This window comes from Corynebacterium parakroppenstedtii, from assembly GCF_019754935.1.
GTDB lineage: Bacteria > Actinomycetota > Actinomycetes > Mycobacteriales > Mycobacteriaceae > Corynebacterium > Corynebacterium parakroppenstedtii.
Genome location: NZ_JAGSOA010000001.1, coordinates 807399 through 1268771 on the forward strand (window position 1 = coordinate 807399; position 461373 = coordinate 1268771).

At 58.1% G+C, this 461373-nt stretch carries 385 protein-coding genes, 5 tRNA genes, 5 pseudogenes and 3 riboswitches (2 of these 398 running past the window's edge); of the genes and pseudogenes, 133 read left to right on the top strand and 262 right to left on the bottom strand.

The annotated features are described in order from the left end of the window. The 8 genes from KCQ76_RS03390 to KCQ76_RS03425 all read left to right on the top strand — a co-directional run. On the top strand, positions 1-1508 hold the 3' portion of the coding sequence (locus tag KCQ76_RS03390; protein ID WP_046202664.1) for an acyl-CoA carboxylase subunit beta. It extends 121 nt beyond the left edge of the window; 1508 of the gene's 1629 nt are visible here — the last part of the coding sequence; its start codon lies beyond the left edge, outside the window; it ends in the stop codon at positions 1506-1508. Positions 1509-1625: 117 nt separating this feature from the next. Further along, complete coding sequence (locus KCQ76_RS03395) at positions 1626-1913, top strand: acyl-CoA carboxylase subunit epsilon (protein WP_052722167.1); 288 nt, start codon at positions 1626-1628, stop codon at positions 1911-1913. A 39-nt stretch (positions 1914-1952) separates the two neighbouring features. After that, positions 1953-2609: a Maf family protein gene (locus KCQ76_RS03400; protein WP_046202665.1), complete on the top strand. Its 657-nt coding sequence runs from the start codon at positions 1953-1955 to the stop codon at positions 2607-2609. A 223-nt stretch (positions 2610-2832) separates the two neighbouring features. Beyond that, positions 2833-4686 carry an ABC transporter ATP-binding protein gene (locus tag KCQ76_RS03405; RefSeq protein ID WP_046202666.1) on the top strand — a complete coding sequence of 618 codons (1854 nt, stop codon included), beginning with the start codon at positions 2833-2835 and terminating at the stop codon, positions 4684-4686. Continuing rightward, entirely contained in the window at positions 4683-6467 is a 1785-nt protein-coding gene (locus KCQ76_RS03410) for an ABC transporter ATP-binding protein (protein WP_046202667.1), read from the top strand. The genes KCQ76_RS03405 and KCQ76_RS03410 overlap by 4 nt, the downstream gene beginning before the upstream one ends. Continuing rightward, the gene (locus KCQ76_RS03415; RefSeq protein WP_197416784.1) at positions 6464-7111 is read left to right on the top strand and encodes a TetR/AcrR family transcriptional regulator; all 648 of its coding nucleotides are present in this window, start codon (positions 6464-6466) and stop codon (positions 7109-7111) included. Before KCQ76_RS03410 ends, KCQ76_RS03415 begins: the two co-directional genes overlap by 4 nt. A gap of 93 nt (positions 7112-7204) precedes the next feature. Next, positions 7205-7672 (top strand): DUF3151 domain-containing protein, encoded by a 468-nt coding sequence (locus tag KCQ76_RS03420; RefSeq protein ID WP_046202668.1) that lies wholly within the window; start codon positions 7205-7207, stop codon positions 7670-7672. A gap of 36 nt (positions 7673-7708) precedes the next feature. Continuing rightward, a complete protein-coding gene (locus tag KCQ76_RS03425; RefSeq protein WP_046202669.1) occupies positions 7709-8347 on the top strand; it encodes a hypothetical protein in 639 nt (212 codons plus the stop codon). 109 nt (positions 8348-8456) lie between these two features. Here the strand turns inward: KCQ76_RS03425 and KCQ76_RS03430 are convergent, their stop codons facing one another. After that, a complete protein-coding gene (locus KCQ76_RS03430) occupies positions 8457-9521 on the bottom strand; it encodes a Cj0069 family protein (RefSeq protein ID WP_046202670.1) in 1065 nt (354 codons plus the stop codon). Between the two features lie 355 nt (positions 9522-9876). Here KCQ76_RS03430 and KCQ76_RS03435 point away from each other — a divergent pair, with 355 nt between their 5' ends. The 5 genes from KCQ76_RS03435 to KCQ76_RS03455 all read left to right on the top strand — a co-directional run bounded on the left by KCQ76_RS03435 (position 9877) and on the right by KCQ76_RS03455 (position 15765). Beyond that, positions 9877-10752: a sulfurtransferase gene (locus tag KCQ76_RS03435; protein WP_046202671.1), complete on the top strand. Its 876-nt coding sequence runs from the start codon at positions 9877-9879 to the stop codon at positions 10750-10752. A 360-nt stretch (positions 10753-11112) separates the two neighbouring features. Beyond that, positions 11113-12903, top strand: a complete 1791-nt coding sequence (locus KCQ76_RS03440; RefSeq protein ID WP_221914790.1) for an acetyl/propionyl/methylcrotonyl-CoA carboxylase subunit alpha — start codon at positions 11113-11115, stop codon at positions 12901-12903. Positions 12904-12977: 74 nt separating this feature from the next. Then, on the top strand, positions 12978-14456 hold the full coding sequence (locus KCQ76_RS03445; protein WP_231725337.1) for a nucleobase:cation symporter-2 family protein: 1479 nt from the start codon (positions 12978-12980) through the stop codon (positions 14454-14456). A gap of 75 nt (positions 14457-14531) precedes the next feature. Then, entirely contained in the window at positions 14532-15173 is a 642-nt protein-coding gene (locus KCQ76_RS03450) for a DUF1707 domain-containing protein (RefSeq protein WP_046202673.1), read from the top strand. An 82-nt stretch (positions 15174-15255) separates the two neighbouring features. Then, positions 15256-15765, top strand: a complete 510-nt coding sequence (locus KCQ76_RS03455) for a hypothetical protein (RefSeq protein WP_046202674.1) — start codon at positions 15256-15258, stop codon at positions 15763-15765. A gap of 52 nt (positions 15766-15817) precedes the next feature. On the opposite strand, the gene KCQ76_RS03460 is transcribed toward KCQ76_RS03455, so the two are convergent. Beyond that, the gene (locus tag KCQ76_RS03460) at positions 15818-17224 is read right to left on the bottom strand and encodes an NAD(P)H-quinone dehydrogenase (protein WP_046202675.1); all 1407 of its coding nucleotides are present in this window, start codon (positions 17222-17224) and stop codon (positions 15818-15820) included. Between the two features lie 241 nt (positions 17225-17465). Further along, positions 17466-18104, bottom strand: a complete 639-nt coding sequence (gene upp, locus KCQ76_RS03465; protein WP_046202676.1) for a uracil phosphoribosyltransferase — start codon at positions 18102-18104, stop codon at positions 17466-17468. Between the two features lie 141 nt (positions 18105-18245). On the opposite strand from upp, the gene KCQ76_RS03470 reads away from it, so the two are divergent. From KCQ76_RS03470 to KCQ76_RS03480, 3 genes are all read left to right on the top strand, one after another. Beyond that, the gene (locus KCQ76_RS03470) at positions 18246-18602 is read left to right on the top strand and encodes a hypothetical protein (protein WP_046202677.1); all 357 of its coding nucleotides are present in this window, start codon (positions 18246-18248) and stop codon (positions 18600-18602) included. A 3-nt stretch (positions 18603-18605) separates the two neighbouring features. Beyond that, positions 18606-19769, top strand: coding sequence for a C40 family peptidase (locus tag KCQ76_RS10760; protein ID WP_231725339.1), 1164 nt, complete (start codon positions 18606-18608; stop codon positions 19767-19769). 63 nt (positions 19770-19832) lie between these two features. Then, on the top strand, positions 19833-21245 hold the full coding sequence (locus KCQ76_RS03480) for a SatS C-terminal domain-containing protein (RefSeq protein ID WP_046202678.1): 1413 nt from the start codon (positions 19833-19835) through the stop codon (positions 21243-21245). A 26-nt stretch (positions 21246-21271) separates the two neighbouring features. Here the strand turns inward: KCQ76_RS03480 and KCQ76_RS03485 are convergent, their stop codons facing one another. The 4 genes from KCQ76_RS03485 to KCQ76_RS03500 all read right to left on the bottom strand — a co-directional run bounded on the left by KCQ76_RS03485 (position 21272) and on the right by KCQ76_RS03500 (position 25818). Next, positions 21272-22114, bottom strand: coding sequence for an ATP-binding cassette domain-containing protein (locus KCQ76_RS03485; protein WP_082089757.1), 843 nt, complete (start codon positions 22112-22114; stop codon positions 21272-21274). Next, a complete protein-coding gene (locus tag KCQ76_RS03490; RefSeq protein WP_180962439.1) occupies positions 22111-23079 on the bottom strand; it encodes an ABC transporter permease in 969 nt (322 codons plus the stop codon). Before KCQ76_RS03490 ends, KCQ76_RS03485 begins: the two co-directional genes overlap by 4 nt. 89 nt (positions 23080-23168) lie before the next feature. Further along, the gene (locus KCQ76_RS03495; RefSeq protein ID WP_231725362.1) at positions 23169-24122 is read right to left on the bottom strand and encodes a substrate-binding domain-containing protein; all 954 of its coding nucleotides are present in this window, start codon (positions 24120-24122) and stop codon (positions 23169-23171) included. A 277-nt stretch (positions 24123-24399) separates the two neighbouring features. Further along, positions 24400-25818 (bottom strand): adenosine deaminase, encoded by a 1419-nt coding sequence (locus KCQ76_RS03500; RefSeq protein ID WP_052722165.1) that lies wholly within the window; start codon positions 25816-25818, stop codon positions 24400-24402. A 108-nt stretch (positions 25819-25926) separates the two neighbouring features. On the opposite strand from KCQ76_RS03500, the gene KCQ76_RS03505 reads away from it, so the two are divergent. Together KCQ76_RS03505 and KCQ76_RS03510 are read left to right on the top strand one after the other, a co-directional pair. After that, the gene (locus KCQ76_RS03505) at positions 25927-27339 is read left to right on the top strand and encodes a D-alanyl-D-alanine carboxypeptidase family protein (protein WP_052722164.1); all 1413 of its coding nucleotides are present in this window, start codon (positions 25927-25929) and stop codon (positions 27337-27339) included. Positions 27340-27468: 129 nt separating this feature from the next. Then, complete coding sequence (locus KCQ76_RS03510) at positions 27469-28383, top strand: hypothetical protein (protein WP_221914791.1); 915 nt, start codon at positions 27469-27471, stop codon at positions 28381-28383. A gap of 204 nt (positions 28384-28587) precedes the next feature. Here KCQ76_RS03510 and yhjD read toward each other — a convergent pair whose 3' ends face one another. From yhjD to KCQ76_RS03530, 4 genes are all read right to left on the bottom strand, one after another. After that, on the bottom strand, positions 28588-29706 hold the full coding sequence (gene yhjD, locus KCQ76_RS03515; RefSeq protein ID WP_180962437.1) for an inner membrane protein YhjD: 1119 nt from the start codon (positions 29704-29706) through the stop codon (positions 28588-28590). Positions 29707-29797: 91 nt separating this feature from the next. Next, positions 29798-30844 carry a tryptophan--tRNA ligase gene (gene trpS / locus KCQ76_RS03520; protein WP_046202681.1) on the bottom strand — a complete coding sequence of 349 codons (1047 nt, stop codon included), beginning with the start codon at positions 30842-30844 and terminating at the stop codon, positions 29798-29800. An 84-nt stretch (positions 30845-30928) separates the two neighbouring features. Then, on the bottom strand, positions 30929-32014 hold the full coding sequence (locus KCQ76_RS03525) for an exodeoxyribonuclease III (protein WP_231725363.1): 1086 nt from the start codon (positions 32012-32014) through the stop codon (positions 30929-30931). 141 nt (positions 32015-32155) lie between these two features. Then, positions 32156-34024 carry an MFS transporter gene (locus tag KCQ76_RS03530; protein WP_308936988.1) on the bottom strand — a complete coding sequence of 623 codons (1869 nt, stop codon included), beginning with the start codon at positions 34022-34024 and terminating at the stop codon, positions 32156-32158. 575 nt (positions 34025-34599) lie between these two features. Between KCQ76_RS03530 and KCQ76_RS03535 the strand changes: the two genes are divergently transcribed. Continuing rightward, on the top strand, positions 34600-35850 hold the full coding sequence (locus KCQ76_RS03535) for a low temperature requirement protein A (RefSeq protein ID WP_052722163.1): 1251 nt from the start codon (positions 34600-34602) through the stop codon (positions 35848-35850). A gap of 52 nt (positions 35851-35902) precedes the next feature. Beyond that, complete coding sequence (locus KCQ76_RS03540; RefSeq protein WP_046202682.1) at positions 35903-36553, top strand: DNA-3-methyladenine glycosylase; 651 nt, start codon at positions 35903-35905, stop codon at positions 36551-36553. Here the strand turns inward: KCQ76_RS03540 and KCQ76_RS03545 are convergent. Beyond that, a complete protein-coding gene (locus KCQ76_RS03545; protein ID WP_052722162.1) occupies positions 36497-37636 on the bottom strand; it encodes an ABC transporter permease in 1140 nt (379 codons plus the stop codon). The two genes, KCQ76_RS03540 and KCQ76_RS03545, sit on opposite strands and share 57 nt — an antisense overlap. A 287-nt stretch (positions 37637-37923) precedes the next feature. Between KCQ76_RS03545 and KCQ76_RS03550 the strand changes: the two genes are divergently transcribed. Continuing rightward, entirely contained in the window at positions 37924-38490 is a 567-nt protein-coding gene (locus KCQ76_RS03550; protein ID WP_046202683.1) for a TetR/AcrR family transcriptional regulator, read from the top strand. A gap of 326 nt (positions 38491-38816) precedes the next feature. Then, a complete protein-coding gene (locus KCQ76_RS03555; protein WP_046202684.1) occupies positions 38817-41033 on the top strand; it encodes an NADP-dependent isocitrate dehydrogenase in 2217 nt (738 codons plus the stop codon). A gap of 137 nt (positions 41034-41170) precedes the next feature. On the opposite strand, the gene aspA is transcribed toward KCQ76_RS03555, so the two are convergent. Then, positions 41171-42661 (bottom strand): aspartate ammonia-lyase, encoded by a 1491-nt coding sequence (gene aspA, locus KCQ76_RS03560; RefSeq protein ID WP_046202831.1) that lies wholly within the window; start codon positions 42659-42661, stop codon positions 41171-41173. A 653-nt stretch (positions 42662-43314) separates the two neighbouring features. After that, on the bottom strand, positions 43315-43749 hold the full coding sequence (locus tag KCQ76_RS03565) for a hypothetical protein (RefSeq protein ID WP_146003184.1): 435 nt from the start codon (positions 43747-43749) through the stop codon (positions 43315-43317). Positions 43750-44260: 511 nt separating this feature from the next. Between KCQ76_RS03565 and KCQ76_RS03570 the strand changes: the two genes are divergently transcribed. Both KCQ76_RS03570 and metX read left to right on the top strand, forming a co-directional pair. After that, positions 44261-45577: an O-acetylhomoserine/O-acetylserine sulfhydrylase gene (locus KCQ76_RS03570; RefSeq protein WP_046202686.1), complete on the top strand. Its 1317-nt coding sequence runs from the start codon at positions 44261-44263 to the stop codon at positions 45575-45577. 143 nt (positions 45578-45720) lie between these two features. Continuing rightward, positions 45721-46977 carry a homoserine O-acetyltransferase MetX gene (gene metX, locus KCQ76_RS03575; protein ID WP_046202687.1) on the top strand — a complete coding sequence of 419 codons (1257 nt, stop codon included), beginning with the start codon at positions 45721-45723 and terminating at the stop codon, positions 46975-46977. A 488-nt stretch (positions 46978-47465) separates the two neighbouring features. On the opposite strand, the gene KCQ76_RS03580 is transcribed toward metX, so the two are convergent. Together KCQ76_RS03580 and KCQ76_RS03585 are read right to left on the bottom strand one after the other, a co-directional pair. Beyond that, on the bottom strand, positions 47466-48314 hold the full coding sequence (locus tag KCQ76_RS03580) for a YsnF/AvaK domain-containing protein (protein ID WP_046205101.1): 849 nt from the start codon (positions 48312-48314) through the stop codon (positions 47466-47468). Positions 48315-48703: 389 nt separating this feature from the next. Beyond that, the gene (locus KCQ76_RS03585; protein WP_046202689.1) at positions 48704-49450 is read right to left on the bottom strand and encodes a metal-dependent transcriptional regulator; all 747 of its coding nucleotides are present in this window, start codon (positions 49448-49450) and stop codon (positions 48704-48706) included. 305 nt (positions 49451-49755) lie between these two features. On the opposite strand from KCQ76_RS03585, the gene KCQ76_RS03590 reads away from it, so the two are divergent. From KCQ76_RS03590 to KCQ76_RS03600, 3 genes are read left to right on the top strand one after another with little or no spacing between them, the layout of a single operon-like run. Next, a complete protein-coding gene (locus KCQ76_RS03590; protein ID WP_082089753.1) occupies positions 49756-50736 on the top strand; it encodes a metal ABC transporter substrate-binding protein in 981 nt (326 codons plus the stop codon). Further along, positions 50736-51467, top strand: coding sequence for a metal ABC transporter ATP-binding protein (locus KCQ76_RS03595; protein WP_060941919.1), 732 nt, complete (start codon positions 50736-50738; stop codon positions 51465-51467). The genes KCQ76_RS03590 and KCQ76_RS03595 overlap by 1 nt, the downstream gene beginning before the upstream one ends. Next, complete coding sequence (locus tag KCQ76_RS03600) at positions 51464-52417, top strand: metal ABC transporter permease (RefSeq protein WP_231725341.1); 954 nt, start codon at positions 51464-51466, stop codon at positions 52415-52417. Before KCQ76_RS03595 ends, KCQ76_RS03600 begins: the two co-directional genes overlap by 4 nt. Positions 52418-52423: 6 nt before the next feature. Here KCQ76_RS03600 and KCQ76_RS03605 read toward each other — a convergent pair whose 3' ends face one another. Together KCQ76_RS03605 and KCQ76_RS03610 are read right to left on the bottom strand one after the other, a co-directional pair. After that, complete coding sequence (locus tag KCQ76_RS03605; RefSeq protein ID WP_046202690.1) at positions 52424-53791, bottom strand: glutaminase; 1368 nt, start codon at positions 53789-53791, stop codon at positions 52424-52426. A 26-nt stretch (positions 53792-53817) separates the two neighbouring features. Continuing rightward, on the bottom strand, positions 53818-54369 hold the full coding sequence (locus KCQ76_RS03610; RefSeq protein WP_082089752.1) for a GNAT family N-acetyltransferase: 552 nt from the start codon (positions 54367-54369) through the stop codon (positions 53818-53820). A gap of 150 nt (positions 54370-54519) precedes the next feature. On the opposite strand from KCQ76_RS03610, the gene KCQ76_RS03615 reads away from it, so the two are divergent. Beyond that, the gene (locus tag KCQ76_RS03615) at positions 54520-56133 is read left to right on the top strand and encodes a cellulase family glycosylhydrolase (protein ID WP_231725343.1); all 1614 of its coding nucleotides are present in this window, start codon (positions 54520-54522) and stop codon (positions 56131-56133) included. Between the two features lie 47 nt (positions 56134-56180). On the opposite strand, the gene KCQ76_RS03620 is transcribed toward KCQ76_RS03615, so the two are convergent. The 17 genes from KCQ76_RS03620 to dacB all read right to left on the bottom strand — a co-directional run bounded on the left by KCQ76_RS03620 (position 56181) and on the right by dacB (position 75649). Beyond that, positions 56181-56573 (bottom strand): DUF3017 domain-containing protein, encoded by a 393-nt coding sequence (locus KCQ76_RS03620; protein WP_052722159.1) that lies wholly within the window; start codon positions 56571-56573, stop codon positions 56181-56183. After that, positions 56570-57427 carry a bifunctional methylenetetrahydrofolate dehydrogenase/methenyltetrahydrofolate cyclohydrolase gene (locus tag KCQ76_RS03625; RefSeq protein WP_046205100.1) on the bottom strand — a complete coding sequence of 286 codons (858 nt, stop codon included), beginning with the start codon at positions 57425-57427 and terminating at the stop codon, positions 56570-56572. Before KCQ76_RS03625 ends, KCQ76_RS03620 begins: the two co-directional genes overlap by 4 nt. A gap of 159 nt (positions 57428-57586) precedes the next feature. After that, positions 57587-57973: a DUF1304 domain-containing protein gene (locus tag KCQ76_RS03630; protein ID WP_046202691.1), complete on the bottom strand. Its 387-nt coding sequence runs from the start codon at positions 57971-57973 to the stop codon at positions 57587-57589. A 200-nt stretch (positions 57974-58173) separates the two neighbouring features. Further along, complete coding sequence (locus KCQ76_RS03635) at positions 58174-58683, bottom strand: hypothetical protein (RefSeq protein ID WP_046202692.1); 510 nt, start codon at positions 58681-58683, stop codon at positions 58174-58176. A gap of 298 nt (positions 58684-58981) precedes the next feature. Next, positions 58982-60190 (bottom strand): acyl-CoA dehydrogenase family protein, encoded by a 1209-nt coding sequence (locus KCQ76_RS03640; protein ID WP_046202693.1) that lies wholly within the window; start codon positions 60188-60190, stop codon positions 58982-58984. A gap of 127 nt (positions 60191-60317) precedes the next feature. Then, on the bottom strand, positions 60318-61832 hold the full coding sequence (locus KCQ76_RS03645; protein WP_231725345.1) for an acyl-CoA dehydrogenase family protein: 1515 nt from the start codon (positions 61830-61832) through the stop codon (positions 60318-60320). Between the two features lie 260 nt (positions 61833-62092). Continuing rightward, positions 62093-63703, bottom strand: coding sequence for a lysine--tRNA ligase (gene lysS / locus KCQ76_RS03650; RefSeq protein WP_046202694.1), 1611 nt, complete (start codon positions 63701-63703; stop codon positions 62093-62095). A 77-nt stretch (positions 63704-63780) separates the two neighbouring features. Beyond that, on the bottom strand, positions 63781-64701 hold the full coding sequence (gene panC, locus KCQ76_RS03655) for a pantoate--beta-alanine ligase (protein WP_046202695.1): 921 nt from the start codon (positions 64699-64701) through the stop codon (positions 63781-63783). Positions 64702-64710: 9 nt separating this feature from the next. Continuing rightward, positions 64711-66417, bottom strand: coding sequence for a DUF6779 domain-containing protein (locus tag KCQ76_RS03660; protein WP_052722158.1), 1707 nt, complete (start codon positions 66415-66417; stop codon positions 64711-64713). Beyond that, complete coding sequence (locus KCQ76_RS03665; protein WP_046202696.1) at positions 66414-66902, bottom strand: DUF3180 domain-containing protein; 489 nt, start codon at positions 66900-66902, stop codon at positions 66414-66416. Before KCQ76_RS03665 ends, KCQ76_RS03660 begins: the two co-directional genes overlap by 4 nt. Further along, on the bottom strand, positions 66899-67768 hold the full coding sequence (gene folB / locus KCQ76_RS11150; RefSeq protein WP_046202697.1) for a dihydroneopterin aldolase: 870 nt from the start codon (positions 67766-67768) through the stop codon (positions 66899-66901). Before folB ends, KCQ76_RS03665 begins: the two co-directional genes overlap by 4 nt. Then, positions 67761-68666, bottom strand: a complete 906-nt coding sequence (gene folP, locus KCQ76_RS03675; RefSeq protein ID WP_046202698.1) for a dihydropteroate synthase — start codon at positions 68664-68666, stop codon at positions 67761-67763. The genes folB and folP overlap by 8 nt, the downstream gene beginning before the upstream one ends. Before the next feature lie 60 nt (positions 68667-68726). Next, on the bottom strand, positions 68727-69293 hold the full coding sequence (gene folE / locus KCQ76_RS03680) for a GTP cyclohydrolase I FolE (RefSeq protein ID WP_046202699.1): 567 nt from the start codon (positions 69291-69293) through the stop codon (positions 68727-68729). After that, positions 69293-72022, bottom strand: coding sequence for an ATP-dependent zinc metalloprotease FtsH (gene ftsH / locus KCQ76_RS03685; RefSeq protein WP_046202700.1), 2730 nt, complete (start codon positions 72020-72022; stop codon positions 69293-69295). The genes folE and ftsH overlap by 1 nt, the downstream gene beginning before the upstream one ends. A 227-nt stretch (positions 72023-72249) precedes the next feature. Then, complete coding sequence (gene hpt, locus KCQ76_RS03690) at positions 72250-72837, bottom strand: hypoxanthine phosphoribosyltransferase (protein ID WP_012732264.1); 588 nt, start codon at positions 72835-72837, stop codon at positions 72250-72252. Positions 72838-72925: 88 nt separating this feature from the next. Further along, a complete protein-coding gene (gene tilS / locus KCQ76_RS03695; RefSeq protein ID WP_052722156.1) occupies positions 72926-74086 on the bottom strand; it encodes a tRNA lysidine(34) synthetase TilS in 1161 nt (386 codons plus the stop codon). Positions 74087-74095: 9 nt separating this feature from the next. After that, positions 74096-75649, bottom strand: a complete 1554-nt coding sequence (dacB, locus tag KCQ76_RS03700; RefSeq protein WP_231725346.1) for a D-alanyl-D-alanine carboxypeptidase/D-alanyl-D-alanine endopeptidase — start codon at positions 75647-75649, stop codon at positions 74096-74098. Positions 75650-75801: 152 nt separating this feature from the next. Between dacB and KCQ76_RS03705 the strand changes: the two genes are divergently transcribed. After that, on the top strand, positions 75802-76278 hold the full coding sequence (locus KCQ76_RS03705; protein ID WP_012732267.1) for an inorganic diphosphatase: 477 nt from the start codon (positions 75802-75804) through the stop codon (positions 76276-76278). Positions 76279-76347: 69 nt separating this feature from the next. Here KCQ76_RS03705 and KCQ76_RS03710 read toward each other — a convergent pair whose 3' ends face one another. The 4 genes from KCQ76_RS03710 to KCQ76_RS03725 form a co-directional block, all read right to left on the bottom strand. Further along, positions 76348-77535 carry an ABC transporter ATP-binding protein gene (locus KCQ76_RS03710; protein ID WP_046202701.1) on the bottom strand — a complete coding sequence of 396 codons (1188 nt, stop codon included), beginning with the start codon at positions 77533-77535 and terminating at the stop codon, positions 76348-76350. Positions 77536-77622: 87 nt separating this feature from the next. Further along, entirely contained in the window at positions 77623-78969 is a 1347-nt protein-coding gene (locus KCQ76_RS03715) for an ABC transporter substrate-binding protein (protein ID WP_046202702.1), read from the bottom strand. Then, positions 78969-79784, bottom strand: a complete 816-nt coding sequence (locus KCQ76_RS03720) for a carbohydrate ABC transporter permease (protein ID WP_046202703.1) — start codon at positions 79782-79784, stop codon at positions 78969-78971. The genes KCQ76_RS03715 and KCQ76_RS03720 overlap by 1 nt, the downstream gene beginning before the upstream one ends. Before the next feature lie 71 nt (positions 79785-79855). Continuing rightward, the gene (locus KCQ76_RS03725) at positions 79856-80776 is read right to left on the bottom strand and encodes a carbohydrate ABC transporter permease (RefSeq protein ID WP_046202842.1); all 921 of its coding nucleotides are present in this window, start codon (positions 80774-80776) and stop codon (positions 79856-79858) included. A gap of 128 nt (positions 80777-80904) precedes the next feature. Between KCQ76_RS03725 and KCQ76_RS03730 the strand changes: the two genes are divergently transcribed. The 4 genes from KCQ76_RS03730 (at position 80905) to KCQ76_RS03745 (ending at position 85056) form a co-directional block, all read left to right on the top strand. Beyond that, entirely contained in the window at positions 80905-81981 is a 1077-nt protein-coding gene (locus tag KCQ76_RS03730) for a hypothetical protein (RefSeq protein ID WP_046205099.1), read from the top strand. Positions 81982-82060: 79 nt separating this feature from the next. Continuing rightward, positions 82061-82363, top strand: a complete 303-nt coding sequence (locus tag KCQ76_RS03735) for a rhodanese-like domain-containing protein (protein ID WP_046202705.1) — start codon at positions 82061-82063, stop codon at positions 82361-82363. Between the two features lie 261 nt (positions 82364-82624). Continuing rightward, complete coding sequence (locus KCQ76_RS03740) at positions 82625-83164, top strand: MarR family winged helix-turn-helix transcriptional regulator (RefSeq protein WP_012732276.1); 540 nt, start codon at positions 82625-82627, stop codon at positions 83162-83164. Continuing rightward, positions 83161-85056: an AMP-binding protein gene (locus KCQ76_RS03745; protein WP_046205098.1), complete on the top strand. Its 1896-nt coding sequence runs from the start codon at positions 83161-83163 to the stop codon at positions 85054-85056. The genes KCQ76_RS03740 and KCQ76_RS03745 overlap by 4 nt, the downstream gene beginning before the upstream one ends. 24 nt (positions 85057-85080) lie before the next feature. Here the strand turns inward: KCQ76_RS03745 and ppk2 are convergent, their stop codons facing one another. Together ppk2 and groL (KCQ76_RS03755) are read right to left on the bottom strand one after the other, a co-directional pair. Further along, positions 85081-86040: a polyphosphate kinase 2 gene (gene ppk2, locus KCQ76_RS03750; RefSeq protein WP_012732278.1), complete on the bottom strand. Its 960-nt coding sequence runs from the start codon at positions 86038-86040 to the stop codon at positions 85081-85083. Positions 86041-86297: 257 nt separating this feature from the next. Continuing rightward, on the bottom strand, positions 86298-87941 hold the full coding sequence (gene groL / locus KCQ76_RS03755) for a chaperonin GroEL (protein ID WP_046205097.1): 1644 nt from the start codon (positions 87939-87941) through the stop codon (positions 86298-86300). 267 nt (positions 87942-88208) lie between these two features. Here groL (KCQ76_RS03755) and KCQ76_RS03760 point away from each other — a divergent pair, with 267 nt between their 5' ends. The 3 genes from KCQ76_RS03760 to KCQ76_RS03770 all read left to right on the top strand — a co-directional run bounded on the left by KCQ76_RS03760 (position 88209) and on the right by KCQ76_RS03770 (position 90916). Beyond that, a complete protein-coding gene (locus KCQ76_RS03760) occupies positions 88209-89651 on the top strand; it encodes a dipeptidase (RefSeq protein ID WP_046203588.1) in 1443 nt (480 codons plus the stop codon). Positions 89652-89880: 229 nt separating this feature from the next. Beyond that, complete coding sequence (locus tag KCQ76_RS03765) at positions 89881-90033, top strand: hypothetical protein (RefSeq protein ID WP_156441629.1); 153 nt, start codon at positions 89881-89883, stop codon at positions 90031-90033. A 178-nt stretch (positions 90034-90211) separates the two neighbouring features. Next, the gene (locus tag KCQ76_RS03770) at positions 90212-90916 is read left to right on the top strand and encodes a 2-isopropylmalate synthase (RefSeq protein ID WP_146003182.1); all 705 of its coding nucleotides are present in this window, start codon (positions 90212-90214) and stop codon (positions 90914-90916) included. Positions 90917-90964: 48 nt separating this feature from the next. On the opposite strand, the gene KCQ76_RS03775 is transcribed toward KCQ76_RS03770, so the two are convergent. The 3 genes from KCQ76_RS03775 to KCQ76_RS10960 all read right to left on the bottom strand — a co-directional run bounded on the left by KCQ76_RS03775 (position 90965) and on the right by KCQ76_RS10960 (position 94101). Next, on the bottom strand, positions 90965-92185 hold the full coding sequence (locus tag KCQ76_RS03775; RefSeq protein ID WP_046203585.1) for a glutamate--cysteine ligase: 1221 nt from the start codon (positions 92183-92185) through the stop codon (positions 90965-90967). A 98-nt stretch (positions 92186-92283) separates the two neighbouring features. Beyond that, positions 92284-93543, bottom strand: coding sequence for a LytR C-terminal domain-containing protein (locus KCQ76_RS11050; RefSeq protein WP_046203584.1), 1260 nt, complete (start codon positions 93541-93543; stop codon positions 92284-92286). A 162-nt stretch (positions 93544-93705) separates the two neighbouring features. Further along, entirely contained in the window at positions 93706-94101 is a 396-nt protein-coding gene (locus KCQ76_RS10960) for a DUF3263 domain-containing protein (RefSeq protein ID WP_231725349.1), read from the bottom strand. Positions 94102-94230: 129 nt separating this feature from the next. Here KCQ76_RS10960 and KCQ76_RS03790 point away from each other — a divergent pair, with 129 nt between their 5' ends. From KCQ76_RS03790 to KCQ76_RS03805, 4 genes are all read left to right on the top strand, one after another. Beyond that, entirely contained in the window at positions 94231-94863 is a 633-nt protein-coding gene (locus tag KCQ76_RS03790) for a peptide deformylase (RefSeq protein ID WP_046203583.1), read from the top strand. A gap of 31 nt (positions 94864-94894) precedes the next feature. Further along, entirely contained in the window at positions 94895-96079 is a 1185-nt protein-coding gene (locus tag KCQ76_RS03795) for an N-acetylglutamate synthase, CG3035 family (RefSeq protein WP_082090341.1), read from the top strand. A gap of 10 nt (positions 96080-96089) precedes the next feature. Beyond that, positions 96090-96878 carry an exodeoxyribonuclease III gene (locus tag KCQ76_RS03800; protein WP_046203582.1) on the top strand — a complete coding sequence of 263 codons (789 nt, stop codon included), beginning with the start codon at positions 96090-96092 and terminating at the stop codon, positions 96876-96878. A gap of 181 nt (positions 96879-97059) precedes the next feature. Continuing rightward, positions 97060-97659 carry a MarR family winged helix-turn-helix transcriptional regulator gene (locus KCQ76_RS03805; protein WP_231725350.1) on the top strand — a complete coding sequence of 200 codons (600 nt, stop codon included), beginning with the start codon at positions 97060-97062 and terminating at the stop codon, positions 97657-97659. Positions 97660-97727: 68 nt separating this feature from the next. Here KCQ76_RS03805 and KCQ76_RS03810 read toward each other — a convergent pair whose 3' ends face one another. Beyond that, entirely contained in the window at positions 97728-98507 is a 780-nt protein-coding gene (locus tag KCQ76_RS03810) for an ABC transporter permease (protein WP_052722153.1), read from the bottom strand. After that, positions 98507-99442: an ABC transporter ATP-binding protein gene (locus tag KCQ76_RS03815; RefSeq protein ID WP_046203581.1), complete on the bottom strand. Its 936-nt coding sequence runs from the start codon at positions 99440-99442 to the stop codon at positions 98507-98509. Before KCQ76_RS03815 ends, KCQ76_RS03810 begins: the two co-directional genes overlap by 1 nt. A gap of 271 nt (positions 99443-99713) precedes the next feature. Here KCQ76_RS03815 and KCQ76_RS03820 point away from each other — a divergent pair, with 271 nt between their 5' ends. From KCQ76_RS03820 to KCQ76_RS03840, 5 genes are all read left to right on the top strand, one after another. Continuing rightward, positions 99714-101195, top strand: coding sequence for a GlnX family signal transduction membrane protein (locus KCQ76_RS03820; RefSeq protein WP_052722152.1), 1482 nt, complete (start codon positions 99714-99716; stop codon positions 101193-101195). Between the two features lie 101 nt (positions 101196-101296). Continuing rightward, a complete protein-coding gene (locus KCQ76_RS03825; RefSeq protein WP_231725352.1) occupies positions 101297-102304 on the top strand; it encodes a glutamate ABC transporter substrate-binding protein in 1008 nt (335 codons plus the stop codon). Next, entirely contained in the window at positions 102301-104796 is a 2496-nt protein-coding gene (locus tag KCQ76_RS03830) for a serine/threonine protein kinase (protein ID WP_046203579.1), read from the top strand. The genes KCQ76_RS03825 and KCQ76_RS03830 overlap by 4 nt, the downstream gene beginning before the upstream one ends. A 149-nt stretch (positions 104797-104945) precedes the next feature. Continuing rightward, complete coding sequence (locus KCQ76_RS03835; protein ID WP_046203578.1) at positions 104946-105764, top strand: L,D-transpeptidase; 819 nt, start codon at positions 104946-104948, stop codon at positions 105762-105764. Positions 105765-105989: 225 nt separating this feature from the next. Then, positions 105990-106205, top strand: coding sequence for a hypothetical protein (locus tag KCQ76_RS03840; protein WP_046203577.1), 216 nt, complete (start codon positions 105990-105992; stop codon positions 106203-106205). Positions 106206-106274: 69 nt separating this feature from the next. Here the strand turns inward: KCQ76_RS03840 and KCQ76_RS03845 are convergent, their stop codons facing one another. Both KCQ76_RS03845 and pta read right to left on the bottom strand, forming a co-directional pair. Next, the gene (locus KCQ76_RS03845) at positions 106275-107522 is read right to left on the bottom strand and encodes an acetate kinase (RefSeq protein WP_046203615.1); all 1248 of its coding nucleotides are present in this window, start codon (positions 107520-107522) and stop codon (positions 106275-106277) included. Between the two features lie 24 nt (positions 107523-107546). After that, positions 107547-109097 (bottom strand): phosphate acetyltransferase, encoded by a 1551-nt coding sequence (gene pta, locus KCQ76_RS03850; protein WP_046203576.1) that lies wholly within the window; start codon positions 109095-109097, stop codon positions 107547-107549. Between the two features lie 448 nt (positions 109098-109545). Here pta and KCQ76_RS03855 point away from each other — a divergent pair, with 448 nt between their 5' ends. Further along, on the top strand, positions 109546-110913 hold the full coding sequence (locus tag KCQ76_RS03855) for an FAD-dependent oxidoreductase (RefSeq protein WP_046203575.1): 1368 nt from the start codon (positions 109546-109548) through the stop codon (positions 110911-110913). 91 nt (positions 110914-111004) lie between these two features. On the opposite strand, the gene KCQ76_RS03860 is transcribed toward KCQ76_RS03855, so the two are convergent. The 9 genes from KCQ76_RS03860 to KCQ76_RS03900 form a co-directional block, all read right to left on the bottom strand. Then, the gene (locus tag KCQ76_RS03860) at positions 111005-112030 is read right to left on the bottom strand and encodes a sirohydrochlorin chelatase (RefSeq protein ID WP_052722151.1); all 1026 of its coding nucleotides are present in this window, start codon (positions 112028-112030) and stop codon (positions 111005-111007) included. A gap of 62 nt (positions 112031-112092) precedes the next feature. Continuing rightward, the gene (locus KCQ76_RS03865) at positions 112093-113490 is read right to left on the bottom strand and encodes a sulfate adenylyltransferase subunit CysN (RefSeq protein ID WP_046203574.1); all 1398 of its coding nucleotides are present in this window, start codon (positions 113488-113490) and stop codon (positions 112093-112095) included. Beyond that, complete coding sequence (gene cysD / locus KCQ76_RS03870; protein WP_221914793.1) at positions 113490-114416, bottom strand: sulfate adenylyltransferase subunit CysD; 927 nt, start codon at positions 114414-114416, stop codon at positions 113490-113492. The genes KCQ76_RS03865 and cysD overlap by 1 nt, the downstream gene beginning before the upstream one ends. Before the next feature lie 106 nt (positions 114417-114522). Then, complete coding sequence (locus KCQ76_RS03875; protein WP_052722150.1) at positions 114523-115425, bottom strand: phosphoadenylyl-sulfate reductase; 903 nt, start codon at positions 115423-115425, stop codon at positions 114523-114525. A gap of 95 nt (positions 115426-115520) precedes the next feature. Then, entirely contained in the window at positions 115521-115829 is a 309-nt protein-coding gene (locus KCQ76_RS03880) for a hypothetical protein (RefSeq protein WP_231725353.1), read from the bottom strand. Continuing rightward, complete coding sequence (locus KCQ76_RS03885; RefSeq protein WP_231725355.1) at positions 115826-117733, bottom strand: nitrite/sulfite reductase; 1908 nt, start codon at positions 117731-117733, stop codon at positions 115826-115828. Before KCQ76_RS03885 ends, KCQ76_RS03880 begins: the two co-directional genes overlap by 4 nt. A 444-nt stretch (positions 117734-118177) precedes the next feature. After that, entirely contained in the window at positions 118178-119218 is a 1041-nt protein-coding gene (locus KCQ76_RS03890; protein WP_046203572.1) for a sulfite exporter TauE/SafE family protein, read from the bottom strand. Positions 119219-119627: 409 nt separating this feature from the next. Beyond that, a complete protein-coding gene (locus KCQ76_RS03895) occupies positions 119628-121706 on the bottom strand; it encodes a sucrose-specific PTS transporter subunit IIBC (protein ID WP_046205096.1) in 2079 nt (692 codons plus the stop codon). Positions 121707-122198: 492 nt separating this feature from the next. Continuing rightward, positions 122199-123815 (bottom strand): glycoside hydrolase family 32 protein, encoded by a 1617-nt coding sequence (locus tag KCQ76_RS03900; protein WP_046203570.1) that lies wholly within the window; start codon positions 123813-123815, stop codon positions 122199-122201. Positions 123816-124631: 816 nt separating this feature from the next. Between KCQ76_RS03900 and KCQ76_RS03905 the strand changes: the two genes are divergently transcribed. The 3 genes from KCQ76_RS03905 (at position 124632) to KCQ76_RS03915 (ending at position 128223) form a co-directional block, all read left to right on the top strand. Then, the gene (locus KCQ76_RS03905) at positions 124632-126434 is read left to right on the top strand and encodes an APC family permease (RefSeq protein WP_052722149.1); all 1803 of its coding nucleotides are present in this window, start codon (positions 124632-124634) and stop codon (positions 126432-126434) included. A 341-nt stretch (positions 126435-126775) separates the two neighbouring features. Beyond that, positions 126776-127747 (top strand): lactate/malate family dehydrogenase, encoded by a 972-nt coding sequence (locus KCQ76_RS03910; RefSeq protein WP_046203569.1) that lies wholly within the window; start codon positions 126776-126778, stop codon positions 127745-127747. Continuing rightward, positions 127747-128223, top strand: a complete 477-nt coding sequence (locus KCQ76_RS03915) for a GNAT family N-acetyltransferase (protein WP_046203568.1) — start codon at positions 127747-127749, stop codon at positions 128221-128223. Before KCQ76_RS03910 ends, KCQ76_RS03915 begins: the two co-directional genes overlap by 1 nt. Here KCQ76_RS03915 and KCQ76_RS10965 read toward each other — a convergent pair. Then, a complete protein-coding gene (locus KCQ76_RS10965; protein WP_260626233.1) occupies positions 128220-128348 on the bottom strand; it encodes a hypothetical protein in 129 nt (42 codons plus the stop codon). The genes KCQ76_RS03915 and KCQ76_RS10965 overlap by 4 nt on opposite strands. Positions 128349-128371: 23 nt before the next feature. On the opposite strand from KCQ76_RS10965, the gene KCQ76_RS03920 reads away from it, so the two are divergent. Then, a complete protein-coding gene (locus KCQ76_RS03920) occupies positions 128372-128866 on the top strand; it encodes a DinB family protein (protein ID WP_221914794.1) in 495 nt (164 codons plus the stop codon). A gap of 174 nt (positions 128867-129040) precedes the next feature. Here KCQ76_RS03920 and thiD read toward each other — a convergent pair whose 3' ends face one another. Then, the gene (thiD, locus tag KCQ76_RS03925) at positions 129041-130219 is read right to left on the bottom strand and encodes a bifunctional hydroxymethylpyrimidine kinase/phosphomethylpyrimidine kinase (protein WP_052722148.1); all 1179 of its coding nucleotides are present in this window, start codon (positions 130217-130219) and stop codon (positions 129041-129043) included. Positions 130220-130353: 134 nt separating this feature from the next. On the opposite strand from thiD, the gene KCQ76_RS03930 reads away from it, so the two are divergent. From KCQ76_RS03930 to KCQ76_RS03960, 7 genes are all read left to right on the top strand, one after another. Continuing rightward, positions 130354-132000, top strand: a complete 1647-nt coding sequence (locus KCQ76_RS03930; protein WP_046203566.1) for an SDR family oxidoreductase — start codon at positions 130354-130356, stop codon at positions 131998-132000. Positions 132001-132060: 60 nt separating this feature from the next. Then, positions 132061-133071, top strand: coding sequence for an ABC transporter ATP-binding protein (locus KCQ76_RS03935; RefSeq protein ID WP_052722147.1), 1011 nt, complete (start codon positions 132061-132063; stop codon positions 133069-133071). Between the two features lie 191 nt (positions 133072-133262). Continuing rightward, complete coding sequence (locus KCQ76_RS03940) at positions 133263-134018, top strand: ABC transporter permease (RefSeq protein WP_046203565.1); 756 nt, start codon at positions 133263-133265, stop codon at positions 134016-134018. 47 nt (positions 134019-134065) lie between these two features. Next, positions 134066-135274, top strand: coding sequence for a sensor histidine kinase (locus KCQ76_RS03945; RefSeq protein ID WP_046203564.1), 1209 nt, complete (start codon positions 134066-134068; stop codon positions 135272-135274). Further along, positions 135271-135900, top strand: coding sequence for a response regulator transcription factor (locus KCQ76_RS03950; protein ID WP_046203563.1), 630 nt, complete (start codon positions 135271-135273; stop codon positions 135898-135900). The genes KCQ76_RS03945 and KCQ76_RS03950 overlap by 4 nt, the downstream gene beginning before the upstream one ends. An 85-nt stretch (positions 135901-135985) precedes the next feature. After that, a riboswitch (TPP riboswitch) is annotated at positions 135986-136094 on the top strand. Then, entirely contained in the window at positions 136093-137955 is a 1863-nt protein-coding gene (gene thiC, locus KCQ76_RS03955) for a phosphomethylpyrimidine synthase ThiC (RefSeq protein ID WP_046203562.1), read from the top strand. (Overlaps the previous riboswitch by 2 nt.) Before the next feature lie 86 nt (positions 137956-138041). Next, positions 138042-138707: a thiamine phosphate synthase gene (locus tag KCQ76_RS03960; protein ID WP_046203561.1), complete on the top strand. Its 666-nt coding sequence runs from the start codon at positions 138042-138044 to the stop codon at positions 138705-138707. 69 nt (positions 138708-138776) lie between these two features. Here the strand turns inward: KCQ76_RS03960 and KCQ76_RS03965 are convergent, their stop codons facing one another. The 7 genes from KCQ76_RS03965 to thiO form a co-directional block, all read right to left on the bottom strand. Next, positions 138777-139802, bottom strand: a complete 1026-nt coding sequence (locus tag KCQ76_RS03965) for an ABC transporter permease (RefSeq protein WP_146003181.1) — start codon at positions 139800-139802, stop codon at positions 138777-138779. Between the two features lie 665 nt (positions 139803-140467). Beyond that, complete coding sequence (locus tag KCQ76_RS03970; RefSeq protein ID WP_235428803.1) at positions 140468-141211, bottom strand: ATP-binding cassette domain-containing protein; 744 nt, start codon at positions 141209-141211, stop codon at positions 140468-140470. Positions 141212-141277: 66 nt separating this feature from the next. Then, positions 141278-142621 (bottom strand): alpha-amylase family protein, encoded by a 1344-nt coding sequence (locus KCQ76_RS03975; RefSeq protein WP_231725317.1) that lies wholly within the window; start codon positions 142619-142621, stop codon positions 141278-141280. Positions 142622-142894: 273 nt separating this feature from the next. Then, the gene (locus tag KCQ76_RS03980; protein ID WP_052722146.1) at positions 142895-144235 is read right to left on the bottom strand and encodes a ThiF family adenylyltransferase; all 1341 of its coding nucleotides are present in this window, start codon (positions 144233-144235) and stop codon (positions 142895-142897) included. Further along, positions 144222-145094, bottom strand: a complete 873-nt coding sequence (locus KCQ76_RS03985) for a thiazole synthase (protein WP_102215060.1) — start codon at positions 145092-145094, stop codon at positions 144222-144224. The genes KCQ76_RS03980 and KCQ76_RS03985 overlap by 14 nt, the downstream gene beginning before the upstream one ends. Positions 145095-145097: 3 nt before the next feature. After that, positions 145098-145403, bottom strand: a complete 306-nt coding sequence (gene thiS, locus KCQ76_RS03990) for a sulfur carrier protein ThiS (RefSeq protein WP_046203558.1) — start codon at positions 145401-145403, stop codon at positions 145098-145100. 122 nt (positions 145404-145525) lie between these two features. After that, positions 145526-146770: a glycine oxidase ThiO gene (gene thiO / locus KCQ76_RS03995; RefSeq protein ID WP_046203605.1), complete on the bottom strand. Its 1245-nt coding sequence runs from the start codon at positions 146768-146770 to the stop codon at positions 145526-145528. Next, positions 146762-146869: riboswitch (TPP riboswitch) on the bottom strand. It overlaps the preceding gene by 9 nt. Positions 146870-147142: 273 nt before the next feature. On the opposite strand from thiO, the gene KCQ76_RS04000 reads away from it, so the two are divergent. Further along, entirely contained in the window at positions 147143-147748 is a 606-nt protein-coding gene (locus tag KCQ76_RS04000) for a hypothetical protein (RefSeq protein ID WP_046203557.1), read from the top strand. Between the two features lie 34 nt (positions 147749-147782). Here KCQ76_RS04000 and KCQ76_RS04005 read toward each other — a convergent pair whose 3' ends face one another. Next, the gene (locus KCQ76_RS04005) at positions 147783-147998 is read right to left on the bottom strand and encodes a hypothetical protein (RefSeq protein WP_012732327.1); all 216 of its coding nucleotides are present in this window, start codon (positions 147996-147998) and stop codon (positions 147783-147785) included. Positions 147999-148122: 124 nt separating this feature from the next. On the opposite strand from KCQ76_RS04005, the gene KCQ76_RS04010 reads away from it, so the two are divergent. After that, positions 148123-148917 (top strand): 3-oxoacyl-ACP reductase, encoded by a 795-nt coding sequence (locus tag KCQ76_RS04010; protein ID WP_046203556.1) that lies wholly within the window; start codon positions 148123-148125, stop codon positions 148915-148917. A gap of 6 nt (positions 148918-148923) precedes the next feature. Here KCQ76_RS04010 and purT read toward each other — a convergent pair whose 3' ends face one another. From purT to KCQ76_RS04030, 4 genes are all read right to left on the bottom strand, one after another. Continuing rightward, positions 148924-150183 carry a formate-dependent phosphoribosylglycinamide formyltransferase gene (gene purT / locus KCQ76_RS04015; protein ID WP_046203555.1) on the bottom strand — a complete coding sequence of 420 codons (1260 nt, stop codon included), beginning with the start codon at positions 150181-150183 and terminating at the stop codon, positions 148924-148926. 5 nt (positions 150184-150188) lie between these two features. Beyond that, on the bottom strand, positions 150189-151418 hold the full coding sequence (locus KCQ76_RS04020; protein WP_046203554.1) for an ATP-binding cassette domain-containing protein: 1230 nt from the start codon (positions 151416-151418) through the stop codon (positions 150189-150191). 28 nt (positions 151419-151446) lie between these two features. Beyond that, a complete protein-coding gene (locus KCQ76_RS04025) occupies positions 151447-152061 on the bottom strand; it encodes an energy-coupling factor transporter transmembrane component T family protein (protein ID WP_052722144.1) in 615 nt (204 codons plus the stop codon). A 418-nt stretch (positions 152062-152479) separates the two neighbouring features. Beyond that, the gene (locus tag KCQ76_RS04030) at positions 152480-153169 is read right to left on the bottom strand and encodes a hypothetical protein (protein WP_046203603.1); all 690 of its coding nucleotides are present in this window, start codon (positions 153167-153169) and stop codon (positions 152480-152482) included. Positions 153170-153675: 506 nt separating this feature from the next. Further along, positions 153676-153948, top strand: a riboswitch (cobalamin riboswitch). 36 nt (positions 153949-153984) lie between these two features. Here KCQ76_RS04030 and metE point away from each other — a divergent pair. Next, a complete protein-coding gene (metE, locus tag KCQ76_RS04035; RefSeq protein WP_046203553.1) occupies positions 153985-156384 on the top strand; it encodes a 5-methyltetrahydropteroyltriglutamate--homocysteine S-methyltransferase in 2400 nt (799 codons plus the stop codon). 79 nt (positions 156385-156463) lie between these two features. On the opposite strand, the gene KCQ76_RS04040 is transcribed toward metE, so the two are convergent. Next, the gene (locus tag KCQ76_RS04040) at positions 156464-157462 is read right to left on the bottom strand and encodes a nucleoside hydrolase (RefSeq protein ID WP_046203552.1); all 999 of its coding nucleotides are present in this window, start codon (positions 157460-157462) and stop codon (positions 156464-156466) included. Positions 157463-157848: 386 nt separating this feature from the next. Here KCQ76_RS04040 and KCQ76_RS04045 point away from each other — a divergent pair, with 386 nt between their 5' ends. Both KCQ76_RS04045 and KCQ76_RS04050 read left to right on the top strand, forming a co-directional pair. Next, entirely contained in the window at positions 157849-158151 is a 303-nt protein-coding gene (locus tag KCQ76_RS04045) for a DUF6506 family protein (RefSeq protein ID WP_046203551.1), read from the top strand. A 97-nt stretch (positions 158152-158248) separates the two neighbouring features. Beyond that, positions 158249-159190, top strand: a complete 942-nt coding sequence (locus tag KCQ76_RS04050; RefSeq protein ID WP_146003180.1) for a lipoyl protein ligase domain-containing protein — start codon at positions 158249-158251, stop codon at positions 159188-159190. On the opposite strand, the gene KCQ76_RS04055 is transcribed toward KCQ76_RS04050, so the two are convergent. The 4 genes from KCQ76_RS04055 to KCQ76_RS04070 all read right to left on the bottom strand — a co-directional run bounded on the left by KCQ76_RS04055 (position 159141) and on the right by KCQ76_RS04070 (position 164519). Continuing rightward, complete coding sequence (locus tag KCQ76_RS04055; RefSeq protein WP_060941907.1) at positions 159141-160481, bottom strand: dihydrolipoamide acetyltransferase family protein; 1341 nt, start codon at positions 160479-160481, stop codon at positions 159141-159143. The two genes, KCQ76_RS04050 and KCQ76_RS04055, sit on opposite strands and share 50 nt — an antisense overlap. Before the next feature lie 10 nt (positions 160482-160491). Further along, positions 160492-161517 (bottom strand): alpha-ketoacid dehydrogenase subunit beta, encoded by a 1026-nt coding sequence (locus KCQ76_RS04060; protein ID WP_046203549.1) that lies wholly within the window; start codon positions 161515-161517, stop codon positions 160492-160494. Between the two features lie 39 nt (positions 161518-161556). Further along, positions 161557-162513 (bottom strand): thiamine pyrophosphate-dependent dehydrogenase E1 component subunit alpha, encoded by a 957-nt coding sequence (locus KCQ76_RS04065; RefSeq protein ID WP_046203548.1) that lies wholly within the window; start codon positions 162511-162513, stop codon positions 161557-161559. A gap of 704 nt (positions 162514-163217) precedes the next feature. Beyond that, positions 163218-164519, bottom strand: coding sequence for an adenylosuccinate synthase (locus KCQ76_RS04070; protein ID WP_046203546.1), 1302 nt, complete (start codon positions 164517-164519; stop codon positions 163218-163220). Positions 164520-164841: 322 nt separating this feature from the next. Here KCQ76_RS04070 and KCQ76_RS04075 point away from each other — a divergent pair, with 322 nt between their 5' ends. Further along, entirely contained in the window at positions 164842-165762 is a 921-nt protein-coding gene (locus tag KCQ76_RS04075; RefSeq protein ID WP_052722143.1) for a hypothetical protein, read from the top strand. 171 nt (positions 165763-165933) lie between these two features. On the opposite strand, the gene groL (KCQ76_RS04080) is transcribed toward KCQ76_RS04075, so the two are convergent. From groL (KCQ76_RS04080) to glmS, 8 genes are all read right to left on the bottom strand, one after another. Continuing rightward, complete coding sequence (gene groL / locus KCQ76_RS04080) at positions 165934-167550, bottom strand: chaperonin GroEL (RefSeq protein WP_046203545.1); 1617 nt, start codon at positions 167548-167550, stop codon at positions 165934-165936. Between the two features lie 26 nt (positions 167551-167576). Continuing rightward, complete coding sequence (gene groES / locus KCQ76_RS04085) at positions 167577-167876, bottom strand: co-chaperone GroES (protein WP_012732345.1); 300 nt, start codon at positions 167874-167876, stop codon at positions 167577-167579. Positions 167877-168101: 225 nt separating this feature from the next. Beyond that, positions 168102-169184: a tRNA (adenosine(37)-N6)-threonylcarbamoyltransferase complex transferase subunit TsaD gene (tsaD, locus tag KCQ76_RS04090; protein ID WP_046203544.1), complete on the bottom strand. Its 1083-nt coding sequence runs from the start codon at positions 169182-169184 to the stop codon at positions 168102-168104. Positions 169185-169248: 64 nt separating this feature from the next. After that, the gene (locus KCQ76_RS04095; RefSeq protein ID WP_046203601.1) at positions 169249-169782 is read right to left on the bottom strand and encodes a GNAT family N-acetyltransferase; all 534 of its coding nucleotides are present in this window, start codon (positions 169780-169782) and stop codon (positions 169249-169251) included. Positions 169783-169825: 43 nt separating this feature from the next. Continuing rightward, on the bottom strand, positions 169826-170749 hold the full coding sequence (gene tsaB / locus KCQ76_RS04100; RefSeq protein ID WP_306421835.1) for a tRNA (adenosine(37)-N6)-threonylcarbamoyltransferase complex dimerization subunit type 1 TsaB: 924 nt from the start codon (positions 170747-170749) through the stop codon (positions 169826-169828). Beyond that, a complete protein-coding gene (locus tag KCQ76_RS04105; protein WP_052722142.1) occupies positions 170703-172559 on the bottom strand; it encodes a bifunctional alanine racemase/tRNA (adenosine(37)-N6)-threonylcarbamoyltransferase complex ATPase subunit type 1 TsaE in 1857 nt (618 codons plus the stop codon). Before KCQ76_RS04105 ends, tsaB begins: the two co-directional genes overlap by 47 nt. Before the next feature lie 86 nt (positions 172560-172645). Further along, a complete protein-coding gene (locus tag KCQ76_RS04110) occupies positions 172646-174526 on the bottom strand; it encodes a bifunctional ADP-dependent NAD(P)H-hydrate dehydratase/NAD(P)H-hydrate epimerase (protein WP_052722141.1) in 1881 nt (626 codons plus the stop codon). Between the two features lie 118 nt (positions 174527-174644). Beyond that, complete coding sequence (glmS, locus tag KCQ76_RS04115; protein WP_046203599.1) at positions 174645-176510, bottom strand: glutamine--fructose-6-phosphate transaminase (isomerizing); 1866 nt, start codon at positions 176508-176510, stop codon at positions 174645-174647. Positions 176511-176620: 110 nt separating this feature from the next. Here glmS and KCQ76_RS04120 point away from each other — a divergent pair, with 110 nt between their 5' ends. Continuing rightward, a complete protein-coding gene (locus KCQ76_RS04120; protein ID WP_046203541.1) occupies positions 176621-177568 on the top strand; it encodes a dienelactone hydrolase family protein in 948 nt (315 codons plus the stop codon). Between the two features lie 80 nt (positions 177569-177648). Here KCQ76_RS04120 and KCQ76_RS04125 read toward each other — a convergent pair whose 3' ends face one another. The 4 genes from KCQ76_RS04125 to glmM form a co-directional block, all read right to left on the bottom strand. Further along, a complete protein-coding gene (locus KCQ76_RS04125) occupies positions 177649-178032 on the bottom strand; it encodes a hypothetical protein (protein WP_046203540.1) in 384 nt (127 codons plus the stop codon). Further along, complete coding sequence (locus KCQ76_RS04130; RefSeq protein WP_046203539.1) at positions 178026-179216, bottom strand: hypothetical protein; 1191 nt, start codon at positions 179214-179216, stop codon at positions 178026-178028. Before KCQ76_RS04130 ends, KCQ76_RS04125 begins: the two co-directional genes overlap by 7 nt. Beyond that, positions 179213-179404, bottom strand: a complete 192-nt coding sequence (locus KCQ76_RS04135) for a hypothetical protein (RefSeq protein WP_046203538.1) — start codon at positions 179402-179404, stop codon at positions 179213-179215. The genes KCQ76_RS04130 and KCQ76_RS04135 overlap by 4 nt, the downstream gene beginning before the upstream one ends. Before the next feature lie 283 nt (positions 179405-179687). After that, positions 179688-181031: a phosphoglucosamine mutase gene (gene glmM, locus KCQ76_RS04140; protein WP_046205094.1), complete on the bottom strand. Its 1344-nt coding sequence runs from the start codon at positions 181029-181031 to the stop codon at positions 179688-179690. 424 nt (positions 181032-181455) lie between these two features. Here glmM and KCQ76_RS04145 point away from each other — a divergent pair. Both KCQ76_RS04145 and KCQ76_RS04150 read left to right on the top strand, forming a co-directional pair. Then, positions 181456-182667, top strand: a pseudogene (locus KCQ76_RS04145) (acyltransferase family protein); the annotation flags it as partial. A gap of 13 nt (positions 182668-182680) precedes the next feature. Next, positions 182681-183247: a GDSL-type esterase/lipase family protein gene (locus KCQ76_RS04150; RefSeq protein WP_241864781.1), complete on the top strand. Its 567-nt coding sequence runs from the start codon at positions 182681-182683 to the stop codon at positions 183245-183247. Positions 183248-183413: 166 nt separating this feature from the next. Here the strand turns inward: KCQ76_RS04150 and rpsI are convergent, their stop codons facing one another. The 15 genes from rpsI to KCQ76_RS04225 form a co-directional block, all read right to left on the bottom strand. Next, complete coding sequence (gene rpsI / locus KCQ76_RS04155; RefSeq protein WP_221914796.1) at positions 183414-183953, bottom strand: 30S ribosomal protein S9; 540 nt, start codon at positions 183951-183953, stop codon at positions 183414-183416. Further along, on the bottom strand, positions 183953-184396 hold the full coding sequence (gene rplM / locus KCQ76_RS04160) for a 50S ribosomal protein L13 (protein ID WP_041629580.1): 444 nt from the start codon (positions 184394-184396) through the stop codon (positions 183953-183955). Before rplM ends, rpsI begins: the two co-directional genes overlap by 1 nt. Before the next feature lie 343 nt (positions 184397-184739). Beyond that, entirely contained in the window at positions 184740-186023 is a 1284-nt protein-coding gene (locus KCQ76_RS04165; protein WP_052722139.1) for an aminotransferase-like domain-containing protein, read from the bottom strand. 37 nt (positions 186024-186060) lie between these two features. Continuing rightward, positions 186061-187020 (bottom strand): ABC transporter substrate-binding protein, encoded by a 960-nt coding sequence (locus KCQ76_RS04170; protein ID WP_052723098.1) that lies wholly within the window; start codon positions 187018-187020, stop codon positions 186061-186063. Further along, entirely contained in the window at positions 187007-188023 is a 1017-nt protein-coding gene (locus KCQ76_RS04175) for an ABC transporter substrate-binding protein (RefSeq protein ID WP_160296139.1), read from the bottom strand. The genes KCQ76_RS04170 and KCQ76_RS04175 overlap by 14 nt, the downstream gene beginning before the upstream one ends. A gap of 136 nt (positions 188024-188159) precedes the next feature. Continuing rightward, a complete protein-coding gene (locus KCQ76_RS04180) occupies positions 188160-188453 on the bottom strand; it encodes a WXG100 family type VII secretion target (RefSeq protein WP_082089743.1) in 294 nt (97 codons plus the stop codon). Between the two features lie 57 nt (positions 188454-188510). Next, the gene (locus KCQ76_RS04185; protein ID WP_221914797.1) at positions 188511-188822 is read right to left on the bottom strand and encodes a WXG100 family type VII secretion target; all 312 of its coding nucleotides are present in this window, start codon (positions 188820-188822) and stop codon (positions 188511-188513) included. Between the two features lie 233 nt (positions 188823-189055). Next, entirely contained in the window at positions 189056-190342 is a 1287-nt protein-coding gene (locus KCQ76_RS04190; RefSeq protein ID WP_221914798.1) for a type VII secretion-associated protein, read from the bottom strand. Continuing rightward, positions 190258-190653 (bottom strand): hypothetical protein, encoded by a 396-nt coding sequence (locus KCQ76_RS04195; RefSeq protein WP_221914799.1) that lies wholly within the window; start codon positions 190651-190653, stop codon positions 190258-190260. Before KCQ76_RS04195 ends, KCQ76_RS04190 begins: the two co-directional genes overlap by 85 nt. A 48-nt stretch (positions 190654-190701) precedes the next feature. Beyond that, positions 190702-191604: a hypothetical protein gene (locus KCQ76_RS04200; protein WP_046205093.1), complete on the bottom strand. Its 903-nt coding sequence runs from the start codon at positions 191602-191604 to the stop codon at positions 190702-190704. 34 nt (positions 191605-191638) lie between these two features. After that, positions 191639-192517, bottom strand: a complete 879-nt coding sequence (locus KCQ76_RS04205; protein WP_221914800.1) for an FtsK/SpoIIIE domain-containing protein — start codon at positions 192515-192517, stop codon at positions 191639-191641. A 46-nt stretch (positions 192518-192563) separates the two neighbouring features. After that, positions 192564-193274, bottom strand: a complete 711-nt coding sequence (locus KCQ76_RS04210) for an IS6-like element IS1628 family transposase (RefSeq protein WP_011069225.1) — start codon at positions 193272-193274, stop codon at positions 192564-192566. A gap of 449 nt (positions 193275-193723) precedes the next feature. After that, positions 193724-194152 carry a hypothetical protein gene (locus tag KCQ76_RS04215; RefSeq protein WP_046202907.1) on the bottom strand — a complete coding sequence of 143 codons (429 nt, stop codon included), beginning with the start codon at positions 194150-194152 and terminating at the stop codon, positions 193724-193726. Positions 194153-194557: 405 nt separating this feature from the next. After that, entirely contained in the window at positions 194558-196060 is a 1503-nt protein-coding gene (locus KCQ76_RS04220; RefSeq protein ID WP_046202906.1) for a recombinase family protein, read from the bottom strand. After that, positions 196039-197574, bottom strand: coding sequence for a hypothetical protein (locus tag KCQ76_RS04225; RefSeq protein WP_152647004.1), 1536 nt, complete (start codon positions 197572-197574; stop codon positions 196039-196041). Before KCQ76_RS04225 ends, KCQ76_RS04220 begins: the two co-directional genes overlap by 22 nt. Before the next feature lie 126 nt (positions 197575-197700). On the opposite strand from KCQ76_RS04225, the gene KCQ76_RS04230 reads away from it, so the two are divergent. From KCQ76_RS04230 to KCQ76_RS04240, 3 genes are read left to right on the top strand one after another with little or no spacing between them, the layout of a single operon-like run. Then, on the top strand, positions 197701-198330 hold the full coding sequence (locus tag KCQ76_RS04230) for an EsaB/YukD family protein (protein ID WP_221914801.1): 630 nt from the start codon (positions 197701-197703) through the stop codon (positions 198328-198330). Positions 198331-198335: 5 nt separating this feature from the next. Next, the gene (locus KCQ76_RS04235; protein WP_340062878.1) at positions 198336-199607 is read left to right on the top strand and encodes a ubiquitin family protein; all 1272 of its coding nucleotides are present in this window, start codon (positions 198336-198338) and stop codon (positions 199605-199607) included. Positions 199608-199612: 5 nt separating this feature from the next. Beyond that, the gene (locus tag KCQ76_RS04240) at positions 199613-201019 is read left to right on the top strand and encodes a S8 family serine peptidase (RefSeq protein ID WP_052722135.1); all 1407 of its coding nucleotides are present in this window, start codon (positions 199613-199615) and stop codon (positions 201017-201019) included. Here the strand turns inward: KCQ76_RS04240 and eccB are convergent. After that, positions 200994-202817 (bottom strand): type VII secretion protein EccB, encoded by a 1824-nt coding sequence (gene eccB / locus KCQ76_RS04245; RefSeq protein ID WP_160296125.1) that lies wholly within the window; start codon positions 202815-202817, stop codon positions 200994-200996. The genes KCQ76_RS04240 and eccB overlap by 26 nt on opposite strands. Before the next feature lie 117 nt (positions 202818-202934). On the opposite strand from eccB, the gene KCQ76_RS04250 reads away from it, so the two are divergent. From KCQ76_RS04250 to KCQ76_RS04260, 3 genes are all read left to right on the top strand, one after another. Continuing rightward, on the top strand, positions 202935-203780 hold the full coding sequence (locus tag KCQ76_RS04250; protein WP_046202902.1) for an ABC transporter ATP-binding protein: 846 nt from the start codon (positions 202935-202937) through the stop codon (positions 203778-203780). Continuing rightward, positions 203777-205525 (top strand): hypothetical protein, encoded by a 1749-nt coding sequence (locus tag KCQ76_RS04255; RefSeq protein WP_146003178.1) that lies wholly within the window; start codon positions 203777-203779, stop codon positions 205523-205525. The genes KCQ76_RS04250 and KCQ76_RS04255 overlap by 4 nt, the downstream gene beginning before the upstream one ends. An 81-nt stretch (positions 205526-205606) precedes the next feature. Further along, the gene (locus KCQ76_RS04260) at positions 205607-206632 is read left to right on the top strand and encodes a hypothetical protein (protein ID WP_046202900.1); all 1026 of its coding nucleotides are present in this window, start codon (positions 205607-205609) and stop codon (positions 206630-206632) included. On the opposite strand, the gene truA is transcribed toward KCQ76_RS04260, so the two are convergent. Then, positions 206585-207481, bottom strand: coding sequence for a tRNA pseudouridine(38-40) synthase TruA (gene truA, locus KCQ76_RS04265; RefSeq protein WP_373369118.1), 897 nt, complete (start codon positions 207479-207481; stop codon positions 206585-206587). The two genes, KCQ76_RS04260 and truA, sit on opposite strands and share 48 nt — an antisense overlap. A gap of 143 nt (positions 207482-207624) precedes the next feature. Between truA and KCQ76_RS04270 the strand changes: the two genes are divergently transcribed. The 3 genes from KCQ76_RS04270 to KCQ76_RS04280 all read left to right on the top strand — a co-directional run bounded on the left by KCQ76_RS04270 (position 207625) and on the right by KCQ76_RS04280 (position 210076). Next, on the top strand, positions 207625-208311 hold the full coding sequence (locus KCQ76_RS04270; protein WP_060942058.1) for a hypothetical protein: 687 nt from the start codon (positions 207625-207627) through the stop codon (positions 208309-208311). Between the two features lie 240 nt (positions 208312-208551). Beyond that, complete coding sequence (locus tag KCQ76_RS04275; RefSeq protein WP_046202898.1) at positions 208552-209226, top strand: hypothetical protein; 675 nt, start codon at positions 208552-208554, stop codon at positions 209224-209226. Positions 209227-209488: 262 nt separating this feature from the next. After that, positions 209489-210076, top strand: coding sequence for a hypothetical protein (locus KCQ76_RS04280; RefSeq protein ID WP_046202897.1), 588 nt, complete (start codon positions 209489-209491; stop codon positions 210074-210076). Positions 210077-210237: 161 nt separating this feature from the next. Here KCQ76_RS04280 and rplQ read toward each other — a convergent pair whose 3' ends face one another. From rplQ to infA, 6 genes are all read right to left on the bottom strand, one after another. Further along, positions 210238-210678 (bottom strand): 50S ribosomal protein L17, encoded by a 441-nt coding sequence (gene rplQ, locus KCQ76_RS04285; RefSeq protein ID WP_046202896.1) that lies wholly within the window; start codon positions 210676-210678, stop codon positions 210238-210240. Positions 210679-210814: 136 nt separating this feature from the next. After that, positions 210815-211828, bottom strand: coding sequence for a DNA-directed RNA polymerase subunit alpha (locus tag KCQ76_RS04290; RefSeq protein WP_012732383.1), 1014 nt, complete (start codon positions 211826-211828; stop codon positions 210815-210817). 127 nt (positions 211829-211955) lie between these two features. Continuing rightward, the gene (rpsD, locus tag KCQ76_RS04295) at positions 211956-212561 is read right to left on the bottom strand and encodes a 30S ribosomal protein S4 (RefSeq protein ID WP_012732384.1); all 606 of its coding nucleotides are present in this window, start codon (positions 212559-212561) and stop codon (positions 211956-211958) included. A 20-nt stretch (positions 212562-212581) separates the two neighbouring features. Then, positions 212582-212986: a 30S ribosomal protein S11 gene (gene rpsK / locus KCQ76_RS04300; protein ID WP_012732385.1), complete on the bottom strand. Its 405-nt coding sequence runs from the start codon at positions 212984-212986 to the stop codon at positions 212582-212584. A gap of 3 nt (positions 212987-212989) precedes the next feature. Further along, positions 212990-213358: a 30S ribosomal protein S13 gene (gene rpsM, locus KCQ76_RS04305; RefSeq protein WP_012732386.1), complete on the bottom strand. Its 369-nt coding sequence runs from the start codon at positions 213356-213358 to the stop codon at positions 212990-212992. 275 nt (positions 213359-213633) lie between these two features. Continuing rightward, entirely contained in the window at positions 213634-213855 is a 222-nt protein-coding gene (infA, locus tag KCQ76_RS04310) for a translation initiation factor IF-1 (protein WP_012732387.1), read from the bottom strand. A gap of 473 nt (positions 213856-214328) precedes the next feature. Between infA and KCQ76_RS04315 the strand changes: the two genes are divergently transcribed. The 4 genes from KCQ76_RS04315 (at position 214329) to KCQ76_RS04330 (ending at position 219502) form a co-directional block, all read left to right on the top strand. Continuing rightward, a complete protein-coding gene (locus tag KCQ76_RS04315) occupies positions 214329-216356 on the top strand; it encodes a beta-glucoside-specific PTS transporter subunit IIABC (RefSeq protein ID WP_046202895.1) in 2028 nt (675 codons plus the stop codon). Between the two features lie 75 nt (positions 216357-216431). Continuing rightward, positions 216432-217871 carry a glycoside hydrolase family 1 protein gene (locus KCQ76_RS04320; protein ID WP_046202894.1) on the top strand — a complete coding sequence of 480 codons (1440 nt, stop codon included), beginning with the start codon at positions 216432-216434 and terminating at the stop codon, positions 217869-217871. 66 nt (positions 217872-217937) lie between these two features. Continuing rightward, positions 217938-218810: a PRD domain-containing protein gene (locus KCQ76_RS11055; RefSeq protein WP_046202893.1), complete on the top strand. Its 873-nt coding sequence runs from the start codon at positions 217938-217940 to the stop codon at positions 218808-218810. Positions 218811-218947: 137 nt separating this feature from the next. Then, a complete protein-coding gene (locus KCQ76_RS04330; RefSeq protein ID WP_046202892.1) occupies positions 218948-219502 on the top strand; it encodes a sugar O-acetyltransferase in 555 nt (184 codons plus the stop codon). Positions 219503-219545: 43 nt separating this feature from the next. Here KCQ76_RS04330 and arcA read toward each other — a convergent pair whose 3' ends face one another. From arcA to rpsH, 10 genes are all read right to left on the bottom strand, one after another. After that, positions 219546-220916 carry an arginine deiminase gene (gene arcA, locus KCQ76_RS04335; RefSeq protein WP_235428802.1) on the bottom strand — a complete coding sequence of 457 codons (1371 nt, stop codon included), beginning with the start codon at positions 220914-220916 and terminating at the stop codon, positions 219546-219548. 138 nt (positions 220917-221054) lie between these two features. Next, positions 221055-221900: a type I methionyl aminopeptidase gene (gene map, locus KCQ76_RS04340; protein WP_046202891.1), complete on the bottom strand. Its 846-nt coding sequence runs from the start codon at positions 221898-221900 to the stop codon at positions 221055-221057. Between the two features lie 90 nt (positions 221901-221990). Further along, positions 221991-222545 carry an adenylate kinase gene (locus tag KCQ76_RS04345; protein WP_046202890.1) on the bottom strand — a complete coding sequence of 185 codons (555 nt, stop codon included), beginning with the start codon at positions 222543-222545 and terminating at the stop codon, positions 221991-221993. A 1-nt stretch (position 222546) separates the two neighbouring features. Further along, complete coding sequence (gene secY, locus KCQ76_RS04350) at positions 222547-223875, bottom strand: preprotein translocase subunit SecY (protein ID WP_012732398.1); 1329 nt, start codon at positions 223873-223875, stop codon at positions 222547-222549. A gap of 287 nt (positions 223876-224162) precedes the next feature. Next, complete coding sequence (gene rplO / locus KCQ76_RS04355; protein WP_046202889.1) at positions 224163-224612, bottom strand: 50S ribosomal protein L15; 450 nt, start codon at positions 224610-224612, stop codon at positions 224163-224165. Positions 224613-224618: 6 nt separating this feature from the next. After that, positions 224619-224804, bottom strand: a complete 186-nt coding sequence (gene rpmD, locus KCQ76_RS04360) for a 50S ribosomal protein L30 (RefSeq protein ID WP_046202888.1) — start codon at positions 224802-224804, stop codon at positions 224619-224621. Between the two features lie 3 nt (positions 224805-224807). Next, entirely contained in the window at positions 224808-225446 is a 639-nt protein-coding gene (gene rpsE, locus KCQ76_RS04365) for a 30S ribosomal protein S5 (RefSeq protein ID WP_012732401.1), read from the bottom strand. A gap of 43 nt (positions 225447-225489) precedes the next feature. Then, positions 225490-225885, bottom strand: coding sequence for a 50S ribosomal protein L18 (rplR, locus tag KCQ76_RS04370; RefSeq protein ID WP_046202887.1), 396 nt, complete (start codon positions 225883-225885; stop codon positions 225490-225492). Next, positions 225885-226421, bottom strand: coding sequence for a 50S ribosomal protein L6 (gene rplF / locus KCQ76_RS04375; protein WP_012732403.1), 537 nt, complete (start codon positions 226419-226421; stop codon positions 225885-225887). The genes rplR and rplF overlap by 1 nt, the downstream gene beginning before the upstream one ends. A gap of 17 nt (positions 226422-226438) precedes the next feature. Further along, positions 226439-226837 carry a 30S ribosomal protein S8 gene (gene rpsH, locus KCQ76_RS04380; protein WP_012732404.1) on the bottom strand — a complete coding sequence of 133 codons (399 nt, stop codon included), beginning with the start codon at positions 226835-226837 and terminating at the stop codon, positions 226439-226441. A 504-nt stretch (positions 226838-227341) separates the two neighbouring features. Here rpsH and KCQ76_RS04385 point away from each other — a divergent pair. After that, complete coding sequence (locus KCQ76_RS04385) at positions 227342-227770, top strand: cupin domain-containing protein (RefSeq protein ID WP_052722134.1); 429 nt, start codon at positions 227342-227344, stop codon at positions 227768-227770. Between the two features lie 49 nt (positions 227771-227819). Here the strand turns inward: KCQ76_RS04385 and KCQ76_RS04390 are convergent, their stop codons facing one another. From KCQ76_RS04390 to KCQ76_RS04400, 3 genes are all read right to left on the bottom strand, one after another. Continuing rightward, the gene (locus tag KCQ76_RS04390; protein WP_046202931.1) at positions 227820-228773 is read right to left on the bottom strand and encodes an ABC transporter substrate-binding protein; all 954 of its coding nucleotides are present in this window, start codon (positions 228771-228773) and stop codon (positions 227820-227822) included. A gap of 176 nt (positions 228774-228949) precedes the next feature. Further along, entirely contained in the window at positions 228950-230803 is a 1854-nt protein-coding gene (locus tag KCQ76_RS04395) for an alkaline phosphatase D family protein (protein ID WP_221914803.1), read from the bottom strand. A gap of 103 nt (positions 230804-230906) precedes the next feature. Then, on the bottom strand, positions 230907-232229 hold the full coding sequence (locus KCQ76_RS04400) for an acid phosphatase (RefSeq protein WP_046202886.1): 1323 nt from the start codon (positions 232227-232229) through the stop codon (positions 230907-230909). A 265-nt stretch (positions 232230-232494) separates the two neighbouring features. Here KCQ76_RS04400 and KCQ76_RS04405 point away from each other — a divergent pair, with 265 nt between their 5' ends. Together KCQ76_RS04405 and KCQ76_RS04410 are read left to right on the top strand one after the other, a co-directional pair. Continuing rightward, the gene (locus KCQ76_RS04405) at positions 232495-233853 is read left to right on the top strand and encodes a multidrug effflux MFS transporter (protein WP_052722132.1); all 1359 of its coding nucleotides are present in this window, start codon (positions 232495-232497) and stop codon (positions 233851-233853) included. 348 nt (positions 233854-234201) lie between these two features. After that, positions 234202-235176 carry a hypothetical protein gene (locus KCQ76_RS04410; protein WP_046205091.1) on the top strand — a complete coding sequence of 325 codons (975 nt, stop codon included), beginning with the start codon at positions 234202-234204 and terminating at the stop codon, positions 235174-235176. 71 nt (positions 235177-235247) lie between these two features. Here KCQ76_RS04410 and KCQ76_RS04415 read toward each other — a convergent pair whose 3' ends face one another. From KCQ76_RS04415 to KCQ76_RS04460, 11 genes are all read right to left on the bottom strand, one after another. After that, positions 235248-236258 (bottom strand): poly-gamma-glutamate biosynthesis protein PgsC/CapC, encoded by a 1011-nt coding sequence (locus KCQ76_RS04415; protein ID WP_046202883.1) that lies wholly within the window; start codon positions 236256-236258, stop codon positions 235248-235250. Next, the gene (locus KCQ76_RS10785) at positions 236258-236461 is read right to left on the bottom strand and encodes a hypothetical protein (protein WP_052722131.1); all 204 of its coding nucleotides are present in this window, start codon (positions 236459-236461) and stop codon (positions 236258-236260) included. The genes KCQ76_RS04415 and KCQ76_RS10785 overlap by 1 nt, the downstream gene beginning before the upstream one ends. Next, the gene (pgsB, locus tag KCQ76_RS04420; RefSeq protein WP_231725458.1) at positions 236437-237636 is read right to left on the bottom strand and encodes a poly-gamma-glutamate synthase PgsB; all 1200 of its coding nucleotides are present in this window, start codon (positions 237634-237636) and stop codon (positions 236437-236439) included. The genes KCQ76_RS10785 and pgsB overlap by 25 nt, the downstream gene beginning before the upstream one ends. Positions 237637-238477: 841 nt before the next feature. After that, positions 238478-239194 carry a zinc metalloprotease gene (locus KCQ76_RS04425; RefSeq protein ID WP_160296124.1) on the bottom strand — a complete coding sequence of 239 codons (717 nt, stop codon included), beginning with the start codon at positions 239192-239194 and terminating at the stop codon, positions 238478-238480. 327 nt (positions 239195-239521) lie between these two features. Next, positions 239522-239992 carry a hypothetical protein gene (locus tag KCQ76_RS04430; RefSeq protein WP_046202881.1) on the bottom strand — a complete coding sequence of 157 codons (471 nt, stop codon included), beginning with the start codon at positions 239990-239992 and terminating at the stop codon, positions 239522-239524. Positions 239993-240404: 412 nt separating this feature from the next. After that, complete coding sequence (locus tag KCQ76_RS04435) at positions 240405-243986, bottom strand: VaFE repeat-containing surface-anchored protein (RefSeq protein WP_221914804.1); 3582 nt, start codon at positions 243984-243986, stop codon at positions 240405-240407. A 506-nt stretch (positions 243987-244492) separates the two neighbouring features. Further along, the gene (gene rplE / locus KCQ76_RS04440; RefSeq protein WP_046202879.1) at positions 244493-245047 is read right to left on the bottom strand and encodes a 50S ribosomal protein L5; all 555 of its coding nucleotides are present in this window, start codon (positions 245045-245047) and stop codon (positions 244493-244495) included. 2 nt (positions 245048-245049) lie between these two features. Then, positions 245050-245364 (bottom strand): 50S ribosomal protein L24, encoded by a 315-nt coding sequence (rplX, locus tag KCQ76_RS04445; protein WP_046202878.1) that lies wholly within the window; start codon positions 245362-245364, stop codon positions 245050-245052. Beyond that, positions 245365-245733: a 50S ribosomal protein L14 gene (gene rplN, locus KCQ76_RS04450; RefSeq protein ID WP_012732418.1), complete on the bottom strand. Its 369-nt coding sequence runs from the start codon at positions 245731-245733 to the stop codon at positions 245365-245367. Positions 245734-246040: 307 nt separating this feature from the next. Further along, the gene (locus KCQ76_RS04455; RefSeq protein ID WP_046202877.1) at positions 246041-247954 is read right to left on the bottom strand and encodes a siderophore-interacting protein; all 1914 of its coding nucleotides are present in this window, start codon (positions 247952-247954) and stop codon (positions 246041-246043) included. 166 nt (positions 247955-248120) lie between these two features. Further along, positions 248121-249179, bottom strand: a complete 1059-nt coding sequence (locus KCQ76_RS04460; RefSeq protein WP_046202876.1) for an ABC transporter substrate-binding protein — start codon at positions 249177-249179, stop codon at positions 248121-248123. A 217-nt stretch (positions 249180-249396) separates the two neighbouring features. On the opposite strand from KCQ76_RS04460, the gene KCQ76_RS04465 reads away from it, so the two are divergent. Next, positions 249397-250023, top strand: a complete 627-nt coding sequence (locus KCQ76_RS04465) for an isochorismatase family protein (protein ID WP_060942056.1) — start codon at positions 249397-249399, stop codon at positions 250021-250023. Positions 250024-250068: 45 nt separating this feature from the next. On the opposite strand, the gene KCQ76_RS04470 is transcribed toward KCQ76_RS04465, so the two are convergent. The 3 genes from KCQ76_RS04470 to KCQ76_RS04480 all read right to left on the bottom strand — a co-directional run bounded on the left by KCQ76_RS04470 (position 250069) and on the right by KCQ76_RS04480 (position 260631). After that, positions 250069-251037, bottom strand: a complete 969-nt coding sequence (locus tag KCQ76_RS04470) for an esterase/lipase family protein (protein ID WP_046202874.1) — start codon at positions 251035-251037, stop codon at positions 250069-250071. A gap of 234 nt (positions 251038-251271) precedes the next feature. Beyond that, complete coding sequence (locus KCQ76_RS04475; RefSeq protein WP_052723067.1) at positions 251272-253002, bottom strand: (2,3-dihydroxybenzoyl)adenylate synthase; 1731 nt, start codon at positions 253000-253002, stop codon at positions 251272-251274. A gap of 72 nt (positions 253003-253074) precedes the next feature. Continuing rightward, positions 253075-260631: a condensation domain-containing protein gene (locus KCQ76_RS04480; RefSeq protein ID WP_221914805.1), complete on the bottom strand. Its 7557-nt coding sequence runs from the start codon at positions 260629-260631 to the stop codon at positions 253075-253077. A 69-nt stretch (positions 260632-260700) separates the two neighbouring features. Here KCQ76_RS04480 and KCQ76_RS04485 point away from each other — a divergent pair, with 69 nt between their 5' ends. Together KCQ76_RS04485 and KCQ76_RS04490 are read left to right on the top strand one after the other, a co-directional pair. Continuing rightward, entirely contained in the window at positions 260701-260958 is a 258-nt protein-coding gene (locus tag KCQ76_RS04485) for a phosphopantetheine-binding protein (RefSeq protein WP_046202871.1), read from the top strand. Between the two features lie 8 nt (positions 260959-260966). After that, a complete protein-coding gene (locus KCQ76_RS04490; RefSeq protein WP_052723070.1) occupies positions 260967-261836 on the top strand; it encodes an SDR family oxidoreductase in 870 nt (289 codons plus the stop codon). A 7-nt stretch (positions 261837-261843) separates the two neighbouring features. Here KCQ76_RS04490 and KCQ76_RS04495 read toward each other — a convergent pair whose 3' ends face one another. Both KCQ76_RS04495 and KCQ76_RS04500 read right to left on the bottom strand, forming a co-directional pair. Next, positions 261844-263724 carry an amino acid adenylation domain-containing protein gene (locus KCQ76_RS04495; protein ID WP_046202870.1) on the bottom strand — a complete coding sequence of 627 codons (1881 nt, stop codon included), beginning with the start codon at positions 263722-263724 and terminating at the stop codon, positions 261844-261846. Then, on the bottom strand, positions 263714-265162 hold the full coding sequence (locus KCQ76_RS04500) for a SidA/IucD/PvdA family monooxygenase (RefSeq protein ID WP_046202869.1): 1449 nt from the start codon (positions 265160-265162) through the stop codon (positions 263714-263716). Before KCQ76_RS04500 ends, KCQ76_RS04495 begins: the two co-directional genes overlap by 11 nt. A gap of 93 nt (positions 265163-265255) precedes the next feature. Here KCQ76_RS04500 and KCQ76_RS04505 point away from each other — a divergent pair, with 93 nt between their 5' ends. From KCQ76_RS04505 to KCQ76_RS04520, 4 genes are all read left to right on the top strand, one after another. Beyond that, positions 265256-266005 carry a GNAT family N-acetyltransferase gene (locus tag KCQ76_RS04505; RefSeq protein ID WP_052722129.1) on the top strand — a complete coding sequence of 250 codons (750 nt, stop codon included), beginning with the start codon at positions 265256-265258 and terminating at the stop codon, positions 266003-266005. Positions 266006-266192: 187 nt separating this feature from the next. Continuing rightward, complete coding sequence (locus KCQ76_RS04510) at positions 266193-267263, top strand: export ABC transporter ATP-binding protein (protein WP_052722128.1); 1071 nt, start codon at positions 266193-266195, stop codon at positions 267261-267263. Next, entirely contained in the window at positions 267260-268048 is a 789-nt protein-coding gene (locus KCQ76_RS04515) for an ABC transporter permease (protein WP_231725456.1), read from the top strand. Before KCQ76_RS04510 ends, KCQ76_RS04515 begins: the two co-directional genes overlap by 4 nt. Continuing rightward, positions 268041-268913: an ABC transporter permease gene (locus KCQ76_RS04520; RefSeq protein ID WP_082089738.1), complete on the top strand. Its 873-nt coding sequence runs from the start codon at positions 268041-268043 to the stop codon at positions 268911-268913. The genes KCQ76_RS04515 and KCQ76_RS04520 overlap by 8 nt, the downstream gene beginning before the upstream one ends. A gap of 105 nt (positions 268914-269018) precedes the next feature. On the opposite strand, the gene KCQ76_RS04525 is transcribed toward KCQ76_RS04520, so the two are convergent. The 12 genes from KCQ76_RS04525 to rpsJ all read right to left on the bottom strand — a co-directional run bounded on the left by KCQ76_RS04525 (position 269019) and on the right by rpsJ (position 275205). Then, positions 269019-269822, bottom strand: a complete 804-nt coding sequence (locus KCQ76_RS04525; RefSeq protein ID WP_046202923.1) for a sugar phosphate isomerase/epimerase family protein — start codon at positions 269820-269822, stop codon at positions 269019-269021. 231 nt (positions 269823-270053) lie between these two features. After that, positions 270054-270335 carry a 30S ribosomal protein S17 gene (gene rpsQ, locus KCQ76_RS04530; RefSeq protein ID WP_012732435.1) on the bottom strand — a complete coding sequence of 94 codons (282 nt, stop codon included), beginning with the start codon at positions 270333-270335 and terminating at the stop codon, positions 270054-270056. Then, positions 270335-270565, bottom strand: coding sequence for a 50S ribosomal protein L29 (gene rpmC, locus KCQ76_RS04535; protein WP_012732436.1), 231 nt, complete (start codon positions 270563-270565; stop codon positions 270335-270337). Before rpmC ends, rpsQ begins: the two co-directional genes overlap by 1 nt. Beyond that, positions 270565-270981, bottom strand: a complete 417-nt coding sequence (rplP, locus tag KCQ76_RS04540) for a 50S ribosomal protein L16 (protein WP_012732437.1) — start codon at positions 270979-270981, stop codon at positions 270565-270567. Before rplP ends, rpmC begins: the two co-directional genes overlap by 1 nt. Positions 270982-270983: 2 nt before the next feature. Next, positions 270984-271733, bottom strand: a complete 750-nt coding sequence (gene rpsC / locus KCQ76_RS04545) for a 30S ribosomal protein S3 (protein ID WP_012732438.1) — start codon at positions 271731-271733, stop codon at positions 270984-270986. Next, the gene (rplV, locus tag KCQ76_RS04550) at positions 271733-272095 is read right to left on the bottom strand and encodes a 50S ribosomal protein L22 (protein ID WP_012732439.1); all 363 of its coding nucleotides are present in this window, start codon (positions 272093-272095) and stop codon (positions 271733-271735) included. Before rplV ends, rpsC begins: the two co-directional genes overlap by 1 nt. Positions 272096-272098: 3 nt before the next feature. Then, positions 272099-272377 carry a 30S ribosomal protein S19 gene (gene rpsS / locus KCQ76_RS04555; RefSeq protein WP_012732440.1) on the bottom strand — a complete coding sequence of 93 codons (279 nt, stop codon included), beginning with the start codon at positions 272375-272377 and terminating at the stop codon, positions 272099-272101. 16 nt (positions 272378-272393) lie between these two features. Continuing rightward, a complete protein-coding gene (gene rplB, locus KCQ76_RS04560) occupies positions 272394-273236 on the bottom strand; it encodes a 50S ribosomal protein L2 (protein WP_012732441.1) in 843 nt (280 codons plus the stop codon). Between the two features lie 22 nt (positions 273237-273258). After that, a complete protein-coding gene (gene rplW / locus KCQ76_RS04565; protein WP_012732442.1) occupies positions 273259-273564 on the bottom strand; it encodes a 50S ribosomal protein L23 in 306 nt (101 codons plus the stop codon). Beyond that, a complete protein-coding gene (rplD, locus tag KCQ76_RS04570; protein ID WP_046202867.1) occupies positions 273561-274220 on the bottom strand; it encodes a 50S ribosomal protein L4 in 660 nt (219 codons plus the stop codon). The genes rplW and rplD overlap by 4 nt, the downstream gene beginning before the upstream one ends. Then, the gene (gene rplC / locus KCQ76_RS04575; RefSeq protein ID WP_046202866.1) at positions 274217-274873 is read right to left on the bottom strand and encodes a 50S ribosomal protein L3; all 657 of its coding nucleotides are present in this window, start codon (positions 274871-274873) and stop codon (positions 274217-274219) included. Before rplC ends, rplD begins: the two co-directional genes overlap by 4 nt. A 26-nt stretch (positions 274874-274899) precedes the next feature. Next, the gene (rpsJ, locus tag KCQ76_RS04580; RefSeq protein ID WP_046202865.1) at positions 274900-275205 is read right to left on the bottom strand and encodes a 30S ribosomal protein S10; all 306 of its coding nucleotides are present in this window, start codon (positions 275203-275205) and stop codon (positions 274900-274902) included. Between the two features lie 526 nt (positions 275206-275731). Here rpsJ and KCQ76_RS04585 point away from each other — a divergent pair. From KCQ76_RS04585 to KCQ76_RS04620, 8 genes are all read left to right on the top strand, one after another. Next, on the top strand, positions 275732-275896 hold the full coding sequence (locus KCQ76_RS04585; RefSeq protein WP_156441657.1) for a hypothetical protein: 165 nt from the start codon (positions 275732-275734) through the stop codon (positions 275894-275896). A gap of 910 nt (positions 275897-276806) precedes the next feature. After that, complete coding sequence (locus KCQ76_RS04590; protein WP_041629601.1) at positions 276807-277238, top strand: Asp23/Gls24 family envelope stress response protein; 432 nt, start codon at positions 276807-276809, stop codon at positions 277236-277238. A 121-nt stretch (positions 277239-277359) separates the two neighbouring features. Beyond that, the gene (locus tag KCQ76_RS04595; protein WP_046202864.1) at positions 277360-277824 is read left to right on the top strand and encodes a hypothetical protein; all 465 of its coding nucleotides are present in this window, start codon (positions 277360-277362) and stop codon (positions 277822-277824) included. A 95-nt stretch (positions 277825-277919) separates the two neighbouring features. Next, entirely contained in the window at positions 277920-278108 is a 189-nt protein-coding gene (locus KCQ76_RS04600; RefSeq protein ID WP_012732449.1) for a DUF2273 domain-containing protein, read from the top strand. Positions 278109-278110: 2 nt separating this feature from the next. Further along, entirely contained in the window at positions 278111-279430 is a 1320-nt protein-coding gene (locus KCQ76_RS04605) for an Asp23/Gls24 family envelope stress response protein (protein ID WP_046202863.1), read from the top strand. Further along, complete coding sequence (locus tag KCQ76_RS04610; RefSeq protein ID WP_052722127.1) at positions 279430-280284, top strand: DUF6286 domain-containing protein; 855 nt, start codon at positions 279430-279432, stop codon at positions 280282-280284. The genes KCQ76_RS04605 and KCQ76_RS04610 overlap by 1 nt, the downstream gene beginning before the upstream one ends. Next, a complete protein-coding gene (locus tag KCQ76_RS04615) occupies positions 280281-280835 on the top strand; it encodes an Asp23/Gls24 family envelope stress response protein (RefSeq protein WP_012732452.1) in 555 nt (184 codons plus the stop codon). Before KCQ76_RS04610 ends, KCQ76_RS04615 begins: the two co-directional genes overlap by 4 nt. Positions 280836-281200: 365 nt before the next feature. Further along, complete coding sequence (locus KCQ76_RS04620) at positions 281201-282013, top strand: class I SAM-dependent methyltransferase (protein ID WP_046202861.1); 813 nt, start codon at positions 281201-281203, stop codon at positions 282011-282013. A 42-nt stretch (positions 282014-282055) separates the two neighbouring features. Here the strand turns inward: KCQ76_RS04620 and KCQ76_RS04625 are convergent, their stop codons facing one another. The 13 genes from KCQ76_RS04625 to rplJ all read right to left on the bottom strand — a co-directional run bounded on the left by KCQ76_RS04625 (position 282056) and on the right by rplJ (position 302479). Further along, the gene (locus KCQ76_RS04625; RefSeq protein WP_052722126.1) at positions 282056-283177 is read right to left on the bottom strand and encodes a hypothetical protein; all 1122 of its coding nucleotides are present in this window, start codon (positions 283175-283177) and stop codon (positions 282056-282058) included. A gap of 409 nt (positions 283178-283586) precedes the next feature. Beyond that, positions 283587-283751, bottom strand: coding sequence for a hypothetical protein (locus KCQ76_RS04630; RefSeq protein WP_156441656.1), 165 nt, complete (start codon positions 283749-283751; stop codon positions 283587-283589). A gap of 250 nt (positions 283752-284001) precedes the next feature. After that, the gene (tuf, locus tag KCQ76_RS04635; protein ID WP_012732455.1) at positions 284002-285192 is read right to left on the bottom strand and encodes an elongation factor Tu; all 1191 of its coding nucleotides are present in this window, start codon (positions 285190-285192) and stop codon (positions 284002-284004) included. A 410-nt stretch (positions 285193-285602) separates the two neighbouring features. Further along, on the bottom strand, positions 285603-287729 hold the full coding sequence (fusA, locus tag KCQ76_RS04640; protein ID WP_046202860.1) for an elongation factor G: 2127 nt from the start codon (positions 287727-287729) through the stop codon (positions 285603-285605). A 113-nt stretch (positions 287730-287842) separates the two neighbouring features. Beyond that, the gene (gene rpsG, locus KCQ76_RS04645; protein WP_012732457.1) at positions 287843-288313 is read right to left on the bottom strand and encodes a 30S ribosomal protein S7; all 471 of its coding nucleotides are present in this window, start codon (positions 288311-288313) and stop codon (positions 287843-287845) included. Between the two features lie 3 nt (positions 288314-288316). Then, positions 288317-288688 (bottom strand): 30S ribosomal protein S12, encoded by a 372-nt coding sequence (gene rpsL / locus KCQ76_RS04650; RefSeq protein WP_012732458.1) that lies wholly within the window; start codon positions 288686-288688, stop codon positions 288317-288319. Positions 288689-289208: 520 nt separating this feature from the next. Next, positions 289209-290588, bottom strand: a complete 1380-nt coding sequence (locus KCQ76_RS04655) for a hypothetical protein (protein WP_052723066.1) — start codon at positions 290586-290588, stop codon at positions 289209-289211. 216 nt (positions 290589-290804) lie between these two features. Beyond that, a complete protein-coding gene (locus tag KCQ76_RS04660) occupies positions 290805-291320 on the bottom strand; it encodes a TM2 domain-containing protein (RefSeq protein ID WP_052723065.1) in 516 nt (171 codons plus the stop codon). Between the two features lie 250 nt (positions 291321-291570). Further along, the gene (locus KCQ76_RS04665; protein WP_221914806.1) at positions 291571-292872 is read right to left on the bottom strand and encodes a ribokinase; all 1302 of its coding nucleotides are present in this window, start codon (positions 292870-292872) and stop codon (positions 291571-291573) included. A 601-nt stretch (positions 292873-293473) separates the two neighbouring features. Then, entirely contained in the window at positions 293474-297472 is a 3999-nt protein-coding gene (locus KCQ76_RS04670; RefSeq protein WP_046202858.1) for a DNA-directed RNA polymerase subunit beta', read from the bottom strand. A 66-nt stretch (positions 297473-297538) separates the two neighbouring features. After that, positions 297539-301045: a DNA-directed RNA polymerase subunit beta gene (rpoB, locus tag KCQ76_RS04675; RefSeq protein WP_046202857.1), complete on the bottom strand. Its 3507-nt coding sequence runs from the start codon at positions 301043-301045 to the stop codon at positions 297539-297541. Between the two features lie 461 nt (positions 301046-301506). Further along, the gene (gene rplL / locus KCQ76_RS04680) at positions 301507-301893 is read right to left on the bottom strand and encodes a 50S ribosomal protein L7/L12 (protein ID WP_012732464.1); all 387 of its coding nucleotides are present in this window, start codon (positions 301891-301893) and stop codon (positions 301507-301509) included. Between the two features lie 73 nt (positions 301894-301966). Then, positions 301967-302479 (bottom strand): 50S ribosomal protein L10, encoded by a 513-nt coding sequence (gene rplJ / locus KCQ76_RS04685; protein WP_046202856.1) that lies wholly within the window; start codon positions 302477-302479, stop codon positions 301967-301969. 686 nt (positions 302480-303165) lie between these two features. Between rplJ and KCQ76_RS04690 the strand changes: the two genes are divergently transcribed. Together KCQ76_RS04690 and KCQ76_RS04695 are read left to right on the top strand one after the other, a co-directional pair. Further along, complete coding sequence (locus KCQ76_RS04690; protein WP_052722123.1) at positions 303166-303456, top strand: hypothetical protein; 291 nt, start codon at positions 303166-303168, stop codon at positions 303454-303456. A gap of 397 nt (positions 303457-303853) precedes the next feature. Further along, positions 303854-304636: a FadR/GntR family transcriptional regulator gene (locus KCQ76_RS04695; RefSeq protein WP_052723064.1), complete on the top strand. Its 783-nt coding sequence runs from the start codon at positions 303854-303856 to the stop codon at positions 304634-304636. A 40-nt stretch (positions 304637-304676) separates the two neighbouring features. On the opposite strand, the gene KCQ76_RS04700 is transcribed toward KCQ76_RS04695, so the two are convergent. Beyond that, a complete protein-coding gene (locus tag KCQ76_RS04700) occupies positions 304677-305402 on the bottom strand; it encodes a putative N-acetylmannosamine-6-phosphate 2-epimerase (RefSeq protein ID WP_046202855.1) in 726 nt (241 codons plus the stop codon). Between the two features lie 39 nt (positions 305403-305441). Beyond that, the gene (locus KCQ76_RS04705) at positions 305442-306455 is read right to left on the bottom strand and encodes an ROK family protein (protein ID WP_046202854.1); all 1014 of its coding nucleotides are present in this window, start codon (positions 306453-306455) and stop codon (positions 305442-305444) included. A gap of 171 nt (positions 306456-306626) precedes the next feature. Here KCQ76_RS04705 and KCQ76_RS04710 point away from each other — a divergent pair, with 171 nt between their 5' ends. Next, positions 306627-307958 carry an N-acetylglucosamine-6-phosphate deacetylase gene (locus tag KCQ76_RS04710; protein ID WP_052722121.1) on the top strand — a complete coding sequence of 444 codons (1332 nt, stop codon included), beginning with the start codon at positions 306627-306629 and terminating at the stop codon, positions 307956-307958. A gap of 164 nt (positions 307959-308122) precedes the next feature. Further along, on the top strand, positions 308123-308899 hold the full coding sequence (nagB, locus tag KCQ76_RS04715) for a glucosamine-6-phosphate deaminase (RefSeq protein WP_046202853.1): 777 nt from the start codon (positions 308123-308125) through the stop codon (positions 308897-308899). A gap of 469 nt (positions 308900-309368) precedes the next feature. On the opposite strand, the gene KCQ76_RS04720 is transcribed toward nagB, so the two are convergent. Both KCQ76_RS04720 and KCQ76_RS04725 read right to left on the bottom strand, forming a co-directional pair. Beyond that, complete coding sequence (locus KCQ76_RS04720; protein WP_046202916.1) at positions 309369-310286, bottom strand: dihydrodipicolinate synthase family protein; 918 nt, start codon at positions 310284-310286, stop codon at positions 309369-309371. Between the two features lie 152 nt (positions 310287-310438). Further along, the gene (locus KCQ76_RS04725) at positions 310439-312772 is read right to left on the bottom strand and encodes a sialidase family protein (protein ID WP_046202852.1); all 2334 of its coding nucleotides are present in this window, start codon (positions 312770-312772) and stop codon (positions 310439-310441) included. Between the two features lie 225 nt (positions 312773-312997). On the opposite strand from KCQ76_RS04725, the gene KCQ76_RS04730 reads away from it, so the two are divergent. From KCQ76_RS04730 to KCQ76_RS04740, 3 genes and pseudogenes are all read left to right on the top strand, one after another. Then, positions 312998-314590: an MFS transporter gene (locus tag KCQ76_RS04730; RefSeq protein WP_046202851.1), complete on the top strand. Its 1593-nt coding sequence runs from the start codon at positions 312998-313000 to the stop codon at positions 314588-314590. 2 nt (positions 314591-314592) lie between these two features. After that, complete coding sequence (locus tag KCQ76_RS04735; RefSeq protein ID WP_046202850.1) at positions 314593-315513, top strand: DUF4862 family protein; 921 nt, start codon at positions 314593-314595, stop codon at positions 315511-315513. Positions 315514-315969: 456 nt separating this feature from the next. After that, positions 315970-316194 (top strand): annotated as a pseudogene (locus KCQ76_RS04740) (IS256 family transposase); the annotation flags it as partial. Positions 316195-316354: 160 nt separating this feature from the next. Here KCQ76_RS04740 and KCQ76_RS04745 read toward each other — a convergent pair. The 15 genes from KCQ76_RS04745 to KCQ76_RS04815 form a co-directional block, all read right to left on the bottom strand. Beyond that, positions 316355-317953, bottom strand: coding sequence for a sodium:solute symporter family protein (locus KCQ76_RS04745; RefSeq protein ID WP_046202848.1), 1599 nt, complete (start codon positions 317951-317953; stop codon positions 316355-316357). A 1717-nt stretch (positions 317954-319670) separates the two neighbouring features. Continuing rightward, positions 319671-320384: a 50S ribosomal protein L1 gene (gene rplA, locus KCQ76_RS04750; protein ID WP_012732480.1), complete on the bottom strand. Its 714-nt coding sequence runs from the start codon at positions 320382-320384 to the stop codon at positions 319671-319673. A 116-nt stretch (positions 320385-320500) separates the two neighbouring features. Continuing rightward, positions 320501-320941 (bottom strand): 50S ribosomal protein L11, encoded by a 441-nt coding sequence (gene rplK, locus KCQ76_RS04755; RefSeq protein ID WP_012732481.1) that lies wholly within the window; start codon positions 320939-320941, stop codon positions 320501-320503. A gap of 265 nt (positions 320942-321206) precedes the next feature. Continuing rightward, complete coding sequence (gene nusG / locus KCQ76_RS04760; RefSeq protein ID WP_102215142.1) at positions 321207-322253, bottom strand: transcription termination/antitermination protein NusG; 1047 nt, start codon at positions 322251-322253, stop codon at positions 321207-321209. 164 nt (positions 322254-322417) lie between these two features. Beyond that, a complete protein-coding gene (gene secE, locus KCQ76_RS04765) occupies positions 322418-322741 on the bottom strand; it encodes a preprotein translocase subunit SecE (protein WP_046202847.1) in 324 nt (107 codons plus the stop codon). A 72-nt stretch (positions 322742-322813) separates the two neighbouring features. Then, positions 322814-322886: transfer RNA gene (locus KCQ76_RS04770), tRNA-Trp, on the bottom strand. Positions 322887-323096: 210 nt separating this feature from the next. Next, positions 323097-323170, bottom strand: a tRNA-Met gene (locus tag KCQ76_RS04775). Positions 323171-323239: 69 nt separating this feature from the next. After that, positions 323240-323312: transfer RNA gene (locus tag KCQ76_RS04780), tRNA-Thr, on the bottom strand. Positions 323313-323570: 258 nt separating this feature from the next. Further along, positions 323571-323652 (bottom strand) — tRNA-Tyr (locus KCQ76_RS04785). A 153-nt stretch (positions 323653-323805) separates the two neighbouring features. Continuing rightward, positions 323806-324828 (bottom strand): polyprenyl synthetase family protein, encoded by a 1023-nt coding sequence (locus KCQ76_RS04790; RefSeq protein ID WP_046202914.1) that lies wholly within the window; start codon positions 324826-324828, stop codon positions 323806-323808. 230 nt (positions 324829-325058) lie between these two features. Next, positions 325059-325748 (bottom strand): demethylmenaquinone methyltransferase, encoded by a 690-nt coding sequence (locus KCQ76_RS04795; protein WP_046202846.1) that lies wholly within the window; start codon positions 325746-325748, stop codon positions 325059-325061. A 28-nt stretch (positions 325749-325776) separates the two neighbouring features. Beyond that, complete coding sequence (locus KCQ76_RS04800; RefSeq protein ID WP_082089737.1) at positions 325777-326958, bottom strand: glycosyltransferase family 4 protein; 1182 nt, start codon at positions 326956-326958, stop codon at positions 325777-325779. 78 nt (positions 326959-327036) lie between these two features. Further along, the gene (locus KCQ76_RS04805) at positions 327037-327627 is read right to left on the bottom strand and encodes a DUF3592 domain-containing protein (RefSeq protein ID WP_052722120.1); all 591 of its coding nucleotides are present in this window, start codon (positions 327625-327627) and stop codon (positions 327037-327039) included. Positions 327628-327728: 101 nt separating this feature from the next. Then, positions 327729-329738, bottom strand: coding sequence for a thiamine pyrophosphate-binding protein (locus tag KCQ76_RS04810; protein ID WP_046205080.1), 2010 nt, complete (start codon positions 329736-329738; stop codon positions 327729-327731). A gap of 45 nt (positions 329739-329783) precedes the next feature. Further along, positions 329784-330896, bottom strand: a complete 1113-nt coding sequence (locus KCQ76_RS04815; RefSeq protein ID WP_257994320.1) for an o-succinylbenzoate synthase — start codon at positions 330894-330896, stop codon at positions 329784-329786. A 100-nt stretch (positions 330897-330996) separates the two neighbouring features. On the opposite strand from KCQ76_RS04815, the gene KCQ76_RS04820 reads away from it, so the two are divergent. The 6 genes from KCQ76_RS04820 (at position 330997) to menE (ending at position 336028) form a co-directional block, all read left to right on the top strand. Then, positions 330997-331974 carry a 1,4-dihydroxy-2-naphthoyl-CoA synthase gene (locus KCQ76_RS04820; RefSeq protein WP_046203296.1) on the top strand — a complete coding sequence of 326 codons (978 nt, stop codon included), beginning with the start codon at positions 330997-330999 and terminating at the stop codon, positions 331972-331974. A 98-nt stretch (positions 331975-332072) separates the two neighbouring features. After that, positions 332073-333272, top strand: coding sequence for an inorganic phosphate transporter (locus KCQ76_RS04825; protein ID WP_046203206.1), 1200 nt, complete (start codon positions 332073-332075; stop codon positions 333270-333272). Then, a complete protein-coding gene (locus tag KCQ76_RS04830; protein WP_046203207.1) occupies positions 333272-333538 on the top strand; it encodes a hypothetical protein in 267 nt (88 codons plus the stop codon). Before KCQ76_RS04825 ends, KCQ76_RS04830 begins: the two co-directional genes overlap by 1 nt. A 13-nt stretch (positions 333539-333551) precedes the next feature. Beyond that, positions 333552-334034, top strand: a complete 483-nt coding sequence (locus KCQ76_RS04835) for a DUF3349 domain-containing protein (protein WP_046203208.1) — start codon at positions 333552-333554, stop codon at positions 334032-334034. A 323-nt stretch (positions 334035-334357) separates the two neighbouring features. Then, positions 334358-334663: a hypothetical protein gene (locus KCQ76_RS04840; protein WP_012732494.1), complete on the top strand. Its 306-nt coding sequence runs from the start codon at positions 334358-334360 to the stop codon at positions 334661-334663. Positions 334664-334732: 69 nt separating this feature from the next. After that, positions 334733-336028 carry an o-succinylbenzoate--CoA ligase gene (gene menE, locus KCQ76_RS04845; protein WP_231725454.1) on the top strand — a complete coding sequence of 432 codons (1296 nt, stop codon included), beginning with the start codon at positions 334733-334735 and terminating at the stop codon, positions 336026-336028. Between the two features lie 21 nt (positions 336029-336049). Here menE and KCQ76_RS04850 read toward each other — a convergent pair whose 3' ends face one another. Beyond that, entirely contained in the window at positions 336050-337024 is a 975-nt protein-coding gene (locus KCQ76_RS04850; RefSeq protein ID WP_082089736.1) for a glycosyltransferase, read from the bottom strand. A gap of 96 nt (positions 337025-337120) precedes the next feature. On the opposite strand from KCQ76_RS04850, the gene KCQ76_RS04855 reads away from it, so the two are divergent. After that, positions 337121-338110, top strand: a complete 990-nt coding sequence (locus KCQ76_RS04855) for a 1,4-dihydroxy-2-naphthoate polyprenyltransferase (protein ID WP_102215145.1) — start codon at positions 337121-337123, stop codon at positions 338108-338110. Positions 338111-338122: 12 nt separating this feature from the next. Here KCQ76_RS04855 and KCQ76_RS04860 read toward each other — a convergent pair whose 3' ends face one another. From KCQ76_RS04860 to KCQ76_RS04980, 26 genes and pseudogenes are all read right to left on the bottom strand, one after another. Next, a complete protein-coding gene (locus KCQ76_RS04860; RefSeq protein WP_046203210.1) occupies positions 338123-338431 on the bottom strand; it encodes a DUF4229 domain-containing protein in 309 nt (102 codons plus the stop codon). Positions 338432-338526: 95 nt separating this feature from the next. After that, positions 338527-339240, bottom strand: a complete 714-nt coding sequence (locus KCQ76_RS04865) for a dTDP-4-dehydrorhamnose 3,5-epimerase family protein (protein WP_046203211.1) — start codon at positions 339238-339240, stop codon at positions 338527-338529. Between the two features lie 81 nt (positions 339241-339321). After that, positions 339322-340653, bottom strand: a complete 1332-nt coding sequence (locus KCQ76_RS04870) for an MFS transporter (RefSeq protein WP_046203212.1) — start codon at positions 340651-340653, stop codon at positions 339322-339324. A 408-nt stretch (positions 340654-341061) separates the two neighbouring features. Continuing rightward, positions 341062-342093: a dTDP-glucose 4,6-dehydratase gene (gene rfbB, locus KCQ76_RS04875; protein ID WP_046203213.1), complete on the bottom strand. Its 1032-nt coding sequence runs from the start codon at positions 342091-342093 to the stop codon at positions 341062-341064. 61 nt (positions 342094-342154) lie between these two features. Next, positions 342155-343627, bottom strand: a complete 1473-nt coding sequence (locus tag KCQ76_RS04880; protein ID WP_231725453.1) for a dicarboxylate/amino acid:cation symporter — start codon at positions 343625-343627, stop codon at positions 342155-342157. A gap of 437 nt (positions 343628-344064) precedes the next feature. Then, positions 344065-345246, bottom strand: a complete 1182-nt coding sequence (gene ccsB, locus KCQ76_RS04885) for a c-type cytochrome biogenesis protein CcsB (protein ID WP_046205077.1) — start codon at positions 345244-345246, stop codon at positions 344065-344067. 130 nt (positions 345247-345376) lie between these two features. Then, positions 345377-346948, bottom strand: a complete 1572-nt coding sequence (locus tag KCQ76_RS04890) for a cytochrome c biogenesis protein ResB (protein ID WP_221914827.1) — start codon at positions 346946-346948, stop codon at positions 345377-345379. Positions 346949-347119: 171 nt separating this feature from the next. Continuing rightward, complete coding sequence (locus KCQ76_RS04895; protein WP_046203215.1) at positions 347120-347926, bottom strand: cytochrome c biogenesis CcdA family protein; 807 nt, start codon at positions 347924-347926, stop codon at positions 347120-347122. After that, entirely contained in the window at positions 347926-348618 is a 693-nt protein-coding gene (locus KCQ76_RS04900) for a TlpA disulfide reductase family protein (RefSeq protein WP_046203300.1), read from the bottom strand. The genes KCQ76_RS04895 and KCQ76_RS04900 overlap by 1 nt, the downstream gene beginning before the upstream one ends. 331 nt (positions 348619-348949) lie before the next feature. Beyond that, positions 348950-349510 (bottom strand): annotated as a pseudogene (locus tag KCQ76_RS04905) (histidine phosphatase family protein); the annotation flags it as partial. 4 nt (positions 349511-349514) lie between these two features. Further along, positions 349515-350807 carry a glutamate-1-semialdehyde 2,1-aminomutase gene (hemL, locus tag KCQ76_RS04910; protein WP_060942065.1) on the bottom strand — a complete coding sequence of 431 codons (1293 nt, stop codon included), beginning with the start codon at positions 350805-350807 and terminating at the stop codon, positions 349515-349517. 117 nt (positions 350808-350924) lie between these two features. Continuing rightward, positions 350925-351356, bottom strand: a pseudogene (locus KCQ76_RS10790) (ribonuclease H family protein); the annotation flags it as partial. 147 nt (positions 351357-351503) lie between these two features. Then, complete coding sequence (locus tag KCQ76_RS04915) at positions 351504-354155, bottom strand: heavy metal translocating P-type ATPase (RefSeq protein WP_052723080.1); 2652 nt, start codon at positions 354153-354155, stop codon at positions 351504-351506. Further along, on the bottom strand, positions 354146-354601 hold the full coding sequence (locus KCQ76_RS04920) for a hypothetical protein (protein WP_046205076.1): 456 nt from the start codon (positions 354599-354601) through the stop codon (positions 354146-354148). Before KCQ76_RS04920 ends, KCQ76_RS04915 begins: the two co-directional genes overlap by 10 nt. Before the next feature lie 33 nt (positions 354602-354634). Further along, the gene (locus KCQ76_RS04925; protein ID WP_046203218.1) at positions 354635-355600 is read right to left on the bottom strand and encodes a hypothetical protein; all 966 of its coding nucleotides are present in this window, start codon (positions 355598-355600) and stop codon (positions 354635-354637) included. A 119-nt stretch (positions 355601-355719) separates the two neighbouring features. Beyond that, on the bottom strand, positions 355720-356769 hold the full coding sequence (gene hemB, locus KCQ76_RS04930) for a porphobilinogen synthase (RefSeq protein ID WP_046203219.1): 1050 nt from the start codon (positions 356767-356769) through the stop codon (positions 355720-355722). A 35-nt stretch (positions 356770-356804) separates the two neighbouring features. Next, positions 356805-358463: a bifunctional uroporphyrinogen-III C-methyltransferase/uroporphyrinogen-III synthase gene (locus KCQ76_RS04935; RefSeq protein ID WP_046203220.1), complete on the bottom strand. Its 1659-nt coding sequence runs from the start codon at positions 358461-358463 to the stop codon at positions 356805-356807. Between the two features lie 149 nt (positions 358464-358612). Further along, a complete protein-coding gene (gene hemC, locus KCQ76_RS04940) occupies positions 358613-359500 on the bottom strand; it encodes a hydroxymethylbilane synthase (protein WP_046203221.1) in 888 nt (295 codons plus the stop codon). Continuing rightward, positions 359497-361047: a glutamyl-tRNA reductase gene (locus KCQ76_RS04945; RefSeq protein ID WP_052722117.1), complete on the bottom strand. Its 1551-nt coding sequence runs from the start codon at positions 361045-361047 to the stop codon at positions 359497-359499. Before KCQ76_RS04945 ends, hemC begins: the two co-directional genes overlap by 4 nt. Positions 361048-361457: 410 nt before the next feature. Beyond that, a complete protein-coding gene (locus KCQ76_RS04950; RefSeq protein WP_046203222.1) occupies positions 361458-361694 on the bottom strand; it encodes a glutaredoxin family protein in 237 nt (78 codons plus the stop codon). A 165-nt stretch (positions 361695-361859) separates the two neighbouring features. Beyond that, positions 361860-361961, bottom strand: a complete 102-nt coding sequence (locus tag KCQ76_RS04955; RefSeq protein WP_003402602.1) for a 30S ribosomal protein bS22 — start codon at positions 361959-361961, stop codon at positions 361860-361862. A gap of 207 nt (positions 361962-362168) precedes the next feature. Next, positions 362169-362360 carry a helix-turn-helix domain-containing protein gene (locus tag KCQ76_RS04960; RefSeq protein WP_012732517.1) on the bottom strand — a complete coding sequence of 64 codons (192 nt, stop codon included), beginning with the start codon at positions 362358-362360 and terminating at the stop codon, positions 362169-362171. A gap of 205 nt (positions 362361-362565) precedes the next feature. Next, positions 362566-363408 (bottom strand): pyrroline-5-carboxylate reductase, encoded by an 843-nt coding sequence (gene proC, locus KCQ76_RS04965; RefSeq protein WP_046203223.1) that lies wholly within the window; start codon positions 363406-363408, stop codon positions 362566-362568. A 58-nt stretch (positions 363409-363466) separates the two neighbouring features. Next, the gene (locus tag KCQ76_RS04970) at positions 363467-364747 is read right to left on the bottom strand and encodes an Rv0497 family membrane protein (RefSeq protein ID WP_046203224.1); all 1281 of its coding nucleotides are present in this window, start codon (positions 364745-364747) and stop codon (positions 363467-363469) included. A gap of 161 nt (positions 364748-364908) precedes the next feature. Next, positions 364909-365853 (bottom strand): Ppx/GppA family phosphatase, encoded by a 945-nt coding sequence (locus KCQ76_RS04975; protein ID WP_046203225.1) that lies wholly within the window; start codon positions 365851-365853, stop codon positions 364909-364911. Between the two features lie 86 nt (positions 365854-365939). After that, positions 365940-366401, bottom strand: coding sequence for a DoxX family protein (locus tag KCQ76_RS04980; RefSeq protein WP_197416809.1), 462 nt, complete (start codon positions 366399-366401; stop codon positions 365940-365942). A 145-nt stretch (positions 366402-366546) separates the two neighbouring features. Here KCQ76_RS04980 and KCQ76_RS04985 point away from each other — a divergent pair, with 145 nt between their 5' ends. Beyond that, the gene (locus tag KCQ76_RS04985) at positions 366547-367248 is read left to right on the top strand and encodes a hypothetical protein (RefSeq protein WP_146003239.1); all 702 of its coding nucleotides are present in this window, start codon (positions 366547-366549) and stop codon (positions 367246-367248) included. 650 nt (positions 367249-367898) lie between these two features. On the opposite strand, the gene KCQ76_RS04990 is transcribed toward KCQ76_RS04985, so the two are convergent. Next, positions 367899-368126, bottom strand: coding sequence for a hypothetical protein (locus tag KCQ76_RS04990; protein WP_052722115.1), 228 nt, complete (start codon positions 368124-368126; stop codon positions 367899-367901). Positions 368127-368915: 789 nt separating this feature from the next. On the opposite strand from KCQ76_RS04990, the gene KCQ76_RS04995 reads away from it, so the two are divergent. Then, a complete protein-coding gene (locus tag KCQ76_RS04995; protein WP_046205074.1) occupies positions 368916-369938 on the top strand; it encodes a DUF3109 family protein in 1023 nt (340 codons plus the stop codon). A gap of 79 nt (positions 369939-370017) precedes the next feature. Here the strand turns inward: KCQ76_RS04995 and KCQ76_RS05000 are convergent, their stop codons facing one another. From KCQ76_RS05000 to mshA, 6 genes are all read right to left on the bottom strand, one after another. Next, positions 370018-370704: a winged helix-turn-helix domain-containing protein gene (locus tag KCQ76_RS05000; RefSeq protein ID WP_046203228.1), complete on the bottom strand. Its 687-nt coding sequence runs from the start codon at positions 370702-370704 to the stop codon at positions 370018-370020. Continuing rightward, entirely contained in the window at positions 370697-371971 is a 1275-nt protein-coding gene (locus tag KCQ76_RS05005) for a sensor histidine kinase (protein ID WP_308567989.1), read from the bottom strand. The genes KCQ76_RS05000 and KCQ76_RS05005 overlap by 8 nt, the downstream gene beginning before the upstream one ends. A 648-nt stretch (positions 371972-372619) precedes the next feature. Continuing rightward, on the bottom strand, positions 372620-373222 hold the full coding sequence (locus tag KCQ76_RS05010; protein WP_052723081.1) for a hypothetical protein: 603 nt from the start codon (positions 373220-373222) through the stop codon (positions 372620-372622). Positions 373223-373621: 399 nt separating this feature from the next. Continuing rightward, complete coding sequence (locus KCQ76_RS05015; RefSeq protein WP_012732526.1) at positions 373622-374368, bottom strand: phosphoglyceromutase; 747 nt, start codon at positions 374366-374368, stop codon at positions 373622-373624. A gap of 98 nt (positions 374369-374466) precedes the next feature. Further along, positions 374467-374949, bottom strand: a complete 483-nt coding sequence (locus KCQ76_RS05020) for a type III secretion system chaperone family protein (protein WP_046203230.1) — start codon at positions 374947-374949, stop codon at positions 374467-374469. Between the two features lie 17 nt (positions 374950-374966). Further along, positions 374967-376256: a D-inositol-3-phosphate glycosyltransferase gene (mshA, locus tag KCQ76_RS05025; protein ID WP_046203231.1), complete on the bottom strand. Its 1290-nt coding sequence runs from the start codon at positions 376254-376256 to the stop codon at positions 374967-374969. 343 nt (positions 376257-376599) lie between these two features. On the opposite strand from mshA, the gene KCQ76_RS05030 reads away from it, so the two are divergent. Next, positions 376600-378339, top strand: a complete 1740-nt coding sequence (locus tag KCQ76_RS05030) for a long-chain-fatty-acid--CoA ligase (protein WP_414017602.1) — start codon at positions 376600-376602, stop codon at positions 378337-378339. Between the two features lie 22 nt (positions 378340-378361). Here the strand turns inward: KCQ76_RS05030 and KCQ76_RS05035 are convergent, their stop codons facing one another. Continuing rightward, the gene (locus tag KCQ76_RS05035; RefSeq protein ID WP_046203232.1) at positions 378362-379585 is read right to left on the bottom strand and encodes a UDP-N-acetylmuramate dehydrogenase; all 1224 of its coding nucleotides are present in this window, start codon (positions 379583-379585) and stop codon (positions 378362-378364) included. Positions 379586-379748: 163 nt separating this feature from the next. On the opposite strand from KCQ76_RS05035, the gene KCQ76_RS05040 reads away from it, so the two are divergent. After that, positions 379749-380615 carry a class I SAM-dependent methyltransferase gene (locus KCQ76_RS05040; RefSeq protein ID WP_231725450.1) on the top strand — a complete coding sequence of 289 codons (867 nt, stop codon included), beginning with the start codon at positions 379749-379751 and terminating at the stop codon, positions 380613-380615. Between the two features lie 191 nt (positions 380616-380806). Here KCQ76_RS05040 and KCQ76_RS05045 read toward each other — a convergent pair whose 3' ends face one another. Next, the gene (locus KCQ76_RS05045) at positions 380807-382333 is read right to left on the bottom strand and encodes a hypothetical protein (protein ID WP_052723082.1); all 1527 of its coding nucleotides are present in this window, start codon (positions 382331-382333) and stop codon (positions 380807-380809) included. Positions 382334-382745: 412 nt separating this feature from the next. Here KCQ76_RS05045 and KCQ76_RS05050 point away from each other — a divergent pair, with 412 nt between their 5' ends. Beyond that, entirely contained in the window at positions 382746-383648 is a 903-nt protein-coding gene (locus KCQ76_RS05050; RefSeq protein WP_146003241.1) for an LmeA family phospholipid-binding protein, read from the top strand. On the opposite strand, the gene KCQ76_RS05055 is transcribed toward KCQ76_RS05050, so the two are convergent. The 9 genes from KCQ76_RS05055 to KCQ76_RS05095 all read right to left on the bottom strand — a co-directional run bounded on the left by KCQ76_RS05055 (position 383642) and on the right by KCQ76_RS05095 (position 396151). Continuing rightward, on the bottom strand, positions 383642-383929 hold the full coding sequence (locus KCQ76_RS05055) for a DUF2516 family protein (RefSeq protein WP_046203310.1): 288 nt from the start codon (positions 383927-383929) through the stop codon (positions 383642-383644). The genes KCQ76_RS05050 and KCQ76_RS05055 overlap by 7 nt on opposite strands. A gap of 78 nt (positions 383930-384007) precedes the next feature. Continuing rightward, positions 384008-385630 (bottom strand): DUF445 domain-containing protein, encoded by a 1623-nt coding sequence (locus KCQ76_RS05060; protein WP_241864696.1) that lies wholly within the window; start codon positions 385628-385630, stop codon positions 384008-384010. 299 nt (positions 385631-385929) lie between these two features. Next, on the bottom strand, positions 385930-386253 hold the full coding sequence (locus KCQ76_RS05065) for a hypothetical protein (RefSeq protein WP_046203233.1): 324 nt from the start codon (positions 386251-386253) through the stop codon (positions 385930-385932). Positions 386254-386419: 166 nt separating this feature from the next. After that, positions 386420-387169, bottom strand: coding sequence for a succinate dehydrogenase/fumarate reductase iron-sulfur subunit (locus tag KCQ76_RS05070; RefSeq protein WP_046205073.1), 750 nt, complete (start codon positions 387167-387169; stop codon positions 386420-386422). Beyond that, positions 387169-389208 (bottom strand): fumarate reductase/succinate dehydrogenase flavoprotein subunit, encoded by a 2040-nt coding sequence (locus KCQ76_RS05075; protein ID WP_046203235.1) that lies wholly within the window; start codon positions 389206-389208, stop codon positions 387169-387171. The genes KCQ76_RS05070 and KCQ76_RS05075 overlap by 1 nt, the downstream gene beginning before the upstream one ends. A gap of 16 nt (positions 389209-389224) precedes the next feature. Continuing rightward, positions 389225-389986 carry a succinate dehydrogenase cytochrome b subunit gene (locus tag KCQ76_RS05080; protein WP_046203236.1) on the bottom strand — a complete coding sequence of 254 codons (762 nt, stop codon included), beginning with the start codon at positions 389984-389986 and terminating at the stop codon, positions 389225-389227. A gap of 323 nt (positions 389987-390309) precedes the next feature. After that, a complete protein-coding gene (locus KCQ76_RS05085; protein WP_046203237.1) occupies positions 390310-392886 on the bottom strand; it encodes a glycoside hydrolase family 65 protein in 2577 nt (858 codons plus the stop codon). Positions 392887-392999: 113 nt separating this feature from the next. Continuing rightward, on the bottom strand, positions 393000-393776 hold the full coding sequence (locus KCQ76_RS05090; protein ID WP_046203238.1) for an HAD family hydrolase: 777 nt from the start codon (positions 393774-393776) through the stop codon (positions 393000-393002). A gap of 149 nt (positions 393777-393925) precedes the next feature. Continuing rightward, on the bottom strand, positions 393926-396151 hold the full coding sequence (locus tag KCQ76_RS05095) for a malate synthase G (protein WP_221914807.1): 2226 nt from the start codon (positions 396149-396151) through the stop codon (positions 393926-393928). Between the two features lie 481 nt (positions 396152-396632). On the opposite strand from KCQ76_RS05095, the gene aceA reads away from it, so the two are divergent. The 4 genes from aceA (at position 396633) to KCQ76_RS05115 (ending at position 402821) form a co-directional block, all read left to right on the top strand. Further along, positions 396633-397928: an isocitrate lyase gene (aceA, locus tag KCQ76_RS05100; RefSeq protein WP_046203239.1), complete on the top strand. Its 1296-nt coding sequence runs from the start codon at positions 396633-396635 to the stop codon at positions 397926-397928. A 74-nt stretch (positions 397929-398002) separates the two neighbouring features. Then, the gene (gene ramB / locus KCQ76_RS05105; protein ID WP_046203240.1) at positions 398003-399499 is read left to right on the top strand and encodes an acetate metabolism transcriptional regulator RamB; all 1497 of its coding nucleotides are present in this window, start codon (positions 398003-398005) and stop codon (positions 399497-399499) included. 262 nt (positions 399500-399761) lie between these two features. Further along, positions 399762-401192 (top strand): dicarboxylate/amino acid:cation symporter, encoded by a 1431-nt coding sequence (locus KCQ76_RS05110; protein WP_082089733.1) that lies wholly within the window; start codon positions 399762-399764, stop codon positions 401190-401192. A gap of 69 nt (positions 401193-401261) precedes the next feature. Then, positions 401262-402821: a phytoene desaturase family protein gene (locus KCQ76_RS05115; protein ID WP_046203241.1), complete on the top strand. Its 1560-nt coding sequence runs from the start codon at positions 401262-401264 to the stop codon at positions 402819-402821. 82 nt (positions 402822-402903) lie between these two features. Here KCQ76_RS05115 and KCQ76_RS10795 read toward each other — a convergent pair whose 3' ends face one another. The 5 genes from KCQ76_RS10795 to KCQ76_RS05135 form a co-directional block, all read right to left on the bottom strand. Then, the gene (locus KCQ76_RS10795) at positions 402904-404466 is read right to left on the bottom strand and encodes a carboxylesterase family protein (protein WP_046203242.1); all 1563 of its coding nucleotides are present in this window, start codon (positions 404464-404466) and stop codon (positions 402904-402906) included. A 51-nt stretch (positions 404467-404517) separates the two neighbouring features. Continuing rightward, positions 404518-406203, bottom strand: coding sequence for a carboxylesterase/lipase family protein (locus KCQ76_RS05125; protein WP_046203243.1), 1686 nt, complete (start codon positions 406201-406203; stop codon positions 404518-404520). Positions 406204-406302: 99 nt separating this feature from the next. Beyond that, entirely contained in the window at positions 406303-407457 is a 1155-nt protein-coding gene (locus KCQ76_RS11060; RefSeq protein WP_306421826.1) for a hypothetical protein, read from the bottom strand. 36 nt (positions 407458-407493) lie between these two features. After that, complete coding sequence (locus KCQ76_RS11065) at positions 407494-408525, bottom strand: FAD/NAD(P)-binding protein (RefSeq protein ID WP_306421827.1); 1032 nt, start codon at positions 408523-408525, stop codon at positions 407494-407496. Positions 408526-408571: 46 nt separating this feature from the next. After that, positions 408572-410173: an alpha/beta fold hydrolase gene (locus tag KCQ76_RS05135; protein ID WP_082089732.1), complete on the bottom strand. Its 1602-nt coding sequence runs from the start codon at positions 410171-410173 to the stop codon at positions 408572-408574. A gap of 511 nt (positions 410174-410684) precedes the next feature. On the opposite strand from KCQ76_RS05135, the gene KCQ76_RS05140 reads away from it, so the two are divergent. The 3 genes from KCQ76_RS05140 to KCQ76_RS05150 all read left to right on the top strand — a co-directional run bounded on the left by KCQ76_RS05140 (position 410685) and on the right by KCQ76_RS05150 (position 413687). Next, a complete protein-coding gene (locus KCQ76_RS05140; protein WP_231725448.1) occupies positions 410685-411680 on the top strand; it encodes a FecCD family ABC transporter permease in 996 nt (331 codons plus the stop codon). Positions 411681-411696: 16 nt separating this feature from the next. Then, positions 411697-412488 (top strand): ABC transporter ATP-binding protein, encoded by a 792-nt coding sequence (locus tag KCQ76_RS05145; protein WP_046205072.1) that lies wholly within the window; start codon positions 411697-411699, stop codon positions 412486-412488. Between the two features lie 89 nt (positions 412489-412577). Then, positions 412578-413687: an ABC transporter substrate-binding protein gene (locus tag KCQ76_RS05150; protein WP_046203314.1), complete on the top strand. Its 1110-nt coding sequence runs from the start codon at positions 412578-412580 to the stop codon at positions 413685-413687. A 56-nt stretch (positions 413688-413743) separates the two neighbouring features. Here the strand turns inward: KCQ76_RS05150 and KCQ76_RS11155 are convergent, their stop codons facing one another. Next, complete coding sequence (locus KCQ76_RS11155; protein WP_308567979.1) at positions 413744-414022, bottom strand: DUF6767 domain-containing protein; 279 nt, start codon at positions 414020-414022, stop codon at positions 413744-413746. Between the two features lie 72 nt (positions 414023-414094). Beyond that, complete coding sequence (gene lpdA, locus KCQ76_RS05155; RefSeq protein WP_012732565.1) at positions 414095-415504, bottom strand: dihydrolipoyl dehydrogenase; 1410 nt, start codon at positions 415502-415504, stop codon at positions 414095-414097. Between the two features lie 1085 nt (positions 415505-416589). On the opposite strand from lpdA, the gene KCQ76_RS05160 reads away from it, so the two are divergent. Together KCQ76_RS05160 and KCQ76_RS05165 are read left to right on the top strand one after the other, a co-directional pair. Then, positions 416590-417075 (top strand): helix-turn-helix domain-containing protein, encoded by a 486-nt coding sequence (locus KCQ76_RS05160; protein WP_046203246.1) that lies wholly within the window; start codon positions 416590-416592, stop codon positions 417073-417075. Positions 417076-417179: 104 nt separating this feature from the next. After that, a complete protein-coding gene (locus tag KCQ76_RS05165) occupies positions 417180-418025 on the top strand; it encodes a hypothetical protein (RefSeq protein ID WP_231725447.1) in 846 nt (281 codons plus the stop codon). 83 nt (positions 418026-418108) lie between these two features. Here the strand turns inward: KCQ76_RS05165 and KCQ76_RS05170 are convergent, their stop codons facing one another. Further along, positions 418109-419062 carry a CE1 family esterase gene (locus KCQ76_RS05170; RefSeq protein WP_160296130.1) on the bottom strand — a complete coding sequence of 318 codons (954 nt, stop codon included), beginning with the start codon at positions 419060-419062 and terminating at the stop codon, positions 418109-418111. Between the two features lie 80 nt (positions 419063-419142). Further along, the gene (locus KCQ76_RS05175) at positions 419143-420558 is read right to left on the bottom strand and encodes an MFS transporter (RefSeq protein WP_082089731.1); all 1416 of its coding nucleotides are present in this window, start codon (positions 420556-420558) and stop codon (positions 419143-419145) included. Positions 420559-420723: 165 nt separating this feature from the next. On the opposite strand from KCQ76_RS05175, the gene KCQ76_RS05180 reads away from it, so the two are divergent. Further along, the gene (locus KCQ76_RS05180) at positions 420724-421578 is read left to right on the top strand and encodes an oxidoreductase (protein WP_046203248.1); all 855 of its coding nucleotides are present in this window, start codon (positions 420724-420726) and stop codon (positions 421576-421578) included. A 73-nt stretch (positions 421579-421651) separates the two neighbouring features. Here the strand turns inward: KCQ76_RS05180 and KCQ76_RS05185 are convergent, their stop codons facing one another. From KCQ76_RS05185 to KCQ76_RS05200, 4 genes are all read right to left on the bottom strand, one after another. After that, complete coding sequence (locus tag KCQ76_RS05185; RefSeq protein WP_156441652.1) at positions 421652-421813, bottom strand: hypothetical protein; 162 nt, start codon at positions 421811-421813, stop codon at positions 421652-421654. Then, positions 421810-422682, bottom strand: a complete 873-nt coding sequence (locus KCQ76_RS05190; protein ID WP_146003242.1) for a GAF domain-containing protein — start codon at positions 422680-422682, stop codon at positions 421810-421812. Before KCQ76_RS05190 ends, KCQ76_RS05185 begins: the two co-directional genes overlap by 4 nt. A gap of 154 nt (positions 422683-422836) precedes the next feature. Then, positions 422837-422912: transfer RNA gene (locus KCQ76_RS05195), tRNA-Thr, on the bottom strand. Positions 422913-423020: 108 nt separating this feature from the next. Continuing rightward, on the bottom strand, positions 423021-424364 hold the full coding sequence (locus KCQ76_RS05200) for a DNA polymerase III subunit delta' (RefSeq protein ID WP_046203250.1): 1344 nt from the start codon (positions 424362-424364) through the stop codon (positions 423021-423023). Positions 424365-424458: 94 nt separating this feature from the next. On the opposite strand from KCQ76_RS05200, the gene KCQ76_RS05205 reads away from it, so the two are divergent. Together KCQ76_RS05205 and KCQ76_RS05210 are read left to right on the top strand one after the other, a co-directional pair. Continuing rightward, complete coding sequence (locus KCQ76_RS05205; RefSeq protein ID WP_373369122.1) at positions 424459-425991, top strand: adenylate/guanylate cyclase domain-containing protein; 1533 nt, start codon at positions 424459-424461, stop codon at positions 425989-425991. Between the two features lie 182 nt (positions 425992-426173). After that, positions 426174-427202: a DUF3644 domain-containing protein gene (locus KCQ76_RS05210; RefSeq protein WP_046203252.1), complete on the top strand. Its 1029-nt coding sequence runs from the start codon at positions 426174-426176 to the stop codon at positions 427200-427202. 413 nt (positions 427203-427615) lie between these two features. Here KCQ76_RS05210 and KCQ76_RS05215 read toward each other — a convergent pair whose 3' ends face one another. From KCQ76_RS05215 to KCQ76_RS05235, 5 genes are all read right to left on the bottom strand, one after another. Beyond that, positions 427616-429322, bottom strand: a complete 1707-nt coding sequence (locus tag KCQ76_RS05215; protein ID WP_221914808.1) for an AMP-binding protein — start codon at positions 429320-429322, stop codon at positions 427616-427618. A gap of 205 nt (positions 429323-429527) precedes the next feature. Further along, positions 429528-431228, bottom strand: coding sequence for an AMP-binding protein (locus KCQ76_RS05220; protein WP_046203254.1), 1701 nt, complete (start codon positions 431226-431228; stop codon positions 429528-429530). Positions 431229-431503: 275 nt separating this feature from the next. Further along, positions 431504-433222 (bottom strand): AMP-binding protein, encoded by a 1719-nt coding sequence (locus tag KCQ76_RS05225; protein WP_046203255.1) that lies wholly within the window; start codon positions 433220-433222, stop codon positions 431504-431506. Positions 433223-433256: 34 nt separating this feature from the next. Continuing rightward, positions 433257-436490: a bifunctional cytochrome P450/NADPH--P450 reductase gene (locus tag KCQ76_RS05230; protein ID WP_046203256.1), complete on the bottom strand. Its 3234-nt coding sequence runs from the start codon at positions 436488-436490 to the stop codon at positions 433257-433259. Positions 436491-437064: 574 nt separating this feature from the next. Beyond that, positions 437065-437937 (bottom strand): SGNH/GDSL hydrolase family protein, encoded by an 873-nt coding sequence (locus tag KCQ76_RS05235; protein ID WP_146003225.1) that lies wholly within the window; start codon positions 437935-437937, stop codon positions 437065-437067. 491 nt (positions 437938-438428) lie between these two features. On the opposite strand from KCQ76_RS05235, the pseudogene KCQ76_RS05240 reads away from it, so the two are divergent. Further along, a pseudogene (locus KCQ76_RS05240) lies at positions 438429-439047 on the top strand (transposase); the annotation flags it as partial. A 47-nt stretch (positions 439048-439094) separates the two neighbouring features. Here KCQ76_RS05240 and KCQ76_RS05250 read toward each other — a convergent pair. The 4 genes from KCQ76_RS05250 to KCQ76_RS05265 all read right to left on the bottom strand — a co-directional run bounded on the left by KCQ76_RS05250 (position 439095) and on the right by KCQ76_RS05265 (position 441952). Then, positions 439095-439751 (bottom strand): IS3 family transposase, encoded by a 657-nt coding sequence (locus KCQ76_RS05250; protein ID WP_146003226.1) that lies wholly within the window; start codon positions 439749-439751, stop codon positions 439095-439097. Positions 439752-439964: 213 nt separating this feature from the next. Continuing rightward, complete coding sequence (locus KCQ76_RS11070; protein ID WP_046203259.1) at positions 439965-440477, bottom strand: terminase gpP N-terminus-related DNA-binding protein; 513 nt, start codon at positions 440475-440477, stop codon at positions 439965-439967. Between the two features lie 127 nt (positions 440478-440604). Further along, entirely contained in the window at positions 440605-441345 is a 741-nt protein-coding gene (locus KCQ76_RS05260) for a hypothetical protein (protein ID WP_221914809.1), read from the bottom strand. Positions 441346-441373: 28 nt separating this feature from the next. Next, positions 441374-441952 carry a hypothetical protein gene (locus KCQ76_RS05265; protein WP_046203261.1) on the bottom strand — a complete coding sequence of 193 codons (579 nt, stop codon included), beginning with the start codon at positions 441950-441952 and terminating at the stop codon, positions 441374-441376. Between the two features lie 868 nt (positions 441953-442820). Between KCQ76_RS05265 and KCQ76_RS05270 the strand changes: the two genes are divergently transcribed. Continuing rightward, positions 442821-444218 (top strand): IS110 family transposase, encoded by a 1398-nt coding sequence (locus tag KCQ76_RS05270; RefSeq protein WP_102215122.1) that lies wholly within the window; start codon positions 442821-442823, stop codon positions 444216-444218. Then, positions 444215-445402: an IS1249 family transposase gene (locus KCQ76_RS05275; RefSeq protein WP_152646885.1), complete on the top strand. Its 1188-nt coding sequence runs from the start codon at positions 444215-444217 to the stop codon at positions 445400-445402. The genes KCQ76_RS05270 and KCQ76_RS05275 overlap by 4 nt, the downstream gene beginning before the upstream one ends. A 396-nt stretch (positions 445403-445798) precedes the next feature. Here KCQ76_RS05275 and KCQ76_RS05280 read toward each other — a convergent pair whose 3' ends face one another. The 9 genes from KCQ76_RS05280 to KCQ76_RS05320 all read right to left on the bottom strand — a co-directional run bounded on the left by KCQ76_RS05280 (position 445799) and on the right by KCQ76_RS05320 (position 456083). Continuing rightward, positions 445799-446545 (bottom strand): hypothetical protein, encoded by a 747-nt coding sequence (locus KCQ76_RS05280; protein ID WP_146003228.1) that lies wholly within the window; start codon positions 446543-446545, stop codon positions 445799-445801. 17 nt (positions 446546-446562) lie between these two features. Then, a complete protein-coding gene (locus KCQ76_RS05285) occupies positions 446563-447609 on the bottom strand; it encodes a ParA family protein (RefSeq protein ID WP_046203317.1) in 1047 nt (348 codons plus the stop codon). A 912-nt stretch (positions 447610-448521) separates the two neighbouring features. Beyond that, positions 448522-449028 carry a GDSL-type esterase/lipase family protein gene (locus KCQ76_RS05290; RefSeq protein ID WP_082089730.1) on the bottom strand — a complete coding sequence of 169 codons (507 nt, stop codon included), beginning with the start codon at positions 449026-449028 and terminating at the stop codon, positions 448522-448524. Next, positions 449007-449333 carry an SGNH/GDSL hydrolase family protein gene (locus tag KCQ76_RS05295; protein ID WP_146003229.1) on the bottom strand — a complete coding sequence of 109 codons (327 nt, stop codon included), beginning with the start codon at positions 449331-449333 and terminating at the stop codon, positions 449007-449009. The genes KCQ76_RS05290 and KCQ76_RS05295 overlap by 22 nt, the downstream gene beginning before the upstream one ends. A gap of 323 nt (positions 449334-449656) precedes the next feature. Then, positions 449657-451432 (bottom strand): oleate hydratase, encoded by a 1776-nt coding sequence (locus KCQ76_RS05300; RefSeq protein ID WP_046203266.1) that lies wholly within the window; start codon positions 451430-451432, stop codon positions 449657-449659. A gap of 268 nt (positions 451433-451700) precedes the next feature. After that, positions 451701-452174 (bottom strand): VOC family protein, encoded by a 474-nt coding sequence (locus KCQ76_RS05305; protein ID WP_046203267.1) that lies wholly within the window; start codon positions 452172-452174, stop codon positions 451701-451703. Positions 452175-452246: 72 nt separating this feature from the next. After that, a complete protein-coding gene (locus KCQ76_RS05310; protein ID WP_046205067.1) occupies positions 452247-453158 on the bottom strand; it encodes a MerR family transcriptional regulator in 912 nt (303 codons plus the stop codon). A gap of 91 nt (positions 453159-453249) precedes the next feature. Continuing rightward, the gene (locus tag KCQ76_RS05315; protein ID WP_102215123.1) at positions 453250-454329 is read right to left on the bottom strand and encodes an NADP-dependent oxidoreductase; all 1080 of its coding nucleotides are present in this window, start codon (positions 454327-454329) and stop codon (positions 453250-453252) included. Between the two features lie 275 nt (positions 454330-454604). Continuing rightward, positions 454605-456083, bottom strand: a complete 1479-nt coding sequence (locus KCQ76_RS05320) for an ATP-binding protein (RefSeq protein ID WP_046203268.1) — start codon at positions 456081-456083, stop codon at positions 454605-454607. Positions 456084-456371: 288 nt separating this feature from the next. Between KCQ76_RS05320 and KCQ76_RS05325 the strand changes: the two genes are divergently transcribed. Next, entirely contained in the window at positions 456372-457787 is a 1416-nt protein-coding gene (locus tag KCQ76_RS05325) for a family 1 glycosylhydrolase (protein ID WP_046203269.1), read from the top strand. Positions 457788-457863: 76 nt separating this feature from the next. Further along, the gene (locus KCQ76_RS05330) at positions 457864-458820 is read left to right on the top strand and encodes an esterase/lipase family protein (RefSeq protein WP_052722102.1); all 957 of its coding nucleotides are present in this window, start codon (positions 457864-457866) and stop codon (positions 458818-458820) included. Here KCQ76_RS05330 and KCQ76_RS05335 read toward each other — a convergent pair. Together KCQ76_RS05335 and topA are read right to left on the bottom strand one after the other, a co-directional pair. Beyond that, complete coding sequence (locus tag KCQ76_RS05335; protein WP_146003230.1) at positions 458815-459144, bottom strand: hypothetical protein; 330 nt, start codon at positions 459142-459144, stop codon at positions 458815-458817. The genes KCQ76_RS05330 and KCQ76_RS05335 overlap by 6 nt on opposite strands. 54 nt (positions 459145-459198) lie before the next feature. After that, positions 459199-461373: the 3' portion of a type I DNA topoisomerase gene (topA, locus tag KCQ76_RS05340; RefSeq protein WP_221914810.1), read on the bottom strand. The gene runs 837 nt beyond the window's last position; only the last 2175 of its 3012 coding nucleotides appear in the window; its start codon lies off the right edge, out of view — the gene reads right to left on this strand; it ends in the stop codon at positions 459199-459201.

The window sequence follows — 461373 nt, forward strand, 5'->3', positions numbered from 1 at the left end:
TCGACAAGATTCACGACCGGGGCAAGCTTTCCGCCCGCGAGCGCATCGAATATCTCCTTGACGACGGTTCCTTCGTCGAAGTTGATTCCCTGGCCAGACACCGGTCCACGAACTTCGGGCTCGACGCTAAACGCCCTCTCACCGACGGTGTTGTCACGGGCTACGGAACGATCGATGGCCGCAAGGTCTGTGTGTTCTCGCAAGACGTCGCCATTTTCGGTGGTGCGCTCGGCGAAGTGTACGGCGAAAAAATCGTCAAGATCATGGACTTGGCCATTAAGACCGGGGTGCCGCTGATCGGCATCAATGAAGGTGCTGGTGCCCGTATTCAAGAGGGCGTTGTGTCCCTGGGCCTGTACTCCAAGATCTTCTTCCGCAACACCCGCGCATCGGGCGTTATCCCGCAGATCTCCCTGATTATGGGTGCGTGCGCAGGTGGCCACGTATACTCGCCAGCGCTGACTGACTTCATCATCATGGTGAATAAGACCTCCAAGATGTTCATTACCGGCCCGGACGTCATCAAGACCGTGACCGGTGAGGAAATCACCCAGGAGGAACTCGGTGGTGCTTCAACCCACATGAGTTCCTCGGGTACATCCCACTACACCGCGGAAAATGACGAAGACGCCCTGGACTTCGTGCAAGAGCTCATCAGCTACCTGCCACAAAATAACCGGGCCGAAACGCCTCGTGTCCCTGCCGATCCATTCGAAGGCTCCATCGAGGACAACATCACCGACGCGGACCGTGAACTGGACACGATCATCCCAGACTCCCCCAACCAGCCGTATGACATGAAAGATGTCATCACCCACATCTCCGACGACGAGGAGTTCCTGGAGATCCAGGAAGGCTACGCCGAAAACGTCATCATCGGTTTTGGCCGGGTCGAGGGACGTGCCGTCGGTTTCGTCGCCAATCAACCCATGCAATACGCAGGGTGTTTGGACATTAAGGCCTCTGAGAAGGCTGCGCGATTTGTCCGTACCTGTGACGCGTTCAACATTCCGATCATTGAGCTTGTCGACGTTCCGGGGTTCCTTCCCGGCACTAACCAAGAGTTCGACGGCATTATCCGTCGTGGTGCTAAGTTGCTGTACGCCTACGCAGAGGCCACCGTCCCGAAGATCACGGTAATCACGCGTAAGGGCTACGGCGGAGCGTACTGCGTCATGGGCTCCAAGGACATGGGCGCGGATATTTCGCTCGCATGGCCCACCGCCCAGATTGCCGTGATGGGTGCTGCCGGCGCCGTCGGATTCGTCTACCGCAAGGAACTGAAGAAAGCGGCTAAAGAAGGCAAGGACGTTGCTGCCCTGCAGAAGTCCTATGAGCAGGAGTACGAAGATACCCTGGTCAACCCCTATGTTGCGGCCGAACGCGGGTTCGTCGACGCCGTTATTCCGCCTAGCGAAACTCGCGGCCAGATCATCGAAGGCTTGCGCCTGCTGGACCGCAAGGTGGAGAACGTCCCAGCAAAGAAGCACGGAAACATTCCGCTGTAACCAACGTGGCCGAGGGGCGACCACCTTCCCCGCCCCTCCGTCGTTAGCAACCGTTATTAACGACGACTATTAACGACGACGGCCTCCACGGGAGAAACAGCGAGAAATGGAGTTTACATGTCTGACGGCTCACACGTGGACGACACCACAACCAGCGCTAGCGACACGGGCGCACCCGGTGACGGAACAGCGACCGAGAAGAAGCCTGTGTTCCTCAAAGTGATCAAGGGAAATCCCACCGCGCCTCAAGTGGCAGCCCTGACGGCTTTGTTTGCAGGTATGTCAGCTAATGCGGGCGACGACGGCGAACCCGAGACACTGAACAACTGGGGACGCTTCGACGAGAAGTTCACGAACACGCACACGTCGAATGCCGGTAGCTTCCCCAACCTGAGGTTCTACTAAGCCCGCTGATCTCATTGTTCCGCGTGTTTTAATGGGACCATGATCATTCTGGCGTCCTCCTCCCCCTCGCGGTTATCCGTCCTCCGCTCTGCTGGCGTCGAGCCAGCCATCGAACCGCCCGAGGTCGACGAGGTCGCCATTTTGCGCACTGTGCGCGACAAATCCCCCGAGGACCAAGTCTGCGCCCTCGCCCACGCAAAAGCCACGGCTATTGCGTCGAGACACCTCACATCGGTCCACCCCGAAGGCGATAATCTCACGCCCCGGGTGGTTATTGGTGCCGATTCGATGCTGTACCTGGATGGCGAACTTCAAGGCAAACCCCACACCGTCGAGGAAACAATCCGTCGCTGGACTAACCAGCGCGGGAAAACTGCGCGACTCATTACCGGGCACTGCATTATCAACCTTGACACCACGGCGACAGATGAGGACACCTTCGTGCGCGCGGCCTCCACGACAGTGCATTATGCACATGCTTCCGACGCCGATATCCGCGCGTACGCAAATTCCGGAGAGCCCTTGAACTGTGCCGGTGCGTTCACACTGGAGGCCATGGGCGGGTGGTTCATCGACCGCATCGAGGGGGATCCGTCGTCCGTCATCGGTCTCTCACTCCCCCTTGTGCGGGAGGCGCTATACAACTTCGGTTACGAGGTTTCTGAGTTCTGGAACCGCTCTGAGCACGCGAATTAAGCCCGCCATCACTGGGAATCACACCCGGTGGTTACGTCGGCTCGGCGGGTGAGAAATATCAAATAAAACCTTATTGACACCCCGGCCCACCTGCCCTATATTTATTAATTGCTTTAATTTTTTATAATGTAGTTAGGGCTAACACATGTGGACGCAATCACGCAGAGGCATACATGCGGATCCACGAACCCGCGCGCGGTAATCCGTCACCAAGGAGAAAACAATGACTTCAGTTACCGCTAACAAATCCACACCATCAACATCGCCACAATCGGCACCAACGGTTGACGCCGAGAGTTACTCGGACAAAAGGAAAGCCAGCCAAGCCGCACTCAAACAGCTCATTAAGCCAGTTCAGAGCCGGCTGCTAGTGTGCAGGATCCTGGCTTTCGCATCGTGCATCGTCGCCGTTGCCCCCTATGTCGCACTCACCCACATCGGTGATCTTCTTCTTAACGACGGTAGCCATGACGACATCAAACGCAGCGCCATCATCCTTGTCTACGCCTTCCTGACGCAGGCGTTCTTGTACACGCTTGCGCTGGCTATTTCGCACTTCGCTGATTTGCGGTTGCGCGACAGGATCCAAAGCGACATGGTGAAAACCCTGGCGCGGGCGCCCTTATCGTGGTTCAGCGACACCTCAACCGGCAAAGTGCGCAAAGCAATTAACGACGACGTCAAACAAGTGCATACGCTCATCGCCCACGCCCCCGTGGAACAAACTGCCGCGGTCGCCGGGCCACTAGTTCTTCTGGCGTACGCGTTCATCGTCGACTGGAGGCTTGGTCTCCTCTCCATCGCCACGTTCCCCATTTACGGCGCGCTGCAAGCGCTCACCATGCGAGGCATGGGCACCAAAACCGCCGAAATGGACGACAAACTGGGCGATATTTCCTCCGCCGCAGTCGAACTGACCGAGGGCATCTACGTCGTCAAGAACTTCGGACGAACCGGAGAAACGCATGCCCGATTTACTCAGGCATGCAAGGACTTTGCCTCCTTCTACTGGGAATGGTGCGGGCCGCTCATCCGTGCCTCGGCTCTGTCGCTTTCGTTCATCTCGGTCTCGACGCTCATGGCCATCAACGTGGGATTCGGGCTGCTGATGGCGAGCACCGGATGGGTCACAGTCCCCGAGGTTCTCACCTGCTCGCTGATCGCGCTGATTCTCCCTCGGACGATTGAGGTTCTGGGATCGACTGCGTGGGCATATCAGCAGGCAGGCAATGCAGCGCTCCGTCTCAAGGGAGTGCTGGATACGGAACAGATTCCTTATCCCGAGGAGCGCAATCCCGAGGACAATGCTTCATCCAGCGCTGGCATTCAGGCCAGCGGCACGAACGGCAACCAGGACATCGTTTTCTCCGACGTGTCCTTTGCCTACTCCACTGCCGACGGCAAAGTCGACGCCCTGCGCGATATCAATCTCCGGCTTCGCCCCAACACGGTGACTGCCCTCGTCGGACCATCGGGTTCCGGAAAATCGACTCTCGCAACAATGCTCGCCCGCTTCCGTGATCCCGATTCCGGAACAATCACCATCGGCGGCACACCGTTAACAGAGTTAACCGAACGGAAACTCTATTCCACAGTGTCATTCGTCCTGCAAAACCCCTACTTGCAGGACCTCCCGATCCGGGACATCATCTCCCTACCTCGCCCCGACGCGTCCGACGAAGCGATACGCGAAGCCGCACGTCAGGCCAATATTCTCGATGACATCGAAGCGCTCCCCCACGGTTTTGATACCACCCTCGGCGGGCAAACGGACTTCTCCGGCGGCCAGAAGCAACGGCTAGCCATCGCCCGCGCTCTCCTTGCCGACGCCCCCGTCCTGGTCCTCGATGAAGCCACCACCGCCACCGACCCGGATTGTGAGGCGGACATCCAACGCGCGCTCGCCCAACTTGCACGCGGCCGGACGGTCCTCGCCATCGGACACCATGCAGAATCCGTCGCCGGTGCTGACCATATTTGCGTCATGGAGCACGGCCGCATCGTCGCCCAAGGCACCGCCGATGAACTGGCCGAGCAACCCTTCTGGAAGCACCTCACACAAGGAGTCGCACAATGAGCTCTGAATCTCAATCCACCCTTGCGTGGGCACGTAACCTCCTTCTCATCAAAGACTTCCGGCACATCCTCACCGCCGAGGGCTACAGAAGGTTTATCCGCAGCCTGTGGTTCGCCGTCGTCCTCGGCATTATCGAAGGCGTGGGCATCTTCGCGGTAATCCCCGCCATCACCGCCTACAGCAATGGCGGCACCTCCATGGGGCTCACATGGCCACAATGGATCCTGGTGCTCGTTGTTCTCGCGGTCGCCGGTGCCATCATGACCTACGCCCAACAAACAACCGGGTATATGGCGGCCATGGACCTGCTGCGCCATTGCACTATTAACGTCGGCAATAAAGTAGCCCGGCTACCACTGGGCTGGTTCGACCGCACGGTGTCGTCGCGGTTATCCATCCTCCTCACTCAGTCCCTCATGCAGATCGGTGAGGGCGCGGCGCACTTCCTCGGCCCACTCGTTCGCGGCTTGACCACCATGATTGTGATGACCATCCTGGCCTGGTTCTGGGCATGGCAACTTGGGCTCGTCTTCTTGATCGCCATTCCGGTCATACTTTTATTAACGACGGCGACCCGCGCTCTGAAACGGGCCGGGGAACGGATGACTATTCCGACCGAAATCGACTTCGCCAGCCGCGTGGTGGAATTCGCGCACACGCAGCCGTCGCTTCGTGCCTCCGGGCGGGCACAATCGTATGAGCCGCTCGACCGCGCACGGTCGGACAACTACCGCAGCCATGCTAAAGACCTGTGGGTGAGCCTGGCCGGCAATGTGATCTCAGGGATCGGCGCGCAAGCTATCACCGTGGCGCTCATTATCGTGGCCGTGGTGTTGGGCACAAGCGGCACGTTGACCCCCATTGCAACGGTGGCGTTCATTGGTGTGTCGCTCCGGTTCTCCAAAATCCTTGAGGAAATCGTCGGCAATACGCTGGCCATTGAAGTTGCGCGTCAACCCATTGGGCAGGTCGACGAGATCATGTCCGCACCCGAATTACCGACGCCCGCCGAGCGTGTGTCCCTCCCCGAACCGGGCACAGTGGCGATGAAGTCAGCCACGTTCGGGTACCACAGCGGCAACCCCGTCATTCACGACGTCTCCTTCACTGCACCTCAACACGGACTCACGGCGATCGTCGGCCCCTCGGGAAGCGGAAAGACCACGCTCTTCCGCCTCATAGCCCGCTTCTGGGATGTCGACTCGGGCAGCGTCAGCGTCGGTGGCGTCGATGTCAAGGACCAGCCCACTGAGCAGCTGATGGAGCAGATTGCCATGGTGTTCCAGGATGTTTATCTTTACGACACCACCCTGTTCGAGAACATCAAAGTCGGGAACGACGATGCCACCGAGGACGACGTGTACCACGCCGGAGGCCTCGCCGGCGTCCATGAAATCGCAGAACGGCTCCCCGGCGGGTGGCACTCCACCGTGGGTGAAGGCGGAAACCGCCTCTCTGGTGGCGAGCGTCAACGCGTTTCCATCGCCCGTGCTCTGCTCAAACGGGCGCCGATCGTGCTCTTCGATGAGGCGACGTCGGCGTTGGACCCCGATAATGAGGCGCACATCGAGCAGGCCATCAATGACCTTCGTGATCGCTCAACGGTGCTGGTTATTGCGCATAAGCTCAACACGATCCGCAATGCTGACAAGATCGTCGTGCTCGGTGAGGATGGTAACGTTGTGCAGGTCGGCACCCACGATGAACTCATTGCATCGAGTGGCATGTATCAACATCTATGGAGTGCCCGCGAAGCAGCACAAGGATGGTCATTAATTTGAGTCCCGGGCCCGGTCGCAAACCCGTCTTCGATAAGGAACAGGCTGTACAAGCCGCGCTCGAGGAAGGCGTCGCTACTTTCAGTCTCCGGGGTGTTGCCGACAAACTCGGAATTAAACCTCCGGCGCTGTACCGCATGTTTTCCTCGCGGGACGAGCTACAAGCAGCGGCGATGCAAAAGCTTGCCGAGCACATTAATGACCCGGCCGTGGCCACGACATGGCAGGACGCGCTGAGGCTGTTTAGCTCGCGATCGTGGGACCTGTTTTCGCGTTACCCCGAGGCACCCACGGTCATTATGACCAAACCCGAGGCGATTATCGGTGTTCTGCCTGGCTTCAGGAGGCTCATTGACCGGCTTGTTCGCCTCAATATTCCCGGCGGATTCCTGTGCGCATCGTTCGCCGTGGACTTCATTGGTGACATCACCATCACAACATTTATTCAGATGCGGTCCTTCACAACAACCGACGACGCTGGAGAAACCCCGCTTGACCGGTACACCACCTCGGCCGACAACAACGACGATGTCTTTGGTATGAAGGACATGCCGGGAACAGGTTTTCTGGACAGCAAAGTGGAATTCATCATTGCCGGTATTGAGCACGGAATCGGCCCGGGGAATAGCGAGCCTGAAGCTAGTTAGCCGACGACGGGGCCGCGGGCGCGTCGAAGGTTGCGCGAAGGGCAGGCAATCCAGTCCCTAGCATTGTTATGTAGGCGCATTTAAACTGGGCTTATGAGTGAGCACCGTGATTTCCTAGCCCCCGCACCCGTCGAACTACCCGCCGATCCCGCGAAAGCGTTGATCGACGAAGGAAAGAACCTCAACGACGTCGTCGTCGCTGTGCCCACAAGTTCACTCGCATGGGCAGAGCTTGCCGAAGATGCATTGCGTTCCATCGACATGACCGCTGCTCACAGTTCCGACGATCACCGCCGCGCGGCCGTTGCCGCCTACGCGTATGCGCGGACCGGTTATCACCGTGGCCTTGACGCTTTGCGTGCGAATGGGTGGAAAGGATGGGGTTCGGTGCCGTGGTCGCATGAGCCGAACCGTGGGGTTCTCCGCGCCATTGCTGCTCTGGCCCTTGCTGCGCGAGCTATAGGGGAAGATAACGAATACGACCGCTGCCGGAAACTCCTCGAGGACTCTGACCCATCATGTGTCTCTGCGCTGATCGACGATCAGCTCGGCGCTAACTAATCCGCGCAGAATAGACGACATAAGGAGTGACAGCCGATGTCAGTTCTACTAGGTGTCTTATTCTTCTTCGGACTTCCGCTGATGGTGTGGTACGTCATCATCCGCGCAACCTATCGGATTGAAACAGCGGGTCGATCGGCTCACAGACGCGGAGCACCGGATACCCACAGCGGCGCCCAGGCGGCAGAGGATGTAGCACGCGGACCAGCAGAAAACGCTGAGGCAGATAGAGCCCCTAATGGCGTCCCCGCAACACGTGAGTTCACCATTTTCTTCTGGTCCATCGTGGCATCCCTCATCTCTGCCGGTGTGTGTTTAACCTGGTCACCGACAACAATGCCGACGTGGCCTCCCCCGACAAACACCGCGCCGTATCAAATCGTTGCCTTCATGATTCTGTTGGTGGTATCCGCGTCGGCACTGTCCTGCCTCACGCCGCGCGTCTACACGGGTGCGTACACCGCTGCGGCGGGAATTTACGCCGGGTTCGCCATCCCGTTCATTTACCTCGCGTACCAGGACCCGACCGGCCAAAGTGGCATCGGCGTCATCATCCTTGACGTCTTTGGCAACATCGCCCTCGTCGTCGTCCTATCCATTTTCGGCGCCGTACGCGTGTGGTGGTTACGTCGCAAAGGTCGTCGTCAGGCCCGCCACACAACAACACTGGAATAACGGCGCATAAAGCGCCATACAAACGCCACACACCAATTACCCCCACCGATCACAGATCGATGGGGGCAGATTGTTATAACAACCGGGTTATAACAACCAGACAGAGCTCTTAGGCGTTGGCTTCCTCAACGCGGCGGATTGCTTCGTCGGCAACCATTTCCTGGATGCCCATGTCCAGCTCAGAGGTGAAGCCCACGCACGAGCAGTTGATCTCGCCCAGGACGTAGGTGTCCTCGCCGTTCTCCCCGTCGTCAAGCATGAAGTCAGCGGTCCAGATCAGCGGCACGTTGCCGTCGCCACCCAGCTTGTCGGCAATAACAGGGCGGACAGCGGCGAATTCGTCGATCAGGTCCTGCCACTCTTCCGGCTTGTCGTAGGTGTACTGCGCGCCAGAGAACAGGGTGGCCGAGAAGTTTTCACCACCGGCGGCTGGCTTCTTGTGAACAACGAAGACCGGCTTGTCGCCGACGAGGAGGATGCGGATTTCACCTTCCACGATGCGGGGCATGAAGCGCATGTCCACGAGCATGCCGTTATCGCCGACGATGTACTGGTCACAGAAGTCCATGAACTCGCCGAGCTTCTTGTGCTCGGTGTGGTTGTCGACGGCTTCCGTGCAGACCAGCATGGTGTCGAGCGGAAGAGCGGTGCCCGGCTCAACGGAGTCAGCGAGTTCCTTGTCCTCGATGCGAACACGCCAGATGCCGGAACCCGTGGATCCGCGGTTCTGCTTGAGCACGCGCTCGCCGTAGGAGAGCGACTTCGGGAAGGTCTCGTGGAAGCTCTCGACGTCGTAGTACGCTGCCGTGTCCGAGGGCACCAGCGACGTGTCGTTGAGCTTCACCAGCGCATCTTTCGCGCCGTAGTCCATCATCTTTTCGGGGCTCGACATGCCGACGAGGCCAGCGTCGCTCAAACGGGTGAGCAACTCGAAGTAGCCCTTTTCACCACCGGGAATGTTGCCGGGGTTCACGCGAGAAATGTAGCCGCCTGAGGACTTGGATACCTTCTCAAAGATTTCGTCGGCCTTGGTGTTGTCGTAGTAGATGACCTCTGAATCCCAGCCGTCGTGAGCTTTAATTGCGTTAACGATGGGCATCGTGTCTTTACGGTGACCATCGGGTCCCTTGTCGTTTCCGCCTTCAACTTCGAACACAACGATGTTCTTCTGCACTGGCTATTCTCCTCGGTATTGCCGTCGGTTGGTGTTATCGACGTAAATCCGGCTCTCCACTGTGGGATATAGGGTAAGCGCTGTCTACGTCTCGCACCCCCATGTGGTGCGGGTGCAGGTCACTACCATCTTCAGAGTCCTCTAATCCCTACTGCACAAGCCCTGAATTAATGGATGTACCAGCTAAAACACTAATAGACCTCCCCTGGTCACGCTGGATATTGAGCTGTGGGAAATAACACCACCCGTTTTCACCCCCGAGTGCGGTTATATTGCACTGCTGTTACTTGCGCAGAAGGGATCGCTACCCACTGACCCCTTCCCCCACCCCATGTTTCTTATAGGATTGGGAACCATGGCCGCGCCACTTGACCCCCACCCCTTACTTCAGGACTACGCCCACCCGGAAAAAGTTGTTACCTCACAATGGTTGGGGGCAAAACTGGGCACCCCGGACGTTCGCGTCGTCGAATCGGACGAAGACAGTTTGCTCTACGATCTCGGCCACATCCCCACGGCCATTCGCATTGATTGGCGACGAGACCTATCCGATCCGATAACCAGAAACGTCATTTCCCCCGAAGCGTTTGCACAGTTAATGCGCGAGAAAGGGATCCGCCGGGAAGACACCGTCGTTATCTATGGCGACCATTCCAACTGGTGGGCGGCCTTCGCGTTCTGGGTTTTCACGCTCTACGGGCACCCGGATGTCCGCCTGCTCAACGGCGGCCGTGATGCGTGGATTAGGGCCGAGCGGGAAACGACATTCGCCGTCCCAGAGAACCCGGAGTCCACCTACCCCGTGCCCAACGTGTGCACCACCGGGCTGATCTCAGTTGGCGACTTACGCGAATCCTACGAATCATCCCAGCTTATCGACGTCCGTACGCCCGAGGAATACCGCGGCGGGACCTCCGATGGTGGCTCGTCGACGGCGAAGTCGACGTTGCGGACGGGCCATATTCCCGGCGCGGTGAACATCCCGTGGGACTCAACGGTGTATCCGAATAGCAATTTCCGCAGCACGGATGAATTGCGCGAGATTTTCGGTGCGCTGGATTCGTCGAACCCTACGGTGACCTATTGCGTGACGGGTGAGCGCAGTGCTCATACGTGGTTCGTGTTGCGGTATTTGTTGGGTTGGGATGATGTGAAGAGCTATTACGGCTCGTGGGCCGAGTGGGGAAATATGGTCGGGATGCCGATCGTGCGTAGCGACCGCCCGCTGTGATGTAGCCCACACCTGTCTACCACCCCCACATTTACCCCTTATTGATTTTCATAGTGAACTTATTTTGCATTTAACGTGGTGCAGTTACGGGCTATTTCCTCATCATTCCCCCCAATGAGGGCAATACAGCCGCTAAAGTTCACAGTTCTTCGTCACCACTGTGCCACAATTGAAGCTGTCCATTGAATATGTGCATCTGGACACGATTACAGCGAGTTCATCCCCGCGTGGCCGGAGTGTGAGCGCCCTTGATCCCTGATGATGGGGCGTTGACGATAGTTAACCAGCCCAGGCCTGCCCGCGTGACCGACTACTGATGCACACCAGCCGAGAGTTGCACAGCGAATACAGGAGGGTTTCGTGTCCGCCGACAGTAAGACAATCGAGACCAAAAAAATCACTAAAGTTCTCGTCGCCAACCGTGGTGAGATCGCGGTGCGTGTGATCCGCGCCGCCAAGGACGCTGGAATCCCCAGCGTTGCGGTCTATGCCGAGCCCGATGCCGAGGCACCGTTCGTCCATCTTGCCGACGAAGCCTTCGCCCTGGGTGGCCAAACATCTGCGGATTCGTACTTGAATTTCGACAAGATTTTGGACGCGGCGAAGAAGTCGGGCGCGAACGCGATCCACCCCGGCTATGGCTTCTTGTCCGAGAACGGTGACTTCGCGGAGGCCGTCGAAAATGCTGGGTTGATCTGGATTGGCCCGTCTCCTGATTCGATCCGGAAGTTGGGCGACAAGGTGACGGCTCGCCACATTGCGTTGGCGGCGAATGCTCCTATGGCTCCGGGGACGGAGGAACCCGTCAAGGACGCGGACGAGGTTGTCGAGTTCGCCAAGGAGCATGGGCTCCCAATTGCGATTAAGGCGGCGTTTGGTGGTGGTGGCCGTGGTATGAAGGTCGCTCACAACCTGGATGAGGTTCGTGATCTCTACGATTCGGCCGTCCGTGAGTCCATGGCAGCGTTCGGCCGGTCGGAGTGCTTCGTCGAGCGGTACCTGGATAAGGCGCGTCACGTGGAATGCCAGGTCGTGGCGGACATGCATGGCAATTATGTAGTGGTTTCTACCCGTGACTGCTCGTTGCAGCGTCGTTTCCAGAAGCTGGTTGAGGAGGCCCCAGCCCCCTTCTTGACCGATGAGCAGAATGAGCGTTTGCACCAGTCGGCGAAGGATATTTGCCGTGAGGCTGGGTACTACGGCGCAGGCACCGTCGAATATATGGTTGCCGACGATGGTCTGATTTCCTTCCTTGAGGTCAACACCCGTCTGCAGGTGGAGCACCCCGTGTCGGAGGAAGTGACCGGGTGGGATCTTGTCCAAGAGCAATTCCGCATCGCTGAGGGTAAGGAACTGTCGCGCAAGGAAGATCCTATTCCGAATGGCCACGCCATTGAGTTCCGTATTAATGGTGAGGATCCGGGCAGCAACTTCATGCCGGCTCCCGGTACGGTCACGAAGTACGTTGAGCCTTCTGGCCCGGGTGTCCGTATGGATTCCGGCATTAATGAGGGCGAAGTCATTGGTGGCCAGTTCGACTCCATGCTGGCCAAACTCATCGTGTGGGGTAAGGATCGCGACCAGGCGCTTGCCCGCTCAGCCCGTGCCCTAGACGAGTACCAGGTTGAAGGCTTGGCGACGGTTATTCCGTTCGACCGCCACATCGTGAAGAACCCCGCCTTCGTGGGCGACGGCTCCTCCTTCGACGTCTACACAAAGTGGATTGAGCAAGAGTGGATGGAGACCAACCCGATCGAGCCGTACGCGGGTGACACCGATGCGGATGAGGACACCACCCCGTCCCAGAAGGTTGTTGTCGAGATCGACGGCCGACGGGTTGAGGTTGCGCTGCCGGGCGATCTGGCGCTGGGTGGCGGCAATGGTGGCGCTAAGAAGAAGAAGTCAAAGAAGCGTCGTGATGGCGGCAAGGCCGTGTCGGGCGATGCCGTTGTGGCCCCGATGCAGGGCACCATCATCAAGGTCAATGTTGAGGAAGGCCAGGAAGTTCAGGAAGGCGAGACCGTCGTCGTCCTGGAGGCCATGAAGATGGAGAACCCTGTGAAGGCCACGAAGTCCGGTACGGTCACCGGACTGGATGTGGAAGAGGGCAAGGGTGTCTCCAAGGGAGATCCGCTGATGGAGCTCAAGTAGGCGGTGCGCGTCGGGCAGTGAACCTTGGCAGGTGATGTACGTCGGCGAGCGGTGCATGACTAACCTAAGTGTGTGTGAGCTCCCCTGCTAACACCACATCACGCTCGGATTCTAACCACTCCCCCAACCCATCGGGCCAGGCAATCGCCGTCGACGCCTGGCCTGGCACAGTCACAGCGCTCGTTCTTGGTTTCCAACACGTGTTGGCAGCCTACGCGGGTGCGGTGGCTGTGCCTCTTTTTGTTGGCTACGCGTTAGTTGATGCCGGCCGGATGTCGTCGTCGGACATTCCACATTTAATTGCTGCCGACCTTTTAGTCGCTGGTATCGCGACAATCGTGCAGTCTGTCGGTCTATGGCGGTTCGGTGTCCGCCTGCCCCTAATCCAAGGGTGCACCTTCTCTGCAGCAATCCCAATGGTGAGTATCGGGTCGCACTATGGTGTGTCCGCCATTTACGGATCGGTGATCGCCTCCGGTCTGTTCATGATCATTTTCGCACCACTGTTCTCTAGCCTATTGAAGCTCTTCCCGCCGCTGGTTACGGGCACTGTGTTGTTAATCATCGGGTCAACCCTCATGCCCGTGGCCGCCGAGTGGGTTGGTGGTGGCTCCGAGGCGAAAGGCACCCACGAGTTCGGCACCGGGAAGAACCTGCTGATCGCGTCGTTCGTGCTGGTGCTCATCCTCGTCATTGAGCGCTGGGGGCCGGCGTGGCTCGCCCGCATTTCCGTGCTAGTCGGAATGCTCTCAGGCCTGGTGGCGTGCATCCCTCAAGGCATGGTGGACTGGCATTCCACCGCCTCATCACACTGGTTCGGCGCCACACAACCGTTCTACTTCGGTACGCCGGAATTCATCCCCTCGGCTATCGGCGCGATGTGCATCGTGTCCCTGGTCACCATGGTGGAGGCCACCGGTGACATCGTCGCCATCGGGGAAATCACCGAATCCCGCATCGATGACAAGAGAATTGCCGACGGCCTACGTGCCGACGGAGCTGCCACCGTGCTCGGCGGGGTTTTCAACACGTTCCAGTACACGGCGTTTGCGCAGAATATCGGCGTGCTGTCGATTACCGGCGTGCGGTCGCGGTGGGTGACGTCGGTCGCCGGCGGGATGCTGATCGTGCTCGGTTTGATCCCGAAGACCGCGTCGGTCGTGGCGGCGATTCCGGCACCGGTGCTGGGTGGCGCTGGGATTGCGCTGTTCGGGATGGTGGCGGCGTCGGGGGTGAGGACGCTCTCCACGGTGCGGTTCAACTCGTCGAACATTTTGGTCGTGGCCATTCCGCTGGCTCTGGCGCTGCTGCCGGCGACGTCGCCGACGTTGTTTGCCCAGATGCCGTCGTGGGCGCAGACGTTCCTGGGGTCCGGCATTTGCATCGGGTCGGTGGCTGCGATTGTGCTGAACCTAATGTTTAACACCGGTACGCGGGCGCCCGCGTCGCACAAAGATGGGACGACGGCTCATGACACGCCTCGCGGGTCGTCGTACGGTCTTGCGGACGATGACCATGACGGCTTCGGAGACAATCCCACTGCGCTATCCTGAGAAATAGAGGGATGCCCGGCGCGTGAGCTCCGGTTTCCTTGCCAGCGACGCCGATGACATTAAGGAGCGCTTCGGATGCCTACCAATACGGGGCCTTTCCCTTCGGGCACCTACCGAGTAAGCGATGACGATCGCCAACATGCCATCGAGTTGTTGGGCATTCACTTCTCACAGGGTCGCTTGACCATCGACGAGTACGACCAGCGGGTGTCGGTGGCCTCTGCCGCGCAGAATAATAATGACCTCAACGCCCTGTTCACGGACTTGCCAGGGCTTCCATCTGCCACTATTGCGAAGGGCTCTCAATCGCTGGTGACGATGACCGATGGCACTGTCCTCCCTCCAGCGTCATATGGGCGGAATATCCGGTTAGGGTTGCTGCTGGGATCATCCACTCTTCTCGCTATGCCCGTCGCGATTAATGCTGCGCTCGCACCCATTTTGTTCTTGATCCCCCTGATTTTCATCCTGCTCTACATCATGAAGGTCGGGCCGGAATCGTGGCACACCGCGTCGCGGATCCGACAAGCGAAGCGTCTGCAGCGCGCTCAGCTGCGGATGGACAAGGAAAAACTGGAGTTGGAGCGACGGAAACTGCAGCTCGAGCAGAAGCAGCGGCGGCGGGAAATTCAACAGGACGCGATGAGTTCGGCCATGAACTTTGCGCACACTGTGGCGAATTCCGCGAAGGGAATCTCTACCCGCCGGCGCCGGTAGGGGTCGCTGGGTTGTAGCGTGCGCTCAATGTCACTCGACGACGCTGGGTTGGGTTTCCCTCGAGCTCCTAAAATTGATTCTCATGGAACCCATGCAATTGAACGGCGGCCGCTTTTATCTGCGTCCTTTGTCCGCCGATGACCGCATTAACGACGTCCACGCCCTGGCGCTAGCCGCCGACTGGGCGGATCATTCCAGCGATAAGTCGGCACACGGTGCCGGTTCTGGCAGCGCGATTGATGAGAGCTTCATCGAACTTCGTCGCAATCAATGGTTGACGGGGACGGCGCTGTCCTGGGCAGTGTGTGAACAAACTCAGGTTGAGATGCTCGCAGAGGCCATTCTCTTTTCCGACGACGGCGTCATCCTGGATCCTTCGGAGGAGAACGAAGCCTCAAGCGACGGTGCACACCGTGCCCCCAAGGCCACACATGCAACTCTCTCCATTCGCCCCGCGGGTGACCCGACTCGCGTCGTTCCTAATGAACCGGACGCAGAGAAGAAAACCGTCGGCGATGCTGTTGAGGAAGCCGAGGGAACAATCAAACGGTGGGCCGAGGGCTATCTCGGGCTCACCGTCACGCTGATTTAACAGCGATTTATGTGGCGCGGGCTCGTTTAACGCGGGCCCGCAAGTACCGTCGTTAATCTAAGTCGTCGTGAGCGACCAAGTGGCGGGCAGCCTCGGTCACCGAACCAGAGAGCGACGGGTACACAGAGAACGTCCGGCTCAGATCCTCCACGGTCAACCGGTTCGTCACCGCAATAGCGATCGGCAAGATCAGCTCAGACGCTGACGGGGCGACCACCACACCACCAATGACGATGCCGGAGTTCTTGCGGCAGAAAACCTTGACAAAGCCGTGGTTCAGGGACCGCATCTTGGCACGCGGATTGCCCTTCAGCGAATAGGTCTCAATTCGCGCGGACACTTCCCCAGATTCAATTTGTTTCTGGGATACACCCACCGTTGCCAGTTCCGGGCGGGTAAACACGGCCGACGCCACCGTCCGCAACCGGATCGGCGTGACGCCCTCACCCAGAGCATGATACATAGCGATACGTCCCTGCATTGCGGCGACGGACGCCAGCGGGAACAAATCAGTACAGTCCCCCGCCGCGTAAATGCCGGGGACCGATGTCCTGGATACGCGGTCAACCTTGATGTGGCCCGAACGTGTGAGGTCAACCCCCACCTTGTCGAGCCCCAGATCACGCGTATTCGGCACAGAGCCGACGGTCATCAACGCGTGAGAACCCTCCACCTCACGCCCGTCGTTAAGAATGACCTTAATCCCGTTATCGGTGTACTCCACAGCTTTACACCGGCCACGCTTGACCAGGTGCACCCCCCTCTCGTCCAGCACATTCTCCAGCACGCGTGCAGCGTCGGAATCCTCATGCGGAAGGATTTGATCCCCCGAGGCCACCATCGTGACCTCTACCCCCAACTCGGTGAACGCCGACACAAACTCCGCGCCCGTCACACCGGACCCGACAACAATGAGGTGCTCCGGTACTTCCTCCAGGTCATAAATCTGACGCCACGTCAGGATGCGGTTCCCATCGGGCTTTGCGCCGGGGAGGATACGAGGCGTGGCCCCCGTCGCCAAGAGAACAAGATCACATTCAATTGTTTCTTCTGAACCATCGGCTTGCTCCACCAAAACTCGGTGAATCGTGCGGCCCGGCTCATAATCGTTCAACCTGGCGGTGCCCGGAATCAGGCGAATTTCCGACGCGATCATCTGCCGCTGCACATCGTCCGACTGGGTCTGAGCCAGGTGCTTGACGCGCTTGTTCACTTCCGCGTACGGCAGCCGTTTACCGTCGTAACCTGCGTGGAAGCCCATCGCGTCCGCCCGACGCATGTCGGTGCGAATACCCGTTGCAGCAATAAAGCTTTTCGACGGTACGCAGTCATGCAGGACGCACGATCCCCCCATGCCCTGATCCTCAACGACCGTGACCTCCGCCCCGTACTTCGCGCCTGCTAATGCGGCTTCATAGCCCGCCGGGCCTCCGCCGATAATCACGATCCGTTTAGCCACCAGTTCGCTCCTCGATGTGGTGATGTTTCAGGGGCATACTCAGCGCCCAGAGACAAGGACCAAACCCGGCACACGGTCACATGCGCGAGGCTCACTACGGCCGTCGTCAAGGCGCAGCTCGTCTCTTTCAGAATAAACTAAACCCCACACATAACCCTGGTTCGGGCTAAAAGCAGACACCCCCGACGCCACAAAGAGGGGTAGGCCGTCGGGACTGAGCGTCTACAGACCGGCCTTATCGCTACAGATCGATATTTCGGGGACCATACAGACGGTCGCCCGCGTCGCCTAGGCCAGGGACAATGTAGGCATCCTCATTCAACGACGGATCGATCGTCGCCGTAACCAACCGCGTGACCGGCAGATCGGCGTCCTTCAATGCTTGCACCCCCGGTTCGGCGGCCACCATGCAGATGCAGGTGATGTCGTCCGCGCCCCGGCTGGCCAGCAGGCGGATCGCGTGAAGCAGCGAGCCGCCCGTCGCCAACATGGGATCGACGAGGAAGACGGGGCGGCCAGAGAGGTCATCCGGCAGCGCCTCCAAGTACGGCACAGGCTTGTGCGTCGTCTCATCACGAGCCAAGCCGATGAATCCCACTTGGGCGTCGGGAATCATGGACAATGCTGGGTCCACCATGCCAAGCCCGGCGCGAATAATCGGGACGATAATGGGGGGCTCGGTCAGGCGGAATCCATCAGCCTGGTCTACCGGGGTAGATACGGGGAAGGTATCCACTGAAAGATCTCGGCTGGCTTCGTACACCAGCATCATGCCTAAATCTGACAACGCCGCGCGGAAAATATCATTTGTGCTGCGCTTATCGCGCATGATGGTCAGCCTCGACGACACCAACGGATGATCAACGACCCTAATCTCCATAAAAACCAGCTTACCTGTGGGGAACCATAACGAAACTCGCGCGTCTAACCCCACCGCACGAGAAATATCACATAGCCCGCCAGGCACGCCTGGCGCACCTGGGACGCCTCTGGCTCGACCAATACACAGGAGGACACCGCAATGATGGAGACCGGCTCGATTACCGCCCAACCTGACGCTCTACGCATCGCTTCAGATCAGCTGACCGACTGTGCAGATACGGTCAGCCGCCTGCGTGATGGTCATGAGGCCAATCCCCCAGGCTTTGCCAGGTGTTCCCCTCACATACCCGCTCTTCAGCACGCTATCGAGTTGCTGGGACAGAACCATGACCGCCTCAGACACGAACTCGGACAGTTCAACGAATCGTTGTTATCGATCTCGCGGGGCACGCGGACCCTGGCCGATGCCGTCGATCACTCTGACACGGTGGCTGCTGTGCGTATGAACACGCTGACCAGCGCAATTACAAGTAACTCCGAGGGAGGGCAACGATAACTCATGCCTTCGTTTATTGGATCGCCCGTATCGTCCGAATCCGCAGCGCTCATTGAAGATACTGTTCACTACATCACGTCGCTGCTCCCGATCACCCCGGAGACGCCCCTGCCAGATTTCACTCACCATTACCCACTTTTCGACGCCACGCAACGCGAACTCGGTGCGATGCTAACCGGGCCGTGGAAAGAGAGCACGGCGACTGTTGATAGTGCGCTGGTCGGTGAGGCGGGAACCGCGTGGCACGACGGACTGGAACGTGCTGGCCAGGGCGCCGAATCGCTCCGGCACTCTGCCGAGGAAGCGTCGCACGCGAGCATCCACATAGCCAGCACCATTATCAAAGGTGCACTCGACATCTCCGGTATTGCTAACCGATATCTCACGATCGCGACGTCACTACTCACGGGGAGTATGAGCATCCCTATTCTTCTGGGTCCGATCCCTGTGAAGCCCGGGACCGGGATCATGCCGGCGTTAAAAAAGGCCTCTGCCGAAGCGCGGAACGAGGCCGATAACGCAGCAGAGCGCATTAACACGGAACTCGAAGGCGATGTTGCAGTACTTCAGCGATTGTTGGAGGAACCGGCACCTGCCTTTCCTCAGTGCGAGGTGGACATACCTCCCGATCCGCCGGCGACAGCGGTAACGACCCCTGCCGTGGCCTCACCACCGGCTATCGTTGCGAATGATGTGGCAGGGGCGCCGGGGGCGGCAGCGCCTACGCCGGGCAACCAAGCACCGGCCGTCCAACCACCTGCCGTTTCGACACCACCTGCTGCACCACCGCCACCATCACATGCGTCGGCCAGCGGAGCCTCACCCCAAGCACTACAAGCGGTAGAAGCCGCGCGCAGTGCCATCGGAACGCCGTACCAATGGGGAGGAAACACCCCCGGCGTCGGTCTTGACTGCTCAGGGCTCACACACTGGGCGTATGCCCAAGCAGGAGTAGACATTCCGCGGCTCGCTGAGGCGCAAACCGTCGGCACACAGGTCACCCAAGACCAACTTCTCCCCGGTGATCTTGTGGTGTGGGATGGGCACGTCGCGATGTACGTCGGCGACGGCATGATGATAGAAGCAGGTGATCCCGTCCAAACCTCGCCGCTACGGACCACCAACATGGGGATGAACTTCCTCGGCTTCTACCGGCCCACGGGGTAACTGCCGGCGCTAACGCACCCAACCTGTTAGCACTAACGATAAAGCACGCTACGATGAGGGGTCATGGCCACCGAGAGCATAATCCCAGTCCAACTGGAACTGACCAGCGGAACGTACTACACCCTATGGGCACCGTCCTGGAAAGAGAACGGTGAAGAATGGCAGGCGTTTCTCGGATCAGACGATAGCCTCTACTTCTTCACCTCACCCGCCGAACTCTTGGCGTATATCAACTCCGACGCACCCATCGACCTCGCCGAGCACCCCAAGTGGCGCGCATTCCTTCATAAGGACGCGGAATCACAGGCTGTCCCCACACCCCGCCACGTCTACGACCTGGTCGCCGTTCCCGCCATGCTGGCAGAAAAACCCAGCTACACCTCCGTCGACAAAGTCGAGCGAAACCTAGCTATGGCGCGCTCCCTCGGGCGAGTGTGCGGAATCGACCGCATCAACGGGTTCTTCAATAGCTACTCGTTGCTCTCCAACCTCAGCCGCGGAGCCGAGCACTTTACTGGCGACGACGGCAATGGCGAATGGTCTGCTATTGGCCAAACGATTCTCTCCAACTGGGGCCCTGTCCTCGACGCCCTGGACAATGAGGCCGTGGACGATGGAGTCTTTGACGACAACGCCAGCACGTCCGGCGATGCCGCGAATGTATCGTCTACCAGCACAAGCGTCCCCATCGGCGCACCGACCGGCGACACGGCAAGCAACGCGGGCGCAACTGGAACGCGCACCGCTCCCGTCTTCGTCACCCCCGCCATTCCCGGGAACAACCCCACGGATTCCATCAATAATGCCCAGCGCAGCATCGACGACGCTATTGCCGCACGTGAGGACCACGAAAAAGAGGTCGCCGCGGAGCGCGCATCCCAGGCAGAGAACGATGAGGCCAGCTCCACGCCGGCCACCGACCCCTATGACTCCACTATCTGGGCGTCCGTCGGCATCGATCCGATCACGATCGTGATGAATGGGCGTACTCTCTACACCCTGCGGTGCTACATCAACGACCGCCCCGTCTTCCTCGGCAAATTCGGCCAGATTTACACGTTCACGTCCGGGCGCGCTCTCAGCCGCTGGATCGTCGACCATAAAGACCACGACCTGGCGACGGTCTCCACCTGGGGAGAACTTGTCGACAAAGCCAACGTCGGTGAGCTCAAAGTAGAGACTCACCCCACGAACAACTACGTCTTCACTAACTTGGCGGAGTCCATCGCCAAAGGGCCCAACGTCGTCGATACCGACCAGCTCGGCCAGGCCTATGAGGTCATTGCCGACGCTTCCGACTGGGCAGAGGACGACGCCGTGAACTCCGTACTCCTCGCCGTGCCCGAGCTGCAGGAATACATCTCGTACATGCTGGGGACGTCGTCGAATTACCTCCCCTCGGCGCCGTACGACACCGAGGCCGACGGATGGCGTCGCCTGGAGGAAACGCTGAGCGAACGGTTCAGCAAGTCCTAGGCACGAGCCTAAAACCCACGCGCGGACTAGGCGCGGACCTGCCCGAGCTCGTGGGATAGGGATTCGAGCTCCTCACCGCCAGCCATTTGCGCAGTGAGCTGCTCCAACGTGATGTCCTGGCGGCCCGCATCCAATTGCATGCGGCCGTGCCCCAGCAACACAAAGTGGTCCCCCACCAAATAGGCGTGATGAGGGTTGTGGGTGATCAAGATAACGCCCAGCCCTCGTTCCTTCGCCTGCTGAACAAACCGCAGCACCATGCCCGATTGCTTCACGCCCAGGGCGGCCGTCGGCTCATCCAGAATGATCGCGCGAGCTCCGAAGTGAACGGCTCGAGCGATCGCCACAACCTGGCGCTGCCCACCGGACAACGTCGAAATCGGGACCGTCACGTCGGGTAGATCAATGCCCATCGACTTCAGCGCACTGTCGGTGGTTTTCTTCATGTGCTCCGCGTCCAAGGGAGCAACCATGCCCAGCCAGTTCGGCCCGCGAACCACCTCGTGCCCGAGATAGAAATTGCGCCACACCGGCATATCCGGCACCACCGCCAAATCCTGGAAGACGGTGGAAATGCCGCGGGCGATCGCGTCCTTCGGGGACTTCAGCGCAACGGTCTCACCGTCGATAAGAACACGCCCCTCGGTGGGTTTGTGCAAGCCCGATAGCGTCTTGATGAGCGTCGACTTGCCAGCACCATTGTCGCCTAGCACGCAGGTCACCTCGCCGGCATAGACCGACAGCGTCATGTGGGAGAGCGCGACATGCGTTCCGTATGCCTTGGTGACGTCGTCAAGCGCGAGAATAGGAGTCCGTGACTCTGCCGACGGCGACGGGGTTGCAGGTGGTGTCATCGTGGTATCAGTCATCGTGTGCTGTTCCTTTTCTCCATGGCTCGGTTCGACAGCACCGCCAGCAGCAGCATGGCCCCGAGGAAGAACTTGAACCAATCGGGGTTCCAGCCCGCGTACACAATGCCCTGATTAATCATGCCGAAAATGAACGCGCCGATAGCCGTGCCGATCGCGGTTCCTTTTCCGCCCTTCATCGACACCCCACCGATGACGGCACCGATAATGTACAAAAACTCATTGCCGACACCCTGCCCAGCCTGGACGGAGTCGAAGGCGAAGAGCGTGTGCATACCGACGAACCACGCAGCGACCGACACCCCGATGAAGAGGAGCACTTTGACCCGGGTGACGGGGATGCCTTGTGCGCGGGCAGAGTTGTGGTCGCCACCGACGGCGAAAATCCAGTTGCCGAAACGAGTGGAGTACAGGACGTAGGTCGCGATGGCGACGAAGACGAGCCACCACAGCACCGTGATCTTCACCGACACCGAGCCGATGGTGATGGACGACGCAAAAACGTCTTTGGCGCTGCCGAAACCCTGCATATCCGAAATAGACGGAGTCGAGACCGCGTTGGTGACCCACTTGGTGATCGCCAAGTTGAGCCCCTGAAGCATGAGGAAGCTGGCCAGGGTGATAAGGAAGCTGTCTAGCCCCGTCTTCATCACCAAGACACCGTTGAACGTGCCGATCGCCACGGCGATCAGCAGTGATAGCACCACACCCGTCCATGAGTTGAGGTGCCAGTTGTAGTTCATCATCGTGGCGGCCAGTGCGCCCGTGGTGACGGCCACACCGGAGGACAGGTCGAACTCGCCGCCGATCATGAGTAAGCCGACGGCCAAGGACATGATGCCGATGGTCGACGACGCATAGAGCACCGTCGAGAATGCGGCGAAAGAGCGGAACGACGGTGCGACCGCCATGAACAGGGCGAAGACAATGACAGCACCCAAGATGGAGGCTGCTTCCGGCCTCATGAGGGTTCGTTGCCACAAGGGTCGCCGCGCCGGCACAGATTCAGACGTCGGTGCGGATTCAGTGGCCGGCACAGATTCAGACGCTGTCGTCATCGCAGACCCTCCTTAGCAGCATCCGCAATGGAATCCACGTTGGAGGAATCGACGAAGGACGGCCCCGAATACACCGGACGTCCACCTCCGATCGATGTTCCGTTACGCTTATGCAGCCACAACGAGTCCACGGCCATGTACCCCTGCAAATACGGTTGCTGATCCACGGCGAACTGAACGTTGCCCGATTTAATGGCGTTGACCAGTTCCGCATTGGTGTCAAAGGTGGCGATTTTGGCCTGAGAACCAGCGTCGCGAGCAGCATCCACCGCGCGGAGTGCGACCGGTGCGACCAGCCCCATCACCCAGTCAATGCTGTGATCCTGCGCGAGTTTCGATTCGATGGTGGCCTGCGCCGAGGGCAAATCTTGCCCATTGACGTAGAGGATCTCCGTATTCACCTTGTCTTTAATGCCACCGCAGCGGGCTTCCTGGCTGGAATTGCCCTGCTCGTGAATGACGCACAAGGTGTGCTGGGCGCCTTGTTCTTTGAGCTTGTCGCCCACCGCTTCCCCAGCGACTTTCTCGTCCTGACCGAAGAACCCTTTCAGCCCATACTTCTGCCAGACGTCCATCCCGGCGTTCAACCCAACTGCCGGGATCTTCGCATCGTCGGCCTTCTTGGCGACGGGCCCGATGGCCTCCGGGTTCGGCATCGTGACAGCGATCCCATCCACCTTGGAGTCGATCGCGTTCTGGACCAGATTCGCCTGGTTCGGCGCTTGAGGGTCGGAAGAATACCGGAAATCAACGTTGTCTTTTTTCGCAGCGTCCTCGGCACCTTTGCGCACGAGGTCCCAGAAGGTATCCCCGGGCGCACCGTGGGTGACCATCGCCACCGTCATACGGGGAGTATCGACGGTTCCTCCCCCGCCGGAGCTTCCGGAGCTCCGGGGCGCTCCGCCGGTGGATGAGCATGCCGCGCCCGCAACAGCTACGGCGCCAACCACGAGGGCGACGGCACACCGTCGAACGGTGTAAGAGACACGGTGGTGCACAGGTATCCCGATCCTTATGAGTGTCACTGGTTAGATCCCGTTACCCGCGGCTGCGAATAACGGACATGTCTGATCAATCTCGCTATTTCACCCTCCTCAGTGGGGGTGGTCAAATCTGTTTCTGCTGGTGTTGAACGATTCAGATAATCTGAACAGGGATAGCTGTGACCGGTTAGCGTCACTTTTTACCCCCTTTTGCCCCCGCGCGCTGTAGCTTGCCTCGGCCCCGCTATTCACGCTTATCTGAACCGAGATCGCCTAAATCTAATCCGTCCAGACCGGCGAGTCCGTCAATGTCGTCGAGGCCTAAATCACCCAGATCGATATTCAATGTGCCCGCGCCCGAGTGGTTATGCCCGTGGGCTCCATGAGCGTGGTCATGCGAGTGCCCCTCAGGATCGTGCTCGTCAGCACCATCGTCGTCGTGGCCGGAACCGTCGTTTCGGCTAGTGCCCCTCATATCGGGATCCCCAACCAGTTCCTCATACGCCGGAATGATCAGATCTCTGGCCAGGCGCTGCCGATCTGGCAGGGGGAGGAATGCTGCATCCATCGCGTTCAGGGTCAGATGCAGCAGCTCGTCGTAACCGAAGTCAAAATGCTCGCCGAGCAGCAGCATCTCGTCGGTCATCGTCGTGCCGGACACCGTCCGATTATCCGTGTTCACGGTGCAGGTAAAACCCAGTTCATACAGAAGCGACAAGGGGTGATCCTCCATCGAGTCGACAAGCCCGGTCTGGCGGTTCGACGTCGGGCACAGTTCCAGGGCAACAGTGCGGTCGCGAACTCGGGCAGCCACAGGACCCAATTCGATCCCGTCGAGGGACGCGCCGAAATCTTCGTAAATGCGAGCACCATGTCCGATACGCGACGCACCCAGGGCTAATGCGTCCTTCATCGACTGCACTCCATCAGCTTCACCCGCGTGAATGGTGAACGGGATGAGGTTTTCACGGAGCAGCTCCAATGCTTCAGCATGCTCACGGACCGAGAACCCTTCTTCCGGGCCTGCCAAATCAAAGCCGACAACATATCCGGACCCATCACCCGCATTATCGACGACGAGGCGTGCGATCTCCGTGGACCGATTGTTATTCCTCATCGCGCACAGAATGAGCCGCGCGACGATCGGATTATCCTCCGCGGCAGCACTCCGTTCACCTGCGCGAACACCGGCGATCGCGGCGTCGACAATATGTTGAAGATCTAACCCCTGCTCCTGGTGCTGTTCCGGCGCGAAACGGAGTTCCGCATACACGACGCCATCGCGGGCAAGGTCTTCGACGGCTTCGCGGGTCACGCGCTCGATGGCCTCGGCTGTTTGCATGACGGCGGTGGTGTGGGCGAATAATTGCAGGTATGAGGGGAGATCCCCCGATTCGGCGGACGTGCGGAACCACTCCTCTAATGCGTCAGCGCGCGCGTCCTCGGGCTGAGACATGATGCTGTCCGGTAACCCGGAGTAGCCAGACTGCTGAGCAAGGTCGAGCAGCGTGGAAGGCCTTAGACCACCATCAATGTGGTCATGAAGCTCCACTTTGGGAAGCTGGGAGACCGTGTCACGATCGAGAGTTTTGTGATCTGGGCTAATCGATGGTCGCGGCCCTATGCTGGCGGAATACGGTGATTTCTGCGCGTTCATTGCCATAGGGTTCAGGCTAGCCGATGGGGAGGACATGTCGTTGAGGCCACAACATTAAGGCACCCCGAAGTGTCATATATGTCCAGGGCCGAATTTTTCCTAAGATTCTGGATTATGGCTTCCCAGCACTTTGCCCACCACATCCAGCGATACGCACCATCGCTAACCACTCTACGTCGAACCATCGAGGCCAGCACGGTGGGCATCGCACTGGGCTACACCTCGTTTTTCCCGGGAACGGCATTAATCACAACATCCGCTACAGCCACAGAATCCGCTGCGGCGTCGGCACCCTCGGTATCCGTCTTAGCCCAGGATGAGACCACCCCAACTCGCCCGGTTGATCCCAACTGGATTCCCCTCGAAGTGCCTTCCGACCAGCCACTGCCCGACGATCCCACTCTCCACACCGATTCGTGCCCCTTCCGCGAGCACACGCCCCCGGCCGTCGATGAATCCGAAACGGTCCAACCCGGCGGCACCAGCCCCACCCCCATCCCGGTCAACAAAAACCCCGAGGGCGGCAAAAAGCTGCAGTCATGCGGCGTCATTGTTCCGGAGGGGTTTAGGGTTCCTGAGCGGCTCACCGTCGGAGCGTGGCTTATTTACGACGTCGACTCGGGCGATGTCATTGCTACCAAGGACCCACATGGGCGGTACCGGCCGGCCTCTATTTTTAAAGTGCTGTTAGCTCGCGAAGCTATTGATCGTTTGCCACTGGATAAGGTGCTCACGGCGACGCAAGAGGATGCCAATATGGAGGGCTCTCGTGCTGGCATTGGCCCGGATGGGAAGTACACCGTGAGGCAGGTCTTGCAGGGGCTGCTGATGCGCTCCGGTAATGACTGCGCACATCTGCTCATGCGGACCTTGGGTGGGGAGAAAAAACTCCTGGCTGACTTGCAAAAACGGGCTGACAAGCTGGGTACGCAGGACACGCGAGTCACGTCATATTCGGGGCTTGACGCGCCGGGGTTACAAACATCCGCATACGATTTGGCGCTGCTGTACCGCGAAGCGTTTCACAACGAGACGTTTAACGAAATAGTCAATACAAAACTCGTTGATTTCCCTGGCTATCAAGAAAATCCTGGTTTCCAAATCTCAAACGATAACGACATGCTCTTCAATTATGAGGGTGCTTTCGGTGGAAAGACCGGATTTACCGACGACGCTCGCCACACATATTCCGGTGGCGCAGAGCGGGACGGGCGGAAACTAGCGGTCATCGAGCTGAACGCCACCAATGCTGCCGGCAAGGGCTGGGATCAAGCGACAAGGCTTCTCGACGCAGCGTGGCCTGTTCACGACTCCGTGGGGTATCTGGTCGGCTCCCCCGCTGCTAAGAAAGCGGGGAAGAATGATGGTCAGTTTGCTGGGGAAACCGTTACTGAAGACCAGTCCGCACCCCATCGTGGAAACGAGCTGCGGCGGCACCCGAAGGCGTTTGCTATCACGTCTGGAATTGCCGTGCTCGTTATTGCCGGCGCAATCTGGAGTGTGCGTCGCGGGCGCCGTCGGAAGTGATAATTACTCTCATACCCGGGATTCACACATCGTAAACAAATCGTTATTTTTATTCTTTTTTTATCACAATTGGTGCATAGTTGAGCATTTTGTTTACGTTGAAACGTCGCAGTGATTAAGTTGTCAGGTATGGATACGAAATCATCGTCCCCTCGTGAAACCGCCACTCCTGGTCATCACGGTGTCTCCACTCGGACGCGTCGCGTAGTGGCTTCGTCAGTAGCCATCATGGCGTCCACAACCTTGGTGCTGGCTAGCGCTAATGTAGCCATGGCACATCCCACTTCGATGCCTGAGCACCCAGCTGACACGGCACTTGCGTCGGCAATTGACGGTGTTCATCATGACGCTCACCGGCTAGTCAAGGCTGAAGCTGCTAAGGAATCCGCAGCTAACGCTGCTCAGGCCGCACGAAAGAATGATCGTATCGACGCTATTCACGGCCATGCTAAAGAGTCCGTCGGGACTATTGTGACGCCGGTTTACGACTCCCTGACCAGCACCTATGACACTGTTGTGCAGGCGAACGCTGATACTGCCACGCGCATTGCGTCCACAGCGAACTCGGTGCGCGAGCGGTCAGAGGCCCACCACAATCCGGTCGGCGCGCGTATCGCGGATACTGTCACGCAACGGACAGCCGCTGCTTCCAATGACTTCGCTGGTGCACAGCTCGCGGCCCACAATGCTGCTGGCTCCGCCGTCGACAACGCTGTCTCTGTTGCTAACCAAACAATCGATGGTGTTGCAGACGGCGCACACGCGTCCGTCGATAACCGCGCTGCACGGAAGCAGGCATCCATCGATGCCGAAGCAGCTCAAGCCAATGAGGTCATCCACCATGTTTCCGACGCAGCGCAGGCAGCCGGTAACCAGTTCGCAACGGCCGTCGGAGCTGCGCAGAACGTTGCTCCAGGAGCTGCCAAGCTCGCCCGCCAGGCCGTCGTATCCACGGTCAATCAGTTCGACCAGGTACTCATCAACACGGGTACGCAGCTTGGTGCACCGAGCGTTGCCCACCAGGGCCCGGCACCGGCACAGTAAAACTATGCAGTAACAACGGAGTGATATTGCAGTGGAGCCATCGGGTAACTACTGCAGCCATATCGCTATAAAACCAGCTAATAAGCTCTACGGGGCGCGATGGTCATAGTCATCGCGCCCCGCAGACATATATAGATTTCAATGTTTCGCGCCCCGACGCATCGACGTCGCCGCCGTGTCGGGCGTAGCCTGCGTCTCGCTCTATTACGCCTCGTCGTTCTTCTTACCGCGCGTTTTCCGCATCGCCGAACCAACTGTCAGAGCCCCAACCAGGGCACCAACGCCAACCAAACCGGCTTTCTTCGTCGTCGATGAATCTTCATCAACCTCTGCCCCGCGGATCGAAATAACCGCAGGCGGCGGGGTATGAACGTCGACCACTTTTCGAGATTCTTGAGTCGTGGCGGCCCACGCCGAGCAATAGAGCACAACGCGCCAGATCAGGTAGAAGAGAACCATGATGGCGATAACGGGCCCGAATGCGGCGGCCGCGGGATTTTTCATCGTGGCAGAAATGAATACCGCACCGAACTGCTTGATCAACTCAAACGCCACTGCCCCGATAATCGCCGCCTGAAGCACCGATTTCCACGGCACTTTTTCCCTCGGCAGGAACTTCAGCAGCCAAACAAACACAATATAGTTGGCGAGCAAACCAACAATGAATGCGATCAACCAGGTCACAAAATGAATTCCTGGCACTGAATCCAGCTCAATGTATTCCAGGAATTTCTTGGTCAGACTGGACGACCCAATAGCGGTCACGACAAAGGCCACCACAAAGGCAACCAACAGTCCGATCAAGCCGATAAGATCTGACAGCTTCCCCTTCACGAAATTGTCCGGGGTGATCTTCACCTTCCACATCTCCGAGACGCCGAGACGAAGGTTGCCCATCCAGCCGAGACCGGTCCAAAGTGCGGTCAAAAGACCAATAACACCGATGGAGCTGCGCCGTTCAACGGCTGTATCCACCAGTGTTTGCAGCGTGTCTTTAAGACCGCTCGTACCCAGATCCAGGATCTGCTGCTCAACTTTGTCCATGGCAGCGTCGTTCCCCGCCAGAACGAAACCGAAGCCGGCGAAGACGATCAACATAATGGGGATGAGGGAGAGAACGGAAAAATACGTGATCCCCGCCGCAAAGTGGTTGCCACCTTGTTCGCTATAGCGGTCTTGCATGCGCATGAGGTGGTCGAACCACGGGAACCGCAGCCGAGCCTTTTCCATTTTGCTCAGTTCGTCGTCGTGCGAACGCTCCATGCCGGTGTATTCGTCCGCGCGCCCGGTATTTTTGTCTGCCGCGTTTTTCGCTGGAGCCACAATAGCCCTTCCTTTATGGTTTCAGCTTGTGATTCAGCCAAAAATGCGGCTGACTCCGCTTCGTATTGTTCTCTCGTATTGTCTCTTAGGGTTATTTGCTTTCTGGCAAAAACCCAATTTTCTTATGCACTTTACGCAAAGTTTTGTGTGCTTCATAGCGGGCACGCTCTGCGCCGTCGGCAAGAATTTTCTCCAATTGCGCCCGATCAGACATGAATTCTTCGTAACGGGCTTTCAGCGGAGTGGTGAAGGCTTCAAGGGCTTCCGCCGTGTCCTTCTTCAATTCGCCATAGCCAACGCCGGACTCTTGGTATTGTGCCGCGAGGTCCTTGGGATTCTTGTCTGTCAATGCACCTTGGATAACAAGGAGGTTCGAGACACCCGGCTTGTTTTCGCGATCGTAGCGGATCTCGGCATCATTATCGGTGACAGCCGAACGGATTCGCTTTGCTGACACTTTTGGATCGTCGAGCAAATTAACAATCCCTTTGGGATTCGACCCAGACTTCGACATTTTCGACGTGGGTTCCTGAAGATCGTAAATCTTCGCCGCCCCCTCCGGAATAAAACCGTCGGGAACAACAAATGTTTCCCCAAACCGAGAATTGAACCGCTGCGCTAAGTTTCGGGTGAGCTCCATGTGCTGGCGCTGATCCTCCCCCACAGGAACCAGCTCCGGCTTGTAGAGCAAAATGTCGGCAGCCATCAACATGGGGTACGCGAACAAGCCAGCGCTCGTCCGCTCCGTGCCCTGCTTAGACGACTTATCCTTGAACTGGGTCATGCGGCTGGCCTCACCGAAACCGGTCAGGCATGTCATGATCCACCCGAGTTGAGCGTGCTCGGGGACGTGAGACTGCACGAATAGCGTCGACCGTTCGGGGTCAATGCCCAAAGCCAACAACTGCGCGACACCGGATAACGTACGCTTCCGCAATTGCTGCGGGTCCTGGTCCACGGTTATGGCGTGAAGATCCGGGATAAAGTAAAAAGCGTCATAGTTGTCCTGCAATTTAATGAACTGCCGGACTGCACCCAGATAATTACCTAAGTGATACGAATCTGACGTTGGTTGCAACCCCGAGACAACGCGAGCCTTATGTTCTTGTGCGCTTTGTTGTTCATTCTCACTAGCCATGGGGTTTACAGTACTTCTTACCGCACGCGTTTCTGCAACCGGCCGTCAGACACCTTCAATAACGGGCGCTCGAAATACATATTTCTATTTAAAACCGACGACGACGGGCGAATGGTCCGACCAGCGAAGATCATAAGTATCAGCGACGTCGGTACGAGCAGCGACCGCCCGATCAGCCAGACTCCGTGTCGCCGCGTGGACGTCGATACGCCATCCAGCGCCCGTGTCAAAGGCCTGCCCACGCCAGGTGTACCAACTGTAGGGGCCTTCTTCGTTCTCGTGGAATGAGCGCTGAACGTCGATCCATTTCGGATCCTTTGCCGGACCCCGCAAACTCGCCGCGGACGGCTTGTAATCCTTCGAGGCAAAGAATTCGCCGATTGCGCCCGCATTCCCCTGGCGTCGCCCGTCACTCAAGGTCACGCCTCTGGGCGCCTCGGTATCGTCGTTAATTTCAGAGACCGTCGCACCAGGCCCCGGGCCGAAGATGGAATCCATAAATGCGCGCTCATCAGGTAAGAACCCCGCCTTCTTGCGGTTGCCTTTCCAGCTCTTCAGGTCCTCACGCCGGTGACAAATGTTCCAGTCCCCGGCGACGAGCATCTTGTCGTACTTCTCGGCCCGCTGCTGCAGCACGGGAGCGAGCGAGTCCAAGAACGCGTACTTTTCGTCCTGCTTTTCGTTCCAGCCGCCACTCGGGAGGTACAGAGAGGCAAGGCGCACATCGTCTAATCCCCCACCGGCGTGAATCGTTCCTTCGATCCAACGGCCGGCGTCCTCAAAATCGGGGATACCGATCTCGACGTCGTCGACGGGGAACGTCGACAAAATCCCCACCCCGGCGCGGCCACGACTTGCCGCCGGCGCAACGGTGAGCGACCACCCGTCGTCAAGGGCAGGTTTGAGAGCATTCTCAGCCTGCTTTTCCGACGCCCGCACCTCTTGGAGGAGCACAACGTCCACGTTGGCATTCTTCAACCACTCATGAAAGCCGAGGTTCTCTTCCGACCGGTGTTTCACCGCTGCGCGAATACCATTCACGTTAATCGACGCGACAGTCAGCGAGGCGTCGGCGAATGATCCGGCGGACGCGGCAAACGAATTGCGGTGCCCAGGGGTGTTGTCATCGTTGGGTTTTATCGGCGCATTGTGGGGAGGCATGTCGGACATCGTAGCGGATGCGCTGGACATGACTTCATCGGGGCAGCCGACGTCGGGGCAATAAGCCTGGTCAGTGGTGGACGCCGGTAGGCGTCGGCAATTATTGGTCTGCTTTTATGCGCCGGTGGAATCAGCGTTTTAACTGGTGTTTTAGCTGACCGGAGCCTTGACATGCTGCACCGAAGCAGTTGATCGCTTACGAACCAACGCGGTGAGTGCCCAGACAATCATCGACAGCAACGCCATGAGGGCTCCGGCCAGCCCGCCACTGGAGTAACCGAAGCCGGCGGACACGACCCAGCCGCCGACGACCGCACCCCCGGCATTCGCCAGGTTCAAGGCAGATTGGTTAAGCGCTGACGCGAGGGTTTGCGCCTCACCGGCCGTGTCCATGAGTCGGGACTGCAGGTTCGGGGTGAGTAGCGATCCTGACATTCCGATCAACGCGAAGTTGATGGTGCCGAGCCACGGGTTGTGGGAGGTGAAGAAGAACGCGGTCAAAATCACCATCATGACGATGAGCGAGAAGAAAATTCCACGCTCCGGGTTGTAGTCCACCAGTTTTCCGCCGAACCAGGTGCCAATAATCATGCCGACGCCGTAGGACATCAACACGATCCACATGAGGCTTGCCGGCAGGCCAGCGACTTCCGTCATCGTCCACGATATGTAGGTGTAGACGGCGAACATGCCACCAAATCCGACAGTGCCCATGAGCAAGGTGAGCAGAACCTGCGGCTTAATGAGCGCGCTGAGCTCGGTCAACGGGTTGGTCGTCAACATGAGCGTCATGTGCGGCAACGCGATCCAAATAGAGACCAAGGTGGCTAACTCGATCAAGGACACCATGGCATAGGCATAATGCCAGCTCATGGACTGGCCGATCGCCTGTGCAAGTGGAACACCAATCAACGTGGCGATAGGCAACCCCAGGTTCACAATGGCGATTGCTTGGCCTCGCTTACCAGGTTTGGACAGGGACACCGCAACCAGCGAGGACACTCCGAAGAAAGCACCATGCGGAATACCGGCGATAAACCGGGCTGCTATCAGGAAGGGATAGTTCGGCGCGAAAACACTCAAACCATTGCCGACGGTGAATGCCCCCATCAATAAGAGGAGGAGCCTTCGACGGGGGATTTTGCCGGTCAGCGCGGTGATCAGCGGCGCGCCGACGACAACGCCCATCGCGTAAGCGGTAACGATACGTCCGGCGGCGCCGTCGGAAATGCCATAGTCGGCGCCGATGTACTTCAACAACCCCATGGAGACGAACTCGGTGGTGCCGATGCCGAACCCTCCGATGGAGAGCGCAACCAGAGCGAAAAGGGCACGTCGTGATCCCATTTCGGTTTGTCGCGGGATCGGTTTGCGCTCTGGCATGCGCTCGACGACGACCTGCTTGCTGCTGTTATAGGCGTGGCGTGAAGCCTGACCAGTTTTTACAGCAGCGGCGCGGGACGTGTGCGCGGTTTTCGCCGCGACGGCACGGGAGGTGTGCGCCGTCTTTGCTGCAGCGGCACGCGACGAGTGGGCAGTTTTCGCGACTGCTTTCTTCGACGCCTGCGTGCTCTTTGCAACGGCCTTCTTGGATGCCTGCGTGCTCTTTGCCACGACCTCTTTGCGCGCCTGGGCGCGGCGGACGCGGTTATTGCGACGCTGCTGCGCTTTCGCAGCCTTGCGGGCCGCTTTGTCCTCTGCGGTGCCGTGCGTGGCAGCGCCGTGCTCGTCGTCACCTGCGTCGTCAAGGGAGTATCCGTTACCGTGGAACTGCGGGTGGTCATCAATGTCGATACTCAGCGACTGGTGGACCAGCGTTGCGTACGGCTCTTGAGGAGCCCCCGACGCGTCGCCAAATTCACGCCCCGATTCACGCTCGTCGGACGCCTCCATGCCCTCCGGCGCATGGGCATCTCCCGTAGCAACAGGCTCGGTCAATGCGCGTGGCGCAATGATGTAGTTGTCTGCGTCCATATAGTCGCGAAAAACGTCGACGGCTCTACGGATAAAGCTCCCCACAGGCATCACACTTTCTCTTCTCTTGACGACGGTGCGTCATGTACTCGTGATCGTGTGTCGATGAAATCGGTGTAAACGTGAATTTATCGGTCTTGCGTCGGTATTAGTTCGGTCGAAATCAGGGGGTTATGCGGACGCGGAATTGACGGAATTGACGGGCGAAGCGACACATTGTCATGTCTCCGGAGGTTTCCTTGTGGTCGCGTTCGAGTTGCCTACATTTGCACATACGTGTGCCATCGTGCAATGCGAAATGGGCATTTTCCCCTGCACAATTCATTACATTCCCGTGCGGAGTGTGATTCGTTTTACTTTGTCGAACTTCGAGACGGGGTAATTTCAGCTCTCCTGGGCGAAGTATCTCAGCTGCAGCCGCGACGGGTCGGCTGGCTCGGCTTTGTCCGACTGTATGGCCCGACCGACGTCGTCCGTCTCTGTGAGGGAAGCCGTGTCCGGTTTTGTCGGGACCGACAGGTAATCTTGACTCTGCATTTAGGCACGACCTCGCGCCTTCATCACGCTGTCATCCCGACGCCCCCAATGCGGCCGCCCCCTCACTAACAGAAGGACCTCCAGTGAGCTCATCTGACGTGCGAACACAGGACACTCGACGCCCCCGCTTTTACCTCACCCCGATGCGCCCGCGTGATCCTGAGCAACCCCATCGCGCTGCGACCGTTCTGGAGCTCTTCTTCGACCTGGTCTTCGTCGTTGCCGTATCGACGGCTGGCGTGCAGTTGCACCATGCCCTCACCGAAGGCCACGCGGGCAAGGGCATTGGCCTATATCTCATGGTGTTCTTCACCATTTGGTGGGCGTGGATGAACTTCACCTGGTTTGCCACCAGTTTCGATAGCGACGACTGGCTCTACCGCTTAAGCACGTTCGTGCAGATGGCGGGCGTGCTGGTTCTCACCGCGGGGATCAGCGACGTGTTTGAAGACCGTAATTTCAGCATCATGGCCATTGGCTATGTCATTATGCGCGTTGCCATGGGAGCCCAGTGGCTTCGCGCTTCACGCGCTAAGGGGCGGGAAGGCCGTTCTGCGTTGACGTACGCCATCGGTATTTTGTCGGCGCAGGTGTTGTGGGTGATCGCGGCGGTGGTCACGTCGGGACGTATTCCCTTGTGGATATTCGTGGTTTTCGTCCTCGTGGAATTGTCGGTTCCTCTGGTCGCCGAGGTCACGGGTGGGACGCCGTGGCACCGGGAGCACATTGCGGAACGGTACGGCCTGTTCACCATCATTGTTTTAGGTGAGTCGCTGCTGGGGTCGGCCAATGCGATTATCGAGGCGCTTGATGAGGGTGAGCACATTGGCCAGCTGATCGATGTGTCGATCATGACCATCGTGATCAGCGCGGGTATTTGGTGGATCTACTTTTATCCGCGGCATACGGAGCGGTTATCGAACTCGTCGATTCTGTTGTCTGTCCGGTGGGGTTATGCACACTACCTGATTTTCGCCTCTGCCGGCGCGTTCTCAGCGGGGATCGAGGCGCTCGTGGACTATGTAACCGGCTCGTCGGAGCTTTCCTATGTCGCTGTGTCACTGACGGTGACTGTGCCGGTGGCTGTTTTCATTCTCGCGATTTGGGCGGTCGCGTACCCTGGGACTCCGCGCATCGTGCGGACCGTGATTCCGATTGGGGCGGTCGTGACGGTTGCGTCCACCTGGGTGCCGGTGCCCGTCGCTGGAGTCGCCGTAGTCATAGTGGCGATGGTCGTGGTGTTGGTGTGTAATCCTGTCGACGGTGGCGACGACGCGGACCATGAGCACGAGGCTGACGAGCAGGCGGTCGGTACGCACAAGGCCGACGAGTAAGCGGCCAACGCGCAAACAGTCAACGAGGTCCGCAACTGAGGAGGTGTTATCGGTGGGGTTTCCGCCGGGCTTGTTTTCCCATCCCGCGGACATTGTCGCCCCGTACGTCTTGGGGTCGACGCTTCGCCGCGGCCCGGTCGCGCTGATGATTACTGAGGTCGAGGCGTACTTGGGGGAAGCCGATCCCGCGTCACATGCTTCTCGGGGGCCGACGCCACGCTGCGCGACGATGTTCGGCCCACCGCTGCACCTTTACGTTTATGCCAGCTACGGCATTCATCGTGCGGGCAACGTTGTGTGTTGCCCCGAGGGCGTCGCGTCGGGACTATTGCTGCGGGCCGGGCGCGTGATTGGTGGTTATGACGTGGTTAGATCCCGACGAGGCGACCGGCCCGAGGACGATGGACTCGCCCGCGGGCCGGGGAATGTGGGATCCGCGCTGGGGTTAGATCTTCATCTCGACGGGATGCCCATCGTCGTCGATGATGGCGGGGTACAAACCGACGTCGGCAATCCCGAAGCTCCGGAGCTACGGCTGAGCCGTGCCCGCGCTGAGGACGACATTGTTCCTTATGTCACGGGCCCGCGGATCGGGATCTCGAAGAACAAAGAGGCACCGCTACGGTTCTGGATTCCTGGCGATCGATCAGTGACTCCGCCTCGAAGCCGTCCACGCAGACCACCCAGCGAGCGCTATTCCTAACAAAGCCCAACAGGTGAGCACGAGGCCGTGGATGCCCCACCCTGCGCCGTCAAAGAATCCGACGGATCGCAGCGCTGAACCGGCCGCACCTAGCGGGAGAAATTGTCCAATCGCTCCCCACGGTGAAGGCAGCCATGTGGGGCCTGTTTGCATTCCGGATAGCGGGTTCGACACGAACATAACAACCACAGCGCCGATGCCTAATCCCGCGTAGCCGAACTTAGACTCCATGCCGAGGACGAACATCGACACCCCGGCGACGGCCAGCGATAACGTTCCGGCCACTTCCCAATAATTTCCGCCGACGACGTCGAAGCCGAAGCGCATCACAGCCGCCAAAATGAATCCAGCGATGATGGCGAATGCCCCGGAGGCGAGGAATCGACGTGCGCGTCCTCCGTGGACCTGGGTAGACAAGATGACCGCTGAGATCATGCCGCCGAACGCCATCGGGAGAGCCAGGGTGGCGAAGGCGGTGCCGTGTTCGTCGCCGGATGCTGGCGGAGCCACATCTGTCGTGGTGACCTGGGCGCCTTGCGTCGTGAGCGCTTGGGTGACCCCATTCATGACCTGGAGATAGGTGGTTCCGGCACCCGTCGCGGTAATCACTTCGGCGGTGGGAACAGGGGTGCCGTTCGGCCCGGCTGTCGGCTGCCCCAGAGCGATGCCTCCGATGGCCTCGCGGTCGTGGACGGCCTGTTTGGCATCGTCAACATGCTTGATCTCGAAAACCCCGGGCTGGTTGTGCTCCATGTTTTGAGTGAGCTGGGTAACCGCCTGATCTGGCCCGCTGACGGCGAGCGGTAGGTCTTTCGCGCCGGAATTCACTGCCGGCGCCAAGAAGGACAGCAGCATGAGTGTGACGACGGCGGCGAGGCCGAGCACAATGCCCACTACTTTTCCACTCGACGTGTGCTCAGTGGTTTTCGACGTGTTTTCTGACGCCTGTTTCGTGCTGTTAGGCGCCTGGTTGGTGGCGGTGTTAGATGCCTCGTTCGTGGAGTTAGTGGCGTGTTCAGTGGCCTGTGTGGTGGCCGAGCTGCGCTGGGTGGTCACCTCCGTGGAAACGCTGTTACTTGCCATAAGGTCTCCCCTTTTCCAATGTGTTTTGCCGTGCAACGCGGCTGTCATCGTTTTCCGCTTGTATTTCGCGGTACGACGTGGCCGTTGACGTGGATGACTGTGGCTAACTAGTAGGCATGACCAGTAGGTACTACCCGTAGGCCTCGCCCAAATAAACGGAACATTCCGCTCCGTATACAAATGGAGCATAGCGCTTCGTTTATTTTGGTGCAAACGTGCCCGACGTGACAGAATGTGACCTCATCAACGGTTTCACTCACTGAGACCCCACCACTAGGAGAAACATCGTGCGTGCAGACGCGACTGCCAGCCGTGCCGCCATCATCGACGCTGCGTGGCAAGGTTTTGCCACCTACGGTCCAGACATTTCACTGCGATCCATCGCCCAGGACGCTGGAGTCGGAATCGCCACTCTCTACCGGCACTTCCCCACGCGCGACGATCTCTTTATAGGTGTCGGCGAAGAAATGTTGGCCCGGCTGACGTCGGTATGTAATCGCTATGTTGATGCGCCGTCCTGGGATGAAGACCCGGCCGGCACGTGGTCAGATTTCATTGCCGACGACTACGGCTTACAAATCGGCACACTGGCAGCAAAAATGGCCGAAAGCATCAATGTGTCTCCCGAGCTTCATGGCCGGATCAAAGCGCTCCGCAAAGAGGCTTTTTCCCAGGTGGAGCCTATCTTGGATCGGGCTAAGAACGCTGGACTGGTTCGCCCGGAGATCACCACAGCACGATTACAGATGGGGATTGGCCTTCTTAGTAGACCCCTCCCGGAGATGGTGGAGAAACTCGAACCCGGCGTTTCAAATTGGCTACTCGATACGTTTGCGCGGGGAATAGCGCCGTAGCGTTCCCCTCTCCAGCCCCAGCTGCGGGGACCAACCGCCACTTCCCTATTTCCCGACGAGCGTATCGCTGCCCCGTCTGTGGGGGTGCTCCGCATCGTAGAGTCGCATTTGTATCGTCGTCACGTACTCTAGAAAAAGGAACTATCCACTATGTTGATAGCTTTGCTACCCAGGCCCTGTCTAGGTGACGATGGCACGCCCGAATCCGCAGATAAACGCTATATCTGCACACCGCCGGCGGCGTTCTAAACCGGACACCGGCCTCGGCACGCACAGCCCGCATAATCCTGAACGATATTTAGCGAGTAAGGGAGTTTTGCCCCACCATGGGAACAATTATCTACACCCGTACCGATGAAGCGCCTTTGATGGCAACGTATTCGTTGAAGCCAGTGGTGGAAGCGTTTGCGTCAACCGCCGGTGTCGACGTCGAAACCCGGGATATTTCATTGGCGGCGCGCACCTTGGCGGCGTTCAATGATGTGCTGCCGGAGGACCAGCGGGTCAATGATGCGCTGGCCGAACTGGGTGCGCTGGCAAAGACTCCGGACGCAAATATTGTGAAGCTGCCGAACATTTCGGCGTCGGTACCCCAGTTGAAGGCGACGATTAAGGAACTTCAGGCCGCTGGATACGAACTCCCGGATTACCCCGAGGAACCGTCGACGGACGAAGAACGCGATGCTCGCGCCCGCTACGACTCGGTCAAGGGCTCTGCGGTTAACCCCGTTTTGCGTGAGGGCAACTCGGACCGTCGCGCGCCGAAGGCCGTGAAGAACTTCGCACGCAAGCACCCGCACACGATGGGTGAATGGAGCAAAGACTCAAAGACCAATGTGTCGACAATGGAGTCGGATGATTTCCGGCACAACGAGCAGTCGGTGGTTCTTGAGAACGACGACGAACTGCGGATTCAGCTGGTCGCGCCGAACGGTGAAACCACCGTTCTTAAGGAATCCCTCCCCGTTCTGAAGGGCGAGATTGTCGACGGCACCGTACTGAGCGCGAAGGCGCTGGACACGTTCCTCCGCGCCCAGGTCAGCCGTGCGAAGGCAGAGGACGTGCTGTTCTCCGTCCACCTGAAGGCAACCATGATGAAGGTGTCGGATCCGGTGATCTTCGGTCACGTGGTCCGCGCCTACTTCCACGACGTGTTCGACAAGTACGGCGAGGAACTGCTGGCAGCCGGGCTCAATGGCGAAAACGGGTTAGGGGCCATCCTCGAAGGCCTGTCGGACCTGGACAACGGCGACGAGATTAAGGACGCGTTTGACCAGGCCCTCAAGAACAACGCTGCTTTGGCGATGGTGAACTCTCACAAGGGCATCACGAACCTTCACGTCCCATCGGACGTCATTATCGATGCTTCCATGCCCGCGATGATCCGCACCTCGGGCCACATGTGGAACGCCGATGATAAAGAACAAGACACCTTGGCAGTCATCCCAGATTCGTCCTATGCCGGTGTTTACCAGGCGGTTATTGACGATTGCCGTGAGAATGGCGCGTTCGATCCGACAACCATGGGCACCGTGCCGAACGTCGGCCTGATGGCTCAGAAGGCGGAAGAGTACGGTTCGCACGACAAAACATTCGTGATGCCAACTGATGGCAAAGTGCAGGTCGTCGACAAGTCCGGCACCGTGCTGATGGAGCACGACGTCGAGGCTAATGATATTTGGCGCGCCTGCCAGACGAAGGACATCCCGGTGCGCAACTGGGTCGGCCTGGCTGTTGAGCGCGCACGCCTGTCGGGGATGCCGGCCGTGTTCTGGCTCGACCCGGAGCGCGCGCACGACAACAACGTGCGTGCCAAGGTCGAGGAATACCTGAAGGACGAGGACACCGACGGCCTGGACATCCAGATCATGGATCCCGTGGCCGCCACGAAGTACTCGATCGACCGCATCCGCAAGGGCGAGGACACCATCTCGGTCACCGGCAACGTGCTGCGTGATTACCTGACCGACCTCTTCCCCATCATGGAGCTGGGCACGTCGGCAAAGATGCTGTCTGTGGTTCCGCTGATCGCTGGTGGCGGGCTCTTCGAGACCGGTGCAGGCGGATCCGCACCGAAGCACGTGCAGCAGCTGCAGGAGGAAAACCACCTCCGTTGGGATTCGCTGGGTGAGTTCCTTGCCCTGGCGGAGTCGTTCCGCTTCTTCGCCCGTAAGGACGGGAACGATCGCGCCGGGATTCTTGCCGATGCGTTGGATAAGGCCACCGAGAGTGTGCTGGAAGAGGGGCATTCTCCGTCGCGTAAGGTTAACGAGATCGATAACCGCGGCTCGCACTTCTACCTCGCGTTGGGGTGGGCGAAGGCGTTGGCTCAGCAGACCGACGATGCCGATTTGGCTGCTGCATTCAAGCCGATTGCCGACGCTCTCGACGAGAAGAAGGATCAGATCGCGGAGGAGCTGCTCTCTGTGCAGGGCTCTGAGGTCGACTTGGGCGGCTACTACTGGCCGTCGGATGACAAGGTGAACGCTGTGATGCGGCCGTCGAAGACGTTCAACACGATCATTGACGATTTGCACCAGTAGGGGTTAGGCGGCAATCCGCGCCGGTAGGTTTCGGTGAGTAGGGCGGGGGTGGCGGCAAGTCCGCGGCCCCCGCCTTCAGCGTATCTCCAGTCTTCAGCGCGTTCCCAGTTTTTGGCGCACCTATGTCGAGCGCACTGTCAGTCTTCCTCGTCCCCGTTGTACAGCTTTCCGTGGAAGCTGGGGTTCAGTAGGTTGTGATGGCTGAGGACGTCGTCAAGGGTGTCCTTATCCAGCAGCCCTTTCTCCAGGACGAGGTCGCGCACGGATCGGCCCGTCCGAGCCGCTTCTTTACCAATCACATCGCCCCAGTGGTGGCCGATCAGCGGGTTCAAATAGGTGATAATTCCGATCGAATTGTCGACGTACCGGCGGCAAACGTCGTCGTTAGCGGTGATTCCGATGACGCAGCGGGTGCGCAGCGTCGTGCAGGCTCGCACGAGGAACCGCACGGATTCGAACGCACATTGCGCGATCACCGGTTCCATCACGTTCAACTGCAATTGTCCGGCTTCCGCAGCCATCGCGACGGTGACGTCGTTTCCAAAGACTTTGAAACAAATTTGATTAACGACTTCCGGAATAACCGGGTTAACCTTCGCCGGCATAATCGACGAACCCGCCTGGCGTTCTGGGAGATTAATTTCGTTTAATCCTGCGCGCGGCCCCGACGATAGAAGACGCAAATCATTGCAAATCTTCGATAGTTTCATTGCCAGACGTTTGACGGCCGAATGTGCATTGACATACGCGCCCGTGTCGCTGGTCGCCTCGATGAGGTCACGTGCAGGCTTAATATCCAGACCGGACACAGTGCTTAGTGCGCGGATCACCGCTGCTTGATACCCCGCAGGGGTGTTCAGGCCGGTGCCGATGGCCGTCGCGCCCATGTTCATTTCACGCAACTGGCTCTGGGCACGTTCCAGCTGACTGCGCTCTTCAGCCAAGTTGTTTCCAAACGCGCGGAATTCTTGTCCTAATGACATGGGGACGGCATCTTGCAATTGCGTCCGCCCCATTTTCATGACGTCGTTGAATTCATTTCCTTTGGCCAGGAATGCGCGTTCCAGGGCGTCGACATGGTTAGCCAATTGTTCAATCGCGAAGTGTAAACCTAAACGGAAACCGGTTGGGTAAGCGTCATTCGTCGATTGGGACATATTGACGTCGTCGTTTGGATTAATAACGTCGTAATTGCCCTTCGGCTCCCCCAAATATTCGAGCGCGAAATTCGCAATAACCTCATTCGTGTTCATATTCACGGACGTGCCCGCGCCGCCCTGGAACACGTCGATAGGAAACTGATCCATCCCGCGGTGTTTGTCGAGAATCTGGTCGCAAGCCCAAATAATTGCCTCTGCCTTTTTGGCTGGCAGAGCATGGACTTCACGGTTCGCGATGGCGGCGGCTTTCTTGACCATCACCATGCCGCGAATGAGCTCCGGAACGTGGTTGATGTTCGTCCGCGAAATCTGGAAATTGTCGACCGCGCGCAGCGTGTGCACACCGTAGTAGGCGTCGGCAGGGACCTGCAGAGTGCCCAGCAGATCGGTTTCCTCACGAAAACTCTGCGCACTCTTCGCTCGCTGCGAGTGCGTTTCCGCCGACGTAATGATGTCCGTCGAGGTCATGACGACCCCGATTCTTTCCGACGACGACCCCGGCGCGGCTACCGGGACGTCCCAGGCTTCGGACGACGAAGTGTAGTGGTCGGCGGATTCCGATGAGGCCACCGTCGGCGATACCTCGTTGTGTTGATCAGTTGGTTCGTTGCCCTGATTGTCGGAGGGCCGGGATGCGGGTTGCTCGGACACTGTAAACCTCGATCTGTCATCGGTGTAACAACATGCTGCATGGGTGGGCAGCGCGTTGACCTGGCTTATTCCCCCTCGATGCGGAAGCTCTCCCCCGAGTGCCGACAATCCATTCGCGCACCCTCGCATTACTAATCAGTTACTGATCACTTGCGTGAGTGTCATCAGGCTACCTTTGCCTCGAGCGAATGTTCACTTGAGACACGTCGAGGATGATCTACCTCAACGACGGGTTATTACCCCACTTTGTAGCAGGGTGTTTATTACAGCCCCACGGTTGGAGGGGCCGACGCCCCACTATCTTCGGGGCGGATGCCTCGATCCCTCGGGTCGCGAGGGTGGCATCATAAACAAGTTCCCGCCGACATAAGGCCACTTCATCGACCCCTTTTCTTAGCGGGGTACCATCTTATTTCACTGCCTTGCCAGCGGGAACTCGCTCTGCAACCAAGAATAGCCGCTCCCCACAGCTAGCGGGAAGAGATATTTGATTCCGAGCCCAAACGGGGGTGGATGGCTCTCGCATCACGGATAGCGAATATGGCGTTCCCCGGTTTGCATCTTGGTGTTCGCTGCCATGTCACAGATACACCGCGCCCACGGACCTCCGGTTGACCCCCGCCCGAACAGACCCCAGCAACGTCGGCAACCTGAACCGCTCTCACGATCCCCAGTGGCAGGCCGGGAATGGGCGGGGTCGGCCACCACACAGCCCCGCGGAATGACGATGCCACCGCGGTCACCAGCGTGAGCTCCAGAGTCAGCAGGCGCAGGCCCGGTGTGACGTCGTCGAAAAGAACTGTCTCGATTGACGCAGGATCAAAGCGCGCCGATGGACTGACTGCCAAACCACGACCCGCCGACGCATCAAAACCCACCGACGACACCTCGAGCGGAGTCCTCACCCGCCTGCGCTCGGCCCGAACCACAAACGTGTCCGCCTCGTCGACGAAATAGCGACACCCGTACAGTTTTCACAACCGACCCTGATATACCCACACAGTTTTCCAGCGCGCGGGCGCAAAGCCTGCGCGACAACATCTCGCTAGCCGAATCGGTCAACGCGTGAGCGTCACCAACGTAAGATTCCCATCCCACTGAACATGAAGGAGAACGTCGTACAGCACACAATCTACATACCGCTTGGTCTAGATTTTTTCATAGCTCTCACCTGAGTGTATATGCGCAAAATAGACAGAGCGGTTTGCACTAGACCGAGCGGTACATTAATCTCGTTTTACGAGTTCGAAAGAGCTCACCGCCGGGCAAGACCGCACCGTTTTCTACAAGCGGTTACGCCGCCTCGGAAGGCAGGAAAACGTTTGGGGCAAACGCCCCGAGAACCGACGGCCACACAAGCTCGGCGGCAACAAAACCACCACACAAAACCAACACAACGAATCACGAGGAAACACCATGACAACCAAGTACGACAACAGCAACGCCGACCAGTGGGGCTTTGAGACCCGCGCCATCCACGCCGGCCAGCCCGTCGATAGTGAGACAAGCTCACGAAACCTCCCCATTTACCTCACGTCCTCATACGTTTTCGACTCGGCCGAGCACGCCAAACAGCGCTTCGGCCTGGAGGACGAGGGCCCGATTTACTCGCGCCTGACAAATCCGACGGTGGCCGCCGTCGAAAATAGGTTGGCTTCGCTTGAGGGTGGAACGCATGCGGTCCTCTTCGCATCCGGCCAGGCGGCGGAGACGGCGGCGTTCCTGAATATCGCGAGGTCAGGGTCGCATATTGTGTCGTCGCCGCGCTTGTACGGCGGCACGGAGACGCTGTTGGCGCACACGTTCCGTCGGCTCGGGATTGAGGTCACGTTCGTGGAGGATCCGGACGATCCGCAGTCGTGGGACGCGGCCGCGAAGGACAACACGGTGGCGTTTTATGGCGAGACGTTCGCCAACCCGCAGGCCGATATCCTGGACATTCCCGCGATCGCGGAGGTTGCTCATAAGCATTCCGTACCGTTGATTGTCGACAATACTGTGGCGACGGCGGCTGCTGTTCGTCCTTTGGAGCTCGGTGCCGACGTTGTTGTGGCGTCGTTGACGAAGTTTTACACCGGCAACGGGTCCGGGCTTGGTGGTGTGCTGATCGACGGCGGAAAGTTCGATTGGACGGTCGAGCGCGACGGCAAGCCGCTGTTCCCCGATTTTGTCGAGCCGGACCCCGCCTACCACGGGTTGAAGTACGCGGACCTGGGGAATGTGGCGTTCGGGTTGAAGGCTCGCGCGGGGTTGCTCCGCGATACGGGTGCGACGCCATCGCCGTTTAACGCGTGGGTCACGGCCCAAGGGTTGGATACCTTATCTCTGCGCATCGCAAAACATAACGAAAATGCGCAAAAAGTCGCTGAATATCTGGAAAGTAATCCGAAGGTCACGAAGGTTAACTTCCCTGGGCTGAAGAGTTCGCCATGGTATTCGGTCAAGGAGAAGCTGGGGCTGAAATACCCGGGCTCGGTGTTCTCATTCGACATCGATGGCGGGCGCGACACGGCGTGGAAGTTCATCGATGCCTTGAAGCTGCACTCGGACCTGGCCAATGTGGGCGACGTGCGGTCGCTGGTTGTCCACCCGGCCTCGACCACGCATTCCCAGTCCGATGAGCCGGCGCTGCGTGCCGCGGGAATCAACGAGTCGACCATCCGACTCTCCGTCGGCATCGAGGACATCGACGACATCATCAACGACCTCAAACAGGCCTTTGAGCAGGTTTAATCTTCTAGGCTAATTTTCTTTGAGGTTAATCTTCTTGCCGACGAAGGGCTGGCCGCGCAACGATGGCCGGCCCTTTGGTTGTGTTTCGTACACCCGTGTGTTGTGCGGGGTGGGGCGCGCCAAACAATAAGGAGGTGTCGGCCGTGGCCGAACAGGTAGAGCTTCCGCCCAATGGGCAGTACGTCGACGTGCCTTTCTCACCGGCCGACGACCCATGGGTGACGGAGGCTGGTGTGCCACTACCTGGTGCGTCACTCCGCATCTACGCTTTTTACACAACCCCGACCAACGCCACACCGGACATAGCACCAGGCGACGTCGCGCCCGACACCAGCGATGCAGCCGACGCGCCCGATCTAACGCCAGACGCCACCCCTCTCCCAAACCCTCTCGACCGCCCGATAATCCTCATCGAGCATGCTCTCACGGGCGATGGCAACGCCGCCGAATGGTGGCAAGGGCTCATCGGCCCAGGCCTCGGCTTCGACACAGACCGCTACCTCATCCTTTGCACGAATGTCCTGGGAGGCTGCAATGGCAGCACGGGCCCGTCGTCGATAAGTCCTGATGGAGCACCGTGGGGGTCGCGCTTCCCGGCCCTATCCATGCGGGACATGGTCGACGCCGAACACTGCGCGCTGGAACAACTCGGCATCCGGCGGCTTCACGCCGTCGTCGGCGCATCGATGGGCGGGGCGCGGGCCCTGGAATGGTGCATCATGTTCCCCGACGTGGTCGCGTCGGCACTGGTTATCGCGGTTTCCGCCCGAGCGAGCGCGTGGCAAATCGGCATTCAGTCTGCGCAAATCCGGTTCATCGAGGCCGACCCCGATTGGCAGGGCGGCGACTATTACGGCACCGGGCGCGCGCCCACTCACGGAATCGGCCAGGCGCGTCGCATTGCACACCTAACTTATCGGGGTGAGCTCGAGCTCGACGAGCGATTCGGCGCCGACCCACAACGCAATGAAGACCCGTACGGCCCCTACCGATCCCGTGACCAGCGCTTTTCCATCGAAAGCTACCTGGATTCGCAGGCTTCCAAGCTTGCCGCGCGGTTCGACGCCGGAAGCTACGTGATCCTCACCGACGCGCTCAACCGCCACGACATCGGACGCGGGCGCGGCGGCATGAACGCCGTCCTCGGCGAATGCACCGTCCCGATCATGGTTGTCGGCGTCGACTCCGACATCCTTTACCCGTTTCACCAGCAGGAACACCTGTCGCGCAACCTTGGTAACTTCATTGGGCTGTCAAAAATCACGACGCCGACCGGGCACGACGGCTTCCTCACCGAGACGCTGCAGACCCGGCGGATCGTTGAAAAGTTCCTAAACAAGATTGCCGACGACGGGGGCCGCGGTGAGATTCGCGATGACGAGGACCATGGGAAACCGTGATGTGAATCGCGACGGTCTGCGGGGAACGGTGATCGAGACAAGTTGGCGAGGAATGTCTAGAGGTTTCTGCGCCTGAGCTCGAAAACTGCGGGGGGATATGCGCCCCAAATAAAAGTGGGGGGTATATGGGCGAAAAATCGCCAAAAATTTGGCCATCCCCCCACAGTTTTCACAACCGACCCCTATATGCCCCCGCAGTTTTCCAACGCGCGTGCACAAGCCCCACAAACTCCGCGCAGAAGCCACACACGCAGATCAGAAGCCCCCCGCGCACGGGCCATATGGGAGCTTCACGGCAGCCACGCGCGACCCCGAACCCCAAACACCATCGCAAAGCAGAGTTAAAGCCCCTCAGGCACAACAAAAGGCGCGCCTACCAGGCTGGTAAACACGCCGTTTGCCTAACTATGAAGGAGAACTAATCCTCCGAGCGCCGTGAACTCATGACATCACGGGCTCATAGCTCGCGGACTAATAGCCCACTTGGACTACTTCTTGCCATCCTTGGTCTCGTCCTGGAACTCGACGCGTTCCTTCTTGAGGTCCTCGGAAACCTTCTGCTTATCGGTGACGGTCTCCTTGTTCAGGTTGACCTTCTCCACCGGTACGGTCTCTTTGTCAACGTTGACCTGTTCCTCGTGAAGCACAACGTCGGCGTTCTCTTCGCCAATGCGGGTGTTGCCCAGCTTCTTGGCTTCCTCAGGCGAGAGCTTCTCGCGCTCGACCTTAACCTCTTCGCGGCTTACCGGAACCTCGACGGTTTCGGTGTCCTCGACGACGTACTTGCGCAGGCGAGCGCGACCGGAGGCCACCTTCTCCTTGTTAACGTTGAGCTGCTCTTCGGAACGGATCACGGAGCCGTCGTCGGAGGTAACAGGCTTCTTGCCAGTGTCAGCGGAGGTCTTCTTGGTCTCAGCGGAGGTCTTCGCAGTTTCCTCACGACGACCCGTCGTACCAGCAGCGGTTCCAGCGGCAGCGCCGGTGCCAGCAGCGGTACCAGCCTGAGCAGCGTTTCCGCGGTCAGAGGTCTGAGTCTGAGCGGAGTCCTGCGTCGTCAAGCCGTAGTGCTTGTACAGGCGCTCTTCTTCCTCGGGCTCCAGACCTTCGTCGGTGTCCGAGATGTTCGGAGCGTCCGAGATCTCATCCTTGGTGTGAGCAACATGGAGTTCCTCGTTGTTCAGCTTGGCGCCAGCCAGCGGGACGAGGGAGCTATTACGACCAAACAGTCCGGTGTTCACGGCTACGAACGTCGGCTCACCGCTATTGCTGTCGACGAAAAGCTGGCCAACTTTGCCAACCTTGTCGCCATTCTTGTCGAAAGCGGTGGACTCGAGCACGGCCTAAATGAACTTCTGATCAGCCACGTAAATCTCCTTTACTGATAGTTACGCAATATATCTAAAAAAACTGTTAAAACAACGCAGTGGGCGTGCTACAAAAACCGAAACCGCAATGGGAGCGCCCTCAGAGAGTAGCACGTCAATCTACGTTAGGTTGCCTGAACGCTTTCGCATCCCGAACACAATTCACACTAGTTGGCTTATCTCAGCTCCGCTACTATATCGCGACAAAAAGGGACATTTTTGCTACCACTCTGCAGCCCCCAACCTAATGCTACAAAGCTTCAAGCTGCGATTATAAGGACTACGTAACGATCAAGTAACAATTAACTGATTTTCCTGTACCCCCGAAAGAATGCTTGCCGACGGGGGATGCACCTCGTCACCTATTTGACCCTGATATCCCTTGCCGACGCTGCGCTAATGCTTGCTATACCAACCCCGTTCTCGGTACCCGATGGCGCAGGGGTGGTCACCGCGTGGTCTTTGACGTCGGGAGCGTCAGAAGCGCCCTCTCTTTTTGCCACCAGCTGAATGTTCATCATCCCGCCGTAAGGGCGTGGCAAAACAGCAACATTAACCCCCGGCACGATTCCCTTCGTCGCTAAATAACGCAAAAGACCCGAGTCACGGTCAGCAATGCGCACAATCCGCACCACGTCACCTTCCTGCGCAGTATCCAGCGGCAAGCCAGGATCGGTTTCGGCGACGTTCCCCTCCTTGTCCGGGATGGGATCGCCATGCGGATCGCGCGTGGGATTGCCCATGAGAGCCGCGATGCGCTCGACAAACGTGTCCGACACGGCATGCTCAAGGTGCTCGGCCTCATCGTGGACTTCATCCCAGCTATAGCCGACACACTCGCACAGGTACATCTCCAACAAGCGGTGCCGACGGACCATTTGCAAAGCCAACGGTCGCCCGGTTGAGGAGAGCTCGATGGGCTTATACGCCTCATGAACGATGAGCCCCTGCTGCACCAGCCGCTTCAACGCCTCTGACACCGTCGACGCTTTCTGCCCTAGGACTTCGCCGATCCGCGTCGACGTGACCGGGCCCGCGTTCCACTCGCCCAGGTCATAAATCACCTTCAGATAGTCCTGGGTGCGGTCCGGCAAATCAGAAACGTGCATGCCCTCATCGTATTAGGTGACCAGCACATCAAGCTAGGGGCTGTCACACGGAGCTATCAAACTAGGGCCACCGAACCAAGGCCCTTGACACGCTCGGCGGGGTGGACATAAGGTTCCCCCAGTTTGAAAATACATTACATTGAACTTTTATAATGAACGTGATGAATTTTTTATTCAGGGGGTTGGTATATTCGGGCTGTAACTCACACTAATTCCCTGATAAACGGACATATCCACGACGTCCCTAATCCCCAAGAACCGACAACCGAAAAAAGAACAACTAACAACCGAACGTAAGGATTCACATGGCTCCCTCACTCGGCCTCTCCTCCCCGACGGATAATCCGCGCTCACGATCCACCGCATCCAAACACCCACGTCGACACGCAAAAATCCTGCCCGCCATCGCCGCCGCGCTCGTCGTCGGGCTCACTGCCAGCGGCTGTAGCGCACTCTCCGACGATGACAACGGGAAGAAAGACGTTTTAGCAACGTTCACGGTTTTGGCCGACATTGCCCGGAACGTCGCCGGCGATCACGTCAACGTCAATTCGCTGACCAAGCCGGGCACCGAAATTCACGGATACGACCCCACACCGTCGGACCTCAAATCGGCAGCAAAAGCAGATCTCATTATCGCCAACGGTCTCGGGCTAGAGCATTGGCTGGACAAGCTCACCAGCAATTCCGATGCCAAACGTGTCGTCGCCACGGATGGGATTGAGCCCCTCCCGATCACCGATGGTGAAGCCAGCGGCGAAGACAACCCCCATGCCTGGATGAGCCCCACCAACGTTAAAAAGTACGCAAGTACCATCGCGAAGGCCCTAGGGGACATCGATCCCGACCACAAAGACGACTACAACGACAACGCGAAGAAATACTCCGCCAAGCTGGACACCATTGGCAACGACCTCCGCGCCGACCTCGAAACCGTCCCCAAGGACAAACGTGCGCTTGTGACCTGCGAAGGGGCGTTCTCCTACCTGGCCAAAGACGCGGGACTCACCGAGCACTACATCTGGCCCGTCAACGCAGAAACCGAAGCCACACCTCAACGCATGAAGGACACCGAAGAGTTCGTGCGCGAACACCAGGTTCCCGCTGTGTTCTGCGAATCGACCGTTGACTCCGGCCCCCGCGAACAAATCGTCCGCGCCACCGGGGCAAAGGACGGTGGCATCCTCTACGTCGATTCACTATCTGATCAAGATGGCCCCGTCCCTACGTATTTGGATCTCATCCGGTACGACGCCGACACCATCAGCAAAGGACTCACCAGCTAATGCAGGACAGAACACCGCAAGAACCCCTGGTTAGCGTCGATAAGCTCGGGGTTACCTACACGCACAACTCCGGAGAGCCAGTGACCGCACTGCGCGACGTGACTGCGTCGTTCTTCCCCGGAACCATGACCGCGATCATCGGGGCGAATGGTGCGGGCAAATCCACGCTTTTCAACGCCATCACCGGCCAACTGCGCCCCACCACGGGCACCATGAACGTCGACGGACGCATCACCTACATGCCGCAAACAGAGGCCGTGAACTGGGACTTCCCCATGACCGTGCGTGACGTTGTCCTCACCGCATTCCGACACCCCACTCGCGACGACAAAGCCACTGCCGACGAAGCCCTGGCCAGCGTAGGAATGACCGCCTACGCCACCCGCTCGATCCGGCAGCTCTCCGGAGGGCAGAAGAAGCGCGTTTTCATCGCTCGTGCACTCGCCACCCAGGCTCCCATTCTTATCTTGGACGAGCCCTTCGCCGGCGTTGATCAGGACACCGAAGAAGTGCTGTTCCGAGTCCTGACCGCCCGGCGCGATCGTGGCGCCCTCATCCTGCTCTCGACGCACCACCTCGGTACGCTCCGCTCGATGGATCGGATCGTTGTCCTACAAAAAACAATCATTAGCGACGGGGCCCCAGATGACACCCTCTTCGCCGCCTCACCCAGCGTTCTGTTGGGCACCGCGCTCATGGAGGACATGAGGAAGGACGGCGACGCAGAATGAACCCCTTTGCGTTAACCGGCGCGTTCCCTGGCGCACCGATCCACGCATCACTTGCATCAGCGTTTATCGAACCCTTCACCTATAGCTTTATGCAGCGCGCTGTCATCGTCACGTCTGTGACGGCACTGTGCACCGGACTTCTCTCCGCCTGGATAATCCTGCTCGGATGGTCGCTCCTCGGCGACGCGATCTCGCACGCCGTCCTCCCCGGCGTCGTCATCTCCTATATCCTGGGCATCCCGTTCTCCATCGGCGCGCTGATCGCCGCACTGCTCACCGTCGGCCTCATCGGGACCATCCGCGGAAAAACGAACCTCAAGGACGACACCGCCATCGGCATCGTCTTCACCACATTTTTCGCATTCGGCCTGGTACTCATCTCCATGACGCCGTCGACAACCGACCTACACTCCATTCTCTTCGGAAATCTCCTGGGTGTGCGGCAATCCGCCCTCATCCAAGTTGTCGTCATCGCGCTACTCGCGTCGGCACTTGTGCTGATCAAACGGCGGGACATTACTCTCTGGAGTTTCGACGCGATCAACGCCCGGTCGCTCGGCATCAATCCCACACTCATGCGCGGGTTCATGCTCACCATGCTCGCGCTCGTCATTGTGGCGTCGATGCAGGCAGTGGGCGTGATCCTTGTGGTCGCCATGCTGATCACACCCGGCGCGATCAGCCTTCTCATCTTCGCCCGGATGCGCAGCACGCTTATCTGGACGCCGGTCATCAGTTGGGTGACTGCCATGACCGGTCTGCTGATCAGCTACTGGACCGACGTGTCCAGCGGAGGAATGATCGTCGTCGTGCAGGGCTGCACATTCATGGTCGTATTTGCGACGAAACACTGGGTTTCGCGTGTGCGGCACCGGGCTCATCAGGGCACGCCACGGGAGGAGAAGAAGCCGCACGAGGAGGGCGCGCAACAACGAGCCGCACAGACCTAACGTCGGCTATTTCTTCTTCCCTTTCTTAGCGGCCTTCCCCTTCTTCCCCTTCTTACGCTTCTCCGGCTGGTGGGCCCTGAGCTCCGCGCGGTCCTGGACCACAATGACCTGCCCACCATCACCCGGATCGGGCTTCGGAATAACATCCGCCGGGTCGATCAGATATACGCGCTTACCGTCCAGAGTTAACCGTCGCGCCACCTCCAGAATCATGCGCCGCGCGACCCCATCCAACGCATGAACATCGGTCAGGTCCAGGGCCACCGCCGGCTCTTTAATCGTCGTGCTTGAGAACTCGCGGACAATCTTCTCCGCACCCGCGAAGCGCAAACTCCCCTGGATCGAATAGACCTTGATCTTCTGCGGCTTCACTCCCTGCGCCTTTTCGTCGTCAGTCAGGTCCTGGACCAGCACCGTCGTGTTGCGGATCACCGTCTGCACCGACGGAGGAACCTCCATGAGGTGGATCCCCATGTCGCGAGACATCCGCTCAAAAAGACGCACACCGCGCACACTATTGCCATGTTCGTCCAGCCGAGGCGAGAACGTCGCCACCCCAATCTGACCAGGCAACGCGCCGATCAAACCACCCGCGACGCCCGACTTAGCCGGGATGCCAACCTGGGTCACCCAGTCGCCCGCAGCGTCATACATGCCGCACGTCGTCATGACGCTCAGAACCTGGCGGACCACGCGACCCGACACCACTTTCTCGCCGGTGATCGGGTTAATGCCCTTGTTCGCCAAGGTCGCGGCCATGATCGCCAGGTCCCGCGTCGATACCAGAAGAGAGCAGGACCGCGTGTAGCCCTCCACGATCACCCGCGGATCCTGGGGGAATATGTCGTAGCTGCGGAGCATGTGGGCGATCGACAAGTTCCGGTGGGCGTGGTCCAGCTCCGAGCCACACACCCGCTCATCAACCTGCAGCCGACGGCCAGCAAACGCCGACAACCCGTCAATGATCCGCTGGAGGCGCTGACCCTGGGTCCAATCGTCACCGCCCACCAAGGAATGCGTCGTCAGCGCGCCAGCATTAATCATGGGGTTGAGCGGGCGACCTTCCTCGTCCAGGGACACCTCGTTGAAAGCCTCACCGGACGGTTCCACGCTGACACGCTTCAAGACATCGCGAAAACCACGGTCTTCCAGGGCAAGCGCATACACAAATGGCTTCGCGATCGACTGAATGGTGAACTCAGTCTCCGTATCGCCGGAGCCGTACACTTTGCCGTCGATCGTCGCTAAGCTGACACCGAATCTCTCGGGATCAACATTGGCTAGTTCCGGAATGTAGCTCGCGGGAGCACCCCGATCACCTGGGCGAACGTCCTCGAGAACCTCGTCCAAATAATCAGTGACCATGGATTTCATAGAGTTTTGCTCCGATCATTCATCAATCATTCATAGGTGTGAACCATCACCTTGTATGTACTACCCTCAGACTCCCTCGTCGTCAGGTAGCGGAAACCAAGTTTCTCATACAAGGCCTGGGCACGGTCATTGCCCTTCTCTACACACAAACTCACTCCCGGGCGCCCATCATCCCGCGCCTGATCCAGAGCCGCCGTCAATAAACGACGGCCGAGACCCCCACCCGTGTGGCCTGGCGCCAATGCAATCGCCACCTCCGGATACTTCTCCTCCACGAAACCGGTCCCCGGATCCTCCGCGGTAAACGTACGCAACCACGCCGCACCAATCGGCTCACCAGCCTGAACCGCAATCACTCCGCCCTGGTCAGGGGTCCACTTGCCGACGTAGTGACGGTCGGATTCGGAAAAGTCCTGCTCCTGGGCAGCGTCCTCATCGCCCCACGTCTCCGTCAAGTGATTCATGCGGATCAGGAAATCCCTATCCTCCTCCTGAGCTCGCCGGATCGTCACATCCTCGTCACCACGGGAAACCGCTGAACCACGTGAAGCACCTGAAACGTGTGAAACCCCTGCCATTCTTCCTTTAACCTCCTCATCGATGAAGCGACGTGCTCGCGGGCCGACCACCTAAGCACAACGCCCCTACCCTAACGCCCGCTCGCGAGCCCTTCCACTACCCACATTCTGGTGCACCGAAACATACACGCGCACAGTACGATAACAACTATGAAAACTCATTCCCCGGGCGCACTCCCCCGCCCGAGCAGCTCCCCCGCGCCACACCGCGCATCGTTTGCAACACGTACCCGCGGGTTGGCGGCAACACATAGTCGCGCACTCTTCGCCATCGTCGCAGCCGCCGTGCTGGTGGCGTCGGCAATGACTCTGATACCACGCACAGCACTCGCCGGAAGCCAACAGGAACCGGCCTCCATCACCGCACGAGGGCACATCGGGCAAAGTGGAAAATGGTACACCGACGGCAGCGGCCGCGCGGTCCTCACCCAAGGCGTCAACATGGTGTACAAACACCCGCCGTACACCGCCGAAGCCGGTGGCTTCAACGAGGACGACGCCGACTGGCTTGCCAAGGAAGGTTTTGACTCCGTCCGCCTGGGCATCATTTGGAAAGCTGTCGAGCCCGAACCGGGACAGTACGACGACGCATACCTAGACTCCATCGCGAACACCGTCAAGATGCTGGGCAAACGCGGCATCATGACGCTGATCGACGCCCACCAGGACATGTACAACGAGAAGTTCGAAGGCGAATTCGCCCCTGACTGGGCGGTTATCGACGACGGCCTGCCGAGCCTTCTGAAAGTCGGCTTCCCGACTAACCAAGCGGTCAATATCGGCCTGATCCGCGCCTATGACAACTTTTTGACGAACAAGCCCGGCCCCGGGGGCGTTGGCCTGCAAGACCGCTACGCCGCCATGTGGAAGCACGTCGCTGAAAAAATGGGCTCACTACCAGGCATGATGGGGTACGACATTATGAATGAGCCGTGGCCCGGCAGCGCGTACCCCTTATGCTACCTCGCCCTCGGTGATTGTGGGGCGGCCACCCAGCACCTCGACGCGTTGCACCAAAAGGCCGCCGATTCCATCACCTCGGTGGACCCCCAGGCAATCGTTCACTACGAGCCGTACTCCATGTGGAATATGGGGTTCAACACTCGGCCGACCGCGCCGCGAGTCCCGGCATCTGCGGGAACCGCGCTCAGCTGGCACGTGTACTGCCCCACCAATGCCATCGCTGGCACCTACACGGGATGCACCATCCCCGACGGCATCACCTTCAACAATGCCGACAACGTATCCGCGGCTAACAATTCGGCAACGCTGCTCTCCGAATTCGGCGCGACCGACGACGCTGACACTCTGCTCGGCGTCACGAACCTGGCCCGCCAGCACCTCACCGGATGGCAATACTGGTCCTACTGCGGATGTGACGATCCGACCACCCAGAACCAGAAAGAACAAGGCATCGTCGCTGATCCCACCGTTGGTGGACCCGTCACTGCCGACGCTGTCAACAAGGACAAGCTCGCCATTGTTGCGGCGCCGCACCTGCGTGCTGCTGCGGGAACTCCGACGTCGACAAACTGGGATCCGAAGGCAAAAACCTATACCGCCAGCTGGACGACGGACCGCGTGGACGGCAAGGGAACGTTCGATAGCGACATCACCAGCGAGATCGTCGTTCCTACCGTGAACTACCCCAATGGGTTCAGCATCAATGTTGAAGGTGGAACGGCGGAGGTCGCCAAGGACGGCACGACAGTGCATGTCACGGCGCACGACAAGAACGTGCGGATCACGATCGCGCCGAAATAGACGGTGCGAGGTCAACGGGCACGGCGGGTCTAGATGACCTGGCCGGCCTACCCGGCCATCGCGTCCATCGACACGGCTAAGTACAGCACCACCAGGCCCACTCCGAAACAAAACGCAACATCAAAGCGACGAGAGCGGACGGAGAGAACGCCGAGCGTTTCCGAATCGCACGTCGCCCGGGCGATGGCCAGCCACACCATGCTGGCCCCCATCACGAACGACCCCCGACGCCAGTGCTCGAACGCGACAAAGAGCGCGGCAACAGACATTCCGACCACAAATAGGGCCACCGCGATACGCTGGTACATCAACGGGATGCGAGAGACGAAATCCCCGTCGTGTGGGTTCGACAGCATCGACTTCTGTGACGTGGTCCCCCGCAGATGGTCCCCCCACTTCACGTATGCGTCGGGAATGGGTGTCTTCCCTGCGCCGCTCATTTAGCTATCCCCGCCAAACGCTCACCGCGTTCCACCACGTTCGCCATCAGGAATGAACGCGTCATGGGCCCGACGCCCCCGGGGTTCGGGCTCACCCACGCTGCTTTGTCCCACACATCGGGCGCGACGTCGCCCGTCAGCTTGCCGTCGACACGAGAAACACCCACATCCAAGACGGCCGCACCGGGCTTAATCATGTCAGCGGTGAGCATGTGTGGTTTACCGGCTGCGGCAATAACGACGTCGGCCGCGCGAGTCTCGGCCGCCACATCCTTTGTCCCCGTGTGGCACAGGGTCACCGTGCTGTTCTCACTTCGACGGGTCAACATCAACCCGAGCGGTCGGCCGACCGTAATCCCCCTGCCGATGATGACGACTTTCGCGCCATTGAGTTCCACACCGAAACGTCGTAACAAATGAATGCAGCCATTGGGTGTACAGGGCAGCGGGGCCGGCTCATTCAGCACCAGCTTCCCTAAGTTCACCGGATGCAGGCCATCGGCGTCTTTCTCCGGGTCAATCTGCTCCAACACGACGTTCTCATCCAGATGCTTCGGCAACGGGAGCTGCACAATATAGCCGGTGCAGGTGTCGTCGGCATTGAGCTCATCGATAACAGCCGATAGGTCCTCCTGGGAAATATCCGACGGGAGGTCCTTACGAATGGAACGGATGCCGATCTGCTCGCAGTCCTTGTGCTTCATGCGGACGTACGCTTGGCTGCCGGGATCATCACCAACCAGTACTGTGCCTAAACCCGGCTGGTAACCAGCATCTTTTAACGCTGCGACACGACGGGTGAGATCCTCGATGATCTCCGAGCGGTACAAACGTCCATCAAGCGAAGAAGCCATGCCGACAGTATAACGAACCCGCTTATTCTCGCTTCCGGGTTCTTTATGGATTTTTCTGGCTTCTTTATGGGATTTTCCGGGTGAAAATTACGGGTACGACGTAGGCGCTCTAGTTTTCCGCAGCGCTCACGAGTTACCTGCAGTGCTACAGCACTTTTGCTACGCGCAGAGTCCGATAGTGATGAGAATGACGGCCAGCAGAGGGAGTGACCCCTGCTTGACGGCTGCACTGCGATTGTCGGGCGACCACACCCACAACACAAGCGCCGCTGCGAGCATCGACCCCACCCCTGCGAGGGCTAAAGCACCGCCGACGGCCGTCGCTCCGGCGACCAAGAAACCGAGGGCCACGAACACCTCGAGGGCGAGAAAGAGGTTATAAAAACCCTGGTTAAACGCTAGTTCTTTTGTGGATACTGCTTCGTCTTCACTCATCCCGAATACTGATCGCGCGCGAGAATGAGTCCACGCCACCGACTCTAAATAAAAGATGAACACGTGGAGGAGGGCCGCAAGAGCAGCAACAACTGCACCTAAGAAGATCATGAGTGGATACTCTACTTAACGTCCCTAGCTAACGTGTCTGCAGATGTGACAGGGCGGTCGTCATACACACCAACAACCCCACTAACACAAACAAGTCTCACGCTGAGCCACTCACCATAAACACGGTGACCAACTAAGTATGAGGACGCCCTTCTCCGTGACCGTGAGGAGGTGCGTCGAAGAAACTAGTCCGAGGGTTGTTACGCGGCTACTAGGTAATTCGCTGCGCGATCTGTCATAGCGCCGGTAGCCTTCATAAAATCGGCAACAGTCGCTGAATCCCTGAGTGGAAGGTTTGCAATTGGCGTCGCGCCCATCGGCTTATCTCCTGCTTCTGTTGTGAAAACCGTCTGCCATTGAATATTGTCTCCAACTGGCATACAGAGGTAGACGCGGTCCACGGTGCCAATCTGATTGAGAACATCGCTGAGCATATTGTCCGGGAGTGCGACAACAGCGATAATATCCCCTGTTGAGGCGTACCCATTATCGAAAGTATGAACATACTCGGGATGCGTGATTAGTTCATTTTTAACTGCATCAACGATATGGCGACGGGTTAGCATCTTGTTTCCATTGCGGTCTTGTCGCGTGCGTACCCATATGTCTGGATATGCGTCGTCAGCCGCACGCACACAGCGTTCGTGAAACTCTTCAAGCTCAATCGAATCTTGTGAGACGTCGCGTAGCAGCGCAAGAGCGGATTTCACATCATTACGCGCTTCGACGAGAGTGTTACCCGAACCGTACGCGGACTAGCTAACTCCATAGGCTTCCCACTGCGGATCCTGGTTTTCGTAGCAACGGAAGACAACTGGTTGAATTGTGGCCATTTGTCCCGCACCCCCCTTTTTTAGCTAGTCCCCTCACTGGACTGTCCCGTGATTTTAAGACTAGCCGGCCAATGGAACATACCTCGTACTGTTCCTGAGTGGGCGTCCCCCGCGCCCACTGTCAAGAAGGCCCTAGCGTGGTTTGGGTATGACGTTGCCCGTCGACTTCAACCCGCTACTTCAGTTCTTTAGAGCTCAGCCCCAGCTCACGGCGAGCAACAACCAACTGCTGGATCTGCTGCGTTCCCTCGAAGATGTCCAGGATCTTAGAATCGCGCGCCCACTTTTCCAGAAGCTCGCGTTCAGAGTAGCCCCACGGTCCAGCCAGTTCCACAGCCTTGAGGGTGATATGCGTGCCGACACGCCCCGCCTTCGCCTTCGCAATCGACGCTTCCTTGGTGTTGGGCTTCTTATTATCCGCCATCCACGCCGCACGCAACGTCAACAAGTACGCGGATTCCCAGTCGCTCTCCAAATCGAGGTATTCCGCGACCGCGGCTGACTGAGCATACTTGGGCTTGTCATAATCAATGACCTCACCAGCATCTTCCAGCACCTCGCGGAGCTTTTCCAACGCGCCACGAGCACACCCGATAGCCATCGCCGCCACCAGCGGGCGCGTGTTATCGAACGTCGCCATTGCACCGGCAAAGCCCTTCTTCGTGCTCACCTCTGGCGAACCCAACAGGTTTTCCTTCGGTACGCGCACATTATCCAGGCGCAATACCGCAGTGTCCGACGCCTTAATACCTAACTTGTGCTCCAAGCGTTCCACTGTGAAGCCGTCGGCTGACTTCGGAACGACGAACGACTTGATAGCCGCCCGACCTTTGGACTTATCCACACTCGCCCACACGACGACGTGGTCGGAGCGCTCACCGGCCGTCACGAAGATCTTTTCACCGTTAATGACGTACTCGTCGCCGTCGAGAGTTGCTGTTGTTGACACGGCAGCGGAATCCGAACCAAAACCAGGCTCGGTGATGGCCATCGACGCCCACACCTTGCCGATGCGCTCCAACTGCTCATCCGTTGCAACGGCCGCGATGGCGGAGTTTCCGAGGCCCTGGTACGGGATGGATAGCGTGAGGGCCACATCGCCCCAGCACAGCTCCAACACGTTCAGCACCGCGGCCATATTTCCGCCATTGCGGATGCCGTCGGACTTTTTCTTCTTATCGCCGCGACCACCCGACGCGCCTGCCATACCGCGGCCAGCGTCGGCCATACCTTCCACCATGCTGGCCATGGTGTCGAGTTCGACGGGGCGCTCGTGCTCGGCGAGGTCGTACTTACGGGAAATGGGTCGGAAGATTTCGGCGGCCGCCTGATGGCCAGGGTTCGCACTCTTCTTCAAGAAGCCAGGAAGTTCTAGGTTAATCATGATTGTGTCCCTCCGGGGTCACATAAGAGCGTTTAACGCTGTGGGTTTTATTCGGTTAACAACATCGTGTTCATGTGTGCGTGCATCGCGGGCCAAGTGCCAGCTCACGCGGGTTCTGGCTAGCCGTTTACAGAACGATCGTTCCTTCAGCGACGCCGATTGCACGCAGATCCCTGTACCACCGCTCCACGGGATGCTCCTTGGTATAACCATGACCACCCAGCAACTGGACTCCGTCTGACCCGATCGCCATGCCCTTCTCAGCCGCCAAGTCACGGGCCAGAGCGGCCTCGCGGTGGAACGTGAGCCCCTGGTCCGCGCGGGAGCAACCACGCAGCGCGACCAAACGCATGCCATCGAGTTCAATGCGGATATTCGCCACCGCGAACGCCACCGCCTGACGGTGAGAAATCGGCTCACCAAACGCCTGACGCTCGTTGACGTACGGCTTCACATAGTCCAGCACCGCCGAACATGCCCCCACAGCCAACGCGGCCCAGCCCAACCGGGACCGTCGAATAATGTTCCGGTAGTCGCTCTCCCTGTCCTCGGCAGAACGATCCGCCCCACCAAGAACGTTCGACGCGGGAACGCGCACGTCGTTCAAGAGCAGCCGGCCCAGTCCTGCCGCGCGCAATCCCATGCTCGGATCGGGCTCAATCACGACGCCATCAGCATCGGATTCGACGATGACCAGCGTCGGAGCGTCGTCAAGCATGGTGGCGACGACGAATAGTTCGCAGTTACCAGCGTCGGGAACCAAGGCCTTGACGCCCTCGATCACCACGTCATCGCCCTCGCGGCGAGCAGTCGTCGACAAGGAGAAAGGATCGAACAGCGGCTGAGGCTCGGCGACGGACACCGCGGAGATCGGAATATCCTCGCCCGCGAACGCCGGCAAATACGTGCGCTGCTGCTCGTCCGAGCCGTACGCGGTCAAGGTCGCGGCGACACCGGCCGGGGCCATCACGGAGAGGGCAATGCCCGGATCGGCGTGGGCTAGCGCCTCCGTGACGAGGAAATTCGTCGTGAGATTGGACCCGGTAGCGATTCCCTCGAATTCCTCCGGAACGTTCACCATCGAAATGCCCAGGCCAAGAGCCTCTTTGCGGAGGTCCTCAGAGACGGCCGCCGCTTCGTCGGCATCGTGGGCCGCGGGGCTAATGCGCTTCTCAGCGAAATCCTTGATCGTCTCGACGATCATCTCCTGGTCCTCATCGGGCGTGAGGTCCCACACGATCTTCTTGGATTCCGCAGCCTTTTCCTCGGCCTCGGCGTCGGGTTTTTCGTCGCCAATCTTCTTATCGTCCCCCAGCCCGAGGAAGGGGAGGCGAATCGGGGACTGCCCGCTGGTGACCCGCTTAAATTCGCGGGTTGCCGCGCCGAGAGACTTCATGCCTGTCTTCGTCGACTCATAGGCAATGCGGTCGATGCGTTCATTGAGGCCATACTTCGCGGCGAAATCGGAGCCGGTGACTCGCGTCAACAGGCGCATCGCCGTGCCCATCGCGTCCCGCTTAATGCTATTTTTCCCGACGGTTGAGTCGTTGCCGTCAGAGTTCTTGCCGCGGGATTTTGCAGCGTTGTCGCGGGCGCCTGCCGCGGAGCCAGAGCCATTGTCGCGTTCATTCGTTGAAGACATTAAAGGCCTTTCGGTCGTTCGTGTCGGCCACGCACCGGTCGACGATGCATTGCCAGGAAGCTTACATAAGCATAACGCACAAGCGCGTGATCGGTATCACAATTACGAAAGAAAACCGGCAAAGCCACGATCAGGGCCCCACTGAAAGCGAGCTCACGAGAAAAGCCCCAGGTGAGTACTCACCCAGGGCCACGGCACGCTAGTTACCGCGTACGGTCTACGGTTCGCAGATTACGACACGCGGATTGCCGCTCCGGCTCTTACCGCTCCGGTTTCACCAAGGGGAACAACACGGTTTCCCGAATCCCCAACCCGGTTAATGCCATCAGCAACCGGTCAATACCCATTCCGGTTCCCGCCGTCGGGGGCATGCCCTGTTCCATCGCCTGGAGGAAGTCCTCGTCCAGGACCATGGCTTCGTCATCGCCACCGGCCGCTAAACGCGCCTGGTCCTCAAAGCGCTGACGCTGGATCACGGGGTCGATCAACTCGGAATAGCCCGTCGCCAACTCAAAACCGCGGACGTACAGATCCCACTTTTCGGTCACACCGGGCTTCGACCGGTGATCGCGCGTCAACGGGGACGTCTCGACCGGGAAGTTGCGGACGAACACCGGCCCATCCAGTTGGTCAGCGCACAGCTCCTCCCAGATTTCCTCGACGAATTTCCCGTGGCCCCATCCGGTGCCCGGTTCCACACCAATCGTCCTCGCGATCGCCTTTAATTCGTCGACGGTCGAATGAATGGTCACCTCGGGCTGGCCGGGGAACTTGCGCTGCAAAGCCTCGTTCAAGCTGTCGTACATGTCGAGCTTCGGCCACTCGCCACCAAAATCGTAGGTGGAACCGTCGGCAAGAGTGACAACCAGCGAGTCCGGGTCCTGCTCCGGGTCCCAGTTGTCGTGAACCAGCTTGTTGACGGCGCGCGCGCAGTGCTGGATCAGGCCCTGCGTCGAGGCAGCGTTGTCGTCATAGGTCGCGTAGGCCTGGTAGGTTTCCAACATGGCGAACTCGGGGCTGTGGGAGGAGTCGATCCCTTCGTTCCGGAAATTCCTGTTAACCTCGAAAACCTTCTCAATACCGCCGACGACGCAGCGCTTCAGGTACAGCTCCGGCGCAATGCGCAGGTAAAGATCCATATCCAAAGCGTTGGAATGCGTCACAAACGGACGCGCGGCCGCGCCACCATGCAGCGTCTGCAACATGGGAGTCTCGACCTCGAGGAAACCCAGGCCCTGGAGGTATTCACGCACGGCACGCACCACGGTCACGCGGGTAATCATCATGCGGCGGGCGTCGTCACGCATAATCAAGTCGGTGTAGCGGTAGCGGATGCGGGTGTCCTCATTCATATCGGCGAAGGACACGGGCAGGGGGCGCAGCGCCTTCGACGCCAGCGTCCACGTCGACGCGAACACCGACAGCTCGCCGCGGCGCGACGAGACCACACGGCCACGAATGGACACGAAGTCGCCCATATCGACGTCGGACTTCCAGCGCTTGAGGGCGTCCTCCCCGACCTCGGCGAGTGACAGCATTGCCTGCAGCTGCGTCCCATCCCCCTCTTGCAGCGTGGCGAAACACAGTTTGCCGGTGTTGCGCATGAAAATCACGCGCCCGGCCACGGCCACCTCAGTGTCCGTTTCATCACCGATACCTAAATAACGACGAACGGTGCCGTCGGCACGTTGTTCGGTGGTCCCCGCTTTGTCCTCATCGACGACGAAGGCGTCGCGAATTTGTTTCAGCGTGTGGGTGCGCTCGACGTCGACTGGGTACGGCGCAGTGCCCTCGGAGAGCAACCGCTCCCTTTTTGCCTTGCGAACTTTAACTTGCTCTGGGACATCCTGGTTTTTCGTCGCTTTACTCACGCGATAAAGAGTAGCTGACCTTGCCTCACAGGCAACCGGTGGGCCGTCCCTAGCGGTAGTAGTGGGCGACGGTGGGCTTAGCGGGCGACGGTGCTGTCGTCGGCTGTGTCGGGGCTGTCGGCGGGAAGCTCCCCCAACATGACGCCGGTGTTATCGATCAACCGCACGCCTCCGACTTTCGCAGCGACGAGCAGACGCCCCTCCCCGTTCTCGGGAGCCGGCCCCAAATCTTTCCCGCGGACGACGGCGTAAAGCACATCAACGCCTTCGCCCTCCATAACCCGCCGCGCTTCCGCCTCGACAGCGTGAGCACCATCTTTCGCTTTGTATAACGCTGCGGTCATCGCGGCCGAGATCGCTGTCGCGGTGACGCGAGCCTCCGGGCCCAGGCGCACGTTACGTGACGAGAGTGCCAGCCCATCGTGTTCCCGCACTATCGGCACCCCATGCACCATGACCTCCATGTTGAGGTCGGTCACCAGCTGCTGGATGATCACCAACTGCTGATAATCCTTCTCCCCCATAATGATGTCCGTGGCGTGGGATAGGTTGAGCAATTTAGAGACCACCGTGGCCACACCAACAAAGTGGCCATCACGGTCCCCCTCGAGCCCCTCGGCGACGGAACCGGGGTGGATCATCGTCCGCGTCCCGTGAGGGTACATGTCCTCAGCCTTGGGCGTGAACGCTAGGGACACACCTTCCTCACGGAAGATATCCAGGTCACGCTGCAGCGTCACGGGGTATTTTTCGAAGTCATCGGGGTTATCGAACTGAGCCGGATTCACGAAAATCGACGACGCCACCACGGCCCCGGGGAGCCTATGCGCTGCGCGGAGGAGAGCACGGTGGCCCGCGTGCAGGGCTCCCATGGTGGGGACAAGAACAATACGCTTCCCTGTTTTACGCAACGCCCTCGTTGTTGCCGCAAATGTCTCAGCGGAATCATGAACACGCAGCTCACCGGCCGCAAACCCGGGATTGGTCAATGTGGACATGGTGGGTTATTACTTCTCGCTATTCTTCTTCAGCTGTTCAAGTAGGGATGCGACGGTGACGTTCTGGCTTGAGTCTCCGTTGTCGGCCCGACGCCGACGGCCGCCCGACGATGAGTCCTGTGGACCTTCATGACGGCCTCGTGGGTCGGAAGTGTTCGACGAGCTTGCCGACGACCCATAACTCTGGCTCCCCGTGAACATGCCTTCATGCGAAGAGTGGCCGCTGGATTGGCTGCCGGATGCAGGTGTGGGCCCTGAGCTGGGTGATTGCGCCCGGAAACCGCCCGTTGTTGGGGCGTGGGTTCGGTCATAGGATGGTGCAGAGGAACGGCCTGAACCGAAAGCAGCGAAGGAACCTGTGTCGGGATCTGTGCTCCGACGAGATCCGCCCGTGGTGCTACTGCTTTGTGCGGTGCTCCGGTTTTGTTTGGAATTAGCGTTCGGGTTAGGCCCACGGTGAGAACCGATATATGGTGTCGATTCCGTTCGAGACGCCTGTGGCTGTGATGATCCGGATGCAGGCTGGGCCGACGATGCTGGCGACGAACCCGCGCCGAATGCAAAGAATTGCGAGTTGTCACGGTCCGCGCCGCGGTACACCGCGCTTCCCTGTGTCGCTGACCGTTGGTTGTTCTGGGCCGCACGGTCAAACTGCTGTTGGGTTGCCTGCCGCGTGGGCTGCTGTTGAGCCTGCTGTTGTTGCTGCGGCCGAGACTGCTGGGTCCGCTGCTGTGAAGGCTGAGATGCCCGCTGCTGCGATGTCCCGTACCCGGTCGACCGCTGAGCCTGCGGGTTCGATTTCTTCTCCACCGAGGGCAACACGGTGGTCTGATCCGCAGAGTATCCAGAGCCTGAACGGCGCGATGGCTGTGCGGTCCACTTCACTGCATTAAATGAACCCGTGCGCAGGGAATTATCACCCTGCTGGGTGGAGGTCGAATCGGCAGCGCGTGATCGAGACGAGGCCTGGTTCGCCCGTCCCGGCTGGTCGGCCGCCGTGTTCCCAGCACCCGATGTCTTCCTTGCACCCTGCGTTTGCCCAGCTCCACCACGGTTCTGCCCACGCTTACCCGATGGCGCGTGTGACGACGCCGGCACAGAGGACGTCCGTGACGTTGACCCGCTCGTGCGCGCTTCCGTCATCGATGATGAATCTTTGCTGTCGCGTTCCAATTCCAGAATGCGCTGTGCCTCGGCTTTGAGGGCCGTGCGCTCGGTGTCCAGATCGGTGCCCATCATGGCGGACAGGTTTTCCCGAAGCACGGTGAGCTCCGCGCGAATATCGGCCAGCGTGTTCTGCTCTTGTTCCTGGAGCGAGTCGTAGTAGTTCTGCTCCAGGATGAGTTCTTGCTCGCGGTGGGTGGCCAGTTCTCGCTCGAGCTCCGTCTGGTGCAGGCGCTCAAGGTTGTCGGTGTCCCGCTGCTGGTTATCCACCTGTTTCCGCAGCCGCGCTACAGCAATGCAACCGACGATGGCGGCCCAGAGGGCGCAGAGAACAGCGATTTTTGTCCATGTTTCGCTGTCCGTAAAGAGCATGAGGATCGTCGCAACAACGGCAAAGACCAGCATGACGACGATGGCCGCGAAGGAAAACTTGCCGCTACCGCCTGTGTTGGCGGGCGGGTAATCGTCGCGATAGTCAGGCGACTGGTCGTCATAGTGTCCCTGGTTGTTGGAGCTGTCGTAACCATCGTGGGATTGCTGTGGGCCGGTCATGAACTCCACACTACATTGCTAGACTGCGTATCTTCATCGTTTGGTGGGGGTGCCCCACAACACCGCTCCAGCCATAAACCTGATGCAGCAACGAGAATGGCGGCAATAAGTCCGACGACCACGGCTGGGGTATCCTCCCGAGCGGCGATCAGCCGGCTGTAATTGATCCAGAGGTAGACGGCGATACCCGCGTACGATCCTGCGCAAATGGACCCAAACCACGCTGTGGACGTTCCCATGACGAAGCATCGGGCGATGGTGAGCGGGTGTATTTGTGACCGGTCTTGCCCGACTTCGTTATCCGCGATGCGCTTTCTGATGATGAACCCCGCGATAGTGCAGATGACCGCGAGGACGATCAGGATGACCGGGAGCGTCAGATTGAACCCCGGGATGGAGCCATAAAAGCGCCAGATCAGCATGAACGCGCCGAAGCCGACGATGAGCGCGGTGGCCACAAGGTAGGTGGGCTTGGTGGAGGTCATTGCGGTTTCACCTCTTCTACCTCGCGGGAATCCAGGCTGTCCAACAGGGCCGCAATGCTCTGTCGCCCTATCCGAGCGTGGGGTTCCACTTCCAACCACGGCTTGAGCACGAAGGCACGTTGGTGCGCCCACGGGTGCGGAAGCGTGAGGTTGTCGGTGTCGTAGTGTTCTTCAGATCCGTTGTTGATACTGGTGATGAGATCAATATCGAGGGTTCTCGGCCCCCAGTGAATATCGCGCGTGCGGTGCGCGTCGCGTTCGAGTTCGTGCGCGTCGTCGAGAATGTCGTGGGGTGTTTTCATAGTTTCGACGACGGCGACGGAGTTCATGAAGTCGTCCTGCTCGACGCCGCCCCAGGCAGGTGTCGCGTACAGCGAGGACGTGGCGATGAGGCGGTAGTCCGCACTAGCCCCAAACCAGTGCATGGCACGTTCTACTCGTTGGCGTGGCGTGATCCCGTCGGCAGTGATGTTGGAGCCGAAGGATAGGACAACGTGGCGGAGGTCTTTTCGGCTTCGACGTGCGACGACGGCGACGTCGGCGAAGGGGTGCGGGATGGGCGCGTCGGGTTTGTGGATGGTGACTTCGACGGCGTGGACGCGGTCGTTGAGGATGAGTGTGTCGGCGATCTCGCTGGCGACGGTTTCGATGAGGTCGCGGCTGGGCCCGCCGACGGTGGTCTGGATGAGGTCGGCAATGTCGGCGTAGCTGATCGTGTGCGTGAGGTCGTCGGTGGCGGCGGCCTGTCGGAAGTCGGTCCACACGGTGACGTCGGTGAGAAAGCGCTGGCCATCGCGTTTTTCGTGCGGGAAGACCCCGTGGTGTCCATATACCTCGACGCCTGTGAGTTCTATTCGGTCAGCCACGTCGTGCTCTCCATCCTTGGGGTACGTCGGGTCCGTGGGCCGTGGCCCAGGCCTGGGCGACTTTGACGGCGTCCACGTTGGGGCGCACGTTGTGTACGCGGACGGCCCATGCCCCGTGGCTGGCGGCCAGTGCGCTGACGGCTGAGGTGGCTGCGTCGGCGTCGGCGGGAGCGGTGGGGATGCCATCGGATCCGGCGATGAGGCTGGTCAGAAAACGTTTTCGGGAAACTCCGATGAGCACAGGGTATCCGAGCTCGGTGAGTTGGTCGAGGCCGTGCAACAGCGACCAGTTGCCGAGCGCCGATTTGGCGAACCCAATTCCGGGGTCGATGATGATTTTTTTCTTGTCGACGCCGTGCTCGCTGGCAAAGGTAGCGCGTTGGCGGAGGAACTCGACGACGCGTCGGACGAACTGCGGGCCGTGGTCGGCTCCTTGGTTGGCTCCGGCTGCGTTGTGGGAGTCGGCGTCGCCGAAGCGGTCGGTTTCCCAGTGCATGAGGCACAGGTAGGCGCCGGTGTCGGCAGCAACGCGGATCATGTCCGGGTCGGCGAGCCCCCCGGATACGTCATTGATGAGTGTCGCCCCTGCTTGGACGGCTTTCTGGGCGACGGCGGCGCGCATGGTGTCGACAGAGAGCATGACGTCGTCATCCGCGAGGGCTTCGACGACGGGGATCACGCGCTGGAGTTCGGTCTGTTCGGTGACGCGAACAGCACCGGGGCGGGTGGATTCGCCGCCGATGTCGATGATGGTGGCTCCGTCGCGGATCATGTCGCGGGCGTGGGTAACGGCGATGTCGGGGCGTGTGAGGTCGGTGGGAAGCCATTGACCACCGTCGGAGAAGGAGTCGTCGGTGATGTTAAGGACACCCATCACGTGTGTGCGCGGTGCATCCATGATGTTTGTTATGGCTCCTTCCGTCTGTTGTGTTGCGTGTGTGCTCCGACGTTGGCGAGGTTAGCCGCGGATGAGGCTGAGTACTTCGGCGCGGCTGGCGGGGTTTGTTTGGAACCCTCCACGAACCGCGGACGTGGTGGTTGTCGCCCCGGGTTTGCGGATGCCACGCATGGCCATGCACAGGTGTTCACATTCGATGACGACGATGACCGCCTGCGGTTGGAGGCGCTTCACCATGGCGTCCGCGACCTGCTTGGTCAGGCGTTCTTGCACTTGTGGTCGTTTGGCGTAGAGGTCAACCAGCCGGGCCAGCTTCGAGAGCCCGGTGACTTTCCCCGATTTCCCCGGGATGTACCCGATGTGGGCTTTCCCGTAGAACGGGACCAGGTGGTGTTCGCAGGTCGAGTACACGGGAATGTCCCGAACGAGCACGAGTTCGCGGTGATCTTCGTTGAAGGTCTTGGTGAGAACTTCCGACGGGTCCTGGTGGAGGCCGGCGAAAATTTCTTCGTAGGCTCGTGCGACGCGCTCGGGTGTGTCGACGAGTCCTTCGCGATCGGGGTCTTCCCCCACGGCGATTAACAGGTCGCGGACGGCTGCCCGCGCCCGTTCATGGTCGACGGCCATTAGTGGTCACCGTCTTCACGGCGGTTGCCCTGCTCGAAGGAACCGTTGTGATCGGACCATTTATCGCCAGACGCATCGTGGTTGTATCCGCTATCGCTCGGCGCATCCGAGTGCTGTCCACTCGCGTTCTGCTCCCCAGTGCTGTGGCGTCCATCGTCCCACGGGTGGTCGGGGCGCTCATTCTCCGGGAATCGGAAACCGTGGAGCCCATTATCAGCGGGTTCACTTGGTTGGCCGACGCCGTAGTTCTGCATCCCTGGGTGCTGGCCTACTTGTCCTGCTGTGGTTTCGCGGTTCTCAGCAGAGTGGCGGGCACCTGCCTGATGAGCACCAGGAGTCTGGGACTCACCTGATTCCGAGTACCGGGGGGCTCGGTCCGACGGTGGCCATCCCGGCGCGGTCCATCCGGCGGGCGGTGGGGTTCCACCGTAGACGGGTGTGCCGTCGTCGTTGGTCGACCCCGGCGTCTGCTGGTTCGTTGGTGTTCCGGCTGGGTAGCTACCGTAATTCGACGATCCATTATTGCGAGGTATGACCGTCGTTTGGCCTTCATATCCAGCGTTGGAGTTGCCATTCGCACCAGTCGTGGCATCGTTCGCCGACCAGCCTCGGACGTCGGAGCCCTGCGCACCAGGCCCCTGCTGCGCCGATCCTTGTTGGCCAGCACCCACTGCGTTATTAGCACCTCCAGCATTTACCGACTGGGCATTTGCCTGGTTGGCAGCAGATTCACGTTCACGCCGTGCCTGACGAGAGGCCTCCAAAAAATCGTGCCGCTTGGGTGGCTCTTCGCCGCGTTCGCGCGCTAATTCCACGGGGGTCTTGACAGGATCCTTGTCATCCTTCGGGTGGAGGACGTCTTCGTTGGTGAAGATTTCCAGCCGCTCGCGCGGTTTCACATTCGTAAAGATCGCTTCGAGGTCAGGGCGTCGCAGAGTTTCTTTCTCCAGCAACTTCTGGGCCAAGAGGTCGAAGGTCTCGCGGTTTTCTTTCAAAATCGCGTAGGCCTCGTCGTGGGCTTTCTCAATGAGGTAGCGCACCTGTTTGTCGATGGTCGCAGCGACATCGTCGGAGTACTCCAACTTTCCGCCACTTCCCCGTCCGGAGAACGGGTCGCCTTGTTCCTCGCCGTATTTAACAGCGCCGAGGTCGGGGCTCATGCCGTATTCGGTCACCATTGCGCGGGCGATCTTCGTGGCCTGCTCGATATCCGCGGAGGCCCCCGTCGTCGGGTTACCGAAAATGAGCTCTTCACCGGACCTGCCGCCCATGGCGAAGACTAACCGCGCGAAAAGCTCTGCTCGGTTGTACATTTCCTTGTCGTCTTCGCTGGCAGTCATGGCGTGGCCACCTGTGCGTCCACGGGCCAGAATGGTCACCTTGTACACGCGTTCGATGTCTTTCATCGCCCATGCAGCAAGCGTGTGCCCACCTTCGTGATAGGCGGTGACTTTCTTCTCGTGCTCGGAGATAATCTTCGAGCTTCGACGCGGTCCACCAACAACACGGTCGGTCGCTTCTTCGAGCGCGTCGGCGGTGATGATGTTGCCGTTCACACGCGCGGTGAGCAGCGCTGCTTCGTTCAGCACATTGGCCAGGTCCGCACCGGACATACCGGCGGTTCGCTTAGCCAACGAGTTGAGGTCTACATCCGGACCCAAGGGCTTGTTCTTAGCGTGAACACGGAGAATCTGCTCACGACCTGCCAAATCAGGGTTAGTCACCGGAATCTGCCGGTCAAAACGCCCCGGGCGAAGCAGCGCGGGGTCCAGAATGTCCGGCCGGTTCGTTGCAGCGATCAGGATGACACCTTGGCGGTCACCAAAGCCATCCATTTCGACCAGCAACTGGTTCAGTGTTTGCTCGCGCTCGTCGTGGCCACCGCCCATTCCCGAGCCACGCTGACGCCCAACGGCGTCGATCTCGTCGATAAAGATAATGCATGGCGAGTTTTCTTTGGCCTGTGTGAACAGGTCACGAACGCGGGATGCACCCACACCGACGAACATTTCAACGAAGTCTGAACCAGAGATGGAATAGAAAGGTACGCCGGCTTCACCTGCGACTGCGCGCGCCAGCAGGGTTTTACCGGTACCGGGAGGTCCGTAGAGCAGAACGCCGCGCGGGATTTTCGCACCGAGCCGTTCATACCGTTCCGGCCCTTGGAGGAAGTCACGGATTTCGGTGAGCTCCTCGACGGCTTCTTCTTCACCGGCGACGTCGCCGAAGTTGGTTTTCGGCATGTCTTTGGTCAGTTCTTTGGCCTTGGATTTACCGAAGCCGAACATGCCGCCCATGCCGGATCCGCCCTGCATGCGGGAGAAGAAGAACATGATCAGCAGGAAGAAGAGGATCATGGGACCGAGGACGGCGAACATCTGGCCCAGCCATGAATCCTGCGTCACCTTGGTTGTGTAGCTCTCAGGATTGGATTTCTGAACCGCATCGAAAACCTGATCCGACGTCCTGGCCGGGTATTTCGCTATGACTTTGTCGACGTCCTTGTGGTCGCCCTCGTCAATTTTCTTCTTCAGGTCTAGCTGGAGCTGTTGCTCCCTGTCGTTAATCTGGGCTTTTTTGACGTTGCTGTCTTTGAGCTGCTTCAGGGCGACGGAGGTATCGACATCTTGATACCCGCGCGTCGAGCTAGAGAACACCGAGAAAGCGAAAATCCCGAGCATGATGATAGCGATGACCGTCGCTATGCGCATGACTTTCTTGCGGTCCATGGAACCTCTCATTGGGAAAAATATGAATACCTGTCGTCGCAGGTACGGTGGCGATTGCTACCAGGGTAGTCGAACCCTAGGACACGTCGGCCAGACGGGCGTTCGCTGTGCGCGAACAGCGCGGATTCGTCCGCCGCTCGCCTGCTCTGGCCTCAACGTCCTCCGGGTGCCGCTTCCTCCGGCGTCGGCATCGTCGTGTTCAGTTGTCCGTGTGTGTTTGTCCTGGGCTACTTCTCGTAGACCTGGGGTTTCAACGTCCCTACCCACGGGATGTCACGATAGCGCTCGGCATAATCCAACCCATATCCGACGACGAACTCGTTGGGGATATCAAAGCCGACGTCGAAGAGATCAATGTCCACTTTGATGGCCTCGGGTTTGCGGAGGAGCGTGACAATGCGCAGCGAGTTGGGCTTCCGGCTCTTCAAGTTCTTGATGAGCCAGTGCAGCGTCAACCCGGAGTCAATGACGTCCTCAATGATGACGACATTGCGCCCGTGGATGTCACGGTCGAGGTCTTTCAGAATGCGCACGACACCCGACGAGCTGGTGGCATTGCCGTAGGACGAGACAGCCATGAACTCTAGCTGCGTCGGGATGCTCATCTGCCGGGAAATGTCGGTGATGAAGTACACCGCGCCTTTGAGCACACACACCAGGATGAGGTCGTCGTCCTCATCGGCGTAGGTTTCGGAGAGGCGATCGGCCATCTCTGCGATGCGGTTATGGAGTTGCTCTTCGGTGATGAGGACGTGGTCAACATCGTCGCCATAGCCGTGTTCGGGGACGGGGACGGGTTGATGGGATTGCATCATTAGCTCTCGATCATGTGGCGTTGTTGTCTGTGTGGTCCGTAAATATATGGTCGCTTATAGGCGCCCGTCTGGCAATTTCCGCTGAACATTAACGGTCACCCGTAGCCTCCGCGGTCAGCTGTAGTTCATCGTGACGACGAACGACGAGCAAGCGCCCTGGCGGGGCGGGCGTGCGCGACCAGGGAATGGCGACTCCCCCCTGCCCATGCCATTGTGTGGCCAGCGCATCGATCGCGGTCACGTGTGCCCTGGTCAGCGGCCCGGCGCGATGATGCAGCCACTGTTTAATAATCCTTCCGCGCAAAGCTTGCGGTTGACGTAGATATGCGGCGATGTCCAGACCGGTGCTATCGGGACTGCCGGAGTTACCTATAGAGGAACCGTGGCGCTCACACTCTTTGAGGGCGTCAGATGCCTGCTGTGCCAGGTAGTCGTCGTCGGTGCGGGTCATGGCCGCGGTGGCAATGGCATTTTCGACGGCGCCCTCCCCCAGGACGGAGCGAATCCGCGGGATGAGCTGCGTGCGGACCCGCGATCGGAGGTTATCCCCGGACGTATTGGTGGGATCGTGCCACGGTGTGATGCCTAGTTCCGCGCACGCTCCGATGGTGTTGTCTCGGCGGGCAGAAAGCAACGGGCGTCCGAGCGCCATGGCTCCGGCGTCGACGACGGGATGGTGGAAGAGAATTGGTGGCATTCCGGCGATGCTTCCCAGTCCGGCACCTCGCGCCAGCCCAAGGAATAAGGATTCTGCCTGGTCATCGCCAGTGTGCGCCACAAGAACGGGAAGACCACCACGAGCGTGCGCTACCTGACCTAAGGCGCGGTAGCGTTCTTCTCGTGCAGCTGCTTCGGTGGCCTCGCGAGGGCTCACTTTTACCACCTGAGAACTCGCACCTAGGGCTTGGCACACGTGCGCGGCTCGCGTTGCTACGTCGGCGGAACCCGCTTGGAGTCCGTGGTCGATAACTACAGCGTGGACTCCCCAGCCTTGCTTGACCGCACAACCCACTAAAGATAAGGAATCAGCACCACCGGAACATCCAATGAGGCATGAAAAACCCATTTCATCGGCCTCAGATTGCTCGGTCGCTGCCAACTGGGAACTCCAGGTTGTGTGCCACGCTTCGAGCGCATGGCGGATGCGCAACACATGGGGCCCGGGTTTGGTTGAGGGTGACGAATAAGACGGCGTGGGTTCGCCGGTGTGGTTCACGCTGTGGTTCGGTTTCATGGCGGTATTCGTCACGGCCGTTTCCTATGACGACATCCTCAGCGCGGACGCAAGATCATCCAAGGCGGAACGGGCAGGCTCAATATCGGAGCCATTGGACATAAACGCGAAGGTCAAGACGCGACCTTGCTGGTTCATCACCGTTCCGACTAGTGCGGAGACTCCGTCCAGGGTTCCTGTTTTCGCCCGAACCCATCCTGCTCCGGGCCCTGATGATGAACCGGGGTTGAACCGGCCGGCCAGGGTCCCGTTACCGCCGGCGACCGGCAGGCCGTCGAGAATGGGGCGGAGATCATGGCTTTGGCTATCTGCCGAGGACGAATCGGAATCGCCTTCGTTGGCTACGGGGGATGAGGCTTTCACCATGATGCGGTCGAGAAGGCGCGGGGTAATGCGGTTATCCGGGCTCATTCCCGAATTGTCTTTGAGGACCACGCTCTCGAGGGGGAAACCGTGCTGGGAGAGGACTTCTTTCGTCGCGGACGTCGCGCCCTCGAAGGTCAAGGGCTTGCCTTCTTTCTTCGCGATTTCTCGGCCGATCGCCTCAGCTTCCATGTTGTCGGAATTCACGAGCATGTCGTGGATCCTGATGTCTAGCGGGGCGGATTCCACAGCGCCGAGTTCGCCATCCTCGGTATCCACAGATTTCTTAGACACGGACACTCCCTGGGAGTTGTCGTCTCCTCCGCCCGAGTTGCCAGACTCATCACCGGCTGCACCAGAGTCGCCAGAATCGCCACCATTGTCAGCGCCGTTACCGTCGTCGGAACCGCTGCTAGAGAGCCCCACGGCATTAGCCAGTGCTTGTCCGGCAGCCAACGCCGGATTGTCCGTTCGCGGAGAATCGGCGTCGCTGGGATCCTGCCGTCCCCCGTTGAGCATAACGGAGTCCACGGAGGTCACATTGCCGCCAGAGATATCCCCGCGGCTCCACGTCGAATTAAAGGTATCGCCCTGGCCGGCACGCGAATTATCGACGACCACGCTCGTCACCGGCTGGCTGCCCATGTTCTTCTTCACTTGGCTCGCCAAGTCCTGGATCGTGGGCGCATTGGTATAAAACGCGTTGTCTTTCGACGCAGCGAGCGTCACGTCACCGCCGCCAACCAGCACGATCTGCCCGGGCTTCGTGCCACGTTTCACCACCGTGCGAACTCGATCCTTCGGGCCAAGAGTTAACAACGCAGCCGCCGTCGTCATCATTTTTGTTGACGACGCCGGAACCATCGCGGTGGACGAATTCTTCTCCCACAATGTCTTCCCGGTGGACGCGTCGGTAACCTGGCCAGCCAACTGGCCCAAAGCACCATTGGATGCCGGCCCCTGGAGGGCTTTCGTAAAGTCGGGAATGGGAGCGTCCGCGTTCGGCCCGGACACGGAGACGCCACTATCAGCGGGCCCCGCCGGGTTGGCGGATGTATATGCGTTGCGCTGCTGGTACATGACCACAGCCCCAACGATCACCGCCGCCACCACGATGATGGTGAGCACGGTGAGGACAGAAGAGACAGCGGAACGTCGAAAAGAGCCAGTACGAACGGCCGTCGACCCACCAGAGTTCTTCTTACCTTTTTTCACGGTGGTGAGTTTAGCGGAGACCCCGGACACAACGCGGAACACTTCACCTTCCGGCCCGATGCGCGGCAGAGGAAAGGTAGGGAAAGGCAGAAATGTGCCAGTTCTCCAGCGTGGCACCCCCGGTTGTGCGGCGGTTCAGTACAGTAGGACCTATGAGTATTGAAGTAACGATCGAAATCCCGAAGGGTTCACGCAACAAGTACGAAGTCGATCACGAAACGGGCAAGGTCTACCTGGATCGGTACCTCTTCACCCCCATGGCTTACCCCGCCGACTACGGCTTTATTGATCACACGCTCGGTGAGGATGGCGATCCGCTCGACGCGCTGGTCATTCTTCCTGAGCCGGTATTCCCCGGCGTGATCGTCGAGGCCCGCCCGGTCGGTGTGTTCAAGATGACCGACGAAGCAGGTGGCGACGACAAGCTGCTCTGCGTCATCGACGATGTCCGCTACGAGCGGTACCAAGACATCAACGACGTTGAGGATCACATTAAGGACGAGGTGGAGCACTTCTTCGTCCACTACAAGGACCTGGAGCCGAACAAGGAAGTCAGTGGCTCTGGCTGGGGCGATAAGGCAGAGGCCGAGCGCATCCTGCAGGAAGCTAAGGATCGCTACGAGGACTAATAGCGTCCTTTCTTTCGCATCGGGGGGCTCCCTGGGGGGTTAGTAAACCGGGGCTTCGTTGGGGCCTTATTAACGTGCAGAGCCAGCGGGGGGATTAATTCGGTTGCCCGTGTCTGGGTCGAAGTAGTGGGTTCGTGTTGCGCAGACAGTGATCACGGACCCGACGGCCACATCGGTAGCCGTGACCTGGCCGTTATTATGAACGACGTCCGACGTGACGTGGTTCCGGCCACTCCCCGCGACACTATCTCGCGGGAGAAGCACGGCGAGGGCGTCCCGACCCGTCATGGGATTGATCTGGACGCCACCTTGGGACCCTCGTGAGCCCGTCGGCGTGCCATAGGCAAATGATTGCGCCCCGAGCTCCTCAATGTGCGTGACAGTGAGGTCGAGCACCGGCGCATCATTCTCCACGCCCACACCCTGCACGTTTTCCTCCCCTGTCGTCGATTCCGCGTTGCCCCCGGATGCCACCGATAGAACCTCCCAGTCCTCCGGGCGCACACCCATAATCGGCCCACCGTCAATGGTGAACAGGCCCATCGTTGGCGATCCAATAAACGACGCTACAAACGTGTTTGCCGGATTCTGATAAACATCGCGAGGCGAGTCAACCTGCTGCAGCACGCCGTCCTTCAGCACGGCCACGCGGTCGCCCATGGTCATCGCTTCAACCTGGTCGTGCGTCACATACACGGTGGTTGTCCGCAGCTTTTTCTGCAAAGACAGGATCTGTGACCGCGTCGAGACTCGAAGTTTCGCATCGAGGTTGGATAGCGGTTCATCCATGCAGAACACCGCGGGGTCCCGGACGATCGCCCGGCCCATCGCGACACGTTGCCGCTGCCCGCCCGACAGCGCTGCAGGTTTGCGGTCCAGCAGATCGGTGAGCTCCAGCATCGCCGCTGCCTCATGGACACGCCGCCGCGTCTCCTTCTTCCCCATCCCACGGTTGCGAAGAGCAAAGCTCATATTCCCCTCAACCGTCATGTTGGGATACAGCGCGTAATTCTGAAACACCATCGCCACGTCGCGCTCGCGCGGGGGCACACCCGTCGCGTCCCTGTCGCCAATAAAAATGGATCCCTCATCAGCAGGTTCCAGGCCCGCGAGCATCCGCAAACTCGTCGACTTGCCGCAGCCGGATGGCCCCACAACAACTAAAAATTCACCATCCGCGATTTCTAAGTTCAGATTATCGACGGCTTTACGGTCGCCATAGATCCGGGAGACATTATTAAAACGTATCGACGCCATTCTTGTGCTCTTTCTTTTGCAGCTACGTTCTATGAACAATTACGTGGTCAACAGGGTGATGACTGAAAGCGGTGCTATGAAAACCCATCACGACGGCAATTTCGGTTTAATTTGCGTCTCATAGGCCCGGCTGATTTCCTTATCGACCTTTTTCATCGTGGACCGTATATCAGCGTTATTCGTGAGGATTGATTCAAAAGCACCCCCAATAACCTGGTCTGCGCCAGGAACAAAGACCCGCGCCGGATCTTGAGTGCGCGTATGCGGGAGCTGATCGATCGCGGTCTGATAATTGGGGTGCTCGTCCAAGAATGCCTTCATTTCCGGATCAGCCGATGCGTCTTTTCGAACCGGCATATACCCCACTTCCCTCGACCAGAAGCATGTATTAGCCGTGTTCGTGATGTAGTTGATAAACGTTGCGGCGTTTTTCTTCCTTTTATCGGAAATGATGGCCGGGATAGCGAGTCCTGCCCCACCGGTCGGGCATCCACCTGTTCCCCGGGGATTAGGCAATGCCGCCGTCCCTACCGGGAATGAGGCGTTAGATACAATCCCGTTCAAATCTCCCGTCGACGCAATCACCGAGGCATATAATCCGGCCGAGAAATCATTGGCCAACGACTGAGAAATCGCAGCGTACCCATCACTCGACACGGTACGTTTGAGCCATTCCACCGCAGCGATTGTTTCGTCGGATGTGAAAGTAAAATCCCACTCTTTCGAGTAAGCACCGCCTTTTGTCCACAAAGGGCCTTCAAAAGTCCATGACAAATAATCGACGGCATTACCCCACCCGTGCCCTTTTTGTCGATCGGTCTGTAAACGCGGACCCCATTCATCCATTTCATCCCACGATTCGGGCCCACGGTCGGGAAGCCCTGCTCTTTTCCACGCGTCCTTGTTGTAAAAGAACAGCGGCGTCGAACGAGCAAAGGGAAGCGCGAAATGCTTACCGTTGAATGCATAGTCCTCATAAAGAGACGTCACATATGTCGACGTATCCAGACCCACTTCGGACGCCACATCTTCAATCGGCGTGATCTGCTCATTCAGTGCAAAGTTGAACCACCACACATCCGAGAGCATGACGATATCGGGAACGGTTCGTCCCGTCAGCGCCGCGTTAAACTTCTGGGCGCATTCTTCGTAATTCTTCCCCGCGTCAATGAGATTGACCGTGAGGTCCGGATGATCCTTTTCAAATCGGCGGATTAATTCTTGTTCCACCGGCTTTGATTGTCCCGGGTGCGACGACCACCACGTGATCGTGTTGTCATCCTGGTGTGCCTGGCCTCCCGGGGAGAATCGTGTTCCCGCGCATCCGCTCAGCGCCGTCGCCGCCAACGCGGTGCCCGCGAGCCCCAAGAAAGAACGACGCGATATGCCCGCGCGCTGTGAATCCGGGCGTTGTCCCCAATCCGAAATGTTCATTAGCCCTTCACTGCCCCCGTCGTTAAGCCTTTAATCATGTATTTCTGTAGGAAAATGAAGAGGAGCAATATCGGGACCATGGTGAGCAGAGTCGCTGCCATCACGGGCCCCCAGTTAGTCACTCCATCGGAGTTTTGGAGTAGTGCCAGGCCGACGGGCAGTGGCGCCACTTTGTCGGTATCTGCCATGACATAGGGCCACAAGTATTGGTTCCATTCGTTGACCACGGTGATCATGGCGAAAGCCACCAATGTGGGGCCTGACACCGGGAGGAGCACTCGGAAGAGCAATTGCATCGGGCCGGCACCATCCATCCGTGCCGCCTCAATGAGCTCTTTTGGCAGGCTCATGAAGTGATTACGCATTAAGAACGTTCCAAAGGCGATTCCGGCGAGCGGGATAATGATGCCTTGGAAAGTGTTTCTCCATCCCAGACCGGCTACCAATGCATAGTTAGAGATCACGGTGATTTCACTGGGAACCATGAGCGCAGAAATGATGATGATAAAAATCAGATTGCGCCCGGGGAATCGGAGGATAGCGAGCGCATACGCACTCAGGACCCCCAGCGTAATTTTTACTGTGCACAGAATGACCGTGATGATGAGCGAGTTTCGTAGGTAATGCCAAAAAGGCACCCGCTGTGTTGCTTCATCATAATTTTGTGGGTGCATCTGATGGGGATACCACGTCACCGGGTTGGTGTAGATCTCTGGATGCGTTTTCAACGATCCGCTGAGAGTCCAATATAAGGGCAGCCCGATAAGCAAAAGAATAAAAATCATTCCGGCGTAGCCCACGGCTTTCTTTCCCATGTCACCTCTTCCTGTCTTGTTATGCCTCTTGTTATGGCCAGATGTATGGCTTTCCTTTACAGTCACCGTCTTTATCTCCCGTTATCCATCTGCCGGTCCATATAGCGAACCTGAACAAGAGTGAGGCACAACAGGATGAGGAAAAGGATGGTGGCGACGGTGGCTCCGTACCCCGCCCGGAAATTCGTGAATGTTTCCTGGTAGACCTGGTACACCAACGTGGTCGTGCCGGTTGTTTGCGGGCCACCCCGGGTCATTACTGAAATAATGTCGAAGACTTGGACAGAGTTGAGTGTTACGGTGATCGATAAGAAAAAGGTGCTCGGCCGCAACTGGGGGAGAATGACTTTCCATAATCGTGTCCACGGGCCGGCACCATCGATGGCCGCTGCTTCATCCAGTTCTTTATTCACGCCCTGCAATGCGGCGAGATAAATGACGAATGTGTATCCCAGGTTCTTCCAGATAAAGGTGAAGGTCACCATAAAAAGGGCCCATGCTGGCTCCGAGTAGAAGTTAGGCACGGGGATGTGAAAACGGCTGAGAATGTCCTGAATCAACCCAAAGTGAGGGTCGAAAATGAACTGAAATGCGACCCCGATGGCAGCCCCGGATAATGCGAAGGGGGCAAAAGCAATAGATCGGACAGCATTACGACCAAACAACTTTTGATCCAATATCAAAGCAAGAATAAGGCCTAAGGCCATGGAGCCGATCACGGCAAAGCCGGTAAACACAAGGGTGTTGAGAACAATGGTTCGGGTGTCATCTCGAGTGAGCCATTCCTTGTAGTTATCGAGCCCCACAAACGTCGCCGAGGGCGACGAAATATTCCACCGAAAGAATGACAAACGGATGTTGTCTATTAACGGCCGATACGTAAACACGGTCAGCAGCAGGAGATTAGGAAAAAGCAGTACTGCAGCTAGCAGCGCTTCTTTCCGTTGAGCCCGCTTGGTGTCTGGTGCGTGAGTTGGTTGACTATCGAGCACCCACACAGGCTAGCTCCCCTAACGAATCTTCCCGTGACCTTAGAGTAAACCGTCGAGAACATTTAGGTGAACAAACAGAAAACACCCACGCCCTTCCGTTTAGGAGAGCCTAGGTTTAGGATTTAAGTATGTTCTCTTGTTCACGCTCCCCACTAGTACTTGTTGCCAGTTCTACCGCCCTCACCGCGGCTCTCGCAGTGGGTGTGCCAGCACTAACGGCACCGGCGCCCGCAACAGCGGCACCGAGCATTCCGGATAATCTCCCCGTCTTCCCTCAGGTTCAGGAGAATCCATCCATCACTGTCACTTTTGAAGATGGAACTCCCGCCGAAGGTGCAACCGTGCACCGTGGTGATGTCCTCCTGGTCCACGGTTCCGGGTTCTCCCCTCAGGCCAACAAGGGCGGCTTCCCACTTCCGGTACCCCCGGGCACGTCCAACGGCGTATTCGTTCTCTACAGCGGGTTCCCCGATCAGTGGAAGCCCAGTGAAAACGCCGATTCCTCCACCCGCAAGCACCCCCACGACCGGATGGCGTGGGTCATGCCCAAGGGCACACTGGACGCAATTCCGCAGCAGCCGATTGACATGCACCGTTCCATCGCCCGCCAGGCTCAACCCATGAACGACGACGGCACCTTCACCGCTCGCCTCGTCGTCGATCCCCCTGAGCAAACACCCGGTACCAACTTCGGCGTGTACACCTACGCCGGTGGCGGATCCGTCAACCCAGCCGAGGAACTCTACGTTCCTATCAACTACTCGCCCGAGCCTGGCCCGAACACTCCGCCAGCACCCACGGAGGACCTCGTCGTTAAGGCAAACGAGCTTTTCACGGCGACCAAACTGGCACAGGGTGGAGTCAACCCCAAGAACGGGGCGGCCAAGCAGGACGATGCCCAGACTGTGTCGTTTAGCCGCGACCGTGCCGCCGAAGAAGCTGCAAACGATGGCATCCGTCGTTACAAAGGTTCCGTCACGGGGTCCGCACGGTTCAATGTTGTCGAGCTGACCGTCGCTAATCCGTGGATCATTACGCTGCCCAATGGCACCGAAATCCTGACTGCGGAGACATCGGACGGTAACGTGGGCCCAGACTCGTTGACTCGACGTCCCATCGGTATCTTATCGCCCGCCAATGAGAATGGTGCAAAGACCTATGGCATCGGGCCATTGCAGTACGGCGAATTGACCGAGCAGCAGTAAGACCGCGCCGGTGGTTGCATCGGCAGGTACACGGAGTACGCCGAGATTGAACACCATATACCCGACAAGGAGCAGTTTTATGGAAAGTGTGACAGTCCACGACATTCCCGACGGCGCGCAATTCGTCGACGTTCGCGAGGCAGATGAATATGCCGACGGCCATGCCGCGGGTGCTATCAACATTCCGCTCAGCGAATTAATGGGTCGCTACCAAGAACTGGACTTCGATCAACCGGCGTACATTATCTGCCTCTCCGGAGGACGGTCTACCCGGGCCTGCCAGTTCCTGGAGCAAAACGGCCTCGACGTCATCAACGTGAAGGACGGCACCTTGGCCTGGCGCGAAGCTGATCTCCCCATGGAAACGGGATCCGGCGACTAAGCTCCGGCGACGGCTAAGTCCAGTGGCTAAGCCCGGGCAACTCGGCTCGGGCACCTCTCATAAACCCCGGTTGAGCACGACAAACTCAGTGGAGTTATGCTCAGCGCCGGGGTTTTCGTCGTCAATAATCGTCATTGAATAACTACGCTGCCGTAACCAATACACATAGTCAATACACAATGGTCGAAGACGATAACGACATCATTTTTGTGGGAAATATCAATTGTTTTTAATACCCCACTTTCGGCTAAGATCAGCAATATGGCGAAGTCGAGCAAGAAAAAGAAATCTGGTCATAAGCCAGATAAATCAAACAAGGATGAGAATAAGGCTGCCCAAGGTGCAGATGGCACCGAAACCGCGCCAGCAACCCTCACCTCGGAAGTCGAAGACTCGCTTTTTTACCAGGTGTACCAGCTGAACAAAATGTTCAGAGAGGTCGCCGATAACACCCTTAATGAATTCGAGCTCTCTCAACGCGCGTACTGGCTTCTCGAATGCGTCCGACGCGACAAGGGCTATTCCCAAAGTGAGCTCGGAGAACTTCTCGGCGTTGACCGTTCCGACATGGTCCGCCTCATCGATTCGTTAGAGGAAGACAACCTGCTCCAGCGGGTACGCTCGACAGAAGACCGTCGAAAACAACTTATTACGATTACGCCAGACGGTATTACTGTTCGGCACAAGATTCGTCACGCGCTAACCGACGCCGAAAATGATCTGCTCGACGAACTCAACGACAAACAAAGTAACCGCCTACGGAAATACACCAGCAAGCTAACCACGGGAGTGTCATTGTGAATTCGCGGAGAGTGTTGGGGAACCATTCGCTCGCTTCACAACCCCACACTCTCACACGGATTTTTGCTGATCAGGCCGACGCCACCCCCGATGCCCTCGCCATCGACACGGGCACCCAAACCATCACATACGCTCGCCTCTCGCAGCGGTACCACGAAATTGCCGACGACCTACGCGCTGTTGCCGGACGTGGCGACCGCGTCGGCATCGCCATTGCCGACCCCATCGAGTACTACGCTGCCCTCCTTGCGACCATGTCTATCGGTGCAGCGTATGTCCCTGTGTCGGCGACTTCCGCACACGGTCAGGGACGCCAGGACGCTGACCTAGCCGTCACGGAACCATCTGCGGACCACACTGCCCACGATTCGCTGAACTCGCGGGACTCGATCGCTCGCCGGTCGGCCGGGGGAGAAAACCGCTCAGCCACTGGAAACAACGGAAGACACCAGTCCCAGGCCCGCGGCGGAACGGTCCCCTATTCGGCATTAACCTCACGCCCGCGCGCCATCCCCCGGTCACCCGAACCGGCCTCCGGATATTCACTCGACGAGGTGAGCGCCGGACTCCGACTCACCGCCGCTGTAACAGACTCAGGCGTTCAATCCCTACGGCCGGCAACACGCCAGGCCCACAAGCCATCACCCTCCGACGCTGCCGCTGTGTTCTTCGGCAGCCGATCATTGGTTCTCCCCCATCGTTGCGCCACCGCCGGGATCAGCGCGGAAACACACCTTTTTGTTCCCGACGACCCCATCGGCGCTGGCGACCGCGTCGGCGCGATAGCGTCCCACACGGATCCACGCAGCGTCGAAGAAATATGGCTGGCCTGGTCCACCGGCGCGTGCCTCGTGCCCTACACGAATGACGCTGTACACGGGTCCGCCCCTACGACCATTGACCGCTGGATCGCAGACCGCAGCATCTCTGTCATCTCAACGACGCCGAGCGACGTCTTGTCCTGGCACACCGACCCCACCGCGTTACGCCTCCTCATCCTGGGCGGCGAGCCCTGCCCGGCTGACATCACGCGCGTCATGGCCGGGCGCGAAGTGTGGAATACGTACCGCACTGAAGCAACCGGGGTCACGTCGGCAGCCAAAATAACCCCGGAGACTCCCCTGTCGCTGATGGGGCAACCGCTGGCCGGTTGGGAAGCAACCGTCATTGACGAAGTGGGGCACCCCGTCGAGCCTGGGCGGGCCGGCGAACTTGTGATCAGCGGTGTTGGGCTCGCCCACTACTTCGACCTCATCCACGATGCGGAGACCTTCGCGCCCGTCTCGCAATTCGGATGGAACCGCGCGTACCGGACCGGCGACCTCGTCACCGTCAGCGAGGACGGTCTGCATTTCGTGCGGCATATCGACGAGCAGGCGCGCATCAGCGGGCACCGCGTGGATCTCATCCATGTCGACGCTGTTCTCCACGACCTCCCGGGTGCCGACGACACCACAGCGGCGCTCACGACGTCGACGCACGGGCCGAAGCTGCTGGGTTACGTCCAAAGTAAGAGTCTGACGGAAAAATCGGCGCAAACGTATCTGGCCCGGCGCGTGCCGCGGGCGCTGATGCCATCTATTTACGTTGTGAATGCGCTGCCCCACCAGCCGGAGATCTCTCATCAGCCGACGTCATCTAGGCAAACGTCTTCTGAGCATGAGTCGCAGAACTCCAACCAGAAAGCCGCCGATACGAAGACGCATGATGCGTCGACGCCAACTCCGTCGACACGTGATACGTCGACACCCCCGACCACGCCTCCGCAGGAAAGCTCCACTACGGCGATCGTGCCAGCTACACAGGACTCGTCGTCGCAACGAAAAATGAGCTTCCGCGGTGGATGGCGGAAGCTCATGGCAACGATCGGTCGCTGGTTCAGAGGGAACTAATCACCAGAAACTCATCACCGGGGACTAGTCACCGATTTGGTCGCGGCCGCGCTTGACAATCTTCGGATCGGGCTGGCCGACAATGTCGTAGTCCTTATCCGTGTACTCGAACTTTGAGAGCACATAGCGCATCGCGTTAATACGTGCGCGCTTCTTGTCATTGGACTTAATCGTGATCCACGGCGACTCATTCGTGTCCGTGTAGCGGAACTGCTCTTCCTTGGCCCGCGTGTAATCGTCCCACTTATCCAGGGACGCCAAGTCCATCGGCGAGAGCTTCCACTGCCGCACGGGGTCAACCTGGCGAATGGCGAAGCGGGTGCGCTGCTCTTTCTGCGTCACCGAGAACCACAGCTTGGTCAAGCTAATTCCGGACCCCATAATCATGTTTTCCAACATGGGGACCTCGCGCAAGAACTCCGCATGCTGCGACTCTGTACAGAACCCCATCACGCGCTCGACGCCGGACCTGTTGTACCAGGAGCGGTCGAAGAACACGATTTCGCCCGCCGCTGGATAGTGCTCGATGTAGCGCTGGAAGTACCAGGACGTGGATTCACGCGGCGACGGCTTTTCCAAAGCGACGGTCCGCGCACCACGGGGATTCAAGTGCTCATTGAAGCGCTTAATCGTGCCACCCTTACCCGCAGCATCGCGCCCTTCGAAGAGAATGATGTGCTTCTGGCCCGTATCCTTCGTCCAGTTCTGCCATTTCAGCAGCTCGATCTGAAGGGCGCGCTTAATATGCTCGTATTCCTTACGAGTCATGCGCTCGTCGTAGGGGTAGTTTTCACGCCATGTATCTACGCGATGCCCATCGGGGGTAATGAGTACTGGGTCATCTTCATCGGAGTCATCGACGATATAGCCTTCGGTATCAGCAAGGTCGACGACGTGGAACTCCTCATCGTTCGAGGTTTTTCCCTCCTTAGCACCGTCCTCGGCGCTAGTGGTGTCCTTTTTCCGATCGTCTTCATCAGCCATATTCAAAGTCTATGACGAACGGGCGTTGAACCGGGCATCAACTAGGCAGGTCGGGGGGTTAATGTGGGGGTTATCTCCCCCACACCGCCGCTATTCGGCACGAATCAGCAGAGCCAACCGACATAACAAAAACAGACCGTTCCGAGATCGGAACAGTCTGTCAGTGCTTGTCAGGCGTCACGGTCATTGGCCACACGGTTAGAAAACCCGCGGGCCAATAAACGCGGGCCAATAACTCAGCCTCTATGTGGTTCTAATTAGAAGCCACCCATGCCGGCCATCTCATCGGCACCCGGTGCAGCTGGAGCAGCAGGCTCAGGCTTGTCCGCAACGACGGCCTCCGTCGTCAAGAACAGGGATGCGATGGAGGATGCGTTCTGCAGTGCGGAACGCGTCACCTTCACCGGATCGTTAATACCAGCGTCCATCAGGTTGACGTACTCGCCGGTGGCTGCGTTCAAGCCGAAGCCTTCGTCGAGGTTAGCAACCTTGTCTGCGACGACGCCGGGCTCGAAGCCAGCGTTGACAGCGATCTGCTTCAACGGAGCTTCCAGGGCGGCACGGAGGATGCGGACACCGATGGCTTCGTCGCCAGCGAATCCGAGGTCATCATCCAAGACGGAGGATGCCTGCAGCAGTGCGGATCCACCACCAGCAACAATGCCTTCCTCGGCGGCGGCCTTAGCGTTGCGCACAGCGTCCTCGATGCGGTGCTTACGCTCCTTCAGCTCAACCTCGGTTGCGGCACCAACCTTCAGCACAGCAACGCCACCGGCCAGCTTGGCCAAGCGCTCCTGCAGCTTCTCACGGTCGTAGTCCGAGTCAGAGTTCTCAATCTCCGCACGGATCTGCTTGACGCGGCCTTCGATCTGCTCCGAGGAGCCAGCACCCTCAACGATGGTGGTCTCATCCTTCGTGACGACGACCTTGCGGGCACGGCCCAGCATCGGGAGGTCAGCGTTCTCCAGGGTGAGGCCAACTTCCTCGGAGATAACCTGGCCACCGGTCAGAATGGCCATATCCTGCAGCTGAGCCTTGCGGCGGTCACCGAAGCCCGGAGCCTTCACAGCAACGGACTTGAAGGTTCCACGAATCTTGTTCACAACGAGGGTGGACAGAGCCTCACCCTCGACGTCCTCAGCGACGATCAGCAACGGTTTGCCGGACTGCATGACCTTTTCAAGCAGCGGGAGGAGGTCTTTCACATTCCCGATCTTGGAGGACACGAGCAGGATGTAGGGATCCTCAAGGACGGCTTCCTGGCGCTCCATGTCGGTCGCGAAGTAGCCGGAGATGTAGCCCTTGTCGAAGCGCATACCTTCGGTGACTTCGAGGTCAACGCCAAAGGTGTTGGACTCCTCAACGGTGATCACGCCGTCTTTGTTGAGCTTGCCGTCGCCCACCTTGTACATGGCCTTGGCGATCAGCTCACCAATGGTCTGGTCGGCGGCAGAAATGCCAGCCGTTGCGGCGATTTCTTCCTCAGTTTCGATGTCCTTAGCGGAATCCAGCAGCTGCTTGGTCACAGCCTTGGTAGCAGCCTGAATACCGCGCTTAATGCCCATCGGGTTGGAGCCAGCAGCGACGTTGCGCAGGCCCTCACGGACGAGCGACTGAGCCAGAACGGTCGCTGTCGTGGTTCCGTCGCCGGCAACGTCGTCGGTCTTCTTCGCAACCTCTTTAACGAGCTCCGCACCGATCTTTTCGTACGGATCCTCGAGTTCGATTTCGCGGGCGATAGTCACACCATCGTTGGTGATCGTGGGAGCGCCCCACTTCTTTTCTAGGACGACGTTGCGGCCCTTTGGCCCTAACGTCACCTTGACTGCATCAGCAAGGGCGTTGAGTCCCTTTTCCAATCCGCGGCGAGCTTCCTCGTCGAAAGCAATGATCTTGGCCATGAGGCTTTCCGATCCTCCGTTTATGTTGACGACACACGATCCGGCAGCGGCGCCCGCGACGGCACGAGAAATATGTGTCTTCTATTTCTCTCACCACAGCCGGTGAACATTTGTTGTAACTCTCTGGCACTCACAGTCCCGGAGTGCTAACTCTTGTTTAGCAGTCTCGGGCTTAGAGTGCAAGGTTTCAGGTTGAGATGGTTGAGATGGTTGAGATGGTTGCAGTCCGACGCTGCCTCTCCCCTCGAGGGCGCTACCCTAGGGAGCATGACTCACGACGCTGCAGACAGCAAAGAAACACACTCTACAGATACAGCGAGCATCTATTCCCCAGAGGAAGCCACCCACTACGTCACCTCACGAATGGATGACGTTCGCTCGTGGTTAACCGAACTCGTGGGCTGCGCTTCTGTCCACGACTTCGCCGGACTCGAAGAGGAGACAACCCGCGCCGCTAACTGGGTGGTCGACGCTTTTACGGCCGCCGGCATCCCCGTCGAAAAGCACCAGACTGCCGACGGTTCTACTGCCGTGATTGGGGTGCGTCAGCCCAGCGAGGGTATGCCGACCGTCATGCTGTACTCGCATTATGACGTCCAGCCGGCCACGGATACTGACGCGTGGGATTCCGACCCGTGGACGCTCACCGAACGCAATGGGCGGTGGTACGGGCGCGGTACCGCAGACTGCAAGGGCAATGTTGTGATGCACCTCGCCGCCTTGCATGGACTCAAAGAGTGGGAGGAACTGCACCCGGAGGCACCGAAGCTCGGCATCCGCGTTGTTGTCGAAGGCTCCGAGGAGCGTGGCGGTGCCGGATTAGACGCACTATTAAAGGAGCGTCCCGAGCTTTTCTCTGCCGACGACATCTTGATCGCCGATTCCGGTTCCGATCGTGTTGGCGAGCCCGCGCTGTGCACGTCGTTACGCGGTAGCGCAGGAGTAAAAGTTACTTTGCAAACGCTGGAAGGACCGGTTCACTCGGGGCAATTCGGCGGAGCTGCGCCCGATGCTCTTCTGGCGATGATCCACCTTCTCGGCACGCTGCACGATGACAATGGTCTGCTCACTGTCGACGGTTTGGACACCTCAGGTCATTGGGATGGTAACCAAGCCGATCCAGAGAATTTCCGTAAAGACGCGTCGGTGCTGGATGGCGTTGAGCTTTACGGAGCGGCCGGCACCACGCATGGCGACGGCCCCAGCGTGACTGACCTCACCGTCGCGCAGCCGGCCATTACGGTCACGGCTCTGGACGCAGTTCCCACCAAGGACGTCATCAATGCCGTGCCGGCCAGCTGCGCTGCGGTGTTGAACCTGCGCGTGCCGTCGACCATGGATCCCGTCAAGGCGCAAGACACACTCGTCAAGCACCTGGAAAACCACGTCCCGTGGGGCACTCACATCACCATCGAGCGCGAGTCGATCGGCGAACCTTTCCGCGCCGACACGTCGGGGCCCCTTCACGCCACTCTCGGCCAAGCCATGACCGACGCTTTCCAGACGGACGTCGTGTACAACGCCTCTGGCGGATCGATCCCGCTCTGCGCGGGCCTTCTCAAGGCGAATCCCAACGCTGAGCTCGCCCTCTTCGGCGTCGAGGAACCCGAAGCGCGGATCCACAGCGCTAATGAGTCGGTTGATCCGTCCGAGGTCAAGCACTTCGCCATCGCGGAACTACTCTTCCTCGCGCGGTTCGGAAGGGACTAGCCACGTCGGAGGGGATTAATCGCGGCCCCTCGTCGAGCCCCTTCCAGTACCCCCGCTATAGCCCCCTCAAGCAGATATTCCACATTTCGAGAATCTGCATGTTCAGGGGGTATTTTTATGCTCTATTTGTTCAGCCACAGCTTAAGCGTGCCGTCGTTTTACCCCCGATCTACAACCGTGTATCCGAACCATGTTGCGTGGGTCACACGACGTCGATACAGTTGCCACCATGCTTAAGGCGAACCTTAAGGGACTTCGCAACCTCAAGCACTCGGCTCTGGCCACCTCGAACACCCTCGAGGTCACCGCAGCGTCGGCCCTCATCGCGGCCCCCGCGCTACGAGTACTTAAGGCTAGCGACCTCGGCGGCGAGCAGGACTGACCTCGTCCGCCCAGGATTGAGCCCAGAACCCCAGGCCCCGTCAGTCCGCCCGCCCGTGATGGCCACCGCGCTATCACCCCGGATACAACTGACGATGGCACCGTCCGATCACGACGGATCCGCTCGATCCTGATGGCCCAACCATACGGCCCCTGATTACACGGAACGGCCCAACACGATGACTGGCCGATCTTCCAGCGTCATCACAGCACCATCGCGGCCCCGTCGACACAGGACAGTGCCGACACAGGACAAAGCTGTAACCAGGGTGAAGCGCCAAAGAAATAAGGATTCCGCCCCCGTGTTTATCTATACCCCCAGCCGACGTCGCACACACTCATTCACCCGGGACACCACCAGAGCTTTCTCCACACCCAACCAGGGCACGAACTTCGAGGCGCAGCCCACCCGTCGCACTTTTGCCGACGACCCCTTCCGCGCCCGATTCGGCCACCGACTGCCCCGCGGATTGCGGGAACAAGCCCACGGCATGGCCTGGCGGACGTTCACGGAAACATTTTGCTCTCCCGGTGGTGCGCTGAGCTTACAATCGCTGAACCACGAGCAGCTGCGCGCCGGACGTCGTCGCTACACCATCACTCTGGCTGACAGCACGCAGCCGCCCTCCCAGCGCACATCCACCCACACCATCACATCGATGGGCGCTATCAGCGCCATGACCCACATCCTGGCTGACGGTGGACGTCGCGTCGAGATCCTGGAATTCCACCAGTTCACGATCTTCGAAGCAACCGTCACCATGATCTATGCAGCCCATGATCGTCGGAAAGTCTGGACCGTCGGATTCGGTTCTAATCCCGACATTTCTGCCGCTAATTCCCTGGTCAACGCTGCTAATCGCCTGTACCCGACGGTTAAATAGGCCGGCCGCTCAGTGAGCCGACCACCGGCCGATCACCACCAGCCAGCGTTACCTCTCGTCCGGGAAGTTCTCTTTCAACTCTTTAATCGACGCGCGCACGGCGGCCTTCCACGCGTCCGGCGTCGCAAACCCATCTAGCGCCCCGGCTTCGCCAGCCAAACGAACGCCGGGTTCGCGGGCAGCACCTGCCGCACGGGCTATCCGCCGCTGACGCTCATAGGACGCCCCCTTTTTCACAATCGTCAGGACATCCTCCAACTCGCGTCGGCACGATAAATCGTCGGCAACGGGCCGGAGCCGCTCAACCCACTCGCGAATATCGTCGCGCACATCCTTTTCATTGGTGTCTCGATCCACAATGACGATCGCATCCAGGCCATACCGCGCCGCACGCCACTTATTTTCGACGATGTGCCACTGCTGCAGGCTCGGCAAGTCCTCCCCGCGGTCGTAGGCGCGGTCGAAATACACCACCGCGCAATGAACAAAAGCAACGATCGCGCTGAGATCGCGCATGTTGGTGGTGGCGTCGGCAAAACGGACTTCAATGGTTCCCCATTTGCCTGCTGGACGGATATCCAAATGCATGGCGTCGGGCTTGTCGATCACCCCACTGCGCAGCTGGTCACGGGTGAATTCCTCCCACTCGGCCCAGGTTGTCATGGGGTACGGGAGCCCGGCCGTCGGCAATTGTTGATACAGGAGCGTCCTATTGCTGGCGTACCCGGTGTCCATCCCCTCCCACGCGGGCGAGGAGGCGGACATTGCCAAAATGTGGGGATACAAGGTGAGCATCGCGTTGATGATCGGCCATACCCGTTCCTTCGAGCGGATTCCCACATGCACATGAATACCCCAGATCAGCATCTGGCGGCCCCACCATTGGGTACGCTCGATGATTTGTTGATAGTTCGTCTTATCCGAGAGTTCCTGATCGCCCCAGTGGGCGAAGGGGTGGGTGCCGACGGACAGCAATTCGACGCCGATATCATCCGCGGCCCGGAGCGCGAGATCGAGGGATTCGCGCAGGTCATCTTCAACATCGGCCACCGTGTTGCACACGGCCGTGACGAATTCAATCGTGTTCGAGAGGAATTCGCGGACAACGCGGTGATTCGGATCCATCGTGGACATCACATGCAGCAACTCCCCTGCACGCGGCGTGAGGTCCAGGGTCGTGGGGTCCACCAAGGCCAATTCCCACTCCACGCCCAATGTCGGCGCGGGGGAGGCGTTAAATGCGACAGTGGGAGGTTTTTCCGATGTCACTATGGTCTACCTTCCGGGCGTAAGACGACGACGCCGGGCCTTTCAGCCAAGCGTCGTAATGTTCATAAGTCGTGCGGTAGAACCGATCGGTCAGCCCGCTACTGATTCATATCAGCCGTCGTAACAACAACCACGGAGCCCGGGTGCTGGCCGGACACCATTTCCGCGTTGGCCAATTGCTGGTTGGTTTGGTCAGTTTTCGGCTGAGCTTTGAGCCCCAACGCCGTAGCTACCTCAGTTGCAGCAGCTTTGCTATCTGCGTTGTCGTCATACAGAACGACCGAGCCAGGGAAAGCCGCAGCTCCGTCGGCAGGCAAGTTACCGAACGAGGTGTTGGTCCAGCTATCGGCGTTGAGGTTTTTGGAAACCTTCTCTGCCAAACCTTGAACTCTCGAGTTGTTCAGAACGGTAACCTGAACTTTACTCTTATCCACCTTTTTATCCGTACTAGCGCCGTTGCTTCCGCTGTTCCCGTCCTGTGCAGCCGAGCCATTATCGGTGGTGTTCTGCGTGCCTTGGTTGCCGGCCGTGTTCTGTCCCTGGTCGGCGGTGCTGTCCGGATTATTGGCGTTATCGCCCGGCTGTTGCTGGCCTGTGGCAGCCCCAGCCCCTGGCGCACCGGTATTCCCCGGGTTCACGGGGGCCGACGACGACGTCGAACTTGCTGCTGAGTTGTCATCGTCCTTATCACCGCTCACCAGGTGGTAGATGCCAAAAGCGATCAGCGCGACGGCCACGACTAACAAGATCACGCCGATCGTGCGCAGCGGAACTTTGGACTTCTGAGTCTTCTTAGGCTGATCCTCTGCCGACGCTGCACGTGCGGGCTCTGATGCGCCGAGGTCCGACGCTAGAGGCGCCGCTGCCTCGTCATAGTTAGTGGGTTCGTCGTATTCCGCGCGGTCGTCATAGTCGAACGGTTCGGCGGGCTCATTGGGTTCGACGGGTTCCGATGCGGCCGCGCGCGACGTTGATGCCCCTCTACTGACGGAACCGTCGTGTGGGGTGGCGTGGCCATCGTGGGCGCCCGCCGCGGATGCGGCCTCTGGGCTGGCGCTTTCGTGATGATGCGGGGTCTCCTCGTACGAACCATAACCGGCGAAACCGGTGTACCCACCCTGAGCAGCACTCTCTCCTGCGGAATAATCGCCCGATTCTCCGGAGGAATATCCAGATTCCCCCTGGTCAGCGAAGGATCCATCGTTAAACGCTTGATCCTCGTAGACGCCATCACGTGCACCGTCGGTGTGCACGTCGTCGTCGAATAAATCATCGTTATCGCGATGATTATCGGCGCGACCATGAGAGCGGTCGCGATGGTTGCGGGGCGATTGTCCAGGTTCGTTATCGAAATTCACAAAACAATAATAACTTATTTCTCATTAGTCACTTTTATTTCATTCCCTGTGTCGGCAATACAGACGCACATTCGCTGCACCGTGTTGGTTAATAGAGCCGGCCGATGGGGACGGTCAGCGCTACCGACGGGGCCGACCAATGGAGCCGGTCATTACGGGCGATCAGTACGGACGGTCAGAATTCGCAATGCGCAGCAACCGGGACACCGTCGTCGGGAACTCCTCAAGAGCTTCTCTACGCTGGATTAACCGGAAAAGACGCTGGTAGTAGCGGATCGGACTCAGATTGAACCGACGGCGAATCAACTCGTCTTTTGCAGAATCTCTCCTCCACACACGCCGCTCAAATTCCAACATGCGTCGCTCGTCGTCAGTGAGTCCACGTTGTGTCTTGTCCTCATTGTGGGAATCATTGTGGGCATCACTAGTGGCGTCATCCGCATCATGCGCGTTGGCGGAATCCTGTGCGCTGTCGGAAGTGTCACCATCGCCATGAGCAGATCCCGCGTCATTCGTCGTCACCCTATTGTTCACCCCGCAATCATTCTTCTCGTCCACTACGTCCATCGATATCCGCAGACGATATCCGCAGTTCAACCACCATGAGCTCGGCAGATAGGGCGCACGCCTTCTCTATCTGACCGTCCGTATCTGACCGTGTCAGGAACTGCCACTACTCTATACCCCATGACTGTGCGCCCAATTGTTATCGCTGGTGATCCTGTCCTCCATAACCCCACCCAGCCTGTTACCGAGTCACCCGAGGAAATTGCCGAACTCGTTGCAGATATGTATGAAACTCTCGAGCTCTCTCATGGAGTCGGCCTCGCCGCAAACCAAATCGGAGTTGCCAAGCGGCTCTTCGTTTACGACTGCCCCGATATCGAAGGACCCGACGGCGATTCCAAGTCAGAGGAAAAACTCAAAGCTCAAGGGGGACCGCGACGTAAAGGATGCGTGGTCAATCCTGTTCTAGAAACTTCCGAGATCCCCGAGACAATGCCGGCTATCGACGGCTCCGACGCCGAGGGCTGTCTCTCTGTACCTGGCTTGGACTTTCCCACAGGACGCGCACACTGGGCTCGCGTCACCGGAACCGACGAACACGGGGAGCCAGTGAGCATCGAGGGCTACGGGTTCTTCGCGCGGTGCTTGCAGCACGAGGTCGGCCACCTGGACGGCTACCTCTACACCGACATGCTCATCGGCCGCTGGGCACGCATGGCGAAGAAGAAAATTAAACGCAACGGGTGGACCGTTCCCGGAAATACCTGGACACCGGGCGTTGATCCCGATCCCTTCGGCGAAGACGATGAGTAAAACGATCAAGACGAGTAAAGAGTGACCGCCCATGGCTGACTCCACACCGGCACATCTCCCGATCTCCCGCTGGTCCGACCCTGCCTCACTCGTCGTCGGAGCGCGCGTTGTCATCCGACGACGACTGACCGACGCCAGCCCGCACGGGGACCACTTCACCGACGTCATCGGGACGCTCATCTCACTCAACCCGCTGGTCGTTCGTCGGCACAACACCGGGATACCCGGCGAAGAGATCACCATCGACCCACAACTTATCGACGTCATTAAGCCCCTGCCCGCGAAACCCGTGCGCAACAGCGATATCCGGGCCGTGGAACATGCCTACGCGCTCGCGTTCCCCGGCGTGATCCACCACGAGTGGGTACATGGGTGGCTGGTTCGCGTCGGCGATGGAGTGACCGAGAGGTCAAACAGCGCTGTCCCCCTGGAACCTCACACGGCGTTTGACGAGGTTCCCGTGGACGCAATTCGTGCCATATATAAGGAATATGGGTTGCCGACGCTGATTGCCGCGCCGGATCGCATCGCGCGGCCCGCGTTCCGCATGCCCGGCGCGTGGACACGCGGGCCCGAAATCATCACGATGACCAAGGACCTGGAGACCGCGCCGGCGTCGGCGGGTGCGTCGGCAAAAGACGGCTCCGCGGAAGGGGGCCCGGCGGAAGACGATTCAGCGATTAGGAACATTGCCACGCACACTGTGTCCGATGACCTTCTCTCGCGGAACATCACGTGGGAGGTTGGCGAGCAACCAAATGATGACTGGCTATCCCTCTACCACTTCCGCGGCCAACCTCTGCCGGAATCAGCCCTGCGCCAACTATCGCACGAAATCGACGGACTCCTCGGCTTCGGACGCATCGTTATTGATGGAGAGACCGTCGCTATCACGAGAGGAACCATCACTCACTCGCCCGATGGCCGCGCATGGCTGGGGTACTCCGCCGTGGAGGTAGCCGAACACTATCGTCGGCACGGATTGGGCACGCTCATGGGTGCCATCATGATGGATTGGGGCCGACAGCACGGCGCGGACACCGCATACCTGCACGTCATCGAATCGAACACTCCCGGACGCAATCTATATCACAAGCTGGGCTTCGGCGAACACCATCGCCATCGCTACCTGTCGAATGCGTCCACCGCGTGCACGGAGAGTGTAGGCACAACCGCGCGCACCACCCCCAACCCGGATACGTCACACACGAAGTAAGCTCACCCCTATGCGATTGGCCACCTGGAACGTCAACTCCGTCCGCACCCGACTCCCACGGATCGTCGATGTACTCAACCGACACGACATCGACGTCCTCGCCATGCAAGAAACAAAATGCAGCGAGGACCAATTTCCCCGCGACGCCTTCACCGACGCCGGTTATGAGGTAGCCGTCAGTGGAACGAACCAGTGGAATGGGGTCGCGATCGCCTCCCGCGTTGGCCTCACAGACGTCCATACACTCCCCCATCAACCCGGATTCTCAAAGGACCTCACCGCGGAGCAAACGGTCGAACCCCGATCGATCGCGGCGACCTGTGGTGGCATTACCGTCATGAGCCTCTACGTCCCCAATGGCCGAGAAATCAGCAACATCCACTTCACCTACAAACTTCGGTTCCTCGATGCGGTCCGCACCTACGCCGCCACGGCCGTCGATAATGACCCCGAATTACGCCTGGCCCTCGTCGGAGATTGGAATATCGCTCCCCATGACACCGATGTATGGGATCCTCACTTCTTCATTGGGCACACCCACGTCACGCCGCGTGAGCGTAACGCTCTCACAGCGCTCGAGGATGAAGGATTTACCGACGTCACCCACAATTCGGGCTACACGTACTGGGACTACACGGCGGGGCGGTTCGGGCGGAACCAAGGCATGCGCATCGACATGCAATGGGCATCACCTGCGCTCGCGGAAGGCGCTGGAGCGGTCAACGTCGATAAGGATGAACGTGCTGCGAAAGGCAGCAGCGATCACGCCCCACTCATCGTCGACTACGACGGGATTTAACCAGGCCAGTGGTCGATCGATGTGCCGGTGACAAATGAGGCCAGCACGTGTCTCAACCAGTGGTCTAAACCAGTGACTGATAGGAAGCGTATCTCGGGGCAGTTCAGATGTGACGACTATACCCCTCACATCGAGGAGATCCGTGGTTAGCTGCTTCGATTAATTTCCTAAGATATAACTCGTGACTTCCGACAGCATGACCGCACCCGTCTCTAGCGCATCACCATCCCCGGCCACCGACCACGACGGCCACGATAAAGAAACGCGCCATGACCAGGACGCGAACATCGCCGGTGGGTACCCCTCACCGCTCAGTAGAGAAGAGATTCACGTCCTCTCCGCCGCGCTGTATAACTTCCTGTCGGCCATGCGGCGGCTAGTGGAACAGCCCCTTCACTCCATGGAGGTCAATCAATCGGAAATCGAAGTCCTCTACTTCGTGCATAACCACCCCGGCGTCGGCGTATCCGACATCGCACGTATGCGTTTCCTGCGAGTATCTAATGTCTCGACAACGGTTCGCGCTCTCATCGCCAACGGCCTTCTTAACCGGGCATCCAACCCCGACGATAAACGCGCTCAAATGCTCCAAGTGACCGAGAAGGGGTCGCAGGTTCTCAACGATATTGCTGAGCGATGGGCCACATTAATCAACAAAATTACCGACGAAATGAACCCCGACAGCGTCCGAATACTTCACGAGGCATCGGAGCGCCTTAACGAAACAGCCTTTGCCACCGAGCACGTCATTGACGTTATGCAAACGCAGTCAGGAGAATAAAGCGAACCCACAGTACGGTCACGCCATGCGGGGCGAGACCATATGGGGCCATACGAAACGTCGCCGTGCTACGCGTCCCGCTTCACGAACACGACCACCCCGATGACGAAGAGCACAAGTGCCCACACCGCGAAGTAAATGACGCCCCCCGTCGTCCCCCACGGTGCACCATCGAGTTTTCCATCGCTCACCCACGCACTGAGGTTAGCGAAAGGCCGATAGCCTTTGATGTGATTGCCCACCTTTGGGATCAAGGTGATCAAGTCCTCGAGGACGAGCTTCCACAGCAGCATGATGGCGATAGCCCCTGCAGTCTGTCGGACAAGGAACGCCACACCAATTGCCATCACGACGACCAGCAAGGCCTCCACGGCCGTCGTCACATACGCCCGTCCTGAGGAGCCGGAGAACACTTCCATCCCGGAGCCATAGTCACCAGCCAACCACTTGAAGACCAACACGCTGGTGATCGTCGAAAAGAAGGACAACACTACTGCGACCAGGCCATAAACGATCGTTTTCGCTATCGCAATGATCGGCCGCTTCGGGGTCATCATGATCGTCTCATTGATGGTCTTGAAGCGGTACTCCGTTGTCACCAAGAGAGTGGCCATGATGATGATCACCATGACACCAAATAGCTCGAACCCCTGAATAGCGGTGATGGCGTCTATCCTCGGCACGTCCGTCATGTCCTCCGGATCCATCGAATCCAGGGCAGTTTTCGAACCCCACCCCATCAGAGCGGCGAACGCCCAGCTCAAAACAACAATTAAGATCGACGTCCACGCAAACGATTTTGTCGACGCTAGCTTCGTCCACTCAGCACGAATCGAGTTAACCATCATCAGTTCTGTCCTCCCTGAGCTGCCGCGCCGTGGTATTCGACGTCATCACCTGTGAGTTGCAAAAACGCGTCTTCCAAAGATCCGTGGTGTTCTTCCAACTGAAGGACAGGGATCCCATAGGAGTAAGCCACCTTGCCGACGTCATCAGTGGATACCCCGGAGACAACGAATACCTCACGGCCGACGTTATCGCGGTCCATCGTGAAGGTGATATTTTCCTGTTTAAGGGCCTGCGCCATGTGCTCGTGGTCGCCAACGCGCAAGCGCGTCGCGCTACCGCCCCGCGATGACGTGAACTCCTCCACCGTCGTATCGGCGACGAGTTTGCCCCGGCCAATGACAACCAAGTTATCCGCAGTCAACGCCATCTCAGAGAGCATGTGCGAGCTAACAAACACCGTGCGCCCCTCGGCAGCAAGATTCTTGAGAAAGGTGCGCACCCAACGGATACCCTCCGGGTCCAAACCGTTGACCGGTTCATCCAGGATCAGAGTCTCGGGATCGCCTAAAAGCGCTCCGGCCAATCCCAGCCGCTGGCTCATACCCAGGGAGAATCCCCCCGCTTTTTTGGAGGCCACATCGGTTAATCCCACTAAACGCAAAACTTCCTCGACACGATCAGTAGAAATGCCACTGGCCTGTGCCATCCACTTCAGGTGAGTGCGGGCGGACCGGTTCGGATGGACCCATTTGGCCTCTAACAGTGCCCCCACTTCCTTGGCAGGCGCCGGAAATGACTGATAATTCTTCCCGTTCACCGTTGCCGTGCCCTTTGTTGGACGATCCAGCCCGGTAATCATCCGCATCGTGGTCGACTTACCAGCCCCATTCGGGCCAAGAAAACCAGTAACAACACCTGGCTTCACCGTGAAGTCGAGCGAATCTACCGCTACCTTGTCCCCATACCTCTTTGTGAGGCCATGTATTTCGATCATAGAAACCAGTTTGGCATATTTTCAGCAACGAAGACAGACTTCAATCACACTCGCGTCCGTGTAACGCTTAGACTAGAGAGACAGATGTGACAATTGTGCTACCGGCGCGCGACCGGCCTCCCCACCAAGCACAACGATCGCGCACACGGCACGAGCACCGATGCCGAGCAACGGTACAGAAACGTTGCAGCGACGGAAACGTACCGCATCGGCAAAGAAGTAGCACAACGGCATACAAACTGGCGACAGGCGCAACACGTAGGGGGCCCGTATGGCACGAGAACGAGGAACAGGGCGCAACCGCGGCCCATCCCACTCCTCCGACGCAAGCCATATCCGGCTCAGCGCCATGGACGATTCCCTCGAACCCGAAGACGCCGATGCACAGCCAAGCCGCTGGCACTTCCTTCACGATGCCCTAGCCCCCGCATTGAAATTCCCTGGCCGAACGTGGGCCTATTTGCGCACATCTCCAGGTCGGCTAACAGCAATGACAACCATCCTGGTCATAGCCATCGTTGCCGCCGGTGGCGCCCTGACCTACGCCTCATCAACCCGACAAGACCAACTAAACAACTTGGTCAAGAACACAGAGCCACTTTCCAACGCCGCGCAACGGCTATACGGGTCACTTTCCGTGGCAGACTCCACCGCCACTATCGGATTCCTTGAAGGTGGCGTCGGGTCCCAATCGGAAGACGAGCGCTACACCACCGCCATTCAGACCGCGTCGACTGCGCTCGTCGAGGCAGGTGCCGGCGCGAACTCCGACGACCACGAAGTCCTCCAGCTCCTCGCGGTGGTCAACCAGCGGCTTCCCATCTACACGGGGCTCATCGCTCAGGCACGCACGAATAACCGGGAAGGCAACCCCATTGGCGCCTCCTACCTCACCGAGGCCAGCGCCATCATGCAGAACTCCATCATTCCCGCCGCGTCGCGCCTGTACACCATCACCTCCGACCGCGTCCGTCACCAAGCCAGATCGCTGACGCGGCCCATGTGGTTCCCCGCGTCGGGCCTCCTTGCAGCCATCATCCTCCTGATCATCGCGCAATTGTGGCTCGCTGCACTCACCAACCGACGCCTCAACGGCGGTCTGCTCTTCGCCACCGTCGCCATGACCATCGCACTGTTCTGGCTGGCGATATCATCGATCGTCATCGTCGCGGTGGGGAACGCGGACTTTAACCGCGCCTCCGACCCCCTCCACGAGCTAACCGCCTCCCGCATCAGTGCACAAAAAGCCCGAACCGACGAAGCCCTCATGCTGGTGCGGCGAAGCGCGGATCAATCGTCAGCGGATTTCTCCACCACGGTAAGCGACGTCCAAAAGACACTGACACAACTGAAAGATGACGGCACGCTCGACGACGCGGACGACAACCAAAACACTGACGCATCGTCGACCACGAAACCATCAGATGCCCTCGACGACGCAATCGTCGCCGCGAATTCGTGGAAAGTGTCGCATCAGGAACTCGCGAACCGAATCGGCCGCGGGGATTACACCGGGGCCGTCAATATCGCCGTCGGTCGCGATGAGTCCACCTTGAATTCGGAGCGGCAATTCATTCAGCTCGATCACTCCCTGAGGGCACTAATCCAAGACACCCGCAGCAACCTGCGGACCTACCTCGAAAATAGCCAGGACACCTCGCAAAATATCACCCGCGCGGTGCTCATCTTGTCCGTCCTTTCTGTCGTTGGTGTCCTCATCGGCGTTCGTCCTCGTATGCAGGAGTACACATGATCCGCCTGCCGCACACCCCACCCCCATTCCGACACCGAGCACACACCTCCGCCTGCCACCGACTACACCTCCACGCTCGGCGCACCCATCACCCCTGGATCGTGGCCGCCGTCATTCCCCTCGCGATTCTTCCGCTTGCGGCATGTTCCAACATCAGCGGTTCGCACCGCGGGCACAACGGCATCGATATCTCCGTCGCACCATTAACCCCCATTCCCGATGGTGCAATGTATGCCGATCCGCCGAACGAAACGCCGACAAGCCAAACACCCACACCACACACCGCCGCCGACGCTGACACGTACGCCACTCTCGCACCCGATAACTCCACCCCCGAGGAGCGCATTCCGGATATCGTCCGACGCGGACGCATCATTGTCGGAGTATCGTCGTCACTCAATTTTCTCGGCTTTCAAGACCCCAGTAGCGGTAATCTCGAAGGCTTCGATGTTTCCCTCGCCCGTGAAATTGCGCGCGACATTTTCGGCGATCCCGAACGAATCGACTTCCGCTTCCTCTCCTCCGCCGAACGCGTAGACGCACTTCAACACGGCAATGTCGACATCGTCGTCCGCACCATGACCATCGACCGCGAACGCCGATCTAAAGTGGCCTTCTCAGCGCCATATCTCCATGCCCAAGCGCGAATTTTGGCGTCAACCAGCTCACCTATTCAATCCGCCAATGACCTGCGGGACGCCACCGTCTGTGTCACCAAAGACTCGACCTTCCAGCACAATGCACAAGTCATTGCTCCACACTCACGATTCCTCTTTACGAATGACTGGTCCGACTGCCTCGTAGCCATGCAGCAGCACCAAGTTCAGGCCATTATTTCCGACGACTCCATCCTCTCCGGGCTGGCGGCGCAAGATTCCAACACACACCTGGTGGGCCAGCCGTATGGGTCCAGCGACTATGCCGTGGGAATCGCGAAATCCACGCCGGGGAAGAACACCGACGGGCTCGTCCGGCAGGTCAATTCGACCCTAATGCGCATCCGATCCGACGGAACATGGCAACGTCTCTATGACAAGTGGTTAGGCAACTATCTAGGGAATTCCGGCGTTCCACCCGAACCCACCTACGTCCAGGAGGAACCACAATGAGAGATTCCGAACCGATCCCCCGCGACGCCAGGCAGGATTCCGAGGACAATGCTCGGGAAGCTGACAATCATCAGCCCAATGACAATGGCCAGCCCACCGGAGCTGCCACGGTTATGGGAACACGGGCTGTCCCCTTTGACCCATTCGCAGACGATGATGACGACGATGAAATCGATATCGACATCAACGACATTGGTTCACTCTTGCAGTCTGACAATCCTGCGAATACACCGTCGTCAGATGATGAGAATGAGATAACGGGTGCCGGCCCCGGCAGCGCCAAAACCGTGGCCCGCCCGCGTGGGAGCGCGAACGATGCCGGACATGACCCCAGCCGGGCGTCCCGGGAGCGCGCGCTCTCCACATTCCGTGAGCGCCGAGCAGCGTCCCGGCGCGGAAAAGTGGTTGCTGATGGGATGGTGTCGTTGCCGTTCATCGTGCCAACGGATCCGCGGGAATCCGTCATGGATTCCGACACGATTAAGGAAACTGATGCCAAGGCACCGTCACTGCACAAGGGGGACATGGTTGCCGGGCAGTATGAGGTGGTGGGGGCACTCGCCAACGGTGGCGTCGGGTGGATTTACCTGGCTATTGACCATTATGTTTCCGATCGGTGGGTTGTCCTCAAGGGGATGAAGGCGACGGCCAATGAGCAGGACCGGGCGGTGGCCGGCGCCGAACGCGCGTTCCTGGCGGACATTACGCACACGGGCATCGTCAAGATCTACAACTTCGTCGATGATGACCGCTCCCCCGGCGGGTTCATCGTGATGGAGTACGTTGGTGGGCCGTCGTTGCGCTCGCAGCGGAAGAAGCAGCGGGACAGCCTTTTCGCGGTCGACGTCGCTATTGGCTACATGCTTGAGGTTCTGGAGGCGCTGGATTATCTGCACTCACGCGGCGTCGTTTATAACGATCTCAAGCCGGACAACATCATCATTACGGAGGAGCAGGTCAAGCTCATCGACCTGGGCGCGGTCACGGGGATCGGCGCGTTCGGGCATATTTACGGCACGCCGGGGTTCCAGGCTCCTGAGATCACGGAGACCGGCCCGACGGTGCGCAGTGACATTTATACGGTTGGCCGTACGTTAGCGTCGCTTATTGTTCATTTGCCGACGGTTGACGGGCGGTATAAGGACGGTTTGCCTACTCCGACTAACGAGCCGGTGTTTCGCCGCTACTTGTCGCTGTATCGTTTGTTGCTGCGGGCGACGGATCCGGATCCGGAGAAGCGTTTTGCGTCGGCGTCGTCGATGGCGAATCAGTTGACTGGTGTGCTGCGTGAAATTCGTGCGGTTCGCGATCAGGTGCATTTCCCGCATTTACATTCACAGTTTGCTCCCCAAAGGACAACGTATGGAACGAAGCACTTGGTTTTCCGTACTGATCAATTAGTCGATGGCATTGAACGGTCCATTGAGATTACGGCCCCGGAGGTGGTGGCAGCGCTGCCCGTCCCCATGGTGGACGCCACGGATCCGGGTGCTTATATTCTCTCTACGATCAGCTATGCCGAGCCCTCGGAGGCTATTGATTCGCTGTACGCGAAGATGAAAATGCCTGAGTATGCGGAGAGCGTGGAAATTCCGCTGTCCATTGTGAGGGCAATGCTCGATCTCGGGCTTGTTGATGAAGCTCATAATTATCTATCGACATTCGAATCGTCTTTCACCCGAGATTGGCGATATGAATGGTATTCCGGAATCACTGCTTTGCTGCTCAATGATTACGAACAGGCACAGCGGCATTTTGAGAAGGTAATTTTCATCCTTCCCGGGGAGCCCGCAGCCAAGCTCGCCATCGCGGCGACGTCGGAATTGTGGCTTCAGGCCAAGGGTTTATCGATGACCTCGGTGCTGGACAAGCAGACGGCAGTGGCGGCGGCCACGTTGGGGCACGCGTCCGCGTTGCCGTCGGATAGCGCTCTTGAAGCCATGGGTGATCGGTGGGATCCCGTCGGCGACGACCCCGTTGCCCTGCGTTTTCACGCCACGCGGTTATACGGCCTGGTGTGGGCGACCAACCCGACCACGGTGTCGTCGGCCTTTGGTTTGTCCCGCCAGTTCATCGCGGAGGGCGATGTTGCGAGGGCTGTGGAGGCGTTGGACCAGGTTCCGCAGGCGTCCCGTCACCACCGATTGGCCCGCTTGACGACAGTTCTTCACCTCATTTCTGGGCCACCGAAGGATCTGACTGAGGAGCGGATTATCGACGCTGCGCAGCGGCTGGATGAGATCCCAACGAATGAGCCACGGATGGCGCAAGTGCGCGTGGCCGTCATGTCCGCTGGGCTTAATTGGCTGCGAGAGACGAATAGGACTCACGCTACTGTGCCGACGTTGTTCGGCCAGCCCTTTGAGGTGCGTGGTTTGCGGCTCGGAGTGGAGGCGGATCTGCGTCGGATGGCGCGAAGTGTGCAGTACCCGAGCCACAGGTATCACCTGGTAGATATGGCGAATGCGATTCGTCCGCGTACGTGGTGGTAGGGCGTAGGTTGTGCGTCACATTTTGTGTTTTCCGGGAACCGATCGGCGTCGGCAATGGGTGGTTTTTCAGGTGTAATTTTGGTAGAGAGTATGCTAGAAAATGCGTTTCAAGTAGGAAAACCCTGTCAAACCGTTTAAAGTAGGGCACTATGTCTAAAGCTCATCGCCGAATTTCCACCCGTATCGGCGTCTCCGCAGCCGCGTCACTAACCGCCATCGCAGCTCTCGCGGGCGGCGCCACAGTTGCTAACCCTGCTCCCGCTCGTGCGGACGACTTGCCGGCTATCTCGGCGACGAACCCGCAGGATTTCCTCAACCAGGCGCGGGATCAGTTCAATGAGTTCGCTCGCACTGCGTCGGACCGCGGCAGGACCATCGCCCTGGATTGGCGCAACAGCGTCTACCAGAACACTGAGCAGCTAGACCCGAACGCTGCTAACTGGATCCGCACGACCGTCGACGGCTGGATCAACGCCATCTGGCCGAACGCAATTGCTGACCAGGAAGCTCAGCAGGCTGCTGCACGCGACGCCGCTGCCCGCGCTGCTGAGGAGCAGGCACGCCAGGCTGCTGAAGCCGAGGCCGCTCAGCGCGCTGCTGAACAGAATGCAGTAACTGCGCCCTGTGAGGATGGCGCAGAGGCTTGCGTAAACCTCGGCGCTCGTCGCTCCTGGTTGACCGATGGCCACAAGAACATCACCTACGGCCCGGTTCCCATCACTGCTGGCGCTCCGGGACAGGAAACGACTCCTGGCTGGCACAAGGTTCTCCGCAAGGTGAAGGACGAAGTGAGCCACGAGTTCAACAACGCTCCGATGCCTTACTCGGTGTACTTCACGAACTCCGGCATGGCCTTCCACGAGGGTTCCCTGAACCGTGAGTCTGCAGGCTGCATCCACCTCTCCCACCAGGATGCTGAGCACTACTTCAATACTCTCCAAGTTGGCGACGACGTCTTCATCTTCTAAACAGCGTCGCCGTTAGTGCCTAGATATCGCTAGCGGATATCTTTAGTGAATATCTCTAGTACCTCGGTGCCGGCTTGTGCATCGACGATGAGCGCAGCCGGCCTGCCACCTGCGACGTGTTCTTATTGGACACCTAGGTGGTTGGTGTAGCACCATATAGTCCCCGTTACGACGGGGACTTTTTGATAACTTCGAACGACGAGAACTGGACGGTGACATGTGACGATGCGGTACAACGACAAAGTCTTCGCAGCCGTCATGTTCTTCGCTGGTGCTCTGTTACTGATCGTTCGCGCACTGGGATACATCGACGAGTCGTGGACTAACCGACTTTTCGCAGGGCTCATCGTCGCGGCGTCTGTTTTCCAATTCGCGCGGTGGACGCTCAACCGGCGGGCTGCTCAGCCCGACGCGGCAGCGGAGACGCCACCGCGGGCGTAGAGGGGGCCATCCGCAGCCCTCGCCCACGGGCCAAAGCTCTCGTCGTCCGCGCCGCTAAGCCCGTCGTCACTAATGGTGGGCGAAGCCCGCGGCATACCGGGCGATGGCTAATTCCTCATTCGTCGGAATGACAAAAACTTTCACGCGGGATTCGTCGGAAGAAATAAGACGCGCTTCGCGGGACGGCGAGTTGTTCCGCTCGTCGTCGATAATGATGCCGAAATTCTCCAGGTCAGCCATGGTGTCACGGCGAATTCCGGCGTGGTTCTCGCCCACCCCCGCCGTGAAGGTGATGGCGTCGAGGCGCCCGAGGATGAGCATGTAGGCGCCCACGAAACGCCTGATGGAATGCACATACATGTTGTAGGCGCTCCACGCGTCCTGGTCTTCGCGGTCAATCTTTTCCTGGAGGGCACGGAAGTCGTTCACGCCGCTCATGCCTTTGAGGCCGGACCGTCGGTTGAGCAGGTCGTCGATCTCGTCGATGGTCATGCCGTTGCGGGCGAGGTGGAAGACGATGCCGGGGTCGATGTCGCCGGAGCGGGTGCCCATCATGATGCCCGCCAATGGGGTCATTCCCATTGAGGTGTCGACGGCGTGGCCACCACGGATGGCGGCTACGGAGGCACCGTTGCCCAGGTGTAGCGTAATTTGGTTCACGTGGTGGGGCGATTTGCCCAGCAGATCGGGCACGTGTTGGGACACGTACTCGTGGCTCGTGCCGTGGAACCCGTACCGGCGGATCGCGTAGTTCATGGCCGTTTCGGCGTCGATCGGGTACAGAGCCGCTGCGGGCGGAAGCGAGTGGAAAAAGGCGGTATCGAAAATCGCGACATGGGGGATGTCGGGGAGGATTTTCCGCGCAACCGTGATGCCATCCACGTTGGCCGGGTTGTGCAGCGGGGCCAGCGGGATAAGGTCCCTAATCAGGCCGACGACCTCGTCGTCGATAAGGACAGGGCTGTTAAACAGGCGCCCGCCGTGGACAACGCGGTGCCCGCACGCCACCAGGTTCAGTGTGGAGAGCCCGACACCGAGTGAGTCCAAGAAGTTCAGCGCTTCATCGAGCCCCTCGGTGTGGTTGAGAATGGGCAGCTCACGGGTGTGCTTCTCCCCTGCGTACTTGATGGTGATGTGCCCAGTTTCCTCACCGATCTGCTCCACGAGCCCGGAGACGAAGGGGTCATCGGTGGCGTGATTAGCCGGGTTGACCAGCTGAAATTTGATCGACGACGAGCCCGAGTTGAGCACCAACACCAGTTCGTCATTGTGGTTTTCCGATGCTTCGGGGGCGGTGGATGTGTCGCTTGTCTTCATCATGTCGCTTCTCTCTGTGGCGGGTCAGGACTGTGCGGAATCGTGGGTGCTGGTCTGTGCGGCCACCTGCACGGCTGTGACGGCCACAGTGTTGATAATGTCCGGCACGGTCGCTCCACGTGAGAGATCATTGACCGGCTTGTTCAGGCCCTGGAGCACCGGCCCCACCGCCAGCGCGTTCGCGGTGCGCTGGACCGCCTTGTACGCAATATTTCCCGCGTCGAGAGTCGGGAAGACGAAGACCGTGGCCTGCCCAGCAACGTCGGAATCAGGCATTTTCTTCTTGCCGACGGAGGGCTCGACGGCGGCGTCGAACTGGATTGGCCCGTCGATAGCGATGGGGCTGCCGTTGCGTGGCGCGTCGGCAGCTTTACTTTGTGCCAGTTCTACGGCGCGGGTAACTTTATCGACGTCATCGCCCGCTCCGGACGATCCCGTCGAGTAGGACAAGAGGGCAACGCGGGGGTCGATCCCGAAGCTGGCGGCGGTATCCGCGGAGGTGACAGCTATTTCTGCCAGCTGTTCGGAGGTGGGGTTGGGGTTCACGGCGCAATCGCCGAAGGCCCAGAGTTTCCCGCGCATGACCATGAGGAAGATGGAGGAGACAACGGACGAGCCCGGCGCGGTTTTGATGATCTGGAGCGCGGGTCGGATGGTGTGCGCGGTGGTGTGCGCGGCGCCGGACACCATGCCGTCGGCTTGACCGTCGTAGATCATCATGGTGGCGTAGTAGGAGATGTCCTTCATTGTCTCCCGAGCGTCGTCGAGGGTGATGCCCTTCTTTTTCCGCAGTTCAGCGAAGGTGGCGGCGAACTTTTCGGCCTGCTCGACAGATTCGTCGTCGGTGCCTTGGGGATCGGCGATGGTGGCATCGCTGAGGTTGAGGCCGAGTTCTTTGGATCGTGCCGCGATGTCGTCGGGGTCGCCGAGGATGGTGAGGTCGCAGACGTGGTGTTCGAGGAGCCAGTCGGCGGCGCGGAGGATGCGGTCGTCGTCGCCTTCGGGGAGGACAATGCGCGCTCCGGAGGCTCGTGCTTGGTCAATGAGGTTGTGTTGGAACACTTCCGGACCGATGACGGGGTCGAGGTGATCGCTCTCCCCTACAGCCGACGACACCGCGGAGTCGAGTGTGGCCTGGTCGGATGCTGCGATGACGGGGATGCTGGACGGGACGCCGTCGATGGCCTGCCCGTCCTGGGTGACGACGGCGGCGACCGTGGCCCCTTCGCCCTCGGCTGTGGAGATGCCGAGTGAGACGCGGAGCGGGTCGGGGGTGGCGTCGGTAAGGAAGAGGAGGACAACGGGGGCACCGATGCTGGCCGCGATGCGCGAATCGACTGTGATGTCCCCAGTGGCAACGAGTGCGCCCTGCTGTTCATCGGAGGTCTTCTGTTCGGAGGCCTTCCCCTGAGAGGTTTTCTCTACTGCCTCGGCAACAAGTGCTGAGGGATCAGCGGGTGATTCTGGCTCTCCGGAAATGATTCGGGTGACATTTCCCTGAAGGAGTGCTGGTAGGGCGTCGCCTGCTGACGGTCCGAAAGCTCCTCCGACGTCGATGTATAGGGCACACGGCATGTGATTAAACCTCCACAATTACTCAGCGTTACGTGATGATGACGCAGTCTGGTTACTCGGCTTACTCGCTGTTCCGGCGCACGTGTGCTGAACCACCGATGATTCACCTTTGTGGGGTTTGGCACATATGCGGATATGCCCTTCATTATTCCGTTTGTGTGTGTCTTTCGCGACTATTTGCCACTTTCGCGGGGATTGACGCGGCATGAATTTGCAGTAACGTACCAACGGGCAGCAGGTGGGGTACCCGACCCCGCGACAAAAGTAGACAGAGTGGTATAGTTTCGGATTCGCGGAGTTCAGTCGTCGTCGAGCGACGGTTCACGATTCCGCGAATTATATAAAGACAACGTCGATGTTCCCCGGCCCTTCGTCGGAAAGAATCCGAATACAAACGCATCGCAATAAAGATAGAAATTACATCGCAATAAAAGGAGAACCTCAGTCCATGGATCGACCTCTACGTGTGGCCGTCATTGGCTCCGGACCAGCTGGTATTTATGCTTCAGATGCCCTCATGAAGAAATACGACGGTGACGTCGCCATTGATCTTTTTGAAAAAATGCCAGCCCCCTTTGGCCTTATCCGTTATGGCGTTGCGCCCGACCACCCGCGCATCAAGGGAATTATTAAGTCGCTCCACAAGGTGATGAACAAACCTGAGCTCCGGTTGATCGGGAATGTGGAATACGGCAAGGACATCACCCTCTCCGAACTCCAGTCTCTTTACGACGCCGTCATCTTCGCGACGGGGGCCACCGGGGATCGTGCCCTCAACGTTCCTGGTGAGGGTGCCGACGGTTCCTGGGGCGCAGGAGAATTCGTCGGTTTTTATGACGGCAACCCCCTTTTCCAGCGCGATTGGGATTTACACGCCGAGAAAGTCGGAGTTGTTGGCGTCGGTAACGTCGCGGTCGATATCGCGCGTGTGCTAGCCAAAACTGCCGACGAGCTGCACGTTACTGAGATCTCCGACAACGTGTACGAAGCACTGAAGAAGAATAAGGCAACGGAAGTCCACATGTTTGGGCGTCGTGGGCCTGCGCAGGCAAAATTCACGCCGATGGAGCTCAAGGAACTGGATAAGTCCCCCACTATCCAGGTGATTGTGGATCCCGAGGACATTCAATACGACGAGGCCTCTGAGGCGACTCGTCGTAGTTCCAAGATCCAGGACATGGTGTGCAGTATTCTGGAGCAGTACGCGATCCGTGAGATCGAGGACCGCCCCCACAAGCTGTATATCCATTTCTTTGAGTCGCCGGTCGAGATTCTGACGAAGGACGGCAAGGTCACCGGGTTGCGCACCGAGCGCACCGAGCTCGACGGCAACGGTGGGATCCGCGGCACCGGGAAATACAAGGATTGGGATTTGGGGGCTGTTTATCACGCCGTCGGGTACCGGTCTGACCCCGCCGAGGAGATCCCCTTCGACGACAAACACCACGTGATTCCCAACATCGCTGGACGCATTGTGCGCGAGGCCGGTTCGGAGGAAACTCTCGACGGTTTGTACACCACGGGCTGGGTTAAGCGTGGGCCGGTCGGCTTGATCGGAAACACGAAGGGCGACGCGAACGAAACCGTCGACTGCCTGCTGGAAGACCTTGATAATGGCGTGCTGACCGAACCAGAGACGACGGATCCCGACGCCGTGCTGGGGTTGCTGCGCGATAAAGGTGTCGAGGTGACCTCCTGGGAGGGCTACCACGCACTCGAGGCGTACGAGCATGAGCTCGGCGAGAAGGAAGATCGCGAGCGGAAGAAGGTTGTTGAGTGGGACGACATGGTGGTTCACTCGCGCGTGAGTGAGTAATGGTAAAGCCCCCAGGCTTCGTACATGATGAAGCACCGGGGGCACATGGGTTGAAGCGCTGGGGCCAGTTCACGTGGGGTTCGGGGGATTTTTACACTGAGCACGCCCGATCTGCGATCATCGGTACTAAATCGACCCCAAGCGGAGACCCGCATCGGAACCTGACGCCCGGGGCGTCGGAAGGTGAAGATGAATGGCTACGCGTCTTGGCAGCATCGCCTCGTCTGAAACTCAGGCGTTGGTGCAAGGGTTGCGTTTCGAGCGACTGAGATTTTCCCTGCCTATGGGCTAGTTCTTTGGTTGCCATCGCCCACAGTTTTCCAGGTGCCACAAACAAGGGCTGGACTACAACTAGAGGATCGACGGATGATGCGCCCAGTTGCGTGGCCGTCGGTAGTGTCGCGAGTTTTCCTTGTTCTGACTCCCCGTGGTTAGTGCCGCCATGGTGGCTCACGATGTGGTCGATAGCGGCGACACCCTTCGGATGTTCACCCGTTGCAGCCACGGAGGTGGCGCCAATACTCGCAGCTAGACGGCTGACTGCATCGTTGGCCGCGGGATCAGAACTGCCCACGGAGTAAAGGACGCGGATTACAGGGGTAGGCGTCACAACCGAGGCTAGCGCACTTTCGGACGCCCGTTTTGATTGCCCACCGAACACCGCCGAAGCCCCGCTATCAGCATTGCGCTCACTCCCCGAGTTCGACTCCTCAGGGACCAACCGGCTAAAACGCTGCTCCAACACTGCAGCCAGATCGCCACCAGTTCCCAGACCTCGCGCGATGGACATCGTCAGTCCAGAGGCGTCCTGCGCTTCCTTCACCTGTGCGGGAACGTCGACACGCGAGTGGAAAGCATCGGTAAACAAAAGTGGCACGACAACAGCGCGATCGTAACCGCGCTCGGCCAGCCGGGTGCTCACCTGCACGAGGTCAGGCTCGGCGTGATCCAAAAACGCCATGTGAACCCCGAAACGGCCGGCAATGCGAGGTTCTCGGGCCACGGCGTCGGTAATATCGCGAAGCGCGTGCGTCACATGGTTATGTCGACTGCCGTGGGCCAACAGAATCAATGCGGAGCGTGTCGGCCCCGGGCGCTTCGTTGCAGAGTGGTTCACTGTGCCCTCTTCCCTCACGATCGTATTTGTCTAACGCCCGTCTACCAGCACGTTCATGGCTCTCATACCGTCGCCCGATCCGCCTGCTCAGCTTCCCGCGGAAGGACTAAGCCGGCGGCCACGGTATCGCCCGTCTGATCGTCGATAAGCAGAAAAGATCCGATTTTGCCGCCAGGCTGGTAGGGCTCGAACGGGATGGCATCGCGCGTTTTGATCGTGACGCGGGCGAGTTCGTTGGATTCCAGCGTCGTCACGGGTTCGTCGTTGAATTCGCTGGGCCGCGTGGGGAGCAATTCGCCGGAATCGACGTCGATAATGCCTTGAATATCTGACAATTGGGCTTTCGTGGTGTGCGCACCGTAGCGCAGCAGCAACCGCCGACGCACGACGAGCGGGCGCTGGCTGGTGTGGACGATGGTGGCCTCGACGGTGTTGGTGGCGGCGGGGTGCGGCGTTCCCGCGATCAGCGCGCCACGCGATAAGTCAATGTCCGTGTCCAGTTCAACGCTCACGGAGCTGCCGGCGACCGCGCGGGCCGGCGCCTCGACCGGATCACCAGCAATACTGAGCGTTGTGATTCGGGCGGTGCGACCACCTGTGACCGTCACTTCGTCACCAACGCCGACGGAACCTGCCGCAATCCGGCCGGCGAAGCCTCGATATTCAGAGTCGTGGTCGCGGATAACGTAGTCCACCATCAAGCGAAGGTCCTGGTCAGCGGCGTTATCGACTGTAGCGGCGTCGTCAATGTTTTCTAATATTTCGACGATGCTGGGGCCGGTGTACCACGGCGTTCGGGCGGACCGTTCCACCACATTGTCGCCCTTGAGCGAGGAGATCGGGACGACACGGACGTCGTTGAGGTGCGCGCGGTCGGCCAGTGCTGCAACCTGGTCCTCGATGGTGCGGAAGGTGGTTTCGTCGTAGTCGACCAGGTCGATTTTGTTGACGGCGACGACGACATGCGGGACGCCGAGCAGGCCCGCGACTGTCGCGTGTCGGTTAGTTTGGCGGACCACCCCGTTGCGCACGTCGATAAGCAAAATGACGACATCCGCGGTGGACATCCCGGTGACGGTGTTGCGCGTGTACTGCTCGTGGCCGGGGCAGTCCGCCAGGATGAATTTGCGCTGGTCAGTAGCGAAATAGCGGTAGGCGACGTCGATGGTGATGCCTTGCTCGCGCTCGGCGCGGAGGCCGTCGACCAAGAGCGAGAGGTCCGCCTCCGCCAAGCCCCGGGCCTCCGACGAGCGCTGAACGGCTTCGTACTGATCGCTAAGGATCGATTTCGTGTCATGAAGCAGGCGGCCGACGAAGGTGGACTTGCCATCGTCAACGGAACCCGCGGTACAGAGCCGGACCGTGGGGAGCTCGTTGTTGGTTGGGGCGGGGGCGGTGGAGGCTTCGGCGCGGGTTTCGTCGGCAACGGTGTCGAGCGTGGCAGTTGTGGTGTGAGACATCAGAAGTACCCATCTTTCTTCCTGTCCTCCATGGAGGATTCGGACAATTTGTCATCTGCGCGGGTGGCGCCGCGTTCGGTCGTGGTGGAGCGGCGGATTTCGTCGATAATGTCGGCGTTGGTGCGGGCGTCGGACTCGACCGCTCCCGTACATGACATGTCACCGACTGTGCGGTACCGGACGGTTTTCGTGACGATCTCTTCGCCGTCGCGCGGGCCACCCCACTCACCGGGTGAGAGCCACATCCCGTTGCGGTTGAACACTTTGCGCTGGTGGGCGTAGTAAATGGGGGCGAGTTTGAGGTGGCGCGCGTCGATGTAGTCCCAGACGTCGGCCTCCGTCCAGTTGGAGATGGGGAAAACGCGGACATTCTCGCCGGGCTGCACTTTTGCGTTGTAGATGCCCCACAGTTCGGGGCGCTGCCGGCGTGGGTCCCACCCGCCGAATGAATCACGGACGGAAAACACACGTTCCTTGGCGCGGGCTTTTTCCTCGTCGCGACGTGCTCCACCGAGGACGACGTCGTAACCCTGGTTTTCAATAGTCTCGACGAGAGGGACGGTTTGGAGCGGGTTGCGTGTGCCGTCGGGACGCTCGTGGAGTTCGCCGCGGTCGATCCAATCTTGAACCTTAGCGACGCGAAGGGTGACGCCGGGGCGAGCGGCGATCGCGTCGCGAAATGCGAGGACCTCGGGGAAGTTGTGGCCGGTGTCGACGTGGAGGAGTTCGAAGGGGATCGACGCCGGGGCGAATGCGCGGCGGGCAAGTTCGAGGACGACGACGGAGTCTTTGCCGCCGGAGAACAAGATTGCGCCGCGGTCGGCTTGGCCGGCGGCTTGTCGGATAATGTCGATGCCTTCTGCTTCAAGTAGCGCTAAATGTGCAGGTAAGGAGGACGCGACGCGCGTCGGGGCGGCTGTTGTCATGGGTTTTCCTAACTGTGGGGTTGTGTGGGGTGTGGGGGTTGTGTGGGGTGCAGTTAGCGGATGTGGAGTCCGAGCGTGATATTCCAGCGCGGGCTACGCGAACGGGCTACACATGCAGACCGCACTCGGTTTTTTCCTTGCCTTGCCAGCGCCCGGACCGCGGATCCTCCCCCGCTTGCACCCGCGCCGTGCACGTTTCGCATCCGATGGAGGGGTACCCCTGCGTCGTTAGGGGGTGCCGAATTAAGTCGTGCTCGACGATGTAGTTTTCGACGTCGTCGTCGGTCCAGGTAATGATGGGGTTGATTTTCAGTCGCCCAGCCTTGTCGATTTCCAGGACGGGAGTGTGCGCGCGGGACGGCGCGTCGACACGCTTGAGCCCCGTGACCCACGCGGGATAGCCCGCCAGCGTTTCCTGGAGCGGCACGACTTTTCGCATGTGGCAGCAGAGGGTGGGATCGGTCGCGTAGAGATCCTTGCCGTAGCGTTGATCCTGCTCACGGCGGGTGAGATGAGGAACCACGCGAAGAAGCCGGTTCGAATACCGCTTCTCCACGGCATCCGCGACATCAAGCGTCTCGGCAAAGTGGTAGCCGGTGTCTAGAAAAACGAGGTCGGCGGCGGGAGCGTACTTCTCCGCGAGATCAGCCAAGACGGTGTCCTGCATAGATAGCGTGACCGCCAGCTTCGGAATATGCTCATGCGCCCACTGCATGATCTCTTCCGCGCTGGCCTTTTCCAGTTCCGCGGAGTAGTCGAGGGCCAAGTTCAGCATCTCAGCCCGATAATCATTATCGACGTCACCGCCGCCAGATGCGTTTTCGCCAGACGTATTTCCGTCACGTGCGTCGACGATGGGATCTTCAATCCCACGGGTGTGCCGGACGATCGGGGCCGGCGTGAGCCTCTCTGACCTCCGGGCGTCAGGCGCGGCGTCCCCTGCGCTGCGGGAATCAGGCGCATCCGTCGTCGATAAATGTTGGCCATGATTCGTTGTCGGGGTGGGCATGGAGAGTCACTCCTTAGTATTCACCGGTATTCACCGCGACGGGGCTCATCGGGATTGGTTTGATGATGAACACCGGCGGCGTGTGGCGGTTACTGCTAGTTTTGTTTGTTTACATTTCTGGGCAGGTATCCATGGAATTTCACGCTGAAAACATGGCAACATTCCCGACATTCCCAGGCATATTCGGTTTGCGTATCAGGGAAGAGCAATTCCGAACCACAATAAGGACAGTTATTAACGACGGCTCGGTTCGGATTCGAATGGCCTTTCTTTCCGGGAACATCGCGATGAAGTTTCGGCGCCTTATCCTCCTCTGGAATATCCGTATTGGCCGTATAAGAATTCCTATGCGAGTCCGTATCGGAATGGTGGCGGACGTCGTTATTGATTGCTGCTGTGCTCATTGCAAATCCTCGTCTGGGGCGCGGAGGACCCATTCGCGAAACTGTTCACCTTTGTTTCGATCGGCTTTATATTTAGTGACAAGCCTTTCGACGTAATCGGCGAGCCCCGCACTCGTGACCTTGTGGCCACGAAGTTTTCGTCCGAAATCGGGGTGGAATCCGAGGGCGCCGCCTAGGTGCACTTGGAATCCTTCAACGCGGTTGCCATCTTGATCGGTCACGATTTGCCCTTTGAGGCCGATGTCCGCCAGTTGCGTCCGCGCGCAGGAGTTGGGGCAGCCGTTAAGACTGATCTTTAAGGGAACGTCGAGATCACCTAAGCGTTCTTCGAGTTCGTCGGCTAACCGAATTGCGCGTTGTTTTGTCACAACGAGGGCAAGTTTGCAGAATTCCAAACCCGTGCATGAAATAATGTCACGCCGAAAACTCGACGGCTTTGCGGAAAGTCCCTCATTATCGAGGGCGTGAAGCAGATGAGGTACACGTCCTGGTTTTACGTCGAGAAATAAAAGTTCTTTATTCGGAGTGGTTCGAATACGACCCGACCCGAATTTGTCGGCGAGCTCAGCCAAGCGAATCAGCTGACGCCCCTCAGTGTGCCCAATCGTCGGTTTCACGCCTACATACTTCAGCCCGTCCTGCTGGTCGTGAACACCGATATGATCCCGATAACCTGGAGCAACCGGAGGCTCCACACCGTCACGGAGCGGATGACCCAGATAGTCGTTTTCCAGAACCGAACGCAGCTTTTCGACGCCCCAATCGGCGACCAAGAACTTCAGCCGCGCGCGGTTACGTAAACGCCGATATCCGTAGTCGCGGAAAATCGAGACAATTCCCTCCCACACGTCAGGAATTTCGTCGAGGGAAACGAAAACGCCGAGACGCTGCGCGAGCATGGGGTTCGTCGATAAGCCACCGCCTACCCATACATCGAAACCGGGCCCATGCTCAGGATGCCTAACACCGATAAACGAGAGATCCTGAATTTCGTGTGTGACATCTTGACGGGAGTTTCCCGAAATTGCAGTCTTAAACTTCCTTGGGAGATTTGAATACTCCGGCTTAGGAAGACGATTGTTTTTAATTTCCTCAATCGCCGGTGTTGCATCAATAATTTCATCAGCAGCGACGCCGGCGACTGGTGATCCCAGAATGACGCGCGGAACATCACCGCAACCAAAATTCGTGGACAACCCCACACTGTTCAGGCGATCCCAAATCTCCGGAACATCCTCGATCCGAATCCAGTGCAACTGCACATTCTGACGATCCGTAAAATCAGCAGTTCCCCGAGCGAAGTCGCGGGAGATTTCCCCGATAACCGCTAACTGCTCCGAATTAACGACGCCACCGTCCAAACGGACCCTCATCATGAAGTAATGGTCCTGGAGTTCAGCATTGCTTTTGATGCTTGTTTGCTCTCCATCCATGTCCTGGCGGCGCTGAGTGTAAAGACCGATCCACTTAAAACGGGGAGCGAGGTCATTCGCCGGGATGGAATCGAAACCCTGAAGAGCGTAAATATCCCGGACACGCTGAGCGACAGCAACGCCAGCGTCTTCGGCCTTGATCTTTTCGTCGTCGTTGAGGGCCTCGTAACCGTCTACAGCCCACTGCCCTTGAGGCTTCGGCTTGCGACGGGGGCGGGAACGTCCTCCCGCGGCGCGGCCACCCCCTGTGCGGCTACCTGTGCGTCCGCCAGCCCTCTGGGTGCGGGAAGCGCGACCCTCCGCAGCGCCTTGACTGGTTCTCTGAGCGCGGGGCGAATCAGTGTTTCGTGCTGCAGACGTATTTTCCGACCGGGCGCGAGTAGCGTCTCTCGTGCGAGACTGGGCGGAATCGTCAACGCCGGTAGCGGAGGAATCGGCCTGAGTTGTTTCGTTACGGGTAGGGGTTGTCATCGTTTTATCCTTCGCTGGGTTGTGGCGAGAAGCCGGATTAATTGGGTTGCGTTGAGAACTCGGGGTTTCACATCACGGGGCTAACGAATCGGATGCCGTTAGCTGGTCGTCTGGCTGGACGGCACTTGGTGGGGCCGCCGTCGGCGAGGAAGTTAGGTGAGCATCGGTTCTTCGTCACTTCCTCGTCGGTTGGAATGGCGCATTGTGTACTCCACCGTCCGTGGCAGGGTGATTGTTTCAGCTTCCCCGTGAAAGGACGATCACAACTCTTTGCTTACGAAGCAGTTATTATGTGCCTCACAAGAGCCTGTTTCACCTGATGAATGGGGTTTTCCCAACCAGCACACTGCCTAACTTCAGAGTCCCAAACGATTCCCTAGTGATAGACCAAGCTGTTTTTGATTGTGTTAAAATTTTAGACCGCTCTGTCTATTTCTTCAACTTTTAAAGACATCGTGCCCCTGACACTGAACTAGATGCCTGCTCAGCTGCAACCTCAGGACCGCCCGCCTTGATCACTTCTGCCCCGCGCACATCTGCACGCTTGCCTGACCGGAGATAACGCGAAGACGAGTCCCTACGCGAACCCCCGTCGTCATACGTCGAAAACCGGTCTGACCTTAATTTTTCCTCTCTGGTCTGGACGTATTGCCGAGCCCAATTGCCTGCAATCATCCCAAAACCAGCAGCCAAGACGACCGCTTCCCACTGAGATGCGTGACTGACGCCGAGTGCGTCGAATAAAACCTTGACATTCAGCCCAACGAGCAGCACGCCGACCGCGCCACCGAGAACCGACGCATTGACTTTCCCGGCGAGCCACGCGGCGAACGGAGCGGTAATAATTCCGCCGATGAACAGGCCTAATGCCGGCGCAGCATGATGTTCAACTTCCCTACTCAGCACGGGAATGAAGCCCAGCGTTGCCGCAGTTGCGACAAGGAATTGCGCGGCCAGGACCGTGCCAACTATCCGCCTCGGCTCCCGTTTCCCGGCCGCCATCAGCGCCGATGTGGTCATTGTTCCCCAGCCACCGCCGCCCGTGGCGTCGAGACCTCCGACTACCAAACCAAGGATGCCGAGGCGCTTTGGCCCCCACACTGTCTTCGCTTGAATTGTGACGAGCCCGATAAATCGCAAAACAATGAAAGTCCCCAAAGCGACGAGAATCGCGGCGGTCAGGGGACGTGCTGCTGAAGCGCTGGCCTGACCCAGAACACGTGCTCCGATAAACGCTCCGAACGCACCCGGGGCACCCAGCGATAGAGCCAGTTTCCAGTCGACATTTCCCATTTTCCAGTGGCTAAGACCCAGCGCAAGGGTGGTGCCCACCTCAACGAGGTGAACGATTGCCGACGCCGTTGCCGCCTGCACACCGGTGAAAACCAGCAGCGTTGTTGAGGTAACCCCGTAGGCCATCCCCATGCTCCCCTTGACCAGCTGCGCACCAACGCCGATCAGGAGAAAAATAATTATTGCTTCCATGGGCTCGCCTTCGCACTACGTTGTCTAAGGACTGCCCGTCTAAAGTAGACCGAGCGGTCTAGGTATTGGAAGCGAAATTACCCCTCCCCGTTCACTACGTCAACATTTCTGCGACACGGTGTCCCCCCGGTTGATTGACCTGGAAGCTCTTCCTTGACTCCGCCGCTTTCTACATCCCCAATACCTCGACATCAATGCCGCAGTGCCAATGCTTCGGGGTTGATCCCAGTAATAGAGATACCGATCCCGAAGTGCCGGTCTCCGACTCACATTCAGACGGAAACGTCTCCGCCGCAAAACTCCGACATGACATATCCCCCGCCAGTCCCGGGCCAACTTCAACGATTCCCGATTCCGCCTAAAAGGCGGGACCTCATATGTTGGCCCGGAGCCCCATCATGCCGGCATCCTAAGCGTCTCCCTTTGAAGCTGCCGCATAGCTACCAGCGTGCGAAGCTTCCTGGTTGTCTGACGCTGACGGCTTCGGGTCCACAGCATAAAGCTCGTCACCCGACGTAATCTCGCTGGGCAGAGACTGAACCAACCGATGCAGAGGGCCTACACGTCGATAGTTACTGACAACGACCGGGGTCGTAACTTCGTACCCGGCTCCAGTAATCCCCTCGATGTCGAATTCGCCCAAAACCTCACCGGCTTCGACAACATCACCCTGTTTTTTGTGAGGCGTGAAGTACTTACCTTTTAAGTTCACCGTATCGAAACCAATATGCATCAAAATGTCCAATGGTTTCCCATCTTCACCTTTACCGCGAACGGCGAAAGCGTGCCCAGTCGGAAAAGCAACAATAATTTTCCCGCTGATCGGGGCAACAAGTTTTCCTATCGATGGCTTAATAGCAACTCCCGGACCAAGTTTTCCTTGTGCGAACATTGGCTCACTAATGGATGAAAGTGGGGATACTTCTCCGGAAAGCGGAGCATAAACCGTTTTTGCATTTTCCGAAGGCGAATCCGCAACATCATCGTCGGCAGCCTCGGAGGCCATCGAACCAGTCGGCACCGCTGCATTATTGGCGGCTCCCACATCGACCCCGTCGGGAACGTCGGGGTCGATTGTCCCTTTCCGGACAAGCGAAAACTTCCCATAACTGAAAGCCGCAATGAACGAAAGCGCGAAGGTGATGACCGCGCATATCAAGAAGTTGCCCCAGTCACCAGCGCGCATCGACACCACACCGACGAAACCAGCAGCACCTAAAGCCATGGCCTTCACGTTGAATAGAGCGATAAGTGCGCCACCGATAGCTCCTGCGCCCATCCCGATATAGAAAGGCCAACGTAAACGTAAATTGACACCGAAAATCGCTGGCTCGGTAATACCGAATACAGCGGAAACTCCCGACGCACCTGCAAGCCCTTTTAATTTTTCATTCTTCGCTAGGAAGAAAACAGCTAACGCGCCTGCACCTTGAGCAATATTTGCCATCGATGCGATAGCAAAGATAAACGATCCGCCTTGGTTCCATAACATCGTCTCCACGGGCGGGAAGCTCTGGTGGAGACCCGTAATAACGATCGGAGAATAAATAAGACCGAAGATGAAACCACCGATCGGACCACCAGCGTCGTAAATATTTTGAAGTCCTACAGCGAGCTCATCACCGACCCACCGCAGCGCAGGGCCGACGGCAATAAAAGTCACGAAACCCGTGATCAACAGGGTAAGAAGGGGTGTGACCATAAAGTCGACGGTGCCTTTAAGTCGCTTATGGAACGCCTTCTCGATGGTTGCCAAAATCCAAGACACCGCAAGCACAGGAAGTACGGTTCCCTGGTAACCCGCTTGAGCAACATGCAACCCGAAAAGATCCCAATATTGCATGGATCCCTTATCAATGGCTTCGGCGACGTCATAGCCATTCACGAGGGTTGGCATCACCATGGCCATACCAATGCCGGCGCCTAAAAACTCGTTGCCCCCGAAGCGTTTGGTCGCGGTAAAGCCAACCAAGACAGGCAAAAATGCGAAAGGAGCGGAGGCGAGGAGGTTTATTATCTCCGAGACTCCGCTGATTTGCGGGTACATCGCGACTAACGAACGAGAACCGAAAAGTCCTTCGGCAGTCAATACATTATTGAGTGCCATGAGCAGACCCCCACCGACCAGGATCGGGATAAGGGGAACAAATATATCGGCGAGGACTTTTACTCCCCGTGTGAACCAGTTGCTTTTCTCAGCCGCAACGCTTTTCAGTTCCTCTGTCGTCACGGAAATATTCTTGGAGGTAAGCTTATCCAGTTCGCTAAATACTTCATTTACATCCCCGGGGCCGACAATAATCTGGAACATTCCCCCGGTCTCAAAGGTTCCTTTTAAGTCGGGGTCATTATCGAGGGCTTGGGAGTCCACTGCCTCGGTATCATTGAGAACCATTCTTAGCCGAGTGGCGCAGTGAGCTGCAGCCACTATGTTGGATTCGCCGCCGATAGCGTTGAGAACCCTTTCGGCAACCGCCTTGTGATCCACTATTTCTCCTATTCATCCCTGCCAAAGCTAGTGACGATCACTATCTGCTAGTAGTACTAAAAAGATATCTACTTGTCTTACTTAAGAGTGTTGAGCTGTCCTTTGCCTAAAAGGAATTTCTTATTATTGTGCTGGATTCAAAAATACAGCCCATACGCAGGCACGAAGGAGCCTGCTAAGAAGTCGCTAACAGGCATTAACAGTAACAGATACCGCAGGAGAAATAGCGATGACCTATGAAGGACATTCTTTTGTTGCACGGGGGACAACTATCCGCACATACAGATCTTGATAAAACCAAGATGTCTCGAAGAGTTTCGCACGACCATGGGATGAATCAACCCGGGAAAACGATAAGATAACAGCCGCACTCACACTGCTATGTAAACCCAATCCCGGTCTTTTTTAATGGTGTAAAACAAGGCGCATTACTTTGATCACAAACACCTGTCGAATGCGTAGTTGGACGAATAAATCCATCCGCGCAACCGATCACATCGGGCTCGTCTCTTCGCGCAATTCACACCAGGTCTCCCCCGCCGAAGGATAAACCATCGACGAGAATGCTATTTGCCCTCCACCAGCCAACACCTCTAACGTGCAGCCGTCGACGATTATCGACGTCGGCCCTTGCATGTATTCCGTATCAATATCAGCCACCCGCACATCACCATTAATCTCGACCGATATCCTGCCGGGCTCAACGTCGACCCGTGCCGCTTGGCTGCCACCCGTGTCGGTAAGTACCACGGAATGCACGACGTCACTACCACTCGGTGCAGCCACCTCATGGTGTTGAACCCAAAACGGACCGTAGTTTTTTAGCTTCGCGGCTTCAGCTGCACACGAACGTATTGTCCCTGCATCCGGCAGGAATGACTGAACCAGCCGATAATCCTGCAGCACCACGCGACGCGGCATCGTTAGCGAGTGAACCCATCCCGCGGCTGACACAGTGGGCGCATCGTCGGCATCGGGAAGCCCCATCCACCCCAGAATGACAGCAGAATTCCACACACCAGAATCCCGCCCTGACCGTCGTCGGCAATAAGAATTTTCTCCCGAGCTCGAATTATCAACTAGATGGTCGTGATCCTTTAGATAATCTTCCGTACCGGGTTCGGTTTCCTCATTGCCTTCCTTATTAACCTTTCGCCGATCAGCAATTCGAGATCCATCTGTAAATTGAGGAGCATAAAAAGTATGACCGTAATCGAGCTCCGAAAACCCTCGAATGACAGAAAATGTCGTGCCTTCGAGCTTGCCGACGATATAGCCGCACTGATCACTGCTAGCGTAATGCCGAACACCATTGATTCGGCGCTCAGAAAGGCCCTGCGGGCACATGACCAAAACGTCCAAATTCTCGCCTGTGCTGCGATCATGCATCCGGAAGAGGTTTGGACACTCCCACATATAGCCACGTGGAAGAATGTCCGGAGCAGAACCGGGCTGCGCATTTTTTACGTCGAAAATAAGCTCGCCCTCGTAAGCCCAGTGAACTAAATCATCAGAACGATACAAAGCAATTCCGCCGGTGAGATCATTCCGCTGTGCACCGATGACCATTCGCCAGCGTCGTTCTCCTCCATAATCTCGCGTTACCATGGGATCACGGAAATGCTCCGTAAACCCCGGGGCAGGTCCATCGATGACCGGGTTTTCTGAGTAATGACGAAACTCCATACCGACAACCGGATCATTCGTCGCGCGAACCAGATTTTGAGTTGTGCGGCGACGGATTTTTCCATCTTCCAGTGGAATTTTGACATTTCCCGTGTAGAAAATCGCTAACGAATCCTTATTGTCTTTACTGTTTCGCTCATTCTCATTAACGACGACGGTATTTCCGGAATAACAACCCTGCATGTCATAGGAATGACTCGGATACAAAGAATCGGGATGATGCGTAATACGCCAGGCATTCTTCCCAGAAATAGGCACGGAAGCATGGCCCCAACCCGTGCGTTTAGGAGTACTAGGGAAGACCGGGTCGTGCTGATAAAAAATGTGGAGGGTGTTACCGACGATGAACAAACCATTCGGGTCATTCAACCGACCCTGGAGGGGCGTGACGTGCAGAAAAGGCCGCATCGAATTGGCTGTCATGCCACTATGGTAGCGGTTTGGCTCTATACGTTGACGTCGCGTTTGGGGGCTAACACTCGGTGGTTGGCTGCGGGTGATGGTGGGTTAGCGTCGGGAAGAGTACTCAGCCTCCCCCGGGTACGGCCGTAAGTGTTAAGCATAAACATGGAGAAGTACCTAATATTTCGCGTTGATCCATTGTTTTTTGCACCTCACTCCTGAAACGCGGCCGAACGTGCATGCCTAAAACGCGGCCGAACGTGCATGAGTTTTCGGGATTACGAGAGCACTTGTAGTTAACGCGTACCTCATCGGGTCAATCTCAAGCCCACATGCCTTCGTCATAGGAAAAACTGCGGGGGAATGTGGGCCGTTACTGAGAGAAATGCGGAGGTATATGGCGGAAAAATGGCCGAAAATTGACCATATCCCCCTGCAGTTTTCTGAGTCTGGCATATACTCCCGCAAAATTCGGGCGCCGATTCGTCCTGGGCGGAACAACGCGCTGCGCACACACCACACACGACACAACACTGAACGAGGTCTCGTGAAACCTGCGTCGAACAACTGCTACATCACACGGACGACCACATCAATCCAGTTCAACAGGCAAAATCGCTGCACGTAGCCTCATCATAACCTCATATCTTGTCGATCATTCCGACTTGCGCGCTCAAGGCCGGAAAACTCCCTCGTTTTATTTCCGGCTTGTTACTAACACGCACCCCATCAGCACAAATGCCACGAAATATTAAGTTATTGTTTCCGATGCTAAGAATCATCCCGGGGAGGTCTAGCGTAACGAGCAATTACTTGTTAACACGAAGGGAGACCGAGATGGCATCGCCTGAGGTCACACCAAAAATGTCGGGGTTCGTTCGCGGCAGCGCCCACAACACCCACGCCCCCACCACACGCCAAGACCACTCATTGCACCGAGGCGTCGGCAGTATTGGCCTACTGTTCGCCAGCGTCGGATCCATCATCGGCTCCGGGTGGTTGTTCGGATCAATGGTCGCTGCTCAAGCGGCCGGCCCGTCGGCAATAATTTCGTGGGCACTGGGCGGGGTCATGATCCTGTTCATTGCCCTGTGCTACGCCGAACTCGGCACCATGTTCCCCTTGTCGGGCGGTGTCGTCCGGTACCCGCACGTCGTGTTCGGCGGTTTCGCGTCATACATGACCGGGTGGATCAACTGGATTGCGGCGCTCGCGCTCCCTCCGATCGAGGTCATGGGCGCGCTGACGTACGCCACGAAATACGGCCCGTTCACGCACGAACACGTGGTCGGCGGACAGACTGTTCACACGCTCACGCCGTTGGGAATTGCGCTTGCGGTACTGCTCATGGCGGTTTTCGTGGTCATCAATTACTTCGGAATTCGTTGGTTCAGTCGTATCAATAACGTATTAGTGTGGTGGAAACTCGGGATTATCAGCCTGGTCGTTGTTTCCTTTGTTGCACTAGGTTTTCACGGCGGCAACTTCACCGCGGGCGAAGGCTTTTTCTCCCACGGTTGGCACGGAGTCTTCACCGCCATCGCAACGTCCGGAATCGTCTTCTCTTTCCTCGGTTTCCGACAAGGCATCGAATTGGCCGGTGAAACAAGTAATCCGCGCCGAAATGTTCCCTTGGCCGTCGTCGGCTCTGTTCTTATTTGTATTTTGATTTACGTTGGGCTTCAGACAGCTTTTCTAGGCGTTCTTCCGCATAGTGTGATCGCGAACATGGGCGGACATTGGTCCAACCTCAACTTCAGCGACTCATTCGGGCCGCTCGCCGCAATTTCCACGATGCTCGGGGCGGGCTGGCTCGCCGTCCTCCTCTACATCGACGCGATCGTGTCGCCCGCCGACACCGGGCTGATCTACGTCACGACCACCGCCCGCATCTCGCACGGCATGGCCCGGAACGGCAACGCCCCAGCTAAACTCGCCACGACGAACCGCCACGGTGCGCCCGTCGTCTCGATGATCGTCGCTTTTGTCGTCGGGCTCGTGCTCTTCCTCCCCTTCCCATCGTGGCAGCAAATGGCCGGGTTTATCTCGTCGGCAACCGTCCTATCTTTTGCTTCAGGCCCGCTAACAATGGCGGCGCTGCGCAGCCGACTCCCCCACCACCAGCGCACATTCAAAGCGCCATTCGGGCACCTCCTGCCCATGCTGGGATTCATGTCGTCGAACCTGCTGGTGTACTGGACCGGGTGGACCACCGACCTCAAACTCTTCATCGCCATGGGGCTGGGGCTGGTGCTGCTCGCGGTCAACAAAGCGTTCAGCCGGCACGAGGCGATGAACCGTTACAACATGGCGTTCCGCGCGGGCTTCTGGTACATCCCGTGGCTCACCGGGCTCGCGATCATTTCGTATCTCGGGGACTACGACGGCGGGATCGGGCTGCTTCACTTCGACACCGCTGTGCCCGTGATTGTCGTGTTCTCGCTGGCGATTTATTGGATGGCGGTTCACTTTTCGTTCCCGGCTAAGAGGGTTGAATTTCTTGCCGACGCTATTACGCGGGAGGCCCGGGGCGACGTAGCGACGGGGGACGGGGAGGATGCTGCGGCCGTGGACGGCGCTGAGCCTGGGGATCCCGGTGAGCCCGAGGAAGATGCTGCCCTCGCTCCGGTAAAGGCTTAGGTTGCTCCGGTAAAGGCTTAGGTTACCTGGGCGATCAGGGATTGGGATCGAGTGTGGGGGCCGAGATGCCCGGAGATTGGCCGAATCTCAGGGCTCGGCGCTGGCACCCGCCAAAACTGCGGGTGGATATGCGCCACTACTGAGAAAAGTGCGGGGGAATGTGCAAGAAAAATGGCCAATAATTGACCACATACCCCGCAGTTTTCGAACACCGTCATATTCCCCTGCAGTTTTCAGGCACCAATCCGTCCCAACCCAGCAAAATCGCCCAACCACACCCCACGAAACAAAACCCCGACGCCCACGTGACCGACACACCTCAACGCTCTACTGTGATAAGTATGCATTCAACGAAACTTGTGGTGATAGGCCTAGGCCACGTGGGCTCGTCCGTGGTCACTTTTGCGATGGCATCGGGGTTGTACTCCGAGATCGCTGTTATTGACACGAAAGAGGGGCTGGCTCTCGGCGAGGGCCTCGACCACTCCCAGTCAACCGGCGTTCCCGGGACAACGAATACGTACATTCATGAGGGCACTTACGACGACACCCGCGACGCCGACGTGATCATTTGCGCAGCTGGGGCGTCGATTGTGCCCGACCCGGATCGCCCGGATTACGTCCCTCCTCGTTCGCTCCTGGCTAAGGTTGGGGCGCAGGCCGCCCGCGACGTCATGAAGAATGTGTCGGAGCGCACCAAGGACCCGGTCATCATTTTCATCACGAATCCTTTGGATGCCGTGGTTCATATCGCGTCGACGGAATTCGATTACCCAGCGTCGAAAGTGTTAGGCACGGGAACCATGCTCGATTCGGCGCGTCTGCGCTGGGCTGTGGCACAGGAGCTCGGCATTGACCCGAAGTCGGTGACCGGCTACATGATGGGTGAACACGGGACGACGGCAGTGCCGATCCTGTCGAACCTCAATGTGCAGGGCGTTTCCTGGTCTGAGCTGGAGCGTTGGAGTGGCAAGGACCTACCGTCGCGCGACGACATTAAGCAGCGGGTCGTTGATTCGGCTTACGACGTTTTCTTTGCGAAGGGCTGGACCGACGCGGGCGTGGCTCGCTCCGCCAACGTGCTGGCCAAGTCTGTGCTGCTTAACGAGCGCTCCGTCCACCCGGTCTGCTCGCGCCTCGATGGCGAGTATGGCCTCGGCGACATCTCCATGTCGGTGCCGGCGGTGTTGGGTTCCGAAGGGCTGATTCGTCGCCTTCCTCCGATTGTCGACGCTTGGGAGCAGGAGAAATTGGAGGAGTCGGCTGATTCTATCCGCGCCGTGTATGCCGAGGCGACCGGCGAGGAGGCCTAGTGAGCATCTATCTCACCGGTAAGCGCCTCATGGACATGACCGTCGCCCAGGTCCATGAGCTGTACAAACTCCGCGTCAATGTTTTTGTCTACGAGCAGGAAAGCCCCTACAGCGAGATCGACGACACCGACATCCACCCCGGGACTCAGCACCTCCTGGCGTACGAGACCGAGGGTGGCGTGCACCTCATCGGGACGGCCCGAGTTTTCGGGAAGCCCGACGAGGGGCAGCACATCGGCCGCGTTTGTGTGGCTAAGGATGCGCGCGGGCACGGGATCGCGACACAGCTGGTGAAGAAGGCCCTCGAGGTGTGTACTGAGCGGGCCGCGGGGATCGACCCCAACAAGGGCGCGCTGGTCGAGGTCGACGCCCAGTCCCACCTCGTCGATTGGTACGAGCGCTTCGGCTTCGTGGTTGATGGCGAGGAATTCGAGGAAGCTGGGCGCCCGCATAAGCACATGAGCATGCGGATTTAGGTCATCGATTGCCGACGATCGACGACGGCGGTTTTCGACGGCCGACGACGATTGCCGGCGCCACGCACCCACGCCACCACACGCCGCCCGCACGCTGCCCACACGCCACTGATCTGCAGCCACACAGCGTCCCGTGTACAACGGAAATATGAACGCTACCGACATTTTCGTTGATTTCGCCTCACGACCCATCGATGCCGCGAAGGGCCTCCCCGACCTCGCCCCGGCCCAGCTCAACGCGCACCCCGGCGGCCACGACAATTCCATCGCGTGGCTCCTCTGGCACGCTGGTCGGGAGGTAGATATGCAATTATCGCAGCTCAACGGCTCCGAACAGATATGGACCACCCAAGGTTTCAAGGAGCGTTTCGCCCTCGACAACGGCGATTCGCTCGGCTACGGGCACTCGGCCGAGGAAGCGCGGTCCATCGTCGTCAATGATCAAGAACTGCTCGTGTCCTACGTCAGCGAGACATTGAGCGCGCTCATCGCGTACGCGGAGTCGGGCGTTGATTGGGATGAGGTCATCGACCGCGATTGGACGCCCGAGGTCACGCGCGGTGTGCGCATGGTTTCGATTGTCGACGACGCTGCTCAGCACGTCGGGCAGGCCGCGTACATCGCGGGGATGCCCGAACTATAGAGCAGAAATACCGGAACTAAAGAGCTATGGCCGTGGTGGCAACGACGAACACCGCTAGCACCCGCCGATCACGGGATGGCACCGGGAGTAAACTCGGGCGACTCTGGAAATAAAGCCAGAAAACGAGCACCTAAAATCCATAAGTTTTTCAAAACGTTTTCGTTTAAGAGGGGTTTAGCGATACTTCCAAAAGTGGTCCAGAGGGGCGTTTCCCCTGATATGAGCGGGCTCTGCAGTACCGTTACTATCCCGATTTCGGTGCAGTCCAATCGCAAGATCTAACGTGTCTGCTGCTGCCAAAGCTTCGCGTGTCCACGTAGCGGCGTCATGGACAACTGCCCGCCAATCGTCCACGGCGAAATTCTTTGTGGGATCAAATCCGATCAGCCCGTCTTTCTCTACTTCATAGGCACGACGAGCAGCATAAGTAGCGAGAGCTGAGCTAAACGTACATCCTGTTCCGTGCGTGTTGGTTGTGTCTACTCTGTCGTGACTCAGAAAGACTGTCTCACCATGGTCAGCGACAACCTCAGTAACCTGCGGTCCGTCGTCACCGAAGCCATTATCTGGCCCACCCGTGACAACAATGACAGTTTTTAGTGCCTCTGCCAGGGAAGATGCCGCTTCTGCAATTGCAGATGTCAATGATTTTTCTTCAGCGGTACTCGTTTCATCGCGACCGACTTCATGAGTTGCACTACTGCCTTCGTCGACTGCACTATTCCGTTCTTCGGTTGTATTGCTGTCCGGTTCGGTGATAACTGAACCAGATTTCTGTTTTTCCTGCCCTGGTGCTTCTCCCACCAATTTCGCGAGATGTTTCCGCAATACGTCGGGCACAGGTACATCCACCATGTCGCAAAGCCCCACAAGTTCACGACCATTCGGAGTTAACGCATCAACGCTACGGGCAAGCTCGACGAAGCCATCTATCACTTCCGAATTACCTTCCACTAACGAGCTACCACTTGACGCCACCATCACCGGATCCCACACCACGGGCACAGAAAAAGGTAAGGACTTCAAGGTGCTAGTAATAGTCTCTGCGGTAGAGGACCGTCCGACCATTCCGATTTTGATCGCGTCAATCGGATAATCGTCTACGACGGATTGAATTTGTTGAGCCACAAATTCTGGATCCATATATTGGGCACCATCGACGCCGCGTGTATTCTGCGCGGTTACCGCTGTAATAGCCACACAGCCAAAACCTCCGAGAGCGGAGATAGTTTTCATATCTGCTTGTATGCCAGCGCCTCCGGACGAGTCCGAGCCAGCGATAGTTAACACCACGGGAATCGGTGATGATAACTGAGCTGATACATATTTCGGGGAGGAAGGAGAAGAAGTCATACCTACACACTAAGCCAGATTCCTCCTGGACAACAGGTTTCGTAGCGTCATACGGGACGCCACGTTAGATTTGTGTGCACAGTAAATTTTTCTATGAAACCCCATCAAATAGTTAGCTCGCCTACCATAACGGTATGGCCTCTGAAAAAGCTCACACTGCGAACTACTCTGCTCAGCACCCCGAACGTCGAATACTAGTCACCGGTGCCACTGGCTACGTTGGCGGTCGCGTCATACCCGAACTACTCCGTGCCGGCTTCACTGTTCGGGCCTCATCACGGAAACAAGACAGCCTACAACGATTCGACTGGTTCGATGACGTCGAACCAGTCGAAGCCGACCTCATGGAGCCCGACGATGTTCGCGATGCCATGGAAGATGTCGACGTCGTCTTATATCTCGTCCATTCCATGGGCGGCAAAGATCAAGACTTCGAGGAAGCTGAAAAGAAAACAGCCGAAACCATCGCCGCAGCGGCCGCCAACGCCTCTGTACGACAAATCATTTATCTTTCCGGGCTTCACCCCCGTGACAAACAACCGCATGAACTATCAAAACATATGCGGTCTAGAGAGAACGTCGCCACGATTCTTCACGAAAGTCCAGTTCCCACCATGACTCTTCGTGCAGCCACGCTGATCGGATCCGGCTCTGCATCTTTTGAAATCATCCGCCACCTGGTTGAACGGCTCCCTATCATGGTGACTCCCCAGTGGATCACTAACCGGATTGAGCCCCTGGCGATCCGCGACGCCCTCTACTACCTCGTTCGGGCATCGGACTTGAGCGATACCGTTAATGATGGCTTTGACATCGGCAGCGGCGATGTCCTCCGGTTCAAAGACCTCATGAAGATTTATGCCCACGAGCGCCATCTACAACGAATCATTATTTCCTCCCCCATCTCGCTTCCCGTGGACAAGCTCTCCGGCAAATGGATTGGCTTCGTCACTCCTGTCCCCGCTTCTATCGCGGAACCCCTGGCAGAATCGATGGCAGAAGATGCGATCACCAACGAACATCGCATTGCTCAGTGCATCCCCGATCCTGAAGAAGGGCTCACACCATACACCGAGGCAGTGCGACTAGCTATCTCGCACGATCTCAACGGAGGAGTGCCCACATCATGGGATTCCAGCTGGAATGTTCCCAAAGCTACTTCAGAGGCCGCTCCGCAGGATTCTCAATCTCATAACGCGGACACACGGAACTCAGCTCCGAACCACACCCTCCCCGCCGAGATCTCTCCCACAGACCCATCGTGGGCAGGAAACAATGTCTACCAAGACACTCGATCGGTCGAATCTGATCTTTCTCCGGAACAAATTTGGCCCGTCGTCGAGGGGATTGGCGGTGACAACGGATGGTACTCAGCACCACTGCTATGGCACATTCGTGGAATCATGGACAAGCTTTTCGGTGGACCGGGGCTAGGGGGACGTCGTGATCCTTTCGCTCTACGACGAGGCGACCGCGTGGACTGGTGGCGTGTAGAAAAAATCATCCCTAACCGATTACTAGCGCTCAAAGCTGAAATGAAGCTGCGCGGGGAGGCGTGGCTAATACTGGAAATTGAACCTTCCGACGACCACGAAACAGATCCAGACAGTCCTCGAAGCCGCTACCGCCAACGAGCAATCTACGAACCCGACGGATTATTAGGCCGACTGTACTGGTGGGGGGTCTACCCATTTCACGCTGTGATTTTTCCCGTCATGGCCAAAAATATTCTGAAGAGAGCACAAGAAGAAAGTGAGGGTAGAACAACTAACCCGCGGTAACCATACAAACCATGACAAATGGCACTATCCCATGCCACCGCCGTCGGCTGTACTTGGTTTATGACCAGTTCACGCACCGCCATCGATGTCCACGACGTCACTCGCACTTTCGGGAAAACCACCGCGGTCGACGGTGTCTCACTATCCATTGATGCCGGCGAAGTCGTTGCCATACTCGGCCCCAACGGCGCAGGTAAATCCACACTTCTTGACCTCATCCTGGGGCTGACGCAACCGGACACCGGCACGATCTCCGTGCACGGTTGCGCCCCAGCGAGTGCAGTGCGCGCCGGGCTTGTCGGCGCCGCACTCCAAGACGGCGGCCTGCCCAGCACCATGACCGTCGAGAGAATGGTACGAACCCTTATCTCCGTTCACCCCCAACGCCTGAGCCCCAGCGCGGTCCTGCGCGATCCCGCCCTCGAGCGGCTGAGAAGGCAGAAAATCGGGAAGCTCTCGGGTGGTCAGCGCCAACGACTACGGCTGGCTTTAGCAACCATGTCGGCCCCGCGGGTTCTTATTCTCGACGAGCCCAGCTCGGGGCTAGATGTCACGACACGGTCTGAGATGTGGAGCACCATCCAATCCATGGCCGATGACGGCATTACCGTGCTCTTCGCCACGCATGACCTCACGGAGGCAGAACGATATGCCGGCCGCGTTATCGTCCTGAACAACGGAAAAATTGTCGCCGACGGGACACCCGAGCAACTGACCTCCCACTACCCCACCATTATTCGTGCTTCGCTAGCAACTGCCGGCGACGAGAGCGTGCGGAATAGTTCTGCGCGCGGGTTCACGCCCGGCGCGTCCGAGGTGACGGTGCCCGGCGCGACGCAAACCGGCGCGACACAGCCTAGCGCTGCTATGACCGCCGATGATCATATTGACGATCGAATTAAGGCTTGTCTCTCGGCAAACGACACCTATGAGCGGCACGGCGGCGAGGTCACTATCCACACCACTCGCTCTGACCAGGTGTTACTCGACACATTACAGCAGAAATTGCTCGTTCATCCCACGGTGAACCGCGCTGCGCTCGACGATGCGTTCAGCGAACTTACGCGGTGAACCCACCCCTCGACCAACGCTTACACAAGGAGTTACAGATGAATTCCACGCGCCCAATATCAAACACGCCCCCAACTCCAAGCACACCATCACCCACCACACCACTACAGGCCACGCACACTCATACCCACTCACCACAGCGCCAGAAGAACACGACAACGCCCCGAACTCGCTCAAGGTTAACGTCGACAATGTTGTATAGCTGGCACTATTTCACGGAGCTGCTTCGTCGGCCAGAAACACTGATATTCTGCCTGCTTCTCCCCGCCGCCCTGTACCTGATGTTCGGGACGGCCACGGAGAACTCGGGCGCCGTACTGAGGGAGGGCAACGTGTCGGCGTTCATCATGACGGGGATGGGGCTCTACGGATCCGCCATCGCCATGACCTCGATTTCTGGTAGCGCGACGCAGGCTCGGCAGGAGGGGTGGAACCGCCAACTTCATCTCGCGGGGCTCACCACGACACAGTCCGTAGCTGGGGCGATTGTCGCTATGCTCGCGTTCGCTGCTCTTCCCATCGTGGTGACGTTCGGCGCCGCGATCGCAACAGGTTCCCAGTTCGACCATGTATGGCAGTGGATAGCAACAGGTGTTCTGAGCTGGCTCGTTACACTCCCCTTCGCCGTTTATGGGCTCGCTGCTGCACTCTGGCTGCGCACAGAAACCGCGACGGGAATCTCGTCGGGATCACTGGTCATTCTGGCTTTCTTCGGTGGAGTATTCATGCCATTACAGGGCACGCTTTTCGACATTTCGCGTTTCACACCCTTCTACGGACCGATCACCATCGCGCACTGGCCGCAGATGGCAGGCGATCAATTCGGTAGCAACGGGAACCTCATAATGACTGAATCCCCGGTTTTCGCGCTCTCCATTACACTCATGTGGACCGCAATTTTCGCCCTCCTGTGCGTCGTAGGGGCACGAAGAGCCATTAAAAAATAAGCGCCGAAACCACAGCCCACCACACAATTCATACGGAGACAGCAATCATGGCCCGACCGCACCCCCGCACCTGGAGGAACACCGAGCTCCTGTATCCGGCCGTGTGGCTCATCTATCTGACCTTCCCTCTTGGGACATGTCTCACTGCCGACGCCGGCGTCTTTGCTCGGATTATCGCGTCAGTACTGGTTATTGCCTTCGGTGGGATATACCTCAGCGTCTACCGGTATGCACACATATTCGAGGACAATCGCGTGCTCAAACTATGGGGTGTCACCGGGATCCTTGTTGCCATCGGTGCGGTCACTTACCCCGTCACTGGCCTATCTTCCGTGTGTTTCATTCCATATATCTGCGCGCTGTGGGTCTTTATCCGGTCCGGTCGGCAAGGGATAATAACGGGGATTCTCGTATCGACGGTTCTCGTCATCTGTGTCCTTTTCGCCTCCCCACAACTTCACGGTCAGACAATGCCGATCGTCCTTGCCGTCGGAGTGGGTGTCGCGATCGTCATTGGAGTAGGCGTTGCCCATGCCGATGAAGAACGACGCCAGGAACTCGAGCGCCGGCTCGACCGCGCGCATCAACGCGAGGCCTACGCCACCGCCATGCATGACGTGTTAAGCCACAGCCTCACCGTCATTGCGGTCAAGGCGCAGCTCGCATCGCGCCTCGTCGATGCCGATGCGGACAATGCCGAAGCGGAAAATGCCCGTAAAACTAGAGCTCGCCGGGAAATTGACGACATCTACGAGCTATCCCATTCCGCGCTCAACGATATGCGATCGGCACTCGACGAGTTATCACCGCCATCATTGATGGAGACTATCGACGAAGCGCAAGCGGTGTGCACCTCCGCGGGGATTTCTCTCGCCGTACACATGGACGAGGACCTTCCGTCCGCCACAGCTTCGCTCTACGCAGCAATAGTGAAGGAAGCGACGACCAATATTCTTCGACACTCCGGGGCCCAATCCGCGTCCATCACCGCGACGTCCACCAGGCTCACCATTACCGACGACGGACGCGGTTTTGACCAGGACAAACGCCTCCGTGTCAAAGAGTCACACACCGCGGAAAACGGCGCTCAGCAACACGAGCTCAACAATGTGAAACAACACGGGCTCGAAGGTATGAAACGCCGAGCGAACAACATCGGCGCTTCGTTCTCGATTCGCTCAGCGCCGGGTAAAGGGACGACAGTCACCGTCGAGCCCATACCAAAGGAGGCAACGACTCAGGAGGGAGAGCCATGAGCACCGGCCATGCCGACGGAAACGCCATCCGCGTCTTTATCGTGGACGATCAATCACTCATTCTGAGTGCTCTCGAGTCACTTCTCACTCTGGAAGGCGACATCGACGTCGTAGGGACTGCAACGGACGCGCATGACCTCACACATCGCATTGCTGACAGCCAGGCCGACGTTGCGCTCATCGACATAGAAATGCCTGGTATCGACGGTATTCAAGCGACCACGGACCTTACTGGGCACAGCCACTGCCATGTCATTATCGTCACGACCTTCGGCCGGCCCGGATACCTACAGCGGGCACTCGACGCGGGCGCGCGCGGTTTCGTCGTCAAGGACTCACCCGTCGAAACGCTAACCAGTGCGATCCGGGACGTCTTCGCAGGGAAAACCATCATTCCCCTGCAGCTTCATGACAAAGTGCGCGCCACCGGGGACAACCCACTCACCGCACGAGAGCGCGATGTGCTCCGCGAAGCGCTCACCGGAGCAACGATCGCGAGCATAGCGTCGACGCTGTTCCTCTCCCCTGGCACCGTTCGCAATCACATATCCCGAGCCATCGCGAAAACTCACACCACGACGCGCGCCGAAGCAGCTGCCGTCGCACGCGATGCTGGCTGGTTGTGATCGTCACGAAGCGCTCCCCCTACCCCCGGTTGCAACAATTTGTCGCGAACGATCTGACTACTCCACCCACCTGGCATACACTGAGCCACGACCCCACGGGAGCCCACGGCACGGGCTGAGAGGGAGCTGACGCCGCTCCGACCGTCCGAACCTGTCCGGATCATGCCGGCGAAGGAAGAGAGGACCTTAGGCATGTCTGCACCCACCGATTCATCACCACGCCCACACACCGTTCACGGCGAAAACCACCCCAAGCACCACGAAAAATTCGTGGAAAAAGATGGACTCCGCGTGCCCTACACCGAAGTCAGTCTCGACGATTCACCCACCGGCCCTAACGAACCGGCCCGCATCTACCGCACGATGGGACCCGAGGTCGACCCCACTCGTGGACTCCCCGACCTGCGAACACCCTGGATAACCGACCGAAACGACACCACCACCTACGAAGCACGCGGCAAGAAACTGGAGGATGACGGGCGCTCCGCCGTCAAACGTGGAGCATCGTCACAGGAATGGCACGGCACTACGCGCCGACCCGTTCGGGCAAAGAGCGGCCACCGCGTCACACAAATGCACTACGCCCGGCGCGGCATCATCACTCCCGAAATGAAGTACGTCGCGCTGCGCGAACAATGCTCCCCCGAGCTTGTTCGGGACGAGGTCGCAGCCGGACGTGCAATCATTCCCGCTAACGTCAACCACCCCGAGTCCGAGCCGATGATCATCGGGCGTCGGTTCCTCACCAAGGTCAACGCCAATATCGGGAACTCGGCGGTGACGTCGTCGATCAACGAAGAAGTCGAGAAGCTACGGTGGGCGACGAAGTGGGGCGCGGACACTGTCATGGACCTCTCAACTGGCGACGACATCCACACCACGCGCGAGTGGATTATCCGGAATTCGCCTGTGCCTATCGGTACCGTTCCTATTTATCAGGCGCTGGAGAAGGTCAATGGTGAAGCCAACGCTCTGACCTGGGAGATCTTCCGAGATACGGTGATTGAGCAGGCCGAGCAGGGCGTCGACTATATGACCATTCACGCCGGGGTACTGCTGCCCTATGTGCCACTCACGGCGGATCGCGTCACCGGCATCGTGTCCCGCGGCGGTTCCATCATGGCCGGGTGGTGCCTGGCACACCACAAGGAAAGTTTCCTCTACGAGCACTACGACGAGCTCTGCGAAATTTTCTCCCACTACGATGTTGCGTTTTCTCTTGGCGACGGGCTGCGTCCGGGGTCCATTGCCGACGCCAACGACAAGGCGCAGTTCGCTGAGCTGCGCACGCTCGCCGAGCTGACGCGGCGGGCCTGGGACTACGACGTTCAGGTCATGGTTGAGGGGCCGGGTCACATTCCGCTGAACCTCGTCGAGCAGAACATCCGCGTTGAGCAGGATTGGTGCCACGGGGCGCCGTTCTATACGTTGGGGCCACTGGTGACCGACATTGCCCCTGGGTATGACCACATCACGTCCGCTATCGGTGCGGCCACTATCGCGATGGGCGGGACGGCGATGCTGTGTTATGTCACGCCGAAAGAGCACCTGGGCTTGCCCAACCGTGACGACGTCAAAACGGGCGTGATTACGTATAAGATTGCGGCCCACTCGGCGGACGTGGCCAAGGGGCATCCGGGTGCGCAGGCCTGGGACGATGCCATGAGTAAGGCACGGTTTGAGTTCCGGTGGAACGATCAGTTCGCGCTCTCGCTCGACCCCGACACCGCGCAGGCCTACCACGACGAAACATTGCCCGCCGAACCGGCGAAGACCGCCCATTTCTGTTCCATGTGCGGGCCGAAGTTCTGCTCCATGCGGATTAGCCAGGATATTCGCGACGCTTATGGCGAGACGATGCTCGGCATGCCTGAGGTTGGTGACCCGATGGGTGAGACGGCCGGTGACCGGGCAGATGTGGAAGCGGGCATGGCGAAAATGGCTGAAGAGTTCCGTGCCCACGGATCCGAGCTCTACATGCAAGAATCCAAAGCGAAAGACACCGCTGAGGACATCGACCATGATCTCGCGGACATGAGCGCACACCGCCAGTAGCATCGCGGATAGCAACCGCCCCGAAGCGTTGGCACCTTCGTCGGTCCACAGCACTGGCACACGACGAATAGGACGATAGGACACGAATGGCCTCCACTGACACGGATTTCCGCCTCTACCTGGTCACGTCTGGGACCGACCGGCACACTGTTGACACCGCGGCGAAGGTCGCGGCGGCTGGGGCCGGCGTCGTCCAAGTGCGCGCGAAGGACCTCTCCACGCGGGACTTGCTCAGTCTTGTGACGGAATGTGCCACCGCTGTTTACCGGGCAAATCCTCACACGAAAGTCGTCGTCGACGACCGAGCCGACGTGGCCTACGCTGCTCGACGCGCCGGGGTCCCTGTCAATGGCGTTCACCTGGGACAAGATGATCTTCCCCCGGATGCGGCCCGCGACATGCTCGGTCCGGATGCTCTCATTGGGTTAACGACCGGAACCCTGCCGCTTGTCGAGGCCGCGGAAGAGTTCCACAGCTCGCACCCAGGAGTTATTGACTACATCGGTGCGGGCCCTTTCCGGCCGACGCCAACGAAGGATTCGGGCCGCGCGCCCATCGGTGTTGACGGTTATCGGCCGCTCGTCGCGGCGACAACCTTGCCCATTGTCGCCATCGGGGACGTGACACCCGACGACGTTGCGGCTCTGAGCGCTACCGGTATCGCCGGGTGCGCGATGGTGCGAGCACTGATGCACTCTGATAACCCCGGCGAGTTAGCCCGACGTGCGTTGGACAGTTTTCGTAGCGAGTGAGCGCGGAAATGGGACGATTTAGCTACCGAGGTGTTTTAGACCCCTAGTTGCGCCCCTCGTCGGAACTGGTCATTGGCCGTCATTGTCCAGGCGTTGTTTCATCGCATCTATTTGTGAAATGACTTCATTATCGGTGGGCCCGTTATTCGGGCGGAAAGCAGAGAGCACCTGATCAGTGTCAAAATTCGCTCGCTGCCCATTATGGGAAGAACTGCCCAAATAAATGTATGACAGCGACTGATTGATATCCCTGAATATTTTTTCCTTGTCAAGTGAACGAGGTGCTACTACATGACGTTGGTCCTGTAAGCCCACAGATAAAACATCATCGTGTTTCACATCGAACACGGAGTTCACCATTACAAATTTACGAGGAAGATCGTCCCGGTATGACGTTTCTTGGTATCTATCATCCAGAGTTGCCGCCATGGGCTTAAGGTAACCGGAATTTGGGGCCGAACCACACACTTCAATCGCGAATTTTTCGGATGTTGAACACGATGAAAAACCATATTCTTCATCCCAAGCACGATCGACGCTCGTGGAAGAGCCCACAGGAACTGATATAAAGAACACCACACCAAGGAATAAACACAGTGGTGCAATCCAGATGCCTCTGAACAGAGAGCCTAGAACGGTGCCAATCACGCAGGACACCAGTAAGAACCCAACAATCATCAAGAAGGTTGGGGTACCCGCCCAGAGTTGCCTAAAAGTAACGCTATAGGAAACCCCGGATAGAGTAGCGCCAATAAAAGAGATCGCGATCAGCACTAATACCAGAATGACGAGGGGAATAAACGTGCTTAACGCGGATATGCGAAAAGCGCTAGCTAGTCTCTCTATACGACTTCTGGGGGACGTATCCTCCCAGTCGGCCGTTCCACTTCGCCACCGTGCCTGACTAGATATCACACCGGCGCATAGAGTCGCCGGAGAGAAAAAGAGTATTAAGACGGTTAGCTCTTGCACCATCAAAATTTGTGGACTAGCCAGCCAAGACGATGCACTCGCCAGAGGAGCCACGATCGAGAAGACGATGAGAATCAGCGCAATCGGAATTGCGTATGACGCTCTCAGTTTTCCTTTCAGCACTATCGAGGAGTAATTCTTGGTGCTGCGGAAACCCGTTAGGGAACGAGATTCCTTGTCTTTTCGCCTCTTCGACCATCCTTGAACATAGATAACAGACCCCAGGGCCCATATCACGATAACAAGTAGCGCACTGAGGTTCGGCTGTCCACCAGGCATAACAAAACTGCACGGTGCACGTAGAGCACCCCAGAGACCGTGCCCGATAGACGGCTCTAATGGCCAACTAAACGTGAGAGACCCAAGAACCGCGGATACTGGAAGTACCCAGATAAACGTCTTTTTCAGGACGTAGGTGGATACTAACCCCAGGCCAATAAGGCCGATGTCGTTCCTTATGACCGTAAGAGAGCCATAGTCTGAGAAATCTCCCCAAAAACACAGCAACCCTACTAGAGCAGCCCATACGGTTACTAGGGCCAGGAGTATTAGCCGTCTATTTCGAATGGGCCGCGGGGAGACACGATCAAAGTCATCCTCATGAGTGAATATAAAAAGGAGTGGAATCGATGTCAGAGCAGAAACCCACACAGTGTCGATGTCGACAGAATTCCCGTTCTGCTCTAGCAATATCCACGTGGCAGTTTTTACAAGAAGCGAAAGTATAAGGGACGTCAGAAAGAAGTAATGAACTCTATTATGACGTAGCCACAGACCTGTTCCGGAATTCATGATTCCAGCAGATCTAGATACATCGTGTTGAGTTTGTTGATGTCTCTTCCTGCTCCGAATTTTTCCCATGGCCCCGAGTATTCTTTTACCCCGTTTTTCATAATCGTCAGGGTGTCTGCATTTTCAATGACGTCTTCGACTATGTGTGTCGAAATAATTACTGTAGAGGACTCCGACGAGTGATGAAGTATTCTCTTGCACGCCGCCCGTTGCGATAAATCCAGACCTGCCGTTGGTTCGTCGAGCAGGATTACCGGTGGCGATGAAACGAGAGCGGATGATATTCCAACCCTTCGTCGCATACCACCAGACAAATGCTTGATGAGTGAATCGGCTTTATCCGACAGACCTGCGAGTTCTATCAGCCTATCGACCTCATGGGGGACCTTATGCTGTGAGACTTTCCTCAGCCAGCACATGTACGCAAGGTGTTCCCGCACGGTAAAGCGTGATTTTTCGAGATTGTCCTGAGGGAGGTAGCCGACCAAACCACTACGCGGGTCATTTACCCGGCCATCTATATACACGCTGCCGCTGCTCGGTTGAGTAAGCCCAGCTATTGCCCTGAGCAGAGATGATTTCCCTGCGCCGTTGGGGCCGAGTAAAGCATGAAATCCGGTATCGACATTTAAGCTGATGTGATCAACCGCGATATGCGAACCGTATTTCACAGTTAATTGATCAGTTGTAAGTTTCAACCAGATTTCCTCCTCAGCTATTTTAGCCAGGCCGTCCTTCAAAAAATGGTTATAGTTAAAATAGAGGTTTATATTTCGCTTCGGAAGCCTAACATTGGAACGCAGCTCTTACTGCTGCTCCCAATAAAAAACCTGCTCGTCATCGACGGTTACCACTGCACGATCCGGGTCCCGGCTAATCATCGTCCGCAACGTCTGATGCTCCGGCTCTTGGCGCTCCGGCGTCTGGTCACCCTCCGGCTGCCCCGTCACAGCAAATGTGATCGTGTGATCTTCAACGTTTTCCACTTCAAGGTCGCCATGTGCAATCCACGGATGGTCCCGACGAATCCCAATTAACCGCTGATAAATCTCATGCAGCCATTCCCCCGTCGGCAATAAATCTGCTGGGGAAGCCGGCAGGGGCGGTCGAATGTCGGCGTCGGCATACAAGCCATCCTGCTTTTCACCCCGCAAGCCCTGCTCATCGCCGTAATAAATGCTTGGCATACCGGGCAGCGTCAACTGCGCGACGGCAGCGAGCACCGCGCCGTTATCCCCCACCACCGAAGCAATGCGCGATACATCGTGGTTGCCAATGAACGTCAACGGAAGGATCGGCCGCTTGTCGGGCTGATTATTAGCGACGGCTGCGCCCTGCTCCACAAAGGTCTGGTGGCGGCCAAGCGCGTGGTCCAGCTCCCACATGTTCGCGTTTTTAATGCTGCTCCAGATGGCCTGCCACACCTCATATTGTGTGATCGAATCCATGTGGGACTGAGCGGCGAACTCGATGTACCCGCCCTGTTCCTCGCCGTGGATGATTTCACCGAGGAACACGGCATCGGGATAGTGGGCGCGCACGCGGTCGATAACGGTCCGCCAAAATTCGGTGGGCACAGAGTACGCGGCATCAAGCCGCCACCCGGTGATCCCGCGATCCAACCAATACTCCATGATCTCCACGACCATGTCGGCTACGCGCGGGTCGGAATGGTCCAGCTCAGCCAGGTCAAGGTTCCCCTCCCACGGGACCGACACGATCTCCCCGTCGTGCGTGTGCGTTTTCACCGGAGTCTGCTCGGCCCCCGCACGCGCGCGCTCAATCGACTCGGCCACCAGCGGATGATGCGTCCCCACGTGGTTAAACACACCATCCAGCATCACCTTGAGGCCGCGCTTCGAGCACTCCCCCATCAGGTGGTCAAAATCGTCCAGCGAACCTAACCGTGGGTCGATCCGCAGGTGATTCGTGGTGTCATATCCGTGCGCCGTCGACTCGAAAATAGGCCCGAGCAAGATCCCCGAACAGCCCAGCTCAATGGCATAATCCAGCCAGGCTTCTAGTCGCCGTAATTTTCCAGGCTTATCGACGTTGTGCTCGGAGTTGGCCGCGGATGGAGCGTGGTCGGGCGTCGGCGCGTCGGACCGTTCGTTGTCCGGTGTTTCTCCGTCGGATTGGGGGCTGAACATGTCCGTTCCGCACGCTCCGAGGGGGTAGATCTGCCACCAAAGCGCGTAATCAAGCGTGTCCATCGAGCCCTGCCTGCCTATCCGACTGCATTACCAACGAGTGCGGACGGGGTGCCGACCCTACGTCCCACTACTCTTCGAGCTTACGTCAGATACCGGACATACTTCGGCGCTTAATGCTCACTTGTCGTCCCTTGGCTTATCACCACTTGTCATCCCCATCGACGACGATTGACGCAAGCTTTGACGACGATTGACGCGCGGTGTCGCAACCTATTTCGCTACCGCTTTCATTGCTGTGATACCTCCGGCCAGTGAATACACCGGAATACTCAGCGTTTCCCGCAGAATGTCGGCCGCTTGCTGACTACGTGCCCCACGGGCGCAGTACACGGCCACCGCCGTCGCTGATTCAGGAATAGGAATACGCACCGACGCCGCATCGGCTTTCACTACACCCAGGGGAACATGGATATCGCGAGGGTTGACATCAGCGGGCGCAGTACCACCCGATTCGACGTCACCATCCAGCGTGATGCGCTCAATTAAACGCTCGTGAGCTTCGCGAACGTCCAGGAGCACGTGGGTGTCGTCGGCAAGAAAACCGGGAAGATCCGACGGTGCGATGTCCCCAGGGGCGTCGGGCTGATCCTGGGGTTGGTCACGACGGTTCCGATGCTCTCCTTCTACCGAGCCTTCTACCAAGGGATTTCGGGTTGCCACTTCACACGCCGCCCCTTGGTTAGATGACGCAGCCGTGCGACGAATCCTCGTCGCCGGTTCACGCGACGGATCACGACGCAACCGCAGCGTGCGCGTCGACGCTGACGTGGCGTTATACGTCAAAACTCTCCCCACGAGGGGCTCACCGATACCGCCCAGGACCTTCAGCGCCTCGGTGGCCATGAGGTTGCCGATCACGGCCGTCGTCGCACCCAAAACGCCTGCTTCCGCACAGGTCAGCACCGGTTTCGTCGGCGGGCCGTCGAAAAGATCGCGAAGTCCGGGGCCGTGAGGAGCCCAGAACACCGAGACCTGTCCCTCGTAGCGCAGAACAGCACCCCAGACCAGCGGCGTTTCCGTCATTTCCGCCGCGTCGGCCACCACGAATCGGGTGGCGAAGTTGTCGCTGCCGTCGATCAGGAGGTCGTGCTCGCGGCACAACTGCTCCGCGTTATCGGGGCCGAACCGCCCTTCCGTGCGAATGCTCATGGAGGGGTTGAGCGCGTGCATGCGTTCGCGGGCAACGTCGGCTTTCGGGCGTCCCACGTCGTCGACACCGAAAAGTGTTTGCCGCTGAAGGTTAGTAAGGTCAACGACGTCATCATCGCAGACGGTGATATGCCCATTCGTGCCGACGCCCGCCGCTGCCAGCGCGTACAGCAGCGGAGACCCCAATCCACCTGCGCCGATCACGCACACGCGCGCGGCGGCGAAGCGCTGCTGGACGGCTTCATCGAAGAGTGCCAGATGACGTGCGGTACGGACGCGTTCATTATGCGGGAGAGGCGTGAGTCGTTCGTCGGGAATTAGTCGGGGCAGCTCGGCACCGGAGCTAGACGGCCCATCGTGGGACGGACTGGAGCTAGCTGGGCCCGTACTAGATGACGGCATCGGCCCACGCCCTCCCCTCCAGCGGCGAGGACGCCACCGCGTGATGCCGCTTCGGAATCCTCCCCGCCTGATGCGCCCAATAACCAGCGCGAACACCGCTAGCCATCGCCTTCGCCATCGCTTCCGGATCGTGGCTGCGCGTGACGGAACTGGCCACCAGCACGGCGGAGCATCCCAGCTCCATGGCCAGCGCCGCCTCCGACGCCGTCCCCACACCTGCATCCAACACCACCGGGATATCGCCGGCTTCTTTCACAATCATTTCGATGTTGTGCGGGTTGAGAATCCCCAGGCCCGTGCCAATCGGCGAGCCACCAGGCATCACGGCGTCCACCCCCGCGTTCACCAGCCGGCGCGCAACAATGGGGTCGTCGTTCGTGTACGACAGCACGTGGAATCCGTCGTTAACCAGCTGTTCTGCGGCGTCGACAAGTTCGACAGCATCAGGCAGAAGAGTGTCGTCATCGGCGACAACCTCGAGCTTGATCCAGTCCGTATCCAGCGCTTCCCGCGCCATTTTCGCGGTCAGCACGGCGTCTCGCGCCGTTTTGCAGCCGGCCGTGTTGGGCAGGATGTGGACATTGTGCCGGCGAAGCATCCCGAAAACGTCCGCTTTTCCTGCTTGGTGCCGACGCATCGCGACCGTCGCCACGTTGCTTTCCGACGCCACCAGCGCTTTTTCCATGATATCCAGCGACGTCATTCCGCCCGTGCCGAGGAACAGTCGCGAGGTGAGGTCCCGATCGGCCAGTGTCCAGTGATCGGGGTCGCCTACGTGGGCGTCGGGGGATGGGGCGTCGTCTACATCCGTCGGTGTGATGTTCGTAGGATCATCGTCCCTGGTTGCGTTGTGTGTCATTGCCTAACCTCCTTGAACAGCGGTGAGAAGTTCGATGCGATCGCCGTCGCTAATGGTGACGGTCTGCCAAGTGGATTTCGGAACGATCTCGTCATTAATGGCGACGGCATAACCGTCGAAATCATCATCGCTAGCGGCGTCATTGCTGGTGGGCGAGTGTTTCGCGGTGTTGGCGAGAGCAGTGAGGTCGGCGTTATCGCCGTCCTGTGACACGGCTTTCACGAGCGACCGGACAGTGAGACCGCTTGTCGCCCGGTGCGATGTGCCGTTCAGTTCGATGGTGATCGTTGGACTGGAGGTGTCTGTCATTATTTCCTCTGGGGTTCCTCTGGTTTGTTCGACTTCGTTCATGACCTGTGGTGTCTGGTTGGCGGGCTGAGTTCACTGCGCTCGACGCTGCGTGACGTGCGTAATTTTCCTACGCAATGTTCCTACAAATCACGATGAATATCCGTAGCAGCAAGAATGTCGTTCAAGGTCAGTTCCGGAGTATCGTCATCATCCGCCCTGGTGAGGAGTTCGTCACCGTCTGCTAAGCGCTTTTCTAAGGAGCCGTATTCGTCCGTCATCGAATCCGCAGCTGCCACTAAGGCTTGCCCATCCACGGCACCGGACTCACTAGCAGCCGTTTCCCTGCCAGCAATGGCAAGCGCCGCCCCCACCCGGGCGCCCAGCGCAGTCAACAGAATGCCGTGGCGGAAATAGCCCGTGGAAACAACAGCGCCGGTACCGTCGTCGATGCCAATATAAGGCAGGTCATCCGGCGTGCCCGGCCGAGCACCCGCCGTGATCTCCTCGATCGTGCATTCGCGAATCCCCGGGCAGATAGTGTCAGCATCGCGCATGAGGTCCAGCGCGCCACCCACCAGCGGCTGACCGCGGCCGTCCTCCCGGCTCGTGGCCCCCAATACCAAACCGCCATCGATGCGCGGCACCACGTACACCGGCCGATCCCGGACAAATCCCCGAATTACCGACGTGACCAGCGGGTCGAGTTCCGCCGGCACGCGCAAACGGAGAACGTCGCCCCACACTGGGCGGAGCTGTAAATACGGAAGGAACTCGGACGCGCCGAGTCCATTGGCGACGATGGTGACGTCGTCGGGATTCACGTCGAAAGGAGTGGCCGATCTCTTCACGATCTCCACGCCACGATTCTTCAACGCACCGATAATAAGGTCACCGAAGACACGTGGATCGATTTGGTGATCGCCCGGGATATGCACGGCACCGGACAGGTTCGGGCTGAGCGCCGGCTCAGATTTCCGCAGCTGACGAACCGTCACCTGGGTGGCCTCCATTCCAAACGATTCCTGGAAATCTCGCGTCTCGGCGAGATGCACCCGATCGGCAGAATCGGCGGCGACGACGTAGGTTCCGTCGCGGCGAAAACCAGTCATGTGAGGATCGTCGGGGTCGGAATGAGCTGCGAGGGCGACACGTCGGACGAAACTCGGATACCACAGCGCGGATTGACGCATAAGGGGCACCAACGCATCCTGCTGATACTGCATCTCTGCGGCCGGGGCTAACATGCCCGCGGCGTGGTGGCTCGCCCCCGACAGCGGAGCAGGATCGAGAATCGATACCGAGCACTCCGGATCGAGTTCAGTCAGTTCAAACGCGGTGGCCAGCCCCACAAGACCAGCGCCGATAATAGTGATGTGCCGGGACATAGGCTCCTTCCCTCCGGCGGCATTATCCGCATCAGGTTTACGGTCGGCGGCGATGCCCGCCCTCTCAGCCCACATCACTGGGCTCCCGTAGGTCGACGATGTCGATGTTAAGTTTTCTATGGTTAGTGTCCATGTGTTTTCGGCGGATACTGCTTGAGCATCCACGTGACTCGATTATATTCCCCGGTGGGACATCGTGAGTTTGTAGATGAGAATCGCCGGTTCGGGGGTGGCGATCATAACCTGATTGGTGTTTTCCGGTCGGGAGTACATAACCTGCACAATGCTTATCAGAATAATGAAGCAAATCTGGGTAGTCTTGGATGTAGCCGAACCTACTCATTTCTTATCTTTCGATAACGCTCCGGTTTGATGGTGGAGCTTTCGGCGGGCTTTTCGGCGGGGCTGAAGAAAACACGTCGCAATATCAGTCAACGTGAGCATGGTGATGAAATGATGTACGTAAAGAAATTTTCTTCGCGTCAACGTGGCGCAGTAGCTTCTTTATTCGTCACTGTTGCCGCTGCAACTATGCTCGCCGGATGCTCTTCGTCGTCAGATTCACCACATACAGAGAATGCAGAAAGCGCTATTCCAGCAACAAGCGCAGGGCAATCGTCTAGCGAAGTGTCACATTCTGATAGCTCGAGCACTGCACCTCCGAATTCTACGCACTCCTCCACCGAGCATTTTGTTAATAGTGATGGGACGTGTAACCCCGACGTCATCGATATCAATCACGAGAAAAACACAGCGGAGACGCACTACCACGGCCTCCCCGATGATCAGGTGGCGATGAAGTTTTACGACATTAACGGAAATAATATGGAAGACGTGGGCAGTGGCTTCTCAGCAGGTAAAACGGGTGAGGGGCCACTTTTCGCCACCGGAGTTGCCAATGCCGATATCAGCTATATCGGCGTAAAAATTGAGCACAAAAATGGGGAATCTCAGGAATGCAAAATCCTGGTGGACTAACACTGGTGGAGCAACCCTAGTGGGGTAACAATCGTTACCGTTGCTCTCGATTTTTCTGGAAATAGCGGACTAGCGCCCCCACACCCCGAATCACAAAAATAAGAGCCACGAAAACTATGACCCTAAGAACCGGACTTTGATCCGCCATGGCCGTGGTCATGAAGACCGCCACCGCCACGCACCCAATAATGATGGTAAAAAACGCACTCAAACTGGGGACACCAAAGAACTGCCGAAGTTTCTCGCCCACCGGAATCCCTCCTTGTTATTTACGTTAGGTCCACCCTATAGACATAGATTTATCGTGACAATAGGATTCAGGGCAGAAGGACGTTTCTCTAGAAGAAATACCGGCGCCTACGAAGGGACACATCATGGCGACACCCTCATCGTCCAACCGAACCTCCCCTCCCCTCTCTGAGCAGGTCGTTTTGGTCACCGGCGGTGCTAGAGGACTCGGACGAGCAATTACCGAAGCGTTCCTCCGCGAAGGCGCCCGCGTTGTCGTTAATTATTTTTCCAGCAAAGCCGCTGCATACGACATCGAAGCAACCCATCCCGATCGTGTCCTCGCAATACACGGTGATGTGCGTGAAAGAGATGACATGAATACCATCTTTACTACAGCGCACCAAAAATTCGGACAACCAATAAGTACCGTGGTCAATAATGCACTCACGAGCTTCTCATTCAACGGAGAAGCCCGGCCAAAAGCTGACCAAATAAACTACGAGTCATTTCAATCGCAATTTTCAAGTGCAGTCCAGGGAGCAATCAACGTCATCCAAGCCGCGCTACCCAGTTTCGAACAAGCCCACTGTGGTCGCGTCGTCAACATAGGAACTAATCTTTTCCAGAACCCCGTCGTGCCCTATCACGATTACACAGCTGCCAAGGCCGCCCTGCTGTCACTTACTCGGACTTTCTCAAGCGACCTCGGCCCTCTGGGAATTACCGTCAACATGGTTAGTGGCGGGCTTCTACGCACCACCGATGCCAGCGCCGCGACACCCGAGAAAGTCTTCGACGCAATCGCAGCAACTACGCCGCTACAGTCCGTAACAACCCCGGAGGAGCTTGCCGACGCCGTACTCTTCTTCGCCTCGCCGTGGGCTCGGGCGATCACAGGCCAAAACCTCATCGTCGACGGCGGACTCGTCAAAGACTAAGCCCGCCTACTCCCCACGGTCCTCGGCCCCGCGCGGGCTATCATCCCTGCCGTCTTCCACTTCAGGCACGAAAGGATGCACCGTGGATGCTGCCTGCGTCGCCCGTGACCGCGCTGTCTCAATATCCTCAGCAGTCGCGGTCACAACACCCATACGTCGGTGAGGGAAAGCCTCAGGCTTGCCAAATAGGCGCAGGTCAGTCTCCGGCACAGCGAGGGCCTCCTTCACACCCGAGAAGGCCACGCCGTCGCCCCTCACGCCACCGTAAATCACGGCCGACGCACCGGGCGACACCAGCGTGACGTCGACAGGCAATCCCAAAATCGCGCGAGCGTGCAGCTCAAACTCGGACAGGCGCTGAGTCCCCATCGTCACCATGCCCGTATCGTGCGGGCGCGGGCTGACCTCGGAGAAATACACATCATCGCCCTTGACGAACAGCTCGACACCGAAGACGCCGCGCCCACCAAGAGCGTTGGTCACGCGCGCCGCAATGGACCGTGCATTCTCCGCGGCCGCGTCGCTCATCGGTGCGGGCTGCCACGACTCCACATAATCGCCGGAATGCTGACGATGCCCCACCGGCTCACAGAACCACGTGGCCACTTTCCCCGTCGAGGGATCCACCGCGCGCACCGTCAAAAGCGTGATCTCATAATCGAAATCAACAAACTGCTCGACGATCACGCGCGCCTGGTTCACGCGGGCGCCGCTCATCGCGTAATCCCACGCCTCGTCGAGGTCCTCCGGACCGTTGAGCACGCTCTGCCCCTTGCCAGAGGAGCTCATCACCGGCTTCACCACGCACGGGAAACCCATGGCATCCACGGCGTCGTCGAACTCGTCGCGGGTCGACGCGAACGCGTAGCCACTCGTCGGCAAGCCAAGATCTTCCCCCGCCAACCGACGAACTTCCTCGCGATTCATCGTGACGCGCGTCGCCTCGGCCGTGGGAATCACCGTGTAATCCGACTCCAAATCGCGCAACGCGTCCGTCGCGATCGCCTCAATCTCCGGCACAATGAAATCCGGGCGGACATCGTCGACAAGGTTTTTAATGGCATCCGGGTCCGTCATGTCGATGACATAGTGAAACTGCGCCACGTGATGAGCAGGCGCGCCGTCATACCGATCGACCGCGTGAACTTCCACCCCCAAACGCTGGAAAGCTATTGCGACCTCTTTGCCCAACTCCCCCGAACCAAGCAACATGACCTTGGTCGCGCTGGAGGATAAGGGCGTTCCGATTGCATCTGGTGTGTACACGCTGGTCAGAGTACCAGCCGATAGTCCGAAAGCTCGGAATACGGCCCGTTGTGGCACGTCCACACCACCGATTTAGGCTCGCCTAATGTGCTGCCGCCGTGGGCACGCAGCACATCATGAATCTCACCGGCGACGAACCCGCGCATGATCCGCTCCAAGGTGCGATACCCGTGAACGTCCAGGCCAACCGTGGGCTCGTCCAGGAAAAGGAACTCCGGGCCGCGGGCCAGCGCGCATGCCACCGACACAATTCTTCTTGCCGACGACGCTACGTCCAGCGGGTGGATGCCCGCGACATCCTGCAAGCCGCAATACTCGATGAGCGCGTCGGCGTTGCGGAGGGTCGAGCCGATCGCGATTTCATCTTTTACTGTTTTCGCCGAAAACGATGTGTCCATTGATGTGGGGGCCCAACCGTAGTTGAGGGGGTGGGGTGAGCCGACAACCTGCTGCGATCCGCCACTGTGCTTAATCAAGTCCGCCAAAGCAAGAAGGAGCGTGGTCTTCCCCGTGCCGTTCGGTCCCGCGATATGAGTAATCCCACGCGGAATGCCCGCCGACAAGGGCCCCAGCGTAAAAGCATGGCGCTCGACCAAGAGGTCGTTGATCACCAGGGCCGGCGCAGGGGCAGGAACGGGCGAAGGAGCATATGCGGACTCAGCGGATTCGGCGTCGGAGCCACCGGCGGAGTCGTCGTCAGAAATCTGACTCAATTCGACCGGCGAATCATATTCCGCCCCCGCAACAGGATTCAGCCCAACGCCCTCGGGGTAACGCGATTCAACGTCGCACAGATCAGCTAAGTGGTTCCACGTCCGATCAAAAATCGTGACGTCGCCCGGAAAACTGTCCACGACCTGCACCAAAGCTCGCGTCGCATCCATGTCACACCCATCCAGCGGGCAGTCCAGCACCAGATTGTCAGGATTGCGTAGAAGGGCGGACGCGATCGCCACCCGGCGCGTCTGACCCGTCGACAATTTCGACGGGTCGCGCTGAAGGAGCGTCGTCAAGCCCCATTGACCAGCAACATCCTGGATCCGCGAGCGCATGTCCGCCACGGGCACGCCCATCTGCTCCATGCCGAACGCAAGCTCTTGCTCCACCGTGCTCCGCAGCAACGTGATGTGAGCCGCCGCATCATTACCCACCCACGCGGCACCTGACTCCTCCGCGAGGGCCCACGCCTCTTCGCTCATTCCCGAACCGCTCGGGGCGCACACAAACTTCTTCATCTCTACCCTGCTCCCGCTCTACCCTGCTCTACCCCGCGACTCCCCACACACAGGCCGCGCACATCACCGCGACCATCCCGTAACGGACCACACGCTCCCACGCGCGATCTCGGACGGGGTACAGCACGGTCCTCTGCCCTGGCTGGGCAATTCCCGTTCGCGATAACGGCCGGGAGCGCTGCGCCGCATCCGTCACCAGGCCAACAACCAGCGGAATGACCAGTTTCCTCCGTTGCGGCTTCACGCCCCGCGAGCGCTGAATCTGTTGGATGGTTCTCATTCGCGACGTCGCCAACGGGATCAGCCGAACGACCGAGCCCACCACATACACGATCGGCGCCGGCAGCCACGTTTGCAGGGCGCGCATGAGCGCATCCGGATTGACTAGCGAACCGAACATCACGCCGCAGCCCACCACCGCGGCGAAGCGCAGGCTCAGCGCGGCGGCCGTCGACCATGAACCAAAAAGGCCGTACATCAGAGAAAATGACACACACGCTGGGATGATGATGGTTACGGCGGCTAAGGTCGCTGCCTTATTCCGAATAATTAGCGACGCCACCACGGCAACAGCTACGCCGATAGCCGACGCCCACGGCGCGTTGAGCACCGTGACGCTCACCATTAGGCACGCGGCAGTCACGAGCGGTGTGTACGGGTGGATGTTGGGCTCCTTAGGGTGTTGCGGTGATGGTCGGATTGGGGTTGACGTGGAGGTTTTGTTGGGCGCTGGGCCCCCTTTTCGCTGGCAAATGTTCGGGTGCTGGCCCCACGGCGTCGGCAATTACGAGGCTAGACGGCAACGCTAACCCGGGACCACCAAAACTGCGGGGGTATATGGGAGGCCAGAAAAAGTGCGGGGGTATATGGTCAAAAATTGGGCGAAAAAGCCCCATATTCCCCCGCAGTTTTGGTGGGAGGCGTCAATATACCCCGCAAAATTCCGGCACGAACCTCTGGCGCACAATCGGCGCCCTGGCTCACTACCACACACGAGATTCACCAGGGCCTTTTCGCCGAGCTACCAAGCCAGGATTTCCCGTCGGAGGGGCCACCAAACCCTACGACTTCTTGGTCGAAAATGAGCGAATGGTTCGAAGCGGAAGAGCCGCAATAATCGCCGCCACCAGCGTAAACACGATCACCTTGTCGATCGGATCCGACGTCAGTGACTGCAAATAAACTGCCGTCATCGGGCTGAAACCAAGCCCGCGATACGCCGTCACCAACAGGCCCGTGCCCGTGCCAGCCGTTCCGCCGAAAATGAACGACGCCACCGGCGCAGCCATCAATGCTGACAATAAACCAACGAACACACCGGCAATCGGCGGAACCCATCGTTTCGTCCACGGCACCAGCCCCGCGAGTAAACCGATCATGGCGTAATCCGCCGCGAATGGGACGACGGTCGGGTTGAACGTCCCCCAAATCAGGGCCGACAGCACCCCCGTCGCCATACCTGCCTGCGGACCGGCGAGGGCGGCGATCAGCACAGTCCCAATGGAATCCAGATACAGGGGAACCGGCAACGGCATCGTCCCGATCACCTGCCCGACCACAATGTTGATGACCAACGCCGCAGGCAGCAGGGCCAGCGACCGCGGCGGCAACTTAGGCACAATCCCGATCAGCGCGATCAGCGCACTCACACCGAAACCAGCCAGCGCGATGATCGACCCCTTACCATCAGCAAGCGACTCCCAGGGATCGTCCGGCTGCATCAGAACCAGCGTCAACCAGGTGCCCGCCATAATGAGAATCGCGATAGCGGTGCACACATTCGCGGAATTGACGATGCGTCGGTTAGGTGTATTCGACGCTGTTCGGTCTTTGTGGCCAGTGTGGTCAGGTGATGTGGTGGGCTCGACGGGGCCGTTGGTGCTCATAGGTTCTCCGTATCCGGCACATTCTCGGACTGATTATGCACGTGCGGTACGCGACAACGCAGCGCAACTGTGCAGGCAAAACGCACTTCCATGGGTTAAGCACGTTTTCGGCAGTGTTCCACGCGTTTCCGCGCGATCTACTAATAAGACGCTCTATGTCACCTCGAGCTGTCAATACTCTAACCTATCGGAACGCCGACCCCGGAAGCCCGTGTTGACCTCGGGACTCGGCCATGGGCGACGAGTAGCCGACGGCCACACGCGGGACGCACGATCATATCGCCCTGCGCCACCACCTACGGCACGTCACCCCACCGTTTACGATAGGTAATGCGATAAGTTTTCTGCCACGCGATTGGCCCGCCGGCCTTAGCCTTGGTCCTAGCCTTGGTCCTCTCGCGGAGCAGAAATACCAGGGAATCCGGTGAGAATCCGGAACTGTCCCGCAGCGGTATGTGAGAAAGCCAAACGACGCAATAATGCACTGGTGGCTCTCCCCCAACCCGGAGGAGCACTGGGAAGCAGTGTCAATCAGGTTTCGCCGCCGGATGATCACCCCCCACGGTCATCCGGAACAGCGCACCAAATCACGCGCCAGCGGAGTGCTCACGAGTCCGAATACCTGCTTATCGTCGCGGAGCCCGCCGGGCCCGTGTGTCCACCACTGACGAGGATCAGAAATGACATTCACGACACTTGGCGTGCCACGTATCGGCCCACGCCGCGAACTCAAACGCGCTTGCGAAAAATACTGGAAATCAGGTTCTGCACCTAACGACCGCGGGGCCCAAGAACATGCTTCCCACCTAGCCCGTACTGCGTGGGAACTCACGACGACCTACACACAGAATCTCGCCTCAGCCGGCATGGAATCCGTCCCCACCCTGGGACGCAGCTACTACGACGCCGTGCTCGACATGAGCGCCTACCTCGGCGTCCTTCCTGCACGATTCAACACAATCCCGGATCACACAACCACCGACCACGAGCCAGCAACGTCAATACATGATCGACTACCACGCGATATCGATCGTCGCTTCGCCACCGCCCGCGGGACGTCGGATCTTGCTCCGTCGGCCATGACCAAGTGGTATGACACCAACTACCACTACATCGTTCCCGAGCTCACCGGCGACACACAGTTTGATCTGACTATCGACGACTTTCTTGCCGACATCACCGAACTACAGAGCATTGCAAATGTGCGGCCTGTATTAGTAGGTCCGTTCACTTACCTGACCTTGGCTGACCAAGCATCCGACGATGACCTCGATGGCCTGTGGGAACCGCTGATCGATGCCTATGCAGAATTCATCACGCGCTTAGGTACCACCGGAGTGGGATGGGTGCAGCTGGACGAGCCTCAATTGACCTGCGACGTCACCGACACCGATATCAATCGCGTGCATTCCGCCTACACAAAGCTCGCCGAAGCAGCCGGAAAAGCCGACGTCAAACTACTAGCCGCCACGTACTTTGGCCCTGGCGATCATGCTCTTGCTGCACTGAACGGGACCGGCGTCAACGGCATCGCTGTCGACCTCATACCGAGTCAACAAACCACCACCCGAAGTGGCACCCACGACACCACCCCCCACGACGACGTCGTTCCATCGTGGCTCGACGCATGGACGGGCGATGAGACACTCGTCGCGGGAATTGTCAACGGCCGCAACGTTTGGCGCACCAATATCGACCAATCATTGCGCGCGCTCAAAAAACTAGCCGAGCGTGGGCCGGTGGTGGCCTCAACATCGTGTTCCCTCCTCCATGTCCCGTATCGCTTGGGGCGCAACGCCGACGGCACCGACGACCACGAGGGCAGCTCCGAACCGGGACTGCCCGTCGATGTCCGCAATCGATTAGCGTTCGGCGAGGAGAAAATACAAGAACTAGCGGTCCTCCACCGCGCTCTAGCGTCGGCAAGCACCCCGGACGACGAGCAATACATTGCCGCCTCGAGCACAGCATTATCCGAGGGTCTGCCCACTAATGACAGTGTTCAACGGCGGCTGAGCTCGATCACCGACGACGACCGACACCGCGTTCCGTTCAGCGACAGAACAGGCCCGTCGCTACCCGTGCTTCCCACCACGACGATCGGCTCATTCCCGCAAACATCCGCCATCCGGCGAGCGCGGAAAGATAAACGCGACGGCACCATTACCCAGGACGAATACACCGCACGGATGGAAGACGAAGTGCGGTCCACCATCAAGGCCCAGGAAGAACTCGGCCTCGATGTTCTCGTTCACGGCGAGCCTGAACGAAATGACATGGTGCAGTACTTCTCTGAACAACTGGAGGGATACTGCTCTACGACGAATGGCTGGGTTCAGTCCTACGGGTCGAGGTGCGTCCGCCCACCCATTGTGACCGGCGACGTGTCCCGGCCGTCACCACTAACGACGCATTGGTATCGCGTTGCCCAGGACGCCACCGACAAACCGGTGAAAGGCATGCTCACGGGGCCGGTAACGATGCTTGCGTGGTCGTTCGTTCGTGAAGATCAACCCATGTCGGTTACTGCCGACCAGGTGGCGTTAGCGCTGCGGGATGAGATCGATGATCTTATTCAGGCTGGAGCGCGCATTATTCAGGTCGACGAACCTGCCATTCGTGAACTCCTCCCCCTCCGCAAATCTGACCATGAGGCCTATACGGCGTGGGCGACCCAGGCCTTCCGATTGGCTACGTCGAGTGCTGGCCCGGATATCCACATCCATACTCATATGTGTTACTCACAGTTCAATGAGCTCATCGACACCATCATCGACTTGGATGCCGACGTCACCACCATCGAATCGGCCCGCAACGGCATGAAGGTACTCACAGCTCTCCGCGACGCCGGGTTCTCCCTCGGCATTGGCCCCGGCGTGTGGGATATTCACTCACCGCGGGTGCCGTCAGTCGAGGAAATCACGACACTTATTCGCGACGCTATCGATGCCGTCGGGGTCGAACCTTTGTGGGTCAATCCCGACTGTGGGCTGAAGACGCGGGCCTGGCCGGAGACGACTGCGTCGCTGCGCAACATGGTTGACGCTACCCGGAGTATTCGGGAACAATTGGGTAGCTGACCTGCAACTATGTAGCAATGAGTGCGTGATAAAGGTATAGCCCGACGGGTGCGCCATCAGGATCCGCTATCGAAAGCCGCTAGCGCGATGGGTTGAGAATGGCGAACACGCGTTCCGTTTCGGCCCTCACGTCATCAGGATCGACGGAATCGAGAACGTGGACCATGGCGCACTTGTCCGGGGCCACATCTTCCCGATTGGCCTGCCCCCGAGCATCACCGTCCGACCCCACCGCCGTTATCGCACCCCGGTCATCGGGCACGGCGACCAGCGCTTTATCAGCCGTCCCGTAGTTGACCGCATCAAGGGCCACCATGACGGCGAGTAAGTCATGGACCTGGGCACAATAACCGATCCCCTCGTTGTCGTGGAACTCGAAGTAAAAACGCAGTGCATCCTTCACAAGCGTGCCCAACTCACCCGGCAGACCCCACCGCGCGACGTCGTCCGGCGTGACCATGATTGTTTCCGTCACACCCAAGTGACACAGCGTGACATCCCAACCGCGCTGCCGAGCTTCCTTCAACGTCATTGCCACCGCGTCGGGGTCAACCCAGAAATTCCACTCCGCCGTGGGGGTCGTATTTCCCCGATAATCGACGGCGCCGCCCATGATCGTCAGCGAATTGAACCGCGATACCAGCTCGGGATTCATCGCTACCGACGTCAGCGGACCTGTCGCGACGAGATCGGCTGAGCCGTCCTGAAGAGCGGCTTCCCACACGTCAGTCGTGCTCAAGATACGGGAGGTAGATTCGCCACCATCCACTGACAGCCGCTCGCTCACCTCACGAGGCGGACGGGCGTATCCGAGACCGTAGTCGCCGTGAGTTTCGGGAGTCGTGGTCAACGGGATCGAGACCGGCGCGGCTGGCCCCACCCCCACGGGAATGTCAGAGCATCCACACAGGTCAAGCACCCAACGCGTGTTCACCGCGACATTATCGACGGTCGTGTTTCCCGCGACGGTGGTCACTCCCGCTAACTCAATTTCCCCAGCACGGTGCCGTGCCGCGAGGTAGATCAGAGCGAGCATGTCGTCGATACCCGTATCAACATCCGCTACAAGTCTGCGCATAATAACCCCTTTTTTAACTCACAACCCTTTTAGTCCGTGGCTAGAACCACCATGGCATATTCCGCTAAGCCCATGTCACCATGCGGGCCTACATACCTAGTTAAGCAACCAAAGAAAATGCCTATGCGCAGGGATGTCATAGCTCATTGCCCTCTTGCCATTTCGGAACCGCGTCCGCTACTTTTAACGGCAACAGTTCAGCCCGCCTTGTGAAGCTATCACGCTCACAGGAGTGGGCTGGATCTCTATTACAACGGGGGACATACGTAGGGCTACAAACACACTTTAAAGAGAGAATACGAACGCCATAGAGCGATAGAATGTGGCTAGGTTTTGCAATCCCAATCTTTCCATCAACCCAGTCTCTACACCTACGGAGTACCACCATGGCTCTCAAAGCTGCATTTATGTTCGTCGACACCGGCGCCGACCCGGACACAAACCGGTCGACCGTCACAACTCCGGGCGTCGAACTCCTCACGGTAGCGGTCAACGATTACACCCAAGCTGAGGACGTCGCATCGAAACTCGCCGACGAAGGGTACGTCGCTATCGAGTTATGTGGCGGATTCGGCATCGAAGGCGTCGCGCGCGTCAAGAAGGCCGTTCCCGACACGGTGGCCGTCGGGGTTGTACGCTTCGATCACCACCCCGGCCTCGGACACAAGAGCGGGGACGAGCTTTACTAACCTCGAAACTCTAGAACTAGCTCTTTCCCTCGTACCATCTCCGGCTCTAGCTCCCGAGATAGCCCCCCCCCCGCTCTGCCCCTGTGATCACCTCATCATGTTCACAACGACCCTATGGCGCCTCACCAGCCACGATCCACTCCATAACCTCGCTTTCGAACGCTATCTGTTCAGCTCGCTAGGGAAGAAAGAAGCGGCCGTCGTCATATGGCGTAATAGCCCCGCCGTTATGGTCGGCCGGGCACAAAACCCCTGGTACGAAGCAAATACCGAGTTCCTTCACAGCCACCACATCCCACTATTCCGACGGATCAGTGGTGGCGGAACCGTCTACCACGACCTAGGAAACCTGAACTTCACGTTCATGGCATCCAAACCGTACTTCTCGCGGGACCTCCCCATCATCATCGCACGCGACGCCCTACGGTCACTGGGCTGCGATGTGTATGCCGATCCCCGTCGGTCACTTTTTCTCCGGCACAACGGCAGCGCGTACAAGATCACGGGATCCGCGATTCGTGAAACTCTCACCCACGGTCTTCTCCACGGGACAGTCCTTGTCCACGCCGACCTCGCCGTGCTTAATGAAGCCCTCCGGGCCCATGACCCGCATGTGCACGTCAATGGAATACCGTCGGTCCCCTCCCCCGTCACTAACCTGCCCGAGGTGACTATCGACGCCGTGCAGGCAACGGTTCACGAGCATTTTGCCGCACACATGAAGCGCGAGGGCGTTGTCATGTACCGAACCGCCCATGCTGACGATTACGCGCACCAACTACGCCCCCACCTTGACACGCAACGCAGCTGGGAATGGAATTACGGCCGAACACCGCATTTCAGCTACCGAGATGGCACCGTCAGCGCTGAAATTTGCCACGGAATAATCACGGACAGCAGCGTCGCCAGCATCGTCGGCAAGCGGTACAGTCCACGCCTCATGGCTGGCCCCCTAGCCCCCGATAAAAGGGCCAGCCATAAAGCGACGTCTACAGCAGGACTCGATAGGGCTCCGCCAACACGTCGGCCAAGGTACTGAGGAATTCCGCACCCGTACGGCCGTCGACAGTTTGGTGGTCAATAGTCAAGCTCAAGGGCAACTCGACTACTTTCTCAATCTCACCCTCACTGTTTAAGGTCAGCCGCGTGCTCTGCGCGCCAACCCCCAGGATCGCGACCTCTGGGACGTTAAGCACCGGGGTGAAATACTCAATCCCGTCGGTCCCCAGGTTCGTAATGGTGAACGTTCCGGGGGCAAGGGTGTCGATATCGCCATTCCGCGCGCGATCAACACGATCGTGAAACACGGTCTTCAACTGCGATAACGATTGGCCAACGACGTTGGGAACCGTCGGTACGGCCAAACCATCATCCAAAGCCACGGCCACACCGATGTTCACGTCGTCACACTGCTCGTACTCGTGGCCGTCGTAGTGGGCATTCAGCGAAGGATGCTCCTGCAAGGCGATAGCCACTGCCTTAATGAGCAGCACGTTCATGCTGAGTGCCTTGGCTTCATCGCCGGGGCCGAGGTTGCCCTTGATCTCAGACACCGTGGCAAGCAGATCGGTCACATTCACCTTCCGGTGCAGTGTCAACTGCGCAGTGGAATGCAAACTATGCATCATATTCTGCGCAATAATCTTGCGCATACCGGTCAGGCCTTCACCAGCCGTCACCGGGGCAACTGCCTCACTTGCCGACGCAGCTGCCGAGGCGCCTGCTGAAGCCGCCCCATCGGAGGGTTCCTGCGAGTCCGCGTCGCCCGACGGGTGAGACTCTATATAGGCCTTCATATCACGCTTCGTGATCCGACCGTGACCACCCGTGCCCGTGACTTTCGAATAGTCAATGCCGTGCTTTTTGGCCATCTTTTCTGCGACTTTAGAGATAAAGATGCGCTTGCCATCGCCGCTCGTGTCGCGATTCGCCCGCCGAGCACCATCCTCAGAGTCATCCTCACCGGGGCTGTTAGCGTCACCAGCGCCAGAATCACCAGAATCACCAGAGGCGCGAGACCCTTCAACGCGATCGCCACGTTGAACATCTTCCGCACCAGCAGGGCCCGTCGCTGCTGCAGAAATGGTCTCATCAGCGGCGCCCACATAGGCAATAGGCGTTTTCACCGCTGTCGAATCCCCTGCCGCCACGACGATTTTCAGCAGCGTGCCGTCGTCGTCGGCTTCAACATCTCCAGACAGCTTCTCCGAGCTAATCGAGCACAGAGCTTCGCCCTTCTTGACGGCGTCACCTTCGTTTTTATACCACTCGTCAACTAGGCCTTCCGTCATGGTAAGGCCGAGCTTAGGCATCAATACTTCTGTTGCCATGATCGTTTCCTTACTTCTTGAGGTCGAAGATCAGCTCGTCGGCTTCCTCCATGATGCGCGTGGCATCGGGGATATAGAGCTGTTCCAAATTGGAGGCAAACGGCACCGGAGTATTGGGCGCGGTCACTCTCTTAACAGGGCCATCCAAGTAGTCGTAGGCCTCGTCGGACACGACCGCAGCGATGTCAGTTGCCGTGTTGTTATGCGGGTTCGCCTCATCGACGACGATCAACCGCCCAGTCTTCCGGACGGACTCCAGCACAGTTTCTTGATCCCACGGCGCCACCGTCAGCAGATCAATAAGCTCAACACTTATTCCCGACGACGCCAGCTGGTCGGCGACCTCAATGCCCTGGTACAGCATCTTCCCGATAGTGACAATGGTGAGGTCCTCGCCTTCGCGAACAATGTCGGCCTTGCCCAGCGGGATCGTGTAGTAGTCTTCCGGGACGTCGCCTTTCTGCGCATACAGCGTCTTGTCCTCGGAAAACACCACAACGTTGTCTTCCTCGATACTCGACAGCAACAGCCCTTTGGCGTTGTACGGCGTCGACGGGACAACGACCTTGATACCGGGGATAGCGCCCAACAGGCCGTAATACGAACCCGAGTGCTGGGCCGCGGCGGAGGCGCCTGCACCATGCATCGTGCGCACCGTCAGCGGCAGCTTTGCTTTGCCGCCGAACATGTATCGCATTTTCGACGCCTGCCCCAGCAGCGTGTCGAAGCAGAAGCCTAGGAAATCATTGAACATGAGCTCAGGGATGGGGCGAAGCCCTGTGGCCGCCGCACCGACCGCGATGCCCATATATCCCATCTCTGAGATAGGCGTATCCTTGACGCGTTTTTCACCGAACTCCTCAATGAGTCCTTTGGTGACGCCCATCACGCCACCCCACGCGCCATCACCATTCAAATGTTCCACACCGTGGCCACCTGCAAGGTCTTCGCCTAACAGCATCACACGATCGTCTGCGCGCATTGCCTGAGCGAGCGCTTCATTAATGGCCTTCATGAAGCTAATTTCACGTGCCATGACTATGTACTCCTCTCTTAGTTAATCGGCTCTAGTGAGTTAGGCGAAGACGTTGCTTAGCAGGTCTTCAGGGTCAGGAATGGGGCTCTTCTCTGCGAATTCGATCGCATCGTCGATGCGTTTTTCGCTGGCCTTTTCAATCTCGTCAGCCTTCTTCTTGCTGAGCCACCCCTTCTCAATCGCGTCCTCACGGAAGCGCGGGATCGGATCCAGATCGGCGAACTCCTTCTCAGCGCCTTCCGTGGCTTTATAGGCTTGCTCGTCGCCTTCGAAGTGGCCGTACTTGCGGTAGGTGCGGCATTCGATCAGGCTAGGGCCACCTCCCTTACGAGCGCGCTTGATAGCGTCCCCAACTTCGTCATAGACCTCGATGACGTTCTTACCGTCGACGACTTTGCCGGGCATGTCGTAGGCCGCCGCCCGCTGCGCAATCGTTTCACTAGCGCACGCGTAATTTTGCGGGGTGGCTTCGCCGAACATGTTGTTTTCACAGACGAAGACAACCGGAAGTTTCCAAATTCCGGCCATATTCAACGCCTCGTGGAACACCCCTTCGTTTGATGCTCCGTCGCCGAAGAAGCACACGGCGACCGCGTCGGTACCCAAATATTGGTTCCGCAAGGCGGCTCCGGTGGCGAGTGCGAACCCACCACCGACCATGCCGTTCGCGCCGAGCATGCCGGTGTCGATGTCAGCGATGTGCATCGATCCGCCTTTGCCGCCGCATAGACCATCCTTGCGGCCGAAAATCTCGGCCATCATGCGGTTCAGGTCACACCCCTTGGCGACGCAATGCCCGTGTCCACGGTGCGTCGAGGTAATGGAATCCTCTTCCGTCAGGTGTGCGCACACACCCACCGCAACAGCTTCCTCACCTGCGTAAAGGTGAACAAAGCCAGGGATCTCCCCTTTTGCGAAAAGTCCGTGAACTCGATCCTCAAAATTGCGGATGTCGTTCATCTTGTTATAGATCCACTCTGCAGTCGATCTCTTCATTACGCCCTCCTCTAGGCCGGTTAGCATGATTTCTCACGCCACACCACGTAGTGCTCTGTATTGACTTATAACGACGTTCGTTTGTGGCGACGTTGATATGGACGCCGCCTTACGACGACGCTGCTATGCATCGACGCTGCTCCGTGATGTCCTGTCTGAACGGTTCGGAACACCGCGTCGTTACAGTGATCGCTGCCGCACGGATCACCACGTGATGACGTCGAAAAGCAGGCAACTTTTCTCGCTCCACGCAGAGAACACCAACTATGTGCTAGATCACATTCATAGGGTGAATATGATCTATCTCTACGTGCGAGACTAGTGCGGATCAGCCCCCGTGCGCAGAAAAAATATTGGCTTCACTTCTGATAAAGGCACGTTTTGAACACTTTTCAACCCCTAAAGGGTGTGGTTTGTGGGCTGACTCATAATTAAAAGCTGAACAGTGTACGTCCATACCCCCGCACTTACACCACACACATAATCCACACACAGCCAACCCACATTGCCCACACACAGCCAACCCACATTGCCCACACACAGCCAACCCACCACATAGCCAACCCACCACGCAGGAAAACTGGAGCACGCGAAAGACGTCTGGCCCCACACGTACAAAAAGCGCCCGCGGAACAACATGGTCCACGGGCGCTTATCACCCCACGTAGCACGTCACCGCGCCACAACTCAGGGCACTAGCCGCCTTATTTCTCAGGCTTCAGAACGTCGTTAATAACGATGGTTTCGTCACGACCGGGGCCGACACCGATGTACGAGATTCGGCAGCCAGACAGTTCTTCCAACCGCTCTAAGTAATCCTGGGCCTTCTGCGGCAAATCAGACACTGACCGCGCACCACTGATGTCCTCTTCCCACGCGGGCATCGTCTCATAGATCGGGACGGCGTGGTGGAAGTCCGATTGCGTCAACGGCATTTCATCGTGGCGCACGCCATCAACGTCGTAACCAACGCAGATCGGGATCTCACCAATACCACCGAGAACATCCAACTTAGTAATGAACAAGTCCGTGAAGCCATTGACCCGAGCTGCATATCGCGCGACGACCGAGTCATACCACCCACACCGACGCGGACGGCCGGTGTTCACACCAAACTCGTGTCCCGTATCGCGCAGGTAATCGCCCCATTTATCGAACAGCTCCGTGGGGAAGGGGCCCGCACCGACGCGCGTCGTATAGGCCTTAGAAATTCCCAATACCGATGTAATTCTCGCCGGGCCAATACCCGATCCCACCGAAGCACCACCGGCCGTAGGGTTCGAACTGGTCACGAACGGATAGGTCCCGTGGTCAACGTCGAGCATCGTGGCCTGGCCACCCTCCATAAGGACCGATTTACCCTCATCGAGACCTTTATTCAGCACAGTCGCCGTGTCGATCAACATGGGCTTCAACCGATCCGCGTACGACATGAAGTAATCGAAGACCTCGTCCGGATCAATCGCTTTCCGGTTGTAGATCTTGACCAGCACCTGGTTCTTAAAGTCCAAGGCTGACTCGATCTTTTGACGGAGAATCGACGGATCGAGAACATCCTGGGCACGGATCCCCACTCGGGCAACCTTGTCGGAATAGGTAGGTCCAATACCCCGGCCCGTTGTGCCGATGGCTCGCTTGCCCAGGAACCGCTCGCCGACGCGGTCAAGGGTTTGGTGATAAGGGGCAACGAGATGCGCGTTTGCCGAAATACGCAGACGCGACGCGTCAGCACCGCGAGCCTCAAGGCCGTCAATCTCAGAGAACAGTGCCTCCAGATTGATCACCACGCCATTGCCCAACACCGGAGTGGCGTTCGGGGACAGCACTCCCGCAGGGAGCAGCTTGAGTTCATATTTCTCGCCACCCACAACCACCGTGTGACCAGCGTTGTTACCACCATTGGGCTTGACGACGTAGTCAACTTTGCCGCCCAGAATGTCGGTAGCTTTACCTTTGCCTTCATCGCCCCACTGAGCACCCACGACAACGATCGCAGCAGCAGTCACGAAAACTCCCACGGTCCCATGGATTGCCGACGAGCCGGGACCACAAGCCTTACGTCGGAGTGCCAATCGGGGCACAAACCACGTCAAGTGTAACGGGTGAGCGTGCGCGCACGTGCAGAAGGGCCAAACAGCTAGGTAAATCGGCAAAACCCCGCGCACCGACGACGAAAACCCGCGCAGCTACGATGGGCTGTGACACCGTACACCGCTGGTTGGTGGCATGGGCTACCGGGCTTTCGTTTAAGGTACGACGACGTGCCGCCACCAACTTCCGCCACCAGCGGTTTTTGCAGCGTTCATTGTCGAAGGATCACCGTACCTCATGCCCATTCACATCGTCCGTTGCGGTGATGCACCGCTTCCCCAGGACCTCCCCCTGCCCGTGCATACCGTCCCCACCTGCCCGGGCCGTAAGGATCTGCCCTTCATTGATGAGCTGGTGGCACGGTACCTTCCTCACGATCCGACGCCGAGCCTGGACGAGATCGCCGCACAGCCGGATGTTGACCATCTTGGGGCACCCGGCCCGGATCCGCGCACGCCCATCGACACCGTTCGGCTAGTTGTTGTCGGCACCGATGCCGATCTTGATGCTGTGGCCACGCGATTAATGCGCATCGACGCTACGTGGATGGAGCTCGCTTACGTCCCTGTTCTGGCCGGGGGTGGCGTTTTATCGAAAGCCTATGCTTCACCGGGCGAGTCGAGCGTCGAAGCGAAGTCGGTGATTGCGACAAGCTGGGGTGTGGCCGATAAACCCTGGTCAATAGCTTTGTCGGGATCGGTTCGTCCAGTGCCCCTTATCCGCGATGATTCCGGCAGGGTAACTCTGGGCGCCGCCGAAATTTGTTCAACGGATGGCTCGCCGTTTGTCGGCGAAATCATTATCGACGACACCACCGTCGGAGCTCCTGAGGGGAGCGATTTTTATGGCACGCGGTTGGTATCCACCCTGGATGCGCCGGGAATTGCTGCCGTTGCCATGACTGGGCCGTCGGCCTACAGCGGTGACCGAACGAAATCCACACGATCCAATTCCACCAAACGGAGCGGATTTCTGGGGCGATTCTTCCACCATGGCCCTGAGACCGGCGCTGTTGATAGCACAGTGCTCACCGGGCGTGCCGTTCAAGCTGGTGGGGAGCCCTTTATGGTGTATCGCGATGGTGTTGCTCACCCACGCGCGTTGACTCGTGTGACGTTCTACCGGCACTTGCGCGATATGCAGGTTGTTCGTCCTTAATTACGAATAACAAAACGGGGCCCACTCCGATAAGAGTGAGCCCCGTCGTTTCAGCTGTTATTTAGGACGCAGAGGTTGACGCAATGCACGATCGCGTTTCCGCGCACGCACCTAGCGACCAGGCCTGGCCCGCGCGCTCGGCATCGACCTCACGCATGCTCGTCGCCACCTTTAGTGATGGTGATGATGGCCTTCTGCCTCAGGCTTTTCTTCCTCTGGCTTATCCACCACAGCGGTCTCGGTGGTCAGAACCATCCGCGCCACCGATGTGGCATTGTCCACAGCGGAGTGGGTGACCTTCACAGGGTCGATAATCCCCTGTTCGATCAGGTTGCCGTACTCCAAGGTGTCAGCATTGAGGCCTTCACCGTTCGGCAGATCCTTGATCCGGTTAACCACAACAGCGCCATCAAGACCAGCGTTGTGAGCAATCCAGAACGCGGGCTTGGTCAACGCGTCAGCCATGGCCTTTACGCCGACTTTCTCGTCGCCCTCGAATTGGTCGGCAAATTCCTCGAGCTCCCGAGAAATCTGAACCAACACGGATCCGCCACCAGCAACAACGCCTTCTTGCGCGGCAGCACGGGCCGAGTTGATCGCGTCCTCGATACGCAGCTTGCGCTCCGAAACCTCGGTCTCAGTGGCACCGCCGGCCTTCACCACGGCCACACCGCCGGAGAGCTTAGCCAAACGCTCTTCCAGCTTCTCGCGATCCCACGTCGAATCCGTCTCATCAATCTGGCGACGGAGCAAGTCACGTCGGGACTGAAGATCTTCCTTGGTGCCGCCACCGTCGACAATGATGGTCTCATCCTTGGTCACGGTGATGCGGCGAGCGGAACCGAAGTAGGACTCGTCGGCCTCGCTCAGGCTGAGCCCAACTTCCTTATCGATGACAGTTGCACCCGTCACCACAGCAAGGTCGTCCATGAAGGCCTTGCGACGGTCGCCGAAGTATGGCGACTTCACGGCGCACACGTTCAAGCTCTTGCGGATGGAGTTTACGACCAGCATCGAGAGCGGTTCGCCCTCAACATCTTCGGCAACGATCAGAACCTGCTTGCCGGAATTAGCGATTTTCTCCAACACCGGGAGGAAATCCGGCAGTGACGAGATCTTCTCACGAACCAACAGAACCAGGGCGTCATTCAGAACCGCTTCCCCGGTCTCCGTGTCGGTGACGAAGTACGGCGACAAGTAGCCCTTATCGAAGGACACGCCCTCGGTGACAGCCAACTCATCGTTGAGCGACTGCGATTCCTCAACGGACACAACGCCGTCCTTGCCGACCTTTTCCATAGCCGACGCAACCATCGCGCCGATTTCGGCGTCGCGGGAGGACACCGTACCGACGTTGGCGATCTCGTCGGTGCTGGATACCTCAGTGGCGCGGGCACGGAGCAGCTCGACGGCTTTCTCCGCTGCGGCCTTGATACCGACGTTGAGTGCGAGCGGGTTAGCGCCAGCGGCGACGTTGCGCAGGCCGGCGTCGACAAGAGCCTGAGCCAGCAACGTTGCTGTTGTGGTGCCGTCACCGGCGATATCGTTAGTTTTGACGGCGACGGACTTCACCAGCTGGGCGCCGAGGTTCTCGAAAGGATCCTCAACGTCGATATCGCGGGCGATCGTCACACCGTCGTTCGTGACGAGGGGGCTACCAAAAGCCTTGTCAAGCACCACATTGCGACCGCGTGGGCCGAGGGTGACTTTGACGGCGTCGGCAAGAGTGTCAACGCCTGATTGCAGGCCACGGCGGGCTTCCTCGTCGAATGCAATAAGCTTCGACATACTGTGCCTCTACCTCTCCTGAACGATTACTTTTCGACGACAGCGAGAACGTCGCGCTGCGAGAGAATCAAGTATTCCTCGCCAGCGTACTTAATCTCAGTTCCGCCGTACTTGGAGAAGATGACGACGTCGCCCTCGGCAACGTCCATGGGCACGCGCTTGCCGTTTTCATCGGTACGGCCGGGCCCAACAGCGACGACGGTAGCTTCCTGCGGCTTTTCTTTAGCGGTATCCGGGATAACCAGTCCGGATGCGGTGGTGGTCTCAGCTTCGACGATCTGAACGAGGAGCTTATCCTCAAGAGGCTTGATGTTGACCTTAGCCACGATTACTTCCTCCAGTGAATGGAAAGTGAATGGAAAATTGTGCTCTTGACAGGTTTTTCCACAGCCGTCGTCGCGGGTGAACAACTGTGATTCACAACCTGATTGGCACTCTACCCGTGTGAGTGCCAGCTCTCAACCACCGGGAGTGCTAAATATCCAAACGCGCTCGTGGAGGCCTATATACGAGCGCTGATACGAGCCCAATACGAGAACTTTTGAACGCACTCAGACAACGGGAATAGCGACGTCAAGACCTGGATTTGTGGCAGCGCCGAGACCCGAGGGCCCCACACCACGTGCTATCGAATAGGCCGCGGCCGCGGCAATCATGAGGCCGTTGTCCGTGCACAACTTCATCTCTGGGACGCATAGGTTGATCCCCGCGCTTTGGCACCGCGCGGTGGCAAGGCGACACAAACCAGAGTTCGCCGCGACCCCACCGCCGAGCAGCAGCGTCGTCGCTTCTGTATCGGTGCAAGCCAACAACGCCTTCTTGGTCAGCACGTCCGCCACTGCTGCTTGAAACGAGGCACACACATCGGGCAACGACACCGTCTGGTGGTTCCGCTCGGCTGCCTCAATATAACGGGCGACGGAGGTCTTTAGGCCAGAGAACGAAAAATCGTACCGGTGCGGGCCGCGGAGATCCTGCGGACGCATCACGCCACGCGGGAAACGAATGGCCTTCGAATTCCCCTCAGCAGCCAGCTTGTCGATAATCGGTCCACCCGGGTACCCCAACCCCAGGAGACGCGACACCTTGTCATAGGCCTCGCCGGCAGCGTCGTCAAGGGTTGACCCCAGCTCCTGCATGGGCTTCCCCAGGCCGTTAACCTTCAGAATCTGAGTGTGGCCGCCGGATACGAGGAGCGCGATGGCGTGGTCGAGGTCCAGGTCCGCGTCGGCCAGAGCCCCCACCGCGATGTGCCCGGCCAGGTGGTTCATCCCATAGAACGGAACACCCCAGGCAGCGGCGTACGCCTTCGCCGCCGATGAACCGACGAGGAGCGCACCGGCCAAACCTGGGCCAACCGTCGCGGCCACATAATCTGGCTTATCGACGTCGGGACGCGCGGCTTTCAGGTCAGCGAGGGCTGCCCGCACGACCGGCCCCATGGCCTCCAAGTGGGCGCGGGAGGCGACCTCCGGGACGACGCCACCGAACCGGGCGTGCTGTTCCATCGAACTGGCGACGCGGTTGGCCAAGACGGTCACGGTAGGGTCGGCATCGTCGTGCGTGGTGACTTCGACAATGCCCACGGCGGTTTCATCACATGAACTCTCCACACCCATCACGATTGCGCGCATGGTGACAAGAGTAGACACCTGGGCGGGATGACTGAAAACACGTGGTGGGAGGGGTTGTGTGGGGCTAGTCCGGCCTGGGACCCCTTTTCATGGTGAACGCGTCTGCGCCCGACGGCTGGTAATAGTTCTTTCGAGTACCTAACACCGTGAAGCCTTCTGACTCGTACAAACCGATGGCTGGCTTATTGTCGGTGCGCACTTCTAAGAACACCGGGCCGGGCGCGTTATCGGCGACATAGAGGATTGTCCCCAACAGCACTCGCCCTAGGCCGTGGCCACGCCATGCGGGATCTAGCCCAATGGTTCGGACTTCAAACTCTGGGTCATCCTCCGGGCCTAAGACTCCTAGGCCGGCATAGCCGACGAGGGCCATCGCGTCACGCGATCCCTGCATATTCCGACGCGGGTTTTCCCCTTGTTCATCGCTGTGCCCGGCGCGGGCAACTGCTGACGTGACAAGGCCGACGTACACCGATCTCGGGTCGCGGAGCTCTGCGAGGAATCCTTCGTAGGGCCATGGCGAGTCGTCCGGGAAAATTTCTGCTTCCAGTTCCGCGCAGGCAGCGGCGGCGGTGGCGTCTAGCTGGACGAGCCTCATTCCGTCAGGGAGATTCTCTGGCGGAGCACTAGCGTGCTGGCCATCACTCATCGCGGTCTGCCGTCATCTGTTCACGGAGCTGACGCGCGCGAGTAATCGCTTCCTCGCTGATAGCGGGGCTCACCGGCTTTGCTTTCGGTGGCACGGCGTCGGGCCGTCGTAAATAAAGGGGGCGGAGGGGTTGAAGATCTGACTGTCGCGGGAAGAGCGCGTTGCGGTCATGATCAGATTCAGTGTCGTCAGAATCGTCGACGTTCGTCGCGCGGTCGAGATTCATGGGGTGGTCGAGGGCTGCGCGAACAAAGTTCACGATGTCCGGTTGCGCGTCCACCGACTGGTTAACACTGGTCACACTGGCCAGAAGAGCGTCGGCCACGGAATCGGACACCACCGCAAAACTCGGCTGCTGCGCAGGAACGTCTGCATCACCGGACACATGGACGTCCGTTGGACGCGTGACCTCGGGTTCCGTGACGCGCACGGGGTGCCCGTCGGATATGCGGTACGTAGCCCAATAAACTTCTCGACGGCGAGCATCCGTCGCAACGATAATCGTCTCACCCTCATGCTGTGGGGCGTCCGCGATGGCATTCCACGCCAGACCATCCAGCGAGCACACCCCGATGACGGGAATATCTAACGCGTCCCCGAACGCCGCAGCAGTCGCCATACCGACACGCAACCCCGTAAACGGGCCGGGCCCCACGCCCACAACAACGGCGTCGAGGTCGCTCGGAGTGACTCCAACTTCGTCGCAGCACTCCATAATGAAGGGCGTCAACACCTCATTGTGCGCGCGGGAATCCCGAACACTCCTGTTAAACCGCGCGCGGATCGTGTCCCGCGAGGTGACGTCGACAAGCCCAGCGGTGACATACGGTGTCGCAGTATCAATAACCAGCACGAGCATGATGGATAGATTACCGCCGGACCCACGTCCACGAAATGACTCGTGGTTCGTCCTCATCGAAATCGACGGGATTTGCTGGTGCTGATGTGTCGCCCCCAGCAGAGGCGTCGTTGCCAGCGGACGTTTCATTTCCAGCGGGCTTCTCGCTGCCACCCGTCGCGCGCTCAAGACGGATCAACAGATAATCCTGTTCCAACGCGTCTGCCATATCCGCGGCCCATTCCGCCACGACGATGCTATCGGGAATGCGCGTATCCAAATCCAGCGAATCGAGGGCGCCGATCGGATCCGTCGTGGTATCGCCCAGAAGGCGATACGCGTCAACGTGGATGAGCGGCACCGGGCCGGGATGTTCGCGGGCGATAGTAAACGTCGGCGACGTTACACGGCCTGATACATGCAAACCTCTGGCCAGCCCCTGCGTAAACGTGGTTTTCCCCGCACCCAGTGGCCCGTCCAACACGACGACGTCGCCCGGCCGCAAAGCGTGAGCAATCGATTCTGCCAGAGTTTGCGTCGCCTCCGCATTACGGACGCGAACACGGCCGTCGACAAGACCGCGGCCAACATACCGTCGGTGGACGCGCGTATGCGGACTGGTCAGGATCTCGTAATGAATGGTGCCGAGGGTTTCGGCCAATTCCGTGGCCGTCGGCAAAGAGGCGGGCTTGCCGTCTGACCCGATGCACTCGCCGGGTGGACCAAAAATAATTGCCTCATCGCCCTGGTGAACTGCGCTGGCCTGCTCTGAGCCCGCCGGACCCAAGGCCACAACGATCTGGTCCATGCACACGCGTCCGATTTGCGGATACCGACGCCCGTTGATCGCGACCTCCATACGGCCGGACAGCGCCCGTGGGATCCCATCGGCATAACCGGCGGGAACAACGCCAGTCACTGTGTCGACGTCCGCTGTCCACGTCCCCCCATAACTCACCGATTCCCCAGCTTTGACCAACCGCTTCGCGACAATCGGCGCAGATAAAGTCATCGCCGGCTTGAGCTGTGAGGTAAGAGAAGAACCCGTGGACGAAGAACGATCCGCTGGTTCCTCCAACGGATCCATCCCGTACAGCGCAACACCCGGCCGCACCATCTGGTAAAACATGTCCGGCCTGGTCACCGAGGCTGGCGAATTACACATGTGGTTAATGCGAACGGGAATTCCGGCCGCCTGCAGCTCCTCAATCGCGGCATCAAACTGAGCCTTTTGGCGATTATTCGACGGGTTATCCGCGGCATCCGCGCTGGCCAGGTGGGTAAATGCGCCGGTGACGTCGATAATGGAATCACTACTTGCTGCGCTCAGTTCCTTCAGCGCCTCATCCCATTGGTCTGGAGAGATCCCCGAACGGCTCAGGCCCGAATCCACCATCACCGTCACCCGTGGGGGGACAAATTCCCAGTCTTCTTGGGATCTCTTGCGCTCGGTCGCTTCGTCGACAATGGCTCTGATATGCGCCAGCGTCGGAACGCCCAGGTCGATCCCGTAATCCAGGGCTGCTTTAACAGAGACGGGGCCGTCGGCGTTCCAAATCCAGGCCAGAATGGGTGCTGAAATCCCAGCACGGCGAAGCTCCACCCCCTCGCTGATGGTTGCCACGCCCAACTGGGTGGCGCCATTGGCCAAGAACACCCGTGCAGCTTCCACCGCCCCGTGGTTGTACCCATTCGCTTTCACCACAGCCATCAACTCCGCTGGGTGATCTGGATTCACCAATTGCGCGTTTCGCGCCACGACATGCACATTGTGCGCCAACGCGTCGCGGTCGATGGTCATGGTCAAAAGGCCGGGCAGGGCCGCGTCGCTACCGTCCGCGGATAAATGGTCACCAGATACAGCGTGGGATGAAGACTGGATGGGCATAGACATCATTGTGCCACCCGCCTAGGACACGCCCGACGGAGATTCTCGAAACAGCCTATAACCAGCGACAACGGGGGTTGAGCGGCCTACCTCTGAAGGCGCGCGCGTGCACGCGGAATTGCCTCCGCAATAACCGACGCCGACGTCGGCGCGTACCCGTCGTCGGTCTCTGCTGCGATATCGGCCGCCGATGCATGGATCACAGTAGCTCGGACGACGGTCGCCATGAGGGCGGACAAAGGCAACTCGGCATCCCGACCGGCGTGGCCGACGCTCTCTGCAACCAAAGCCCCAGCTAGGCCCGACAAGACATCGCCGGAGCCCGGCGTCGCCGCCCACGAACATCCGGCATCGACAACGCACACTTTTACCTGCGACGAGGTATCCGCCGGAGTGCTAGACGATGTATCCGCCGGGGCCGCGACCACCGTGGACCGACCTTTAAGCAACACCACACAATGCAACGCTCTCGCGACCGCCGATACCGCGGGGATACGCGGATAGTCGCTCTCCGGGTTAAGGACGTCCGTCAAGGCGTCGCGTTCCTCAGAGGAAAGGTCCATCGACGGCTCCGCCAAAACAGCCTTCACGACACGTCGAAACTCACCCTGGTGCGGAGTCAAAATAACGGCGCCGTCATAGTTTTTTACCGCGCAGATCAGCGGAAACGCGTCGGACCCCGAGTCGTTTCCGTCCGATTGACACAGAGCGGTCAACCCGTCGGCGTCGATAAGAATGGGGCATGCTCCTGAAGTCTCTGAGCCACACAGAAGACCGTGGAGGTCATCATAATTTCTCTCGACGCCACCGCCGGGGCCAACAACCCACGCCTGAACACGCCCTGACGAGGCAATATTGTCAGCCGCCACAATCTCAGGATGAGCGGCGACAACGGCGTCACGGCTCTTGCCAGCGAACCGAACCATCGCGCTCGTGGCGCGAACTGCAGCCGTCGTGCACAGCACGGCAGCGCCGGGGAACTCGGGGGATCCGGCCCGAATACCCACTACCCCACCGGTGTACTTGTCATCATGAGCCCCTGGTTCTAACGCCATCGCCGGCCACAGTGGTGACGACGCCATGTGAGGCTTCGCCACATCAGGCGCCAGCGTCACCATCCCATCGGGCACAGCGATCTGCCGAATATCCGGCGGGGTCACCGCCCTCACGCCGGAGGCAACCAGCTCGCCATCCGCCTCGCGCTTCTCGCACTCGCTGCGGCAGGCATCGCGCAATCCACAATCCGCCTGAAGAACAACCCCGCAATCGGAATTCATGGCGTGGGCACGTCGAAAAGCACCAAAAGTCACGGTCGCTGCAGCCACTACATGCGGGGCGTGGGCAATCCCGGTATCCGCATCAATCCCGGACGGAATATCCACCGCCACCACCGGAATCTCCGCGTTCGCAGCCGCAGCGATCCACCTGGCCGGCTCATCACGAAGAGGCCCATGGCCACCAATCCCCGTTATTCCGTCGATAAGAAAACACGACGAAAAACGGGCGCGGTACTGCGCTAATTCCTCAGGACTCAGGTCAGTCTCCTCGGACTCCCCAGCCTCCCCGTTCTTTCCGACGACAACCCCGCCCGACTTCTCAAACGCCCGGCGCGCCCGCCCATGAACGGACGATCCCACGCACACGGCCACCGCGTGCCATCCGCGCTGGACGAGCACAGCTCCGGCGTAGAGCGCGTCGCCCCCATTGCCGCCGCTACCTGCGACAATAATCACCGCCGGGGAAGAAGGTTTCTCCTGGGGCAGCCCAGAAAGTCCATGTGCACCATTATCATCCGGACCCGCTGCCCGATCATTGCCGGGCACTCCCGGCACGGTCGACAGCCACTGCACGGTATCCGCCACTGCCGTGGCCGCTTTCTGCATCGTTTCGTCGGGGAACGAATCGGACGCAATCACCCCCTCCTCCGCAGCTCGAATTGCTTCGACGGGGAGAAGGGGGTGGAACACGATGCACTCCTTAGACGGCTTGCACAGCCTTCATACGGCCTACAAATCCGATGGACCAACGGCGAATAAATCAATCATTAACATCGTCCACCGTACTCCGAATACCGTGCTCACGTGCTTATTCGACGGTCACCGACTTCGCCAAGTTGCGTGGCTTGTCGATGTCCTCGTTCCCGCACTCGCGGGCAATCTGAGCCGCCAAGAACTGCAGAGGAACCGTCGACAATAAGGGCTGCAGAAGTGTTGATGTCTGCGGAATCTCGATCAGGTAGTTCGCGAACGGCTTGACGGCGTCATCGCCTTCCTCAGCAATAACGATGGTTTTTGCACCGCGCGCGCGGATTTCCTGAATGTTCGACACAATCTTGGAGTGCAGCACTGCCCTGCCACGCGGGCTCGGCACCACCACCGTCACCGGGAGATCGTCTTCGATCAGCGCGATCGGCCCGTGCTTCAACTCGCCAGCCGGGAACCCTTCGGCATGAATATATGCCAGCTCCTTGAGCTTCAAGGCCCCCTCCAGGGACACTGGGAAGCCCACGTGCCGGCCGAGGAACAGCATCGTCCGGATCGCGCCCATCTCTCGGGCAATGTTCGTGATGTGTTCCTCCTGGTCCAGGACCTGCTGGATTTTCTCCGGAATCTGTTCGAGCTCCTGGTAGATGGCGGTGACCTCGTCGGGGTACTTCGTGCCGCGCGCCTGCGCCAGGGCCAAGCCCACAATATAGTTCGCCGCAATTTGCGCCAAGAAGGCCTTTGTCGAAGCCACACCGATCTCGGGGCCGGCGTGGGTGTACAGCACAGCGTCGGCTTCGCGCGGGATTTGGGCACCGTTGGTGTTGCACACAGCCAGGACGCGCGCATTCTGCATCTTCGCGTGGCGGACGGCCTCTAAGGTGTCCGCGGTTTCACCCGACTGGGATACCGCAACCACCAGCGTCCGGGAGTCGAGCACGGGGTCGCGATAGCGGAACTCGCTGGCTACCTCGATCTCGACGGGGATGCGAACCCAGTGCTCAATGGCGTATTTCGCCAGCAACCCGGAGTGGTACGCAGACCCACAGGCGACGACGAACACTTTCTGCACTTCACGAAGCTCATCCTCGGACAACCGCTGTTCGTCCAGGACAATCCGACCGTCCTGAAGGTGCCCCGCGAGGGTGTCGCGGATAGCGGACGGCTGCTCATTGATCTCCTTCTCCATGAAGGAGTCATAGCCGCCCTTTTCCGCGGCCGCCAGATCCCAGTCAATGGTGAAGGGCTTGCCTTCTTGCTGGTTACCGTAGAAGTCCGTGAGAGTGTAGCCATCTTTTGTGATGGTCACCGCGGTGTCCTGGCCGATCTCCACCGCCTTGTTCGTGTATTCAATGAACGCGGCGACGTCGGAACCCAAGAACATTTCGTCCTCGCCGATGCCAATAATCAACGGCGAGGACCGTCGGGCAGCAATAATGCGATCCGGGTAGTCAGCGTGTGTGAATAATAGGCTGAAAGCCCCTTCTAGCCGACGCAACACTGCCAGGACAGAGGCGTCAAAATCCCCCTTGTTCTGGCCTTGGTTGTATTCCAAAGCAACCAGGTGGGCTGCGACTTCCGAGTCGGTTTCGGACTTCAGTTCAATGCCCGTGTTTTCAACTTCTTCCCTAAGGGCGGCGAAGTTTTCAATGATGCCGTTGTGGACGATGGCGACTTTGCCGTCGTAAGACACGTGCGGGTGAGCATTAACATCGTTGGGCCGGCCGTGCGTTGCCCAGCGGGTGTGCCCAATTCCTGTGGTGCCGGTGAGGTGATCCGTACCGATGTGGTCGATAGCGTTGCGCAGGTTATCCAGCTTTCCTGCTTTTTTCTCTATGTTGATGGCTCCCTGGCCGTCGAGGACGGCGATCCCCGCGGAGTCATACCCCCGGTATTCCATCCGCTCAAGAGCCGCAAGGGCGATATTGAGGGCCTGTTTACGGCCAACGTAACCGACAATTCCACACATGGGCACGATGATACTAATTTTTGCCGATACGGGCTGCTTCATCCACCCCATTCCGGTCGATATGTGGTGTCATCTCGACGTTTACCCCGCCCGTCGGTTACTGTTTTCTTGTGGCTGACAAACTTTCATCGCTCGTAGCTCATCTTGATAAACGTGGCCCGCACCGGGTTTTAGTGGGAGACCTCGATTATGTCGGGATTCCTGGCAAGGTATATCTCCCCGCGAACGGCAATAACGTCCCCGGTGTCGTCTTCGGTCACGACTGGATGACCGATATTTCCGCATACCACGGCACTCTTCGCCATTTGGCGAGTTGGGGCATCGCCGTCGCTGCACCGGATTCCGAAACTGGTTTCAAGCCGAACCCCGGTGCCTTTGCCAATGACCTAATGACCTGCATGTCTGTGATCTCGGGTGTCCAGATGGGACAAGGTTCTATTACTGTTCACCCGGAGAAACTTGTGCTGGCCGGGCATGGTTTCGGGGCGAGTGCGGCTGTTCTTGCCGCGGCCGGTGAGTGGAGTTCCTCGTCGTCCTCGGATTCGGAGGTGTCCGCGCGTTCGGTGTCGGTGGGATCCGGATCGGTGACCGCGTCTAATACCCCGGGCCCGAAGGGGTTGACCGGTGTAGCTGCTATTTTCCCGCGCAGTACGTCTCCGCGGGCATCGGACGCTGCTTCCAATATCGAGGTTCCCGGTCTTATTTTGGCCCCTGGCCAGGATTCTGTTCTTGTTGGCGACGAGTCCCTCCGCATTGCTGCGAAGTGGAAGGGCGATTCCTATTACCGACGCGTGAATAAGGCGTCGCAATCGGTGATGTCGGAAAAGGTTGTGAAGAATATGGTGCTGGGGCTGGGGTCGCCCGGCTTTTCGCAGCGTGCCGCACTTCGCGGACTGCTTGTCGCTTTTGTCCGCGCGACGGCGGAAGGCGACAAGAAGTACAACGGCGTTTTGTCCGATGAGGACCTCAAGGGCACGGAGTTCTGGGATCGCGATGATATTGCGAATGAGCTCCCTGAGAACGCTGATGTGATGGAGCGCCTCCGCGACGCGCTGTAGTTGAGGCGCGCGGGACGGGCGATGGTGGCCGGGGGGCCACGCACAGCGCCAGCCACGCGCGGTGTCGGCCGAACGCGGTGTCAGCTACGTACTGCCCGAATGCCTCCACCGCGAGAAGTGCCTTGCGTTCGTGGCGTATGAGAGCTGCGAGAATTGGTTGCCTGCGAGCCACGGGAGTCGTCAGCCTTATCCCCGTTGGTCGTCGTGGTACGCCCGAACGTGAAAGTTGAGTGGCCATCAGGAGCCTGATGCCGGCCTTTGCGCGTGGTCGCAAACGTGGTTTCTTTGCTGATGGTGCTGCTGGCCCCGTCCGTCTTCTGAGCCTGCTGAATAATTTCTTCGAGTTTCTTCACCCGTTCACCGTATTGACGGTGAAACTCTGCGAGGTTTTTATCCATTTCTGCCCGATGGGCGTCCACGATGGCCTGATACGCCGCACGGTAATTCTCGGTATTACTCACCATGCCCCTGCTTTCTCTACGGTGATGCCTAAGTGTGATGTTGTGTCGTCTGCTGTAGTGCCCGGCGCCGGTTCCTCTGGCCGATCGACGTGCGCTTCTTCCTCCGCGACAGCCTCCAGTGGCTGCTGCACCGAGACGTCCATTCGGATAGAAAAAGGCCCTCTAGTCCCTTCCACTGAGCCAGACTCCCCACCCGAAAGGGCAGAGCTCTCCTGTGTTTTTTGATTCCAGTCCGGCGCCCCTTGAGTGCTTTCAATGGTGAGACCACTGGCCATCTGCGTACATGTTCGTCCCGACGACGACGCGTCCGACAGCTTCGGAGTCACTTTTTGCGCAGAGTCAGCCTGCGACTGGTTCGAGGGCGAACACTGGGTCGCGGACAGCTCACACGAGGACGGTGGCTTCGATGTCCCTGGCGAAACCGGCGTCGACGGTGAAGGACAAACACTCCCTAGTGGTGACGATTCGTTCCTCGGCACAACACTCGGCACCGCATCCCCACCCCATGATGTCACGACATCACAGTGTTGCAGCGGTTTCGGCGGTTCGACCGGGCATGCACCACACACGCTGACCTGTTCCGAGCAATGTGTCGATAGCGTCCCCAAGGCTTCACCAATCGCACGATCACGCGCTTTCACCTGGTTCAAAAGGAGCAATCCCGCCGCGTTCCCCACCTGCGTCAGCGCATGCATAGCGATCTTTTTCGCCGGCGGAGGCAAAGGCAAGATCAAGGGCAATCCCGTCTCCACCACCGTCGTAAATAAATCGACAACGTCCTCCATTGCCGAATCGGTATCTTCCATCACGGACTGCAACGCATCCGCACACGCGTCACTGGATTCGGCTGTGGCCGAGTGACCGTCGGCAAGAGAAATGAGCCACTCGCCGACCTTGTCCACCGCCTCGCTAATCAACCCCTCGGCGACGTCGACAAGTGAATCAGATGCCCGGCCACCACTGCTGCGCACGGCCATAAAATACGGAATCATGCGCCGTAAGGTGTCGGCACTCTCCCGCAAAGGATCCCATTCCACGCCCGACGCGCGCATGACATTAATCTTTAATTGGTTCCCAGACACCACCGGGTGATACAGCACTCCGGAAAAAGCGGCTCCCAGCATCAGCGCATGGCTTGCTGCCGAATACTCTGCCGCACTCTCAACTTGCTGGGACAGGGTGCTCATCGCTCCACCGCCGCTTCCACCGAGGGCTCCAAGTTCGCGAACGCAGCAGTATTGGCATCATCGGCACCGACAATCTGGGACACAACACTATCCGCTGACAGCCCCTGAGCAGCGGCAACCTCACACGCCCGACGGGACAACTCGTGGAGTGCGTCCAGCTCACCCGCAATAGCCAGCCCCTCCTGCACCCACGAAAACCAGTATGCACGGGCATAAATGGCACTGGCGAGCCAACGATCACTGATTCGACATCCTGCCCCGCGCTCGCATACAACGACGAACGCGCGGACGCCTCTGGTGCAGAGACAACAAGCTCCCCCATTACATCCCCCCTGAAATTCGTAGCGATTATTTCATGGCTGACGCCATGATCCCCACCGCAAAATTATGCCAGACTGCTGCGACATCGCCCACCCCTCACATCATCCGCACATAGTGCTATAGATCACACGTTCGCGGTGTGCGCACTAGTTACACACTTGCGACGACGGCAGCCAACCGACCAGCGATTTTCCGCGCCGTGGCACCGTCGCCAGCTTCCACCATCACGCGGAAAAGTTCCTCCGTGCCGGATGGACGCAAAAGCACCCGGCCCGATTCGCCCAGTTCCTCTTCGGCCTCAGTGATCGCCGTCCGAACAGCCTCGTCATTGGTAATGGCTGCTTTGTCAGTGACCGGCACGTTGATCAACGTCTGCGGGAGAACCCTCATCACCGACGCCAACTCGGATAGCGTCTTCCCCGTTTGAGCCATCCGGGCCATCACGCTCAGGCCGGTAAGCGTGCCGTCGCCCGTCGTCCCATGTTCGGGGATGACGATGTGCCCGGACTGTTCGCCGCCCAGGCTGTAATCGCCAGCATTCAGGTCTGCGAGCACATAGCGGTCGCCGACCTTCGTCGTCCGGACCTCAATGCCCTGCTCTTTCATCGCAAGTTTGAGACCAAGGTTCGACATCACCGTTGCGACGAGGGTCGACTTCTTCAGTTCCCCGCCTTCTTTCATCGCGATCGCGAGGATCGCCATGATCTGATCGCCGTCGACAACATTACCTTCGGAATCGACGGCCAAACAGCGGTCCGCATCGCCGTCGTGCGCGAGCCCCAGGTCAGCGTGGTGTTCCAGAACAGCACGCTGCAGGACATCAATATGCGTCGAACCGCAATTTTCGTTGATGTTGAACGCGTTGGGTTTGTTAAAAATGGGGACGACATCGGCGCCAGCGGCCTGATACGCCATGGGCGCAGCCGTCGACGCGGCACCATTAGCGCAATCCACCACAACACGAATTCCATCCAAGGGCGTCGGCACAGCCCCTGCGAGATGGAACAAATAGCGCTCCAAGGCGTCGGGGGATTCCTCGACAATACGACCAATCCCCGCCCCCGTCGGGCCAGTCTCGGACAACTCCAACATGGTCGCTTCGATCTCCGCCTCGACCGCGTCGTCAAGTTTGAGACCACCCGCCGCGAAGAACTTAATTCCATTATCGGGCATAGGATTATGGCTTGCGGAAATGACAACGCCCATGTCAGCACCATAATCATCGGTCAGAAACGCCACAGCGGGGGTCGGAATGACGCCCACGCGAAGGACGTCGACACCCTGGCTTGCCATCCCTGCCGACAACGCGGCAGACAACATTTCCCCCGACACACGCGGGTCACGCCCCACAACAGCGACAGGCCGACGGCCACCCTTCCGGTTGGCGGTCAGCACCTTTGCCGCAGCGGACCCCAACTTCATTGCCAACGGCGCAGTTAACGTCTTATTTGCAAGACCACGAACACCATCAGTGCCGAAGTAACGTCGTCCCATCTGGTCTACCCTTTCCCACTGTTCAGCATTGGCGTTTCGGTGTGTGCACTTCACAACCCTAGCTACCGCAATCCGGCAGCCCGAGTTGAAGCGCTTACGCCCGGGATGCTTTATAACTGAGCCAACAGTCTAATAGGACGGGCCTCGTAACACCGCACTGCGCAGAAACAGAGTATGCATAAGTGATTGTGCAACGGTGGGCTGTGGATAAGTCGACTATTGATGAGCGGTGTGCCAGACGCCCCATATCGATTCGGTGTCGATCCACTACCAATATGTAGCCGGTGACCCGATATCCGTGACTAGATATGTAGCTAGTTCCCCGTTATCGCGCGCCACGATATACGCTATGTCATCGGCGCCGCTGTACTGTTGCGGATCCGCCTTGCTCGACCACGGGAATTTAGCGAAGCGAGGTTGGGAAGCACTGTCCGCACTGTTCTATTACAACAACTGGTATGAAATCGTCGCCGGTGACTCGTACTTCGACATGTTTGGTGGGCCTCAACCACTGAGCCACATGTGGTCACTAGCGGTGGAAGAACAGTTCTACCTTGTGTGGCCTTTTGTGTTCACCGCAATCACATTCCTGTGGCAGCGTCGTAAACATTCGCACGGTTACGCTGCGATTACGTGCTTGATCCTCGCCGCCATATCGGGTGTGTGGATGGCCTACTTGGTGAAGCCAGGCGTCGATCACACTCGCGTTTACGAAGGAACGGATACTCGCGCATTAGGGCTGCTCATCGGCGCGTCCCTGGCTTTCGTGTGGAAACCCGGGGTCGCCGCTTCCAACGCTTCGGGGTCCGACAGTACACAAGCTTCACGGTCCTGGCGTTCCAACGCACTCGCCCGTCATCTTCTTGACCTGGTCGGGCTGGCCGGTTTGGCCGTCGTGATCTTCATGATGGTTCGTACCGACGATAACGCCATGTGGCTCTACCAGGGAGGATTCGCCGTTCTCGCCCTGGCTACTGCGACGGCTCTGTTGCCTCTTGCCGACGAGCACTCGTGGATGACCCGCATCGTTGGTCTTCCGCCTCTGCGCTGGTTGGGCGAGCGCTCCTACGGTATTTACCTCTGGCATATGCCTGTTATCGCTTTTGCGCCCGATGGGTTCGTCGAAAATCACCTGATTATTGCAGGCCCTGTTCTGTCCGCGATTTCTATCATTCTGGCTGCTCTGTCCTGGACATTGATCGAGGACCCAATCCGTCGGCATGGAGTTGTTGCACTGGCACGTAAGTGGTGGTCAGGCAGGGTTTCGGAAAACGCATCAGGCACCGCTACGAGCCCGGCAGTCTCTCGCCGACGGGGGACGCCACCGGTCCTCACCGGGGTTGCCTCGGTCATCCTTCTCGCGATTCTCGCCGCCGGGTTGCCTAAAGCTCTTGCCGACGGGTCTAATGGCTCCTCGTCCAATGACCCGATGGCTGCGATCGGCGGGAGTGGAACCGACGGGGCGGTCAAAGTCGGTGGAGACAACGGTAATAGGCAGAGAAACGGTGCCGACAACCCCGACGCAGCGTCGGCAAGCGATAAAGATGGTAAGGACACCGCTGCTCAAGGGCGGAATGCTGGGATTGACTGCTCAACGGTGATCCAACATTGGCGATTCCACCTCTATCGCGCTTAATTCGCCCGACTACCTGCCGGATCCGGCCGACCGTGTCGGCGCGCAGTACAAGCGTGTGGGCGCGAAGGATGTGTACCTGGACATCAAGGGCGCGCGGGCCGTTATTGAGCGATACAAAGATGATCCGAACGCCACGGAGGTCGTCACCAACATGGAGAGCCATCACTATAAAGATGCGTGCTGGGTGATGGCGATTGGAACGAACGACGCCGCTAACGTCACCGCTGGCAATCAGACGTCGGCGGAAGACCGTGTCCGCACGATTATGGACATTGTCAAGGACGAGAAGCACGTGCTGTGGCCGACGGTGAAAACTGTGAACGCTGCCCAGTCCGCCTATGCCAACTCGGGTATGCAGCATTATGACGAAGCGCTGCGGAAGATGTGCAAGGAGTACCCCAACCTGCGTCTTTACGATTGGGCCGGTGAGGTTGAAGATGACTGGTTCATTGACGACGGGATCCATCCGAATACCGTGGGCGCCAAGGAAAAGGGTCGACGTTTTGCCGACGCCCTGACCCAGGCGTTCCCGAAGGGGAAGAAGCCCGCCAGCCAGTGCACGGTCGGTAGCGGCGACTGAGAAGTGTGAAGGCGCTGGCTTCACACTGTCGCCGGCGCATACACCGTCGGGTTCATACGCCGTCGTCGATATATATAAAGGAAAACCCCTTGCTCTGCCGAATTGTGTGGCAGGACAAGGGGTTTCGCGCGTCCAACGCAGCCCGGCAAGACGGGTAAAGCGATATTTAACGCTTGGAGTACTGCGGAGCGCGACGAGCTTTGTGCAGACCAGCCTTCTTGCGCTCAACCTCGCGAGCATCGCGGGTGAGGAAGCCGGCCTTCTTGAGGGCGCTGCGATCAGCCGGGTTGTAGGCGTTCAGCGCACGGGCGATCGCCAGGCGGAAAGCGCCAGCCTGGCCCGAGGGGCCACCGCCCTTGAGGTTCGCCTTGATGTCGAACTGGCTCTCACGCTCAATGAGGGTGAGGGGAGCCTTAATGAGCTGCTGGTGCAGCTTGTTCGGGAAGTAATCTTCCAGGGCGCGGCCGTTACAGGTGAACTCGCCGGAGCCAGCGGTCATCACGACGCGCACAACGGCGCGCTTGCGGCGTCCCACGGTCTGGATCGGGAAGTCGCGCTGCTCGGGCTCAACAACTGCTTCTTCTTCAACCTCAGTGGCGACGGAATCGCCGATGGTGGAAACGAACTCTTCGCTCGCTGCCTGGGCGGCGATGAAGTCGGCCTCGTTAGCCTCGTCCTGAATCTGGTTTTCGGTGTTCTCGCTCACTACTGTGCCACCTGCTTGATCTCGTAGTTCTCGGGCTTCTGGGCAGCGTGACGGTGCTCGCTACCTGCGTACACGTGAAGCTTCTTGATAGATGCGCGGGAAAGCTTGTTGTGCGGCATCATACCGGCGATAGCTTCTTCGATGACGCGCTCCGGGTGCACCTCGAGCGAACGCCCCAGGGTCATGGTGGTCAGACCACCCGGGTATCCGGAGTGACGGTAACGGAACTCACGCTCGCGCTTGTTTGCGGAAACGCGAACCTTGTCGGCGTTGATGATGATGACGTGGTCACCACAGTCAACGTTCGGTGCAAAAATCGGCTTACGCTTGCCCCGCAGCAGGTCAGCAGCCTCAACAGCGAGGCGGCCGAGCACCACGTCGGCGGCGTCGATGACGTACCACTTACGGGTAATGTCACCGCTCTTCGGGTGGAAAGTAGACAACATGACTCCTTGAAAGTCTGTCTGGAACTGCCAGCCACAAAATTGAACAGGCTAACTACCGTCAGTCTGCTGCCGCGGCGGCCGGTGGAGACCCGCGACTCGTGTCACATTGCCAATGTGGCGTTGTATCAGCGTCAACAGCGCGGAAATCGTAGTTCCTATCACTGAATCAACGCTGCATCGACAACTCGACACACAAATAGTTGAGAGTACCGGAATAGGTGCGAGCAGTTCAAGTGAGCGGGCGTTATCCGTGGCCGTGCGTTATGTGGGTTGGCCGACGCTCGTTATGTAAGGAGTCCGCTCTCCCCCTCGCGCGGTGTTTGCTCTCCCCTTCTCTCCCTTAACGCAAAGCTTCCTGCAGAACTGTGGCAAACCGCTCCATCCCCGTCTTCATCACCGGAATACTGTTTCCCGCGAAGGAAAACCGTATGGAGAGCTGCCCTTCCAGTTTCGTGTCCGCGTTGATCGTCGTACTGTCTTTTCTTTCGACGTTCCGATAGACCGAAGTCGGCTGGGAGTCGTGTGGGAAAAATTCCGTGCCCGGGACGAAAGCGATCTCGTGTTCTATTGCGTCGTCGATCAGCGACAGCGTATTCACCTGTGGACGTAATTCCTCCGGAAAATCTATCCACACAAACATGCCGCCATCGGGGTCGGTGATGTGCGTTCCGTCAGGAACGATGTCGAGTAATTGTGTGCGCAGGGCTTTGCATCGGGCCTGGTAGGTTGCCCGCATCGTGTTCAGGGCGCGGTCGCGGGAGGAGACGCCGTCCGGTTCTACCCTGTCGAGCCACAGTGCGGCAGCGCACTGGTCAATCACGGATCCGTGGAGCGTCGATACTTGTTTGGCGACCACCATTGGTTGGAGTAGCCAATCTGGTATCAGGGCGGCCCCAATACGGAACGCTGGTGACAGGAATTTCGACAAGCTGGCCAAGTAGACCGCGCCGGATTCGGACTCGTAGGTGTGACAGAGCGGTTCGCGCGCGTTCCCGTCGAAGGCTAAAGGTGAATATGCGTCGTCCTCAACTAATAAACTGCGGTGGCCTGTGAGAACACGCCGCACTTCATCCTTCCGACGCTCGCTCATTGAGCGGCCGGTGGGGTTTTGGAAGACCGGAATGAGGTAGGTGATGACGGGGTCGTAGTCCTGTAGTGCGCGCTCGAGTTCGGAGGGGATTATGCCGTTATCGTCGCACGGCACGGGGATAACCCGCGCTCCGGCCATGGTGAATGCTTGGATGGCCGCGGGGTAGGTGGGGGCTTCGACCAGGACCGTGTCCCCTGGGTTGATGATGACGCGGGCGAGTAAAAACAGTATTTCTTGGCTGCCGGTGGAGATGAGGATGTTGTCCGCGGGGGCGGACAGGTGCCGACGTTGCATTTCCCGCGCCATTGCTTGCCGAAGTTCGGGTTCGCCTTCTGTGACGGAGTATTGGAAGACGTCGGGCCCGCTGTCGTCTAGCACCGTTCGGACGCATTCCGTGATGCCCGATGTGTCCAGGAGTGTGGGGTCGGGGGCTCCGCCGGCGAAGCTGATGAAGTCGTCGTGGCTGATGTATCCGAGGAGGTCTCTGGTCATGGAGCGGGCGACGTGGGAGAATTCGCGGTTGAGCGGTAGCAATGGGCTCCTCTGGGTCGGTCGGTCTGTCGTCAAAGTGTCAGGAGGACACGGGCGGGTTTATTTGGGCTTCGGGGATTCCTGATCCTTTGTTGGCCCACGCGTCCATGATTGTTTTCATGGTGCCGTTATCAATGAGCTCTTGTGTGGCAGCTCGAATGGCTTCTGCCAGGGGGCGATTGTTTTGCGCAACGATCGCTGCCTTGGGCGCACGGTTCACGATAGTGCCGACGGTATCGAGGCGCCCTTGGGATTGGTTCACTGCGTAAGACACTATCGGCGAGTCTGCCACCATGACGTCGGCTTTTCTTCCCACGACTGCCGTGGACGCGTCGGTTTGGTTTTTGTAGCTTTGGATGGTCAGCTTTTCGTCGCTTCCGCAGTGGGACGCTTCTTCGGTCATGACTTCTTCGTGCAAGGACCCTGTTTGCACAGCTACGGAGTGCCCGCACAGATGCTCCGGGTCAACGTTTTTGGGGTTACCTTTGGCGACGCCGAATGCTCGCCCGGAGTCATACAAGCTGACCATGTTCACTTGTTTCATTCGCTCTTTATTGATGGTGAATGCGGAGATTCCCGCGTCGAACTTCGTGCCGACGGAGGGGACGATGCTGTCGAATGTTGAGTTGCGAATATCTGCGTCGAGCCCCATCACGCGCGCGAGTGCCCGCGTGAGGTCTATTTCGAATCCTTCGAGGGTCTTACCATCGGAGCCGACGAACTCTGCGGGTGCGTAGTCGGCCGAGGTGCCTACGATGAGCGTTCCGCGAGACTTGATTGGGTCCGGCACTATCTTCGCGATGTTATCGTTGGTGGTGAGGGCATCGATTGTGGACTCTATTGCGTTATTTCCGGTTGGACTTTCTTCGGATTTATATGTGCAGCCGGACAGCACTCCCGCGACAACGAGCGTCAGTGCTGCAGCGATGGTGGCGCGGTGGCTGGCGTAGCGGCTCGTAGTCGTGCGCTGTCTGGCGCGCTTGGGTTTATGCGTCATCATCTGGCTTGGGGTTGAGTTGTGATTCGGAGATAAAGGAATCTTCGGTTCCCCATTTGGCCAGGATTTTCTTCATCGTCCCGTCGTCGATGAGCTTTTGAATCGCCGCATGGATGGCGTCGGCAAGTTGGGTGTCATTCTTGGCGACGATCGCGGATTTGGGAGTGGAGTCGACGACTTTTCCGATCGGCTGGACGCGCCCTTTGGATTGCTTTTCTGCATAGTCGACGACGGGCGAGTCGGAGAACCAGAGGTCAGCTTTCCCTCCGGCGACGGCGGTGGCAACGTCTGCGGAGTTTTTGTACGACTGGATCGTGACTCCCTTTTTGCCGTTGTGCTTGCACTCGTCGTTCTTGTCGTTGGCCATTTCTTCGTAGACGGACCCGGTGAGGACGGCGACGGAGTCACCACAAATATCGCTGGGGTCGATGTCCCGTGGGTTATCTTTGAGGACGGAGTATTTTGTCCCCGATGTGTACAGGGTGACCATGTTGGTGTGCTCGAGGCGTTCGGGTTTCACATCGAACGATGAGAATCCTGCGTCGTATTTGGTACCGACGGATGCCACGAGGCTGTCGAAGCTTGCGTTGGTGAATTGCGTGGTGAGTCCGAAGAGGTCTCCGACGGCTTTGGCCATGTCGATTTCGGCGCCTTCAATGGTTTTCCCATCGTTTCCGATGAATTCGAGTGGGGCGAAATCCGCCGACGTTCCCACGGTGAAGGTGCCTTTTTGCTTCAGCGCTGCGGGTAGGGAGTCAGCAATGGCTTCGTCTTTAGGAACTGAGATCGTTTCGGTGGGGTCGTCGGATGTTCCTGCTCCTTCGGAGTTGTAGGTACATCCGGCAACACTGACGCCGACGAAGGTTGCCCACGTTCCCAGTGTGGCGACAGTGCGGGCCAGCGTGTTGGGCCGTTGTGTGCCCGCGGCTGACTGTCCCGGTGCCGTTGACCGGCGGTGGGTCGCTGTGCGCGGGAAGCTGGACCGCACTGAACGCAGAAAATTCATTCCTTGAATTTTATTTACCGTTTTCGTGCAGTTCAACTGTGCGGATGAATAATCCCTGCATGAATTGGTGAATTTCTCCATTGGCGGCTTCCACGCTGCCCCTCGTCAACCCACCTGTGCGTCCTTGGGATTTACGCTAACTCCAGGATGCCGCAGCCGAGCGGTTGATGTCACTCCTGGAATCATTGCTGTCTGCCACTGCCCGCGCGATGGTGGCGAGAACTTGGTTGAGGTCGGCTGCGGCGGTGTCCCATTGTTGCTGGGCTGCCTGATATGCGGAGGCAGATTCACCGGTCCAGGTGCTAACCATGGGCGCTAGTTGGCTTTTGAGGTCATCGAGTAAGCCGTTAATCCGTGCAGATGTTTGGGTGATGTCTCCGCTGGCTGCCGCGATGTCGCCGAAGCTGTAGTGGATCATGTCGGTGCTCATAGTGCTGTTCTCTTCCTTATGTCTTTCGTGGTTGGTCAGGGTGCTGGCGCGAAGGTTTTATAGAGACAGGCCGCCTAGCTGGGTGAATGATGCGGCGTTCTGTTCTTCGGTGGTGGCGAATGCCGAGGCGTTCGCGCGAATGTTGTCTGATATGGAGCTCAGCGCTTCACGGAGACGGAGCGCGGCGTCGTTCCATTGGACCATGAGTTCTCCGAAGGCGACGCTGGCGTTTCCTTTCCACGCTCCCGCTACGCCGTCGACGGTGCCTTGTAGGCGTTGAAGTTCTGCTTGGACTTGGTCATTGACGGCATCCACTTTCCCAGCCGTCGTGGTCATCAGTTCGTGTTCGGTAGCAAAAAGCCCGCTCATTGGTTTTCCCGTCTTAGTGAAATGTGTTGATATCGAATCCCGCCCCACCACGGCCTCGTTACAATCCCGAGATTTTCCGTGGTGTTGTGGCAGTGTATGAGTACAGACTCATCAGTCGTCGATCGGTTCCCGGCTATTTAATATTTTTTCTGGCGAGTACCTTTTCGCACCCACGATTAACTGCCTTGACCCCATATGCTGGGTAAATACGCCTACTGGCATGGATTTCCGCATCATGAGGGCATGACTTCTGCACTGCGCGCGGCGGTCGAGCATGCCGCTGTGCGTTTCGCGGTGAGTTCCCCTTTCCATTGGCATCCGACGCTGACTTGTTTTCCTTCTTGCAAAAATGTCGTCCACTGAACCACCGATCCGCCTTCTGGGCGTTCTTCGTAGCTCACGGCACCTTGTCGCCACGCAGATTCGGGCGCGTAGTTGGAAAACTCGGCTCGAGTTTGGACCATTGATTCCACGTGTTCACGGAGGTGTGCGTCGGTCACGTCTGGTTGAACGGGATGACCTGAGACCAGGATCCGTATGTCTTCATCCGCAGGATCTTCCAAAATGAGGCGCTCGGGCGTCGACGAGTGAGACCTTATCCATCCAGAGGTCAAGGCCGCCCGGACAATTCCGTTATCGACGATTCCGCCTGGCTGATCATGGTGGTCGCTACTTGCTGGCGTGGCGGATAGTGCTGTTTGTCCCCCGGTTGCGTCATTACCCTCTGTCCGTTCGTCGCCATCAATGTGTTGAGAGTTGGCTTCTGCTTGATTCGTCTGCTCATGATTTCCGCCGCTGCGCAGCGTGACGGCGAGAGCTGTCCCTATGAGAACAAGGGTGCACATGGTGACTGCGAGTGCATTGCGATGGCGGAGTAGAAACCCTCCACGGCGATAATCCCGGCGCGGCGGACGAAGGTCGGTTGCCTTTCGTTTCGTGGGGTTTGGTGAAACATCCTTATCCGTCCGTACCCTGTTGTGTGGATTCTGTTGGGTTCGCCCTCCCCGGGGCAACGCGGTGTCATCCCCGCTGCGATGCGTTTCGTTCCCTGCGCGGTGGGCCTCGTTGCCCATAGGGCGAACATCGTTGTGCGAATCGCGCGAGAGAACTCCGGCCATACGTGCCGAAATCTCTATCTCTTCGATGCCGACCCGCATCGCCGGAATGGACGCCTCGTTCAGCTTCTCCAGGGCATATTCAACGAGTTCAGCGCCCCGACCGGGCTTATTCGTAGCCTTGTCTGCAGCAACGACAAGGACTTCGACGCCCTCGGGTCCGATCAGGTCTCGCTCACGCGAACTTGGGACTCGGCCGGTCTCCACGGCAGATTCAATTTCTGCGCTCACGACGGCGATTAGGGGATCCATAAAGGACTTTCCGTCACCGATGGGGACGAGGTCGGTCATTGCTTCGTCGGCGGGAAGTGTCAGTGCTGTCAGTCCCGCGTATTGCCCTGCGATGTGGAGAACGAACGAAATAGGCCGAAGAGCAGGTTCAATGCGGCAGAGCGCGTCGGACATCGGAAGAATGGTGGGGCGTTCTCTGTTAACGCCGAGCGCGCGAAGGAAGGATCAGTATCAGCGTGCTGATACCGCTGTGCATCATCGTCGACGTAGTTATCAGCCCACCGTTTCCGACGAAGTAGCCCCCACCATGACGGACACAAAACAATGCGTTGTTCGGTTCGGCTGTTACGCCCGATGGATACAACGTCCGGGACGCTCTGGCCTCGGCTGGACTCAGTGTGTCTTTTTATACGAGCCTGATGATTATCTGGAGGCATCGTCGGCGTAAAGCTTGGTGACGCGTAGTTCCTTGTCGTCGTACTCACAGTCACGTAGTTCCCCCTTGTGTCTCAACCCCGTTTAGATTTTCGGTGCTATTTCTGTTCGGTGTTATTACTGTGTGCCGTGGTGTCGTCGGCTAAGTCCGTATCATCCGCGTTCGTGTCATCCGTGTCAGTGCCGGCAGGACTACATTTCTTGTCCTCATCCTCGGTACTGCCCTCGGGTGAAAGCTGCGCACGCGCGAAATGAATTTCGCTGGTCGCTCCGTTGACAATGATGTGCGCACGGCCTGGAAGAGCTGGCCGCAATGGCACCCCGAATAATGGGCCATCGTCTTTGTCCGCGGATAGCAGCGCGACCACGCCGTTGATGGCACGCATTCCTGCGAGCAGAGGATCGTGAGCTGCGCGCATCATTCCTGATGCTCGTCGCGCCACGACAATATGCACCCCGATGTCGCGAGCATGGGGAAGCACACTGACAAATCCGCTCATGACGGTTGGCGAAATCGTGAGAAGATCGTAATCGTCAATAAGAAGAAAAATCTCTGGGCCGGACCACCACGATCTGTCCTTCAGCTCCTGCGGGGTGATCGAATCACCAGGTAAGCGCATGTTCATGGTGGTGGTCAGCTGGGCAATCACAGTGTCTGCGGCGGAGGGTGTCGAGGCATATCCGGCGTCATAATCGCTCGGGACTTCTGCCAGCAAGGTTCGTCGTGGATCAATGACGACGATGGCCGCGGTTGGCACGTTATCCGTGCTTGTTGCATCAACAGTGCTCGTCGCATCAGCTGCGGAATCATCGGCTTTCGCGTCTTCATCCGTCGCCGGTTTCTTTCCGAAATTCTTCGGTTTATACGCGCTTGTAATGCCGTGAATGAGTGAGCGAAGCGTCGTTGTTCGTCCACTCTCCCCTTTTCCGACGATGAGCATGGCCGGGTTTGCCACCGTTGACCACGACCACGTTGATAGACGCACGCTCTCGCGGCCCATCGCGATCACTGGAGGAAGAACGGGGTCGAGTTCCTCACGTGTGAGGGCTTCTGGAAGGACCCGTAGCGCGGGGAACTCGAGTATCTCCTCGTTGCGCTGCTATGCGCGTCACCTCGGCAATGTCTTGGTTCGTTGAGTGAACAACCAAGGCATGAAGGCTGGTCCCTTTCCATTTCACGATTGCGCGACCTGGGCAGCTGGGTATCCGTTCAGATAATTTCCTATCAATCAGTGACTCCAGGGGGTCTCCCAGCGATAATTCAATTCTCGTTCCGAGTAAGTCACGGATCTGGGGCCGCAGTGCGGACCATCTATTGGCCGTAATAATGACATGAATTCCTACCGAGAGACCGTCTGCAATGAGGAGCCCGAGAGCATCGGCCACGTCGGGGAAATCTGTCGTTATGACGTGCCACCCGTCGATGACCACGAAGATGTCGCTGACCCCATGCTCGCGGGCAGCATCGACGCTGGCCCACCCCTGCCGGAGCCATTCCTCCCGACGGTCCTCGGCTAACACAGCGACTTCATTGACCAGACGAAGGATGCGGTCATGTTCATGACGATGAACCACGGCAACCGTGTGCGGCAATCGTTCCAGAGTTCCTAGGCCGGATCCGCCCATGTCCAGGACGTAGAACTGCGCCTGATCACTGGTACGGGACAAAGCCAACGTCGTGACCACACTTCTTGCCGCGGTTGTTGTTCCTGACTGCGGTCCGCCAATAATGCCGACATGTCCGGCTGATCCCCGCAGGTCAATAGTCCATGGGATCTGACGTTGGGTACGTGGCGCATCGATTAAACCGATCGTTATCTGAAGACCGTCGTTGGAACAGGTATGGTCACGCGTGAGACGACGAGTCCGAGTATTTAATTCGGAGGTGCTGTTGCAACTTGGGGCGGGAGCCAAGAAAGCTCCGTTTTTATTGTGTGATCAACGCTATGTGCCTGTGTTGTCAGGCCGTCTCGAATACCCGGCTAACAATCACTGCATCCGGATTCGGGTGACCATAGGCAAACATCGTGCCCTGCCCCTTCCGCAATGAGTGCATCGCTTCCATCCCTTTCAACGTCCGGTAGGCAGACGTTTGGTTTTTGAATGCTCCTTTCGGCCCCAGGATCCGCTTTAACCGGCCATGATCGCCTTCAATGACGTTGTTGAGGTATTTCACCCGACGATGCTCGACCGTCGATGGACAGACGCCTTCCGCCTTCAGCTCAGAGATTGCCCTGGCGAGTGAGGGGGCCTTGTCGGTGCTGATCACCCGCGGATAGCCTGCCGATTTATTCGACCGCAGCGTCTTCGCCAGGAAACGCTTCGCTGCCGCGACGTTGCGTTTTGGTGAGAGGTAGAAGTCCAGGGTCTGGCCACCTGCGGTGATTGCCCGATAGAGGTAGCACCACTTTCCCCCGACCCGGATATAGGTCTCATCCACCCGCCAGGACCTGGCCTGCCAGTCAGGAACTTGCCGATACCACCGGGTCTTCTTATCCAGCTCAGGAGCATATTTCTGGACCCAGCGGTAGATCGTGGTGTGATCGACCGGCACTCCCCGCTCGGTCATCATCTCTTCGAGGTCGCGATAGCTCACGCCGTAGCGGCAGTACCACCGCACCGCCCACAGGATGATTTCACGAGGGAACTGCCGACCGGAGAAGATGCCCATGGACCTGATTATTCCACGCCGGTCTTCCTACTGCCCCAACTTTGCAACAGCACCGCCTCAAGACTCCAAACTCTTTCATCTCGCTCTGAATAGTCAGCCACCCACCTATCTCCGCTTCTGCTTGAATAAACCAACCCGCGATAGTCAGCCGGACACTCCTCGCAGCTTTTGCGCGTTTCTTACTGGCGGTTTTCAGTTTGTCGCGCTGTACCCTAATGTCCACTAATGATGTCTTGTGTTTTGAGGCATTCCCTATTAACTACTCAATGTGAACGCAATAACCCTGGAATAAGAATCCAGTTCTCGTCTCAATAAGGTGCAGTAAGTCTTATTTAGTACGGAGTCTTCCGTTTTATTAATAGGGTGTACCACACTGATACACCCTCTGCCTTAATCAAGAGGTGACGGCATTTATCATATGGATATTCCGTTGAATTTCCGGATCACAATCAAGCACAAATAGATCCCAGAGGGAACCCTCTGCCATCGCTCGACACATTAACGGCTTTTACATGACTGGTAAATTCCCTAGGTACTGTCTCTTCACCTAATGCCAAATCACGCCATAGCCGAGAGACACCAGCCCCTTCCATCGCGGGTTCGTCAACGTCTTTAGCCACACATGAAAGGCTATACAAACCCCATTCAGATTCATCAAATGGGTAAGTGCCAAAGTCTCGCATATCCCTACGGAAATCTTGCATCATGACTTCGCGAATTACTCCGTCTCCCCCACGTGTAATTTCGTCAGTTACATAGAGTATCTCTGTGATATCTCGAGCCTTATCCACTCTTTTTAAATACTGTTTATGGAATTGTTCAAGGTCAGACTCTCGAGCGAGGAAGTAAGTTGTAAAAAGAAGAGTTTCGCCCAACATATTAAATCGGATCACCTTTTACTGTGAAAGCTCCAGAATTTGCATACCTAGGCTGAGGGTAGCAGTGTCTTTTATGCACATTTTCCGAATTTGTTCATGTACAAATCCGCATCTTTCTCCGCCTTTGATGGAAGTGCGCAATTTACTACCGCCAATCTTCCCGCCATCGCTGTTGGCAGGAGGTCGAGAATGTAACTCCACTGTAGCGGAGAAGTGTAACCCAATTAAAAAATTAACGATATCAGACAGTTAAGATATTCTTTCCAGCGCTCGACATGCGAGGCTGCGAGAGTCGTGTCTAATTTTTCCCAAACGCTACGGTTGAGCGGTGTCGCCCCCGAGGAACGTGGACAGATTGGTTGCCAGCTCTCGCAGCACTCCCTCGGAGAAGCGCTTCACAGACAGCTACTGTAGCCAGGTGATCTTCACGCGGTGCGGGTCGAATTTCTTAGCGCCAGGCTTGCCAGGCAGGATGCGAATTTCCATTAGCAGCCGAGTCAGCCGTCGCTTATCCTCAACAGAGGCACCGCCCCACCACTTGGCAAAGTCCGGCACGTCGACAAGTTCTACAGCAAGGGGGTCAGCAGCATGACTGGTCGTTAGTTCACGCATTTTTCCATCAAGACCTGCAATCTGAGCTTCAATTTTCTTTGACATTCGCACGAATGTTGGCATGTCAATCTCTTCATCGATAGCAGAATTTTCAATCTGCTCACGCTTGGCCAACAGCGCGTTTCGCCGTCCTGAAAGTTCTTGGAGTCGTTCGGTAAGGGTGTTGTTCTCTGGTGCCAAGGCCTTACGCAACGCATCCACGGCGTCAGGTTGCTCCATGCGTTTAAGAATGACAGCTTCGATAAGATCATCAACCTCAGCACCGATAGAGACATGGGTACCGCCCGGCTCAGAGCGCTTGCAGGTATAGAAACGACGAGGTTTACCATCCGTGTTCCGCCGACTACGCGAATACATCGGTTCTCCGCAGGTGCAGGTCAGGACAGAAGCGAGGAAATAGCGCGGTGCGTTACCGCTATGTGAGAGCCGCCGCGACGGGTCGCGCAAGATTGCATCGAGCTTTTCACCTGTAACCTCGTCGATAATCGCAGACCAGTTGCCTTTACCAATGATTTTGCGATCTTTAACAAGACGTTTCCCCGTATCCGGGTCAGTTGGGTTGAACGTACTCAAGCCGCGCACGCGTGGGTTGAGTAAAATGTCTCGCAGCGTTGGCGCCGACATAGGCCTGCCTGAAGTCGCAGTAAGACTGCGTGCATGAAAGACCTCGCGCACGGTTTCGCGCAGAGTCTTTCCAGCAATGACCATCGCGGCGGCGTCGAGAATAGCCTTGGCCTCTTCGTCGATGATGGTCTCAGCGTCAGCCTCGTAGCCGAACATACGCCGCCCGCCTGTCTTAGGCCGCCCTGTCCGGGCCCGGTCTTCGTAGGCAGCTCGGATACGTGCAGCACGATCAATAGACTCCTGCTCAGCAATCAGACCAAGAATCACGATAGTGAGCCGCGATGCAGGGTCTGAAGGGTCAATGTTGTAGCCACGGTTCGCTTTGACGGTGACGTTGTACTTCTCGCACAACTCAAAGAGCGCCAATGTGTCTTTGGTGCGACGGGTCAGCCTATCGAGTGCGTAGACGTAAACAACGTCAATCTCGTGGTTCTCGATGGCGTGAATAAGCTTGTTGTAATCAGGGCGAGGGTCGCCAGAGAAGGCGGAGATGTTGTTGTCCACGTAGGTGGCGACCACCTTAGCCTCGTCAGCCTCAGCCTGCTTAGTGGCGAGGTGAATTTGCCGTTTCACACCGGCTTCTTCCTGCTTATCCAACGAAATACGTGCGTAAATCGCCGCACGCTGTGATGTAGTCGCTGTCATATGCCCTATTGTACCCCAAACCCACATTCCTTATTGCCTGAGCCGGTCGCGCCGACGCATAAACCATGCGGCCCCGACCCGCCCTCGGCGGATTCTTTGATGTCCAGGTAGAACGGGTCACCGTCACTGTTAAGACCCAATGGGATGCGAAGACGCTCCGCACCCCGCTTTTCAGTCCATGCGGCCGAGGGTGAGACCAGAAGAGGTGTCGCCACACCGAGCACAAGTTCTACTTCGTCGATCCCTTCCGTGGAGTGCTCAGCGAGCACGGCATCTGTCGGCCGCGTGTACCGCGCCATCGAGCGGGCGAGAACATCAAGTTCCTGCTCAGAAAGCGTATCGGCCTGGGCAAATGTATCCAAGCCCGACGTCGTTAATGCGGAAATCATCCCATGATCAGCCCGAAGCGCGATGCCTTCCTCCGCCGCGTGAGCCTCCCACTGGTCCATCACATGCCAACGCTGCTGGCGCTGGATTTCCGGCATCACATCCTCGTCAGGCGTGCCGACGACAATCACGCTGGTCACCGCCGGGTGATGGGCAACGGTGAGAGGCGCAGCACCGTCGATGATGAGAACAACTTGAGGCCCGGAGTCATCGCGCGAGGTAGAGGCTCCAGACCTATCCGACCACAATTCGTCCAAAGCCGTCACGACTGCCTCAGGATCGGGAAACGCCTCCTGGCCATCCGAATGTGGAATCCATGGCAGCCACGGCCACGATCGCGGATGGCCGCACACGATAATCCGAATAGCCTCCGGACCATGCAGCGTGATTAATTGGGCCAGCAGCGAACGAACAACTTTCCGCCCGTCGGCCCCACCGATATACACCGTCGAAAAGTCACCCAAAGCCAGGCACACAGGAACATCCGAAAGCACCAAGGATTCTCTGAGCGCGCGGCGCAAGGCCAAGGCACAAATCGGATCAATATCTTCCACCGCATTGGTTTCCCCAATGCTCACATGGGTTCGCGCTCGTTGGGACGCTGTTCCGATGCGCACATGAGCAAAGTCGTCATCGTACCGACTCCGCTCCCACATGCGGTCACTTCCCGCAAAAAGCATCAAGGCATGGGGATCGGGATCCACAAATTCCATCATGGAGCGCTGTTGTTCAGCGTGTTCCCTGGATTCCCGCCGACATCGGTCAATGTGCCTCAGGTACACACGGCGTCGTTCGTCGACAGACTGTCCCTGATTTCCCGTCACCATCCCCACCATGGACGCAACCATGATCAGCGGAAAAAGGTAGGTCATGGGGTTGGCCGCGTTTCCGGAAACAACCATGATGGCGACCATCCCCAGCACCGTGACCACCATCACTAAGGGTAAGAGCCGACGAAAAAGCGGCTGCTGAGGGGAACGCGAAGCCTCTGGCGGTTGATCGACCGGGATTTCACGAGGTTCTGGTAGCTCCGGGCACCATCTGTCGGTATAAGGAACGACTGTCTGCATCGACATTGCTGTGGAGGAGTCATTGTTCCCGTCGGCATGCTCAGGTGAACGACGCACCACCGACTGCGCGGATGAACTACCCACTGAATGCCCCCTAGCCACCTGCGGCTGATAACGATATACACAGCATGGATCCCCTCAGACTGTGCAATGTGGGTAGTATATGCGAAACTTGTTATCCGGCATAGCATTCGGGGAAAAGGGGGATACATGCCACACACGAACACACGCGATTTTCGCAGGTCAACCACATATCAAGAGGAGAAAGACAACGAATTTACGACGGGCCCGCGACTAGATCTATCAAGAACACGAATACGCATCATTCTTGAGCTGCCCGATGAATCATTCGCCAGTTTGGGATTTCAGCAAAGCGATAACGTTGAAAGAAATGAAGCGGCAAGCAATGATCACCGTGAATTATCTGTTTACCCTACAGACTTTTCACACAATAACTCTTTACTTAGTGAAATTTTATTCGACGACGATATCCACGAACCCCTCCACCGGCAGTGTCTTGATGTCACGGTGCTTACCCACCAGCCCGCCACAGAATTAATTAGTGACCTGGTGGATTCTCTCCGAGAACACCGTGTTCTCGACACCACTGCCCCACCAACGACACCGTGGCGGCTTATAACCAGCAGCGGCCGCACTATCCGGTATGAAGCGTCATTGACAGATTATGGCGTTCAACCTGGCGATACACTCTTACTAACCACTCGTCCGTGGGGCGGACACGACATTCACATCACCACAGCGGAAGCTCTATCTCAATCCCGCGATAATCATTTTTTGGCCATATTATTAACCGTGGAATCTTACCCATTACGATTATGACGTTGGTGGCATTGTCACTCATTCCCCAACTGGTCAATGTTATTTCCAAGAATTGGGGACTCTGGGACGAAATCACGTCGATCACACGGCATAATCCACCCTTAGACTCCCCGGATGGGCATGGGTACTTCTTAACACTCTTCGCTTATTCGTCGCTATTCCCGTGGTGGTGTCTCGTCGCTGTTGCTTTACTCTCCTCTTCTTTTTGCGTATTTCTTGCTTATATTAAGACTCACCACACAATAAAGCCCTCAGATATCAATGGGAGCGAAGAAAAGGATACAAACTATCCATCACAACCTAATGTGCAATACGCATCCTTGTGGGTTCGGAATTCTCCCCCGCATAGTTCCTACGTCCTTGAGTCAACAGCATTGTGGTGGGCGGCTGCATGGGCGCTGGGCGCTCTGAGCTGGTCATCTCCCTGGATGGCGGTATCCCTCGGCTGTCTCTGCACAGCATTGGTATGCGGAGCAGTAACTTTCTTCCACCTCAGTGTTTTTAAGAAAAACTCCACAACAGACGCAAAAAACTCAGTTGCGAGAATTCCCGGCGCGATTAATACATCATCGGACATCGTTTCCGCCATTGCCCTCCTTACTTTTTCGGGCATCATGGTTCTTCCGCTGGGTTTAACTTTCTTCTCCTTTGTGACCCCTCAAGTCGTGTTTTGCGTCTGGCTGCTGCTCGCACTTTTCATCCATTCTTGGACCGGGATGCTCGCACTTCGCTGCGCTGGAGTTCGTCCCGACCCTGTCCCGTCGACAGGGAGTGAACTCGACGAGGCCGACAGTCCGCCTCTCCCCGATCGTCCTCAACGCGTCCGCCTGGCGCACGACATTCATACGGGCATGTCCGCGGGCTGCGCGGTACTCATCATCCTCGCTGCTCTGTGCCTCGCGTGGTCATCTCCGTCGGCGGGAACAGCATCGCTTATCCTCGTCATTGCCATCGCCGAGGGGCTTCGCGCACGCCTGCAAGCTCGGTATTCCGTTCAAGCATTGGCTCGGGCAACGTCGCTCGCGTGCCTCGCTATCACATCGCTGACTCTGTTCCTTGCGGATTATCCCGTCGGCACGATGAATACAGTGGCTCTAGCAGCAGGAACATCTGTTTTCGCCTTGCTGTTAGTTATTCCCGTCCTGCCGCAATGGAGAGTAACGGACCCCACAATTCAGAAGGCGATTGAGATTATGGAAGCCATCATGACGGCGGCGGCGATCCCCCTGGCTTTGTGGGTGGCAGGGATTTTCACCGTTATTCGTGGGCTGGGGTAATCGCCATGCCACACTCTTTGAAGGCCACTACCTCGGCCCATCTCTCTTACATCACCGCCCCATCTACCAGCCAGAATGTTGGTTCTTCTTCTCGACGTGCCCTCGCGTCCGTATGCGTCACGATCGGGGTTTTGTCGTCGACGATCATCGATTCTCCCTGGTCGTGCGGTCCCCCGCGGTCACACGCTGCCGACGTCGGCGCTCATGAGAATCAATGTTCGCGCGGTTTGACGGAGATCGAGTTATCCCGGCGCGGTTTCGCCACGGATATGCTCACTCCCGTGGATTCCTTGCCTTCGTTGGCCGAGGCTCAGCGCTTAGCAACGGGCCGGGGAATCACGGTGGCCGTCATTGATACTGGGGTGAATCGTCATGTCGATCTCCCGACTCTGATAGGCGGCGGGGATCTTTTGGGCGACACCGACGGCACTGAGGATTGCGATCTGCATGGAACAATCGTCGGCACTATTATCGCTGGTCACGGACGTGCGCGTGGGGTAGCTCCGGACGTTGATTTGTTGTCGATACGACAAACGAGTGCACACGCCCAGCCACGTCATCGCTCTGGCAATGATGGGAGCGGGCAGCCTGCGTCTCCTTCGACGGGGTCTCCGAAAACGGGCACCTTAACTGGTGTTGCGGACGCTATTAATAGGAGTGTCGACGCGCACGCACGCGTGATCAATATTTCGGTCGCTGCCTGCACAGATCCACGGATGGAGCCCGAGGGGATCGAGCATCTTCGCGGTTCGCTGGATCGTGCCGAGAGCGCCGGGGCGACGGTGGTCGCGGCGGCGGGGAATTCCACGGGCCCGTGCCACGATGGGATGAATGCCTACCCTGCCCATGAGCCAACAGTGATTTCGGTGGGGGCGGTTGGTGGCGATCGTCATCGTCGGGCGGATTATGCCCTCGCCGGCGGTGATATTACGGCCCCGGGTGGTCCTGTGATGGGTCCTGAGCTGGGGTCATCACCGATTATGGCGGCCACCGATCCTGCGGAGATTCAGCGGAATCCTGCCATGGCGGAGGAACCAACGCCTCAGCCTTTTGTCGGGACGAGTTTTTCTGCACCGCTCGTGTCGGGCACGGTGGCCTTGATGCTGGAGGTTGCTCCGCATTTGAGTCCGTCTGATGTTCGCCAAATCCTTGCGGCGACGGCAACGCCAGGGGCTGGGTCTCAGGCGGGGATGGTTCATCCTGCTCGAGCGGTGGGAATGGCGCGTCGACACGCGGAGGCTGGCGGCGTGATCCCCACGGAGTCTCGGGAAGCATCCGATCCTGACATCACCGTTCCCGCCACTGCTACTCATCGTTCCCACCGACGCATGGTGATAACCGTGATTGCGGTCCCGTTCACGATTCTGTGTGCGGTAAGTGCCGCGGTCATGGCTGCTCGGCGCCGACAATAATTTTTGACGCGCGATCGCGGGAAAGGTTTTCTCCCTCAGCGAGATGCCGGACTACCGACCACGGTGCCACTGTGGGAGTACGAAATCCCAGGATCTGCAGCGTTTCCAATGAATCCACCGCGAAGCGTCGGCCGTCCGAACTCACGATCGCATACCCCGAGCCAGTGTCAACGGCCACCGCGTGGGCCGGCCCGGAGTAATAATCGGCAGTTCGTGGCGTGAGCCGCTCTTCTTCTCTCTTGCCGACGGCCACCGCCTGCTCCGCCTGCACGACAGGCACTGCACCATGCGGGAAGGTTGTCGCCTCCGACCACGTGAGGATATCGGCGTCGCCCACCTCTGCGGATTCGGCATCGGTTGCGGGTCGCTGCTTCTCGCGTGGGCTTGCTACCGTCCCCGCACAAAGGCGCCCCTCTCGCGGAGCCCACTCAGGCTTCTCCCCCGGTATAGTCCCCCAGTTCAGTTCGTCGGCCGTCGGTATGTCTGAGATGTCTGCGGGGCTCACCCGCTCTACCACCACGCCTGGTCGTGAAAGCAGCAAACGAGCATGCACGGGAGCTAAAGGAGCAATTCCGTGGTCACGAACGACGTAGACGTCGCCGTCATCGGCAGATGCGTCGTCGCGTGTGGTTGCCCCGGATTCATGGGATGGGCGATTATCGACGGTCTGTCGGTGCGTCGATGAAGGGTCTGCCGAGCGCCCCACAGACGAACCGTGCTGGTCAGCGATGATGACGGTACCGATGGTGTTGAAGGGTCGCCGTAAGCCAGACTCGCCGCCGGCCGGCATGGATGATCGAATAGTACGAACATCATCGACGCGGGGTATCGCTTCGACGAAAGAATCCGGGACATCCCGAATGATCGATGACGAAATGCCCAGTGCCCGCGATACTGCCGGCTCGGGAATTGAACCGCGCTTGGCAAGGAGTGAGCGCCGATACGGATGCCCGTCAGATGAATCCGGGCTGATCAACCACATCCCACTCTCTGCACGAAGAATCGCCGAGCGAGCGTCGAGTGGCATTGACTCGGCCACCGCCACTGATAACGTGCCGCGGCTATTCTGACCAGGTTTTACGTCATTCTCGACGTCGTCGGCCCCCTCGTCATCAGCACTCTTACCCTCGTTGTAGGCAGCTTTCTTCACCAAGGAGGATGCGCCTGGAGCGCGGGAAGGCATCTTCTGCGCCCCAGATTTATCCGCGGACCGAAGACCATCTGCCGACCGAGATTTATTCGATGCCCGTGGGTTATCCGGCGCATGGCATACTCCCCATGATCTCTCCGTCGATTCCGCATTGCCCTGCGGTGGCAAATCCGAAGGCCCGCGGAGCCCGATAAACTCCCCGCGCGACAGAGACGCTAAATTTTTGCTCGATACTCGGTGAGCTTCTTCCGCTTTGCCCACCACGAGCCGCGCCGACGCCAGATCCGTCACCGGATGGAGCGTATCGTTAACGCGCACGAACATTTGGCCGGTATCTGCAGCAATGAGGATCGTGTGGTCTCCAATCGCGGGGTCGGGCCGCATCATCGCCATAATCCCAGCACCGGCGATACCGAGAACGCTCAGCACAACACCGATCGCCAGGGCTCGGCGTCGGCTCCCGGGAACGTCGTGAACCATGCGGGTATCCGCACAAACCAGGGCTTGTTCCAGCTGCTTCCGAACAAATCGGTATCCGGCTAACTGTGCACTGGACGTCGGTTGCTGATAGTCCTTACCGCCACCGGCAGATGCACGTCCCCGCTGGTGGTCGTCGTGACCCGACCCATCGTGGTTCGAACTTGCCATGATTCCCCCGTAACCCCCATATTCTGCAGATCCTGCATAGTCGGCAGGTTTCGCTGCGCACTCCATAACCTACATCATTGCCAGGACAGAACTTCATCATCAGCTAATGTGGCTGGCATGGAGAATCTACCGGATAACGACACCGCTTCCGATACCCCTACCTCATCACCTCATGCACCCCATGTCGCGCCGCTCGCCGATGATCCGACATCGTGTGCTATGGCATTTCGTAACCTCTACAAAGCTTTCCGTGGAAAACCAGCTGTTAATCAATTGAATTTGGATATTCCTCGCGGGAGTTTTTATGGCCTCGTCGGCCCTAATGGCGCGGGAAAGACCACAGCGATCACGATGTCCACCGGTCTCCTCCGCCCGGACCAGGGTTCCGTATGGGTTAATGGAATCAATGTGTGGGATAAACCCGCAACAGCAAAAGCGACGTTCGGGCTCTTGGCTGACGGGTTACCCACTTTTGATCGTTTGTCAGGAAAAGAACTTCTCCAATTTTCTGGTGCCCTACGCGGTATGGATGAGGGAATCGTCGAAAAACGCGCTAACGAATTACTCGATGTTCTCGATCTCAAAGACTCCGCAAATAAAATTGTCGCTGATTATTCCGCCGGCATGACAAAGAAGATTCTTCTAGCTCAAGCCCTTATTCACCGCCCCGAACTTCTTATTCTCGACGAGCCACTAGAAGCTGTTGATCCCGTGTCGGCTCAAATTATCCGGTCAATTTTGACGACGTATGTCAAAGCCGGGGGAACTGTCATTATGAGTTCGCATGTAATGGAAGTTGTTGAGGGGCTCTGCGACCACGTAGCCATTATGCAAAATGGCAGGGTTTTGGCTAGCGGAACCACCGATGAGGTGCGAAATGGATCAAGTTTGACCGATACATTCCTCAACCTCGTCGGTGGCGGGCGACTCGCTGAGGGAAGTTTGGGGTGGTTAGCATCATGAGCCAGCCGATTAATCCGAATAACACGGAGCCTGTATCGGGTTCTCCATCGACACGTGCTCAATCCACATCGCCGTCTCAACCATTTCACGCTAGCGATAAGGAAATACGTTCGGCGGTTTTCCGCTTGCATATGCGGTTATGGAAAAAGTCCTGGTATGAGGGCGCGAGTCAATGGATTCTTGTCATTATGACGACGCTGTACGCGATAGGGGGAGTCGCGTTTACGGCTAGCTCTTGCGTCGATATTGCCCGTAAAACGGGCCGTTTTTCAGCGGCTGCGGTCGGTGCACACTCGGCGGGCGATATGAGTGGACCTATCGCCGACAATCCATGGACCGCTTTCGCAGCACTCGGAGCCACGACACTGCTTGTGTTGGCTTTCATATGGCCAGCTGGGGAAAATACGGTTCAGCCAGCTAAGTTAGCGCAATTCCCTCTTAAACCGTCGTCACTGGTGAGAGCGTTACTGCCCACCATCATTGTTCAAAGTCGTGCGATTATTGCTATCGGTGTCACTATAGCCACCATGGTCGCGGTCATTATGTCAGGTAATGAGACAGGACAATGGTTCACCGCGTCGGTCGGAATCGTCGGGTTGATTTTGGGAATTTCGTGTCTCCTCGTTATTAATCAAGCACTGATTGTGACGTCGAGTTCTAGTGGAGGTAACCGTTCACGCCGAAACTGGCTGTATTTCATTGGCACATTTCTGTTCTTCTTTGTTTTCATTGTTATTCAGGTTTTCGCTTCTGGCTTCGCCTCCTCAATCACTGACACTATTCTGAAGTGGGTCATTCGTATTGCAGGATGGACACCTCTCGCATCAGGCCCGGCGATGATAGACGACGCCGCCCAGCATGCATGGATTAGCCTCGTTATCCGCGCCGTCATCACAGTTGTTTTCATTATTGCCGGCCTATATCTGTGGTCGCGGTCAGTCGATCGTGATTTCGCGTCTGCCGCCAATACGTCGGGAGAATCTGAAGATGTTTCGGCTCGAGACTCTTTTTATCTCCGTGGCGTTCCCCACAGTGTCGTCGGCGCATTATTCTCACGTCAGTTGAAATATTGGGTAAGAGATATCCGATTTAAATACGCCATATTGAGTTTTCCGATCATGGCACTCATATTCTTGATTATGGGGATTGCCACCGGAAACAACAGTTTAATTATCGGTGCTCTCTATATTGCAATTATCGGTAGCTCTAACTTCGCGTCGAATGATTTCGGTATGGATGGGCCAGCTAACTGGGTTCATATGGCAGCTGGAACACGGGGTAAAGACATCGTTACGGCTCGCGCTATTGCGGTCATTATCTTCAATGTTCTGTTGCTGGTTCCCTGCCTGATCATCATGGTGCTTTTCGCGGACTTCACCACTAACCAAAAAGCGATTATGGCGGGCGCGTGCCTCGGTGGGGTTTTTGCTGGTCCGGCGGTCGGATTATTCCTCTCCGCCTATAACCCCTTTCCCGCTGTCAAACCCGGCGTTAACACAATGAGGAACAACGGACGACAATCCGGCCCAGCCTTCGTGGCCATGCTTATTGCCCTGGTCGCATTCACCATTATTCTTGGACCGGCCGTTGCTATTCCACTTATCGGCCTCACCGGTGCTTGGTTCGCCGCCGTGTACTCCCTGAGTGTGGGCATGGCGATGCTCGCTGGCTCCATTGCCCTGTCCGCAAAACGAATTGATTCGCACTATCCCGAAATTTTCGCGAAAGTCCGAAAATTCTTATAGTCTTTCCGCTTTCCAGAATCTCTTATAAGATTGCTCTGGCCGCTCAACGGCGGCCACCTTTCTTATTTTTAAGGGGTATCTATGGGGGATTTTTTCGTCGTCATCGCCTGCGTCGGCCCGATATTTATCGGATTATTTTGGCGATGGCCGTGGGGCTTAACTACAGGATCGACGCGTGCAGGCTACGGTGCATCTAACGCTGCCGGCCAGAGCTCAGCGATCATCGAGCTCTATCCCCTCACTCATGCGTATTCCGCTCCCGTGATGCTCGCAGTCCTCCACCGTGTTGTCCGTTGCCCGATCATGCTGAGCTCGACGGCACATACCGGTGCCGACGTTATCGCCGGCTGGGACAACCACTCTTCCACGCAGGCGACAACCACGTGGAGGCTTTTTGTGGAGCTACCCACCGCGGGTTCTTCGCAGGTCATCTCATATATTCACGGTTGCGGGTGGCAAGCATGGGTTTCTCCCGACGCTGGCCAGGAACCTGGATGGGATAGCTACCTTCGCGACGTTCGCACACTAGCTGAGGATGATCAGAACAGTCCAGACAGCCAGCCTCTCCACAGCCCGGCTAGGGTTGCGACTGGTTCCGTCGCCCTTCCGGATTCATCTGGCCGTATCGCTATCGTCTCGAGCAGTGCCGAACCGGCTGGCGATCGCTCTTTACAGTGTAGGGCTGCCCAACGTTTGGCCGACTTTGTTCGAGCAGCTGGTCGTCGTGTCACTGTCATCACTGATTCGCCCGGCGAATGGGTATCAACCAAATTCACGATCGTCGTTCCTCCTGATGGTGGAGCAACGTCCGATAGCAAAATCGCAAGATTGGGTGTCGATTCGATTTTCGACGCCGCGCAGCGTCAATCGTCGACACGAACGGGCTTTCGTCACGCCCAACGCGACGCTGACCTGGAGATTTGGGACTGCAGCGACGCCTCTATCACGTGGGCGATCACGCACGGTTCGGCGGAGACGATTATCGATATTGTCCGACGGCCGGATTCGCAGCGGTGGCGGGAGGCCCACACCGTCATGGACGCGTCCGACCTCTTGCGGCTAATCGAGCGATCGGATACCCCGAGTCTGCTCCGCACGGGCAGCTAACTCATCGTCAGCAGGGTAATCGACGCCGGTTAGCGTCAGTCCGTGCGCCGGAGCGACAGGAACCATGGGGTGTCGCGAATCGTGGTTCAGCATGTCCTCCATGAAGCCATCCGGCCGTTTCCCCTCCCCCACGGCTAACGACGCTCCGACGATGGAGCGCACCATGTTCCAGCAAAACGCGTCGGCCGTCACGTGTGCCTCATAGACGTCCGGTTCAGCTACCGTGGACACTTCATGCCATGAGAAATGCTGCAGGTCACGGATGGTTGTGGCATGGGGACGTGCACGGCAGAACGCAGCGAAATCGTGAAGGCCAACGAGTACCTCAGCCGCGTTGTTCATCGCATCTATATCCACTGGTCTGCCCCACACGGCGGTGTCGCGGGCCCGCGTCGGCAAGGCCCCGGCGCGATTCGTCGTCACGCGATACACGTAATGGCGACGGAGTGCGGAAAAACGCGCGTCGAAACCGTCGGGCGCAAAGGAACACGCGCGGATGCGAACGTCGGGACGCAGCAACCGGGCGAAGCGTGAAACCAATGTCGACGGATCGTTGTGGATGCTCCGTGTGTTCAGGATGTCGCGCGGAATATCAACATGCGCCACCTGGCCCGAGGCATGGACCCCCGCATCCGTCCGACCAGCGACAACGAGCTGGACCGGCTGGCGCACCACCGTCTCGAAAGCCTGCTCAATGTCCCCCTGAACCGAGCGCACATCATTTTGACGAGCCCACCCATGAAAGTCGGTGCCGTCATAGGCAATGTCGAGGCGAAGACGAACCAGGGCGTTCGTGGTGTCGGTATGGTCCGGTCCCGGTTGTGCGGTCGCATTGTCATTCGGAATCACGCTGACACTGTATCTGTTTGAGGCCGCAATCTGTTAGATGCTTCATAAACCAGCGCGGATGAGGCATGGCAATGAGCCTTCATGCCCGAACTCATATTTCCTATTCCTTCACATCTGCTGACCCAGTGAGTAATGATAAACCTATGAATTCCCCCTCGTTACTCCCCGAATCAAAGCCCCCTGCTCGTAAAGCGTTCGGCACGCGTAAACAAGTCGCTATGCTCTGTTTGGGCGCTGCCCTGGGCACAGTACTCGTCGGCTGTAACTCGAATGGTGACGATAACAACAGCTCATCAACAACAACGTCGACCACCACGTCGACAAAGACAACTTCTGCTCCATCGAGTACCCGCAGCAGTACTGCTAGTAAGTCGATGGTTCCGACTACTGACAACTCCGAGGACGATCAGCCCTATCCCGATGTTAATAACGCAGAGGCTGACTCGCAGGCAGAAGAAAATAACGCGGACGCTGAGAATCAAGCGACCGTTGATGTCCCTTCATGGGTGGTTGGTCGCTGGGAGGGACACCGACGACTCCTGGAAATAAATCCGGATGGCTCTGGAAAACTAGTAGCCGATCCCCCCACGGGAGTGGGAGCTACTAAGGAAACTCTTCAACTCATCGATTCCTCCGGAGATGGTGGAAAAGGGACCATAACTGTGAAGGTGGTTAGTAGCCAGAATGCCGGCGGGGATACTACCGGAAAGATCTACTCCTTCGAAGTAGAAAACGGTATAGCGAGTGAGCGAGGATCGGAGCCCTTCTGCAACTCGAAACTACCTGAATATAGGGCAGCGTACGGGACAATGCCCGAGTGTGGTGCTTAACGGTCGAATTACCAGTGCACAAGGTGCGCGGCGGGGGGCACTACACCACTCGACCCCTCCCCTGCTCCCCATTTGTGATCGGATTGTGACCTCGACAAAGCCCCCACGATGCCATAATTAACAGAACATAGTATTCAACTTGCCATGGACATCACCCAGACTAAACCAATAGCCGAGGCTATGTGACTGTGTGATGTCTTGTCCCATCTCTGCTAGGTCTTCCAAGGAGGACACAGATCCATGCCCACCGCCCATCGCCACGTAACGGGGTTCAAACGTTTCGCCGTTATCGGCGTCGTCGCTGCCGCTGGTTTTACCCTGGCAGCATGTTCAGATGACGGGTCTTCGTCCACTGACTCCAGTTCTGTCTCATCGTCGAGTAGCTCGTCGTCATCTTCATCGAGTTCCTCGTCCAGTACTTCGTCGTCATCATCGACGGCGACGTCGACAAGTGCCGAGCCAACGCCCGACGAGCGTGCCGACAATCCACAAAGACAGCAACCTCCTATTGCGAATGAGGCGGGAGGCGACGCGGGTGGAGCCGCTGCCGCTACTGGCGAAGGGATCGGATGGGCTGTTGGCAGTTGGGTTGGGCATGGTCGCAGCCTAAAGATTCAGCCGGATGGGACTGGCCGATTTATCGGTCGCGACGGGGCTGTCGCGAAGGATTTCGACGCAACAGTGACCGTGAATTCGGCGACAGGTGATCCGTCAAACGGCACCATCACTGCCACAGTGGATAACAGTGAACCCCAAGGAACCCGATACGACGACATGCTCAAGCCCGGGACGCCGATAACGTTCACGGTGAAGGACGGCGTTGCGACAGATTCAGTGTTCCAGACGACAGTCTGCAACTATGACTCGCCCGCATATACGTCGACACACAGCGATCAAAGTGAATGCGGAGTGTAGGCGAACGTACTTCTGACGGCTGATGCGCGCGTTCAATCATGCGCCCAGCCCCGATCCCGATCTCATTGCACCCGTGCTCATTGCGCCCGACCTCATTGTGATCGGATTGTGATCCTGGAGCCCCCTCCACGATGCCATAATTGACGCGGGACAGTACTGAACTCCAATGGCATCACCAAAAGCTAGCCCAATAACCCTGGCTATCACGCCTATGTGGTGCCCTATCCCATCACTGCTATTTTTCCAAGGGGGACACATCTTCATGCACAATACTCATCGCCGTCGTTCAGGCTTCACGCGTTGTGCCGCCATCGGCGTCATCGCTGCCGCGGGCTTTAGCCTGGCAGCATGTTCGAGCGACGGGTCTTCATCCACTGACTCCAGCTCAGTAACATCTTCATCGACGACGTCGACCAGCGCCGAACCATCGTCCGACGACAAAGCCGCAACTCCGAGCGAAGAGGATTCCCAGGCCGCGGATAAGGCGGCCGGCGGACCCGCTGGATGGGCTGCCGGCGATTGGTCTGGACATGGCCGTAGCCTGAAGATTCAGCCTGATGGGACGGGAAAGTTCGTCGGTTACTACGGGGCGATGGGTAAGGATTACGACGCAACCGTCACGGTGGACTCGGTAAACGGCGACGCGTCCAACGGGACGATCATGGCGACGGTGAAGAGCATCGAGCCCCAAGGCAATAAATACGATGACATGTTGAAGCCCGGGACACCGATAACATTCACCGTCGAGGACGGCGTGGCAACCGATTCAGTGATCAAGACGGCGGTCTGCGACTATGACTCGCCCGCATATAAGGCAACACACAGTGATCGGACTGAATGTGGAGCATAAGCGCACGTTAAACGGAGACAAGTCTGACTAATCGGTCTGAAACCAGACACCCTAGATATAGCAAAATGACCTGCGTGGAATCGTATCCATGCAGGTCACTGCTGTATATAGCGCTGGATTAGACTCACCGCAAACACGTCACGGAGAGCTCTTTGCGCGTTTTACTCCGCCTCGGAAGCTGCTTCTTCTTCAGCTTTCTTGGAAGCTGCAGCGCGGGTTGCGCGGCTGGCTTCGCTGGAGGCGAGTTCCTCGGTCACCAGGGAGATCTGCGACATGGGGGCGTTGTCGCCCTTGCGGTTCTCCAGCTTGATGATGCGGGTGTAGCCACCGTTGCGGTCGGCAACCTTCGGCGCGATGTCGTCGAAAAGTACGGAGATGATCTCTTTGTTCGGGATCAACTTCGCGACGTTGCGACGATCAGCGAGGGTTCCGGACTTCGCCTTGGTGATGAGCTTCTCGGCGTAGGGCCGCAGCAACTTAGCTTTGGCGTCTGTCGTGCGGATAGCGCCGTGTTCGAAAAGTTGGGCTGCCAGGTTGGAGAGGATCTTCCGCTGGTGGGATGGGGATCCTCCGAGCCGGGCTCCCTTCTTAGGGGTAGGCATGGAATATTCTCCTCGTGACGATAAATTGTGAGCGACTTTTCTACTCGTCCGCCTCAGGCAAAAGTCCTTCCGGGACTAACCCGGGATCAGGCGACTTCGCCAATGCTGCGGAGGTCAGAGTAGGCGATACCGCTAGTTACTCGGCGATGTCTTCGCCTTCGGTGTCTATCCACTCGCCTGTTTCGGCATCATAGCCTTCGATTTCCGACACATCGTAGCCTTCGGGCGCATCCTTCAGCGCGAGGCCCAGGCCAGCAAGTTTGACCTTGACTTCGTTGATGGATTTCTGTCCGAAGTTGCGGATGTCCAGAAGATCGGACTCGGTGCGCGATGCCAATTCACCGACCGTGTGGATTTCTTCGCGCTTCAAGCAGTTGTAGCTGCGCACGGAGAAGTTCAGGTCCTCAATGGGCATGCCGTAGGCCTGGATGTGCTCGCTCTCCTGCGGGGAGGGGCCAATCTCGATGCCTTCAGCAGCGGTGTTCAGTTCGCGGGCGAGTCCGAAGAGCTCAACCAGGGTTCCGCCAGCGGATGCCATCGCATCGCGGGCAGTGATGGAATTCTTGGTCTCGACGTCGATAACCAGACGGTCGAAGTCGGTGCGCTGTTCAACACGCGTTGCTTCAACCTTGTAGCTCACCTTGAGAACAGGTGAGTAAATCTGGTCGACGGGAATACGCCCGATCTCGCCGGTCGCCTGAGCAGCGGGAACGTATCCGCGCCCCCGCTCAACGACGAGCTCGATGTCGAGTTTGCCCTGCTCATTCAGCGTGGCGATGTGCATGTCCGGGTTGTGGATCTCCACACCGGCCGGAGGCATGATGTCACCCGCGGTGACCTCGCCCGGTCCTTCTTTGCGAATGTACATGGTTACGGGGTCGTCGGAATCCGACGAAAGAACCAAACCCTTGATGTTCAGGATGATGTCGGAGACATCTTCGGTCACGCCGGGAACCGTCGTGAATTCGTGAAGGACGCCCTCGATGCGGACGCTAGTGACCGCCGCACCCGGGATGGATGACAGCAGCGTACGACGCAACGAGTTGCCAAGGGTGTAACCAAAACCTGGCTCGAGCGGCTCGATGACGAACCGTGAGCGCGAGGAGTCAATGTATTCCTCGGTCAACTGTGGACGCTGTGAAATGAGCATGGATGTAATTCCTCCTGGTGGCGACCGCTATATGACGCCTGGAAGGGACAAGTGGAATAAACCGTGGCGACGATGAACGCTGCAACCGATACAGGCCACAGCGACATTGCCGACAGCGGCGATGCTGTTACTTCGAGTAGAACTCGACGATCAGCTGTTCCTGGATCGGAACCTCGATCTGAGCGCGCTCGGGCAGCTGGTGCACGAGGATGCGCAGGGTTGACGGAACAACCTGAAGCCATGCGGGCACAACGGCGTCGGCAAGAGCTTCTTGTGCTTCGTCGAACCAGACCATCTTCCGGGACTTCTCGCGCACGTCGATGATGTCGTACTGAGAAACCTGGAAGGACGGAACGTTGACCTTCTTGCCGTTAACGGTGAAGTGACCGTGGGAAACCAACTGGCGTGCCTGCCGACGCGTGCGGGCAAGACCAGCACGGTAGACGACGTTGTCCAGGCGGGACTCCAGGAGAACCATCAGGTTGTCACCGGTTTTGCCGGGGCGACGGTGCGCTTCGGCGTAGTAACGGCGGAACTGCTTTTCCATGATGCCGTAGGTGAAGCGTGCCTTCTGCTTCTCCTGCAGCTGGAGCAGGTATTCGGATTCTTTGATCCGGGCGCGGCCAGCCTGTCCCGGAGGGTAGGGGCGGCGCTCGAAGTTTGCGTCTCCACCGACGAGGTCGACGCGGAGACGGCGGGATTTACGTGTTGCGGGACCGGTATAACGGGCCATTGTTTATCTCTCCTCTTCCCTTAAACGCGGCGACGCTTCGGCGGACGGCAGCCGTTGTGCGGCTGAGGCGTGACGTCGGAGATGGAATTGACTTCCAAGCCGGCTGCTTGCAGGGAACGGATGGCGGTCTCACGACCTGACCCCGGGCCCTTGACGAAAACTTCAACCTTCTTCAGGCCATGCTCCTGAGCCTTGCGAGCTGCGGATTCTGCGGCCATCTGTGCGGCGAAGGGGGTGGACTTACGGGATCCTTTGAATCCGACGTGTCCGGAGGAAGCCCAAGAGATAACAGCACCGTTGGGGTCCGTGATGGACACGATGGTGTTGTTGAAAGTGGACTTGATGTAGGCGTGGCCGTTGGCCACGTTCTTCTTGACGACGCGACGGCCAGAACGGCGTGCGCCGGAACGAGTCTTCGGAGGCATAAATTACTTCTTCTTTCCTGCGATCGTCTTCTTCGGGCCTTTACGGGTACGAGCGTTCGTCTTGGTGCGCTGACCGCGAACGGGCAGGCCACGACGGTGGCGGAGACCCTGGTAGCTGCCGATTTCAATCTTCCGACGAATGTCAGCTTGAACCTGGCGGCGGAGGTCACCTTCGACGGTGTACTCGGCCTCGATAGCGTCACGAAGCTTCGCGACCTGATCGTCGGTCAGAGCGTCGGTACGCAGGTCAGGAGAGATTTCTGTCTTCTCAAGAAGCTGCTTAGCACTGGTTGGTCCAATGCCATAGATGTAAGTGAGAGCGACTTCCATGCGCTTGTTGCGCGGGAGGTCAACTCCTGCAAGGCGTGCCATATGGCAAAATCCTTCCGGTTGTCACGGTGGTTTTCTCCCCATTCATCCTTGACGATTGGTCAATGGTGCTCGGTCGGCGCCGAGTAGCGCACTGAAGCTTGTGACAAGGCTCCGGCCACCGTGGCCAGAGGCTGTATCGTGGGGCGGAAACAAGCTGGTTAAACACGCTGTTAACCAGGCAATTGTCTTTCGAACTGTGCGGTGGCCGCTGAATTTCGGGCCGCGGAAGCTCTACCGCCCTACGGAGATGAGGAGGCTGATAGGTTTAAATCTGCTTACTTGTAGCGGTAGACGATACGTCCACGGGACAGGTCATAGGGAGAGAGCTCCACCACGACGCGGTCCTCGGGAAGAATACGGATGTAGTGTTGCCGCATTTTGCCGGAAATGTGAGCGAGCACCTTGTGCCCATTGTCCAGCTCTACACGGAACATCGCGTTGGGCAAAGGCTCGACAATGCGGCCTTCGACCTCGATGGCGCCTTCCTTCTTGGCCATATCCTCCACGTTTCCCGATGCTTCGGCAAGCATCTGGTTGACTACGTTTATGCAGGTAAAACCGCCTTGTCAGGCCTTTTAAAACCGGCTGACGAGGCAGACTTCAGCGTCTCTCATGTCGTTGAAAGACACCGTTCAGAAATAATACACATCACCTGCGAAAACGTCTAGTTCAGGGACGCTCACCACGACCCCTCCCCCAAGTCCCGCCGAGGAGCCCGCCATCAAACGGAGATACCGCTCAAATAAAGAGAACAGACTAAATTTTTGTGTTCTGCAACACATTCCTTGTAGCGCTGTGAGGCATGTGGCACTCTAGGAGCATAGATCCACAGGATTGTTACCCCAGGGGATATTGGGGGCAAGACCTGAGACGGATGCAACGTCGACGCGTTGTGGCCCGTCTCGGGTCTTTTTTCATGCGCGAAAGAAGAAGCACCTTACGGAAGGAAACACCATGCGGAAGGACAATCATGGTCACAAAAACTGATTTTGCGCCTCTAGCCGAGCACGTTATTCCAGCACTCGGCGGACCCGACAACATCCGAAGCGTCACCCATTGTGCAACACGGCTCCGGTTCAAAATCCGCGATGCGGAGAAAGTAGACAAGCGCGCCGTCGAAGCCGCACCTGGTGTCGTGACATTGGTTGTTGCCGGCGGTCAGCATCAGGTCGTCGTCGGCAATGAAGTTCCACTTGCGTACCAAGCAGTAATTGCACAACCCAACATGCAGGCAAAAGGCGTCAAGGGAGATACTGACCCGAGTGACACCGACGGCTCCGCCGCAGAGATCGATGACGAGAATTCTGAGAAGAAAAACCCGGTCAACGCCTTCATGGATCTCATTTCTGCGCTGTTTAGCCCCATCGTCTGGTGCCTAGCAGGGTTAGGTCTTGGCAAGGCCTTTTTGACCTTGTTCACAACCTTAGATGTGTTATCGAAAAGCTCCGATACGTATCGCGTGTTCAACGCTGCCTTCGACGGCTTCTTCTACTTCCTGCCCTTGTTCTTGGCTGTCACAGCAGCCCGAAAATTCAAAGCAGACATATTCATCGCGATGGCTACGGTCGCCCCGTTGGTTTATCCAGCCATTGTCGAAATTGGGACCCGGAATGACGTGCATTTCTTGGGCATTCCACTAAAAACGGCGACGTACACGTCGTCAGTTTTGGCCCCCATTGTCGCGGTATGGATTGCAGCATATCTTCAACACTGGTTGGAGAGCACACTCCCCGGCGCGATCCGCAACTTCTTTACGCCACTCCTTGTTGTGGCCGTCATGGTGCCATTGACGCTGCTCACCATTGGTCCTGCCATGGGGTGGTTATCAGAAATCATTGCCCAGGGCGTGAATAGTGTTTTCCAGGCCGTTCCATGGGTTGGCGGGGCCATTATGGGCGCATTCTGGCAGGTCCTCGTTATTTTCGGATTGCATTGGGCTTTTCAGCCAATCTTCCTCAATGAGCTTGCAGTCAGCAATCAAAGTATATTGATGGCTCCATTGATGGCGGCTGTGCTTGCCCAGGCAGCCGCAGCAGCTGCGGTGTGGGTTCGCTCTAAAAACTCCGCGCGAAGGAAAATCGCCGGAGCCGGAACAATTTCGGGTTTTCTCGCGGGGGTCACTGAACCCATCATTTACGGCGTGAACCTGCCGTTAAAATACCCCTTCTACGCAGGTTGTGTCGGTGGCGCAATCGGTGGGGCCATCATTGCACAGGGTAAGAACGCATTTAGCGCGTATGTATTTCCATCCATGTTGGCTTTACCTGCCACCACGAGTATCGGTTCATTCGCGGCTCAGCTCATCGGTTCTGGAACGGCAATCGCGATTGCGTTCATCGCCAGCTGGTTCCTTGTACCCTACGGGGAAAAGAAAGCCGATCAAGCCATCGCAATCCCGGGACATGAAACACAGTCGGATTCCCAAAAACATGACACAAACTCATTTGCCACGGTGGAGAACGACACAGAACCGACGGAGCACCCGAGCTCCGCAGTTTCTCCCGTGGCTTCCACAGAGTCATCCACTACCGACGTAGCAACGTCGGCGGCCGTGGTGTCCCCCATCGAAGGAACTGTCATTGATCTCAAGGATGTTCCGGACAAAGTATTCGCCTCGGGCGCGATGGGAATGGGTGTGGGTATTAAGCCGTCTTCCGGCGTCATCACTTCTCCCGTGGAGGGGACCGTGATTGCCGCCCCTCGTTCAGGTCACGCGTACGGAATCCGGTCGGCATCAGGCGTCGAGGTTCTTATCCACGTGGGCGTCGATACTGTAAAAATGAACGGAGAAGGTTTCACGACATCCGTGTCGAGGGGGGATCATGTGACAACCGGGCAGCCTCTGGGAACGGCAGATCTTGGGGCCATCTCTGCATCCGGCTACGACGACACGACGGTGGTTGTGGTCACCAACTCACAAAAGCTTGCCGACGTTTTACTCGACGTTTCCGCTGGTCGTTCCGTGAGCCACGATGTGCTGTTTACCGTCACGCCGTAGGCCGACGGCGGAATGACCGCAGCAGTAAAAATGCATCATCCACACCTTTGAGACACAGCATCGAAAGGAAAACACATGTCTCTATCCCACGAAAACCAATCCGCTTTTCCCAAAGATTTCCTATGGGGTGGGGCCACAGCGGCTAACCAAATTGAAGGAGCATATAACGAAGGTGGCAAAGGACTATCCATTCAAGATGTCCTGCCACAGGGTCTGATGGCTCCTCCCACCAAGGAACCTACCGACGATAATCTCAAACTCAATTCGATTGATTTTTATCATCGTTATGCTGACGATATTGCTCTGTTCGCCGAAATGGGATTTAAAGTCTTTCGTTTCTCTATCGCGTGGTCTCGCATTTTCCCCAACGGCGACGACGATACGCCAAACGAAGAAGGACTCGCTTTCTATGACAAGGTACTGGACGAATTAGAAAAGCACGGCATCGAGCCATTAATCACCCTTTCTCATTACGAAACGCCCCTCAATCTGGCACGCTCCTATGGTGGGTGGAAGAACCGCCAGCTCATTGACTTCTACGAAAAATATGCGCGGACTGTTTTCAACCGATACAAGGGCCGCGTGAAGTACTGGCTCACTTTCAATGAGGTCAACTCCATCCTGCACCAGCCATTCATCGGTGGAGCCATCGAAGCCTCCCGCGAGGATGTCCCCGATACCGATATCTACCAGGCCGTTCACAACATTTTGGTGGCCTCCGCGCGGGCCACGAAGGCCGGGCACGAGATCGATCCGAATAACCAGATCGGCTGCATGGTGCTCAGCATTCCCCGCTACCCGCTGACACCCAAGCCTGCCGACGCCCTAAAAGCACAGTACGAAACACAGCTCGACTCCTGCTTCGGCGATATCCACGTCTTCGGCGAATACCCGCACACGCTTAAGCGCCTGTTCAGGGAAAACAACATCAACCTGAACACCACCGACGACGATTTCAACGTCATGAAGAACAACACGGTCGATTTCGTCTCCTTCTCTTACTACATGTCGGTGGCGGAAAGCGCTGATCCCAACGCTGAACGCGGGGAAGGCAACATCATGGGTGGCGTCGTCAATCCCGAGCTGGAAGTCAGCGAGTGGGGCTGGGCTATCGACCCCGAAGGCCTGCGTTACGCGCTGAACTCAATGTGGGACCGCTGGCACAAACCGCTGTTCATCGTGGAAAACGGCCTCGGTGCCGTCGATAAACTAGTCGATGATCCTTCCGCTCCTGATGGAAAAACGGTTCATGATCAGTACCGCATCGACTACATGAACGACCACCTCGTCCAGGTCGAGGAAGCGATTAAAGATGACATTCCCGTCATGGGATATACGTCTTGGGGTTGTATTGATCTGATTTCTGCGTCCACTGCCGAGATTCGTAAACGGTATGGGTTTATTTATGTCGATCTCAATTCCGACGGTTCAGGATCCTTACAGCGGTACCGCAAAGATTCCTTTGACTGGTATAAGAACGTCATTGCAACCAATGGTGAGAGCCTCAAACGATAAAACGACAGCACCACTAAGGAGACAGGTCCACTGAAGAAATAACGCACGCCAGGTGCAGGAGCTACCGTGAAAATCGTAAGGGTACTGAACAACAACGTCGTGCTGGCCACGCGCGACGACGGCGGGGAGGTTGTTCTCACCGGGTGGGGTCTGGGGTTCGGGAAGAAAGCCGGGCAGCCCGTCGATAAGTCGAAGGTAAAACAGGTTTTTGTTCCCGAACACGGCCGCAATGTCGACAACATGGGTAGCCTGCTGGCGTCGCTGAATCTGGACTACGTGGATCTCGCCACCAATCTGGTCGATGGGGTGGCGGGTTCCCTCGTTCCACATCCGGAGTCAGCCACGGTCATTGCCCTGGCGGATCACATTCAGATGTCGGTCACAAGGCAAGGTCTAGCCGACGCGCCCGCGAATGATGGTCATCCACTGGAAGCCGAAGTCCGGCACTTATACCCGGACGAATACAGCGTCGCCGAACGAATGCTCGCTGAAACTAACGCATGGTTAGCCCGTCGGCACCAACCTCCACTCCCCCATGCCGAAGCCACGGCAATAACGCTGCATTTGGTTAACGCAGCTTTCCATACCGATGACCTCAGCGATACTTACACGATGACCGGGCTGTTTTCTCAGCTTTTCGACATCGTGGACTCCTCGCTGGGGATAACGATGGATCGGACCTCCGTCAACGCAGCTAGGTTCATCACCCACATGCGTTATTTCTTCGTCCGCGTCCGTAATGGCAATCAGCTCAACGAGGGAATGTCAGTTCTTCACGACAGCCTTGGACAGTCACACCCCGACGCCGTGTTGTGCGCGGACCGGCTGGCCAGCGTCCTAGAATTGCGGCTGGACACAGAGCTTACCGACGATGAACGAGCGTACCTCGCACTCCACGTCGCTCGGCTCAGCGCGGAAATTGGCAACGCTCACCCCTGAATCCCCCATGCCCCCATAACCGAGCGGCAATGCTGAGCGATATACCCGGCTACACTGGCCTCCACTAGTGCGGAAACAGCCACACGAAAACCCGCGCCCACAAAACATATCCACGCACAACGACGAGGTGAGAGCCCATGACAACCAACCGCGAAAAGATGATCGCCGGGCAGGATTATGATGCCAGCGACCCTGAACTCGTCCAGGCCCACTTCGACTGTTTGCGCAAACTCGCCGAAATAAATGACCAAAGCCTGCTCGACATCACGCAGCGCCACGGCCTCTACAGCAACCTGTTCAAAAGCTTCGGAAAGTCCTTTATCCAACACCCGTTTTGGTGCGATTACGGCTTCAACATCACCATCGGCGACGGGTGCTTCATCAACTTTGACGCCATATTTCTTGACCCCGCCCCCATCACGCTGGGCGATCACGTTCAAATCGGGCCACGCTGCCAGTTGCTCACCCCGCTTCACCCCATGGAGGATCACGACGCGCGGAAGGCCGGCGTCGAAAGTGCTGGGCCCATCACAATAGGGAATAACGTGTGGCTCGGCGGCGGCGTTATCGTCTGCCCCAATGTCACGATCGGCGACAATGCTGTTATCGGCGCGGGTTCCGTCGTCACGCGGGATATCCCCTCGCACACGTTCGCCGCGGGGAATCCGGCTCGCATCAAACGCGAAATCTAGAAGTATCCGGGAACCCTCGCTAGGGCCTTCCCCTGCTAGGAGTCTAATACTCCACGGGATCGCGCAGAATCGGACACGTCATGCAATGTCCTCCGCCTCGCCCCCTGCCGAGCTCCGCGGAATTGATCGTCAGCACTTCGACGCCGGCTTCACGCAGGAGGGCGTTGGTGTGGACGTTCCTGTCGTATCCCATAACAACACCCGGCTCCAGGGCCACCACGTTATTGCCGTCGTCCCACTGCTCGCGCTCGGCGGCGAAAGCCTCACCACCCGTCGGCACGATGCGAAGCTCATCCAACCCTAAAGCGCTGGTCACGGTGTCAATAAATGACCGCTCCTCGCGGTAAATCTGGAAGCCGCGGGGCTTATCCGACGGCAGCAGGGTGAATGGCCGAATCGCCTCCACCACATTCATAAATGCTGTCGCGACGTCGCGGTCGCAAAAAGTAAAGACCGTATCCAAGTGCATGCTGGCGCGGGCGGGAGCCATCTCCGCCACGATAATCCGCTCTGCGGCACCCTGGAGGAATAAACTGCGCGCAAGCTGCGAAATCGCTTGCCACGACGACCGCTCCCCCATGCCAATGAGAACTATGCCCGACCCTAGCGGCATAATGTCGCCACCTTCCAGGGTGGCCAATGCGTTTTTCTCGTCCGGATCGCCGTACCACACGGTGAAATCTCGTGACACAAAGCGCGGATGGAAACGATAAATCGCGGTCAGGAGGATCGTCTCGCGCTCACGGACCGCCCAATGCATCGGGTTAATAGACACACCGCCGTAAATCCAGGCCGTCGTATCCCGTGTGAACTGGGTATTCGGCAGCGGTGGCAGAATAAATTCCAGCTCCCCACGATGCCCAAACAGCGCACTAGTCACTGACCGGTTAAATTCCTTCGGCAAGTCCGTGAACGCAAGCCCGCCGATTAATAGAGTGGCTAGCCTCTCTGCGGGGAGCGACGAAAACCACCCGCGTAGTTCTTCGGCCAGCCCCAGACCCACCGAGTTCGGTGTCAACCATCGCTCCAGAATCCACTCCCTGGCCTCATTGATCTCCACGGTTTCACGCAGCAAATCATGAAGCTCTAAGACGGTGACGCCACGGTCGCGCATTTGCTCCACAAAGTCGTGGTGGTCGTGGCGAGCACGATCTACCCACAACATCTCGTCGAAAAGGAGGTCGTGGCAATTTCGTGGTGTCAGCCGTTGATGAGCAAGGCCGGGTGCGCATACGAGTACCTCACGGAGAGTACCGACCTCCGACCATGCACCGATTGTTGGTTTTCCGTCCGACCGGTCCTCTGCTGCGGGGATGCCCTTTGTCGTGGTTGTGGCCGTTCCGAGGGCATGATGAACGCTGCGGTTGGGTTCTTCACGGTTGGACTCTTCAGATAATGATAAATGCGAGGACATTAAGTTTTCCTCCTCCGCGGGCACGGACTATGTGAGGACAAAGGCTTTGTCAGGGGTGATCGGCCTTCGATTCTCTATCAGTGTGCCCACTTGTATGGGTGCGCCACGATCACTTCCGGGCGTTCTATTCCGGGCGCTCTACTCCGGCCGTGGTGTCAAGATCCGTGGTCCGCCCGCCGTGGCTGCCACTGTGTGTTCCCAGTGTGAGGACCATGTTCCGTCGGTGGTGATCACTGTCCAATCGTCGTCAAGGACGGCAGTGTCATAAGTCCCTAATGTCAGCATCGGCTCGATCGCCAATACGGATCCCTCTTGGATTAGTGGGCCGCGGCCTGCTGGGCCCTCGTTCGCGAGATAAGGATCTTCATGCATTTCGTGGCCGATTCCGTGCCCGCCATAGCCATCGACAATCCCAAGTGAGACGCCGTATTTCTTTTCAGCCTCGCGTGTGGCCATTTCCAGGGCGTGAGATACGTCTGTGAGATGGGCTCCCGGCACCATGGCGCGTATGCCTGCAGCAAGTACGTCCTGGGTGGCTTTATCCAAGGAGCGTAGCGAGCCACCCGCAGCGGATTCGGGGTCGTCCGGCAACTCGTCGCCCTGCAACGCACCATTTTCGCCGATACCGAATGACCAGGCACTGTCGCCGACCCAGCCGTTGAGGGTGGCGCCACAGTCGATAGAGATGTAATCCCCTGCTTCCACTATTTCCTCGGAAGTGGGGATTCCGTGGACAACGACGTCGTTGCGCGACGCGCAAATAGACGCGGGGAAGCCCCCGTATCCTAAGAAGGTGGGTGTGGCTCCTGCTTTCCTGATAACCCGTTCGGCCACCGCATTGAGCTCGAGCAAGCTGACTCCCGGTTTAGCCGCCTCTTTCACGGCAACGAGAGCATTGCCGACGATCGCGCCGGCGCGTTCCATCTGGTCGAGTTCTTCCGGTGTTTTTGCAGCGATTTTCTTCTTCCGGCGACGAAAAGCCATGGTGTTGCCTTTACGATGTGGGGACAGATATAACAAAACTCCCCGTGGTGTACTGCTCCAGGCAGTTAAACCGACGGGGAGGGAAGCAAATTAGGAATCCAAAGCCTTAAGGGCTTCCATGGTCCGCTGATTAATGTCTTCGACGGATCCTTCGGCCACGATGCGGATAATGGAGTCCTTGTAGTACTCCAGCAGCGGCGCGGTTTCGTCGCGGTACACCTTCAAGCGGGTACGGATCACTTCTTCGGTGTCGTCCGCACGGCCACGGGCCAACATGCGTTCCACAACGACGTCTTCGGAGACGTCGAACTGGACAACCGCGTCGAGCTTGGTCCCCAAGCCGTCAAGGATGTTCTTGAGTTCATCGCCCTGTTCCACGGTCCGGGGGAATCCGTCGAGGAGGAATCCGTCGGCAGCGTCGTCCTGGCTGAGCCGGTCCTTCACCATGTTGACGGTGACAGACGTCGGCACAAGCTTACCTGCGTCGATGTAGCTTTTTGCTTCCTGACCTAATTCGGTGTTGTTACCGATGTTTTCCCGGAATAGGTCGCCGGTGGACACGTGGGGAACGCCGAGTTTGTCGGAAAGAATGGCTGCCTGGGTGCCTTTACCAGCACCGGGAGGGCCAAGTAGAACGAGGCGCATATTACTTCAAGAACCCTTCGTAGTTGCTCTGCATCAATTGTGATTCGATCTGCTGAACTGTTGTCAGGCCGACGCTCACGAGAATCAGGATCGCGGTACCACCGAACGGAAGCGAACCGTGGGTTCCTCCGGACGAGGAAATTCCCATGTCGATCAAGATATTCGGTAACACGGCGATAACACCGAGGTAGAGCGAACCGACGAACAGCAGACGATTCATTACGTACCCAAGATACTCCGCTGTCGGCCGGCCCGGGCGAACGCCGGGAATGAAGCCGCCGTATTTCTTCATGTTGTCCGCCTGCTCATACGGGTCGTACTGGATGGACACGTAGAAGAAGCTGAAGAAAATGATGAGCGCGAAGTACAGGATGATGTACTGCCAGCTGGCCGGGTTCTGCAGGTACTGGATCACATCGCGCTGCCACCAGTTGTTCTTAACGTTCGTCTGCGACGAGTTCACAATCTGCGTAATCAGAACCGGCACATAAATCAGTGACGACGCGAAGATGACCGGAATAACACCCGCCTGGTTCACCTTCAGCGGCAGGTAGGTGGATGTCTCACCATATTGGCGACGCCCGACCATGCGCTTGGCGTACTGCACCGGGATGCGTCGCTGCCCCTGCTCGATGAAGATCACGCCGATGACCAGGATGAGGACACCCACGACGACGAGGGCGAAAGCCAGCCCGCCGGAGCCACGGAGGATGGCGGCGCCGTCGGCAGGAAGCCTGGTAGCGATACCGGCGAAAATGAGCAGTGACATGCCGTTGCCGATGCCCTTATCCGTGATGAGTTCACCGAGCCACATAACGAGCACCGCACCTGCTGTCATGACGAGAACCATCATGGTGACGCCGAAGGTGCCGACGTTGGAGTCCAGGACCTGGACGCCTTCGCCCAAGAGTTGCTGGCGGTCAGCCAGGGCAACGATGCCAGCGGACTGGAGGAGGGCCAACCCTACTGTCAGATAGCGGGTGTATTCGGTCATTTTGGCCTGACCGGACTGGCCTTCCTTCTTCAACTGCTCGAACTTCGGGATCACTACGGTGAGCAGCTGAACGATAATCGACGCCGTAATGTACGGCATGATGCCGATGGCGAAGATCGATAGTTGAAGGAGCGCCCCGCCCGAGAACAGGTTGATCATCGAGTACACGGAGCTTTGATCTTGGTTCAGATCATGTAAGCGATCACTAATACTCGAGTAATCGACTCCTGGTGTGGGAATTTGGGAACCGATCCTGTACAAGATGATCATTGTTATGGTGAACAAGATCTTCTTGCGAAGGTCAGGGTCCCGGAATACCGAGAGGAAAGCGGACACATATCCTCCTGAGACAGTAAGGCATAAATTTTTAGGCGCAGGCCAACGACTAACACACTCTAGCAGCACCGGCGGGTGAAGGCCTATCCGTTCGGACTTGGAAAAGGCCTGTTCGAGCGAAAAGGGGCGACCCTTTCACCTACTCAGGTGAAGGCCGCCCTCTTTTCCTATCAGTTCAGGCTTGTCCGGCCGCGTTGACTGTGATTTCCGTTACGACGCCACATGTGGGGCCATTCTCACAGTCACGAACAGTCACGAGCCGGAGCCCAGCGATGATGATCGCGTAATTACTTGGTTTCGGTGACGGATCCACCGGCAGCCTCGATCTTCTGCTTGGCAGAGGCCGAGAACTTCGTTGCGGTCACGTTGACCGACGCGGTGATCTCGCCGTCGCCAAGAACCTTGACCGGCTGCTTTGCGCGGACCAGGCCGGCAGAGGCGAGGTCGGCGATGGTGACGTCGCCACCGTTTTCGAAGTGCTTCTGGAGGTCCGCAACGTTGACCACCTGGTAGGTGACCTTGTTGGGGTTCTTGAAGCCCTTCAACTTAGGCAGACGCATGTGGATCGGCATCTGGCCACCTTCGAACGCAGCAGAGACCTGCTTGCGTGCCTTGGTGCCCTTCGTACCGCGACCAGCGGTCTTACCTTTCGATGCCTCACCGCGGCCGACGCGGGTCTTGGGCTTGTTCGCGCCCTTCGCTGGGCGCAGGTCATGAAGCTTGATGGGTTCGCTCATATTTTCCTACTCCCCCGCCACTTCTTCGACCGTGACCAAGTGGCGAACCACGTTGACCATCCCGCGCACCTGAGGGGTGTCGGGCTGGACGACTGAGTGACGAATGCGCTTGAGGCCGAGGGACCGAAGATTGTCCTTCTGCTTCTTTCTGGTACCGACGGTGCCTTTAACCTGTGTGATTTTCAGTGCCATGGGTTACGCCCCCTGCCCTGCGCGAGCGCGCAGCATACGAGTCGGGGTGACCTCTTCGACAGACTTGCCACGACGGGCGGCGACCTCTTCGGGGCGCACGAGCTGCTTGAGGGCATCCACGGTTGCATGGACAACGTTGATGGCGTTGTCGGAGCCGAGGGACTTCGACAGAACGTCCTGGATTCCCGCGCATTCGAGAACCGGACGGGTGGCGCCACCAGCGATCACACCGGTACCGGGGGCGGCCGGGCGGAGCATCACGATGCCCGCGGCAGCCTCGCCCTGGACCGGGTGGGTGATGGTTCCGGCAATCATGGGCACGCGGAAGAAGTTCTTGCGAGCCTCTTCGGCACCCTTCTGGATTGCGGCGGGAACCTCTTTGGCTTTGCCGTAGCCGACGCCAACCATGCCCTGTCCGTCACCGACGATGACGAGGGCGGTGAAGCTGAAGCGACGACCACCTTTCACAACCTTGGAGACGCGGTTGATGGTGACGACGCGCTCGATGTACTGGTTGCGGTCGTCGTCACGGCCGCGTCCGCGGCGGTTGTTGCGATCATTGCGGCCGCGATCGTTGCGGCCCTTGTTGTTGTCGTTCTTGTCGGCGGAGCGTCCGCCGTCACGCCGTTCACGTCCCGGCATTACGCGATCCTTCCGTTGTTGAGTGCGGTGCTATGCGTGGCCATTAGAATTTCAGACCACCTTCACGTGCGGCGTCGGCCAGTGCGGCGACGCGACCGTGGTACTTGTAGCCACCGCGGTCAAACTTGACAGTCTCAATGCCCTTCGCCTTGGCGCGCTCGGCGATCAACTCGCCAACCTTTGCGCCACGAGCTTTCTTGTCGCCTTCCATGGCGCGGACTTCAGGCTCGATGGACGACGCAGCGGCCAGGGTGTGGCCAATGGTGTCGTCGATAACCTGGACGTGCATGTGCCGTGAGGTCCGGTGCACGACGAGGCGCGGGGTCTCAGCGGTGCCACGAAGGTTCTTGCGAATGCGGAAGTGGCGAGCCTTACGAGCCACGCGACGGCGAGTGGCAATGTCTTTACCGATAGGGAGACGCTTGTTGTCGTTGCTCATTACTTACCCGTCTTTCCGACCTTGCGGCGGATCTGCTCACCTTCGTAGCGGATACCCTTGCCCTTGTAGGGGTCGTCCTTGCGCAGACGACGGATATTCGCGGCGAGCTGCCCCACCTGCTGTTTGTCGATACCACTGATAGAGAACTTGGTCTGTCCGTCCACGGCGAAGGTGATGCCTTCCGGTGCCTTGATCAGGATCGGGTGGCTGTAGCCGAGGGAGAATTCCAAGTCGCTGCCCTTAGCCAGCACACGGTAGCCAACACCGAAGATTTCCATCTTGATGGTGTAGCCCTCAGTCACGCCGACAACCATGTTGTTGATCAGCGAGCGCGACAGGCCGTGCAGAGAGCGGCTCTTGCGGTGATCGTCGGGGCGGGAGACGACGATTTCGTCGCCTTCCTGAGCGATGGTGATGGGCTCCGGAACGTCGATAGCCAGGGTGCCCTTCGGGCCCTTGACCTCAACGTTCTGCCCATTGATGGTGACGGTGACGTTGGATGGGACCGCCACTGGTGAGTTACCAATACGCGACATGTGTGTTCACTCCTCCCCTACCAGACGTAGGCGAGAACTTCTCCGCCTACGCCCTTCTCAGAAGCCTGACGGTCAGTGAGCAGACCCTGGGACGTGGAAATGATAGCCACGCCCAGGCCACCCAGGACCTGAGGCAGGTTGGTAGACTTTGCATAGACGCGCAGACCAGGGCTGGACACGCGGCGCACACCGGACAGCGAGCGCTGGCGGGTGGAGCCATACTTCAGCTCGATGGTCAGGGTCTTACCGACTTTGGCGTCCTCAACGGTGAAGTCAGCAATGTAGCCTTCTTGCTTCAAGATCTCTGCGATGTGGACCTTGAGGTTTGACGAAGGCATCGAGACAGTGTCGTGGTACGCATTACTTGCGTTGCGTACGCGCGACAGCATGTCGGCGATAGGATCTGTCATGGTCATGGATGTGACCTAGTGCCTTTCTCGCTGCGGTTCCCTTCCACCACGCGTTATCCCCGTTTCGGGCAAGCGACTGATGGGTTACCGCAGAAAATCCCCCGGCAATGTCACTGTCTCCATCCGCGAACTAGCTGTTCCACGCTTTCGTGCGCGCAACTAGCCCATCTAGCTGGGGTTTTGGCAGGATTATTGCCGAGGGTTCAGGTGAACCACTCAGGGGCGCCGAACCAGCTCAGTAACTGAACGGCTCGCTGCTTGTCTTCGAGGGACGCTGTGAGGCGGGTGGGCCTACAACAAAGTAGATGTACAAAGACTCAAGCAGTCTAACAACCAGGGTATTTCTTTCAAAATCGCTTGCCGACGCCGGTCAACGCAGTGCTTTCGTCTGTGCGTCGCGCTGTGTTGTCGCGCTGTTTTTATGCACCCCAGAAGGGGCTGCCCCTCCTGCACGCTCAGAGTTACGATGAGGTCACCAGATCATCATCGGATAGAAGGAAGAGCCAGGTCATGCCCTTCACACCACATGCTCCATTTGTTCTCAATATTAACGACGAGGCTCCGGCCGCGAAGGAGGGCGATTTCCCCGCCGCGCAACGCTTAGCCACTGCCGACGGGGCGACGATCGTGGCATTCCGCTTCGCACCAGGTCAGCGCCTGGATTCGCATCATGCACCGCACCCGATCTCCGTCCAGGTGATCGAAGGGGAGGTTGAGTTCGCCGTCGCCAGGAAGGCGTCTGACCCGTCGGAAGTCGATGAAAATGAGTTCACGGCGACCACGTTGACGCCGGGGATGGTGCAATATGTTCCGGCGTTCGTGGTCCACCATGTGACGTCGAAGGATGGGGCGATCATGCAGCTCACGCTGCACACCGGCGACCATGAGGGGTATCAGGGGCACTCCGGGAAGCCCGAGAAGCTCCCGTTCGAAAAGTAGCGCTGGCCCACGCCGGGGCGGGCTACTTCCCTGCTAGATAAATCCCCTGCTAAATAGCCTTGTCGAACTGTTCAATCGCCCACGGAATGGTCAGCGGGTTGGGCAGGCTCATGGCCGTCGCGGTGTCCTGAGAAATCTCCCGCATGTTCCCTTCTTTAACAGCCTTAATGTTCTGGAACAGCGGGTTTTTCTTTGCTTCCTCATTACTCCCGGCGTAATCGAGTAGGAAGAGGTAGTCGAGTTCGTCGAGCTGCGAGAGGTTCTCGGAGGAGAGATATTTGTAGAACTGGCCGTTATCTCCCTTATTAAGGTCGTCCGGAATGACGAATCCCAGGTCCTTAATAAACTGTCCGCGGCCATCGCCACTGGTATAGACCGCGAATTGGCCTTGCATGGCAATAACTGTGGCGGCTTTCTTACCTTTTAGGTCCGGGTGGGATGACGAGAAATCATCAAATTTCTTCTTAGTGTCGCTGACGAGTTTGTCGCCGTCGGATTCCTTGCCTACCGCCTTGGCAATTTCTTTGACCTGAGCGTCCCACGGCACCTGGTAGTCGGCGTACTTATCGGGGTGAACGATGGTCGGCGCAATATCGTTGAGCCGCTTCTTCTCATCATCTTTCAGCCCGGAGTTCACGGCAATAATCTTCGACGGCTTTGCAGCGGCAATTTTTTCCAGAACGTCGTTGCCGATTTCCTGGGACGTCGCTGCCATGACGGTGATGTCTTTGCCCTTGACTTTGTCGCTCGCCCAGGGGCCGACGCCGTTGTCTTTCTTCTCATCCATTCCCATCGGGGTCAAGATGAAGGTTGGCGTGATGTTCATCGCCAGAAGCGTGCAGTAATCCCCCCATCCGATAGCGGCGATGCGGTCGTTCTTGCTTGAGTTATCGCTGTTCTTGTCATCATCGTCGTTGCTACATGCGCTGACAACGCCGGCCGTGGTGGCCAATGCAGCAATAGCGAGGGAAGATTTCAAGAAGTTACGACGACTGGTTGGCACGGATACCCCTTTCACTGCGGGATGAGGCGGTCGAAATCCCACGTGGGCCTCATTCACGCATTGTGTTGACCACATACGTAGGTCTCGGTCAAAGAACACGTATCACTTTAGCTAAGCCTTACAGTGGGAGTCTAGGGATATCCATCTGTGGTTACACACACTCGTTATTTTAAAACCTAGGCATTCGTATGTACGCCGGGCTTATCTTTATATGCCGTACACTTCCGAGCGGACCTAAACGGAGTGTTCGGAGAAAGAACATTATCGACGTGCAACCACTCGCACGACACAGCGTCGGGAGAGACGCTCACTGCCATATATCCGTGGTGAATAAAGTCTATCCACTTAAACCACGCATTAGTCTTCTGAAGAACGTCGGCAGCGGCGGTAGAAACCTGCCGTGCTGCCTGGTCTAATGCCCGTGATTTCGCAACAGTATCGAAAAGACCGTTAGCGGTAATAGACGGCGTCACAAACTCTGTGGCAACAACATCTTTGGATGCTCCGCTACGATACTTTTGAATGTCTCGCGGAATGTCATTGGCCCACGACGAGTGAATATCCCCGGTCAAGAACACCACGTTTTTCTTAGTGTCGGCGATGAGGTCAATAATCTTTTGCCGTTCGGCCATGTAGCCATCCCACTGGTCAGTGTTGAGGGGGATACCCTGGTCCGGCAGCCCAATTTGTGTGACTAACCAATCATGGGTGCGCTGGTCAAGGCCGTCGGGAAGAGTCATGGGCGCGAACATCACTTCATTGGCAACTATCTGCCACGTGGTCGGAGAACTGGACAGTACGTTCCCGAACCACTCAAACTGGGTCTGCCCCATCATGGAGCGATCATCCTTGCCGGCGGCGCGGATGAAATCCGGATCCGTCTTAAGGAACATCTTTTTATTGGTATAAACCAATTCATAATCGCGGTACGTGCGCAAATCCGGGATGATGAATTCCATCAGGTTTCCGTATTGCAGCTTCCGGTACAGATGTGAGCCTTGGTTCCCCGCGCTCACTCGCACTGGTAGCCATTCAAAATAGGCCTGCATCGCGGCGGCTTTAATGGCTTGATAGTTGTCATCGGGTTCAGCTGAGTTTCCCGCGGCCCCCTCACGCCAGTTGTTGTCGGCAAATTCGTGATCATCCCAAATGCAGATGAAGGGCTTGGCTGCGTGGCAATCGGCCAGGTCAGGGTCTTCGTGGTAGCATCCCTGGCGGATTCGATAGTCCTGCAAAGTCGTGGTGCGTTCCGCCGGCTGCACCACGCGAACTTGCGAATCATAAGCGCCGTTGTACCCGCCCGTCTCGTATTCGTAAGTGTAATCGCCCAGGTGGAGGACAAATTCGAGGTCGTCCCGCCCAGCAATATCCCGGTAGGAGCGGAAGTACCCGGCCTCGTAATTACTGCATGAGACCACACCGAAATTGACCGTCCGCTCCCCACCACTGCCAAGCGCAGTCCGAGTCCGGCCAACGCGCGAATAGTGTGGTTTCCCGTCGCGCTCAACAGCAAACCGATAGAAGTATTGAGTGTCGGGCTGCAGATCTTTCACATCAACTTTGATCGTGTGATCTTTGCTTGCCGACGAGGTTTCGTAACCACTCCGAACGATTTTCCTGAAATCAGGCGACGTGGATACCTCCCAGTTGACCTGTGTGTCTGCGCCCTTCTCCGACCCCGGTGTGGCCTCAGGCGAGGGGGTCACACGTGTCCAGATGATGACGCTGTCCGGTTGTGGATCTCCCGACGCGACGGAGTGGCGGAAGAGATCGGTGTCGACGGATTCTTCCTGCGGGGCTGTGTCTGGTCCCGGCACATCCCCTGCGTAGGCACGAGGGTACCGTCCGGCGAGGGCACTACCAGCAGCGATGGTTCCGCCCGCCGCTAACGACGATCGCAAGAAACTGCGGCGCGTGTACGAGTGCCGGCCAGCGGGCCGTTTGGCTTCGCGATAAGGGCCCTCCGGCTTCGTCGATTCGGACGACGTGGTTACTTGTCGCTGTGTGTTCTTACGTTCCTTGTTCGTCATAACGGTCCTCTCCTCTACCGTGCTTTTCTGTTCTTCGGCCGTTGTGTTCTTCGGCCGTTTCATGAGGTGGTCATCCTCACTGGGCAACCAGGGGCACGCAGACTTAATTCACATGAACGCTGCCGTCGTCGTTGACGGTCACGTCGGCTTTCATGGCCGCCGCAAGGTTGATTCGCTCCCAGGATCCGCGTGGCGATTGGTCATCAAGCGGCATCCCTGCGGGACCCGCGGTTTGTTCAATCACTTGGGCGCGCTGCTCATAGGTGAGGTTGGGGAAGGCATTAATCAGGAGGTCGGGAGCAGCCTGGGGCACGATCATCGCGGCATTGGGGTCACTGACCGGCGCGAAGTCGTAGTTCATTCGGTAGGCGTAGTTGCCGAGCGCGTTGTCGTCGTATTTGCTATCCGCGGCCACACAGTTGACTAAGGTGTCGCCGCACCTCCACTCCAGCTCAGCACGGATTTCCTGCGCTGCCGCCATGAGGTTATTCCTCATGCGCGGGTCATTCCACCGGTCCGCCGCCGCGGCCAACCCTGTCATCCGGCCACCCATCACATCGAGGGGATAGTGAACACCGAGGACCACGCGGTTGTATCCGGCCTCGGATCCGCGGGCGAGCAGCTGGTCCGAGAGTTCGGGCAGCATGGCCGCGAGCAGCGTCGTCGTCCATGTTGCTTGATTTGTGTGACCGGACGGGAATGCTTTGGAATGCCCGTACAAATCCTCGCCGGGGACCTCGTATTTGTTGATCTGGTCGGGGTGGTCGTCATACGGGCGGGTCTCATTGAAACCAATCTTTTCGACGATGGTGCTGCTCGCGAGGCCACCCGCCCGCGCGGTAATCCCACCGAAGAGCATCACCGTCTTGGGGAGGCGATTCTCGTTGAGAGCCTGGCGGAATTCTTCGCCTAACCGGCCACCGAATGCATCGGAGAACAGCTGGAGGACGCCCTCTTTGTCGGCGCGTGCATCGTTTTGTGCCCGCGAGATCGCGGTCGGATTCGTCGCGGCGTCGTGATTAATGCGGGTGAGCGTCGCAAGGTTCGTGTCTTGAACCTCGGGATGGTGGGCTTTGAGGTCCGGGTACGAACCGATGACATCCGCGTAGATACCGAAGGGGTGAGAGCTGAGGTCAGAGAGGTACCAGTTGTATTCCTCGGGTGGGAATGCCTGGGGTGTGGGGGCTCCCTCGTGCTGAACAGGTGGGTGAAGGTACGGGATGGTGGCGGTGATGTCCGTGGCGGCTGCGGCCTGGGGAACTGTGTTCGACGGCGTAATTCCACCGGTGGAGACGGTGGCTCCGAGAACAAGCGAGGCGACGGCGACACGTGAGAATCGTCGCGCGGTTATCCCGCGGTCGCGTGGGGGTTTCTGCGGGGAGCGAACCGATTGTGGGCGGGAGGAAAACAATTCAGGCTGGGGCATCCAGGCGTACCTTTCAAAACGTGTGGTAAGCGCTCGCTGGTCCAATGACGCGGGTAGAGGTCACTGGTAGCTCCATTTATCGTGTGTGACCATAGCGACGTGGTGTCGACACTCAGGTGTCGCCCGCACCAACACTGTGTGAACTTTGGGTGAACGGACCCGCCACAGAAGCCCAGTCGTGGACACATCACAAGCCCGCAACCAGCACGTAATACGATGGAGTGCATTGTCGTCACACAGAAAGGTCACCCTGTAGGTACATCGAGTGAGCACTGATCCGAACTCATCATCCTCGAATCCTCCGTCATCCTCGTCCCCTGACCGGGGGCGTTCGTCGTCAGTGGGCAAGGTCGAACGTGTCGACGTCCACTCGGCGGATCCCAACGCCGCGTCCGCTACATCCTCTGCCACGGGTACGTCTTCCACCACGGTGCCGAAGAAAAACCAGCTCACCGCTGCGGTTCTCACGTCGCTCGCGCTACTTTCCGCGGCGGGGCCGCTGGGCACCGACATGTATTTGCCCACGTTTATCGACATCGCGAAGGATCTGTCAACGACGGCCTCGTCGGTGCAGCTCACGCTATCTGCGTTCATGATCGGCTTAGCCGTGGGCCAGTTGTTCGCGGGTCCTATTTCTGACGGGGTGGGGCGGCGTCGGCCCCTGGTGATCGGCTCGTTATTGTTCTTCGTTTTCTCCGCCGGGTGTGCCCTCACCCCGTCGATCGGTTTACTGATTGCCTTCCGATTGCTTCAAGGCATAGCGGGCGGGACTACCGTCGTCGTCGCTCGTTCCGTCATTCCTGACGTCGCGCATGGCAGGGCTGCGGCGTCTGCGTTCTCCGCGCTGATGGCGATCCAGGGGCTCGCGCCGGCGATTGCTCCGCTGCTGGGTGGTTTTCTTTCTCCTCTCATCGGGTGGCGTGGCATTTTCTGGGTGCTCGCCGCGTTTAACGTGATTATGGTCGTGGTGTCCCGCTTCGTGGTGCCCGAAAGCCTGCCGGCTGACCGTCGCACTCCGGGCGCCATCCGCAACCTTTTGCCCACCATTTTCCGTTGTTTCGGCCGCCCGGCTTTCATCGGCTACTGCTTCGCTTTCGCGGTCGGGTTCGGCACGTTCTTTTCCTACATCTCGGCCTCACCGTTTGTTCTCCAAGACCAACTTGGATTACCGACGCATGTCTACTCGATTACCTTCGCTATCAACTCGCTCGCGATCGCGGGAATGTCGGCCCTCAATGGCACACTCGTCGGGCGGTTTGAGGTGCGCTCTGTACTGGTCTTTGGGCTCATCCTCTACGTCGCGACCTCCGCAATTTTGCTTATCGACGCTCTGCTGGGCCCGTGGCTCTGGCCGACGCTCATTTGTCTCTTTGTCATGACGTCAGCGACGGGGCTGTTGCTGGGTAATGCGACTGCCTTGGGTGTTGAGGCCGTCCGCGATATCGGCGCGGGTGCGGGCTCTGGTGCGATGGGCGCTCTGCAGTTCCTAGCGGCCGGGATTGTGTCTCCTCTCGTGGGGATCGGCTCTGACCCGTCGCTGTCCATGGCGTTGTGCATGCTGGTGTGTTCGATTATCGCCATCGTGGGGTGTGTCACGCTCACGCGCTCGTCGGATAGGGCTTAGCTCGGTCTACCATCCCGACGAAACCCAGGCTCACCAAAAACTCACGAAAGCACGGTTAGCTTTGTGTGGTTATACTTTTCAATATGCACGCGGGCGACCGCGATCTATATGATTCGGTCGGCCGACAAGGCCCACGACCTTTAGGCCCTTCGGTCGGCCCCGAGATCCAAAAAGGCCACAAGCCTTCCTTTGAGCGAGTATTGGAGTAAAACACGAGTGCTTTCTTCGATGCGCACACCCCATCGCGCTACCACCGCCACACCGTCCAACGAATCACGACCCACATCGCGTGCCAGGGAAAACACACGTCCTCGGTCGCGACGGCTTGGCACGTGGGTTGCAATCACTATGTCCGGCGTCGTCTTCTTACAGGGCTGCACGATTTCTCATCATGATGAAAAGGAGTCGGAGTCCGAGAAGCAAATGTCAGAGTTCAAGGAGCGCAATGCCAAGTATTCTGCGCATAACAATGACGGCTCCGGGCCCAATGATTCGATTCGGTGGGTAGACCGCACAAAGACTTCTCCCCTAGTCCTCGTGGCCCCGCACGCGACGAATCACCACCGCAGGGGTCAACCTAAGGTTGCTGATTTATACACCGGTGGGATCACTGAGATGGTGGCCGATAAACTCAACGTGTCTGCGCTCACCACAACGGGGAAAGTGTCAGACTGGCACGATAATTGGAAAACGCGCGATGACAAGTTCACGCGCGTCCTCAAGGGCCTCCCAGACAACGCCATCATCGTCGAGCTGCATGGTATGGATGATTCCTCATCCGAAGAGCCTGTTTCTGTCGGAACGGGTGATCGTCCATCGCCTATGACCGACGATATTGTCCGGCGTTTATCGGAAACTCTCCACGGACAGGTGGATATTGATGCTGGATTTAACGCCCAGGCTTCCTACACGGTGACCGATTTTATGCAGAAGCGGGGGCATTCCGCGATGCAGATTGAGATGAATCACGCGATTCGGGATCCCAAACAGGGGCAGACTCCGACCACCATTGCCCGATTATCAACGGCTTTCCGTGAGGCATTGACTGATTTGCCAACGTTGGATACGAAGCCGACTCGTGAACAGGACGCACCGGCGCCGAATATTGACAAGGTTCGTGAGTCCGAGAAGGAAAAGCCGTCGAGTAAAAAGAATTCGACGAGCCTGGAGCCTGAGCCAGAGAGCTCGTCGTCTCAGCGGTCGACGTCGAAGTCGTCACGACGATCGTCAACGTCGACGAAGAAGAAGTCTAAGAGTTCACGCGCGTCGGACCACGCGGACCCTGATCGGGAGCCTTCGCGGCGCTCATCCGATGAGGACTAGAGCGGGACTCTGAAGGGCCCACGCCTTACACGGCGGAGCCCCTCACGGTCGCCTCTGGCTAGGCGACTCTTCTACAGGAAAGCCACGAGGGGCGCTGCTACCAGGCTGGTGCCGATAAGAGAAATCCTCATTCCTCCACCGGTACGTTTGAACCCGTACTGGATCAGGTCATTGGCGATAATCGCGGGGAGGACGCAGAGAACGATATTCTGTGGCCCCGCGAGTTTCGCGCCTTCAACCAGCGAGAATATGTATTCAATCATGATCGTGACCGCGAAGGACGTGAAGATCAACACCACGAACCGGTCTTTGCCGAAGAGTGGCACACGCGCTTCGTACGCGTGATAGATCAGGTACACGGCCGCCACGGACAAGCCAAGGATCAGGAGATACCAGGTGTTCGCCGCTGCCGCCGCCCACAGGAAGCCGACGGTCACGTACCCGCCAGTGCGGAGTTTGAACGTACGAACAGTTTGTTCCTGAATGATCAGCGCCATCAGCACAGAGGTGGCCGATAGGGCGAACACGAGGGGAAGACGTTCGATGGACGCGTCGAAAAGCTGATCAGATATCGAGATGTTTAGCCACTTGACGGTCACGTACGTCAGCGCCCACCCGACAGCGCCTGCGAGGGGCACCATCCACAGCATGGGCAATAGGGTCTTCTTGAGCCCTTGTTTATTCAGCGAGTTGGTGATCATACCGGGGACGATCACGCCGACGAGGGCCAGGCCGTACTGTTCCTTGGTCCTGTAAAACAGGAACTCGGAAAGCCCCAGCCAGGCCAATCCGCAGATCACACCGATACCGAGACCGATGGCGAAAATTTGTCGCGGGCGGGGAAGGAAGATTTTGAGGACGACGAACCTGATGAGTACGAAGGCGAACATGGACACAAGGACTGTGACCAAGGAGTTCAATGGCGCATAAAGGGATGCTGCCAAATACCCAACGGCCAGCGTTCCGCCGATCGATACGCGATACTTACGGAAGTACAGATAGCTGACCATCACCCCAATGAGGAAGGTGAGGTGAATGTAGTCGCAGAGGAAACTATATCCCTGAGATTCCAGCAGGTTCACTACGCCATGACCTCTACATGCTCGTCTTTACGTGATACTGCGCCGATTTCGTTATCGATATCGGCGTCTTTGCCTCGCGCAGCCACGTCCGTGTTGGTGGTCGTCACAGCCTCTTCAGGGGCGGTAACTTCCACGGAGCCCGTCAGCTCTTCCACGGGAGCGAGCGCGTTTTCAGACTTCAGCGTGGAGATGTACTTCTCCATGGACTGAACGTGCTGTGTGTGGATGTTGACCATACCGTAGACGGCAACCTCGGCGTCATCGTCGAAGGACTCGCGGGCACGGCCACCAGCGCTTTGCCGTCGGTTTCCTCGATGTCTGTCGTGGTCAAAATGTTGCTTTCGTGCACGCCGCCAGCGACCAGCTTCTGATACACGGCGTCTTGGATATCTCCGTAGAGCACGATCTTGTCGAACTGCTCCTTGAGGTCCTTGGTGATCACGTCGACAAACATGGACGCGCGGTCGGTGCGGTCAGCACGGTTGTTCATCGCGATGACGTGCTTGGTGCCCTCCGGCAGGCGGCCGTCGTGAACGGAATTGTAGACCTTGGTGGTGGATTCCCAGTCGTTGACCGCGAACATGGGCACCCAGTAGAGGGAGTTGTTTTCTTCCTCCACCTTGATGACCTTGGTCGTGCCCGGGTCGGGCTCTGCCTTGAGCATGCCGCGCACAGCGACGTCGGTGTCGATATCGAGGGCTTCAGCCAGGGTCAACACAACAGCGACGTTCTCTTCGAACTGCTGGTACGCGAACTTGTCGACGAGGCTCCGGGAAAGCTCACTCTCTTCAGCGACGATCAACCGGGAGTTCCGAGCCTCGCAGTTCTTCCGGATGACTTTGAGGACGCTTTCATTGCGCTCACCGGTGATAACCAGCCCGTGTTCGGGGACAGTGTTACACAGGGAGTCGGCGATTTCCTCGACCGTGTCCCCCATTTCTTCCTGGTGGTCCAGTCGGACGTTCGTGATCACGGAAATAGGCGAACGGAGAATGACGTTCTGGCACAGATTCTGGTATTTTGGCTTGACCGCCATGCATTCGACGACGAGGCCGTTGACGGAGCCGTCGAGCCATTCTTTCAAGAAGTCGTACTGCTCGTTGATATTCGCGGGGCCGGTGCGCTGAATGGGGTGTTCGCCCGCTTGGGGGTCGATGACGCACGCGTAGGTACCCGTGGTTTTTGACACTGTGGATACCCCGGCTTCGCGGAGGACACTACCCAGCATGCGGGTGATGGTGGATTTACCGCGGATACCGTTGACGTGGATGTTGTAGTCAAGTTTGGACATGCGCGAACGGTGCGCATTTTCTTTACGACGGAACGCGTACATTCCGGCGATCCCAGCCGTTCCTGCAAGCGCGGCGAAGGTAATCATGAAAAAATCACTCCTGGCAGAGCGTGATGAGAGATGAAGGCACTGTTACGACACGTGAAAAGCGGCCCTAACCCAATAACACCCCCTCAACCGTGACAAACGGACACCGTTGACGCCATAAACCGACCACATACGAAGTGGGCACATGTATGTGATGGAGGGCCATCAGCGTTCCCCGGGCATTAACTTCGGGCACATCACCGGGAATGGCATGAAAACAACGTGTTACCGCTACGTTTGCATGTGCTATTCACGGAGGAAGTAGGAACCCAGCACGGGGGTGTGCTTGTTGCTAGAACTCGCAGTTCCAATGTCAAAATAACCAGTGGTGAAGCTTACAGAGAACTCTAAACTCTGGCTAATGGAAATCACACAATTATCAAACACATAGGGCTTCATTTGTGCGTTTTTATGGGTAGATGGCGAGTATTTTTGTTTCCATGTCCGCTTAGCACCCCCGATGAACGCCATCACTCGCACACTGGAAACGCATCATCTTCACTGGACAACGAACTAGTTATGACATCACAAATGGATGTCAGACCAGCTGATTATTACCCTCTTGAGACATAAACTTAAAAATTTCGTAATAATTAAGGTGATATCGATCACATTTATATCTGGGTAGTTGAATATGCCAGCAGGTATAAGAAAGTGCGGGTGCTTACACACCCGCACTTTCATCTCTCATCACACCGCGTCAAGTGGCCACGGAGCTGTGCCCTAGCTCGCCTTGCCGACTCCGCACGTTGTGACACCTATGTAATCGTTGGATAGCGACAAAGCGTTACACCATCAACGCCTACATCTTATATTTACTCAAAAATTAATAACGCGGAGCCTATGCAGAATAATCGGGGAAGGACCGCGTGGTCGTTACCGCCGTGGTGTCGTTATCGTCTTGAAGGGCAGCCTGAATATCAGTCGCCTGAGGGGCTGGCGGCTGCTGATAATCCGATATTGCATGCATTAAGTCTCCAGGACACCCATGCTTTAGCCCCACCAGGTGGCCAAATTCATGAGCGATCGTTCCCTGACGAGCACTCTGTGACATTCCATCCAAATAATCAGCATTCAGTAACACGCGGTACGGATCGTGTCGTGTCCAACCCACCCACGTAGCGTCATCACGCTTGACGTCAAAAACGCGAACCGAATTCGTCGTTTCCTTATCCACGACGTCAAACGTGATTGCCCCATTTGTAGCTTTGGTCCACGAACTGGCTGCGGCCTTAATTTCATCCGAATACCGCGCACTATCGTCGAAAATAACGACTTTCCCATCGTGCACGGCCCCGTGGCCTTTACGGAAAAGCTCCAGCTTCGGAAGGGGCTGGCCCTGTTCAACTGCCTGATGAGCTTCCTCGCATTGTTCGGCCGAATTATTCTGCCCATTTTGTTCATTAGCGTGAGCGGATGGGCTAGTACCAGGAGCAACAAGCAGAGCTGCCGACGCCGCCATAGACATCACGGCCGTCGCAAATCGTCGATGGTTACGATGCAGGTCTGTTCGAGTCCCCGATACTTGAGTGTTCTGAGATACGTGGGCGTGAGGCATAAAGCGCATTGTGGATCACTTTCTGTGGTCGAGTTTCACGTGGGCACGTGCACTTCATGCTCACCACGCACTACGCGGTGCGAGGGTGTGTGGTTGTCCTTTCACATAGTGACGTGCCCCGGGCACTGTGATAACTTGCACAGTTTTGTACATCAGTATAAAAGCACCCCGGCATACGATGACGGAAATCCACCAGATGCCGGGGTGATTGGATGGAATTGAAATTTTGCTCCACACTGCGAAGTTGTCCACGGATAGGCCAGTAGCCTTTCTCCGGCGATAACTCAACTGTCTAAAGCCGATTCCAACTCCTGTATTTGTCTAGCGCTAAAGCTGCTTAGCAATTAGCGCGACAGTACCATTCTTGAGGTCAAGAATGACTCCACTATTGAAGTCGCTCGACTGATCCTTCAAATTTTGGGCGGTTAGAACCTTCTTATCCTTAACACCTTTAGCAACCTGGTCGGCGAACTTATCAATGCCAGGGATTGCTTTCACAATCTCTTTCTTGACGTCATCGCCCTTACCGAGATCGCTGATCAAGTTGGCTAGCTTCTCTGCATCGCAGCTACTGAGATAAACGAATTGCTGCACATTGCGCTTATTCGAAATAGTTATCTCTTTACCATCGGCCGTGAAAATGCGATCGAGAGGCTCGGCCATCGAGGCCAACGCAGTCTGACCTTCACACGAAGGCTTTGCACTTGCTGCTGGCGCAACACCTGCCGATACAGTTGCTATACCACACGCGATAGCTCCGCTAAGCGCTAGGGCACCAATTTTTTTGGTGAGTCCCATTGATTTGTCTCCTATTGGTAATGGCCATATGGGGAACGGTGACATTCACGCGACCTCATAGCACACTCCTTACTGTGTGCCACCAGGCTCGCGCGACGTTCACCATCCCTCGGAGCCTTCAAAGAAATGCTGTCGCTCACAAATGAGGACGAGGAAAAGGGTTCCCGACCACACGAAATTTGCTGAGAGCTTGGTCTCATAGCCCAGCTCTAAGCCATTTTTACGTCACTATGACGCCAAGTCACTGTGACGCCGAATTCACCGCCCTCGTGTTCCACATAGGGAACCATTGAGGACGAAAATTCGCGTTGGTGGTCAGGAAAGTCTGAGGGTTAGGTGTTCTGGGTTTGGACCTAGAACCGCGGGCTACGGTGGCCCCCTAAAGGGGCCGACCGTTCATACCGCGTAATGCCTATCCTTCCTGGGAGCGGCGACGGTTCCAGAGAACAACGCCTGCGCCCGTGGCTATCAAGGCCATAGCCAGCAGTGCCAACCAGATCACGTTTGCACCGGTGGAAGCTAGCGCTCCACCTACTCCGTGGCTGGAGCCGCTGCCAGATCCGTTACCGGAACCGTTGTCGGACCCGTTACCGGAGCCGTTATCGGACCCGCTGCTAGATCCGTTATCAGAGCCGTGGCCAGCACCATTGGAGCCGTTATCTGATCCGTTTGAGCCGTTACCGGAACCATTGTCGGAACCATTACCGGAACCGTTGTCGGGACCTTCAGAGTCGCCAGGCTTGCCATTGTCCGTAGACGGGGCCGGGGACTCAGATGAAGTGGTACCACTCTGACCAGGCTTGCCCGGGGTTTCACTCGAGTTGTCCGAACCAGGCTTACCGGGGGTCGGGTGGGTTCCGGATTCACCAGGCTGGCGAGAGTCAGCCGGAACCGGCTTACCTTCTGGCGACGTTACGAACGTCTGCGCAGAGTCATTGGCGTCTTCGTGCTTGACGGTCTCGCGATCATCCTTGCTCGGATTCTTCGGCGTCCCATCATCCTTGACCGTCGGGTTTCCGTTGTCATCAACAGGAATAGCCTTCTCGAAAACAACGTACTTGGTACCCGGCTTCATGCGGGTCAAGGTACCGAAATCGACGGTTGCTGTGCCCTTACCACTGCCATCAACGTTCTCAAGGACAGAGGCAGGTTCAACGCCAGAGACCGGGGTGGCCTTTCCGTTCTCCACCTTCATGAGCGTACCGGTGAAGCGGTACGTGGTGTTCGGCTCCAGGCCTTGGTAATCAATGTGATCCTTCACAGTGATGCCCTTAAGAGCCTTAGCGGAGTCAACCTGAACCGGGTTTCCTTCGGACGCGCGCTCACCGTCAACATCCACTGTTGTCGAGATCTTCGGCGTGCCGTTTGGAGTTTCATCCGGCTTATCCGCCGACGTCGACGGCTTAGTCGGCTCGACTGGCGCAACCGGCTTCGGAGCCGAGGTCGACGATGTCGTGGACTGCTTAATATCCGCAGGCTTCGGAGCCGAGGTCGATGACGTCGTGGACTGCTTAATATCCGCAGGCTTCGGAGCAGAGGTCGACGACGGCGACGGCGTACTCGACGCATCCTCATCATCCGGCTCAGTCACAAACGTCTGCGCCATATCGTTAGAATCCTCGTGCTTGACGGTCTCGCGATCATCCTTGCTCGGATTCTTCGGCGTCCCATCATCCTTGACCGTCGGCTTTCCATTGTCATCAACAGGAATAGCCTTCTCAAAGACAACGTACTGCGTATCAGCCTTCATGTTGGTCAACGTACCGAAGTCAACAACCGCAGTGCCCTTACCGCTATCACCAATGGTCTCAACAACCGAAGCAGGCTTCACGTTAGACACAGGAGCCGGCTGGCCATCCTCAATCTTCATCAAGGTACCAACGAACTTGTACTTCGTACCCGGCTTCATGCCCTGGTAGTCAATATTGTCCTTGACCGAGATACCATCCTTAGCCTTCTGAGCATCAACCATCAACGGATCAACATCATTCGACTTCTTACCGTCAACCTCAACCGTGGTCGAAATCTTCGGGTTATCACTCGAAACCTCAGACGTCGACGTCGTGGAAGACTCGGATTCCTTGATCTCAGCCGGAACAGGCTTGGAGGTGGACTCGCTGGAGGTCGACGACGGCTTCACAGAAGAGGTCGAGCTGCTCGAGGTGCTCGACGGAGCCGGAGCAGTTGACGACGTGGGCTCCTCACCAGTGGTGAAGGTCTGGGAATCATCGTCAGCATCCTCGTGAGTTACGGTCTCCCGCTTATCCTCACTCGGGTTCTTCGGAGTTCCGTTGTCATCAACAGACGGGTTCTCGCTCTTGTCGAGCGGAACAGCCTTCTCGAACACAACGTACTGCGTATCCGGCTTCAGATCCGTGATCTTGCCGAAGTCAACAGTGGCCGTGCCCTTGCCATCCTTGCCGATGGTCTCAACCTTGGAGGCAGGCTTCACACCGGAAACCGGGCTGGCCTTGCCGTTTTCGACCTTCATCAACGTACCGGTGAACTCGTACTTCGTGTTCGGAGCAAGGCCCTCGTAGTCGATGTGGTCCTTAACGTTAATGCCCTCATGGAGCTTGGACGCATCAACCTTAACCGGGTTACCCTCAGACGACTTCTTGCCGTCAACATCAACCGTGGTCGAAATCTTCGGGTTGTCGTTAGCCGGAACCTTGGTGGACGAGGAAGCGCTGGTCGAAGAAGACTCAGAAGCAGTCGAAGACGGCTTCTCACTAGAGGTCGACGAGCTAGTCGACGTCACACGAGAGGATGACGTCGTAGAAGACTCTGAACCGGACGAGGTCGGAACGACCGGCTTCGGGGTAGAGCTGCTAGCAGAGGTCGAGGACGTAGCAGACGACGAAGAGGAAGAGGAGGAAGACGACGGGGTCTCCTTATCCCACTTCACGTTAATGCCAGCAGTAGCGTTCGACGGAACGTTTTTGCCGGGCTTAACCGTCATAATGTTTTGGGCAACATCAACGTCCGGTTTCAACAACGTCCCTGCCGGGAGCTTGGATGTTTTTTGCGTAGATGCAGAGATCTTTGCCTGACCAGCGTCAGTTCCGCTGGGGATAGTGAGTTTAAGCTCAGACGGAATAGAAACCTCGTCACCATTATTCACGGTGTTTCCACTCGCGTCGGTGAGTTTTGCCCCAGAGGGCAGGTTTTCAACCTTAATCGTTGCTTTATCACTATCGGAATCACCGGATATCGAGATAGGAATAACGGTGCCGTCACCGTTTTCAGTTCGATCTCCCTGAGCGATCTTAACGGTTGCAGGTTCCGCAGCGTCTTCTACCGAACCGGAGTAGTTCTGCGCTTCCTTAACCATGTAGTGCGCAATTTGGCGCGCCTGCTTAGTTTCTTCAGGCAGGTCTCGGCTACCTAGCCTTGAATGACGCTGAATTGTCGCGTCGTCTATGTTGCGACCCTGCAGAACCCAAGCTGCCATGGCAACCCCACCTTGGAGAGCTTCGCGGCTCGGATTGGAAACACCAGCTTCTTGAGCTATTTGCTGGAAGTTCTGGCTTTCATAAGCATCACCCCAACGAGCGGCGAATTTTTTACCCAACTCCGGATTGAAAGTGGTGTTACGGATCTTATTGTCAGTTGCAACGGTGTAGCTATTCGCTTGACCTGGCGACCCACCAAAAGCATCCACACAAACAGCTGGTGTATCGCCGTTTACGACAATGCTATTTTCCGGTTCACGCTGCAAATTAGGGTATTTGACGTAATAGTTAGTACCGTTACCGGTCGCATTATTGGGTGCGGTTAATTCACCAACATCCTTGGGGTCGATCTTGCCAGTCGCGCTTGCACTGGGATCGCCAATATCGGACGCTCCGTAAGCGGTTGGTGTCATGTCGGATGGTGCAAACCGTGCGACTCCCAACAGCAGGGCCATTGCGCCGATGATGGCGTAGACCACGCGTGCGCGCGACTCACCTCCCCCGGTTATTACGGCGCTTCCGCGCCTGTGGTTATGCATCTCAAAACTCCATAGAGGTAAAACAACAGTACCTATGGCCCCTATGTTGCGGAGCAGCGGTGACGTATCCACCCGTCGCCACGCTCCGGTGAAAGCTTCCTAAACATAGAGAAACTTCTACAACATAAGTGACATGTTCACCGAAAATAGTGGCTACTGGTCCGTAAACCAAATGCTGCAGACGGCATAAAAGTACCTACGTATGCGGTATTAATTCAGGACTGCAGTCTTTTTTGTTTGATCACTACCACACCGCGTTACCCCCATTAGCGGAAGTCAGACACCCGCAAATACGCACATGCGCTGCACATAAAGTTTGCAGCTTTCGCTAACGTTGCTTCAAAGTTGAGTTTTTAGATACGAACCGCCCACCCCCAATTGGTTCTCAGTGTTAACGGATTGTTATACAAATTATTTTTATAGGGCACACGAAAAGGGGCGAGCAATGGTTATCAACCACCACTCGCCCCTATGCAGAGACAATAAGAGGTACTACTTAGAGTCCTCTATTTCTTGAATGGGAAGCCCAGCTCGCGCAGCAGCACGCGGCCCTCTTCGTTATTTGTTGCGGACGTCACCACAGTGATATTCATACCGCGGGGACGGTCAATCTTGTCTACGTCCAGCTCGTAGAACATGGACTGCTCGGCCAGACCGAAGGTGTAGTTACCGTGTCCATCGAACTGCTTATCCGACAGTCCACGGAAGTCACGAATACGCGGGAGAGCAACCGTCAAGAGACGATCGAGGAATTCCCACATACGGTCGCCACGTAGGGTGACGCGAGCACCAATCGGCATGCCCTCGCGCAGCTTGAAGTTAGCAATAGCCTTCTTCGCGCGGCGGATCTGTGGCTTCTGACCCGTGATCAAAGTGAGGTCGTTCAGTGCGCCGTTGATCAACTTGGAGTCACGAGCGGCGTCGCCAACACCCATGTTGACAACGACCTTGGTGATACCCGGGATCTGCATGACATTCTCGTACTCGAACTCTTTGTTCAGAGTCTCGCGAATCTCGCTGCGGTACCGAGTTTTCAAACGGGGGGTGTAGTTCTCGCTCATGGTTAAATGTCCTTCCCGGTACGTCGGGAGATACGGACCTTCTTGCCGTTCTCGTCGAAACGGTACCCAACACGCGTCGGGTTACCGTCAGCATCGATGATCATCACGTTAGAGACGTGGATGGGAGCTTCCTGGGTGACAATTCCACCCGACTCCGCGCCACGCTCCGGTGCTGAATTAGCGACATGCTTCTTGATGCGGTTAACACCCTCAACCAGGACTTTCTCGCGCTTCGGGTAAGCCTCAATGACCTTACCCTTCGCGCCTTTGTCCGGGCCAGAGATGACGATGACGGTATCGCCCTTATGGATCTTCATTTAGAGCACCTCCGGGGCGAGCGAGACAATCTTCATGAACTTCTTGTCGCGCAACTCGCGGGCAACAGGCCCGAAAATACGCGTACCACGTGGCTCATTGTCGTTACGGATAAGAACGGCAGCGTTCTCGTCGAAACGAATGTACGAGCCATCCGGGCGGCGGGTTTCCTTCTTCGCGCGGACGATAACAGCCTTGACGATGTCGCCGGCCTTAACATTTCCGCCGGGGGTTGCTTCCTTCACGGTGGCAACGATGACATCACCAATACCAGCGAAGCGGCGTGTGGAACCACCGAGCACACGGATGCACAGGATTTCCCGCGCACCCGTGTTATCGGCGACTCGCAAACGCGATTCCTGCTGAATCACTAGAGTCTCCTAGACCTGGGGTTGTTGCTTCGTGCGCCGGATTTCCGACCCGAACGCACCTGGTCTTGTCTGTTTTGAGATGGTTGGCCCGATCCTTCAGCACTCATCCTCACCCAAAACCAGGGCGACATGAGCACTGAACAGCTGGTGGTAACTGCACCCCGCCACACGCAATTAGTGCGCTGACCAGGTGAGAATCACGCCTTCCGCTTGCTATATCGCAAAAAAGGATAGCGACGTTACCACATTCGGGCAGGTTAACCACTTGCCTCAGACAACCCGAACAGTATTGCATACATCGGGGCAATCATCCAACCCTGCGAGCAACAAAACGGATAGGCCCCCATCCCACCGGCTGCCGGCTCTCCACTTCAAAGCCAGCATCGCGTAACGCAACCCGAACGTCCCGCTCAGTCGGAATCGACGCACCCGAGACAAGCATGCGTTGGATGTCCGCCTCGTAGTCTTCTTCATCACCGGAGCCGTCGTCGGCCAGAACCTGGGTAACAATGACGATTAACGACACAGTGTCTGAAAGATGATCTATAACACCAGCACCGCTGACTGAACCATCGGAACTGGAATCGGGACTTCCCGAACCCATATTCGAGTCCATTCCGGCCACGGCACCGCCCCACGGATCGTGAACGACGGCAACATCAGCCCGAGGGATATCGAACTGATCCGACGAGACAGACGCAGGATCCGACGCGTGGACATGGGAGACCCAAGGGCGTCGAGAATCATTGACTTCCGCCATGTTGAGCTCTTCATGCTCCGGACGATCCACAATCGTAACCGACAAGGAAGGATTGGTGCGGGTGAGCTCATCGGCGAGAACAGCGGCACCAGGGCCCAGCGTCAGCGCCGAGGAGGCACCACCTAGGTCCAAGCCCGCCACCACAGCGGGCGCAACCCACCCCATGCGGAGGTTCGCGCCCACCGCCATATGGCTATCCAGCTCCGGCTTCGCGTCCTGCCACTCAGACATTGTGCGGCCGGATGTGCCTAGCTGGACGGGATTCCCGGTACGCAAACCGCGGCCCACGTGGATAAAGGACATGGCGGGCATGGAACCGAAGCCCGATAGGTAGCCACCCGCTGGGGAGGTCGGGTCCGCCAACTCCATACCCACCGGAGTGAGCCCATACGTCACCGCGCCGTCGGAAGGCTGATCTGAGGACGGGCTTTCTTCATGCTCGATAGTCACCAGCTCCAAGGCGGCTAGATACCGCATAAACCTCACCAAGCGATCAGAGGCAATACCAGTCTTCTCGGCCAGGGGCTCCGGGGTGGTCAAGCCGGCGTCGATGGCTGCGAATATGCCGGCCTCGGCGCCAGCTCGGACGGCGAAGGCCGGGGCAATATCTGCCATCTCCGCCAAGCGGTTGTAGGCGGCGATGGTGCTGGTGGCCTTGCTGGTGGAGGCGTTGCCGTCACGCCAATAGCCCACGATCTGGGTGTTCTCCGGCTTCACGCCGCGTTCCTTAACCAGCTTGCGAATGCCGCGGAGCTGGCCGGCCTCCCCAGCGCACCAGACGTACGGCGTGCCCTCGGGCCAGTCCAGGGATTCGAGCGCGCTGCCAAGAGACTGACCCTGGGACCTCACCACCCAATGCAGTTCCACGTCGGGGGATGGAATATTCAACTTCTGAATACGGTCCGGCGTGGTGACCTCAATGACCGCGACCGCTTTTAATGAAGGGTAGCTCTCCACGCACCGGCCGATGGCCGGCAACGCGGTCTCGTCCCCCGCCAGGAGCAAACAATCCACCCCCTCGGGAAGAGCGCCACAATTCTTCGGACCAGCCATATAAATACTGTCGCCAGGAGCCGCGGACTCCGACCAGGATTCGGCCAAGCCAGACCCATGACGGGCGAAATCAATATCCACTTCACCGGTCCCGGCATCCCATCGGCGCACTGTGTACGTGCGGAACAACTCGTTGATTTCCGCAGTCCACTCCAAACGACCATCACCCAACGCCCTGGGGGCCGGCCGCTCCCCTGTCTCCGGGTGGGGGAAAATCAAACGCACGTCGTCGTCAAAACCTGTGCTTATCATCTCGGGGACCTGCACGTCGCCCTGTTGGTGGGCGTCAAATTCGTCACTGGTGAACGTGATGCGTCGCATTCCCGGGGTGATGTCTACAACACGACTCACCGTAATCTCGCGCAGAGAAATCGGGAAAATGTCGTGGTGACGGCTATTGCGTTTCATATGCTCATTCCTTTAAATATTTGGGTTTAACGTTCCACGGGCACCCATCCCGCCCGTACGGTACAAGAAAACCCGGGTATGCCACACAGCACACCCGGGAAACCATCATCCGATACGCCACCCCACAGCCACAGAGCAGCGTCGGCAATGAAGTAAGTAAACAGCCTTACTTATCGGAGTCATCCTTCGAATCAGACTTGTTATCCGACACCTTCTTCAACTCCGGCTTGATTTCCTTCAACGCCCACTCACGGGACAATGAGGACGGAACATACAGCGCCGAGGACACAGCCTTATTATCCTCAACCGTGGCACCGCTCTTGACCTGCTTCAGATCGTTGTAACCCGGAACAGCGCGCACCGCGTCCATCCCATCGGCAGCGAACAGAACCATGAAGTCCGCAGTCAACTTGTCAATGTTCTCCGGAGAAATCATGGCCCGGCCCTGCTGAGTCGGAATCGAACCATCCGTGTACCCGGCAGGCAGCTTCATCCCCAGGTCGGTGAAGAACTGGTTGGCCGGGTTGACCTCATCGGTAATCACACCGAAGTTCCCGCTGCGGTGCTGAACCACCAACGCCGACTTACCTTCCAGCCCCTTCAAGTCCTTCTTCGCGTTCTCGAAGGCTTCCGAGTCCTTCTTCTCGACGTCCTTGACCTTGTCCTCATCCTGGTAAATCTTGCCCAAGGCCTCCAGCTGTGGCTTCCAGCCGATCAGCTGCGGATCCTGGCCCATACCCGGAAGGGTCGGCGCAACGTCCTTCAGCTTGTTGTAAGCATCCTCATTAATACGGTAGAAGTCACCAACGATAAAGTCGGGCTTCTCGGCCGCGATCTTCTCTACCGGCAGTTCGCGAGGATCGGCGTCAATCTTCTTGACGTCTTTCAGCTTGTCGTTCTTCCACGTGGCGTTTTGGGCATCATCCGGGCTCTGAACAACAACATCGGGGGTAATGCCCAAGGCAAGGAGGTTATCAACCGACGTACCCATCGCCACAACCTTCTTCGGCTTCACCGGGTACGTATCTTCACCCCACGCGTGCTTAATCGTGACTTCCTTGGCATCCGACGAATCCTTCGCACCCTCAGACGCGCTCTGGCTGGTTGAATCTGCGGCAGTGGAATCGCTGGAACTGTCGTCATCATTCGAGCACGCACCCAGAACCAACGAACCGGCTAACGTCAGAGCGATCAAGGGCATTGGGCGAACAAGTGAACGCTTCACGGAAACTCCAATACAAAAGTATGAACAATGCAGGCCACAGGGTTATGGCAGAGGTTGAATGTCAGCTAGTCCGGGGCCAGGATGACCACCAACCCGCGACGCATCTACCATTCAGTATGGCTAGCCTAATTGACTGACACGATAGCGTGCGGAACTTCCCTAGACAACACCTATAAGGGAACGTCCCCCACAATTCACCCCCAAGGAGAACTTACCAGTGACAATCCCACCCATCGCGCCGTACACCATCCCCACCCTTTCGGCGAAACCCACTGTCAACTGGGCACTTCATGCCGATCGCGCGGCTCTCTTGGTTCACGACATGCAGAACTACTTCATCTCTGCGTATACCCCCGACAAAGAGCCAGCGTCCGCGATGGTGGCCAACATTCAACAACTCGTTGCTCGTGCCGACAAGGCCAACATCCCCGTTTTCTACACGGCCCAGCCGCCGGAGCAAAAGGAGTACCGACGAGGGCTGCTCCGCGAACTGTGGGGGCAAGGTATTCAAACCGACGCGGACGCGGACATTATCCCGGAGCTGACGCCGCGGAAGCACCACCATGTGATCACCAAGTGGAGGTACTCGGCGTTCGCCCGAACAGACCTTCGAGAATCCTTAGCGTTTGCACAGCGCGACCAACTGATCATCACCGGGGTTTACGGCCACATGGGATGCGGGGTGAGCGCGGTGGACGCGTTTATGAACGACATCCAGCCGTTTCTTGTGCGCGATGCCATCGCCGACTTCACCCGCGACGACCACGCCGCGACGATCAATTGGGTGGCGCGACGGTGTGGGCGCGTGGTTGACACCGAAGAGGTGATGGGCGTCTTGGTTTAGCGTCCGCAATCCGGACGCGACAGGAGCGACTTGCGCTATCGGTCGTTACATCTGTGGCGCTTCGGTGAGCGGAGGAACCAAGCTATCGACAGTAGGCAAGCCCTCTGGAGCAGGAATGGAACATTCCATCTTCAGAGGCCCTCCCTCAAGGGCGGAAGCGACCAAGCTTTGAACCGAGGGCAGCAGCGTCATCCCAAGGTGAGGCACAACGTCATTGGGGCACAAATCCTGGGTGATGACGTTCTGGTAATCACCAGGTCCATCCATGAGGTTGATCTGGTACGGCGCAGCATCATACTCCTGCCGCGTTGTGATGTTGACATAGCGGATACCCGGCAAAGCCTCAGTTGGCGTATTCAAGCGAGTAACTTCTTCCCCACCCTCAGCCATTTCGAGACAAGCATCGGTCGGATTCTTCTTAAACCCAGGTGGAACTAGCGCATCTGCACTAGCTGGCGGACACTGTCCCTTTTCCAAAGCCTGCGTCTGATACGGCGATCCCTTTATCAAACCGGACAAGGACACGACAGTGCGCACGTCTTTTGCGCCATCAAAGTCCTTCAGCCAATACCGAGTGACGAGGCCACCCTGCGAATAGGTGACTACGTCGACCTTGTCTGAACCGGTCTCTTTCTTTACCTTCTCGATGAACTCGGGAATTCGTGCGGAATTTCCCTTCACCGTGACATAGGGGCTTGTTTCGGGACGAGTTGGCTCCCACACCATGAAGGGATGGACATCAAATCCTCGTTTGCTCATCATCGAGGCAAATAAGTCAGCAGTTGGCCGGAGCTCATTCGATCCCGAAATATAGACGACCGGTAATTTTTCTTTGGGGTTGTTATCCTGCGGAGCCTGCGCTGGAGTATCTGACGCTACTGGAGGTTGGGCATCACCGGCGAAGGCTTGGCCCCCGAGCGGAGAAAGAAGTGTGGCCACGGTAACGCCACAAGCTAAAGCTACGCGGGCAGATAAACGGGAACCCTTTTTCCGAGAGATACCTGAAAGAAGCATAGACAAACCTTAACGCAGTTAAGTTAGCCACAGCTTTTTTATTTGCGTAAATTCTATTTCACTACCCCAATTAAGGGTAAGGAACGGATTCCGCGATGCCACAATATATAAGTGGTTTAGAAGCCGGCATGTTCTACCCGTTACTGAAGCACCGTCCCCTTCCCGGAATCCCCTCTTGAGCGCTCCATCCGAAGTCAATTCCCCCAGGTGAAATAGGTTGACACCATACATGTGTCACTGGTCTTTCTTACTCACCTTGCCGACGCCTGTCAGTGGAAATTCATCAACGAATTCGACGACATCAGGCACGGCGAAGCGTGATAATCCTGATTCGCGGACGAACTTCTTAATCTGCATCGCCGTCGGGGGTTGGTGGGAAGCCTGTCTGCCCTGGAATTCCCCGGCATCCGTGGCAGCCGGCTTGTAATCGTCGCGAAGAATAATGAGCGCACGAATTTTCTCGCCCATCACATCGTCGGGGATACCTACCACCGATACGTCGTGAATAGCGGGGTGCTTCAGTAAGCAATTCTCCACCGACTCCGGGGCGATCTTCTCCCCACCGCGATTGATCTGGTCTTTAGCGCGGCCGGTCACCGTGATCGCACCGTCGGCAGATACCGTGACGATATCGCCCGTGATGTAGAAACCGTCGTTCGTGAATGACGACGCGTTGGCCGTCGGGTTCCGGTGATAGCGGCGGATAGTGTACGGCCCGCGGGTATGCAGGTGGCCTGGGGTGCCACGGTCAACCGGGGCGCCTTCGTCATTAACAACGCAGACCTCGTCGGCCGGGCTCATGGGCACACCCTGAGTATTCACGATCTCATCAATATTGCCGCCCAATTCGGTGTAATTCACGAGCCCCTCCGCCATGCCAAAGACTTGCTGGAGGTTAATCCCTAGCTCCGGGGCGACGCGTTCCGCGGCGGAGGCGCTGAGTTTCGCGCCACCGACCCACACCGTTTTCATCGTCTCCATCGTGGGATCGGGGGTCTGGCCCTCGTCGCGGCTGTTGAGCAGGCTAATGAGCAGCGGCGGGACCAGCGCCATGTGCGTGCCGCGGTGCGCGTGAATGTAGCGGCGGATGGTCGTGGGCGAAGGATCAGGAACGTACACCACCGTGGCGCCGATGTGGAGCGCTCCTAAGATGCCGGGCGAGCTCATCGTGAAATTGTGCGACGCCGGCATGACCACGAGCAACACATCGCCGCGCTGCATATCGCACACCTCATCGGAGCGGCGCACCGAATACAGATAGTCATCGTGACTGCGAGGGATCAGCTTCGGGGTGCCCGTGGTTCCCCCGGAAAGCTGAAGAAAGGCAAGAGCTTGCGGGTCGCGTTCAGGGGATGGCCAGGGGGTGGGGTCTGCGTCGGCGTCTAGGTTGGCGTTGACTTCGGTGCCATTGATTACGGGGGCGCCCCACGGGTCGTCGGCACGAGGGTCGATCTGAATGGTCGTGAGCTCTGGGCACTCCTCCTGAAGGCCTTTCTCAACCCGCTTGGCGTGTTTATCGCGCGGAACTGCAGCGATCCGAACACCGGCAGGCGTGGTCCGAGCGAAATGGGCGACGTCGTCGGCACCGTGTGCGGGGAGGGCGAAGACGGGAACGGCGCCAATGCTCCAGATGCCAAAAATCGCTTCCATGTGGACAGCAGCATTGGGCAGTTGAACGATGACGGCGTCCCCCTCCGCGATACCTAAACCGCGCAGTAAGTTGCCGACTTTGTGGGCAGAGTGGCGAACATCACTCCAGGTCAGTGAGCGGTAGCGGTCCACCGCGACGGGAGCATCTCCATACAGATCCCGGGCACGCTCAAATAATGCCCAGTGCGTATCACCCGTGTAAATCCCCAGCTCCCGGTACCGCTGCACGTCCTCCCACGGGCAGCCGTTGGCCGCACCCCCTTCACGCTGAGCGTATTCCTTCGCGTTCGGCGATGGAATTGTCGTATGTGTCATAACCCTCATCCTTCGTGGTGTGTTCGTGCTGGTGTGGTGTGTGTGGCGTTCGCGTGGTTTTGGCGTCAGCGTTTATTCCAGTTCCTCCCCGATGGTGGGAGCGCTCGATTTCCACCCCGCCAATGAGGCCAGCCCGCCATGGTCCAGAGGAACCGAGTGCGTACGTAACTCAACGCCGGTGTTTTCCCAAGCCTCTGCCGGGTTCCACTGAGCTTGCTGATCAGGTTTCGGGCGCTCAACTACTCCCGACGTGTTCCGCACGATCGGCGCCTTCTCTGCCGTGATAAGAACAACTTTCTTCACGATGCCACGCACAGGGGTGTCGCTGACCTCCCCCATCCATCGCGCGCACGCCCGAACGGAGCGTTCTGACCGGTCGCGGAGGGGGTCGTCGGCACGCAGATCGTGGGCACTGAACCCGGTGATATCAGAAAGAAGGTCCACATTGAGATCGTTCGGGATCGGGGGCGGCGTCAACCCGGCGCGGGCTGGATAGGCATCCAGAACCACGAGGAGATCGACGACGGGACTGGTGGCGGTGTCGCGCTGTTGGTTTAGGCGTGCGCTAACGGCATGGGCAATCGTCGCCCCGAAGGAAAACCCAACGAAGGTGTAGGACCCCTCGGGCTGGTAGTCATGGATTGCGGACGCGTAGAGATCGACTGCCTTATTCCAGCTAAGGGGATCAGAGATGTCCGCCGGGAATTGAATGCCGATGATGGGGCGGCCAGTGGTGAGGTACTCGGCCAGCCCCTGGTAGGAGAACACCGAACCGTCAATTGCGTGGAAGCAGAAGAGGGGGCGGCCTTTGCCTTCCTTCAAAGTGACCATCCACGGAGGGCGAGAATCGTTATCGCGCGTGTCGGTGGGGATGGTCGGCTGGGGTGCCGGTGCCTGGGGTGAATCACTGCCGATCGCGCGGACGATGCCCCGAGGAGAACCAGCCTCCACAATCGTCTGAATGTCCAGCTTATGGCCACGTTTCCGCAGCTTACCCATAAGGCGAACAGCCATGAGCGAGTGAACCCCTAGATCCTCAAAGGCAACATCGGGATCCACCTCCGGGCGGTTAAGCAAACCAGCAATGTCGTCGCAGATATCGCGCAGCAGCTGGCTGTTCGGGTCAGGGCGCTCATTGTCCGCGTTCGGCTGGTTCGAGTTGGTGAGGCTCGAGATGGTGGGTTCCGACGCTGGCTCGACCGCGTGGTCTTGGGTGGCTAGGCCGTCCGCGTTCTGCACTGGTTGGCGTCGAATGTTGTCAAGCATCGAGGCGATGTCATCGCGAATCACACGCAACGAGTCGGGCGATTCGACGTCGTCAATAGCGGCACACCGTGACAACGTGGCACGAAGGGCGTCGGCAAGAGTATCGGCCACCTGCTGCGGAACCACTCCAAGCTGGTAGGCCAGGGCCAGATCGAAGGGGCCTCCCGGCGGATGGATCACCGTCAACGGGTACTGGGTTTCGCCACGAGTGGTCAGTCCCGTGATGCGGATACCGCGGGATGCAGGGGCGCGATCGTAGGAGTCAGGCAGAGGGCCGGGCTGCGTGTCTGTCTCCGAGAACTCGTCGGGGAAATTGTCGTACACCACCAAGGAGTCGAAGAGCGGTCCCGACAGCGGAGCCTCACCACGAGAATCGTCCACTCGGCGCTCGATATCGGCCAGGGAGGCAGAGGTGTGGTCCGCCAACTCGGCCTGGGCGCGCGCGTGGGCACGCAGGATCGAGGCCAACGAATCCCCGCGCAGGTTCACCCGCACGGGAAGCGTGTTGATAAAGAGGCCGATCGTGTTATCGATGCCGTCGAGCTCACTGGGCCGGCCCGAAGTGACCACGCCGAAGACGGCATCATCATGGCCAGTCAGTGCCGCAACGACACACGCCCACGCGGTCTGAATAAGCGTATTAGGGGTGACGCCGACAGTGCGCGCACACCGGGAAAGATCAGCTTTCTGCTGGTCAGAGAGCTCTACGATGCAATGTTCTTCGCCGGAATCGGCATCAGTGTTCGCGGAGTCGGGTGCTAAGGCATCCGGTTCGGCAGTGGACGTGAGGACATCCATGACTCGGCTTGTATGGTCAAGACCTGCTACGTGGTCAATCCACAGCTCGGTATCAGCCTTCACTCGAGGCTGCATGTCCTCAACAAATTGGCCGTACGGGTATCTCGGTGGCAACTCAGCGATGGCAGATGCAATGGCGTGTGAAAGCGTGGACTCCGCGGACTCCAAGGGGTTGGCTTTCACACCCACATCACCAGCATTCCCGCTGGCCAGAAGCTCAGCAGCGCGGTTGTACACGTGCATCAACTCACGCAAGAGGATCGTCGTGGACCACCCGTCGGTAAGAATATGGTGATTCCCCAACACCAACTGGCTGCGCCGATCACCCAACCTCACCAGGGTCGACGCGACCATATTCCCGCGCGTCACATCAAGCTGGCGGGAAGCCATCCGGTCCAGAACGTCGTCGATAAGCGACGATTGCACGCGCGAAGGGAGCCCGCGAGCATCGATGACCGACCACTGCCATCGCGGGGTGCGTGGAATGACGTGGACCGGGCGGTCGAGCGTTTCGTAATCGAACGCTGCCTTGAGCACATCTTGGCGGTTCATCACGGCCTCGAAGCTGAAGCGTAGGAGCTCAGGGTTTGCCGTGCCTTCGACGGTCATCGACGCCGCGATCACATAATGGTCGCGCTCGCGGGAATCCAGCGCCTGGTACAGCAGGCCCTCTTGCAGGGGTGAGAGCCCGTACACGTTTTGAAGCGGGCCGAACCGGCGCTGCCAGTGCTCGATATCCGCGCTGGTCACTGGTGCTAAACAATCCGAGGGTGACGCACTGGCCTCCGCACTCAACCCGAAAACGGCCAAATCTGTCAGGGCATTGACGACGCCATCCGCGAGCTGTTCCGCGCGGTCATCCGTTTCTGCATCAACGGTCATACTGATCGACGGTTCACCTGGTTCATTGCCGACAGGTGCTGTGTGGTGGTCGGGTGTGTCTGGGTCTGTGCCCGTGCCCGTTCCCGCGCCCGTGATCCACGCCGTGATGTGCGGGATGCCTGGGAAACCGGGGCGGAGGGTGTGGTGGGTTGGGATGAGCGTGGGGTGCTTGCCTGCGGTGGGGCCAGGTATGTGGCCTAGCTCGAGTGTGACTGCTGGAGTACTCGCTGATGTATCGGTGGAATTGGTAGCCCGGAAGTTGGCGCGTTGTTCTTTCACGCTGAGCAGGAGCGCCTCAATCTGGGCCCGCGACTCCGACGGCGAAACAGTGACATAGCCCGGCGCGGCGAAGCGCCCCACAGCATCACGCGCAACCGCATTCCCGGAGTTCAACGACTGACCGGCGGCGGGAGCGGACGGTTGACGTAGCACGCGGCTCAACACCATCGCGGTGAGAGTTTCGTCGTGATCACCCGCCGACGCTATCAGAGCAGCTGCGGTCAAAATGTTCTGGTCAGACAGGCCAAATTTCGTCCCAAGGTTACTGAGTAGAGCCTTCGTGAGTGACGGCTCGATCGTTGCGGTGGCCCGAGCACAACTGTGCGCCCACGGGAGCGCCGAAGCGGAGTGTCCACGCCACGAAGCATAGCGGTGTTGACGACCGTCACTATGTCCGTCACCGTGACCCGACCGCTGCACGAGCGCCTCAACAATGCCGATGAGCTGCGCAAACCCGTCGGCATCCACCACCGCACTATGCACACTCAGGCGCACACCACCGTCGACAAGCTCAAACGCGAATGGCCGTCCCGCGGCAAGATCGACGGGCGCGAGGAAATCGTCATCCTCGGCAGGGTGGCGTCGGATAATGAGCTGCTCAGAGCCTGGATTATCTGCGTCCCACGTCGCAATGCTACGAAGAGCCGGGACATCCTCAGCCAGCCTTGTCGCACAAACTCGACACTCGTCGGTGTCCATGCCCGAAGCGCACGGAATCACGACCGACATGACCGGCTGGTTGGGACCAGTGAAGGCCGATCGATCCATTCCCGACGGGGCGTCCACCACACCAAAGTCCGTCAGAATATTCTGTCGAGGCTCTGGATTAATGTGGCCATCTGTACCGGTCTCGGGGGTCTGGAAGATAGCCGACGACGCACTGGTCGGCTCACCTGACGACGAACGACGCAAGGACGCGACGATCTCGCCCAGGGAACGCCCGGACAAAATATCTGCCGGGCGGATCTCAAAGCCTTGTTGCTGCAACCGACCGGCCACCACCAGCGCGGTAATGGAATCACCACCCTGATTGATGAAATCCACGTCAAGGTCGGCGGGCTGCCCCATGACGTCCTGGATCACTCGAGAAACAGCAAGCTCACGCGGTGTTTCGGGAGCTCGGAGGTCCGCGTCCGAACCCTGGTGGTCCCCGTTCCCCTGGTGTTCGGGCGCGCGATCATTCAACAGAGACGACTGCTCAATGAGTTCGCGGAGTGCCCGTCGGTCAATCTTTTCGGTTGACGTTCGCGGTATCTGGGCAACCGCAACAAGAGTGGACGGGACCATGTAGTCCGGAAGTATTCGCGAGAGGTGCTGACGTAACTCGGAAAGCCGCTGCCTAACGTCATCAGTGTTCAGTTGGGGATCACCGGAATTGTCATTGGACGCGGGAGTATTCCCGGCAAGCCCTTCGAGAACAATTCCTGCTCGTATATTCACCGAAGCCGCGCCTACATGCGTGTGGCCAGCCCCTGTTGACGCGGAGTCTTTATCATCGGGACGAGATGCATCGCCGGCGTTACGAGCAACCGCGACCGTACCAGCTGCACGAACGCCCGGAAGGGCAGCGAGCGCGCCGTCGATTTCCTCGAGTTCTACGCGATGCCCCCGCACCTCGATCTGGTTATCCGCGCGACCGATAAACGCCACCCCACGGCCAGGCACCCACCGCACCCGGTCGCCCGTCCGATACGCGGGAACGAGCACTTGGGCGTCGGTTGAGACGTCGGCACGGGGACGGCTGGCGGTGACGTCGGCACGGAAAAATGCGTGGGCGGTCGCGTCCGGGTTATTCCTGTACCCCTGGGCGATCTGCTCCCCCATCAGCCACAATTCGCCTTCTTCACCTGGGGGAACGACCTCGCCTGACGCGTCGCAAATGCGAATTGACATGCCGGGCACGGGCCAACCGACCGTCACCGCGCCAGGCGTGATTCGTGCGCACAATGCGTCGACGGTCGCTTCCGACGGGCCATACATGTTCCATCCGATGACGTGCGACGCTGCGGCCACCTGGTCCCACAGCTGCTGCGACATGGGTTCTCCGCCGAGCAACACGGCCCTGATCTGCGATTTTTGCGCGTCGAGCAGGGGAACGCCCGAGGCGAGCAGCGCGCCGAAGAGCGAGGGGGTGGCGTCGATCATCGTGATGTCGTCGCGGCGAAGGCTCTGATAAAAAGCCTCTCCATCGGCAACAGTGGAACGGTTATAAATCACGACGCGCACGCCAGCAAAGATCCACGAGAGCTGGTCGATGGCGGCATCGAACGCGAACGACGCCGTGTGGGCGAGCGCGGCGGACGCCTGAGGCTGGTTTTTCGCAACATGGTCCAGCGTCTGTGGGAAAAACTGTGCCCGGTGGCCCGCGATCAAGTGCTCCACGGCTCGCCTACTGACGTTCACGCCTTTCGGTCGGCCCGTCGTGCCAGAGGTGTAGACGATGTATGCCAACTCGTCGGATTCGTGTGTGTGGTCCTGAGCAGCGACCTTTTCGCCATCCCCGCGCTCTACAGGCTGAACGTCATCGAGCCCCGTCACCACAGCAGCCGCGCCACTATCTTTCATGATGAAGGAACGCCGTTCCTGCGGGGCATCGTCGTCAATGACCACGAACGCGCGGTGCGCGCGCAACGAAGCCAGAACCGCAACGGCTTGGGCTGGACTCTTCGGCATCTCGATGGCAACGACGCCGCCCGCGGGACACACCGACGCGATAGAATCTGCCAGCTGATCACACTGTTTCACTAGTTCGGAGCCGGTATAGCTGGCCGTTGTTCCCAACGCTTCCGGCAAACCATCGGCCAGTACAACACGATCGCCCCACCGCTGCGCAAGCGAATTGATCAGACTATCCAGCGGCTCAATCGAATCGCGAGATGGATCATCGGACGAAGAGTCGGACAGCAACTCCCCGTCCCACTGTTCACGAAGGCCGGTCGGGATCCGTTCAGGACGGATACGTATCTCAGACGCAACAGGCAAGGCGCTCTCAGCCTGCGACCGCCGGTCCAACCCCAGCCCCACGTTCACCACAGCCCGAATATCGGATAACCACTGGTGAACAACCTGAGGCGGAACATCGGCAACCGTCTCGAAACTCAGGTCCACGCCACCGGACCGGCCCGGCGCGGCCACCAGCACGAGGTTTTCCGGCGGACCTCCCGCCACATTGCGGAGGTACCCTCGCGTCTTCCCAAACTTGAGGGCAGCGTCGAAAACCTTCAAGTTGGCGCCGATCCCGCGCAAAATCGAGGAATCCCCATACGCCGTCGCCACCTCGGCCCCCGGGAACCGCTGGTGCTCACGCACGGTCCGCATTGTTTTCTCGACGGCGTGCGCGTTTTGGGGGAGGGTCGCGGTGAGGTCGATGGGCAACTGCACGGGCAGCATGTTGACCATCATCGCCGGAGTACGCCGCTGAGCTGCGGTTTCTCGCGCCGCGAACGGCATCGCGACCACCAGTTCGTCCGCCTCGACCCCCTGCACGCGCCGCAAGTACACGCCGTATGCCGCTAACAAGGAATCCACCCACGTCGTTCCGTGCTGCTGGGACGCCGCTTTCCACGCGTCCAGTTCGTCGGCGTCCACCGTGAGCACCGTTGTCCGGCTGGAACTCTCCGACCCGCCGATGAGCTCGTCCCGCCACTGTGTGCTGCCCACCCCCGCCAACGACTCCTGCCACCACTGCGCATCGCGGTCCCGGTTGTCCGACTCGTGGTACTCGCGATCTTCCTTAACGACGCTGCGCAGTCCGCTAAATTTCGCCGGGCGTGCTTTTTTACCGCCCGTGAGCTCGGTGTAGTGGGCGGCGGTGCGCCTGGCCAGGATCATGGACGCGTAGCCGTCGACAATGAGGTGGTGATACAGCTGGATGATCCACACGCGGCGGTGATCTAACCGGAGGACCTCGAAATGGCACAGTGGGCGATCGACAAGACCCGACCACGCCTCCGCGCAGCGTGCTTTTGCAGCGTCAACATAGGCGTTCGCGGCCGCCTCTGGCGCTGGGTGAGCACGTAGGTCGTGGACAGGGATCGTGATGTACTCTCCCGGCGCGGCGTCGATAACTCTTTGACGCGGGGAGTCGTCGGCACGAACAGCGTCAGCATCCTCCCCCGCGGAGTCGTCGGCACGAATATCCGTCGCGTCCTCCTGACGGAACTGAAGGCGAAGCGTTTCCGCTTCTGCGACCGTCTGATGCAGCGCCTGAACAACGTCGGCAACCGAAATATCCGGCTGAGAATCCGTCGGATCGAGCTCCATCACCTCGCCCACGACGTAATACGGCGAACTCGGATCCAGTGACTGCGCGTTCCAAATCCCCATCTGCGCTGCGGTCAGAGGGAACCAGTCCGGGGAGGTCGGATTATCAGGGTCACTCGCACGCACCGAATCAAAGGTCATAGCGTTAGGCTACACTGCTCAAAAGACAAACAAACAAGCAGCTAGAGAGAAGAAAATGAGGAGCCAACCATGAGTGCAGCTAACCCACCGCTGAGCCCCCAAATCTTTGCCGACGAACTCCACACCCGCGTTGCCTCGGCGGTCGGTATCCCCGCTGACAGGCTTGAAACCGACGCTGACCTCACCGATCTGGGGCTGGATTCGGTGCGCATTATTGACATTGTCGAGTGGGCTCGACGCCAAGGGTGGGATGCCGAATTTGCCGACCTTATCGAGGATCCCACTCTCGACGCGTGGGTGGAGGCCTTCGAGGAGAGCGACGAGTAATGGCGACAATGAGTACGTCCGGCAAGAGCGGGGCGGGCAAAGACGCTCCCGGTGAGAGCGCTCCCCGACATTGTGTGGTCACGGGAGCGCTCGGCGGCATCGGCGCTGCCGTCGTCACCGCCGCCAAGGACGCGGGGTATCGTGTGACCTCCGTGGACCAAGCGCCTCACAGACACAGCGCGGGCGCGAAAGATGGCGGGCGGATCGGTGACGGAAAGAGAAACGGTGCCCCAGCTGGCGTCGATAAAATACCCGCTGACCTGCCCGTTGATTATATTCTCGACGTTACCGACGCGGAGGCCGCGCGTACCACGATCGACCGCATCGAGGCCGACCGGGGACCCATCGATGTGCTAATCCACACGGCCGGAATTTTGCGTGCCGACGCCGCCCTCGACGGCGACACCGACGCCATGCGCGCAAGCTTCGAGGTCAATATGTTCGGCGCTGTCCACGTGTGCGCCCCCGTTTCTCGGCGCATGTGTGAGAGAAAACGCGGCGCCATTGTTGTTGTCTCCTCTAACGCGGGGACGACTCCGCGAGCGGGCATGGGATCCTACGGAGCATCGAAAGCGGCGATCACCGCGTGGGCCCGCAACCTCGGCCTGGAGTGCGCGCCACACGGCGTGCGCGTGAATATCGTCTCCCCCGGTTCCACCGACACACCCATGTTGCGCGGAATGTGGCCGGCCGGGGAGGACCGCTCGGCTGACGTTATCGCAGGCACGCCCGACCAGTATCGGCTCGGGATCCCCCTGCAGCGGCTGGCGCAGCCGGAGGACATCGCCGGGGCCTGTCTGTATCTCGCCTCCGACAACGCCCGCCACATCGTGATGCATGACCTTCGTGTCGACGGCGGAGCAACGCTGGATAGCTAGGCGTTCGCTACGACGGACCCGAGCTCACCGCATTCACGTGGGCAATAAGCGCCCGCCTGTCGATCTTCCCGTGATCATTGTGCGGAAGTTCCGTCATGACGACGAGGACGCTGGGCACCATGTACTCAGGCACCAGCGCGCCCAATTCGGCTTTCACCTGTTGCGGAATCGTGGCGTGACCAGCGTCGTCACTCCCGTCACCGGCGGTTGCGCTCTCTGAAACAACGATCCCGCCGACAAGTGTCGCTTCTCCCCCGGCGCGATCCACAGCCACCGCGGCGTCGTTCACCGCGTCGAGGCGTCGCAAATGAGTTTCGACATCGCCCAGCTCAACTCGGTTGCCGCGAATTTTCACCTGGTCGCCAATGCGGCCCTCAAAACGGAGCATCCCACGCGCATCTCGCGACATGACGTCGCCCGTGCGGTACATGGTCCCACCGTCGCGGTCCGGATGCAGGCTGGGCACGAACGCCTCCGCCGTGACCTCCGGATTGTTGAAATACCCCGCGCCCACCTGGGCACCAGCGATGCAAAGCTCGCCGGACTGGCCATCGGGAACCTCGTTCAAGTTCTCATCGACGACGTAAAACACGACGTTATCCTCCGGCCAGCCGACCCGAGTTCCGCCTGAGGATGCTTCTTCATTCGTCGGGTTATCCGGCGCGGGCTGATCCATCCCGGCGCGGGAATTATCGTCGTGTGTGCTTGGGTCCGCCCATGCTTCGGCGGCTGAGATGACTCGGGCGTGGTTGCTATCAGCGGTGGGCTCGCTGTTGGGAGTACCCGCGCTGTCAGTAGCAGCCCCCGAATACGGACGAGAGAAATCCACCCACGCCACATCCATTGCCGTTTCCGAAGGACCGTATAGCCCCAACAGCCGACTCGGAAGCACCGCCCGCGCACGTTCTACCAGGTCATTCGGCACGGCCTCGCCTCCTAACAACACGTGCCGCAGACTAGCGAACTGGTCGTAGCCCAGACCGACGTCGTCAAGGACATCGAACATCACCCTGAGCATGCTCGGAACCATCGACAGCGTCGTCACGGAGTACGTTTCGATCATGTCGCCCAGAGCGAAGGGATCACCGGGGAACCAGTCCGGGCCGGGGATGACTATCCGGCCGGCACAGGCCAACGGGCACAGCAGCTCTGCGACGCCGACGTCGAAACCGATCGGCGCTTTGTGCAGCATCCGCAATTCGCCAGCGCTTGCCGACGAATCTGCGTCCTGTCCGAGCGTGCGGACCACCCACTGCAAGTGTGAGGCCACCGCGCGGTGAGGGTTCACCGCCCCCTTCGGATTACCGGTCGTGCCCGACGTGTAGATCAGGTAACACGGATCATCCGGAAGGAGTTCGCGTGTGCGGTCACTAGCACGAAACTCTTGCCTGTGGGCAATGCCGTCCGAAGCAAAATACTCGTCCGGGTGGCGAAGCTCCCAGTTCGCAGCGTTATTCGTCGGCGTTATTCTCGTCGAAGTGTCAGTCGTCGGCACGGATACTTCGCCGAGCCCGATCACGACGTCGGGCTGGCAATCATTCACGATGTAGCTAATGCGCTCCGCGGGGTAGCTCGCATCTACCGGCACATAGGCGGCCCCCGCGCGGAGAATCCCCACCATAACGCTGGGGAGCCAAGGGCTCCGGCCAGAGAGCACCACGACGTGGTCGCCGGGGCCCACGCCGCGATGGCGAAGTTCCCACGCCACCGCATTCGCGTGGCTATCGACGTCGTCGTAGGTCAAAGTCAGTTCGCTGCCGTCGTCGCGGAAACCGTGAACGGCGGGCTGTTCGCGGTGGTGGCGAATGGCCTGGTCAATCATCACATCAACCGTCAAGGGGTCGATCTCTACCGACGGACCGAACGCCCAAGGTGAACTAGCCGACATGAATCTCACCCCTCACTTCCCCTCCGGTCTGGTGCTCACTTCCGGACTCGCTATCAGCAGACCCGCTATCGATGTAACACGCCAGAATCCGGTCCGACACCTCACCCAAGCAACTCAGGTTCGCAAACCCCGGCCCCTGAGCCAGGGCGGACAGCGTCGGGAGAAATAGCCATGGGCCTTTGTCAACCGTTAAGGTCCACTCTGCGGGGATCATCGCCGGCCAATCGGGGGTCGGGAGGTGCGGTTTAAGCTGCAAGAAAATCCCGATGTTGTGCGCAATGTCCGCCTCGGAGCACGTCGTCACAATTCTTTCTGCATAAAAATCAGACTCCGTGTTTGGGAACAGATCCCTGAACCACAACAGATCGCCGCCGCGGGCATCAATCACCACATCCGCTGTCGACACCGCATCCGGAACCCCCTCGTACGACACGTAAAGATCCAGCGCGCCATCGCGAGGGGCGATGTCGACGACGCGACCCCGCTCATGAGTGATGTGCCCATAATTCTTCACGGTCTGCTGCACACGCTGGGAAAACACGCCGCGGTCTGTTCGGCGGATAAAGTCCTTCCGCTCCTTCATGCTGAGCATGAACCATTTTTCCGGGTCGGTGTAGAGGCTGTTTTCAAACACGCTCTCGCCGCGCGAATACACCGTCGGGGAGGGCGAGAAGATCGCGATGGATTCACACGGCATGTGCGCTAACTGGTCAACGACGCTGGCCGCGGACTCCCCGCCGCCGATTACTGCCACCCGTTTGCGCATCGGGAACGTGCCGTTGTCCACCTGATCCCACAGCTCGGCAATGGAGAGCACACCGGGAACGTCGGCAAGTCGACGCGTCGAGGGGCCCGGGCCGGTAATCATGACTCCGTCGGAACTCAAGATCGTGGATCCGCCGTCGTTGAGCTCGACGTCACATTCCCACCCCCAGTTGTAGTCGTTATCGTTGTCACCGTCGCTGTTGCCCCCGCCGTTCTTATCAACGGCGTTCTTATCAACGGCCCGAATCGCTGTGATCCGGCCAGGCGTCACCCGCATATCCACCGCGCGAGCAACCCAGCGCAAATACTCGGCCCACTCCTCATGCGTCGGACAAGGATGCCCGCGATCGATCCACTGAGCGTACTTGTCCCGAGAGACCAGGTAACTCATCCAGCTATATTTCATGAGCGCGGCGTCGACACGTGTGTTGTCCTGCGCTGACTCGTTGGCAATCCGGGTCCGATACGGAAATCCGACATCCTTATCCGGCGGGGTGCCCAGCAAATGATGGCCATTCGTCCAGCCACCGCCGGAAACCCAGTTTCCCCCCACCCCCAATGGGTCCACCGTGACGATTGTGGGGACTTCATACCCCAACGATTTCAGCACGTGTGCCTTCGCCGCCACGGCCACAGCTTTCGGCCCTGCACCCAGGATAACCAGCGTTTTCACTATCGATGATGTTCTTCCTGCTCGAGTACGTTGTGTTACGGTTAGCCTACCTTTTAGTAACGATCGCGCGAAACGCTGGAGAACCACCCGAGGATGACAAACACTCCCGAAAGCCAACCCAACAGCCCCAGTAATCACACGTCCACTAACTGTATCGACGACGTACGCAAAGATTCCGCGGGCCGCGGCCCGTTTGACCTCTCCGAGCAGGAGATTTACGAGCGTCTACATCGCCTACGCCGCGACGTACCGTCGTCGGCAATTCTCGACGATCCCCCGCGTATCCCTGAACTAACCGGACGACTAACCCTGCGGACGGCGGATCCCACGACCGAGGATCCAGAGACGGTGTCGCGGTGGATGAATCGGCCGCACCTCGTCGAAACGTGGGAACAACCATGGCCCGCTGACCGGTGGAAACGGGATTGGGAAGCCAAGCTTTCCGGCACGTATTCGGTGCCGCTGATCATGCTTCTCGACGGGGAGGAGTGCGGCTATATGGAGATTTACCGGCCGCACCGAGATGAGATTGGGCGTGTGTACGATTCGCAGCCTCATGACCTGGGGTTTCACGTTGCGGTGGGCGATGCGGCGAAGACCGGGCATGGGGTGTTCCCACCGCTCCTGATGAATTTGTGCGATGAGCTGATTGCCGCCAACCCGCCGAGTGACCTTATTGTCGTGGAGCCCGATTACCGAAACACACGGCTGCCGCGGATCGCGCTCATGAATGACTGGGTTGATGGTGGCGAGCGGCAACAGCGCGCTGACCGGCGGGTTCATTTGCTGGGGTATGCGAAAACGGGTGAAACTCGGGAGCGGGTGCTGGCGGACAAGGAGTAGGGGCGTCGGTAGGGGACTGAGGGGCCCGCGCCGAACTGAAAGGCTGGCACAACCACCCTCAACGGGTCACTATCCCCTAACGGCGCACTCTCCCCCGTTTTTGCTCAATTTCTTAAGTGGTTTAATTATTGGGTCGCGTGAACTAGCATTGGCTTAACAGGTATTACTTCACTAGACAGGCCAACCTATGTCACGATCGCGTTCCCTCCACCCCAGAACAGCCGCACCTGAGGGCACTCAGCCACAGGGCGACTCCTCCGCACATCCCCGCGGCAACTACCTTGCTTTAGACGTGCGGGACCTCCACTGCCACCTCGGCAGCGGCAAAAACAAGAAAGAGATCCTCAAGGGCATCACGCTCTCAATTCCGCGCGGGAAGGTTCTCGCCGTACTGGGAGCCAATGGCGCAGGTAAAACCACACTTATTAACGCGCTATCCACCCTCATCCCGATCAGCGGCGGCAGCGCCACGATCAACGGCTACGACGTCACCTCAGACCCCGCCGGGGTGCGGTCCTCTATCTCACTGACCGGCCAATATGCCGCCGTCGACAATATGCTCACCGGGCACGAAAACCTCACCTTCTTCGGAACGCTCGCCGGGCTTTCCACGCGCGAAGCCAAAGACAGGGCCACCGAACTGCTCACCCGGTTCGGCCTCGAACGAGCCGCAGACAGCCGCGTCGCCGACTACTCCGGCGGAATGCGTCGTCGATTAGATATTGCGTCGTCACTGACCGTGCAACCACCGCTGCTCTTCCTCGACGAACCCACGACCGGGCTCGACCCCGCCAGCCGGAACGACGTGTGGGACATGGTCCACCACCTGCAAGCCGACGGCACCTCGATCCTGTTGACCACCCAATACCTCGACGAAGCCGACCACCTAGCCGATCGGATCGTCGTGCTGGGGGGCGGGCGCGTCCTGGACGAAGGCACCTCCGCCGAGCTCAAGTCGCGCTACGGATCGTCCGCCGTGACCGTGACATTCCGCGATCCCGCGCTGGCCGAACACTTCGCCGGCATCGCCGCCGACCACGGATTTACTGCCTCTCAGGAGAACACCATTGTCCGGCTCGACGCGCCCGACGGGCACCGGTCGCTCGTGCGCGCGCTATCGCTCTGGGACGGTTCCGAGGACGACATCACCGACGCCGCGCTGATCCCGCCGACGCTCGAGGACGTGTACATGGCGGTCGCGGACTCAGGCGATGTGGCACGTACGGAAGCCCATACCCCGGGAGGCGGCCAGCAATGAACAGCGGAAACACGAGCCCGTCGATGAGCGCCTCAGCGGCGATCACGTCGGTGTGGTCCCGCGACTTCAAACGCGTGATCCGAAACAAATCGGTGCTCCCCTCAATTTTTGTGATCCCCGCGATCTTCATCGCCATCTTCTACGGCGCATTCTCGCGGGCCACCGACGGCTTCGGCATCAGCTACGCCACATTCCTCCTCCCCGCGGGTGTCCTCCAAGGGCTCATTTTCACCGCCGGGGGATCGTCGCTAGCCGTCGCCCAAGACGCCGAGGACGGGATACACGCACGAATCCGCACCATGCCCGCGCCCAACTGGTCGCTCGTCGCCGGCCGGTTGCTTGCTGACCTCACCCGCGGCGCAATCTCCATCGTCCCCGTCATCGTGCTCACCGTCCTCATCGGCGCGCGATTCCACGGAGGTGCCGTCGACCTGCTACTTCTTATCCTCCTGACGGTCGGTGCCGCGGTGTCCATCAGTGCGATTGCCGACGGTCTCTGCCTTCTGGCGCATCAACCAGTCAGCACATCGCTGATGTTCCAGGGGCTAACAATTCCCATCGTGATGCTATCCACCGCATTTGTGCCGGCAGTGGCGCTGCCGAGTAGCGTGCGCCCGGTCATTGAGCACCTACCACTCTCCACCATGGTCGACACGGCTCGGCTACTCATCAACGGTGACTCCCCCGGCTCCACCGGTATCGAGGCACTCTGCTGGATCATCGTCTTCTTAGTCGCGGGAATATACGGTTTTCTCGCAGCAATATCGAGGAAGTCCCATGTCTAACACACCTGCTGCCCCCTACTCGTCGGCAACGTCTACCGCACGGCCTACCCCGCGGGCCACGAAGCCGTCCCCGCGACGGGCGCACGCCAGCTGGGCCCACACCACGCGCCTTTTCCGACGCTTCGTCCGCACCCGCGCATCCCTGCTGAGCACTATCTTCACCCCGATGATCATGATCGTATTCCAGTGGGCGCTGTTCGGCGACCTCATCGCCAAAGTCCAGGGGCTCGAGAAAATCGACCTGCTGCCCCTGTGTCTCATGCTTATCCTGGGGTCCCAGTGGCTCTACATTCCGGCCAATAGCGCAGAGATCGTGCGCGAACGCCAATCCGGAATCGTCGCGCGAGTCTCCACGAGCGCCAGTGGGATTCGGCCACTCATCGCCGGCGAGTGGTTATTCAGTTTCTTGCGCACCATCCTCGCCAGCATCCCCGCACTCGTGGCCTCGTTCGTGTTCGGAATGCGGATCCACACCTGGTCGGCGGCCCTCTGGCTCGTCGTCGCCGTGATCGGTGGGGCAATATTCACCGCGACGCTGGTCCTCGCACTCGGATTCGGAGCGGCCAGCCCCGACGCCACCATGATCGTCACACCCCTCTTCATGGTCGCGCTATTTCTCTCTGCGGGGTTTGTACCCGCGACCGCGTTCATCTCGGGCCTGCAGTGGTTCGCGCGAAACAACCCGGTGACCCACGTCATCGAGGCCGAAATAGCGCTCAATGGAGGCGCACTGGCCAACAATCTCTCGCTTACCGACGCTACCTCCGCGATGACGATGTCCGGAATATGGTTCATCGGCGTGATGGTGGTGGCAGGGTTACTCGCCATATTCGCGACGACCCGCCACTCGCGGAACACGGCGTAACGGGGGGAATTGCTCACTCAGCGGTGGCGGGTTTGGCTCATGCCCAACCGGGCAGCGGCGTTATAGTTCGCGGCTCTAGGCGGCGCAACGCTCCAATTCGGCGCTCTAGCGCCGCGCCACGCTAACGAGCGCTTGGTACGCGTCGGCAGCCGCCGCTTCCGGATCGTCATGGTCGAGCGAGTCGTTGAAGATCTCCAACGACACGGGCCCGCTGTACCCCACGTTGAGAGCCTTAGCCAAGCATTCCTTCACGGGCAGATCGCCGTGCCCTGGCCACTGGCGATGGTGGCGTGACAGTTCCTTGACGGGTATGTCCAGGCGTGGGGCGTCGGCAAGCTGAACAAAGAACAGTTTGGAAGGATCCACCGAATCGATCACCGACGGATCCTCGCAGAGAGCCAGCATGTGGAAACTGTCCAGGCAGACGCCAACATTGGGCAAATCCACGTGGCGAACGATGTCGTAGGCGTGGGCGAACGTGGAGACGAACCGGCCCCATGCCAGGGCCTCGAAGGCAACGCGCATGCCCTGGTCTGCCGCGAGCTTCCCGATCTGGCGGAGCTGGTCCACGCGGACCTCGTCGCTATCAACCGACGCGGAGTCCGTGTTGGAACAGACCAGGATCGTGTTCGTGCCGAGCTGCTTAGCGTGGGCGAGCGCGGTTTCGCACCGTCGGAGCCCGTGCTGGAACTCCTTGTCTTTGACGCTCAGGAGGTTCTTGACCGGCTGATAAAGTTCACACGAAAGGCCCAATTCCTTCATCAACGACGTGATGTCGTTCAAGGTCATCGGGCTTTCTTCAATATCCGGGACGAAGAGTTCGACGCCGTCGAAGCCGGCATTGGCGGCGGCGCGAAGTTTGGCGTCGAGGGTTCCGGGAAGGCTAACGGTTGCGATGCTGAAATGCATGAGTTGTTGACTAATTCTCCTTGTTGATGTGACAGCGTGTTTGAACTAAAAGCTTGTCTACGAGTCCATGCTAGGCCGGAAACCGCAGCGGGGTCGCCGGGGAATTGAGGCCGCGAAGTGGGGCCGCAGACAGGGTCGCCGTCGAAACCCAACCGTGCCCAAAAGACGAAAAACCGCGCCTGCATAACGCAGACGCGGTGATACCCAGGGCAATATGCCCTTGCGGGAAGACTACTTGGCCTTCTCCAGGATTTCGACGAGACGGAAGTGCTTGTTCGCCGACAGCGGGCGGCACTCTTCGATGCGGACGCGGTCGCCCACGCCAGCGGTCTCGTTTTCGTCGTGCACTTTCACCTTGGAGGTGGTGCGGATGGTCTTGCCGTAAAGGGCGTGCTGGTTGCGGTCCTCGAGCTCAACCACGATGGTCTTCTGCATTTTGTCAGAGACGACGTAGCCGATGCGGACCTTCTGGATGCCCTTTTTCTTCTTGTCGTTCACGGTTGCCTCACTCATTACGCCTCATCTCCCGGAGCGCTGGACAGGCCCAGTTCGCGTTCGCGGATGACGGTGTGGATGCGAGCGATGTCGCGCTTCACCGTTCCGAGGCGGCGGTTGTTGGTCAGCTGGCCAGTTGCGTTCTGGAAGCGAAGGTTGAACAGTTCTTCCTTCGCCTCGTGGAGGCGCGTGGTGAGTTCTTCAGCAGAGAGCTCACGGAGCTCATGGGCCGGTGTTCCGGTAGCCATTAGAACTGGTCCTCCTTCTTGACGATGCGTACCTTGCACGGGAGCTTCGCACCTGCGCGACGGAGTGCCTCGAGGGCGACCTCTTCGCTGGGGTAGCTCATTTCGAACAAGATGCGGCCTGGCTTGACGTTGGCAATCCACTTTTCGACGGGGCCTTTACCGGAACCCATGCGCACACCGAGTGGCTTCTGGGTCAGGGGGCGGTCCGGGAAAATGTTGATCCATACCTTGCCACCACGCTTGACGTGGCGGTTGATAGCGATACGGGCTGCCTCGATCTGGCGGTTGGTGATGTAGGCGGGCTCGAGGGCCTGAACACCGTAATCACCGAAGGTCACGCGGTTGCCACCTTTCGACACACCACGTCGAGTGGGCCGGTGCTGGCGGCGGTACTTAACGCGCTTAGGGATAAGCATGTTTAGCCCTCCTGCTTCTGCTCTGCGGCGCGGCGACGGCGTCCGCCACCACGACGCGGGCGGTCGTTGCGGCCACGGCGGCTGCCACGATCGTCGCGAGCGTTGATCAAGCTTTCACGGCGCCCACCGACAACGTCACCCTTGTAGATCCACACCTTGACGCCGATGCGTCCGAAGGTGGTGTGGGCTTCGAAGGTTCCGTAGTCGATCTCGGCGCGCAGGGTGTGCAGCGGAACGCGTCCCTCGTGGTAGCGCTCGGTGCGGCCCATTTCGGCACCACCCAGGCGGCCGGAGCACACAACCTTGATGCCCTTGACCTGCGGCTGGCGCATTGCGCCCTGGATGGCTTTACGCATGGCGCGACGGAACGCGACACGGTTGGACAGCTGCTCAGCGATGGACTGCGCAACCAACTGTGCGGAGGCGTCCACATTCTTGACTTCAAGAATGTTCAGCTGAACCTGCTTGCCGGTAAGCTTTTCCAGCTTCCCGCGGATGCGGTCAGCTTCGGCTCCACGGCGGCCGATCACGATGCCGGGGCGCGCGGTGTGGATGTCTACACGGACGCGGTCACGGGTGCGCTCGATGACAACATCGGCGATGCCGGCGCGCTCGAGTCCCTTGGACAGGAAGTCGCGGATCTTGATGTCTTCAGCGAGGTAATCGGCGTACTGCTTGTCGGCGTACCAGCGTGAGCGCCACTCAGAGGTGATTCCCAGCCGGAGGCCGTAGGGGTGAATTTTCTGTCCCACTACTGAGCACTTCCCTTCTGGCTTTCGACGACCACGGTGATGTGGCTGGTGCGCTTGCGGACATGGAATGCGCGTCCTTGTGCGCGTGGGCGGAAACGCCGCATGGTCGGTCCTTCGTCGGCCCAAGCCTGCGCGATGACGAGGCTGTTCCGGTCCAGGCCGAAGTTGTTTTCCGCGTTCGCTGCGGCGGAGGCCACAACTTTGTACACCGGTTCGGAGGCCGACTGAGGAGCGTACTTGAGGATGTCAAGTGCTTCCTCGACGGACTTTCCGCGCACGGTGTCGATAACGCGGCGAGCCTTCATCGGGGTGACGCGGACGTAGCGGGCGGTGGCGCGTGCTGACGTTACGGTATCAGCCATTGCTTATCGACGTCCCTTCTTATCGTCCTTGACGTGACCCTTGAAGGTCTTGGTTGGGGCGAACTCGCCGAGCTTGTGACCCACCATGGAGTCGTCGATGAACACCGGCACGTGCTTGCGTCCGTCGTGGACGGCGAAGGTGTGGCCGATGAAATCGGGAAGGATGGTGGAACGGCGAGACCATGTCTTGATGACTTGCTTGGTGCCCTTGTCGTTCTGTGCGTCCACCTTCGAAAGGAGGTGTTCGTCGACGAAGGGGCCTTTCTTGAGGCTACGTGGCATTCTCAACTACCTCCTTTTAGCGCTTCTTGTTCTTGTTGCTGCGGCGGCGGCGCACGATCAGGCCATCGCTCGGGCGGTTTGGCTTGCGGGTACGTCCCTCTGGCTGGCCCCACGGGGAAACGGGGTGGCGTCCACCGGAGGACTTACCCTCGCCACCACCGTGCGGGTGGTCGACGGGGTTCATGACGACACCACGGACGGTCGGGCGGACGCCCTTCCAGCGCATACGGCCGGCTTTGCCCCAGCGGATGTTGATCTGGTCAGCGTTTCCGACCTCACCGACGGTGGCGCGGCAGCGCGCGTCAACGCGACGGATTTCGGTGGACGGCATACGCAGGATGGCGTACTTGCCTTCCTTACCCAGCAGCTGAATGGAGGAGCCAGCGGAGCGGGCGAGCTTGGCGCCGCCACCCGGCTTGAGCTCCACGGCGTGGATGGTTGTACCGGTCGGGATGTTGCGCAGCGGCAGGTTGTTACCCACCTTGATGTCAGCGTTGGCGCCGGACTCAACAACGGTGCCCTGCTTCAGGTTGCGAGGCGCGATGATGTAGCGCTTCTCGCCATCGAAGTAGTGCAGCAGCGCGATGTTGGCCGTGCGGTTCGGGTCGTACTCGATGTGAGCGACCTTGGCTGGCACACCGTCTTTGTCGTTACGACGGAAGTCGATCAGACGGTACTGGCGTTTGTGTCCACCGCCCTTGTGGCGTGTGGTGATGTGGCCGTGTACGTTGCGGCCACCGGTCTTGTGCAGCGGGCGCAGCAGAGACTTCTCAGGGGTAGAGCGAGTGAGCTCATCGAACCCGGAGACAGAGCTCTGGCGGCGACCCGGCGTAGTCGGCTTGTATTTACGAATAGCCATGACTTAGTCCTAACTGTCCGCCTTAGGAGGCAGAACCGCCGAAGATGTCGATGGGATCACTACCGGCTGCCAGCGTCACCATTGCGCGCTTGGTTGACTTGCGACGACCGTAGCCGAAGCGGGTGCGCTTGGTCTTGCCCTCACGGTTGAGGGTGTTGACGCTGGAAACCTTCACGCCGAAGATCTTTTCCACGGCGATCTTGATTTGTGTCTTGTTGGAGTCCGGGCGGACGAGGAAGGTGTAAGTGCCTTGCTCCATCAGGCCGTAGGACTTCTCGGAGACAACCGGTGCGATGATGATGTCGCGGGGGTTATTTAAGTCGCTCACTTGCTCTCCTCCTTCGTCTCGGCGCCGGTAGCGCGCTCAATGAAGGCGTTGAGGGCCTCGACAGAGAACACGAGGTCGTCCGAGTTGAGGACGTCGTAGGTGTTCAGCTGGTCGCTCGGCAGGATGTGAACGTTCGGGAGGTTACGTGCACTCTTGATGGAGTTGACGTCCTCGCGACCGAGCACAACGAGTACCGACTTGCGGTCTGTGAGGCGCTCGATGAAAGTACGAGCGGCTTTCGTTGAGGGGGTCTGCCCTGGGACGAGGTCCTCGACCACGTGAATGCGGTCGTGACGAGCCCGGTCGGACAGAGCGCCGCGCAGTGCGGCTGCCTTCATTTTCTTAGGCGTGCGCTGGTCATAGTCACGCGGCTGCGGACCGTGAACAGTGCCACCGCCGGTGAACTGGGGCGCACGGATGGACCCTTGGCGGGCACGACCCGTTCCCTTCTGACGGTAAGGCTTGCGGCCACCACCGCGGACCTGACCGCGGGTCTTGGTGGCGTGGGTGCCCTGCCGACGTGCTGCCAACTGTGCGGTGACAACTTGGTGCAGCAGCGGGGTGCTGACCTCGACGTCGAACACGGACGACGGCAGCTCAACGGTGCCGTTGGTCGATCCGTCAGCGGTGTGGACATCTAGCGTTAGATTGCTCATGCGTGTGCACCGCCCTTCACTGCGGTCTTGACGGTAACGAGGCCACCACGGATGCCGGGAACTGCGCCCTTGATGAGCAGCAGGTTCGAGTCAGCATCCACCTTGAACAGCTTGAGGTTCTGTGTGGTGACGCGGTTATTACCCATGCGGCCAGCCATGCGGGTGCCCTTGAAGACGCGACCCGGGGTGGCGCAGGCGCCGATGCCGCCGACGCGGCGGTGGGCAGCCTGGTTACCGTGGGCAGCGCCCTGGCCGGCGAAGCCGTGGCGCTTCATTGCGCCGGCGAAGCCGTGGCCGCGGGTGGTGCCGGTGACGTCGACAAACTTGACATCGCCGAAAAGCTCGACGGTGACGTCCTGTCCGACTTCGTAGTCGGAGACGTCATCCATGCGGATTTCGGTGACGTAGCGACGTGGTGTCACTCCGGCTTTTGCGAAGTGGCCGCTTTGTGGCTTGTTTACTTTACGGGGGTCAATATCGCCATAGGCGATCTGGATGGCGCTGTAGCCATCCTTTTCTTCGGTGCGAATCTGGGTCACGACGCACGGCCCTGCTTCGACGACGGTGACCGGCACAACGCGGTTGTCTTCGTCGAAGACCTGGGTCATGCCGAGCTTGGTGCCCAGAATGCCCTTGATCTGATTTTCACTCATTGATTCTTCTCCGCTACGGTCCAGGCTCACTGAATGTTCACGTCGACGCTTGCCGGAAGGTCGATGCGCATAAGTGCGTCAACGGTCTTCGGGGTGGGGTCGATGATGTCGATCAGGCGCTTGTGCGTGCGCATCTCGAAGTGCTCACGCGAGTCCTTATATTTGTGCGGAGAACGAATAACACAGTAAACGTTCTTTTCTGTCGGCAGCGGTACCGGGCCAACTACAGTTGCGCCGGTACGAGTGACCGTCTCCACGATCTTGCGCGCCGAGGCATCAATTGCCTCGTGGTCGTAGGCCTTGAGCCTAATGCGGATTTTTTGTCCCGCCACGCTTGTCCTCATTCCTAGCATCAATCCTTCCTGGTGCAGCGTGTACTGCGTCATTCCGGATCTGCTTGTCTTTACTTACATTGTCCGTCAGCGCTGACGCCCGCTTGGAAGCCGGCACAGTGCCAGTATGTGCATGTGATGACGATCCCCCCACTGAGCGGTGCGAACGCACGGCTACACGTGGCTCGCTCCGTCGCTTTTCACGCTGACCGACATGTCTTTATGCCGTGACCGCGTGAGGATCAGGATCGGATCAATGCAGGGAAAGAGGCTCCGCTACCCGCTTTTCATCAATATTGTCGACGAATGGGCTGCGGTCTTTTTCCTACTGCCGCTGTGTATTTGCCATGCTCCCGGCTCGGTTCTGTGGAGGGCGTGTCGCCTTCTCATCTAGTCAGCACCGCGGTCTAATCCCGCCGGTTACGCTTCCTCAGATTCTCTGCGACATCACATGTTGTCGTAGTAGCGGGTCATGAGACCCATGCGAATCCGAGCGCACTACGGAGGAGTTTGACCACCGTGGATCATGCTCACTTCACCAGCGATGCCTTACCGGTCATCGGTAGTTTCCTTCGCTCTGCGCCGTAACACACGCTGGCTGACATACGTCGATAATGCGTATGAACAGGTTATTGCGTGGTTTTCACTGCAGACGATGGACTCTCCGGTGTTGCGGGGTGCATCGTGTTAAAGCAACCCGAGTATTAAAACACGTTTACGGACCATGCGCAAACTCTCTTTTCCCAGGCGGGGAAAACATAATCACAGGTAGAGCTCTCTGCGGTTAGCTGACAATCAGCGTCAAAAAATCCGGGTGTGGCGACGCTTTTCACGCGGTCCGCTGTCAGCGGGTTATACGACAAACGGGTTTTACGGCGAAAGTGTGTCCGCGTGCCGGAAAACTGTGGGGGGATATAGGGGTCGGTGGTGAAAACTGTGGGGGAATATGGGCGAAAAATAGCCGAAAATTGACCATATTCCCCCGCACTTTTCGGACTCCAGGTGAAGCTTCCCTGCAGTTTTCTGTGTACCGGCTCCTGATTCCGCGCGTCGATGCTTCGCGCCCCAGGATTCTGTCCGCACCGCCTTCTGTCGCATTACTCACGCCACCGCCACCACGCTCCCCTCGCGGGCGTCAAACGTCGGCAATAAGAACGCGGCTCAACGCTGGCTATATTCGCCGGCCAAAACCACCCAGACCAACGTCGGCAATAGTCCCACTCTACCCCAGGGAGGGCATTATCAATAAGGGGATCAGCGCGGGATTAGCATGGGTGCTGCAAAAGTTGGGAAAGAAATTAAATAACGTTCCGATTACAACTGCAGGTTCGAAGCTATTTTGTCGTTCCGCGGGACCAAACTTCGCTAGAAAATCTACATTTTGGCTGGACAAGGCCTAAAAACATATTTATACTAACAACGTTGAGATGATCTCAATAGGCAAACTAAGGCTTAGTACTTTGTCGGTACTTTTCGGCCGATCATCCCATCTTGTTAGAAGCTAACCATCCTTTAAGGAGATTTTCGTGAGCGACTCGTCCAACAAACAGAACAACGGCAGCAAGGGCTCCAAGGATCTCGCTAAGTCACAGTCCTCATCCGTGGCTCAGAGCGACAACTCCTCCGCCCTCCAGACCGAGCACGGTCAGACCGTCGTTGCAGACACAGTTGTCTCCAAGATCGCCGGCATGGCAGCCCGCGAAGTTTCCGGCGTTCACGACCTCGGTGGTGGCACCGCTCGCATGGTCGGCGCACTGCGTGAGCGCATCCCGGGTGGCCGCGTCAACGTCCAGCAGGGTATTTCGGTAGAGGTCGGCGACCGCCAGGCAGCCGTCGACATCTCCATCGTCGCTGAGTACGGTGTTGCCATCCACGAGCTCGCAGAGGCCATCCGCAAGAACATCATCGTTTCCGTCGAAGCCATGACCGGCCTCGAGGTCACCGAAGTCAACGTCACCGTTCACGACGTCCACCTGGACATCGATGACGACGACGAGGACGACGACGAGCAAGAGCAGCCCCGCGTCCAGTAGGAATCGCTACTGACCTTTTATGGATGCTCCGGTATAGGTAGCCTTATCCGGCAGCAGCCGTACACGCGCAGGCAAAATAGTGCAGCCATAACAGTGCAGACATAGCAATGGAAAGGATCCTGTGAGCACTTCCCGCTCCTCACAACAAGGCCACCGCACGTCCGCTGGCTCACGCGAGGGCAAGGATTACACGCACGATCCCGCCTATATATCGCAACGTCGCACACTGATCCGTCGCTATCACCCCGATCGCGGCGGCGATGCACAGTTGTTCATCCGTAAACTCGACGAACTCGACCGCGAATGGGCGGATCGGTACGCTCCCACTCCTCGTCCGACGACGTCGATGGGGGCGAACTGGGATCGAGCACAAGATATCGCCCGTCGACACACCGACGCCGACGGCCATCTTGATGCTGGAGCTGCAGCCGCAGCGGCTGTGGCGGTCTCCGCACCCACCGCTCGACGCGTGGTCAAGCGCATTCGTCGGGTGACTCGACGGACGACACGCGCGGTACGGACTCACTTGCCGAAAGGTATGCCGGGCGCGGTGAGGTACGCCTCCACTAGCACGCGGCCCCGGTAACGGCGCTCCGGTAGCACTCCACAGAAGGCGCAGATTGCGAGTCCACCCAACCCTCCTATCCTTCATGGAAGGATCTTCACCAGGAAGGTGAAATCATGAAATACGCAACTCCCATTGGTGTCGTCGTCGGCTTCATGCTGGCGCTCGCCATCATGCTCCAGGGATTTTCCGGCTTCCTCCTTGTGCTCGTATTCTGCGCTATCGGAGGCCTAGCCGGAGCACAATATGACGGTCTCATAGACCTGCGTTCGCTGCTTCGTAGTGGCGGACGAGGCAGGGGCTAAATATGCCTCAACCCTCCACAGTTATCTCCGAGAAAGCCGTGGGCCGGATTGTTGAGCAAGCACTAGCATCCGTTCCCGGGTGCATCCATCACGCAAGTGGACTGGACAAAGTCACGGGGCGCGAACTCCCCCGCTGGGAGATCGACCTCGACTCCGAGAACCGCGCCATGTCCATCGTGGCGCAGATCGCCGTTCGGTGGCCGTCGCCGGTCACGGAAGTTGCTGCCTCCGCGCGGCAAGCGCTGCACTCCTGGGTCGAGCGGTACACGGACATTCCCGTTATCAAGGCCGACGTGTCCGTCGCAGCGGTTGTTCCGGGTGACGTTGATAACGCCCAGCCGACGCGCGTGACCTCTGAGGACATTGCGGCACGCCAACACGAGCCCAGCATTGAGGCCGTGACGGCGTCGCCACTAGAGACGCGGGAAGTCACGACGAACAGGCAAGTGACGTCGCTTCTCCATCCGAAGCCGTTTGGAGATGTCACCCTCACGCCCGTGCACGTCAATCGGACTGCTACCGAGCTCATCCATCCGCAGCACACGCGGATCGAACCGTTCAAGGACGTCGTTGCGCATCGCACGCCGGTTATGCCGGTGCCGCCGGTGCACACGCGGAAGGAACTGACTCCGATCTCGGTGAACAGCACCGATGTTCAGTCTCCGGTGACACCTGAGCCGATTAGGCCCACTATTTATCCGTCGGTTGATCGCACGCCCGTTGTGCATGTGGATACCTCCGCTAAGCCACGGAAGACCGAGCGCATTGTTACGCATTCGCGCCCGGTGGAGCCTCCGCTGACGCCGACGCCGATCACGCCGAGCATCACCCCGACCGCGAAGCGCATTCCGGTCATCCACTTGGTGGGAGAGATCGGGCCTCGACGCACCGACCCCATCGTGGTGGAGTCCTTGCCCGTGGAATCGGTTCGCGCGTACCCGCTGAAGCCATCCCCGGTCACCGTCGATAAGACCGAGGTCACCCACCCGAAGGCCCCTGAAACACCTGTTGACCAGCACAAGGTCATGCAGGCTTTGGAGGACGACGAAAAGCAGGCTGTTGCCCATGCTCGGGCAGGTTGGCCGCAGCCATTCGCGGAGTCCGATGCGACGAAGAAGCGGAAGGCTAAGGAAGCCGAGCGTGCTGCCCGAGCGCGGCGCCGTCGTGAGCGCGACGCGCGGAAGATCCAGACGGTTGTGTCTCCCGGGACTATTTATCCGTCGACAGTCGGTACCCCAGGGGGCAAAATTCCGAGCTCAGACCGCAGCATTCCTGTGTTACGACGCGACGCTGAAGATGGTTCGAGGAAGGGACAGAAGTAATGGCTAAACACCAACTGAAACCCGAACACGAACCGACCCCTGGCAACGCTCAGGCCGGAATTGGCCAATCTCGGGCCGACAACCCTGCCGGAAAAGCGGCGAAGCCCGCGGACGGGAAGGGTGCCACGTCCGGGAAGGTCGAAACGAAGGCTGACAGCAAGGTGGCTGAGACGAAGGCCGACGCAAGGAACGCGGATGTGAAGGCGGACGCTAAAGCTGACGCTAACAAGGCTGGCGCGAAGAACGCTGATGCGAACAACACCGCTACGACGCCTGACAGCCACAAGCAGAGCGCAACTCCTAGCTGGAAGAAGCTGAGCTTCCGCCCAGCGAAGGAACCTCGGAAGTCGCCGAGGGCGCGTGGCTGGATGTTCATCCTTGGGCTGGTCTTCCTCGCCGGTGGTGCCGTCGGTATCCGCGAACTCCTTCTGGAAACCGACACGATCAGTGGACCGTCGTGGCTACAGCCGATCATCGATTGGCTCAGCCATGCTCACTGGGTTCAGATGTTCCTGATCATCGCGGTTATCGCGCTGATCCTGGGCCTCATCATTCTCATTGCTAGCCTTCGTCCGCGGACCAAGACACACATCTTGATCGACAACGAAGCCTCCTTGTGGATGCGCCCGGTGGACATTGCCCGCGCTTGCAGCGCTCGTGCGAAAGACCAGCGTGGCGTGCTCAATGCCACCACCGTGGCAACTGCGAAGCGCGTCACCGTCACTGTCACCGGCGACCCGGACGACCCCGGTCTGTCCGACCGCGTGCACAAGGCATGTCGCCCCGTCGTTCAAGCGGTGTCTTCACAGCCGGATCTCAAGGTTCGACTTGCCCGACCAAGGAGTGATCAATGAGCCACGGAAAGTCAATATTCCTCCGGATCATTATGATCCTGGTCGCCGCCATCCTCATCGCAGGCGGTCTATGGGGCATCGGCCTAGCCTTGCACCTCACACCAGCCGAAAAGCTCGGTGAGTACGCAGACACCAGCTTCTGGGGCACGTTGACCGATAAGTCCTGGTACCCGACGGTCCTCGGTGTGGCGTCGGCCATCCTGATTCTTCTTGGCCTCTGGTTCTGGTGGTTGATTATCGATCGCCGCCGCGTCACCAAAGTCGAAGCAAAAGAATCTGCCGACAACGGACGAGTCACCGTTCGGCTGGACGATATTGCGTCCGCTGTGTCGCAGGATCTCACCCGGTACGACGGTATTGCGGACTGCAAATACCGCTCTGAGGTGGACCGTGGCCAGAAGGTGCTGACGATGACGTTGCGGTGCGACCCGCATGCCGATCTGGATCATGTGCGGGGCGAGTGCCGCCAAGCAGCGTCGGATATCGTTTCTGCGCTCCCCCAGGAAGATGTGGATACGCGATTCCTCATCCACCTGGATAAAGCGAGCTAGCGTTGCCTGAAGTGCTTGTCGGGCTTTTTTCGGCCCCCGGCACACAGGTTTTCGACGTAACGCCGGCTGAACCACTTACTTGGTAGGTGGTCAGCCGGTTTTTTCATGTGCGCTTGTGGATCGACGACGACCACGCTAGGGCGAGCGTCGGCTGTGACCAACGGCGTCAACGTCGGCGAAATCAGCGGGAGACCGGCGTCGGCAGTAAATGCGCATTTAATATGTGAGTTATTTCTCTCCCCGCTACCACGGGTTTTCCTCACCACCGTGGAACAATAAAGTCAAGGTCGCCTTCCTTAGCGTGGCCTGAAGCGTGACCTGAGCGTATACAGACGAACAAAACACGGCCAGCACAAGGAGAAGAAATGCCACGGCTTCCTATGAGTGATCGTCCCGTCGAAAACCAGTCTGGGCACTGGCTCTTGGCGCAAGTGGGTAAGAAGGTCCTTCGCCCCGGCGGGCGCGAGTTGACCGAAAAGATGCTCAGCGCGCTGCCCATTCACAACCATGATGTCGTGGAGCTGGCCCCTGGGCTCGGGAAAACTGCGGAAAAGATCGTGGCGAAAGAGCCATCCTCCTACACAGGGGTCGACGAAGACCCGGATGCGGCTCACCTGGCTGCGGCGGCTGCTCACCAGGCGGCGTCGGGACACATGCCGGCCAACGCTATTCGGGTTCTCCAGGGGCGGGCGAACAACACCACCTTGGACGACGAGTCCGTCGATGTGGCCGTCGGCGAAGCGATGCTGACCATGCAGGGTGATAAGGGCAAAGCGGCCATCATTGAGGAGGTTCACCGGATTCTGCGGCCCGGCGGGCGGTACGCCATCCACGAGCTCGGCCTGCAGCCCAATGACCTCTCCGATGACACGAAAACCGAAGTGCGGAAGGCACTGGCCCGGTCAATTAAGGTCAATGCCCGTCCCCTCACCGAGCATGAGTGGCAGGATCTCCTGACCTCGCACGGCTTCGAGGTTGAGACGACGCACTTCGCCCCCATGGCGTTGCTGGAGCCCAAGCGGATCATTAGCGACGAGGGCATCCTGCGCACCCTCAAGATCGCGTTTAACATTGCGACGAAGCCGAAAGTGCGCAAGCGCGTGATGGGGATGCGGCAGACGTTCCAGAAATACGAGAGCGAATTGACCGCTATCGCCATCGTCGCCAACAAGAAGTAGGGTGATTAGCAGGGTGCCGGGTCTGCCCGGCTTTACTCGGGTTTACTGGGCGGCCGGGGCCGGAGGGAGGAACGGCACGACCGCGCTCGGGACCGGAACACTCTCCGGTACAGCGTTGACGATCGGCTGGCCGATGTTTGCTAGGGCCTCGTCGCGCACGGCATTAACCGTCGGCCAGAAGGGCGAAGAATTGCCTATAGGGCCAAAGGTGTTCGGAGCATAGCGATCCTGGAAGTCCTTAAAAGCGGCGTTCCTATACGTCTCGAACGCGGATTGCGCGACCGCGCGGGCGGGATAGGAGGTCAACGCGACGGGTGCAGATTCGTTGGCTGCAGGGGCGGGGGCTCCGGACGCGGGGATGCCCACACCGTCCAGCGCTAAGGGGTTCCACGGCTGGTTGGTGAACGCACCCTGCACATCGTCGGTCAACTGCTGCGACGGGCCGTTAGTGCTGGCGGATACGGAGAAGAACGGGCCAAACGACGCCGACGCGTTCACGGAGCTGCGATCATCGGACCAGCCCCACTTGGTCCCCAACACACCGGGAAGCGTGGCGGTACCGTAGTCCTGCTTGTAGCCGTCGGCAGCCACGGGAGATGCCGTCGCTAAGGCAGAGAGGACAGGACCAAACGGGTTCTCGCGCTTCTTCGCTTCCAAATAAGTGACCGAATCCGCCGTGGACGTCGTGCTGTTCCCCCAATGAGGAGCACCGTGGGTATCCGCCAGGTGGTACTTCGCCGCGCGGTCGTTGATGCTATTCGGGTACTTGGCGTAGAGCTCGCTCGCTATATTGTCGTCCGAGAACCGGAGCATCTGAGTGGCTTTGGCCTGGTCCTCCGGCGTGCCGTGCTCGAAAACGTAATCGGCGATATACATCTTCACCAGCGACAAACCTGGGCGCGACTCGTGCTCGTTCGCAGTTCCCACGTGGTGACCGGTCAACGTGCTCTGGAACGAAATCTGGGTCCGCCCCGGTGCAGCGATATTTCCATTCTGGTCGACGTTGGGCATCGGCGCTGCTGAGGCATTACTTGGCGACGCAACCGTCGGTGCGAACAATGCTGCAGCTGCAATGACAGCGCCTGAGAGAACGCGAATCCGGCGGCGTGAGGATGTGGGGGCACGGTGCCGGCCAGTGTGCAGATATTGGGAAACGATGGTCATGGGAATCCTTAGGGAAATGAGGGAACTGTCTAGGTCTACTCTATATATCCCCAGCGCCTTGTAGAACTGTTTCTCATCTGTTTCAGAGCACACGCGAATGGGGTGGAGTGGCTACTCGCCGGTTAGGCCCCGCGATTTAGGGTTATACGACAAAAATGTGTCCGCATGCCGGAAAACTGCGGGGGAATATCGGGGTCTCTTGTGAAAACTACGGGGGAATATGGTCGAAAAATGGCCGAAAATTGACCATATTCCTTTGCACTTTTATTTAAGGGCGCATATTCCCCCACACTTTTGGGCTCCAGGGTTCTGTCCGCACTGCCTTTTGCTACTTTTCCCCCAGCAAACGTATCAAAATAAAACCACCGCTCCACGGAGGTTGAAACGGTGACTCGAGGGCACGAATGGCTTAGTCTTTCTTAAAGCTTCCTTTAATACCAATCCCAGTAGCTAAGACTATGAGAGCAACCATGGTCACGTCTGAGGCAAGATCGCTAATAGTGCCACTCTTGCGCAAGAGGATAACGGAGATCGCGACGAAGAGAAGAACTATGGCTATGCCCAGACGTTTCATGGTTTAAAGACTTTCGATTGTGCGGAGCATGAAGTATATATCCCATTGATTTCCTTTATTTTTACGCTGGTTCCATCGCTGGCACAATCCTTAAGCACCTTCTGATTGTTCCAAGCCCATGCGAAAGCCGAGACAGACGCTGGGCGGATGACGGGTGGCGGGTCGGCGCATAAAGAAAACCCCGCTGCGCGGAGCAACGGGGTGACCTCTTAGCACCCGGCTACTAGCCGGGGACGCTTGTCAGAGGTTATTACTTGTTGATCTTGGTCACACGGCCAGCGCCAACGGTGCGGCCACCTTCGCGGATAGCGAAGCGGAGGCCTTCGTCCATGGCGACCGGCTGGATCAAGGTGACGGACATGTCGACGTTGTCGCCAGGCATAACCATCTCGGTGCCCTCAGGGAGCTTCACAACACCGGTAACGTCGGTGGTGCGGAAGTAGAACTGCGGGCGGTAGTTGTCGAAGAACGGGGTGTGACGGCCACCCTCGTCCTTGGACAGGACGTAGACGGAACCCTCGAACTCGGTGTGAGGGGTGTATGCGCCGGGCTTAGCCACGATCTGGCCACGCTCAACGTCCTCACGCTTGGTACCACGGAGAAGCAGACCACAGTTGTCGCCAGCCTCTGCGTAGTCGAGCTGTTTGCGGAACATCTCGATACCGGTGACGGTGGTGTTCTGGCTCTTCTCCTTGATGCCCAGAATCTCAACGTCATCGTTGATGTTCAGCTTGCCGCGCTCCACACGACCGGTGACGACGGTGCCGCGACCGGTAATGGTGAAGATGTCCTCAATCGGCATGAGGAAGGGCTTGTCGGTTTCACGAACCGGATCCGGGATGGACTCGTCGCAGGCGTCCATGAGGTCGAGGATGGACTGCTCCCACTTTTCGTCGCCCTCAAGAGCCTTCAGAGCGGAGATGTGAACGATAGGTGCATCTTCGTCGAAGTCCTGCTCAGCGAGGAGTTCACGAACTTCCATTTCGACGAGCTCGATGAGGTCCTCATCATCAACCATGTCGCACTTGTTCAGAGCGACGAGGATGTAAGGAACGCCCACCTGGCGAGCAAGAAGAACGTGCTCGCGGGTCTGAGGCATCGGGCCGTCGGTAGCAGCGACGACGAGGATTGCGCCGTCCATCTGGGCAGCACCGGTGATCATGTTCTTGATGTAGTCGGCGTGGCCCGGAGCATCCACGTGAGCGTAGTGACGCTTCGGGGTGGAGTACTCGACGTGAGCGATGTTAATGGTAATACCGCGCTCTTTCTCCTCCGGCGCCTTATCGATGGCGTCGAAAGCGAAAGCCTGGTTCTCTTCGGGGTACTTCTCCGACAGAACCTTGGTGATAGCAGCGGTAGTGGTGGTCTTACCGTGGTCAACGTGACCGATGGTACCGATGTTTACGTGCGGCTTGCTCCGATCGAACTTAGCCTTCGCCACTGTTTGTCCTCCTGGACTTCTCGGTGGCTACGACGTTCGCAGCCACGGGTGGTGTTACCTTTCGCAGAAACACTTTCACCTTGTTAACCCTGGTCATCATCGATCATAAATTGGTGTCAACACTGGTCAGGGTCAATAGAAAGTGACTCTACGAAGGTGATTTAAATATTGCCAGTTACAGCATAATAAAGGGGTAAGGCAACGTATTTCAAGCTGCCTCCGACCTTGATTCTATGGTAACGGCCACCACACACTATTCACATCACACACTCTTATGATGTGCTGCGCATTAACAGTCATTGTTTTGCCAGCAATTTGTGGATAGTGCCTGGCTGGCCCTTACCATGCGGTGCCCTTCGTCGACCCTGTAACCCGATCGACGAGGGGCTGTAATGGTGAGGGTGCGCGGATTACTTGTTACCCGTGCGCTCCGCGATGATCTCCTGCGCGACGTTCGTCGGAACTTCCGCGTAGGAATCGAAGATCATGGTGTAGTTTGCACGACCCTGCGTCTTCGAGCGGAGGTCACCAACGTAGCCGAACATGGACGACAGCGGAACCGTGGCCTTAACGACCTTGGCACCGGAGCGGTCCTCCATGGAGTGGACCTGGCCACGACGTGCGTTGACGTCGCCGATGACCTCGCCCATGTACTCCTCAGGAGTGATGACGTCCACAGCCATCATCGGCTCCAACAGAACCGGCTTCGCCTTCTGAACGGCTTCCTTGAGCGCCTGAGCACCGGCGATCTTGAAGGCCATTTCAGAGGAGTCAACCTCGTGGTACTGGCCGTCGACAAGCGTGGCCTTGATGTTGACCAGCGGGAATCCGGCCAGCGTACCGTACTGCATGGCGTCCTGGATACCGGCGTCGACAGAAGGAATGTATTCCTTCGGCACGCGGCCACCGGTAACGGCGTTCTCGAACTTGTAGGTCGCGGACTCGCCCTCTTCCAGCTCATCCGGGTTGGGCGCGTAAGGCTCCAGCGAGATGATGACCTTCGCGAACTGACCCGAACCACCGGTCTGCTTCTTGTGGGTGTATTCGTACTTCTCGACGGGCTTGCGGATGGTCTCGCGGTACGCAACCTGCGGGGCACCCACGTTGGCCTCGACCTTGAATTCGCGCTTCATGCGGTCCACAAGGACGTCGAGGTGGAGCTCGCCCATACCGCCGATGACGGTCTGGCCGGTCTCTTCGTCGAGCTTGACGGTGAATGTCGGGTCCTCTTCAGCGAGGCGCTGAATAGCGATACCGAGCTTTTCCTGATCAGCCTTCGACTTCGGCTCGATGGCCACCTCAATAACCGGATCCGGGAAGTCCATGGACTCCAGGATGATCTGGTCATTGGCGTCACACAGGGTGTCGCCGGTGGTGGTGTCTTTCAGGCCGATGAAAGCGTAAATGTTTCCGGCCTTGGCGACGTCCATCGGGTTCTCTTTGTTCGCGTGCATCTGGAACAGCTTGCCGATGCGTTCCTTGTGGCCCTTGGTCGAGTTCATGACCTGCTGGCCAGGCTCGACGGAACCGGAGTACACGCGAACGAACGTCAGCTTACCGAAGAACGGGTGGGCGGCGATCTTGAACGCCAGAGCCGAGAACGGTGCGTCCACGGAGGGGTGGCGTGTCAGCTCGACGGACTCGTCGCCGACCTTGTGGCCGTGGACCTCTCCGACGTCGAGAGGCGTCGGCAGGTACCAGTTAATGGCGTCGAGGAGCGGCTGGACACCCTTGTTCTTGTAGGCGGACCCACAGAACACGGGGAAGATCTCGGAGTTCACAACCATCTTGCGGATGGCCTCGTGGATCTCGTCGGTGGTGAGTTCCTCACCGGCGAAGTACTTCTCCATGAGCTCTTCGTCGGACTCGGCGACGGCCTCGAGCAGCTTCTCGTGGTACTCGTCGGCCTTGTCCTTGAGGTCGTCCGGGATTTCCTCGATGGTGGGCTCTGCTCCGACGTCGACCTTGCCGCGCCAGGTGATGGCGTTCATGTTGATCAGGTCAACGACGCCGTCGAAGTCATCTTCAGCACCGATGGGCAGCTGCATGACCAGCGGCTTTGCGTGCAGGCGGTCGACGATGGTGTCGACGGTGTAGTAGAAGTCCGCGCCCAGCTTGTCCATCTTGTTGACGAAGCAAATACGTGGGACGTCGTACTTAGCGGCCTGGCGCCACACCTGCTCGGACTGCGGCTCGACACCTTCCTTACCGTCGAACACGGCGACGGCTCCGTCGAGGACGCGAAGTGAACGCTCAACCTCGACGGTGAAGTCGACGTGGCCGGGGGTGTCGATGATGTTGATCTGGTTGTCTTTCCAGAAACAGGTGACCGCGGCGGACGTAATCGTGATGCCGCGCTCTTTCTCCTGCTCCATCCAGTCAGTGGTGGAAGCACCATCGTGGGTCTCACCGACTTTGCGGTTGATACCCGTGTAGTAGAGGATTCGTTCGGTTACGGTGGTCTTTCCGGCATCGATGTGGGCCATGATGCCGATGTTGCGGACCTTATGAAGGTCAGAAAGCACTTTTTGTGCCACTGTGTACCCCAACTCGTAGTTTGGTGGCCCACTCACCGGAACCAGTCGATCGTGGCGATCCGATGGTGGCGGGCCTGCGTGTAATTCTTGGTCTGGCTACGCCGGAGAGGTGATTACCAGCGGTAGTGCGCGAATGCGCGGTTGGCTTCAGCCATCTTGTGAGTGTCTTCACGACGCTTCACGGATGCGCCGAGGCCGTTGGATGCGTCCAGGATCTCTGCGGCGAGACGCTCGGTCATGGTGTTTTCGCGACGCTGGCGGGTGAACATAACCAGCCAACGCAATGCCAGGGTGGTTGCACGGCCAGGGCGAACCTCGACCGGGACCTGGTAGGTTGCGCCACCAACGCGGCGTGAACGCACTTCGAGGGTGGGTTTGACGTTGTCAAGAGCCTTCTTCAGGGTGAGAACCGGGTCGGTGCCGGTCTTCTCACGGCAGGATTCGAGGGCTCCGTAGACGATGCGCTCGGCGGTGGACTTCTTGCCATCGACGAGGACCTTGTTGATCAGCTGTGAGACGATGGTATCGCCGTATACCGGGTCTTTCGGAAGCTGACGTGCGGGTGCTGGACCTTTACGTGGCATGAATTACTTCTCCTTCTTCGCGCCGTAGCGAGAACGTGCCTGCTTACGATCCTTAACTCCCTGGGTGTCGAGGGAGCCGCGGATGATGCGGTAGCGGACACCTGGGAGGTCCTTCACACGGCCACCGCGAACAAGCACCATGGAGTGCTCCTGGAGGTTGTGGCCCTCACCGGGGATGTAAGCGGAAACCTCAATACCAGAGGTCAGACGAACACGCGCAACCTTACGGAGAGCGGAGTTCGGCTTCTTCGGGGTCGTGGTGTAGACACGGGTGCACACACCGCGGCGCTGCGGTGATCCCTTGAGGGCCGCGGTCTTCACCTTGGCCTTCTTGTCCTTGCGGCCCTTGCGGACCAGCTGCTGAATAGTAGGCATGTACCGACTTTCTATGTTTCTTGACGCGTTTGCGGTTCATTCCCGGGGTGCTGTTTCCCGATCCTCGCGGAGCCGATCCGGATAGATCTACCCTCAGATAATCCACGCGAAGTGTGATGGAAATTACAACAAAACCGGGTTTTTCACTCGCTCACTGGCATAGTGCCCGTGCAGGCGGGGTGCTTACTTGCCGCTCGCACCTGCCTTTGCAAGCTCATTCCGTGGTGCTAAAAACTTCTTTCCGACGTTGCGCTAGGCAACTTTTCGGAAGAAATTTTTAACGCCGTAACCAGCATTTTTTGAGCGTACGTGAACGAGTCAGCCGCTCTCGCTGGCCTACGGTGGACGTTTGTCCCGCCCGCACGTGGCGGACACAGCGCTCCAGTTTAAGCGATAACCTGGATTTTTCCCAAACTTGTGGTGGGAAACCGGTGGGATTTGGGCGTGGGTGGCGGGCGTTCGTTAGCCAGGCGCCCGTCGCGCGTCGGCTATTAGGTGGCCGGGCGTCCGCGGAACGCGACTAACCCCAATCCGGCTCCCGAGTTGCCACTCCGTCAAACACGGAGGAAGAAACGGTCTTACCGTTCTGCACAACATTCAAGGTGGATCCGTCGATGTTGATCACGGTTCCACCGCTCTTCATCGAGTACGACCTCCCATCGGAGCCGCGGCTCGTCACATCTCGCTCGAGCGCGCCGCCGTGGTACCAACCGCGGTAATAGAACCCGTCGGTGTCCCCTACCTGGCAGATGACAACCTTGTCGCCGTCCTCATTAATTCCCGCATACACCCATTCGTCGTCGGCATTACAGGTTGCAGCACTGTTATCGGTAAATCCTTGGCGACCCAACCCCGGGATGTCGGTCCCGGTGTGGTTACTCGATGTTGTCGTGGTTGTCGTCGTTGTCCGCTCGGTGGTGGTGTCTTCCGTGGTGGTTTCGGTGTCCTCGGGCTCCGTCGTCGTTTCTTCTATGGGCTCGTTGCTCGGTTCTTGAGGAATTGCCGACGATTCGCTGCCAGGCGCGCCATCGTCGTTACTGAGCTTTTCCCACGGCTTCCACATCAGCGCTCCGATCAGCGCGGCGACCACGACAAGAATGAGAATGATAGGAAGCAGAACCTTCCAGATCGACGAGCTCGACTGGCCGGCCTCCCCCTGCGATCCGACGGCACTCGAACCGCCCGACTGGCTCTGACCATATTGAGCGTTTTGGGCGTACTGAGGTTGCTGGTTTTGCTGCCCGTACTGCGGCTGCTGGTTGTACTGCCCCTGTCCGTATTGCCCTTGCTGGCCATATTGACCCGGCTGCCTCTGGGGATTATTCCACTGGCCTGCCCCATTCTGAGCAGCACCGTACTGGCCACCGTATTGTTGGCCGCCGTATTGACCCTGGCCCGGCTGACCGTTCCCACCGCCCGGGGCGCCTCCATTCCACTGCTGGCTACCCCCGTTGTTCCAGCCGGTGTTGGCGGCGTTATTCCAGCCACTTCCTCCACCGTTGCCAGCGTTGTTCCATTGCTGGGAATTGCTCCACGAGTCGCCCGACCGAGGAGACACACTCCCGTCGGGGTTCCGCACTTCACTCCACGCTTGGACTGGCTGCCATTCGCGGGTTTCAAAATCCTCTTCCGACGAGGGACTCCCGGCGGATTGAGCGTCGGACGTTCCTGCCGATGAATCACTGCCTTCCGTGGCTTGGGTGTCCTCACCAGCAGCGTCGTTGCCTTGGCCACCGTCGTGTTGGTTTTCGTTGGCGGCGCCGTCGTCGGCACTTTGATTCTGGCGATGTGCGTCGTCAGCCGAATTATCATGCGTAGGGTCGCCCGAGCCGTCACTGCCCCCGCCGCCGTCAGAGCGGTCGTTGCTTGAATGCTTCCAGGAGTTGTCGTCGGGAGTCATGGTGAGCCTTACCTGTTAGGTTGATCGCATTCCGGGTAATATTCTAATCGACCCTCGAGCACCTCACAGACTCACCGCACCTCCGTTCGGTTGCGTTTTACGCGTTCCGGTTAATGGAGCGCTCGCGTTCCGATTGATGGAGCATTCGTGTTCTGGATAACACGTCGTTTTCGTCGGCACGCTTCGGCGGAAAATTGCCTCCCGAACACTCCGGTTTTAACGAACAGGCACGCCGTTGGCATCGGTAGCGAAACGCGCCGAACCAGCGAGGATCATGATGAATTCGACCAAAACCCAGATGGAGAGGGCCGCGTCGGTAAAGAAACCGACAACAACGAACATCAAAGGAACGCTAATCAACAGGATTGCGAGCTGGGCGCAGGCGACCCCGATATACCCGAGGTAGAAATTGTGTGCGCCGAAGCCGCCCAGGAAAAACGCGAGCACCGCGGCGACTACTTTGCTCTTCTGCCGACCCTGCGGAACCGAGCCCATGCCGTTCATACCGTTGCCGAACTGCGGCGCACCCTGATTCCACTGGTTGGGCTGCGCATATTGGCCCGCGGGACTGCCATACTGGCCGCCGCCAAATGCCGAGTCGACCTGGCCGCTTTCATAGGTGGCCGGCATTCCGCCCTCCCCGGAACCGGATGCACCGAAACCGGCGGGGGATCCCGAGTAAGGGTCGCTGGATCCCTGATATGGGCTGCTCGGGTTGTTGGGGTAAGTCATGACGATTCCTTCGGGGTCTTCGGGACGGTTTTAGTGCGATGGCCGAGTGCGGTGTCCGTTGCGAACCGTTTGTCGTTGTTGCCGTTCTTATTCGGCTTGTCGACGCTCGCTCTCGGCCTCTAATTGATGTGTTCCGCTGAAGCCCGAAATGTTCCCTGATACGAAGAATTCTCGACGGGGGTGGTGTGTGCGGCGATGGGTGACCGTCGAGCTCGCCCATCAATCGTCCTGTCGATCAGCTCTGTGTTTACTAGTTCGCTGGGTCGAGTTTGAGCTGGTCCGCGAGTTCGTCGGCCGAAAAATATGAACTTTGAGCGCCCTGCTTGGTCGCAGCGCGAGATGCAACGAACGTCGCTAACCCGGCGGAATCCAGCAGACTTCGTCCGGAGGCTATCGATGCGGCGACCGTCCCCATAAAGCAATCGCCACACCCGGTTGAATCGACTGCATCGACTGGATATCCCTGCACATACACGCCATTAGTAGTGAGGGCGGTGGGGTTGGCGCGATCGCTCCGGTTCACGTCACTCGTCGGATTACCGTCACCGCTATCTAAGGAATCCTCAGACTCCACGACAAAACAGCCCTTCGGACCGAGCGTCACAATCAAGCCTCTAAGGCCCATTGTGGCTACTAGCCGCGTCGCTGTCGTGAACAGGCCATTTTCGCTGGCACCATCTTCTTTAGCCATGCTGCTTGCGGAGTCGCGAACAGTAGGAGCGTCCGCGGGCTTTGCGTCGGCATGCTCGTCGACCTTAGATCCGGCTACGTTAGCCAATCCCCCTCGTTCCTGCGTCGGCAATTGGGCGAATTCATACCGCTCCCCTAGAGCTCGCAGCTCAATCTCATTCACGACCACAATATCGACCCCACTCAACAGCGCCGGGTCGACGTCGATAATTGGAGAATAATTCAAAATAATCTGCGGTGCACGGCGAGTTCCTCGTTCATCGCGACCATTATTCCGGTGTTGATGGGGCGCATAGTGTTGGTCGACGTATGCCCTTGTTTCAGTATTTGCGTCGAAAGCAGAGCGAGCCACATCGATCGCGGCCGCAACCACACTCGCGGGAGATTCAAAGCCGAGCGCGACAACATCCGCGGACTGCAGAACATCCGCAGCCGCCTGCAGGTCCGCCCGCGACACGCTCCGATTCGCGCCCGCCGAGTACACGATCGTGTTCTCACCAGCCGCATTCACCGTGATCAGCGCGGTCCCGGTGGGCAAATCGCGAGCCACAACCCTCGACGTATCGACCCCCGCATCCCCCAAACTTCGCAGCACAAAACTCCCATAAGCATCATGGCCAACCGCGCCCACCATCGCGACATCCGCCCCAATCTTCGACGCCGCGACCGCCTGATTCGAGGACTTACCGCCGGGACCATACCTCAGGTCAGCGGCCGGGACCGTTGCCCCGGGAGCTGGGAATTCCTCGACCCGCGCAGTCAGATCGGCGTTGAGCGAGCCGACGACGGTGACTTTTCCCGGCGACGACATTACGGATGTGAGGATTTCTTTGACGTTCGAGAGGTCTGGATTGCTTTTCATAGTTCGTTTATAGGTCTGGTGAGGTTAGGTGAGTGCTTACGTATGAGCGTGGAGCTTACCCGGCACGATTTGCAAGGCTTACCGCGCAAGATGGGTGTGGTCTCTTATGTAGGACCGGTATAAGTAGCATACGGAACGAATTTCCCCTTCGATGCACGAGAAACTAGGCCTTCGCTCTCTCCGACGGCAAATGTGCGGGGAAATATCGGGTGCCCAACTAAAAAGTGCGGGGGTATAGGGGCGAAAAATGACCGAAAATCGACCATATATCCCCGCAGTTTTCCCTGAGGTCGAACAAAGTGGGCTATTCCCCCGCAGTTTTCGGCTGGAACGTTTACGCATGCCCGCGCTTCCCCGCGATCACACGCGTTCGCACTACACAACTCACATGAGAACCTAAACGCCCTTCCCCACACACCTCTCTCAGCCACGAAAACCTAGCAAGCGCCGACAGAATCCAATTAAAAATAGAAAATGCCCGGGTGCGAGATAACTCGCACCCGGGCATTTGCCGATAAATCATTTTTGAGAGGCAGCACGCCGGCGGCACGCTGGCCGGCTAACCGGCCCGCCAGCAACGAATCACCCCTCAAAGGCTCACCTAGCTGATATCGCCGAAGCCTCCATCAAAGCCCTGGTCATCCAGGCGAACGGCCGCACCGGTGAATTCGCCGTATGCACCATCTTCGCCGTAGAAGCCGTCGCCGTAGCTGGTGTTCATGGAGAACGCCTGCGCACGGGCCTCCTCGGTGGGCTCAACCGAGATGTTCCGGTAGCGGGAGATGCCCGTACCAGCCGGAATGAGCTTACCGATGATCACGTTCTCTTTCAGCCCGATGAGCTTATCGGACCGCTTGTTGATCGCCGCATCGGTCAGGACACGCGTGGTCTCCTGGAACGATGCTGCCGACAACCAGGATTCCGTGGCCAACGACGCCTTGGTGATGCCCATGATCTCCTGACGGAAGGAGGCACCCTGACCACCATTCGTCGCGACGGCTTTGTTAATAGCTCGCGCTTCGTTCCGGTCAACCAGACTGCCCGGCAGGAACTCGGTGTCTCCTGACTCGACGACAGTCACGCGACGCAGCATCTGGCGGACGATAATCTCGATGTGTTTGTCGTGAATCGCCACGCCCTGGTCACGGTAGACCTTCTGCACCTGTTCGATGAGGTGCTTCTGCACACCCTGCACACCCTCGACCTGAAGGACTTCGTGCGGATCGGGGGCACCACGCAACAGCGGCTGGCCTGCGACAACATGGTCGCCAGTACGCAGCTGGTGTTCGAATCCACCGGGTTCCTGGGTCACTGCCAAACCCTGGCGCTTCGACAGCTTCTCGTACACGACCTCGTCCTGGCCTTCGTCAGGCGTGATGGTCAGCGTGTAGAAGTTGCCGTCGTCCTCAAGCTTGATCGTTCCGTCGGCCGAAGCGATCGGCGCCTGGTTCTTGGGCACACGAGCCTCGAACAGCTCCTGAACACGCGGCAGACCACCGGTGATGTCGCCACCGACACCACCTTGGTGGAACGTACGCATGGTCAGCTGCGTGCCGGGCTCACCAATGGACTGCGCGGCGACGATACCGACGGCTTCTCCGATGTCCACCTTCTGGCCGGTGGCCATGGAACGTCCGTAGCAGGTCGCGCACACGCCGGTGGCGGTTTGGCACATCATGACTGTCCGGACAGTAGCTGTTCGCACGCCCTCGGCAACCATCTTCTTGGCTTCGGCATCGCCGACGAAAGCGCCACGCTCGTAAATAACGTCGCCCTTGTCGTTGACAGCGTCTTTGGCCAGATAACGGCCGACCAACGCGGTCTCCAAGAAGTCAGCGCGGGTGAATTCTCCCGTTTCGTTGCCCTCGGCGTCCAACACCGGCTTCGCGACGTCGACATCCAGGCCCTTATCGGTGCCGCAGTCGTCTTCGCGCACGATGACGTCCTGAGCAACGTCGACAAGACGACGGGTGAGGTAACCGGAGTCGGCGGTACGCAGAGCGGTGTCGGCCAGGCCCTTACGGGAGCCGTGCGAGTTGTTGAAGTACTCCAGCACCGAGAGGCCCTCGCGGAAGGAGGTCTTGATCGGGCGGGTGATGTAGTCACCGCGCGAGTTCGTGACCATGCCCTTCATACCGGCCAGCGTCCAGATCTGGCGCATGTTACCGGCGGCACCGGACTTCACGATCATCGGGATCGGGTTGTCGTCGGGGTAGATCTTCTCAACGGACTCACCAACGAAGTCGGTGCATTCCTTCCAGAGGTCAACGAGGGAGCGGTAACGCTCTTCGTTGTTGATCTTGCCTCGAGCGAGCTTCTTCTCGATGGTCGCGGCCTGCTTCTCGTACCGCTGCAGGATTTCTTCCTTGTTGGGAAGAACGAGCACGTCGTCCATGGAGATGGTGACGCAGGACCGGGTTGCCCAGTAGAAACCGGCGTCCTTCATCTTGTCGACGGTCTGCGCGACGGTGATCATTGGGTACCGCGCGGCGAGGTCGTTGATGATGACGGCCTGCGCCTTCTTCGCCATGACACCGTTGACGAACGGGTAGTTCCACGGCAGCAGCTCGTTGAACATGATGCGTCCGAGGGTCGTGTGGGCGGTCCACTTCTGGCCGCGCTGCCATCCGTCGGGGAACAGTTCTGCCTCGATGTCCTCCGGCGGGCGGAGGTGGCTGATGCGCACCTCGATCGGCGCCTGGAGCCCAAGCACTCCGCGGTCGCGCGCCATGAGGGCCTCGGCGAAGGACGAGTAGGTACCCCTCTTCGGGCCGTTCTCGTCGGCTTCGTGGTAGGCGCCTTCACCACCGAGCTGGTCCTCGCCCTTTTCCAGGGTGAGGAAGTACAGGCCGGTCACCATGTCCAAACGTGGCATGGCCAGTGGTTTACCGGATGCCGGGGACAGAATGTTGTTGGAGGCGAGCATGAGCACGCGGGCCTCAGCCTGAGCTTCTGCGGATAGCGGCAGGTGGACAGCCATCTGGTCACCGTCGAAGTCAGCGTTGAAGGCCTCACAGGCCAAGGGGTGCAGCTGGATAGCTTTACCCTCGACGAGAACTGGCTCGAACGCCTGAATACCCAAGCGGTGCAGCGTCGGTGCACGGTTGAGCATGACGGGGTGTTCCGCGATGGCTTCTTCGAGGACGTCCCACACTTCGGGGCGCTGACGCTCCACCATCCGCTTCGCGGAGCGAATGTTCTGAGCATAGGACTTCTCGACCAGGCGCTTCATGACGAATGGCTTGAACAGCTCCAACGCCATGAGCTTCGGCAGACCGCATTGGTGCAGTTTCAGCTGCGGGCCGACGATAATAACCGAACGGCCGGAGTAGTCCACACGCTTACCCAGCAGGTTCTGACGGAAGCGTCCTTGCTTACCTTTCAGCAGGTCAGAGAGGGACTTCAGTGGGCGGTTGCCGGGGCCCGTGACCGGGCGTCCGCGACGGCCGTTATCGAATAGCGCGTCGACGGATTCCTGAAGCATGCGCTTTTCGTTGTTCACGATGATCTCGGGCGCGCCGAGGTCAATCATGCGCTTCAAGCGGTTGTTGCGGTTGATGACGCGACGGTACAGGTCGTTGAGGTCCGACGTCGCAAAGCGGCCACCGTCGAGCTGAACCATTGGGCGGAGCTCGGGCGGGATCACCGGGATGGCGTCCAAGACCATCGCTGCCGGGTCATTACCGGAGCGCAAGAAGGCGGCGACAACGCGCAGGCGCTTGAGTGCGCGAACCTGCTTTTGTCCCTTGCCGTCACGAATAACCTCGCGGAGTTTCTCCGCTTCTTCTTCGAGGTCAAAGTTCTTAATCAGCGTCTGGATGGCTTCTGCACCCATGCCGCCGGTGAAGTAGTCCTCGTAGCGGTCGACGAGTTCGGAGTAGATGGTTTCGTCGACGATCATCTGCTTGGGGGCAAGCTTGATGAACGTGTTCCAGATCTCGTCGAGCCGGTCGATTTCACGCTCAGCACGCTCACGGATGTGGCGCATTTCACGCTCAGCGGCATTCTGAACCTTGCGCTTGGCATCGGCTTTCGCACCGTTGGATTCAAGCTCTTTGAGGTCTTCTTCCAGCTTTTGCTGGCGCTCCGCGAGCTCTTCGTCGCGGTCGGCTTCGACCTCTTTCTTCTCCATGAACATGTCGGCTTCGAGGGTTTCCTGGTCCGTGTGACGGGCCTCCTCATCCACCGAGGTGATGATGTTCGCGGCGAAGTAGATGATCTTTTCCAGATCTTTTGGCGCGAGGTCAAGCAGGTACCCCAAGCGTGAGGGCACGCCCTTGAAGTACCAGATGTGCGTGACGGGCGCGGCCAGCTCGATGTGGCCCATGCGCTCGCGGCGGACCTTGGATTTGGTCACTTCCACGCCGCAGCGTTCACAGACGATGCCCTTGTACCGGACACGCTTGTATTTACCGCAGGCACATTCCCAGTCGCGGGTTGGCCCGAAGATACGTTCGCAGAACAGGCCGTCCTTCTCGGGTTTGAGCGTGCGGTAGTTAATGGTCTCGGGCTTTTTGACCTCGCCGTGTGACCAGCGACGGATGTCATCGGCCGTGGCGAGACCGATGCGGAGCTCGTCGAAAAGATTGACGTCGAGCACGTAACGTCCTTTCCCCTCGTTCACGAGGGTTGTTCGGATGATTACTGGTTACTAGTTGGGAGGTCTCTACACCGCGTCGGCGTCGAAGCGTTCGTCGCGGGAGAGGTTAATACCCAAGGATGCGTTGGCTTGGTCGAGGTCGTCATCGTCGGCACCCAGATCAACCGGGGTTCCGTCGGCGGACAAGACCTCAACGTTGAGGCACAGAGACTGCAGCTCTTTGAGCAACACTTTGAAGGACTCCGGAATTCCCGGATCCGGGATGTTGTCGCCCTTCACGATGGCTTCGTACACCTTGACACGTCCGACGACGTCGTCGGACTTGATGGTCAGGAGTTCCTGCAGCGTGTAGGCGGCGCCGTAGGCCTGCATGGCCCAGACTTCCATCTCACCGAAGCGCTGACCACCGAACTGTGCCTTACCACCGAGCGGCTGCTGGGTGATCATGGAGTACGGGCCGGTGGACCGGGCGTGGATCTTCTCGTCGACCAGGTGGTGCAGCTTCAGCATGTACATGTAGCCCACGGAGATCGGCTGCTGGAAGGGCTCGCCCGTCCGGCCGTCGATCAGGGTGGATTTGCCGAATTCGTTGACCATTTGGTCGCCGTCGCGGTTAGGCCGCGAGGAACGCATCAGTCCGGACAGCTCTTCGTTGGTCGTGCCGTCGAACACCGGGGTGGCAACGCGGGAATCGGCGGGGACGTCGTAGAGGTCCTCGGGCAGCGTTTCCAGCATGGCCTTGACCGCCGGGTCCTGTGACTCCGGGTCAACCTTCCACCCGGATTTCGCCAGCATACCGAGGTGAACTTCCAGCACCTGGCCGATGTTCATACGACGTGGCACACCGTGCGTGTTCAGAATGATGTCGACTGGCGTTCCGTCGGGCAGGAACGGCATGTCCTCGGCAGGCAAGATCTTGCCGACGACACCCTTGTTGCCGTGGCGGCCGGAGAGCTTATCGCCGTCCTGGATCTTGCGCTTCTGGGCGACGTACACGCGGACCATCTGGTTAACGCCAGGCGCGAGGTCGTCGTCGTCTTCGCGGGAGAACACGCGAACGCCGATGACCTTGCCTGTTTCACCGTGCGGAACCTTCATCGAGGTGTCGCGAACTTCGCGGGCCTTCTCGCCGAAGATGGCGCGGAGGAGGCGCTCTTCCGGCGTCAGCTCGGTTTCACCCTTCGGGGTGACCTTGCCGACGAGGATATCGCCGTCGCGAACGTCAGCGCCGATGCGGACGATACCGCGTTCGTCGAGGTCAGCGAGGATATCTTCCGAAGCGTTCGGGATATCGCGCGTGATTTCCTCCGGCCCCAGCTTGGTGTCGCGGGCGTCGATCTCATGTTCCTCAATGTGGATTGAGGTGAGGACATCTTCCTCGACAATCCGCTGGTTGAGGATGATGGCGTCCTCGTAGTTGTGGCCTTCCCATGGCATGAACGCCACGAGCAGGTTACGGCCCAGAGCCATCTCACCGTTCTCGGTGCCGGGGCCGTCGGCGAGGGCTTGTCCCTCTTCGATGCGGTCGCCGGCCTCAACGAGGGGCTTCTGGTTATAGCAGGTCCCCTGGTTGGTGCGCTCGAATTTACGCAGGAGGAAGGTGTCGCGCTGGCCGTCGTCGCCAAGGGTGGTGATGAAGTCTGCACACACAGTTTCGACGACACCCGGGCGGCGGGCGATCACAACATCGCCGGCGTCGTGGGCGGCGCGCAGTTCCATACCAGTGCCGACGAAGGGCGCTTCGTTGCGCAGCAGCGGCACAGCCTGACGCTGCATGTTCGCACCCATGAGGGCACGGTTGGCGTCGTCGTGCTCCAGGAACGGAATCATGGCGGTAGCCACAGACACCATCTGGCGCGGGGACACATCCATGTAGTCCACTTCGCTTGCGGGGACGACCTCGACGTTCCCGCCTTTCATTCGGACCGCGACGGTGTCCTCAACGAAGCGGCCTTCGGAGTCCATCTTCGTGTTGGCCTGAGCGACGATGTGCCGGTCTTCCTCATCAGCGGTGAGGTAGTCAACAACGTCAGTGGCCTGACCGTCTTCGACGCGACGGTACGGCGTCTCGATGAAACCGAACGGGTTAACGCGTGCGTAGGACGCGAGGGAGCCGATCAAACCAATGTTCGGACCCTCAGGCGTCTCAATCGGGCACATGCGGCCGTAGTGCGAGGCGTGGACGTCACGAACATCCAGGCCGGCACGTTCACGCGACAGACCGCCAGGCCCAAGAGCGGATAGACGACGCTTGTGCGTCAGGCCAGACAGGGAGTTGTTCTGGTCCATGAACTGCGACAACTGCGACGTTCCGAAGAACTCGCGGATCGCGGCCGACACGGGACGCACGTTGATCAGCGAGGTCGGCGTGATGGATTCCGCATCCTGCGTGGTCATGCGTTCACGCACGACACGCTCCATACGCGACAAGCCGACGCGAACCTGGTTCTGAACCAGCTCGCCGACAGTGCGCAGGCGGCGGTTACCGAAGTGATCGATATCGTCCGTGCTGATCATCAGCTCGGTGCCGTCGGGCGATTCCATCGTCCGCTCACCGGCGTGCAGACGCACCAAGTATTCAATGGTGGTCAGGATGTCTTCTTCAGTCAGGGTGTGCTCGCCAGTGGTGGAGCCGCCGCCCAAACCGAGCTTGCGGTTCACCTTGTAGCGGCCAACCTTCGCCAAGTCGTACCGCTTCGGGTTGAAGAAGCTGTTGTCCAGCAAAGCCTGAGCGGAATCGCGCGTGGGTGATTCACCCGGGCGCTGCTTGCGGTAAATCTCCAGGAGAGCTTCGTCGGTATTAGCGACGCCATCATGCTCGAGGGTGGACATCATGAGTTCGGAGAAACCGAAACGATCCGTGATGTCCTGCGTCGACAAGCCCAAAGCTTTCAACAGCACAGTGACAGGCTGGCGACGTTTACGGTCGATGCGGACGCCGACGGTGTCGCGCTTGTCGATGTCGAACTCCAACCATGCACCGCGGGAAGGGATAACCTTGACGGAGTGCAGCGGGCGCTCGGTCGACTTGTCGATGGACTCGTCGAAGTACACGCCAGGAGAGCGAACCAACTGGGACACGATGACACGCTCGGTACCGTTGATGATGAACGTGCCTTTGTCCGTCATCATTGGGAAATCACCAATGAAGACGGTCTGGCTTTTGATTTCGCCAGACATCGCGTTGGTGAATTCCGCCGTCACATAAAGCGGGGCGGAGTAGTTAATGTCCTTATCCTTGGCTTCATCGATCGTGTTCTTGACGTCGTCGAAGCGGGGCTCGGATAGGGTGAGGGACATGTTGCCGGAGTAGTCCTCAATAGGAGACAACTCCTCTAGGATGTCCTCCAGGCCGCTGGTAATACGCGCGCCTTCTTCGGACTCAGCCTGCTTCTTAGCGCGCCATTCGGGTGCGCCAATAAGCCACGCGAACGAGTCGCGCTGCAGATCGAGGAGGCCAGGGACCTCGATCGGCTCTTTAATCTTCGCGAACGAGTAGCGTTTCGTCGCGCCGGGGATTCCGGACGTTAAACTGGTCTGGCGGGAGACTGCCAAGATGGGTCCTTCCAGCACCTCACGCGGGGTGACCGTGCTCGCTGTGGTTTGCCTGCGTGAAAAGAGTGAGTGTCTTCTTCCAAAAAGCGGATCATCCGTGGTTGGATATCACTAAAGGACCTTGTCAAATCCTGTTTTTGAAGGAATTGGTACAAGGCCTAAAAAGAAATCTGTGCACGGGGATCCAGCGCAACGGACTATCTTATACTAGTTATGGCACCATGTCTAATGGTTTTTTATCACTCTGCGGTGGGGCGCGCGGAGCTTTGCGTACAGCTCCGCGGTGAGGCGTCTGCGAAGTAACACTCTCCTACACCACCACCCTAGCGCCAACACCCTAATACATATGACAAAACAGGGACCTTCCGTGGTGGGAAGCCCCTGTTCGCTGTATTTACGCTGCGCACCGTTCCTGCACCGTTGAGGTGGGAATCGGATGCGCGGCGCGGTGCGCTGAGTTAATCGCGCATATCCCTGTCTTACTTGAGGGAAACCTTTGCGCCAGCCTCTTCGAGCTTGGTCTTGGCAGCCTCGGCGTCGTCCTTGGAGGCACCTTCGAGGATAGCCTTCGGAGCGGACTCAACGAGGTCCTTAGCTTCCTTCAGACCCAGGCCGGAGACGACCTCGCGGACGACCTTAATAACGCCGATCTTCTTGGCGCCAGCGTCCTCGAGCACGACGTCGAACTCGTCCTTCTCTTCCTCAGCAGCAGCTTCGCCACCGGCAGCGCCTGCAGCAGCAACTGCAACCGGAGCAGCAGCGGTGACGTCGAAGGTCTCTTCGAAGAGGTTCTTGAACTCAGTGAGCTCAACGAGGGTCATTTCCTTGAAAGCTTCGATGAGCTCTTCGTTGGTGTACTTAGCCATGATATGGCTTCCTTTCTACGCGTCTTCGTGTGGGAGGTTCCGTACCCGCCTGTCGGCGGCGAACCGACAGTGTTTACTTCTTCTCCTCGAGGGCCGCGGCCAGGCGTGCCATCTCGGAATGCGGTGCGCCCAGCAAGGACGCAACGTTTGCCAGAACGCCGTTGAATCCACCGGCGATCTTGGACAGTGTGGTCTCGCGGTTGTCCATATCCGCGAGCTGCTGGACCTGCTCGGCCGTGAGAGCCGAACCATCCATTGTTCCGCCTTTAACCACGAAAGCGTCGTGGTCTGCGCCGAACTTCTTCATTGCCTTCGCGGCATCGACCGCTTCGCCATTGATGAATGCAATAGCGGTGGGGCCGTTAAGAAGTTCTTCGTCAAGACCTTCGACGCCAGCTTCGCGTGCGGCGAGCTTGATCATGGTGTTCTTGGCGACGGAGTATTCAACCTCAGCGCCAAGTTCCTTACGCAGCTCTGTCATCTCAGTAACGGACAGACCGCGGTATTCCGTCAGGATTGCACTGCTTGCGTTCTGGAAACGCGCAGTGAGCTCCTTGACAGCTGCAGTGTTCTTCGGGTTGGCCATGTACTCTCGCCTCCTTCCTTCGGTAAGTTTCACCGTCGGGGAGGCCCAATGAGTAACGCCCCGCACAGGAGGCGGGGCGCGCAATTCGTTCATCACCCTCTATTTCGTGTCAGGGCCTTACGACGTTCACGTCGGTAATGCTCTGAACTTCGCACCGCCCGGCTGAAACCTTGTGTCCGGTTCGAACCTGGAGCGTGGTGATGAATACTTTGCGTTCGCGTTGTCTCCTGCGTGGGCCGTCACTCGGATGAGCAACACTTCGCTCAGATTTCCCTGAGGACCGACGGTCTGTGGTGAAACGTGAACTATCCTAAAGTTCCTCGGTGGAGACTACACACCAAGTGCACATTTTCAAAATCGACGACGTTTGGGCGGGGTTTAGGTCGGCGCAGTTCCGATGTTCGAGACGACGCTCGAACGTCGCAGCCTCGTCGTCGGCAATTAGGCCTGCCGCCGGCTTGCCATCGACCCTAAATGCTTCGATTTACAAAAAGAAGGATTGTCATACATGTGCGTCTATAGTAGAAAAGCATAATCGGCACAGTTTTCGGCGTGCGTTTTGCCTGCGCAAAATTGGTGCGCATTCTTCGCGCGCGGTTGTGCCTGCACCACATGACCATGTGTAATGCATGTGACCCCGTGTGATGCACATTTGAAGTTTTACTGCCTCATTGAAGGAGCTATCAATGATCGTTCTTCCCCCACCCGCTGATATGTCCAATGTCGACATCGTCGAGTCGCACGTCCACAGCGGTTCCAGCACCAGCGAAGCTGCACTGAAGCAGTGGATTGAGGGTGGCGACTACGTCAAGCCGACCTTTGAGACTCGCGACAACGTGCAGTTCCAGCTTCCCGACGGGGAAACAGTGAGTGCGGGCGACACGGTCGCTAAGGCCACCGACGGCACCTTCTTCGTGAAGCCGCAGCCGAAGGACTTCACCCAGAACCTGATTGATCAGGTCAGCCAGGGGCTGTAAACGTCGGCAATAAGAGCCCGTCCAGCGCTGGATAAAGAGGCCCTGCGGAACTCGATGCAGTTCCGTCTCATGCTGATTTAAACGAATTCGGGATCACTGTTACTATCCGACGGTGGTCCCGTCGTTTCATGGTTGCGTGATTTCGGGGCCGCACTTCCGGGGACGTCGGCGCAGAGCGTCATTCCGTAAGCCGTCGTCGCAGATCGGGAGCTTCGTCAGCCGAACGTTTCACGACCCCGCGAAACAAGCGTCGGCACTAAACCCCCGATACCCCCGCATACGCAATTCCCATACATATTCCGTCTTCGTACAGGACAATAATTCCTGTAAAAATAGTCCTCGTACGAACCCTTGTACACGACACGAATCCGGCAATGAAGGAGCGGTCAGCTTCACTGTGAGTGGCCAAGACAACACCAAATCGCATTCCGCTGCCACCGGCCGCAGCCATGGGAACAGCTATCGGAGCAGCAATACGGGACTTTTCGGTTCTGAGGCCCGCTCGGCAACTGATGTGGCCATGCAGTCGATTGTCGCCTACATCCGGGACAACCACCTCAAAGTCGGTGACCCGCTGCCCAGCGAGCTCACGATTGTGGAATCGCTGAAACTGTCGCGGTCATCGGTAAGGGAAGCGATCCGAACCCTCGTGAGCCTGGACATCCTCGAGGTCCGACGCGGCTTCGGCACGTTCGTCGCTGATATGTCTCTTGAGCCCCTGGTCAATGGCCTTACCCTGCGTATTACTCTCGACGACGATCACGCGCGGTCGCGGCTGATCGATGTGGTCGATACGCGGCAGGCATTGGATTTGCAGATCTCGCGCGACGTGATTGAGCATCGCGACGACATCGACGGCGTATTCCTGGGGCGCCTGATTAACCAGATGAAATCCGCGGTCATGCGAAATGAGCCATTCATGGAATCTGACTCCATGTTTCACGATCACATTCTGTCCGTGACCAGCAACGGGCTCATCCAGGAGCTGTCCAAAGCACTGTGGCGTGTGCATATGGTGGCGGTACCGAAACTGCATCTGACCACGAAAGATAATCTGGAACAGACCGTGGATGCTCACCAAAAAATTGTCGACGCCATTGTTGCCGGAGACGAGGACGCCTACCGGCAAGCCGTCGTCGACCATTACGAACCGCTCCGCGAAGCGCTCGGGGTTAAGTAGGTAGCGGCACGGCCTTATTAGGTGCGCGCTTGCCGACGAGCTACTTCCCGATTTCGCTGCGATAGAACCCCGTGAGCCACCGCGGATCGGTGATGGCGGACCCGATAATGACGGCGTTGGCTCCACGCTGGAGCGCGTCCTTTACCGCGTCGGGGGAATGATAATGTCCTTCCGCGATCAGCAGCGGCTCCTCCCCCACCTCGTTCCGAACAGTGGAAATAAAGTCCAGGTCAGGGCCCTCGAGGTCCTCTGTCGCCGGGGTGTATCCCGACAATGTTGAGGACACAATGTCCGCGCCGGCTTCGTACGCTGCTATCCCGTTGGCCGCGGTGTCACAATCCGCCATGAACAGCGCGCCGGACTCGTGGGCGGCCTTCACCAGGTCTTCGGTGGAGGACCCGTCGGGACGTGGGCGGCCGGTGGCGTCGGCACAGACGACCGCGGCACCTGCGTCGGCAACTGCCTTGACCGACGCGACCGTCGGAGTGATGTACACGCCGGAGTCGCCTTCCTTTGTTAGGCCGAAAATGGGGACATCGACGGCGTCCCCGATGGACGTGATGTCGGCGATTCCGCCATAGCCGCCGCAGCGAATCGCGGGGGTGCCAGCGGCGACGCAGGCCTTCGCGCTCAACGTTAACGCGTGAGTGTCGCGGAGTGGGTGCCCGTCGGGGGCTTGGGCGGACACGATGATGTCGCCCGCGATGATCGAGCGCAGCTCCTGGCGTTGGTCGGCGGGGGTGGAGGCGGAAAATGAGAAGGGCATGGGGATCTCCTTTGTTCGGTTGGTGTGTGAGGAGGGCGGTTACGAGCGTTTATGTCGCGCTCGAGCATAAACCGCGGCGGCGACAAGGGGGCCTTCGCGCAGGGCACTATCGCGGATGTCGCAGGGGCGAACACTGTAAGCCAGGTGGCTGCGCACGCCATCACGGATTCGCCGCGTGATGGCTTCGCCCAGCCCCGACACTCCTCCACCGAGGATGATCGCGTCGAGGTCAATCCCCATCGCGAGCGTTCCCAGCATCTGGCCGAAACCGTGCAGATTCCGGTCGAGGACCTCCGTCGCTAATGAGTTCCCTTGTCGTTCCAGTTCCAATAGGTCAGTCACTGTCGACGGGGATGCAGGGTTAACATCGCGGCCTGAACCGGACTGACCGTCGCGCTCCGAAATCGCTTCGTGATACGTCGCAACGAGTTTCGGACCGGACGCCACGTCTTCGCACCGGGCCACGCCGCTGCCGTAATGAGGGCAATAAAGTTCGGAAATCTCACCGGCCGTGCCGCGATTACCAGCGGCGAGATCGTCGTTAATAACGAACGCTCCCCCAACCCCCGTGCCCAGACTGACGTAAAGCAGGCGGGCGTGCGGATACTCGTCGCGCCAACACAGCGTGTGCTCGCCAAAGGCCCACACGCGGACGTCGTTGTGCGCGAACACGGGAGCGTCGATATGGCGAGCGATGCGGGCAGCAATGTCGGTACCCTCCCAGCCGGGCATCGTGGCCCCGGCGCGGGTGACCGTCGCGGTGATGGGATCGATGACACCGGCGGCTGCCACCCCGACTCGCGCGATCGTATTTTCGCTTGTCGACGACGATGTTCGGGCTGATGCAACGTTGCCGGCTGCTAACTCCGGCGATGATAGTGCTGGTGCTGCTAGCGCTTCGGTGACGGCGACTTCCAGCTGGTCGGCGGTGTTCCCGCCAGCGGGTTGGCTGGGTACGCGCCCGTGGGCGATTACTGTGCGGGGGGCGTCGTCGTCGATAAGCCCCCAGGCGATCTTGGTGCCGCCAATGTCTAGTGCGAGTGTGAGTGCCACAGTGGTTCTACCCTTCTGCGCTGTCGCCGGTAATTGTCATGAGCCGTGGACGTCAGACGTCTTACAACCTATACTAACAGTCACAATAGTTGTGGCGGGCGAGCAGTCGCGAGCGATCGTATTCTTCATGGCAGCACAGTCACACGACCATAGTTAGGAGCACGTAAGGCTATGAGCCATCCGGATTTCACGGTGGAAGGGCGCGTCATTGACGCTGCGGGCATCACGGAACATGCGCGCATCGAGGTCACGGGGTCGCGCATTTCGTCGGTTACTCCATTGGATAGCGGAACTACACATGCGTCGAATGAAGGGTTGGATGAGGCGTCGGGCCAAACGTCGGCTAGCGGCCCGTCGGCAATGTGGAGTGCATCCGATATGCCGACAATCATTCCGGGGTTTGTCGATCTCCACAATCACGGTGGCGATGGCGGGGCGTTCCCGACGGGCGATGAGGAGAGCTGCCGCCGGGCCGCGCTGTTCCACCGTCGGCACGGAACGACGACCCTGCTGGCCAGCCTCGTTAGCGCCAATGAGCAGGAGATTGTGCGACAGCTGGACATACTGAAGCCGCTAGCGGACGAGGGGCTGATCGCGGGGGTACACCTGGAGGGGCCGTTTGTGAACGCGCACAAGTGCGGCGCGCAGAACCCTGATCGGATCGTGCCCGCCGACGCCGATATGTTCGCGCGCGCGACCTCCCGCCGCCCCGGCCTGATCCGACAGATCACGCTGGCCCCCGAAAGCCCGGGTGCCGAGGCCTGCCTGGACGTGTGCGCGCGTGAGGGGATCATTTTGTCGCTCGGGCACACCGATGCGGATTACGACACCACTATGAACTTCGTCAGCAAAGCTGTAGACCGGGGCATCATGGTGACCGCCACGCACCTGTTCAACGCGATGCCACCCCTGCACCATCGGGCACCCGGCGCGGCGGCCGCCATGATCACGGCCGCGAAAAAGTTCCCCGGGCGCGTGTTTGCCGAGCTCATTGCCGACGGCATCCACCTCCACAACGGGACCGTCGATATGGTCACGGAATCGCTGCCCAACTCGGCGTTCTTTATTACCGACGCGATGGAAGCCGCCGGGAAGGCCGACGGGTCCTACGTGCTGGGGGCATTGGCCGTGACGGTGGCCAATGGCGTGGCTCGACTAACGACGACTGACGGGTCGGCGGGGTCGATCGCCGGCGGGACCTCGACACTGTTCGACCAGTTCGTTCGGGCGGTTCGGCGCGGGTTCGACCCGGTGGATGCGGTGAGGTTCACGAGCGCGACGGCTGGACGCGTGCTCGAGTTTGGGCGTGAGGAGTCTGGTGGTGGTTCCCTTGACGCCAGCAGTGATGCCTCCTCCTCGGCCGCCGGCACCGGGGCTGGTCACTTAGTGGTCGGAGCTCCCGCCGATTTTGTCGTCCTGGATCCGAACTTCCAGCTCCGCGAGGTCTACGCCGCTGGGCAAGCGCTACACGTGCGCGAGGGTGAAACCGAGTCGGCGCGCTAGTCCTCTGACCCGGCGCGTTTCTACGCGGGCGACTTCACCGGCCGGACGTTGGGCATCGAACGTCGGCACGAAAACCCGGCGTCAGACGTCGGCAAGAAAATAAAGCGAGAAACCATTCACATCATTAAGAAAAACAACCAACGAGAAAGGGATAGCAAAGAGTCATGGAAATTGTCATTCGCAAAACACCCGAGCAGGTAAGCCTTCAAGCTGCCGATATCCTTGAACCCTACGTCTCGGAAGGCGCCACACTCGGATTGGCAACAGGGTCGACGCCACTAGGAACGTACCAAGAATTGATTCGTCGACATAACGAATCCGGTCTATCTTTTGCTAACAACCAAGCTTTTCTTCTCGACGAATATGTCGGGCTCCCCCGCGACCACGAACAGTCGTACTACCGGACAATTCGTCGCGAATTCACCGAGCACATCGACATCAAAGATGAAGCGGTGTCATCGCCGGACGGCCTGGCCGACAACATCGACGAAGCCGGGCGCGCCTACGACGAGCGCATTCGCAACGCGGGCGGCGTCGATATTCAAATTCTCGGGATCGGGACCGACGGGCACATCGGGTTCAACGAACCCGGCAGTTCGCTTAACTCACCAACGAGGTTGAAAACGCTGCACCCGCAAACCGTGAGCGACAACGCGCGATTCTTCGACAGCGAGGCCGACGTGCCGCGGCACGTGCTCACCCAGGGCCTCGGGACGATCCAACACGCGCGCCACCTGCTGCTTCTGGCCACGGGCAAAAACAAGGCCGCCGCCGTTCAAGCGCTGGCGGAGGGGCCGGTGAGCGCGTCGTGCCCCGCGAGTGTTCTGCAGCTTCACCCGCATGCGACCGTCATTATCGACGAAGCGGCCGCTACCTGCCTCGAGCACAAGGAGTACTACATCTTCGCGGAGAAGAATAAGCCTGAGTGGCAGCGATACTAGGAGTGGGGGTTGATCCTCCGACCTGGGGAATAGACCCTCGCCTGAAGTGAGCGTAGGTAGGCGGGGCGAGTGTGGATGGTTCCGTGAATGTGCGGGAGTTGGATGCCCTGAAGGGATCGGGCGGATCCGGGCAGATTCGGGGGGGACCCGAATAAATTCGGGCGCCGATCAGACGTCGGCGGTTCGCTCATGGGGCAGCACGAGTGATAACAGGTGGCCATGTATGGGCCCTGGCCTGGAAAACAGCGGGGGAATATGGGTGCCGCCGAAAACTGCGGGGGTATATGGGCGAAAATGGCCAAAAATTGACCATTTCCCCCACACTTTTCCTGGGTACCGCGGTTGCGCCGTCGAGACAGCTCCCGAACATGCCCTACCGTGGCAAAACCCCACGTCACGGGAGCACGCCAGATCACTGGGGAAAGCGGGTGCACGGCAAAAGCAGTGCACCCCCAAGACGCACCACCCCTTACAGCATCCCCACGTCTTTCAGCACTTTTTCGATGGCTTTCACATTGTCGCCCTCGAGCGCCGCGACCGGGTTCGGCATCTGGTTGCTCTCGAACACGCCGAGCAGCTTCATCGCCGTCTTGAACGCCCCAACCCCGGCACCGAAACCACTCACGCCATCGGTCACCATAACGATGCGCATCAGACGCGCGGCCTCTTCCTGTGCCTCGCGAACACCCTTCCAATCGTCGTTCTGGAACGCCTTCCATTGCCGCACGTAAACCTCGGGATTCACGTTGGCCAATCCGGGGACGGAACCGTCGGCACCCGCAAGATAGGCGCCATCGACAACCACTTCATGCCCGGTGAGCAGCTGGAGGGGGTGCCCGGCGTCCTCGTTGTCTTGAATGAGGAATCGGAAGCTGACGTCGTCGCCCGACGAGTCCTTCACTCCGGCCAGCACGCCGTCCTTGCCCAGGCGGACCAGCATGTCGACGGGGAGCTTGGTGTGAACGCACACCGGGATGTCGTAGGCGAATAGCGGCAGGTCGACGGCCTCGTGGATGAGGCGGAAGTGCTGCTCGACCTCGGTCATCCCGCCGAGTGCGTAGAACGGGGCAGTGGCGACGATCGCGTCGGCGCCGAGTTTTTGGGCGCGCCGGGCGTGCTCGATGACGCGCTCGGTTTCGGTGTCAATGCAGCCGACGAGGACGGGGACGCGGCCGGCGACCTGCTCGATCGCGGCTTTGACAATTTCGTCTCGACGCTCGTCGGTAGAGAAGGCGACCTCGCCGGAGGAACCGAGGAAGAACAGGCCGTTGACGCCGGCGTCGATGAGGCGCTCGATGTTGCGGTTGAAGCTGGGGCGGTCGAAGCTGCGGTCCTCGGTCAGTGGCGTGACGACCGGTGGGATAACTCCGCGGAATGTCGAATTCATGGGAAACTCCTTACAAATAACAAGTGTTTTTGATTCGTTGAATGTTTGGTTGGTGTGGTGCGGGGCCGGGGTGCGGGACGCGCCATGTGCAGCACGGTGCGCGACGGCCACGTTGTGTACCTATCACGCCCAAGCCCCTCCCGCTTACCTAGCTAATCAACATGTGCGCTACCACCGTGCTTCTGGAGCTCGGGGCCAAACCAACTGAGCGGAATCTGCGTCAGATACAACCCCTGCCACTCGTTTTCCCAGAGCAACCCGATTTTCCCGCTGGGAAGGTACGTCATGGACTGGTACACGTAGTGGCCTGGGCTGAATGTGCGCGCTATCGGCCATGTCTTGCCCTCGTCCGTCGAGACGCGGAGCACCCCGTTCCCACGGTAAGGCATCAATTGAGAAGCATTGGCGAACACATAAAGTGGCGCGCCACCACTCCCCGCACCCCCACCACGACCACCAATCGCGATCGCATTAGGCTGCGAGAAAATCTCCGGGATATCCGGGTGGTAGGTGACCTCTCCCCAGGTTTCCCCACCATCCTCGGATATCGCCGTGGCCACGCGCCCGGACGGGTGCTGGTTCCGCATGAGAACCATGAGCCTTCCGTCCTCGAGTTCCACCAATGTGGACTCGTGCGTGGACGCTTCGTCGTCGGCAAGTGTGCGCGAGTCGATAGTTGCACCTTTGAACAGCCGCCCATCATTCGGTGAAGCACCGCGGTGCCACGTCTCGCCATGGTCATCGGAGTAGATCACCGCGCAGGAAAAGTGCTTCGGGTTGTCGCCGGAGTAGTACACCGGGATCACGAGCCTGCCAGCGCGCGCACCGTGATGGAGCTGCACGCCAGTACCGGGCGAGGTCCCGAGGAACGCCATCCATTCCTCTTTGACCTGGTGGTTGATCAACTCGGGCGCGGACCACGTTTCACCTTCATCATCGCTGGTCACATGCACGATGTACGAGGTTCGGAGAGTCAACAGCGTCTGATTCGGATCTTCGCCATCAGCCAGGTAAATATTTCCCGCTGGTTGTCCGGCGCGGGTTATCCACCCTTCCTTGTCGACGCTGAACTCGGTGACCTTCCCATCTTCAGTGACGACGGAACCGTCGGCATTGAGCACGTACGTCGCGGGCGAGGACTCCGTGTCCGACGCACCACCAGCGCTAGTGTCCGTCAGAATCAGCCGGCCTTCGGAATCCTGGCCGACGCCGTGAACGTTATTGGGCTGACCAATCGCGCCCGGGAAGTGGTCGATCAGCAGGTGGACTGTGCCGGTGTCCTCGTCGTACACGGTGCACGAATCGATCACGCTCGCCCCGGTAGCGCCCGACCCCGGATAAGTCAGGATGGTTTGCATGTCTTCCCAGTGGTCGCCACCATCGAGGGACCTCCGAATGACAAAGTTAATGTCATTGGGCGCATCGTTCGCGATGGTCGTCCGCTGATCCGCGCCGGCAATCACCGTGCCACTCGGCAGCGTCAAGAGCGACGGGATCCTGTAGCTCACGGCGCCATGCATTCCACGGTCGAATAATGCCTGCGTGTGGACGGGATCGACATGCGACAGCCGCTTAATCGCCCCGTCGGTCAGCGGGGTGGGATAAATCGCGGCGCGCGCGACCTCACCGAATAGCCGACGACCATGGATATCCTGCCCGATCGTAATGGTGTTGACCGGGCTGGCGTCGGCGAAAAATGCCTGCCCGGGGATCCGAGCTTCACGGAACCCGTCGACGTAGAGGTCGACGGCGCCTTCTCCTGCGCGGATGACGACGTCATGCCATGTGCCGTCCGCCCAGTGCCCATCGACGGCGAAGGTGCGCCACTCGTCTTCGCTGGTCAGGACCTCATAGGTGAGCCCCGTGTCCGAGACCGACAGGCGCAGCCTTTCGACGCTCGAAGACTCCTCCCCGCCCGCATCAACATATCCGGCCGACAAGATCGTTCCGCCCTGGCCGACGCCACGCACGCGGAACCGCGTCAACGTCGTCCCTGCTCCGAGGCGCGCGACCCGGCGCGTGTCGTAGTCAGCCAAGTGGTTAGCCGCGAACTGGACCATGGGTTGGGGTGGCGTCGCGTGCGCAAGGACGTCGTTATCGGACAACACACTCCCAGTACAAACAACGTCGGCAACGTCGACGGGGGCGTCGGCAATAGTGAGTTCCTCCGCCTGAACGTCGGCAAGAAATGCCGTCGCCGTGCCGCAAAAGGCCTGGTACCCGTCGAGATAAAACTTGGTGCCTTCGGGGCCGACGGTCAGGGCGATGCTGTGCCATTGGCCGTCAGTGATGGTGGTGGCGTCTTCAACGTCGAGGTCCTGCACCCGATCGGGGGTACGCGTTGTAATGTGAGGATGATCATCTTCGATCCTGATCGACAACTCACCCGCGGAGGTGTGGGCCTCAATGAGCGGGCCGTCGATGGTGGTTCGAACGCGGGCGAGTATCGAACCTGCAGGATATGGGGTGGTCCGTAGCGTAGACATATGCGCTCCTGTTTGCCATGCGAATTACCATTCGTCCGGAAGCTCGCACGATGCACATGAGATAACCGTCAGCCCGGGCTCATTACATGCCGGACTGAGGGCAACTTTCGGTAACGGCCCCGATCGTACCACATGTCAGATGTCTGATGTCTGATACGCTGAGGGCAAAACGCGGTCCCAACTCCCCCACCCGCGCCCACACCCCAGGCACACGAGGAGGCCACTATGGTCACTAGCACTTCACCCACCAGTCACCCTCCCGCACAACGGTGGTGGACATACCTCACCAAAGAAGATTGGAAAGCTTTCTTCGCGGCGTGGATCGGCGTCCTCCTCGACGGCTACGATTTCGTCCTCATCGCCTTCGCCCTACCCCTGATAACCAAATCGTTCGACCTCACCTTGGTTGAATCCGCCGCCCTCATTTCCGCGGCCTTCGTCTCGCGGTGGCTCGGCGGATTGATCCTCGGCGCAGCCGGCGACAAATGGGGACGCAAACCCGCAATGGTCCTCTCGATCCTCATGTTCGCGTTCGGCTCCATCGCCTGCGCCTTCGCGCCGGGGTACTGGTTCCTCTTCCTCTTCCGCCTCATCATCGGCTTCGCCATGGCCGGCGAATACTCCGCCTCCGCGGCCTATGTCATTGAATCGTGGCCGGTCCACATGCGTAACAAAGCATCTGGTTTCCTCCTCTCCGGCTACGCCTTCGGCGTTCTCCTAGCTGCCCAGGTCGATAAATACTTGGTCAGCTGGGTGGAATCCTGGCACCCGGGGTGGGGTTGGCGCGCGCTGTTCCTCACTGGCATTATCCCCGTCTTCGTCGCCGTCTATATGCGACGCCGCCTCCCGGAAGCCAGCGACTGGAAAGAAACTCAAAAAGACGACCAGCGCGACGACGATATGCTGGACATTCTCTTCGGCAGCCAGCGTCGCGTTCCGAACATCCTTGCCGTCGTCGTCGCCTTCATCGCCCTGATGGTGATCTTCACCGAGGCGACGTCGAGCGCAGCGATCCTCATCCTCTGCGGTGTTGCAGCAGCCGCTGTGTTCATCACCTTCATCGTCCAGTTCGATCCGAGCCGGTGGGTGATCGGGATCCTCATCATGATCACGATCTTCGCGTCATTCATGTACACCTGGCCGATTCAAGGACTATTGCCGACGTACCTCCACGGCATTGGCATGGACCCCGGCGTGGTGGCCAACGTAGTTTCGTTCGCGGCGGTGGGGAACGCGTGTGGTTATATCCTCGCCGGCTTCGCTGGTGACGCGATGGGGATGCGTCGGTGGTATGCGATCAGCATTATCCTCTCGCAGATCATCGTTATCCCGTTGTTTGTGCAAACGAGCGGAATCGTGGTGCTGGTCGCCGCACTGTTGTTCTTCCAGCAAATGTTCGGGCAGGGCGTATCCGGACTGCTGCCCAAGTGGGTGTCGTCCTACTTCCCCGTCGAGAAACGAGCCGCTGGCCTGGGCTTTTACTACAACGTCGGCGCGCTGGGCGGTGCCGTCGGCCCTGTGCTGGGTGCCTCGATCGCGGCGAAAACGTCGCTGGGTGTGGCTCTGGCGATCATGTCCGTGGGCTTCGCGCTCATCGTGGTGGTCTCGATTGGGCTGAACCTGCCGAAGGTGCTGCAAAAGGCGGTTAATCCCGACGCCGTTCGCCCCGAAGATGGTGATGACGAAACCATCGCGGCCATCGCAGCCGGTGACGAGCATCCCAACAGCGACGTGGCCGACGAGGCACCAGACAAAGGCGGCGTGGAAGTCACGCCCGCCAACACCACCTCTCCCGCACCGAAACCACAAGGAATGTAAACATGAACACCCTGAAAACGACTTCACCTGACTTCATCGTCGGCGCCTACGCTAGCCTCCCCTTCGACCGCCGCGACCAGGAAACGTACTACTCACTCCTCGCCGAGCAGAACTGGATCAACGGGCTAGAGATCCCCTTCCCCGGCGACCTCACCGAAAGCCTCCCGTGGCTCAGCCGCCAGATCGCAGACCGCTGGAATTCCAACACCATCACCGCTATTCCGGGCACGATGGTCAACGTCGGCAAGAACCCTAAATTCGGCCTGGCTAGTGCGGATGAGGACGGCCGAGCTGCCGCCCTCGAATTCACCGATCGAATCTGCACAGCCGTCCAGGAACTGGCTAGTCGAACCGGGCGCAGCGTCATTAAATACGTCCAGCTCCATTCCGCCCCGACGCGAGGGGCCCACTCGGATGCCTTCGCACGTAGTCTCGACGAGATCGCCACGTGGGATTGGTCCGGCGCGCGCATCGTCATTGAGCATTGCGACGCACCTCGCGAGGATCATGAACCCGAGAAGGGTTTCCTCGAGCTAGCCGACGAATGCACCATAGCCGCAGAACACGACGTGAAGCTGCACATCAACTGGGGTCGGAGCTGCCTCAAAAACCGCGACGCGACCACTCCCCTGCGGCACATCACGACGGCCCGCGACAAAGGCGTGCTGGCTGGCGTCATGTTTAGCGGTGCGGGCGATAAAGATACTCAGTACGGCTACCCGTGGGTCGACGGCCACCTACCTGCTTATCCCGACGAGCCGACGTCATGGATGACACCCGACCGGATCCGCGAGTGCGCCCGCGCAGCGCTTCACACGCCCGGCGTTTATCTGGGAGCCAAAGTGTGTGTACCGAGCGATTCGTCCCTCAACGACCGCGTCGCGATGCTCAAAAACATTTACGACACGGCGCTCGGGGAATAAGCAGTGTTCAACGAAGACGCAGCGCTCGAGGAACCTGGAGCACTAAAAAGCTAATCGCTGGGGGCTGGGGCCTCCTGGGGAGGCCCCGTCGGGGGATCATCTGGTGGTTTCATGGGGGCGAAGAGTTTGTCTGAATCACACAAACGTAGCGTAGAAATTACGCCCCGCGGGGGAAGTGGCGGCCTGTTAAATCCCTGGACATAGGCCAAAATGGTGTCGCATTCAGCTATCTATCTCACTCAGCAGCCGCCAGTTCAATGTCGGTGACATTACCCACGTCGGTGCCCTCTTTCATCTCCTATGCAGAAAAGATCTTTCGCGCACTCCCCTCTCCGTTGAGACCGCACCGGCCCAGAGATCCTTATCCGCTATTCAAAAACCAACCGTCGGCTCAGACCGACTTCCCCGACTGCTATTGAGAGGCTCGTAGGCCCCCAGTCCAATCTCAATCCCCCACGCCGCATGATCGATTGGTGGTTGTGTCTGACAACGCACCTGCCTGACGACCCCATACAGATCGCCAAGCAGTGCAATTTCGGCCAGGATCAACTCGCCAAAGTAACCACCCTGACCTGCAACGAGAACCAAGCCGTCCACCAAATAGGACGACCAGCTCTCTACGACAAGGCTATCCCAACCAAGTACACACACTCAATCGGCATCCAAAAAGGACAAATCTAACCCCCGGGAGGCGACACGCCGAGGAGACACACTTTTTGTCGTATAACCCACAAAAATGAAGGGCCCTCGGGCCCTTCACATTCTCAATTTTCATTCGTAGGTTTCCCACGTAGCTTGAGGCAGTGCCCCACGTACTCAGGGCACCCCTCCCCCAGCATCATTAAACCTGAGCCACAGACTTGGGTTCAGTGGGGTCATCAGTATCGGGAATAACAGAGGCTGCTTCATCTTTCAGAGCCTCGCGACGAACAGACTTCCGTTCGTAGCTCAAGTCTTTACCGTGGATCGTCAGCGGTAGAGTCTCGGTCCGCGTGGCCTTCGAAGCACCTGCGAGCGGGATTGACAGCAGGTACCCAGCCACGAGCGTGACGGCGAACGCAACGATGGAAATCATGAACGGCCCCAAATCAGTTTGGTTCATGAAGTAGCCAGACACCGCTCCCAAAAGGAGGCCAGCTAGCACGCCAAACCGGTTCGCCCGCACGGTGAAAATCCCCAGCGCAAAGACCGCGGCAATCGGGATACCAAACAGACCGGTAAGCGTCAGGAACAGATCCCACAGCTCACCCTTCTCCGAGGCGATGAGCCACAAGGCGATACCCGTCGAAAAGAGGCCCGTAATCACAATAATCATGCGGCTAAACAGGACTGATGCCTCACCACGGCCCGGCATAAGGCGGTTACGAATATCAACCGTGATGCACGCGGAGATGGAGTTCAACGACGACGAAATGGTCGATTGTGCTGCGGCCAAAATACCACCGATGATCAAACCGGCCACGCCACCCGGAAGCTCCGTCAAGATGTAGTAAGGGACAATCGCCGACGTGTTCACGTCGTCCGGAAAACCACCATTACCCTGGTAATAGGTGTATAGCGCGGTGCCCATGCCGTAGAAAATCGGGATGGTAATAAGCGCGAGACACCCGTTCACATACAGGGAGCCCTTCGTCGCCTGAACGGATGGCGTGGTCTGATAACGCTGAACAACATCCTGGCTGGCCGTGTAGGACTGCAAATTATTGAGCACACTACCCAAGAAAATAATCGGGATCGACAACGACAAATCACTGAAGGTGAAGTTTTGGCCAGAATAGAACTTCCCCTCCGACGCGGCTTCCGACAACGTATGGGAAATCGAACCGGGACTATTCACCAACGCAACGACAATTACAATCACTGCACCCGAGAGAAGGATGATGCCCTGGATAACGTCGGACCAGATCACGCCCTCCATGCCACCGAGGAATGTGTAAATCACACACGCGACCCCCACCAACCCAGCGATTAGATAGGGGTTGATATCACTGACAGCGGTGAGAGCCAGCGTCGGCAAGTAAATGACAATAGCAATACGCCCGATGTGGAAAAGGACGAAGAATAGGGAGCCGAAGACGCGGAGGACAACGTCAAAGCGTTCTTCCAGGTATTCATAGGCCGTCGTTACGTCCAGCTTGCGGAAGAACGGGACGTAGTAATAAACGAGGATCGGGACGATGGCGAAAATCGCGATATTTCCCGCGGAGTATGCCCAGTCCGTCAAGTACGCCTTTTCCGGAATCGACATAAAGGTAATGGCGGAAAGTGTGGTGGCGTAAATGGAAAAGCCCGCGGCCCATGCGGGAATGCGACCACCAGCTTTGAAGTAATCATCGCTGCTGGCACCGGCACGTTTCGAGAAATAGACGCCCACTGCCAACATGGCGAGAATATAGATCGCAATGGCTAGCCAGTTCAGTGTCCCAAATTGCTGATGCATGGAGGATCGCTCCTAACGTGTTGTCAACAACCCGCTCACTGTGACTCACCGCCGTGCGGGTCGAACCCCACACTACCGACCTGTCAGATGTCCGACAAGTGCGGTAAGGGGTGGCTACTACCCCCGGCGACAACACTCCCGACGAAAACCGTGTGTTGTTGACCCCCTGAGTGAGGTTCGTTACGTGTTGTTTGGGGCTTGGCTTGGTGGTTGCGTGGTTTTGTGTTTTCGCGGCTTCGTTGGTGCTAGCCGGCGGTTATGGGCGGTGGCTGGCCGGCACTCATTGGTGCTAGCCACGGTGGCAATTGCGCCAAAAAATTGATCGAGAAAAGGCCGCTGAAAAGCAGAAACACCTCAATCAGCGCGTCGAAACGGAGCTAGAAATCAGCTTCAGCAACTCACCGAGAAAAAGACAACGACTTCGAGATGGGCTTCTAAACAGCTCTCTAAGCCGTTGGAAGCCCCTCGGCTAGGCATACTCACCCTGTCTGTCAGCAGCTAAGACCAACCTTTTTTAAGGTTACGAGCGATCCGTCGGAGCGATCGCCAACCAGAAGGAGTCAAGACGGCTCCGGCAATAAGTCCACACATAACCCCAAGGTATATGGCAGAGGGCCAAGCCTCTTCAACGAAAAAGCGGAACACAAGTAAGGCCACCACAAAACCCAAGATCGTTACTAGTAAGCGCATGGTCTACCACCCCATATAGGTAGCGAGAGCGCCCCCCGCACCTGCAATACAGCTGATTGCAAGACCTGGACCGACATTTTTCCCTACGCTTTCAGCTTTATATTGGGATGTTCTTTTAGACAAAGAACTCCCCCTCCCTACCAACTCAATATTTTTATTATGTTGAGCAACCCCACCTTTCGAAACGGTTCGTCGCTCAGCAGTGGAGATAGAGGACCCCTGGTGAGCTGCTGCGCAACGTTGTTCTTGTGGAGTAGGAGAAGCGCTAGCCGAGGCACCTGGGATCGAGACTAAAGGCATCGAAGCAGCGAACGAAAGTGCCAATTTCTTCTCCCAGTGCATAAATATGTCCTTACGGACAGAAATAGATAGATTAACCTCTTAGAAAAGGACTATCTCAGACGAGACTAATATTCGCAAGGGTCTTGTCCATTGATTCAAATAATTAATAATTGTTCAATGAAAGATAGGAGCTAAGGGGCGCGTGTTTGGGGGTTTGGGGCCAAGTTCACCGGAGACAGTGAGAGAGGGAAGTTAGCGGGGAATTTCTAGGGTTTTCTACGTCTGGGCTCGAAAGCTGCGGGGGATATGTACCCCGGACAAAAGTGCGGGGGTATATGGGCGAAAAACCGTCAATAAATTGACCATATCCCCCCGCAATTTTCATAACCGACCCCGATATACCCCCGCAGTTTTCCAGCACGCGGGCACAAACCCCGCAGCCCCCCGAACAAAAGTTACGCAAGAAGATCGGAAGCGCCCGCGCATGGACCACACAAAAGCCACGTACGACCCGAACCTCCCCAAAATCCAACGCAAAACAGGGGGTAAGTCGCAAAGAGGCGGTGCGGACACTTTTCGCTACTTACCTCGCTACTTATCCAGGGAATGTGCCACACCATATGCAAAAAGGCAGATCCACAAAATGTGAATCTGCCTCTCATTTGACTAGCCCAACCAAGCTACATGCAACCAACCGAGCTAGCCGGGCTAGCCGAGCCAACCGCTGTACTACGGCTACAGAAAACTACTCAGCCTCGCCGGTGTAGTTCTTCACGACGGTGTTGTCGACGGGCACAGCCGGACCGTTGGTGCAGGACACAGTGACCTTCTTCAGGTAACGGCCCTTCGCAGCGGACGGCTTCACGCGAAGAAGTTCGTCGATCAGCGCACCGTAATTCTCAGCGAGCTGCTCGGCGGAGAACGAAGCCTTGCCCAGCACAGCGTGCAGGTTGGCGGCCTTGTCCACGCGGAACGAGATCTTACCGCCCTTAATTTCCTTCACAGCCTTGGTGACGTCGGTGGTCACCGTGCCGGTCTTCGGGTTAGGCATCAGACCGCGGGGGCCCAACACGCGTGCAACACGACCAACCTTGGCCATCTGATCCGGCGTCGCGATCGCAGCGTCGAAGTCGGTCCAGCCACCCTGGATACGCTCAACCAGTTCCGCGGTACCAACGACGTCGGCGCCAGCTTCCTCAGCGGCGGTAGCGTTCGGGCCCTCAGCGAAGACCACAACGCGGACCTCTTTACCCGTGCCGTTCGGCAAGGAAACGGTGCCACGAACCAGCTGGTCAGCCTTGCGCGGGTCAACACCCAGGCGGATAGCAACGTCCACCGTCGGGTCGTATGAGGAGTATGCGGTCTCCTTGACGGTCTTCATCGCGTCGATAGGAGCGTAGATACGGCCAGCGTCGATCTTCTCCAACGCAGCCTTGTAAGCCTTCGAGTTCTTGCTCATAAAAGTCCAATCCTTAAACGTTTGGAGTAGTGGTCGCGGGCCAGCAAGAGGCCCTCCCACTGAAAAGTGAATTACGCGAAACGCGGGCACAAAACCCGCACTATGCAGAACGCAAACTACGCGGTAGCGCCCTTGACCTCGATGCCCATGGAGCGTGCGGTACCAGCGATGATGCGCGCACCCATGTCCAGGTCATTCGCGTTCAGGTCTTCCATCTTGGTCTGTGCAATCTCCTTGCACTGATCCCAGGTGACGGACCCGACCTTGTTGGTGTTCGGCTCGCCCGAACCCTTCTGCAGGTTCGCGGCCTTCAGGAGCAGCTTCGCAGCCGGCGGAGTCTTCAGCTTGAACGTGAACGAGCGGTCCTCGTACACGGTGATCTCAACCGGAACGACGTTGCCGCGCTGGTCTTCCGTCGCAGCGTTGTAGGCCTTGCAGAACTCCATGATGTTGACACCATGAGCACCCAACGCAGGACCAACCGGCGGAGCAGGGTTAGCCTGACCAGCCTGAATCTGCAGCTTAATGAAGCCCGAAACCTTCTTCTTCGGAGCCATTGTTACAACCTCTTTCTGTTACCAAACAACGCGGCTCTGACCTCCACAGTGAACTTCCACCATGAGCATCAGAACCCGCATCATTCGACCGGATGCCTGAATTCCCAGGCCACCGGAAAGATGACAGTGACATTCGTGTGTCCACTCAGCGGCATCCACCGTTGCGGTATTTCACCATCGCGATGTACACCACCAAGGCTCAGACACATACGAAGGACCAAGATACCGGAGCTCGGCACCTTAGCCCAAATCCACCAAGGTGGCTTTAGTTGATCTTCTCCACCTGGTCAAAGTCCAATTCGACCGGGGTCTCACGCCCGAAGATGGACACCAGAGCTTTCAGCTTGCTGTTCTCGGCATCGATCTCGGAAATCGTGGCGGAGACCGACGCAAACGGGCCGGAGAGGACCGTCACAGCTTCGCCGACCTCGTAGTCCACCTTGACCTTATCCGCAGCAGGACGCGGCGGTGCAGCCACACCAGTGCTGGACACGTCCACAGCAGCAGGCTCCTCGCCTTCCTGCTCGGCCTTCTGCGTCGCCGTCTCGGGCGGCAACAGGAACTTCGCGACCTCACGAATCTTCACCGGCGTGGGGTGCCCCTCATTCCCGACGAAGCTCGTGATCCCCGGCGTGTCGCGAATGACCGACCAGGATGCGTCATCAAGCTCAACACGCATCAACACGTACCCCGGAAGCAGCTTGTGCTTGACAACCTTCCGCTTCCCGTCCTTGACCTCGACTTCTTCCTCAATAGGGACGACGACTTCGTGGATCTGCTCGTCGACACCCAGGGTCTGCGAGCGAACCTCGAGGTCCGTCTTCACTTTGTTTTCGTAACCTGAGTAACACTGGACGATGTACCACTCACCCGGCAGTTTCTTCAGCTCACGCATGAACTTGCGCAGACGCACCTTGTAGGCCTGCATCGCGGCCGCCTCGGGGTCCTGCTCTGCCTCGTCCGCAGCAGAGGGCTGATCGGCGGCTCCTTCACTTGCCGACGCTGACCCGTCCGCGTCGCTTTCCGTGGTCACAGAGGGCGATGCCGCAGTGTTATCGCTTTCCGACGCCGTTTCCGTGGCGACGGCGCCTTCGGCGTCCATATCGCGAGCTTGATCGGCCTCATTGTCCTGTGAGCCAGCAGCGTCGGCCTTATTACCTGCGTCGGATGAGCTCTGTGCGGTACCCGCGGAGAACTGGGGCTGCTGAGCCTTGCGAGCAGCCTCTTGGACATCAGCGGCTGCCTGTGCTGCTAAATCCGCGGCACTCTGCGGCTTGTCGGACTCGGTGGATGAATTCGTTGTGTCACTCATGAATAATGTCAGTCCTTCTCTGCGGTGTTTCCAAAGGAAAATCCCGCCTCCCCTTTCGGGTTGGCGGGACAATATGGGAGCGATTATACACAGCTGACCGGGCTATTCCCAACTACACTTTGCGCTGCTCGGGACCTCGGCCGACGTGAGTTGTTAATGCGTATTTAGTGGGTGAGGGTCCACTCGACGCCTTTGCCGGCGAGGAAATCGACGCCCGACACAATGCCGATCACGACGACCAGGAAAAGCAGGACAACGCCGGTGTAGACGCCCATCTGACGCCACGTCGGCCAAATGACTTTCCGCATCTCGGCAATAACACCGCGGAAATAATCGACGATCTGAGTGAAGATATTTCCACGGCCACCCACTGTCTCTGGGCCCGATTGGGCGCTACGAGCGCGGGATTTTGACACAGTGGAGGATCCTGTGATCTGGCGTTTACCGGACGGACGCAATGCTCCCGTAGAGCTTCGTTCCTCGCTCACGCGCACTCTCCTCGACTGAGATGAAAATGTACACACGCCAGTTCCGCGGGAAACTGGCTTAATACGTTTTTGCAGGGGCGACAGGACTTGAACCTGCAACCTGCGGTTTTGGAGACCGCTGCTCTGCCAATTGAGCCACGCCCCTATGTTTCCCTACCGCTACCGTACAGCAACGGATCCACACCATCACTGATGCGAACTCACATTTCTGCACCTGCACCGGTCAGGCAACACACCAACCATAGCAGAGAAGCCTCACGCCTAAACCAGGCGATAGTGGGCTCCACTTTCGACGGCGGTGCGTAGTGGGAGAAAAAGGGCCACCCGTCAGGGCGACCCCTAATTTATCTCCCAGTAGCGATGGAGGGACTCGAACCCTCGACCTCACGATTATGAGTCGTGCGCTCTCACCATCTGAGCTACATCGCCACAGTTACAACACATAATCCCGGTGGACCTACCGGAGCACCGTCAGTCCACCGGGAATTGGTGTAACGGAGCCCCCTGACAGAATCGAACTGTCGACCTTTTCCTTACCATGGAAACGCTCTGCCGACTGAGCTAAGGGGGCAACAACTCGCTGGAATCACACATAACAGCGCAAACGTGATCTTGCGAAGCCTCACACAATGTAACCGACCAGAATGGAACTCACAAATCACCAGGTCAGAAGGTGTGGCGGATCGAAACCGAACTGCCCGCTGGAGAAAACCTGCTAAAGAGTCCCGCCGGCAGGAAGCTCCCCTCAGGAGACCCAGGTAAGAAAACCGGCCAGCAACGACAAAACCCGCCGGGCTGCAAAACTCTGCAACCCTGGCGGGATCATGGGTGCCAGATGATGGATTCGAACCAACGTAGGCAAAGCCGACGGATTTACAATCCGCTCCCTTTGGCCGCTCGGGCAATCTGGCGTGCGCTCAGTTGAACGCGCTGCATACTCTACTACGAATACAGGCCTAGACAGCAAATCATCCCTTCACGCAGGGACTTTGTAGACACTAACGACGCGGTCCGCGGGGATTCACACTCCGCACATCACCCGGCATCAGCACACACTGTCGTCGCTACCCCACACGCGCCATCGTGAAGCCCAGCAGCGCGCGCAAAGCATTCGTCGTCGAGTTATCCGGCAGCGCCTCAAGCGCCTTCAAGGCAGCGTCGGCGTGCTCCTCCACTTTCGCCACCGTCCGCGCTCGCGCGTCCGTCGCAGCGATCAAAGCGAGCGCTTCTTCAACGTCGGCATCCGTCGACAAGGGGGAACGCAGCATCTCACGGAGCCGCTTATTCTCTTTCCTGTCGCCTTCCATTGCGTAGAGCATCGGCAAGGTATGCACGCCCTCGCGCAAATCCGTGCCCGGCGTCTTCCCCGATTCGCTCGTGTCGGAAAAAATGTCGATCATGTCGTCGACAATTTGGAACACCATGCCCAGGTGCTCCCCAAAGGTGGCCAGTGCCTGCTGGATCGGGGCCGGGGTTCCGGCGTGCATTGCCCCAAGGAAGCCCGCAGAACGGATAAGGACCGCGGTTTTCTCGTGGATGACGTTTAAGTAGTGTTCAATCTCGTCGCCCGAGGTCGCGCCGATGGTTTCGCGCATTTGCCCCGTGACTAGGTCCCCGAAGGCCTCCGAGAAGTGCTTCACCGTCTTCACACCCAGCGACGCCATCAACCGGGACGCGGCCGACAGGATGAAGTCCCCCGCCAAGATGGCTACCGAGTTATTCCACCGAAAGTTCGCGCTATCAGCACCGCGACGTTTCTCGGCTTCGTCCATCACATCGTCGTGGTAGAGCGTCGCCAAGTGGGTCATCTCGACAACGATGGCGGCCTTGATGACGTCGTCGCACCCCGGTCTCTCGCCGTAACGGGACGCAAGCAGCGCGAACATGGGGCGTACGCGCTTCCCCCCGGCCAGTGCCAAGTGCTTGACCTTGTCGGTCACGAACGATGCGCCCTGATCCAACTCACGGATAAGCAGTTTCTCGCATTTTTCCATCCCGTCGGCCACAAAGGAATTCAATTCGTCGTCGCCGAGGTCAATACTGGACTCCACACTACGGGAATCCAGGCCGGTAAACTCGCCACTCACGGCGTCGACACTGGAGTCCACAGCACTGCTCTGTCCGCTGGTCATCGCACGATCCTCGTTCGTTGGGCATGGGTAGATGGTCACGAGCACGCGTCGCATGTAGAGCCCCGCAATCGGGTACGACGCAGCACGTATGAGCACGATGGTGGCTCGCAGCCGTCTAAAACAACGTGCCTAGCCTATCGCACAAAAACAAACCCACAGATATGGGCCGTCGGCACCACAGGGTTTCACTGGGGTTTTGTCGCGCTGTGGAGTGCCACGATGCCGCCGGTCAGGTTCCTCCAGCCGACCTCTTTCCAGCCCGCAGACTGGACGATGCGCGCTAAAGTCTCCTGGTCAGGCCATGCGCGGATGGACTCCGCCAGGTACACGTACGACTCCGGGTCCGATGACACAATTTTTGCCACCGCCGGAAGCGCCCGCATCAGGTATTCCGTGTAGATCGTCGAGAACACGGGGATCACCGGCGTCGAAAACTCACACACCGTTAAGCGTCCACCAGGTTTGACGACGCGGGCCATCTCGCGGAGCCCAGCGGCCGTGTCCCCGAAGTTCCTGAGGCCGAAAGAGATGGTGGCAGCGTCGAAAGTGTTATCGGCGAAGGGCAAGTTAAGCCCGTCACCTGCGACTAAGGGCACATCCCGATGGCGTCCGGCTTTCAACATTCCGAGGGAAAAGTCACACCCCACGACGAGGGCGCCGGACTTGGATAGTTCCGCCGTGGAGACGCCCGTCCCGGCGGCGAGGTCCACGACTTTCTCGCCGGGCTTCGGGTCGAGCCGCTTGCGCGTTGCTTTTCGCCACAGCGTGTCGATCCCGCCGGTCAGCACGGTGTTAGTTAGGTCATATTTCTTGCCGACGGCATCGAACATGCGCGCCACTTCACGGGGTTTCTTTTCCAACGTCGCTCTAGCCACGAGGCCCCAGAGTACCCGGTGAGTCCGTCTACGCGTACCGGTGCTCGCGCTCTGCGCGCCACCTCTCCAGGAGTGTCGGCCGGATTTCTTGCCCCATCGGGGACTCAATCGCCGCCTCATAGTGGCTCATCAACTCGTCACCAAGGCACTCCCACGTGCGCTTTTTCACGGAGTTTCGAGCAGCGACACATCGGTCGTGATAGCCATCCGGTTCGAGCAAGCGATCAACCGCCGCATTAAGGTCCTGTTCGAAGGACTCCACCGGCAATAATTCACCATCGACGCCGTCGTCAATGAGGTCAATGGGGCCACCGGCTCTCGGCCCGATGGTAGGCACACCCGACGCTAACGACTCTTGAACAGCCTGGCAGAACGTCTCGTATTCGCCTGGGTGGACGAAGAGGTCCAAGGAGGCATACACCTCCGCCAGGTCCTCCCCGTATTTCGCGCCGGTGAAGATCGCGCGTGGTAGCAACTCGCGCAATTCTTGGCTGTCCGGCCCATCCCCGGTGATCACGAGTTGGATGTCGTCGCGGTCCTGCAGGGCAGCCAATCGGTACACGGATTTTTCTGCCGCCAAGCGCCCGACGTAGCCGACGATTTTCTGCCCGTTGGGGGCCCATTGCCGACGCAGCGCATCCGATCTCTTCGTCGGGGAGAAAAGCTCAATATCGACGCCACGCGCCCAGTGGTACACGTCTCTGATTTTGTGATGGCGGAGTTCCTCAATGGTTACCGACGACGGCGCAAGGGTCCGTGAGCAGGCGTTATGTATTGTCCGTGTCCACTGCCACGCGGCCGAGGCCAGTGGTTTCATGTGGTAATTATTCGCAAACCCGGCCACGTCCGTCTGATAAACGGCAACCGTCGGAATCCCTAGTTGAGCTGCACCGAACGCGCCCGCGGCACCGAGCACGAACGGGCTCGCTGCATGAACGACATCTGGCTTGTATTTGCGTAGTGCCCGCTTCACGGTCGGCGTCGGGACGCCGATGGGGAGCGAGTCGATCAGTGGCACCTGAACGGTGGGAACGCGAGCGATGGGGAAACCTGCGTAGTCCGGGCATTCATCTTGAACTTCACGAGCGCCCGGCGCGATGACTAGTGCGTCGTGGCCGTGGCGGTCGCAGTATTCCAAGACCCGGAGAATTGAGTTAGTGACACCGTTGATGTTTGGAAGAAATGATTCTGCAACAATTGCAATGCGCATACGACTTCTTCTCTTCCTCAATTCCCCGCGATAATGCGGTTATTTTTGCCGATAAGAAATGCTGTTTTATGCTGCCGATCATCTATCTCGGTGGCCATTGTATAAATTTTTCTTCCGTTCGGCGCGTCGGTTAATCAACGCTATTGCTCCCATCGACAGCGCGACCGTCACGATAAATGTTGAAACCGCTGGTAGAAGGGATAACGTCCAGGTTCTACCTTGGACTCGGACAATGTCGGGGTGGCTGCGGGAATACTCCACCCACACTTTCTGGCCATCGTGCAATCCGCCGGGATATAAAACTCCTGTGTTGGGGGAATGGAATTCTCCGGAGCTATCCCGAAATGAAATTGCTGTGCGCAACAGGCCGACGTGGTTCACCGTGGCGATGGCGGTTTCTTTATCTTTGTGCAGCTTAATGTCGTTATAGACTGGCCCGGCGACGAGCGTGGCGCAGACCAGAGTCATCAGTAATGCGATTAATGCGACGACCTGGCGGCATCGGCGGGCGACGGTGTCGATCCGCGCTTCAGCATCATCACGAGACAATGGCCGACGGGTGCTCCGCGGCTTGTCGTCGTGAGGTGATTTGTCGGTCTGGGGCGTCTGATCCCCGTGAGGTGTGGGTTCGTTACCCGCGTTCATGTCGTGGGTTGCAGTCGCGTTCACTCCGATACTCACCTCCCCGCCGTCGTGCCCTGATCATTATCCGCTTTCGTATGGTCATCGTTGCGCTGTTCCGCCGCCGCGCTTGGCATCGCTGCTGCGCATTACTGCGCTTGACTCCTGTGCAGAACAGCAACGCGTCCTTCCAGGGATTCTACGGTCTGACGCCGATGCGCACGGTCACACACAGCTTCAATCACCGTAATCCCCTCGTACGGTTCATATTGATCGCGTGCTTGATCAGGTAGACCGCCACTCTCTGAACGAGTGGCCCCAACATCAGTGAGCGGCATCCCCTCGGCATGGCTTTCCAGCAGGGTAACGAGCTCTTCCGCAGTGTCAGCCCTCCGGTACGCCATGCCGAAAGCGTCGCAAATCGACTTAATATCCACCTCGTGGTGAGTCGCCATGACGCGCTCAAAATGGCTGCGGAGCTCCGGCTTCCCAGGCTCCAGGGCCTCGAAAATGCCTCCACCCTGGTCATTTGCCACAACGATCAGCAGGTTCGATGGCCGCGGTTCCGACGCCGCCACGTTCAGGCCGGTCGCGTCGTGAAGGAAGGTCAGGTCTCCGGCCAGCGCCACGGTTCGCGGTGCACTCACGCTGTCGGGCTGGGCGGCTTGGTGTGAGAGCGCGACGCCGATAGCCGTCGATAAGAAACCATCAATTCCCGACGCCCCACGGTTGGAGTACATCTCGACCCCATCAAATGGAGCCCCGACGAGCGACAGGTCGCGCACCGGATTCGAGGCCCCCACCACGAGCGCATCGCCGACGTGAACAGAATCTGCGACGGCAGCGGCGACCGTCAGCCCGGTCATCCGATGGAGAGTGGACGGCTCCGAGGGGGCGGAGGGCTGCGCATCGGCGGGTGGCGTGGAGGGCTCCACTGAAGAGGCCTCCGCGGAGGAATCCTCCACAGGTTCGGCAACCTCAGATGGCACAGCGAGGTCGTCCAGGAGAATCACCTCGCGCACGGCGTCGGCAGCAGCTTGATCCACCGACCGGCAGTGATCCACCCATTGCCGGCTTTGTGGCGCAAGGTCGATCGTCGTCGCGACTTCCCCAGCCATGTGAGCGACATCCGGGTAATCGCCGGGGTTATCCGCGATGACTGTGATCGGAATATCCGGCCTGGCCAGGAGTTTTGAGACATCCCGATGCAGGGTCGGCCGGCCCGTCACCACCACGTGATCGGGCGACAACAGCGACAACGCCAGTGGATGAATAGGAACATCAGGCACTGCAGCGGTGGGCTCGGCGATCGTGGGTACACCGCGGAGCGCGTCAACATGCGGCGCATTATGGCCAGCAATGTGAAGAACTCGCGGCGAGGTCACCGTCGCCCGACCAACGAATCGCGTCCAACTCCCTCCATCCGGACGGCCCAACCGGTGCGCAGACTGAGCTGCCTCACGGAGCTGGTCATCGTCCGTCGGCACTAATGGGTTATCGAAAGGCACATCAATATGCACCGGGCCGCGGAAGGGCAGCTCCACAGCATTGGCGGGGGGAGCATCCTCGGGGGTCGCAGCCTGCACCTGCATGCGCACGCCCGCAGCCGTCGCCGCGACCACCGCCCGATCAACGGCAGCGCGGACCTCACGATGCATCACATGCCAGGCGTCGCTGCGTCGAGTAGCGGTGTCGATCCCCTCTGTGCGCACGGCGGTATCTCGGAAAGCCGACCGCTGATCCACCGTCTGGTTCGCCCCCGTTCCCCACAATGGCCAGGGACGATTCGCAGACAACACCATGAGCGGACGATGCGACATCTGTGCTTCCACCATCGCGGGTGCGCAATGGGCCACCGCACTTCCCGACGTCATCACCACCGGGACAACATGGTGGCCGCCTGGGATCCCCGATCGGTTCCGCCGCGGACCGCCCTCGGCCTGCGCTAAGCCCAACGCCAAGAACGCCGCGGTTCGCTCGTCGGTACGCATGTGAAGAGTGATCTCCCCACGTGCCGCGGCGTCAGAAAAGGCCAGCGCCAACGGTGCCGAACGCGATCCCGGGCACACAACCACGTCCTGCACGCCGCAACGGATCAGCTCGTCGACAATAATCGCCGCCGTCATGATGGAGGCAGGAACACCACCGGAACTACTCATGGAGAACGATCTTTCCACCTTGTTACCCAGCCTTAACCATCAGCCTTAATCAGCCGCATTTCCCGGCATGTCCGACGCACCCGGCACATGTTTCCACGCCGCCGCCAGGCGCTCTTTCCACCACTGCACCCTATCTTCCGGGGCGCGATACCTCGCCAGCGCATCCGGATCCGGAGTTCGCGGCTCCACAGCCATCATTCCGTCGACAATGGGTCGTGAATCACCCACATCACCAGCCATCAGCGCACCCGTCGCCAGGCCTGCCGGCTGACTATCCACCGCCGAGGCCGCACACAAACCCGCATACATGCCGACAACCGAATCAATTGCCGACGACACCGTCACATCCACACCATGTTTGCGCGCCTCCTCTGCCACCGCGATCAAGGCGCGCGGACCGCCGAGCGGCGCGGCTTTCACCACGGCCACATCGACAGCTCCCATGCGTATAGCACGGTATGGATCCGACGCTTTACGTATGGACTCATCCGCAGCGATGCGAGCACTCAGCCCATCATCAGCCAAAGTTTTCCGCAGTTCAGCGAGGTCCTCAAGCCGAGGACACGGCTGTTCGACGTAATCCAAGGGCCCATCGCGGAGGAATCGACGCACGGCCTCATGGGCCTCCGCCACGGTCCACCCACCATTCGCGTCGACGCGGATATTGATGTCAGGGCGGGCCTCGCGAACAGCGCGAACTCGGGCGCAATCATCGTCGAGAGTCTGTCCCTTTTCTGCCACCTTCACTTTGACCGTCGATATTCCCGAATATCGATTAAGGAGATCGGGAACGCGATCCGGCTCGCACGCGGGAATAGTCCCGTTGACCGGCACCCATCCTTGCAATGATCGAGGTGGGCCCACCCATCCCATTTCCAGCGCTGAGGCCAGCCACATCGCAGATTCCACCGAACCATATTCCAGGAAAGCTCCCCACTCTGACCAGCCTTGGGGGCCGTCGATAAGCATGACCTCGCGTTGCATAATCCCACGGAACCGAATGTTCATCGGCAACTGGACAACATGTGCACGCTCCCACACTTCGTTGAGCGACGGACATGTCACATCACCCGGCCAACGACCGAGCCCGTATTGGCGAGGGAGCCCAGGTGACAACGCAGGTCGAGAATCAGAATCCGGCAGGTCCATGTGAGACATGACTTCTACCCTAACCACCAACCGGACATAACCACGTCGCCATAGCGACGCGTGGGCCGCCATGGCCACGCGTGTGCTGATTGTCAGTATCCTCATCGGTATGTCAGATGAACACTCCGCCAACCATTCCGATACTGGCCAGCCGTTCAACCCCGAGCTATGGAAGCCAGTTCCCGGATTCACCGATCTCACCGACATCACGTATCACCGCCACGTCGGAACCGAGCGCGCCGACGGTATCGTCCGGATCGCTTTCGATCGGCCAGAAGTACGCAATGCTTTCCGCCCCCATACCGTCGATGAGTTGTACCAAGCGCTCGACCATGCGCGCCGCAGTCCCGACGTCGGCACTGTTTTGTTAACGGGCAATGGTCCGTCGCCGAAGGACGGTGGGTGGGCGTTCTGCTCGGGCGGAGATCAGCGCATTCGCGGCCGCTCCGGGTACCAGTACGCCACCGAGCACAATTCTGATGTCGAGCACGCCGACGCGTCGAGCGTCGATACTGCTCGCGCCAAAGCAGAAGGCGGGCGGCTCCACATTCTTGAGGTTCAGCGGCTGATCCGCACGATGCCGAAGGTGGTAATCGCGCTGGTCAATGGTTGGGCGGCCGGTGGCGGGCATTCCTTGCACGTGGTCTGTGATCTCACGTTGGCCTCGCGCGAGCACGGTTTATTCAAGCAGACCGACGCCGACGTGGGATCGTTTGACGCTGGGTACGGCTCTGCGTACCTGGCCCAGCAGGTCGGGCAAAAATTTGCACGTGAGATCTTTTTCCTCGGCCGGACCTACGATGCCGAGACTATGCACCGGATGGGTGCGGTGAACGAGGTCGTCGACCACGCTGAGCTGGAGAATGTTGCCATCGAGTGGGCGCGCGCGATCAATTCCAAGTCTCCGACCGCACAGCGGATGCTCAAGTTTGCATTCAATCTCGCCGACGACGGCCTCATGGGACAACAGGTGTTCGCCGGAGAGGCCACGCGATTGGCCTATATGACCGACGAAGCGCTGGAAGGGAGAAACTCCTTCCTTGAGAAGCGACCTCCGCGGTGGGACGAGTTCCCTTACTATTACTAACCGAACCTCCCCCATTAGCTACCCCCGGAAAGTTAACGGAATCTTAACGCTGCCGCCACAGTTTGGCTGCTACATAGTCCGGGGAGGATACTTTCGCTGTGACCGAACTGATCATCCTCGTCATAGTGATCGCTACCGCGCTCGCGTTCGACTTCACAAATGGTTTTCACGACACCGCAAATGCAATGGCGACGTCTATTGCCACCGGTGCTCTCACACCAAAAGTAGCAGTCACATTGTCAGCGATTCTCAACCTCATCGGCGCATTCCTCTCCGTCGAGGTGGCAAAAACAGTCGGTAAAGGGATCGTCAATCTCGATCAGTTCAACCTCGATAGCGATACCGACGCGCACAAACTTCTGCTTGTCGTCTTTGCAGGCCTTATCGGCGGAATCGTATGGAACCTGCTGACCTGGCTGCTCGGGATCCCCTCCAGTTCCTCCCACGCCCTTTTCGGCGGGCTGATCGGGGCCGCGTTTGTCTCCCTGGGAATCGGTGGCGTGGCCTGGGCAAACATCCTCGGCAAGATCATCATCCCCGCATTGGCCGCGCCCTTCGTCGCCGGCGTGGTGTCCGCGTGCGGCACCTGGCTGATTTACCGCATCACCGATAGCGTCGAGGAACACAACAAGAACAATCACTTCCGCATCGGGCAGATCGCAACAGCCTCGCTCGTGTCGCTTGCTCACGGCACTGGTGACGCTCAGAAAACGATGGGTGTCATCTTCTTGGCCCTGGTCGCGTACGGCGAAATCGATGCCGACACCCACATGCCTCTATGGATCATCGCGGCATGTGCCTCCGCCATCGCCTTGGGCACCTACACCGGTGGCTGGCGAGTGATCCGTACCTTAGGCAAGGGGCTCGTCGAAATCGACTCTCCGCAGGGCATGGCGGCAGAAGCCTCTTCAGCTGCAATTATTCTTACTTCCTCACACGCCGGCATGGCCTTATCGACGACGCACGTCGCGACCGGATCAATCCTGGGTACAGGCCTAGGACGTCGTGGCGCTGAAGTCCGCTGGGGAGTGGCCGGCCGCATGGCGACCGCCTGGGTCATCACTCTCCCCTGTGCCGCTGTCGTCGGCGCCCTGACATGGTTGGTGGCGCATCTTGTCGGCCTAGCCACCACCGACTTCATCGGCGTTATAGCGGCTTTCGCCATCCTGGTGACCTTGGCTGGCTACATCTATCAGCAGTCCCGAAAGAACAAAGTGTCATCCCACAATGTCAACGCAGAGTGGGATGAAGACTCCAACTCCGTTATCCCCGCTGAAGAGCGAAAGGTCGCTCGGTAATGTCTACCCTCCATTCACTCCTCACCGTTCTCGTTGTCGCACTGGTTTTAGGAGCCGGGCTCCCCACACTGTTCTCCCTCGGTGTTCGCCTCGATGCTGCCGGCTCTGCTGAAGGACAACACACTAAGGGAATAAGCCACATTTTGGCTTGGGTGATCTACGCGCTATGCCTGGCAGTCATCATCGCCGGCGTGCTGTGGATCACCAACGCAATGATCGCTCACTACACAGGTATCAACATTTACGGCACGTCCGGCGGACACTAAAGGACCCCTAGAGATGAGCACTGGTTCACACCCCACCTCAGAATCCACCCCGAACCGAAGATCCACCACCAACCCCGACGCATCCGACAGAAGCGCCACCGACAGCGGTTCCACCAAGAAAGACCCCACTCCAACTGGGACTTTTTCAGCGGCCACCCAACGAGCCATCGACGAACAACGAGAGCTGGAACATAAACACTGGCTACTACGTTTCATTGAGTGGTTACGGGTTGGCTATCCAGCAGCTGTTCCCGACGGCGACGCCGGTGCGATCATGTACGTCCTCAAGCAAGATCTGCGCGAAGAGGACATTGACCGGATAGCTGCGACCATCGTCGCTAAGCAAGATGTTCATCGTGACCAGGGAGAACCTATAACCGAGCAGGAAATTAATCGGTACATTGAGACGACGATGTCCCAAACGCCGACCGAGGATGATCTTGCCCGAGTGAGGACAAAACTTCGTGATGGAGGCTTTGACGTCGCTGGTGCGTAAGGCGCGAATCCAGGGACGCATGTGACTGAAGTCCATTTTTGTCTATCACAGTGACAGGATTTCCTACGAAATTTGAGGGTATAGTCAATGCTTGACTAGCCCAACAATTTCATCTAGAGTGCTTTTTATCTAATTTCACACGTAGGGCACCTTCACCCGACGGTTCCAACCGGAAGTCTTAGCTGACGGCTTCACTTGATACCTTCAAGCGACGTTTTCGGCAGACGCACCAAGCAGCGTTTGGGCCGGTAACGCCGGATAAAGAGGCTCGCGTACCACGCTTTTGGGAACCCGCATACGACCTCATAAAGGAGGGGAAGAAAATGGCAAGCAGCATCATGCGTTTCATCAACTGGCTTCGCATCAGCGACCAACAATTCACCCCTGTGGACGTCGTTGGCCGTGTACATTCGGAGCATGACGGCCGTTCAGCGGTTGCACTTGCTGAGCCCGTTACCAAGACGAAGACCGCCGACGTGGTCAATCTCCTCGTCACCGAAGGGCACATTCCATCAACGGCTGCAGATGCAGCGCAGGCTTTCTACGCTGTTCACCAGCGCAAAGCCACCCGCGAAGAGATTCACACCATCTTCGTCACGCTTGATAGCCTCGGCTTCATCGCCGACTAACACTTCACCCAGCCACTGGTTCACCCCGGTGGCTGGGTTTTATCTTGCCCCTTACTACACTGCCTTACCGTGAATACTCGGCCACTGGTACCACTGCCCATCCCGGCAAATACCACAGTTGCCGACCTATATCCCCAGCTAGAGCAAGCTTTACGCGGTGAGGCTTCGCTGCTGCCTCTCCCTGCTAAGGATCCTGACCGGGCGACGCTCCTGCGCGATGTCATGCGGGCCGGCGAACCCATCGACGCCACCATCGCATTCATTCTGTCCACCTCAGGATCCACCGGTGTTCCCAAGGGAGCCCAACTCAGCGCAACCGCGCTCGCCGCGTCGGCGTCGGCAACCGAAAAAGTCCTCGGTGGACCCGGCCAATGGCTACTCGCCCTACCTCCCGACCACGTCGCCGGACTACAAGTCCTCCTGCGGTCACTAGCAGCGGGCTACGAACCGGTGCTGATGGACGTCACCCAACCGTTTACGCCGGGTGCTCTTGTCGACGCGATCCACCGAATGACCGGGCCACGACGATACTGTTCTCTGGTCCCGACGCAGGTCAGAAGGTTAGTCCAGGCGCTTGACGGTGATAATACGAGCGGGACGGGCAGCGCTGATAGTACAGGCGGCTACTCCCCGGCGGCGATTATTGAAGCGGTCGGGAGTTTGGACGGCATCCTCGTCGGCGGAGCACCCCTGAGTTCTGCTCTGCGGAAAAAGTGCGCAGACATGGGGTGGACGATAGTCACCACCTACGGATCCTCGGAAACCGCTGGTGGGATCGTGTACGACGGAACACCTCTGCCGGGTACGTCGGTGAAAATCCAGCCTCTTGGGACTGGTGATGAAGGCCGGGTACTTCTCGGCGGGCCAACACTGGCCACGGGGTATCGCAACGCTGAAGACCTTTTCGGACCGTCGGTTCACGCTGCATCATCGGACAAGCGCAAGGGCACGGCCAACCCCTTCATCGATGGGTGGTTTGTGACAGATGACATCGGGACGATACGCAATGGAAAGCTAGAGATTCTGGGTCGCTACGACCAAGCCATCAATACGGGAGGGCTGAAGGTCCTGCCGGAGATCGTTGAATCCGCAGCTCGGCGGGCTGGTTACGCTGACTGCGCTGTGCTGGGCATCCCCTCGGCGGAATGGGGAGAAAGCGTGTGTTTAGTAATCGAACGAGCGCGGGAGAGCACCCCATACTTCCTCGACCGCGAGGGAATGCAACACATTCGCGAGCAACTTGATCTTCCCTCCTACGCCCTACCAACCTCAATCGCGATTGTTGGGCAAATTCCACTGCGTGGACCAGGGAAAACAGACCGCCACGCACTGCGGCACATACTCGCCGCCGCGCAACACCGCTGAGTGCCCCGCACCAATAATGCGTTATAGCGCCCTAGCCTGCTTCAGCGCCGCGATGTCGTCGTCGGTGTACACACGGCTGGCCTGCACATCATTGCCGCCCATCCACACATTACGAACAACGAGTGCCGCGTTGAACTGCGTCGTCGGGACAACCGCGAAATTCCGCTGCTGGCCGAAAACTTGCCTCACCTTGGTACCCGACCGCACCGCGCAGGCGTGCAGCCAAATGTCGTCAGCCTTCGGCGCGAGGCGTCGGAAAGAATCGCCCTGATCCACCACGAACGCCATAAAAGGCAGCGGGTAGAGCACCCCGGACACGCCCGTCGCCATATTCGCAATCGACGCCCGGCAGGACTTCACCGCAGGCCAGCGGGCATACGGCGCCAGAGCCCCCTTCTTCACGCAGACCCGGTGCGCCCGATAAGCGATCACATCATGGGGGCTCACGTCGGCGCACTCCAGCAAGCGCTCCAGCCACCACTCCGGATAGATAATGTCGTCATCGGCCGTGGCGATACGCAGCGTCAGCAAATCCTCGCTGGCCAGATCCGGTATTTCCGAATCGCGTGCCGACGTAGCACTATCCGGGTCGTATGCGACACGCTCCCGTGCCGACGCGACACGCTCCCGTGCCGACGCGACACGCTCGCGGAAGAGCGGCCAATACTTCGTGTGAGGTCCAAAGCTGCCGTCTGAACAGCGGATTTGCAGACCCCGGTCCACCAGCCGCTGGAGCCGCTCCGGCAGGGGTCGCTCGTAGTCTTCCTTATCAAGCCACAACACGATGGGCGCCGACACTGTCCCCCGGGCCAGCGACTCCAGGGTGTACCACACTTTATTCAACCGCGGACCGTGGGTGGTCACCGAAATGGTCACCGGGCCGGATTGCGGAATCGGCTTACCGTCGAACTCATTGTGGACGCGCAGCGGAATTAGCCGGGCGAGCGTCAGGAAAAAACTGACCACTTGGCCTAAAAAATAAATGACCTGCTGCACGCATAATCCTTCCATGGCGGTACGAAACGAAAAATTCCCGACACACGAGCCTACCCGGCTCTCCTCCTCAAGCCCGCGATGCGTCACAATAGAACCATGCCCCACACTCCTGACCAGCCCAGCACACCGGATTCATCGCCCTCCGACAACAGCTCCGAGTTCGACGCCCACACGTCGTCACGACGCACACCTCCGCGCACACCTCCACGCACGGTGACCGCCCACGATTGGCTCGAGGCCGCCCGCCCGCACACCTGGGCCAACGGCTTTGCCCCCGTCATCGCAGGTACGGGGGCCGCAGCACTCACGGGGCAAGCGTCGATAATACGAGCGATCCTTGCGGCGATCGTTGGCTGGTTCCTGGTTATTGGGGTGAATTATGCCAATGACTACTCGGACGGCATCCGTGGTACCGACGACGACCGCTCCGGACCATTCCGGTTGACCGCATCTGGCCTGGTGCAGCCCTACGGCGTCAAGCACGCAGCGGTTGTGGCGTTCGGCGTGGCGGGCGTGGCGGGCCTGATTTTGTGCGCGATCAGTGGGCACTGGTGGCTGATCCTGGTAGGCGCTGCCTGCGTCGTGGCCGCATGGTTCTACACCGGCGGCAAACACCCCTACGGCTACCGGGGATTGGGCGAAGTGGCCGTCTTCGTCTTCTTCGGGCTGGTCGCCGTATTAGGTACGCAATACACACAAGCCGATCACGTTACCTGGGCAGGACTAGCAATTGCGGTCGCCATCGGCTCGGTCTCTGCGGCAGTGAACCTGGCAAACAACCTACGCGACATACCCAGCGACGAGGCCACGGGCAAGATCACCCTCGCGGTGCGACTAGGAGACCGAGGGAGCCGAACCCTGTGGTGCATACTCGCGGCCATGCCTGTTGTGGCGTCGGTACTGCTGGCCTTTATTGCTACACCTTGGGCCCTGATTGGACTGGTAGCAGCACCGATTCTAGGCCTGGCTGCGCGACCGATCGTTTCCCACGCCGAGGGGAAAGACCTCATTCCTGTGCTCGGGATGACCGGGCGCGCCATGGTGGTGTGGGCCCTTGTCACCACGCTCGCGCTCTGGTTGGGGTAGGTGCGTTAATTCCTATTCCCGGTCTTCGAGCTGACTCTTGATGTATTCCTTGTGGGCGCGGCGTTGCTCATTCCACGAGGCCATTTCCGTGGTCACGCGCCTACGCAGCCCCTTAAACAAGAACATGGACAGCGGTAGCGCCACGATCAGAGCCAGAAGGGCGCTAATCATGAGGGGCATCGGCGCGCCCACCAGGTAAGCGCCGTACGCTATCACCACCGTCAGGACGAAGAACAATAACAGCCGGGCCAGCCCATACAGCAGAATATCCTTCCACGGGCGGGTCGGTTTCTCGGTTGGCTGCGTCGTGTCCTCATTCACGTATGCCAGACTAGCGGTTCAGCCCGGCGCGAGGTCAACTAGACTCGACTCGACGTTATTCATCGCGCGGTTACCGTCGGCAATTAAACGTCGTTTTACTCCGTGTCGACGCCGGCTTCGCTGTTCGCTAATGCCCACCCGTTACGTAATTCGTCCTCGAAATGTTTACAGTCCTCCCAGGTGGGAAGCCGGTCGTCAACGTCGGCAAGCAGAGGAGCGACGCGATCCTTCTCTGAAAAAATCGGGTCGACTGTGGCGGAGTTCTGATCTGAGGACTCGTCGGAGTTGAGAAGCGACTGGCAATCAATGCCAAGGGCGGGATCCGTTATCCGAACCCCGAACTCGCGCGAGGGATCGTACGCGGTGCTAGTCAGATACGTGGCGACCGTATTGTCCTCGTGCGCGACAAACCCGTGCCCGATGCCTACGGGGAGATACACCACGGCGTGATTGTCCTGGTTGAGCGGGACGACGATGTGCTTGCCATAAGTGCTGGAACCCTTGCGCAGGTCCACAATGATGTCGCTGAGTGCCCCCGCGGGACAGGTCACCATCTTCGCCTGACCCGGTGGGACCTCGGCCAGGTGGATGCCGCGCACGACGCCGCGGGCCGACACACTCATGTTCGCCTGCTCCGGGAAGAACGGGTAGCCGAGGGCCTCGGCGAAATCATCCGCCTTGTACCACTCGTGGAAACTACCCCTCTGATCAGCGTGAACAGTGGGATAGAAGATGAACACTCCCGGGATCGGGGTGGCGACGTACGTTGCGTGCTGGTCGGGTTCCTGAACTTCGAGTCGGGACGTCATGCTCACCAGCCTAGTGGCGTGGCGAGGTGGGCGCGGGCGGCATGGGTGCCGGGTGGTGGCTTGGTGGATTGGGTGCCGGTTTTATGTGCCCAGTGCAGATGGGTCATCCGTCACGTCCGCCACGCGTGGTGAACGCGCTATCGGCAAGCAACTGACGACCGCCGCTGCGACCAAGAGGACAGACAGGATAACCGCGGACATGTGTGGGTGGCCAGAGAGCGCAGCGAACAAGAGCATGCCCAGCGGGGTTCCAGCAGTGAAAACCAGCTGGTCTTTGGTGGCAAACTGGTGCACGAGTTCGTCTTTCCCTAGGGACTGCCCCAACGAGTCCCAAGAGACGCCTGCGGAGGTCATGAGCAAAGACGCGACACCGCCGACTAGGGCAATAACGATAAACACTGGAGAGAAAGCCAACGCCAATAACTGCCCTGCCAAGAACAGCAGCATCAGGAATTGCAAGGTCGTGAAACGGACTCGATCCAGTTTCCTTAAGATCGTGGCGGCTGAGCCTAGCAATGAACCGATTGCCAGGGCGGTAGCCATGAAGCCCCAGGTTTTCTCGTCGAACGAGTTCATGATCCATGTCGGGCCAGCGCTTCCGAGGAAACCGTTGACAAGGGAGGCCACTAGCCAGGTACCCAGCCCCACCTGTACCCAGCGGGGCAACACCGCGGTGGGCTTTTTTGCACTGTTTACCTTGGTTTGAGCCGACGCTGCGTCGGTGCTTGCGGAGTCGGCGTTGTTGGCAAGGTCAACGTTGTCAGCGGGGTCAGCATGGGAAGCCTGTGGAGCTTCCTCAGCTTCATCAGTTCCGGGAGCATCGTCGGTCGCCGAATTTCTGCGCACTCTAAAGAATGGCAATACGAACAGCATTGCTATCAGAAACGTAGCTCCTTCGATAAGTAGTACCGTGCGAAAACCCAATGTGATCACGGCTGCGGTGCCGATTAGTGGGCCGGCGATATATAAAACATCACCGAGGATCGACAAGGTCCCGTTGACGCGCGTGCGCTGCGAATCCGTGAACAACAGCGCCAGTAACCCGAAGCGAGCCGGGGTAAAAAATGAGGAGGCGCATCCGTACACGAAACTTGAGACGGCAAACGAGGCAATCGAATCACCCTGGACAAGCACCCAGGCAACTAGCCCCCACTGAGCCAGTAAACGAACAAAGTCGCTACTTAACATCCAGCCCACAGGACGAATTGGCGGCGGCAGTTTGCGCACTACCACGGAACTGATAAATCGGCCTGACCATAAAGCAATGAGCACCATCGTCAAGCCCCGACCGGAAGAATCTACTCGGTGGGCCTGAAGCGCAAAAGCAATAGGAATCAGCCCGTCGCCTATTCCAGAGATTAATGCGGCTAAAAAGAGGAGCGATAAAGTTGATTTAAACGATAGTTTATTCATCACGCTCCGTAATTCTCATTGAATACGGGGGGTGGACAGCAGTCCTTGTTCGAATCCGAACTGCCAAACAATAAGCTCATTAAGTGGTTACCTCACTAGAAAAAGTATGACAACACGCTACTGAGAAGGCTGAGCACGGATTCTCCACAAGGCTGTTTACAAAGCACAAAAGTCCCTTAAAAAAGGGGATGGCACTATACTCACATCATTTTTAAAAGACTCAGCTTTATGGTGACCGTTAAACTCCTTGCCCCTCTTAAGAATGGTATTAATACATCTAGCACGGAAGATGCGCTACCTAAACGAAGGAAACAAAGTATTAACAAAATATCACCCTAATTAGGGTTGTTAATTACCTTCGCGCGGCGCACAGGACAAGGTGCCACGAAATACCTGGTCGCGCCCGGCCTACCCGACCTCCCTCTCGGTGAGCGCATACTTTTCCTCAGCAGCCTTGGCGGCAACCTCCCACCACGTGTGATTGCTCCGATACCACTCAATCGTCTCGCGCAGACCGTCGGCAAGAGAATGAGTTGGCTCCCACCCCAGCTCCGTGCGGAGCCGCGTCGGGTCGATCGCGTACCGACGATCATGGCCCGGCCGATCCGTGACATGCACGAAATCATCACGCGGCCGGCCAAATGCCTCGAGAAGATCCCCCACGATCTCCAAGTTGGACCGCTCCCCATCGGCGCCGATGAGGAACGTGCGGCCGTACAGCGCCGGATCGCGCCGGGCAGCGTCGATAATGGTCCACACGGCACTGTTGTGATCGTCCACATGGATCCAATCGCGCACATTCTCGCCCGTGCCATACACGCGCGGCCGCCGCCCGCCAATCAGCCCGATGATCTGCCGCGGGATGAGCTTCTCCGGGTGCTGCCGGGGCCCGTAGTTATTCGAACAATTCGAAATCGTGGCCTTCAGCCCGAAACTGCGCACCCACGCGCGGACCATATGATCCGCCGACGCCTTCGACGCCGAATATGGCGACGACGGGCGATACGGCGACCTCTCCGTGAAGCGCTCACCTGAACCGATCGGAAGATCCCCGAACACCTCGTCCGTCGAAATGTGGTGGAGCGGAACGTCATACTTCACGCACGCCGACGCCACTGTCACCGTACCCTCGATATTGGTTGTGAGGAACGGCGCCGGATCCCGCAGAGAGTTATCGTTGTGGCTTTCCGCGGCGAAGTGCACAACTTGATCGGCCGACTTCACCAGCTTGTCGACGAGTGGCTGGTCACACACGTCGCCGACGACCAGTTCGCAGAGGTCGGTGGAGTCTGTGGCGTCGGGCTTTAAGCTCTCCGGATTACCGGCGTAGGTCAACGCGTCGAGGACGACGATCTTCACGTTGGGATAGTGCGCCCGCGTGTAATGAACAAAATTCGAGCCGATGAAACCAGCCCCGCCGGTAACCAAGACAGTGCGCATGGCAAACACCGTACCTCAGCGTTCGGCCCAAGTGGTCAGGATGGGCTAGCGTCCGGCGCGGCTACTGCATTGCAGCTTCGCGAGCCTCCGCTTCCGCAATTGCATCCTCATACGTCGGCGTGTCCTCGAGTTCCTTGCGGCTAATGCCCTTATCCCCCACCATGCGGTTGATAATCAGAGCGATGGCACCATCGCCAGTAACATTGCACGCCGTGCCAAAGGAGTCGATCGCGATATACGCCGCAATCATGATCGCAACCTCAGAATCAGAAAAGCCCAGCATCGACGAGAGCAACCCCGACGCCGCCATGATCGCGCCCCCCGGCACGCCCGGCGCAGCAATCATCGTGATGCCCAGCATCAGCACGAAGCCGATCATTTTCGCCGGCGTCGTGTCGATGTTCGCCATCTGCACAATCGCGAACGCGAACAGCGAAATTTTCATCATCGACCCAGCCAGGTGAATTGTCGCGCACAACGGCACCGTGAAACCGGCGACCGTCGGATTCACGCCATTCTTCTTCGAGCACTCGTACGTGACCGGGATGGTCGCAGCCGACGAGGACGTCCCCAGCGCGGTGATATACGCCGGGATCATGTTCTTGAACACGCGCCACGGGTTGACCTTCGCGATCCCCCCGGTCACCGAAAACTGCAACAGCAGTAAAACCCCCGTCATCGCGATGGCCAGCACGATGACCTTGGCAAACGACACCAGCGTGTTCGTCAAATTGCCGTTCATGCCCATCGACAAGAACATGCCGAAAATGAACGGCGGCAACAGGGGGATCACGAACTTGCTGATCACGCGCATAATCACGCGCTCGAGGTCCTTCGCGCCCGCGTACAGCGTGTCGCTCTTCACCGCCGTCATGGCCACGCCGACGGTGAACGCCAGCAGGAGGGCCGTCATCACCTCGAACGGTGGCTTCATCTCAATTTCGAAGAACGGCTTTAGCGCACCGTCGTCGACAGTTTTTGCCTTAAAAAGATCGTCGCCCTTCAGCAACCACGGATACACTACCGACGCCGTGCCAAAGGCGATCAGGCCCGAGAAAATAGTCGAGCCGTACGCGACGCCCGTTGTAATCGCTAGCCACTTGCCGGCGCCGCGGCCTAGGCCGGAGATCGCCGGGGTGATCAGCGCGAAAATGAGCACCGGGATGAAGAAGCTCAGGAAGTTGCTGAACAGGCTGTTGTACGTGACGAACACGCGGGCAAGCCAATCAGGGAAAAACAACGAACAGACGATGCCCGCGATGATGGCGATGATGATCTGCCACAAAAGGTTACCGCGAATGCGCTGGCCGATGGACTTTTTAGGGTGGGTGGTGGTGTCCTCTGGGGTGCTGGCCTTGTTGGCCGCGTCGTTTTCCGTGGCTCCCTTAGTCGCGCTGGTCCCGCTCGTTTCGCCGTGCGACGCCCACGTTGTCGCAGATGATTGAGCTGTGCTGGCCGGGCGGGAACTATTCTCTGCCGATCCCTCCATAGGGGGTTCGTTCGCTGGCTGCTCAGGTGGGACCGACTTGGGCATAAGGGATCTTCCTCTTCATGTGACCTTTTATCCCCAATGAGATTATTAGGAGGTCGGCCCCTTTTCCAAAGCCTCGCCCGTGATTTAACTTCCTGGAAATAATCGAAGGAGTTGGTTACCGCCCAAGACCTCTTGGAGATCCAGGTCTGCTGGAAAACCGGAGACCATTGGCCTCATGCCTGTGGGAAATGAGGATTACTAATTCCTAACGACGCTTGTGTCGGCCGATTTCTCTAATTCTGCGGGGGTATATGGTCATCGGAAAAAACTGCGGGGGTATATGGGCGAAAAATGGCCAAAAATTGACCATATCCCCCCGCACTTTCCCCACCAGGTCAGATATACCCCCGCAGTTTTGGTTCACACCGAGCTACCTGCCCTCTTGGGCGCGTTTCACCCCTGCATATTCGCCTAAAGGCTTCCTCAATCCCGCGGAACTAATTCAACCCGGCGTACGAGTGCAGCCCCGATACTACGAGGTTGATGAAGAACAGATTGAACACCATAATTCCGAAGGCAACCACGTTGATCCACGCTGCTCGCTGGTCTTTCCACCCCGTCGTGGCTCGAGCATGCAGATAAGCTGCGTACAAGATCCACGTGACGAACGACATGGTCTCCTTGGGGTCCCAGTTCCAGAAGCGCCCCCACGCCGATTCAGCCCAGATCGCGCCAAAAATCACGCCGAGCCCGAAAATCGGGAACGCCACGACGGCTGTGCGGTATGCCAGCCGGTCAAGTCTCTTGGCACTCGGCAGTGGTCCCGCGATTTTTCCCATGAAACCATGCTCTTGCCCCACCGGCTGAAACATCCTCACGATGTACGCCAAGCTACACATTCCGGATATCAGGCCGAAACCAGCACCAATGGACACCGTCGATACGTGAATCGGGAACCAGTATGACTGCAACGCGGGTACCACCGGTGCCGATGCCGCGTACAGCTTCATGCCGCCATAGAACAGCAGCGCAACCACGGGGGTCAGCACCCAGGGCCACATGATGCGGTTCTCGCGCTTAGTCAGGACCACCGTGGCGACGATCATCGCGACCAGCGACACCAAGGCGACATATTCGTACAAATTGCCCCACGGGAAGCGGTGCGCCGACAACCCGCGCAAAATGACGCACGCCGCATGGAACAGCAGCCCGAGGAAAATGACGCCCTGTCCGAACGTCCCCAAGCGATCAACACTGTCTTGGCGAGCGTCGAGTTCAGCTTGGCTCATGACCGGCCGGTCGTGGGCAACGCGCCCCCACAATGAGGCGGCCCGCGAGCCTCCGCGATTCGACGAATCAGCAGAGGTTGTGGAGGCAGCATCATCTGTGCCAGTACCTGCACCCACGCTTACCGACGCGACACCGGATTCCGACGCCTCCGAGGCAACGCCCGATTTCGTCGCGCTAGCTCCAACCAGCTCCTTGTCCGAGGCACCCTGGCCTACAGACCGGTTTCCGGACTGGCTTTCCTCACGACGACTAGCGTCCTCATATGCCTCTTGAAGCATCCGCTCGCGCACGTAATAGGCCAACATCACGATCAGCCCGATGACGTACACGGCGAAAGCCACTTTGAACGAAAAGTCTGAAAACGAGGCGAGAGTCTTATTAACCGGCATAGTTCTCCTCTTGATCTGTGCCCAGGCTATTCCACGTCACACTTTGGAGCAATAAACACGCCATACGCCCAGGACGCACGCCACGGCCCGCTCATGAATAATCGCCATCAATCGTCCCCATCAATTATCATCAATCCTCCTCGTCATCCTCGTATTCATCGTCGTCTGGTTCCTGCAGGATAGCCCGGGCATATTTGCTAAACTCCCGGCCCCATCCGGCCCTGTCCGTACGTGCAAGCCCGGCGGTCTCGACAAGCGCGCTGCCGTCGTCTTGCGGTGTGACGCGCACCCACATGCGTCGCCGTTTAATAGACACGGACTCAACCAACCCGGCGAGCATGATAAGCGTGATTCCCAGCAGGTATCCCTGCGTCGGATCGTGGCTGACTTGCAGGTTCACGAACGGCTTTGCGCCATTAAAGGTGATTTCAGTCCCGTCGTTAAGGGTGGTTTTCTCGCCTTTCCGCAGATTCACGCGATCAATTTTCGACAAAAGCCCCTGGTGGATCAGGCTCGTGTCCAGGGTGAATATGCTCTGCCCCACGCCCGTATCCAATCCGGCATCGCCGCGGAACACGTCGATCGCAACAGCCTCATCGTCCTGCGTGGGAAAGCGCGACGCCGAGAGCACATTGTTGTTTTCGCCGGTAAATACGGCCGTCGGCGCATACATGCCCTGGATCGCTAACTGGTTTTTCCGTCGTTCTTGCAGGTCAGGATACATCCCCGCAGGCGGGTCGAACCGCATCGCACCGGCCGACAAGAAGTTCGTCATGTCGGTCGGCTGCCATTGAATCTCTCCGGTGCGCGTCTCGCCGTCGGGCCACTTGACCGTGAACGACGGCGCATAACCATGTCCCTGCAGGTACACGCGGTCACCAGCGATCCGCAACGGGTGGTTGACCTTCAGCGTGTACTTTGTCCACTCCGACGTGGGCTTATCGACGTCGTCCTTCGCGGCGTACCGAATGTCGGACGTAAACATTTTCGCCTGTCCGTTGGATAAGTAGTCCGCTTTGAAGTCCTCGATCTGCAGGCAGTATGGGGACAGTCGCGTTCCGTCGACAAGAGCCCCGTGGCGGAAGGAATCGAAATTAGCGACGGCTGAGTTGCAAAACTGCGAGTTCTCATTACCGGCGATGACGATGACCTGGCCTTCGTAATACATCAGGCGTCCGGCCGCGATGAAAACCAGCATGACGGTGAGACCGATGTGGAAAACCAGGTTGCAGAATTCGCGGGCGTATCCGCGTTCCGCGCTGAACGACCATTGCCCGGCGCGATCCTCATGTGCCGACGTTTCACGCGTGTGCCATTTTTTGAACCTCGGGGTGATGTGGGTGCGCGCGAAGGTGTCGGTGTCGGAAAAATCGCTGGCTGGGATGGTGCGGGCGCGGTAATGGGGCAGCCGGTTGAGGTTTTTGGGCGCTCGGACGGGCTGGGAGCGCATCGCTGTGTAGTGTTCCCATGTGCGGGGGATGATGCAGCCTACTAGCGATATGAACAGCAGGACGTAGATGGCGGTGAACCACGTGGAGGAGAAGACGTCGAAGAGCTGGAGCTTGTCGTAGATCTGCCCGAGCTTGCCGTTGTCGGCGATGTAGGTGTCTACTTTCTCTTGGTTCAGGGAGCGCTGCGGAAGGATGGCCCCTGGGATTGCGCCGAGGGCCAGGAGGAATAGCAAAATCAGCGCGGTCCGCATGCTGGTCAACCAGCGCCAGGGGATACGCCACAGTGAAGAAAATTGTTTGCGCGCCAAATCGTCTGCCTTTCTTTTGCTATCCGATTATGGTCTATGCGGCAGATCAATGGTGAAGTGCGTCCACCGAATCCGATCATCGGTCGGGCCCAACCACGGTCGTGGGCTAAGGATCTAGATGGGTGTCACCGTGCTGGTCACTGCCCACTGCCGGATCCACGACACAAAGACCGCCCATTGGCCTGTGACCAGGGCAATCCCTACGACGATCAAGGCGACGCCACCGGCGATTTGAACCCCGCGACTGTGGCGACGCAACCACGATACGCTCGATAACGCTTTGGAAGAGCCCAATGCCACGATGACGAAGGGTAACCCCAGCCCCAAGCAGTAGAAGATGATGAGGATAACTCCGCGCAGGGCCGTCGTCCCTTCGGTTCCCGCAGCAATGCTAATAATCCCGGCGAGAGTGGGGCCTAAACATGGCGTCCACCCGAGGGCGAACACCGCCCCCAGAAGCGGAGCCCCCATTAACGTGGACCAATGCTTCGGAGCCATACGGCGTTCATTCTGCAGAAACGGTATGAACCCCAGGAATACGACGCCCATCACAATGGTGACAACGCCCCCGACGCGTTGGAGAAGCTCGTTGTTCATCTGGAGGGCGGAGATAGCGCCAAAGATGGATGCCGTCGCTAAAACGAAGACCACCGTAAAACCGGCGACGAAAAGCAGCGCAGCCCCAGCCACGCGGCCACGGTGGGAGCGAACTTTTGTCCCCTCGGCTGTGATGTCACTTTCCGCGCCGACGACACCGGCAAGGTAGGAAATATAGCCAGGCACCAGCGGGATGACGCATGGGCTTGCGAAAGAGACAAGGCCTGCCAGCGCGGCAGCGCCTAACGCAAGGAGTAGCGGGCCCGACGCGGCGGTGTTCGCAAAAACGGAACCGACATCAACATGAACCTGGGCGGGGATCATTATTCCTTCTCCAGGGTGTTCACAACGTCCATGATTTCTTTCACATTGACTTCGCGGAGGAATACCGCCGCTGGCCGGTGTTGTTTATCGAGGACAATCGTCGTCGGCACGACGGATGCGGGGATTCCGCCTAGAGAGATAGCAGATTTGAACGAGGGATCGTAGATGCTCGGGTAGGTGATGTCGTTATCTTTGACGAAATCCTGCGCGGCCTGCTTGTTGAAATCACGGACGTTGATCCCGAGAACAGTGCCGGCTGGTTTGCTTTTCGACGTGCCGGAATCATCCGAACCGTCAGCCCCGTTCCCCGGCCCTTTTTGCAGGTCATCCTGAATTTCTTGCAGGTCATCGACCTCAGTGCGGCACGGGGCACACCACTGCCCCCAGGCGTTCAGCACCACGATTTGGTTATCGAAATCCGACAACTTAATTGTCTTATCCGGCTCCATTAACGACGAACCGGATAGGTCTTTTACTGGCTTGCGATCTTTCTGGTCGTACTTAATGACCAACTGGCCACCCGGGGAGACGAAGCTGAAATTTCCGCCGACGGCGACCGCGTCTTTACCAGCCGTTTCGTCAGAACCACAGGCGGTCAGTGTGGTAGCCCCCACCGCAGCCACGGCACAGGCCACAAGTGCCGACACTACAGTGTGACGTACGGATCGCGCCCAAGCCTGACGATGGGTCATTCTGTGCGTACGTGCCGGCCGGCCACCGTAGGCAGCCACCTTTGGGCTAGCGGATGTCGTCTTCTTCATCACTCACACCACCTCACACTGACTTCGGCCCATATCGTCATCACCTATACGCCACGTGCCGGACCTATACGCCATGTGCTGGCTCGCTATAGACCACATCACTCACTTGGGCACGAATCCTCGAGGCCTTGTCCGCCGCACGAGCATCCGCCGACGCACGCGACGTCGTTTCACGTGTCACACCCGGCGCGCCCACTTGTGCAACCGAGCTGACCTGCGCGGGGTTGCCCACCTGCGCAGCGGAACCCGCCAGCGCAGCATCGTCATCGTCGAAAATAAGGCTGGTCACGCTGGCCAGTGAACACTGACGAACCGCCGGATTATGGGCCAACGCTTTGCCAGCGTAATCACGCTGCAGCATCACGATAGGAAGCTGGTGGGAAACCAGCACAGCCTCGTGGCCACGAGCTTCTTCACGCGCTCGTCCGACTGCAATCCACATCCGGTCACAAATGTCCTGGTAAGGCTCGCCCCAACTGGGCTGCATCGGTTCTGTCAGATGATGCCACAATTTAGGGTTCCACAGCTGGGAGCGCCATCCCTTGATCCGGTGCCCTTCTAGCTCATTTCCAGCCTCGATGAGGTCATCATCAATCTCGATATCCACACCGGTCACCTTCTTGAAGGGCTCGGCAGTTTCCTGAGCGCGCACCAAAGGCGATGCTTTCACCACTGTCACATCATGATCCCTGAAGGCGCGAGCACACATCGACGCCATGACGCGTCCACGATCGCTCAAGTGATAGCCGGGTAAGCGGCCATACAGAATGCGATCCGGGTTGAAGACCTCGCCATGACGGACGAGGTGGACAATCGTGGACACGTACTTAGCCCTCCTTGGTGGCCGCTGCGGCCGCCTTCGCGGCAGGACGCAATGCAGATTCAATGCGAGAGAAATCTTCGTCGGTCAACGCCGTAGATACAAACCAGGTCTCAAACGGCGACGGAGCCGTGTACACACCATTGTCTAACAGCTCGTGGAAGAACGGGGCGTAACGGAACGTGTCCGCGGCTTGCATATCCGCGAAATTATGCCCCTCACCCTCGGCAAACCGCACCGACAGGAACGTCGACGCGCGCTGGATGTGGTGGGCAACGCTCTCACGCTCCAGAGCCTCGTGCAGCAAGTTCTCCAACCGGTCAGCATTCGCGCGGATCGTCGCGTAACACTTCTCATCTGCCAGACGCAATGACGCTAACCCAGCAGCCATCGCTACGGGGTTACCCGACAAAGTCCCCGCCTGGTACACAGGGCCCTCCGGCGCAAGGTACGACATGATGTCGCGTCGGCCACCAAATGCTGCAGCTGGCAGCCCGCCCGAGACAACCTTGCCGAAGGTGACGAGGTCGCCCGCCACACCATCGACGCCGTACCAGCCCTCATGCGATGTGCGGAAACCCGTCATAACCTCGTCGAGAATAAGAAGAGCACCATACTCGTGGGCGATGTCCTTAAGTCCGGCATTGAAACCCTCATGGGGCGCGACGGTCCCCATATTCCCGGCCGCAGCCTCCGCGATCACGCAGGCGATGTCGTCGGGGTGTTGCTCGAAGGCGTCACGAACCGCGTCGAGATCGTTGTAGGGGACCACGATGGTGTCACTCTGGGTCACGCCTGGTGAATCCGGCAAACCGAAGGTCGCCACACCACTGCCCGCCGAGACCAAGAGGGAATCGACGTGCCCGTGATAGCACCCCGCAAACTTCACGACCGTTGACCGGCCGGTGAAGCCGCGCGCCAACCGCACCGCGGACATGGTTGCCTCGGTTCCGGAGTTGACCATACGCACTTCGTCCACTGCGGTGCGGTCGATAATTTCCTTAGCCAGGCTATTTTCTGCAGCAGTGGGTGCGCCGAACGATAAGCCCTTCGTCGCCGCTTCCTGGACGGCCTCCACAATCGCGGGATGGGCGTTGCCGTGCAGCATCGGACCCCACGATGACACTAAATCCACGTACTCGTTTCCATCGACATCCCGCAGGTGGCTCCCCCTCGCGGAGTCAATGAACAGTGGCGTACCCCCCACGGAGCCGAATGCCCGCACCGGGGAATTCACCCCACCCGGGATTAATTCACGAGCTTGTGAGAATAAATCACTACTACGAGTCATAGTTTTCATGGTAGGGAACTCCACCGCTAACTGCCCACACTCATCGGTGGAGGACGTCGCCTTGCGCGAATACCCCGGCCCCCGCTCTGGTTCTTGCCGACGCTTATACGCCATCGCTGCCGCATTCGCGCGGCTATCAGCAGCCTCGTTGAGTTCATGCCCGGCGTGCCCCTTAACCCACCGGAATGTCACCTCAGCCCCATTCTTCCGACGACGTGTAAGCAGTTCGTCGATCTCCTTGATTTGCTCCAGGTTCAGGACGGGTTTCCCATTCGACGTTTTCCAGCCTTTTTTCTTCCACCCATGAACCCACTTGGTTACCGAATTAATGACGTACTGGGAGTCGCAGAAAATCTCCAATTTCTCCGGAATGCCATCTCTATCGCACATATATTCGGTTACACGTAACAACTGACGGACAGCCTCAAGCTCGCCCTTGTTATTCGTTCCGTGTGCCCATCCCCCAGCAGCCCAATGAGCGTCATCAATGTACCAGGCCCACCCCGACGGGCCTGGATTTCCAATCGCCGATCCATCAACCGCAGCCGTAATTGTCATGACGCTCAGTGTAAACGGCACCTAGGACACGGGACCATAAGTGCCGTTATCCACGGCCAACGCGGCGACGCGGGTTACACACCATTCCGCGCAGCCCACACCTCACACAGCTGACGCGGCGATGCCTACAGGCGCGACCCCCAAGCGCTACGCCCGCCGCAACGTCAGGGTGCGCATCTCAATCACGGTTGAGCCCAAAAGCATCAAGAACGTAGACACCAAGGGGTTAATAATTGACAACGCCCCGCCCACCAGCGCAAAGGTGTTATATGCACGCGAAAAGTTCATATTGCCCTTACCAACACGCCGCACCTTCGTCGCCAAGTTCACCGCGTCAGGAACGGCGCGCACCTCGTCGCGAAGGATAACGACCGACGCATCAACCGTGTCCAAGCAATCTGCAGCACCGACGAGAATGCCGACGTCGGCCACCGCCAGGTACTTCATCAAGTCGCGGTCACCAACGAGGGCGACGCTGTAGCCTTCGCGGTGCATGGATCGCACGGCCGCCCCTTTACGCGATGGCGCGATCCCGGCCAGAACCAAGCTCATGCCCAAACTATCCGCGGATTTCTTGGCCACTGGGTAGGTATCACGGGATAACATTCCCGTCTCAATACCCATATCTTCCAGCTGCTCGATGGCCTCCGCCGCGTCGTCCTTCGTCGCGTCGATCACGGTAATAACGCCACGGTTCTTGTTCTTCCAGGACACCACCAAGGGGGTGCCACCAGAGATCGCCGCCATTGCAAGGCGATCATCTTTCAGTTCAGACAAGTCGCGGGGCCGCCATAGCGCAGCTTTCACAGAACTCATCTCGCCGCGAATCGGAATATCCACGGTGCCAATAAAGGACCCGTTGTCGGTGATCTGCTCGCCCGTCACCTCAATCCAGTGAGGAACACTGTTCCCTCCGGCTCCCAGGTCACGAGATTCACGGGCAGCTTTCACCAATGCACGAGAGACCCCATGATCGCTCTCCATGGCCAGGGCACCCGCCACACGAAGGATCAAGTCAGCGTTTTCGCCTTCCGCCGCAGTCACGCTCTCCACTTTCATGTTTCCGGTGGTCAACGTACCGACGCGGTTGAAAAGCAGCATGTCACATTCGCCCAGATCCCACATCACTTGCTCGTCGCGGAATAAGATGCCACGGCTAATCGCTCGGGCCAGCCCTAACCGCGAGGCCAACGTCGTGGAGATAGCCAGGGACACCGGCCCCACCCCCGTGAGCACCGCCAAACTTGTCGCCAGGGCACCCGCCGCGTCCTTCATAATGAGGAACCAGTTCAGGAAGCACATCACGGCCAGCACTATCGCCCAGGGGACAAGGAGCGATGCTGACCGGGTCGCGGTGCGGGTCGCCATATGCTCCGCATAATCGCACTCCTCGACCCAACGGTGCATGGCCGCCAGACGCGTCGTATGTCCGGACCGATCGACACGGATCTTGAGAGTATCCCCCATATTGCGCCCACCAGCGTAAATATGGGAATTAACCTTGACGACGGTTCGGTTACTGTGCCCCGACACCGGCCCCGGACTAATTAACGACGATCCGCCAACAACAACTCCGTCGACGGGAATAATGTCGCCCGGCCCGACCAGAATGTCCTCACCAGGGTGGAGCTCTGCTGCGCTGACAGACTGCTTCCGTGGCCCATCGGCAGTCCGACGAATGACGGTGACCATCATCCCCGAATCCACGTTGTGTGTGGACAGTAGCTCCATGCTGTGCAAGCGATTGCGTCGTGACAGTAGCCGCCCCAGAAGAACCAGGGTGGTTGCTCCACAGGCGACGTCGAAAAAGACTTGCGGTTGGTGCTGGAAGACAAGCCATTTGGGTGCCGACGTCCAATCACCCTGCGGCCGCATAAAAACGACGGTGCCCACAGACCACACATATGCGACGGTCACGGCCAGTGATGTTGCAGAATCAAGCGCGGCCATCTTTCTGCGAAGACCGCCGACGGCTGCCCGGTGGAAGGGCCACGCACAGTAGGACACGACGGGCAACGCCAATCCCGCCGACACCCACTGCCAGTACGGAAACTGAAGCCGCGGGAAAAGGGCGATGGCGACGACCGGCACCGACAGCGCCACCGCCACAATAAGCCGAAGCTTCGTGATTAAAGCGCGCGCGGTAAACAGCGCCTCCATGTTGTCCGGTTTCTTCACCCGGAATGGATGGCGAGACAAGAACGACTCGTTGTGCCGACGATGCCGACGTCGCTTCCGTTCTCTTCTTTCCTTCTCGGCCTCGGATTCAATGACCTGACGGTACACTGACCCCAATTTTTTGACGGCACTCACGCCGCTGGCCTGGAGGATCGAAATGATGTGATCCACCGACATCGAACTCGGTGCAGAAATCCATGCCGTCGATGGGTTTCCGTAGACAATGCGGGCAGTCACACCGTCGACATCCGAGAGCATCTTTTCGATATCACCCGCGTGGACGGCGTCCTCAAGCCCGTCCAACTCCAAGGTGAACGAGTGGTATGACTGCTCTTCATCCTCGTCATTCAGCAGACCCGCGTGGCGACGCTCGACCCCCAAATCGCGGGCAGCGTCGACCGCCGCTTTGATAGCGGTTTCAGACTTTTCCAGGGACTCCGGGTCAGCGGGAAGTAGCGAACCATCCGCCGCGCGTCGGTTATTCCGGGGTGAGTACTTCCCCGAGTGGGAACCATAGGGGCGACGGTGCCGCGGAAAATCTGTCGTGGGCTCGCCCGGTGTGGGCTTCTTGGGTGAGCTATCTGGCATTTGGTCTTCTACAGCCGATTTTTTTACTGCCATAGCGAGCGAACTCCGAAATACGATCGTGCGGACGGCTGGACCATACACATCACAGCGATGGCCAGAAGAACAGCGATGAGGGCTAGGACAAAACCGCCGACGTGGATAACGAAAGCCATGATATTAAGAGCAATTCCGCCGGCCGTCAATGCAATCAGCACGCCCCGGGCACGTCGGCTACCTGCCGACATGGGGGCCACTGCGAAACCGATGGCACACCCCAGAAGAACATTGGCAATACCGACTATTCGCATATTCCGTTCCCACGCGTGAATGAAGTCAGAGTTCTCATGGCCGGTGTAGTTGGCGCTAGCTAAAATCAGGCCGGCCAGAACCATCAGCAACGCAGCGATAATAAACACCCACCGGGCTACCGTAACCGCAGGTGGGCGTGGTTGATCTCCTGATGAGGAGGTGGATTCACTATCGGTGCTGGACATCGGCATACTTGTACCTTACGTGCCGATACCTTTTCTGTACTATTTTCGAGTGTTCCGATCGCCGGAGTGACCGGAAGTGTTGGAGTCTCCAGGGTCCCCAGAATCGTCCTTAGAGGATGTTCCCCGCAGATAATCGGATGCTGGCGGCCGGGTAGAAAACCAAATACCTACCGCCGACAACACGGCCGAGACAATACCCAGCGAGCCTGTTGCCCATACAAACACATTCGAACCGACGTCCGGCACCGCGAATGCACCGCTTACACCATTAATAATTAGGTAGGCGGATCCCACGATCAAGAGGAATCGCGTCCACTTCTTTCCCTTCACGAATTGTCTGATCAGGAGAACTGCGACCAAGCTAGCGACGATGTAAAACACGGCGATCATCACGCCACTGACAGAGGCGATGGCCGAATTACTGACATTATCTGCCGACATGCCATACGTATCTTCAGCCTGTTTGATGGCACTATCCAGAATCGACGGGTTCGCGATGACTTCAATTCCCGTCAGCACACCAAGAATCGCCTGTAGGAGTGCGGTCCACATCCACGCTGTCCGCGCATCCTTAATATCTTGAAGTGGTTCAGGCTTCGTTTTCTTATCACCGTCATTGTTCGACGACGGAGACCCGGTCACCGCCTGCGGCGCCACCCCGTACCCACGATTCGCGTCATCCGGGCTGTATCCGCCATCCGTACTGTCCGGGCCGTACCCACGGTTGGAGTTTCCCGGGTTCTGCGCTCCTCCTAGGGCCGGTTCACCTCCGGGAAGTGGATCGCCACTGACACCTGGTTCTCCTGGGGCTGGTTCACCTAAACCCGACGACCCTGACTGTCCTGGTGTCGACGGCGGAGCAGGAGTCGGCTGCCCTGGCGTCGGCCCCGAACCGGGTGTAGGCCCGGATCCCGGCGCGGGCGAGGGTTCCGGTGCGGGTGATCCGCCGGGGGCAGATGCCATTCGCAGCGTGGGGGACGGATGTGTGTGCTCAGGTGAAGCCATAAATTCCTCCAATACGGGGTGGCAGACTACCGCAGCGGGGGCTCAGTCTAGCTCGGTTCGGTAGTGTGGTCAGCGTCGTGACCGGGTGTGACTCATTCCACGGCCCTGAACCGCGTGACTTAGTTGTCCTTCAACCAGTGGGCTACTTCAGTGGCATAGTACGTGAAGATCATGTCCGCCCCGGCCCGCCGGATAGAGGTCAATGATTCAAGCACGATGCGTCGCCTATCAATCCACCCATTCTGCGCGGCCGCCTCAATCATGGAGTACTCACCGCTGACCTGATACGCGGCCACGGGAACGGGCGAGAAGTCCGCTACCTCACGAACCACATCCAAGTACGCCATGGCCGGCTTGACCATCACCATGTCCGCGCCTTCGTCGATATCCAGCTGCACTTCGAGCAACGATTCACGCCGATTCGCAGGATCCTGCTGGTAGGCCTTCCTATCACCCTGCAATGAGCAGCCCACGGCATCACGGAATGGCCCGAAGAATGCTGACGCGTACTTCGCCGAATACGCCATGATGGACACGTCCTCATAGCCAGCATCGTCGAGGCCACGTCGGATCTCCGCGACTTGCCCATCCATCATCCCTGATGGGCTGACAATGTGCGCCCCCGCCTTGGCCTGCGATACCGCCATCTTCACGTAGAGCGGCACGGTCTCGTCATTATTCACAACGACGGTCCCATGCTTGTCTTCCGTCAGCACTCCGCAGTGCCCGTGATCGGTGAATTCGTCCAGGCAGGTATCGGCCATGACCAGGATGCTGTCGCCGAATTCTTTGCGTACCGCGGCGATTCCGCGGTTAAGGATGCCGTCGGGGTTCCATGCCTCGGACCCTTGGGCGTCTTTCTCCTCCTCGAGGGGAATGCCGAAGAGGTCAACGCACCGAACGCCGGCGTCACGAGCTTCGCGAACGGCGTCGATAAGAGAGGACACCGTGTGCTGGTACTGCCCCGGCATGGAGGGGATTTCTTCCGGCTGGTCAATGCCATCGCGGACAAATAAAACCTGAATCAGGTTGGCCGGATCTAAACGAGTCTCGGCAACGAAGTCCCGCATTGTCGCCGACGTCCGCAACCGACGGGGGCGGCGTTGAAGACCTAAGCTATCGCGGGATGTGCGGTTCGTGCTCTGAGAGAATTCGTTAGTTTGTGACATGCGCCCCAGGGTACTACGTGGTCCCACAGTGCTACTTACGAGGACTTTTTCTTCTTCCGCACTTTCCGGGGAGGCGGCAGTTGCCCCGCCGCACGCAAACCTGCCACGTGTTCGGCGAGCGCGTCCACGAGTTCGGGGACCCCGGCTTCTTCTGGCACGACGTCAACGCGCAGACCGCATTCTTTCGCTGTTGCCGCCGCCATCGGGCCGATGCAGGCAATAATCGTGCGCTGGTGGGGTTTTCCAGCGATTCCAACGAGGTTTTTCACGGTCGACGATGACGTAAAGCACACCGCATCGAATCCGCCCGACTTGATCATGTGGCGAATATCAGCACTGGGCGGGGCCGCGCGTACGGTGCGGTAGGCCACGACGTCGTCCACGTCCCAGCCCAAGTCAATGAGGCCGTCGACCAAAACGTCGGTGGCGATATCCGCACGCGGAAGAAAAACCCTGTTCACGGGGTCAATATCGCTATCGTAGGGTGGGAAAACATCCACTAGTCCCGACGCGGACCGGGCATTGGCCGGGGGCATGAGTTCGGGGTTAATGCCTAGGTCCGTCACGGCTTTCGCGGTTTTCTTCCCGACGGTCGCGATACTCACTCCGGCGAAAGCACGGGCATCCAAACCGATCGCTGTCAGCTTTTCCCACACGGCTTTCACCGCGTTCACCGACGTGAAAACGATCCACTGGTAGCGCCCATCAACCAGGCCTTTAATCGCACGTTCCATTTGGGCCGGGCTGCGCGGTGGTTCCACAGATATCGTCGGTACTTCCCACGGGATAGCACCGTGCTGAGCTAAACGGGTACTCATTGGTCCTGCCTGCGACTTCGCGCGGGGCACCAAGACGGACCAGCCGTACAATGCCCGGTTTTCCCACCACGAATACTTGTTGCGCGCACCGACCTCAACACCAATGGTGACCACCAGGTGCCCTGGTAGGTCCCCTTCGCACGATGTCAAGGTACCTAAGGTAACGTCGCAGGTTTTCTGCAAGCGAGTGGTACCGTTCACCGTGACGGTGGCCGGCGTGCTCTCGGGCAGACCACGATCCACCAGCCGAGACTCGATGACAGGAAGGTCCTGCGCCTCCGCCTGAAGAACCAGCGGCTGGGGCGCCTGGGCAAGCCGATCCCACGTCGCCGTGTCATCGCTACCCGTCACATCGGTTTCGGTAAAACTTGAGCCGACGGCAATTCCAGCGAATGACGGAACCGTCGAGGGAACCGACATTCCTGGCACGACCTGGAAATCGGCATCCTGAGCAGCCACGGCGCTAATCTCAGCTAAGACTGAAGTGTTGCCCAGGGGGTTGCCCGCTACCAGACGAATAACATCGGTTCCCGTCGCGGCCTGAGCCAACATGGCGTCGGCCGTTGCCTGGGGGTCGCCTTCGGGGCTGCGTATATTCGCCGCCGTTGGGGGCGGAGGGGGCGTTGGCCGCCGACGCGACCCTTTTGCTTTCGCTTCCTCCACCATCCGGGCAAACTCTTGCTCGGCTTCCTCTACTTTCTCGCGAGGGACGGGGACATCATGTCCCACGAGACGGCAAATAGATTCACCGACGCCGTCGTCCACCCATGCGTCCGCAATAGATGTCAGAACTTCTCGTGCGCGCACCGTTAAGAGGTCGGGGTTACCGGGGCCGGCACCGACGAACAGGATGCGCCCTGGAGTCGAGTTGGTCATGGAGATCCTTTAAAGCGGGGTCGAACCGCGGCTAATTTTGACTAAAAGAGAATAAATCCTACTACGTGCTCAATCCAAAACGACGACACCCTCCGACATCACAGACAGGGGCTAGTACCCGCCCGACGGAGGGCCCCACACCGGCGCACTCACATCAAATCCATCGCTCCATGCACCCGTAAATACTCCGCTGCTTGGTGGCCGATGTCCTCAGTTGGTTTGCCTTCAGAACTCCACGTCACACGCTCAGAGCCGTCGACCGCGAACACGCCCGCACGGAACGAATCTTCTGTCGCGTAGGCCCCCACGGGGGCGGTACATCCCGCGTTCAGGGAGGCCAAGACCGCACGCTCCGCAATAGCCCGACGGTGCGAGATCTCGTGATCAAGCACACAAATCGCGTACAGGGCTTCCTCGGAACAATTCTCGTTCCCCTCAGCGACGGCCTCCACCGCCAGCGCACCCTGCGCCGGAGCGGGCAGCACCACGTCCACGTCCAGCGTTTCCGTCGCCTCCCCCAGGCGACCAAGACGCTCCACACCAGCACGCGCCAGGATCACAGCGTCCAGGTCTTTCTCCAGCCGCCCGATGCGCGTATCGACATTGCCGCGGATAGGCACGACGGTGCAATCCGGCCTCAGCGCCCGAAGCTGGCCCATGCGCCGCGGGGCACCAGTTCCAATCGATGATCCTGCCGGCAAGTCCGCCAGCGGAATCCTGTCGCGGGAGAACACCACGTCACGGGCGTCGACCCTGGGCGGTACGGCCAAACGAAAACGCGGGTCGGGTGCCGTCGGCAAGTCTTTAAAGGAATGCACAGCCAACGAGCACTCACCCGCGGCGAGTGCCGTGCGAAGTGTTTGTGTGAACACCCCGACACCGATCCGAGCAACAGGAGTACCAGCACCCTGTGACGCATCCCCCGGTGTATGAACTGTGAAGAGTTCAGCTTCTAATCCGGCGGAGATCAGTGCGTCCCGGACGTGCCCAGCTTGGGTTAATGCAAGCGCGGAACCCCTGGTGCCAATACGAATCATGAATGCCCTTTCTTCACATCCGATCCATCGTGTCGTAGCCCCATGATCGCACCCACCCCTCGAGGGTCGGCCGGATCAGGCAAGGCCATAGGAACAGCGTAGTTGGTCAATGAAGAATCTGGCTGTGGCACGGAGGGTTCTGGTCGCCCTTCTGCGGCCGACGGGTACTCCACATCGTCCAGACCGAACAAGTCCCGGATCGCGTCTGAATAGGTCATATCGGTGTGGCCAGCCAGCTTCTTGAGCTGAACTGTCGGCGTATGCATGAGCTTGTCCACCACACGCTTCATGGCGCTGTGGACTTCTTTGCGCTCTTTCTCGCTCAGGTCCGGGGTGCGGGAATCAATCCGGTCCAACTCACTGCGCAAAATGTCCGCACCGCGACGGCGCAACGCCTTGACCGTCGGAACCACATCTTGGCTACGAATTCGCTCGACGTACGACCGCAGTTCCTCGGCGACGATGGACCGTGCCAATGCAGCTGCATCATCAGAAACGACGCTGGGCTGGGCGCTTTCTGGCAACCCCTGATTGTGCTTGACGACGTCGCTCTGGTCCTCGAGGGCAGCGCGGCGCTGTTTCTGCATCGTGTCGATATTTAAAACGGTGACGCCGGGGCGAGGGGCACACACGACGTCGCGAGGAAGAGACAAATCGCAAATGACGAGGTCGGCCGGCGTATGTGAGCGAGCATCAGAAGAAGCGCCGTGGTGCTGTTCCGCGCGAGCCGCGAGTGCCTGGTCCACCATCGGAGTATCGATTAACGGGTCCAAGGCGCCGGTAGCGGTGACGACGATGTCCGCGCGGGACATCTCTGTCACCAGGTCGGAGAGGTCCGTGGCATCCGCAGATACGCCCACCTCGCGGGCATGGGACGCCACATTTCGCGCGCGGCCTAGCGTGCGGTTAGCGATGGTCATTGACGCGCCTAGCCGGCCAAGATGCGTCGACGCTAATGAGGCCATCGCTCCCGCCCCTACCACGAGGGCGTGACAGCCGTCGAGGTTGTCAACCCCCATCGCGTCCAGGGCCTGGCGAACGGCGAACGACACCATCGACGGGCCTTCGTCGTCAATATCGGTCTCGGCATGAACGCGCTTGCCTGTGCGCAACGCACGATGTGCCAATTCATGTAGGCCATGTCCGATGGTGCCATCTTCTGTGGCGCTTGCGTAGGCATCGCGAATCTGGCCGATAATCTGCTGCTCCCCCACAACCATGGAGTCCAAACCAGCAGCAACGCGGAGCATATGCTCCACAGCGGACTCTGCATATCGCACGTATAAGTGCGGGAACAGCTCCGACACTGACGCGCCCGAATACCGCGAAATGGTATCGACGATATGCTCCACCGTGGGGTGGAAACCCTCACACACCACGTAGAACTCTGTGCGGTTGCACGTGGAAACGATCAGTGCCTCAGAAATAAACGGCTCGGTTAGAAGGTCCGCCGCCACCTTAGGGCGGTCCTCCGCACTTACCGTAGCCCGTTCCAACAAGGAAACAGGTGCACATCGATACGACATGCCTACGAGCACAATGCTCACGAAAGAACCTCCTCGCAGGGGATCCCCGCTCTTCTCTGTGCGGGTGCCGGACTGTCCACCAGCGCAGACGCCACCGGAAGGGTCGTCATCCTTACGGAACGTCCTGAGCTAGCTGAGCGCCCCACTCGACCCGTTCGACAGGTCAACCAGAGCACCCCGGGAGTCTCTACTAGCAGCTGCAGTAACAGGGGTAACACAGCTGATCCCACATATTCGATTAAACACCGTATCCGCTTTACCCCTTCCATGACAAAGAAAGGGGCCGACTGCGGCGTGTGGGTACCACAAGAGGGGGTAAACGCTCAGATTTTGGAGGTATTCCACAACAATTCGGACAACCCCGGTAAGGACAGGCAAAAGTTTCATAAAACCGGTCAAGATCGGGCGGTGCTCATCACCGACGGTGCCGCTCACGACTCCAGAGCTGCAATAAGATCCTCATCGTCAATTTCCCAACAGGCGATTTCATCGTCGTCAACGAGGACAACGGGAACGCGATCCCCGAATTCCATCGCCAAGCTGGTGTTGGAATCAACGTCCGTCACCACGAGCTCAGCACCCCAGCGTTGACAAATCGGGCGAATCTGATCCGCAACTCGTCGGCACGATCCGCACGATTGCCTCACCATCAGCTCAACCTGATGCATATATACCTGTCCTCATAACCAGACCTACTGCTGCGCCTTCCCAGAAGGGACGTCACCCACCTCAGATACGACAAGAGCCGGCCCCGGAGGCGAAAACCCGCGCAGTCGCGGTTCCACCTCGCCCGACAGGTCGGCTTTGGCGAGAGCTCCTCACGGAGCCCGGTTTTACTTACCGAGCTTCCTACGCTGAACGCGGGTGCGGCGCAGAAGCTTACGGTGCTTCTTCTTGGACATACGCTTGCGGCGCTTCTTAATGACAGAACCCATGAGGAATCCTTTATCGATAGTGAACAGTTTCTCGCCTACGCACGAGGCAGACACGAATGGGCACCACTCTACCGGCCACGACGTGCTAAAACCAAAAGTGAAACGTAGGGCGTATCTGCCACGCAGTGTCCGTCACAGACAAATTCGCTGGTGGGGGTGAGACTTTCTCGCCTCACCCCTCGCAACCAACGAGGAGATCGTGTGCGACTAGATCGCTTTGTAGTGCGACTCTTTGAGGTACTCATCCACCGCAGACTCGTGCACCCGGAAGGAACGCCCTACGCGAACAGCCGGAAGCTCACCGGCGTGGACCAGGCGGTACACGGTCATCTTGGAGACTCGCATAATGTCTGCAACTTCAGCGACCGTCAGAAACGATCCGTTTTCTGCATGGCTCATACTCAGTTTTCTACCTTTCGGCACGCCGCGCTGCAGGCTTCCCCTCCCGCAGGGTGACACGCACGTGCTTAGACCAGCTTAGCGTGAATGATGTGTCATAGCGATCATAGGGGGACCCAACGTGTTAATTGTGCAGTTAAGAACACCTATGGAACCGATGAGAACCCCTGAGCTTCATGGGACGAGTGTGAAAAACTTACTCCTTTTAGTTCTCACCCGAATTATCCGATTTCGACGCTGGCTTCCCCAGCTCCTCAGACTTCTTCGCGCATGCTTCCATAGCCCGATAAAAGGCGGTACGCAACCCGTTCTCATCGAGGGCTCGAGTTGCTGCACTCGTCGTCCCACCTGGCGACGACACATTCGCGCGGAGCTGCACAGGGTCGGCGTCCTCCTGCGTGGCCATCGTGGACGCACCCAGTGCTGTTTGTGAGGCCAATTCCTTAGCAAGTTCACGGGGTAGCCCCAGGTTGACGCCGGCATCCGTCATGGCTTCCAGAACGAGGAAGAAATAGGCCGGGCCTGATCCGGACACTGCGGTCGCCGCGTCCATTTGTGATTCTTTGACTTCCGCGGTGTAGCCCAGCAGTCCGAGCAGGTCAGATACCGTTTCCAGTTGCTCGTCAGAGACGAAGCGACCCCGGGCTATGACATTGACGCCCTTGCCCACCAGCATGGGAGTGTTGGGCATTACGCGCACAATGGCAGTCCCCGCGGAGGCAATCCCCTCCAGCGAGGACAAGGTGATTCCTGCTGCCATGGACACCAGAATCGTATCCGTGTCATTGTGGTCAACAACATCTGCAATGCTTTCCACCACGCCGAGCGTGTCGTAGGGCTTCACGCATAGGAAAGCAATGTCCGCGTTTTCTACCGCAGTGGCATCGTCGTCAACGGCGGTAACTCCATAGCGCTCTTTGAGCTCGTCGCTGCGCTCTGGGCGTCGATTAGCTACGACAATGTCTGTCGGGTCGTAATCGCCAGACAGCAGGCCGCCGATCAGGGCCTCGCCGATTTTTCCTCCACCAATTACCGCGATTTTAGTCATGCACCCAGGGTGCCAGAGTCAACCATGTACGTCCACCGACCCCGACGACGCGGGTTCGCTACATGACGACGAGATACGGCCCGAAGGTCAGCGCGAGCCCCACAACCGCGGCAAGAAGCATGATGAGCTTGTCTTTTTCCCGCAGAAGAGCGTGAACCACCCCGACGAACACAAGAGTCATGACGATGGCCAGCAATGCCGTCAGCGGCACCGAGAACCTGTTCCACAAAATGGTGAACCCTTTGAACACGGCCACGCCAGCAGCCAAGGCGACGATGATCTGGACGATCATCAAGCCAATGTTCATTTTGTCCGAGGACTCGCCTTTGTCAGAGGAGGCACTCTTACCCGAGGACGTGGCCCTAGCCGCAGCCTCGTCCCGGTCTGAGAACTCATCGTCCTCATCGGAGTACTCCGACAAGTGATCCGAATCGTCGTACTCTTCCTCCGGCAGAATCCCTGCCTGCTCATCGTGCCGGTACGCGGGCTCATCATCGATGCCAGCGCTGTCATCAGAGGGGTAGCCGTCACGCACTAACCCCTGGTTGTCGGGATGTTCGTCGGCGGCCGCGAGGTCCTCGTCGGTAATCTGTTGCAGATTCCGAGTCTCTTCCGTCGACGGAGTTGATGTACGCGAGGTCGCCGCCGAAACGGAGCCACGCGACTGATCATCGTCAGCAATGTCGCTGCTAGCGGCCGAATCGTCAGCATCATCCGCACTCACAGCCCACGTATCTTCATTCCAAACGGTGCCTGCGGCATCCTCAGCTTCGACGTCGGCTGCATCAGCGTCACTGTCAACGTCAGCTTCGTCGTCAATTACGCGCGTATCGTCGGCACTTTGATCAACCGGCTCGACATCGTCGGCACTCTGATCATCATGTGCATCGTTCTGTGCAGCTCGGGCCCAGGTTTCGTCGGACCACGACGAGTCGCTGTCCACCGAGCCACTATCTGCAGACTCACTATTCACGGACGCTGAGGATTCGGCCTCTACTTCATCGACGTCGTCAACATCGACGTCCGTCGGCTCCTCGTCTCCGCCGTTCTCAAGGTGTTCGTCAGTGACTTTTGGAATGGAGCCCGTCAGCTCTGCAACGGACACGCCCCCCTGTTCAATGTTCCGGTGCCGTCGAGGAGCAACATCGGCATCGTCAGCCGGTTCCCCAGCTACGTCGGCACTCTTCCGGCTCGCGGCGCGACGAGCAAGAAGTTCTGCCACAGTTATTTGGTCGCCAGCCATACCGTCCTCTCGACCATCAATGGAGAATGGCCCATTATTCACGGGCCGGACATTAACGCCCTCAACCCTACCCAAGCGCAGGCCAACAATGAACATATGGCCACATTTTTGGGCCACAAACTAGTTTCACTCTTAGGTGTATAAGCCAAAGAATCCCGACAATCAAACGATTACCGACGTCGCGGCGACCGCAAATCCAGCCGTCGCGCGGCCACACGTTCCGGCCACACCACTATGGCAACTACGCCCAAGCGCACCTATTGATAATCCGCCACGAAGTCTGGCGAATCGGTGTACCGCATAATGACGCCTTCACGCAGCGCCCACGGGCAAATGTTGATCTCTTCCAGGTCCAGCGCGCGCATGGCCCCCTCAGCCACCAGCGCACCGGCCACAATCTGCGGCGCCCGATCCGCACTGACTCCCTCAAGCTCCGCGCGGTCCTCCGCCGTCATCCGAGAAATAAATGCAATCAACTGCCGAACACCCGCGCGCGTCAACGTCCGTTTCACCCTCGGGCCAGCCGAACTGGGGGCGGCACCCGTCAGTCGGGCCAATGTTCTAAAGGTTTTCGACGTTCCCACGGCAAGATCGGGGACCCCGTGGTTTTTAATCGTCGCTGCTGGGGTGGCCAATTCCGCGTCGATGTAATCGCGCAGCGCTTTAATCTTCTTCTTCGACGGCGGGTCTTGGTCCAGCCAATCGTGGGTCAACCGGTTCGCACCCAACTGCACGGAGAACGCGTCTTCCGGGTCTTCATCCGGCCCGGCGCTGATCTCCAGGGATCCGCCACCGATGTCGAGGTCAATGATTCGCCCGGCCGACCATCCGTACCACCGTCGGACAGCAAGAAATGTCAGGCGGGCTTCGTCCTCGCCGGACAGAATTTTGAGTTCGACGCCGGTCTGGTCTTTCACTTCCGCCAGGACGTCGTCGGAGTTGGTGGCGGACCGCACCGCGGACGTAGCGAAGGGGATCATGTCATCGCAACCGAACGTTTCCGCCAAGTCAGAGGCCTCTTTGACCCCTTTGACGAGCTTGTGGCGGCCTTTCGAGTTCAACTCGCCATGCTTATTAATGTGCTCCATGAGCCGCATGGTGGTTTTCCAGTCGCTCATCGCCGACGGTTGACCACCCTGACGGGCATCAACCACCACGAGATGAACGGTGTTGCTTCCTACGTCTAGTACACCGAGTCGCACGGAACATAACTGTATCAGTGCGATAAACGAACCAACGTGGGTGGCGGGCGGAGTGACGTAACCCGCTCGGTTGTTTAGTCCTTTACTTAGTCCTTCTCAGGCAGGCCGCCAGCCCACAGTGCAGCAGCGATCAATCCCGGCTGACCGAAGAGACGCAGGAGGCGTTTGCCGTCGGTATCCAGGTTAAATCCGCCGTTCTTCTCGGCATACTGCCCCACATTGCCCGGGAAAATAGCAATGTAGAAAGCTGCCAACGCGACCCCGACTTTGCGACGCTCCTTGGGCAAAGCTAAGAGGCCTAAGCCGAGGCCAATTTCTGCCAAACCAGAGCCGACGACGACCGAGTCCTCGGAGAACGGCGCCCAGGACGGGACCTGGTCCTGGAATGTTTTGCGGTTCCACGCGAGGTGTGACACACCCGCCATCGTCATAAATCCGCCGAGAGCGAGCCGCGTAACCTTCTGCGAAACTGGCTCTTTCTTAGGCGCATGCCCTGCGTACAGCTTCTTTGCGCGGGACAGCCGACGCTGAAGTGATTTCTTAGTCATGATGGCTCCTTCGTTGGACCGAAAATTCATTGGACCAGTAAACGTTTTACCCATCATACGTCCGTCGAAACACCGCGACAGATCCGCGAAGTGACACGAAACAAAAGAACGAAATATAAGGACCGGCCCCAAGGTAATCTGCATAATGTCAGAAATATCTATGGTGAAGGGTGAGCTTAAGCCGATGGGTGACATGACGAGAAGTAGAAAATACGTTTCCCTCCTCAGTGTTATGCCTGTGGTCTGTCTTTGTCTGCCCGGATGTGACCAGCGCAATGACGAGACATCTCAGGGCTCACCATCGGCAGTTTCCCCGTCGGCTGCCTCACCCTCGAGCCCCCGCGACACATCAAACAACCACGCGAACATTCGGCCCTCTCTCGACTCCCAGGCAGAGTCCGATCAACATAGAGATGGCGACGCCACCGAGAGTGACAGTCGTCGGCAAGAGGACGCACCATCCACGTTGCACGGGACGAGCAATTACATCCCCAATCCCAATCAAATCGGCGGATATTGTGGCACAACCTACGACGGCGATGAGATTAAGGCAGAGGCGAGAACATCCTGCGGTTTTGCAGGAGCAATATTCACCTCCGCGATGCAGCAGACGTACTCCAAGTGGACTCCTGACCCGACTGTGACTCCCATAATGCGCGCTGACTTCACACAAAAGAGCCCGACGACGGGACAGGAATACACCGTCGTCTGCATTATCAGCACCGCGCAGGACACCCTTTCCTGTCGTGAAAAAATCAGCGCCACCGGGAATGATTACGGCAGTTTCAAGGTTGATTACCATCGAGGACCTGCCGGAATCTTCGGCCCCCGGGTCAGCAAGGAATAAAAACACCCGCCCATTTTCCTCATCGAAAACAGGGTTAGCGTCTCGTGAATCAGTCGTATATTAGGGGGCTACTTAGGACTACAGCTAGGTTAATTAACTGTGATCATAGTGGTCTACGACGAATAACCCGAGGTATTCGAGCGGGGCCAGTAATCCACACTTCTGCATCTGGCCACAGAGCCTTGACGGTACGGCTAGCGACCCGGTGCCAATGATGTAACGCATCAACGTCTAATAGTGGTTCGAGATGCGAGGCACGATTTCTCGCATATAACAATGTTGAACACCAGTAGTAGGCTGCTCCTGCTGAAGCGTTAAACCCTTTACCATCATTGCAGATATTTGTTTCCAGATTTATCGCATCTTCCCAGATATGGACCTGCGGCCCGGCAGATCGGCCACCCAAAGAAACAGGCTTTGGAATAAGATGCCGCCATGTTCCAAAGGATAGCGACGCCACCAGATCGTCATGGCAAGGAGTTCGATTTGTGCGGTTGCCTAAAGCATCTTTCATGGCCCCTAAAGCTCTGGCTTCCCACCAGTTCCCGTACAGCTCTCCTGTTCGGCGTTTTCGAGAGTTTGACCACCTTGAGGGCGGGGTTGGACGAACAATATGAGCAAGGGGCACTCTCGGTTGGGTAATCCATTGATCAGTTCCCCCCCTCAATGGTGTTCCATTTCCGGAGCTGTTGATCAATCGTGTCACGGAGAGCGATTTCAACGATGGCTAAAGTGCTGGTTACCGCAGCTGCTACTTCAATATTCCATTGATACAGGGCGAAAGCCTTGTCTGGATCTTGTTGCGCCGCGTCAAGGTAGGTCTGGAATCTTGGGGCGGGAATGTTGTTGATTAGATGTTGGCGAGTTGACGGTCTCATGATGGCTTCGTGTCCCGACTTCGATGGTGTCTATGCTTGCATTTAATAGAGGTGGACAGTAAGATCAACTTTACCGAGCAGGAATCACCTGCATATTAAAAAGAAATTCAGGTCTCGAGCATCAGCTCGAGGCCGTTTTTCATTTCAGGAAAGCGTTTATCTTCAGTCGTAAGATCTCATTTTGTTTCTGACTCCAGCTCCCACCAGCTTTCCGCTATTTAGGTGACCGCTGAAAGCGGTTAATAGCGCACAACTATTTTTCAAAACGACCATTTCTGCTAGTTCCCGTGAGCTTCTTCTGTCCCACCGAACAGCCGGTGTTAACGGGGTTAACGCCGTAGTCACCAAGCTTGAACTTAAGAATGGATCGATAATCGCACTCGTGGAACAAGACGGGGTGCTCAGCATTGATAGCACAGGCCTGTCCCCGTCCGTATTCGCCTAGCTCCCAGATCTGACGGCTAGTTACTGAGCGTTCCTTCTTTGGCGTCCGTGTCCTCCTCGATAGGCTCCTTGAGCTCATTCGGGATACGGTGGTTATAGATCTCATGGCCCCCCAAATTTTCAACGCAATCGCGTCTTCCATTTGAGTAATACGTGCTTGCACTCAGGCCGTCAAGCTCCCGTTCGCCCGCACAAAAATTGAGGATCGGTATCAGACGATCGCGCCATCAACGGCCAATCACCCGTCTGGCACAAGTAAAATGTTCGATGGGCATCTCTCCATCTCGGTGCCGCATTGGCCCACTATTCCAATTTCGCCCGGTCAGCATCTATGCTGAGTGCGCAATGCCCACTCCTAAACCCACCCATTCCACAGCGCGCACCCATCCCATGCGCACCGGCTACCCCGAGGGCACCCTCGCGGACCGCTCCATCCGCGCCGGCGTGGAAGTCCCCGCAGACTTCCCGCGCGAATGGTTCTCCTTCCTCAACCCGGACGACGAGGATCACCTCATCACCGTCGATCTCACCTGGCTGCTCTCCGGCTATTCCTGCCGGTTCGGCACCGACGCATGCCCGGGAATTGAATCGTCGATGCCCAATGCTGGCTGCTGTGTTCACGGGGCATTTCTTGCCGACGAAGACGATCACGACGCTCTCACGGATTGCGTATCCCGCATGCCCGCGAAGTATTGGCAGCTTCGCCCGGAGGGGACGGACGAGTGGCTGAGCACCCGCGATCCGGCGGAGTTGGAGCCTTGGCTGGTGTGGGATGAGCTAGACAATGACGACGGCGAACCAGAACCAGCACTCAAAACGCCCATTGTGGATGGTGCCTGCATTTTCGCGAACCGACCGGGATGGCCGACGGGCACGGGGTGCGCTCTCCACCAGTGGGCCATGGACACTGGCGAACGGCTGGAATACGCCAAACCCGAGGTCTGCTGGCAACTACCTCTGCACCGCACGGAGGACTGGGAAACCCGCCCCGACGGCCACGAAATACTGCACACCACGATTGGCGAATACGAACGCCGCGGGTGGGGCGACGGCGGAGAGGACTTCGACTGGTACTGCAGCGGCGCTCCGGGCTGCCATACGCCGATGCCTTTCCTCCACAGGAAATCCCTGTGGCGCACGCATAAAGATGAGTTGACCGAGATGCTCGGCGAGAGCGCTTACGAGGTCATCGCGGAGCATTGTGAGGCGTTAGAGGAACGGGCTCGGATCGTGATGGAGGCCGAGGGGCAGACCAACGTCACGCAACAAACCGAAGCTGCGCAGAATTCACGTCGTCCTGTGTCGTTGGGAATGCCGATTGTTGCGATGCATCCGGCAACGGTCGCCGGCACACACCCGGCCAACTAAAACCGCGCGGCACCACGCCGCTAAAAACGGGCGGGAAGCACAAACCTCACCACGCCGCTAAAACCGCCGGGGCCCGCCCTTACTCGAATTTGTATCCAAGCCCCCGGACCGTAATCAGGTGGTGCGGGTGCGAGGGATCATCCTCCACTTTGGACCGCAACCGCTTTACGTGAACATCCAGCGTTTTCGTGTCCCCCACGTAGTCCAGCCCCCACACTCGGTCAATCAGCTGGCCACGTGTCAGCACGCGCCCTTCATTCCGCATCAGGTATTCCAGCAGGTCAAATTCCTTCAAGGGCATGTTGATTTCTTTGCCGTCCACCCATACCGAGTGGCGTTCCACGTCCATCCGCACGTTCCCGACCTCAAGGATTTCGTCGTCAAACTGGTCAGGCCCAGAAGTCCCGCGGCCACGTCGAAGCACTGCCCGAATTCTCGCGATCAGTTCGCGGGCCGAATACGGTTTCGTGACGTAATCGTCGGCACCCAATTCGAGACCAACAATCTTGTCCATCTCAGTATCTCGTGCCGTGACCATGATGATGGGGACGGTAGAGCTTTGCCTCAGTTTTTTACAGACCTCGGTGCCGGACATCCCCGGGAGCATAAGGTCGAGGAGAACAATGCTGATCTCGTGCTGGCTGAACTCGCGCAGACCCGTCGGCCCGTCGGGGGCGATAATGACATCAAATCCCTCCTTGCGCAGGAGGAATGCAAGCGGCTCGGATAACGTTTCCTGATCTTCGACAATAAGAACACTAGTCATGCGTCGGGAGCTCCAAAGTGAATGTTGATCCGGTTTCCGGCTTACTCCATAGCTTAATGTCGCCGTCGTGGTTTGCTGCCACATGCTTCACAATCGCCAATCCCAAACCGGTACCCCCTGTTCGTCGAGACCGCCCCTTGTCGACGCGGAAGAACCGCTCGAAGACGCGTTTTTGGTCTTCGGGGGCAATGCCGATTCCGCGATCTGTCACGCGAACATCGACGACCTGCCGACCTTTGTCACGGTCAGAGAGCACTTCCCTGGTGACGGTGACCGGTGTTGCTTCCGGCGAGTAGTTGATGGCGTTCATGATGAGGTTGCTCACGGCGGTGACCAGTGAGTTCGTGTCCCCTAGCACGGTGGCCCCGCAGGGAGCGTCGGTGGAGAGTGAGATGTCGTGTGCTTCGGCGGCAAATCGGCATCGTTCCATTGCTTCGTCAACCACATCGTCGATGCTCAGGACTTCGAAATCAGGTAATGGCTCCGCACCTTGTAGCTTGGTTAAGGAAATTAGTTCGGTGATCAATTGGCCCAGTCTTTGGGTTTCTTTCATCACTTTTCCGCCGAAATATTCGACAGAATCGGGATCATCTTTGGCCTCAAGCAGGGCTTCCACCATTAACGACACCGCTCCGACCGGCGATTTCAATTCATGTGACACATTCGCGACGAAATCCCTCCGCGCAGTTTCCATGCGCACATTCTCTGAGTCATCAATCGCATATATAACGATGAAGCGACTGTCGCTGTCAGAAAGTAAGCGAACGGCGGCTTTCACCGAAAAAATAGGACGTTCGCGGGTCTCACGAGCAGACCGCTCCGGGCGGAACACGATCTCGCGCGGCTCACCGTCCGCAAAGACTTTCAGCGCAGCTCCCCAGGCCGCCCGGTTGATGTGCGTCTTATCCACAATGCCCAGTACCCGGGAAGCATCGTTGGCTAGCACAATGTCTTCATGCTTATCGACGACGACCACCGCGATGGGGGAATTATCGACGGCCACATTGAGCACGTCGGCGTAGGTCACCAGCTTACTCGGCGCCTTAGCTTTGGGCTGGCGAGCTTTGGCCTGGCGCGATGGCGAAGCTGGTTTCTGAACACGGGCCGTCGGTTCGCGACCGGGCGCGTCCCCACCTGCGCGGGGTTTCAGCCGCGGGTGGAGTAATTGCACACCAGAGAGAACACGGTGCAATTTGGCCACCGTGAAACCAATGGCTCCCCCGACGAACACACTGACTGCGATGATGATGCCGATTGTCGCGGACACATCATTAAGCGTAGTCGGTCACGCGGGGCGGGCTCCCCCATGCCTCAGAACCCCACTCGGATTAGCTGCAACCCCTCCAGGAACCACACTGCAATCCGAAGCCGCCGCGTCTTACCTTGCTGTTCTCTTCGGAGAATGCTTTTTCTAGATCCTTTTTAGTTCGTTTTGTGCGTAGTCGCCGTGGGGCTAGTCTTCCAGCGCTCGGCGGCTTTCTGTCTGCCTCTGTGACCCATCGTGGCCAGGGCTTTGCGTTCAGGAGCGGTAGCCCGCTGCGGTGTAGTGGATAGGCCCGGGCGTGTCTTTGAGTGGGTAACGTAGCCGCGCACACGGCGGGCCATTGTTTGCCGGTCACGCATAGGCGGCATCATCTCAGCCGTACGCCAATTGGCGCCTTCAGAGTGCCCTGACGGTCATCCTACTCGGTAGACGACTGCGCCAGTGAAATCACCACGTATCGCCTTGTAACAGCTGAAAACCTGAACAAGTAAGCCCCACCGACACGATCAGTTGGATTCATACAATGTCACACAGCATGGCATGACTTCACATAACGTGGCATAATGAAATCAGAGCTTCACAGCATGCGTGTTGTGAAGAAGTAAATCTCGGGACATCCCACCGGACGATGGGGCCCGAGATTTGCGTTTTCTAGATCACATACACCGTGGTTTTCTCTTCAATGTACGAATAAAACACTGGTGTTCCGCATCTTTTCTCCACAACCGCGCCACAACAAGCATCTGGTACCCATAGCATTGGATCACTCGGGCCGGTTTTATGATGCATACGAATGTTTGACACTATCTGCTGAGTACGCAGGTGGCTCAGCATCTCCATATCCAACTTATCCTGATGCTTTCCCCTCGATTCAAGCACCATGGCAGTAACTTCTAGGGATTCAAGCTCCATGATCAGCCGTTCCAAGCATTTACGCCGACGGCGCTCCGGCTTATCGCAGACGTCCGGATATGAACGGACAACAACAATGTTCTCTAACGGAAAACCCGAAATTGTTTCAATAATTGTTAGACGGCGCTCCGCGCTCTCATCTATCCAGTGTAACTTTCGCTGTCCCTTTTTAAGCAGCAGACGTGTTGCCTGCCGGGTTTCTTCGATGTCTTCCGCAAAACACACCGCAGCACTCAGGATGTAAGTTCCTGGATCTTTAATCGAATTTGAACCTGATTCATCTACCCAAGCGATAGTGTCCTCAAGCTGATAATCCGAAAACGGCCCCCTCTTGTCTGTCAAAATAGCCGCACCCAGTTAGTACTCATCTGCTCTACCGCTCCATAAATAAGCTCAACTCTAGTAACGACGTTGAGGGCAACCTGCACTGAATTATTTACGCCAGCATTCCTAGAAAAATCCACTGGTGTCGCTGGGAGAACAACCGCTCAAAGAGTGACTGCCAAAAGAGGTAGGGGAACCGTGTATTGCTTACGGCTTTGGCGGTTTTTATACGGTCCCTCGGTAGCGTGATCCCGGCCTCTTGAACAGCACTTCGCACTGTTCGCTCAGGCACTTGGAAGTTGGCAGTTGCCTCCGCCACCGTGGGCCATCCTACTGTCTCTGCAATCCCCCCCGTGTACTGCAAGATCAGGCGTTACTGCGCGCTCGCTATAACTGCACGCTCAGGCGCTCAAGCGTTTACTTCGAGCCCTGGTTGGCAACGGCGGCAGCTCCGGCGGCAGCAGCCTCCGGATCCAAGTAGGTTCCGCCGGGGTTCACAACGGAGCCGTCCTCGGCGATCTCGTAGACCAGCGGGATACCGGTCGGGATGTTCAAGCCGGCGATGTCGTCGTCGGAAATGTTGTCCAGGTGCTTGACCAGCGCACGCAGGGAGTTACCGTGAGCAGCGATGAGGACGGTTTGTCCCTTCTGTGCGCGCGGAAGAATTTCTTCCTTGAAGTACGGGACGAAGCGAGCGACGACGTCCTTCAAGCACTCCGTCTTCGGGACCGAGTCAAGGTTGGCGTAACGCGGGTCGTCGGACTGCGAGTACTCCGCGCCGTCCTCGAGCTCTGGCGGGCGGGTGTCGTAGGAACGACGCCATGCCATGAACTTTTCGTTGCCGTACTTTTCCTTGGTATCGGCTTTGTTCAAGCCCTGCAGCGCACCGTAGTGACGCTCGTTCAAGCGCCAATCGCGGATAACCGGGATCCACAGCCGGTCGGCAGCGTTGAGGGCAATGTCAGCGGTGCGGATAGCCCGTCGTAACAGGGAGGTGTAGAGCACCTCGGGATGAAGGCCCTTTTCCTTGATGAGCTCGCCACCGCGCTTGGCTTCTGCCTCGCCCTTTTCAGTGAGATCAACGTCGACCCAACCCGTAAATTGGTTCGTGGAATTCCACTGGCTCTGGCCATGACGAAGAAGAATAAGTTTTCCGTTACTCATGCCCTCTATCGTGCCACGAATGGCAACACCTTGCCTAGTGCGCCTGAATGACCATCCCCAGTGCACTGGGCGGTGGCTGCTCATCGGCTGCTTCCCGGCTACTCGTCGGCAGGTCGAAGAGCCTCGAAGGCTTCCAGATTTCTCGTTGACTCACCGCGGCTTAATCGCCAGGCCCATTCTTTGCGGATGGATCCCTCAAATCCCATCTCAAGCATCCGGTTGAAATCGTTATCCGCCCGATCCAGTAGCTGCCCCAGAGCCCGATCCAGGTCCTGCGGGCTTAGATTCGCTGGTAGATATCCAGCCAGATAGATGTCGTTATTGGCGTCGAGCGTATAGGCAACACCGAATGTCTTGTTGTTCTTCTGCAACAGGAACCGGTACACGTCGGCCTGTTTTTCTTCGACGGCACGGCACACAAACGCTTCAATGCGTAGGTAATTCTGGCCCGGGATCAGCAGCGCGACGGTTTTCAGCCGCCGGGTTCCCGGCAGGATAACGGCCACAAAGTCCTTGCCGTCGGGGGCGTCATAATCAATGTCCGCCTCGTCGAGGAGTGCGATCAGGTCGTTTTTGGTCATACTCCCCATTGTGGCCTCTATGACGCCCCGGCGCGGTCACTTCCGCAACGAACGTGGGGGCCTTTCTTGATTGCATCCTCATAAATGTCACTGAGGTGGCGTGCCGAGCTGGCCCAGGAGAACCTGGAGGCGTGGGCGGTGGCGTTTTCGCCCATGGCGATTCGACGATCGTCGTCATCGCACAAGGCTTGCAACGCGGCGGCCCAATCGGATGGGTTATGGCCGTCGACGAGGATTCCGCTGGTGCCGTCGTCGATGGTGATGGGCAGTCCACCGGCACGCGCTGCAACGACAGGGGTGCCGGATGCTTGGGCTTCTACGGCGACGAGCCCGAAGGATTCGTTGTAGCTAGGGATGGCGACGATGTCGGCGGCGCGGTAGACGCTGGCGAGGTCCTCTGGCGGGCGGGGTGCAAGGAATCGCACCAGGGAGTCGATGCCGAGGTCCCGCGCGAGGTCTTCAAATTCGGTGGGGCGCGCGAGCCCGTTGCCGGATGGTCCGCCGCACATAAGCACGCGTAGTTCCTGGTCCGGGCGCTTTTTCATCATATCGGCGACGGCCCGCAGGAGGACGTGCGGGCCTTTCAATCGCTGCATGCGTCCGACGAAGGCGATGACCGTGGCATGCAGAGGGACGCCGAGTTCACGTCGGCTGCGTTCTGTTGCCCGGTCGGATCCCGGCGAGAATTGTGTAACATCTGCCCCGGGGAGGACGACGTCGATGTGCTCGGGGTTGGCATCGTAGTGGAAGACTAGGTTATCTTTTCCTGCTTCGGTATTGACGACGAGGCGATCCGCGTTGTCCACGATTTGTTGTTCACAGATGCGCCGTGATTCGGGTTCGGGGCGGTCGCCCGTGGCCAGCGCACTGTTCTTGACAAGCGCGAGGGTGTGCGCGGTGTGAATCTGTGGGACTTGCCATAGGTCGCGGAGAAGCCACCCCACCTGTCCACTCATCCAATAGTGTGAGTGGATGAGCGAGTAGGACACTTTTTCACAATGGGCGAATTCGATGATGCCGCCGGTGAAGGCGACCATTTGTGTGGGGAGTTCCTCTTTGGTGAGCCCTTCGTAGGGACCGGCAATGATGTTAATGAGCCGAACATTCGGCGCGAGCTGCACGATTTTCCCCTGGCTAGAGCGTGTGGCGCGGGTGAAGATATCGACCTTGTACCCCAATGCACCCAGTTCTAATGAGGTGGATCGGATGTAGACGTTCATTCCTCCGGCATCACCGACCCCCGGTTGCTCAATGGGAGAGGTGTGCATCGAGATCACGGCGATCCGACCGCGAGGAGAAGTTGTCATGCCACCAAGGGTGGATGAATCGGGCGATCCTTGCAAGCGTTGCACTCTGACATCCCGGGGGAGTTTCGGGGTTGGCCATAGGGCGGAGCGATTCGGCGTCCGACAATGTAGCAAATATGTAGTTGCCGAATTACCACTATTTTTATTTTTTTGCCTACAAAAATTTCATATGGAGAGTCGTTAGCGTTAGGGTGAAAAACGCCTCAGTTCCCCGTCGCTGCCTAGGTCTATCCCAAGAGGTCTTAACGATAAGAGGCCTAAGCTCCACTCGGAATTGAGGCGTACTATCGCTTCACATCAATCACGCCCACGGCACACCCCTTCGAGAGTGTCCCTTCCACCTATCGCTACGACAGAAAGTGCAAACATGGGAGCAACCGACGATAAAGCATGGTTACAGTATTACCCCGAATGGACTGACCATGAGCTGGATTATGAGGGCATAACGCTGTCCACCATTTACCGCGACAACCTGGCCAAATTTGGCAATCGACCAGGCCTTTCCTTCTTTGGAGCTAAACAATCTTGGAAGGATGTCGATCGCGAGGTACGTCGGGCCGCAGCCGGACTCTATGCCCTTGGAGTGCGCCAAGGCGATCGCGTCGCACTCCTCATGCCTAATTGTCCTCAGCACATTCATGCTTTTTTCGCCTGCGTCATGCTAGGCGCGGTACCCGTCGAACATAACCCTCTCTATACCGCTCCTGAGCTCAAAGGCCCCTTTGCAGACCATGGAGCGCGTATCGCGATCGCGTGGGACAAATCGGTCGAGATGGTCGAAAAGCTTCGTGCCGACCCCAATACTGCTTTAGACACCATTGTTTCGGTGGATATGACAAAAGCTATGCCTCTGCACTATCGGCTAGCTCTCCGGATCCCTCTTCCTCCCCTTTCCAAGATGAGGGGCCAGCTCACCACCTCAGTCGATGGGACAATTCCTTGGGAAACTCTCATTTCCGACGGCCTCGGTGGGGATGGATCCACCATCGAACCTTATGACGCCGATCCCGATGACCCGACACTTATCCTGTACACCTCCGGCACGACGGGAGCGCCCAAAGGCGCAGAATTGCGCCACCGCAACCTTGTGGCCAATGTTGTTCAGGGCAAAGCGTGGGTTCCTGACTTACGCCCAGGCAAAGAGACTTTCCTTACTGCGCTGCCTATGTTCCACGCCTACGGCATCGTGATGACCATGCTATTTGGGCCCTTCATCGGCGGTGCAGAACTCATTCTGCTGCCCTCACCGGATATGAAGCTCATCATGTCGATTATGAAGAAAGAGACTCCTACATGGCTGCCCGGAGTCCCTACGTTGTATGAGCGTATTGCCGCTGAGGCGACAAAGAAGGGCATTGATATCCATGGCGTCCGTAACTCATTCTCCGGCGCATCATCCCTGCCCGCCTCTACCGTCGAAAAGTGGGAAGCACTGACCAAAGGACATCTCATCGAAGGCTATGGGCTGACGGAAACCTCCCCCATCATTGCCGGGAACCCCATGACCGATAACCGACGTCCCGGATACGTCGGCATCCCGTTCCCCGACACCATTATTCGCATTGCGGACAAAGATAATCTAGATCGCACCATGCCCGATGGGGAACCAGGAGAACTCTTGGTCAAAGGCCCTCAGGTCTTCTCTGGATACATCAATGCCCCCGAAGCCAACGCAAAAAGCTTCCATAACGGCTGGTACATCACCGGCGACGTCGGGATCATGGAGCCCGATGGCTTCATTCGCTTAGTCGCGCGGACCAAAGAAATCATTATCACTGGCGGATTCAATGTGTACCCGCAAGAGGTCGAAGACGTCCTCACCCGGCACCCCGATATTGAAGCCGCAACAGTTGTCGGTCTCCCCCGTGAAGATGGTTCTGAAACAGTCGTCGCAGGTATTAGCTTGGAACCCGGAGCAGCCCTCGACCCTGATGGATTAAAGGACTTCTGTAGGGAATCCCTAGCCCGATACAAGGTTCCCCGCACGTTCTATCACTTCGACGATTTACCCCGCGACCACATGGGAAAGGTCCGCCGACGTGATGTCCGCGACGACATCATCGAGCGCACAAAGAAAAACTAGCGCCAATGGCTCCACAGCCGGCCTAAAACCCCACCCACACTGGTTCGGGTTCCAACGTCACCCCGAAGACCTCCCGAACATGGTTTTGCACGGCGTGGGCCAACTCGACGATATCCGCGCTGTTGGCCCCGCCGCGGTTGGTCAAGGCCAGCGTATGTTTCGTTGACAATGACGCCGGTGCGTGAGCATGAACCTTCCATCCCTTCGTCAGCCCCGACTTATCGATCAACCACGCTGCCGATAACTTCACACGATTGCCGACGGGGAACGCTGGCATCGACTCCGCGACATCATCACCACACCGCTGGCGGACAGCCTCACGGATAAGAGGGAGGGCGTCGGCGTCGATAATGGGATTAGTGAAGAACGAACCCGCTGACCAGGTGTCATGATCGTTCGCGTCGAGAACCATTCCCTTACCGTGCCGCAGCTGGAGGACCGCCTCACGCACCGCCGCGGCTGGTCGTCGAGCGCCACCCTCCTGGGCTGATTCTTCCGGGGTCACCCCCAAGCGCCGGGCCAACTCGCCATAGCGAAGCGGGGCCGACACTCCCCCGGGCGTCAATTGGAACTCCACGGCCGTCACCACGGCCCGCCGGGTGAACTTGATGTTCGAGTAGCGGTAGGCCAGGTCGAGGGCGTCGGGAGTGACCCATTCCTGCGCACCCGGCTCGTGCTCGCCATCGCCGCAATAAGTCAACAGCACGCGCTGCAGCACCGAGGACACCTCAACGCCATACGCGCCCACATTCTGCACCGGCGTCGCACCGACCGACCCCGGAATCCCCGACAGGCACTCCAATCCGCCCAAACCCGATGTCACGGTCGCGGCCACAAGGGCATCCCACTCGACGCCACCGAAACAGCTCACCGTGCCTTCGTGAACGTCCATCATGACGGGTGCTAGCTGCGATTCGTCATCGTCGGGATCGTCCAAAATAGGCCGGCGAACCATCAGATGAACGGCAATCAGCTCCTCCACCGACGGGCTCTCCGCGACCACCAAGTTCGATCCACCGCCGACGACGATCCACGGCACCTGGGCATCAACGACCGCCTTGACCACTGTGGCGACAGCGCCGGGGGTTGTTACCTCGACGACAGCGCGCGGAGTACCGCCGATGCGCAACGTCGTTAAGTCCGCGAATGACTTCCCGCGGACGACGGACACACCAACGGTCGCGTCCAGGCGCTCCAGGAGGTCATCGGTAGAATCCTGCTGCGGACTCGTCGGTAAAGAACTCATCTGCTCAGCCTTAGTGTCGGATTGGCGGGCTGCCGTTCAGCCCCGGTTGACTCGTGACAGTACGGCACCTCAGTCTACGATCACTATCGACGAGTGGGTAGTACCACATCCACACCACCGCTAACGACGCTTCAAACGCACTCCCTGCTGAACCGCACCCCCTATGGACAAACCCTCGACCCCACATGGGAATCGCCGCCACCCCGACGCTGGGACGCGGAATCTGCGCGCCCATAATGTCCGCACACCATCGTGGAGTGGGAATGGGCCCGTCGGCACCGTGACACGCGGAACGACGGGGATTAACCGGCTGCGGCGGTGCGACCGGTGGGTTGTTCATAACGCGGACCTGCGCCACGCGCTCCTCCATGAGGACAGGCCCCTGGCCGTGGATGTGGGTTACGGCGCGAGCTGGACGACGACCTGCGAGTGGGCCGCCCGTTTGCGCACCATTCGCCCTACTATCGACGTCACTGGCCTGGAGATCGACCCCGAGCGCGTCCTCCCCGACCGCGATGGGGTTCATTTCGCGCTCGGCGGTTTTGAGCTGGCCGGGCTGCGGCCGCATTTAGTCCGCGCGTTCAATGTGCTGCGGCAATACGATGTCGCGGATGTTCATGCCGCGTGGGAAACGATGCAATCGCGGCTCGCGACGGGTGGGCACATCATCGAAGGGACCTGCGACGAACTCGGCCGCCGGTGTTCCTGGATCCTCCTCGACGCCGACGGGCCGCGCACGCTGACCCTCGCATGGGATCCTTTCGACGTTGACAAACCCTCTGACCTGGCCGAACGTCTGCCTAAAGTTCTGATCCACCGCAATGTTCCGGGCGACCCCGTCCACGATCTTTTTAGTACGCTCGACGACGCGTGGAACAGAACAGCACCGTTCGATGTGTACGGCCCCCGCGTTCGGTGGCGGGAAGCGCTGACCTACCTGCACCGATCTGGATTTCCTGTCGACGCTCCGCGGCGACGAATCCGCGATAACGTCATTACCGTTCCATGGGATGTTGTTGCGGAGGGGTGACGTATCCCCGAGCTAGCCGTCTGTAGCCTCTGCTCAGTCCAGCCGCTCGAGTTGCATATATGCTGGTAAGAGTCCAGAAACTGGATGGTATCCAAGAGCTGTGACCCACTGGCGGATATCGACGCATTCGTCCCCATCAACGATCTCGCACACGATGTGTATATCAGGGAAATGGGCGGAGCAGGTCTGGTTCACTGCATCGTTGCCCCTTCAATTAGTGCGTCGTGCTCTGGTTTTTCTGTATCGTCATCCCTACGCGCGATAGCTACCGTAATGCAGTGCTCGGCAGCAGACCCCGCTACCCGCGAATGCTTGACGCCAACCCACGAGACAGCGTGTGGAGCACAATCCTGGAGAGCTAAACGCACCGCAGCCAGTGCAATGGCCTGATCTGTGACGGCATCGCTTCGAGCCCCGAGCGCTAATGGCCATAAGCACGGTAAGGCGTCCGAGTGAGATGCCCGGCGCGGATTACCTGGAGAAATGTCGCGCGAACTTACGCTCTCCGTCGCTGTGCGAGTTTGGCTAGTAACTGGGGTTTTCGACCGCGCTGTCTCAGCCCGCACTATCTCGACGGGAAAGTCCATCGATGGAGTAACTCCGAGTTCGTCCAACACATCGCACACATCATGAGCCACGCTACCGAGTGAAGCAGTAGCGTCGACCTCCACGGTGAGAAGCGGTCGATCCACCGAGTCACGCATTAATGACACAACATTGGGGTGGACCGCGCGCACGGTTGTTGTTGGGCTGGACGTGTGTGGTTCGCGATCCACAGAAATATCGTCGAGCTCAGACATGCCGGTCATTCCAACTCGGACATCCCCCGACAGTCCCCACGTCGCCACTGATTCCCACATCAACGTCGGCGTCGCGTGAGCCCCAAGACAATCAGGATCAGCCAAGGAACACTCGCGCTGTAACTGGTCAATAACCTCAGCCGGCCGGAGATAATCACCCCATTGAATACGACGATCAATGAGAGTCCGACCTGGTGTAAACGGACGAGCCTGAATAAAGCCGCTATCCGGATCACGATGCAGGACAACAGGCTCACACTCGTGATTGACCTGTGGCTCTGCTCCGAGTGGTGGGGTGACAGCCTCGGTCACAGAGGAAGCGAAGCAATCGTCCCGCAGAATTCCTGTGTCCAGCGGAATTTTGTACAGAATGACAGGAGTTTCTTCAGCGTCAGGTTCGTGAACCGTGGAAGGAAAAGAAGAGTGGCGTCGGACATTGTGAAAGACTGCTCGACAATCGACGGTACTCCCGAAGGTGATCGCGAACGCCTGAGCACGGTCTATGAGCCGCTCAACTACCCGGTCAGTGAAAATCGGATCCTCTGCGTGGACGTGCAGCGTGATGGGAGTAACGGGAGACGCTAATTTGCTATCAGGATGACGAGCAATGCTGTAGGCAAGACGACCAAAGGCCATCGGGCTACCAACATGGTTGCCACTACCGGTCTGACGGCTCCCCTCACTCCAACGGTGCACGTAGTCGCGGGTGAGTTCCTGGATAGTGGAACCAGTGAAGTACTCCCGCACAACCAAAGCGAGCAACCCCAGTGGTTCAGCCAGGTTCCAAGCAGGGATGTGTCCTGATAGTGCTGAACCAGCTGCGGTTGTACTGACCTCACGTGCCACCGCCAGCGACGCCTCCGGGCTGTAATCACGGGGAGCATCACCGAAATCAACAACAGCGAAAGCGCGGTTCATGAGGGCACCGGCTGCTATACGCAGATCCTGCTGGTAGACGTAGTCCAGCGTCGTTTCGTCGAGAGGTGAACCACCGAGAAGCCACTGAATATGCGTGTATTCCCGTTCGATGGTCTCTAATGTCCGGGCACAACCTCCCGCACTCTCGATCGAAATATGCCGTGCGGAACTCCCCGGCTTGATTGCCAGCCCGCGCGAGTGTCGGGGAATGGCCAGCCCACCGGTTCAGGCAGCAATTCCCATCCACCGGACATAATCGATAACCTTCATTACCTAAAAACCTAGTCCGCGAGCCCCCAGAAGCCCCGTAAACGCCCCTACTCTGTGAATTTGCTGAATAGTTTTCTACAACATTCCTAAATACGGCATTTTCCCTTGCCGAGCCCCCACGATCTCCGGTTTACTTGTCCGCGTGAATCGCTCTAAGTCTTCTTTGGGAAAAATCATGGTGGTCGTCATCGTGCTGGCCATCGTGGTACTCGTGGTCGCCGAATTTGCCGCGCGGGCCTACGTGTCCTCTCACATTAAAAAGGAGCTCTCAGAGCACGCGGATGGTTCGTCGTCCTCCGCACAGGTCTCGTTCGGCACGCACCCGGTTCTACCTGCGGTAATCACGCGCAAGCTCAGCCATGTGAAGGTGGATATTCCTAATTCACTCGACGTGACCTACCCCGACGGCACCACATCGGCCCCCGACGTCAGCGGGTACCCGCCGTCGACAATCACGATTGATAACCTCAACATGAACTCTCACAAGGCGGGCACGCTCACGCTGGATACCACGCTGTCCACCGATTACATCGAAGCCGCGGCACAGGGTGGGGTGACGCGAAAGAGCAGTTCAGGCACCAATTCGCAAAACGCCAGTAGTCAGGCCTACCGCCAAGCTGCCTACTCCCCCGCGGCGCAATCTATTGCCGATCGCGCCATCAAAGTCACGGCCGTCAACCCCAACCCATCGAAGGGCACCTTCAGCCTCGAGCTATCCGGTGGCCTGGCCGATCTAGAGATCAAGCCCACTATCGACGACGGCGACCTCACCATGAAGGTGACCAACGCGAAGTTGCTCGGTATGTCGCTTCCGCAGTCTGTGGCCGACGTTCTGACGTCGCAAATTGAAGATGCCGCCAATGTCAGCAATAAGGAGCTGAAGGCGACCCACGTGGAGGTCACCAGCCGGGGTATGCGCGTGACGGAGGAAGGTCACGACGTCGATCTGAAAGCGCTGTCGGATAATGCCAATCAGATCCTGGGGACGCGGAACGATGGCTCGACCAGTGATTCAGCCGCTGGTCGCGTTAATGGCCGTCAGTAGTATTCGCCGTTTTGGATGCTCTTGAGCTGCGGGTGTACGTCAAACCAGTACACGCCGATGGCCACGATGCCGAAGAGCCAGATGAAGCTCCTAGTGAACAGCACGAGGAGCGTCGATACCACTAGGATTCCGAACCACTGCCACTTGGGGCGGCGGTCCCCGGCCTCGAACGCGTCGGAGCGGGTGGATGCCACAACGACGGCACCCACAACCCCCACGACCGTGATGGCTAATTTCATGGCCACCATGACCCAGCCGAGGACCATGAAAATTGTCATCATGACATGCATCGCGGACTCTCCCACTACGTAGTTTTCAAGGGTGGCGGATTCGCTGCCAGACTACAGGCACCCACCAGGCTACAGACTCAGCACCAGCTGCGAGAGCGTGTAAATCAGTAGCCCGGCCAAGGATCCCACAATGGTGCCATTAAAGCGAATGTATTGCAGGTCCTTCCCCACCATGAGTTCGATCTTGTCGCTGGCTTCGTCGGCATCCCAGCGCTCCACGGTTTCGGAAATAATGCTGGTCACCTCGCCCGAGAAGTTCTGCGCGATATACCGCGCGGTTCCCGTGACGCGCTCTCCCCATCGCGCGCGGAGTTCCGGATCCGTCAAGAGCCGGTTGGCATACAGAGAGACTTCCTCGGCAATTCTGCGTCGCACATGTGATTGCGGATCCGACGCCATGCGAACGATTTGTTCTTTCATATTGCGCCATACGGTCCCGGGTGCAGCTTGCACGGGTGCGGAGGACAGCACGTCGTGTTTAAATTCCTCGACCCTACTGATCATCTTCGGATCATGCTGCAGGTCCGACGCCCATTGATTGACCACCCGACGCAACGCCTGGCGGGCCTCGTGGTCCGGCTCCGTCTTCACCTTGTACGCAAAATCGACGACTTCCCGGTACACGCGTTCGCCAACCAGATCGTTGATGAACCCTGGTGCCCACGACGGTGCCCGCTGGTTGAGCAACCGCGTAATGAGCTCCTCGGAAGTGCGCGCGCGGTCATACGCCCAGGAAATAATCGTGTCGACGACCGGCTCGGCTTTTCCCTCCGCAATGAATTGCTCCATGAGCGCGCCTGCGGGCGGCCCCCAGTCTGGTTCCGCGATGCGGTCGATCACCATCGTGCGGATCATCTCGGCGGCTTCGTCATCGTCGATGCCCTCAACAATGGCGATCGTCGCGTTGCCGACCTCTTCGGACACGCGCGCCGCATTGGCCGGTTCCGACGCCCATTGCCCCACTCTGGCGGGAATGTCGGCCTTCTGAACCTTGTCCGTAATGAGCTCAGCATTGAGGAAGTTGTCCCCCACGAACCCCGATAATGCCTCGCCGACCTGGTCTTTTTTGCGCCGGATGATCGCCGTGTGAGGAATGGGCAAGTGCATGGGCCGCCGGAATAGTGCCGTCACGGCGAACCAGTCCGCGAGCGCACCGACCATGCCCGCTTCGGAGGCGGCGCGCACATAACCGATCCATGCTGCGTCGGAGTCCTGCTCCAACCACCGGCACACGAGGTAGATCACCGTCGCGAAAACTAAGAGCTCTGTCGCGATGGCCTTATATTTCTTCAATTCTCGACGGCGGCCTGCCTCATCGCTGACCGGCGGAAGGGTTTCCGACGACGGCGAGGATGGCGAGGGAGCCGACGACGAGGCGGAGGACGACGAGGCCGAGGACACAGTTCCCCGTGGTGTGGACGCCTGAGTGGCGACCTGTCCACGGTGGTTAACGGCTACGGGAGCTACCGTGGCTGCGTGTTCTCCGCGGCGGGATGTGTCGTGCCTGACTACAGGCGTGCCGGAAGGTGTGGGGTGTGCCAGGTTATCTCCAGAGGAGGCACGAGTGGGTGAATCGTTATCAGGGGAATTATCCGCAGGAAGGGCATGACGGGGTCCAGAATCAGTCACGGTTCTATTGTGCCAGGGCGGTAGGACATGACACGCATGCGCTAACACGTGCTGCACAAGCATTGCGTTCGAGCCAAAGTTTTACTGGATCCCCCGACCCTGCAAACATAAAACAAGGGTTATACGACACAAGGCGGTGCGGACAGAATCCTAGAGCCGAAAACTGCGGACACATTTTTCGTCGTACACCCATAAAACAACGCCACCCCATGTTCACAGGGGTGGCGTTGCTGGAGGTGCTCAGGATCTGGTTTCACCTAAGCGCGTTATTGATACATTCACGCATGCACAAATCATGCGGGACCGTGCTGAACAGCGCTATATCGCTCAAAACAGCACAGCCATGCGCAACGTAGTGTCTTTTAGTGGAGGCGTCCGGTGCGCTTCTTGTACTCACGGTAGGGGGCACGGCCAGCGTGGATGAGGCCGAAGCCGACAATGAGGCACACGAACCCGCTAATGAGTCCGCCGATTAGCAAGTAGGTAGACCAGCCTTGCCCGCCATAAATTTCGGTGGCAAGACCGAAGATGAAAATGCCGAAGAAGGCGAGTGAGGAGAGGACAAATCCCATCCCCGACCATGTCTTGCTACTGTGCAGCGATGAATGCGGTGACGCGAGGGATACGGGGACATAGCCCTCGATGTAGTGCGGTTCGCCTTCAAATCGAACCTCAGACGAAGACATAACTTTACCTTTCACGACCTGAATCAGGGTGGGTCATAGAGTGTGACCCTTAGTGTAGTGGCTTATGAGGAAAAGACTACCCATAAGCCAACGTGGGGGTCACCCCTGAACTGCCACCCTGCAGTGTCTTCGCAGGCCAACAGAACGTAGGAGTGACAGGTATGACCTATTTGTCCTTGTTCCGCAGTGCGGAGCGAGTACGCTCCTTCGTCACGGCTGCCACAGCGGTCAACGGAATGCCGGCCGGGCAGACGTCGGCACATTCACCGAACAACGAGCATGGGCCGAAGGTGGTTTCCAGGTTGTCCACCATCTTGCGGGCACGCTTACCGCGCTCTTGCTTACCCAGCGGCATGAGCTTCAAGTGCTCCAACTTCGCGCCGGTGAACAGGTGCGCTGCACCGTTCGGGCATGCCGCAACGCAAGCGCCGCAACCGATACATGCCGCGAAGTCAAGGGCTTTCTCGGCGTCCGCGTGGTTCATGGGCAGGAAGTCCGCATCGGGGGCGGTACCAGCCATGACGGAGATAAATCCGCCTTGTTCCAGGACGCGATCCAGTGCGGAGCGGTCCACGATCATGTCTTTGATCACGGGGTATGCCGCAGAGCGCAAAGGCTCGATCTTGATGCTGTCCCCATCTTTGAAGTTGAACAGACGCTGCTGGCAGGCCGGCTTGTTCTTGTCCGGGCCGTGCGGGCGGCCGTTGATGGTCAAGCCGCAGGTGCCGCAAATACCTTCACGGCAGTCAGAGGCGAAAGCGAAAGGCTCTTTGCCTTGCTCGATGTAGCCTTCGTTGACGTGGTCCAGCAGCTCGAGGATGGACATTTGCTCGACGGCGTCATCGACATCGACAGACTCGAAGTGTCCTTCGGATTCCGGGCCCGCCTGACGCCAGATCTCTAGATGCAGTTTCATTACTTGTAGTTCCTTGTCATCAGAGGGATGCGGTCGAAGTACAGGGGCTCGGCGTGGCGGATGAACTTGCCATCGCCGTTGTGTTCCCACGCAGAGACGAAGCACCACTTGGAGTCATCGCGCTCTGCCTCACCGTCTTCAGAGAGGTGGTCGTCGCGATAGTGGGCACCACAGGATTCGTCGCGGTCCATTGCGTCAACGCACATGAGCTCGGCGAGGTCCATGTAGTCAGCAACACGGTTCGCGTATTCCAAAACCTGGTTGAGGTTATCGACGTCACCCGGGATGTGCAGGTTCTGCCAGAAATCATCGCGCAGTTCGCGGATGTCCTTGATACCCTTTTCCAGATTTTCGACGTTACGGGACACGCCGCAAGAGAAGTACAGGATGTCTCCCAGCTTGCGGTGGAAGTATTCCGGCCCGTGCGGGTCCTTCGCCTGGATGTTCATCAACTTCTCGATGCGCTTCTTGGAGCGTTCCAGGGCTTCCTGGGCGGCCGGAGAATCGGCCGGGAGCACCTTCGTGCCCAGCAGTGGCGCCAGGTAGTTCGGAATCGTGAACGGCAAGGTAAACCAACCGTCAATCGACGCCGACAGCAGCGAGTTAGCACCCAAGCGGTTCGCACCGTGGTACATCCAGGATGCCTCGCCGGCGGCGAAGAGGCCGGGGATGTTCGTCATATCGTTGAAGTCGGTCCACAGGCCACCCATCACGTAGTGGCAGGTCGGAGCGATACGCATTGGTGTCTCGTAGGCGGATTCACCAATGGTTTCTTCATACATCTGGATCAAGTTGCCGTAACGTTCCTTGATCACGTCCTTGCCCAGACGCTGGATAGCGTCGCGCAGATCCAGGTACACGGAGTTGTGCAATGGCCCGACGCCGTATCCACCGTTGATCTGCTGCGAGTTCGCACGGGAGGCGATATCGCGGGGGACGAGGTTACCGAATGCCGGGTAGCGACGTTCCAGGAAGTAGTCGCGCTCGTCTTCGGGAATGTCGTTGGGGTCGCGGTCGTCGGCCTTCTTCTTCGGCGTCCAGACGCGGGCGTCGTTACGCAGCGATTCCGACATCAGAATCGTCTTGGACTGCCAGTCCGAGTTCACCGGGATACCCGTCGGGTGGAACTGCACGAACGACGGCGATGCCATGTAGGCGCCTTGGTCGTAGGCACGCATGATGGCCGACGCGTTGGAGTTCTTCGCCAACGTGGACATGTAGTAGACGTTGCCGTAGCCGCCGGTTCCGAGGATCACGGCGTGGCCGGTGTGGGCGGTCAGCTCGCCCGTAATGAGGTTACGGGTGACGATGCCCTGGCAGCGGCCGTCGTCGATAATGAGATCCATCATCTCGTTGTGGGTGAAGATCTCAACCGAGCCGGCACCAATCTGGCGCTGCAGCGCGGAGGTCGTCGCCAGCTGGAGCTGCTGACCTGTCTGACCACGGGTGTAATAGGTACGGGACACCTGGACACCACCGAATGAACGGGTGGCCAGCGTTCCACCATATTCGCGGGAGAACGGTGCGCCCACGGCATTCATGTGGTCAATGACGCGGGGGGACTCTTCTGCTAGACGCCAACAGTCGTTCTCGCGGCAGCGGTAGTCGCCACCCTTCACCGTGTCTTTGGTGTGGTTGTAGGTGGAGTCATTGTCCAGCTTCTTGGAGCGAGAGGAGTTCACACCACCCTGCGCGGCAATCGAGTGAGCACGGCGGGGAGCGTCATGGTACGTGAACACCTTGACGTCATAGCCCAGCTCACCCAACGCTGCTGCGGCGGCACCGCCGGCCAAACCAGTGCCAACGACGAGGACCGTAAACTTCTTCCGGTTCAGAGGCGAGACCAGCTTGAAGTGTTGCTTAGCGTAATCCCACTCATCGGCCTGCGAGAGCCCCTTCATGTGAGGAGCGTTGTCCTTTAACTTGGAGCCCAGGGTCACTCCAGGGACGCAGGAATCAGGCGCGGTGAAATTCTCAACAGCGGTGTCGTAGTCGAAGTCCGGCCCCTGATTGTGGGGGTTCTGAATAACTGCACTCATGTTTTGTAACCTCCGCCTACAGTGATATCGCGCCGGTCAGAACAGCGAGGGGAATCGAAATGTTGCCGATCATGATGATGGCCGGAACTATGTAGGCGACCAGCAGCATCACCTGACGCCACCGGTGTCCGGTAATTCCGAGATCGGAAATGGCCGTCCAAATGCCGTGTGACAGGTGGACGAACAGAATCACCATGGCGAGGATGTAGAAGATGGCAACGCCGGGACGATCAAAGCTGTGAATGAGGTTGGCATAAGCATGTGCATGACCGGCGGTGTTCTCCTCAAACTCACTCGATCCGATCGGCCGCACACCCAACGTCAAATCCAAAATGTGGAAGATGATGAACAGCAGCAGGACCAGGCCCGTCACAACCATGGACCGTGCTGCAAAGGTGTTCATTCCCGACACAAGCCCGGTCCGGCGGAACTTACCCCGTGACCGCCGTGCGCGCCCGTGCAGCGCTAAGCCGCAGTACACGTGCAGAACTAAGCAGACGAGAAGAACAATACGTGCGATCCACAGAACACCCTCACGCGGGAACAAGGGTTCGAGCGCCGTACGCAGGAATTCCGCGTAGTCGTTGAGGTGCTCTTCCCCCATGTAGATCTTTAAGTTACCGATCATATGGACGAGCACGAACAGCCCGAAGATAAGGCCCGTGATCGCCATCGTCATTTTCATAGCCCACGACGGGAACGCCGGCTTGTCGCGGAGCGGATCCGTCGTTATTTTACCGTGAACAATGGCGTCACGGTTCGCGTTTTTTACAGTCATGGCACCTCCAGTGTCAGCCTTACTGTACGACGACGAGGGAGGTGCACTCCACTTACACTGCTACCGCATGATACACATCACTAGTGGTCAAGATGGGTTTTTCGCAACTACGTCTTTGCGTAATTCTTTACCCCCACTGACCATTCAGATAAATAGGTGGAATTTTTCGTCCATGACCTGCAATGTTAATGCTGTTTTCTTCACGCGAAGCAGCCCGTTAGCGTAGCCTCAACAGGCCAGTTTAGATAGAAACACGGACATTTCCTGACAACTCGCTGCCCCCGGTTGGGGGCTGGCGGTGTCAGTCCGGTATGAGCCCGACGTTAGTCGTCGTCAAGGTTGCGCTCACCAGGCAAAGCGATGGTCATCGGCTCGTGAGTCACAACAACTTCGCGGCCACCGACCTCGATCGGGCCGACGTCGTGAAGCCCCTCTTCCACCACGAGTTCGACGGAGTGACGTCGGATAGCGACTCGAATGCGGCAACCGTGAAGGGTGATCCGGTAAATGAGCTCTTCCCACTCATCGGGCAGCCGCGGGTTGATGCTGTAGCGGCCCTCATAATCGCGGAAACCGCCGAAGCCGTACACGAGCGCGGACCACACACCACCGGTGGACGCAATGTGGACACCATCTTTCGTGTTCCCATGCAAGTTACCCAGGTCCACGAACAGGCCACGGAGGAAGAAATCCATCGCCTTGTCTTTCAGGTCCAGCTCCGCCGCAACAATGGACTGGACAACGGCAGACAGGGTCGAATCGCCCGTGGTTAACTCGTCGTAGTAGTTGTAGTCGGCCAGCTTCTCTTCCCGCGTGAACCGGTTACCCCGCAGGAACAATGCCAACACAACGTCGGCCTGCTTAATGATCTGGTAGCGGTAGATGGTGAGCGGGTGATAGTGCAGTAAGAGCGGACGCTTCGGACCCACGGCCGGGTCGTCGAGGTTCCAGCGCTCACGCTCCAAGAACTGGTCATCCTGCGGGTGAATCCCCAACTTCGGGTCCAGCAGGATGTGCATGTGCTCGGCTGCTTTATCCCACAGCTCTATTTCTTCCTCATCCAGGCCATACTGTTTCGCTAGGTCGGCGTAGTCGTTTGGGCGGTCAGCCTTCATCTGGCGAACAACATCGGCCGCCACGCGCAAGTTATACTCCGCCATGACATTGGTGTAGAGGTTGTTATTCACCACGGTGGTGTATTCGTCGGGCCCCGTGACGGAGTGAATGTTGAATTCGCCATCTCGGTCAAAGAAGCCCAGGGACATCCAGAAGCGCGCTGTGCCCACCAAAATGTGGATCCCTTCGCGCAACAAGAAATCTGTATCGCCCGACGCATACACGTACTTCATGAGGGCGTACGCGATATCCGCATCGATGTGGTACTGAGCGGTCCCCGCCGCGTAATACGCGCTTGATTCCAGGCCGTTAATGGTGCGCCACGGGAACAGTGCACCGTCATGGGAGAGCTCCCGGGCACGGTCCTCGGCAGCGGGAAGCATCAAGAAACGGAACCGCATCGCATTCCTGGCAAATGACGGATTGGTGTAGCTAAGGAATGGCATGACATAAATTTCCGTATCCCAGAAATAGTGCCCGCCGTAACCAGATCCGGTCATTCCTTTTGCAGGAACCCCATGGCCATCGGCCCGTGCCGACGCCTGCACAAGCTGGAAGAGGTTCCACCGGACCGCCTGTTGGACTGCTGGCTGGCCGGTAATTTCCACGTCGGATCGTTGCCAGAACGCATCGAGCCATTCCCGCTGGTTCTGCTGCAAGGCCGGGAACCCTACCTGTACCGCGCGGTTAATCGTGCGCGCGCAGCGGAAGGCTAGCTCCTCAGCCGCCACATGCCGGGAGGAGTGGTAGGACACGAACTTTTCCAGCCGTATCGTCATTCCTTGTTTGCCGTTGAGGTGGTGGACGACGCGGGCGTTATCGTCCCGCACGCGTGCATCCACTTCCACGCCTGCCTCTTCACGCGTGTTCAGCGATTCCGCACCCGGCATGTCCACCGTCAATTTGTGGTCCATGCTGCAAGTCACGGTCATGCCGGACTCGGCACACCGGTATCCCAAAGTGGCGCGCTCGGGTGCCGGATGGGCCCGGAATGTCGGGATCAGGACACGTTCTTCAATGGTCTCGCCCTGGCGGGGGTCCTTTTCCGCGGCACTGTTGGCGCTATTCCCGTTGCCGCCACCGTGGTATTCATCCTCACCGTCCTGGCGGTTGAGGATTTGCGACGAAATAACGACGGCGGCGTCAGAATCGAGAAGCTCTACCTCCAAGCTCATGATGGCCAGGTGTTTCTCCTGGAAAGAGATCATCCTCTCGGAGGTCACCCGCACGCGTTTGCCCGAGGGAGTGCGCCAAATGAGGTTGCGACGAAGGATGCCTTCGCGGAAGTCCAGGACGCGCTCATAATCTTCGAGGTCGGCGCTGCCCAAGCGGAGGGGTTCGTCGTCAATATATAGGCGCATCGGCTTGGCATCGGGTGCCGAGACCAAGGTCTGCCCCTTGCGGGCTAGGCCGTAGGCGTCCTCCGCGTGGCGGATGTTCCATGTTTCGTGGAGGCCGTTGATGTAGGTGCCATGGTAGGCGGAGTCCCGACCTTCGGAGGGGTTCGCGCGCATGCCCATGTATCCGTTGGAGAGGGCGAAGATGGATTCCGATACCCCCAGGTCCATGCGGTTGGGGACGCGCTCAATGAGCCGCCACGGGTCGACGGGATTGTTTTCACGGTCGATGGTGGACTCAGGGTCAACACCGTGGTGGTGGCCGTCTGCGCGGGCCAGTAATCCGTCCTGGCGGCCGTCATCGATCGAGCCCTTTTGGTCCTTATGTCCATGGCGACGGGCAGCAAGAAAAGCTTCCGACGTCGCTTGCGATGCTTTCGGGCTCATTCACTCTCCTAGGGGTCCTTGTGGTGACGTTAACGGCATGAGCTGCTGCAGACACAGCCTATCGATCAGGCTACCGATCCGTAGGTTGTGGGTTGGCTGGCAGGGGGCCTTTTTTACACCAGCTCGCCGAGGTCGTCAACGACAGCATCGGCCCCGGCCTTGATCAGCGCATCTTTTCCTGCACCACGATTGACACCCAGGACGTACCCAAATTCACCAGCACGCCCCGCGGCCACACCGCTAGTGGCGTCCTCAACAACGACGGCGTCGGCAGGGGTGAAGCCGAACAATTCGGCACCGTACACATAGGTATCAGGTGCAGGTTTCCCTTTCAGCCTTTTCTCTTCAGCGATTTTCCCATCGACGACGTGAGGGAAGTAATCAGTGAGCCCGGCTGATTCCAGGACCCTCGGCGTGTTCTTTGACGACGACACCACACCCATCTGGATGGCATCCGACGCGTGGGCCTCGTTGTAGTCCTTCATCGCGTGGAGCAGCTGCAATGATCCAGGGTACGGGTCCATTCCACGTGTGAGGAGGTCAAGGAAGTCGCGGTTTTTACGCAGTCCTAACCCGGTGATGGTGTTATCGGTAGGTTCGTCGTCTCCCTCATGACCTGCGTCACCACGATCATAGGGAAGGGAGATGCCGCGTGATTCTAAGAGCGCTTGAATGGCCTCATCCCGACGACGCCCGTCCAGGTAATCGAAATAGTCCTGGTCCGTGTAAGCCCGCTCGCCACGCTCTGCCAAGAAAGCCTGGAACATCGTCGCCCACGCCTGCTGGTGGAGTGTTGCCGTGGGCGTGAGAACCCCATCAAGGTCGAAGAGCACGACCTTAAATTTCAGAAGATCCTGAAGCGTTGGTGTATCTGCTGACTGCGTCACCACAAGTTACCTTTCTGCTCGACCTTCACCGTCTACGTATGAGGTTACCCATCACTTGTGACAGACGCAGCAGTTATAGCACCAACGCGGCAGGATCGGCGCGGAACCTTCAGCCGCGGGCGGAACCGACGCGCAACCCCGCCCGCGGAACCTTATGCAATCCCTTCGCGTTCCTTGAATTCGCGGCGACGGCGATGCAGGATCGGCTCGGTGTAGCCAGATGGCGACGTTGTTCCATCCAAAATCAGGTCCTTCGCCGCCTGCCAGCCGATTGACTTGTCATAATCGGCCGACATGGGGCGGTATGCCGGGTCTCCTTCATTCTGCTTATCGACGACTTTCGCCATGCGCTTCAACGCCTCGATCACATAATCCTCGGTGATGATGCCGTGACGCAGCCAATTGGCCAGCAACTGGGAGGAAATACGCAGTGTCGCGCGGTCTTCCATGAGATCAATGTCGTGAATATCCGGGATCTTGGAGCAGCCCACACCCTGCTCCACCCATCGGATGACGTACCCCAGGATGGACTGGCAGTTGTTGTCTACCTCTTCCTTAATGTCCTCATCGCTCCATTTTCCGTCGGGCGATACGGGGAGGGTCAAACGGTCGCGGTAGTTATCACGACGGCCCGCGGCGCGGAGTTTCTCGTCGACGGTGAACACGTCTACCTGGTGGTAGTGCGTGGCGTGCAACGTCGCTGCGGTCGGCGAAGGAACCCACGCGGTGGTGGCACCTTGTTCTGGCTGGCTGATCTTTTCAGCCAGCATGTCGGCCATGAGCTCGGTCTTCGCCCACATGCCCTTACCGATTTGAGCCTTTCCGGGCAGGCCGTGGGCAATGCCAGCGTCCACATTGTTGTCCTCATAGCCCTGCATCCACGGGGCGGATTTCATTTCACCCTTGCGGATCATGGGGCCGGCCTCCATGGAGGTGTGGATTTCGTCGCCGGTGCGGTCCAAGAAGCCCGTGTTAATGAAGGCGAGTCGCTTGGACACAGCCTTAATACACGCGTCAAGGTTCAGCGTGGTCCGGCGCTCTTCATCCATCACTCCCACCTTGATGGTGTTCTCCGGGAGGCCCAGGAGCTTCTCGGTGGCACCCAGCAGGTCATTGGTGAATTCCACTTCCTCCGGCCCGTGCTGCTTGGGTTTCACGATGTAGATCGACCCGTTGCTGGAGTTGTACATGGGGTTGTTCTTGTCAATCCCCGGGATCCCGCATACCGCGGTCATGACGGTGTCCATGATGCCTTCGAATACCTCAGACCCGTCCTCCAACAAGATCGCCGGGTTGGTCATGAGGTGGCCGACATTGCGGGTAAACATCAGTGTTCGGCCATGCACGGTGAAGGATTCGCCGTCCGGGCTGGTGTATTCACGGTCGGGGTTTAGCCGACGGGTGAACGTCTTATCCCCCTTTGTCACTTCTTCTTCCAGCTCACCGGTGTTTAGCTGGAACCAGTTGCTATATCCCAGGGTTTTATCTGTCGCGTCGACGGCCGCGACGGAATCTTCAAAGTCAATCAACGTGCTGACGGCGGCGTCGAGAATAATGTCCTTGACTCCGGCCTTGTCCGTGGATCCGATGGGGGATTCGGGATCGATCAAAATGTCGATGTACAGGCCGTTGTGCCGCAGCAAAACCGACGTCGGGTTGGATTGGTCACCGGCGTAGCCGGCGTAGACCTCCGGTTCACGCAGCTCGTGCTTCTCGTCGTTGACATAGCCGACGAAGGAGCCGTCGGAAATGTCGTATCGGGTGACATCGTGGTGGGATGCGTCGACCAGGGGAACTGCCTTGTCGAGGAAGTCACGCGACCATGCGATGACCTTATCGCCGCGGAGTTTGTTGTAGCCGCCGTTGTCCTTTTCTGCCCCGCCATCTTCGGGGATGGCGTCGGTGCCATAGAGAGCGTCGTATAACGAACCCCACCGCGCGTTCGCAGCGTTTAGCGCGAAGCGGGCGTTGAGCACGGGAACGACCAGCTGAGGGCCGCTGGTTTCCGAGATTTCGGGATCGATATTGACGGGGTCGATCTGGAAGTCATCGTCATTGTCCACCACGTAGCCGATCTCGTGGAGGAAGGCGTCGTAATCGTCGATATTTTGTTCGCCGGGGTGCTGGGTGTACCACTCGTTGAGCTTGGTTTGCAGTTCCTCGCGGCGGGCTAAGAGTTCCTTATTGCGAGGCGTATAGGTTTTCACGATGTCCGCGAAGCCGGACCAGAAGGCGTCGGGGTCCTGGCCGGTGCGGGGAAGGACCGAGCCGGTAATGAAGTCATAAAGAGTGGTGGCCACCTGGAGGCCAGCGACTTTGGTGCGGGGTGTGGTGTCGGACGTGGCGGTTGTCTGCGATGTACTAGTTGTGTCGGTCATAGTTTCTCCTTCGGAACGACAACTGTTCTCGGTGGTGTGGCTAACACTAAGGGAGTTCGGCGTGTGGTGGAACACTTTTTAGCTAATCAGTGCCAGATATCCTGTCAGCTCCCCCCGCTCTTTTTCGCTGTGACGCACAAAACACTTTAAAGTGACGCGAAACACAGCACGCAGTTATCTAGATCATATTTTGTATTAATGCAGCTCATTGCCGGTTGTCGATTTTGTGATCTAAAACATACGGTGGCGTAAGTTTGCAAACTTTGCAAAATCCCCCACTACCCCCGCACAAGAATACGATCTTAAAAGTCATTGACGTGCGTTTTCTCATCGGTAAAGGTTAAGACCACGCCAACGAGGCCACCACGGCCACCGGCTACACAGACATTCACCAAAGTCGTATTTTCCGTTTTTCTACGGATTTAGCCCGATATGTGGGTGTCAATGTCTCTAGAACTTAGACCTCATAGGAGTGAACGAAATGTCTACGGTTGGACAGGCCCGTACCGCTGAAGAAATCAAGAAGGATTGGGAGACCAACCCTCGGTGGAAGGGCGTCACCCGCAACTACACGGCGGAGGATGTGGAGGCGCTCCAGGGTACCGTCGTTGAGGAAAACACCCTTGCCCGCCGCGGCGCAGAAATCCTTTTTGACTCCATTCACGAAGACGGCGACGGCTACATCAACGCCCTCGGCGCCCTCACCGGTAACCAGGCTGTCCAGCAGGTTCGGGCGGGGCTCAAGGCCGTGTACCTGTCCGGTTGGCAGGTTGCGGGCGACGCCAACTTGGCTGCTCAAACCTACCCCGACCAGTCCCTCTACCCCGCTAACTCTGTCCCACAGATCGTGCGCCGCATCAACAACGCACTTCTTCGTGCCGACGAGGTTGCGCGTATCGAGGGCGACACCAGCGTCGATAACTGGCTGGTCCCCATCGTTGCCGACGCCGAGGCCGGCTTCGGTGGCGCTCTTAACGTCTTCGAGCTGCAGAAGGCCATGATTCAGGCCGGTGCGGCTGGTACCCACTGGGAGGACCAGCTGGCCTCAGAGAAGAAGTGTGGTCACCTGGGCGGCAAGGTGCTGATCCCCACGCAGCAGCACATTCGTACGCTGTCGTCGGCACGGTTGGCGGCGGACGTTTTGAACACGCCGACCGTGATCGTTGCCCGCACCGACGCCGAGGCCGCCACACTCATCACCTCGGACGTGGACGAGCGCGACCAGAAGTTCATTACGGGCGACCGCACCGCGGAGGGCTACTACCACGTTCAGAACGGGATCGAGCCCTGTATTGCTCGTGCAAAGTCCTATGCCCCCTACGCGGACCTCATCTGGATGGAGACCGGCACACCGGACCTGGAGCTGGCCAAGAAGTTCGCCGACGGTGTCCACGAGGAGTTCCCCGACCAGCTGCTGGCCTACAACTGCTCGCCGTCGTTCAACTGGTCCTCGCACCTGGAGAAGGACGAGATCGCGAAGTTCCAGAACGAGTTGGGCAAGATGGGCTTCAAGTTCCAGTTCATCACCTTGGCTGGTTTCCACTCACTGAACTACTCCATGTTCGACCTGGCTTACGGCTACGCCCGCGAGCAGATGACGGCCTTCGTGGACCTGCAGAACCGCGAGTTCCAGGCTGCCAAGGAGCGCGGATTCACCGCCGTCAAGCACCAGCGCGAAGTCGGTGCCGGCTACTTCGACCGCGTTGCCACCACCGTGGACCCCAACTCCTCCACGGTTGCATTGAAGGGCTCCACCGAGGAAGGCCAGTTCCACTAGGCCTCCACTAGGTCGCGTCGAGGAATCTACGCAAAACCCCTCAATTGCCCTTGACGACGCTCTATTGTTGTCGCATGAGCACTGGAGCTGACAAGGAGGGTTCGTCCTCGCGGGTTTTCGTGGGGGCGCGGCTCAAGCAGCTCCGAAAAGAACGAGAGTTAAGCCAAGCAACCCTTGCGCATTCTCTCGGGCTCTCTGCCAGTTACGTTAACCAAATTGAAAATGACAGTCGCCCACTAACCTCGTCGGTTCTTCGGAAGATCACCCATGTTTTCGGAATCGACGAGGCTTTCTTTTCGCGCGAAGACGATTCCCGTCTCGTCGCCGAGGTTCACGACGTCACCCTGGACCGCGAGGTATGCCCCACCAGCATCGATGTGCACGAGGTGGCGGATCTTGTCCGCTCTCACCCGGAGCTTGCCCGCGCATTGGTGGATATTCACCGTCGCTATCGCAATGTCTCGGACAAGTTGTCGCTGGTCACGGAGGAGCGAAACCGGTCGGATGTGGAGGATTCGTCGACGGGATCCGACGCGCTCACTATGCCTCACGAAGAGGTTCGTGATTTCTTTTATGCCCGCCAGAACTATATTGATTCGCTTGATGGGGCGGCCGAGGAGCTTGCCGGAACGCTGGGCCTGGGCGTTCCCAATATCAACCACGTCGAAGATTGCGTCGCAACGCGGCTGAACTCGAAATATGGGGTCGAGGTTCGCTACATTTCGCACCTGGATAGCGCGGGGCATGGGCACACGGATACCGCCGAGGACATGGTGCAGCACCGGTTTTCCCCCGACACCGGCGTGCTCACCATCGATGCCCACCTCACGTCTGGACAGAAGGCTTTCCGGATGGCTACGGAGCTTGCCTATTTGGAGGTCGGCGATCAGCTCCATTCTCTTGTCGACGAGGACCCGCGGTTTACATCCGACGAATCCCGGCAACTCGCGGTGCGGGGCGCGGCGACGTACTACGCAGCAGCGCTGGTGTTGCCGTACACCAATTTCCATGCTCAGGCAGAGCGCGCCGGCTACGACATCGAGTACCTGTCGACGGCCTACGGCATGGGGTACGAGACGATTTGCCACCGCTTATCTACCCTGCAACGCCCGAAGCTGCGGGGAATACCGTGGACCTTTGTTCGCGTGGACCGCGCTGGGAATGTGTCCAAGCGGCAATCGGCGACGGGCTTTCATTTCACACATTCCGGTGGCACTTGCCCGTTGTGGAACGTGTACGAAACGTTCTCCTACCCAGGGAAAGTGATGCGCCAGCTAGCGCAGATGCCGGATGGGCGTACGTACATGTGGGTAGCGCGGACGGTGAAACACTATCGACGACGGTTCGGCCAGCCGGGAAAAGTGTTCGCCATCGGCCTGGGGTGCGAGGCGCGTCATGCGGAACGCACGGTGTATGCCGAAGGCTTAGATCTCTCGGACTTGGCGGCCGCAACTCCGATCGGGCCTGGGTGCCGTGTCTGCAGCCGTACTGAGTGTCCCCAACGGGCATTTCCCTCGATCCTCCATGACATACGAATTAATACGCATAGTTCGTCGGTCAACCCGTATTAGCTCGTACGAGCGAACTCACACTCATGGCGTGGCGACGAGTGTCGGCTGAGCGCGGGGTGTCGGCCAGGCGACGGTGGTCACGCCGATGAGTGATATGTCACGTCAGGAATAGTTGCCCACAGTCGCAGGTTGGAACCAGGGACGTCACCACGTAATATGTGCGTCGGTTATAAATAGACAGACCAGTCTGCACGGGCTCCGGCTTGACCAGCCATAACACCTCCCGCCGTCCCGCACGCAGTTCCCACAGCGAAGGAGACACATGGCCGATTCAGCTGACACGAAAACCGACACAAAACTCAACAACACCGTCGATGAGAAAAAGAAGTTCCTCCCCGGGTGGATGACCGGGTTCGGCGCCCAAGTGATCGCCGGCCTTATTATTGGCCTCATCCTCGGTTTTATCGCCCGCGCTCAAAGCAACGGACTCGACGGCGACAAGGAAGGATGGCTAGGCTCGCTGCTCGACGGAGTCGGCACTGCCTACGTGCAGCTTCTGAAAGTGATGATCCCACCGCTGGTCGTCACCGCGGTCATTACCTCTGTGGCAAACCTGCGGAAAGTGACTAACGCGGCGCGGCTCGCGATCAGCACGCTCGTGTGGTTCGCCATCACCGCGTTCTTCTCTGTCCTCGCGGGAATCATTGTCGCGCTGGTTATGAAACCTGGTGAAGGTACCAGCGTCGACGCCTCCACGGCTGCGGACCCATCGCATACCGGCAGCTGGCTGGCCTTCATCGAGGGAATCGTCCCATCGAATATCTTGGGGCTGGGTGCATCAACCGCATCAAGTGGCGATGGCATTGACCTGTCCTTCAATGTGCTCCAGCTGCTGGTTATTTCGCTGGCCATCGGCATTGCAGCCGTGAAAACTGGGCACGCGGCGGAACCGTTCCTGCGGTTTAACGAATCCGTCCTCAAGATCGTGCAAACCGTGCTGTGGTGGATTATTCGCCTAGCACCGATTGGCACGGCCGCGCTGATCGGGCATGCCGTGTCGAACTACGGGTGGGACGCGCTCGGTTCGCTCGGCAAATTTGTGCTTGCTATTTACGTTGGCTTGGCCATTGTTCTGGGCATTATCTATCCCACGGTGCTCGCCACCAATGATCTTTCCGTGTCGGGTTTCTACCGCCGCGTCTGGCCTGTGACCAGCTTGGGCTTCGTCACGCGCTCGTCGATGGGAGTTATGCCTGTCACCCAGCGCGTCACCGAGCAGCGCATGGGTGTGCCATCGGAGTATGCGTCCTTCGCTATCCCGCTGGGTGCGACCACCAAAATGGACGGGTGCGCATCGGTCTACCCCGCGGTCGCCGCGATTTTCGTCGCCCAGTTCTATGGCACTCCCCTAAACTTCACTGATTACCTACTCATTATCTTCGTTTCGGTTATTGGTTCCGCGGCGACGGCTGGCACGACCGGTGCAACGGTCATGTTGACATTGACATTATCGACGCTGGGCCTCCCGCTATCCGGTGTCGGCTTGCTGCTGGCTATCGAGCCGATTATCGACATGGGACGCACGGCTGTAAACGTGACCGGGCAGTCCCTGGCCACAACGGTGGTGGCGAAGCGCGCCGGAATTTTGGACATGCCCACGTGGGACGCTGGCGACCATGACTGGGAGGATGCCCAGAAATCCGAAACGGGCGAGGAGCCCTCGCCGGTTCACACGCCGTATAATTCACCGTGACGTGAAGCAACATGGGGCTGCTTCGGGTTACTACGGCTTCGGGCGATTTTCGGGTGGAGGGAGGTGCCTGTGACTCAAGCGTTTGTTGTGGGCAGTGGCCCGAACGGACTCGCGGCGGCCGTCACTCTCGCGCTCGCTGGGTGTGACGTCACTGTCATTGAGGCTCAGAGCACCATCGGCGGAGGTGCCCGTTCCACCGAACTGACCCTGCCCGGACTCATCCACGATCACTGCGCGGCGATTCACCCACTCGCGCTAGAGAATCCGCTCCTGCAGTCTTTAACCAGTGACGATAATGCGAGCCTGGAGTGGTTATGGCCGGCAGTGCAATGCGCGCATCCGCTCATCCAAACCGCACGGGGTGGAGCCGCGCCCGGCTCCGGCGGTGCTGCCGCTGCCTCCGCTGGCGCCGCGCTCTATCGCGATGTCCACGCGACGGCCCAACAGTTTCCCACTGCACACGATCGGTTCTGGTGGGAGCGACTATTCCACCCTCTGGCCAGCAACTTTGCAGAACTCGCGCCAGATATTCTTCAGCCGCCCTTACGACTATTCCGGCGGCGGGCACGGCATACAGATAAGACAGTCGGACGCCGATGGGGAAATCTTCTCCGCTTCGGCGTTCCCGCAGGACTCCCCGCTGTGGCTACTTCCCACTTATGGCAATCCCCAGAGGCCCGCGCGCTCTTCGCCGCCGTCGCTGCGCACGGTTTTCGGCCGTTGACGGGCCTTGGCTCGTCCGCCATCGGGATGATGCTCACCACCGCCGCCCATGCACGCGGCTGGCCCGTCGCCAAGGGTGGTTCGCAGGCCATCACCGATGCTTTTGTTCACGCTCTGCAGCGATCCGGCGGACACGTCACAACCGGCAGCGCTATCAGGTCTCTTGACGACCTTCCTGCCGGCGCTAACGACATCGTCATGCTGGACACGACACCGCAAGCCGCCCTAAACATCATCGGCGCTAGCCGACGTCCTCCGCAGGTGCCCGCTCATGTGCGCGCGGCTCTGTCGCGGTACAGGTACGGTCCGGGCGTTGCCGTTGTGAATTTCGCCATCGACGGAGATATTCCGTGGACGTACCAGCCGGCCCGGCGCGCGGGAACTGTGCATCTGGGTGGTTCAGTGCGCGATATTCACGCCGCTGAGCGGGAGATCAACCGTGGTCGCCTACCGGAGCGACCTTTCGTGTTGGTGACCCAACAGTACGTTGCCGATCCGTCGCGGAGCAGCGAAAGCCTCCACCCCATCGACGCCTACGCTCACGTTCCGGCGGGATACACAGGGAATCGCTCCGAGCAGTACGACGCGTCCGCACTGTGCGCCTCCATCGAGAGACAAATTGAGCAGTACGCGCCGGGATTTCGCGAGAGAATCGTCGCTAAGAAAATCAGGACTCCCGCGGATGTTGAGCGCGACAATGCCAATTTTGTGGGTGGCAACATTACAACCGGGGCGAACACACTCGGCGGGTTACTGGGCAGGCCGCGATTATCGACGAACCCGTACACGATCTCCGCTCATGGCGATGGACCGCGTGTGTACTTGTGTTCGGCGGCGACTCCTCCGGGCGCGGGGGCGCACGGGTTGTGCGGCCTTTACGCTGCTCAGGCTGCACTGTCACGCTAGCGACTGCACTGTCACGCTAGCGACTGCACTGTCACGCTAGCCGACAAGCACAGCGCGGTGTGAACCGCGGGCTCCTACTACGCTATTTCGATCCGACGTTCGCGAAGTCCACGCTCGACCACGCCTCACGCATGTCGTGGCGCGGATCGTTCACGGTCGTTTCGCCGTCGTCGCCAAAGATGTGCGTTGATCGGTCGTCGGAGTAGGGGGTGAAACCGGGGGCTCCGTCGTGAATGAAGTCCCGCCACCGGCGTTGCATCGCTGCCGTCGTTGCTTTGATGCGATCCAGGCCGCCGATAGTAAACGCTTTCGAAGCAATCCCTGAGTCATACCGGCCGAAAAGGAGCGGGAGATCCCAAGTATGTGTCGCCCCCAGTCCTAATGCTTTGAAGAAAGGTGTGGAGGCGTCGAGGCGGTACATCCACACGTTGCTGGGCGACCACCGTTCTGCCAGTGCGATCGACGGAGCCCAGAACAGGCAATCACCAAAGAGGTCAGCGCACTCTGTGCGTGATTGGCCATTGCGATACATCTGTCGGAACACGTCAGCGGCGTCTGGCCCAATAGATTCGGCAAAACGCTGGGCCCGGTGACGTTGCGTTGCCGTCGTGACTCTCCTGAGCCGCATGAAGTAGTATTCGTGGCTCACTGTTCCGATCAGCAGCGGAACTTTGCCACCAACCCCGGGGGCAGTTGGCGTGATCTCCAGCGGGTGACGCGGAAGGAGGTCACCGTCGATAACGGGGGCAAAAGGCCCACCGAACTCCACGTTTTTCACGTTTTCCTGAAGCAGCGCTCCACTTAGCGCCCCTATTGTCCGCGAATCCACCGTCAACGGATTGTCGCATCTGTCAAACAGGCGGTTGGCCCACAGTGCGGCTAAGTCCGGGTGGTGCACCATCGCCAGTGGCGGCGAGAGCATGATGACACCGGCTATTACCTTTTCCAGCTGGGGCACGGCGGTTAGGGATGCAACCAGCCCACCTCCCGACGATTGCCCCATCGCGATAATCCGATGTGGATCCCCACCAAATACTTCCGCGTTGTCACGGATCCACGTCACGGCCATCACGGCGTCGGAGAGCTGCGTGTTGGTATCGAAACGGTCAGCGGGGAGGTCGGGCTGCGGTGTTCCATAGCTCAGCGACAGTCCTCCTGCCACCCCGATACGGTAATTCACAGCGACGACGACGGCGTCGAGTGCCGTCGCCAAGTACTGGGCGGAATATAGCCTTTTGGCGGCGGATCCGAATGCGTTTGATCCGCCGTGGAAAAAGACCACGACAGGCCGACGGGCTGTCGGATCGACAGCTGATCGTGATGACGGGTCGCGAGGAACGACGACGTCGAGCCACAAGCAGTTTTCTGACCCGATGACACCGTGGTCAGCGTTGCGGATTTGTATGCAGGGGCTTCCGGACTGGGTTGCTAAGAGGGGTGTTGACCAGGGCTCTTTGGGGCGGGCACGACGAAAGCGTAGATCACCGGTGGGTGGTTCGGCATAGGGGATGCCCCGAAACGCGGCCACGCCCGTTTCTGCGTGGCCAACGACCGGGCCGGTGGTGGTTTTCACGGTCCAGTTATCGCGAAATGCCCACTTATGTGGTGAAGCTCGATGAGAAGAATCATTAACAGGAATTGACACATTTATAATTGTAGTAAATACAGCGAAATAAATATTCCTTATTTGACGAGATTAATTCGTCAGATCGACGTCTGACCAGGCCCGACGCAGGTCACCAGACGGATCTTCTGCTGTACGCTCGCCCGCACTAAAAATCTGGGTCGCAAAGCCGTCACTGAGTGGCGGGAACCCTGGATTGCCAGAATGGATAAAATTCTTCCACCGAAGTTGCATCACGGCACTGGTAGCCCGCATCTGATCGTGGCCACCCAAATACAGCGCGTCGGGGCCTTTTCCGGAATCATAGCGTTCAAATAAGAGCGGCAAATCTAGAGCGTGCGTCGCGCCCAACCCGGACAGCCGAAGCGAGGGTGTCACCATATCGAGTCGATACATCCAGGCTTTCCCTTGTGGCCACCGGGACGCTAATTGCAGTGATGACGCTAAGAACAAGGCATCGCCGGCAAATCTCCCACACTCCGCACGGGAGCGGCCTCCGCGATAAAACTCTGCCAAGATTTCCGGGGCACTCCCACCAATGGATTGAGCCAACCGACGAACGCGCGCGCGTTGGGCGCGAGTCGACATGCGTTCCCACCGCATAACCAGGTATTCATCGGCGTTCGTCCCAATCAGGAGCGGGATGTCCATGCCCGGGGTGCCGTCGTCAACAGGTACTTCTTGGCGTTCATCCCGTGATTTTTTGTGCGGTTCGTCATGCGGAGACGATGAGCGAATAGCCAGGGGATGCCGAGTCATAAGGTCCCCGTCGACAGTCGGTGCGAAAGGGCCGGAAAACTCGAGGTAGTCGTCGTTAATGACGTTCAAGCGTTCGGTGAGGTGCGCGAGTTGCATGGCAGAGATGCCGTTGAGGTCTGGATTTTCGGCTCTCGCACGGTCTGCCCACCGGCCTGCGGCTGCGGGTGAATGAACCATCGCGACGGGTGGGGATTGCGCGATAGCTCCAGCGATGATTCCGCGGAGCTCCGGTACGGCGGTGAGGGCAGTCACCATTGCGCCACCCGAGGATTCACCCATGATCGTGATGCGGGCGGGGTCTCCGCCGAATGCCTCAGCATTATCATGAACCCACCGTACGGCCGTGACGAGATCCGATAGACCCGGGTTGGAGTCTGCCCTGGTGACGGGCTCTGTGACGACGTCCTTTAAGCGGTTGGCCTTCAGCGCCTGCGCTGATTCATGCGCTGAGTAATTTAACGACAGCTGCCCCAGGATTCCCACACGATAGTTGACCGCCACGACCACCGCATCCATGGCTTGAGCGAAGTACTGCCCGGTGAGCAGCGGTTCGTTGGCGGAGCCATGGACGTTCGACCCACCATGAAAGTACACGACGATGGGACGGCGAGCATCCCGATCAATCATATGGCGCTGGCGTGCGGTCGTGCCCCCGTTGCCCGGGCGTCGTCCACCCGAGCGAGTGGCCGTTAAGGGAACGACAACATTGAGCCACAAACAGTCTTCCGACCCCACCCACCCCACGGACTTATTGCGATACTGGGCGCAATAGTCGCCGGGGTGGTCCGCGATCAGCGGTTCTGTCCATGGTTCCACTGGTTGGGCACGCCGGAATCGCATGTCGCCTCGGGGCGGTTGGGCGTACGGTATTCCGCGGAAAGCAACGACGCCTGTTTCGGCATGCCCTTTGATGGGGCCAGTGGTGGTGTCAACAATCCAGGCGCCGCGGAAGCTGTGATTGCGTCGCGACGATGTACGGGCGTGTGTGTCAGCGTTCATGGCTCCGGTCATGGTGTGGGCCAGTGTAGAGGAATTGTGATTGATGATGTCGAGGGCACGTGCCGACGTCGGGGGTCCGACGATTACTTGCCGACGTCGCTACCCACGCGGGATACCAAGCGCGCTTGCCGCTGCCGCATCAGTTTCCTGCAACATCAGCGGGTCAGTACCTGGCATTGGCGAAATGGTGGTATCCGCCCGCATCTCTTGGAGCGGAATTCCCAACATGTGGATGCGCGGATCGGTTGCGCCGTCGGAATGGATAATCCGACATGTAGTCATGTCGACTTCGGGTGCTCGGGTTGGGATGAGGTGCCGTTTGGAACTCTCACCGTCACGTGTTGCGCTGTCCTCATGTGGTGTATGCAGTGCAAATGGCCTCATTCTTCCCGACGCCACCAGCGCTCGCGTTAGCGGATCCGCACTCCTCGTAACGTTCGGTTTGTGTTGCCACGCATCGATCAGCGTCGTGGAATACACGGGGTGTGCGCCCGTGGTGGGCGAGGTCAGCACGAACTGTGGTTCGTCGTCGTGGTCGGTGGTCACGCCGACGATCGGATCGGCGCCTGCAAAAACGACCAGTCCAGCGTCGATAAGAGCGATCAGCTCCGCGGTGCGGAACGCGGGCGGCCCGGAGCCGACGTTGGCACCGATCCGGACGAATTCGGCATAGTCGCGCCTGCGTGACTCGGGGGTGAATTGTCCTGGTTCATCAGCAATGGCGACGGTTTTGCGCGCGGCTCCGATGACCTGCAATCCCGCCTTGACCGCTGATTCCCGGCCTCGGCGCGCTTCGGCCAAGTCATTCTTCAACGCTTCTTTGACCGCCTTGGTGAGGGCGCGGATGGCGGATTCGGTGTCTGGCACATCGGAATCTGTCGCCTCCGGTAGCTCGGCCGCGATCCTGGACATCGGATCGGCGTAATAGGGCAGGTCAAAGCGGTCCGGGGGAACAACCAGACCATCGAGCCGTGGATCATTGTGAAGCGACCAGGGGTCTGTGGTTGGGTCGTCGATAATACGGAGAATCTGGCTGAGTGCCTCGTCGGAGCCGCGAAGGAGCACGCGATAGTAGGCAGCTTGTGCGTCGCGCAGGATCGCCGGCCACAGGGTGGTGGAGAAATCGATACTGCCTGCAGGTGAATCACTGGGTAGCGCCTGGATCGCGGACTTCAGCCGAGGCATCGGTGCCGCCGGCGGGAGCGAGCCAAACACGGGTTTCGGCTGGTAAGGGTACCCGTGGTGGGATGTCACGATGAGCCGCGGTTCCCGGCCAGAGAGCTTATAGCTCTAGCTCAGGTCAAACGGGGAGGACGATGTGCGTTGGTACTCTCCGCCACGATCGATTGTCAGCCTTGCCATGAGGTCAAAGAAACCCATGCCCAGGCCCCGCACGATGACGTCGGGCCGGTGTGCTTGTGAATCGTTTGGTGCCGCATTCTTACTAGTGCCGTGCCCGTCGGCAACGGAGTCAAGATCCTGATCAGCCGGGTGGCCGGGGTGGATCCAGGTCAGGTTCGGGTGCGCGGCGACACTCGCGCCCAGTACCGATTCAGCGGTGTTCGCGGTGGTGTCGGTCCAGCCGAGCGCCAATATGGTGGCGTCTGCGTCGACGGATGTTCCGTCGGACAGCGTGACGGTGTCCCGAGAACTCGTCTGTGCAGCGCGTGTTTTTTGCTTGCCGACGGGACCATCATCGCCTCCATGTACACCCGTGCCCGCGTCGCCATCAGCCCCTTCATCGCTTAGGCGGATATTGACGGCCCTGGCCTTATGAATATGCACAGTCACGCCAGGAATTGTCCGAAGTCGGTCCACGGCGATGCCGAATACCCACCGCAGGTAATGCCCATACAATGCGCGCGAAGGGTGCGATTCAGGACGTGCTTGGCGGATCTCTGCCTCGTAATCCACTGGCATGGTGGGAGGGAATTCACGAAACAGGTCCGTTTTCTTGCGTGCGCGAGAGGAATCAGTGTCAGTTGGCCGAGGATGCACAGCATCGCCGCGGAGCAATTGAAACCACTCGTACAGGGTTGGGCCTTCCAGGACGGGGCCGCGCACGGTCGATCCCGGCTCAGTGAAGAGCGTCACTGCGTCTGCCAGAGTGTTCATGCATAGTGTGGGTGATTGGTCAGTCCTCCACACGCGGCCCGCGCCGGGTTCGACGTCGTCAATAAGGTGAATAGTAACCCCGACAGAGAACGACATAGCGTTGCCGTCGGCCGCAGCCTGATCTGACGAGTCCTGCAGTAAACTTCCGAGCCGCTCCAAGACTGAGATCCCGCGTGGTCCGCCACCAACAATCGCTATCGTTCGCATAATGCCACGGTAGCGCCCGCCCCTCGGCAAGAAAAGACAGGGCTGTCTAGTCCCCCTCCATATAGTCAGCGACAATATGGGCAGCGTCATCAAAGTCATTAACCAACACACCGTGGCTGTAACCCGAGTACGTGTGGAGTTCCCCGCCCATCGCATCACGCATCTCGGGTGCTCCCGTTCCGGTGACCGCGGTGTCATTGTCGTAACTGAGGTGCAGCGGCTTAACTTTCAGCTTGTCCCCGGACACCTTCTTAAACGGTTTGTTCGTAGGCCAACCATCGCAATACGCGCCACTGGCCAGCATGTCCTCGTTCAAATCTATGGCATCCCCCGGGACAATAACGGACGCGTAATAGGGGATCAGCTTGGACCGGTCCGGAGGCGTCGCATTCTCATTACACGTAACGACGTTGCTCTGAATGGCCATGACCTGCGCAAGTTTTTGCTGGATTTCCTGCTGTTGCTGTTCCTCCGGCGTCGGCTCGCCGCCGTTATCATCCTCATCCGACGACTTCCCTGAGTTGGTGCTTGGATCCTCCAGGTGAGTCTTCATCGTACTCAAGTGTTCCGCCAGTTTAGGCCACGACTTTTGGCTATACAGCGCCCCCATCACCATTGAGTTCGGCGTCGTGTATTGAACCGGCGAAATCGCGTCGGTATAGAGCTTGACCGCATCGACCACCCTGCCAGTGCGCCACGCAACAAGGTCGGCCGCGTTCACGAGGGCTACTGCTGCCTCGGCGTAATCGTCGGGAATTGCCGCGACATCGCGACGGTCCGCCGATTGCGGGCGGACAGGAGCTGACACCCCATATTCGTCATGAATCACTGCGGCGAAGGATTGATACACCTCACGCGGGGTCGTCCCTAAGTGGTACTCGCTATCGCGCTCAGCCCCCCAGGAGAAGAATTCATGTATAGCTTCATGGCGGATAGCTTGTCGTTTTTCTGCGAGACGGAAAACAAGATCATTGGGTGAAGCGCTTGAATCAAAAATCGCTTTATTCGTATGCTCCGGAAATAAGGTTGCATATGTCCCCATAAGCGGCCCTCCATAGGAAAGCCCATAAAGATTGAGCTGATTTTCGCCCAAGAGTTTTCGAGCTTCTTCTAAATCGCGGGCCGTATTTTCTGTATTGACTGTTTTTGTATACCCAGGATTATGCGATTCGCAGGCATCATAAAGCATTCCTGCCGTCATATGCGGCGTGGTGATCTCTGGTTGGCAATTCAGCGGCGTTCCCCACGTTAGCCCGCGGGGCTCCACCGCAATGAGGTCGTAATTCTTGCCGACGCTCTCAGGCAGATGAACCGGCTGCGCTCCTTCGCCTGTATCACTGGGGTCGCTAAACATGCCCAGCGCGTCGCCACCTGGACCGCCCGGATTACCCGCAATAACGCCTTTCTTCTCCCCGCTAGCAGGGATTTTGCTCATGGTGAGTTCGATAGTCCCCGCCGAAGGATCCTCATAGTCTTTCGGAACCATAAAAGTTGCGCACGTCGCCCGGTCGGCTACTCCCGACCCTTCTGGGCACGGCCCCCATTTCAGTTGAGATGACGGTTGTTGCGCATCCCCGGCATGTGCTGGAACCGCGGCGGAAAAGATCAACAATGTACTGGCTAGAAAAGCTGCGCCGTGTTTTTTCATGATTCAACTTTCTTCGGTGGAATTGAGGGGCTTCGTCGGCTTCAGTGGTGCCGGGGGTCATGGGGGGGCATCGGTCGATTAACGAAATCGATGAAAACCAAAGGGATGACACCGATTAAGGGGTACCGTCCATGTATATCAATAGATAGAGCGCACGCATATCAATAACACGCGTGGACAGGACATCATAGAGGACGCTCGACAGGCTTTTTCGCTGCTCATCTACGCATTTCACCTTCTATAGAAAATGTGTTTTACTTTCATTGAATGTTTTTCTGGAGGTTCACCGAACCGCTCCCTGCTATCGATCACCCCTGTATAGATTTCGCCAAGGAATCACGTGAATAACGGTTGTACATCGTCACCACCCCGCATGCCGTCGCGGCGACGGACCAGCGGGGTTTCCTTTGGGTGTCGCTCCCGCCGGGACCAGTCCGGATCCAAGTTCCGCCGGGCTCCGTCCGAGCGAACGTCTCATCGGGCTCCGCTCTGGGTATTCATGCTTATCGGAATGTCTGCACTGGTCATCAGCCTTATTGCGTCGACGACGTTTGGTTCAGCTCAGTACGGCGTCAGCCAAGTGTGGTCTGTCATCCGTGCGCATCTCGAAGGCACGGCCGCACCAGACGCATCGTTGGATTCCGTGGTGTGGGATTTACGCGCTCCCCGGGGGGTATTAGCCGCCATCGTCGGCGCCGGCCTGGCGCTGGCGGGGGTCGCTATCCAAACGCTGGTCCGCAACCCGCTGGCTGACCCGTATTTGTTGGGTATTTCGTCGGGTGCCAGTGTGGGGGCAACGTCGGTCATCACCTTGGGGTGGTTTTCGTCGTTCGGACTTTTCGCGCTCACCGGCGGGGCTTTGGCCGGGGCGATAGCCGCTACCCTCACGGTGTACTTCGTAGCTATGGGGCAAGGTGGGCTAACGCCATTGCGCCTTGTTCTCTCCGGAGTGGTGATCAGCGCCGCGTTCAGCGCGATCGCCAACTTCATGATTTTTAAGTCGCCCTATGGGCAGGCGGCGCAGGGCGTCATGTTTTGGATGCTGGGTTCCGTTGCGGGCGCTACGTGGTCCAAGCTGTGGATCCCGTCGGTTATTGTGGCTGTGACTTTTGTGCTCCTCATGGCGGTATCGTCGCAGCTAGACGCGTTATCTGCTGGCCCAGATACTGCTGCCGCGCTGGGAATTAATGTTGCTGTTCTCCGTCAGTGCTTGTTCTTCCTCCAAGCAATTCTGGTGGGTGCGCTGGTGGCGGTGTCGGGCGGAATTGGTTTTGTGGGTCTGGTGATTCCTCACATTGCTCGGCTCCTTGTTGGCCCTCAGCATCGCCGGCTGGTTCCGGCAGTCATGCTCTGCGGCGCTATTTTCCTGGTGTGGGTGGATGTTCTGGCACGTGTCGCCGCCATCCCGCAGGAGATCCCGCTGGGTGTGGTGACCGGCATCATCGGCGCTCCCGTGTTCCTGATCCTCATGGGGCGCTCGCATTACAGGTTCGGGGGCCAAGAGTGATGTTTGGGGGCAGCCGATGACCACACTGGAGGCACGCAACGTCTCATGCTCAATTGCCCATTCGGGCAGGGTTATCCTCCAGGACGTGTCGTTTACCGTTCCGTCTGGCAGCATGACGGCCATCGTCGGCATTAATGGCGTTGGTAAATCAACTCTCCTTCGTGTTCTCGCTGGTATTCACCGGCCGCATTCTGGTTCTGTTCTTATCGACGACGGTACCGACCTCCACTCTCTTCGCCCGCGTTACCGGGCCCAGCGCATTGCGTTCATCGGCCAAGAGGAAGCGCCACCGGATGATCTCCTGCTCGGCGAAATGGTGGCCTTGGGGCGGATTCCGCATCTGAAGCCGTGGCAAACCGGTGGGAAGAAGGAACGCGACGTTGTGACGGCATCGCTGGAGGTCGTTGGCCTCGCGGACAAAATCGATCACCGTTGCGACCAGCTCTCCGGCGGGGAGCGTCGTCGAGCCATGTTGGCCCGCGGATTGGCCCAGGATACGGACCTTGTTCTGTTGGACGAACCCACCAACCACCTGGATGTTCGGTATCAGCTGCTGCTTCTCGACGTGATGCGAGCGTCGGGGCGCACGATCTGCGCCACCATTCACGACCTGGATTTAGCGTTTACGCACTTCGACCACGTCATCGTGCTTGGCGACGGTGGTGTTCTTGCGGCCGGTCCGCCTGAAGAAACGTTGACGGAGAGCACCGTTGCGCACGGCTTTTCCGTGAATTCCACCCATATTTCTACCGCGAACAGTTCTCTCCATCTCGTGGTGGAAAGCTTACGAAAGGATACTGCACCGTGAAGCAGAACACTGTGGACGGCACTACCGTGCACCACATTAAGGGGTTAAAACTCAACGGCTGGGGCCGGCGTCGTCATTCTGCGGGGACCATGGCGACCTCGGCGCTCATGGCCAGCCTGATTATGATTCCGCTGGCAGCGTGCTCCAGCTCGGACAATTCCACCAGCGCTACAGGAGGAAATGGGGGCGGCAACTCGGGGTCGGTCACAGTCAAGAATTGCGGCAAGGACGCCACCTACCCGTCGACGGCAAAACACATGTACGTCAACGACGGGAACATGATTGCCACCACGCTGGCTGTGGGCGCAGCGGACAATATCGCGAATGTCAGCAGCCTGCAGGATGACAAGGCAATCCTTGAGGCCAAATATGGCAAGGATGTCGTCGACAAGCTGAAGGTGGATGCGCCGGAATCTCCGTCGCTAGAGCGAATTATCGCGACCAAGCCGGATCTTGTGTTCGCGGGTTGGAACTACGGGTTTTCTGAATCCAAGAACTTGACGCCGGATGCCCTGAAGGATCACGGGATTGAGTCCTATATTCTTTCCGAGTCCTGCCGGCAGGGCGGGTCCGACAAGCGCGGAACGATGGATCCGTGGGATGCTGCTAAAGCGGACCTCACCAATATTGGGAAGCTGACAGGCCATGAGGATACGGCGAAGGACGTGGTCAACGATGTGGATAAACGCCTGGACGCGTTGAAGCAGGCTCCCGCGGCTAAGGGTGCGGATAACGCTGAGGGTTCCGGTAAGCCACCGGTGACGTTCGTCTTCGACTCCGCGAAGGACACAATTTTTACGTCCGGCAAGTTCGGTGGACCCCAGGCAATTATCGAGGCAGCCGGCGGGAAGAACGCCACCGATGACGTCGATGACACGTGGACGACGGTGGGGTGGGAGAAAATCGCCTCTGCCCAGCCGGATGTGATCGCTTTCGTGGATTACCCGTCACAAACTTTCGAGGAGAAAGTGAAAATCCTGGAATCCAACCCGGCGACGAAGAACTTAGAGGCGGTGAAGCAGAAGCGTTTTGTTAACCTTCCGTACGCCATGTGGACGTCCGGTCCTCTGAATATCGACGCGGCCGAGTACATGCGGAAAGCGTATGAGAAGTTTGGGTTGGTGCCGAAGAGCGATATCCACACCGACGTTGACCTTCCGGATTCTCTGGCCGGACGGGAATACTTCGTGGAGAAGTAGTAGAGAAGTAACCACACGCAGGCGGGCACCGATTACCGCGGTTTGCGTGACGTGGTTTAGGACGTGTGCCGGTGCGCCAGGTTCATCTGACGCATGCGTTCCATAAGTTCGGGATCCATGCGCACCATTTGCACGAGCTGGCAGTCGGCCGGCCCGCTGGTTCCGGGTTGGCACGCAGTGCAGGGTTCGCCGAACCGTATTGGGCAGCGCGCATCGGGGTGGCTCTTTTTTCGCCGACGCGGGTTGCGTTTAGGTCGCGGGCGTTTCCGCTGGTCATCACGTGCAGCTCCGCTACTCCGCGTCGCTGAGCGGAGTCCCGCGTGGGACCGGGGGATTCCCTGGGCACGGGGTTTTCTCTGTGGAGGGGCATCTTCCTGAGTGTCCTGCCGGGACGCGGCAGGCCCGCCTCAGAGGTTGATCATGTGGCCCAGTGTGCCCTCTGCTGCTTCCTTAATGGCCTCAGATAGTGTCGGGTGGGTGTGAACGTTGCGCCCGATTTCCTCAGCGGTCAGATCGTAACGGGCCGCGAGGGTCAATTCCGGCAGCATCTCGGAGACGTTGGAGCCAACCATGTGGGCGCCGAGAATCTCCCCATATTCGCCGTCGGTCACGATCTTGACGAAGCCAGCGGGTTCGCCGAGGCCTTGTGCTTTACCGTTCGCGGTGAAGGGGAAGCTGGCCACCTTAATGTCGCGGTCGGAGAACTTCTCTTTCGCGGCGGCTTCCGTGTAGCCCATCGACGCAACTTGTGGGTTACAGAACGTCGCACGGGGCATCATCATGTAGTCGCCCAGGGTTTCGGTCTCTGCGCCGGCGATGGTTTCGGCGGCCACGACGCCTTGTGCTTCGGCCACGTGCGCGAGCTGCAGCTTCGCGGTGACGTCGCCAATGGCGTAGATCCCGTCGACGTTGGTGCGCATGAAGTCATCGATAGCAATAGCGCCACGGTCGGTGAGCTCGACGCCGGTCTTGTCCAGGCCGTAGCCCTCGACGCGGGGGGCGAACCCGACCGAGACGAGAACGCGGTCCACGGTCAGCGTCTGCTGCTTCGACCCGTCCTTCTTCTCAATGTCAACCTCCACAGAGTCACCCTTGTCACGCACTGCTGTGGTCTTGTGCCCGGTCAAGACGGTCACGCCCAGCTTCTTGTACTGCTTGGCGATCTCCTTGGAGACGTCCTTGTCCTCATTGGGCAGGACGGAGTCCATGAACTCGACGATGGTGACGTCCACACCGTAGTTGGCCAGGACGTAGGCGAACTCCATGCCGATCGCGCCCGCGCCGACGATAACCATGGACTCGGGGAGTTCGTCGTTAAGGATTTGTTCCTCATAAGAGACGACGTTGCTGCTGAGCTCGATACCCGGGAGCGTCTTCACGACGGAACCCGTCGCAATGATGCAGTTATCGAATGTGAGGGTTTTTCCGGCGTCGTCCCCGTCGGACACCTCGATGGTGTGGGCGTCGGTGAAGGTGCCCTGACCGTGGACTTCGGTGATTTTGTTCTTCTTCATTAGGAAGTGGACGCCCTTCACGATGTTGGAGGACACCTTCCTGGAGCGCTTGTGAGCAGCACCGAAGTCGAACGACACGTCGCCTGAGATGCCGAATGTCTTCGCGTCGTGCGTGAATGTGTGCGCTAATTCAGCGTTACGAAGGAGCGCTTTGGATGGGATGCAGCCCACATTCAGGCACACACCGCCCCAATACTTCTTCTCTACAATCGCAACTTTTTTGCCCAACTGAGCGGCGCGAATAGCCGCCACATATCCGCCGGGACCTGCACCAAGGATAACTACGTCATAATGTTCAGCCACGGTTTTTAGGATACGACGCTGCCTCCGAGATTTCAGGTAATGGGGGCAATAGCCGTGGGGGGAATCGCTCAGACGGCTTTTAGCCCGCGTGTGGTTCCCTCCCCCACCTTCTTGTTCAGGCACAGAAGCGGATTGGTGCGGGGGTGCTGAAAGCGCAGATTGCTCAACGTTTGAGTATTAGTCACACCACGCTCTGTTCATGAAGGCATGATTCGCGCAAATGGGGATGTGCTCTCGACTGAATGAGTGACCCTGCTTAGATCAGCGACGATTATCGCATCGTCTTTTGTAACGTGAAGTGGACTTCTTCTTAAGAGAAGCCCACAAATTAATCACAAGGGGTCGCTAGCGGATTTAAGCCAATTCTGATAACTCGGAACAGCTATGAATGCGCCAAGCATACATGCTGGGAAAAGAAGCGTCGATAAAGGTAGTCCGCTGATCAAGACCGCTATTACGTAAATAGCTGTGAAACTCAATATGGATACGCGATTGAACTTCACAGGGGAGCGTTTACGTTGAAACATAGCTACCAAAATTATGGAAACGACGGCAACTGAGACCAATAGGAGGCTATTGATAATAACCTTCACAGTGTTCTCATTAATATTCTCAACAAGCTGAGAGCCTGCAGTCATTGCGGTGCATATTGCATAAAAAACTGCCAATAAAAAGGTGAAAGCGTATTTCTTATTCATAAGCATCCATCAGTGTGTTCAGCTGACGAAGTGGCGGTAGATCCTGCGGTAACGCCTATGTAGGAATACAGCGTGCGCTGTAGGAGAGAGAACCGTTCCCGCGCTTATTAACAGATCGAGAGATCTCCGACTTCTATGAAAAATTAAACTTCTTCCTATAGAGAGGTTAGTTAGGTAAACCTCAGTTTAGCACACCAGGGCCTTCTAAGGATTTTCAGCTGCTTTATATCGGATTCGATACGCCCGAAAGTGGGTATCAAAACATCCTCAAGAAGCCTATAGGGGTCACTCAGTGAGCTTCTGGATCGCGCGCAGTTCCTTCCCCCACCTTATATTTCGTTCATTTCGGCTAGTTCCTTTATTTCGCTTATTCGATAAGTTGTCTCCATGGCGATCAACAACGCGCAGCAAAAACACGACGCCACTGCCGAGCAATCGGAGGTCACTGTCTCACGCGACGCACTTCGCAAGCTCAACCACGTGCTAGATAACTCTCCTCAACAATTTATCGACGTCGCTCTTGAACCATCGGGAGAAAGCATCACTTTGCCCCGCCCTGTCGCTCTAGCCCTGCGCGAGGTGCTCGAGAATGCGGCCGCTGGTCAATCGATCTCCATTGTTCCTGAGCATACGGAAATAACGACGCAACAAGCTGCCGATCTCCTCAATGTTTCCCGCCCGTATGTCGTGAAACTTATCGACGAAGGGGCGCTTCCCGGGCACAAAGTGGGCGCTCACCGACGCGTCTACGCAAGCGACGTGGAAGAGTACAAGCGCGCACGAGAAATCACTACGCGCAAGGCTGCCGACGAGTTAGCAGCGCTCACGGAAGAAATGGGCTTGTACTCCCTCGAACGGTCGACGACGTCCTAGACGCTCCTTGTCGTTGTGAAGCGCGGGTTGCGCTAGAACTACTCCGTCGATAAACGCGTCCGGTAAATACGTCGGTAATTGAGCAGCGGGTAGCGTATCAGCGTGTGACATTCACTATGTTCGCCTACATCGGGGCCGTGTGCGCCGCGATTGCCTACGGCGGGGCCACGATTGTGCAGGCTATCGCGGTAAGACGGCTCGCCGTACTTCCGGCCGGCTCTTCGTGGAGTCGCCGTATTCGCGCCGGATGGTTGTACGGTCTCGGCTTGGTGTGCGACTTCCTCGGCTTCCTCATGTCAGCCCTGGCGTTGCACTCGTTGCCTCTTTTTCTTGTCGAGTCGACGGTGGCGTCATCGGTCGCGGTGACCGCTGTGCTGGCGGTGGTAGTGCTGCATCAGCGCCTCACCGTGCATGAGGTCATAGCCGTTGGTGTGCTGGTGGCGGGCCTGATTGTGCTGGGGGTAACGGCCGAGGAAGGCCCGGCGCGGACTGTTGCATGGTGGGTTGGTTGGGGGTTGTGTGCTCTAGCGATTCCCCTCGCTGCTATGGCGTCGGCGTGCGTCGTCGCGTCTCAGCCCCGGTGGACAATGGCGACCGGGATTGTTCTCTCGGTCATCTCGGGCCTGGGCTTCGGGTTCGTCGGCGTCGCCGCCCGTTTGGTGATGGTGCATTCGTCGATACTCGGCTGGCTCAGCGACGCATTCGTCTGGGCGATGGTGCTGATGGGCGGTCTTGCTGTGGTTGCTTATGGCTATGCGTTAGATAGATTGCCGACGACGACGGTGGCGGCACTGTCTTTTTCATGCGAGACCATTGTCCCGTCGGCGATCGGGTTGGTCTGGCTGGGTGATGAAGTTCGGCCAGGGTTGATGTGGTTAGCGGTGGTCGGCTTCGTGGCGGTGCTGGGGGCGTGCGTGCAGCTGTCCAGCAAGGCGGAAGTGGAGGCGTAAAGGCCGTATCTGCCTCGGTCCGGGCCGATGGGGTGCTGCCGTCAGGCTGTTTATTTCCTCGCAGCGACCGCATTTGTCTCACCTTATTTGTGGTGGCGGCTCAGGAAGTTCCACACCACGTCGGTGGTCTGGAGCGTGTGGTTATACGGGCCTTCCCCACTCTCCTTCAGATACGGCGATCCAGGCCAATTGTGCCCACCATCAGCCACGGCAAGATGCTCGACATCGACTCCCGGGTGGCACCCTCCCCATGTCATGCGGGTGACGTTGGCCGCCGACGTCGGCGATGTGGTGGGTTCCGATGTGCATCCCTCTAGCTGCGCGAATGTGCCTGCCAATTCGGGTGCTGCCACGTAGTGTTCGCCGTAGCTTGAGCCTCCGTCGTAATGCATGGTTCCGTCCTTGACGCCGTGTATTTCCATGACGGACACGTTGCTGTTCGGCCTCGACCCGGTGGCGCATGATGTGTGCGTCGCGGGATAGTAGGCACCGGCGACAGGCGCCACGGCGGCGAAAGTCTCCGGCATCGTGCAGGCGAGTTTGGCGGCGAACCCCCCGCCGTTGGATTTGCCCGTCGCGTAAATCCGGGTGTGGTCGACACGGTATTTCCGGACGAGTTGGGCGAGGATATCGCGAACGAGTTGTGAGTCTTTGTCCCCGTCGTTAGTGGTGGCATAGGGGGCGGATTCCCATGCCCGCTGGGTGCCGCTTGTGTCTTTTTCTCCTTGAGGGTAGACGACGAGCGCTGGGAGCCGGTCGAGATCGGTGTATTTCTCCATGAGAGCGGCATTTTGGCTGTGCCCGTGGAAAGCGAAAATCACCGGGAGCGCCGTGGCGGTGGCGCCGGTACTAGGTACGGATAAGCGGTATGAGCGGGTGAGTCCACCCGACGTGATAGTGATTGGTCCGTTGAGTTCTTCATCTTCGCTGGGCGACGATGATCGTCGCCGGGTCACAATGACGGTGAAGAGGGCTGCGACAATAAGGCTGATAAGAACCGCGGTAGCGATGGCTCGGCGGCGTGGTGAGTGAATCACCACCCCAACAGTATGCTTCCCTAAACGTCACGGTCAAGGGTTGGCGGTCAAGGGTTGGCGCACACGAGCCACCCCGCCGACTACTCCTCAGCGGTCACGTCATCCAGGTTTTTGCGCGACACCATAAACAGGAGAATCAGGGTCAGCGTGGCCTCGATGGCGCCGAAAGCGAGCATATCGACGTAATCAAAGTTCCCGGAGAGCTTGGTCAAAATCATGGGGAAAAAGAACCCGACGTACGTCAGCACATAGAACGCCGAGGTCAAACCGGCGAGGTCATCCGGTCCAGCGAGCCGCTGGACCTCCGTCAGGCCAGAGATCAACACAAGCCCATACCCGAGGCCCAGCAAAGCAGCCACAGAAATAGATCCGACAATGGAGAGTCGTGTCGATACGAAAGCTGCTAATGCCATCCCGAAGGCGACAAATACGATGCCCAGTATGGGCCCGCGCGCGCTGTAGTCAGTGTTGATACGGTCTCCGACTTGTTGGATGCCGAAACCGAATGCCAAGCACACCACCGTGAGAAGTGCAGAGTAGGCAACGGGGGCTTTGACGTGGGAGGACATGAGTGCGGGTGTCACCGCGTAGGCAACCCCGGCTGCCCCGAAGACCCACGGTGCGATCGGCACGGCGACCGTCAAGAATCGCGGGTGTTTGGCAGTGGGAACGGCCAGGTCGGACCAAAAGCTGCCATGAACTTTTAAGTGTGCGGACTGCCGAGTTTCCGGTATTTTCACCAGGAAGATCAGGGTGGGAATAGACAGGATGATCTGCAAAATGTAAGACAACTGTCCTGGTATTGGCCCCCATTGCGCAAGAAGACCAGCAACGCCGGCACCTATCCCGAAGCCACCCGTGAGAGCCATGGCTGCTCGGCCCGCGCCAGCCGACTTTTTCGCATGAGGGTCAAAAGGTACCTGTGAGAGCTCTTTCACCCACGATCCACCTACAGTCATGGCAATTCCAACGGCAAGGCCGGCTAGCAATCGGCCGATAAACATCGGGATCTCAGACTTTTCTCCTATGGCAATCAAGATCGAGCCAACGATGGCAGCGAGAGGCCCCCATAGCATCACTGGCTTGCGTCCGTAGCGGTCTGAGAGGGGTCCTAAGAAAACCAGGCCTACCATAATCCCGATGGCATAGGCGCCCAACAAGGAATCCACGAAGACCGGCGAGAAGACACTTTCACCACGGTAAAAAATGAGGAGCGGTGTGAATTCGTTGCCACCCCAGGCGATTACGAACATCGCCATGACGACGAAAACCCATGCATAGCGATCCGAGGCATTCGCGGTAGTGGGCGTGGCGGCCCGGAGCTCATGGGGTGTGACGTCGGCAAACTGATCCTGTTGCGTGCTACTTCGCGCGCTCGTTGTCGTGGAAGAGACGCTGCTATCGGCAGTATGTGTGCTGCTGGCAGCTGTATGTGGGGGAACGGGGTCAACGTGTGCGTCTGAGCTGTCGCTCTCAGACGATTTCGGGGAGGACATGGCCTTATCGTAGGAGTGCCCAGTTTTCCAATGAAATGAAATCGCGATTTTAGGCCGAAATTGCGCAACTCTCACATAAACGACCAATATGTGGTATACGTCATGTTTTCTACGCATCGCCCAGATCGTCTATATCGCCTGAATCACCGGAGAGGTAGGACAACGATGGCTCGCACGAATCCCGAGACAGCTCATGACAAGAAGGTTGCTTTGGTGACCGGGGCGACGTCGGGTATCGGAAAATCGACCGCGCTCAAGCTGCTCAAGAAGGGTTTTGTGGTTTACGGAGCAGCCCGGCGCGAGGACCGTTTGCGCGAGCTGGTGCGCGACGGGGTGCGCACTCTGCGGATGGATGTGACTGATGAAGACTCCATGCGAGAGGGGATCAACACCATTATCGACGACGCTGGCCGCATTGATGTTCTGATCAATTGTGCTGGATATGGCGTTGTGGGCGCTATTGAGGACGTTGACCCCGGTAATGCCCGCCGACAGTTTGAGGTTAACGTGTTCGGCCCAATGGCGTTGGTGCGGTTGGTTGCTCCGCATATGCGCGAGCAGGGTGAGGGCCGGATTGTGAATGTGTCATCGATCGCGGGGAAGGTTCCTGCCCTGCTCGGCGGTTGGTACCACGGGTCGAAATTTGCTCTGGAGGGGCTGAGCGATTGTCTGCGTTTGGAGTTGGAACCGTGGGGTATCGATGTGTCGGTGGTGGAGCCGGGCCCGGTGAAGACGGAGTGGCCGCATATTGCTCAGGAATCGATGGAGGAAACCAGTGATGGTGGGGCGTATGCGGAGATGGCGCACGCGGTGGCGGAGTCTGTTGAGTTTAAGCACCGCCCGGGGATGGTGTCTCGGCCGGGGACTGTGGCGCGTGTTGTGGTGAAGGCCGCGACGGCTGAGCGGCCCCGCACGCGGTACGCGGTGGGGCCGTTAGCGAAACTCACGGTGCTGTTACGCCGCCTACTCCCCGATCGAACCATGGATTTCTTTATCCGTAAGAGCTACAAGCTCGGATAGGCGGGATGTGGAGCCGCCTGTCAGAATTGAACTGGCGATATTCCCATGACGGGTGTTTGTCGACGCAGTGCGCCTACCAACGCTTCTTACGCTTGCGAGAATTATCTTTCTCGTCCTTCAAGAAGTCGAATCGCGTCCGAGGGTACTTGGCGAAGTACTCCTCCGGGTTCGTCTCAAGGAGCTTGATGCGCTCCGAATAGGTTGCATCGAATGTGATGTTCTTTGGGCTGGTCACTTCGGCTCACCTCCATGGCGTAGGTCAGAAACAACTCTACCCGCGCGGTCGAAAGAATCCATGTTGATTTTCGGCACTCCTCCCTGCGCCACAAACGTCGTGGCCAACGACGAGCCGTACTTCATCAGAAGTTTCTGGTCAAAACTCGTGAGCCCATCAACCGGCTTAGCATCAACGGTGAGCAAGCCAAAAAGGCTATTACCTGCGTAAACAGGGGCCACTGCGAACGATCCGTACTCGAGCTCCTCATCCGCTTCCGGCCCCGTGAGCTGACGGGTATCATGCACAAGTCGTCCTCTACCTGTCAGGGCGAGCATGAGTGTCGGCGATTCGGGGGTAAACACTCGGCTAGACACACGCCCCATTTCGCCGATCCTTCCCCATGATGCTGCAGTAAGGGTCGCACGTTCTGGCGAGGTTACTTCGAAATAGTTCACCGACACCCCAACGTCGGGCCCCAACCTGTTGCTAACGACCCTCAGCACTATGTGCCGTGCGCCTGACAGTTGTTCCTTTCGATCCCTGGCCCCGAGCTCAGGGTCCGAAGCTCTCAATATCAAGGCATCGAGCATGTTGATCTCCGAGAGCAGCTCTTGGACCGTGTCGCGCTGTTCGCCTTGTTTGTGCTCCGTGAGTTCCTTCCGGTGTCGCTCTCTGAAGGCTCGAAACCCGATTGCAGTCACCGCGACAACAACTCCGCCCGCCAGCACCCATCCTCTCGTAGCGCCCTCGAAGGCGAACGCTGCACCAGCGGCCGTCGTGCCTCCGAAGGAGAGTATCTCGGAGAGGAACGTCCCTCGTGTACCCAGCCATGTGAGGACCTTTGGCTCTGGCAAGACTAGGTCGTCCCCATTAGCAATCTGCATCACGTGTATACCCCCTTATCCCACCCGTGATGTGTTCGGGAATTATTACGGAAAGATCCCGAACGCCGCCGCAAAACCACGCACGATGCCTCGCGTCCCCCCGGTCCGCGAAAATGCGTGAAGCCCCAGGCAGAACCAGATTGTGCCTGGGGCTAGGTGGAGCCGCCTGTCAGAATCGAACTGACGACCTTCTCATTACGAGTGAGATGCTCTACCGACTGAGCTAAGGCGGCATGAAGTACCTCGACGCATATTACCTGAACCAGTCGCGGGACCAAAACGTAGCCCTCACCTCGAGGCTCGTGCGATAAATTCCCGGCCCCGCCGCGACTTCCCTCGCCCTACCCAACAGGCCCAGTCACGCATATTTGCCGCAACCTACCCACCATCGCGTCGAGCGCTCCCTCTTGCCGGACCCCTGAAGCGAGTAGGTCGCGCCCCATCCGGACGGCATCGACGCACTGTAGCAGCTGCTCAGGCGTGTTTCGCCGGGCTAGTTCGGCTGCGGTATTCGCGTGGTCGGGGTGGATAGCAGGCACACCTCCGCCACCAGCATTCACGCTCACCATAAGCGCATCGCGGTAAAGCCCCGCAATATCCATCAGCGAGAGATCCAACAGGTCAATAACCATTCGCGTTCGGCGGTTTTTCTGCTTCGTTTCCAGCTCTTTCATCGCGCCCGCACTCCCCCGCTGTGCCTTCGCCGCGCCACGCCCTTTCGCACCAACCCCCAGGGCCTCCCGCAACTTCCCCAGCTCAGCCTCGTCGCGTTCAGCGGTGGCCGCTTCGGCTTCTTTTTTCGCCGACGCCACCAGCTCCCCGGTGTATAGGTAGGCGTCCCCGTCCTGGTACACCTTTTCCGGGACACGTAGCGCCCGTTGCCGCTGAGTCCGCGCCTGTTCGTCCGACGCCAGCCGCTTAGCCCGTCCAACATGCCCGCCCGACACAGACGCCGCCCAATCAATCTGCCGTTCGGTGAGTTCCAGGGCTGTGTCGTCGGCAAGAATATGTTTGACCTCGTCTATTGACGGCGTAGGGATGTAGACGTGCCGGCATCGGGAACGAATCGTGACGTGGACGTCATCCGGGTCGGTGGACGGTGCGCACAGGATAAACACCGTCCGCGGCGGGGGCTCCTCGATGGATTTCAGCAGGGCATTGGCGCCGGCATCGTTGAGCCGGTCGGCGTCTTCGACGATAACGACGCGCCACTGCGCGGTGGTGGGCATGCGCGAGGCGGCTTCGATCATGTCGCGCACCTGCTTCACCGGGATAACGACGCCCTCGGGCACGATGGTGACGATGTCCGCGTGCGTTCCGGCCAGGGCGGTTCGGCAGGCTTCGCATTGCCCGCAACCAGGTGTTTCTTCTTTGCACATTAACGACGCGGCGAATGCATTTGCGGCGACGGACCGGCCCGCGCCAGGCGGTCCGGTGAAGAGCCAGGCGTGGGTCATGTGGGCGGATCGGTGTGCCGACGCAGGCTGGCGGGCGGGCGTGGCGTCATCTATTTCAGGTGTAGTGGTTCCGCTATCCACGCCAGCCCCACTACCCAACTCACTCCCGCGAGCAGCGATCTCGCGGGCGGCATAAACAGCGTTGGTGAGCGTTTCGCGCACAGTGGGGGATCCCACCATCTGCCGCAGCAGTGGTGGTTCGGGGCGGTCGGTGGCGCGGGAATCCATGGGAATAGTGTACGTTGCGCCCCTGACATGCCATGCCGGCGATATGCGTGGCCACAACACCGCCCGTCGTCCCGATTGACCAGTTATCCTATTGATTATGACTATTCAGGAGTATCTGCGGTGGCTTCGGGGCACCTCGTGGCCTTTATATGCGGCATCGGTGCTTCTGGCTAATGTGGTCGGCGCCCTAGCGGTGGGCGCTTTTCTCCGGTTTTTGTTGCCACTGGGTGAGCGCGACGATCTCACGGATTTTTCCAGTTCAGTGGGCGTGCTTTACGCGGTGTACTTCGTGGCAGCCGTGGTGGCAGGTATCGGCTGTACCGTTTTTCTGTTTCAGTCGGTATTGAGGTGGCAGCGCCATCCTGACCGCTTCGACCCCATCATGATCCGCCACCTGGTGCTGCGCATCCCCGCTTTCCAAGCGTTCCTGGGCGCGGCTCTGTGGCTGATTGGTGTGGTTATTTTTACGGCTGTGGCCGCTACTCGTTCCGCGAGCCTCGCTGTGTCGGTGTGCGTGACGGCTCTTCTGGGCGGTGCGATGGTCACGATGCTCACGTATTTCATTGCGGAGCGTCGTGTTCGCCCGATCGCGATCACTGCCCTGACGGTGAACGCGGATCGGACCTTCCTGGAGCCGTCGATTAGCGGGCGCATCCGCCAAGTATGGGTAACGACGACGGCCATCCCCGTGGTGGGAATCGTGCTGTTGGCGGTGGGCGCTCGCCAGGGTTTTTTCTCCAGCGACGCGGCGAGTCTGATGCCCGCGGTGGTGGCCCTCGCGGTGACGTCGTTAGTGACGGGCTGGGCCGGTGCTGCGCTGCTCTCGATGAGCATCGCGGACCCCATTGATGAGCTTCAGGACGCTATCCTCCGCGTGCGTCGCGGTGAGACGGATACGGACGTCCCGATTTATGACGGCTCGGAAATTGGTGTTCTGCAGGCGGGTTTTAACGAGATGATGCGTGGTTTGCGGGATCGCCAGCGTGTGCGCGATGTGTTCGGTCAGTACGTGGGCATCGAGGTTGCGCGCCAGGCGATGGAGGAGAACCCGGTGTTGGGGGGTGAAGACCGCCTGGTCGCGGTGCTGTTCGTCGACGTGATTGGTTCAACGACGTTCGCGGTGAATCATTCGCCGGAAGATGTTGTGGAGACGCTGAATCAGTACTTTGATCGCGTCGTGGAGATCGTGCACAAACACCGCGGGATTATCAACAAGTTTGAGGGCGACGCTGCGCTGGCTGTTTTCGGGGCTCCGCTCCCGCTTGACGACATCGCTGGCCACGCGTTGGCGGCGGCGCGTGAGCTTCGAGCAGAGCTGCGCGGTCTGCGCCTGCAATCGGGTATTGGTGTGGCTGCCGGGCACGTTGTGGCTGGTCACATTGGTGCCCATGACCGTTTTGAGTACACGGTCATCGGCGACGCGGTGAACCAGGCCGCTCGGTTGACGGATTTGGCTAAGGACACTCCTGGCCGTGTTTTAACCTCTGCTGCGACGTTGCGTCGCGCAAATGAGGCGGAGCAGGCGCGGTGGACTGTGCTGAAGTCCGTGGAGCTGCGCGGGCGCAAGGAGATGACTCAGCTGGCACGTCCTATTCGCCCGACGCTGGCTGACCGCTCGGAGAGGTAGCGGGTGGCACCTACTCGGTGGTCCCCGACGCTCGTTGCTGCTAGCTTTACTCGACGGCGGAGTGTCCGGGAAGTTCCTTACGAATAGCTCTGGCCATGAGGTTGCGGGGGAAGTCAGACTTTCGACACGCCTAAAAAAATATTTTCTACTTTCACTAAAAATTCCAAGAGGGGTTAAATCTCGTGCACGAGAAAGAGAATGGTGAGAAGACGGTCTCTCGCCTTCTTGAAAAAAGTCAAGAGGCATTCGTACTCGCTGTCGAGCTGTACAACAGGCCAAGCCTGAAATACGGCGCGGAAAGTTGTTCGATATTACTATGCAACGCCTGGGAGCTAATGCTTAAAGCTCACATCATAAATAAATGGGGAATCGAGTCGATATATTACAAGTCTGACCCAACAAAAACTTTAACGCTATCTGATTGTTTGAAGAAAGTATTCACAAACGAAAAAAGTCCGTTACGCTCCAATATGAACGCAGTAATGAGATTTCGGAATACCAACACTCATTATATAACTGACGAATATGAGATATTCTACGGCCCTTTTCTCCAGGCGTCCGTCGAAAACTATGCAGACACACTCATGGAGTTCCATAGCCTTTCTGTCTCAGATCTCATCCCAGAGAATCGACTAGCTCTTGCCATACGAAAGGGAGATATTACGCCGGAGACCATCCGCGCGAAATATGATCCTGCTGTTGCCCAGCACCTTCTCACCAGCGAGGAAGCCGTTGCTAGAGAAGTAAGCTCAAAAGGAGACCCTCGCATCGCAGCAATTTACGAGACGACCCTTCGACTCGTAAAGAAAAAGAATGATGCCGACCTGAATGTACACGTTCAAAAAGATGCCAAGGGTAAAATATCAATAGTACGTGACATTAAAGACCCAACAAGCTATTATCCCTATACCGCGAAACGAGCCATAGAAAAAATTGATAAACTCCTCAAGAAGCGTGGAGTGACCTTCTATTTTAACGGAGAAGTAAAGGAAAAGTTTACGGGCCATTCTTTCCAATTATTCGTGAAGTTTTACGATATGAAAGGAAATGACCGCTTCGCCTACGACCGTAAAACTCCTGGAGAAAAGAACCACAGCTGGATTTACTCGGAACAGACTATTGTATTCATCTCCGACAAAGTGGAGAAAAATCCCCATAGTTGTCTTGATCACTTGAATATATACTCTAAAAAGAACTGTGGATATAGCTAAAACACCAACCCTCGGAGCAAAGGAATTCTCGAACCATAAGGCCCTACTCCCATTCGGGAACCCAGCTTAATCCTTATCGGGTTGGTGTCTTACCGACCAGGTTACCCAACGCCCTTCTTTTGAGCAAGAGGTAGTGGCCGGGCTAAAAACACAAACATGTTTGGCTTGATCAGAGCCTTTTCAGAGAGGACTAACAGCCGGCATCAGATATCCGGTTCTTACACGGATGGACGTTGGCACCCTTTCCAGCTCAAACCACGAATGGGACATCTTCGACTACACCAAAACCTGTATACGAAAGCGGTGAGTAGGTACGTCTCCGTCACGCCGATATGGCGTGCAGTAGCAATCGGAGGTGGAAACGTACGCTACAACCGCTTCTCAAAAACCGCTGACGCTCCCCGGTGTTAGTCCTACTCGACGGTGGAGTGCCCGGGGAGCTTCTTGCGGATGACTTTGCCCATGGGGTTGCGGGGGAATTCGTCAACGAAGAAGACGTCCCGGGGGCGGTGCCCCTCGGAGAGTTCATTGACAACGTGCTCGCGGACTTCGTCTGCGGTGATCGGGTCGGTGCCTTCTTCCCTAATGATGTAGGCGCGAATGGCCTGACCATACTGGTCGTCCGCGACGCCGTGGACATAGGAGTCGTGGATCCGCGAGTGCGAAACAAGGGCGTTTTCAATCTCGATGGGGAAGATTTTTTCGGCGTATTGGGTAATGATGAGGTCATCCCCACGGCCGAGCACGTGGAGCATGTTGCCATCGGTGATGTACCCGCGGTCGTGCATGCAGATCGCACCGTTGATGGTGGGGATGTCGATGTCTTGGTCGGTGTACCCAGCGAAGAGGTCGTACACGGCAACCCAGATAAGGCCAATTTCGCCTTCAGGTACCGGGTTGCCGTCCTCGTCGCGGATGTCGACGATTTCGCCGGGGTAGATGCGGCCACTGAGTGCGGTGTCCGCGGCGAGTTCTTCGGGCCGTGCGACGGCGATCGGGCCGGATTCTGAGCTTCCGTAGAGGTTGCACAGGACGGGTTGCGCTTCTGGGCCACCTTCTAGGCGACCAAATTTTTCGTTGGTTTTTTCGATTTCATGCGCAGCCAAGGGGCTACCTGCTGAGACGATGAAACGAAGCCCGTCAACGTGGTCAATTCCTTCGTTATCCATATAGGAGACGATGGAACGGAGCCGCGATGCAGCCGAGCACATCGCCGTGGCGTTGTAGTGCTGGATGTCGCGCAGTGTTTCTTCCGGAGAGAAGCCCCGTCGAGCAATGATGGTGGATTGCGTAAATAAGGATAAGACGAGGTTGGCCCACCCATAGTCGTGGAAGAGAACACTAGTGAGGATGACAGTGAGGCCCCGCTTCCAGGGAATCCCTGAAACTAATGGTGCCGCCCCTTGCGGCGACTTGAAAGCCCCACGGATCACGCCCTTCGGCATTCCGGTGGTTCCCGACGTCATAACAACGTGGAAGCCACGTTTCGGACTTAAGGGTAGCGAGTCTGTTACTCGGGCCTGCCTGATGATGTCATCCATGGTCTCATGACGTTCAGCAATGTCGGAGTTATCGACGTGGCCGAGGATGATGTCATATTTATCTGTGGCGTCGTCTGCGAGCATGGGGAGGAATTCATCGTCCAGGATGAAGACGTCAATGTGGTTGAATGCCAGGACGTGCTCGAGCTGTTTTGCCGACGTGTTGGCGTTGATCATAAAGATGTTGAAGCCCAGCATGTGGCGGCACGTAAGGGGGAGTATGGCTGCCCTACCATTGCGGGCTAAAACAGCGACGTTGGTGCCGGCCTTGACTCCGCGAGCCTGCAGGCCAAGGGCGAGGCGGTTGGTGCACTCCCAAAATTCGGCGTAAGTGAGCTCGCCATCGTCGTCAACGAGCCCTAATCGGTCCGGATTCATCCGGGCAGCCATGGATAGCATGGTCGTTTCCAGTGCTCCCCAGCGGTAGAAGCTTTTCGCTGCGGCGGCGATGTCGCCAGGCCTCATGGGCTCAAGGACCTCAAGGTCCTTGAGAATACGCAAAAAGTAGCCAAACTGCTGAAGTTTGACCTTAGCAGGTGCTCCGTGGTTGATCCGCGGAGTGAGCGTGAAATTTGACAAATCTACATTCCTTTAAGCGTTAACTACAGACAAACTAGGGTAACAGCTGCAGTTTCAAAATCGGAATGAGCCTATCAAGCGTTACTTTTTACGGAAAAACTACCATAATGCCAGGTAAAGCAACCCCGGACACTTCACACTTTCTACAAACAGAATCAGCCTAACGAATACTGAGTAAGTTAGTTAGTTACTTTAAATGTTCTACCTAATCGCTGTATTCTTCCCCATAGTGTGGTAGCGCCCGCTTGATAACTTTCCCCGCTGGACCGCGGGTGAAGTTGTCCACGAAGACAACATCTCGTGGAACGTGCGCTTTAGAAAGGTGCTCTTCCACCCATTTCCTCACATCATCGGCATCCGGCCCCTGTGAATCAGCAGCTCGAATGACGTACGCGCGGAGCGCTTGTCCGGTTGTTTTGTCGTCAGCGGCGAGGACAGAAACATCCTGCACGCCCGGCATTCCCATGATGCTTTCTTCGAGCTCGATGGGATATACCTTTTCACCGTACTGTGTGATCACTAGGTCATCAGCCCGGCCACGCACATAGAGCTTCCCATCACAAACAACTCCACGATCCCCCATCGGCCAATAACCGTTGATGGACGGGATTGAGGTATTGGGGTCGGTGTACCCAGCGAAGAGGTCAAAGCAGGAGATGGCAACGAGGCCTTCTTCCCCTTCCGGAAGTTCGTTTCCGTCCTGATCGAAAATCTTGACGACGCATCCGGGGTAGATTTTTCCAGTCAGCTCCGGGTCTTTTACCAGCTCATCTGCTGGCGCGACAGCAACGGCAGATGTTTCGCTACTCCCATACATCGAGTACAGCACAGGGCCAAACTTCTCATCTGCCCGCTTGATTTCATAAGGAATGAGGGGGCTCCCGGAGTTCGTGATGATCTTCAGCCCGTCATACCGATCCATCCCCTGTTCATCCATGTAGCCAATGACTTCCCGAATACGCGTCGCGGCTGTAACCCACATCGTGACGTCATACTTTTTGAAGTCGTTGAGGACCTGGCTTCCAGAAAAATGCCGGCGAGCTATGACGGTGGACTGGGTGAAGAAGGCAAACCCCATGTAGGCCCAGCCATAGGCGTGGAACAGGACCGCTGTTAAGAGAAGGGTCATACCACGTTCTAGTGGCATAGCATCTGCGACCGACGCGAACCCCTGGGGTGAATTTAATGGCCGGCGTACCACGCCCTTGGGCATGCCAGTGGTTCCCGACGTCATCACCACATGCATACCCTTATGTGGCTTTTCAGGCAGCTCGTAATCCGAAGGAGCGGTTTGGATAAGCTGGCTAATCGATATGTAACTATCGCCATCGTCATTGTTACTAGCCGATGGGTTGTCGCGATGGGCTACGAACACGGTGCGGTCCCGAGATTTATCTGTGAGCAGCGGAATGAATTCTTCGTCCACGACGAGGGCGTCTACCTGGTGAAAATCGAGATAGTGCTCGATTTGGGGTGCCGACGCGTTCGCGTTGATCATGAAAATGTTGTAGCCAGCCATCTGACGTGCGCAGAGTGGAAGAATCGAACCGCGCCCGTTGAGGGCCATAACCGCAACATTAGCGCCGTCACCCAACCCACGGGAGTGCAGCGCCTGAGCTAATTTATATGCGGCGTCATAGAGCTCTTTGTACGTCAGGGTCCCGTCATCATCGATCAATGCAGGGCGGTTAGGAACTTGCCGGGCTCCCCGGGCAATAATAAAGCCCTCTAGACCACCCCAACGTTTAAGATCCTTCAGATCTTTTCTGAGGTCAGCCCACCCATTGGACTTAACAAACCCTTTTTGGTGCGAACGCTTAAGCAGCAGGACAAGCTGCTTGAAAATTTCCTTTTTAGAAAGTATCCGAGGCACCCGCGTTTCAAAAGTATAAGGTTTAGTATTCATTAGCTGAAGATCTCTTCCCGTGTCAAAAAGAACCTCACGGACAAAACTACGCTCAAAACTTATATTCTGATCCAATATTTAAAATCGAAAAGGAACCGCCTGTCATTACAACAGGACGGTTCCTTTTCTAAATTATCCTAAGACTTCCTACCAGAACCTCTAATCAACTAGGTATCACGACGGACGATCCATCCGAAAAACCAGCTCGTCAAAACCTACTGGAGAAGCACGTTCGACACTGCAGTCAGCAACCTGAATCAAAATCGGACTTGACTCTAAGATTCTGGAGCTGTCGAGTGATCAGGCAGCTCGTGTCGAATAACTTTACCCATCGGGTTCCTAGGAAAACTCTCGACGAAGAAGACGTCTCTCGGGACGTGAGCCTCGGAAAGATGAGCCTTCGCGGTAGCGCGAATGTCATCTGCGGTTAATTCGCTTGGTGCTACCCCTTCGTTGCGAATCACGTAAGCCACGAGGGCTTGCCCATACTTCGGGTCTTTGACCCCATGTACGTGAATGTCATCAATCCGGTCGTCTCGTACGAGGAGATCTTCAATTTCAGATGGGAAAATTTTCTCACCATACTGCGTAATGACCAGGTCATCCGCGCGGCCAAGCACGTACAGCTTACCGTCTTTAAAGTAGCCCTTGTCTCCCATTCGCAGCATGCCGTCAACTGTTCTCATTTTGATTTTCGGATCTGTGTACCCTGCGAACATGTCATACGTTGAAGCACAGACCTCACCAGACTCCCCCTCCGGAACCGGATTACCGTCTTCATCACGAATCTCGACGCGAACTCCGGGGTAAACGGTCCCTGTCAACGTGGGATCCTTTGCTAGCTCTTCAGCACTGGAGCCCGCCAAAATAGAGGTTTCAGTGCTTCCATAGCCGTTAGCAAGGATACGTCCGAACTTAGAATTAACCTCTTCAACCTCATACGGCATTAGGGGACTACCGGAGGAAATTATGAAATCTAGCCCATTGACTCGTTCGATGCCAGCATTGTCGAGGTAAGTGCAGGTTTCCCTCAACCTAGACGCGGCACTAGCCCAACTATCAATGTTGTACTTATCGATTTCCTTGATGACTCTTTCCGGATCAAACTTCCGCTGAGTGATGATCGTGGACGTTGTTAGCAGGCAAAGTACGAGTATTCCCCAGCCGTAGAAGTGGAACAGTACAGAGGTCAGAAGGAGACGCATGTTGCGGTGTAGAGGATATGCCGCCAATGCCGGGGCGACCCCTTGAGGCGACTTGAGCATCCTTCGCACCACGCCCTTCGGCATGCCAGTGGTTCCCGACGTCATCACCACGTGAACTGACCTCGGAGGATTCTTGGGAAGGTTGTCCTCGCCAAAGCGATAGGCTGTTTCTGGGACCGAAGCACCGTCGATGATATTTTGTAGCGTTTTCAGACCCTCATCCGCGGCGCTAAAGCCATCTTCTTCGTATCCAATAATCACCTGGACCGTAGCTTTAGTTTTGTCCGTGAGACGATCGTAAAAATTACTATCAACAATAATTGTCGTGATCTCGTGAAACTCAAGAACTTTTTCGATTTGCTGCCCCGAGCTATTCGCGTTGATCATGAAAATATGATATCCGACCATTTGCCGTGCAAATAGGGGGAGAAGGACATCCCGTCCATTTAATGCCAGTACTGCTACATTCTGTCCCGCAACGACGCCATTATCCTGGAAACCATGTGCCAACCTTAGAGTTTCGTCGTAAAGCTCCTTGTACGTGAACTGACCTTTATCGTCGATGAGTGCCGTTCGGTCGGGATCCTTGCGGGCGCTTATCGCAAGATTTCCTGCTTCTAGGGCACCCCAGCGCTTTAGGAACTTCGCGTTTTCGCGTATTCCTCTTATGCCACCTAATTCGAAAACGTCAGTACGCTTTACCTGTTTGAGGAAAAATAAAAACTGCTGAACTAACTGCTTTTTTGACACATGCAGATCAGTCTTCGGGTGCAGGGTGTAGTCGGCCATAGGACCTTCTCCTTTAATGGTGCGTGCAAATCGACTAGCTGAAGACATCACAAACGTAAGTGAAGTCTTCACGCTCCATCGATTCAACCTTTTCCTGGGCAGTGGTGATATCTGAACCGTCTTTATCAGCAATAATCTTCGTTATTGTTGCTCTTACGGCCGGGGCGAGGTGTTCGGCATCACCACACACATAAATTCGTGCCTCTTGCTCAAGTAGTTCAATCACATCAGCACGGTCTACCCACAACCTGTCCTGAACATGCTTAACCTCGACGTTCTCGGCTCCCATCGTCTCCGGGTGACGCGAAAAGGCTTCGCGTACGTCGACGGCACCAGTTTCTTCCCACTTCATGAGTTCGTCTTTATACAAGTAGTCCGAGGACGCACCGTGGCAACCATAGAAAAAGAGACTCCGACCCAAGTGGTCATCACTATTCTTCGCACGGACAACATTTTCTTCGAGAAAAGCACGCATGGGAGCAATTCCGGTGCCGGCCGCAACCATTATCATTGGTCGCTCGATCGACTTTTCAGGACGGAAGTGCGCATTCCCCGGCGTTACCGATACTGAGATCCGGGAACCTACCGGTTTATTGGCCAGCCATGTGGTAGCAACCCCTCTATACCTCCCAGAACCAGACCACGCTGGTGCATCAATTTGGGAAATAGTAAGTTCTGCCAACTGCGGATCCCTGAGGGCCGAAGACGAGATCGAATACTTCCGAGGCTTCATGGGTTGCAACATACCGAGAAATGCCTCGAATGTTGTATCGATGGATTTAAACTCGGTTAGCAAGTCTAGAACCGATCGGCGTTTGTCTTGGATTTCCCGTTGATAGTTTTTGTCGTCAGCGAGTTCCTCTAACTTGGCTTTTTCAGGAGGACATACGCATTCGCTAGCCAGTTCGCGAACTTGACGGACAGAAGCTGGCGTGTTGAGCTCCACGTAGCCTCCAATTAACTCACTCACCGTGACGGGGACGTCGAGGGGGAGAAAGCTTGACCTGCCGTCTAAGCGGACTTGCTGGTCGGCGGACAGATCGAATTTAGATAGCACCCGCTCTACCTGTTCAGCCGGGTTCCTCGGCACAAATTCAAGATAATCGCCGGTCTTGTACTCCGTCCCCTCAGGCAGGCGAATCGCCATCTTCCGCTTGTGGTTAATCGGGCCATCAGCTTCGGTGCTCAAAACCTCGTTTTCTTCTATGACAGCGTTAACAAAACCGTTTTCAGGTTCGTCGCGAAGCACGGTATTCCTGTCGCCAGAAATCATGGAGACAGAAACCTGATCACCAATCTCGCCTGCATCCAGATCAACTCCGGTCAGGGTCGAGATCCGGTCCCATAGCTCTTGGGACCAGTCTTCGAAGGCACCAGCATAATCCGACCGGACGTCAGCCACACCGCGGTCCAGAATTCTTTCTGCACCCAGGGCTTCTAGCTGCTCATCGATCAAGGTTGGGATCCGTTGGAACGTGTTTGCCCATTCACTGTTGCCAACGCCAAGAACAGCGTATTTGACCCCGGAAAGATCCGCATCAACGGTGGAGGTGAGCCAATTAACGAACTTGCGCGCGTTGTCGGTAGGAAGCCCCTCATATGAAGCTGTACAGATTAATACTGGCTGATCGGTAGGAAGGTTTTGCCCAACTACCTCATTTAACTCCTTAAAGACTACATCAAAACCTTGGGCCTGGCCGAAGGTAGCTAGCTGGCGCGCAAAGTTTTTACTCGTCCCAGCATTAGAGCCATACAAAATGGTTAGACCGTAACCATTTGGCTCTTTCTGCTGAAGGCTCTGACCAAGATTTCTGTTACCCGCCTTCTCCTCTTGGTGCTTTTTCGGAGTACCCGTCATACCGAGATAGGGTCGCCCCTCCCTCGGTTTGATATGTACGAAGAAGTCTTTTGGTTTACGGGTTAGACCATCAAGGAAATGGAGCTGATAATTCGTGTCTTCAAACTCGAATTCAAAGTGCTGGAGCGCCAGGGCCAACGTCAGAGTGGCTTCCTGGAGGGCGAAGAACCGGCCGATACATGAACGTTGTCCGTTCCCAAATGGTTTCCAAGCGTTATGCGGAATTTCCGTTGCACGTTCGTTGCTAAACCGATCTGGGTCAAATTTTTCAGGTTCTGGCCAGACACTTGGGTCGCGATGCAACAGGCTGAGTTCTATGAACAGGACATCACCGGGTTCAACTCGAACACCCTCCGGCAACACTTTTGACCCTTTCCCAACGACCGTGGGTTCAAGAGGCGTTACAGCATATCCAGGCGCCGGTGGATACTTTCGTAGCGTTTCACGCAATATTTGATCAAGGTAGCCGAGATCTTTAATGTCGTCGTACTCCGGGAACCGGCCATCGAGGACATTGTCAACGACCTCACGAGCTCTTGCCATAACATCAGGGTTTTTCAAAAGCTCATAAAGGGTGAAACTAAGAAGTCCTGAGGTAGTTTCGTGACCAGCAATCAAGAAGGTAATTAGTTGGTAACGAAGATTTCGATCGCTAAGTCCCTTTCCGGAGGAGGGATCTTTTGCAGACAGCATAAGATCCAGAACGTCCTCTTCACCTTCGGGAGAAGGGTTTTGTTTGCGTTCAGCGATGAGGAAGTCAACGAGGTCCTCCATCACCGTAACATCGTTATGGAACCGACGGTCAGCGAGGACGTTCATCTTCTTAGCGAAATCGGGGAGGTGTGCGCGCTTCCCGGACTCATCGAGACCATCCGCCATCGCGCCAATGAACGGATGAAGTTTCTCGGAATAGAACGAATTGAAGCGGTAACTAAACGATGTCAGCGCGATAGTATCCAACGTCAGACGTGTGAAGTCACTCGGTAGATCAACCCTGGCATCACTCCGGACTCGCGACCATTTGTACATTAACTGGTCAGCTATATCCGCCATCCCCTCGTACATCCCCTTTAAAGCGACGGGTGTAAAAGCGGGCATCAATATCCTGTGAGCACGTTCCCACTCCGGATCATCCTGGTCCGCTGTGAAGAGACCATTTCCGGCGAAGGCGCGAATCTCGGCTAGCGAATCATGGATATCCTTCTGAAACCTAGATTCGTCAGACAACTCGTTCGCGAGTTCGAAGGAAGTGATCACGTATAGCGGTGCCTTATTCGGCAGGTGGTGAACATAAATACCACCATATTGGTGAGCCAACTTCTGCGCGGATTCAACCACTTTGGCTGGATTAATCGCGTACAAGGTCCCAATGCCGGGTAACGGTCGCGGTCCGGGAACCTGGGTATTCATTGAAATCCAATCCTAATATAGAAGTTCGAGGCACCGCCTCCATTCGAAGTGTGACGATGCACAGCGGAACGGGGTTTAGAGCCGTTTGCTATCACGTTCTCCGGCGCTTAAAGACCCATAATATTCCATAGGGTAACAAAACTATATTGCCCAAAAGCGATCACAATGGCCATCAGATAATCGATCTAATAGTTTTTGAAAGCTTCTAATGCTCAACGGGAATTACAAGCCCTGTCGAGCGTGCGCGGAAAACTTAACGAGCGCCCGGACCGAAGCCAAATGCCGATTTAATGAACTGAATCAGCTTCTCAACACCTTAACCTCAACAATTAATCGAGCCAATCCGAGCGGTCTGTCACCTAAGGCTATTTAAAGAAGTACATAATATCGGGAGCTGCGTTCATTAATCGCGTTGCCCAATCTTCAAAATTCCAGGTACCCGTGGTGAAAAATAGCGGGCCTTTGGGTGCGTATGTTTCCCAAAAACTTTGAAAATCCATTTCAACCTTTCAAATGAACAGGAAAATCCGATTTTACTATTTACGACAGCTTCAGTGTAATTACCTACACGCAGTTAAGCCATATAGCTACGGACTTTGTCCGCATAGAACTGGTTACCATCCGCCGTCAGGTGTGCCCATAGGTTGTGCTCCTGATCATCCACTAAGGAAGCCGACAAGCGATGGGGATTATCAGTGCAACCATTATTATTGTTAGCAGCGTTGATTTCGGCCATCATGTCAAGATATGGAACACCAGCTTTTTCTGCAGCTGATCGCTGCCAATCACGGACGAAGTCCTGTACAGGCGACCAGCCTCCGCCATAGACATGGCTTGCAACCCCAAAAAGATTGGTGGGACAGATGTTATTGTTTCCGTCGGTCAGATCGGGGTATCCGCCGACTACAATTCTGGCGTTGGGAGCCGCTTCGCGAACCCGGTTAATCTGGTCTGCAATAGTGTTAACGAACAAAGCCTTGTGCTCTTCAAACGGTAGGTCGCCGTTCTGATAAACGTCATTGAACCCAAAAATCACGCTAACTAACCGCGTTTTGTTGTTCAATTTACCTTCATGAATTGCCGTATCTACCTGCGAACGGAAGTTGTGCGGATGCTCGGCCGCGGCCGGAGAAGCGGCACATGCATAGTTGTTTGTCTCAATTCCAGTATCATGTGCAATCCGATTTGGGAAGTTATCCTTGCCCAGTGCGCAGTGCCCCGGTGCCAGCTCAGGAATATTCAGTTGGGACCTAAGCTGTTCATTGGCTTGTGCGGAAAGCTGAATCTGCGTTGGGTTTGATGGAATTGAATCACCAAAGCTGACGTAATTTCCGTCTTCAGCTTTTGCCTCAAAGTTGCCCGAGGTCACAACGCCACCAACTGCTGCAGTGGCAGACACTATCGCAGTGGCAGCGATCATTTTAACGCGGGTTTTGAGTCTAGTCACAATTTTTACCTCTTCGGAGCGGACGGTTTCGGTTAGCGCGCACTACGCCTCCTTTACGAAGTGAATCGGCAAGCGAATCACATCTGTTACACCGCGGTAAACGTCGACATAGATAAGTTGCAGGCCCCAAGGACCTGGTTGGCTTTGACAATACGCTAGGCTTACTACCCTTACAACACGATCAGCAGTGCGTAAGGCTTTCTGGATCGCTTGTGCAGCAGACTATGGACTTTTCCGATGGTGAGTCGCCCAGTGGGAGTCCGATTCGTTGCGCGTTATAGCGCGTTATAGAACCTTAGACATTCATCGACTAGGACAGGGAGCTTAATCTTGCGCTCCCAACAGTCCCCTACACCAAGTTTCTTGGCCTCTGACCAGTCGGAAGTGAACTGCTCCCCGTTAGTTGGACTGAGAAATCAGACCCCGACTAGCAAGGAGCAGCCCTATGAGACGACAAAGTTCTCTGAGCGAAGACCAACGTGAACAGCTTGTTGAACTATTTGAACACGGCCTGGGCTACACGGCCGCGGCACGACGACTGGGTGTTGGCGTGAACGCAGCAAAAATACTTCAGCGACGGTTCATCCTTCATGGCAGACTATGCCTCATGGAGCCCACCAAGCAGCGCTATTCCTTCGAAGTAAAAAAGGAAGTCGTCAAACGCTTCAACGCAGGCCAGTCCAAGATGGAACTGGCCGAAGAATTCGGCTTGTCCTCCGACCACACCGTCAAAACCTGGGTGAGAGCATGGCGCCACGGTGGCGATGAGGCACTGCGCCCCAAACGCAGAGGCCGACCACACGGTCCGGCGACCCCAGTAAGCCACGAAGCCCAGCTGCGCCGTAGGGTTGAACAGTTGGAAGCTGAGAACGCTTACTTAAAAAAACTGAGGGACTTGAGAAGCGGGCGGCGAGGATAAAAACCCAGATCATCGCCATTGGCAAGTCAAAACACCGCCTGGGCGATCTCCTGCGGGCAGCCGGTCTTGCCCGTTCCACCTACTTCTACCACCTGCAGCGTCTGAACCGCCCCGATAAACACGCCGATCTTAAAGCGGCGATACAGGCCATATTCACGGCCAACCAGCAGTGCTACGGCTACCACCGTGTCGTAGGGGATAAATAGCGAAAAGGCGGTGCGGACTCTTTTTGGACAGGCTATGCCGTCATCATACGGCGGCGTTCTTCAATAGTCAGTCCGCCTAGCGTGTTAGTGATGCGCCCGGTGTTGTAGAACTTCAGATAGTCTTCCACCGCGGCGGCGAGCTTAATCTTGCTTTTCCAGCGGTAATCGTGGAACATCTCAACCTTCATCCAGCCAAAAAACGCCTCACATACAGCATTATTCGGACTGCACCCTCTCCTCGACATCCATTTTCTAAAACCGACTGTGGTGGCAGCATCACACCAGTTCCGACTGCGATACTGACAGCCCCGATCAGAATGAATCACCAGCTGTGATGGATCATCAGGCGGGTCGTTGGTCAGTACATGCTGAAGGCTGGCATCCACGAGCTCCTGGTTCAGGTTGAAGCCGATAGACCATCCCACCACCGTAGAATCAAAACAATCAATCAGCGCTGACAAATAGACTTTCCCATCGTCAGCAGCCATGTCGGCAACATCCGTTAACCACAACCGCCCCGGATAGTCCGCGTGAAAATTCGGCTTGACCAGATCAGGGGCCGCCGGTGAAACCTCTCCTTTATAACTTGAATACCGAGCCTTGGTTCGTTTGTACCGCACCACGATGCCGTCTTCTTTCACAATGCGTCGGATAACTTCCTCACTGACAACGACACCGTCGCGGGCCAGTTAGTACTTCAGCCTGCGGTACCCGTAGGTAAACCGGGATCGACGAGCATGGTCAGCCACGGTCTGACGTAGCCCGGCATACTTATCCAGCCGGTGGGATGCCTGGAGTTGATAGTAGAAACTCGACGGCGCCAGACCCCCGGCGTCCAGCAGCATCGCCAGTGGTAACTGTGTGCGTAACGCGTCGAGTGGCCCGCGTTGTATGCCGATTACTCAGCTCGCCGCGAGTGAGACCCGCATCTTTTTTACCAGTTCCAGCTCCTTGTCAACCAAAGCTTTCTCAACAGTGAGCGTGGCTAGTGTCCGTTTAAGTTCGTCGACATCAACAGGAAAGGATGCTTCCAGGCTCGCCCGGGTGGGGAAACCGGCTCGGGTCTCTCGTTCGCGTTTACACGTTGAGGCCCACTCTCCCTTATCACAATAGGTCTGGGCCCAACTATAAACACTCACCTTCGAGCGCAGGCCGAACTTCTCCGCGACACATTGCGGGCGGTAGCCTTCTTCATACATTTTTGCCGCGGCCAACTTGGTGGCAAACGGGTAGTGGGTCAACTTCTCATGACGAAACGGTTTCGACTTTGTGGTATTCCGTTCCCGCAGCCACTTATGCAGCGTCCAACGACCCGGGTAGCCCAGGGCCCGCACCGTCTTCGTCGCCGACTGCGTCTGGTCAAACTTCTGTAAAGCAGCCTTTTTCTCTTCCGGGGTGTATCTACGGTTAGCCACGGGATCAAATCCTCCAGGATTCTGTCCGCGCCGCCGCCTGACGTATAACCTGAAAGCGAATTAAGTACACTCTAAATTGGACTGCCCAAGGCAAGCACGAACAAAAACCTTACACAGGTTAGGACACTTACCAACCTAAATCAGTCTTTACGCCGACGGCCGTGCGGGATGTGTTCCGTTCATTTAAGTACAGCATATTTCGGTCCAGAAGGCTAGCAGTCCCGGCAAAGATCCCTATCCTATGCTTCCTCAATATCGATCTTTCTCTAAACGGTTTATCTCTGACAATTCCCGAAATACCCAAGGACCAGAAGAAAACAAACGCAATAACAACACCGAACTTACTACCCCATCCGGATACGACAGTGCTCAATACTAATTGATACAATATTGACAAGGACCCGGCCGTGAATAAAATAAAACCGAGCATTTTATAGAAGGTAATATTCGAGCATTTATCACCGGTTGGATAATACCATCCCCTCAAACCACGAACACGAAACCGGATCACCCCCCTGTTTAACTCAATAGTAACGAGTATGCGAATAATTAGTTGCATCAGGGAGAGACCCAAAATGCTAAAAGCGCCAAACTTGACGATCGAACTGATGAAGGTTAAGGAGTTCGAAGTCAGGTAAGTGTACGTTAAGTAGAGTACGATAGCCATAGCTACACTTTTCGCACTACCCACCATCGCTAGTCGAATAATTACCGAGCTCATATTCATCGACTTTTCTTTTTTCCGGAAAAATCTTCTATCAAGTTTGAGTAAATGTTTAATTGTAAAAACATAATTCTCATCGAGAACACCCCTGGTCACTAAACGGTTTTCTTCGTCGGTTTTTAGATTTTCTCTTTCTTGCGCCATTGCTCCCCACCCGGTACGAACCTCCTCTCTACCCCCGTTCTTGGATAGCTGCCAAGTTATCGGAGCGCAACCGCTCCTGCAAATCGACAGCTTCATTGACCTGCAGAAATATCCATAAAAGCAAAGAACTAGTAATTAGCCCTCTTAAGTTATTGACATTTATCGCACCTGGTAGATATGTGGAATAAAATCCTTCAACGCCAATTTGAATGAGATATAAAACTACGTAAAGTCCGCTCAAGAACTGTATTGTAGTAGTGAACGTCGCGAATAGACGTATCTTGTTTAACCCAATTCGCCTCGACTTCGCGTTTTCAACCGTGAATCTAGTGTGCTTGTACTTTGTTGTATTCATATTTTCATTTACAAAGGGCAACCCGAGGGTTAGGCCAAGTGCCATACCAATTGCCCACTGGTCTACTATTTCAGGGCGGAGCGCAACCATTATCGTTTTCAGGAAATGGTTGATACTTCCCTTGGTCGTTCCACCGTCCTGCCCGCTTAAAAACCAGCCAAAACAAAACGAAAAAACGGTGAGAATAAACAAAAGAGTTGCGCCCATTAGGAGGTCGGTGAATTGTTTATTGATATATTCTTTTAACATCATACTACTACCCTTTTCCTCACCGCACCCAGCTCAGGAACGCTAAGCTTCTCTTACGCTGTAAGTTTACACCCGTTTGCCGTACGCTAAATTTCCTTCAGTTTTTCTACAATTTCAACCCGAACGTTTCTCAATCTGAATTTTACGTGTTCACCGGGTTTGCGTGAGCTTTATATTAAGCTCTCCTAATTCTAACATGTTCGTTTGGGTCAGCGGCTCACCTCCCAGCGGTCGGCCTCACCCCCACATGATTGGCTTAGGCAGGAAATTTAATGCGTCCCCCCTACAGCGGGCTAGTCCAACTCCCTTTATCCGTAGCTAAAAAGGGTAACGTCATACCTCATGCGATTAACATAGCTGTCTCGCCCGGTTACCCGTGCTTTTCCGAGACTCTAAAAACTCGGCCGATCACATCTAATACGGGGTTCCGTCCCACTATCATTTTGAGTATAGCAATTTCGGCGTTAAAGACTTCCCGAAAGCAATAATTCTTGTTAGTTAAAACATCTAGCGCTAGAAGTTCCGAAGACTTCCGTGTAATGATCGCCTTCCGACCTACCAGCACGCAGTAACCGCTCCGCCAATCTCAATGTGGGTTTTCCTCGGAATCAGGGTTGTACGACAAAAATATTGCCGGTCGGCATGTAGCCCGAGGTTAGACCTGCCTCTTTTGGATGCCGATTGAGTGTGTGCAGGCGGCGTCGAGGGCGTTGTCATAGAAGGCCAGTCATCCTGTTTCACGGTCGGCTTAGTTCGCCGGCCCACGTCACGGCGCTCCGCAATGGCAGGGTTGTCGATTCTTCGGCGTGGGACCACGACATTATTCCATTACCGTTTTAGGTGATCCTCTTACCCGGGTTGTGGAAATAGAATGAGTCTTGCTGCCCTCCCGGTGGGAAGGGGGTTAGTCGCTGGATCCGGTATGGCTCTTTTATATTCTGTCCGTGATGATCCGCGGGGTGTTGCCGCCGGAGTTCAGTGGCGTCCGAGGTTTGCTGATAGGAGCTTGGCCCCTGCCCGCCGCGCAGTGAGGTCTCATCGTAATGTGGTAGCCAGTTCTCGGCTCGCCCAGACATATCCAGCGGCGGATTCCACACACACCTCGACGATGGGAAACACGATGCCCTGCTACGACGTGTTCCTAGGCATCGACGTAGGTAAATACTTTCACTACGCCTACGCAATGGACGCCTGTGGGAACAAACTTTTTGCAACAGTCACCGCTCAAACCAATCAGGCACTGCGACGCCTGTTTCAACGAGCACGCCACTATGGACGAGTCCTGGCAGTAGTCGACCAACCGAACAATATCGGAAAACTCGTCGTCACCATCGCACGAGACATGCAGATAGACATCGCCTATCTTCCCGGACTGGCCATGCGAAATCTGGCGCGGACCTATACGGGAAACTGCACAACTGATAAGCGAGATGCCTACATCATCGCCGATGCTGCACGGACCAGACCCGATGCGCTACGGCCCGTCGATCGTGATCACGAAATCTTCACCCAGCTGAAGTACCTCAACGGCCTGGACAATGACCTACGCCGCCACTACACCACTCACGTTAATCAGCTGCGATCGACTCTGCTGAGCTGCTACCCGGAATTGGAATGCGCCCTACGAGGCCAAAAACTACATTTCACCTGGGTGTTATCCCTGCTGGCCCACTACCAGAACCCAGAACGTCTACGCCGAGTCGAACCCAGTCGACTTGCTAGCTTTGCTCGCCGCCGTGGCGCCCGATCACCCGAATCACTCATCGGTGCCATGTGTCAATCAATACGGCAACCAAGCGTAGCCATGGGCGCCACAGATCAACTCAGCCTAGGCATAGGGCTGCATGCCAACTATATGCTGCGCCTGGCCGAGGACCGTCAGGCCATCCTCGCGCACGTTGACGCTCTCTGCGGTCAACTGCCTCACACTGAAATTCTGCTATCTATTCCGGGAATAGGGATCCGGACAGCGGCACGGATACTCATGTGTGTCGGTGATCTCAGCGCTTTCGCCACGCCAGCGCACCTGGCCTCCTACGCCGGCATCTGTCCCCAACAACGACTGTCGGGAGTGTCGATCAACAGCTCGGGGCCTAACCGAGGGGTAAGTAGCAGGAAGTGTGTCCCGATGTGGCCATTACTGCTGGCCAGAGGGCATAAAAACACCAATAATAATGCCGCCGGTGTTATTATCGGCCTCCCAATGGTCAATACACGGACAACGCGCCCACCTGTGGTATCGGGGCTGCTGGTTTACTTTCCCCGGTGACAACAAACCGACCACGATGCCCCGTATGTACTGGGCCGATGAAGAAAAACGGAACAACAACAGCCGGCACACCACGATGGCGATGCACCAACCCCCACTGCGGAAGCTCACTATCCCGCCGCCGCACCGACAAAGCCCGCACCCGCGATGTCCGCGCCTTCCACACCTACGTCACCGGCACCACATCGCTGTCGGATATCGCCCGCCAGCACGGAGTGAGCCGATGGACAGTCACCCGCCGGTTCCGCACCTTCTGGCTTATCGACATCCCCAACCAGCCCGACCCCGACCGCATCTACGACCACATATTTATCGACGGCACCTACACCCAAGCCGGATGCCTCCGCATCGCCGCCAGCCTCGACCACGTCATCGCCTGGCACTGGGCACCCACCGAATCAACACAGGCCTACACACAACTATTAGCCAGCATCGCCCCACCCCTGTGCGTCGTCCTCGACGGCGGGCAAGGAGCCTTAAGCGCGATCAAACACTGCTGGCCTGAGACACAAATCCAGCGCTGCCTCGTCCACGCCCAACGCGTCGTCCGCCGCTACACCACCAGCCGGCCCCGCACCGATGCCGGGCGCACCCTCTACCGGTTGGCGCTGACACTCACCGGCATCCGCACCCAAGAGCAAGCAGCACAATGGATCGTTCACCTGCATGAATTCGGGCAGGTCTACAAAAAATTCCTCAATCAAAAAACGGAGCTGCCCACCGAACGGGCCACTCTCAACCGCACCTGGGAATGGACACACCTGCGCGTGCGGAAAGCCTACAACTCACTGCTGAATCTCGTGGGCAACCAAGGGCTATTCGCCTACCTTGACCCACCACCACAGGCCATCGAACCCCACCGCTGGGTAGCAACCACCAACAGTCTGGAAGGAGGGATCAACACCCAACTCAAACGCCGAACAGATGCCCACCGAGGCCGATCCGGACAACACCAACGAAAAATGCTGGAATGGTGGCTTTATACACACACGCACCTGCCTGACGACCCACTCGAGATCGCCAGGCAGTGCACTTTCGGCCAGGATCAACTCGCCAAAGTAACCACCCTGACCTATAACGAGAACCACGCCGACCACCACACAGGACGACCAGCCCTCTACGACAAGGGTATCCCAACCGAATACACACACTCCATAGGCATCCGAAAAGGACCCATGCGCTAACAAAAACAGCCCGGCCCGCGACACGCCGACCAGACACACTTTTTGCTACTTAACCCACAAATAAATAATGAATAAACCCTTAGATAAAAAACCGAAATCCGCTTTGAACACTTTGAAAAAGCAGCGAAACCGGACGGAAAATCCAAGATTAAGAATAAAATTGGAAAACACCGCAATAATGAGCGAGCCTACCCTAGAAATCTGGACCACAAAACAGGGCCGACGACTCATGCTCAACAAGTCGCAAAAACTATAGGGGTAGAGATCACGACGGTAATACGAATCACATATAAAAAGAACACGCTTACTATTGTGATACAAAACAACAGTGCGCCCATTTAGATAAAGAACAGTCGGGAACCACTTCCGAACCACCAAATAATAGAATTGGAAGTATTAGGAGCGCCAAACGAGACCGCGCCGCACACCCCTAAGGAAAGATTTACCCACGATAGCAACCGACTCGACGTGTTCACTTTGACAGATATCGCAAAACCTAGTTTCAGATGCAGGAGACTTTAATAAAGAACCTTGACGATGTGCTGCATCGTGACGGAAAGTCAGGACATCCTCAAACTCGTTCCTGACCGTTTTGTAAGAAGCGACATGCGTCAGATTTGAAGTGGAGTAGGCATCGGAGCTCAAATACCCCTCGATAAGTTCCCGGAGTTTAAAACCAACGCCTAGATCACGAAGTAACGAACAAATGGCTTCCCAGTTTTGGTAGCTCCGGCGTTCAAAACCCTTGTATATCTTAAAATAGCGAAGGCCATGGGGAGTATATTGCTGTGGGTCAATGAAGTCTGATAAGAACGCCTTGAATGCAGAAGCGGCCAGGTTCAACTTAACTTCACTTTGAGGACGATAACATCCCTCTAAGTAACCAATAACAACACACGGCGCTACTTCTTTCAAAAAACTGTCCAACGATGATATGAGGTGTACCGGCACCAGCATATCCATTTCCTGAAAGAATTCTTCAGAAAGCAGGAATTCACTTTTTCGCGACTCCCGGATGGTCCGAACTCTTTGGATACTATGCTGATCGGATAACTCTTTAATTAACCCGAGGCCTTTTTTTAAATTCGCATCGAAGACCGACTCAAGTAAATTGAGTCTATAAGCTAAGTCAGAGACATCCATTGCACTATTCCCGGCTATCATATTGCTTCAATTGTTCCCGTAATTTGTTTGGCGAGGTTGGTAAAGATTTCATTGAACTTTAAAACGTTTTCCATTTGCCCCTTCGCAGCCGCTCCGCTAGTGGTTAATTCTGACTCAGCTAACTGATAGATTGGTTTTCCGCACGTCTGCGCTGTAGCGATTAGCGAATTAAAGTTTGGTATTTCGGCAAGTTCATACTTGACGTCATATTGGGAGTAAACATTATCATTCAATACCATACCGGCATCACTTAAGGCTGGAATCAGAGTTTCCACAACGGCATTCTGTAGTGATTCCATATAACGCCTAAATGATTGTGTGGGCAACTTATTTCTTACGTTATAATTTTGCACCACGGTACCCAAAAATTTGGGTGTGCTCGGAGTGAATTTATAGATCATATCACGATCGTCAAAAAGCTCTAACCTATTAATCTTTTCCGCCCACCTAGCCCAATCCGGAAGGACTCTCGACAAGCTATCAATAGCCATCACCGAAAAAATATCCGGCATCATAGGAACGATGAAATAGTCAGAAAGAAGAAGATTAACTTGATTTAAAGCCCCCAAACTGGGACTTAGGTCAAGTAGTATGTAGTCTAATTTATATTTTTTATTTAATAGTGTGTACAGATTGCCAAACGAGCCGGGAACGTTTTGCATTGCAGGCATCACCGCTCCCATATTCATCGCGGTTGCCAACTGTGTTTCAACTTCAGCCATTCGCACATTACCCGGGAGTATCCAGAGCCTTTCTTGATTTCGCACCTTAATGACATCCGGTGTTTTTATTTTTTCTCCGGTCCCTTTCATTGCAGGCTTCAAAGCTGAATGTAAGTTTGATTGGGCGTATGACTGATAATCTTTAGGCAATAAGCCACTTTGCCCTACTTCTAAAGCAGATCCTGTGAGATTGCACTGGGGGTCTAAATCAATCATCAGGACGTTTTTTCCTAATTGAGCCATTTTCCATCCGACATTGAAACATGTGGTGGTCTTACTTACTCCACCTTTGTTATTGAAAAATGCTATGATTTTCATCATTTTCACCAATCTAATCTCGATCTTGCTACACCGAACAGCGACGGGTGTCAGCTTTCCTACTACTGCCGATTACCAAGGGCATGGTTTTGCGACCGATAGTTTTATGTTAGGTTGGTCGCTGGCGCATAGCAACCCTTTTTGCACATTTCTCTCCTTTAGGAGTTTCGAATCGGGGGGGGGAGTTCGGTGCAGCCGGGTGCTTCATCGATTCCTACGAGCTTTCCAGATACAACTAGTAGCCTTCACCTGTTACCATCGCCAAGTCTCTTAAGGTTAGCCGTAGGTTGTAACGCGCGCCCGTAGCGTAAATGCTGCCTTCTTATGAGGGTACGGTTGTTGCCCTCTTACTAGGGTGCAATTGGAGCTGTACCGGCCGCGTTGATCACTCGTTGCCCTAGCCACCGTCCAGCCGTTACTGCTACAATCTCTGCACGCACGGGTTATATTTCCCTCACAGGGTCATTTTATTTCAGAAACTGCGCCCCATCACTCGTTCCTTTAGCCATAAAACGAATCACTGGTCTACAAAACCGCTACAAAGGGGATTACTACAGCGTCGGCATTCGCTCTGGAAACCGTCTATACTGCGCGACACTCTAGAACCCCATACTGACCGCGATGCACGGGCCGCATCTAGTGAGTCCCCCCCCGGTATGCTTGCAGCCTGACCGGTAACGGTAATCAGCCCGGTCGAGACTTCGGGAAAGAAGTACCCAAATGTCTGTGACAGTGCCAAAAGCCCTTCGACTCGGCGCTGGAGGATACGCCTTACTGAAGTGTTGAGCCTACGCTACGCTGTCCCCCCTATGGCAAGAGCCTTAGTTTCAGTTTGCCTTACCCTTTTACCGACACTTAAATGAGCTCTTTGAGCTTGTCAGCGTAAAACTGGTTGCCAGCGGCGGTTAATTGACCTCACAGGTTATGCTCTTGATCATCGATATCTGCAGCAGCTAATCTTTCGCCTGTACCACAACTATTATTGTTTTTCGCTGCATTTATATTAGCAAACTTATCTAGGAAGATAGCTCCGTTTTGCTGAGCTAGTTTTCGCTGTGATTCCCTCACGCTAGCCTGAGTCTGATCAAACCCTTTTACGAAAACACGAGACACGTTACCCGCAAAGTTAATCGGACAAAGGTTGCTGTGCCCATCCGACAAGTCAGGATAGCCCACGACGACGATCTTTGTATTCGGGGCTAAGGAGCGAACTCGTGCTATCTGAGACGACATCCCCTCAAGATAACTAGCCTCACGAGCCTCTGGTGATTTTTGTGCATCAGGTTCAAGATAAATATCGTTCATTCCGAAAACGATAGTCACCAGTCGAGTACCACCATTTAGAGAATGGTCCCCCTCAGCCTGATCGACTTGCGCTTGGAAATTAAAAGGATGTGCCACTACACCTGGGCACCTGAACACGCGTAATTCTTTACAGGAACTCCAGTATCATTCCCCATACGGTTTGCGTAAATGTCCTGCCCAGTCGCGCAATAACCTGCGGGGATTTTTGGAGTCTTGAAAACTTCTCCTAATACAGGGTTCCGGCCCGCCAAGATTTGAAGCATATTTGGATTAGCAGCTAAAGAGTCACCGAAGCTGACATAATCTCCCTGATCATCAGCCCGAACATTCGATGCATTAGAAGCTGCCAGTCCTACTCCTGTAAGCAGTCCCATTGCCAGCAGACAAGCAGGGAGGGAAAGCTTCATTGAGCTGATTTTCATTCGTAGAGACCTTTCAAAAGAGATCATGCTATCGCAAGGAATAAAGATAGGCCATTGTATAAATCCTAATTTTCTAAGAACGTATTACATACCCGACAGGCCATCCTCAATGACAATAAAGAACCGGCGTCACCAGCTAGAGCCTCTGGCATGCTCAGGCTCTAAAGGTGTGGAGACACCATGCCAACCACGGCTTGGTTCCACGTCATCAGACTATGCCGGCCCATAGCGAGAACGTTATCAAAGGCACCATCCCGTAATACAGCTGAGACAATATCCTTTCTTCCAGCGCATACTGATGTGAACCACCTGCCCACTACAAGTTAACTGTTTGCGCCCTTAGGAATGATGTTCTCGTAGTAGGTGTTCTTCAAGAACTTCCTCAGGAGCTTTTCACCTGGCAGTTTGCCGTCGTTCATCGCGGAAGCTGAATGTAGCAGGGCGCGAATGTCGTATTGCACCGGGTAGATCGGCGGAATATCACGCTTGAGGTTCAACAACCCATAAACAGCCATTTGCCCTGTTCGCGCCGACCCCTCAGTGGTGAATACGCAGTCATCCGGAGTTTCGACAAACTGACCAGTAAAGCCCAGGTTGGTGGAGCCCGCAGGCACAGGATCAGGCCGGTCCCCCGCACCACGCGGAACAAATTCGGACGTGATGTACGGCATCACGGCAAGGCGGACTTTGGTATGTTTGATGGTTTTCTCCACATCGTCAACACCGAAGTGGTAGCAAAACTCGCGGAGAATCTCCTCCCCCGCGCATTCCAGCATGGGCTTTCCGGTTACAGTGCCCTTCTTCCACCAATGAAGACCATAGGCCCACGCGACACACAGCCCGTCCTGCTGGCCAGGGAATTGGGGCTGACGGTGGACGGTGAGGGAGCACAACCAGGGTGAATCCTGTGCTGTGATGATCCCAGCCGTCACTGCTCGCCCGTTAAAAACGTCGCGGTGGGTCAGTTCCTTAAGCTTCTGAGTAAACGGGTTGTCATAGCCGTCGTAGAAGTTGAAGCTAATCGACTCCCACACCGTGGATTCTGGGTCCGAGCAGAACCGCTCTGGACGACCACAATTCGGAGCTTTAGCAGCAATGTTCTTCCACAGGCTCCACGCCGGGCCAGGGGTCTTCTTAAACTCCGGTACCGTGTTCATGTCCCCGTAGCCGGTGGATTCCGTCAGTGAACCATTGGTGACGATCCCGATGTCTTGAGGGCGCGTCGGAATTGTCTCCTTATTCGTGACAATGCCCGTGACAGTGAAGCTGCTTCCTTTGACGTCGATATCGAGGTCCTTGACGCAGGTTCCATATTGGAACTTCACGCCTTTGTCCTTCAGGAAGTTACGAAGGGGCTCAATGAAGCTGGTGAACTGGTTGTACTTCGAGAACCGGAGGCAGCTGAAGTCGCTGAATCCTGGCAGATACTGCAGGAAGCGGTGGAAGTACCGCTTCATCTCTGTCAGCGACTGATAGTCCTGGAAGGCGAACATGGACCGCCACAAAGTGTAGAAGTTGGACGCGAGGAAGTCTTTGCCAAACCAATCCTCGATTGTCTTGTAATAGGTGTCTTCCTCTTTAGCGAGCAGTAGTTTGACGATCTGCAATTGAGCTTTCTTGCTCAGCTCCAGCTTGGGATTCTTCAGCCGGGTTTGGGCTTGGTTGCTGATGATCCGGCAGTTGGAGATGTTCGGGTCTTCTTCATTGACCTTGTTGAACTCATCCAACACCGTGTGGGGAGCGGGCATCTCGATGGCCGGCACATCTTTCATGATGTCCCAGAAACACTCAAAGTGCTGTCCCATCTCGCGCCCGCCGCGAGCGATGAAACCATCCTGGTTATTACCAGCACCATCGAAGGAGCCACCGGCAACATCGAGCTGTTCCAAGAAAGTGATGTTCTCCCCCGGCATTTGCCCATCACGAAGCAGATAACCGGCAGCAATGAGGTTACCGATACCACTACCGACGAAGTAGGCCTTGCGGTCTTTAACCTCCTGAGGCACTTCAGGACGCGTTTCGATGTACTTGCCCATGTCATTTTGGACGAAACGATTGCCAAACTGATCGGTGGGGTACGTCGACTGGTAAATACTCATGAGCGAACTGCCTCCATAACCAACAATGACAGACAACGTTTCTCAACTTTTCGGAAAGTACGTCGATCTGTCTGAAGATAAACTTTACGTTAATTCGGAGGTACCAAACTGTCAATAAAATTATATGTTTTAATCAAAAACAAAATGAAATAATGGATCGCGATTAGTTATATTTTCTGCGGCCCCTATTTTTCACGATTTTCACGTTCGCTGAGCCTAAATTTATGTGAATTACAGCCACGATTCGGACAATGAAAGGCGGCGATGACTAACCGTTCATCTCGAACGTCTCGGCCCAGTCAGCCGCATCCCCGAAATCTTGCCTCCGTTGTTGAGTAAACACGACGTGATGCCCATCCGGATCAATAACATGAAGATCGCGAGTAAACCACGGTGTGTCCTCGGAGTCACTAATCGACACCAAGGGCGAGTCTTCCGCACGGGCAACCAGCGATTGCCGTAGCGCTTCAATGTCCTCCCCGTGCACAGCGATGGATAGCAAACTCGCATCAGGGTTCGGCCGGGCACTTCCCGCAGCAGCTCGCACCAACAAAATATCTTGATGCCGTAACCGTCGTAGGTGAACAACGGCAGGTTCACCACCGGGATCAGCCCCTGGAACGCGCGCCAAGGTGATAAAACCCGCGGTCTGATAGAAGCGTTCACTCCGCTCGAAGTCTTCGACGGCGAACGTGGCAAACATGGGCATCGGATAGATTGTCCGGTCTGGTGACATACTCATGGAAGCAGTATCACAACCTCACGCAGCGTCACTGCAAAACTGCGGGCAGTCGTCGGCAGTGAAACACCCTCTCTACTCCCACTGAGCCGAGTCCGCATTCACGCCATAACAGGCAGAGTTGGCGTCGATAATTTTCCGCATCCACACAGATAAACCGTCACCATACCTGTCAAAATGGGCGGCAAAACGAGGATCATCGGTATAAAACCGCGCGATAAGCACATGTTTAGACGGTGTCACCGGGAAATGTCGCGATAACAGCTTTCTATGTCGTTCGGCCAAAGAATTCGCCTCTGGGCAGCCGGGGATAACGCCGGAACGCATCGCATAGGCACACGCTTGCTCAAGCTCCTGCATTTCCGAAGCAAAACTGCGCCACTCTGCTCTGCCCATATATTTTTGGTTTGCTATCGACTGCGCCCAGTCTTCCATATCTCCCCAGGTCGCTTCGGCCTCCTCGGCATAGACTCGATATTTCGGCTCGCCAACAATAGTGGCTATCTCATCCAGCGAAACCGGCCCACGTGGACGACATTGTTCCAACAACCGATCGACAAGCTCCAATTTGCGGGCTACATCGTCTCGATCCTTCACGAGGGCCCGGCGCTGCTGCTCAAGGTTCCGAACCAATACCGAAATCTGGCGGGCATCCATATCCTGTTGAGCCTCCACAGATGGCGATGTTTTTGGCGACGTCTCCTTCAAACCTTCGGAAACGTCATCGTCGTGAGCAGCAGGCCCTTCCCCCAAAATCTCTTTCACCTGGCGTAACGGCATCCCCGTCGATCTATACACCAGGACCAACTGAGCCCGCTTCATATCAGCGGTTGAGTACACCCGATGACCTGCCCATGTCCGTGTCGACGGGCACAGGACTCCCCTCTCCTCCCAATAGTGGAGAGTCCGGACCGATACCCCCAGACGTTCCGCGAGCTCCCCCACCGTGAACACGTGGGCACTGTCTCCATCATTATCAGCCGTCATATATCAAGTATTTCCCCTCACGTCGCGTCAGGTTCCAGTCAGACGTGGCGGGGGCCCTGGTGTTCACCAGGACGCCGGGGCCCAGGGGGAATTATTCGCCCCGGATATCCACTACAACCTTGCCACGGACACCGTTGCCCGACAGGTTTTCCAGCTCATGCGGAATATCGACATAACTAATTGTGCGGCCCACCGACGGCTTCAGCACGCCGTCCTCGCAGAGCTTCGCAAGATGCGCCAACTGGTCACCGGACGGGTGCATCAGCAAAAACTCATACCTCACACCAGCTTTCTCCGCCGCGCGTCGCGTCGACAAGCTAGCAGCTCCGAAGAGCAGGCGGAGCACAGGATTCAATTCCTGCTCCCTTGCCAGCTGCGGAGTCGGATCCGTTGAAATCCCCACAACGATGCCACCCGGCTTCAGCACCGAGATCGACCGCTTGAGCTGAGGACCCCCGATCGGATCAAACACCACATCGAGGCCGCTCACATGCTCCTCGAAACGCTGCGTACGGTAATCAATCACCTCATCCGCACCCAAGGACCGAACGAAGTCCGCGTTCTTGCCCGACGCCGTCGCAACAACATAGGCACCCAAATGATGGGCCATCTGGACAGCCACGCTGCCCACCCCGCCCGAGCCAGCGTGAATTAAAACGCGATCGCCCGGCTTAACATCCGCTTTCTCCGTCAGCGCCTGCCAGGCCGTCAACCCGACCAAGGGCAAACTCGCGGCATCGGTAAACGACATCCCCTGCGGTGCCAACGCCACCGTATCCTCATGGGTAGCGAAGAACGGAGCAAACGCCCCCAACCGGTCCGACTGGGAACGGAAAAACACGCGATCCCCCGGTTTAAAGAGGGTCACCTCGGAGCCGACCTGACAAACCACACCGGCACCATCGCTACCCGGGATCAACGGAAAATCAAAGGACAACAAGGCCCGCATCTTCCCATCCAAGATCTTCTGATCAACCGGGTTGAGCGATGCTGCCCGAACGCTAATCACCACGTCATGCGGATCCGGCTGCGGAACAGGCATATCTTTCAGTGTCAGCTGCTTGTTATAACCAGTGGCAACCCAGACGTCGTGCATGACGTCGGATTCGGGGGTATTGGCGGCGGGGATATTAGAGTCGGAAATCTTTGAATTATTAACAGAATCGTTCATTCCTCCACCATAGACACAGAAGCGACGAACGCGATGTGGGAGAGCCGGCGCCACGTGACTATCCCCACAAGACAAACGGAGGAAACACGATGCCCTGCTTTGCTCAGCGGTGAGGAAGGTAACAGGAAAGAGGACCACCACGAACTGTCCATAAAGTCAACACCAGGCCAAAGGTGTGAACACTGCACACTAACACTACACATAACACTCATCATGTGGAGTGTTCATGTGGTATGTATGTGTAGTGTTACGTCAAAAGCGGTAGTGATGGAGCGTCAAGCCAGCAAGCGATAGCGTTGTTTGGGGCTGCGTGCTGGTTCGGTACGCTCCACAAGCTCCTCCTGTAAGAGCTCAGTGAGTACCCGACGCACTGTTCCCAGAGAATACCCTGAAGCAGCTGCTAAATCGCGGGAACTAGCAGAGGAATGTTCTTGTAAGTATGAGATGATAGCGGAGCGAGCAGTCCTTCCCGTTTTAGCCTGGCTTTCTGCCTTAGTAGCGTTACGCTGGAGGAATTCTAGGGAGAAGCGCTCCAAGGAGCTGCGGGGGATTGGTGGAGGAAAAAGTTCTCGGTGTAAGGTATCGACAATTTCTTGATAGCCAGAGCCCCGGTTTTCTACTACGAAGCCTCCGCCAGGATATGGGGTTGAAGCAAGAATTCTGGCTAATGCTTCATTGCGAGAACTGCTAATACCACTCGTTCCCAAGGTTCGCAGAGTCACGGCACCGTAAAGCCCACCAGGGTTGATAACTTCCATTCGATCGGTGTACACATTCACTTGCACTTGAGTGCCGCGAGCTTCAGGTGAGTAGTCCCGATGGAGAAGCGCATTAGCAACCGCTTCTCGCACTGCTACTGGGGGGAAATCGAAAAGATCATAGCGACGATTGCCGTGGATTATTCCGCCTCGCGCAGATACGCTTTGAACTTTTTGGATAGTTTCTTCCAACATCACGGGGATGGGGCCTTCGGCAGAATGACTATCTAAATATCTAACGCCACGATGGTCACTAGATTTGCGGTCGCCAGTGTAGTGAGTAAACACCACCGAAAGCTGGGGGAAGAATTGCTGGGGGTACTCTCCACAACTCAAAAGTCCTGCTAGTGTGGGGCGCAATACATCTTGGCTATCTTTTTTCGCAATGTTGAGCCGTTGGAGTGCGGTATCATCATCGGCCTTGCCGAAAAGTCGTGGGTGTAGGGTGCGTTCACGCTCAAGTAGTTGTTGCAGAATGTCTTGATCTAAGTCGGCAATAGTTGCTTCCGCGACTATCTCTTGATCCCATGTTGGTTGGTGAGACTGCTCAATAAGTCGATCAATTTCATAGCGTTCAAGCTTGTGATCGCCATCAGCGACACGCACGTAAGAACCTTGGTATTTTCCCTTATTTTTGAGGTAAACGGGCTTGTTTCGCTCGTCTGCTTCAGGGATCGAAGCTACTACCACAGAACTTTCTTCGAAAGGGATGATATCCAGGAAAGTTGGGCGAATAGCCGGGACGATAGTCTGGCTGCACATGTTTTCGAACGCGTCTCGAATCCGTTGTGCCGGGAATTTTTGATGCGCGCTAAAGCCGGAATTTTCATCCAAGCCCAAAATTACTGTGCCACCGCGAGTATTCGCGAAAGCAACGATCGAAGCAGCCAGATCTCTGGGGAGTCTACACTGTGCGGACTTCACCTCAATAGTGGCGGTGTCGGTGCCGGTTTTGCGTAGCTTCGCCACAACCTCTTTGAGCTCTTGCTCTTGCATAGAGAGCCCCCATTCACGAATCGAGACTGAACACTGCACACTAACACTACACATAACACTCATCATGTGGAGTGTTCATGTGGTATGTATGTGTAGTGTTACGCCAAAATCAGTAGTGGTGGAGCGTGTTAGCGCGGGATGCCTGCGAATTCTTGGAGGGCCTGTTTGCGTTTGATCCCACTGGCGTATCTACGGGGCTGTTAGCGACATCGCCACGTGACTATTCCCACAACACGAACACACAACATGCACCCCCAAAAGTGAGCCAAAAACAGATAATCTGAAACCATGTTCTCTGGTTTTTACGGCTCCCCCGTTTCACGCAGGCGATTCCTCACCACAACAGCTGCCGCCGTCCTCGCAGTCGGAACGCTCGCCGGCACCACACTCGTCACCGGAACAGGCACTGCAGCCGCCGGAGACGCACCACACCCGAAGACATTCCTCCGCACCGGGCAACCCGGTGAACAAGGTCTCTTCCACTGGGGCGTCGCCACCTCTGGTTTCCAGGTTGAAGGCGATAACCGCGACAGCAACTGGAGCCGCTACGCCACCGATCCGAAAGATCCCGACGTAGATCCCGTCGGCAATGCAGCAGACTTCCGCCACCGCTACAAAGAAGACATCGCCAATGCCGCGTCGCTCGGCGTCAACACGTTCCGGTTCGGTGTCGAGTGGGCGCGCATCGAACCCCAACCCGGGCACTTCGACCAGAAAGAAATCGCGTACTACGACGACGTCGTCAAGGAAATCCGGTCCCACGGCATGGTGCCCATGATCACCATGATGCACTACGTCTACCCCGGCTGGGTCGAGGACAACGGCGGCATCACCAGCAACTACGCCGCCGAACACTTCCAGAAATATGCCGATCTCATCACCGACCGGTGGGGAGGCAACAACACCATCTGGGTTACCCTCAACGAACCCTTCGTATTCTTCGGGCATGACGTCGAAATCGGGCTCGCCAAACCCACCGACCTTCCCAAATACATGGACACCATCGTCCGGCTCAACAAAATTGGCCACGACGCGGCGCACAAAGCCGACCCCAACGCCCAGACCGGCACCAACTACGCATTCCTGCCCACCATCGCCCCTGTGCAGCGCGAAATCCTGCAGAAACGCGTTGAGCCCGACGTCGACTTCGTCGGCATCGACTTCTACTACAGTGTCTCCGCCTCCAACCTCAGCGCGATTAACGCCGCGTTCGGAGACTTCGCCAAGGTCACCCCGGAGCCCGAAGGCATCTATTACGCGCTCCGCCAATACCACGAACTGTTCCCGACGAAACCGCTGTACATCGTCGAAAACGGTATGCCAACCGACAACGGCGCGCCGCGGGCCGACGGGTACGAGCGCGGAGACTACCTGCACGACACCGTGTACTGGCTCCAGCGCGCCAAGGCCGACGGCATACCGCTCATCGGGTATAACCACTGGTCACTCGTCGACAACTACGAATGGGGCGACTATAGCTCACGCTTCGGCCTATGGACCGTCAACATCAAAGACGACCCCACTCTGAAGCGCACACCAACCCCCGCCGTCGACACCTACCGCGACATCACCGCCAACGACGGGGTTCGGCCCGACGCGAAACTCAACCACGCCCCCGCCGTGTGCTCCTTCGACGCGCTCCCCTCGTCATGCACCAAGCCCGCCGACCCGAACGGGCCGCGGGAACCGCTACTAGCTAAATAACCGCCGACCAGGTGTTGGTCCTGGCTGCACCGGCCGAGCCTCCCATCCTCCCATTCTCCTGAAAGCGACAAACCCCATGTCACTCACGCATGCCCTTGCGACCAGTGTCGCAGGCGCCCTCGCCGCAGCGTTAATTTCTGTATCTCCGGCACCTGCACTCGCCGGTGACGCGCAGACCACAACGCCAGAACCATCCCACTACCTGGGCAGCGCGCCCACCGTCGAAAAGTTCGACTGGGGGAACGACCCCACCTGTGTGCCCGCACCCGAGCACCCCAACCCGGTCGTCCTCGTCCCCGGAACGTGGGCCGGAGCGCACGATATGGCACCACTAGGAACCTACCTGCACGACCGCGGTTACTGCGTCTACTCCCTCACCTACGGCATAGATAACAGCTCGATCAGCGGGAAAGCCATGAAGATCAAGGGCGCGGTTACCTCGCACCCCGCCGGTGGGCTGGGAGACATGTATGCCTCCACTGATCAGCTTCACGACTTCGTGCACAACGTCGCCACCAATACCGACGCCGGAGCGGCCGCCGGGAAAGTCGATGTTGTCGCCCACTCACAAGGCGGGGCCATCACCCGCATGATGCTCAACGAATACGGGGCCGAGGAGGTCTCGCACGTCGTTACCCTATCCGGCACCAACCACGGAACGACGGAACTTGGTGTTTCCGCTCTCCAGCCGAACCGCGACCCACTACTGAGCACCGCAGGCAACAACATTCTGGGTACCGCCCCCATGCAGCAAGTGACCGACTCTGACGTCGTTGCGCACCTGAACAGCATTCCGGATACCGAGCCCGGGGTCGATTACACAGTTATTGCCACCGAAACCGACATTGCGTCAACGCCACCGCGGGCCGGCTACCTCACCGCCGGGCCCGGGGCGACCGTGCAGAACGTCATGATCCAAGACGTGTGCCGCGTCGGCCTCTACTACAGCCACGACGACATGCGGGACAATGCTCCGAGCCACGAGCTTGTCGACCATGCGCTCTCCGGGCGTGCCGTGCAGTGCACGTCATAGAGATTTCACCATGTCGTTAGCGTTGGTTAGCGTCAGCCGCGGGTAACGCTCCCGCAGAGCTTTCACCGCTGCGACATGGTCTTTCTTCTCCCGCACCTTGGTGATATACGCAATATCGTCGGCGGTGAGATCAGGTTTGAAGTCTGGGTCGGCGCCCCACCGGGAGCCCCAGAACCCCAGTACGAGGTAGGCTACGAAAAACGCGAAGCTAACATACACCAACCATGCTGTGCCGGACGTCCAGCTATCGGTGCCCGCCAACGTCACGCACGCGAGGACGAGATAAAATATCACGAAGATGAGCTTCTTCATGCGGTGCGTCATGGAGTTCCCTTCCCTGGCCGACGACACGGGGTGTTCACCTTAGCGGTTGCGGATCTACGACTTCACCGTTTTCTTGGTCGTTGATTTCTTCGCGGTCGACTTCTTCGACGTTTTCTTGGACGCCTTAGAGGTGGACTTCCGGCCCGACTTCTTCGTCGACTTCCTCGTGCCTTTCTTCGAAGACTTCTTCTTCGCGCCACCATTAGCGGCTTCCTTGGCACGTCGCTCCGACAACAACTCGCATGCCCGGGCGTCCGTCATGGCCTCGGGCGTATCCCCACGGCGCAAGCTTGCGTTGGTCTCGCCATCCGTCACATACGGGCCAAAACGGCCCTCCTTGACGGTCATCGGCTTGCCCGACACGTCATTATCGCCCAGCTGCTTCAGCGGAGGTTTCGCCGCGGCACGCCCACGGCGCTTCGGCTCGGCATAAATACGGCGCGCCTCGTCGAGAGTAACAGTGAAAATCTGCTCCTCATCAGCCAAGGAACGCGAATCTGTCCCCTTCTTCAAGTACGGACCGTACCGCCCATTCTGAGCAGTAATAACCTCACCGTCCGACGGATCCACACCGACTTCGCGGGGCAAACTCATCAGTTTCAAAGCCTCATCCAGCGTCACCGTGGAGGGCTCCATGCCACTAAACAACGACGCCGTCTTCGGCTTCAGCATCTCCGTGACCAGTTCGTTGACGCGCTTCTCGCGCTTCTTCGCCGCCGTTTTCGTCTCACGGTTCAGCGGCTTCTTGCCCTCCGCCTTGCGGGCCTCGTCGTCGGCATCCCACTCGGCGTCCACGGTCTCCAAGGCTTTCGCCTCGGCCTTCTCCCGCTCATCATCGCGAACAAGTTCCGTGACGTACGGACCATACCGGCCCTCTTTCGCCACAACCATCCGGCCATTATCGGGGTTCTCCCCGAGCTCACGCCCCGTCGGTGGCGTCGCTAAAAGCTTTTCTGCCAACGCAAGGTCCAGCTCATCCGGGGTCACTGTGTCAGGCAGATTAGCCCGCTGGGGCTCATCACTACCCGCGCGCGTGCGCTCCAAGTACGGCCCATAACGGCCTACGCGCACAACAATGGGATTGCCATCCTCGTCATCAAACATATGAAGCGAGTTCACCGCGCGGGCATCAATGGTCTCCAGGTTGCCGCCGACAAGGTGCTTCAAACCACCCAGGCGGGCAATCGTCTCTGCCTTCGCGCTCGACGCACCGTCGTCGCCATAATAGAAGCCCTCTAACCAGTGCGAACGATCCTCAGAACCATTCGCGATAGAGTCCAACACATCCTCCATTGACGACGTGAAATCGTAATCAATCAGCGAGCCAAAATTCTGCTCCAGGAGCCCGACGACGGCGAACGCCACCCACGACGGCACCAGCGCGTTACCACGCGAATACACGTAGCCGCGATCCTGGATCGTCTTAATAATCGACGCATACGTCGACGGGCGGCCGATCCCCAGGTCCTCCATCTTCTTCACCAAGCTCGCCTCAGTGTAACGAGCCGGCGGAGTGGTCGAGTGGCCATCGGCCTCAACGTCGGTGGCGGTCAGACCCTGGCCCTCAGACAAGACAGGCAACCGCTTCTCCGCGTCGTCGGCAACATTGCGGCCGTCGGCAGTGCGAGATACCTCCACGTAGGCCTTCAAGAAACCGGGGAAAGTGATGGTGCGGCCCGTCGCCGTGAAGACGCAATCGCGGCCGTCCGTGGACTCGCCCGCGACGAACACCTTCATCGACGTGCCTTTCGCGTCGGCCATTTGCGACGCGACCGTCCGCTGCCAAATCAGCTCGTAGAGCTTGAATTCCTCCGCGTCCAGCTGACCGCCCAACTGGCCCGGAGTGGCGAAAGACTCACCAGCAGGGCGAATAGCCTCGTGAGCCTCCTGCGAGTTCTTCACTTTGCGGGAATACTGACGCGGGGCACTCGCGACGTACTTCGCACCGTACAGCTCTCTGGCCTGCGCGCGAGCAGCATTAATGCCGGACTCCGACAATGTCGTCGAGTCCGTACGCATATACGTAATGTGGCCGTTCTCATACAAGCGCTGCGCGATGCGCATCGTCCGCTCAGAGGTGTAATGCAGCTTGCGGCCGGCCTCCTGCTGGAGCGTCGACGTCATAAACGGAGGATACGGGCGGCGCGTGTACGGTTTCTCCTCGACGGATCGCACCGACATCGCCGCGCCCGACAGCTGGCCGGCCAGATCCTTGGCGGCTTTTTCGTC

Bases quoted from the DNA above. Each gene is read 5' to 3' on its own strand.
- KCQ76_RS04320 (WP_046202894.1), top strand. From the start codon at position 216,432: ATGTCTCTATCCCACGAAAACCAATCCGCTTTTCCCAAAGATTTCCTA.
- KCQ76_RS03865 (WP_046203574.1), bottom strand. From the start codon at position 113,490: ATGTCTCACACCACAACTGCCACGCTCGACACCGTTGCCGACGAAACC.
- KCQ76_RS03830 (WP_046203579.1), top strand. From the start codon at position 102,301: ATGAGAGATTCCGAACCGATCCCCCGCGACGCCAGGCAGGATTCCGAG.
- KCQ76_RS04010 (WP_046203556.1), top strand. From the start codon at position 148,123: ATGGCGACACCCTCATCGTCCAACCGAACCTCCCCTCCCCTCTCTGAG.
- KCQ76_RS04920 (WP_046205076.1), bottom strand. From the start codon at position 354,601: ATGCCGATGTCCAGCACCGATAGTGAATCCACCTCCTCATCAGGAGAT.
- KCQ76_RS03705 (WP_012732267.1), top strand. From the start codon at position 75,802: ATGAGTATTGAAGTAACGATCGAAATCCCGAAGGGTTCACGCAACAAG.
- KCQ76_RS05080 (WP_046203236.1), bottom strand. From the start codon at position 389,986: ATGACTGTAAAAAACGCGAACCGTGACGCCATTGTTCACGGTAAAATA.
- rplE (WP_046202879.1), bottom strand. From the start codon at position 245,047: ATGAGCGAGAACTACACCCCCCGTTTGAAAACTCGGTACCGCAGCGAG.
- KCQ76_RS05035 (WP_046203232.1), bottom strand. From the start codon at position 379,585: ATGAGTTCTTTACCGACGAGTCCGCAGCAGGATTCTACCGATGACCTC.
- KCQ76_RS03945 (WP_046203564.1), top strand. From the start codon at position 134,066: ATGGCCCGACCGCACCCCCGCACCTGGAGGAACACCGAGCTCCTGTAT.
- KCQ76_RS03510 (WP_221914791.1), top strand. From the start codon at position 27,469: ATGGATACGAAATCATCGTCCCCTCGTGAAACCGCCACTCCTGGTCAT.
- map (WP_046202891.1), bottom strand. From the start codon at position 221,900: ATGGCTTTTCGTCGCCGGAAGAAGAAAATCGCTGCAAAAACACCGGAA.
- KCQ76_RS04055 (WP_060941907.1), bottom strand. From the start codon at position 160,481: ATGGCAACAGAAGTATTGATGCCTAAGCTCGGCCTTACCATGACGGAA.
- KCQ76_RS05125 (WP_046203243.1), bottom strand. From the start codon at position 406,203: ATGAACGCTGACACACACGCCCGTACATCGTCGCGACGCAATCACAGC.
- rpsK (WP_012732385.1), bottom strand. From the start codon at position 212,986: ATGCCTCCGAAGACTCGTTCCGGCGCACGCCGTTCTGGCCGTCGCGTC.
- KCQ76_RS03980 (WP_052722146.1), bottom strand. From the start codon at position 144,235: ATGCCGTCATCTAGTACGGGCCCAGCTAGCTCCAGTCCGTCCCACGAT.
- KCQ76_RS03615 (WP_231725343.1), top strand. From the start codon at position 54,520: ATGAAAACTCATTCCCCGGGCGCACTCCCCCGCCCGAGCAGCTCCCCC.
- KCQ76_RS05145 (WP_046205072.1), top strand. From the start codon at position 411,697: ATGACCACACTGGAGGCACGCAACGTCTCATGCTCAATTGCCCATTCG.
- KCQ76_RS03555 (WP_046202684.1), top strand. From the start codon at position 38,817: ATGGGAACAATTATCTACACCCGTACCGATGAAGCGCCTTTGATGGCA.
- KCQ76_RS03730 (WP_046205099.1), top strand. From the start codon at position 80,905: ATGTTCTCTTGTTCACGCTCCCCACTAGTACTTGTTGCCAGTTCTACC.
- KCQ76_RS04475 (WP_052723067.1), bottom strand. From the start codon at position 253,002: ATGACACATACGACAATTCCATCGCCGAACGCGAAGGAATACGCTCAG.
- KCQ76_RS04660 (WP_052723065.1), bottom strand. From the start codon at position 291,320: ATGACTTACCCCAACAACCCGAGCAGCCCATATCAGGGATCCAGCGAC.
- groL (WP_046205097.1), bottom strand. From the start codon at position 87,941: ATGGCCAAGATCATTGCTTTCGACGAGGAAGCTCGCCGCGGATTGGAA.
- rplJ (WP_046202856.1), bottom strand. From the start codon at position 302,479: ATGGCCAACCCGAAGAACACTGCAGCTGTCAAGGAGCTCACTGCGCGT.
- KCQ76_RS04820 (WP_046203296.1), top strand. From the start codon at position 330,997: ATGTCAGATGAACACTCCGCCAACCATTCCGATACTGGCCAGCCGTTC.
- rplP (WP_012732437.1), bottom strand. From the start codon at position 270,981: ATGCTTATCCCTAAGCGCGTTAAGTACCGCCGCCAGCACCGGCCCACT.
- thiS (WP_046203558.1), bottom strand. From the start codon at position 145,403: ATGACAGACACCTCCAGTCCAACGATCACCATCGAACTGAACGGCACA.
- arcA (WP_235428802.1), bottom strand. From the start codon at position 220,916: ATGTCCTCGCATTTATCATTATCTGAAGAGTCCAACCGTGAAGAACCC.
- aspA (WP_046202831.1), bottom strand. From the start codon at position 42,661: ATGACCTCGACGGACATCATTACGTCGGCGGAAACGCACTCGCAGCGA.
- KCQ76_RS03620 (WP_052722159.1), bottom strand. From the start codon at position 56,573: ATGAGCGGCGCAGGGAAGACACCCATTCCCGACGCATACGTGAAGTGG.
- KCQ76_RS04915 (WP_052723080.1), bottom strand. From the start codon at position 354,155: ATGGCAGTAAAAAAATCGGCTGTAGAAGACCAAATGCCAGATAGCTCA.
- KCQ76_RS05260 (WP_221914809.1), bottom strand. From the start codon at position 441,345: ATGGCGCAAGAAAGAGAAAATCTAAAAACCGACGAAGAAAACCGTTTA.
- aceA (WP_046203239.1), top strand. From the start codon at position 396,633: ATGTCTACGGTTGGACAGGCCCGTACCGCTGAAGAAATCAAGAAGGAT.
- KCQ76_RS04290 (WP_012732383.1), bottom strand. From the start codon at position 211,828: ATGCTCATTTCACAGCGTCCACAGTTGACCGAGGAATACATTGACTCC.
- KCQ76_RS05065 (WP_046203233.1), bottom strand. From the start codon at position 386,253: ATGTCTTCGTCTGAGGTTCGATTTGAAGGCGAACCGCACTACATCGAG.
- KCQ76_RS03640 (WP_046202693.1), bottom strand. From the start codon at position 60,190: ATGATTAACCTAGAACTTCCTGGCTTCTTGAAGAAGAGTGCGAACCCT.
- trpS (WP_046202681.1), bottom strand. From the start codon at position 30,844: ATGGCTAGTGAGAATGAACAACAAAGCGCACAAGAACATAAGGCTCGC.
- KCQ76_RS04990 (WP_052722115.1), bottom strand. From the start codon at position 368,126: ATGAGACCGTCAACTCGCCAACATCTAATCAACAACATTCCCGCCCCA.
- KCQ76_RS04170 (WP_052723098.1), bottom strand. From the start codon at position 187,020: ATGATGACGCATAAACCCAAGCGCGCCAGACAGCGCACGACTACGAGC.
- KCQ76_RS04490 (WP_052723070.1), top strand. From the start codon at position 260,967: ATGAGTACGTCCGGCAAGAGCGGGGCGGGCAAAGACGCTCCCGGTGAG.
- KCQ76_RS04430 (WP_046202881.1), bottom strand. From the start codon at position 239,992: ATGGGACTCACCAAAAAAATTGGTGCCCTAGCGCTTAGCGGAGCTATC.
- KCQ76_RS03425 (WP_046202669.1), top strand. From the start codon at position 7,709: ATGTCAGTTCTACTAGGTGTCTTATTCTTCTTCGGACTTCCGCTGATG.
- rplO (WP_046202889.1), bottom strand. From the start codon at position 224,612: ATGAGCGAACCCATCAAGCTTCATGACCTGCGCCCAGCGAAGGGCGCG.
- pta (WP_046203576.1), bottom strand. From the start codon at position 109,097: ATGCCGTGTGCCCTATACATCGACGTCGGAGGAGCTTTCGGACCGTCA.
- KCQ76_RS05295 (WP_146003229.1), bottom strand. From the start codon at position 449,333: ATGAAAATCAGCTCAATGAAGCTTTCCCTCCCTGCTTGTCTGCTGGCA.
- KCQ76_RS05180 (WP_046203248.1), top strand. From the start codon at position 420,724: ATGGCTCGCACGAATCCCGAGACAGCTCATGACAAGAAGGTTGCTTTG.
- KCQ76_RS05055 (WP_046203310.1), bottom strand. From the start codon at position 383,929: ATGATGACAATTTTCATGGTCCTCGGCTGGGTCATGGTGGCCATGAAA.
- KCQ76_RS03720 (WP_046202703.1), bottom strand. From the start codon at position 79,784: ATGGGAAAGAAAGCCGTGGGCTACGCCGGAATGATTTTTATTCTTTTG.
- KCQ76_RS03940 (WP_046203565.1), top strand. From the start codon at position 133,263: ATGTTGTATAGCTGGCACTATTTCACGGAGCTGCTTCGTCGGCCAGAA.
- KCQ76_RS05335 (WP_146003230.1), bottom strand. From the start codon at position 459,144: ATGACGCACCGCATGAAGAAGCTCATCTTCGTGATATTTTATCTCGTC.
- KCQ76_RS04950 (WP_046203222.1), bottom strand. From the start codon at position 361,694: ATGCATCAGGTTGAGCTGATGGTGAGGCAATCGTGCGGATCGTGCCGA.
- KCQ76_RS03590 (WP_082089753.1), top strand. From the start codon at position 49,756: ATGGCTCCCTCACTCGGCCTCTCCTCCCCGACGGATAATCCGCGCTCA.
- KCQ76_RS03715 (WP_046202702.1), bottom strand. From the start codon at position 78,969: ATGAACATTTCGGATTGGGGACAACGCCCGGATTCACAGCGCGCGGGC.
- KCQ76_RS03570 (WP_046202686.1), top strand. From the start codon at position 44,261: ATGACAACCAAGTACGACAACAGCAACGCCGACCAGTGGGGCTTTGAG.
- KCQ76_RS04280 (WP_046202897.1), top strand. From the start codon at position 209,489: ATGCACAATACTCATCGCCGTCGTTCAGGCTTCACGCGTTGTGCCGCC.
- KCQ76_RS03800 (WP_046203582.1), top strand. From the start codon at position 96,090: ATGCGATTGGCCACCTGGAACGTCAACTCCGTCCGCACCCGACTCCCA.
- KCQ76_RS03840 (WP_046203577.1), top strand. From the start codon at position 105,990: ATGCGGTACAACGACAAAGTCTTCGCAGCCGTCATGTTCTTCGCTGGT.
- KCQ76_RS04620 (WP_046202861.1), top strand. From the start codon at position 281,201: ATGCCACGGCTTCCTATGAGTGATCGTCCCGTCGAAAACCAGTCTGGG.
- KCQ76_RS03435 (WP_046202671.1), top strand. From the start codon at position 9,877: ATGGCCGCGCCACTTGACCCCCACCCCTTACTTCAGGACTACGCCCAC.
- tsaB (WP_306421835.1), bottom strand. From the start codon at position 170,749: ATGAGGACGAACCACGAGTCATTTCGTGGACGTGGGTCCGGCGGTAAT.
- nagB (WP_046202853.1), top strand. From the start codon at position 308,123: ATGGAAATTGTCATTCGCAAAACACCCGAGCAGGTAAGCCTTCAAGCT.
- KCQ76_RS04045 (WP_046203551.1), top strand. From the start codon at position 157,849: ATGGCTCTCAAAGCTGCATTTATGTTCGTCGACACCGGCGCCGACCCG.
- KCQ76_RS04520 (WP_082089738.1), top strand. From the start codon at position 268,041: ATGTCTAACACACCTGCTGCCCCCTACTCGTCGGCAACGTCTACCGCA.
- KCQ76_RS04960 (WP_012732517.1), bottom strand. From the start codon at position 362,360: ATGAGCCATGCAGAAAACGGATCGTTTCTGACGGTCGCTGAAGTTGCA.
- groL (WP_046203545.1), bottom strand. From the start codon at position 167,550: ATGTCGAAGCTTATTGCATTCGACGAGGAAGCCCGCCGTGGCCTGCAA.
- KCQ76_RS04600 (WP_012732449.1), top strand. From the start codon at position 277,920: ATGAAATACGCAACTCCCATTGGTGTCGTCGTCGGCTTCATGCTGGCG.
- KCQ76_RS04240 (WP_052722135.1), top strand. From the start codon at position 199,613: ATGCCACACTCTTTGAAGGCCACTACCTCGGCCCATCTCTCTTACATC.
- KCQ76_RS04230 (WP_221914801.1), top strand. From the start codon at position 197,701: ATGCCACACACGAACACACGCGATTTTCGCAGGTCAACCACATATCAA.
- rpmC (WP_012732436.1), bottom strand. From the start codon at position 270,565: ATGGCTACCGGAACACCGGCCCATGAGCTCCGTGAGCTCTCTGCTGAA.
- KCQ76_RS05060 (WP_241864696.1), bottom strand. From the start codon at position 385,630: ATGCTTGTGCAGCACGTGTTAGCGCATGCGTGTCATGTCCTACCGCCC.
- KCQ76_RS04835 (WP_046203208.1), top strand. From the start codon at position 333,552: ATGAGCACTGGTTCACACCCCACCTCAGAATCCACCCCGAACCGAAGA.
- KCQ76_RS04665 (WP_221914806.1), bottom strand. From the start codon at position 292,872: ATGAAAAGCAATCCAGACCTCTCGAACGTCAAAGAAATCCTCACATCC.
- rplR (WP_046202887.1), bottom strand. From the start codon at position 225,885: ATGAGCAACGACAACAAGCGTCTCCCTATCGGTAAAGACATTGCCACT.
- KCQ76_RS03420 (WP_046202668.1), top strand. From the start codon at position 7,205: ATGAGTGAGCACCGTGATTTCCTAGCCCCCGCACCCGTCGAACTACCC.
- metE (WP_046203553.1), top strand. From the start codon at position 153,985: ATGACATTCACGACACTTGGCGTGCCACGTATCGGCCCACGCCGCGAA.
- KCQ76_RS04435 (WP_221914804.1), bottom strand. From the start codon at position 243,986: ATGCATAACCACAGGCGCGGAAGCGCCGTAATAACCGGGGGAGGTGAG.
- KCQ76_RS03885 (WP_231725355.1), bottom strand. From the start codon at position 117,733: ATGACAACCCCTACCCGTAACGAAACAACTCAGGCCGATTCCTCCGCT.
- KCQ76_RS03665 (WP_046202696.1), bottom strand. From the start codon at position 66,902: ATGACCTCCACCAAGCCCACCTACCTTGTGGCCACCGCGCTCATCGTC.
- KCQ76_RS04480 (WP_221914805.1), bottom strand. From the start codon at position 260,631: ATGACCTTTGATTCGGTGCGTGCGAGTGACCCTGATAATCCGACCTCC.
- KCQ76_RS04725 (WP_046202852.1), bottom strand. From the start codon at position 312,772: ATGTCTACGCTACGGACCACCCCATATCCTGCAGGTTCGATACTCGCC.
- KCQ76_RS03935 (WP_052722147.1), top strand. From the start codon at position 132,061: ATGACCAGTTCACGCACCGCCATCGATGTCCACGACGTCACTCGCACT.
- hemC (WP_046203221.1), bottom strand. From the start codon at position 359,500: ATGATTCGTATTGGCACCAGGGGTTCCGCGCTTGCATTAACCCAAGCT.
- KCQ76_RS04105 (WP_052722142.1), bottom strand. From the start codon at position 172,559: ATGCCCATCCAGTCTTCATCCCACGCTGTATCTGGTGACCATTTATCC.
- KCQ76_RS03395 (WP_052722167.1), top strand. From the start codon at position 1,626: ATGTCTGACGGCTCACACGTGGACGACACCACAACCAGCGCTAGCGAC.
- ftsH (WP_046202700.1), bottom strand. From the start codon at position 72,022: ATGGACCGCAAGAAAGTCATGCGCATAGCGACGGTCATCGCTATCATC.
- KCQ76_RS04345 (WP_046202890.1), bottom strand. From the start codon at position 222,545: ATGCGCCTCGTTCTACTTGGCCCTCCCGGTGCTGGTAAAGGCACCCAG.
- KCQ76_RS03660 (WP_052722158.1), bottom strand. From the start codon at position 66,417: ATGACCGGCCCACAGCAATCCCACGATGGTTACGACAGCTCCAACAAC.
- KCQ76_RS04985 (WP_146003239.1), top strand. From the start codon at position 366,547: ATGTCAGAAATATCTATGGTGAAGGGTGAGCTTAAGCCGATGGGTGAC.
- KCQ76_RS03485 (WP_082089757.1), bottom strand. From the start codon at position 22,114: ATGACTGATACCACGATGACACCACCTGCAACCCCGTCGCCGTCGGCA.
- rpsE (WP_012732401.1), bottom strand. From the start codon at position 225,446: ATGCCGGGACGTGAACGGCGTGACGGCGGACGCTCCGCCGACAAGAAC.
- KCQ76_RS05075 (WP_046203235.1), bottom strand. From the start codon at position 389,208: ATGAGTGCAGTTATTCAGAACCCCCACAATCAGGGGCCGGACTTCGAC.
- KCQ76_RS04690 (WP_052722123.1), top strand. From the start codon at position 303,166: ATGATCGTTCTTCCCCCACCCGCTGATATGTCCAATGTCGACATCGTC.
- KCQ76_RS04870 (WP_046203212.1), bottom strand. From the start codon at position 340,653: ATGAATAAACTATCGTTTAAATCAACTTTATCGCTCCTCTTTTTAGCC.
- rpsL (WP_012732458.1), bottom strand. From the start codon at position 288,688: ATGCCTACTATTCAGCAGCTGGTCCGCAAGGGCCGCAAGGACAAGAAG.
- eccB (WP_160296125.1), bottom strand. From the start codon at position 202,817: ATGGCAAGTTCGAACCACGATGGGTCGGGTCACGACGACCACCAGCGG.
- KCQ76_RS04185 (WP_221914797.1), bottom strand. From the start codon at position 188,822: ATGAGCGGGCTTTTTGCTACCGAACACGAACTGATGACCACGACGGCT.
- thiO (WP_046203605.1), bottom strand. From the start codon at position 146,770: ATGTCCCGGCACATCACTATTATCGGCGCTGGTCTTGTGGGGCTGGCC.
- KCQ76_RS10785 (WP_052722131.1), bottom strand. From the start codon at position 236,461: ATGGAGAAGTACATCTCCACGCTGAAGTCTGAAAACGCGCTCGCTCCC.
- rpsQ (WP_012732435.1), bottom strand. From the start codon at position 270,335: ATGAGTGAGGCAACCGTGAACGACAAGAAGAAAAAGGGCATCCAGAAG.
- KCQ76_RS04710 (WP_052722121.1), top strand. From the start codon at position 306,627: ATGAGCCATCCGGATTTCACGGTGGAAGGGCGCGTCATTGACGCTGCG.
- KCQ76_RS05330 (WP_052722102.1), top strand. From the start codon at position 457,864: ATGTCACTCACGCATGCCCTTGCGACCAGTGTCGCAGGCGCCCTCGCC.
- KCQ76_RS04585 (WP_156441657.1), top strand. From the start codon at position 275,732: ATGCTCACTTCACCAGCGATGCCTTACCGGTCATCGGTAGTTTCCTTC.
- KCQ76_RS04995 (WP_046205074.1), top strand. From the start codon at position 368,916: ATGCCCACTCCTAAACCCACCCATTCCACAGCGCGCACCCATCCCATG.
- KCQ76_RS04735 (WP_046202850.1), top strand. From the start codon at position 314,593: ATGAACACCCTGAAAACGACTTCACCTGACTTCATCGTCGGCGCCTAC.
- KCQ76_RS03810 (WP_052722153.1), bottom strand. From the start codon at position 98,507: ATGATGGTTAACTCGATTCGTGCTGAGTGGACGAAGCTAGCGTCGACA.
- KCQ76_RS03950 (WP_046203563.1), top strand. From the start codon at position 135,271: ATGAGCACCGGCCATGCCGACGGAAACGCCATCCGCGTCTTTATCGTG.
- KCQ76_RS11065 (WP_306421827.1), bottom strand. From the start codon at position 408,525: ATGCGAACGATAGCGATTGTTGGTGGCGGACCACGCGGGATCTCAGTC.
- KCQ76_RS03815 (WP_046203581.1), bottom strand. From the start codon at position 99,442: ATGATCGAAATACATGGCCTCACAAAGAGGTATGGGGACAAGGTAGCG.
- KCQ76_RS03985 (WP_102215060.1), bottom strand. From the start codon at position 145,094: ATGACACACAACGCAACCAGGGACGATGATCCTACGAACATCACACCG.
- KCQ76_RS04260 (WP_046202900.1), top strand. From the start codon at position 205,607: ATGGGGGATTTTTTCGTCGTCATCGCCTGCGTCGGCCCGATATTTATC.
- upp (WP_046202676.1), bottom strand. From the start codon at position 18,104: ATGGAGATTAGGGTCGTTGATCATCCGTTGGTGTCGTCGAGGCTGACC.
- KCQ76_RS03795 (WP_082090341.1), top strand. From the start codon at position 94,895: ATGGCTGACTCCACACCGGCACATCTCCCGATCTCCCGCTGGTCCGAC.
- rplK (WP_012732481.1), bottom strand. From the start codon at position 320,941: ATGGCTCCGAAGAAGAAGGTTTCGGGCTTCATTAAGCTGCAGATTCAG.
- KCQ76_RS04175 (WP_160296139.1), bottom strand. From the start codon at position 188,023: ATGAATTTTCTGCGTTCAGTGCGGTCCAGCTTCCCGCGCACAGCGACC.
- KCQ76_RS03900 (WP_046203570.1), bottom strand. From the start codon at position 123,815: ATGACAGCCAATTCGATGCGGCCTTTTCTGCACGTCACGCCCCTCCAG.
- KCQ76_RS03820 (WP_052722152.1), top strand. From the start codon at position 99,714: ATGGCACGAGAACGAGGAACAGGGCGCAACCGCGGCCCATCCCACTCC.
- KCQ76_RS04615 (WP_012732452.1), top strand. From the start codon at position 280,281: ATGAGCCACGGAAAGTCAATATTCCTCCGGATCATTATGATCCTGGTC.
- KCQ76_RS05085 (WP_046203237.1), bottom strand. From the start codon at position 392,886: ATGAGCCCGAAAGCATCGCAAGCGACGTCGGAAGCTTTTCTTGCTGCC.
- KCQ76_RS03450 (WP_046202673.1), top strand. From the start codon at position 14,532: ATGCCTACCAATACGGGGCCTTTCCCTTCGGGCACCTACCGAGTAAGC.
- rpsH (WP_012732404.1), bottom strand. From the start codon at position 226,837: ATGACCATGACAGATCCTATCGCCGACATGCTGTCGCGCGTACGCAAC.
- KCQ76_RS03490 (WP_180962439.1), bottom strand. From the start codon at position 23,079: ATGAGGCCGGAAGCAGCCTCCATCTTGGGTGCTGTCATTGTCTTCGCC.
- KCQ76_RS03505 (WP_052722164.1), top strand. From the start codon at position 25,927: ATGGCTTCCCAGCACTTTGCCCACCACATCCAGCGATACGCACCATCG.
- KCQ76_RS03605 (WP_046202690.1), bottom strand. From the start codon at position 53,791: ATGAAATCCATGGTCACTGATTATTTGGACGAGGTTCTCGAGGACGTT.
- KCQ76_RS03790 (WP_046203583.1), top strand. From the start codon at position 94,231: ATGACTGTGCGCCCAATTGTTATCGCTGGTGATCCTGTCCTCCATAAC.
- rplA (WP_012732480.1), bottom strand. From the start codon at position 320,384: ATGAGCAAGAACTCGAAGGCTTACAAGGCTGCGTTGGAGAAGATCGAC.
- rplX (WP_046202878.1), bottom strand. From the start codon at position 245,364: ATGAAGATCCATAAGGGCGATACCGTCATCGTCATCTCTGGCCCGGAC.
- KCQ76_RS05230 (WP_046203256.1), bottom strand. From the start codon at position 436,490: ATGAATACCCAGGTTCCCGGACCGCGACCGTTACCCGGCATTGGGACC.
- KCQ76_RS04220 (WP_046202906.1), bottom strand. From the start codon at position 196,060: ATGTGGGTTTGGGGTACAATAGGGCATATGACAGCGACTACATCACAG.
- KCQ76_RS03410 (WP_046202667.1), top strand. From the start codon at position 4,683: ATGAGCTCTGAATCTCAATCCACCCTTGCGTGGGCACGTAACCTCCTT.
- KCQ76_RS03930 (WP_046203566.1), top strand. From the start codon at position 130,354: ATGGCCTCTGAAAAAGCTCACACTGCGAACTACTCTGCTCAGCACCCC.
- glmS (WP_046203599.1), bottom strand. From the start codon at position 176,510: ATGTGTGGAATTGTCGGTTACGTTGGCCGTAAACAGGCCCTCAATATC.
- KCQ76_RS03500 (WP_052722165.1), bottom strand. From the start codon at position 25,818: ATGGCAATGAACGCGCAGAAATCACCGTATTCCGCCAGCATAGGGCCG.
- KCQ76_RS04525 (WP_046202923.1), bottom strand. From the start codon at position 269,822: ATGCATTTCAGCATCGCAACCGTTAGCCTTCCCGGAACCCTCGACGCC.
- KCQ76_RS04610 (WP_052722127.1), top strand. From the start codon at position 279,430: ATGGCTAAACACCAACTGAAACCCGAACACGAACCGACCCCTGGCAAC.
- rpsG (WP_012732457.1), bottom strand. From the start codon at position 288,313: ATGCCACGTAAAGGTCCAGCACCCGCACGTCAGCTTCCGAAAGACCCG.
- folE (WP_046202699.1), bottom strand. From the start codon at position 69,293: ATGGCCGTCGACCATGAACGGGCGCGGGCAGCCGTCCGCGACCTGTTA.
- KCQ76_RS03585 (WP_046202689.1), bottom strand. From the start codon at position 49,450: ATGCACGTTTCTGATTTGCCGGACCGCACCCAGGACTATCTGAAGGTG.
- KCQ76_RS05040 (WP_231725450.1), top strand. From the start codon at position 379,749: ATGGACAAACCCTCGACCCCACATGGGAATCGCCGCCACCCCGACGCT.
- rplD (WP_046202867.1), bottom strand. From the start codon at position 274,220: ATGAGCAATCTAACGCTAGATGTCCACACCGCTGACGGATCGACCAAC.
- KCQ76_RS03645 (WP_231725345.1), bottom strand. From the start codon at position 61,832: ATGTCTTCAACGAATGAACGCGACAATGGCTCTGGCTCCGCGGCAGGC.
- KCQ76_RS04425 (WP_160296124.1), bottom strand. From the start codon at position 239,194: ATGCCTCACGCCCACGTATCTCAGAACACTCAAGTATCGGGGACTCGA.
- KCQ76_RS04095 (WP_046203601.1), bottom strand. From the start codon at position 169,782: ATGAGGCTCGTCCAGCTAGACGCCACCGCCGCCGCTGCCTGCGCGGAA.
- KCQ76_RS03710 (WP_046202701.1), bottom strand. From the start codon at position 77,535: ATGGCGTCGATACGTTTTAATAATGTCTCCCGGATCTATGGCGACCGT.
- KCQ76_RS04700 (WP_046202855.1), bottom strand. From the start codon at position 305,402: ATGCCCTTCTCATTTTCCGCCTCCACCCCCGCCGACCAACGCCAGGAG.
- KCQ76_RS05070 (WP_046205073.1), bottom strand. From the start codon at position 387,169: ATGAAACTGCATCTAGAGATCTGGCGTCAGGCGGGCCCGGAATCCGAA.
- KCQ76_RS04315 (WP_046202895.1), top strand. From the start codon at position 214,329: ATGGTCACAAAAACTGATTTTGCGCCTCTAGCCGAGCACGTTATTCCA.
- KCQ76_RS04130 (WP_046203539.1), bottom strand. From the start codon at position 179,216: ATGAGCACCCTGTCCCAGCAAGTTGAGAGTGCGGCAGAGTATTCGGCA.
- KCQ76_RS10760 (WP_231725339.1), top strand. From the start codon at position 18,606: ATGCCTTCGTTTATTGGATCGCCCGTATCGTCCGAATCCGCAGCGCTC.
- KCQ76_RS05000 (WP_046203228.1), bottom strand. From the start codon at position 370,704: ATGACTAGTGTTCTTATTGTCGAAGATCAGGAAACGTTATCCGAGCCG.
- KCQ76_RS04840 (WP_012732494.1), top strand. From the start codon at position 334,358: ATGGCAAGCAGCATCATGCGTTTCATCAACTGGCTTCGCATCAGCGAC.
- KCQ76_RS03400 (WP_046202665.1), top strand. From the start codon at position 1,953: ATGATCATTCTGGCGTCCTCCTCCCCCTCGCGGTTATCCGTCCTCCGC.
- KCQ76_RS04890 (WP_221914827.1), bottom strand. From the start codon at position 346,948: ATGCGGACCGCGCTGATTTTGCTATTCCTCCTGGCCCTCGGCGCAATC.
- thiC (WP_046203562.1), top strand. From the start codon at position 136,093: ATGTCTGCACCCACCGATTCATCACCACGCCCACACACCGTTCACGGC.
- KCQ76_RS03600 (WP_231725341.1), top strand. From the start codon at position 51,464: ATGAACCCCTTTGCGTTAACCGGCGCGTTCCCTGGCGCACCGATCCAC.
- KCQ76_RS03770 (WP_146003182.1), top strand. From the start codon at position 90,212: ATGACTGGCCGATCTTCCAGCGTCATCACAGCACCATCGCGGCCCCGT.
- KCQ76_RS04215 (WP_046202907.1), bottom strand. From the start codon at position 194,152: ATGTTGGGCGAAACTCTTCTTTTTACAACTTACTTCCTCGCTCGAGAG.
- hemL (WP_060942065.1), bottom strand. From the start codon at position 350,807: ATGAAAACTATGACTCGTAGTAGTGATTTATTCTCACAAGCTCGTGAA.
- KCQ76_RS03735 (WP_046202705.1), top strand. From the start codon at position 82,061: ATGGAAAGTGTGACAGTCCACGACATTCCCGACGGCGCGCAATTCGTC.
- KCQ76_RS05110 (WP_082089733.1), top strand. From the start codon at position 399,762: ATGGCCGATTCAGCTGACACGAAAACCGACACAAAACTCAACAACACC.
- KCQ76_RS03905 (WP_052722149.1), top strand. From the start codon at position 124,632: ATGGCATCGCCTGAGGTCACACCAAAAATGTCGGGGTTCGTTCGCGGC.
- proC (WP_046203223.1), bottom strand. From the start codon at position 363,408: ATGACTAAAATCGCGGTAATTGGTGGAGGAAAAATCGGCGAGGCCCTG.
- KCQ76_RS05095 (WP_221914807.1), bottom strand. From the start codon at position 396,151: ATGACCGACACAACTAGTACATCGCAGACAACCGCCACGTCCGACACC.
- KCQ76_RS04000 (WP_046203557.1), top strand. From the start codon at position 147,143: ATGGTGGAGCTTTCGGCGGGCTTTTCGGCGGGGCTGAAGAAAACACGT.
- KCQ76_RS03405 (WP_046202666.1), top strand. From the start codon at position 2,833: ATGACTTCAGTTACCGCTAACAAATCCACACCATCAACATCGCCACAA.
- KCQ76_RS05270 (WP_102215122.1), top strand. From the start codon at position 442,821: ATGAGTCTTGCTGCCCTCCCGGTGGGAAGGGGGTTAGTCGCTGGATCC.
- rpmD (WP_046202888.1), bottom strand. From the start codon at position 224,804: ATGGCACTGAAAATCACACAGGTTAAAGGCACCGTCGGTACCAGAAAG.
- rpsM (WP_012732386.1), bottom strand. From the start codon at position 213,358: ATGGCACGCCTTGCAGGAGTTGACCTCCCGCGCAACAAGCGCATGGAA.
- glmM (WP_046205094.1), bottom strand. From the start codon at position 181,031: ATGGGACGACGTTACTTCGGCACTGATGGTGTTCGTGGTCTTGCAAAT.
- KCQ76_RS04970 (WP_046203224.1), bottom strand. From the start codon at position 364,747: ATGTTCATTGTTGGCCTGCGCTTGGGTAGGGTTGAGGGCGTTAATGTC.
- thiD (WP_052722148.1), bottom strand. From the start codon at position 130,219: ATGACTTCTTCTCCTTCCTCCCCGAAATATGTATCAGCTCAGTTATCA.
- cysD (WP_221914793.1), bottom strand. From the start codon at position 114,416: ATGACAACAGCCGCCCCGACGCGCGTCGCGTCCTCCTTACCTGCACAT.
- ramB (WP_046203240.1), top strand. From the start codon at position 398,003: ATGAGCACTGGAGCTGACAAGGAGGGTTCGTCCTCGCGGGTTTTCGTG.
- KCQ76_RS05200 (WP_046203250.1), bottom strand. From the start codon at position 424,364: ATGGATTCCCGCGCCACCGACCGCCCCGAACCACCACTGCTGCGGCAG.
- KCQ76_RS04980 (WP_197416809.1), bottom strand. From the start codon at position 366,401: ATGACTAAGAAATCACTTCAGCGTCGGCTGTCCCGCGCAAAGAAGCTG.
- KCQ76_RS04400 (WP_046202886.1), bottom strand. From the start codon at position 232,229: ATGCCCCAGCCTGAATTGTTTTCCTCCCGCCCACAATCGGTTCGCTCC.
- KCQ76_RS05320 (WP_046203268.1), bottom strand. From the start codon at position 456,083: ATGCAAGAGCAAGAGCTCAAAGAGGTTGTGGCGAAGCTACGCAAAACC.
- KCQ76_RS04395 (WP_221914803.1), bottom strand. From the start codon at position 230,803: ATGACGAACAAGGAACGTAAGAACACACAGCGACAAGTAACCACGTCG.
- KCQ76_RS05175 (WP_082089731.1), bottom strand. From the start codon at position 420,558: ATGTCCTCCCCGAAATCGTCTGAGAGCGACAGCTCAGACGCACACGTT.
- KCQ76_RS04830 (WP_046203207.1), top strand. From the start codon at position 333,272: ATGTCTACCCTCCATTCACTCCTCACCGTTCTCGTTGTCGCACTGGTT.
- KCQ76_RS04515 (WP_231725456.1), top strand. From the start codon at position 267,260: ATGAACAGCGGAAACACGAGCCCGTCGATGAGCGCCTCAGCGGCGATC.
- KCQ76_RS04250 (WP_046202902.1), top strand. From the start codon at position 202,935: ATGGAGAATCTACCGGATAACGACACCGCTTCCGATACCCCTACCTCA.
- ppk2 (WP_012732278.1), bottom strand. From the start codon at position 86,040: ATGGCTGATGAAGACGATCGGAAAAAGGACACCACTAGCGCCGAGGAC.
- rplB (WP_012732441.1), bottom strand. From the start codon at position 273,236: ATGGCTATTCGTAAATACAAGCCGACTACGCCGGGTCGCCGCCAGAGC.
- rpsD (WP_012732384.1), bottom strand. From the start codon at position 212,561: ATGGCCCGTTATACCGGTCCCGCAACACGTAAATCCCGCCGTCTCCGC.
- rplQ (WP_046202896.1), bottom strand. From the start codon at position 210,678: ATGCCTACCCCTAAGAAGGGAGCCCGGCTCGGAGGATCCCCATCCCAC.
- KCQ76_RS05315 (WP_102215123.1), bottom strand. From the start codon at position 454,329: ATGAACGATTCTGTTAATAATTCAAAGATTTCCGACTCTAATATCCCC.
- KCQ76_RS04020 (WP_046203554.1), bottom strand. From the start codon at position 151,418: ATGAAGAAGTTTGTGTGCGCCCCGAGCGGTTCGGGAATGAGCGAAGAG.
- KCQ76_RS03625 (WP_046205100.1), bottom strand. From the start codon at position 57,427: ATGGCTTCTTCGCTTGATGGACGTTTGTACCGCTCGGAGATCATCGAG.
- KCQ76_RS04125 (WP_046203540.1), bottom strand. From the start codon at position 178,032: ATGGTGAGTAATACCGAGAATTACCGTGCGGCGTATCAGGCCATCGTG.
- KCQ76_RS03765 (WP_156441629.1), top strand. From the start codon at position 89,881: ATGCTTAAGGCGAACCTTAAGGGACTTCGCAACCTCAAGCACTCGGCT.
- KCQ76_RS04060 (WP_046203549.1), bottom strand. From the start codon at position 161,517: ATGGCACGTGAAATTAGCTTCATGAAGGCCATTAATGAAGCGCTCGCT.
- KCQ76_RS03595 (WP_060941919.1), top strand. From the start codon at position 50,736: ATGCAGGACAGAACACCGCAAGAACCCCTGGTTAGCGTCGATAAGCTC.
- KCQ76_RS04075 (WP_052722143.1), top strand. From the start codon at position 164,842: ATGCCCATTCACATCGTCCGTTGCGGTGATGCACCGCTTCCCCAGGAC.
- KCQ76_RS03760 (WP_046203588.1), top strand. From the start codon at position 88,209: ATGACTCACGACGCTGCAGACAGCAAAGAAACACACTCTACAGATACA.
- infA (WP_012732387.1), bottom strand. From the start codon at position 213,855: ATGGCCAAGAAGGAAGGCGCCATCGAGGTCGAAGGCCGCATTGTCGAG.
- KCQ76_RS05285 (WP_046203317.1), bottom strand. From the start codon at position 447,609: ATGATGAAAATCATAGCATTTTTCAATAACAAAGGTGGAGTAAGTAAG.
- KCQ76_RS03855 (WP_046203575.1), top strand. From the start codon at position 109,546: ATGGATCGACCTCTACGTGTGGCCGTCATTGGCTCCGGACCAGCTGGT.
- ccsB (WP_046205077.1), bottom strand. From the start codon at position 345,246: ATGCCGGTTAATAAGACTCTCGCCTCGTTTTCAGACTTTTCGTTCAAA.
- KCQ76_RS04385 (WP_052722134.1), top strand. From the start codon at position 227,342: ATGCCCTTCACACCACATGCTCCATTTGTTCTCAATATTAACGACGAG.
- rplL (WP_012732464.1), bottom strand. From the start codon at position 301,893: ATGGCTAAGTACACCAACGAAGAGCTCATCGAAGCTTTCAAGGAAATG.
- panC (WP_046202695.1), bottom strand. From the start codon at position 64,701: ATGTCCACATTGACCAATCCCGGGTTTGCGGCCGGTGAGCTGCGTGTT.
- KCQ76_RS04935 (WP_046203220.1), bottom strand. From the start codon at position 358,463: ATGACCAACTCGACTCCAGGGCGCATCCTGTTCGTCGGTGCCGGCCCC.
- KCQ76_RS04180 (WP_082089743.1), bottom strand. From the start codon at position 188,453: ATGAGCACCGACATGATCCACTACAGCTTCGGCGACATCGCGGCAGCC.
- tsaD (WP_046203544.1), bottom strand. From the start codon at position 169,184: ATGCGCGCAATCGTGATGGGTGTGGAGAGTTCATGTGATGAAACCGCC.
- KCQ76_RS04855 (WP_102215145.1), top strand. From the start codon at position 337,121: ATGCCCCACACTCCTGACCAGCCCAGCACACCGGATTCATCGCCCTCC.
- KCQ76_RS04255 (WP_146003178.1), top strand. From the start codon at position 203,777: ATGAGCCAGCCGATTAATCCGAATAACACGGAGCCTGTATCGGGTTCT.
- KCQ76_RS03920 (WP_221914794.1), top strand. From the start codon at position 128,372: ATGAACGCTACCGACATTTTCGTTGATTTCGCCTCACGACCCATCGAT.
- KCQ76_RS05015 (WP_012732526.1), bottom strand. From the start codon at position 374,368: ATGAGTAACGGAAAACTTATTCTTCTTCGTCATGGCCAGAGCCAGTGG.
- folP (WP_046202698.1), bottom strand. From the start codon at position 68,666: ATGGATGCACCGCGCACACACGTGATGGGTGTCCTTAACATCACCGAC.
- KCQ76_RS03470 (WP_046202677.1), top strand. From the start codon at position 18,246: ATGATGGAGACCGGCTCGATTACCGCCCAACCTGACGCTCTACGCATC.
- KCQ76_RS04470 (WP_046202874.1), bottom strand. From the start codon at position 251,037: ATGCTTCTTTCAGGTATCTCTCGGAAAAAGGGTTCCCGTTTATCTGCC.
- KCQ76_RS04925 (WP_046203218.1), bottom strand. From the start codon at position 355,600: ATGGCTTCACCTGAGCACACACATCCGTCCCCCACGCTGCGAATGGCA.
- KCQ76_RS04895 (WP_046203215.1), bottom strand. From the start codon at position 347,926: ATGATCCCCGCCCAGGTTCATGTTGATGTCGGTTCCGTTTTTGCGAAC.
- KCQ76_RS04505 (WP_052722129.1), top strand. From the start codon at position 265,256: ATGACAAACACTCCCGAAAGCCAACCCAACAGCCCCAGTAATCACACG.
- hpt (WP_012732264.1), bottom strand. From the start codon at position 72,837: ATGATGCAATCCCATCAACCCGTCCCCGTCCCCGAACACGGCTATGGC.
- KCQ76_RS03455 (WP_046202674.1), top strand. From the start codon at position 15,256: ATGGAACCCATGCAATTGAACGGCGGCCGCTTTTATCTGCGTCCTTTG.
- pgsB (WP_231725458.1), bottom strand. From the start codon at position 237,636: ATGATTACCTTCGCCGCGCTTGCAGGAACGGCTGGGATCGCCGGAATG.
- KCQ76_RS04065 (WP_046203548.1), bottom strand. From the start codon at position 162,513: ATGAAGAGATCGACTGCAGAGTGGATCTATAACAAGATGAACGACATC.
- KCQ76_RS04810 (WP_046205080.1), bottom strand. From the start codon at position 329,738: ATGAGTAGTTCCGGTGGTGTTCCTGCCTCCATCATGACGGCGGCGATT.
- KCQ76_RS04040 (WP_046203552.1), bottom strand. From the start codon at position 157,462: ATGCGCAGACTTGTAGCGGATGTTGATACGGGTATCGACGACATGCTC.
- KCQ76_RS04900 (WP_046203300.1), bottom strand. From the start codon at position 348,618: ATGACCCATCGTCAGGCTTGGGCGCGATCCGTACGTCACACTGTAGTG.
- KCQ76_RS04190 (WP_221914798.1), bottom strand. From the start codon at position 190,342: ATGTCCGACGCGCTCTGCCGCATTGAACCTGCTCTTCGGCCTATTTCG.
- KCQ76_RS04730 (WP_046202851.1), top strand. From the start codon at position 312,998: ATGGTCACTAGCACTTCACCCACCAGTCACCCTCCCGCACAACGGTGG.
- KCQ76_RS05225 (WP_046203255.1), bottom strand. From the start codon at position 433,222: ATGGCCGACTACACCCTGCACCCGAAGACTGATCTGCATGTGTCAAAA.
- KCQ76_RS05150 (WP_046203314.1), top strand. From the start codon at position 412,578: ATGGCGACCTCGGCGCTCATGGCCAGCCTGATTATGATTCCGCTGGCA.
- KCQ76_RS04880 (WP_231725453.1), bottom strand. From the start codon at position 343,627: ATGCCCAAGTCGGTCCCACCTGAGCAGCCAGCGAACGAACCCCCTATG.
- KCQ76_RS04955 (WP_003402602.1), bottom strand. From the start codon at position 361,961: ATGGGTTCTGTCATTAAGAAGCGCCGCAAGCGTATGTCCAAGAAGAAG.
- rplC (WP_046202866.1), bottom strand. From the start codon at position 274,873: ATGAGTGAAAATCAGATCAAGGGCATTCTGGGCACCAAGCTCGGCATG.
- KCQ76_RS04625 (WP_052722126.1), bottom strand. From the start codon at position 283,177: ATGACCATCGTTTCCCAATATCTGCACACTGGCCGGCACCGTGCCCCC.
- KCQ76_RS05020 (WP_046203230.1), bottom strand. From the start codon at position 374,949: ATGACCAAAAACGACCTGATCGCACTCCTCGACGAGGCGGACATTGAT.
- KCQ76_RS05220 (WP_046203254.1), bottom strand. From the start codon at position 431,228: ATGAATACTAAACCTTATACTTTTGAAACGCGGGTGCCTCGGATACTT.
- KCQ76_RS03525 (WP_231725363.1), bottom strand. From the start codon at position 32,014: ATGTCCGACATGCCTCCCCACAATGCGCCGATAAAACCCAACGATGAC.
- KCQ76_RS04745 (WP_046202848.1), bottom strand. From the start codon at position 317,953: ATGCATCAGCAATTTGGGACACTGAACTGGCTAGCCATTGCGATCTAT.
- KCQ76_RS03875 (WP_052722150.1), bottom strand. From the start codon at position 115,425: ATGCCCACCCCGACAACGAATCATGGCCAACATTTATCGACGACGGAT.
- rfbB (WP_046203213.1), bottom strand. From the start codon at position 342,093: ATGCGCACTGTCTTGGTTACCGGCGGGGCTGGTTTCATCGGCTCGAAT.
- KCQ76_RS05135 (WP_082089732.1), bottom strand. From the start codon at position 410,173: ATGAAAAAACACGGCGCAGCTTTTCTAGCCAGTACATTGTTGATCTTT.
- KCQ76_RS03910 (WP_046203569.1), top strand. From the start codon at position 126,776: ATGCATTCAACGAAACTTGTGGTGATAGGCCTAGGCCACGTGGGCTCG.
- KCQ76_RS03975 (WP_231725317.1), bottom strand. From the start codon at position 142,621: ATGTTCAGCCCCCAATCCGACGGAGAAACACCGGACAACGAACGGTCC.
- KCQ76_RS04210 (WP_011069225.1), bottom strand. From the start codon at position 193,274: ATGGGCATCTTCTCCGGTCGGCAGTTCCCTCGTGAAATCATCCTGTGG.
- KCQ76_RS05300 (WP_046203266.1), bottom strand. From the start codon at position 451,432: ATGAGTATTTACCAGTCGACGTACCCCACCGATCAGTTTGGCAATCGT.
- KCQ76_RS03740 (WP_012732276.1), top strand. From the start codon at position 82,625: ATGGCGAAGTCGAGCAAGAAAAAGAAATCTGGTCATAAGCCAGATAAA.
- KCQ76_RS03545 (WP_052722162.1), bottom strand. From the start codon at position 37,636: ATGGCAAGTAACAGCGTTTCCACGGAGGTGACCACCCAGCGCAGCTCG.
- KCQ76_RS04495 (WP_046202870.1), bottom strand. From the start codon at position 263,724: ATGTCGGCTAGTTCACCTTGGGCGTTCGGTCCGTCGGTAGAGATCGAC.
- KCQ76_RS04030 (WP_046203603.1), bottom strand. From the start codon at position 153,169: ATGGCGGGCACCTGGTTGACGCTGGTTCTGATGCAGCCGGACGATCCC.
- KCQ76_RS03880 (WP_231725353.1), bottom strand. From the start codon at position 115,829: ATGAGCACAGCAGCAATCAATAACGACGTCCGCCACCATTCCGATACG.
- KCQ76_RS05305 (WP_046203267.1), bottom strand. From the start codon at position 452,174: ATGAGTATGTCACCAGACCGGACAATCTATCCGATGCCCATGTTTGCC.
- KCQ76_RS04275 (WP_046202898.1), top strand. From the start codon at position 208,552: ATGCCCACCGCCCATCGCCACGTAACGGGGTTCAAACGTTTCGCCGTT.
- KCQ76_RS05160 (WP_046203246.1), top strand. From the start codon at position 416,590: ATGGCGATCAACAACGCGCAGCAAAAACACGACGCCACTGCCGAGCAA.
- KCQ76_RS04330 (WP_046202892.1), top strand. From the start codon at position 218,948: ATGACAACCAACCGCGAAAAGATGATCGCCGGGCAGGATTATGATGCC.
- hemB (WP_046203219.1), bottom strand. From the start codon at position 356,769: ATGTCACAAACTAACGAATTCTCTCAGAGCACGAACCGCACATCCCGC.
- KCQ76_RS03845 (WP_046203615.1), bottom strand. From the start codon at position 107,522: ATGAAGACAAGCGACACATCCACCGCCCCCGAAGCATCGGAAAACCAC.
- KCQ76_RS04865 (WP_046203211.1), bottom strand. From the start codon at position 339,240: ATGACGTCCCGACTCGAAGTTCAGGAACCCGACCAGCACGCAACGTAC.
- KCQ76_RS03835 (WP_046203578.1), top strand. From the start codon at position 104,946: ATGTCTAAAGCTCATCGCCGAATTTCCACCCGTATCGGCGTCTCCGCA.
- KCQ76_RS05325 (WP_046203269.1), top strand. From the start codon at position 456,372: ATGTTCTCTGGTTTTTACGGCTCCCCCGTTTCACGCAGGCGATTCCTC.
- KCQ76_RS04605 (WP_046202863.1), top strand. From the start codon at position 278,111: ATGCCTCAACCCTCCACAGTTATCTCCGAGAAAGCCGTGGGCCGGATT.
- KCQ76_RS03480 (WP_046202678.1), top strand. From the start codon at position 19,833: ATGGCCACCGAGAGCATAATCCCAGTCCAACTGGAACTGACCAGCGGA.
- nusG (WP_102215142.1), bottom strand. From the start codon at position 322,253: ATGAGTGACACAACGAATTCATCCACCGAGTCCGACAAGCCGCAGAGT.
- KCQ76_RS05265 (WP_046203261.1), bottom strand. From the start codon at position 441,952: ATGATGTTAAAAGAATATATCAATAAACAATTCACCGACCTCCTAATG.
- KCQ76_RS05280 (WP_146003228.1), bottom strand. From the start codon at position 446,545: ATGGATGTCTCTGACTTAGCTTATAGACTCAATTTACTTGAGTCGGTC.
- rplV (WP_012732439.1), bottom strand. From the start codon at position 272,095: ATGGCTGATACCGTAACGTCAGCACGCGCCACCGCCCGCTACGTCCGC.
- KCQ76_RS03610 (WP_082089752.1), bottom strand. From the start codon at position 54,369: ATGGCAGGGGTTTCACACGTTTCAGGTGCTTCACGTGGTTCAGCGGTT.
- KCQ76_RS04050 (WP_146003180.1), top strand. From the start codon at position 158,249: ATGTTCACAACGACCCTATGGCGCCTCACCAGCCACGATCCACTCCAT.
- KCQ76_RS03630 (WP_046202691.1), bottom strand. From the start codon at position 57,973: ATGATCTTCTTAGGTGCAGTTGTTGCTGCTCTTGCGGCCCTCCTCCAC.
- mshA (WP_046203231.1), bottom strand. From the start codon at position 376,256: ATGACAACTTCTCCTCGCGGTCGGATCGCCGTGATCTCGATGCACACC.
- KCQ76_RS04815 (WP_257994320.1), bottom strand. From the start codon at position 330,896: ATGTCTCACATGGACCTGCCGGATTCTGATTCTCGACCTGCGTTGTCA.
- KCQ76_RS04720 (WP_046202916.1), bottom strand. From the start codon at position 310,286: ATGAATTCGACATTCCGCGGAGTTATCCCACCGGTCGTCACGCCACTG.
- rpsS (WP_012732440.1), bottom strand. From the start codon at position 272,377: ATGCCACGTAGCCTCAAGAAAGGCCCCTTCGTCGACGAACACCTCCTT.
- KCQ76_RS04200 (WP_046205093.1), bottom strand. From the start codon at position 191,604: ATGGGCCGCGAGAGCGTGCGTCTATCAACGTGGTCGTGGTCAACGGTG.
- KCQ76_RS04270 (WP_060942058.1), top strand. From the start codon at position 207,625: ATGAATTCCCCCTCGTTACTCCCCGAATCAAAGCCCCCTGCTCGTAAA.
- KCQ76_RS05140 (WP_231725448.1), top strand. From the start codon at position 410,685: ATGTCTGCACTGGTCATCAGCCTTATTGCGTCGACGACGTTTGGTTCA.
- KCQ76_RS05310 (WP_046205067.1), bottom strand. From the start codon at position 453,158: ATGACGGCTGATAATGATGGAGACAGTGCCCACGTGTTCACGGTGGGG.
- KCQ76_RS03960 (WP_046203561.1), top strand. From the start codon at position 138,042: ATGGCCTCCACTGACACGGATTTCCGCCTCTACCTGGTCACGTCTGGG.
- KCQ76_RS05045 (WP_052723082.1), bottom strand. From the start codon at position 382,333: ATGAACCGCGCTTTCGCTGTTGTTGATTTCGGTGATGCTCCCCGTGAT.
- KCQ76_RS03890 (WP_046203572.1), bottom strand. From the start codon at position 119,218: ATGGAAGCAATAATTATTTTTCTCCTGATCGGCGTTGGTGCGCAGCTG.
- rplF (WP_012732403.1), bottom strand. From the start codon at position 226,421: ATGTCGCGTATTGGTAACTCACCAGTGGCGGTCCCATCCAACGTCACC.
- KCQ76_RS04630 (WP_156441656.1), bottom strand. From the start codon at position 283,751: ATGAAACGTCTGGGCATAGCCATAGTTCTTCTCTTCGTCGCGATCTCC.
- KCQ76_RS04800 (WP_082089737.1), bottom strand. From the start codon at position 326,958: ATGCGCATTGCAATTGTTGCAGAATCATTTCTTCCAAACATCAACGGT.
- KCQ76_RS04655 (WP_052723066.1), bottom strand. From the start codon at position 290,588: ATGACTCCCGACGACAACTCCTGGAAGCATTCAAGCAACGACCGCTCT.
- KCQ76_RS04510 (WP_052722128.1), top strand. From the start codon at position 266,193: ATGTCACGATCGCGTTCCCTCCACCCCAGAACAGCCGCACCTGAGGGC.
- KCQ76_RS04485 (WP_046202871.1), top strand. From the start codon at position 260,701: ATGAGTGCAGCTAACCCACCGCTGAGCCCCCAAATCTTTGCCGACGAA.
- KCQ76_RS04455 (WP_046202877.1), bottom strand. From the start codon at position 247,954: ATGAAACGCAATAGCCGTCACCACGACATTTTCCCGATTTCTCTGCGC.
- KCQ76_RS04410 (WP_046205091.1), top strand. From the start codon at position 234,202: ATGTCCGGCGTCGTCTTCTTACAGGGCTGCACGATTTCTCATCATGAT.